Consider the following 457,624-nt stretch of genomic DNA (forward strand, 5'->3'; position numbering starts at 1 on the left):
CAGCGACTACTTTTGTTTCCCAGACACGCAAGCTGCCATAGGCCAACAGGCTGGTGCGCTCGGTACGCCGTGAACACCAGGTCAGGCGCTCCAGATCAGGCTGGCCGACTTCGATCCAGTGCAGGACGCGGTCATCCAGGCTTTTTTCCCACAGCGCGGGCTCGTCTACTTCAGACAGGCCACGACCGAAGGCCAGTTGTTCGTTGTACCACAGGGCATAGGCCAGCAAACGGACGGCCATGCGCTCTTCGGTCTCGGACGGATGACGGGCGATGGTCTGCTTGACGCTCTGGTAAATATTGCGATCGATGTCGGTGAGGTTGAGTTCGAATTTATAGGTGGTCGACGGCTGGGCCATGGACGGGCTTCCGGAGCAGGAGAAAGCCGATAAGTCTACCCGATGCGCAGGCGGTGAACGACCACATCCGGGCGGACTCAAAGTTGTCAGACAAAAACTGCAAAATCCACTGGCTTAATCCGCATGGTTGATGCAATTTGAATTACTTTCCCGGAGGTTGAGTTTCACGCATGTGTCTTGGCGCCGCACCCTTTGCACGCTTGCGTCTGGCTGTCTGCCTGTTGCTGTTGGGTCTTGGCACACTGCCTGGAACCAGCCAGGCCAAAGACACGCTGATCTGGCTGATGCGCGATATGCCTCCGGTGACCATTTTTAGCGGCCCTGATCAGGGTCAGGGCGCTATCGACAAGCTCATGCCGCTGCTGATCGCGCGTATGCCCCAGTACGATCATCTGTTAATGCGCGTCAACCGCGCGCGCGGCCTGCAGATGCTCAACGAACCCAGCTTCACCTGCGACCCCACCTTGCTGTGGACCGCTGAGCGGGCGAAGAAAATCATCTATTCCATCCCCACCTATGCCGTATTTGCCAATGGCCTGACCGTGCGCAAGGACGATCTGGCGCGTTTCACGCCCTTCATTGCCAACCGGCAAATTGATCTGAAGGCCCTGCTGGCCAGCAAGACCGCCAAAATCGGGGTGGTCGCAGGCCGCAGCTACGGTCCGGTGATCGATGAGATCCTGAGTCAAGTGCCCGAAGAAGAGATCTCGTCGCATTACGGTAACGATGCGATTGGCAGCATGCTGCAGATGCAGCGCCTGAGCCGGATCCAGGCGATGATCAGCTATTGGCCGGAAGCTCGCTATCAGGCGCTGCAACAAGGGATTCGCGAAACCGAACTGGTGTTTCTACCGGTCAAGGATGCTCCCAAGTATCAGTTCACTCACATTGGCTGCTCTGATACCGAGCAAGGGCGCGAAGCCATGGCGATCATCAACCGGGAAATGCGCGTATTGCGCGAAGAAAAGCTGATCGAGCTGTATGCAGAGTGGCTGGACCCGAAACGGCGTGCAGAATACCTGCAGGACGCCAAGACGTTCTTCATCGATAAATAGTCAAAAAGAAACCCCGAGCAGCGGGGATGACTGGTCGGGGTAAACCTTGGACCTGTAAAGGGCCAGACGGCAGGTAGCAATCACCGGAGCACAATGATCGTTCCTGCCATACCTGATCAGAACCCGATCCGGGCAGAAGGTTCCTGCCGGCCGATCAGGCAAAAACCGGTGCAGTGACCAGTGGACGATTTGCGCTGGCATTGCGCATGGCAGCAATCACACACGGCTCGATACGCCCCTCGGCCACCAGCAAATCACGATGCAGGCCATCGACCACGTCAGTCAGCAACAGTCTGTCACGCAACTGGTCGGCGCTGAAACTGCGCTCGATTACCACGGTGCCGCAGACATCCTTGAGGGTCACCAGCCGCTCGCCCCGCAGGCCAGCCGTGCCGATGCTGACCTGATAAGGGGCCAGCGCTTCGCTTAGCAGCAAACTGATATTTTCCATCTTGATCACCCCTCGATTATTTGAATGCAAAAGATGCTTATCAATGACCAGCGTTCATTACAGAAAGTTCTAATGCCAAGCAGGACTCCATCCCCGTCAATCGAGCATGCCTGTGAAATGTGACAGGGAAAAAACCGCGGCCGCCGATCAACATTGATCAGCATCGCCCCGCCACCGGGTCACACGCGCACGCCTGGCCCGGTCGCTGCTGGGCGTGACCTGTGTGCTGCTCATACTGCCGGCGCAGTTGTTCAAGCTCACGCTCCAGGTGTTTACGGTCGCTGATGTCCACCCAGCCACCCAACAGCCCCTGCAAGCGACCGTCTGCTGCGTAGAACGGCACGCTCCATTGCCAGGCATCCACGCGGCGGCCATTGAGTTCGAAGGTCCGTTCGACGAACACCGGCTGGCGACTCTCAAGCAACTGCAGGTAGTCGGCGTGCATTCGTTCAGCGAGCTGGCGCGGCAACAGCTCGATATCAATCAGCCGTCGTCCCTGCATATGCTCGACGCCGATCTCGAAAAACTGCTCGTAGCTGCGATTGCACGATACCAGGCGGCCCTGCAGGTCACGCACATAGACCGGCATGGGCATGGCATCGAACAACGCTTGCTTGAACGCCAGTTGGTCATTGAGTTGCGCCTCAACCTGGCGACGCTGAGCGGCCTGAATGCGCAAACGGCTATTACAGGCCAGCAAAACCAGACCCAGCAGCAGGGTCAGGACAACGCTCCAGACCAGCCATTGAGGAATGCGACTCCAGAGTGACGGCTGCGGCAGGCTGGCACTCAGCCATTTGGTGCGGATCGTACGCATCTCGCTCACCGGAAAAGCCTCCAGCGCCTTATTGAGGATGCTCAACAGCTCGGGATGCGACCTGGCCACCGCGAAGCGATCCGGCGACCATTTGCCATCGACGCTGCGGCCAACCTTGAGTTTCTCGGAACTGAACAGATACGCCCCGGCCTCGTTCTGGATCGTGACATGGGCCTGGCCCTTCTCGACCAGCTCACGGGCCTGGGCGTAGGTCTCTACCAGGCGCAGCTGGATATTGGGGTAGTTTTGCCGAATTTCGCTTTCCAGCGCATGCCGGGCGGGCAAGGCCAGAATGCGGTCACCCAGCTGCGCGAGGCTGGCAGGTGAAGCATCGCCGCGCCGGACCACAAATACCCAATTGTTCCCACCGAATGAGTAGGTAAAGTTGAGAAACACTTTACGCTCCGGGTTCTCTGCCAAGGTGGTGTTCAACTCGGCCTCGCCACGGTTCAGGGCGTCCAGGCTGGCCAGGGTAGACGGCATGCTCTGGTGAACGAACTGCAAGCCGGTCATCCGCGAGATCCGCGCCAGGACATCAGCATTGAGCCCCACCCAGCGGCCCTGTTCGTCACGATAGATATAAGGCGGGTGCTCGGTGGTCGCCACGGTGATGCGCGGGTGCCTGGCCAACCAACTGCGCTCAAGGCTGCTCAGGGCAATACGCTGCTCACCCAGGTACGCATTCAGCCCGGCGGTCCAGCGCGCCTGCACCTCACGCTCAAGGTGTACATCCAGGCTCGCCAGCGCCTGGTCCACAAGCCCCTTCAGACGTCGCCCATCTGCGCGCAACGCAAAAGCAAAACCATGGGGTGCCAACGCGCTTTCAAAATGCACCTGCAACGCCAGATAGGGACGCATGCTCAGGTAGGAACGAACCACGACGTCATTGCCGATAAGTACATCCACCTCTTGCTGCCTCAGTGCCTCCATGGCGCTATAGAGACCGGGAGCCAGAATGATCTGGCTGTCCGGGTAGAGCCTCTGGAGTGCTTGCGGATCGGCATAATCGTCCAGCACGACGATCTTTTTGCCGGCTAACCCTTGGGCGGGCGGCAGCGCGCTGCGGTGCCCGACCACCACCGCGCGGTCAGGCATGTAAGCACGTGAAAAGGCCAGCCCGGCCTGCCCACGCTCAAAGCAGCTGGCGCTACTGAGCAGGTCGATGCTGCCATCACGCAGGGCATCGATGGCATCGTCACGCTGGCTGAACCCCTTGAGCTGAACAGGCATATTCAGCTTGCCAGCGAGCAGGCTCAGGTAGTCTGCGCTGACGCCCTGATAGCGGTTGCCATCCGTGGTGATATCGATCGGTTCGTTATCAGCAACGACGATGCCTACCCGCAGCGCTTTACGCAGATCAAGCCACTGTCGGTCACTGGCGTTGAGCGCCAGCGGCTGAACGGGTTCAAACGGCGCGGCCAGGGTGAACGGTAAACTCTGCCCGGCACCCGCTACCGCGCTGAACAGCAGCAGCGCCAGCAGCACCAGTAACATGGCTGGCCACCTGTGGCGCTGCGCTTCGCTGACCGTCACAACGACCGGTCCTTGTCTGCTCACCTGCTTCACTGCCGCTCACTCTTGCCGGATCACTCGAAAGGCAGAGTTTGGCATGCGCAAACAAGAAGGCCCGCCAGATGGCGGGCCCCAAGTGTTACACAACGATACCGTCAGAGTGGCTTGCCACGGTTGCCGTGCTGGCTGACAAACGCCTGTACCGCTTTCAGGTCGTTGGGCAACACTGTGCAGCGCTCTTCACGCTGGAACAGGTCAGACAGGTGGGCAGGCAACTCAAGCGCCTTGCCGACACCGGCCTTCTCTACCGCTTCAGGGAATTTCACCGGGTGTGCTGTACCCAGCACGACCATTGGGATGTCCAGGCTGCGACGGCACTCGCGGGCCGCACGAACACCGATGGCAGTGTGCGGATCAAGGACTTCACCGGTACGGGCGAAGACCTCAGCGATGGTCTCACAGGTCTGCTCGTCGCTGACCGCCAGCGAGTCGAACAGCTTGCGGGTTTCAGTCCAGCGATCCTGTTCGACGCTGAACCCGCCACCTTGCTTGAAGGTGTCCATCAGTTCGGCAATGGCGGCACCATTGCGGCCGTGCATGTCGAACAGCAGACGCTCGAAGTTCGACGAGACCATGATGTCCATCGACGGCGACAGGGTCGGATGCAAGGCATCCTTGACGTACTGATTGCCGCTCATGAAGCGGTGCAGGATATCGTTGCGGTTGGTGGCGACGATCAACTGGTTGACCGGCAGACCCATGTTGCGCGCCAGGTAGCCGGCGAAGATATCGCCGAAGTTACCGGTTGGCACCGAGAACGACACCGAACGCGCCGGGCCGCCCAATTGCAGCGCTGCATGGAAGTAGTAGACGATCTGGGCCATGATCCGCGCCCAGTTGATCGAGTTGACCGCGACCAGCCGCGTACCTTTGAGGAAGTCCTGGTCAGCGAAGCTGGCCTTGACCATTTCCTGGCAGTCGTCGAAGTTGCCGTCGATAGCGATGTTGTGGATGTTATCGCCCAGGATGGTGGTCATCTGCCGGCGCTGCACGTCCGACACCCGGTTATTGGGGTGCAGGATGAAGATGTCGACGTTGTCGCAACGGCGGCAACCTTCAATGGCCGCAGAACCGGTATCACCGCTGGTCGCACCGACAATCACCACGCGCTCGCCACGCTTGACCAGCACGTGATCGAGCAGGCGGCCGAGCAACTGCAGGGCGAAATCCTTGAACGCCAGGGTCGGGCCATGGAACAGCTCCAACACCCATTCGTTGCTGTCGAGCTGACGCAGCGGTGCCACCGCGCTGTGCGCGAACACACCGTAGGTTTCTTCGAGAATTTTTTTGAAGTCGGCATCGGCGATGCTGCCTTCGACGAACGGGCGCATCACCCGGAACGCCAGTTCGTGGTACGGCAGGCCGGCCCAGGAGGCAATTTCTTCCTGAGTGAAGCGTGGCAGGTTTTCCGGGACATACAGACCGCCATCACTGGCCAGACCGGCCAGCAATACGTCTTCGAAATTCAACGCCGGGGCTTTGCCGCGAGTACTGATATAACGCATGGGTGCAAACCTTTGGTTTGAGCTGCAAGCTCCAAGCCTCAAGCTGCAAGCCGAAACGTGACCGGCTTCATCTTGCAGCTTGCAGCTTACGGCTTGAAGCTGCTCTTAGTTAAGGTGTTCGACGCGGATGCGGACCACAGGGCCGACGACATCCTGCAAGGCTTCCAGGGCTTCGATGGCATCGTTGATACGCTGCTCCACGACTTCGTGGGTCAGCAGGATCATCGGCACCAGGCCATCCTGTTCCTCGACCTCTTTTTGCATGATCGATTCGATATTGATACCGCGCTCGGACAGGATGCTCGCCACCTGAGCCAGTACGCCCGGATGGTCCTTGGCCTGGATCCGCAGGTAGTAGGCGCTTTCACAGGCCTCGATCGGCAGGATCGGATGGGTCGACAACGAGTCAGGCTGGAAGGCCAGGTGCGGCACGCGATTGGTCGGATCGGAAGTCATGGCACGCACCACGTCCACCAGGTCGGCTACCACCGACGATGCAGTCGGCTCCATGCCGGCGCCGGCGCCGTAGAACAGGGTAGAGCCCGACGCGTCGCCGTTGACCATTACGGCATTCATCACGCCATTGACGTTGGCCAGCAGACGGTCAGCCGGAATCAGGGTCGGGTGCACGCGCAGTTCAATGCCCTGCTCGGTGCTACGCGCCACGCCCAGGTGCTTGATCCGGTAGCCCAGCGCTTCGGCGTAGTTGACGTCAGCGGTGGTCAGTTTGGTGATGCCTTCGGTGTAGGCCTTGTCGAACTGCAGCGGAATGCCAAAGGCGATGGACGCCAGAATGGTCAGCTTGTGCGCCGCATCGATGCCTTCGACGTCGAAGGTCGGGTCGGCTTCGGCATAACCTAGGGCCTGGGCTTCAGCCAGAACGTCCGGGAAGGTACGGCCTTTTTCACGCATTTCGGTGAGGATGAAGTTACCGGTGCCGTTGATGATACCGGCCACCCAGTTGATGCGGTTGGCCGACAGGCCTTCACGGATCGCCTTGATCACCGGAATACCACCGGCGACAGCAGCTTCAAAGGCCACGATCACACCCTTCTCGCGGGCGCGGGCGAAGATCTCGTTGCCGTGTACAGCAATCAGTGCCTTGTTGGCGGTGACGACGTGCTTGCCATTGTCGATGGCCTTGAGCACCAGTTCACGGGCAACGGTGTAGCCGCCGATCAGTTCGACAACCACGTCGATCTCAGGGTTGCTGACCACCTCGAACACGTCGCTGGTGGTCGGGGTACCGGCAAGCTGGCAATTGGGGTTGGGTGTACGAACCGCAATCTGCGCGACCTCAATACCACGCCCGGCACGGCGGGCGATCTCCTCGGCGTTGCGCTGAAGTACGTTAAAGGTACCGCCACCGACGGTACCCAGCCCACAAATGCCTACTTTGACCGGTTTCACTGATGAACTCCCCGTAAAGCGGTCGCCCCCTCGGGCAACCGCACAGAACAACTGCATGCACTGCAGCTGAAAAAATTTGAATTATTTGGCGCCCAGCGCCAGCTTGGCCACCTGGGCCGCCGGCTGGTAACCCGGAATCACCTGGCCGTCAGCCAGAACGATGGCCGGGGTACCGTTCACACCAATCGACTGACCGATCTGGAACTGTTTGCCGACCGGATTATCGCACTTGGCTGCCTTGATATTCTTGCCTTCGACCATCTGGTCCATGGCCAGCTTGCGGTCCTTGGAGCACCAGACCGCCTGCAACTGCTGGTCACCCGGCGAACCCAGCCCCTGACGCGGGAAGGCCACGTAGCGAACTTCGACACCCAGCTTGTTCAACTGGCCGACTTCTTCATGAAGCTTGTGGCAGTACGGGCACGTGGTGTCGGTAAAGACAGTGATGTGCGACTTGGCTTCACCCACAGCCGGATAGACCACCATGTCGGCTGCCGGAATACCGTTGATGGTCTGGGCAATGGCCTTGCGCTCGGTCTTCTCGGTCAGGTTGACCGGTTTACCGTCCTGGATCTGGAACAGGTAACCCTGCACCACGAACTGGCCGTCGCCACTGGCATACAGCACACGGCCGCCCTTGAGCTTGACTTCATAGAGGCCATTGAAAGGGCTGCTGGCAATGCTTTCGACCGGCAGTTCAAGTTCGAGGGAGTCCAGGGTCTTGCGAATGGCCTTTTCAGCGCCAGCGTCTGCCTGGGCGAAAAAGCTGAAAGTACTGAGCAGTACTGCGGCGGCGACAGCAAAAAAGGAAGGCAAACGCATGAAAACTCCTATAACGGCGGACAGAATCGAGGGCATCCGACACTGCGGATCGTGCCTCGTTCCGCGGAACCGCCAAAGCCTACCACATTACCCCGGCAAGACGGACCCGGACTGTCGGGCAAATTATCCACGCGGATGATGGGTCGCATGCAGCTCCTGCAGGCGTGCCCGGGCGATATGGGTATAGATCTGGGTGGTGGACAAGTCACTATGGCCCAGCAGCATCTGCACCACCCGCAGGTCGGCACCGTGATTGAGCAAATGAGTCGCAAAAGCATGCCGCAAGGTGTGCGGCGACAATGACTTGTTGATGCCTGCCACCAGCGCATGCTGCTTGATCCGGTGCCAGAACGTCTGGCGGGTCATCTGCTCGCCGCGCAGGCTGGGAAACAGCACGTCGCTGGGACGCCCGTTGAGCAACTCGATACGGGCACCGCGCAAATAACGCTCGACCCAGACGATGGCTTCTTCGCCCATCGGCACCAGCCGCTCTTTACTGCCCTTGCCCATGACCCGCAGCACACCCTGACGCAGATTGACCTGCTCCAGAGTCAGGCCGATCAGCTCACTGACTCGCAACCCGCAGGCGTACAGCACTTCGAGCATCGCCCGGTCGCGCTCACCAATCGGCTCGCCCAGGTCCGGCGCGGCCAGCAAGGCTTCGACGTCGGCTTCGGACAGCGACTTGGGCAATGGCTTGCCCAACTGCGGCATCTCGACTTGCAGGGTCGGGTCGACGGCGATCAGCTTTTCGCGCAACAGGTAGCGATAAAAACCACGCAATCCTGAAAGCAGACGCGCCGTGGAACGCGGCTTGTAGCCGTTATCCACGCGCCAGGCCAGATGATCGAGAATCACCTCGCGGCCAGCCTCGGACAACTGCACATTGCGCTCGCTCAACCAGCCATTGAACAGCGTCAAATCACTGCGATAGGACTCGCGGGTGTTATCAGAGAGGCCTTTCTCCAGCCACAGGGCATCGAGAAAGCGGTCAATCAGAGGGTGATCCAGGGCAGGCATTGCGGTTCGAGGCACACAGAAGAGGATGACAGACCCTACTACAAGACTTTCGGCAGATAAACGCAAGTCACCAAAAAGATCCCGCAGCCATGGGACTGCCTGACCATCGGGGCGCGACAAGCCCCGCCGTTCAGGGCGGGGAAGGATAGCGCGGACGGCGTAGCCGTCCCTGGTTGCCGTGGGGTGTCTGCTGCTGTTCGATGGATGCACCGCCACAGGATGATGCGACGTAATACGGCGACACAGATGCCCTTATACGGCGGTATTTCGTTACAAAGACCCCATGGTCATGCACCTTGAAAACACCGTGCCGTCCGCGCCTAATGGCGTCTTCATTGCTCATGGCTCAAGAGCAGCATGCAACGACTTCAAGCCTTCAAGTACGAACTCATGCCAGACGGCCGGCAGGAGCGGCAAATGCGCCGCTTTGCGGGCTCCTGTCGCTTCGTCTTCAACAAGGCGCTGGCGTTGCAGAAGGAACGTCACGAGCAAGGCGAGAACAAGCTCGGCTATGCGGGCCTGTGCAAGTTGCTGACCGAGTGGCGCCATAGCCCGCCAACCGCATGGCTGGCCGATGCGCCTGTTCACCCGTTGCAACAGAGCCTCAAGGATCTGGAGCGGGCCTACACCAACTTCTTCGCCAAGCGAGCCGACTTTCCCCGGTTCAAGAAGAAGGGGCAGAACAACAGCTTGCGCTATCCCGACCCGAAACAGATCAAGCTCGACCAGACCAACAGCCGCCTGTTTCTGCCCAAGCTGGGCTGGCTGCGCTACCGCAACAGCCGCGAGACGCTGGGTACTGTGAAGAACATCACCGTGAGCCAGTCGTGTGGCAAGTGGTTCGTGAGCATCCAGACCGAACGCGAGATTGATGAGCAGCCCACGGCACAGGGTGCGGCAATCGGCATCGACATGGGCATTGCCCGGTTCGCCACGCTTTCGGATGGCTCGTTCTACGCACCCCTGAACAGCTTCAAACGCCATGAAACCGCGCTGTGCAAAGCGCAGCAGGCGATGAGCCGCAAGGTCAGATTCAGCCGCAACTGGAAGAAGGCGAAAGCTTGCGTCCAGCGCATTCATTCCCGAATCGGCAATGCCCGCCGCGACTACCTGCACAAGTGCTCCACCACGATCAGCCAAAACCACGCGATGGTGTGTATCGAGGACTTGCAGGTACGCAATATGTCCAGGTCGGCGGCAGGCACGGCCGAGGCACCGGGAAGAAACGTTCGGGCCAAATCTGGCCTGAACAGGGCCATCCTCGATCAGGGCTGGTTCGAGTTCCGCCGCCAACTGGACTACAAGCTGGCGTGGCGCGGCGGCTGGCTGATTGCCGTGCCGCCGCAAAATACCAGCCGCAGGTGCCCGTGTTGCGAACATGTGTCGGCGGCCAACCGCCAGACGCAAGCGCTGTTCAGGTGTGTGGGATGTGGTTTTGAAGGCAACGCCGATGTGGTCGGGGCGATCAATGTACTAAGGGCGGGACACGCCCGGTTAGCCTGTGAAGTGAGCGCAGAGGTCATGGCGCCAGCAGCAGGAACCCACCGAAGCGACTCAGGGGCAGCTCGATGCCGCGCCTGAGCGCCGCAGGAATCTCCGGCCTTCAGGCCGGGGAGGATGTCAACGAACTCGCAGACTCCAGCTCAGAAAAAAGCTTCGCGACCCAGGTCGCTGCCACCGTACAGCAGACGAAAAAAAAGCAGCCCGAAGGCTGCTTTTTTCATGCATCGAAAAACTGTATCAGGACAGTTTTTCCTTGATGCGTGCTGCTTTACCGGACAGGTCGCGCAGGTAGTACAGCTTGGCCTTGCGAACGTCGCCGCGACGCTTGACAGCCAGGCTGTCGATTTGCGGGCTGTAGGTCTGGAAAGTACGCTCAACGCCAACGCCGCTGGAGATCTTGCGAACAGTGAAAGCACTGTTCACGCCACGGTTACGCTTGGCGATGACAACGCCTTCGAACGCCTGCAGACGGCTACGATCGCCTTCCTTCACTTTCACCTGAACGACAACAGTGTCGCCCGGGGCGAAGGCCGGGATTTCTTTCTGCATCTGCTCGGCTTCGAGGGCCAGAATGATTTTGTTGGTCATGCTTGTGCTCCTAAGGGTGATCCTCCCGGATCAGCCATCGATACGTTTACTATCGTCCCGCTCACGGATGTATTCCGTCAGCAGCTTCTGCTCTTCTCCAGAAAGTGAGCGACTTTCCAGAAGATCAGCGCGTCGCTCGAAAGTCCGCCCAAGGGACTGCTTCAAACGCCAACGCCGGATATGTGCATGATTGCCACTTAGCAATACGTCGGGAACACGCTGATCCGCATACACCTCAGGTCGGGTGTAGTGCGGGCAATCAAGCAGACCGTCCGTGAAGGAGTCTTCCTCCGCGGAGTCTACATGCCCTAAAGCTCCAGGCAGCAGTCGTGTAACCGCATCGATCAGTACCATCGCCGGCAGCTCACCGCCAGACAGGACATAGTCGCCAATCGACCACTCTTCATCCACGTGCGCTTCAATGAAACGCTCATCGATGCCTTCATAACGACCGGCGATGAGAATGAGAGCACTCTCTTGCGCCAGTTCGCGCACCGCTGGCTGACTCAGCCTGCGGCCTTGCGGCGAAAGGTAAATCACCTTTGCCTTGTCTCCGGCTGCCAGCCTGGCCTCGGCCAGCGCATCTTCCAGAGGCTTGATCTTCATCACCATGCCGGGGCCGCCACCGAAGGGGCGATCGTCCACAGTGTGATGGCGATCCGTGGTGTAGTCCCGCGGATTCCAACAGGTCAGCTGCAACAGCTCCTGTTTCACCGCACGGCTGGTTATGCCGTATTCGCTGATGGCGGAAAACATCTCGGGAAACAGCGTGATAACGTCTATGCGCAGGCTAGCCATGGCACTTAGAAATCCGCATCCCAATCCACCTTCATCTCGCCGGCTTCCAGGTCGACAGCCAACACGCAATGCTCCGTATAGGGCAACAGGCGTTCGCGATCATCCAGGCTACCCGCGCAGGGCTTTACCACCATTACATCGTTCGAGCCGGTTTCAAGCAGGTGATCGATCTTGCCGAGCAATTGCCCGAGCGTGTCGATAACCTTGAGTCCTTCCAGTTGATACCAGTAGTACTCGCCATCATCCAGATCAGGGAACAGGCTACGCGGCACACAGACTTCGCAACCGGCCAGAAGCTGGGCTTCATCACGATCATCGAGGCCTTTGAGCTTTGTGACCAGAAACTTGCTCTGCAAGCGTCCACTGACCAGCTCGACCTGTTTTTCCACACGGCCTTCGCGCCGCAGCGTCCAGGTCTTGTAGTCCAGCAGGTTGTCAATCGGATCCGTGAAGGAGTACACCTTCACTTCGCCGCGAACGCCATGAACCGAGAAAATCTTGCCAATGACGATCAGATCGTCGGCAGATGCAGGCGTCGCGTTCATAAGACTCAGGCCGCAGCCTTGGTCTTGTTGCTCTCTTTGATCAACTGGGCAACGCGCTCGGAAGTCTGAGCGCCAACGCTCAGCCAGTAGTTCAGGCGTTCTTCGTTGATGGACAGGCGAACTTCCTGACCACGAGCGATCGGGTTGAAGAAACCGATCTGCTCTTTGTGAGAGCCGTCACGGGCGTTGCGGCTGTCAGTGACAGTCACGTGGTAGAACGGGCGCTTTTTGGAGCCGCCAAGGGCAAGACGAATGGTTAGCATTGAACATCGTTCCTGTTTAGTCGGTGCTGCAAATCTTTGTTGCACAAATGGGCACGGGTGCCCAAAAGGCCGCATATTCTCAAGGAATATACGGACATTTGCAAACGACTTTTTCCGACGACTGAGCGCCTGCCGTAAAGATCTGCATGGGCCGGCCACCGTGGCGACCGGGTAAATCCCCTCCTTACAGAGAGGCGCACAGGGTCAGCCCCTGCACGACGAACGGGCACGGCCTGCGCCGCACCTGGTTGTCTGGTTACATCTTGGGCATGCCGCCACCGCCCGGGAACATACCGCCCAGACCGCGCATCATTTTCGACATGCCACCTTTGGTGGAGAACTTCTTCATCATCTTCTGCATCTGCTTGTGCTGCTTGATCAGCCGCCCGATGTCCTGCACCTGGGTACCGGAACCCAGCGCGATGCGGCGCTTGCGCGAGCCGCTGATCAGGTCAGGGTCGCGGCGCTCGGCCGGCGTCATCGAGTTGATGATCGCTTCCATCTGCTTGAACTGCTTCTCGGCCGCGCCCTGGGCGTTGCCCATCTGCGACAGGTTCATGCCGCCGATGCTCGGCAGCTTGTCCATCAGCCCGCCCAGGCCGCCCATGTTTTTCATTTGTTGCAATTGGTCGCGGAAATCTTCGAGGTCGAAGCCCTTGCCCTTCTTGAGCTTTTTGGTGAGCTTCTCGGCCTTCTCGCGGTCCAGCGTCTGCTCGGCCTGCTCGATGAGGCTGAGCACGTCACCCATGCCCAAGATCCGCGAAGCGATACGATCCGGATGGAATGGCTCAAGGGCGTCGCTCTTCTCGCCCATACCGATGAACTTGATCGGCTTGCCGGTGATCGAGCGCACCGACAGTGCAGCACCACCACGTGCGTCGCCGTCGACCTTGGTCAGGATCACACCGGTCAACGGCAGCGCATCACCAAAGGCCTTGGCGGTGTTGGCCGCGTCCTGACCGGTCATGGCGTCGACCACGAACAGGGTTTCGACCGGCTTGACCGCAGCGTGCAGCGCCTGGATCTCGGCCATCATCTCGGAATCGATATGCAGACGGCCGGCGGTGTCGACGATCACCACATCGATGAATTTGAGCTTTGCTTCGCGGATCGCCGCCTGGGCAATGTCCACCGGCTTCTGGCTGGTATCGGACGGGAAGAAGGTGACCCCAAGATCGTTGGCCAGGGTTTCGAGCTGCTTGATCGCCGCCGGACGGTAGATGTCGGCCGACACCACCATCACGCTCTTCTTCTTGCGCTCTTTGAGGAACTTGGCCAGCTTGCCGGCGGTGGTGGTCTTGCCCGCACCCTGCAGACCGGCCATCAGCACCACGGCAGGTGGCGCAGCATTGAGCGCCAGGTCTTCGTTGGCCGCCCCCATGATGCTTTCGAGTTCGGCCTGGACGATCTTCACGAACGCCTGGCCCGGCGTCAGGCTGCGCGACACCTCGGTGCCGACCGCCCGCTCCTTGATATTGTTGACGAAGTCCTTGACCACTGGCAACGCGACGTCAGCTTCGAGCAACGCCATGCGCACTTCGCGCAAGGTGTCCTTGATGTTCTCTTCGGTCAGCTTGGCCTTGCCGGTGACATGGCGCAGCGTCTGGGAAAGGCGTTCCGTTAGATTTTCAAACATGCGCGTTCCTAGTAAGGCTCCGGTCGCCCCTGATGGGTGCGGCACGGCCCGCAATGGAGATAAATGGCGCGCGGCGAGTCGGCGGCCTGAACAGGGCGCAGATTATAGCCGAGAGTCCGGCACACGGACAGAGAGCGTCCAGCCACACGACATGCATCAAGGCCAATGGCGTTCACAACGCCTCGCACTTTCTTGCAGAGCCGGGGTATGCCAAACTCAGCCCCTTTCAGGGCCCGCCCGTCAGGATCATGTTCCCTTTGCCAGCCAGCCTGTTCCCCAGCCTCATCGCCGCCAGCCTGTATGCCGCCGCGACCGTCTATCAAGGCATCCGCCTGCGCCGCGCCACCAGACCCGACAAGCGTCTGCTGTGGCTGCTCGGCTCCCTGGCGATCATCGCCCATGCCATCGGCCTGTGCTCGCAACTGATTCGCCCGGCAGGCCTGGGCCTGGATTTTTTCAACGCCGCCAGCCTCATCGCCCTCGCGGTCATCTTCCTGATTCTGCTCGGGACCGTGCGCATTCCAGTGGAAAACCTGCTGGCGCTGCTGTTTCCGCTCGGCATGATAACCGTCTTGCTCGCGCAGTTCGTGCCCAGCGGGACGGCGCAACCGATCGTCGAGTCGCCAGGCATCCTCAGCCATGTACTGCTGTCGATATTGTCGTACGGCATGTTCACGATCGCCGTGTTCCAGGCGCTGCTCCTGCTCTTGCAGGACTACCAGCTCAAGCACAAACACCCGTCCGGGCTGATTCGCAATTTTCCGCCACTGCAAACCATGGAAAGCCTGCTGTTCGGCTTCTTGTGGGCTGGCTGGACCCTGTTGTCGCTGTCGCTGATCTCAGGCTGGATCTTCGTCGAGAATCTGTTCGCCCAGCATCTGGTCCACAAGACCCTGCTGTCTTGCCTGGCCTGGGTGGTGTTCGGGGTCCTGCTCTGGGGTCGCACGCGGCTGGGCTGGCGTGGCCACAAGGCAATCCGCTGGACACTGGGCGGCTTCTGCCTGCTGATGCTGGCCTACTTCGGCAGCAAGCTGGTACGCGAATTCATCCTGCATATCTGACTACACCCATCTAAAGAGCCGCACTCATGAATAGTCTGCCCATCGCTCCCCTGCTCGGTGTGCTGGCCCTGCTGACGCTCTGGTCAGGACTGTTTACGGCGGCCGAAGCGGTGTATTACCTGGCAGGCCCGCGGGCCAGAAACGAGGCCGATCTGCACAGCCTGATACTGGGCAATACCCTGCTCAAGACCCTGCTGGTGGTCATCACGCTGCTGGTCTGCTTGCGTTACTGGGTTTATCAGGGGCCATTACTGGCCTGGCTGGGCAGCTCAGCCGCGCTGCTACTACTCACCGAATACCTGCCGCGGCGTCTGGCCAGTCGCTATCCACAGCCCATCCTGAAACTGGTCAACAGCCTGCTGCGCGGGCCTTTACGCCTGCTGCAGCCACTGGCCTGGCTGCTTGAGCGTACCGCGGGCCTGCTGCTACAGCCGCTTGCCCGGCGCCCAGGCCCCGGCGGCGAGCTGCAGCATGACCAGGTGCAGCCATACCACGCGCACCAAGCGCAAGCCGACAGCAGCCCAAGCAGCGTACTGGCCGGCATTCGCGCCCTGGACCGCATGACGGTCAACGACATCCTGATTCCGCGCAGCGAAGTGGACGGGATCAATCTGGATGAACCGATCGGCCAGATCATCGAGAACCTGATCATCTCGCGCCACACCCGCCTGCCGGTCTATCACAACGACATCAATCAGGTGCAGGGGGTTCTCAACACCCGCCAGATCAGCCATCTGCTGCCCAAGGCCGAACTGACCAAGGACCACCTCCTGAGCGCCTGCTACGAGCCTTACTTCGTCCCGGAAAGCACGCCATTGCAGCTGCAGTTGCTGAATTTTCACAAGCAGCAACGCCGCCTGGGCGTGGTGGTTGATGAGTACGGCGAGGTGCTGGGCATCATCAGCCTGGAAGATATTCTCGAAGAGATTGTCGGCGAGTTCGAAAACGAGCACCTGGATAACCCGCACATCACTCAACTGCCTGACGGCCAGATGGCAGTCGACGGCGCGGCGTCGATTCGCGAACTGAACAAGAGCCTGGGCTGGCATCTGCCGTCCGATGGCCCCAAGACCCTTAACGGCCTGGTCACCGAAGCGCTGGAAACCATTCCCGAAGGCCCGGTTTGCCTGAAGGTTGGTCCCTACCGGCTGGAAATCCTCGAAACCGAGGATAACCGCGTGACCCGGGTACTGATGTGGCGGCATGCACCGTTGCGCCCCCGTCTCTGACCGAGCGCGCCCGCGCCTGTTACCACTTGTTTCAAAAGCCGCAGCATTCCTATAATCGGTCAGCTTATCCAGCCCGGCCGATCGACGTGCTACCCGCACGCGGTACGATCCGCCCAACAACAGCCTGAACGACCCGCATACCCTCAGGCCTGGCTCACCATCCCCCGGGCCATTCCCCTGCCTTGCCGCCCAACCGGGCCGACCAGCTCAGCGCTGCCCGCACCTATAACAAATGAATGCCTGCCGCCACTTTGGTCGCCGCAGCTGACATGACAGGGATAATCCGCATGACCACAACGACCCTCGCTGATACCGAGAGCACCCAACCGCCGCCGGCCAACTCTGCCACGCGGGTGGCCACCGCCAGCTTTATCGGCACCGCCATTGAGTTCTACGATTTTTATGTATACGCCACCGCTGCTGCGCTGGTGATCGGCCCGGTGTTCTTCCCGCAAACCTCAGGCACCGCGCAGATGCTCGGCGCTTTTCTGAGCTTCGGCATTGCGTTTCTCGCCCGCCCACTGGGCTCGGCGCTGTTCGGCCACTTTGGTGACCGGATCGGCCGCAAATCGACACTGGTGGCTTCGCTGCTGCTGATGGGCGTCTGCACCACCCTGATTGGCGTGCTGCCCGGTTATGCCAGTATCGGCGTTTGGGCACCGATCCTGCTGTGCCTGCTGCGCTTTGGCCAGGGCCTGGGACTGGGTGGTGAATGGGGCGGCGCTGCGCTGCTGGCCACCGAAAACGCACCCAAAGGCAAACGTGCCTGGTTCGGCATGTTTCCGCAACTGGGCCCCTCCATTGGCTTTCTGGCCGCCAACGGCCTGTTTCTGACCCTGGCCGTGGTCCTTGATGACCAGCAGTTTCGCGAATGGGGCTGGCGCATTCCGTTTCTGCTCAGCGCAGCGCTGGTGATTGTCGGCCTGTATGTGCGCCTGAAACTGGAAGAAACCCCGGCGTTCGCCAAGGTCGTGGCCAAGCACGAACAACTGCGCCTGCCGATCGTCGAAACCTTCAGCAAACACTGGCAGCCCATGCTGCTCGGGGCTGCAGCAATGGTGGTGTGCTACGCACTGTTCTACATCTCGACTGTATTTTCGCTGAGCTACGGCGTCTCGACCCTGGGCTACACCCGTGAGACCTTCCTGGGCCTGCTGTGTTTTGCCGTGCTGTTCATGGCCCTGGCAACGCCGATATCAGCCTGGGCCAGCGACCGGTTTGGCCGTAAACCGGTGCTGTTGACCGGTGGCGTGCTGGCGATTGCTTCGGGCTTTGCCATGGAGCCGCTACTGACTCACGGTTCGACCTGGAGCGTGGCGCTGTTTTTGAGCATCGAGCTGTTTTTGATGGGCGTGACCTTCGCGCCGATGGGCGCGCTGCTGCCCGAGCTGTTTCCGACCAAGGTGCGTTACACCGGAGCCTCGGCGGCCTACAACCTGGGTGGCATCGTCGGCGCCTCGATGGCACCGTTCTTTGCCCAGAAGCTGGTGACCATGGGCGGTTTGAGCTGGGTCGGCGGCTATGTATCGGCCGCCGCCCTGCTCAGTGTCCTGGCCGTACTGGCCCTTAAAGAGACCCGCGATACAGAACTGTAGGACATGTCGCAGGAGCCGCTTTAGCGGCGAAGACCATTCGCCGCTAAAGCGGCTCCTACGGCTTGCATCTGCCGTTACAGCTTGACGTCAACCGCCTGCGAGGCGCGGTTGGCCTTGGCGCGGGCGGCTTCGATCGACTCGTCACGTGCCAGGGCCACGCCCAAGCGGCGCTGGCCGTTGACCTCTGGCTTGCCGAACAGGCGCAGGGCGGTGTCAGGCTCAGCCAGTGCTGCGCCGAGGTTGGCGAACGCAGTCTGGGTCGACTGGCCTTCAACCAGAATCACCGACGATGCCGACGGGCCGAACTGACGAATCAGTGGCACTGGCAGGCCGAGAATGGCCCGGGCGTGCAGGGCGAACTGCGACAGGTCCTGGGAAATCAGGGTCACCAGACCGGTGTCGTGCGGGCGCGGCGACACTTCGCTGAACCACACCTGATCCCCCTTGATGAACAGCTCCACGCCGAACATGCCACGACCGCCCAACGCCTCGGTAACCGCCCTGGCCACACGCTCGGACTCGGCCAGCGCCACCGGACTCATTGCCTGCGGCTGCCAGGATTCCTGGTAATCGCCCTTCTCCTGACGATGGCCAACCGGCGCACAGAACGTGGTACCGCCAGCATGGCGCACGGTCAGCAGGGTGATTTCATAATCGAAGTCGATAAAGCCTTCAATGATCACCCGGCCCTTGCCAGCGCGACCGCCCTCCTGAGCGTAGTCCCAGGCTTTCTGGATGTCGGCAGTGCTCTTGAGCAGGCTCTGGCCTTTGCCCGAAGAACTCATCACCGGCTTGACCACACACGGGAAGCCCAGGCTTTCGACAGCCTTGCTGTAGTCTTCGAACGTGTCGGCAAAAAAGTACGGCGAAGTCGGCAGGCCCAGCTCTTCAGCGGCCAGACGGCGGATGCCTTCGCGGTTCATGGTCAACTGCGCAGCGCGAGCGGTCGGCACCACGGTAAAGCCTTCGGCCTCCAGCTCCACCAGGGTCGCGGTGGCGATGGCTTCGATTTCCGGCACGATGTAGTGCGGCTTCTCGGCCTCGATCACGGCGCGCAGGGCGGCGCCGTCGAGCATGTTGATCACGTGGCTGCGATGGGCAACTTGCATGGCCGGAGCGTTGGCGTAGCGATCGACAGCGATCACTTCGACACCCAGGCGTTGCAGTTCGATGACCACTTCTTTACCCAGTTCGCCGCTGCCGCACAGCAAAACACGGGTCGCGGTGGGCGACAGTGGAGTTCCGATTTGAGTCATCTCAGGTCCTCGAAGAGCAGATGTCGAGGGCAGCCCGCCAGTAAACGGGCAACCACGGTGGAGAAAGGCGCGCAATTTACCATGAAGCCCTGTGCGATGCAGGGTTATCCCGGACAGGCGTGTCGACGCTGCCGCCAGGCCATGATCAGCCACACCGCCGTGACCCCGGCGAATTTCGAGGCCAGGGCGGTAATCAGTACCGGTGCGCTGAGTGCGTCGATCATGCCGAAGAAGATAAAGGTGTCCAGCGGAATACTCAGCGCCGAGCTGATCCACAGGCGATCATGCAACGGGCGTTTGGTAATGGTGAACACCAGCCAGTCGATCAGTTCAGAAACGGCAAAGGCCGTGGCGCTGGCCAGGGCAATGGTCGGGTCGCTGGTGATGTAAGACAACAGCAGCGCGGCCAGCATGGCGATAATCGCGCCATGGCCAAAGCGGGTCTGGACCATGTCGCGCAGTACAAACACCAGGCCGCCCCAGCATGACCAGATGATGTCCAGATGCGGAGCCGCCGAAAAAGCGAAGTTGATCAATACGACGCTGGCGATGTAGGCGATAAGAAAGAGCATGGCAACTGGCGGGTAAACAAGGACAGGCGCGCATGGTAGCAGATTCACTTTTTACCCGAGTGCCTTTGTATGGCATTGCCCGCAGGCAAACCCGGGCTTATCGGCAGACCCGCCACATACCCATATCCAGGTGAAAGTGATTGCGATGCGCGGCGTTGTAGTCAGGCCCCAGCACCGTGTTGAAGTGCTCACAGGCCGCTTGCTGGACGCTGCGCAGAAACTGCCCCTTGGCGCCGCTGTCGTTCCAGTCACGCAGCAGGTCGATGCGCTCGCCGTTGGCCAGGCGAAACCCGGCAATGTCCAGCGCGTTGGCGCTGGCGTGCTGGCTGAGCCGGCCTTCGCTGCGGTTGTAGATGTTGCGGCAGGCAAAGCTGCCCAAGTGGTCGATACGCGCAACCCGCTGGCCCAGTGTGGCTTGAGCAACAGGCTGCAGGCTGTGGTGCTCGAACAGCGCATAAGCCACCGCCAGCGGGCAACTGGCCAAAAAGCTGCTACTGAGCGCCACCTCGCCGCCCTGAATCCGCAGGGTATTGCTCAACGGGCAATTGGCCGAAGGCGGGCTGTCAGCCTGGCGGCTGAAGCGCAGGGTCGATGATGCCAATGCCTGATCGCACAACTGCGCATTATCCTGCAAGCGCCAGAGCTTGAATGAAGTCAGCAGATTGGGTTCGGCACGAATGTCCAGCGGTGCCCAAGGGTTCCAGCGCGGCGGCACCTCAACCCAGCTACGCCACACCGCCAGTGAGGCCAGGGCACACAACAGCAATACCACGATAACCAAGCGCATGGTGGGACTCTTAAACCAATGGGTTCACCCTCATGGACCTCAAAGAAGCCCCAACTGCTCCACCTCGGGCCCACGATCAATCTGCACCAGCGGCGCCAGGCCCGGCAAACGCGCCATCAATTGCTCATGAAAGCGCTGCGCCAAGGCGGGTGCACGATGGTTGTCGGGGGTATGCAGGTACACGTAAGGCGTGCGCCCTTCTTCAATCCAGGCGGCGACTTTCTCGACCCAGGGCGCCATGTACGGATCATTGGCATCCAGTTCCGGGCGACCGATAAACCGCACCTGCGGTGCCTGGGTCAGCGCGGCAGGCCGCACGGGGACCTTGGGCTTTTTCGACTGGGCGTGCAGAACGGCCGGATCGCTGGAGATGCAGCTGAACAGTGCCCGCGAATCCAGGCATATCCGCTCGATGCCGTTATCGAGCAGCAGCCGGTTGAGCGCACGCTCTTCGTCGCCCTTGAGAAAAAATGCCTGGTTACGGACTTCAACGGCCAACGGCACCTTGATCTCGGCGATGAACATTGCCAGTTCAGCGAGGCGTTGTGGGCCGAAGCTGGCCGGCAACTGCAGCCAGAACGGCGTGACCCGCTCACCCAGCGGCGCCAGCATGTCAACAAATGCCTGGGCCGCGTCGAGCTGCAGGCGCAGATCGCCCTCATGGCTGATATCGCGATGAAACTTGGCGGTAAAGCGAAAGTGCGCCGGCATGGTCTGCGCCCAGCGCTGCACCGTAGCGGCGTTAGGCCGGGCGTAAAGCGTGGTGTTACCTTCAACCGTGTTGAAGACCTGACAGTAAAGGCCAAGAAAATCAGTGCTGCGGGCGTCTTGCGGATAGAAGAATTCGCGCCAGGTATTGTCGGCCCAGGACGGGCAACCAAGGAAGTAAGGCAGGCTGGTCACAATCAGACGTGCAGATCGAGCTCCGCCACTTCCATCTCCCAATCGCCGAAACTGGCGGTGGTCAGGTAGCTGGCCAGGGCGGTGGCCACTCGCGAACTCATGGAGCGCGGGAAGATCATGTCTTGCGGGCGTGCCGGAACGTTGGGGGTAGGGACGTGTACGTCAGCAGACTCACGACGCGCACTGCGGGCTGGCTGCGCAGGTTGTTCGATATCGCTGTCGACTTCCTCGAAGGCACCCTCAATCGTCGCAGGGCCTTTGCGGGGCTTGCGCTTGATGGGGTACGAGCGTTGTGAGGGACCGTCTATGCGCATCGATGATTACTCGGCGTCTGTAGTGGCAATTTAACGTCACGGATAGGCGCTTTGGCAAACATCCGAATGATAACTAGACCACACAAATTGCACGTTATTCGGGCCGCAGGGCATTTCCATAGACTGAGGCGATGAGCGGTAGATGGCCGATTGATGCCATTCATGATGAATGGCGGTGTCTGCCAATATCGTTTTCAGTCGTAATGGGTATCGTCTGGGACGGGGTTTTCTTGAGGGGCTCGGGGTCTTGCGCGGGTCGATGACTCTTACTTTCGGCGTAGGAGCGGCTTTAGTCGCGAAGGCTTTGCCATTGTCCAAAGGTCATTGCCGCGGTTGCCTGAACTGCCGGTTCTGCTCCGATGGGCGGGTTCCTTTGAAACACCAAAGGAACCAAAGCGCCTGTTCTTCAAGCGCCTTTTGGCGTCGCCACCTTGTCGCGCAGGTAGACCGGTTGGGCTTGATCGGCTGGCATGGCGGCGCCGCGCTGCCAGGCGAAGGTGGCGAGGCTGAGCAGGTCTTCGGCATGGGGCAGCATGCCGGCGTCGCAGCCACTCAGTTGCACGGGCAGGCGTGGGGCGTAGCCCCAGCCGGTGCCGGCGCCAAACCAGTCGCCGCTGGCTTCGGCCGGCAGGCTGGCCTGTTCGGGCGGCAGCACGGCTTCCTCACCGATCAGGCACATTTCACCGGCGCTGGCGCGGTAGCAGCCCCAGTAGACTTCATCCATGCGCGCATCGATGGCCGCCGCGACCTGGCTGGCGCCATGTTCGCGCAAGGCGCGCTGGGCCAGCACCGCGAGGTTCGAAACGGGTAATACCGGGCGATCCAGGGCAAAAGCCAGGCCCTGAACCACGCCAATGGCAATCCGCACGCCGGTGAAGGCACCCGGGCCACGGCCAAAGGCGATGGCGTCCACCGCCGACTTGGGCAAGCCCGCCTGGGCAAGCAGGTCCTGAATCATCGGCAACAGCTTCTGGGCATGCAGACGTGGCGCCACCTCATAGTGGCTCAGCACCTTGCCATCGTGCAGCAAGGCGACCGAGCAGGCTTCAGTGGCAGTGTCCAGGGCCAGCAGGGTGGTCATCGAGGTATCCGTCGCAAATGAAAAGTGGCGCAGTATAAATGACAAATGGCCCGCAAGCGGGCCATTTGTCATTGTCGGGTGGTGCGGATCAGCTCAGCGCTGCCAACACCTTGGCAGTGATCTGCTCGACACTGCCAACACCCGGGATGTGGCTGCACTTGGGCGTGCCCTTCTCGGCGCCCAGCTTGCTGTAGAACTCAACCAGCGGCTTGGTCTGCGAATGATAGACCGACAGGCGATGACGCACGGTCTCTTCAGTGTCGTCCTTGCGCTGTACCAGCGGCTCGCCGGTCACATCGTCCTGACCCTCGACCTTCGGCGGGTTGTGCTCAACGTGGTAAACGCGGCCAGAGGCCTCGTGTACGCGGCGCCCGGCAATACGCTTGACGATTTCTTCGTCGTCCACGGCGATTTCAACCACATGGTCGATGCCTACGTTAGCCTCGACCAGGGCTTCGGCCTGGGCGATGGTACGTGGGAAACCGTCGAACAGCACGCCATTGGCGCAGTCTGGCTGAGCCAGACGATCTTTGATCAAGCCGATGATCAGGTCATCGGATACCAGGCCGCCGGCGTCCATGACGCTCTTGGCTTTAAGGCCCAGCTCGGTGCCAGCCTTGACTGCAGCGCGCAGCATGTCACCGGTCGAAACCTGGGGAATGCCGAACTTTTCAGTGATGAACTTTGCCTGAGTACCTTTTCCGGCGCCCGGAGCTCCCAGCAGAATCACGCGCATCGTCATGCTCCTCAAAATTTTTATATGCAATCGTCGGATTCGCCTCTTGGGCCAATCGAAAAACTCAAATACGGCCAAAGGCCAAAAGGTTGATCAAGATACACAGCCGACTCTGGCCGCACAAGCCGCCCAAGGTCGCAGCCACAGCCGCATCGCCAGGCCTTACAGTAGTCGGCTAAATAGCCTGGCGGTGCCAGCGGCGCACGCCGCGCCACTGACCTGCCAAGCCCGGGTCAATCCGTTAACCGGTGTTGCGCAGCCCAGCCGCAATACCCGCCACTGAAACCAGCAGGGCCAGCTCCAGCGGGCTGTCCAGACGCGCTTCGCGGTTGCGCGAGCGGGCCAGCAGTTCGGCCTGCAACAGGTGCAACGGGTCCAGATAGGTATTGCGCAGGCTGATGAATTCCAGCGTCTCGGGGCTGTGCGCCAGCAGCCGCTGTTGGCCGGTCAGGCCCAGCACCACCGCGCACGCCTGCGACAATAGGTCGCGTAAATGCGCCCCAAGATGCTGCAGTGGCGCAGCGACCAGACGCTCATCGTAGAGCTGGGCGATATCACTGTCGGCCTTGGCCAGGACCATTTCCAGCATGTCGATCCGGGTACGGAAGAACGGCCAGTGCTCGCGCATCTGCGCCAGCAGCTCGCCTTCACCGCGCTGCAGTGCATTGCCCAGCGCCGCCTCCCAGCCCAGCCAGGCCGGCAGCATCAGGCGGGTCTGGGTCCAGGCGAAGATCCATGGGATCGCCCGCAAGCTCTCCACCCCGCCTTCACGTCGCTTGGCCGGACGGCTGCCCAATGGCAGGCGCCCCAACTCCTGCTCCGGCGTAGCCTGACGGAAATACTCGACAAATTCAGGATGCTCCCGCACCACTGCGCGGTAGGCCTTAACGCCGTCATCGGCCAGGCGATCCATCAGGGCCCGCCAACCAGGCTCGGGCAGTGGTGGCGGCAACAACGTCGCCTCCAGCACCGCTGCCAGATACAGATTGAGGTTCTGCTCGGCGATGCCCGGCAGGCCAAACTTGAAGCGGATCATTTCGCCCTGTTCGGTGGTCCGGAACCGCCCCGCCACCGAGCCCGGCGGTTGCGACAGGATCGCCGCATGAGCCGGACCGCCGCCACGTCCGACCGTACCGCCGCGGCCATGGAACAACAGCAACTCGACCTGTTGTTGGCGGCAGATATTCACCAGGGTTTCCTGGGCCCGGTACTGCGCCCAGGCCGCCGCTGTGGTGCCGGCGTCCTTGGCCGAATCGGAATAGCCGATCATCACTTCCTGCGGGCCGTGCAAGCGTGCGCGGTAACCCGGCAGCCCCAGCAGCCGCTCGAGCACAGGTCCTGCGTTATCCAGGTCGGCCAGGGTCTCGAACAGCGGCACCACGCGCATTGGCCGCAGCACGCCGGCCTCTTTGAGTAGCAGTTGTACCGCCAGCACATCCGAAGCCGCACCGGCCATGGAGATCACATAGGAGCCCAGCGATGCGGCCGGCGCTGCCGCCACTTCCCGGCAGGTGGCCAACACCTCGGAGGTCTCGGCAGCCGGCTTGAAATGGGCGGGCAACAACGGACGCCGGCTGCTCAATTCCTGAGTGAGAAATTCAATGCGGGCGTCTTCGCTCCAGTCTTCATAACGGCCCAGCCCCAGGTAATCAGTGATCTCACTCATCGCCGCGCTATGCCGGCTGGAGTCCTGGCGCACGTCGAGCCTGACCAGGAACAAGCCGAAGGTCACCGCCCGACGCAGGCAATCAAGCAGCGGGCCATCGGCAATCACGCCCATGCCGCAGTTATGCAGCGACTGATAACACCGTTGCAGGGGTTCGAGCAGGTCGCGGTTGTCATGCAGCACCGCCTCTGGCGCGGGCTGGGGAACACTCAAGCAAGCATGCGCCCAATTGCGCGTGGCCCGCAGCCGCTCACGCAAGTGTTTGAGTTCGGCGCGGTAGGGTTCGGCGCTGTCGCCGACTCTGGCGCGCAGTTCGGCGCTGGCCTCTTGCATCGACAGGTCGGCGGCCAGGCTGTCGACGTCGCGCAGGTACAGATCGGCCGCCATCCAGCGCGCCAGCAGCAACACCTCCCGGGTCACACTGGCGGTCACGTTGGGGTTACCGTCACGGTCGCCGCCCATCCACGACGCAAAGCGGATCGGCGCGGCGTCCAGCGGCAGCCGAAACCCGGTGGCAGCGTGCAGGGCCTGATCAGCCTTGCGCAGGTAACTGGGGATGGCTTGCCACAACGAATGCTCGATGACTGCAAAGCCCCATTTGGCTTCATCCACTGGCGTGGGCCGGGTACGGCGGATTTCTTCGGTGTGCCAGGCCTCAGCAATCAGCCGCTGCAGGCGGGTGACGATCTGTTCGTATTCCTGACTATTAAGGTCGCGGTGATCGAGCGCGGCCAGTTGATCGGCAATCGCATCATACTTCTGGATCAGGGTGCGCCGCGCCACCTCTGTAGGGTGGGCGGTGAGGACCAGTTCGATGTCCAGCTTGCCCAACTGGCGGGCCAGCGCCTCGCTACTGTGCCCGGCCTGGGTGAGGCGCTCGAGCAACTCAGGCAATACCGTGCTTTCGAACGGCGCAGCCTGGCTGTCGTCGCGGCGGCGCAACAGCTGGTACTGCTCGGCGATATTGGCCAGGTTGAGAAACTGGTTGAAAGCCCTCGCCATCGGCAGCAGCTCATCTTCGTCCAGACTGGCGACACTGGCAGTGAGCTGTTCGGCACCCTGTGCTGAACCACGACGGCCGGCCTTGGCGGCCTTGCGAATGCGCTCGATGGTGTCGAGAAAGTCCGCGCCGCGCTGCTCGCGGATCGTGTTGCCCAACAGCTCGCCCAGCAAGTGGACGTCTTCGCGCAAACGGGCATCTATATCGGCCATCCTCAGTCCTCCTTACTGTTGTTGTGAGACCGACAGTGCCGCAAAAAACCGCTGCTGCCAAACCCTTTGCGAACCCCCGGCACATCGCAAGGGTCCAAAGGCAGTACCCGACACTCGTGGAGGCATCTTGATGAACAGTTTTCAGACCCTGCTCAGCGAATGGGAAGCCAAGGCCCGGCAACAGCACGAACGCAGTGAAGTGACCCTGAGCCTGTACCGTCACGACCTGGTGAAAATCAAGGCGCTGGCCGAAGCCTACGGCCTGGATGAAGCGACCATCACCGAAGGCCTGCTGCATGCGGCGCTTCAAGAAGCCGAAGCGGCCATTCCCTACGTGCAAGGTTCAGAGGTGATCCGCGTCGAAGAAGGCGAGCCGGTGTACGCCGATGCCGGCAAAACCCCGGCGTTCGTAGCCGCCGAGCAACGAATTCTCAGGTAACCCCCCGCGTCTTTCCCGAGCCCTCTGCCTGGAGGGCTTTTGGCGTTCACGGCACGCCACACCGGTGGTTTCCTGCCCCGAAAAAGCTGACCGGGCAGCCTGGAAAAATCTCTGAACTATTTAAAAAAGCCACAGGTCCGACCCATTAGCCATTACAGGAACAGACCGCAGGTAACAGGCGCCCAAGCGTCGCTTGCCTCACTTCCCGGCCGCCACTGTCATGGATAACCAAGCACTTGGAGTTAAACAATGGAGTTGATGACCATGAACAACCTCACTGCCAAAACCCCGTTCGCACGTCTGCGTGGGCTGAAACTGGCTGCGTTGGCCCTGGGTAGCTCTCTGGTACTGGCCGGCTGTGCCGGCAACCCGCCGTCGGAACAGTACGCAGTCACCCAGTCTGCGGTGAACAGCGCAGTCAGCGCCGGTGGCACCGAGTTCGCTGCAGTGGAAATGAAATCCGCGCAAGACAAGCTGCGCCAGGCCGATGTGGCCATGCAGGATCACAAGTATGACGAAGCACGCCGTCTGGCCGAGCAGGCCGAGTGGGACGCGCGCGTTGCCGAACGCAAAGCCCAGGCCGCCAAGGCCCAGAAAGCCGTGCAGGACGCTCGCCAAGGTGTGAACGAACTGCGTGAAGAAAGCCAGCGTCAGATCCAGTAAGCCGCTCCCTTTCGCATTTTCACGTATTCGCCATTGATTTAAGGACGACCAAACCATGCGCAAACAACTGATGATCCCTGCCCTGCTGGCCGTGAGCGTTGCCCTGGGGGCCTGTGCTACCAAGCCGAACCCAAGCCTGGAACAAGCGCGTACCAACTTCTCTGCGCTGCAAAGCAACCCTGAAGCGACCAAGGTTGCGGCCCTGGAAACCAAGGACGCCAACGACTGGCTGACCAAGGCCGACAAAGCCTTCCGTGACGGCGAAGACGCCAAGAAGGTCGATCAGCTCTCGTACCTGACCATTCAGCGTATCGAAGTGGCCAAGCAGACCATCGCCTTGCGTACCGCTGAAGCCGATCTGCAGAAAGCCGGCGCCGAACGCGCCAAGGCTCGTCTGGATGCGCGCGACGCGCAGATCGCCAAACTCAAGGAAAGCCTCAACGCCAAGCAGACCGAGCGCGGTACGCTGGTGACCTTCGGTGACGTGTTGTTCGACTACAACAAGGCCGAACTCAAGCCGGGCGCACAGGGTAACATTGCCAAGCTGGCCGGCTTCCTGCAGGAAAACCCTGACCGCAAAGTGATCGTCGAAGGCTACACCGACAGCACCGGCTCCGCTGGCTACAACCAGGAACTGTCCGAGCGCCGTGCCAATTCGGTGCGCGCAGCGCTGGTCCGCGCCGGTGTAGACCCGCTGCGCATCGTCGCTCAGGGCTATGGCAAGGAATACCCGGTGGCCGACAACACCAGCAATTCCGGCCGCGCCATGAACCGTCGTGTAGAAGTCACCATCTCCAACGACAACCAGCCAGTCGCGCCACGTTCGACCCTGCGCTGATCGTTTGAGGTGAGTTAACCAAAGCCCCGCCAGCCCTGGCTTGCGGGGCTTTTTTGTGGATGTCATGTCGAGCACAGGTACGCGACGGTCGCAATCGCGCTGGACTTCATGGCCCCTGCTTAAGCACCGTGTTTCAACCCGCGCCACGGCGTGTGCAATTCGCTTGATCGGAGATCGCAATCAGCTATGGCCCAGAAGAACGAGCCAACCCCAAAATCCGCCCTCAACCCACCGGTGTTCTGGATTTCGGCAGTCCTGCTTCTGCTGCTGGTGCTGTTCACCAGCGCCTTTCAGAGCACCGCGCAGACCATGTTCAGCCTGATCCAGAACTGGATCATCACCAATGTCAGCTGGTTCTACATCCTCGCGGTCGCAATCATCCTCTGCACCGTGGTGTTTCTCGGCATCAGCCGCTATGGCGATATCAAGCTCGGTCCGGACCACAGCACCCCCGACTACAGCAGCACCACCTGGTTTGCCATGCTGTTCTCGGCCGGCATGGGCATCGGTCTGATGTTTTTCGGCGTGGCCGAGCCGGTGATGCACTTCATCAACCCTCCCTACGGTGACGGCTACAGCGTGGCGGCGGCGCGCGAGTCGATGGAGATCACGTTCTTCCACTGGGGTCTGCACGCCTGGGCGATCTACGCCATCGTGGCGCTGATTCTGGCCTACTTCAGTTACCGTCATGGCCTGCCGTTGACCCTGCGCTCAGCGCTTTACCCGCTGATCGGCGAACGCATCAACGGCCCGATCGGCCATGCCGTGGATATCTTCGCGATCATCGGTACGGTGCTGGGGGTGGCCACTTCGCTGGGCTTCGGCGTCGCGCAGATCAATACCGGTCTGAACGCCATGTTCGGCTTACCGGTGAGTACCGGTGTGCAGATTGTGCTGATCATCGGTACGACGGCACTGGCCACCCTGTCGGTGGTTTCAGGCCTGGACAAGGGCATCCGCCGCCTCTCGGAACTGAACCTGGGGCTGGCCGTGTTGCTGTTGCTGATGGTGGTGCTGCTAGGCCCCACGGTGTTGATCCTGCAAACCTTCGTACAGAACACCGGCGGTTACCTCAGCGACATCGTCAGCCGCACCCTGAACCTGTATGCCTATGAGCCGTCCGACTGGATCGGCGGCTGGACCCTGTTCTACTGGGGCTGGTGGCTGGCCTGGTCGCCGTTTGTGGGCCTGTTCATCGCGCGCATTTCCCGCGGCCGGACGATCCGCGAGTTCGTCACCGGCGTGCTGCTGGTGCCGACCGCCTTCACCCTGTTGTGGATGACCGTGTTTGGCAACACCGCGATTCACCTGATCCTCGATGAGGGCATGGCCGACCTGGCCGCTGCCATCGACAAAGACACCGCGCTGGCGTTGTTTGCCTTCTTGCAGCACTTCCCGTTCGCCAGCTTCATTTCGGTATTGGCGATCATCATGGTGGTGGTGTTCTTCGTCACCTCGGCTGACTCCGGGGCCATGGTGGTCGATATGCTGGCCTCGGGCGGCAATGACCACACCCCGGTGTGGCAACGGATCTTCTGGGCGGCGAGCATGGGCCTGGTGGCCATCGCCCTGTTGCTGGCCGATGGCTTGAAGGCGTTGCAGACAGCGACTATCGCCAGTGCCTTGCCGTTCACCATTGCCCTGCTGTTCAGCATGCGCGGCCTGCTCAAAGCGCTGAAGCTCGACGCGACCAAACGCGGCCTGCGCCACTACAGTATCTCGGCGTCCACCGCCCGTACCCCCGGCAGTTGGCAGCGGCGCTTGCGCAACATGGCGATGTTCCCGCGTCGCGCCCACGTGGTGCGCTTTATCAGCGAAGTGGCCAAACCGGCCTGTGTATCGGTGGCCGAAGAGTGGCGTCGCCAGGGCTATGCCTGCCAGGTGGACGACGGTGAGGATGGCAGTGTAAGGCTGACCGTCGGCCCGCTGGACAACCCTGAATACCTGTATGCGGTGATTCCCAAGGCCTATGCGATGCCCAGTTTCGTGATGGGTGATACCCAGAGCGAAGAGCGCAAGTACTTCCGCGCCGAAGTGCACCTGCGCGAAGGCGGCCAGGACCATGATGTGATGGGCTGGTCACGCGAAGACGTGATCGGCGACATCCTCGACCAGTACGAGCGGCACATGCACTTCTTGCATCTGGTCGGTGACTGAACCGAATCAGGGCGCGGCCTGGGCCTGGTAAATAACCTCGCTCAGCCCATCGCCATCAACAACCGCGCAAAATCACAATGCTGGCTGGCCAGTTCGACGATGTGCGGGTTGATGCCATGGCGGCGATCTGCACGGTAGATCGCGGCGTATTGAATGGGCGGCAGTTCAGGCAGGGTGCGCACCACTTGCAGCACCCCGCGTCCGGTCAGGTGTGACAAGCAGTTCTGCGGCAGATAACTTACACCGATACCAGAGATGGTCAGGCCGACCTGCACCAGCAGATTGTGGCTGGTCAGCGTACGTGGCAACTGAATGTCGTGCAGGGCCAGCCAGCGCTCATAGATCAGCCCGGTGCCGGAACTCGCCCCCTGGGTCAGCACGGTAACCTGCGCCAGCTCGGTCAGGTCCACCGTGCGGTCAGCCGGCAGCATGCCCGGTGCGCACATCCAGGTGTTGTCGACGCTCTGCAGCGGGACCGAGACAAAGCGTACATCGTCGAGCACATCTGGCATCACGATCACGTCCAGTTGATCGCCCTCCAGCTTGCGCAACAGCTCGCTGCTCAGTTCGACAGTAGGCTCGATCTGCACCTTGGGATAAGCCTGGCGAATCGCGTCGATGAACGCCGGCAGCCAGGTCAATGCAGTCAGCTCAGTCACCCCCAGGCGCAGGCGGCGCACCAGCACGTTCTGCGAGCTGATGCGCTCAAGCAGCACGTCGCGGCGCTCCAGCAACTCGCGGGTACAGTCGAGCAGTTCGGCACCCTTTTCTGTCAGCCGGGCGTTGCGTTTGCTGCGGTCGAACAGTTGAACCTCAAAGGTGTCTTCCAGCTCCTGAATGCGTTTGGAAATGGCTGACTGCGACATGTTCAGATGATTGGCGGCAGCTTCGAAACTGCCGGTTTCGGCAATCCAGAACAGCGCTTCCATCTGCTTGAAAGTGACCACCCGGTGCGCTCCTGGACGTCTTTACATTCATTTTAGTGATGGTTAATCAGCGAAAAATATCGCTAAAAGTATTTATACGCCAGCCCTACCATCCGGACCACAGCCTTGATCGGCGCTCACCCAACCGGAGGTTCTCATGTCATTACCCGGCACCCGCATCCTGCCTTCGCCACCGCTGGCCTCCAGCGCGGTGGTTCAAGCCCTGCACAATGTGGTCACCCCGCACATCAGCGACAATCTGGGCCGGCACATTGGTGCCCGTGGCCTGACCCGCTACAACCGCTCCGGCAAGCTGGTGGGTACCGCACTGACAGTCAAGACCCGCCCCGGCGACAACCTGTACATCTACAAGGCGCTGACCCTGCTGCAGCCCGGCCATGTGCTGGTGGTGGACGGCCAGGCCGATACCACCAACGCCATGATCGGCGAGCTGATCAAGCTGTATGCGCTGCAGCGCGGCTGCGTGGGCTTCGTGATCGACGGTGCGATCCGCGATGTCGCCAGCTTCGAAGACGTGCCCTGCTATGCCCGTGACGTGGTGCACTGCGGCCCGTACAAGACCGGCCCTGGCGAAATCAACGTACCGGTGTCGATTGGCGGCATGATCATCGAACCGGGCGACCTGATCGTCGGCGACGAAGACGGCCTGGTGGCCTTCCCGCAGGCACTGGCCGACGACGTCCTGCGCGCAGCGGCCCGGCATGCCGAGTTCGAAGAAGCAGTTAAAGCCGAGATCGCCACCGGCAACCCCAGTCAATCGTGGATCGAAGCCCCACTGAAGAAATTCGGCCTGCTGGAGAACGACCTGTGAGCCACGCTTTTCTCTCCCAGCGCCTGCTGGACATCCAGCCCTCGCCGAGCATCGCCGCCAACGCGCTGGTCAGCCAGTTGCGCGCCGAAGGTCGCGATATCGTCAATTTAACCGTAGGCGAGCCAGACCTCGACACCCCGGAGCACATCCTCATAGCGGCCGAAGCGGCCCTGCGCGGCGGAGACACTCACTACACCGCCACCACCGGCACCCTGGCGCTGCGCCAGGCCATCGTCACCAAACTGGCACGCGACAACGACCTGCCTTATACGGTTGATGAAGTGGTCGCCGGCTGCGGCGGCAAGCACATCATCTACCACGCCCTGGCCGCGACCCTGAACCCTGGCGATGAAGTGATCGTGCACACGCCGTATTGGGTCTCATACCCGGACATTGCCCGCCTTAACGGCGCCAACCCGGTGATCATCCCCGGCAGCGAGGCGCAGGGCTTCAAGCTCAGCCCGCAGGAGCTGGCACAAGCCATCACTCCACGCACCAAGTGGGTGATCCTCAACAGCCCCAACAACCCCAGCGGTGCGGTGTACAGCGAGGCCGAGCTGTCGGGGCTGGCCAACGTCTTGCGTCGCCACCCACAGGTGCTGGTGATGTCCGACGAAATCTACGAGCATTTCGTGTTCGGCGAGGCGCGGCATGTATCACTGCTCAATGTCGCCCCAGACCTGAAGCAGCGCACCCTGATCATCAACGGTGCGTCCAAGGGCTACGCCATGACTGGCTGGCGCCTGGGGTTCGGTGCCGGCCCCGCGTTTCTGATCGCGGCGGTTGCCAAGCTGCTGTCGCAGACCACCACCTGCCCCAGCTCGATCAGCCAGGCCGCAGCCGTCGCAGCATTTGCCGGTGACCAGCAGCCCATCGCGGCGATGCGCGAGATCTACCAGCAGCGTCGGGCACGGATGCTGGATCTGCTGGCAGAGATTCCCGGCCTGAGCTGCACGCCGCCGGCGGGTGCGTTCTATGCCTTCGTCAATGTCTCGGGCCTGCTCGGCAAACGTACGCCGGAAGGTGCCGTGCTGCACAGCGACACCGACGTGGTGACCTGGTTGCTCAACGAGGCCGGTGTGGCCACGGTAGGCGGCGCGGCTTACGGCATGTCGCCGTATATTCGCCTGTCGTTTGCCAGTGCCATTGAGGTCATCGAACAAGGATGCCGCCGCTTCAAGGACGCCGCAGAGCGCCTGAGCTGATTAATGGATACTGCGGCCAGGGATGGCCAGACGCTGCCTATAACAACAACGCATTTAGGGTGTCTCTATGCAACCTCGTATCCCCCTGGTCTGGCAAATCCTCATCGGTCTGGTGGCCGGCATCGCCCTTGGCGCGCTGCTGCATGAATTCCCGGACTCGAAACAATGGCTGGTGGCCAACGTCCTGCAACCGGCCGGCGACATCTTCATCAAGCTGATGAAAATGATCGTGGTGCCCATCGTCTTCTCGTGCATGGTGGTCGGCATCGCCGGTCATGGTGACGGCAAGGCACTGGGGCGCATCGGCGTGCGGGCGCTGCTGTATTTCTTCGCAGTGACCACTACGGCGATCATCATCGGCCTGCTGATCGGCAACCTGCTGCAACCTGGTGCGGGCACTGAACTGGGCAGTCTCAAAGCCGCTGCCATCACAGTACCGGGCGCCGATGCCCATCGCGGCCTGGGCCAGATCATCGTCGGCATCATCCCGGACAACATCATCAACGCCATGGCCCAGGGCAGCCTGCTGTCGGTGCTGTTTTTCGCGGTGATGTTCGGTCTGGCAGTCGGGCAACTCGATGAAGCCCGCAAGGCACCGCTGATCGACACCCTGCGCGCAGTCTCGGATGCGATGTTTCGGGTGACCTCAATGATCATGGCCTACTCACCAATCGGGGTGTTCGGCATGATCGCCGTCACGGTATCGAACTTCGGCTTCAGCTCCTTGCTGCCGCTGGGCAAGCTGATTCTGGTCAGTTACGTGGCGATCCTGTTCTTTACGCTGGTAGTGCTGGGCAGTATTGCGCGTTACAACGGCATCAGCCTGTTCGGACTGATGCGCCACATCAAGGATGAACTGTTGCTGGCCTTCTCCAGCGCCAGCTCCGCCGCGGTGATGCCACAACTGATGAAGAAGCTGGAGAGCTACGGCGCGCCACGTTCGCTGGTGAGCTTCGTGGTGCCGGTGGGCTATTCGTTCAACCTGGACGGTGCTTCGCTGTTTCTCGGTATCGGCACCCTGTTTGTCGCGCAGCTATACGGTATCGAGCTGTCGCTCACCCAGCAGGCACTGCTGGTGGTGACCATGGTGCTGACCTCCAAGGGCGCAGCAGGCGTGCCGGGGTTCATGTTTGTGATCCTGTCCGCCACCCTGGCCAGTGCCGGTCTGCCGCTCGAAGGCGTGGCTTTCATCGCCGGCGTCTACCGCCTGATGGAGATGCCCACCACCGCCCTCAATGTGCTGGGCAATGCTCTTGCGCCGCTGGTGATAGCACGATGGGAACAACGTGATGGTGTACAACCACAGCAAGCAGAAGATCTGAACGCACGCTAAGACAGGGTTGTCGGCAGAACTGCCTCAGTAAACGTGTAGGCAGTTCTGCTGGCGCCAATCTTTCAAGACAGCGGCTGTTCTGGATTCGGCGGATTTTGCTCCACGCGCCGCAAGACCCCATCGCGGTAAATCACTTCCTGACCCAGCCAGGCCGGGTCAACCTGCGGCAGCACGGCCGATGGCTTGCGCAGTTCACGCAACAGCGTCGAGCCGTGCGACAACCGTCCGCCCATTCGCGCAATCACCGCTTTGGCGGCCTGGTAATGCGCATGACGGCCAGGATCGAGGGTGTCTTCGAGCAAAATGTCCTGGCCCAGAACGCCGCGCACCTGCCCCGGATAAATCATGAACCCGGCCGCCTGCTCGCGGCCTTCACGGCCGTCCTGCCAGAAGCTGCCATCGCGGTTGCGCACGTCAGGATGCGGCGCGAACCAATGCCCGCGCTCGGCCTCGGGCATGGCGTGATGCAGACGAAAGAAAATGCGCATCAGGTTGTCGCGATACCACTCGCGCACTTGCAGGTAGTAGCCACGCAGTCCTGGCAAGCCGACTTTGTGCGCCAGGCCGATTGCCAGCGGCCATTGCGGGAAAGCCTGTAGCGGCAAGGCGGTCAGTGCCGGTCGTGGCGTGCCAGGGTCAGTTTCCCAAGGCAGCCGGTGCGGGCAGTTTTGCAGGTTGTCGTATGCCGTCGGTGGCCGGCCCAGCGCCGCCCCACCACTGCTGGCCAACGCAGTGGCAATGCACAGGTTGCCCTGCACCACGAACACGTAGAAGCGGCTGAACCAGTCGGCCAGTTGCTGGCCGTTGGCGCCCTGCTCGACCTGTTGCGCCAGTTCGGCGTCGAAGCGCTGCAGCTGTTGCTCAAGGGTCAACAGGTGCCTACGCGCAATACGCTGCATGCGCAGCAAAACCGGCAATGAGCGCAACAGCCGCCAGGGTCGCATCGGCAGGTGCGGCGTGGCGCCGCCGACTTCACCGGCATAGTGGCTCGATGGGATGCCCCAATCGGCCAGACGCGCCAGGAACAGGTCATTGTTGATATACGACGCGCCGCCAAACACGGCGGTGAAGGGTTCGTTATCCTGCAACACCCGCGCATCCCAACCCGCCATGATCGCCGGAATACTCGCAGCAGCACGGCGCTGGCCATACTCGACAAACCGGCTCGGCTGCGGCGGCAGGATCTCGGCGATATTCGCTGCCGTCAAATGCCGACGCCAGCCGTAATCGCTGATCGGCCGGTACTGCAACAGCCATAACTGCTGGCCGTCCCAGGCCCATTCCACATCGCCTGGCACGTAGTGAAAAACCCGCAACACGCCTTGCAGAAAGTCCCAGAGCATCGTTTGCGTCAACCCGTGACAAGCCGTGAATGCCCCGCTGCTCCACGCCTCACCCAATCGGGAAATAGTCGCCCGCTGTGGGCTGACCTGGCCGTCGGCCAGCGACTCCAGGTGCCCCTCGACCCACTCCAGCTCGACCGCCAGATGGCGCACGAAACCAATACCGGAAATCACTGGTTTGATGAAGCGCTGCACCACCACTTGCTCGACACCCGCACCAAGCAGCTCATCAACCCGTGCGCTCAGCTCTTGGGGCGTAACACGCAGGAAGGTGGTGCTCAACCCGGCATTGGCAGCATCGGCCTGATCCTCGCTAAAACTGGATGAGCGCACCGCCCAAAGCGTATCGGCCGCCGCGCCCAGTAACTCTGGCAGGCGCGAGTCGCTGCTGCTCTGCACAACCAGCGCCGCCGGCACCGGTTGCCCGGCCATTTGCGCCAGCTGCAGGCGGCCGCCCTTGGTGTGGGCGACAAAGCCCTGCTCGCCCGACTCCAGCCAGCCAACGAAACCGGCCGGATCATCGATCCATGGGTAATGTCCCCAGCCCGCTTTGAGGCTGATGCGCAAATCGGCCCGCGCCAGAATCGCCGACCAGGCCGCCGCCTGTTCGATGCCGAGCACGCCATCCTGATCGCCCCATACCAGCTCGACCGGGTCCTGGACCCATTCCAGCAATGGCAGCGCGGTGCTGGCGCGCAGCAGATCCCAATACGGCACAAACGCCCGGCAGCGCGCATAACCCTCGCCCATGCGCTGGTACTGCGCCGGGGTCCAGCTGCGACGGGAAAACTTGCTGGCGAACAAGGTCGGTCGATTGGCCAGCAGCCAATGGATGGTCTTGCGAATCGGCAGCGGCGACATCAGCGCCGGAAGCCGCCGCTGCCAAAGAAAGGCGCCCACCGGCGCCAGCAATACACTGCGAGAAAAGTGCCCCGGCTGACGCTGCAAGGCATGCAACACCAGCAAGGCATTGACACCCACGGCCATGATCGCATTGCCGGGCCGGGTGGCAGCGATCAGCGCACTGACATAACCATCAAGGTCACTGCAGGGTGGCTCGGGGTTGTCCCCAAAGCCCGGCAACTCCAGCGCCTGAACCCGGTAGTGGTGAAAGTGTGGCAGCGCATCATCCCACCAGCGGGCGGTGCTGCCGTTGCCGGCCAACAGGTACATCAAGGGCTTGCTCACGCTGCACTCCGGTCATGACGGTACAGCCACAGCAACGGCGGTACCAGCGCGAGCAGCGCCAGGCTGTCGATCAGCAGATGCGACCAGACGCCGGCCTGCAAGGAAATCACAATATCCTGCGGCGCCCACAGCAGCAGCCCGGCCATCAGCCAGCCCCAGACCATCGGCTGGCGCACGCGGCTGCCGATATGAATCAACGCCAGCATGTACAGCGAATAACTCTGCAAGGTCGCACCAAACAGCGCCAGCCACCAGGTCTGCTGCTCACGCGCCGCGAGCGGTGCAATGCCTCCCCAGAACGCCTGTTCCAGCGACGCCAGATACTGATCGAACAGCCCGCTGGGCGCCGCCCAACTGAGCAGCAACCCGCCCAGCAGGTGCCCACCGGCAACCAGATAAAGCCAGCGGATAAGGTGTTTGCGCTGCGGCGAGGATGAAGGTGGCATTCCAGGTCCCGGGAAAATCCTTGAAAGCTGGCGAGTGTAGCGAGTTGTGCAGCAGCGGGTAAGCATCCCGCTATACCCTTCGACTTGACGCTCGGGTCGACCTATTCAGTAGCGATCAATCAAAGCCTGCTCAAGCGCAGCACCTCTTCATCACTCAATTGCAAGGTCGCCGCACGGGCCAGGCTTTCGACCTGGGCCACGCTGGTTGCGCTGACAATCGGCGCCGTGACGCCGGGCTGGCGTAGCAGCCAGGCCAGTGCCACTTCCGAGGGGCTGGCACTGTGGGTCATCGCCACGTCGTCCAGCGCATCGAGAATCGCCAGGCCGCGGCGGTTGAGGTATTTGCCGATGCTGCCGCCGCGCTGGCTCTTGTGCAGGTCAGCCTCGGAGCGGTATTTGCCGGACAGAAAGCCCGACGCCAGGCTGTAGTAGGTCACCACACCGATATCGGCATGGATGCACAGTTGCTGCAGGTCGCCGGCAAAGCCTTCACGGTCGTACAGGTTGAACTCCGGTTGCAGCACCTGATAGGACGGCAGGCCCGGTTGCTGGGCGACAGTCAGGGCCTCGACCAGTTGCTCATAATTGAGATTGGACGCGCCGATGCTGCGGATTTTGCCTTCTCCGAGCAGCTTGCCGTAAGCCGCCAGGGTTTCCTGATAAGCGACGTCAGGATCGGGCCAGTGAGAGAAGTACAGGTCGATGTAATCGGTCTGCAGCCGCGCCAGTGACGCTTCCACGGCCTGATCGATCCAGCGCTGCGACAAGCCTTTGCACTCTTCGCTGCCCATCTGCGAACCGACCTTGGTAAACAACCGGATCTTGTCGCGCAGCCCCGGCCGGGCCTGCAGCCAGTTGCCGATGATGGTTTCCGACTCTCCGCCCTGATTACCTTCAGCCCAGGCCGAGTAGACGTCAGCGGTGTCGATGGCATCGAAACCGTGGTCGATAAAGGCGTCCAGCACCGCAAAGCTGGTTTTCTCATCGATGGTCCAGCCCAATACATTGCCGCCGAATACCAGCGGCGAAATGTCGAAACCGGTCGCGCCCAGAGTGCGTCGTTGCATGATGGTCTCCCCCCTCGATTGCATTAAATAGCTGAGTATCGGAACCCCGCAGAGCCCCGTCGGTTCGATGACATCGGGATTAAATCGCTCTGCGGGCAGATTTTTTTGGCAGGCCTGTCCCCTTTTCCTGTCTCGCGTGTCATGAGTCTTATCAGTACTCAAAAAGAGAGCACCTCAATGCCCGCACTGCCACGCCGCCGTTCGCTTCTGGCGTCCTCGATTTCCCGCTCAACGTTGTGCCTGAACCTGGGCATGGGCCTGGCTTTGGGCGTACCCGCGCTGCTGCCGCAAATGGCCGTTGCGCAGACCCAGCAGCAAAGCTATGACATCCCGGCCGGCGATCTCGGCTCGGCGCTGACCCGTTTCGCCGGGCTGGCCGGGGTCAGCCTGTCGGTAGAGCCAGGACTGGTCCAGGGTCGGCAAAGCACCGGCCTGTCTGGCAGCTACAGTGTCGAAGACGGCTTTGCCCGGCTGCTGCAAGGCAGCGGCCTGCAACTGCAAAGCGTGGGCAACAGCAGCTACACCCTGGTTCCGGCCCCTCAGGCGTCCGGCGCAGGCACGCTGGAACTGGGCAGCACCGCGATCGTCAGCACCAGTATTCTGTCGTTCAACGGTGACGGTGAGCGCTACGCCGGTAATCAGGTGGCGCGGCGCGGTTCGCTGGGCCTGCTCGGCTCGCGGGACTTCATGGACACGCCGCTGAGCAGTACCACCTATACCAGCGAAACCGCCAAGAACCTGCAGGCCCGGACCCTCAGTGATCTGGTGGCCAGTGACCCGTCGGTGCGCGCCACCAACCCGGCCGGCGGGCGCTTCGAGCAGTTCACCATTCGTGGCTTCAGCCTGTTCAACACCGATGTGTCGTACAACGGCCTGTACGGCGTGTTGCCGACCTACTCCATCGACATGGAAATGGCCGACCGGGTTGACGTGTTCAAAGGCACCAACCAATTGCTCAACGGCATTTCGCCACGCGGCAGCATCGGCGGCGGCGTCAACGTGGTCGCCAAGCGCGCCACCGATAAACCCATTACCGAGTTCACCGGCAGCGTCGCCTCCGACAGCCAGGTTGGCGGTGCCGTGGATCTGGGCCGGCGTTTTGGTGACAACAATGAATACGGCATCCGCTTCAACAGCGTGAAGCAGTCCGGTGATACTGAGTGGGATCACCAGCACGTTGACCGCGAACTGTCGGTGCTGGGTCTGGATTTCCGTGGCGAGCGACTGCGCGTCTCGGCGGATATCGGCCGCACCGAACGCGATACCGATGCGCCACAGGAGCGTATCCAGGTCGGCGCCAACGCCCGGGTCCCCAGTGCCGGCGCCATCGACAAGAACTACGCCCAGGCCTGGAGCTGGGCCAGTACCAACGACACCTTCGGCGATCTGAACGCCGAATACGACATCAGCGACTCGTTCATGGTCTACGGCGCGGTCGGCGCCCGCGAGAGCAACCACGAGTTCATGCGTCATGCAGTGTCGGTCAGCAACAACGCCGGCGACTTCACTGTCTCGCCACGCTTCTTCACCCGTGACGAGAGCGTACGCACCGCCACCGTGGGGGCGCGCAAATGGCTGCAGACCGGCCCGGTCAGCCACGAGCTGAACATCTCGGCCACGCACTTTTACATGGACTTCACCAACGGCGGCGCGCGTTATGCCACCGCAGCGGGCAATATCTACAACCCGGTGCAACGCGCTCTGCCGAACACCCCGACCCGCCTGGACTCAAAGGACTACACCGAGAACCGCTTCGACAGTATCGGCCTGGCCGACACCCTGGGGTTCTTTGATGACCGTCTGCTGGTCACCCTGGGTGGACGCTTCCAGCGGGTGCAGGTCGAAGACTGGAGCGATGGTGTGCGTGGCGAGACGGCCTACGACGAGAAGAAGTTCTCGCCCTCCGGCGGCGTGGTGTACAAGGTCACCGATCAGTGGTCGCTGTACGCCAACTACATGGAAGGCCTGAGCCTGGGCAAAATCGCCCCGTCGACCTCGATCAACGAAAACCAGATCTTCGCGCCGTTCATCAGCCGTCAGGTCGAAATCGGCAGCAAATACGACCTGGGTTCGCTGGCCTTCACCGCCAGCGTGTTCCGGGTCAAGCAGCCGGCCTACGAGACCAACGCCACCACACGGGTATTCGGCCCCAGCGGCAAGCGTGAAAACACCGGCCTGGAGTTAAACGTGTTCGGTGAACCGCTGCAAGGCGTGCGCCTGCTGGGCGGGGTGATGTACATCCACAGCGAACTGACCGACACGGTCAATGGTGTCTATGACGGCAACCGCGCACCGGCCACGCCCAAGTACAACGTCAATCTCGGCGCCGAATGGGATGTGCCAGGCGTACAGGGCGTGACCCTGACCGCCCGCGGCATCCACTCCAGCTCGCAATATCTGGACCAGGCCAACAGCAAGTCCATCGATAGCTGGCAACGGGTGGACCTCGGCGCGCGCTACGCCTTCAAGGTCAACAGCACCGACGTCACCCTGCGCGCCAATGTCGAGAACGTTCTGGACAAAGCCTACTGGGCCTCGGCCGGTGCCTCCGACGACAGCGAACCAGGCCTGACCCTGTCGACCCCGCGTACCTACCTGCTGTCGGCCACTGTCGGGTTCTGATAACGGCGCTATGACCCGCCGTAGGAGCGGCTTCAGCCGCGAAGGCTCCGCCGCTAGCCTTCGCCGCTGAAGCGGCTCCTACGGGGTCATGTGTTTGCTGCGCGATAGGCCCCACAGGTTCAATCAGGCAATACGCAGAAACCGCTTGAGCTCTTCGCCCTGCACCTTGGCGTCGTGCCGGCCCAGTTCGATCAGTTCGCTGCAATAGCCTGCTTCGAACAACAGGTAGCTCAAAACACTGGCGCCGCTGGTCTTGGTCGCGCCCGGGCCGCGCAGAAAGGTGCGCAAGGCTGGCGGCAGCTCGTGGCGATGGCGTGCGGCGATTTCGTCCAGCGGGCGACTCGGCGAGATCACCAGTACCTCGACTGGCGCCATACCCGGCTGACGGCGCGCCTGTTCGTCGGGCAGCAGTGCACTGAGGGTATTGAGCCGTTCCAGCAGCTCGATGTCGCCTTCCAGACTGTCAATAAACGTACTGTTGAGCAGGTGACCGCTGATCTGCGCCATGCTCGGCTGATTCCCCGTGGTAACCCGGTGCACCTGAGGCTGGGCTTGCACCCCGCGCGGGTTGCCGCTGACCCCGATGACCAGCACCCGGTTGGCCCCCAAATGCAGCGCCGGGCTGATCGGCGCCGACTGACGCACCGCGCCGTCACCGAAATATTCCTGCTCGACCTTGACCGGCGCAAACAACAACGGGATCGCCGAGCTGGCCAGCAGGTGGTCCACGGTCAAGCGCGAAGGCAGGCCCACGCGCCGATGACGCAACCAGGGCTCGATACTGCCTTTGCCCTGGTAAAAGGTCACCGCCTGACCAGACTCATAACCAAACGCCGTCACCGCCACCGCGCGCAAGTGTTGCGCCTCGATGGCCTGCTCGATGCCTGACAGGTCCATGCGCTCGTTGAGCAGATCACGCAACGGCGAGCTGTTGAGCAGCGCCACCGGAGCTTGGGAACCAAGGCCCAGCAGGCTCTTGCCGACAAAGCGGCTGGCCTGGCGAATCACCCCTGGCCAGTCGCTGCGCAGCACTTGATGGCTGCGAAAGTTCTGCCAGAACAGGGTCAGTTGATGGACCGCCACGCGAAAGCGCATGGCGTCGCTGGCCAGTTTCACCGCATTGATCGCGCCGGCCGAGGTGCCGACGATCACCGGAAACGGATTCATTGCGCCATACGGCAGCAGGTCGGCGATACCGGCCAGAACCCCGACCTGATAGGCGGCACGCGCACCGCCACCGGAAAGAATCAGGCCTGTCACGGCCTGATCTGAAGATCCAACTACTGCGGGTTCAGCCATCAAAACGAACCTCAGTCATCCATTTTTTATTTTTTCGCGTACAGCCTCGGCTCACCTTCTGGCCGACTCTTGAAGCGCCGGTGCGCCCACAGGTATTGCGTAGGGCACTCGGTAATGGCCTTTTCTACCCATTGATTGATACGCAGGCAATCGGCTTTGTCGTTTTCACCGGGAAACTGCTCCAGCGGCGGATGAATCACCAGCCGATAACCACGGCCATCGGCCAGACGCTGCTGGGTAAACGGCACCACGCGAGCCTTGCCCAGCTTGGCAAATTTGCTGGTTGCGGTCACGGTCGCGGCCTGGATGCCGAACAGCGGCACAAAGACACTCTGTTTGGCGCCATAGTCCTGATCCGGGGCATACCAGATAGCCCGGCCCTTGCGCAGCAGTTTAAGCATGCCACGCACGTCCTCGCGCTCGACCGCCAGCGAGTCGAGGTTGTGCCGCTCACGGCCCCGGCGCTGGATGAAGTCAAACAGCGGGTTCTTGTGCTCGCGGTACATGCCATCGATGGTGTGTTGCTGGCCGAGCAGCGCCGCGCCGACCTCCAGGGTGGTGAAATGCAGGGCCATGAGGATCACGCCCTCGCCAGCCTGCTGCGCCTCACGCAGGTGTTGCAAACCCTCGATGTGCGCCAGTCTGGCCAGCCGCTGTCGTGGCCACCACCAGCTCATGGCCATCTCGAAGAAGGCAATGCCGGTAGAGGCGAAGTTTTCCTTGAGCAGGCGTTTGCGCTCGGCCGCCGACAACTGAGGGAAACACAGCTCCAGGTTGCGTGCGGCAATGTATTTTCGATCAGCGGCAAACCCGTACATCACCAGCCCCAGCCAGCGGCCAAGCACCAGCAGCAGCCGGTACGGCAACTGCACGATCAGCCACAGCAGCCCCAGGCCCAGCCACAGGGCCCAGAAACGCGGGTGCAAAAAATACGGTCGAAAATGCGGGCGGTCCATTTAGGCTTCCGTCAGGACAATGGCCGCGCATTCTACATCGGTTCGCCATGGCTTGCGGCTGACGGATGTTCTCGTTATAAGTCTCGGCACTTTTAGCGACAAGCTGTTGTCTATGCCGACCATGAGTCAGACCGAATCGCAAAACCTCGACCCCGTGTTTCAGCTCAAGGGCAGCATGCTGGCCATCACCGTTATGGAACTGGCACGCACTGACCTTGAGGCTCTGGACAGACAACTGGCAGCCAAGGTCGCCCTGGCCCCGAATTTCTTCAGCAATACGCCGCTGATTCTGGCTCTGGACAAGATTGCGCCCCAGCAAGGCACGGTCGACCTGCCGGGTCTGGTGCGTATCTGCCGTCAGCATGGCCTGCGGACCCTGGCGATCCGCGCCAGCCGCATCGAAGACATCGCCGCAGCGATTGCCATCGACTTGCCGGTGCTGCCGCCCTCCGGTGCCCGCGAGCGGCCGCTGGAGCCGATAGAAGCCGCGCCGCCAGCGCCGAAAGCCCCGGAAAAGCCACCCGAGCCGACCGTCCGGCCAACCCGCGTCATTACCTCACCGGTGCGCGGTGGGCAACAGATCTATGCTCAGGGCGGCGACCTGGTCGTGGTAGCGCCAGTGAGCCCCGGTGCGGAACTTCTGGCCGATGGCAACATCCATGTGTATGGCCCGTTGCGCGGCAGGGCACTGGCCGGCATCAAAGGAGACACCAAGGCCCGGATCTTTTGCCAGCAGATGGGCGCCGAACTGGTCTCGATCGCCGGTCAGTACAAGGTTTCGGAAGACCTGCGCAGGGACCCGTTATGGGGCACCGGCGTACAGGTCAGCCTGTCCGGGGACGTGTTGAACATCATTCGGCTTTAACGGATACTGCCGCTATTTACCTAAGCATCTCTGACTCGTCGCGAAAACGTAGCAAAGGTTGTAGGAAATTCAGAAACACGTGTGTTTTATCCAGCGCCACCCGACGGGACGCTATAAAAGGCCGATGATTTGATGATTTCCGGCATTGCTCTACTGACGCCGCTTCAAGGGACGCTCTTCAGGGACTTTCAATAGTCCGTATCCTCTAGGGGTGAAACACCTTGGCCAAGATTCTCGTAGTTACATCCGGCAAGGGTGGTGTGGGCAAGACCACCACCAGCGCCGCCATCGGTACCGGCCTCGCACTGCGCGGCCACAAGACCGTGATCGTCGACTTCGACGTCGGTCTGCGTAACCTCGACCTGATCATGGGCTGCGAACGCCGCGTGGTTTACGACTTCGTCAACGTCGTCAACAACGAAGCCAACCTGCAGCAGGCGCTGATCAAGGACAAGAAGATCGAAAACCTGTACGTGCTGGCAGCCAGCCAGACCCGCGACAAGGAAGCCCTGACCAAAGACGGCGTCGAACGCGTGCTCAACGAGTTGCGCCAGTCCTTCGAATACATCGTCTGCGACTCGCCGGCCGGTATCGAAACCGGTGCCCACCTGGCCATGTATTTCGCCGACGAAGCCATTGTGGTCACCAACCCTGAAGTGTCTTCGGTCCGTGACTCCGACCGCATGCTGGGGCTGCTGGCCAGCAAATCGCGCCGCGCCGAAAACGGCGAAGACCCGATCAAGGAACACCTGCTGCTGACCCGCTACAATCCGGAGCGCGTCAGCAAGGGCGAAATGCTCGGCGTGGATGACGTCAAGGAAATTCTAGCAGTGACCCTGCTGGGCGTGATTCCTGAATCCCAGGCCGTGCTCAAAGCGTCCAACCAGGGTGTTCCCGTGATCCTCGATGAACAGAGCGACGCCGGCCAGGCTTACAGTGATGCCGTCGACCGCCTGCTTGGCAAGGACCGGGAACATCGCTTCCTGGATGAGAAAAAGAAAGGATTCTTTGAACGTCTGTTCGGGGGTTAACGCATGAATATTTTCGACTTCTTTCGTGACCGCAAGAAAGCCAGCAGCGCTTCGGTTGCGAAGGAGCGTCTTCAGATCATCGTGGCGCACGAGCGCGGCCAACGCGGTAACAGCACCCCCGACTACCTGCCTGCGTTGCAGAAGGAACTCGTGGAAGTGATCCGCAAATACGTCAACATCGAGTCCGATCAAGTGCAGGTCGCTCTGGAAAACCAGGGTAGCTGCTCGATTCTGGAACTCAACGTCACCCTGCCCGATCGCTGATCCGGCAGTCGCCAGCGGCGCAACCGGCAACCCTCATCCGTCGAGGGTCGCTGCTTGCGCCGCTGGCATTTTTCATAGCGTACCGAGGCCGTCTACCCGCATGCCGTTGTCGAATATCCGCATCCTCCATCAGGACAGTGCCGTCCTGGTAATCGATAAGCCCACGCTTCTGTTGTCGGTTCCTGGCCGCGCCGAAGACAACAAGGACTGCCTGATTACCCGCCTGCAGGAAAACGGTTACCCCGAGGCCCGCATCGTGCATCGCCTGGACTGGGAAACCTCCGGCATCATCCTGCTGGCCCGTGATGCCGACAGCCACCGCGAACTGTCGCGGCAGTTTCACGACCGCGAGACCGAGAAAGCCTACACCGCGCTGTGCTGGGGCCAGCCGACGCTGGATAGCGGCAGCATTGACCTGCCGCTGCGCTACGACCCGCCGACCAAACCGCGCCATGTGGTGGACCACGAGCATGGCAAACACGCCCTGACGTTCTGGAAAGTCCTCGAACGGGCCGCCGACCATTGCCGCGTCGAACTGACCCCGATCACCGGACGCTCGCACCAGTTGCGTGTGCACATGCTGTCGATCGGTCATCCACTGCTCGGTGACGGCCTGTATGCCCACCCGCAAGCACTGGCGGCGTATCCACGCCTGTGCCTGCATGCCAGCATGCTGAGCTTCACCCACCCGGTCAGCGGCGAGCGGTTACGCTTCGAGTGCCCGGCACCGTTCTGAGATTTTGTCACGTACCCGTAGGAGCCGCTTTAGCGGCGAAGGCTACCGCCTTCGCGAGCACACTCGTTCCTACAAGCGCCATATTGCCAGCCAATGCGTTAAACTCGCGCCATTGCTGTCTGGAGTGACTTATGCGTGAAGAGTTGAACAAGGGCCTGATCGACTTCCTCAAGGCCTCGCCTACCCCGTTCCATGCCACCGCGACCCTGGTGCAACATCTGGAGGCCGGTGGCTTCCAGCGCCTGGACGAGCGTGACACCTGGGCCGTCGAGGCTGGCGGCCGCTATTACGTGACCCGCAATGACTCATCCGTCGTCGCCTGGCGCATGGGCCGCCACTCACCGCTGATCAGCGGCATCCGCATGGTCGGCGCGCACACCGACAGCCCGTGCCTGCGGGTCAAGCCACAGCCGGAGCTGCAACGCCAGGGCTTCTGGCAACTGGGTGTGGAAGTCTACGGCGGCGCGTTGCTTGCCCCCTGGTTCGACCGCGACCTGTCGCTGGCAGGGCGTGTGACCTTCCGCCGTGACGGCAAGGTCGAGAGTCAGCTGGTCAATTTCAAACAGCCGATTGCGGTGATCCCCAACCTGGCGATTCACCTCAACCGTACCGCCAACGAAGGCTGGCAGATCAACCCGCAGATCGAGCTGCCACCGATTCTCGCCCAGGTGGCCGGTGATGAACGCCCGGACTTCCGCGCCTTGCTCACCGATCAACTGGCCCGTGAGCACGATCTCAATGCCGACGTGGTGCTCGACTACGAGCTGAGCTTCTACGACACCCAGAGCGCCGCGGTGATTGGCCTCAATGGCGACTTCATCGCCGGTGCGCGGCTGGACAACCTGCTGTCGTGCTACGCCGGCCTGCAGGCGCTGCTGGGCAGCGACAGCGAGGAAACCTGCCTGTTGGTCTGTACCGATCACGAGGAAATCGGTTCGGCTTCAGCCTGTGGCGCCGACGGGCCGATGCTGGAGCAGATCGTTCAGCGGCTGGTCAGTGATCATGAAGATTACGTGCGCACGATCCAGCGCTCGTTGTTGATCTCTGCCGACAATGCCCATGGGGTGCACCCTAACTATGCCGACAAGCATGATGGCAATCATGGTCCCAAGCTCAATGCCGGCCCGGTAATCAAGGTCAACAATAACCAGCGCTACGCGACCAATAGTGAAACAGCCGGTTTTTTCCGTCATCTGTGCATGGCGGTGGAAGTGCCGGTGCAGAGTTTCGTGGTACGCAGTGATATGGGCTGTGGTTCGACCATTGGGCCGATCACTGCCAGTCATCTGGGTATTCGCACGGTAGATATTGGCTTGCCGACCTTTGCGATGCATTCGATTCGCGAGCTGGCGGGCAGTCATGATCTGGCGCACCTGGTCAAAGTCCTGGGCGCGTTCTACACCAGTAACGAGTTGCCTTGACCATTGACGGCCTTCGCCCGCAGGAGCGGCTAGCCGCGAAAAGGCGTGATCTGCGCAGCGATAGAAAATCCTTTTTCGCGGTTTCTGGACTGCAGGTTTCGCCCTGCTGGGCGAGTTACTTTGGGAGTCAGTTCAGCGCTTGCCACGGCTAGTCCCGCTTCAAGCGGGATTCCCTCACTCCGGCGCCGACTTGGCGGTCGGCGTCGTCTATGCCATCCCGGCTCGAAGAGCAAAAGCAGAAGCTTAACGCCAGTGGCAGCAGTTCCTTCAGTCCCCACCCATCACGGCACTGACCCGTATCGCATCATGCCGCCAGTATTCCAGGTCGCAGTCGATCAGTCGTCCGTTGCGGTCATGATTGACTCTGGCGATGCACAACCCAGGCGTGCCGATCGAGACTTTCAGGGCGGCGGCGGCTTCGGCATGCAGGGCGGTGGGTGACAGTTCGAAGTTGACCCGCCCGTATTGCAACCCATAGCGCTCGGTATAAAGCTCGGTCAGTGATTGGCTCAGGTCACAGTCGAGGATGCCGGGGAAGCACTCGGGGCGCAGGTAGTGCTCCACATACAGCACCAGACGTTGATCGATGCGCCGGGCGCGGCAGATCTGAATCACACTGGACAACGCCGGCAGTTGCAGCCGCTGGCAGATGACAGCCGAAGCCGGTTGCAGGCGGGCCGAGAGCAGCTGGGTATGCGCCTGCCGTCCCTGGGCGCTGACCATGGCATGAAAGTGACTGCGGCTGTTGAGGTCATAGGCCAGGCGTGGTGGCGAGATGAACCAGCCGCGGCGTTCTTCCCGGTAGATCAATCCTTGAGCTTCCAGTTGCAACAAGGCCTCGCGCAGGGTAATGCGCGTGGTGGCGAATACTTCGCTGAGTCGTCGCTCTGCCGGCAGCTTGCTGCCCGGCGGCAGCAGGCCGCTCTCAATCTGCTCCTGCAAGGCTTTGCCGATAGTGACAACGGCTCGTGGTTCATCGTCGCGCATTGAGCGTCCTGAATGGTCTAGTCCAGCGCCATAAGTGAGCACCAGAGCCTTCTGGCATCTGGCTCGATAGCCTAGTTCGCACAGATGACTGTCCTGTGACAATTGCTCGTCGAGGTCAGCCAAGACTAGATCACAATCTGTTGCAACACCTTGCCGATCAAGGGTTCAAGCTTGGTCTACGCTGTACACCCAGAGCGACCTGAGCAACGGATTTTTCCATTGCACACCCCATGCCGACACGAAAATGTCATGCAAGGCGCCTAATTTGGCTCAGGTATTGCTGATCTAGACCAAGACCACCCTCTTGCCGCATGTGCATCAAGGAGCTTCGAATGAAACACCTTTTGTTGGCATCACTGCTGGGTTCAGCCATTGCCCTGAGCAACACGGCCTTCGCGAACACTGATCTGAAATCCCTGGAAGACGCCGCCCGTGCCGAAGGCGCGGTCAACAGCGTCGGCATGCCTGATGACTGGGCCAACTGGAAAGGCACCTGGGCTGACCTGACCGCCAAGTACGGCCTCAAGCACAGCGATACCGACATGAGTTCGGCCCAGGAAGTGGCCAAGTTCGATGCCGAGAAAGACAACGCCAGCGCCGACATCGGTGACGTGGGCGCCGCCTTCGGCCCGATCGCCACGGCCAAGGGCGTGACCCAGCCTTACAAGCCGAGCACCTGGGAGCAGGTACCGGACTGGGCCAAGGACAAGGACGGCCACTGGGCGCTGGCCTACACCGGCACCATCGCGTTTATCGTCAACAAGAACCTGCTGCACGGATCGGAAATTCCAAAAAGCTGGGCCGATCTGAAAACCGGCAAGTACAAGGTCTCCATCGGTGACGTCAGCACCGCCGCGCAAGCCGCCAATGGTGTGCTGGCCGCCTCGTTTGCCTTCAAGGGCGACGAAACCAACATCGAGCCGGGCCTGCAACTGTTCACCGAACTGGCGAAGCAGAAGCGCCTGTCGCTGGCCAACCCGACCATCCAGACCATCGAGAAAGGTGAAATCGAAGTCGGAGTGGTCTGGGACTTCAACGGCCTGAGCTACAAAGCCAAGATGGCCAAACCCGATGACTACGTGGTGCTGATTCCGTCCGATGGCTCGGTGATTTCCGGCTACACCACGATCATCAACAAATACGCCAAGCACCCCAATGCAGCCAAGCTGACCCGTGAGTACATCTTCAGTGATGCCGGGCAGATCAACCTGGCCAAGGGCAACGCCCGGCCAATCCGCGCCGAGCACATCACCCTGCCGGACGAGGTCAAGGCCAAGCTGCTGCCCAACGAGCAGTACAAGCACGTGACACCGATCAAGAACCCCGATGCCTGGGAAAAAACCTCCAAGGCCTTGCCGCAAAAGTGGAACGAGCAAGTCATCATCGAGATGAATTGACCGACCCACGGTAGGAGCGGCCGGGCGGCGATCCGCTTTAGCCGCGAATGGGCCGAGACAGACGCTGCATCTTAAGCGCCTGGAATATTGCCTTCGCGAGCAAGCTCGCTCCTACCCTATTTCACCCTCTGGGAGCGTCTGACTTGAAGTCTCTTTCCCGCGGGCAATGGCTGGCGCTGTTATGCCTGCTACCCTTCGCCCTGTTTTTCATCGTGTTCCAGATCGCGCCGCTGGCCTGGGTTGCGATCCATAGCCTGCAGTCGGACAACGGCTGGGGGCTGGATAATTTCGCCAAGGTGTTCAACTCACGGTTTTACCGTCAGGCGATCCAGTTCAGCCTGGAGATCAGCTTCTGGTCGAGCCTGTTCGGCATCGTCATTGCGCTGATTGGCGCCTGGTCGCTGCGTCAGGTCGACTCAAGGCTGCGCGACTTCGTCAGCGCCTTTGCCAACATGACCAGCAACTTCACCGGCGTGCCGCTGGCCTTCGCGTTCATTATCCTGCTGGGTTTCAACGGTGCCGTGACCCTGATGCTCAAACAGGCCGGGATCATCGATGACTTCAGCCTGTACTCCAAGACCGGGCTGATCATTGTCTACACCTATTTCCAGATTCCTCTGGGCGTGCTGCTGCTCTACCCGGCCTTCGATGCGCTGCGCGAAGACTGGGCCGAGTCGGCGGCGCTGCTCGGTGCCAGCCCCTGGCAGTTCTGGCGGCATATCGGCCTGCCGGTGCTGACCCCGGCGCTGCTGGGCACCTTCGTGATTCTGCTGGCCAACGCGCTGGGCGCCTACGCCACGGTGTATGCCCTGACCACGGGCAACTTCAACGTGCTGCCGATCCGCATCGCCGCGCTGGTGGCCGGTGACATCACCCTCGACCCCAATACCGCCAGCGCCCTGGCGATGATCCTGGTCGGGCTCATGACCCTGGTGACCGTGGTGCATCAATGGCTGCTGAGAAGGAGCTACCATGTCGCGCGCTGAGAAAGGCTCTTCACAACAACAGGCCAGCCTGTATCACCGTGCGGTGGTGTGGTTGCTGTTTTTGATCCTGCTGCTGCCGCTGGCCGGCACGTTCCTGTACTCCATCTCAACCAGCTGGTCGGCCACCGTGCTGCCCAGCGGCCTGACCTTCAAGTGGTACTTGGCCTTGTGGAGCGACGCGCGGTTTCTGACCGCCTTCGCCCAGTCGCTGCTGGTCTGCGTCGGCGCCCTGCTGCTGTCGGTGCTGTTGATTCTGCCGCTGCTGTTCGTGGTGCATTACCACTTCCCGCGGCTGGACGGGCTGATGAACATCCTGATCCTGCTGCCCTTTGCCGTGCCACCGGTGGTGTCGTCGGTGGGGCTGCTACAGCTGTATGGCTCCGGGCCAATGGCCATGGTCGGTACGCCGTGGATCCTGATCGGTTGTTACTTCACCATCGCCCTGCCCTTCATGTACCGGGCCATCACCAACAACCTGCAGGCGATCAACCTCATCGACCTGATGGACGCCGCCCGGCTGTTGGGCGCCAATACCTGGCAGGCGGCGTTTCTGGTGGTGTTGCCCAACCTGCGCAAGGGCCTGATGGTCGCCCTGCTGCTGTCGTTCTCTTTTCTGTTCGGCGAATTCGTGTTTGCCAACCTGCTGGTCGGCACCCGCTATGAAACCTTGCAGGTGTACCTGAACAACATGCGCAACAGCAGCGGCCACTTCAACAGTGCCTTGGTGGTTTCCTATTTTGTCTTCGTGCTGGCACTGACCTGGGTCGCCAACCGACTGAACAAGGACAAGAGCTGACATGAGTTTTATCAGTATCGAAAAGCTGCAAAAGAGCTACACCGGCACGCCTGTGTTCAGCGACATCAACCTGCACATCGACCAAGGGGAGTTCATTACCCTGCTCGGCCCGTCCGGGTGTGGCAAGTCGACGCTGCTGCGCTGCATTGCCGGGCTGACACCGGTGGACAGCGGGCGCATCCTGCTCGACGGCCAGGACCTGGTGCCGCAAACCCCGCAAAAGCGTAACATCGGCATGGTGTTCCAGAGCTACGCGCTGTTCCCCAACATGAGCGTGGAGCAGAACGTCGCCTTCGGCCTGCGCATGCAGAAGGTCAGCGCTGACGACAGCCAACGCCGGGTCAGTGAAATTTTGCAGTTGGTCGAACTGCAGGATTTTGCCAAACGCTACCCACACCAGTTGTCCGGCGGCCAATGCCAGCGGGTGGCCCTGGCCCGTTCGCTGGTGACCCGCCCGCGCCTGCTGCTGCTCGATGAGCCGCTGTCGGCACTGGATGCGCGGATTCGCAAACACCTGCGTGAACAGATCCGCGCCATCCAGCGTGAGCTGGGCCTGACCACGATCTTCGTCACCCATGACCAGGAAGAAGCCCTGACCATGTCGGACCGCATCGTGCTGATGAATCAGGGTCAGATCGTCCAGAGCGGCGACGCCGAAACGCTCTACACCGCACCGGTGGATGCCTTCGCTGCGGGCTTTATCGGCAACTACAACCTGCTCGACGCCCAGACCGCCAGCCGCCTGCTGCAACGCCCGGTCGACAGCCGCATCGCCATCCGCCCGGAGGCCATCGAACTGAGCAGCAGCGGCGAGCTGGCCGGCGAAATCGTCAGCCACAGCCTGCTGGGCAACGTGATCCGTTACCGCGTGCAGGTCAACGGCGTGGCGCTGGTAGTCGACGTGCTCAACCGCTCGGCAGCGGACCTGCAGCCCGACGGGCAGGCAGTGGGGCTGAACATCGAACCCGCCGCGATTCGCCATCTGCAGTAGGAGCGAGGTTGCTGGCGAAAAAAATCAGCCCTGACGCAACATCTCGGGCGTCTGGACGACAGCTTTCGCGACCAAGCTCGCTCCCACAAGGTACAGTGTCGCCATCACGCTCATAAAGGACCCTATCAATGCCCGTAGCGATTTTCGATCTGGACGAAACCCTCATCGATGGTGACTGCTCCACCTTATGGTGCGAGCAGATGGGCCGCCTGGGCTGGGTCGACCCGGCCTCGTTCATGCGCCGCAACGACGAGATGATGGAGGCCTACAAAGCCGGTGAACTGGCCATGGAGGACTACATGGCGTTCAGCCTGGAGCCAATGGCTGGCCGTACTCCTGAAGAGATCGAGCATTTGGTCGGCCCCTGGGTCGAGGACTTCATTGAGCCGATCATCTTTTCCGATGCCTGCAAGGCCATCGCCGAACACCGCGCAAAAGGCGACCGAATTCTGGTGATCTCTGCCTCTGGCGTGCATCTGGTGGCGCCGATCGCCGAGCGCTTGGGTATCGATGAAGTGCTGGCCATTGATCTGGACATACAGCATGGTCATTACAGCGGCGCCACAACCGGCGTGCTGACCTACCAGCAAGGCAAGGTCACCCGCCTGCTGGAATGGCTCGACGCCGAAGGCGAGAACCTTGAAGGCGCCAGTTTCTATTCCGATTCACGCAACGACCTGCCCTTGCTGCAGACCGTTGACCACCCGCATGCGGTCAATCCTGACCCGCTGCTGCTGGCCCACGCGCAACAGGCCGGCTGGCCGGTGCATGCCTGGAAATAGACTGGCGCCTGGGCGGGTCAGCTCAGGCTGCCATCAATGATCAGCACCAGCTTGCCCGACACCTGGTTGCTGGCAAGCTCTTCGAAAGCCGCCTGGGCCTGTTCGATCGGGTAAGTCCGCGCCAGCTGCGGGCTGAGCCGGCCTTCGGCGAACAGCGGCCAGACCTGCTGGCCGAGGTCGCTGAGCAAGTCGGCCTTGAACTGATCATCGCGGCTGCGCAGGGTCGAGCCCAGCAACTGAATACGCTTGCCCAGCACGTGGGCCAGGTCGAGCTGGGCATGGCGCCCGCCCATCATGCCGATCAGCACCCAGCGACCGTCCTGGGCCAGCAGTTTGAGGTTGGCATTGGAATAATCTTCGCCACCGACCGGATCGAGGATCGCGTCAAACGGGCCAAGCGCTTTCAGCCCATCCAGACCTTCGCTGCGTAGCACACCGCCCTGGGCACCGAGCTGAACACAATAGTCCAGCCGCTCAGCGGAGCCGACACTGACCCAGACCGGGCTGCCAAAAGCCTTGCAGAGCTGAATCGCGGCTGAACCAACGCCACTTGCACCGGCGTGCAGCAAGACCTTTTCGCCAGGCTTGATGGCTGCCAGCTGGAACAGGTTCAGCCAGGCCGTGGCGTACACCTCCGGCAACGCTGCCGCTTCGGCCAGGCCCAGGTTTTCCGGGACCGGCAGAACATGGCGGGCATCGACCACCACCTCTTCAGCCATGCCGCCCCCGGCCAGCAGGGCGCAGACCCGGTCACCGACCTGCCAACTGCTGCCCGGCCCTACCTCGGCGATCACCCCGGCGCACTCCAGACCAAGTATTTCGCTGGCTCCAGGCGGTGGCGGGTACTTGCCTTCGCACTGCAGCAGGTCGGCGCGGTTGAGACCGGCAGCCGCCACCTTGATTCGTACTTGTCCTACATCGAGGGCTGGACTTGTGCTGTCAGCCCATTCCACATGTCCGTTAACGCCTTGCAATGCCTTCACAGTGCCTCCATAGTGAGTCAGGACTGAGCCCGCGGCCTATGCCGGGGGCTTTTGCATTATGCGACCGGGTCCATGGAACCGGCGATCTCTAAGACGGCCTAATATGCGTTATCAATTGTCTCCGCGTCGAATCAGCATGAAGCATTTTATCCCGAGCACCGCCCTCGCACTGCTCATCGGCCTGGCCACCCTGCCGATGTCAGCCAGCACCTTTGCCGCCAACAGCTGGGACAAGCTTCAGCCTGATCGCGACGAAGTGATTGCCAGCCTGAATGTCGTGGAGCTGCTCAAGCGCCACCACTACAGCAAGCCGCCACTGGACGACAAGCGTTCGGTCATCATCTACAACAGCTACCTCAAGCTGCTCGACCCCTCGCGCAGCTACTTTCTGGCCAGCGACGTCGCCGAGTTCGACAAATGGCAGACCCAGTTCGACGATTTTCTCAAAAGCGGCGACCTGAACGCCGGCTTCACCATCTACAAGCGCTACCTCGACCGCAGCAAGTCGCGCATGGACTTTGCCCTGGCTGAACTGAACAAGGGCGTCGACAAGCTCGACTTCAACGCCAAGGAAACCCTGCTGGTCGACCGCAAGGACGCGCCATGGCCGAAAACCGCCGCCGAGATGGACGACTTGTGGCGCAAGCGCCTCAAGGATGAAGTCCTGCGCCTGAAGATCGCGGGCAAAGAACCGGCCAAGATTCAGGAGACCCTGACCAAGCGCTACAAGAACCAGCTGTCGCGCCTGAACCAGACCCGCGCCGAAGACATCTTCCAGGCGTACCTGAACTCCTTCGCGATGTCTTACGACCCGCACACCAACTACCTGTCACCTGACAGCGCAGAGAATTTCGACATCAACATGAGCCTGTCGCTCGAAGGCATCGGTGCGGTGCTGCAGAGCGACAGCGACAACGTCAAGATCGTGCGCCTGGTGCCGGCCGGTCCTGCGGCCAAGACCAAGCAGGTCTCGACCGCCGACAAGATCATCGGCGTCGCCCAGGGCGACAAGGAAATGGTCGACGTGATCGGCTGGCGTCTCGATGAGGTGGTCAAGCTGATTCGCGGCCCGAAAGGCTCGGTGGTGCGCCTGGAAATCATCCCGGCCAGCAATGCGCCGAACGACCAGACCAGCAAGGTGGTGTCGATCACCCGCGAAGCGGTCAAGCTTGAAGAGCAGGCGGCCAAGAAGTCGATCCTCAACCTCAAGCAGGACGGTCGCGACTACAAGCTCGGCGTCATCGAAATCCCGGCCTTCTACCTGGACTTCAAGGCCTACCGCGCTGGCGATCCGGAGTACAAGAGCACCACCCGTGACGTGAAGAAACTGCTCACCGAGCTGCAGGCCGAGAAGGTCGACGGCCTGGTACTGGACCTGCGCAACAACGGCGGTGGCTCGCTGCAGGAAGCCACTGAGCTGACCAGCCTGTTTATCGAGAAAGGCCCGACCGTGCTGGTGCGTAACGCCGACGGCAAGGTCGATGTGCTCGAAGACGAAGCCAAAGGCGCCTTCTATAAAGGCCCGATGGCGGTACTGGTCAACCGGCTCTCGGCTTCGGCTTCGGAGATCTTCGCCGGCGCCATGCAGGACTATCATCGCGCACTGATCATCGGTGGCCAGACCTTCGGCAAAGGCACCGTGCAGACCATCCAGCCGCTCAACCACGGCGAACTGAAGCTGACCCTGGCCAAGTTCTACCGGGTGTCCGGGCAAAGCACCCAGCACCAGGGTGTGGTGCCGGACATTACCTACCCGTCCTTGATCGACACCAAGGAAATCGGTGAAAGCGCTCTGCCTGAAGCCATGCCATGGGACAGCATCCCGCCGCGCATCCGCCCGGCAAGCGACCCGTTCAAGCCGTTCCTGGCGCAGTTGCAGGCGCGCCATGACCAGCGCAAGGTCAAGGACGCCGAGTTCGTGTTCATCGAAGACCGTCTGGCCCTGGCCCGCAAGCTGATGAGCGAGAAGAGCGTCAGCCTCAACGAGATCGATCGTCGCGCCGAACACACCGCCATCGAGAATCAGCAACTGGCGCTGGAAAACACCCGGCGCAAGGCCAAAGGCGAAGAACCGCTCAAGGAGCTGAAAAAGGAAGACGAAGAGGCGCTGCCAGTGGAAGACGAGAAGACCAAACCCGAGGATGACGCCTACTTGGCCGAAACCGGGCGCATCCTTATCGACTATCTGGGCCTGAGTGCCACGGTGGCGAAAAAGTGATAGAGGTCAGATGGCGATAGCATAGTGCCAATCTGTCATCATACAGTCATGAAACTGTCGTGAAATAAGGGTCTGCTGACAACGTCAAGCAGACCCTTATTTTTTGCAGTCTTGCAGTAGAGATCGCCATGACCGTGACTGAACAACTGAGCGCCCTGGGTTCCATCCTGGCACAGGGTGATTTGCACAGCTTGTTCCAGCCCATCGTCATGCTTTCAGAGCGTCGCGTGCTGGGCTATGAAGCCCTGACCCGCGGCCCGTCCAACAGCCCCTTGCACTCGCCCATCAGCCTGTTCGCCGTGGCTCGCCAGGCCGGCCGTCTGAGCGAACTGGAACTGGCCTGCCGCGAGAGCGCATGCCGGCGCTTCAGCCAGCAACAACTGCCGGGCAAACTGTTTCTCAACGTCTCCCCCGAGTCGCTGCTCGAAGCCTCGCATCCGCCGGGACGCACCCTGAAGATGCTGCAGCGCTACAACATCGAGCCGCAGAACGTGGTCATCGAGCTGACCGAGCAGACCCCCACTGACGACTTCGACCTGCTCTACAAGGCTTTACACCACTACCGCGACATGGGCTTTTCGATTGCCCTGGACGATTTGGGCGCCGGCTATTCCAGCCTGCGGCTGTGGTCGGAGTTGCGCCCGGACTACGTGAAGATCGACAGGCACTTTATCGACGGCATTCATCAGGATGCCGTGAAGCGCGAATTCGTCGGTTCCATGCTGCAGATGGCCAAGGCATCGCGGGCGACGGTGATCGCCGAAGGCATCGAACTGGCGGATGAACTGGCGGTACTCACCGAAATGGGCATCGATCTGGTTCAAGGTTATCTGCTGGCCCGTCCTCAGGAATGCCCGCCGCGTGATGCCGGGCGCATGCTGCCCAAGGCCGAAGCCGCGCTGGTGCCGCTCAACGAAGACAACGCCGACCTCAGCGTGCTGCTGATCGCCCAGGCGGCGGTCAGCAGTGACACGCCCACGGCAAAAGTGCTCGATGCCTTCCGCCAGCAAGCCAATCTCAACTCGGTGGCGGTGCTGGATGCCAATTCCCGGCCTTGCGGCATCGTGCATCGACACTCGCTTTCAGAAGCCCTGCTCAAGCCCTTTGCCACCGAGCTGTTCGCCCGCAAGCCAATCAGCCGGTTGATGAGCGATGATTTTCTTGCCGTCGAGCTGAGCCAATCGCTGCAACAGGTCAGCCGCCTGCTGACCAGCCGCGCCCGCCAGCGCATCGAAGAAGACTTTATCATCACCAGCAACGGTGCCTATCTGGGGCTGGGCCGGCTGATCGACGTGCTCAAACTGATCACCGAGCAGAAGATCCAGCAAGCCCGTTACGCCAACCCGCTGACCTTGCTGCCCGGCAACGTGCCGATCCAGCAATGCCTGACGAGGGTGCTGCAACAACAGCGCGAGGCGGTGATCTGCTACGTCGATATCGATAGCTTCAAGCCGTTCAACGATATCTACGGCTACGCGCGCGGTGACGAAGTGTTGCTCTGCCTGGCGCACTGCCTGAACGAACGTATCGACCCCAGCCGCGACTTCGTCGGGCATATCGGCGGTGACGACTTTCTGATGGTGCTGGGGGTGGAAGACTGGGAGAAACGCCTGCAGGTGCTGCTGGAGGACTTCCAGAATCAGTGCCGGCGCTTTTACCGCGCCGAGCACCTGCAAGCCGGCTGCTTCAACGCCTTGAACCGCCAGGGCGTGCGCCAGGAGTTTGCCCTGCTGTCGCTGTCGATCGGGGTGGTGTACCTGCGCGTGGAGGCCTGCGCGCAGATCGATGCCAGCCAGTTGGCGGACCTGGCGTCACAGGCCAAGCACTACGCCAAGGATGTGATCGGCGCCAGTATCCATTGCATCGATACCGCGCGGGTTGAGGAGTTGAGTGGCATCTGAGCCGGATAATCGCTTAACTGATCGGCATTACCCAACAGGAGTGGCTTTAGCCGCGAAGGCTTCGCCGCTGAAGCGGCTCCTACAGGGCCCTACGCGATGGCAAGACGGCGGCCTGGCCAAACAACCTCAAGCCTACGGCAGGTGCTGGCCGGCCTCATGCACCAGCCAGTCATGCACCGCGCGCCGTGATGGCGTGCTCAATGCGCCTTCGCGGTACACCAGCACGTACTTTTTACGCGCCTTGATCGGCTGGCCAAACGGCACGATCAGCGAGCCTTCCACCAGTTCGTTGGTGATCAGGGTCTTGCGCGCGATGGCCACGCCCATGCCCATGCGCGCCGCCTCGATGGTCAGGTGGTTGCGGTTGAACGTGTGGCCACGGCGCACATCCACCCCCTCGGCGCCAATCGCCGTCAGGTAAAACTCCCACTCGGCGTATTCGTAGCTGCCGCGCCAGGCGGTGATGTCGTGCAGCAGCGGGTAATGCACCAACTGGCTGGGGCCGTCCAGCGGCGGCCGGCCTTCCAGCAGTTTCGGCGAGCACACCGGGTACAACTCTTCTTCCAGCAACGGCGTGGTCTGCAACCCTGGGTAGCTGCCGTCGTTAAGGTCAATGGCCAGATCGAAATCATCGTCGCGCAGCGAGCCGCTGCTGTCCTCGGCGATCACCCGCAACTGGATGTCGGGAAACGCCTGTTGCAGACGCGGCAGGCGCGGCATCAGCCACTTGTGCAAAAAGGACGGGATCGAGCGCAGCTTGAACACCCCGCCGATCTGCCCGGAATACAACAGGCGCAACTCATCGCTGATGCGCCCCTGCACCTCGTTGGCGACCAGCGCCAGACGCTGGCCTTCGGCGGTCAGTTCCAGACCACGGCCGACCCGGTGAAACAGGGCAAAGCCCAGGCGCTCTTCGAGCTGGCGCATTTGCTGGCTGATCGCGCCAGGGGTGACGTGCAGCTCATCGGCGCAGCGGGTAAAGGACAGATGTCGTGCGGCACAGGCAAACACCTGTAGCCAGGCATGCATCTGGGCATTGACGATTCGGCTCATTGAACAGTTCCGCTAAAGCGTTGCATAGGAACAATCGTTTGTCGTTTCAGGACCGCCAGCCAAAGATAAAGCCATCAGATGGGGCCTGTTGCCTCAGGCTATTTATCCGAGGGTTACACGACATGGCTATCAGCGTCTTCGACATGTTCAAAATCGGCATCGGGCCGTCCAGTTCGCATACCGTCGGGCCGATGCGTGCCGGTGCAACCTTCGTGACCGACCTGCGCAAGCACAATCTGCTGCCGAGCGTGGAACGAATTGAAGTGCGATTGTACGGGTCTCTGTCGGCCACGGGTATCGGCCATGCCAGCGACCGCGCCACCGTGATGGGGCTGATGGGCGAATGGCCCGACCGCGTCGACATCGTCGATGTCAATCAGCGCGTCGAAAACCTGCTCAAGGACCAGCGCCTGAACGTCGCAGGCGAGCAGGACATCGAGTTTATCTGGGCACGCGACATGCTGCTGCTCGACGAAAGCCTGCCCTTCCACCCCAACGGCATGACGATTTGCGCCTATGGCGCGACCGGCGAGTTGTACGAGCAAACCTACTACTCGATCGGCGGCGGCTTCATCATCAATGCCGAGCAGGCCGCCAGCGGTCAGCTGGACGGTGACAGTACCGAACTGCCTTATGACTTCTCCAGTGCCAAGGAGCTGCTGCGCCTGTGCAAGACGCACAACCTGAGCATTTCGGCGTTGATGATGGAGAACGAAAAGTGCTGGCGCAGTGAAGCAGAAATCCGCGTCAAGATTCTCGATATCTGGGCTGCCATGCAGGCTTGCGTCAACAAAGGCCTGAGCGAACAAGGCATTCTGCCCGGCGGCCTGAATGTGCGTCGTCGCGCCTGGCGCTTGCACCAGAGCCTGCTGGAGGTGGGCAAGGCCAACGTGATCGGCTCGACCCTCAGCGCCATGGAGTGGGTCAACCTGTTCGCCCTGGCGGTCAACGAAGAAAACGCCGCCGGCGGGCGCATGGTCACCGCGCCCACCAACGGTGCGGCGGGTATTGTCCCGGCGGTACTGCATTACTTCATGAAATTCAACCCGGCGGCCAATGACGACGATGTGGTGCGGTTTTTCCTCAGTGCCTCGGCAGTGGGCATCCTGTGCAAGAAAAACGCTTCGATCTCCGGCGCCGAAGTGGGCTGTCAGGGTGAAGTCGGCTCGGCCTGCGCCATGGCGGCGGCCGGCATCGCAGAGATTCTCGGCGCCACCCCACAGCAGGTGGAAAACGCCGCAGAAATCGGCCTGGAACACAATCTGGGCCTGACCTGCGACCCGGTCGGCGGGCTGGTGCAAGTGCCGTGCATCGAGCGCAACGCGATTGCCGCAGTGAAAGCCATCAACGCAGCACAAATGGCCTTGCGCGGCGACGGTGAGCACTTCATTTCCCTCGACCAGGCGATCCGCACCATGCGCGACACCGGCGCGGACATGCACGATAAATACAAGGAAACCTCGCGCGGTGGCCTGGCGGTCAGCCTGGTAGAGTGCTGAGGCCTGGCGTCTCGTGGTTGTTGTAGGAGCAGCTTTAGCTGCGAAGGCGTTTCGTAGATTGCCTTTCCCGGCTAATCTTCCCTGCTAAAGCAGGTCCTACAAACTAAAGCAGGTCCTACAAACTAACGCCGAGCAAGCGATCGATTACCCCTGACGTTTGACCGGATCGGCTGCGGCGGCATGCCGGCGGCTGGCGCGCTCTTTGACATCACGCACCAGCGCGGCAAGATCCCGGCCGCCGGTCAGGCTGGCGACCGGAATCCCAGGCACGAGCAATTCGCGGGCGTGGCTCTCGGGGTTGAGCAACTCCAGAGTGATGGTGCCTTCTTGGGAAATCGTGCAGCGGCAAGGCGTGGGGGCAAACGCTTTTTCCAGAATATGGCGCAGCTCGTTGTGCGAAAACATCAGAACATCCCTTCATCCGTATCGTTGGTTAGCGAGTGAGTCAAGTTCAAAACCTTAGTCTAGACCGCTCAGTGCAACGTTCAGTGATTTCGCCCGGAATACGACCAAAGTCTCAAAGCTCAGCCCAGCATGTCGCTGATCCAGCGCACCTGCTGACTGATGTCCTGGACCTTGTCCTGCGCCACCGCCTGACGGGCCTTGGCGAAGCCTTTGAGGGTCTGCTGCTTCTGCCGCAGGACCCGTTGCCACTTGTTCAAAAATGCCGGGCTGCGAACCTGCAATTGCACCGGGCCGAAGTACAGTTGCTCGGCGCTGTAGCTCACCGGCCCGCTACGTTCAGCGACAATGATTTCATAATCAAAGCGGTTCTCCCGCAACGCCTCCTCAGCCAGGATGCAATAGCCGTTATCCATCAGCCACTGGCGCAGTTCCCGCTCGCCGCCATTGGGCTGCATGATCAGCCGTTCGGCGCCGCTCAATCGCGCCCTGCCCGCCTGAAGAATGTCACGGATGGTTTCGCCGCCCATACCACACAGGCTGATCGCGGTGATTGCATCATGAGCTTCGATTGCCGCCAGACCGTCAGCCAGACGCACGCTGATCTGCGCCTGCAGGCCATATTCACGTACCGTGCGGGTTGCTGCATGAAAGGGCGTCAACGCCACCTCGCCGGCCACCGCCGAAGCAATCACCCCGCGCTGCACCAAGGCGACCGGCAGGTAGCCGTGGTCCGAGCCGATATCGATAAACCGGGCACCTGCGGGCACGTGAGCGGCAACGCGCTCCAGGCGCATGGACAAAGTCTGTTGGTTCACCGGCAGCCCCTTCAAGCACGCGCATCTGGCCCGGATGGCCAGAACGGGGCGCGACTTTATCGGGCAATGCCGGGGTTTTCAAATCGGCGTTCAGGATAAACAACCTGCCGGTCATCACGCCCGGCGCTGCTCCTGCTCCCGGGTGATTTGCTCCTGGCGGGAAAACGCTTGGCGCACCTGCTGGACCAGACCGGAAATCGCTCGGGCCGAGTTCAGTTCCCTGGCATTGAGATTATTGGCGACAAACGCCGGATGGCCGTATTCAGGACGATAAAGACTGATGGTCATCAAGTGATCGGGGCTGATCGTGCACAGGCATTTGGTTGGCAGAAAGCCGGATTCGATAATCTGACGTAATTCGAGGGACGACATCATGCTTGATCTCCACGGCCAGACAGTGGCCTATGGCTAATGGATGAAGCACGGGAGAAATCGTTCCGGGAATTAGCTGAGCGGTTGCTTGTGCCTGGCATACAACCGCCCAGCGTTGACATCCTCCCCGGCCTGAAGGCCGGAGATTCCTACGGCGCTCAGGCGCGGCATCGAGCCGCCCCCGAGTCGCTTCGGTGGGTTCCTGCTGCTGGCGCCATGACCTCTGCGCTCACTTCACAGGCTAACCGGGCGTGTCCCGCCCTTAGTACATTGATCGCCGCCGACCACATCGGCGTTGCCTTCAAAACCACATCCCACACACCTGAACAGCGCCTGCGTCTGGCGGTTGGCCGCCGACACATGGCCGCAACACGGGCACCTGCGGCTGGTATTTTGCGGCGGCACGGCAATCAGCCAGCCGCCGCGCCATGCCAGCTTGTAGTCCAGCTGGCGACGGAACTCGAACCAGCCCTGATCGAGGATGGCCCTGTTCAGGCCTGACTTGGTCCGAACGTTTCTTCCCGGTGCCTCGGCCGTGCCTGCCGCCGACCTGGACATATTCCGTACCTGCAAGTCCTCGATACACACCATCGCGTGGTTTTGGCTGATCGTGGTGGAGCACTTGTGCAGATAGTCGCGGCGGGCATTGCCGATGCGCGAGTGAATGCGCTGGACGCAGGCTTTCGCCTTGTTCCAGTTGCGGCTGAATCTGACCTTGCGGCTCATCGCCTGCTGCGCTTTGCACAGCGCGGTCTCATGGCGTTTGAAGCTGTTAAGGGGTGCGTAGAACGAGCCATCCGAAAGCGTGGCGAACCGGGCAATGCCCATGTCGATGCCAACTGCCGCACCCTGCGCCGTGGGCTGCTCATCGATCTCTCGTTCGGTCTGGATGCTCACGAACCACTTGCCACACGACTGGCTCACGGTGATGTTCTTCACCGTGCCAGGCACCTCGCGGCTGTTGCGGTAGCGCAGCCAGCCCAGCTTTGGCAGAAACAGGCGGCTGTTGGTCTGGTCGAGCTTGATCTGTTTCGGGTCGGGATAGCGGAAACTGTCGCGCTGCCCCTTCTTCTTGAACCGGGGAAAGTCGGCTCGCTTGGCGAAGAAGTTGGTGTAGGCCCGCTCCAGATCCTTGAGGCTCTGTTGCAAGGGGTGAACAGGCGCATCGGCCAGCCATGCGGTTTGCGGGCTATTGCGCCATTCGGTCAGCAACTTGCACAGGCCCGCATAGCCGAGCTTGTTCTCGCCTTGCTCGTGGCGCTCCTTCTGCAACGCCAGCGCCTTGTTGAAGACGAAGCGACAGGAACCCGCAAAGCGGCGCATTTGCCGCTCCTGCTGACCGTCTGGCATGAGTTCGTACTTGAAGGCTTGAAGTCGTTGCATGCTGCTCTTGAGCCATGAGCAATGAAGACGACATTAGGCGCGGACGGCACGGTGTTTTCAAGATGCATGCCCATGGGGTCTTTGTAACGAAAGATCGCTGTAGAGGGGCATACTGTGTCGCCGTATTACTGCGCATCATCCTGTGGCGGTGCGAACATCGAACAGCAGCAGACACCCCACTGCAACCAGGGACGGCTACGCCGTCCGCGCTATCCTTCCCCGCCCTGAACGGCGGGGCTTGTCGCGCCCCGATGGTCAGCTAGATGCCGATGCGGGCCAATTGCTCGCGGATCTGCTCAAGCGTCTTGCCTCGGGTGTCCACGTTCGCACCGGTGGCACGAATCTGGCCGATTTCCTCATCGCTCAAGCCCAGGCAGCGAAGCTTGTCTGTCCATTGTTGCAAGCGTGCCGGGGCGGTATCACTGGCATTAGGGCCCTGCGCATTGCGCTGGCACACCTGGCACTGGTCATCAGGAAACCGCTTGGTCCCCCAGGTCCCCGGTCGGCGGTACTCGTACAGGCCACAGTCGCAGCGGCACAGCCATAGCGTGCCCTTGCCCGAACGGCTGGCGCGATACCAGGCAATGGCGGTCATCGTGCCGCGGCGTTTGCCGGTATGGTCGGCGGCGTTCAGCGGTCGGGGTGAGAGGTTGGGTAAAGCGTCGGTACAAAAGGTGCGGTGGCGTATGGGGCTATGCATAGGTCTGGCTCCAACTTGAATTATGGAGCTGCCACCAATCGCCGCGACGCAATTGTGGGTGGCAGCCGTGCGCGGGTTCGCGGACCGGGCAAGTTGGCACCCGGCAGACCCGAAGGTCTCCCACGCACGACCACCATGAATCGACATTGCAGCCATAAAAATCTGCAAAGGACATGGGGCGCTTGTGCGCCAACTTGTATTGCGGGCCGCGACGCCCGTTGTCAGCAATGTGACGGGGCGCAAGATACGCGCCGAGGCACGAGGGTGCAAGCCTCGCACAGCACCACAGCCTTGACGCGAACCTGGCCCATCCAGGTACAAACCCAGGGGCGGCAATGGCTGGCAAAGACGGCGGCACATTCGCGCATGCAAGCACTCGCGTGCTTATTCCACAATCGTGGGTGTATCCCCGTCCCCCAAACAGATCGTCAACTGCTGGCCTTGCTTGTTGAAGGCGCAATGGGGCAGTGCTTGCTGCTTCAAGGCGGCCAGTGGCACGGCTACAAAAAATCCACTCAGCGCTGTCGCTACCACTATTTTTCCGAATATTTTTAACCCGGAAAGTGAGGCTCTTTTGGTCGCCGTTTTTGCCCTTCGATAGGCATAAAAACCACTGACGAGAATCGCTGCACCAATCAGCATGGCAACCGTGATGTCTGACCGTCCGGGGCTGTACAGCAGATTACCGTTGGCATCGTCCGGGTAATTCAGTTGCCACCAGCCGCCGATGCACAGTGGCAAAAGCCCGGCAGCGATCCAGGCCAGGATCGCCCCCGGTAGCCGCAGCAGGATGACCACTGTCAAGCCGAGTGTGGCGACGCCCAGGCCACCAAGGTACAGCTGGGTGCCCATGGCGCCGCCGAACAGGGTGCCGCTGACGTCCTTGGGTGTGAGAAGGGCCCAACTGAAGAACGTGATGTGCACAAGCACAGCACATACGGTAATCCAGCTCACTGGGAAGTAAAGCCATAGCCATCGGCTGTTGGAGTGAAGCATGTTCATGCTCGCGCAGTGACAGGAAAGCACGTCAAAGAAATAGGCGTGAAACGGGCGGGTGTCAGCTGAACATGCCGAGCGCCTGATTCGGCTGCCAGTGTGCAATGTGCTTTTTGGGATTGCATGGTTTTTTCGGCGAGGTGCTTGCCACTCAATTTCAGTGAGGCTCGCCTCGAGCGACGGGGCAGGAAGCGCTACCAAGAGTGTGCGATACAGCGGGATGTGTCCCCTGCAGGAATCGAACCTGCATCTAGCCCTTAGGAGGGGCTCGTTCTATCCGTTGAACTAAGAGGACCCGATAGATGATCTGACGGGCGTTGCCTGAGCGCCCTGTATCAGTGCTGGGCATTTTACGCAAAAACAAGGATTTAGCAAAAAATTCAGCCCGCTTCAGCGCGCAGGGTCATTCACCGGCCGATGCAGACCGCCAGGACGCGCTGACTCGTGCATCCGGATTTGGTTCCCGTGGCCGTCGTGCATTTTGCAACCCTGCAAATAGCCATCATTGCAAAACGCAACGCAAAAGCCGTTACATACAAATACAACTATTTGATTTAAAAGGGTTTTTTATTGAATTGCGCTTGGCATGCAGACTGCAATATTACCCGTGGCAGGCAGAACCTCTCTTCCATCTCCGGGCACAGGTACACGACTATGAACATGATCCTCACCGCGTTGAACGCAGTCGCTCTGGTAGCGCTGGTGACCTTTCATCTTCAAGGCACTGCCACCCCTGTCGAGCAGGTGAATATCGAGATTCAGAGTGGCCTGCAAAAACCTGCGCAACTGGCAGTGATGACTGACAAACGTGCCAACCCGGCTATGCTGACCAATGACACACAACAGATGCCCCGCGCCACCGGCAGTGCGACACAGCGCTGGGTGTTCTGAACCATTGCCTAGAACCGTGCCTCACACGCTTAAAGAGAAAGAGAGAGCCGCCATGTCCAAGTCCGCACTGTCGTTTCTGATCCTTACGTTGATGAGTGTTGCTGTAGACCTGTTGCTGCCCGAGCAAGCGCTGGCCTTGAATCTGGCTGCCAGGATCGCTGGCGGTGTGTTTGTCAGCCTGTTCCTCGGCGCGCTGGTCGTCGGCCGCCGCTTCAAGTTTGATCCCGTTCTGCGCTGAGCCCTTCGCACCTCTGCTACTGCTGATGGTTGTACTGGTCACCTGGCCTGCTGGCTGCGACCGGATCATCAGCTCGGGTCACGTACCCGCCCCGCCTGCAACGTCTTTTTACGCCTTATTCACCTCCCGTTCAGCACGTTGGTCGGAGCGCATTCGTATTCGCGGCCAGAAACAACTACGCTCTGAGTACAGATAGCCATGATGGCAAAAAGCAGTCAGGCGATCAGGGAGATCGTTGGAAGGGTGAACGGGGACACGCTATGCAAATTCGTTCGCAATTCTGATAATCGGTGCTGGCCATACGCCTTTATCTGAGTCAATATTTGTCACAGAATTGACGCCAAGGTTCCGACGTAATGGGGCATGATGCTGACCCCTTGATAGCGCGGTTGAACATTTAGCCAAAAGTGCTGTCACACAAGGACAAACTTGCGGCCACTTGCTAGAACCGCTTCCCCTGAACTAACCGGTTAAATATATGAGCCCTATGAAACAGGCTACTTATTCCAGCCGTACGGCTGACAAGTTCGTCGTCCGCTTACCCGATGGCATGCGTAATCGTGTGCAAGAGGTAGCTAAAAACCACCACCGCAGCATGAACTCGGAAATCATCGCACGGCTCGAGCAGAGCCTCATTCAGGAAGGCGCTTTTGGCGACGAGCCAGCTGTGCGCCTTGATAGCCCTGAGCTGACGCTGAGCGAGCGTGAACTGCTGCAACGTTTCCGCCAGCTCTCTCATCGGCAACAGAACGCCCTGGTGTCTCTGATTGCCCATGACACTGAACTGGCGGCTGAAGAGTCGTAAGTATCAAGTAAAACCTCAAGCCAGCTCACCAAGCTGGCTTTTTTTCACTGTAGTACCGCTCCCGTTTAGTTGTAGGAAGCTTCTTCAAAGTACAAAAAAACCGCCACTAAGGGCGGTTTTTTTGTGAGCCTGATTCAGAGCAGGAATATCGTCGCCAGCCCCAGGAAGATGAAGAAACCACCACTGTCGGTCATGGCCGTAATCATCACACTGGCGCCCATGGCCGGATCCTTGCCGACCTTGACCAGGGTCATGGGAATGATCACCCCCATGAACGCCGCCAGCAGCAGGTTGAGGGTCATGGCCGCGGTCATCACCACGCCCAGCGACCAACTGTCGTATAGCACATAGGCCACCACGCCGATCACCCCACCCCAGACCAGGCCATTGATCAGCGACACGGCCAGCTCTTTACGCAGTAAACGGGCAGTGTTGCCGGTGCTGACCTGGTCGAGCGCCATGGCCCGTACGATCATGGTGATGGTCTGGTTGCCCGAGTTACCGCCAATGCCCGCCACGATCGGCATCAGCGCAGCCAGCGCCACGAGCTTCTCGATCGAGCCTTCGAACAGGCCGATCACTCGCGACGCCAGGAACGCGGTGATCAGGTTGATCGCCAGCCAAGACCAGCGGTTGCGCAGCGAGCGCCAGACCGAAGCGAAGATGTCTTCGTCTTCACGCAGACCCGCCATGCTACGGACTTCACTTTCACTCTCTTCACGAATCAGATCGACCATTTCGTCGATAGTCAGACGACCGATCAGCTTGCCGCCCTTGTCCACCACCGGTGACGAAATCAGGTCATAACGCTCAAACGCCTGAGCCGCCTCATAGGCATCGCCGTCCGGGTGGAAGGTCACCGGGTCGTCAGCCATGACCTCGGCGACCTGTTTGTCCGGGTCATTGACCAGCAGGCGCTTGATCGGCAGCACCCCTTTGAGCACCCCGTCGTAATCGACCACGAACAGTTTGTCAGTGTGGCTGGGCAACTCCTTGAGACGACGCAGGTAGCGCAGCACCACCTCCAGGCTGACATCCTCGCGGATGGTCACCATCTGGAAGTCCATCAACGCCCCGACCTGCTCTTCTTCGTAGGACAGCGCCGAACGCACACGCTCACGCTGCTGGACGTCCAGCGCTTCCATCAACTCATGGACAACATCACGCGGCAGTTCCGGCGCCAGGTCGGCCAGTTCGTCGGCGTCCATTTCCTTGGCAGCGGCAAGCAACTCGTGATCGTCCATGTCGGCGATCAGGGTTTCCCGAACGGCGTCGGACACCTCAAGAAGGATGTCACCGTCACGCTCGGCCTTGACCAGCTGCCATACGGTCAGACGGTCTTCCAGCGGCAGGGCTTCAAGGATGTAGGCGACGTCGGCAGAGTGCAGGTCGTCGAGCTTGCGCTGCAATTCGACGAGATTCTGCCGGTGGACGAGGTTCTCGACCCGGTCCTGGTGCTGACCTTCCTGGCGGTGGGTCAGGTCTTCAACAATACGCTGGCGCTGCAACAGATCGATAACCTGAGCCAGGCGATCCTGCAGACTTTCCTGCGTTTTCTTTACTTCTCTTTCAGTCATAGGCGTACTCCACTCCCAGCAGGGAGCACGCCGGGAGATCAATCAGGTAGAGCTTGATTGTCAAAATCTGAGGTCAAATAACTACTGGGTAAGTCCATGGAGGTATTCCACAAGCCCCGGCGGGGCTGACGGGCGCAATCATACACCGCTTTGACCGTTTGGCACGCGTGAAAATTCGGGCAAGAACAAATGCTTGCGTCACAAACTTAACAATCTTGAGAGTCAGTATTACTACGACGTCACATTCAGCCAACAAAACACGCTCGTCAGCACATTCAGCCATCGCTAGGCTGAGCGGCATTGTCTGTCATGGAGGACTCGACGATGCGCAACATCGCGCTTTGCGTCGCCTTAGGCGCCCTGCTCCACCCCGTGCTCAATGTCCAGGCCAAAAGCATTCAGCGCTGCGAAGACGCCCAGGGCCAGGTCACCTTCACCCACCAAGGCTGTACAACCGAGCAACACGGCCAACAGGTTGAAGCCTATAACCGGCCGCCCGGCAGCGTACTGCCGGCGATACTGCCAAGCCTGCGCAATGATCGTCCCAAACCGCCGGCCAAAGAGATCGTGGTGGTCGGGCAACGCGATGATGGTTGCGGCAACAGCCTGAGCCCCGAGCGACGGCGCAGTGCGATCATCAACCAGCGCACACCGCCGGGCATGACCCTCAGGGACGTAGAGAGCCTGCTGGGCCGACCAGACCGGGTTTCACAGCGCAATGGCGAGCTGCGTTACCACTACACGAGCAAAGAGGGCCGCACCCATCAGGTGAGTTTCGATCAGCATGGCTGCGTGAAGGGCAAACGCTGAAGCCGACAAGTTTTTTCAGGTGCAAAACAAAAAGCCCGTATCTTTCGATACGGGCTTTTTGATGTATGGTGCACTCGACAGGATTCGAACCTGTGACCGCTCGGTTCGTAGCCGAGTACTCTATCCAGCTGAGCTACGAGTGCATTTGATGGTGCGCATTATAGGGCCTGCAATAATTCTGTAAAGCCTTTTCTGAAATAAATTCAAAGACTTACACAAAACCTGCGGGCAACGCTTTGCAGCCCCTGGAAAAACACAAAGCCCGTACCTTTCGATACGGGCTTTGCTTGTATGGTGCACTCGACAGGATTCGAACCTGTGACCGCTCGGTTCGTAGCCGAGTACTCTATCCAGCTGAGCTACGAGTGCATGTTATGGCGGAGAACGGGGGATTCGAACCCCCGACACCCTTTTGAGGTGTACTCCCTTAGCAGGGGAGCGCCTTCGGCCACTCGGCCAGCTCTCCGCAACAAGGGGCGTATGATAATCATCTCGTCGCCTCTTGCAAAGGTCTTTTTTGAATAAATTCAACAGCCTGCCATGGCAAGAAGCCGCTTTTTCAAACACAAAGAAAAAAGCCCGTATCTTTCGATACGGGCTTTTCAATATGGTGCACTCGACAGGATTCGAACCTGTGACCGCTCGGTTCGTAGCCGAGTACTCTATCCAGCTGAGCTACGAGTGCATGTGGTGGTTTTATACCAGACCGCCGCTGGTTGAAGCAGATTATCTGTCTAATCGAGCGGCTTAACCACCCCAACTGACAAACAACCTTTAAATGGTGCACTCGACAGGATTCGAACCTGTGACCGCTCGGTTCGTAGCCGAGTACTCTATCCAGCTGAGCTACGAGTGCATATTTGGGTGCTGCGCATTTTAGGTTGCTGAACTCTTTTGTAAAGCGCTTTCTTGCTTCGAAAGCCAGGTTCAACACACTGAAATAATGGCGGAGAACGGGGGATTCGAACCCCCGACACCCTTTTGAGGTGTACTCCCTTAGCAGGGGAGCGCCTTCGGCCACTCGGCCAGCTCTCCGCAACACGGGGCGTATATTAACTACGCATTTCCCCGTTTGCAAACAAAAAATTCAAATAAATTAATGGGTTGGTTCCTGATCCTTCTCTTTCTTGATCCGCAGGTAGATTTCTTCACGATGGACCGCAACTTCCTTGGGGGCATTGACGCCGATGCGCACTTGATTACCCTTGACGCCAAGCACAGTCACGGTGATTTCTCCATCACCAATGATCAGGCTCTCTGCGCACCGACGAGTCAGAATCAGCATACCTTTCTCCTCACGCAATACATTCAGGAACAACAGTCTGAAAAACCACGAGGCAAGTCTGTGACCAAAAAGCCACTAGCCAAGCCTGAGTATTGACTAACGCAACGAAAAGAACAGTCTTTGTGCGCAGATCAAAAAACGAAAGGCGCGGGTCTACCGCGCCTTTCGCTTCAACGATCACTCACCCTGGCGGGGAGCGTCCAGTTCGAAGGCCGTGTGCAGAGCACGTACGGCCAGCTCGAGGTACTTCTCTTCGATCACCACCGAAACCTTGATTTCCGAGGTCGAGATCATCTGGATATTGATGCTCTCTTTGGCCAGCGCTTCGAACATGCGGCTGGCTACACCGGCGTGCGAACGCATGCCAACGCCAACGATGGAAACCTTGGCGATCTTGGTGTCGCCACCGGCTTCACGGGCACCGATTTCACGCGCAGTGCTTTCCAGGATCTGCAGCGCAGCCTGGTAGTCGTTGCGGTGCACGGTGAAGGTGAAATCCGTGGTGTTATCGTGCGAAACATTTTGCACGATCATGTCGACTTCGATGTTCGCGGCACTGATCGGGCCGAGAATCTTGAACGCCACGCCCGGGGTGTCTGGCACACCACGGATGGTCAGCTTGGCTTCGTCGCGGTTGAAGGCGATGCCGGAAATGATCGGCTGTTCCATGGATTCCTCTTCATCAATGGTAATGAGGGTACCCGGACCCTCCTTGAAGCTGTGCAGGACGCGCAGCGGGACGTTGTATTTGCCGGCGAATTCGACCGAACGGATCTGCAACACCTTGGAGCCGAGGCTGGCCATTTCCAGCATCTCTTCGAAGGTGATCTTCTCCAGGCGCTGTGCCTGGGCCACCACCCGCGGGTCGGTGGTGTAAACACCGTCGACGTCGGTATAGATCTGGCACTCGTCAGCCTTCAAGGCTGCGGCCAGGGCCACACCGGTGGTGTCCGAACCGCCACGCCCCAGGGTCGTGATATTGCCGCTTTCGTCGACCCCCTGGAAACCTGCGACCACTACCACGCGGCCGGCCTTGAGGTCGGTGCGGATCTTCTGGTCGTCGATATCCAGGATGCGCGCCTTGGTGTGCGCGCTGTCGGTCAGAATACGAACCTGGTTGCCGGTGTAGGACACTGCTGGCACACCGCGCTTGATCAGCGCCATGGTCAGCAGGCCGATGGTCACCTGCTCGCCGGTGGAAACGATCACGTCCAGCTCACGCGGCGTCGGCTGATCGGTGATCTGTTTGGCCAGATCGATCAGACGGTTGGTTTCACCACTCATGGCCGACAGGACGACCACCAGGTCATCACCGGACTCGCGGAATTTTTTTACCTTTTCGGCCACCTGCTCGATACGCTCGATGGAACCGACGGAGGTGCCGCCAAATTTCTGTACGATCAAAGCCATGTCAAAGCCGCCTCAGAACCCTTTAAAGGGCACCCGTTAAACATTCAGACCGGTTCTGGCCTGCCGGACTTCCGGCAGGCCAGAGCCCGATCAGACACCCTGCTCCACGAACGGAACGGTCAGCGCCAGCGCCGCATCCAGGGCGCTTGCATCGACACCGCCACCCTGGGCCATGTCGGGACGACCACCACCTTTACCACCCACAGCGGCAGCCGCCTGTTTCATCAGATCACCGGCTTTGAGTTGGCCAGTCAGGTCCTTGGTCACACCGGCAACCAGCACGACCTTGTCATCCTGCACCCCGCCGAGCAGGATCACTGCGCGGCCGAGCTTGTTCTTCAACTGATCGACCAGCGCTAGCAGCGCTTTGCCGTCCTGACCATCCAGACGTGCGGTCAGAACCTTCACACCCTTGACGTCCTGCGCCTGGGCCGACAGATCGTCGCCCGCTGCGCTGGCCGCCTTGGCCTGCAATTGTTCCAGTTGTTTTTCCAGTTGACGGTTGCGCTCAAGCACCGCCGTCAGCTTGTCCAGCAGGTTGTCGCGATTACCCTTGATCAGGCTCGCGGCTTCCTTGAGTTGATCTTCGGCCGAGTTGACCCAGTTCAGCGCCGCCGCACCGGTCACCGCTTCGATACGGCGTACGCCAGCAGCCACGCCGCCTTCACTGATGATCTTGAACAGCGCGATGTCGCCGGTGCGCTTGGCGTGGATACCGCCACACAGCTCGACGGAGAAATCGCCGCCCATGCTCAGCACGCGCACGGTGTCGCCGTATTTTTCGCCGAACAGCGCCATGGCGCCTTTGGCCTTGGCGGTCTCGATGTCGGTGATCTCGGTCAGCACCTCGGTGTTCTTGCGCACTTCGGCGTTGACGATGTCTTCAAGCTCACGCAATTGCTCAGGCTTGATCGACTCGAAATGGCTGAAGTCAAAACGCAGGCGCTGACTGTCGACCAGCGAGCCTTTCTGCTGCACGTGCTCACCCAGCACGCGGCGCAGGGCTTCATGCAGCAAGTGCGTGGCCGAGTGGTTGAGCGAGGTGGCCTGGCGCACTTCACCCGCGACCTGGGCCTGTACTTCGGCGCCGACGGTCAAACTGCCGCTGGCAATCACACCGTGGTGCAGGAACGCGCCGCCGGTCTTGGTGGTGTCACGCACGTCAAAACGTACATCGCCGGCCTGCAGGTAACCGCTGTCACCGATCTGGCCACCGGATTCAGCGTAGAACGGCGTGGTGTCGAGGACCACAACGCCCTCTTCGCCTTCGTTAAGCTGACCGATCGACTGACCATCCTTGTAGATGGCCACAACCCTGGCAGCGCCTGCGGTTTCGGCATAGCCGGTGAACTCGGTCGCGGTGTCGACCTTGACCAGACTGTTGTAGTCCAGGCCGAAGGCGCTGGCCGAACGGGCGCGCTCGCGCTGGGCGTCCATCTCACGCTCGAAACCGGCCTCGTCGAGGGTAAGCTCGCGCTCACGGGCGATGTCACCGGTCAGGTCCATCGGGAAGCCGTAGGTGTCGTACAGCTTGAAGATGACTTCGCCAGGCACCACAGAGCCCTTGAGCTCGGCCAGGTCCTGTTCAAGAATCTTCAGACCCTGCTCCAGGGTCTTGGCGAACTGCTCTTCTTCAGCCTTGAGCACGCGCTCGATGTGCGCCTGCTGGGCGACCAGCTCTGGGTAAGCTGCGCCCATCTCGGCCACCAGCGCCGCGACGATCTTGTGGAAGAAGCTGCCCTTGGCGCCGAGCTTGTTGCCATGACGGCAGGCGCGGCGAATGATGCGTCGCAGCACGTAGCCACGGCCTTCGTTGGACGGCAGTACGCCGTCGGCAATCAGGAAGCCGCAAGAACGGATGTGGTCAGCCACGACTTTCAGCGAGGCCTGTGCATCATTGCTGCAACCGATGGCCTGTGCGCAAGCGGCCAGCAGGCTCTGGAACAGGTCGATCTCGTAGTTCGAATGCACGTGCTGCAACACCGCACTGACCCGCTCCAGGCCCATGCCGGTGTCTACCGACGGCGCTGGCAGCGGGTGCAGCACGCCATCAGCGGTGCGGTTGAACTGCATGAACACGTTGTTCCAGATCTCGATGTAGCGGTCACCGTCTTCTTCCGGCGAGCCGGGCGGGCCGCCCCAGATGTCTGCGCCGTGGTCAAAGAAGATCTCGGTGCACGGACCGCACGGGCCGGTATCGCCCATGGTCCAGAAGTTGTCCGAAGCGTAAGGCGCGCCCTTGTTGTCGCCAATGCGCACCATGCGCTCGGCCGGCACGCCGACTTCCTTGGTCCAGATGTCGTAGGCTTCGTCGTCGGTGGCGTAGACGGTGACCCAGAGTTTTTCCTTGGGCAGGTTCAGCCACTTCTCGGAAGTCAGGAAGGTCCAGGCAAAGGTGATCGCGTCGCGCTTGAAATAGTCACCGAAGCTGAAGTTACCCAGCATTTCGAAGAACGTGTGGTGACGGGCGGTATAGCCGACGTTTTCCAGGTCATTGTGCTTGCCGCCGGCACGCACGCATTTCTGGCTGGTCACGGCACGCGTGTAGGCGCGCTTTTCCTGCCCCAGAAAGCAGTCCTTGAACTGGTTCATGCCTGCGTTGGTGAACAGCAGGGTCGGGTCGTTGCCCGGAATCAGGGAGCTGGAGGCTACACGAGTGTGACCCTGTTCTTCGAAGAAGCTCAGGAAGGCTTCACGGATTTCTGCGCTTTTCATTAGGTTCTTCCACGGAGACTGCTGCCAGGCCCGTACACAACGCCACACTGGACGTAACGACGGCAAAGGGCCGCATTATATAGGCGTTGCGGCCACGGTACAGTGTGTTTGTATGATAGAGATGCTCAATTGGATTATCGGTCGCCTTCAGAGGCGACCGTAACACGACTGGTTGCAACGCCACGGGCGGCGACCCATGCCAGCAAACCGAGGTTCTCTCATCCAGTTTATTGTGCGGTCGCGCTGACAGGTCTGGACCTTTCTCTTAATGGACGAACGAGCCGGATCAATATTCTCACCTGAACGTAAACCGGCATCGGCACAGATGCACGCGGGCCAGTGCTTATAAGCAAATGGCAGGGTCACTCGACTAAAGTGTCCAAGCATATTGATGGCAACTGTGTTACAAATCTTTCGCCGTCACCTTAAGGGTGTCGGCACGTTCTCAGGGCGGGGTGCAAGTCCCCACCGGCGGTAATGGCGTACAACGCCTAGCCCGCGAGCGCTTCAGGCCCTTCCTGAAGGTCAGCAGACCCGGTGTGATTCCGGGGCCGACGGTCATAGTCCGGATGAAGAGAGAACGGGATGAGTGTCGATCGTATACGGAAAACCTCGTCGAGACCGTGCCGGTGTCGATGTTTTCATACGCTGCCAGTATCCCCTTCGATCCAAACGCCCTGTTTTTTTCATAAACAGGAGTCAGAACACGTGCAACCTACCGCAATTAACAGCAAAGCCCACGCTAACGAGCGTATTGCGTTCATTCAGGCCTGCTGGCACAAGGATATTGTCGATCAGAGCCGCAAGGGTTTTGTCGAAACGCTGATTGAGCTGGGTTACAGCGAGAGTGATATCGACTTTTACGAGGTGGGTGGGGCTTTCGAGATTCCGCTGCATGCCAAGCTATTGGCTGAAAGTGGCCGTTATGCCGGGATTGTGGCGGCCGGGCTGGTGGTCGATGGCGGCATCTATCGCCATGAGTTCGTGGCGCAGTCGGTGATCAGTGGCTTGATGCAGGTGCAACTGGAGACCCGTGTGCCGGTGTTCTCGGTGGTGCTGACACCGCATCATTTCCATGCCGGTGAAGAGCATCAGAAGTTTTTCTTCGAGCACTTCGTGCATAAAGGTCAGGAAGCGGCGCGCACCTGTGCTGATACGCTGGCCAAGGTTCGGCAGTTGCAGCATCCGGCGGCGCCGCAGAAGGTCGCTAGCTAAACCGATGGCGCTGTAGGAGCGGTTTTAACCGCGATCGGCTCAACACGGTGCAAAAATCATTGCCGTGGTTGTCTGGGCTACGGGTTTCGCCCCGACGGGCGACCCCATTTTGAAAGCCGTGTACGGACCGGAGACATCGCTGACACGTGTGCGGGGACATGGTTGACACATTATCGCTTGCTATCGGGCTGGTTAAAATCGATCGTTCTTAGTTTGTGATGGCAGAAGAACACATCGAAGTGCTCGGGCCCTTTCTTGCTCGGCCGCAGCGCCAAAGTATGACCCGACAGGGCATGGGCGATGCGGAACGAGCGCTTCTTGAAGCGGAACTGGCTGTCATAGGGCTTCACCAAAACATCCTCCGGGCCGTACTCAAACTCGCCGAGCTGCCTGGGGAACGCTCTCTGGCTGATGCGATAACGATGCATGGGCGTCTTGTAATTCAGAGCTTCATGCGGGCGCCGATGGTTGTAGATTTCCCGCCACTGATCAAACGCCTGCTGGGCCTCATTCAGGTTACGGAACGTGCAACCATTTAAGACTTCAGCCTTGAAACTTCGGTGAAAACGCTCGTTCTTACCGTTGGTTTGCGGGTGCCTGGGGCGGCTGAAACTAAGGTGAATGCCCAGTCGCACAAGCCAGATGCCAAGGGGCGTGAGCTCGCCGGGGTTGCGAGGCGCTCCCCAGGGTGCGCCATTGTCGACATTGATCTGCAACGGTATTCCATAGCGCCTAAATACCTCCGTCATGTGCTCTTGAACCAATGGTCCACGCTGATGCGCGCAAGCTTGAATCACCAGGTTGAAGCGCGAGTGATCGTCGATCATTGTCAACGGATGACAAACACCCTGACCTGTTTGGAAATATCCTTTGAAATCCATCTGCCACAGATCGTTGGGCGCTTCATGTTCGAAGCGTTTCCAAGGGGTGGCTGCGGCACTGGCCTCAGGTGTTATCAACCCATGCCGATGCAGAACATTGGTGACGGTGCTGGGCGAAATGCGCTGATCTAGCACGTGACTGATCTTGCGACCACCCCATGCCGGGTGAGCTTGGCGTAGCGCAATGACTTCCGCCTCAAGCCCGGGGGCCGTTTGCGTGGGGCTGGCAGCCGGCCTGCGGGACTTCTCCTTCAGGCCCTCCTCACCGTCTTGCTCAAAACGTCTGAGCCACTTGTAGCCCGTTTGCGGGCTGATGCCGTACTGGCGGCATAGCGCTCTGATGTTGGCGCTGGGCTGGCGCGCCAGGGTAATGAACTCTTCTTTCAGGCTCATGGCGTCTCTCGTGTTCCAAGGCATGGTCGAAACATTCCGGCAAATGTGCTTGCCGAAAGTGTCAACCATGTCCCCGTACACGTGTCCACCATGTCTCCAGTCTATACAAAGCAGCAAAATGGGGGAAAACTGCTTGCTCCTGGTTTGGGTCCGCCCGATGGGCGGACTTCCCTCTTTCCGGCGCCGATTCGGGGCCGGCGCGATGGGCGTCCTGCCCAGCGCACCTGCTCCTAATATGAAGAGCAGCGGCTTCCCTGCCGGTTTCTCCCCCGAATCGACACCTACACTCGGCCGACACCCAAGTCGCGTTCAGCGGCGTCTGTACCATCTCGACTCGAAAAGCAGAAGCAAAGACAAGATCAAGATCCGCGACTGCCTTACCCCTGCAGCGCCTCCTCGCCCACCGGTACGATCAATATCCCTGCCCTGAGTCCATTGGCCACTTTGGGGTTGGGGAAGATGATTCGGGTGCCTGGCTGCTCTATGACCCAGCGAGTATTGCCGTCCTGAGCCAGCAGGTAGCCTTTGTCGAGTTCGGTGAAGTTTTCGACTTCGCAGGCCAGGTGCAGGATGAAGGCGTCGCTGTGTTTGATGATTTCCTGCGCCACGCTGAACAGTTGCAGGCCGTCAAGATGGTCTTCTTCGGTTTGCGGCTCGTTACCTTCGATGATCTGGATCAGTCGCTGGCGCAAGGCCGCCAGGTCGACGTGCTGGTTGTGGCCGAACGGGCGCGCCTTGCCCAGCTCCAGGGTGAAGGCCTGTGCATCGAGTTTGTCGCGGGTGTAGGCACTGAACACGTTGGAGGGTTTGTGCTGCAGCAGCGCCGCGCGAATGCCGGCGGCGCGCAGGCAGGCCAGTTCGTGGCGCGAAACAGGGCGGTCTTGTTTCCATGGGCACAGGGCAAACTGTTCGATTGCCGAGCCACGGATCGCGGTGTGCAGGTCGTAGTGCAGACGGTAGCGATCGGCCAGGCTAAAGAAACTGCTGGCCAGTCGTTCAAGCTCACAGGCGCGCAGCGCTTCGAGGCCGCCGCTATGTTCGTGCTGGCCGTTGAACAGCCGGTTGAGGTCATGCTCGATATAACGCACCCCACGGCGCATGGCCTCAGGGTTGCCGAGCAGAAACAGAATACGTGCCCGTGGCACAAGCTGGCCTCGGGCAATACCGCGAATCAGCTCGTCGAGCAGCTCGATCGGCGCGGTTTCGTTGCCATGGATACCCGCCGACAGCAGCAGGTCCAGACCATTGTCGCGGCTCTGGGCGGGCCGCACTTCAAGCGCGCCCTCGCCCAGCCAGCGCATGCGCACGCCGCCGACGGTCAGTTGAGTCTTCTCCGCCGGTTCACGGCCGGCCAGGGTCAGGTCAAGCAGTTTACCGAGGGCGAGCATAGACGACTCCCTGTCTTAGTGGTTGCAGTCCGGACCGTGGACGTGACCGTCTTGCTCATCCAGATCGGCCGGCTCCATTTCCAGTTGCAGGCTAACCAGGTTGGTCGCCAATGGACGCAGCAACAGGTTGGCGTATTCAGTATCGCCCTCTTCCACATCGACACCGATCAGCAACTGGCCACGGCCGTCATGCTGGATCCATATTTCCTTGCCTTGCCAGACCACCGCCAGGCGGGTGCTGGACACGCTGCTGGTATTGCCATCGGCATCTTCAAGGATCAACTGCAGGGCGTCGCTCATGTTCGGGTGCTCCAGGCTTGAGTTAAAAAGCGCGTCAGATTTGTTGAAACGGATAAACGGCGCCCAGTTTAAGGATTTGCGTCAGCTCATCCAATGCCGTGCGACATTCAATCAGCAATTGCGGGTCGGCCAGATCGCGTTCGTGCATTCGGTCGCGGTAGTGCTTGGCGACCCAGTCGGTCAGCACGCTATACAAGCTGTCACTGAGGATAACCGCTGGATTGATCGCCGCCAGTTCCTGCGCGGTCAACACCACCCGCAGGCGCAGGCAGGCCGGCCCACCACCATTGCGCATGCTCTGCTTGAGGTCGAAGGCGCGCACCTGGCGGATCGGGCCACCCTGGCTCAACAGCGCCTGCAAGTAATTCCACACCCGTGGGTTGGCCTGGCACTCCTGGGGGACGATCAGCAACATGCTGCCGTCGTCACACGTGAGCAACTGGCTGTTGAACAGGTAAGAGCGTACCGCATCCTCGACACCGACTTCAGCACGCGGCACGCAGATCGCCTGCAGGTGACCGCCGACCCGAGCGAGCTTGTCCTGCAACTCGCGCAGCACGGTCTTGCTGTGTAAAAAGGCATCTTCATGGTGGAACAGGACTTCGCCATTGCCCACCGCAATCACGTCGTTATGAAACACGCCCTGATCGATCACCGCCGGGTTCTGTTGGCCAAAAACCACCTGGCTGGCGTTCAGGCCATGCAGGCGCGCCACGGCGCTGGAGGCTTCGAGGGTCTGGCGGGCCGGGTACTTTTGCGGTGCCGGGTAGCGGGTGTCGAAGGCGCTGCGGCCATACACGAAAAACTCGATGCCAGGCTGGCCATGGTCACGGCACAGGCGAGTATGGTTGGCCGCGCCTTCATCGCCGAACTGCGCCACCGCTGGCAATGCCGCATGGTGGGCGAAATACCGGGGGTCAGCGAACATCGCTTGCAGCACCCGGCTGGTGGTCGGGTGTTCAATGCTGCGATGGTATTTGCAGTTGAGGTTGGCAACGGTGAAATGCACCCGGCCATCATGGGTGTCGGCACTGGGGCTGACGGTGGCGGCGTTGGCCACCCACATGCTCGACGCCGAACAGCTGGCCGCCAGCAGCGGCATGTCCTGACGCGCCGCCTTCTCGATCACCTGCGCATCGCTGCCGCTAAACCCCAGCCGTCGCAGGCTGTCGACGTCCGGGCGCTCCTGGGGCGCAATCAGGCCCTGGGTGAAGCCCAGATCCATCAGCGCTTTCATTTTGGCCAGGCCCTGCAAGGCCGCTTCACGAGGGTTGGAGTTGAGTTGGCTGTTGCTCTGGGAGGCCACGTTGCCGTAGGACAGCCCCCCGTAATTGTGGGTCGGGCCCACCAGACCGTCGAAATTGACTTCACGGGTTTTCATCAGGACGGCTCCATGGATCTATTTTTTATGCTGCAGCGCGCAAGGCTCAGTCGAAGCGAATACCCGGCGTGAGGCTGGCCGGCAGACTCAAGGCCTGGGCCTCAAGGGACGCTACCGGGTATGCACAGTAATCTGCCGCGTAATAAGCACTGGCGCGATGATTGCCCGAGGCACCGACCCCACCGAACGGCGCGGTGCTGGCGGCACCGGTCAATGGTTTGTTCCAGTTGACGATACCGGCGCGGCTTTGCAGCCAGAAGTCACGGTAACGCGCTTCGCTGTCGGACAATAGCCCGGCGGCCAGACCATAACGGGTGGCATTGGCCTCATTGATGGCCGCCGCAAAGTCGCTGTAGCGGATCACTTGCAGCAATGGGCCGAACAGTTCCTCGTCAGGGCGCTGCGCCACATCGGTTACATCGACAATACCGGGGCTGAGCAGCGCGCTGCCCGCTTGCAGACGGGTCATTTCAAGCAACGCCTGAGCGCCATTGGCCAGCAACCGGCTCTGTGCCTGCAACAGTGCATCGGCGGCCCGCAGTGAAATCACCGCGCCCATGAACGGCGCCGGCTGGCTGTCGAACGCACCGACCTGCAAGGTGCGGCTCACCGCCACCAGGCGCAGCAAGAAGGCATCGCCCCAGCCGCCTTGCGGCACCAGCAGGCGCCGGGCGCAGGTGCAGCGCTGGCCGGCAGAGATGAATGCCGACTGAATCACGGTGTATACCGCCGCATCGACATCCTGCACCTGATCGACCAGCAACGGGTTATTGCCGCCCATTTCCAGGGCGAGAATCTTGTGCGGCTGCCCGGCGAACTGGCGATGCAGCGCTTGCCCGGTCTGGCTGGAACCGGTGAAGAACAAGCCGTCGATATCGGCATGCGCGGCCAGCGCGACACCGGTGTCTCGGCCACCTTGCAACAGGTTGAGCACCCCGGCTGGCAAGCCCGCTTCGATCCAGCACTGCAGGGTCAGCTCAGCCACCCCCGGAGTCAGTTCGCTGGGCTTGAACACCACGCAATTGCCGGCCAGCAGCGCCGGTACGATATGCCCGTTGGGCAAGTGGCCGGGAAAGTTGTAAGGTCCGAACACCGCCACCACGCCATGCGGTTTGTGACGCAATACGGCATTGGCATCGCCCAGCGGGCCGCCCTTCTCGCCGGTACGCTCACGGTAACTCTGGATCGAGATGGCAACCTTGTTGGCCATGCTGGTGACTTCCGTGGCGGCCTCCCAGAGCGGCTTGCCGGTCTCTTGACCGATGCGTCGGGCCAGCTCATCAGCACGGGCCTTCAAGCGCGCCGCAAAGGCTTCGAGCAGGTCGATGCGCTCCTGCAACGGTCGCAATGCCCAGCCGCTGAACGCCTGGCGCGCGGCCTGCACGGCCTGATCGACCTGGGCGGCGCTGGCCGCCTGGCCAGACCAGACCCGCTGCTGGCTGACCGGGTTATGCGCAGCGAAGGCCTCGCCCTGCCCCGCCTGCCACTGGCCCGCGATGAACAGGCTGCTCATCAGCCACCCGCCGACAGCGGCACGGCGCGGACATTATCACCAGGGCTCATGCGCAGGCGCCGCGCCGTGGCCGGATCGACCACCAGGGTGCCGGCCACCGAACGCGCACGGCCGACGGTGATACGGCAGTCCTCACGCTTGCGGTTGTGGATCAGGAACAGCGGCGCCTCATCACCGGCGGTGCCGATCGACAACACCAGGGTCTGGCTGTCGCGCACTGCACGGATCTTGCCGGTCTCGCACTCGATGGCCGGGCCGGCATCGAAGATATCGACGTAGCCCTGATAGGTGAAGCCTTCACTCTTGAGCATGGTCAGCGCCGGTTCGGTTTCGGCATGCACGCGGCCGATCACGCTGCGAGCGTCATCAGACAGGAAGCAGGTGTACAGCGGAAACTTGGGCATCAGTTCAGCGATAAACGCCTTGTTACCGACCCCGGTCAGGTAGTCAGCCTGGCTGAACTCCATTTTGAAGAAGTGCCGGCCCAGGCTTTCCCAGAACGGCGCCCGGCCCTGACCATCCGAGATACCGCGCATCTCGGCGATGATCTTGGGGCCGAACAGTTCGGGAAACTCGGCAATGAACAGCATGCGCGCCTTGGACAGCAAGCGGCCATTGAGCCCGTTGCGCGAGTTGGCGTGCAGGAACAGCGAGCACAGCTCCGAGTTGCCGGTCAGGTCATTGGCCAGGAACAGGGTCGGAATCTCGCGATAGATGTTCAACTCTTGCGAGGCGTTGACCGTCAGGCCGACCCGGTAGTTGTACCAGGGCTCGCGCAACCCCACCGCACCGGCAATGGCCGAGATGCCGATGACCTGGCCGTTCTCGTCTTCAAGCACGAACAGGTAGTCGGAGTCGGCGCGCTCGGCTTCACCGCGAAAGCTTTTTTCCGCCCAGCCCACGCGGTGGGTCAGGCGCTGCTCGTTGGCAGGCAGGGTGGTCAGACCGGCACCGGTGCTGCGCGCCAGGTCGATCAGCGCGGGCAGATCACTGCTGCGGACGGAACGAACGATCATGTCTTCTCCTCAAGGCCCCGTGCGGGGCCGCGAACCGGTCAGGCTTGCGCCGTCAGACCGAAACAATACGCACACTGGCGCCTTCACCGACGCCCAGTGCCTCGGCGGCCTGGCGATTCAGGGTCACCGGGCGGCCTGGCGCCCAGTCCAGCTCCAGCAACACGGCGCGGTAGTCCTGCAGCAGATCGTTGGCCACCAGATACGGACGCCCCCCACGGACGACATCGGCATCGGCATCGCCCTGAACCCTGACCGGCACCAGGCGGCTCTGGGCAATCGAACGAATACTGGACACCCGCGCATGCAAGGTCGGACCGCCATCGAAAATGTCGATGTAGTGGTCGGTCTCGAAGCCTTCGCGCATCAGGATATCGAAGGTGATCTGCGCCCGTGGATGCACCTGGCCCATGGCCTCCTGGGCATCATCGGACAACAGCGGCACGTAGATCGGGTAATGCGGCATCAGCTCGGCCAGAAAGGTCCGGCTCTTGAGTCCGCAAAGACGCTCGGCATCGGCGTAGTTGAGGTTGAAGAAATGCCGGCCGATCGAGTCCCAGAACGGTGAGTCGCCGTTCTCATCACTGTAACCGACGATCTCGGTCACCACTGATTCGGCAAAGCGCTCAGGATGGCTGGCAATGAACAGCAGCCGGGCACGGGAGTTGAGTTCCGACCAGGCGCTGCCGACCAGCTCCGGGATCACATAAAAGCTGGTCAGCAAGCTGTTGCCTGTAAGGTCGTGACACAGCGACAACACGTGAGTCTTGTTGTGAATCTTCAACTCGCGGGAGGCGTGGACGAAGGTCTCGTTACGAAAGCTGTAGAACGGCTCGGAATAACCCGCCGATGCGACGATCCCGGAGCAGCCGACCAGACGCCCGGTCTGACTGTCTTCGAGCACAAAGAAATAGGTCTCTTCACCGTTGAAACTGACCTCGGCGGCGAACGAAGACTCGGACGCAGCGATCTTGTCACCCAACCGGCCGGCATCGTCGGGCAGGGAGGTGACACCGATCGGGCTATCGGCAGCGAGGCGCTGGACCTCGGCCAGGTCGGCCATTTGCGCGGGGCGCATCACCAGCATGGCGTCACTCCTTAGCGTGTGTGATCAATCACTGAGGCGCGCAGGCGTTACCTGCGCGCCACGAATTCTGGCCGCTGCCGCACCCGGCGACAGCAGCGCGACATCAGGCCGTAAGCTTGGCCACGGCACGTTCGAAGCGGTTCAGGCCCTCTTCGATATCAGCATCGAGGATCACCAGGCTGGGCGCAAAACGAACCACGTCAGGGCCGGCCTGCAGGATCATCAGGTCTTCGGTCTCGGCAGCGGCGAAGAAGTCCTTGGCCTTACCCTTCCAGGCATCGCTGAGCACCGCACCGATCAGCAGGCCCTGACCACGCACCTCGCTGAACACGCCGTATTTCTGGCCGATGTCCAGCAGACGGATCTTGAACAGTTCATGCTTGGCTTGCACACCTTCAAGCACCTGCGGGGTGTTGACGATGTCGATAACCGCTTCGCCCACGGCACAGGCCAACGGGTTGCCGCCGTAAGTGGTGCCGTGAACGCCAACCGAGAAGTGGCTGGCCAGTTTCTCGGTGGTCAGCATCGCCGCCAGCGGGAAGCCGCCACCAATGCTCTTGGCGCTGGACAGGATGTCCGGGGTCACGCCGTAGTGCTGATAAGCGAACAGCTTGCCGGTCCGGCCCATGCCGCTCTGCACTTCGTCGAAGATCAGCAGCGCGTTGTGCTGGTCGCACAGCTCACGGGCGCCTTGCAGATAAGCCAGATCAGCCGGCAGCACGCCGCCCTCGCCCTGGATCGGCTCCAGGACCACGGCGCAAGTCTTGTCGCTGATCGCGGCCTTGAGCGCATCCAGGTCGTTGTACGGCACATGGCTGATGCCAGTGATCTTCGGCCCGAAACCGTCGGAATACTTCGGCTGACCGCCGACGCTGACGGTAAACAGGGTGCGGCCGTGGAAGCTGTTCAGCGCCGCGATGATCTCGTGTTTTTCCGGGCCGTGCAGGTCATGAGCGACACGCCGGGCCAGCTTGAAAGCCGCTTCGTTGGCTTCAGCGCCGGAGTTGCAGAAGAACACCCGCTCGGCAAAGGTGGCGTCCACCAGTTTGTGCGCCAGACGCAGGGTCGGCTCGTTGGTGAATACGTTGGACACGTGCCACAGGCTGTTGGCCTGGGCCGTCAGTGCGCCCACCAGCGCCGGGTGGCAATGACCCAGCACGTTGACCGCGATGCCGCCGGAGAAATCCACCAGCTCACGGCCCGCCTGGTCCCAGACTCGGGAGCCCGCGCCACGCACGGGAATGAACCCGGCCGGTGCGTAGTTGGGGACCATCACCTGGTCGAAATCGGCGCGTTGCACCGCAGCATGCTCAACGGACATCAGAATCTCCTGGAGAGAAACGCCTGCCTGGAACTGGCGAGCGATAGATAAAGGATTGTAAGGACTGCATTTTGTCTGGCCTTGCTAGCAGGCGACAAGTTATTACAGCCCAAGAGCGGACATGGACGTCAAGTTTCAACCAAGCGACACATTAAGTCACCCATGCACCTTGCGAATGATCGCAACCGTCGCAGGAACCGCTTCAGCGGTGAATGGCTTTCGACCGTCGAAACCGCCTTCCCGGCTAAAGCCGGTCCTACAGCGGTGAATGGCTTTCGACCGTCGAAACCGTCTTCCCGGCTAAAGCCGGTCCTACAACGGTGAATGGCCTTCCCGGCTAAAACGGATCGCCGCCCGGCCGGTCCTACCCCCGCTCTGCCGGCACCGAGGACAGTTCGAACGGGCTGTTGCTGCGGCGCTGGTTGCGATCTTCGCGCGGGGTGGCGCCGAAAAAGTTGCGGTAGGCGCTGGAGAAATGCGGCCCTGACGAGAAGCCGCACGACAGACCGATCTGAATGATCGACTTGCTGGTCTGCATCAGCATCTGACGGGCCTTGTTCAGGCGCAGCTCCAGGTAGTACTGGCTGGGTACGCGGTTGAGGTATTGCTTGAAGATCCGCTCCAGTTGCCGGCGTGAAACACAAACATGCTGGGCGATTTCGTCGGTGGTCAGCGGCTCTTCGATATTGGCTTCCATCAGCAAGACCGCCTGGGTCAGCTTGGGGTGGCTGGAGCCAAGACGGTTCTGCAATGGAATGCGCTGGCGCTCGCCGCCTTCACGAATGCGCTCGACCACCAGTTCTTCGGACACCGCACCGGCCAGTTCAGCGCCATGATCGCGGGCCAGCACCGCCAGCAGCAGGTCGAGCACCGACAGGCCGCCACAAGCCGTCATCCGGTCACGGTCCCAGTCGAACAGATGGCTGGTGGCGATGGCTTTGGGAAATCGCTCGCTGAAGTCGTCCTGCCAGCGCCAGTGCACCGCTGCGCGGTAGCCATCGAGCAGACCCAATTGGGCCAGCGGGTAAACCCCGGCCGACAGGCCGCCGATCATGCAGCCGCTACGCACCAGTTGCTTGAGCGCACTGCCCAAGCCTGCCGAGATCGGCCCTGGCGGCTCGTCCGCCAGCAGAAACAGCTTGTGCAGGCCCTCAAGCCCGGCAGCCGACCACGGCTCGCCCGGCAAACGCCAGTCACCCGCGCTGGCCGGCGTATCCGCTGCGGCGTCGGCCGTTTCGGCATGCAACACCACCCGCTCGTAGCTCACCTCGGGGTGAACCTGCCGGGCAACGCTCAAGGCTTCCTCAGCCAGTGCCAGGGTCAAGGCCTTGGTACCGGGCCAGACTAGAAAACCTATTCGATGAGCAGTCATTAGACATCCACTACATGTCGCCGTTAGGCGGAACCACACCGCTGGCCATCAGGCTGTCGGTGCTTGCACAGCCTCTATCGGGCGCATGCGCCGACGCAGGATGCCTTGTTCCACATCAGAAAGCACCAACTTGGTGCAAGTCACTTCAAGCTTCCCGCCAGGAACTGCTGCAAACGCTCCGATTGCGGATTGCTCAACACCTCGCGAGGATCGCCCCGCTCCTGAACCAGCCCCTGATGGAGAAACACCAATTGGTTGGACACTTCTCGGGCAAAGCCCATCTCGTGGGTCACCACTACCATGGTCCGGCCTTCCTGAGCCAGGCTTTGCATGACCTTGAGCACATCGCCGACCAGTTCCGGGTCCAGCGCCGAGGTTGGCTCGTCGAACAGCATCACTTCAGGCTCCATGGCCAGCGCCCGGGCAATCGCCACGCGCTGCTGCTCGCCACCGGACATGTGGCCGGGATAAGCGTCCTTACGGTGCGCCACCCCGACCCGCGCCAGATAGTGCTCAGCCTTTTCCAGCGCCTCCTGGCGTGGCACGCCAAGCACCTGCACCGGCGCTTCGATGACATTTTCCAGCGCGGTCATGTGTGCCCACAGGTTGAAATGCTGGAACACCATCGACAGCCGCGAGCGCAGGCGCTGCAACTGCCTGGGGTCAGCGGCGCGCAGGCTGCCGTCCTTGCCCGGCACCAGGCGCAGCTCTTCGCCATTAAGGATGATCTTGCCGGCATGGGGCTGTTCAAGCAGGTTAATGCAACGCAGGAAGGTACTCTTGCCCGAGCCGCTGGAGCCGATGATGCTGATGACATCGCCGGCCTGGGCGGTCAGTGACACACCCTTGAGCACCTCGTGGGTGCCGTAGCGCTTGTGCAGATCCTGGACTTGCAGTTTGTTCATCGTAGAAGGTTCTCGAAAAATCGGTCAGTCACTGAGTAACCGTCCGTGACGTCGCGCGGTGCGCCCCGCCACTTTGGCCAGCCAGAAACCAGGTTGAGCGTAACGCAGCCGCTCGACGGCAAACAGCACGCCGGCGCTGGATGAACACAAGGTGCTGACCTGATCGGACAGCGGATCGATGACTTCGAACAACGGCTCGCCGGCCTCGACCCAGGCACCAGGCTCACGCAGGAACGTCACCACACCGGGGTGTGGCGCATACAGCAGTTCAGTGCCTTCGAAAGGCATGCCTTCGCAGGCCTCAAATGCGGCCTGCGGCCATTCACCCTCGATAAAGCCCTGCTCGGCGAGAAACGCAAGGATACCGGCCGCATGCGCCTGTGCTGCGGCAGCGCCGGTGTCGGCCTGGCCGCCCAGCTCCAGCGTGGTGGCCAGGCAGGCCAGCGGGATCTGCGCGTCGGGGAAGATCCGCGACAGGCGCAACCAGGGCAACGAGCAGGCTTCGTCGAACGAGCTGCCGCCGGAGTCTTCGGCCAGCAGCGCGACCTTCATGCCCATGTGCGCGGCCAGCGAACGCCATTGCGGCCAGTGCTGCGGCAAGGCGTACATATGCAGCGCTGCTTCGGCATCGCAGTGCAGGTCAAGCACCACATCGGCATCACAGGCATGGCTGAGCAACAAGCGCTGCAAGCCGTCCAGCTCGCTGCTCGCCGGTGGCAGACCGGCCAGCGCATCGCGCATGGCCTGACGCACCAGTTGCACGTTGGCACGCGGATCATCGCCAAGGCGACCCTCAAGGCTGGCCGCCACCGGCTCGCTCAGCTCGAAGAAATCCCGATTGAAATTGCGCCCGCTGCCGAACTCGAAGCGGCCCTGATGCGCGCCCTGGAACAATTGCCCCAGGCCCAGCGGATTGGCCACCGGCACCAGTTCGACAGTGCCTTTGAGCGCGCCTTGGACCTCAAGCTCGGCCAGGCGCTTTTTCAGCTCCCAGGCGGTGCGCATGCCGGGTAGCTCATCGGCATGCAAACTGGCCTGGATATAGGCCTTGCGCTCGCCGACACCGAAGCGAAAGACACTGAGTTGGCGACTGCTGCCGAGGCTGCTCCACGGCAATGGGTGATCGATTCGTTGCATGTCAGACCTTCCTTGGGGCCAGGTAACCCAGCCAGCGACGCTCGGCGATCCGGAACAGCCGCACAAGAACGAAAGTCAGGCACAGATAGAAAACGCCTGCGGTGATATATGCCTCGAAAGGCAGGTAATACTGGGCATTGACGGTACGCGCCGCACCGGTCAGATCAATCAGGGTGACAATCGACGCCAGACTGGTGGTCTGCAGCATCATGATCACTTCGTTGCTGTACTGCGGCAATGCACGGCGCATTGCCGAGGGTAGCAGGATACGCCGGTACAGGGTCACCTCGGACATGCCCATCGCCCGCGCCGCTTCGATTTCTCCCGCCGGGGTGGCCTTGAGGCTGCCAGCGATGATCTCGGCGGTGTAGGCGCTGGTGTTGATGGCAAACGCCAGGCAGGCGCAGAAGGTCGCGCTCGACAGCCACGGCCACAGCAAGCTTTCACGCACCGCCTCGAACTGCGCCAGCCCGTAGTAGATCAGAAACAGCTGCACCAGCATCGGCGTGCCGCGAATCACATAGGTGTACAGCCACGCAGGAAAGTTGACCCAGCGTTTTTTCGAAACCCGCATGATGCCCAGCGGCAACGCCGCCAAAAGGCCGAAAAACAGCGAAATGAGCAGCAACTTGATGGTGGTCAGCATCCCGTCCAGATACAGCGGCAGGCTGTCCCAGACCACGTTGTAGTCGAACATCATAGGTCCACCGCCTTCACGCCTACGGTGTAGCGTTTTTCCAGGTAGCGCAGCGCCAGCAGCGAAACGCTGGTGATCAGCAGATACAACGCCGCCACGGCCAGAAAGAACGTGAACGGCTCGCGGGTGGCATCGGCTGCCTGCTTGGCCTTGAACATCATGTCCTGCAAGCCGACCACAGAGATCAGCGCGGTGGCTTTGACCAGCACCAGCCAGTTATTGGTGAAACCGGGGATCGCCAGGCGGATCATCTGCGGCACCTGAATGCGCCAGAACACCTTGAAAGCACTCATGCCGTAAGCCATGCCGGCCTCGGTCTGGCCCTTGGGGATGCCCAGAAAGGCACCGCGAAAGGTTTCCGACAGGTAGGCGCCGAAGATGACACCCAGCGTGAAGATGCCCGACACGAAAGGATCGAGGTCGATGTACTCATCGAAGCCGAGCAGCGGCGCGACACGGTTGAGCAGGTCCTGACCGCCGTAGAAGATCAGCAGGATCAGCACCAGATCGGGAATGCCGCGCATCACCGTGCTGTACAGGTCGCCCAGCCGCGCCAGCCAGCGCACCGGCGACAGACGAATCGCCACGCCGAGCAACCCCAGGACGATTGCCAGGGCCATCGAGGACAGGGCCAACTGCAAGGTCAGCCAAGTGCCTTCGAGGATAACGGCCCCGTAGCCATTCAACATGTTATGTGGTCCTCAAGCCTGAAAATAAAAATGGCGCAACACGCGTGCGCCATTTTGACAGCGGTTGCCCCGCCTTTACTTGCCGTAGATATCAAAATCGAAATACTTATCCTGAATGGCCTTGTATTTGCCATTGGCGCGGATGGCCGCGATAGCAGCGTTCAGACGCTCCAGGTTCTGCTTGTCGCCCTTGCGCACCGCAATGCCGATGCCTTCACCGAAGTATTTCGGGTCAGTGAAAGACGGACCGGTGAACGCATAGCCTTTGCCTGCGTCGGTTTTCAGGAAGCCGTCCTGCAGCAGGGTTGCGTCAGCCACGGTGCCGTCCAGCCGACCGGCGCCGATGTCCAGATAGATTTCGTTCTGCGAGCTGTACGGGGTCACGGCCACGCCTTTGGGCGCCAGCACTTCACGGGCGAAACGCTCGTGGATCGAGCCGCGCTGCACGCCAATGCGCTTGCCTTTGAGCTCTTCGAGGCTGTCGCTGACAGCAGTGCCGTCTTTCATGACCAGACGCGCAGGCGAGTTGTAGTACTTGCCGGTGAAGTCCACCGACTTCTTGCGGTCGTCAGTGATCGACATCGACGACAGGATGGCGTCGATCTTGCGCACTTTCAGCGCCGGGATCAGGCCGTCGAACTCTTGCTCGACCCAGGTGCACTTGACCTTCATCTCTTCGCACAGGGCGTTGCCGATGTCATAGTCGAAGCCAACGATGTTGCCGTCGGCGGCCTTGGAAGCGAACGGAGGGTAAGCCGCTTCAATACCGATTTTCAGTGGTTTCTCATCGGCCAGAACCGGCTGGGCAAGCATGGACAACGCCAATGCGCCGAAAAGCACAAGCTTTTTCATTCCTGAAACTCCATCGGTAAAACAATTAGGTGGCAGATTGAGCATAGAACCCAATGCACTGAGAAGCAGCAAATCTGCGACGCGCAGGCTTGAGGCCGAACAGCCGGCCTGGGCGAATGGCCGGGCATTTTAACGGCAGGTGAAAAGTCGATATTTCTCTGAGGCGACAACTAATTACAGAATCTTCAAAGGCGCAGAATGAGTGCATTGACAAAGCGCAGGATGATTGATCCAGATGATTTTCTGTGACTCACAGAAGTCTCGACCTAACCGTAGGAGGGGCTTCAGCCCCGAAGCTCTCTATCCCCGAAGATTTAGCACAAGGCTTTCGCGGCTGAAGCCGCTCCTACGGGGTAATGCCGATCAGTGACCCGCAAAAAAACGCCCCGCCCGGTAATTCCGGGCGGGGCGTTATTTATATCGCGCGAATCAGGCGGCGCTCATGGTCTTGTGGGTGTCGACCAGATGCTGCACCACGCCCGGATCGGCCAGGGTGGAGATATCGCCCAGCGAGTCATATTCGCCGGTCGCAATCTTGCGCAGGATACGGCGCATGATCTTGCCCGAGCGGGTTTTCGGCAGGCCCGGCGCCCACTGGATCACATCCGGCGAAGCAATCGGGCCGATTTCCTTGCGCACCCAGTTGCGCAACTCCAGACGCAGCGCCTCATCCGGCACTTCGCCCGAGTTGAGGGTCACGTAGACATAAATGCCCTGGCCCTTGAGGTCATGCGGCACACCAACCACTGCCGCTTCGGCGACTTTCGGGTGGGCCACCATGGCGCTCTCGATCTCGGCGGTGCCCATGCGGTGGCCGGAAACGTTGAGCACGTCATCGACCCGGCCAGTGATCCAGTAGTAGCCATCTTCGTCGCGACGCGCACCGTCGCCGGTGAAGTACATGCCGCGGAAGGTCTTGAAGTAGGTGTCGACGAAGCGGTCGTGGTCGCCGTACAGCGAACGCGACTGGCCCGGCCAGGAATCGAGGATCACCAGGTTGCCCTCGGCCGCACCTTCGATCAGGTTACCGAGGTTATCCACCAGCGCCGGGATCACACCAAAGAACGGACGGGTTGCCGAACCTGGCTTGAGCGCCGTGGCCCCTGGCAACGGGCTGATCAGGATGCCGCCGGTCTCGGTCTGCCACCAGGTATCAACGATCGGGCAGTTCTGCTTGCCCACCGTGTTGTAGTACCAGCCCCAGGCTTCAGGGTTGATCGGTTCGCCCACAGACCCCAGCAGGCGCAGGCTGGAACCGTCGGCACCTTCTACCGACTTGGTGCCTTCGGCCATCATGGCGCGGATCGCGGTCGGGGCGGTATAGAGGATATTGACCTTGTGCTTGTCGACGATTTTCGACACCCGGGTGATGTCCGGATAGTTAGGCACGCCTTCGAACAACAGGGTGGTTGCGCCATTGGCCAACGGGCCGTAGACAATGTAGCTGTGGCCGGTGACCCAGCCCACGTCGGCGGTGCACCAGTAGACCTCGCCCGGACGGTAGTCGAACACCCGCTCGTGGGTCAGCGAGGCGTACAGCAGGTAACCGGCGGTGGTGTGCAGCACGCCTTTAGGCTTGCCGGTGGAGCCGGAGGTGTAGAGGATGAACAGCGACTCTTCGGCGCCCATTTCTTTCGGCGCGCAGGTGCTCGATGCCACTTCCAGCAACGCGTGATACCAGATGTCACGATGGCGGTTCCACTCGATGTCGCCACCGGTGCGCTTGCAGACGATAACCTTCTGCACGCTGCTGGTTTCCGGGTTGGTCAGGGCGCGGTCGACGTTGGCCTTGAGCGGAGTTTTCTTGCCGCCACGCAGGCCTTCGTCGGCGGTGATCACCACCTTGGAACTGCAGTCGATGATGCGCCCGGCCAGGGCTTCGGGAGAGAAGCCGCCGAATACCACCGAGTGGATGGCGCCGATCCGCGCACAAGCCAGCATGGCGACCACCGCCTCCGGGATCATCGGCATGTAGATGGTGACCACATCACCGCGGTGCACGTCCTGGCCGCGCAGGGCGTTGGCGAACTTGCAGACTTCAGCGTGCAGTTCACGATAGGTGATTTCACGGTGCTCGGACGGGTCGTCGCCTTCCCAGATGATCGCGATGCTGTCGCCGCGCTCTTCAAGGTGACGATCCAGGCAGTTGTAAGCCACGTTGAGGGTGCCGTCAGCGAACCACTTGATGTCGACCCGATGGTCGTCGAAGGACGTCTGCTTGACGTGGGTAAAGGGTTTGATCCAGTCGAGGCGCTTGGCCTGTTCACGCCAGAAGCCGTCGGGGTTGACCACCGACTGCTGGTACATGGCCTTGTAGGTCGCCTCATCGGTCAACGTATTGGCCGCAACTTCTGGGCGCACGGGGTACAGGGAAGCTGCACTCATCTTGGTTACCTCGGTGGATAGTTGTTGTTGTATGGAACTGTTTTATCCCGCCACCGATTGTAGGGCCATTCGACGATGGTCTTACCGAAGCGGCCACCCCCGCCAAGACGCCCGGCCCTGAGGGCGACCCGCTGATTGTTGCAGTTTTGCCAAAAATGCTTAGCCGCCTGGCGCGTTTATTCCGGCGCACAGCACTTCTAGAATGGGCCCCGCCAACCGGCAAACAGCAGACAAATCCACACGCAGACGGCTTGCCCATCGACCTGAAAACGGTCGATGCGCCCTCTCTCGCACTGGATTTCATTCTTACAGAAGGTTCACCAATGAAACGCTCAATCTGGATTCTGGCACTTTGCGGTCTCAGCACACTCGCCCTGGCTGATGATTCCGGAGCCCGAACAGCCAGCCAGACCGATTCGGCCACACCGGTGGTTGAAACCTACACCTACGACATGCATCCGGATATCGCCCGGGTGATCTCGATCAGCCCGATGCCCAACGTTTGCGGTGTAGTGCCGGTGCGCATGACTTACCAAGACTCCCATGGCCAGCGGCACATCATGCGCTACCAAGTGCTGGCCTCCGGTTGCGGCAACAGCTGACCCGGTTGCTTCGGACAACAACAACAACAAGCGCCTTGCGCAACTGCCCGGCAAGGCGCGCTCGACCGCGCTGCAGGCAAGACCCGCCGAGGGCTATGCTATGGTTCTGGTTTGCACAACAGGAGCACCTCTATGACCGCCCTGCACGAACGCTCATGCCAGCCCTGTCACGGCAATGCCAGCCCGGTCAGTGATGACGACCTGAAAATCCTGCTGCCACAGCTGCCCGGCTGGCGCCTGGAAACCCGCGACGGGGTCCGCCAACTGGAAAAAACCTACGACTTCAAGAATTTCGCCAGTGCCCTGGCCTTTACCAACGCCATCGGTGCGCTGGCCGAAGCCGAGGATCATCACCCGGCATTGCTGACTGAATGGGGCAAGGTCACCGTCACCTGGTGGACCCATGCAATTGGCGGGCTGCACGCCAATGACTTCATTCTGGCGGCCCGCACCGAAGGCGCGGCGCAGCAGGCGGAAGGGCGCAAATAGCGGCTGTCTGCCAGCTTTTTTACCGACAGTGAAATCGGCTATTTGTTTCCAGGAGTAAACAAAAAAGTCTGTTTGTCATCTTCACTGCGCTATCCTGTCAGCGCTTTGTTAAGCACGGTTCTATCTGCAAACCCCTTGCGAGGAGCAATGACTATGCATGAAATCCCGAACTTCCCCTTCACAAGCACTCAGGAATCGGCTCAGTCGATCCTGGCCCAGCAGGAACTTGGCGTCATCGTCGAGCTGCCAACCACCCAGTCTGAAGACAGCCAACAGCCTGTCGAAGACTGAAAGGTGACCACAGGCGTATCGAAAACAGCGTTTGTTGTTTTCCATACGCCTGTCATGATTTCCCTCCCGCTGCTCAAAAGAAGTTCCCATGACTGAATTCTCGCCAGCCCAGGCCGACGCACTGATCGGCACCGCCGAAAAAATGATCGAAATCTGGACGCGCCTGAGTCCGGAAAAGCAAAGCGCGTTGCTCAGCCGCTTCGGCACCAAAGAAAATGCCCTGGCCGCACTGGTCACCACTCGTTTGCTGTCGCCTGCCAATAGCTGACCTCTCTTTTCATCAGAACGGTGTCATCACTGCGCGCCCGTCGTTATGATGGAGGCCGATTGTAAGCTTGCTAAGGTTTTGCCCGGTTTTCTCAATCGGGCGCCATAACAACACCGGCTGGCGACAATCTTCATATTTCGCCCCCAGCCTTGCGACCTCTGATGACCACGCTCAAGCAAACACCCCCACCAACACAACTGCAGGTCACCCGGCAGGTTGTGTCAATCGTGATGTTCACCTTCATCGGCTACCTGTACATCGGCATTCCGCTGGCCGTGCTGCCCGGCTTTGTACATAACGACCTGGGCTTTGGCACGGTGACTGCCGGGCTGGTGATCAGTGTGCAGTATCTGGCCACCCTGCTCAGCCGCCCCTGGGCCGGGCGGGTCATTGATAACCTGGGCTGCAAAAAGGCCGTGCAGTATGGCCTGCTTGGCTGCGGCGTCAGCGGGGTGTTCATGCTGCTGGCGGTTGGCCTGCAAGACTGGCCATGGCTGAGCCTGGTCTGCCTGTTGGTGGGCCGGCTGATTCTAGGCAGTGCAGAGAGCCTGGTCGGCTCGGGGGCAATCGGCTGGGGAATTGGCCGGGTCGGAGCACAGCATACGGCCAAGGTGATTTCCTGGAACGGCATCGCCAGTTACGGCTCGCTGGCCATCGGCGCCCCGCTGGGGGTATGGATGGTCAACAGCTACGGGCTGGCCAGCATGGGCCTGAACCTGATTGTGCTGGGGTTCGTCAGCCAGCTGTTGGCCTGGAAAAAGCCTCCGGTGCCGATCGTCAGCGGCGAGCGTCTGCCGTTCATCCATGTCCTGGGCCGGGTATTTCCGCACGGTATGGGCCTGGCACTGGGGTCGATCGGTTTTGGCACCATCGCCACCTTCATCACCTTGTATTACGCCAGCAACCAGTGGCCCAACGCAGCGTTGTGCCTGAGCCTGTTCGGCGCCTGCTTTATCATCGCGCGGCTGATCTTCGGCAACCTCATCAACCGCCTGGGCGGCTTTCGTGTGGCCATCGTCTGCCTGAGCGTCGAGACCTGCGGATTGCTACTGCTATGGCTGGCCCAATCGCCGGAACTGGCCCTGACAGGCGCGGCGTTGACCGGTTTTGGCTTCTCGCTGGTATTCCCGGCGCTGGGCGTCGAAGCGGTGAATCTGGTACCGGCCTCCAGCCGCGGCGCAGCGGTGGGTGCCTATTCGCTGTTCATCGACCTATCGCTGGGCATCACCGGGCCGCTGGCCGGCGCCATTGCCGCCGGGTTCGGCTTTGTATCAATCTTTCTGTTCGCCGCCCTGGCTGCACTGGCGGGGTTGTTGCTCAGTATCTGGCTGTATAGACGCAGCCGGGTTCAATAGTCGACCTTGCCCCGCCCCGACTTGATCGAACTGCGCTTGGTCTTGGACTCCAGGCGGCGCTTTTGCGAACCGAGGGTCGGCTTGGTCGGGCGGCGCTTCTTCTCGACCTTGGTGACGCTGACGATCAGCTCAGTCAGGCGCAACAGCGCGTCGCTGCGGTTCTGCTCCTGGGTGCGATACTGCTGGGCCTTGATGATGATCACTCCGTCAGCCGTGATGCGGCTGTCGCGCAGGGCCAGCAGGCGCTCCTTATAGAACTCGGGCAGTGACGAAGCCTTGATATCGAAGCGCAGGTGGATCGCGCTGGAGACCTTGTTGACGTTCTGCCCACCGGCGCCCTGGGCGCGAATCGCCGACCATTCGATTTCGCAATCAGGCAGGTGAACGTTGCTGGAGATAATCAACATAGCGCCTCCGTGGGCCTGCCATGAGCCAGGCCCGAATCGCCGCTCAGGCCTTGATAGCCGCCTTGAGCGACTTGAGCAAGTAGAACAGCCACATCGCCGCCAGCCACAACGGAATGGCGAACACCGAATTACGGATGCCGGGAATCAACAGCATGATGCCCAGGATCAGCACCACGAAACCCAGGCACAGGTAGTTGCCCAGCGGATACCAGAGCGCCTTGAATGCCGGAACCTGGCCGGTGCGTTGCAGATGCTGGCGGAATTTCAGGTGCGAGTAACTGATCATCGCCCAGTTGATCACCAAGGTCGCGACCACCAGTGACATCAACAGCTCCAGCGCCTCGCCGGGCATGAAATAGTTGATCAATACCGCCATGACCGTCACCGCTGCCGAGAGCAGGATGGCCCGTACCGGCACACCGCGGCGGTCGACCTGCGCCAGGCTGCGCGGCGCGTCACCCTGCTCAGCCATGCCCACCAACATTCGGCTGTTGCAGTAGGTGCCACTGTTGTACACCGACAGCGCTGCCGTCAGGACCACGAAGTTGAGCAGGTGCGCGGCGGTGTCGCTGCCGAGCATGGAGAACACCTGAACGAACGGGCTGCCACTGTAGGAATCGCCCGAAGCATTGAGGCTGCCTAGCAGGGTGTCCCACGGGGTCAGCGACAACAGCACTACCAACGCACCGATATAGAAAATCAGGATGCGGTAGATGACTTGGTTGATGGCCTTGGGAATCACGGTTTTCGGCTGGTCCGCCTCGGCGGCGGTGAAACCGAGCATTTCCAGCCCGCCAAAGGAAAACATGATGAACGCCAGGGCCATCACCAGACCGCCCAGCCCGTTGGGGAAGAAGCCGCCATGCTCCCACAGGTTGCTGACCGAGGCCTGCGGGCCGCCCTTGCCGCTGACCAACAGGTAGCTGCCCAGCGCAATCATGGCGATGATCGCCAGCACCTTGATGATCGCGAACCAGAACTCGGTTTCGCCGAACACTTTGACGTTGGTCAGATTGATGGCGTTGATCAGCACAAAGAACACTGCGGCCGTGACCCAGCTCGGGATCTCCGGCCACCAGTAATGCACGTACTTGCCGACCGCGGTCAGCTCCGACATGCCGACCAGGATATACAGCAACCAGCAGTTCCAGCCCGACAGAAAGCCGGCAAAACCGCCCCAGTAGTTATGCGCAAAATGGCTGAACGAGCCGGCCACCGGCTCCTCGACAATCATCTCGCCCAATTGGCGCATGATCAGAAAGGCAATGAACCCACACAGGGCGTAGCCGAGAATCATCGACGGACCGGCGGACTTCAATACCCCGGCCGAACCCAGGAACAAGCCGGTGCCCACCGCACCGCCCAGGGCGATCAACTGGATATGCCGATTCTTGAGCTTGCGTTGCAGCCCGCTCGGCTGTACGTCAGTTGCACTCATTGAAAACTACCCGATCTTTATCTTTGACTGAAATGACAAACGCCGGTCGAAACCGGCGTTTGCTTGAGGCTCAAGAGCCTTACTGGGGCTTGCGGCCCGGACCACGACGCGGCGCATCGTCACCCGACGGGCGCTTGCCGGCCGGCTTGCCCGGACGCTGACGGACGTCCGATGGCCGCTCGGCCACCGGCGTGGCACGACCACGACCGCCGCTGCGCGAATCGCCCGGCTTGCCAGACAGGTTCGGCCGCGCACGCTCTTCGGTCTTCGGCGCACGTGGCGCACGCTCGCTGCTGGCCGGGGCATCGGCCGCAGCCGCCGGACGCAGGTTGCGCACCCGCTCGCCCTTGCCCAATGGACGCGAAGACTGGCGCTGCAGGCGCTCCATTTTCTCGCGGCTCTTGCCACTCATCACCGGCATGGCGACCGGTTTGAGGCCGACTTCTGCCGCCAGGATGTCGACTTCCTGCTGGCTCATTTCGCGCCAGCGGCCCATCGGCAGGTCGGAATTGAGGAACACCGGTCCGTAACGCACCCGCTTCAGACGGCTGACCACCAGACCTTGGGATTCCCACAGACGACGCACTTCACGGTTACGACCTTCCATCACCACGCAGTGATACCAGTGGTTGAAGCCTTCGCCGCCCGGAGCTTTCTGCACGTCGGTGAAACGCGCCGGGCCGTCTTCGAGGATCACCCCGTTCTTCAGGCGCAGCAGCATGTCATCGTCCACTTCGCCACGTACACGTACCGCGTATTCGCGGTCCATCTCGTAGGAGGGGTGCATCAGCCGGTTGGCCAGCTCACCGTCAGTGGTGAACATCAGCAGCCCGGTGGTATTGATGTCGAGACGGCCGATGTTGACCCAGCGGCCTTCTTTGGGACGCGGCAGGCGGTCGAATACGGTCGGCCGGCCTTCAGGGTCGTCGCGGGTGCAGATTTCACCGTCCGGCTTGTTGTACATGATGACCCGGCGCACGTTCTCGCGGGACTCTTCGCGCTTGACCAGTTGCCCGTCGACACTGATCGCATCATGCAGGTCAACACGCTGGCCGAGGCTGGCGACAACGCCATTGACCTTGATCCGGCCCTGGCCGATCCAGGCTTCGACGTCGCGGCGCGAGCCCACGCCAATACGCGCCAGAACCTTCTGCAGTTTTTCGCCTGCGGGTTTTTCGGCCTGTTCGTCTTGCAGTTCTTTTTCACTCATCTGGGCACCTCCCGGTGTGTCGAATCAGGGTTCACCGAGGACCGGCAAAGCCTGTTGCCCGGCGGGCAGTGTGTGCCGCGCCCTGGCGAAATTCAAGAATCGTCTGGCCCTGGGTCGGTTGCCATCGGGCAATCACCGCGTTGCCGGGTCAGAGGGGCGCGAATCATACGCGCTTGTGGCTGGTTACGCACCCATGGTTATTTCTTTTTCCGCCGACCGGCGCCTTTGAGGGTACTCATGCGCTTTTTGGCCAGGCTCAGAATCTCGCTGCGCTGATCCTTGTCGAGCTTCTTCCAGGCCTTGATTTCTTTCTTGCTGCGGCCACAGCCGAGGCAGATATCAGCATCGAACTTGCACAGGCTGATGCACGGATTCTTGCTTGAACTCATTAATACCTCGGCTAGGGGAATGTCTGCAGCAGGGGCCGGGCGGCGATCCGCTTCAGCCCGAAGCCAAGCCCCCTTTCGCAACTAAAGCGGCTCCTACAAGCGATCGCGGTGGGGTATCAAGCCGGTTTTTCCAGCTCGGCCTCGTCGTCTTCCTGGTCCTCGATCGCCGCCTGGGGTTGCTCGCGCAGCAGGTCATCGAAGTCGGTTTTGAGCCCCTGCTCCATATCGTCGAGTTCCAGCAGCAGGGTGCGAAAGCTGGTTTCCTCTTTCGGCGCGGTGTCGCCGTCGCCGACCTCTTCGCCTTCAAAGCTGGCATCGGCCAATGCCTGAAGGTGCGCCGGCACCGGTGCGTCGTCGATGTCCAGCAGCGGCTCGGGCTCCATTTCGCGCAAGTCGGCCAGCGGTGGCAGGTCTTCCAGGCTTTTAAGGTTGAAGTAATCGAGAAACGCTTTGGTGGTGGCCAGCATCGCCGGGCGACCCGGTACGTCGCGGTAGCCGACGATGCGTATCCACTCGCGCTCCAGCAAGGTCTTGATGATCTGGCTGTTGACCGTCACGCCGCGTACATCTTCGATCTCGCCACGGGTGATCGGCTGGCGATAGGCAATCAGCGCCAGGGTTTCCAGCATCGCCCGCGAGTAACGCTGAGGGCGCTCCTCCCACAGCCGACCGACCCACGGCGCATAGCGCTCGCGGATCTGCAAGCGGTAACCGGAGGCCACTTCCTTGAGCTCGAAAGCACGGCCTTCGCACGACTTGCCCAGCAGTTGCAGGGCCTTCTTGAAGACCGGCGGCTCCGGGCGCTCAGCCTCTTCGAACAGCTCGTACAGACGCTCCAGAGGCTGCGGCTTGCCAGAGGCCAGCAGAAAAGCTTCCAGCAAGGGCGCCAGGTCGCGGGGTTCATTGAGGTTCATGGCAGGTTTGCTCTATTCGGCTCGGGCGCGCACGTGGATGGCGGTAAAGGGTTCATTCTGCACCAGTTCGACCAGCGACTCCTTGACCAGCTCCAGCACGGCCATGAAGGTCACCACCACGCCCAACCGCCCTTCTTCGGCGCTGAACAGCTCGATAAAGGGCACAAACCCGCCGCCTTTAAGGCGTTCAAGCACGTCGCTCATGCGCTCGCGGGTCGACAGGGTTTCGCGACTGATCTGGTGGCTTTCGAACATGTCGGCACGGCGCAGCACCTCGGCCATCGACATCAGCACCTCTTCGATACTGACCTCGGCCAGCAGCTTGCGCGCCCGGGCCTCGGGTGCCTCAAGGCGCGGCACAATGATGTCGCGACCGACCCGGCTCAATTGATCGATGCCCTCGGCGGCATTTTTAAAGCGTTCATACTCTTGCAGACGACGGATCAGTTCGGCACGCGGGTCGTCTTCTTCGGCTTCGACGGCCTCGGAACGCGGCAGCAGCATGCGCGACTTGATCTCGGCAAGCATGGCGGCCATGACCAGATACTCGGCGGCAAGCTCCAGGCGCACGCTTTTCATCAACTCGACATAGCCCATGTACTGCTTGGTGATTTCCGCCACCGGGATATCGAGAATGTCGACGTTCTGCTTGCGGATCAGGTACAGCAACAGGTCGAGCGGCCCTTCGAACGCTTCGAGGAAAACCTCCAGCGCATCCGGCGGAATGTACAGGTCCAGCGGCAACTGGGTGAACGGCTGGCCATAGACCCGCGCCAGCTGTTGATCAAGTTGCGCCGGGCCGTCGAGTTCGCTCATCAGGCGGGCTCGGCAAACGGCGTCGGGTCACCACAGCCAATCCGTACGATCTGCGGCTCGCCATCGGACAGGTTGATTACCGTGGAGGCCGAGACGCCGCCGATACCGCCGTCGATAATCAGGTCGACGTGGTGTTCAAGGCGGTCGCGCATATCCTCGGGGTCGCTCAGCGGCAAGCTGTCGCCGGGCAGGATCAGGCTGACGCTCATCATCGCCTCGCCCAGTTGCGCCAGCAACGCCTGGGCAATCGGATGCCCCGGCACCCGCAGGCCGATGGTGCGGCGCTTGGGATGCAGCACCAGACGCGGTACTTCACGGGTGGCGTTGAGGATGAAGGTATAAGGGCCGGGAGTATGGGCCTTGAGGGCGCGGAAAGCCCCGGTGTCGACCTTGGCAAACAGCCCCAGCTGCGACAGGTCGCAGCACATCAGGGTGAAATTGTGCTTGTCGTCCAGTTGGCGCAGGCGGCGGATACGCTCGATGGCGCTCTTGTCGCCGATCTGGCAGCCCAGGGCATAGGACGAGTCGGTCGGGTACACCACCAGCCCGCCGGCCTTGATGATCTCCACCGCCTGTTTGATCAGGCGTGGTTGCGGGTTCTCCGGGTGGACCTGAAAGAATTGGCTCACGGTAACTTCCTGTGTCATACAGCAGCAATCACGGGTTCTTGTTTGAAACGGTTCCATAGCGGCGGCAGATCTTCGGGCAGCGGCCGGTAAATACCGATTTCCGACCAGTGTCCCGGCCCGTGGAAATCGCTGCCGGCACTGACCAGCATGCCAAACTCCCGGGCCAGGATGGCCAGCGTACCGACCTGCTCGGCGGGCTGCATGCCGTTGACCGCTTCGATGGCATGGCCACCGGCCTGGAGAAAGTCGCCGACCAGGCGGCGTCGCTTGCTACGGGTGAAATCATAGTGCATCGGGTGTGCCAGGCTGACCCACGCGCCGGAAGCACGCAGGGTCGCGACCGTTTCTTCAAGGGTCGGCCAGTGTTGCTTGACGTCCCCAAGCTTGCCGGCGCCCAGCCACTTGCGAAACGCCTCGCCACGATCCTTGACGTATCCGGCATTGACCAGATAGTCGGCAAAGTGCGGCCTGGCCGGGGCATTGCCACTGTCGCCCAACGCCTGTTGCACGGCCCTTGCTCCCTGAAGAGCGCCGGGCATGCCCTTTAGTTCAAGTTTTCGGCTGATTTCCTCGGCGCGCAGCCAGCGCCCGTGGTGCAGGCGGTCGATGGCCTCTTTGAGCGCTGGGGCGTCGAGGGCAAAACCGTAACCCAATATATGGATGGTCGCCCCGCCCCAGGTGCACGACAACTCGACGCCGTTGATCAGTTGCATGCCCAGCTCGCGGGCCGCCGTGTGGGCTTCAGGCAGCCCTTCAATGGTGTCGTGGTCGGTCAGCGCCAGCACCCGCACGCCATTTTCATGAGCCCGGGCAACCACCCGCGCAGGGGCAAGGGCGCCATCGGAGGCCGTACTGTGGCAGTGCAGATCAACAATCATGGGAGAGCTTTCGCGGTCTTGGATGTTTGTTATTATGCCGCCACATCCCGCTTCTGGCTGCCATTGTGAAACAATTCATCGATTTCATCCCGCTGCTGCTGTTCTTCATCGTTTATAAAACCGACCCGCGTACTGTCGAGCTGCTCGGCCATCAAGTGTCGGTCGGCGGCATCTTCAGCGCCACCGCGGTGCTGATCATCAGCTCCGTGGTGGTCTACGGCGTGCTGTATTTCAAGCAGCGCATGCTCGAAAAAAGCCAGTGGCTGACCCTGGGGGCGTGCCTGGTGTTCGGTAGCCTGACCCTGGCGTTCCACAGCGAAACCTTCCTCAAATGGAAAGCCCCGGTGGTCAACTGGCTGTTCGCCCTGGCTTTTCTCGGCAGCCATTTCATTGGTGACAAGCCGCTGGTCCAGCGGGTCATGGGCCACGCGCTGACCCTGCCGCAAGCGGTCTGGGTACGCCTGAACATCGCCTGGATCATCTTCTTCGTATTCAGCGGCGCCGCCAACTTGTACGTAGCCTTTACCTATCAAGACTTCTGGGTCGACTTCAAGGTCTTCGGCAGCCTGGCCATGACCCTGGTATTCCTGGTCGGCCAGGGCCTGTACCTGGCCCGCTACCTGAGCGACTCCGCACCTGATTCTGCGACCAAACCCAAGGACTGACATGCTCTACGCCATCATTGCCACTGATACTGCGGACTCCCTGGAAAAACGCCTGAGCGTGCGCCCCGCTCACCTGGAGCGCCTCAACGCTCTGAAAGACGCCGGTCGTCTGGTGCTGGCTGGCCCTCACCCGGCCATCGACAGCAACGACCCAGGCCCGGCCGGCTTCAGCGGCAGCCTGATCGTCGCCGAATTCGAGTCGCTGGCTGCCGCGCAGAGCTGGGCCGAGGCCGACCCGTTCGTCGCCGCCGGTGTCTATGCCCAGGTTGTGGTCAAGCCGTTCCGTCAGGTTCTGCCCTGAGCCGCGCACCTGTCATTGGCCCGATAGAGTAAGTCATGAGCGAACTGTTATTGATTGACGATGACCAGGAGCTGTGTGAGCTGCTGGGCAGCTGGTTGTCCCAGGAAGGCTTTCAGGTGCGGGCCTGTCACGACGGTCAAAGTGCGCGCAAGGCCTTGAACGAGGCCGCCCCGGCGGCCGTGGTGCTGGATGTGATGCTGCCTGATGGCAGCGGCCTGGAGTTGCTCAAGCAATTGCGCAATGAACACCCCGACCTGCCGGTGCTGATGCTCTCGGCCCGTGGCGAGCCGCTGGACCGCATTCTGGGTCTGGAACTGGGCGCTGACGATTACCTGGCCAAGCCTTGCGACCCGCGTGAACTGACCGCACGGCTGCGCGCCGTGTTGCGCCGCAGCCACCCGGTCAGCACTTCAAGCCAGCTTGAGTTGGGTGACCTGAGCTTCAGCCCGCTACGTGGCGTGGTCAGCATCGACGAAAAAGAGATGACCCTGACCGTCTCGGAAAGTCGCCTGCTTGAAGCGCTGCTCAGCCAGCCCGGCGAGCCACTGGACAAACAGGAACTGGCGCAACTGGCGCTGGGCCGCAAGCTGACATTGTATGACCGCAGCCTGGACATGCATGTCAGCAACCTGCGCAAGAAGATCGGCCCGCACCCGGATGGCCGGCCACGCATCGTGGCGTTGCGCAGTCGTGGCTATTACTACAGCGTGTAGAGGCGGCCGGGCGGCAATCCGTCTCGCTCGCGAAGGGGGTGAGACATTCGCAGCAGATACTGTGGTTTCAACGGCCTCTTCGCGAGCAAGCTCGCTCCTACAATCTCTTTACCCAAGCTTTACGCAGGGTTGACCGCGCTTGACCTTGATCTCCCTAAACTGGGCTCCAACGGCAACGAGCCGGACTGGAAATCAGGAGACACACCATGCGCAAGACCCTTACCGCTCTGATGTTTGCCGCTGCCCTGCCAACCGTGGCCATGGCTGCACCCGTAGCCCCGGCAGACGGCCACGACGGCGGCCCGCGCTTTCACCAGGACCACGGCCCAGGCAAACACCGTGGCGGCCCATTCGGTGACCTGGACCTGAGCCGCGAGCAGCGCCAGCAGATCGGCAAACTGATGGGTGAACAGGCCCACGCCCGCAAGGAAATCAACGAGCGCTTCCTGGCCAAGCTGCCCGCGGCAGACCAGAAGGCCATGAAGGATGAGCTCGAAGCCAGCCGCACCAAGACTGACACCGCGATCCGTGGCTTGCTGACCCCTGAGCAGCAGAAGGAATTCGACGCCGACAAGAAAAAGCGCGAGGAACGTCGCGCCGAGTGGGCTGAATTCCAGGCCTGGAAAGCTGAAAAGGCCAAAAAGGCGCAATAATCCCCCTCGTGATGTCATCATCGCGACCCGGCATGCCCCGCATGCCGGGTTTTCCCGTTGCAGAGAGGTTGCTCCGTGCGTTCATTGTTCTGGCGAATCCTGGCCAGTTTCTGGCTGGCCATAGCCCTGGTGGCAGGGCTGTCGATTCTGGTCGGGCACATGCTCAACCAGGATGCCTGGGTGCTTAACCGCCACCCGGTGCTCAACGAGCTGCCGCAGAAGTGGACCAAGCGCTTTGAGGAACAGGGGCCCGATGCCGCCCAGGATTACCTGGAAAAACTCAAGCATCGCCACCGCATTGATGTGCAGGTGCTCAACAGCAACGGTGAAGCGGTAATCCCCGGTACTTTCCCGCCCCGCGCCGCAGCCTTCGAAGCCCGCCAGAAAAACGACCCCAAGCAATTGCCGTGGCGGCGGCTGACCACCGAATACACCAGCGAGACCAGCGGCGAAACCTACCTGCTGATTTATCGCATTCCGCACCCTGAGCTTGAGCAGTGGCATCGCCAGAGCCTGGTCTGGCCGCTCAGCGCGCTGTTCATTGCCCTGGTGGTGCTGACCCTGTTCAGCCTGATGGTGACCCTGTCGATCACCCGCCCGCTGAGCCGCTTGCGCAGCGCGGTCTATGACCTCGGCCAGACCAGCTATCAACAGCACAGCCTGGCGCAACTGGCCAACCGGCGTGACGAATTCGGCGTGCTGGCCAATGACTTCAACCGCATGGGCGCACGTCTGCAAAGCCTGATCGGCAGCCAGCGTCAGTTACTGCGCGATGTGTCCCACGAATTGCGCTCGCCGCTGGCCCGGCTGCGTATCGCCCTGGCCTTGGCCGGCCGGGCCACCCCGCAAGAGCGGGAAAAACTCTGGCCACGCCTGGATCGCGAGTGCGACCGCCTCGAAGCGCTGATCAGCGAGATTCTGGCGTTGGCGCGGCTGGATGCTGACCTGGCCAAGGCCGAACCGGTGGACCTCAATGAACTGCTGCACCGGTTGCGCAACGATGCGTTGCTCGATGGCCTGCCACCGGACATCGAGCTGCAGGTCGCCAACCCGCTGAGCGTTGAAGGCTGGCCGGACATGATCGAACGCGCCGTCGACAACCTGCTGCGCAACGCCCGACGCTTCAGCCCGCCGGAGCGCCCCGTACAACTGAGCGCCCAGCGCAGCGGCGAGCAGATCCGCATCAGCGTCCGCGATCACGGCCCCGGCGCACCGGCAGAGCATCTGGCACAGCTGGGCGAGCCGTTCTTTCGTGCACCGGGTCAAACGGCTGCCGGTCATGGTTTGGGCCTGGCGATTGCCAAACGCGCCGCCGAACGGCACGGCGGCAGCCTGAGCCTGAGCAACCATCCCGACGGAGGCTTTGTGGCAATACTCGAACTGCCGCTGGTGCCAGTGAGCGGGCCTCCCGCTTAGCCGCTCATGCCCGCACAGCAAACACGGCCCCTCTGTGGGAGCGACCTTGGTCGCGAAAGGGCCAGTAAAATCGGCACATCTGCTGTGAATGTAAAGTCGTCTTCACGAGCAAGCTCGTTCCCACAGAGAACCGCGCCGACCTTAACCGATCGGCATTAGTCCTACATTGCGGCTCGCGGCTAAAGCAGATCGCCGGCCGACGGATCGCCGCCCGGCCGCCCCCTATCGGGTCAGCCCTGCCAGGCGCTGACGAACGCTGCTGGATCTTCCTTGGCGGCCACACGGGGCGGGTTCTGCGGGGTGCCAAGGTATAGAAAACCCAGCACTTCTTCGTCATCACTCAGGCCAAAACCCTTGGCTACATGGGCCGAAAACGACAGCTCGCCGGTGCGCCAGACGCCGCCCAGGCCCAGCGCATAAGCCGCCAGCAACACCCCGTGGGCGGCGCAGCCGGTGGTCAGACGCTGTTCGCTGCGGGGCACCTTGGGGTGATCCTGCAAACGGGCGACCACCACCACGACCAACGGCGCACGCAACGGCCCCAGGCGCGCCTTGTCCAGTTGTTGCGCGCTGGCCTCGGGGTCTTGCAGCAGCAGTGCTTCGGCCAGCAGGTCACCCATGCGCTCACGGGCCGGGCCTTCGACGCTCAGGAAACGGTACGGCTTGAGCAGACCATGATCAGGCGCACGCAACGCCGCGCCGAACAGGATTTCACGCTGCGCGGCATCCGGGGCCGGCTCGACCAGACGCGGGACCGAAACACGGTTGAGCAATACATCGAGCGCCTGCATGGGCGAATCTCCTTGAAAGGTGGTCGGGCATTCTAGGCCACAGCGGCTATCAATAACGAGTGCAAACGCGATAAACAGCTACTCTTGGGCTAGCGGTTTACATGGCCTCAAGCGCAGGTAGAATGGCGCCTCCTTCCCCACCCGTCCGAGCAGTTTCATGGCGTTGCCGACCCTTCGCATCATCGGTTTTATCATCGGCATCTTCCTGATCACCCTGGCGATCTCGATGATCGTGCCGATGCTGACCCTGGTGATCTACGACCGTTTCGAAGACCTGCGCTCGTTCCTGTGGGCCAGCGCCATCACCTTTATCGCAGGTCTTGCGCTGGTGATGCCCGGGCGCCCGGAACATGTGCACCTGCGCCCGCGGGACATGTACATGCTGACCGTGTCGAGCTGGATCGTGGTGTGCATCTTCGCCGCCCTGCCGTTCTTGCTGACCACCCATATCAGCTATACCGACTCGTTCTTTGAAAGCATGTCGGGTATCACGGCCACCGGTTCAACCGTGCTTAACCACCTGGACAGCATGTCGCCGGGCATCCTGATCTGGCGCTCGATGCTGCACTGGCTGGGCGGCATCGGCTTTATCGGCATGGCGGTGGCGATCCTGCCGTTGCTGCGCATCGGCGGCATGCGGCTGTTCCAGACCGAGTCCTCGGACCGCTCGGAAAAGGTCATGCCCCGTTCGCACATGGTGGCCAAGTACATCATCCTCGCCTATGTCGGCTTTACCGTGTTCGGCAGCCTGGCGTTCTGGTGGGCGGGCATGGGCATTTTCGATGCGATCAACCATGCGATGTCGGCGATCTCCACCGGCGGCTTCTCCACCTCGGACCTGTCGCTGGCCAAATGGCCGCAACCGGCGGTGCATTGGGTCGCAGTGGTGGTGATGATCCTCGGCAGCCTGCCCTTCACCCTGTATGTGGCGACCCTGCGCGGCAACCGCAAGGCGCTGTTCAGGGATGAACAGGTGCAGGGGCTGCTGGGCCTGCTGCTGGTCACCTGGGCGCTGATGACCCTGTGGTACGGCCTGACCACTGACCTGCCATGGCTTGACGCCCTGCGCCACGTCGCGCTGAACGTCACCTCGGTGATCACCACCACCGGCTTTGCCCTGGGCGACTACAGCCTGTGGGGCAATTTCTCGCTGATGCTGTTTTTCTACCTGGGCTTCATCGGCGGTTGCTCCGGCTCGACGGCCGGCGGCGTGAAGGTGTTCCGCTTCCAGGTCGCCTACATCCTGCTCAAGGCCAACCTTAACCAGTTGATCCACCCGCGGGCGGTGATCAAGCAGAAGTACAACGGCCACCGGCTGGACGACGAGATCGTGCGCTCGATCCTGACCTTTTCGTTCTTTTTCACCATCACCATCTGCGTGATCGCCCTGCTGCTGTCGCTGCTCGGCCTGGACTGGATGACCGCCCTGACCGGCGCGGCCAGCACCGTGTCCGGGGTCGGTCCGGGGCTGGGTGAAGTGATCGGCCCGGCCGGCAACTTCGCCAGCCTGCCGGATGCCGCCAAATGGATTCTGTCGGCCGGCATGCTGCTGGGCCGGCTGGAGATCATCACCATCCTGGTGCTGTGCGTACCCGCATTCTGGCGTCACTGATGACGCGGCTTGTCGATCAGGGCTAGACTCAGACCTGATCGACAAGAGGACGTCATGCATGGAAAACGTCAGATCTTTCGCCAGTTTCGCGCAGTTCTATCCGTTCTATTTGCAGGAACACCGCAACAGCACCTGCCGGCGCCTGCATTTTGTCGGCACCAGCCTGGTGATCTTCCTGCTGGCGTTCGGTATCGGCAGTGGCCGCTGGTGGTTGCTGTGGTGGGTGCCATTGGCCGGTTATGGTTTCGCCTGGCTCGGGCACTACGTGTTCGAGAAAAACCGCCCGGCGACCTTCAAGCATCCGTTCTATAGCCTGCTGGCGGATTTCGTGATGTTCCGCGACATGCTGCTGGGCAAGGTGCCGTTCTGAAATGGCTTGCCGTGGACCGGCCGAGCGGCGATCCGTCGGGCGGCGATGCGCTGTAGGACCGGCCGGGCGGCGATCCGCTTCAGCCGGGAAAACATTCGCCGCTGAGCGGCTACGCGGAAACCCCGTTCGCGGCTGAAGCCGCTCCTACGAGGCCGTCACCGCGTGTTCTTCGCGCTGTTTCGCCGTGCCCTGCGCATCGGCCAGTCGATACAGTTCGATGGTGCCGTCCAGGTGTTCGATCAGCGCCGTGCAGGACTCGACCCAGTCACCGCAGTTGAGGTACTGCACATCCCCCACGTCGCGAATTTCCGCATGGTGGATATGCCCGCAGACCACGCCATCCAGTCCTCGGCGCACGCATTCGTGGGCGATGGCCTGTTCGAAGTCGCTGATGAAGCTCACTGCGGTCTTGACCTTGTGCTTGAGGTACGCCGACAGCGACCAGTAGCCATAGCCGTAGCGGGCGCGCCAGTGGTTGAGCCAGCGGTTGAGGGTCAGGGTGAATTCGTAGGCCGAGTCGCCCAGAAAAGCCAGCCAGCGGTGGTAGCGGGTAATCACGTCGAACTGGTCACCATGGATCACCAGCAGGCGCCGGCCGTCGACGGTGACGTGCTCGGCCTCATCCACCAATTGGATATTGCCAAGGATCAGCTTCGAGTAACGGCGCAGGAACTCGTCGTGGTTGCCGGTGATGTAGATCACCTCGGTGCCACGCTTGCTCATGGTCAGCAGGCGGCGGATAACGTTGGTGTGCGCCTGGGGCCAGTACATGCCGCCGCGCATCTTCCAGCCATCGATGATGTCACCGACCAGGTAGATCGTGTCGGCCTGATAGCCTTTGAGGAAGGTCGACAGATGCTCGGCCTGGCAATCACGAGTGCCCAGGTGCACGTCGGAGATCCACAGGGTCCGTACCCGTTGCTTGCGGCTGGGTTTGGCGAATTCGGCGCTGGTCATACTGAACCTCCGGCAGGTTTTGGCGTAGCGTGCGCCTGACCGGTGAATTGAATATGACGTCAAGATGGCGTTAACGTGACAGCCGCCGGATTGCCGACCTGTCTGTTACTCAGCCACGCGGTCGTTGTGCCCCAGGTCGCGTTGCGGATCGATCTGGTCACGCACCCGTTGCTTGAGCACCTTGGCTTCCGGGAAGCCTCCATCGGCCTTGCGCTCCCAGATTTGTACATCGGCGCAGGTGATGCGAAATATCCCGCCCGTACCCGGTTCCAGACAGACCCGACCAAGATCATCGCCAAAGGTACTGAGCAACTCCTGCGCCAGCCAGGCTGCACGCAACAGCCATTGGCACTGACTGCAATAGGTGATGACGATTTCGGCTTTAACGGTGCTCATCGAGGCAGGTCCCTGACGATGGATTGGAGAGCACCATGATACGCCGTCTGGTTGTTTGTAACCGGCCCAACAACCTTCAACTGCGCAATCAATGACCCGGGATTTGCGCCCCACAGCCCATTGCTGTGCTCCACACCCATTAACTTCGAGGCTTTCAGTGATGCGCAACACCCTGCGCAGCAAGATGCAATGGCTTGCCCGAAGCTTGTTCATTTTCTGTCCAGCCACTCACCACGGAAAACCACAACCCATTGATAAAACACAAAATTCTGTATTCGGCACAGTTCTTGGTTTGTCCGCCTGACGCCGCCGAACCGGCGCACATCTGCGACCCCGGTCAGCGCAAGGAGATCTGCCATGTCCGCCGCCCCCCAACAGCACGTTTTTACCCTCACCCTGCCCGGCCAGCATGATTTTCAGGTGCTGGCCTTTCAGGGCCGCGAAGCGCTGAACGAGCCGTTTCGCTTCGATATCCAGCTGGTCAGTGAACGCCAGGATCTGGAGCTGCAAGCCTTTCTGCATCGCCCGGCGTTCCTGCAACTGAGCGCCGAGGGCGGTGGTATTCATGGTCAGGTCGAGCGCATCGCCCAGGGTGATCGCGGTCAGCGGCTCAGCCACTACCAATTGAGCCTGCGCCCGCGCCTGGCCAATCTCGCTTACCGCAGCAACCAGCGAATATTCCAGAACAAGAGCGTGCAGGAGATCATCATCCTGCTGCTCAAGGAGCACGGCATCCTTGCCGATGCCTGGCGCTTTCATGTGCACAAGCCGTACCCGCCCCGCGAGTACTGCGTGCAGTATCAGGAGTCGGACCTGCAGTTCATCCAGCGCCTGTGCGAAGAAGAAGGCTTGCACTATCACTTTGAACATAGCCGGCAAGGCCACGTGCTGGTGTTTGGCGACGACCAGACGTTCTTCCCGCGGCTGGCGCCCCAGCGCTACAACCCCAACACCTCGATGGTCGCCACGACACCGGTGGTCAAGCGCTTCAAACTGCGCCTGGAAACCCGCAGCAACCGTACCGCCCGGCGTGACTGGAGTTTCACAATCCCACGGGTGCATTTGCACAGCGAGGCCAGCAGTGACGCCCCGCTCGACCTTGAAGACTATGTCTACCCGGCACGCTTCAGCCACCGCGAGCACGGCCAGTTGCTTGCTACCCGCGCTCTGGAACGCCATCGCCATGACCATCAGCTGGCCGAGGGTCACAGTGACCAGCCGCAACTGGTCAGCGGCCATTTTCTGCCCCTGACCGAACACCCGCGCGAGGTCTGGAATGAGTTGTGGTTGCTGACCGAGATCCAGCACGAAGGCCATCAGCCGCAAGTGCTTGAAGAAGCCGGTGAACCGGCGGCGCTGTCCCATGGCGAATTCAGCCAGGGCTACCGCAACCGCTTTCTGGCCACCCCGTCGCAGGCGTTGTACCGTCCGCCGTTGCGCCATCGCAAACCACGGGTAGTGGGCAGCCAGACCGCTATTGTCACCGGGCCCGCCGGGCAGGAGATTCACTGTGACCCGCATGGCCGGGTCAAGGTGCGCTTTCATTGGGACCGCGAGCGTCAAAACGACGAGCACTCCAGTTGCTGGATGCGCGTGGCCAGTGGCTGGGCCGGCAGCCACTACGGTGCGGTCAGTTTGCCCAGGGTCGGCACCGAAGTGCTGGTGACCTTTATTGAAGGCGACCCGGACCAACCCTTGGTCAGCGGCTGTCTGTACCACACCGACCAGCCACATCCCTATCCACTGCCCGAACACAAGACCCGCAGTGTGTTCAAGAGCATGAGCAGCCCAGGCGGTGGCGGCTTCAATGAAGTGCGCATCGACGACCGCCAGGGTCAGGAGCAGATCTTCGTCCATGCCCAACGTGACTGGGACCAGCGCATCGGCCACGACCAGAGAGTTCATGTTGGCAACGAACGCCACGAGCGGGTCGAAGCCACCAGCTACTCACACCTGTTGGCCGATGAGCACACCACTATCGATGCCGACCGACGCACGCAGGTCCAGGCCAATGATCACTTGAGCGTCGGCATGACCCAGCATGTGCGGCTGGGCGTCGCGCAGTTGGTCGAGGCCGGTCGGGAAATTCATCTCAAGGCCGGCAGCAGGCTGGTTCTCGACGGCGGTCAGCAAATCACCCTCAAGGCCGGCGGACACTTCATCAGCATCAATGCCGCTGGCATCACCATGAGCACCCTGCCCCTGCCTGACCCGCTGGGGATGGCCGCCGACGGCAGCCCCGCCCAACCTCTGCTGCCAGGCCCTCTGGACGCTGCCGCGAGCAGTGAACCACCGCCGTTGCGGGTAGCAGCCCAGCAGTTGACGTTCAAGCGCAGCGCCCGTTGCGAGCCATGCGAGCAAGCCGCGCGCAAGGCCAAGCCATGAACCTGACGCACTACCTGCTGGTCGACGGCCTGCTCATGCCTGACGCGCTCAGGCAGCTACACGGCCGCCAGGAAACCCTCGACATCGAACCGCTGTACCTCGGCACCCGCTGGGCCGACTTCCAGGCCCAAGGCCCGATCCTGGTACAGGCCAGTGCATCACTCAGGGACGCATGGCCGAGCGATCCACACTGGCAGTCCTGTGCGAGCCTGCTGGCCAGTGGCGCAGCGCTGCTGGAGATTGCCAACCACCTGCGCCACTTCATCTGCCCGCCGGACGCGTTGGGCAATGCCAGCTTGCTGCGCTTCTCTGATCCGGTGGTGATGCATCACTGGCTGAGCAGTTTCGCTGCCGGGCAACTGGACCTTACGCTGGGTCCGATTGATGAGCTGCGGGTCGCAGAGCCCCGGCAACCCTGGCAGGCCGCCAAAGGTATCGCCGCATTCCGTGTAACCGGCGAGCGCCAGCCCTGGGCAGTCGGTTTCGCCCTGCAAGGTGCGCAGCAGCTCGAAGCCTTCGAACAGGCAACCGTGTTTGTCTTTCAACAACGCCTGTACAACTGGCTGCTTGGCGAGTATCCCGCCGCCTTTGCCGGGCAAAGCCCCAGCCAGATCGATCACTGGCTGGAGCAGTCACTGAGCAGCGGCCATGAATGGGGGCTGATCACCGAGTTTGGTTTTGCGACCTGGGCCAGATACCGCCTGGCGCTGGGTGAGGACTTCGTAACCTCGCCCGATGGCGCCTGGCAGCAGTGGCTCCGACAACAGACCGCACCTCGTGGTACCTCACCTGAACATCAGCTGGACGACTTCGATCTGCATCACGACAGCCTGACAGCCAGCCTCAGCGGGCATTAGCCACCCGCCGCAACGCGGTCAAGGTCTGATCCACCGCGGCACCGTGCTCGCCGGCCTTGACCCCCAGCAAGCCCAGCAACCGGGCCCGAATTGCCTGGAAGCCAGGCTGGCCGCTGTCACGCTGGCGCGGCAGGTCGATATGGATCTGGTCGGCGATTTTGCCGTGAGCCAGGACAATGACCCGGTCGGCCAGCAAGATGGCTTCATCCACGTCATGCGTCACCAACAGCACCGCCGGGGTGTGTTTGCGCCATAGATCAATGATCAATTGGTGCATGCGGATGCGGGTCAGTGCATCAAGGGCGGCGAAGGGTTCATCGAGCAATAGCAGTTGCGGTTCGCGCACCAGGGCACGGGCCAGAGCAACCCGCTGGGCTTCACCACCGGACAGTGTCGCCGGAAAGGCATTGATCCGATGCGCCAGGCCAACCTCGGTCAGCGCTGCCTCGGCGCGGGCCTTGGCATCAATGCTGCGCAGGCCAAGGGTGACGTTTTTCCAGGCACGCTTCCAGGGCATCAGCCGCGGTTCCTGAAACACCGCAGCGCGGGCCTTGGGCACCCGCAACTCGCCACCTTCGATGCTGTCGAGCCCGGCCAGGCTGCGCAGCAAGGTGGTCTTGCCCGAACCACTGGCACCCAGCAGGGCGACGAATTCGCCGGGGGCAATGTCCAGTTGCAGATTGTCGATCACCCGCTGCTCGCCGAACTGGCGCACCACCTTACGCAGTTGGACGGCGACAGGCGGCTGGTGCTCGGCACTGGAGCGGGCGGCGACGGGTTCCTGCAGGTCGAGAGCGTTCATGTTCAGGTCCTCAAGAAGGTCGGACGCCAGGCCAGTGCATAGCGTTCCAGAGTGCGGATGATGCCGTCGATCAACAGGCCCAGAACGCTGTAGATCAACAGGCAGATGACGATTACATCAGTGCGCATGAAATCGCGGGCATCACTGGCCAGGTAACCGATGCCGGCGGTGGTGTTGATCTGCTCGACAAACACCAGGGCCAACCACGAGATGCCCAGCGAGTAACGCAGGCCGACAAAGAACGAAGGCAGCGCGCCCGGCAGAATCACATGCCAGATCAGTTCGCGGCGGCTCAGGCCCAGGGTATTGGCCGCCTCGATCAGTTTGGGGTCGATATTGCGGATACCGGAAAACAGATTCAGATACACCGGAAACGTGGTGCCGGTGACGATCAGCGCCACCTTGGTGAATTCGCCAATCCCGAACCAGAGAATGAACAACGGCACCAGCGCCAGGGATGGAATGGTGCGCAGCATCTGCATGGGTGAGTCGAGAATCACTTCACCCTGTTTCGACAACCCGGTGAACAGCGCCGCCGCCACGCCAATTGCCACACCGATGCCCAAGCCGAGCAAGGCACGTTGCAAAGATACCCATAAGTGCCCGGCCAGTTCGCCGGAACTGATCATCTCCCACAGCGTGCCACCTATCTGCGAAGGTGCAGCGATTACCCGGCCAGGCAACAGGCCCGTCTGGGAGGCCAGTTCCCAGAGCAGCAATAACGCCAGCGGGCTGAGCAGGCGCACCACGAATGCCGGAACCGTCCAACGGCGCGCATCCGGTTTGCCAGCCGTGTGGGCCGGGTCAGGCTTGCTGATGGTTAGATAGCCGGCGGCGGCAGGCTCAAAGGCTTTTTCAGGCATGGGCAGCTTCCTTGGTAGTCACTCGGACGACACACATCCGAGTGGAGCAAGGCCCATGCTAGGCGCATAAGAAACGTCGGTGAAATTCTATTTAGCGATAACCTAATGTTTAAATTTTCTGATCATCGCCATTTATATAATGCAGATTTTTTATACAAAGCCGGTTCAGGCTGCGGCTGACACCTGCTTGAGCGAATGGGCTACCAGATTGCCAAACGCGTCGACCGGCGCTTGCAGATTGCCCAGAAAGCGCGGGTAAACCAGCCACAGGTCCATCACCGGCTTGAAGTCCTTGAGGTTGACCACCGCCAGTTGCTCACGGTGGGCACTGCGCTCCAGCAACGGCCGTGGCACCAGCCCCAGCCCCATGCCATCGGCAACCAGCCCCAGTTGCAACTCAGTGCCGAAGGTTTCCAGGTTGACCTTCAGGCCCAGCCCCTGGTCAGACAAGGTGCGTTGCAAGCCGGCACGAAAACCGCAGCCGTCAGGGTTGAGCACCCAGCCCTGCTGGTAACAGTCAGCCAGTTTGACGGTCTTTTTCGGCGCCGATTCGCGAGCGCAGACCACCACCAGCTCGACCTTGCCGATCGACTGGCCAAGGATGTTGTCCGGAAAAATCTTGCCGGCCGGAAACAGTGCAGCTGCGGCATCCAGCTCGCCGTTCTCGATCTTGCCGATCAGGTGGCTGCCCCAACCGGTCACCACTTGGGCACGCAGCTCGGGAAACTCGCCGCGCAATTGCTTGAGAGCGTCGAGCAACACCACATCGCCGATGGTCTGCGGCACGCCGAGACGCAACTGGCCGCTGGGCGGTGTATCGCTGGCCACCAGCTCGCGCAGGGCGTCCATCTCACGCAGGATCGCCAGGCACTTCTGATAGACCTGATGCCCCATGGGAGTGGGTTTGAGCGGTTTGGTATTGCGGTCGAACAGCTCGACCCCCAGCGCCTGCTCGAAATTCTGCACGCGCCGGGTAATGGCCGGCTGGGTCAGTTGCAAGGACTCAGCCGCGTGGCTGATCGACTGACAGCGGATCACTGCAACGAAAGCATCGATATCATCAATTTTCATTCGAACCGCACATAAAGGCATAAAAGGAACATAGGCAAAAAGCATAGTGCCATTCGCGCTTTCTGGAAAGTCCGATAACGTGCGAACGCGCGGCGTGGCGGGTCCCGGACGAACCGATGCATATGCAAGGTCGCAACGACAAAACAGCTTATAAAGAGCTTTTGGTTATATTCTAATCATAAAAAAATAGCATATTAAGTACAGCTATTATGTTTATATCCAGCCATGCCTCACCACCGCCTGGAATGGATATGTCACACACGCCTCATCCCGAAAGACTCCGTGCCTTTATCGGTGCGCTGGCCGAACTGATCGACGGCAATCCGCACGAGAGCGACCTGCTGCATCGCGGTGGCCAGTTGTTGTCGCAACTGGTCAGCTTCGATGACTGGCTGCCCGACGAATTTGCCATCCCGGACCCCACCCGCTACCAGCAGTTTCTGCTGCACGCCGATTCAAGGCAGCGCTTTTCCATCGTCAGTTTTGTCTGGGGACCGGGCCAGAGCACACCGATCCACGACCACCGGGTCTGGGGTCTGATCGGCATGTTGCGTGGCGCCGAGTACTCGCAAGGCTTCGTGCGCAGCGCCGATGGCCGGCTGGAACGTGAAGGCCCGGCCATCCGCCTGGAGCCTGGTCAGGTCGAAGCCCTTTCGCCACGCAGCAACGATGTGCATCAGGTCAGCAATGCCTTTGCTGACCAAGTGTCGATCAGCATTCACGTCTACGGCGCCAACATCGGTGCGGTGCGGCGTGCGGTGTACCTCGACGACGGCACCGAGAAGCCGTTCATTTCCGGGTATTCAAACGCCTTTCTACCCAACATCTGGGATCTGTCAAAAGAAGCGAGCCAAGCACGATGACTACACAAGCAACCCGTTCCTATACCGATATTCGCCAGGCGCTGCTGGACCGGCAAGAACTGGCCCTGGTCGACGTGCGTGAAGAAGCTCCGTTCGCCGAGTCGCATCCGCTGTTCGCGGTCAACATCCCGCTGTCCAAGCTGGAGCTGGAAGTGCTGGCGCGGATTCCGCGCAAGGACACCCCGGTGACCGTCTACGACAACGGCGAAGGCCTGGCGCAGCGTGCCGTGCAGCGCTTTGTCGAGCTGGGCTACAGTGACGTGAAACTGCTCGAAGGCGGCCTGGCCGGCTGGGGCGCGGCGGGCGGTGAGTTGTTCATCGACGTCAACGTGCCAAGCAAGGCGTTTGGCGAACTGGTCGAGCACCATCGCGGCACACCGTCGCTGGCCGCCGAAGAGGTCAAGGCGCTGCTCGATGCCAAGGCCGACGTGGTGGTGCTCGATGCCCGCCGCTTCGACGAATACCAGACCATGAGCATCCCCACCGGGATCAGTGTGCCCGGCGCCGAACTGGTGCTGCGCGCCCGCGAACTGGCACCTGACCCGAGCACCCGGATCATCGTCAACTGCGCCGGTCGCACCCGCAGCATCATTGGCACCCAGTCGCTGGTCAACGCCGGCCTGCCCAACCCGATCAGCGCCCTGCGCAACGGCACCATCGGCTGGCTGCTGGCCGGCCAGACCCTGGACCATGGTCAGGCCCGGCGCTTTGCCCAGGTCAGTGAACAAACCCGCCAGAGCGCCAGCGCCGACGCCCGCCAGGTCGCCGACAAGGCCCGGGTCCAGCGGGCCAGCCTGGCTGACCTGCAGCGTTTCCAGGCAGAGGCCGCGCGCACCACTTATCTGTTCGACGTGCGCACCCCGGAAGAATTTGCCAAGGGCCACGTGCCCGGCGCACGCTCGACACCGGGCGGGCAACTGGTGCAGGAAACCGATCACTTCGCCAGCGTGCGTGGCGCGCGCATTGTGCTGGCCGATGACGACGGCGTGCGCGCCAATATGTCAGCTTCATGGCTCGCGCAACTGGGCTGGGAAGTCTACGTGCTGGACGACTTGCAGCCGGCTGACTTCAGTGCCAGCGGCGAGTGGGACGCCCCCGCCCCGCCAACCCCGCAGGTCGAGCAGATCAGCCCCGAGACCCTGGCCCAGTGGCAGGCTCAGGGCAACGTCGCGGTCCTGGATTTCACCGCCAGCGCCAACTATGTCAAACAGCATATCCCCGGCGCCTGGTGGACATTGCGCGCCGATCTGGCCAACGCCCTGGCAAAGATCCCGAGCGCCGAACGCTATGTGCTGACCTGTGGCAGCAGCAAGCTGGCGCGCCTGGCCGTGGCCCAGGTCGAGGCGCTGACCGGCAAGCCGGTGTTCCTGCTTGAGGGCGGCACCGCCAGCTGGATCAAGGCCGGCCAGCCGCTGGAACACGGCGAAACCCGGCTGGCTTCAGCGCGCACCGACCGCTATCGCCGCCCGTATGAAGGCACCGACGCCCCCCGTGAGGCGATGCAGGCTTACCTGGACTGGGAATATGGCCTGGTGGCGCAACTGGGTCGTGACGGCACCCATGGATTTTATGTGATCTGAACCGCAGACAGCCGCACCTACGGCGCCCGGCCGGTCCATGCAGGTCCAGCCGGCCCTCTCATTTTCAGGAGAATTTTTCATGAGCAAGCAAGGTCATCTCAAGCAGCGTCATCTGAAACTGGGCGCCATGGTTCATGGTGTCGGTCACGGTTGGGGCGAGTGGCGCCATCCGGACGCGCTGGCTGATGCCAGCGTCAACTTCGGTTTTTACAAGCAGCAGACCCGCCTGGCTGAAGCCGCCAAATTCGACTTCGTGTTCATTGCCGACAGCCTGCACATTCACGAAAAGTCCAGCCCGCATTACCTCAACCGTTTCGAGCCGTTGACCGTCTTGTCGGCACTGGCGGCCACCACCGAACATATCGGTCTGGTGGCGACGGTGACAGTGAGCTACACCGAGCCCTTCCAGGTCGCCCGGCAATTTGCTTCTCTGGACCACATCAGCGGCGGTCGCGCCGGCTGGAACATCGTGACCTCCTGGCTGAGCGGCACCGCCGATAACTTCGGCAAAAGCGAACACCCGCCGCATGCGGTGCGCTACCGCATCGCCAAGGAGCACGTTTCGGTGGTGCGTGGCCTGTGGGATTCCTGGGAAGACGACGCCTTTACCCGCAACAAACAGAGCGGCGAATTCTTTGCCCCCGACAAGCTGCATGCGCTCAATCACCAGGGCGAGTTCTTCAAGGTCAAAGGTCCGCTGAACATTGCCCGTTCGCGTCAAGGCCAGCCGGTACTGTTCCAGGCCGGCACCAGCGAAGACGGGCGTAACTTCGCCGCCGAATATTCCGACGCGATCTTCGTCCATGTCGAGTCGCTGCAGGACGGCATCGCCTATTCGGCAGACCTGAAAAAGCGCGCTTCCGGCTTTGGCCGTGACCCGCAGACACTGTCGATTTTGCCGGGCATCCGCCCGATTGTCGGCCGTGACCAGGCCGAAGTGGAGGCGCGTTTCCAGCAGGCCGTAGAACTGGTCAGCATCGAGGATGCCATCGTGGCTTTGGGCCGCCCGTTTAACGACCACGACTTTACTCAGTACCCCCTCGACGAGCCGTTCCCGGAACTCGGCGACCTGGGCGCCAACAGCCAGAAAGGCGGTTCCGACCGGATCAAGCGACTGGCCAGAGAACAGCAGTTGAGCCTGCGCGAAGTGGCGTTGTGGTTCTCCCGGCCGAACCGGGATTTCGTCGGCACCCCAGAGCAAGTCGCCGACGCCCTGCAGACTTGGTTTGAACAGGGCGCGGCCGACGGTTTCATCATCAATTCGCTGCTGCCCGATGGCCTGCAGTATTTCACTGAACTGGTGGTGCCGATCCTGCAACAGCGTGGCCTGTTGCGCACCGAGTACAGCGGCGCCACCCTGCGCGAGCATTTCGGCCTGGCCAAACCGGCCAACCGTTACAGCGCAGCAACCCGCCCCGAGGACGCCGTCGCATGAGCCAGTCACTCAACCAACAACTGGCCGACCTGCACGCCGAGCGGGTCGCCAGCTGGGCGCCTGAAGCCCTGCAAATCAACATCAACCAGCGCCAGTTGCTGGTCGATACCGCCGACACCGAACGCTTCGTCAAAGCCGGTGATCACATCGGGCCGTTCGAACTGCTCAAGGTCGAAGGCGGTGTCCTGAGCCGCGACCAGTTGCTGGCCGAAGGCCCGGCGGTACTGGTGTTCTTCCGCTTTGCCGGCTGCCCGGCCTGCAATCTGGCCATCCCGCATTACGATCGCCAACTGGCGGCGGCGCTCAAGGCCAGGGGCGTACCGTTGGTGGCGGTCAGCCCACAGGTGCCGGAGCGCCTGATCGAGATCAAGCACCGACATAACCTGACCCTGCAAGTCGCCAGCGACAAGGACAACGTTCTGGCCCGGCGGCTGGGGATTCTCTACAGCTTCGACGAAGCTTCGCGGCAGGCGGCATTAAGCAAGGGCTCCTCGATTGGCGAAGTCACCGGCACCGGTACCTGGGAGCTGCCACAGCCCACCGTGGTGGTGCTCGACCGCGAAGCGCGGGTGGTGTTTGCCCAGGTCAGCCCCGACTGGCTGGTGCGTGCCGAAGCCGAACCCATCCTGCAAGCCGTCGAGCTGGCCCTGACCGCAGCGACGGTCTGAGCGGCCTGATAGACGGCGGCCGCCACTGAAAAGGAATCACACATGAGCCTCACAAGTCTTCGTCAGCCTGTTGACGAACCAGAGTCGGCGGCAGCGTTCAGCGCCAGGCTGGCCGATATCAGCGCCCTGCTGGCCAGCACCGCCGAGCACTATGACCAAAGCGGCGAGTTTCCGCACGAGAACTTCCGCGTGCTGCACGAGCACGACCTGCTGGGTCTGACCGTGCCTGTTGAATTGGGCGGCGGCGGTGCCGACCTGCCCAAGGCGCTGGAGGTGATCAAGGCGGTGGCCAAAGGCGAGCCGTCCACGGCGCTGATTCTGGTCATGCAGTACATCCAGCACGCTCGCCTGCAAGACAGCCTGCAGTGGCCGGAACACCTGCGCAAAAAAGTCGCCCTGGACGCCGTGCACAACGGTGCGTTGATCAACGCCCTGCGCGTCGAGCCCGACCTTGGCACGCCGGCGCGTGGCGGCCTGCCGGCAACCATCGCCCGGCGTACGGCGCAAGGCTGGCGCATCAGCGGGCGCAAGATCTATTCCACCGGCAGCCACGGCCTGACCTGGTTCGGCGTCTGGGGCCGCAGTGACGATCAAGACCCGCTGGTCGGTACTTATCTGGTGCACAAGGACACCCCGGGCATTCGCATCGTCGAAGACTGGGACCACTTGGGCATGCGCGCCACCAGCAGCCATGAGGTGATCTTTGAAGATGTGCTGATTCCGCTGGAACAAGCGGTCAGCGTCAGCCCCTGGAGCAACATCCGCGCCGAACTGGACCCGGCCGGGATGCTGTGGATGTCGGTGCTGCTCTCGGCGGTCTACGACGGTGTCGCGCACGCTGCGCGTGACTGGCTGGTGGCGTGGCTGGAGCAGCGCAAGCCATCCAACCTCGGCGCCTCACTGGCCACCCTGCCGCGCTTTCAGGAGGCGATCGGGCACATCGATACGCTGCTGTTCGCCAACCACAATCTGCTGCATTCGGCCGCCCACGGCCAGGTGCCCAGCCAGCATGCCGCACAGATCAAATACCTGGTCACCAACAATGCCCAGCGTGCCGTGGAAATCGCCTTGGAGGCCAGCGGCAATCCTGGGCTGTCACGCAGTAACCCATTGCAACGCCACTACCGTAACGTGCTGTGCGCCAGGGTCCACACGCCGCAAAACGACACCGTGCTGCAAGGCATCGGCAAGGCCGTGTTCAGTGCCCGCAGCGCCCCTTAAGGGCAGCTCTGAGCGCCTGCAAGCCCTTAATAGAACCTCTGATAGCAACGGGGCATCTGCCATGAAGCAGGTGCTCCGTTTTCGCATATGGCACCTTGAAATCATGCACCGAATCACCTGTCAACCGGGGCAGAAGTACTCCAATGCAACACTTTCTTTCCAAATAGCGCCACCTGACCAGAGTCCCGGACCACGACCCTTAAGCCAATTTCCTAGACACAGCCACTGCAAATGACTAAACGCGGATTCGACCGTCCCTGCCAAGTCGTTGCGGCAGAAGGCATTAGGCTGACTGCTCAGTCAAGTCTTCCGGTGACCGAGGCTAATAAGTCCCCCCATGACCCGCTGGTCGGATTAGGGGTTGCCCCGATATTGACGTCAAATTGCCATCGCTATGATCCCCGGACTTTCAGGTAATCGAATGGATGCGAGGATGTTGATTTATCTTGCTTTCTGGGTAGGCCTCGCACTCGGTGCCACTGGACTCGCATTGAGCCAGAACCTGGTCATCATCGCCGGCCTGCTGATCATTGCCTGCGCCACCGTGGTGGTGCAACTGCGCAAACCCGCCCCGGTTGCAGATCCGGTTGTCCCCACAGAACCCGGCACCCCCTCGCCAGCGCCTGACGTGCCGGCCCTGCTGCACACCGTGGTGCCCAGCTGGAGCGACAGCATCGCCCAGAGCCGCGACCTGCTGCAAAGCAACATCGGCGACCTGTTCGAGCGCTTCAGCAACATTGCCAGCCGCCTTGAAAGCAGCCTGGGTAATTCGGAAAACATCCTGGCCAACGGCGGCGTCGGCACCAGCCTGCGCGATGCCAACCAGCGCCTGATGGAAGTCACCCACGCCTTCGAAGCCAGCAGCAAGCGTCAACAGGCGCTGATCGACACCATCAGCCAGCTCGACAGCTATGCCAGCCAGTTGCAGCAGATGGCCAAGCGGGTGCAGGAAATCGCCAGCCAGACCAACCTGCTGGCCCTCAATGCCGCCATTGAGGCTGCTCGTGCCGGTGAACATGGCCGGGGCTTTTCGGTGGTTGCCGACGAAGTGCGCAAGCTTTCTTCACTGTCGGCCGAGACCGGCCAGGGCATGGACATCAAGGTCGAAGAGATCAACCACGCGATCCAGTCGACCATCAGCGCCGCCGCCGAGCTGGGTGAGAGCGAGCGCAGCAACCTGGCGTTCCTGGATGCGTCGGTCAAGACCGTGATGAGCCACCTTGAAGACAACCTCAATGAGCTGTCCGGCGCCTCTCACACCCTGCAGCGTGATGCCCGCGATACCCAGCAGGACATTCAGGCGATCATGATCAGCCTGCAATTCCAGGACCGCGCCGACCAGATGCTCGACCACGTCCAGAGCGACCAGCAGCAGTTGCTCGACGCCTTGCAGCAACAGGACGCCAGCCTGCACGACCCACGTGCCTGGCTCGACCGCCTGCGCCAGCGCTTCACCACCGAAGAGGAACGCCACGGGCGAACCCAGACCACTGCCAGTGAAGTCACGTTCTTCTAGAACCCTGGCGAGCGAATTCGTTGTAGCTGTTTTTCTGTGTTTATTGCCTTTTCCTTTGCGAGGAACTCCAACATGGCCAAGACCGTAATGATCGTCGATGACTCTTCTTCGATGCGCCAACTGGTGAAGATGAGCCTGACCAGCGCCGGCCATCAAGTGATCGAAGCCAGCGATGGCCGTGACGCCCTGAACAAACTGACCGGGCAGAAAATCAACCTGATCATCAGTGACGTGAACATGCCCAACCTCGACGGCATCGGCCTGGTCAAGGCGGTCAAGGCGCGCCCCGAGTACCGCTTCACACCGATCATGATGCTCACCACCGAAAGCGAACAGTCGAAGAAAGCCGAAGGCCAGGCCGCTGGCGCCAAAGCCTGGATCGTCAAGCCGTTCCAGCCCCAACAGTTGCTGGCGGCAGTCGAAAAGCTGATGGGCTGAGCCCATGTTCACCCTCAGCCACCCGACCCCGGACGCACCGGCGCTGCTACACGCCGCCGGTGACCTGACGATCTACGAAGTCCAGCAGGCCCTTGAGCAACTCAAGGCGCTGCTGCCCGCCGCCAGTGATGCAGCCTGGCAACTGGACCTTTCCGGTATCGCTGAACTCGACAGTGCCGGTGCGCAATTGCTGCTGGCGCTGCACCAGAGCCTGGCGGCTTATGGGCAGCAGCCCGAAATCATTGCGGCCTCGCCCAGCGTGATCGAACTGGCCGGGTTGCTGGCCCTGGATGTACTTCACCCCACCGCCCCGGCCGAGGATTGACCCATGTTCAGTGGCGATCAGTGGAACCAACTGCTGCAAGGCTTTCTGGATGAAGGCCGTGATCTGCTCAAGGACGCTGAAGACAGCCTGCTACGCCTGGAAATCAGTCCCGAGGATGACGAAGCAGTCAATCAACTGTTCCGCGCCGTGCACACCCTCAAAGGCTCGGCGGGTATTTTCTCGCTGACCGCGCTGGTCAACCTCACCCATCATCTGGAAAGCCTGTTGATGATGGTGCGTGACGGTCAGTTGACCCTGACCTCGCAAATGACCTCGCTGATGCTGACCTGCATGGACGAGCTGAGCACCCTGCTTGAAAGCGTCGACGACAACGGCCAGTTGAACGTCGATGAAAGCCGTCACGCGCCGCTGATTGCCGCGCTGTCGGCGGCCCAGGGACATGCCCCGCAAGCGCAGGACAGCCCGGCACAACCGGTGGCGGGCACCCCGGACGAGCTCGACGTACATGACTGGCAGATCAATATCGGTTTCGCCCGCGAGCTGTTCGAAAATGGCTTCGACCCGGCCGCCTTTGTCCGTTACCTGAAAAAGCTCGGGGCCATCACCGAGCTGCAGACCGACACTGCCGGCCTGCCGGCATTGCACGAGCTGGACCCGCATCAGTGCTACCTGAGCCTGGCAATCACCCTGCGCAGTGCTGCCGGACGGGAGCAGATCGTCGACGTGTTCAGCTTTATCGAAGACTTCTGCACGCTTGAAATCGAGCGGCTGGATGGCGGGTTTGCCGATTACCGGCACCCGGACGATCAGGCGCCAGCCCAGGCCGACAACGCCGCGTTGCCGATGCAGGTTATTGGCGATTCGTCGCAAACGATTGCGCCAGCGGCCGCGCAACCGCCCGCCAGACACACCGCTCAAGCAGGCGCCGCAGCCGCCGAGCGCACCGCACCCCGAGAAAAGCGCAGCAGCGAAAACACCCTGGTCAAAGTTTCGGCCCATAAGCTCGATGAGTTGATCAATCTGGTCGGCGAACTGGTGATCAGTACCGCCGGCGCGCAGATGCAGGCCAAACTGTCTGGCGACACCCGCTGCATCGAAAGCACCCAGGCGGTGTTCCAGCATGTCGAGCAGATCCGCGAGAGCGCCCTGAAGCTGCGCATGGTCGAGGTCGGCGAAACCTTCAACCGCTTCCACCGCGTGGTGCGCGACGTGAGCCAGGAGCTGGACAAGAAGATCCAGTTGACCATCCGTGGCGGCGAGACCGAACTGGACAAATCGGTGATCGACAAGATCGCCGACCCGCTCACCCATCTGGTGCGCAACGCCATCGACCACGGCATCGAACCGGGCGCCGAGCGGCTGGCCGCCGGCAAGCCCGAAGAAGGCAACCTGAGCCTTAACGCCTATCACGACTCTGGCATGATCGTGCTGGAAATCAGTGACGACGGCCGCGGCCTGAACACCGCACGGATTCTGCAAAAGGCCATCGACAAGGGCATGGTCGAAGCCGACGCGCAACTCAGCGACCGGGACATTCATGCACTGATCTTCGAACCCGGCTTTTCCACTGCCGAGCAGGTCTCCAACCTGTCTGGCCGTGGCGTGGGCATGGATGTGGTGCGCAGCGCCATCGACCAGTTACGCGGCCTGATCGAGATCGATTCGGTGGCCGGCTTTGGCTGCACCTTCCGTATCCGCCTGCCGCTGACCCTGGCGATCATCGACGGTTTTCTGGTCAGTGTCGGCAACGACAGCTTCGTCATCCCGCTGGACATGGTCACCGAATGCATGGAGGCCAGCGAACCGACGCTGGACAAAGGCTACGGCTACCTCAACCTGCGCGGCAACCCGCTGCCGTGCATCACCCTGGACAGCCATTTCGGCCTCGACAGCGAGCCGGTGCGCCGGCGCAACATCGTGGTGGTCAGCCAGGGCCGCCAGCAGGCCGGGCTGATCGTCGATCAGTTACACGGCGAGCTGCAAACCGTGATCAAACCGCTGGGCAAGATGTTCCAGCACCTGCGCGGGATCAGTGGCTCGACCATTCTCGGTTCCGGGCAGGTCGCGCTGATTCTCGACATCCCCAGTCTGTTCCGTCATTTGCAGGCCCTGGTCGATACCCCCGCCCCGAGCCAGGCCAACGTCGCCAACGCCCACTAGTTCATTGCCGCTTTCAGGAGATTCAGCATGCAGTTCATTCGAAACATGAAGATAGGCTTGAGGTTGACCCTGGGCTTTCTGGTGGTGGTGGCACTGACCATCGTCATCGGCCTGATCGGTATCCGCAATCTGGACCAGGTCAACTCGCTGTCAGACCGTATGTATGAGGTCGATATCGAAGGCATGACCCAACTTCAGGAAGCCAACATTCAATTGGTTACCGTAGGCCGATCACTGCGTGGTGCCTTGTTGGCCACCAATCAGGCTGATCGCGAGAAAATGCTCAGCTCCACATTGACGGCGCTGGACCTGACCCGCCAGCAGATCGTCAAGGGTCGCGAGAATTTCCTGACCAAAGAAAGCCTGGAACGCTACGACCAGATGAATGCGCCGTTCACCGAATATGAAACGCTCGTCAAACAACTGGTCAACATCAGCCGCAGCTCCAGCCAGTTCCAGGAAGCTAATGAAATCACTGAATTGTTGCCCAAAGCCGTGGCCAGCGGTGACGTGATTGATCGTATGCTGGGTGAAATGGTCGCGCATAAAAAGAATCGTGCAGGCGAAGCCAACACTGAAATCACCAACATCTATCTCGACTCGCGCGTGCAGATGATTGGCCTGCTGGTCGCCGCGACCCTGTTGGGCATGCTGATCGGCGTGCTGGTCACCCGCAGCATTACCAAACCGCTCAACGATGCCGTGGTCGCTGCCAACCGCATGGCCGCCGGTGATCTGAGCCAGGACGTGCAGGTCAACAGCAAGGACGAAACCGGCCAGCTGCTGGCCTCAATGCAGAACATGGCGGTGCGCCTGCGCAGCATTCTCGGCGACGTGCGCAGCGCTGCCGATGCGCTGTCTTCAGCCTCCGAGCAAGTCAGCTCTACCTCGCAGTCGCTGAGCCAGGCCGCCAACGAACAGGCCGCCAGTGTCGAGCAGACCAGCGCCTCGGTCGAGCAGATGTCAGCCTCCATCGCCCAGAACACCGAGAGCGCCAAGATCACTGACGGGATTGCCGGCAAAGCGGCCAACGATGCCGTACAGGGTGGCGGCGCCGTGGGCGACACGGTGCTGGCCATGAAGCAGATTGCCGACAAGATCAGCATCATCGACGACATCGCCTACCAGACCAACCTGCTGGCGCTTAACGCGGCCATCGAAGCGGCCCGTGCCGGCGACCACGGCAAAGGCTTTGCGGTCGTGGCTGCCGAAGTGCGCAAGCTGGCCGAACGCAGCCAGGTGGCCGCTCAGGAAATCGGTCAGGTCGCCTCCAGCAGCGTGCAACTGGCCGAACAGGCCGGCCGCCTGCTCAACGAAATCGTGCCCAATATCCAGAAAACCTCCGACCTGGTTCAGGAAATCACTGCAGCCTCGCAGGAACAGAGCGGCGCAGCCGGGCAGATCAATATCGCCATGGGCCAGATGAACCAGATCACCCAGCAGAACGCCTCGGCCTCGGAAGAGCTGGCCGCCACCGCCGAAGAGATGAACGCCCAGGCCGGCCAGTTGCAGGAGTTGATCGGCTTCTTCCGCTTCGACGAGAACGCAGCCAACCGGCCACTGCCACGGGTTAACGACACCTTCAGCGGCGGCACCCCGCCGTCTTGGTCGCGTGGCAAGAGTCAGGTCGACGAAGGCCAGTTCGTCAGCTTCGGCTGACCGGACCTGTTCAGGAAGAGCACAGCCATGAACCTTGCCCAGAGCTCCGATTCATCGTTCGACGCGGCTCACGCGCTGAGCGTGCAGCACCTGTCATTTCGGGTCCGTGACGCCGCCTACGCGCTGCCGATCGACCTGGTGCGGGAAATCATCGAGTACCACGACGTCACCTCGGTACCGATGATGCCCGCCTTCATTCACGGGGTGATCAACCTGCGCGGCAACGTGGTGCCGGTGCTGGACCTGGCAGCGCGGTTCGGCTTCGAGCTGACCCGCCCTGACAAGCGCACCTGCATCGTGATCATTGACCTGGCGATGGAAGAGCATCATCAGCGCATCGGCCTGGTGGTCGACGCGGTGGATGCGGTGCTGGACATCGACCCGCAACTGGTGGTGCCGCCACCGCCATTCGGTGCCGGGATCCGTACCGACTTCATCGCCGGCATGGCCCGTAACGAGCAGAGCTTCACGATCATCCTCAATGTTGCGCAGGTGCTATCGCTCGACGATATCCGCCAGCTCAGTCTTGCCGTGAGCAAGGGCAGCTGACATGGCCGATGCACTGAAGCTGCCGGGGCTCGGCGACAGCGAGTTCCGCCACCTGCAAAAGCTCATGGCCGAGGCCTCGGGGATCCAGATGGCCGACAACAAACGGCCACTGGTGGCGGGGCGGTTGATGAAACGCCTGCGTCATTACCGGCTCGACAGTTTCACCGCGTACCTGCGCATGATCGAGCAGCCGCTGTACCGTCAGGAGCGCCGGCTGGTGGTGGACTTGCTGACCACCAACGAGACCTACTTTTTTCGTGAACACCCGCACTTCGATTGCCTGGGCGAGTGGCTGACCCGTCAGCGCGGGCCGTTGCGGCTATGGAGCGCGGCCTGCTCGTCGGGCGAAGAGCCTTACAGTATGGCCATGGTGCTCAGCGAACACGCCACCACCAAAGACTGGTCGATCACCGCCAGCGACCTGAGCCTGAGCATGCTGCGCAAGGCCCAGGAAGGTATCTACGACATCAGCCAGGCCAAGTACTTTCCTGAAGGCTGGCTGCAGCGCTATTGCCTGAGCGGGGTTGGCGACATGAGCGGGCGCTTTCGGGTCCAGGCGGCGCTGCGTGAGCGCCTGAACCTGCGCGAAGTCAACCTGGTCCAGCCGCTGGTCGAGGACCTGGGCCTGTTCGATGCGATTTTTCTGCGCAATGTGCTGATCTACTTCGATGGCGAGGAAAAGCGCCGCATCGTGCAGCGCATCGTTGGTCAGTTGCGTCCCGGCGGACTTCTGTTCATCGGCCACGCCGAAAGCATCCATGGCCTGCAATTACCGCTCAGGCTGATTCAACCCTCGGTATACGAATGTCTGTAAGTTCTTCGCTGTTCTTGCGCCCCGGCGATTATTTCTTTGGTCGCCACAACGGTCCGGTCACGACGCTGCTGGGCAGTTGCGTGTCGATCATTCTCTGGCACCCGCGCTGGCGTCTGCTCTCGGTGTCCCATTACGTGCTTCCCCGCGAACCGGGTCAGCCGGGCTTGCGCAACGATCCGCTCGACACCCGTTACGGCGACGCGGTGTTCCGCCGCCTGCATGCCGACATGCTGCGTCATGGCACCCGCCCGTGTGAATACCGCAAGAGCATTTTTGGTGGCGGCACCCTGAGCAGCCCGCTCGGGCGCATCGCCTGCCGGGTCGGACATAGCAACAGCGAGTTCGCCCATCGGCAGTTCAGCCTGCGCAACTGGCCGGTGGATCACTGCGATACAAATGGCGACCATTACCGCCGCCTGCTCGTCGACGGCAGCAGTGGCCGCATCGACTGCGAGCGCAAACTGATGCGCCTGCCGGTCAGACCCAGGTGGGTATCATGATCAAGGTCTTTATCGTCGATGACTCGGCGCTGGTGCGTCAGGTGCTGACCAGTTGCCTGGACAATCACCCCGGCATTAAGGTCATCGGCCATGCCGGTGATCCGCTGTATGCCATCGACAAGATGCGCCGTGACTGGCCGGACGTGATCATTCTCGATATCGAGATGCCGCGCATGGACGGCCTGACCTTCCTGCGCCAGATCATGAGCGAACGCCCGACCCCGACGCTGATCTGCTCGACGCTGACCGAAAGCGGTGCGGGTGTCTCCGTGGAAGCCCTTTCTGCAGGCGCTGTGGGGGTCTTCACCAAGGCCCGGCTGGGCCTGCGCCAGAGCCTGGAGCAGATGTCCAGCGAGTTGATCCGCACCATTGAAGAGGCGGCGCGTACCCGCCCCGGCGCCTTCAGGCCTGTGGCAAGCGCCTTGCAACAACAGAAAAACAAAGCAACCCCAACGGCGCCGCCAAGCGCACCGACAGGCTTGTTGCACACCACCGATCGGGTGGTGGCACTGGGTTGCTCGACCGGCGGCACCCAGGCACTGGAATACGTGCTTCGTCAGTTGCCACGTGACTGCCCGGGCATTGTGATCGTTCAACACATGCCGGAAAAATTCACCGCCGATTTCGCCCGTCGGTTAAACAACCTGTGTCAGATTGAAGTGCGCGAGGCCAGGCATCTGGATCGCGTCCACAGCGGTCTGGCACTGGTCGCCCCCGGCGGATTCCATATGCAGCTCAAACGCAGTGGCGCGCATTACCAGGTCGAAGTCCTCGATGGTCCCCCCGTCAATCGTCACAAACCTTCGGTAGATGTGCTGTTTCGCTCGGTCGCCCGGCATGCCGGGGCCAATACCCTGGGCGTGATCATGACCGGCATGGGCGACGACGGGGCACGCGGGCTGCTGGCGATGCGCGAGAGCGGCGCCCAGACCGTGGCTCAGGACGAGACCAGTTGCGTGGTCTTTGGCATGCCCAAGGAAGCGATCCGGATGGGCGCTGCACAAACGATTGAACCGTTATCCAGAGTCCCGCTGCTGATCCAGCAATTCGGTGACCATGCTCGACACGGCTGAGGGAGGTTGCCGGAACAACGATATGGACGTCTCCCCCTGTGGGCGTCTGTAAAACACATTGTGGCCAGCAGGCATATTCAGACCGGTCTGGCCCCGTGCCACGCCCCACACGGGATACAACAACGCCGCCTGAACACAAGGACGGCATTTATTCCCACGCGACACAGGCCTGATCTATGCCTTGCCGAATTTTGCTCGCTGATGACTACCCACTGTTTCGGGCCGGTATCCGGGCGCTGCTGGAAAAACAACACGACTACGAGATCGTCGGTGAGACCGGCGATACGTTGAGCACTGTAGAACTGGCCGTGGTGCTGGCCCCGGAAATCGTCATGCTGGACATGTCCATAGAACGCACGGCCAGTGTGCACACACTCGAAGAACTGGCGCTGCATGCGCCGGCCTGCAAGGTTTTGATGCTGTCGATGCACACGGACTCGGAGTTCGTCATGAAATGCCTGCAACTGGGCGCCCATGGTTATCTGCTCAAGAGTGCCAGTGTGCTGGAACTGGAGCTGGCGCTGCAGTCGTTGCGCAGCGGCGGGCAGTATCTGTCGTCGGCAGTGGTGCCGATGGTGGTCAGCCAGGCGGTGAAAAAGACCCTGGTGCAGCCGACCCGCAGCAGTAATGTGGCGCTGACCGAACGCCAGCTGGAGATCCTGCGCCTGATCGCCCGTGGCGAGTCGACACGCTCGATTGCCGGCGGCCTGGGGTTGTCGGTCAAGACCGTCGAGGCCCATCGCTCGCAGGTCATGCATCGCCTGGGCATTCACGATATCGCCAGCCTGGTGTTGTTCGCGGTACGTGAAGGGATTATCGAAGTCAATGACTGAGCGTTTTCAGGCTCAGCTAAAAACCGGACACGACACATCTGCTCAAGCCATGCCTGGTCAGCCGGGTCAAAGTTAGCGCTTTGATTCAGAGGCATCAGGCATGCGCGGTTTGGTTCTGTTCAACGGGCTACTACTTACCGCCCTGGCTCATGGCGCGCAGGCTCAGGACAACAGCTTTTGGCAGGACGCCCAGGCTGGCGTACTGGCACGTAATTACTTCCTGCACAACGACTACCGTAACGACCGGGTTCGCGAGCAGAACTACAGCCAGGAGTGGGCGCAGGGGTTTATCGGCCACTTCAATTCCGGCTTTACCTCAGGCAACGTGGGCCTGGGAATCGATGCGCATGGTTTTTTCGGTCTGCGCCTGGACAGTGGTCGCGGCACGGCGGGTACCGGCCTGCTGCCGCTGGACAGCGATGGCCGCGCCGAACCGGATTACTCCTCGGCAGGCGCGGCACTGAAGCTGCGCCTGGGCGCCACGCAGTTGCGGGTGGGCGAGATGGAGGTCGAGACGCCAGTGTTCGACACCGCCGACAAGCGCCTGCAACCGGAGTACGCCACTGGCTGGTTGCTCGACAGCCTTGACGTGCCGGGCGTGCGCCTGGTGGCCGGGCGCTTTACCGCGTTCAAGAACCAGAACCAGTCCACCGGCCGTGGTGATCTGGAGGGCTACGGCGCCAGCACCGCCGGACAGAGCATCAGCCTGGCCGGGATTGAAAGCCGCAGTGACCAGGCGCTGGGCGGTGCGTTGTATATCGGAGAGTTGAGCGACACCTGGCGGCAGTATTACGGCAACCTGCATGGCGGTCATCTGCTGGGTCCCCAGACGCGGTTTGACTGGGATGCCAACCTGTATCGCACACTGGACAGTGGTCAGGCGAGTGCCGGTGCGATTGCCAATACGGCGGCCAGCCTGCTGCTGAAACTGACCCATGCCCGGCAGGCTTTCAGTTTCGGTTACCAGAAGATCCATGGTGATACGCCGTTCGACTTTGTCGGCGGTGATTCGATCTATCTGGCCAACTCGATCAAGTACAACGACTTCAATGGCCCTGGCGAGCAGTCCTTTCAGGCGCGTTATGACCTGGATCTGGGTGATGTGTTTTCGGGTTTGAGTTTTATGGGCCGCTATGTGCGCGGCAGTGGTATCGATGGCACCGATGCGCCACGCGGTGGTGCGTACAACCGGTTTGCTGGCGCTGAGGATCGCTATGTGCCGTTGCAAGGCAAAGGTGGCAGGCATTGGGAACGCGACCTGACTCTGGCCTACAAGGTCCCGGCAGGCGCCTTGCAGGGGCTGTCGGTGGAGTTGTCGTATGTGACCCATCGGGGCAATGCGGCGCAGGGTAATAACGATCTGGATCGGCTGTATGTGGTTGTGCAGTATCCGTTGGATATCTTGCGTTGAGCAGGAGCGGCCGTGCAACGATCCGCTTTAGCCGCAATACTGTTGATCGATTGTGGTTGCAGGAGATGGGCTGATCATACATTCACTTAGGCACTGTGTGCCCCCGGTGGGAGCGACCTTGGTCTGGGTGGCACTCCGACGAAGAGGCCAGTAAAAGCACTACATCTGCTGCGAATGTGCCGCCGTCTTCGCTAGCAACCGGAGCGCCGGCCGACAGCTCCCACCGGTCTAATTGAGCAGGAGCAGCCGGGCCGGTAAAACCGGTCCATCTGCTCGTTATGCACGACTGCATTCGCCAGCAGAGCTGGCTCCCACAAAGACCGCATCGACCTTAAATGATCAGCTACGGCCGATCCCCGGTTTCGATACTGCCTTGCAAGCGCTCCTTGAGAAACTCGATAAACGCCTGCACCGGCCGGGAAGTCTGGCGGTGTTGCGGGTAGACCGCCGAGAGGGTCAGCGGTGGCGGGCACAAGTCGTCGAGGACCCGCACCAGGCTGCCGCTGCGCAGTGCCGCGCCAACGATGAAGGTCGGCAGGTAGGTGATGCCCAGCCCGGCAATCGCCGCGTCGCGCAGCAGGTCACCGTTGTTGACCCGCATGCGGCCGGTGACGTTGATCAGCGTCGGTTTGCCCGGCCCGTCGAAGCGCCATTGCACCTGGCGGCTGTGGCCATAGGGCAGGCAGTCATGCTCGTGCAGTTGTTCCGGTGCGGTCGGGTGGCCGCGTTCGGCCAGGTACACGGGGCTGGCGCAATACACCCGTTCGATACTCGCGATACGTCGGGCCACCAGCGACGAATCTTCCAGGGTGCCGATACGCAGCACCAGGTCGTAGCCTTCGCTGATCAGGTCCACCGGCCGGTCGCTGAGGTCCACTTCGATGCTCACGTCCTTGTAGCGTTGCAGGAACAACGGCACCAGGCAGCCAAGGTGGGCGATGGCGAATGACAGCGGTGCACTGACCCGGATAGTGCCGCGCGGTTCGTTGTTCTGGCCGGCGATGCCCTGTTCGACCTGCTCCACTTCACTGAGCAGGCGCAGCGATGATTCGTAGTAACTCTGCCCCAGTGGCGTGACGTCCAGGCGCCGGGTCGAACGGTTCAGCAAGCGGACCCCGAGGCGTTCTTCAAGCTGCATCAGGCGCCTGCTGACGAACTGCTTGGACAGGCCGAGTTTGTCGGACGCCGCCGTGAAACTGCCCGATTCCATGACCTGGCAAAAGATACGCATGTCTTCAAACGGGTTCATTGTCTCTTCCAGATTGACAGTTAAACGCCTTATACCCGCTTTTTCCGGTTTCGACAGCAAATTAATCTGTGTCCACGGTGCAGCTGAGGCCAGACGCCATCAGCCACACCGATTTTTCTACCTGATAACCCAACTCTGAATACCCAAGGACACTTTCATGAAATCGATCAAGATCAGCCTCGTTGCCAGCCTGCTCGCCCTGTCGGTCAACAGCGCTTTCGCCGCTGGCAGCCCAGGCGTTGAACACGATACTCAGGCGTTTCTCGAAGCCCTCGCCGCCGGCGGTGGCAAGCCGCTTGAGCAACTGAGCCCCAAGGATGCCCGTGCGGTGCTGACCGGCGCCCAGGCCTCGGTGAAGGTTGATCTGTCGGGCGTTGAAGTGACGCCGCGGACCATCACGGTTGACGGTCAGGCGATCAACCTGCAGATCGTCCGCCCGGCCAAGGTCAAGGGTGACTTGCCAGTGTTCATGTTCTTCCACGGCGGCGGCTGGGTGCTGGGCGACTTCCCGACCCACCAGCGGCTGATCCGCGACCTGGTGGTCGGCTCCGGCGCGGTGGCGGTGTATGTCGACTACACCCCGTCGCCTGAGGCTCAGTACCCGACCGCGATCAACCAGGCTTACGCCGCGACCCGCTGGGTGGCCGAGCATGGCAAGCAAATCGGCGTCGATGGCAAGCGCCTGGCAGTGGCTGGCAACAGTGTCGGCGGCAACATGGCCGCAGTGGTGGCGCTGATGGCCAAAGAACAGAAAGCCCCCGCACTGCGCTTCCAGTTGCTGCTGTGGCCGGTGACCGATGCCAACTTCGATAACGGCTCGTACAACCAGTTTGCCGAGGGCCACTTCCTGACCAAGGGCATGATGAAGTGGTTCTGGGACAACTACACCACCAACGCTGCCGAGCGCGCCCAGGTGCATGCCTCGCCGTTGCAGGCCAGCCCCGAGCAACTGCGCGGCCTGCCGCCAGCGCTGGTGCAGACCGCCGAGTTCGACGTGCTGCGTGACGAAGGCGAGGCTTACGCTCGCAAGCTTGATGCCGCCGGGGTGCCGGTCACCGCAGTGCGCTACAACGGCATGATCCATGACTACGGCCTGCTCAACCCGTTGACCCACATCCCTGAAGTGCGCTCGGCCATGCGTCAGGCCGCCGGCGAACTGAAAGCTCACCTGAACTGACCACTACCAGACCAGGCGCTGCCCTCACAGCGCCTGGTCTCTTTTTTCGGAGTCGCCACCATGTCCTTCGTACTCAGCCATCCCCTGCTGTGGGGCGCCGTTATCCTGCTGGCCGATGTCTCGCTCTGGTATCTGGTGCCGCTGCATCTACGGGCCGCCCGGGTGGCCATGCGTCTGGCGCTGTTCGTGCTTTACACCAGCCTGTTGATCAACAGCGGCATCAGCCCGCTACTGGCGCCCAGCTGGCCTGACGACAGCGTGATGCAACTGGGCGCGACGGCACTGGCGATTCTGTGGTGGCTGTTTGCGGCGCGGACCATGACCGTGCTGATCGGTCTGGCGCTGATGCGCCGGATCGGCCAGAGCGGCCGCTTGCTGCAGGACGTGTTCGGTGCGCTGATCTTCCTGGCCTGTGTGGTGGCCGCTGCCGGTTATGTGCTGGAGCTGCCGGTCAAGGGGTTGCTGGCGACTTCCGGGGCGATGGCGATCATCGTCGGTCTGGCCTTGCAGAGCACCCTGAGCGACGTATTCAGCGGCATCGTGCTCAACACCACCAAGCCCTATCAGGTGGATGACTGGGTGACCATCGACGGTGTGGAAGGCAAGGTGGTGGACGTCGACTGGCGCGCCACCCACTTGCAGACCAGCGCCGGTGCTACCGCCGTGGTCCCCAACTCGGTGGCGGCCAAGGCCAAAATCGTCAACCTCAGCCGGCCCAGCAACATGCACGGGGTGTCGATCAGCATTCAGGTGCCCAAGCATGTCCGCCCACGCCGGGTGCTCGACGCTCTGCAACGTGCCCTGCAAGGCAGCGACAGCCTGCTGCTGACTCCGGCGCCCAAAGCGGTGCTCAAGGAATCGGGCGAAACCATGGCCGAGTATGTGGCCAGCGGTTTCATCGCCGAACTGTCGCGCAAGGGTGAAGTACGCAACCAGTTGTTTGACCTGGCCCACCGGCACCTGGAAGCGGCCGGCATCATCCGCCAGAGCGAGGGCAATGCGGTGCCGATTTCCCGGGCCAGGGCGCTGCTTGATGAGGTCAAGGTGTTCCGTTCACTGAGCGAGGAAGAACGCGATGCACTGGCCGAGGCCATGACCGCCGAGCAGTACGTCGCAGGCCAGGTGGTGCTGGATGTGAACGAGGTGTCCGAGTCGCTGTTTGTGATTGCCACAGGAGTGGTCAGTGCGGCGGTGCCCGATGGCGACAAACAGGTCGAAGCCGGGCGCATGGGGCCCAGCGAGATCATGGGTGAGCAGAGCGTGCTGGGCGATACCCCGTCCGAGGCCAGCTTCACCGCCATGACCTCAAGCATCATCTACCGCATCGACAAGGCCACCGCACGGGCCTGCCTGGAGAAATGCAAACAGGTCAACCGGGCCTTCAACAAGCTTCAGGCGGTGCGCCAGAACAACGCGCACAGTGTGTTACTGGCCCGCCCCGCACAAACCCGCAAAAACGGCTTCCTGAGTTGGTTGCAACGCCGCAACTGATCCCGCCAATGCTCTAGCCCGCAGCCTTGCGGGCCGATTTAAAAAGCAAAACGCCATCATCAGCGTTTGCAGAATTAACAACGATTAACTCGTCAGCCACGTGTGTGCGACCAAGAATGGCGACCTCTGTGCAGACTTTTGCCCATGCAAAGTGCGGGTCCTGTTCAAGGCTCAAATGCCTCCCCGAGACTTACGGACAATTGCCATGACTCAAGATTCCCGACCAACGCGCGTTCTTCCCTGTCAGATCTGTTTACGCCTGCACAGCCGCAAGCGCCCCGCGTCGGCAGACAGTGGTGGTTTGACACCCTGGCGCGAGAAGCTCGCCATGCAACTGATTCTGGACAACCTCAGTGAGAACATCGAAGTGACCGGGCTGGCCAAAGCCTGTGCGTTGTCACGCAGTTACTTCTCGCGGGCGTTCAAGGCCAGCACCGGCTTGTCACCTCAGGAATGGATCCGCGAACAGCGAATTCTGCGCGCCAAGTGCCTGATCGCCCATACCAGCATGAGCCTGACCCAGATCAGCCAGGAATGCGGGTTTTGCGATCAGTCACACTTTTCGCATATCTTCTCGCGCAGCGAAGGCATTACTCCGCTGACCTGGCGTGGCCATGCCTTGAAGAACCGTCATGATCACAGCTTGCGGATCGCCACCTGAGACCATTCGCCCATGCCAAGGAGTGCGCTGATGCCATCGACCCAGGAGCAGCCCCTGCAGTTAGGGCCCTTGCGCATCTACCCCGAACAACGCCTGGTGCTCGATGCCGACCAGCCGCTGCGCTTGTCTGGCCGGGCGCTGGACATTCTGCTGGTGCTGCTCGAACACCCCGGCGAAGTGGTCAGCCGTCAGACCCTGATGAGCCGGGTCTGGCCCACCAGCGTGGTCGAGGACAGCAACCTGCGCGTGCATATGGCAGCACTGCGCAAGGCACTTGGGGATGGCCAGGCCGGCCAGCGGTATATCGTCACCGTGGCCCAGCGCGGCTACAGCCTGGTCGCGCCGGTGGTGCGCCTGCAACAGCCCGCCCCCGGCCCGGACAGCGACACGCCGATTCATCTGAACCACAACCTGCCGGCGCGCCAGGCACGGATGATCGGCCGCCAGCCACTGGTCCAGGCCCTGGCGGTGAAGTTACAAAGCCAACGCCTGATCACCCTCACCGGCCCCGGCGGCATCGGCAAGACCTCCGTGGCGTTGCACGTTGCACACTCGCTGGTCGGTGATTACCGCGACGGCATCCGCTGGCTGGACCTTGCCGCGCTCAGCGACCCATTGCTGGTCGCCGCACAACTGGCTGCGCTGCTCGATCAGGCCCCGGCCGACGGCGACGCACTGGGCCAGTTGTGCAACTGGTTACGCGACCGCCAACTGCTGCTGGTGATCGATAACTGCGAGCATCTGATCGATGCGATTGCCGTGCTTTGCGAGCGGCTTCTGCGCAGCGCACCGCAGGTTCATATTCTCACCACCAGCCGCGAGAGCCTGCGCGCCGAGGGCGAAGTCATTCAGCGCCTCAATGCCTTGGCCTGCCCGCCTACCGAATTGACCAGCCAGGTCGAAGCCATGGGCTTTGCCGCCTTGCAGTTGTTCGTCGAGCGCGCCATGCACAGCCAGGCGCATTTCGACCTGAGCCCGGCCAGCCTGGCGCTGGCCAGTGACATCTGTCGCCGCCTGGAGGGCATTCCGCTGGCCATCGAACTGGCCGCCGCGCAACTGGCCAGCCTGAGCCTGGAAGACCTGCAGACCCAACTGCAGGACAGTGTGGGATTGAGCATCACCGCTCACCCGGACAGCACTGGCCGTCATCAGACCCTGCTGGCGACCCTGGACTGGAGCTTTAACCTGCTCGAACCGGCCGAGCAGCTCTGCCTGTGCCGGCTGGCCGTGTTCAAGAGCCGCTTCAGCCTGGAGTCGGCGCTGGCAGTGGCCGGCGACCCGGCGCTGTCGGCGGCGCTGCTGTGCAATACCATCAGCCAGTTGGCCAACAAATCGCTGCTGAGCGTCGAGGCCGGTGATGAAACGGTGTTCTACCGCCTGCTCGACACCACCCGCCATTACGCGCTGGCCAAGCTGCGCCAGCGCAACGAACTGCCCGAGACCCTCAAACGCCATGCCGAACACTGCCTGGCGCTGATGCAGCAGGCACGCCACGACTGGCACAACCTGCCTACCCGGCAATGGATGCAACGCTACACCCGCAGCCTGGAAGACATTCGCGAGGTGCTCGACTGGGGTTTGAATGGCGAGGGTCCGCAGGCCCTGGCGATTTCGCTGGTCGCGCACTCGGCGCCGCTGTGGCAGGAACTGTCGCTGCTCAAGGAGCACGGTGTGTACGTGCGCAAGGCCTTGCAAGCGCTGCAACACAGTGACCAGCCATGCCCGCCACTGGAATTGCAACTGCGCCTGGCGCTGGGCAACTACAGCTACCACAGCCGCGGCGCCAGTCTTGAAACCGTCGACGCCTTCAATGAAGCAAGACGCCTGGCCGATCAGGCCGGTGACGCCGACGGCCGGTTACGTGCGGTGTCCGGGCTCACGGCGGTCAATCTGTGCGGCGGTGATTATCAGGCGGCGGTGTTGCAGAGCCAGCAGTTCGAGCAATTGGGTGACGCGCCGATCACCGACCTCAGCGCCCTGCGTCTGCAAGTATTGGCCCTGCACTACAGCGGTCAGCAGACCCAGGCACGCCAGTGCGCCGAGCAAGCCCTGCAGCGCCTGAGTCACAGCGGACACTTGAACCGCTTCAGCCATGGCTTTGGCATTCAGTACGATCAAAGTGTGGCGGCGCTGACGATTCTGGCGCGAATTCTCTGGCTGCAAGGCAGGCCCGCCGAAGCCCGGCGTACCGCAAACCAGGCACTGGAGATTGCTCTGCAGATCGACCACGGCCTGTCGATCTGCTACACCCTGGCCCTGGCCGGCTGCCCGATTGCCCTGGCCGAAGGACAAACTCAACTGGCCCACCAACGGGTCCGGCAACTGCATGCTCATGCCCACAAGCATTCGGTGTTGTTGTTCTACACCTGGGCCCAGCATTACGCCCGCCTGCTCGACTTGCCCGTGCAACCGGCCAGCCCGGCCAGCGGCCTGTTGCGCGACATTCTGCTGAGCCTGCGCGGCGGCACGGTGGACGCCCGGCAACTGGAACGTGCGCGCAGCGGCGAAGCGGGTTGGTGCGCAGCTGAAATACTGCGTTGTCATGCCCAGCAGCAACCGGATGAAATCGCTCAGGATCAACTGCAACAGGCGCTGGACCTCGCCCGCCAGCAAGGCGCTGTGCTTTGGGAGCTGCGCTGCGCGCTGAGCCTGGCACGGTTATGGTTGCGCCAGCAGCGCCCTGCCCAGGCCGCAGAGGTGCTGCAACAGGTGCTCAATAGCGGCGAGGCCGATTGCGATCTGGCCGAACAGCGGCTGGTCACAAGCCTGCTGCACAGTTTGCAGGAGCCGCTTTAGCGGCAATCCTGGTCAATTAGGCACTGCATACCTCGGTGGGAGCGACCTGGGTCTGGGCGGCGATCCTACGCGCTCGCCAGGCTGTATTGCGGGTATCCCATGTAACGCTCGTAGCAAACCTGCAACGCCGGATATTCGCCACAGGCCTGCAAGCGACGCAAGGCATGTACCCGTACGGTATTGAGCAAGCGATAACGCACGGTCTGGTGATCGACCCTCACCGTCAACAACGACTTTGCTTCAAGCAGCACCAGCACATTGCGCAATTGATCCGGCCCGAAATCCTCGCAACATACCACTGCGCTTGCTGCTTGCCAGGTGAAGTCCAGGGCGAAGATCGCCAGGCGGCGCAGCAGGGTTTGCTCTTGCTCGCTCAGGTGCGCATGACTCCAGTCCAGCGCGGCGCCCAGTGACTGATGGCGGGCTACGGCGGTGCGACGACCGAGGCTCAGCAGCCACTGGCCATTGCTCATTTGCGCACGCAGGCCCGACAGCGCGAATACATCAAGCTGCGAGGCAAGCAGTTCGATTGCCAATGGCAGGCCGTCGAGCTGTCGGCAGATCTCGGTCACTGCGCTCAGATCCTGTTCACGCAGCCGATAATCCGGCTGACACGCCTGCACCCGGCTCACCCATAACTGCACGGCCGAGCAGGCCAGCACCTGCTGCCGGTCGTGCATGGCGGCACGTGACGGCACCTCCAGTGCGGGCACCGGCAAACAGTATTCGCCACGCGCATACAACGGCTGCCTGCTGGTGGCCAGGATCGTCAGTTGCGGTGCCTGCGCCAGTAAGCCTTCACCCCACTGCCGGCAGACGTGGGGCAGGCATTCGGCGCTGTCGAAGATCAACAGGCATTGGCGCACGGCCAAGGCTTCGCCCAGCACATCCAGCGCGGGTCGACCCGCCGCCTCGAGTTGCAGCAAGGCCACCAGTTGCTCAAGCAGTTGCTCCGGCGCCGCGCTGGAACAGTCGAGCAGCCACACCCCATCCCGGTAATGCCCGACCAGTAGCTCAGCGACCCGACACGCCAGCCGGCTCTTGCCGACGCCCGCCGGGCCGGTGAGGGTTATCAGGCGCCGGGCAGACAACTGCCGGGCCAGGCTGGCCACCTGTTCATTGCGGCCGATCAGCGGGGTCAGCATGGCCGGCAGGTTATGCTGCGCCACGACCTCACCGGTCGACCAGCCGGCATCTTCGCCTTGCGAAACCTGCGCGACAAAGCTGTAGCCGCGCTGCGCGACGGTTGCGATGTAACGCTGGCCATCGCGCCCGCCGCCCAGGGCGCGGCGCAATGCAGCGATGTGCACCCGCAGGTTGACCTCCTCGACCACCGAGTCAGGCCAGACCTGTTCGATGATCTGCTGTTTGCTGAGCACTTGACCGGCCTGCTCGACCAGCACCTGAAGAATATCCAGGGCGCGCCCGCCCAGGGTCAACGCCACACCACTGCGCATGACTTGCCGCTGACGCACGTGCAACGCATAGGGACCGAACAGCAGCACCGCGTCGCCGGAGGTATTGTTCAGACTGTTCATGCGCACTCCCGCGCGCTGCACGGGGGAACCGCCCGGTCAGCACCTGACTTTGAAGAATTAACCAGTGTTAATCTTCGCAGCCACAGCGCGTGAGACAACCGCGCCGGGGGGCCCGATACGGTCAATCCGGTGCGCTATCCGGACACCGGGCTGGCTGAACGGCTGCTGAACGCATTGAGTTTGTGTGGCGATAGTGTTCAACCGCTAGCTGAACTGCTCGCGATACTGATTAGGCGTCAGCCCCAACCGGGCGCTGAACAATGAACGCATGTGCCGCACGCTGCCAAAGCCGCTTTTATAAGCAATGGTCTTGAGCGGCAGGTCGGTGGTTTCCAGCAGGCTGCGGGCGCAATCGATGCGCGCACTCTGGAGGAACTCCATGGGTGTCATCTGTAGTTCGCGAACAAACAAACGAGAGAAGTGCCGGGCGCTCATGTTGGCCAGGGCCGCCATGCGCTCGACGGTAAACGGCTCGCCCAGTTGCTCCAGCACCTGGTTCTGCACCTTGGTGACCACACTTTCCTGAGGGGCCACGGCAGTCATCAGCGGGCTGAACTGCGCCTGGCCGCCTTGGCGCTTCATTAGCACCAGCAGCACCTTGGCCACGTCCTGGGCAACTTTTTTGCCATGATCCCGGGCGACCACTGCCAGGGCCAGGTCGATGCCTGCCGTCACGCCGCCAGAGGTCAGCAGGTTGCGGTCCTGAATGTAGATCTGATCGGTTTCCACCCGCGCCTTGGGCACCCGCTTGATCAGCCGCTCGGTATAGTGCCAGTGAGTGGTGACCCGATAGCCATCGAGCAGCCCGGCATCCCCCAGAATGAACGCCCCGGTGCAGATTGAGCCAAACCACTGCGCGCGTTGCACTGCCTCCGGCAGCCAGGCAAGCACTTGCGGCATCTGCCGGTCATAAGCCCCCGGCCCGCCCGGAATCAACAGCAGATCGCAGGCATCGTTGGCCTGTTCGATCGCCAGGTCAGCCTGCACCACGACCCCGTTAGAGGCCCGCAACGCACCGGGTTCGGAGCCGATGGTCACGATCCGGTAATGGTTTTCCGGCGCCAGGTAACGGTTGGCGATGGAAAACACCTCCAGCGGCCCGGACATATCGAGCAGCAGGAAATCGGGGAACAGCAGCATGGCCACGGTTTTCATGAGGGCTGGATCATGGCGGTAGCGGAGCTCATCAATGAATGTCTGGATCGCGTCAACTTGACCAAAAACGGACACAATTCTTAACGAGCGTTTTACCAGATAATTCAACGCGGGGAAAGAACTGTCAACTGCAAAGCGACAGTCATTCATGATTGAGCCACTTATTGCGACAGTCTGATCGCAGTAATCTTGTTCTCAACAGATCGGCACCTGAATCACCAGGGCCGACACCGATTGGAGAACCATCATGCTCACTCTTCGCAAAGCTTCTGACCGCGGCGCCGCCAATCACGGCTGGCTCAACTCGCAGCACACCTTCTCGTTCGCCAACTACTACAACCCGGACGAAATGGGCTTTTCCGATCTGCTGGTGATTAACGACGACCGCGTCGAAGCCGGCAAAGGCTTCGGTCAGCACCCACACCGCGACATGGAAATTTTCTCCTACGTGCTCGAAGGTGCGCTGGAACACAAGGACACGCTGGGCACCGGCTCGGTGATCCGCCCAGGCGATGTGCAACTGATGAGCGCCGGCAGCGGTGTGGCGCACAGTGAGTTCAACCACTCGCATGAAGAGCGGGTGCACTTTCTGCAAATCTGGATCGTGCCCAACATCGCCGGTGCCACGCCGAACTACCAGCAGCAGCACTTCAGCGCCGAAGACAAGCGCGGCCGCCTGAAGCTGATCATCTCGCCGGACGGCCGGGAAGGTTCGTTGCAGGTTCGCCAGGATGCCAACGTGTATGCCGGCCTGTTCGACGGTGCCGAGTCTGCCGAGCTGAGCCTGGACGCCGACCGCTACGCCTACGTGCATGTTGCCCGTGGCAGCGTGGTCCTCAACGGCCAGGCCCTGGGCGAAGGTGATGGAGTAAAAGTGCGCAACGAACAGCGTCTGCAACTCAGCCAGGGCGTAGATGCAGAAGTGCTGGTCTTCGACCTGCGCGCCCAGGACCGTCCACAGCGTCCATAAGGTGGCCGATCCCTTGCAAATTGCATGGTGCAACAGGCACAACGCCGCGGCTGACGCGGCGTTGTCGTTTAATTTTTGTTACCCGTCTTGCGCAGATCTGCTGTAAGTCTGCAAGATGGCTCATCGCCTGTCCGACCGGTCAGATCGATGACCAGTGCCATGAACCGGACTTGCCTCTCCTATGCCCGTCGACTTGCAAACGCTCTATCCCAGGCTGATCCATCTGATGCTGGATACGGTCTTCGTAGTCGACAGCAGCGACCGGATCGTATTCGTCAGCGATGCCTGCGAAGCATTGCTGGGCTACCGGGCCGACGAGTTGATCGGCACCCTGATCACCGGCTACCTGCACCCTGACGACGTGCCCGCCACGCGCGGCTCGATTGAACGGGTCATGAACGGCCTGCCGCACGTCGACTTTCGCAACCGCTACATCCGCAAGGATGGCGCCGTGGTGTCAATCCTCTGGGCAGCGTTCTGGTCTGAAGAGTTCGATGCGCGCATCGGCGTGGCCCGCAACGTCACCGCACTGGCCGAGGCCGAGCAACAGCTGCGTTTTCTCGCCCACCATGATCCGTTGACCGGGCTGACCAACCGGGCATTGTTCACCGACCGGCTGCAGACAGCCTTGAACGCAGCACAGCGTAATGAAAATACCGTGGCCTTGCTGTTTCTCGACGTCAACGGCTTCAAGGCCATCAACGATGTGCATGGGCATGCCGTCGGTGACCAGGTGCTCTGCGAGATTGCCAGGCGCCTGCAAGGCTGTGCGCGCAAGAGCGACACGGTGGCGCGCATGGGTGGCGATGAATTCACCGTGCTGCTGACCAACGTCCATTGCGGGGAGGGTATCGAAGCGAAAGTCGCGCAGCTCATCAGCGCCTTGGCCCAACCGCTGGGGCGAGAGTTCGGTGATCTGCAAATGCCGTCGTGCAGTATTGGCGTGGCGCGTTTTCCCGAGCATGGCACCGACGCCGATGCGCTGCTCAGTCATGCCGATGGGGAGATGTATCGGGTCAAGCGCCAGCGCGGCAGATGACGACCTGCAAGCCCTGCACAGCGCGACTTGCTAACAGGCCGTTGAAAAACGTAGGCGAGGCAGCCAGTGCAAGGCAAAAACAGGCGAAAAAGCGGAGTTTACCGGTTGTAAATGAGCATTTTGAGCCTGTTTTTAACGTAGCAATGGCGCGCGTAGCGCCGTAGGCGCCCAGCCAGCAGGTAGTTTTTCAACAGCCTGCTAACGCGTCCTCACCAACCGGGCCAATCCCACCGTGACCAGCACCGCCAACACCACCGCCACGCTCAGCGACGCCCCCACGCCCCATTGCACAATCGAGTGCTGCAGCGCCAGGTAAAAGCCCACCACGCCCACCGCGCCGATGGCGTTGCCACGCACGATGGCGCCCAGTTCATAGCGCCCGCCCTGCACATGGGCAAATACTGCCAATGGCCAGGCAATCACCGGGATCGGTGCCAGCAAGCCACTGATCACAGGACCCAGCCACTCGGCGCTGGCAGTAATTGCCAGCAACAACAGCGTTGCGGTGAGCATGCGCATCGGAATGACCCACCGCGGCAGCGCCACATAGTTGGCCTTGCGGGTCTGCGCCTCTTTACCCGTGAACACGATGTTCGCCGCGACCAACAATAAGGTGGCGATGATCGACACCAGCGGCGCGCCCACGCCACTGATTGCCAAGGCGGTCGCCGCATAAGCCATCAGTGCCGTGATGCAGCCGATAAAGGCCCCGACTTTACGGGTCACCAGAAAGTAAAACAGGTAAGTCGCCTGAATTGCCGCCAACCCGGCCAGCGCCCCCGGCACCGCCTGCAAGGCAAACCCGGCGCCTTGTTCAAGACTGAGAAACAGCATCACCAGCGCAGAAGTAATCGGCAGCCCGGACAGTAAACCGCCGATATGCGTACCCCAGCGTTTGGCCGCCAGAGAGATGACCAGCATCAGCGTGGGAGTGATGAGCAATTTTAGGTAGAAGGCGGTCATCAACAAGACATCGAACCAGACAGGGAAAGACCGCCATCTTAACCGCAACGAAATGGCCAGGTGCCGACAGTTAAAAAAGAGACCCGAGCTTATCGGGCGGAACGGGCACGCATCACTCGCCACGGGTACCCGCTTGCTGAGCCCTTGAACCGACTCGCTGCTGTCTGGAAATCAACATGAATCGGCATCAATTGCGGGGAATGCCTCTGCGATTTGTTTAAATGCTGTGTGGCATCCTACCGAGACGTTTCAGACAGCGCTCTTGACGACAGCTCTGTATGGCCGTTGCAACTCACCATCGCATAGTACTTGTTGTCAGGCACATCAACAGAAACTGACCAGAGCCGATGGGCCGGGTTGTAAGTGGCATCTGAAAGAATCCTGACGCCCTCCCCTCCACCCTTGGGAGGAAATCTGTCGAAGTAGGCGCGAATCGATTTCTCTAGAAAATCCTGCCCGGCCTCAGGACAAGGCGCGCTTTGTTGTTGCCCACACCCCACCACCATAATCAGCAGCGCGGCCATTGATAACGGTTTTAAAAATCGCATGATGATCCTTGTCCGCCAGTCTGGCCTTGAGTACGGATGTTATCGCGCAACGGATAAAAATGCCCATCGCCGGAAGATAGCTGCCCCCCTGCCAGTCAATATTCCCCGCAGCTCCTGCCTCTCATCTACCAGCCCTGCCTGCAGCGTTTTACAAACATTTACATTTGTGAAAATCCTGTCAAAATAAATGCTAATCATTCTCATAGACATGATTTTTCACTTTTACAGGACGCTCCCCATGTCGCGCTCTACCCCACATGCGTTTTTCCGCCCGACCCGTAATTTGCTGACCATGGCCATTTGCATGGCCTCCATGACGCCTGCATGGGCGGTCGAAACCGGTGAGAAGCAAGAAACCGCCGCCCCCGCGGTGGTTGAACTGGGCGCGACCAAAATCGGTGATACCCAACTGGGCAGTACCACCGAGGGCAGCCAGTCGTACACCACCGGCTCCATGTCGACGGCCACCAAGCTGCCGCTGAGCCTGCGTGAAACGCCGCAAGCCGTGACGGTGATTACCCGCCAGCGCATGGACGACCAAGGCATGACCAGCATCAATGATGTAGTCAACGCCACCCCCGGGCTGTTTCTCAGCTACGCCAACGGCCCGGGCCGTCAGGCCTATACCTCACGTGGGTTCGACATCGACAACCTGATGTATGACGGCATCCCCAGTGGCTACAACGGCGTATCGGTCGGTGCCCAGCCAAACCTGGCGATGTTCGACCGCGTCGAGGTGGTGCGGGGCGCCACAGGCCTGGTGACCGGTTCCGGTAACCCGTCGGCGGCCATCAATCTGGTGCGCAAGCGCCCGCTGGCCGAGCAGAAAGTCACCCTGACCGGCGCGGCCGGCAGTTGGGACGACTACCGTGGCGAGATCGATGCCTCCAGCCCGCTAAACAGCAGCGGCACGTTGCGTGGCCGGGTGGTGGCCTCATACCGGGATGCCAACAGCTTCATTGATGACCGCGAAGAAGATCACGGTCTGTTCTATGCGGTCACCGAAGCCGACCTGAGCGAAGACAGCACCCTGACCCTGGGTTTCTCGCACCAGAAGGACAAGACCAACTACTTCTGGGGCTCGTCGATGGTTGGCCTGGACGGTCATCACCTGAACCTGCCGCGCTCGTATAACCCCGGCACCGACTGGGAAGACAAGGACCAGCAGATCAACACGCTATTCGCCGAGTTCCGTCAGCGCCTGGCCAACGACTGGAAGCTGCAAGTCAACGCCAACTACTCCGAGCAGGACGCGCTGTTTTCAGGCTCCTACCAATCGCGCTGGGCCGCCAACCGCGAGCTGCAGCGCACGGTTTACCAGGCTTCATACGATGAAAATCAAATGGGCCTGGATGGCTTTGTCAGCGGCCCGTTCGACGCCTTCGGCCGTACTCATGAGCTGGTGGTCGGCGCCAGCAAGCGTGTCTATGACCGGACCACTCACAACTACAGCCCGTACAACCTCTACTGGCCGCTCGATGGCGCCAAGCCGGATTTCGTGCGCACCAACGACAGCCATAACATCACCACCCAGGATGGCGTGTACCTGACCACTCGCCTGAACCTGGCCGACCCGCTGAAGTTGATTCTGGGCAGCCGCCTGGACTGGTACGACTACGACAACCGCAGCGGCGCCGGCGACTACAAGGTGACCCGCAACGTCACCCGCTACGCCGGCCTGATCTACGACCTGGACGCGCACCACTCGGTATACGCCAGCTTCAGCGATATCTTCACCCCGCAAAGCTCGCTGGATACCTCCGGCACCCCGGTACGGCCCATCGTCGGCAAGAACTACGAGATCGGCATCAAGGGCGAGTACTTCGACGGTGCGTTGAATGCCAGCCTGGCTCTGTTCCGTGTCGACCAGCAAAACCGCGCGGTGCAGGTGTTCGTGCCGAACTGCCCGCAATCGGCCTGCTATGAAGCCTCCGGCGAAGTACGCAGCCAGGGTATCGATCTGGAACTGCAAGGCGCACTGACCGAAAACTGGCAGGTCGGCGGCGGCTATACCTATGCCCGCGTGCACACCATCAAGGATGACGCCGCACCGCAGAACGTGAACCAGCGCTTTGATACCGACACGCCTGAGCACCTGTTCAAGCTGACCACCCGTTATCAGTTCCAGGGCCAACTGGAAAAACTGCGCGTGGGCGGCAACCTGTCCTGGCAGAGCCGCATGTACAACGACTTCGCCGTGCTCAACGGCAACTACCGTCTGGAACAAGGCAGCTACGTGCTGACCGACCTGATGGCCGGCTACAAGGTCAACCAGAACCTGGACCTGCAAGTGAACGCCAACAACATTTTCGACCGTAAATACTATGCGTCGATTTCCAACGCAGTGACCTACGGCGGCGACACCTATGGCGCACCGCGTAACCTGATGCTGACCGCCAAATACAGCTTCTGAGCCTCTTGCCCGGCGCAAGGAAGCGCCACTGGGCAGTGAACAAACCCGCCATGCCCGCAGTCCGAACAGCACCCCGCTGATCCAGGACCCTGCGCCATGCCTTTGCGCCCTGCCGCTCTGACCACTTTTCTTGCACTGTCCGGTATGGCTGTGGCCCAAGAACCCTTGCGCCTGGAGCAACTGGCGCGCTGCGGCGATCTGCTCGACAGCCAGCGCCAGACCTGGTGCCTGACGGTACGCGGTCTGTCGCCAGCAACGCCCACCTTGAAGCTTGGCGGCCAGAGCCTGCCGGCAAACGCGGTGCAACGCGACGGCCAGAACCTGCGCCTGACCCTCGACAGCCATGGCCGGCAGAGCGGCCCGCTGTGGCTGGAAGACGGCACGCGGGCCAGCAATGCGGCCTGGCTGACCCTGCGCAACAGTCATGTAGTGGCGGCCAAAGCGGATGAAGTGGCGAACAACATGGATGGCCTGACCACCTACGTGAATCTGGTCAGCGTGTTGATCGAAGAAAATCAGGATGGCCGCCTGGCCGCGCAGCAGTTGGCCGACAAATATGGCGCTACGGTGGTCGGCAGCATTGCGCCGCTCAACCTGTATCAACTGCGCCTGCCCGCCACCGATCTGGTGCAGCGCGATGCCTTGGTGCTGCGTCTGGGCAGTGAGATCAGTGTCGATGCGGTGGTGATTGAAGAGTCGGCTGCCGAGGAGGCTGAACAGCCGCCGGTACGCCGGCAAGAACCGCGTAAACCCGCGCCGGACTCGGACGAGTGGGCTGCCAATCGCTTTGTCGATGCCGTCAATTACTACCAGCGGCGCATCCCCGGCCGCCAGTCGCCCATCCAGCCGCAACCGGTGCGTATCGGCCTGATCGAGCGCAGTGTGGATTTCGACACCGCCGATTTTAGCGACTATATCGGCGCCTGCGCGCTGCCGCGCACCTGCGTCTATGCCCGTGACGCCAGCAAGCCGGACAGCCACGGCACCACCGTGGCGGGGATTCTCGCTGCCGGTTGGGACAACGGCGGCAATACCGGCCTGTTGCGCGGCCTGGACAAGCATTCCGGCGGTTTCGAGGTGATCGTGGAGCGTAATTCTGATGCCGGGATCACCGCCAATATCGCCGCCTCGGTGAACCTGGTCGAAGACGGCGTGCGGGTGCTCAACTGGAGCTGGGGCATTCACCGGGTCGGGGCCAAGACCGTGGACGGCACCGAGGTGGATTCACTGTTGCGCTCGGGGCTGGCCATGAGTGGTTATGAAGAGCTGCTCGAAGAGTTCTTCTTCTGGCTGCGCCGCGAACACCCGGACGTGCTGGTGGTGAACTCGGCGGGTAACGGCTCGTCGTTTTCCAGCACCGACGAATACCGCCTGCCCTCCTCGTTCGTCACCGAACAACTGCTGGTGGTCGGCGGCCATCAGCGCAGCGAGCAGCCTGGCCTGGCCGTGCAAGACCCTGGCTATGCGGTCAAACGCAGTTCATCGAACATTGATAAGCGCGTCGACATCACCGCTGCCGCCTGCGCCCATGCCTCGACCCGCGACGCCGGGCAGACCGGTAGCGTGCATTGCGGCACCTCCTATGCCACGCCAATGGTCGCCGGCCTTGTGGCGACCATGCTGTCGATCAATGCGCAGTTGCAACCGGCGCAACTGCGCATGCTGCTGCGCCGCAGCTCGATGACCATCGGTGACAACTACGACTTCGAGCCCACCGATGCCGAAGACCTCACCGCACCGATCCTGCCGTCCGAACGCAGCTACCAACTGGACAACCAGGACGTCGGCCGCTCGGCACGCCTGGACATGCAGCAGGCTCTGGATCTTACGGTGCAGAGCCGTGAGCGGGTGCGCTGACCATCGGCGCTCGACAAGCCCCGCCGTTCAGGGCGGGGAAGGATAGCGCGGACGGCGTAGCCGTCCCTGGTTGCAGTGGGGTGCCTGCTGCTGTTCGATGTACGCACCGCCACAGGATGATGCGAAGTAATATGGCGACACAGATACCCTTCTACGGCGGTATTTCGTTACAAAGACCCCATGGGCATGCACCTTGAAAACACCGTGCCGTCGGCGCCTAATGTCGTCTTCCTAGCTCATGGCTCAAGAGCAGCATGTAACGACTTCCAGCGCATTCACTCCCGCATCGGCAATGCCCGCTGAGACTATCTGCACAAGTGCTCGACCACGATCAGCCAAAACCACGCGATGGTGTGTATCGAGGACTTGCAGGTACGCAATATGTCCAGGTCGGCGGCAGGCACGGCAGAGGCACCGGGAAGAAACGTTCGGGCCAAATCTGGCCTGAACAGGGCCATCCTCGATCAGGGCTGGTTCGAGCTCCGCCGGCAACTGGACTACAAGCTGGCGTGGCGCGGCGGCTGGCTGATTGCCGTGCCGCCGCACAATACCAGCCGCACGTGCCCGAGTTGCGGCCACGTGTCGGCGGCCAACCGCCAGACGCAAGCGCTGTTCAGGTGTGTGGGATGTGGTTTCGAAGGCAACGCTGATGTGGTCGGCGCAATCAATGTACTAAGGGCGGGACACGCCCGGTTAGCCTGTGAAGTGAGCGCAGAGGTCATGGCGCCAGCAGCAGGAACCCACCGAAGCGACTCAGGGGCGGCTCGATGCTGCGCCTGAGCGCCGTAGGAATCTCCGGCCTTCAGGCCGGGGAGGATGTCAAAGACCGTTGAAAAACAAGCTGACTGGTACCGATGAGTTAAAGCGACTTGGCATGCTCCCACGCTTGCTGATTTGAAATACTGTGGGAACGAGCCAGCTCGTGAATAGGCCAATCCCGACACACACCCTGTAGCGCTTGGAAAACAGCCTTCACGACCCAGGTCGTTCCCACCTCGACCCTGATCTGAAATACGGCCGCTCCCACCCGGATCCTGCCTTGAAATACTGTGGGAGCAAGCTTGCTCGCGAAAAAGCCGGATCAGGCGCTGGTGCTCTCACTGTTTTCAGGCTGCGTCTGGGTGCTGGTCTTCTTCTCCTGGACCACGATGTAGAACTCTTCGCCGTGCTTGACCGCGCCGTACAGCACGGCTTTTTCGATCAGCTCGTTGCCGCGCAGGTGGCGCAGCATCATCGGGTCTTTGCGCAAGTCGCGGTACAGCGCCACACACAGCAGGACCATGACAATCACGAACGGCAAGGCCACCACGATGGTCAGGTTCTGCAACCCGGTCAGTGCCTCGCCCGGATTACGCGGGTCACCGATGGCCAGCATGATCGCCGCCACCGTACCGGTCAGTGCGCCCCAGAAAATCACGGTTCTGCGCGACGGTTCGGTGGTGCCGTGCTCTGACAGCGTGCCCATCACCAGCGATGCAGCATCGGCGCCGGAGACAAAGAAAATCGCCACCAGAATCATCACCAGCACCGAGGTGGCCGAGGCCCACGGATAACTGTCGAGCAACTGATACAGCGCGGTGTTGCTATTGACCGCGCCCTCAATCAGGGTGAAGGAGCCGTCGCGCAGTGCATCGATACCGGCACCGCCGAAGATGGTGAACCACACCAGGCTGACCAGGCTCGGCACCAGCAACACCCCGCTGACGAACTGGCGAATGGTCCGGCCACGGCTGATGCGGGCAATGAACATGCCCACGAAGGGTGTCCAGGATATCCACCAGGCCCAGTAGAACACGGTCCAGCCGGCCAGCCAGCTGTCCATCTGCTGACCGCCGCTGGCACTGGTGCGGGCCATCATTTCTGGCAGCAGCTTGATGTAGATGCCCAGCGAGGTCGGCAGCAGGTTGAGCATCAGCAGGGTCGGGCCGACGATAAACACAAACAGCGCCATGACCAGCGCCAGCACCATGTTGGTGTTGGACAGCCACTGGATCCCCTTGCCGATACCGGACACCGCCGAGGCGATGAAGGCGATGGTCAACAGGGTGATGATTGATACGTAGAACAGCTTGCCGGGATGCTCGATCCAGCCGTTGTACTCAAGGCCACCGGCGATCTGCAAGGCGCCCAGCCCCAGCGACGCGGCCGAGCCGAACAGCGTGGCGAAGATCGCCATCATGTCGATCAGCCGCCCCAGCGGGCCATTGGCATGGCGACCGATCAATGGCCGGAAGGCAGTGGAAATCAACTGCGAGCGGCCACGGCGAAAGGTGCCGTAGGCAATCACCAGGCCGATGATCGCGTACATTGCCCAGGGGTGCAGGGTCCAGTGGAACAGCGTGGTCGCCATGGCCACCTGCATCGCCTCGCTGGACTGCGCCACCGCCGAACCCGGCGGCGGGTTGACGTAGTGCGACAGCGGCTCGGCAACCCCGAAGAACATCAGGCCGATGCCCATGCCGGCGCTGAACATCATCGCCACCCACGACACGGTGCGAAACTCCGGCGCTTCACCATCGCGGCCCAGCGGCACCTTGCCGTAACGGCTGGCCGCCAGCCACAACACGAAAATCACGAACAGCGTCGAGGTCAGCACGAAGAACCAGCCGAAGTGCACGATGACCCACGATTGCGCCGTGGAGGCACTGGCCGCCAGACTCGCCTGGTTGATAAAGCCCCAGGCGATGAACGCGATGGCCAGCACACTGGTGACACCAAACACGATCCAGTCGATGGTGCCTTCCAGATGCCGGTCACGGAAGGCTTCTTCGGTTTGCGAGGGATCGGTTACGCCGAGGGCCAGCGTATCCGGGTTGTATTCTTGTGCCATAAATGATGACGCCCCTGTGTGGGTTCCTGGACGCTGCAGGTTTTTTTGTTATTGGGTTCAGCAGCCTTGTGCCAAATCCTTGCGGGCGTAAAAGCCACTTGCATTCAGCGCGCATCGCGACGTCCGGGACCGACGTGTACGGGTTGCCGGAGGCGATTATGCGGCGCTGACGGACGCCGCCTGTTCCGATACCGGCGTGGGGCATTCATTGCGCGACTCGCCTGTGGATAAAATGAGATCCGACAGAGACACCGCTGCAAGCAATGGCATGGAAGTCCATGCTCATCAATAAAGTCGCATGCGCTGCATGCTGGTATGAGTTCGCCAAACTACGGCTGTCCGCCTGTCATCACACAGTGGTACCTTAAATTAACCTCCGCGTATCCCGCCCTGTAGACGATCAACAAGGATGAGCCATGAAGAAGCTGGCCTCGGTAGATGCCGATATCTACCATAAGCACTACGCTGACAACGCCTTTGGCAGGACGCATCAACAGGCGCGACTGGAAAATACCCACATCGTTACTTATGCCCACTATGAAAAGTTGCGCAACACCGGCTATTTTCTCAATCAGCATTTTTTCAAGAAATCCTGGCGACCCAAGGTCATCATCGGCATTGGTGGCCTAGGCCACAAACTCCAGCGAGATACGTTTGAAGAACAACTCAGGTTGCTCATTAAATTTCTGCCCGCTCATGTCGAACTTTACGTTCATGCTGCCTGCCATGTGAAGATGCTCAGTCACGACACTGACACGGTACTGGGTTCACAGAATATCTCAGGCACCTCGATGCCCTATCTTGAGTCCGGCTCAAGCTCTGGCACCCGTCACCATGAGGTACAGATCCAGTTTAAAGATGAGTCTTTGTCCTGCGCCAAAGCACTTTTTGAGGAAATACTCTGTGACCCGAGCCTGCACCTGAGGCTTTCCAGAAACAGTGACGCTACTGCCGTCGCGACCCATTTAATAGCCGGCTTCGCACTTGAGGGTCATCGACGCAAGATCGACTTCACCCGAAACTTGGGTGTACTTCTAGGCCAGGATATCGAACCCCCCTCTCATATCGATTACGAACCGACGCTTGAAAAAAACCATTATCTGGTAACGGCAGCAGCAAAGATCTACGGCGCAGCAGCTGTCACAAAAATTCATCTGAATGAGTTATTCGATATCCTCTACGCCGACGGTGACGATTTTCCATTGAATGAAGCGTTCACTAACTATGTGTTCGAAGTATCAAGTTTGCTGGAAGCTGTCAGCGAGGACACCGTACCGGACAAAGCGTCGCTACTGGATGTGTTAAGAGCGGTCTACTCTCGGGAAATGCCAGTGGTCGAAGGCGAACCGCTGGATGAGTTCGTCGATATGCTCAAAACCGTTATCGAGCGCCATCACGCCACGGAGCGAGGTGAGTTCGTCAATCGTCATCAACATCGGCTAACTCATCAGGTCATGGAAAATCCGGACTATGCGGAACGGGCTGTTTCCATGGCTCGGGATGCCGACGGAAACCTGGATGAGTATGAGGTGCGTAGCGCGCTGTTGAACGACGCTATTGATCCGCGACGCTACATGGATGTACTGGATCTGTCAGACTTTGTCGCCGACGTACACAAGGAGATCGAAAAGGCTTATATCGCAGCGGTGGCCAGCACGTTCGCAGCACTTCATGAAAGACATGCAGCGTTGCTGCAAATCTATCAGCGTGAACTGATCAGCCAACCGTGAGGTGAGTCGATGATCAAGGCATGAAGCCCTCGCTTCACGAACTAAAGCCATTGGCCACAGTCAGCGTATCAAGATGTTTCACTGCTCCGCTGACCTGCCGAGATTATCCACTTGAACGACCAGACCAAGAACCGTCGCAATGAGCTGTCGCTGGATGGGCTGAACTTCTTTCTCGCTGACGTGCGCGACGGATTGGGGCCGTATCTGGCGATTTACCTGCTGGCCGTGCACAACTGGGAGCCAGCCAGTATCGGTCTGGTGATGACCGTTGCCGCAGTGGCAGCGCTGCTGACCCAGGCACCGGCGGGCGCGTTGATCGACCGCACCACCGCCAAGCGTGCCGTGGTGGTGCTTGCCGCGCTGCTGGTGACCGGCAGTTGCCTGCTGCTGCCGTGGCTGACATCGTTCGGCCTGGTGGCGCTGACCCAGGCTGTCAGCGCCATCGCCGGCTCGGTGTTCGCCCCGGCCATCGCGGCGATCACCTTGGGCATCACCGGCCCGCGGGCCTTTACCCGCCGTACCGGGCGCAACGAGACCTTCAACCATGCCGGTAATGCCTGTGCCGCGCTGCTGGCCGGCGGCTTTGCCTGGCTGTTCGGCCCGGTGGCGGTGTTTTACCTGATGGCGGTGATGACGCTGGGCAGCATTGTCGCGGTCAGCCTGGTATCGGCCAAGGCCATTGACCATGATCTCGCGCGGGGCTTCACCCCGGAGTCGGCGGGCAGTCACGGCCAGCCGTCCGGGCTGCGGATCTTGCTCAGCAACCGGCCGCTGCTGTGGTTCGCGGTGTGTTGCGCACTGTTTCACCTGGCCAATGCGGCGATGCTGCCACTGGTCAGCCAGAAGCTGGCGCAGGTCAATCTGCAACTGGCCACCCCACTGACCTCAGCGTGCATCGTCGCCGCACAACTGGTCATGGTGCCCATGGCGCTGCTGGCCGGTGCCCGTGCCGACCAGTGGGGGCGCAAGCCACTGCTGATGGCCGGTTTTTTGATTCTGCCGCTGCGCGGTGCGCTGTACGTGGTCTCTGATGAACCATTCTGGCTGCTGGCGGTGCAGTTGCTCGATGGCATCGGTGCCGGGCTGTTTGGCGCGTTGTTTCCGGTGGTGGTCAAAGACCTGACCCAAGGCACCGGGCGTTTCAACGTCAGCCTGGGCGCCTTGTCAGCGGCATTCGGCCTGGGCGCGGCACTCAGCCCTGGCCTGGCCGGCCTGGTGGTCCAGGCGGCAGGCTACAATGCCGCGTTCCTGACCCTGGCGGCGATTGCCGGGGTAGCCTTTGTGCTGCTGTGGCTGACCGTGCCGGAAACCTCCACGCGCACTTCCAACAGCGCCGCGGCCCAGCCTGCCGCCACCCTCTGAGTACCTGCCATGCCTGCATTAGACCCGACGACGGGGATCTGGACCGTTGCCGCCCTCGCAACCGCCGCAGTGATCCTGCGCCCCTGGCGGGTGCCGGAATTTGTCTGGGCGCTCGGCGGCGCGGTGCTGTTGATTCTGCTCGGCTGGCTGCCGCTGCCTGCCGCGCTCAAAGCCGTGGCCGAAGGCGGCGATGTGTATCTGTTTCTGATCGGCATGATGGTCCTGGCGGAACTGGCCCGCCAGCAGGGGCTGTTCGACTGGCTGGCGATGTATGCGGTACAGCACGCCAAAGGCTCTGGCCAGCGGCTGTTCAACCTGGTGTTTCTGGTTGGCACGCTGGTTACGGTGTTTCTGTCCAACGATGCCACCGCCGTGGTCCTGACCCCGGCGGTGTACGCCGCCTGCCGCGCCGCCAAGGCCGAGCCGCTGCCTTATCTGTTCATTTGCGCGTTTATCGCCAACGCGGCCAGCTTCGTACTGCCGATTTCCAACCCGGCCAACCTGGTAGTGTTTGGCAGCCAGATGCCGCCACTGCTCGACTGGCTTCGGCAATTCAGCTTGCCGTCACTGGCCGCCATTGGCCTGACTTACCTGATGCTGCGCCTGGCCCAACGCAAACAGATTCGCCAGCCGCTGGCCACCTGCATCGACCTGCAGCCGCTGCCTGGCGGCGCGCGCCTGTGTGCGTTCGGCCTGGTCCTGACCGGCATCGTGCTGCTCAGTGCCTCGGCGCTGGACCGGCCACTGGGCCTGCCGACCTTTTGCGCGGGTCTGGCCACCGCCGGGCTGATCCACCTGCGTCAGCGGCGCAGCCCGCTGCCGGTGCTCAAGGGCGTGGCCTGGGGCGTGCTGCCGCTGGTGGCCGGGCTGTTCATGCTGGTCGAAGCGGTGGCACACACCGGCCTGACTCAACGTCTGGCCCACGGCCTCGCGGCACTGGCGCAACACTCCGAAGCCCAGGCCGGCTGGGCTGCCGGCATCGCTGCAGCACTGGCCGGCAACCTGATGAACAACCTGCCGGCCGGCTTGATCGCAGGCTCCATGGGCCAGATGGCCGAACTGCCCGGCAGTACCACTGCGGCGCTGTTGATCGGCATCGACCTGGGGCCGAACCTGTCGATCACCGGGTCACTGGCGACCTTGTTGTGGCTGGCAGCGATTCGCCGCGAGGGCGAGCATGTGGGGGCGTGGGGGTTTCTGAAACTGGGCGTGCTGGTAATGCCACCGGCGTTGGTCGCGGCGTTGGCGGCGTTGTTGGTTTAAAAGGGGCGTTGACATCCTCCCCGCCCTAAAGAGCGGGGATTCCTACCGCTAGACGGCGATGCCCCGCCGCGAGAATGTTCCGGGCCGCGTCTACATCGCGGTCGTGGGCTGTACCGCAGCACACGCAGGTCCATTCTCTTATTCGCAAACCGGCTCTACCTTTCGGACTGCTGGTGGAAATGCTTCCACAGCACGAGCAGGTCTGGGTGGTATAGCGCTCGGCTACAACCTCAAAAACAACGCCTGCCCGTTGGCATTTCTGCTCCAGCATTGTCTTGAGTTGGCCCCATCCTGCATCAAGCGTGGATTTGGCCATTTGAGTCTTTACGAGTTTGGCGCTGGCTACATCGCCAACGAAAATGGCGGCGCAGCGCTCAACCAGAGCGGTTGAGAACTTGTGTTGCGCATCCTTGCGCCGGTTCCTGATCCTGGCATGGAGGGCGCGAACACGTGCCCTCTTGCCAGCACGCTGAGCGATGCCCAGCTTCTGCTCCAGGGTGCGATATTCGCGCCCGACCAGCACCTGGCCCTCAGACGTTGTAGCTGCCGCTTTAAGGCCCAGGTCGATGCCAACTGCGGCAGTGCCGATACACGGCTTGCTCTCAACCTGCACGCAGATATTGAGATACCAGCGCCCCCTGGAATCTTCACTGAAGCTTCCGGCCCGCAGGGCGTACTGGCTTAAACCGTAGCTGTCCCACAGACCAAACCTGAACCCGGCGAACTGAATCTGACCGTTCTTGTATTGCAAGGCACGAGCCTTGAATGGAATCCAGCCCAGGCTGTATTTGGGGCTGCTCCTGCTGGACACCCGCCAATTGAGCCTGGAACGCTTGAACTGCTTGCGTGCCTTAGCGTAGTCCTCGCAAACCTGCTGCACGGTTGGCGAGCCGATCTGCACGCCGTCGCATTTGCTTAATCCATTGGTCAGCTTTTGCAGGTCAAAACCGGAGAGCCACTGGTGGCGTTCCCGGATGGCGCGATGACTCGTTTCATTGCAGTAGTTCCACACCATATTGACCTCGCGCGCCATCGCAAGCAGCGTTTTCGCGTGCTTGTCTTTGATTCGGAGTTTAAGGGTCTTGGTGTGGGTCATCGAATGAATTATGGTTTGGTCTTTCAAACCATGGCAAGGGATATCTACGTGGCGAGGCCTCGCAAGAATGATGGTGATTTGCGGCATGGAAGGCATTGCGTATTTGCCTTGCATGCTCATTTGGTCTTTGTAACAAAATATCGACGCAACGTGTTCAAGAAAGAACACCTGGATGCCATGCAAATTATTCTTGCCAACGTCTGCAAGGATTTCGACGCGCAGTTGGTCGAGTTCAACGGCGAACACGATCATGTTCACCTGCTGATCAACTATCCGCCGAAGGTGGCGTTGTCGAATCTGGTGGCTTCACTCAAGGGGGTATCATCCAGACTGCTGCGTAAGCAGTTCGGGGATTTCCACCCCTGGCTCAAGCGAAGAGGTGTCCTCTGGTCACCATCCTATTTCGCCTCTAGCTGCGGCGGTGCGCCGATTGAAATCCTGCGCCAATACATTGAAGAACAGCAGACTCCCCACTAGGACGCCTGCGGCGTCCGCGCTCTCGACCTCGGGCTAAACCCTCGAGGCTTCTCGCGCATATGGTGAATAGTGATTTCAGCTACTGAGGTGTCCAGAGCCACTAGACCAATGCACCTGATCATCAGCCTCAATCACGATTCCAGTGCACATTTCCTGGTCGCCCAGACGAATGAAAAACTCCTTGAACATGTGTATCTCTCCTTGAAATGGCTGAACGAGTACAAGCATGAGAAAAAAGACTGACATCCTGACCAGCGTACTGCTGAACGTTGATTGAGAAACGGGCTACATACTCGTAGGCAGCGTCGGTGGCCATCACCTGCTGCACTCTTTCCAGTCTGGTTAATCTGCGCAGCACTCACTGCAAAATCAGTAAGTCGGGTTTGGCGACCTGAATTTCTAACCCCCACCGACTTCCCCATAACGTTGCAGGTATCATCCTGCCCGTTAGTCCGTTATGGCTGTTGTACGTGGGAGACCTGCGGGTCTGCCGGGGTTGGGGCGTGACCTGGTTCGCCAACCCGCGTACAACTGCCACCCTTATCGTTTGGCGACGGTCCGTGGCAGTTTCACTCCCCGAGGAAACGCTTATGACTGCTATTAACCCAAACAATCCCTGTACCGAACACTTCGAAGCCATTCCCTTCATCCGTCACCACCGCCAGTTGCGCACCACCCTGAGCGACGGTCAGGCGTGGTTCTGCCTGAGCGATCTTGCCCGCCTGATGGGCCGGCGCCTCGACGAACGCTCCACGCTGAAACTCGACCCCGACCAGCGCCGCACGGCCTGGCTGGAAACTTTCGGCGAGTATGAGCGCTGCACGCTGGTCAGTGAGTCCGGCGTCTTCGCCCTGCTGGTCCACCACTACGTGCCGGAAAACCGCACCCTGCGCCGTTGGCTGACCCACGAAGTGCTACCGGAACTGCACCGGCGTCATGACCGGTTCATCGAGTTGCCGAGCGTGAACAGCCTGGACTGGCTGGGCAACTCGTTGCAGTTGCTGCACTGGCGCAATGAAAGCTGGGTGCGCTGGAAGGACATGACGGGGGTGCTGGTGGAGATGCCTGAGCGCAGACCCCTGAGCCTGTGGCGGCGTGTGCTGCGCTGGGTCCAAGGCTAGGGCTCGCCAGCCCTTCAATCAGACCTTGAAACTACGGCTACACCGATCGATAAACGCGCGCAGCTTGGGCTGGTTTCTGGCCGTTTTCGAGAAGTACAGGAACAGCCCGTGGCTGCCGGGTGAGCAAAGCACCGCTGTTTGAAAACCGGGTGGTGGTCGATGGGCGATTGATTACCGGCCAGAATCCGGCTTCGGCGACGGCGCTGGGTGAGGCCGTGGTCAAGGCGCTGCAAGCCAGGGCCAAGTGAGGACAAACCATCGCCGGGGCCGGCGCTTCTAGGCTCTACCCGGCTTACGCCCCCGCGGGCTGGCCTTGGCCGGCACACTATTGCCGTAGGTCTGCCACCAGACGGTCAAGGCCTCCATGGTCGGCCCCAATGCCCGCGCTTTGTCGGTCATCGCGTACTCCACCCGTGGCGGGACTTCGGCATACACCGTGCGGGTGATCAATCCGTCGTTTTCCAGCTCGCGAAGTTGCGCAGTCAGCATGTGCTGGGTGATGCCGCCAATGGCCTTGCGCAGTTCGCCAAAACGATAAATGCGCTCGTTCAACAGCCACATGATTTCCAGTTTCCACTTGCCGGAAAGCAGCGCAAAGGCGCGGCGCATTTCTTCGTGCATGTTGATGGCCGGGGCTTCAATAGTCTGGTTTTCCATACTAGGCATCACTATTTCATCCTACTTGTGGATATTCATCTTAGCCGACATTGTTGGTTAAAGACTCTGTTGAATACCGCGAGGAACACCATGTTTGAACTGTCTCTGTATTGGCTCAGTACGTTGTTGCTGGCACTGCTGTATCTGCTTTCGGCCACTCTGTATGTCGTGCGCCGCGACTGGGCGCGCCAGGGGCTGGTGGACCTGGGCTACCCGGACCATCTGATGAACGTTCTCACCGCCGTGAAGTTGCTGGCGGTGATTGCGATTCTGTCGCGCGTCAGTGTGGCGCTGAGTGATCTGGCGTATGCCGGGGTGCTCTACCACCTGCTGTTATCGGCGCAGGCTTACTTCGGCGTGCGCAATCCTCGGGGTGCGCTGCCGGCGTTGATCGGCCTGGTACTGCTGGCGGTTTCCTTTACCACCCAGAACAGCGCACGCGAAATCCCCTCGCCTTACCTGCCGGCCACAGCGGCCTATTCCCAGCCTTCACACTGAACGGAGAACTTGCCATGTCACGTCTTGACGGAAAAGTAGCGATTGTTACCGGTGCCGGTCGCGGCATTGGTCGCGCCACAGCCCTGTTGTTTGCCGCCGAAGGTGCCAGCGTCGCGGTGCTGTCACGCACAGCGGAAAATGTGCAGCAGGTGGTCGCGCAGATTCAGGCCGCAGGCGGCAAGGCGCACGGCGTGGTGTGTGACCTGGCAGAGCCAGAACAGATCACTGCAGCGATCGCGCAAGTGGTCAGTGTCTACGGGCAGATTGATATTCTGGTCAACAACGCTTTCGACCCGGCGCAGGTCTCTGCTTCGGTGCTTGAGCTGTCAGCGGAGCAACTGCAACGCAATTTCGAGCTGGGACCGGTGGCTTACCTGCGCACCATGCAGGTTTGCTATCCCTGGCTCAAAGCCAGTGGCGCAGGTCGGGTCATCAACTTTGCCTCACTGGCCGGGGTGGTCGGCCTGCCGGGCTATGCGCCGTACAACATGGCCAAGGAAGCGGTGCGCGCCCTGACCCGCTCGGCGGCGCGTGAGTGGGGGGCCGACGCGATTACCGTCAACAACGTGCTGCCAGTGGCTGAAACCTGGGGCGATGCCGTGGTACCACCACCCAGTAATGTACTGGGCCGTTATGGTTCACCGGAACACGACATCGCACCGGTGGTGCTGTTTCTGGCCAGCAAGGATGCCCAGTACCTCACCGGCTACAGCCTGACGCCCGATGGCGGGCAGATCATCGACAGCGCGCGCTAGCCTGCGCGCCCTGCCGCGCCACGGTTGGTAATGCAGCACCGCCAGCACGTTGAGGTCGCCGTTTATCTGCCTGAGCACTACCATGAGCCAACCGGTCCGCAGGACGCAAAAGCGCTATAAGGAAAGCCATGCCCTACCGCACCCAGCTTCACCACAACGGCTACGCCCTGCTGCGCCAGGCCATCCCCGGCCAATGGCTGGCGCAGTTGCGTCACACCTTTGACAGTGGTCTGCGCCCTTCAGACCAGTGGCCTGTGCCACGCGGCGCTGACTGGCGGCATTCGATGCTCGATGACGATGCGCAAGTCCAGGCGCTGTGCCGGTTGCCACAGTTGCTGGCGGTGGTGGGCGAGTTGCTTGGCGAACGGTTCTTTCTGACTCAGGTCGAGGGTCGCGAGCCGGTTGCCGGGGGCGGTCATCAGCGCTTGCACCGCGACCTTTCAGCGCAGCGGCCGGGGGATACAGTGAGCGTGCTGGCCTATCTGGATGACTATGGCCCGGACAACGGCGCCACCCGCATTGTGCCTGCCAGCCATCGACCCATACCGCAGGCGCCGCCGTTCGATTTCACCGATGAGTCAGGCGCCATACAGTTGAGCGGCTCGGCGGGGGACATGCTGGTGTTCGATGTCGACCTGGTCCACGCGGGCAGCCTGAACCACAACGGTGCCCGGCGGCGGACGCTGTTGATTGGCTATGCGGTAGAACAGCTGCGCGACGCGTACGCGCAGACCGCGAGCCTGCGCAATGTGCGCATGGACACCGGCGAGAGTTTTGCACCTGCGGATTTTGCCCTGCCGCGCACCTGATATCATGCCGGCCTGCCCACGCCGAGTAGCAACCATGAATCGCCAGAAAAAGATCAAGCAGCTGTTGAAGGCCCATGCCAAAAAGGCCAGTGCCAAGCTGGCACCGAAAAAGAAATGCACTTACGTCAGCAAGGCTGATCGCTTGAAACTGGCGGCTGAGGCTCAAGCCGATGTTCAGACGCCGGTGTCTGCGCCAGACTGAAGGCCCTGCCCTGATCAAGCATCCAACTGATGCTGCTCCAGCAAAAAGTCGACAAATACCCGAACCCGCGCCGGCATCGCCTGGCCGCCGACGAACACGGCATGAATCGGCTCGACGTCGCCGGGGTTGTAGGCATCGAGCAATGGCACCAGTTCACCGCGCTTGAGGTCTTCAGCCACGCTGAAGGTGCCGATCCGGGCGATGCCGGCACCGACTCTGGCCAGTTGCGCCAGCGCCTCACCACTGCTGCATTCAATATTGCCGGTGATCTTAAGGGCAAACGGCTGCCCGTCACGCACAAATGGCCAATCGGGTTCGGCCCGGCGAAAGTTGAAGCGCAGGCAGTTGTGTTGCAGTAAATCTTCCGGTGCTGTCGGGGTGCCGTGGCGTTGCAGGTAATCGGGGGATGCGACCACCACCTGACCGGTTTCGCCAATTCTTCGAGCGGTCAGCGGGCTGTCGGGCAAGTTGCCGAAACGTATCGCCACATCCGCCTCACCGGCGAGGATATCGACCACTTCATCGCCCAGGGTCAGGTCGACGACGATCTGTGGATAGCGCGCACTGAACGCTGCCACCAGCGGCACGATGGCCAACCGGCCGTGCCCCAGGGCGGCGCTGACCCGCAAGCGGCCCTTCGGTACGCCCTGGGCGGCGATCGCTTCTTCGACCTCGGACATGTCGGCCAGAATCCGCCGGGCACCGCGCAGGTAGGCTTCGCCTTCGCAGGTCAGGGTCATCGCCCGGGTGGTGCGCAACAGCAAGCGGGTGCCGATGCGCTGCTCGGTACGGGCAATAATGCGGCTCACCGCTGAGGGCGTCAGCCCCAGGGTGCGTGCGGCTGCCGACAGGCTGCCTTCTTGTGCCACGGTGGCGAACACCTGCATTTCACCGGACCGGCCATTGACGTCCATTTGTGCCCCTCACGCAAAGGTGTTTGAACTCAAAGCGCTCTAGCGCACTTTAAAGGTGGATCGTAGCATTTAGCGCACAGATCCAGGAGCCTTCTCATGCGTATCAATCCCCCTCTTATCGCCCTCGCCATGGGTGCCTTTGGCATCGGCGTCACCGAGTTCGCCCCGATGGGCATGTTGCCTGGCATCGCGACCGACCTGGGTGTGTCGATTCCGGCCGCCGGCCTGCTGGTCAGTGCCTACGCGCTCGGCGTGCTGATCGGCGCGCCGCTGATGACCCTGACCACCGGCAGGATCCCGCGTCGCTACCTGTTGATCGGCCTGATGGCGATCTTCACCTTGGGCAACCTGATGTCGGCGCTGGCCAGCGACTACCAGAGCCTGCTCATCGCCCGGGTGGTGACCTCCCTGAACCACGGCGCGTTCTTCGGCGTTGGCTCGATTGTCGCGGCCAGTGTGGTGCCGCCAGACAAACGTGCCGGGGCGGTTGCTGCGATGTTCATGGGCCTGACCCTGGCGACCATTGGCGGCGTGCCGCTGGCCAGTTGGTTTGGTGAATTGCTCGGCTGGCGCACCGCGTTCTGGGGCATTGCCGGCCTCGGTGTGCTGGCGATGGCGGCGCTGTGGTTCGCCCTGCCGGATCTGCCGCTGGCCAAAAGTGACGGCGTGCTGGCCGAGATCCGCGTGCTGGGCCGCGCGCCGGTGCTGGCCGCACTGGCCCTGACCGTCATCGGTTCGGGGGCGATGTTCACCGTGTTCACCTACATCGCGCCGATCCTGCACAGCGAAACCCAGGCCTCGACCGCCTTTATCACGGCCATGCTGGTGCTGTTCGGGGTGGGTCTGACGCTGGGCAATATCTGGGGCGGCAAGGCTGCTGACCGCTCAGTAGACCGCACGCTGATCGTGTCACTGAGTGTGCTGATCGCCATCTTGCTGGCCTTCACCGTGTTGATGCGCTGGCCGCTGCCGGCGGCGGTCGCCATTCTGATCTGGGGCGCCGCCAGCTTTGCGCTGGTGCCACCGTTGCAGATGCGCGTGATGGAAGCTGCCAAAGACGCGCCGAACCTTGCCTCGGCCGTAAACATCGGCGCGTTCAACCTCGGCAATGCCATCGGCGCCGCGTTGGGGGGTGCAGTGATCAATGCCGGGCTGGGTTATCCGGCGATTTCCCTGGCCGGTGCGGTGATGGCCGCGCTGGGGCTGCTGATGGTGCTGGTTCTGGCCTGGCGCTCCAGATCCGCTGCGGCGGCGCAGCATGAGGCGAACGCGGCTTGAGCGCCTTAGTCATGCTCCAAAGCATAACGCCGACAATGCGCCAGATAGCCCATTTCATGCGCGCCAACCAGTTGCACCACGCTGCTCCATAACCATGACGGCGCATCCAGGCTGCGGGTACGGTTGCTTTGCAGCACATCCATCCACTCCAGCCGGGTGGCGAGGTCCATCTGCCGGGCATGCGCCTGACCGACCACCCGCGCCAGGTAACCGGCCGCCTCCATGGCCTGGCGCGAATCAAGTTGATCCAGTTCCAGTTTGAGGTCTTGGGGCAGCAGTTCACGGATGAAAAACGAATGCTCCAGCAACCGCACCGCCAACATCCGGTTACCCAGCCCCGGTGATAACTGCCGGGCACCCTCGACCACCCGTTTGCCGTTATCACGCGGCATCCCGACCCGGGCGGCACGCGGCGCAGCGGCCGCTACGGCTTGCTTGATGTCCAGCAGGCAATAATCCACGCCATCACCGTCGTCCACACTCAGCAGCACCGCATAACGGCGCAGCCCCAACGAGCTGCAACCCTTGACCCAATAGGCGCAGTCGAGCAGTTCAACTTCACTGGCATGGCTGCGGCCTTTAAGTGAGGTGACCAAGGCGTGGATTTCAGGGGTCACGCACAGCAGCTCAATGGCTTGACGCTCGGCTTTGCTGAGTTTCCAGAAATGCTTGCCCAATGGCAGGGTCAAGCGCGCGCCCTCGATGCGCTCTTTGGCCAGATGCTTCCAGGTACGCTGCACGGCGCTGCGCATACCGGCCTTGACCTGCGCCGGGCGTGGCGGCTCGCGCTCCAGGCTGGTTTCAAAGGCCAGTTCGTAGCCACGGACCATTTCTTCGAGCATCCGCGCGGTGGTCACCCCCGGCAGGTCGGAGCCACGTGCGGCGGTGGCAAGCGACAGTGCCAGACGCACCAGGTCATGCACAGGGTTGCCGACCACGGCCTGGTCCAGGTCGCGGATATGCACATCGATGCCACCCTTCAGATCACCAGTCGGCCCCAGATTACCGGCATGGCAATCCCCGCAGATCCATACCGCCGGGCCGCTGGGCAGACGCCGCCCCGGCTGGCTATGCAGCCACTCGTAAAAATGCACGGTGCTGCCCCGCACGAAGGCATGGGCAGAGCGGGCCATTTTCAGGTTACGCAGTTGATTGAGGTGCGGCAGACGATCAGCGGGTCTGGGTGTTTTCATGCAGGGCTGGCTAGTAATGGCTATGCGCTATTGACCACAGTAGCGTCACAGTTGTTTCAAAGTATTTCACAAAACAAATCTTTCACTCCCCGCGTCACGTGACGATCACGGCTCGACACAGCGCCTGTTCAAGCCGAACAACAACAGCGCGATCAGGCAAGCAGTGGCCTGGATCGCCCCCAAAGTAACCACCGGGGCAAATTCCAGCACCGACCCCAGCCAGGTCGTAAAGGCCGCCGCCGTCATGGTCAGAAAGCCCAGCAGTGCAGAAGCCAGGCCGGCCTGTTTGCCAAACGGGCTCAGGGTAAGCGCGGTGCCCAATGGATTGGCCAGGCCCATGCCCCACAGGAAGATCACCATCGACAGTGAATACCAGCCCAGCCCCGGATCCCTCGGGCCAAGCCACAGCAGGCATCCGGCCAATAACGCTGTGGCCAGCCCCGAGGCGGTAATGGTGCGGCTGCCAAAGCGCCCGGCCAGCCGTGGCGCAGCCAGGCCGGCGGCGAAGACGACAAATACCGTGGCCGCGAAATACAACCCGGTCTGTAGCGAGGACAAGCCCATGCCGTCCATCAAAATTGCCGGGGAGGCGCCGAAGCTGGCGAACAGGCCGCTCATCAACAGGCTCATCGCGGCCGCCGGCAAGATAAACGCAGGGTTACCAAGCAACCCGCCGTAGGCGCCCAGCACCTGGGCCGCTGGCAACGCCACACGGCGCTGCACCGGCAGTGTTTCGCCAAGACCGCGTGCATAGCTGAGCGCGATGATCAGCGCGGCGATGCCGACCATGATAAAGATCGTCCGCCAGCCCAGCGTGTTGCTCAGCAGGCTGCCGAGCAACGGCGAAAAACCGGGAGCGGTCGCGGTGGCGATCATGGTCAGCGACAACGCCCGGGCCAGGGTCTCGCCCTCGAACAGGTCGCGGGCGATGGCTCGTGCCAGCACTGCGGCGGCGCACGCTCCGAGGGCCTGAATCACCCGCCCGGCAATCAGCACGTCAAACGAGCCGGCCAGGCCGGCAACCAGCGTGCCGACCACAAACAACGCCAGACCACCGAGCACCAGAGGCAGGCGGCCAAACCGATCGGCCAGTGGCCCGACCAGCAACTGCGCCAGCGCAAAGGTGATGAAGAAGCTCGACAAGGTCAGGCCCAGCTCTCGTGCAGAGACGCCCAGCTCCTGGCCAATCTGCGCAAAGGCCGGGAGGATGATATTGGTCGACAGCACGCTGATGGCCGACAAGCCGGCCAGCAAGGCCACGACTTTACCGTTTAGCGCAGGCCCCTGCTGCACCGCCGCAACCTCGCTTTGCGTTTTCATGACTGAGCCTGCCAATGGCGAAACAGCACACTGGCATTGACCCCGCCAAAGCCAAAGCCATTTGACAATGCATGGGTCAACGCCATCGGCCGGGCGTGACAGGCGACCACATCAAGGCCGGTGGCGGCGTCATCAGGGTGGTCGAGGTTAAGGGTCGGCGGGACGATCTGGTCACGCAACGCCAGCACCGTGAAGATCGCCTCGATACCGCCGGCAGCGCCCAGCAAGTGGCCGGTGGCGGACTTGGTGGAACTGATCGCCACCTTGGAATCGGTGCCGAACAGCGCCCGAATCGCCGCCAGTTCGCCCTTGTCGCCGACCGGTGTCGAGGTCGCATGGGCATTAATGTGCTGCACCTCGTCGACGCTCACCCCGGCCTGTTGCAGCGCTTGCTGCATGGCGCGCCACGCCCCGCTGCCATCTTCAGGGCCGGCGGTCAGATGCCAGGCGTCAGCGCTGGTGCCGTAACCCACCAGCTCGGCCAAGGGCGTAGCACCACGGGCCAGGGCATGTTCCAGCGACTCGATGACCAGCAACCCCGCGCCCTCGGCCATGACGAAACCGTCACGCGCCTGGTCGAACGGCCGTGATGCGCGCCGGGCATCTTCGGCAGGCGCGGTAGACAACGCCCGCGCCGCAGCAAAACAGCCGAGGGTGACCCGATCAATCGCCGCCTCGGTGCCGCCACATATCGCGATATCAGCTTCGCCGCTGCGGATCAGCCGTGCCGCGTCACCGATGGCCTGCACCCCCGCCGCACAGGCGGTGACCGGCGCGCCCAGCGGTCCTTTGAAACCATGGCGGATAGACACATGCCCGGCGGCCATATTGGCGAGAAACGACGGCGCGGTGAACGGTGACAACCGTTTTGGCCCGCGGCCATCGGTGGTGCGCACCGCCTCGGCCATGGCCCCGAAGCCGCCTACGCCCGAGGCGATGATGGTGGCGGTGCGTTGCTGCTGCGCTTCGCTGACCGGGTGCCAGTCGGCCTGCTCCAGTGCCTCATGGGCCGCGATCAGGGCGAACTCGATAAAGCGGTCCATCTTCTTGCGTTCTTTGGCCGGGATCACCTGCTCGGGCTGATAGCCGCCCAGGGGGTCTTGCGCAAGGCTCGGCACCTGACCGCCAACCGCGACCCCGGTGCCGGCAGTAATCTCATCCGCCAGCTTGTCGATACCCGACTGGCCTTCGAGCAGCCGTTGCCAGACCCGCTCTACCCCGCAGCCAAGCGGGCCGACGATGCCGGTGCCGGTGACCACGATACGTTTGCCACTCTGAGAATGGGTCATGGGTGTCGCTGCTGAATGTGTCATCTAGGTTGCCCCCGGTTCAGGTAGTGAGTTGAGTCTTGCTGCGAGGAGAGTGAATCTTGAAAGCGATCGCATACATCGCCGGGAGAAACACCAGGGTCATCAGCGTACCGACCAGCGTGCCGCCGATCAGGGTGTAGGCCAGCGTGCCCCAGAACACCGACTGGGTCAGTGGCACAAAAGCCAGGATCGCGGCCAGCGCCGTCAGCAACACCGGTCGGGCGCGCTGCACGGTGGCCTCGACCACCGAATTGAACGGGTCGAGACCTTCCTGTTGGTTGTGATGGATCTGGCCGATCAGGATCAAGGTGTTGCGCATCAGGATGCCTGAGAGGGCGATCAGCCCGACCAGTGCGTTGATCCCGAATGGCTGCTGAAACAGCAGCAGGGTCGGCACCACACCGATCAGGCCCAGCGGCGCGGTAAGAAACACCATGACCATCGCCGCCATCGAGCGCACCTGAACAATGATGATCAGCAAGGTCAGGGCGAGCATGATCGGCAGCAGCGGCGCGATGGCCTTGCTGGCCTTGAGCGACTCTTCGATGGAACCGGCCATTTCGATCCGGTAGCCCGGCGGCAGAGTCGCGATGACCGGCTGCAGGTCGTTCCAGATCAGCGCCGAGACATCCGGCGGTTGCAGACCCTCGGCAATGTCGCCGCGCACGGTAATGGTCGGGGTGCGGTCACGGCGGCGCAGCACGGGCTCTTCCATGCGCACCTCGACCTCGCCGACCTGCGACAGCGCAATGCGCTGGCCGGCCGCACCGACCAAGGTGAAACCGGCGATCTTCGCAGGATCGAGGCGGATATCACCGGCGGCCCGCGCCAACAGTTGCACAGAGCGAATGTCTTCGCGCACCGCGCTGACCGCCACCCCGGACAACAGAAACTGCAGTTGTTGGGCAACGCTACTGGAGGTCAGGCCGAATGCTTGCAGGCGATCCTGATCCAGCGCGAAATGCAGGGTCGGCACCCGCGCGCCCCAGTCGCTGTTGACGGTTCTCATCATCGGGCTGGCCTGCAGCACGCCCTGCACCTGAGTGGCGATCAGGCGCAGTTGCTGCGGGTCAGGCCCCATCACCCGATAAGCGACCGGGAACGGCGAGTACGGACCGAACACCAGTTGCGTGACCCGCACCCGCGCCTGCGGCGCCAGACCGTCGGCCACTGCGGCACGCAGGCGCTGCTTGAGCGCATCACGCGCAGCCTGGCTGTCGGTCAGCACCACAAGCTTGGCAAAGGACGGGTCAGGCAGTTCCGGGGCCATCGCCAAATAGAAACGCGGCGGTCCCTGGCCGACATAGGTGGTGACGATCTGCGCCTCTTGCTGCTCGCGCAGCCACGACTCGACCTTGATCGCGGTGGCATGGGTCTGTTCGATGGAAGTGCCGTACGGCATCTGTACCTCAACCAGCACCTCGGGGCGGTCGGAGGTCGGGAAGAACTGCTTTTTCACCAGCCCCATACCCAGCAGCGCAACGATGAACGCAACGATCACCGCCCCCGCGACCGACCATTTACCTGCGATGACCCTGCTCAGCAGCCGACGAAAACGGTTGTAGTGGCGGGTGTCATAGATGGCCGCATGACCGCCGGCAACCTGTTTGATCTCCGGCAGCAGCTTGACACCCAGATACGGCGTGAAGGCCACCGCGACCAGCCAGGACGCGATCAGGCCGATGCCCACGATCCAGAACATGTTGCTGGTGTATTCACCGGCCGTGGAGTGAGCAAAACCGTTGGGCATGAAGCCGATGGCGGTGACCAGCGTGCCGGACAGCATCGGCGCTGCGGTATGGCTCCAGGCGTAGGCCGAGGCCTTGAGACGGTCATAGCCCTCCTCCATTTTCACGACCATCATCTCGATGGCGATGATCGCGTCGTCGACCAGCAAACCCAGCGCCAGAATCAGCGAGCCCAGGGTAATGCGGTCAAAGTTCTTGCCCGTGGCAGCCATGACCACGAACACCACCGCCAGGGTCAAAGGCACAGCTGCCGCGACCACCACGCCAACGCGCCAGCCCATGCTGATAAAGCAGACCAGCATGACCACCAGCAAGGCGACCACGAACTTGACCATGAACTCGTTGACCGACGAGCTGATGTTCACCGACTGATCAGTGACCTTGGCCAGGGTCATGCCCAGTGGCATAGCGGCGTTGATCTGCGCCGTTTCCGCGTCCAGCGCCTTGCCAAGGTCCAGCCCGTTCCAGCCATCACGCATCACGATACCGAGCAACAACGCCGGCTCGCCGCCGTTACGGACCAGCAATGTCGCGGGGTCTTCGTAACCCCGTTCAACCGTCGCCACATCGGACAACTTCAAGGTCCGCCCGTTGACCACCACTGGCGTGCTGCGAATGGTCTCCAGCTTGTCGAACGCCCCCTCCAGACGCACGATCACCTGCGGCCCGCCGGTTTCGATCGAGCCGGCGGGGGTCAGCGCATTCTGGTTATTGAGCGCCGCAAAGATCGCCTGCGGCGCAATACCCAGCGTGGCCAGCCGCTCATGGGAAAACGACACGAAAATGCGCTCGGCCTGCTCACCGATGATGTTGACCTTCTTCACGCCAGGGACGTGCAACAGCCGCTGGCGCAGTGCCTCGGCATCACGCACAAGCTGGCGCGGCGGCTCACCTTTGGCTTTCAGGGCGAACAACGCGAACGTCACGTCAGCAAACTCGTCGTTGATCATCGGACCGATGACACCTGCCGGCAGATTTCGCGCCTCGTCGCCCAGCTTCTTGCGCGCCTGATAAAACTCTTCCTGGACTTGCCCGGGAGGGGTGCTGTCGAGTAGCGAGACCATGGTGAACGCCAGCCCTGCACGGGTGTAGGTTTCACTGCGGTCGTACCACTTGAGCTCCTGCATGCGCTTTTCCAGCGGCTCGGCCACCAGATCCTGCATCTGCTGCGCCGTCGCGCCGGGCCAGGCACTGATGATGGTCAGTTGCTTTACGGTAAAGGGCGGATCCTCGGCACGCCCCAACTGCAAGAACGCGAGAATTCCGGCCCCGGCAATCAGCACGATGACGAACAGGGTGACCGCGCGCTCGCGCACCGCCAAAGCAGACAGATTGAAACGCCCTGCGCTCATGGCTGGCTCCCGGCAACCCGGTTGGCGTCGAGCGACTCACGCCGGACCGACTCACCGTCATGCAGCAGGTGCGCACCCAACGCCACGACCTGCTCTCCCACCGCGAGCTGGCCGACGACACGCGCCGTGTCGTCGCCAACAGCCAGCACCTGCACGTTACGCCAGGCCACCTTGGTCGGCTCACCGGCAATCAGCCAAACGCCGGGACCACTGCCGGGATCGTAAAGGGCCGCAATCGGCACCTGCACTGCGCCGCTGCCGGGCGAGTCCTGGGCGATATCGAGTGTGACGGTCGCCCCGAGCGGCGCCTGGGCCAGCGCGCCCTGCAGCACATAGCGGGCTTCGAAGGTACGGGTGGTGGCATCGGCCGCCGCAGACAGCAGCCGCAGGGTTGCAGGCAGCGCCGGGTCACGGCTGCCGTACAGCGACGCCTGCGCCGTCGAGCCGGTGGCCGGGCGCAGCGTCTCGGGCAAATAGACAATCGCCTCACGTTGCCCGGCCCGTGCCAGCCGGACCACCGTTTGCCCGGCGCTGACCACCTGCCCCGGTTCGGCCAGAGTCTCGACCACCACGCCGTCAGCGTCAGCCAGCAGCACCGCGTAGCTGGTTGCATTACGCGCCACATCGGCCTGGGCTTGCGCGGCACTGAGCTGTGCCCGAGCCGCGTCGGCAGCCGCCTTGCTCTGGTCGTAAGTGGATGCCGAAACGGCGCCTGCGGCAACCAGCCGGCGATAGCGCACCTCGTCCTGGGCCGTCTGCCTGGCAAGTGCGCTGGCCGAGGCGACCGCTTCGAGCTGCGCTCGCGCCTGGAGCTGGAGATCCACAGGATCAAGGCGCAGCAGCGGCTGACCACGCTTGACCGTTTGCCCGGTATCGACCAGCCGCTCCAGCACCTTGCCTGACACACGAAAACCCAGGTCACTCTGGGTACGTGCGACCACCACACCGCTGAACGAGCGATTTGTCTCAACGGCGCGCGTCACCGTTGCAGCCCGGACCAGCGGCGGCTGGGTACGCGGATCGTCGCTGACCGCTGGATCGCCACACGCCGTCAACAGGACGGGCAGCACGCAACCGACAAGCAGGAGAGATTTGAGGCGCATGGGATCCCTTACTCAAGAGCAATACGAGACCCACATTCTTTTACTAGTGACCAATATTGTCAATGGTCACTTATTATTTACGGCGCCAGGCTACGCAAGATCATGGCCGGCAATTGCACGGTCGCTTCACCGGTAGCGTCGAGGTTGTATTGCAGTTGTGCAGGGTTGATGTAGGGACGCATGACCAGACAGATCGCGCTGACCACATCATCCAGCGGGGTCTTGCGCTCAAATTCGCCGGCTTCGCGGCCATCAACCACGATCTGCTGGATAATTGCGCGAATTCGCGCTTCATGTTCAAGCACCGACGGCCACTGCTCACGTGATGCAACAGCAGCAATGTCGTAAAGCTTGCGGTCATGGAAAAACAGGTCGCTGCCCGCTTCGCAAAGCGTCCGGAACAGGCACCTCAAGCGCTCCGAGGCAGACGAGGCACCGGCAGTCGCAGCCTCAATGGCCTGCATGATCATCGCCAGACGGTTGGCGCAGATCACCTGGCCGATGGCCTGCTTTGAGTCGAAAAACTTATAGATGTAGGCCTTGGAAAAACCGATGGCCTTGGCAAGGTCCGACACCGTGGTCTTCTCATAGCCGTAATGCGCGAAATGGCGGCCTGCCGCCTCGATGACCTGATCGCGGACACTGTGATCAAGGGGGCCGCGGGTAGGCGCTGGGGGGGTATTTTCATTCATGTGCGCAGCTTGACTCCATGATGACTCGAAAGACCGTTAGGTGACCGATCAATAATATGGTCACAATCTATCTGTGTCCAAAAAGGGCGCGAAGTTCTGTTGACCGGCAAATACTGCCCTCAATGTGACGCCCTGCAATGGCCGCTATGGTAATGGCTATTCAGACAGGCCGGGCGCTGCGCCGGGCGATCAGAGGTTTTTCGCGCGAACGCAGGCATAATGCCTACACTTGGCTGCGGGCCAGAATCATCGACTGTTCTGGCCCGCAACTGCCATGAGCCGGTGCATCGGAATGGCTGCACTGACACGTTAATCCGTAGTTACGACTGACAAGGCAGTGATCGTCGCGACTATCTGCACAAGTGCTCCACCACGATCAGCCAAAACCACGCGATGGTGTGTATCGAGGACTTGCAGGTACGCAATATGTCCAGGTCGGCGGCAGGCACGGCCGAGGCGCCGGGAAGAAACGTTCGGGCCAAGTCTGGCCTGAACAGGACCATCCTCGATCAGGGCTGGTTCGAGTTCCGCCGCCAACTGGACTAAAAGCTGGCGTGGCGCGGCGGCTGGCTGATTGCCGTGCCGCCGCAAAATACCAGCCGCACGTGCCCTAGTTGCGGCCATGTGTCGGCGGCCAACCGCCAGACGCAGGCGCTGTTCAGGTGCGTGGGATGTGGTTTTGAAGGCAACGCCGATGTGGTCGGCGCGATCAATGTACTAAGGGCGGGACACGCCCGGTTAGCCTGTGAAGTGAGCGCAGAGGTCATGGCGCCAGCAGCAGGAACCTACCGAAGCGACTCGCGGGCGGCTCGATGCCGCGCCTGAGCGCCGTAGGAATCTCTGGTCTTCAGGCCGGGGAGGATGTCAAATGGCCTACAAGGACACCTTGACCGGGCTGCCCAACCGCCGGGCGTTCATGGACCGCCTCGGCACGACCCTGACAGACGCAACGAGCGCCGCACCGCTGTTTTTCCTGATGCTCGATATCGACGACTTCAAAAAGGTCAATGACGGCTTCGGCCATGACGTGGGCGATCAGGTGCTGATCGCGGTGGCCGCAATCCTGCGCGAGCATAGCCATGGGAATAACTACGCACGCATGGGCGGCGAAGAGTTTGCCGTGGCCGCGCAGGTCGCGGATGCCGCCCCAGGCGCAGGCGCTGGCCCGCACCATTGTCGCGGCGGTCAACTCGGCTCAGGTGTGCGACCTGTCCCTCTCGATCAGCATCGGCCTGGCCGATCACCAACCGCAAGAATCGCTGCTGAGCCTGATGCATCGCGCCGACCAGGCGCTGTACGACGCCAAGAGCGACGGCAAGAACCGCTATGCGATGGCCCGGCAGGTGGTGATGGTGGTCTGAGTCATCTGATGCGGCGTGCATGAACCAACCTCGCCCTGGCAGGTCGAAGGCCGACGACGATGCCACGCAGGGCTCAGGTTCTGCACAGCGCCGCCCCACCCTGGCACGGCAATCGTGCAAATCTTTCCGGGTGATAACAGGTTCTAAAAGATGAAAAAAATCGTTCTGCCAGTTCTGGCGCTGCTGTTTTTGCATGGCTGCGCGCAGATGCCCGACTACTCCAATGTCGAGGGTGACAAACCGGTCGACGAGTCGCGTTACACCGTGCTCGAAACCGAGACCTGGGCCACCCGCGAGCAGCGCAGCCTTCTGGATGATCGGCCGAATCTGAACATCATCAGAATCAACGACAAGAAGGTCGGCAACATCCCCTTCTCCACCTACTACTACAAGAACGACTCTCCGCAACGTGCCGTGCTGCAACCGGGGACTTACACCATCCAGCTGGAATACCGGCTGCCGCTGCATTTCATGTTCACCGACCTGAAATTCAACGCCAAAGCGGGCCAGAAGGTCATTGCCCGCTCCAAATACGTGGGCGTCAGCCGGCTGGAAATCTGGCTGGAAGATGCCGCCACCGGTGAAGTGGTAAGTACCCGGGTGCATTGACCCGCCGCGCACGGCTAGCCGCGCAGGCTCAAGCCGAAACGAAACACCGCGCCCTGCCCCGGCACGTCCAGCAGTTCGATCCCGGCGCCATGCAGTTGCAGAATCTGATAGACGATCCGCAACCCCAGGCCGCCATCACGCCGCGCACCGCCGATGGTAAACGGGCGCAGAAACAGCCCCTCGCGTAGCTCTGGGGCAATTCCCGGTCCGCTGTCGGCAACGATGAAGTTCAGTTGTTCTGCGGTCGGCTCCAGTTGCAGGGTTACGCTGCCGCCCTGCGGGGTATGGCGCAGGGCGTTGTCGAGCAGGTTGGTCAGCACCCGCTCGATCAGGCCGAGATCGGCATACACGTCCGGCACACTGCGGGGCATCTTGGCCTCCAGGGTGATGCCCTTGGTCGCAGCAGTGAGTTCGAATTTCTGCAATACGTCCTGCAGCAAGTCCGCTGCCGAGAAGCGTTCGATCACCGGTTTGACGAAGCCGTGTTCCAGACGCACCAGTTCCAGCAGTGCCTGGGCCAGGCCGCCGACCTTGTGGCTCTGGTCCAGGGCGATGCCCAGGTAGCGGCGGCGTTCTTGCGGGCTCAGGCGTTCACCTTTAACCGACAACACTTCCAGGTAGCCATGCAGTGAAGCCAGCGGGGTGCGCAGGTCGTGGGAGATATTGGCCACCAGTTCGCGGCGTTCCTGTTCCTGGCGATTGAGGGCACGCAGCTGTTCGGCCAGGCGCTGTTGCATCTGCGCAAAGGTACGCTCCAGAGCGCCGATTTCATCGTTGCGCGGGCGCGCTTCGGGCACGGCTGGCGGCTCGGCGCTGGCGTCGATATCGAAGCGTTCCAGCGCAGTGGTCAGGCGGCGCAACGGCCGGGTGATCCAGGCAAATGCCGCAAGGCCGGCCAGCAGGCACAGCGCGGCGATCAGGCCGATGGCCCACACCGCCGTGCTCAAGGCCTCGCTGGTGGCACCTCGGGCGGCAAACCGGTCATGCGCTTCACCGAGCAGCACCACGTAGAGAAAGCCGGCCCGCTGACCGGCGACCATCAGCGGCGCAACGCTGAACACCTTGCGGGCATCGAGGCTGCGCGGGTCATCACCAACGATCGGCAGCGGCTCACCGGCGATGAAGCGCTTGATCGGTGCCAGATCGACCTGGTCGCGCAGCAAACGGTCGCGGGGCGCGGCGTCGCCGATGATGCGCCCGTCGATGTCCAGCAGGTACACCTCAACGCTGGGGTTGACCAGCATCAATTGGCTGAACAGCTCGCGCACCGCGCCGGGCATCAGGCCGTTGGCGTCCATCAGTTGCGTATCGCTGGCAATATGGCGGGCCAGGTCGCGGGACAGCCCTTGCACCACTTCCAGCTCATGCATGCGGCTGGAGCGCACTTGCAGCCAGATCGAGGTGCCGCTGCACACCAGCAGCAGCACGGCGAACACCAGTGCCAGGCGGCGGGTCAGGCTAAGCGAAAACATCAGGCTTCACCGGCGGCTGCGAATTTATAACCGCGCCCCCAAACGGTGAGGATCCGCGCAGGGCTGGCGGGGTCGGCTTCGATCTTGGCGCGCAGGCGGTTGATGTGGGTATTGACCGTGTGCTCATAGCCGTCATGGCTGTAGCCCCACACAGCATCGAGCAGCTCCATGCGCGAGAACACCTTGCCCGGCTGACGGGCGAAAAAGTACAGCAAATCGAACTCCCGTGGCGTGAGGTCCAGGCTTCGAGCATCAAGTGTCGCTTCACGGGTAATGGGGTCGATGCGTAAACCGGCGATCTCCAGGCCGCCGCTGTCCAGGCGCAGATTGTTCGCCAGCGCCTCGACCCGGCGCAGCAACGCCTTGACCCGCGCGACCAGTTCCATCATCGAGAACGGCTTGGCCAGATAGTCGTCAGCGCCCAGTTCCAGGCCGAGAATGCGGTGCATTTCACTGGAGCGCGCGCTGGTGATGATGATCGGCGTGTAGCGGGTCATGGCCCGGGCGCGGCGGCAGATTTCCAGGCCATCGACCCCAGGCAGCATCAGGTCGAGGATCAAGGCGTCCCAGCCGCCTTGCTCCAGCAGGCGCAGGCCCTGTTCGCCATCGGCGCTGTGTACCACCTCGAACCGCTCATCGCGCAGGTGCAGGCAGATCAGCTCGGCGATGTGTTCGTCGTCTTCCACCACCAGCACGCGTTTGACCTGCTCCATTGCGCTAGCCCCTCCGGTATCGATTCGCTGGTCATTCTCACACAGCGCTGCCCGTGCAGTTATCACGAATTGTTTAACTCTGCGTGAGGATTCGGCGAAGCGCCGGGGCGTAGCCTGAGTCCATCAAAAAATTGGCCGTAGCGCACAGGAGACCACCATGCTCTCAAGACGAAAACTACTGCTCAGCGCCGGCTCATTCGGGGTCGCCGCCACCGCCTTTGCCGTGCTGCCACGGCTGGCCGACAGTCAGGTTCTGAATGTCGCAGATGACGACATCGGCAGCTTCGAGGTCAGCCATAGCGACGCTGAGTGGCGCCAACGGCTGACCGCCGAGCAATACCGCATCCTGCGCCAGGAAGGCACCGAACGCTCTTACAGTAGCCCGCTCAATAACGAGCACCGCGCAGGCACTTTTGCCTGTGCCGGTTGCCAGTTACCGCTGTTTTCGTCCGCCACCAAGTTTGACAGTCACACCGGCTGGCCGAGTTTCTGGCAACCGCTGGACAACGCCGTGGGGCAACACACCGACCGCAGCTACGGCATGTTGCGCATTTCAGTGCATTGCCGGCGCTGCGGCGGCCACCTGGGTCATGTGTTCGATGACGGCCCGCGCCCTACCGGTCTGCGCTATTGCATCAATGGCGCCGCCATGACTTTCACGCCGGCTTGAGGACAACCCCATGCTATTGCTGACACTCGCCTACCTGGGCGGCCTGCTGACCATCCTCAGCCCGTGCATCCTGCCAGTGCTGCCCTTTGTGTTTGCCCGTGGCGGGCGGCCGTTGCTGCGCAATGGCCTGCCATTGCTGGCCGGCATGGCCCTGACCTTCGCTCTGGTCGCTACCCTGGCGGCGGTCGGCGGGGCCTGGGTGGTGCGTCTGAACCAATATGGTCGCTGGCTGGCGCTGGCGTTCATCACCCTGTTCGCCCTGACCCTGCTGCTGCCGCAACTGGCCGAACGCCTGACCCGGCCACTGGTGGCAGCAGGCAATCGTCTTAACGCAGCTGCAGGTCACGACCAGCAGCCACGCGCTGGCACCTCATTGCTGATCGGCATCGCCACCGGCCTGCTGTGGGCGCCCTGCGCTGGTCCCATTCTGGGCCTGGTACTCACCGGCGCCGCGCTGCAAGGCGCCAACATCGGCAGCAGCTTGCTGTTGCTGGCCTACGCCGCCGGTGCCGCCACCTCGCTGGGCCTGGCCCTGCTGGTGGGCGGCAAGCTGTTCGAGGCCATGAAGCGCGGCCTGGGTGCCGGTGAATGGCTGCGCCGTGGGCTTGGCGCAGTCATGCTGGTCGGGGTGGCGGCCATTGCTTCGGGGCTCGACACCGGCCTGCTGACCCGTTTGTCGACCGCGACCACGGCTGGGCTGGAACAACATCTGGTAGATCGCTTGACCGGCCAGCAAGACGACGGCGCAATGATGATGCGCGCCACCGACAGCCACAGCGGCGAACTGCCGGTGGAAGGTAACCTGCCCGCCCTCGACGGCGCGGTGCAGTGGCTCAACTCACCGCCGCTGAGCGCCGAAGCACTGAAAGGCAAAGTGGTGCTGAGCGCCGAAGCACTGAAAGGCAAAGTGGTGCTGGTCGATTTCTGGACCTACTCGTGCATCAACTGCCTGCGCAGCCTGCCCTACGTCAAAGCCTGGGCCGAGAAATACCGCGACCAGGGTCTGGTGGTGATTGGCGTGCATGCCCCGGAGTTCGCCTTCGAGCGTGACATCGACAACGTCAAAAAAGCCAGCCGTGACCTTGGCATCACCTACCCGGTGGCCATCGACAACGACTTCGCCATCTGGAAAGGCTTCAACAATCAATACTGGCCGGCGCATTACTTCATCGATGGCCAGGGCAAGATCCGTTACCACCACTTTGGCGAGGGCCGTTACGACGAGTCCGAGCGGGTCATCCAGCAGTTGCTGCGCGAAGCCGGGCAGCACGACGTTGCCAGCGGCATGGTCAAGGTCGCTGCCAGCGGTGCTCAACAAGCCGCCACCCAGGGCATTCGCTCGCCGGAAACCTACCTGGGCTACGACCGCGCCCAACACTTTGTCTCGCCCGGTGGCGCCCGCCAAGACCGTGTGGCCAGCTACAACCTGCCAGGCAGCCTCAAGCTCAACGACTGGGGCCTGAGCGGCGCATGGCAAATCAACGAACAAGAAGCCGTGTTGGCCCAGGCCGGCGGGCATATCGCCTACCGCTTCAAGGCCCGCGACCTGCATCTGGTGCTCGGCCCGTCTGCCGACGGCAAGCCGGTACGCTTCAAGGTCAGCATCGACGGCAAAACTCCGGGCGAGGCCCACGGAGTGGACATCGATGCCGATGGTAACGGCACGGTGAACGAACAGCGCCTCTACCAGTTATTGCGCGTGCCCGGCGACGCCGCCGAACACAGCTTCGATATCGAGTTCCTCGACCCCGGCGTGCATGCCTACGCCTTCACCTTCGGCTGAGACCACCACCATGCGAATGATCAAACGCTTTACCTTACAAGCCCTCGCCGGCCTGGCCTTTATCCAGATCAGCGCCTGCTCAATGGCCGCGGAAGATGCCGTAGTGATTCCCGCACCGGCCCATGACCTGAGCAGTACGGCTTCGACAGCCACTGCGGTGTTTGCCGGCGGCTGTTTCTGGGGTGTGCAGGGGGTGTTCCAGCACCTGCACGGCGTGACCCAGGCGGTGTCCGGCTATGCCGGCGGCAGCGCCAATACCGCGCACTATGAGCAAGTCGGCAGCGGCGACACCGGGCATGCCGAAGCGGTGCAGATCAGCTACGACCCGCAGCAAATCAGCTACGGCAAGCTGCTGCAGGTGTTCTTCTCGGTGGCCCACGACCCGACCCAGCTCGACCGCCAGGGCCCGGACCGGGGCACCCAATACCGCTCGGCGATCTTCGTGCACAACGACGAACAAAAGGCCGTGGCCCAGGACTACATCAAGCAGCTCGACGCTGCCCATGTCTATGCCAAGCCCATCGTCACCCGCCTGGAACCGCTGACTGCTTTTTACCCCGCCGAGGACTACCACCAGAACTACCTGACCAACCACCCGAACAACGGCTACATCGTGGTCAACGACCTGCCCAAGGTGATGAACCTCAAGCAGTTGTTTGGTGAGTTGTATGTGCAGCAGCCGGTGTTGGTGAAGGTGCCCTGAGGTATCCGGCGTGAGCAGTTCCCTCCCACAGGGGCACACTTCATACCTCTGCGGGAGGCTCATCTGGCGACAAAGGGCTTCGCGGATAAATCCGCTCCTGCGCGCCGGGTGAGACAAGCTTCACCTTGCAATATCGCTACAACATCGCCACCATTGCGAATAGTTGTCATTCGCCATGGTCATCTCCGCCGTGATTGCTCCTCCCGCCGATACGCGTCAGCAAGTCCTCCATCGCCTGTTCGGCGACCATCACAGCTGGTTGCTCGACCGGTTGCGCTTGCGCCTGCGCTGCCGCGAAGACGCTGCCGATCTGGCCGCCGAGACCTTCGCTCAGGTGGTGGAGATGCCCGACCCGCAGAGCATCCGCGAGCCACGGGCGCTGTTGAGCACCATCGGCAAGCGGCTGATCTTCGCCCGCTGGCGGCGCAACGATATCGAGCAGGCGTATCTGCAGGCCTTGGCCGAACAGCCAGAACCGCTCGCGCCATCGCCGCAGGAACACTGGCTGGTGATGGAGGCGCTGCTGGAGGTCGACCGGTTGCTCGACGGGTTGTCGTCCAAAGCGCGGGCAGCCTTTCTCTATAGCCAGCTCGACGGCCTGACCTATGCGCAGATCGCCGCTGAATTGGGTGTGTCGGTCACCCGCGTGCATCAGTACATGGTTCAGGGGCTGACCGCCTGTTATCGGGCGGCGCCGTGAGCGGGTTGCCGCCGGCGGTCAGCCAGGCAATTGAATGGTACGCAAGGCGGGCATCGGGCAGTTTCGATGAGGCCGCGCAACGTCAGTGGCAAAGCTGGCTGGACGCCGATGCCAGTCATCAGCAGGCCTGGCAGAGCTTGCAGCAGCAACTCAATCGCACCCTGACACCGCTGGCGCAACAGCCTGGCACGGCGCGGGCCTTGCGTGCTAGCGGTCACTCGCGGCGACGCTTGCTGCGCGGCGCGCTGGGGCTTGGCGGTCTGGCAGTGGCTGCGCATCTGCTGAGCTGGCGCGGCGGGCCGCTGCACGAGCGCTGGGGCAGTGACCTGCGCACCGGCACTGCCGAACGTCGCACGTTCCATCTCGACGACGGCTCGACCCTGCTGCTCAATGCCGAAAGCGCGGTGGACCTGAACTTCAATGCCAGCCAGCGGCGTGTGCAGTTGCTGCGCGGCGCGGTGCTGGCTGAGGTCAGCAAGGAGGCGGCGCCAGCCCGACCGTTCGTACTCGCCTGCCCTTGGGGTGAAGCGTGGCTGGACGGCGGCAGTTGCCTGTTGTCGCGGCAGGGTAATCAAGCCCAGGTGTGGGCCATGAGCGGCGAGCTGGAATGGCGCACGCCGCAGCAACGTCAACACCTGAGTGCAGGCCAGGGCCTGGCCTTCGACGGTCAGCGCTGGCAGCCAATTACGCCGCAGCACACCCATCAGCGCAGCTGGATCAGCGGTTTGCTGGAGGTGCATAACCAGTCGCTGGGCGAGGTGATCGAACACCTCAAGCCTTATCACCATGGGCTGTTGCAGGTGTCTGATGGCGCTGCCGGACTAAGGATTTCCGGGGTATTTACCCTGGATGACAGCCACAGTGCGCTGGCGGCGCTCAAGGATGTGCTGCCACTGCGCATCGACAGTTATCTGGGGTTGTGGACGCGGATCGACCGGGCGTAGGGGTTGAGGCTGTCGCCAGCAGAGCTTGCCTCCCACAGGGTGCAGCCCTGAGAGCGAAAAGTTTTTTCACATCACCCCTGAAAATTTTCCAGGCTCGCGTCACATACCAGGCAGTCACGCGTTTTGCGCGTCCCGCACCGTCCTTTGCCGAGTCTCTTTCATGCATTTGAATACCCTCTTCCCGCTGGTACTCAGCGGTTGCCTGGCCAGTGCCAGCAGCTTCGCCAGTGACGCGCTGTACGACTTCAATATCGAGGCCGGGCCGTTGGCCAGAACGCTGATCAGCATCGGCCAGGTCAGTGGTCGTCAGGTGCTGTTCGTGCCTGCCGATGTCGAAGGTCGTCAGGCGCGGGCACTGCGTGGCCAGTTCAGCAGCCAGGAGGCGGTCCGCCAGAGCTTGCAGGGCAGCGGGCTGGCCTTGCTGGTAACTGCCAGCGGAGCACTGAGTGTGCAGCCGCTCAACCGTGACGGCCTGACCCTGGATGCGACGGTGATCGATGCCAACCGCCAGGGCGCCACAGCCGATGAAGTGATCGCCCGCCGCACCCCGGCGGCCAGCACCACGCGGCTGGGCCTGAGCAACCGCGAAACACCGCAGGCGATCAGTACCGTGACCCGCCAGCAGATCGATGACTTCAAGCTGACCAGCGTCAAGGATGCGCTGCGCAGTGCGCCGACCGTCACCGTGGAGCAATTTGAGACCGATCGTACGGCATTCACCTCGCGCGGCTTTATCATCGACAACTTCGAGTACGACGGCATGGGCATGCCCTTCTCGTCCGGTGTATTACTCGGTGACCAGGACCTGGCCGAGTTCGAGCAGATCGACGTGTTGCACGGCGCCAACGGCCTGATGAGCGGCGCGGGTAACCCGTCTGCCACGGTCAATGCGGTGCGCAAACGGCCGACCGAAACCTTCCAGGCGCAGATCAACAGCAGTGTCGGTTCGTGGGACAACCGCCGCCTGGACTTCGATGTCAGCGGCCCGCTCAGTGAAAACGGCAAAGTGCGCGGGCGCTTTATCTATGCCCACGACAAGGGCAACTCTTATCTGGACCGCTACAGCCATGAGATCAACCTGGCCGCCGGACTGCTGGCCTTCGACCTGTCGGCGGCCGATACCCTGACCGTGGGTTACTCGGACCAGAAGAGCAATTCCAATGGCAGCACCTGGGGCGCACTGCCGATTGCCGACTACGCCGGCAATCGCATTCACTACAGCAGCCGTAGCTCAAGCATCGGCCAGCCCTGGAGCTACTGGAACATCCACACCCAGCGCGCCTTCGCCGAGTGGATCCATGAGTTCGACGGGGGCTGGAAAAGTACCCTCACTGTCACCGGGGTGAACCAGCATCAGGACACCCAGATGCTCTATGCCATCCCCGCCACCGCCACTGACGTGTTCGCCTACGTCAACCGCACCACCAGTACCGAGCATCAGCTGACCGGCGAACTGCAACTGGCCGGGCCGTTCAATCTGTTCGGCCGCGAGCACGAGCTGACCCTGGGCGCCAACTACGGCCGCAGCCGTCACGACGAAACCGGACACTACCAGGACGCCTCGGGCTACATCATGGCCAGTTTGACCGACGCTCTGGCCGGCCGCGTGGTGAAGCCGCCGTTCACCTATACCGATAGCCTCAACACCCAGCTGTTCACCGACCGACAAAAGAGTGTGTATGCCGGGGCACGCTTCAGCCTGAGCGATGACCTGCACTGGATTGCCGGTGCACGAATGCTCAGCGCCGACGGTGACGGCATGGGCTACGGCTCGCCGCACGACACCCGGGTGCATGGCAAGGTCACGCCTTACACCGGGGTGGTCTACGACCTGACTGCGCAGTGGAGCCTGTACGCCAGCTGGACCGAAATCTTCAAGCCGCAGTACCTGCGCAGCACCGCCGGCGGCGTGATCGAACCGCTTGAAGGCAAAAGCACTGAGCTGGGCATCAAAGGCAGCCTGTTCGACGACCGCCTGAGCCTGACTGGCGCAGTGTTCAAGACCGACCAGCAGAACGTCGCCGAGACCACCGGCGAAATCATCGGCGGCCAGTACGCCTATCGGGGCGTGGACTTCAAGAGCCATGGCGTGGAACTCGAAGCCCACGGCGAAGCACTGCCCGGCCTGGAGCTGGCTGGCGGCTATACCTGGGTGCGCATCGAAGACAACAATGGCGACAAGGCGCGCCGCTACGTGCCCAACCACACCCTGCGCGCCAGCCTGACCTGGCGTCTGCCGAACCTGCCACAAGCCAAAGTCGGCAGCCGCGTGCAATGGCAGAGCGCAACCGAGGCCGATTCCAACAGCCGCGTAAGCCAGGACGCCTACACCTTGGTCGACCTGATGGCCAGCTACGACTTCGGCGAACACTGGAGCACGTCGCTGAACCTCAACAACCTGTTCGATCAGAAGTACTTGTTGTCGCTGTACCAGACCGCCGGGTCCACCAACTATGGCGCGCCGCGCAATGTCATGGCTTCGGTGAGCTGGAAGTACTGAGCGTCACGGTTGGCGGCGCTGACGGTGAAACCCCCTTCACGTTCAGCGCCAGTTCATGGAACGGCCTGCCAGAGCGGCGTATAAAGCGCAGGCCTTACCGAAACATCCTGTAACTACTTTGACGAGAGCCATGGACAGTTATCCCGGTAGTCGCGCCCCGGCCCTTTTGCGAAAGGCCGGGCGCGCGATCAACACAGACACACGACAGTGCCCGCAACGGGCCGGTCGGTTGAGCCGCATGCCGGGCTGAGCCTCGTACGCGACTTGCCTGCCGGCGCGGCCGGGCCGAGGTAAGTCGAATGCCATTTTCCATTCGCCAACAGGCCTTGCGCCTGGGTCACGTTGCACCCAATCGTTGGGACTGGCTTATGCTGCCATTGGTCCTGGCGCTGATTGTTCTGCTCGCCTGGGGCGCCATGCAGATGAGTCGACCGTTTGTAGTCGGTGAAGCCACACCGGTATCACTGGACCCGACCGAGCTGCCCTATTACCTGCTGCGCACGATGCTGCGTATGTTCATCGCGCTGGGGATTTCGCTGCTGTTCGCCTTTGCCTTCGCCGCGCTTGCCGCCCGCTATCGTGCAGCAGAAAAGATCATGATCCCGTTGCTGGATGTACTGCAGTCAGTGCCGATCCTGGGGTTTCAGGCCATCGCTATCGCACCTTTCATAGCCCTGTTTCCCGGCAACCTGCTGGGTGTGGAGTGCGCGGCGATCTTTGCCATCTTCACCTCCCAGGCCTGGAACATGGCGCTGAGTCTTTATCAGTCGCTGCGCAACATCCCCGGTGAGCTGGAAGAAGCCGCACGCGTTTTCCGGCTCTCACCCTGGCAGCGCTTCTGGCGGCTTGAACTGCCATTCGCCATGCCTGGGCTGCTGTGGAACATGATGATGTCGATGTCCGGTGGCTGGTTCTTTCTGGTGGCGGCCGAAGCCATCTCCGTCGCCGGGCAGGACATCAAGCTGCCGGGCATTGGCTCATACATTGCCGTAGCCATCGAACAAAGCAATCAGCAGGCGATCGGTTGGGCCATCGCCGCGATGCTGCTGGGCATCGTCATTTACGATCAGTTGTTCTTCCGTCCGCTACTGGCTTGGGCTGATCGATTTCGTTTCGAAGAAACCGCTGGCGAAACCGCCCAGCGCTCCTGGCTGCTGGAGTGGGGCCGGCGCAGCCACTGGCTGCGAGCCGCCAGCCTGCGCCTGGCCGCGACCCTGCACGCGGTGACCGGCGGGTTTGCATTGCGCCACGACGGTTCGGTGCCACCGCGTCGGCGCCTGTCAGTGCCACGCCTGTGGTCACAGGTGGGCAAGGCTGTGCTGGCCCTGATCAGCCTGGGCGCACTGGGGGGCCTCACCCTGTTTATCCATCAGGCCGTTGGCTGGGCCGAGGTATTGCACGTGCTCTGGCTGGGGCTGCTGACCCTCACCCGGGTCATCGTGCTGATCATTCTCGCCTCGCTGGTCTGGGTACCGCTGTCGATCTGGATCGGCTTGCGCCCGCGCTACTCGCAAAAGGTCCAGGCACTGGCGCAGTTCCTGGCCGCATTCCCGGTCAACCTTCTATTTGCGCTGGTGGTCGTTCTGCTGGTCAGGCTGGACCTGAACCCGAATATCTGGCTCAGCCCGCTGATGGTGTTTGGCACCCAGTGGTACATCCTGTTCAACGTGGTGGCCGGAGCGAACGGCATCCCCAATGAACTGCGCCTGGCCGCCGAGAACATGGGCCTGACAGGCTGGCTGAAATGCAAACGCCTGTATCTGCCGGCGGTGTTCCCCAGCTTTCTGACCGGTGCGATGACCGCCAGCGGCGGCTCGTGGAACGCCAGTATCGTGGCCGAATACGTGACTTGGGGCGACATCACCCTGCAAGCCCAGGGGCTGGGCAGCTACATCAAACAAATGACCGATGCCGGAGATTTTCATCGCATCGCCCTGGGCATCGGGGTGATGTGCCTCTACGTCATGGTGTTCAACCGTCTCGTCTGGCGCCAGCTGTTGCTGCGCGCCGCAACCCGTCGTTGAAGGAGGCTGTGATGAAAGCCAAGGCATTGATCGAACTCAAAGCAGTCAACAAAGGCTTCAAGGCCGCCGACGGCACGTCGCGCACAGTGCTCCAGGGCGTGGACCTGGCATTGCATGACGGTGAGATCGTCGCCCTGCTGGGCCGCTCCGGCTCAGGCAAATCCACCCTGCTACGGGTGATTGCCGGGCTGGTAAAGGCCGACCAGGGCCAGGTTCACTATCAGGGCCACCCCATCTACGGCCCGGTCAACGGCATCGCGATGGTGTTTCAGTCGTTCGCGCTGTTTCCCTGGCTGAGCGTGCAACAGAACGTCGAACTGGGCCTGGAAGCTCAGGGCGTCAAGCCGGCCGAGCGCGAACGGCTGGCCAGCGCCGCGCTGGAAATGATTGGCCTGGCCGGTTTCAGCGGTGCCCTGCCGCGCGAACTGTCTGGCGGCATGCGCCAGCGGGTAGGCATTGCTCGTGCACTGGTGACCAATCCGCAGGTGCTGCTGATGGACGAGGCATTCTCGGCGCTGGACGTGCTGACCGGGCAGAGCTTGCGCGACGACATACTCGAACTCTGGCAAGAACGGCGCATGGCTACACGCTGCATGCTGGTGGTGTCGCACAACATCGAAGAGACCGTAATGATGGCCGACCGTATTGTGGTCTTCGACAGCGACCCCGGTCGGGTGCGCTCTGAGTTGCACATCGACCTGCCCCGCCCGCGCAACGCCGACTCGCCACAGGTGCGCGCCCTGGTGGCGCAGGTTTATGCGCTGATGACTCAACCGTCAGCGGCGATTCACACAGCGGACAGCAGCGCACCGTTGGCGGCGCCATTGAGCTACAGGCTGCCTGAGGCTGATGTCGCACGGCTCGAAAGCGTGCTGGAGCGCCTGGCTGCCGAGCCGTTCAACGGCACTGCCAGCCTGCCGGCCCTGGCCGCCGAAACCGGGCTGCCCGACGAGGAATTGCTGCCGGTCTGCGAAGCCTTGGCGTTGCTGGGCCTGGCGCATATCGACCATGGTCATCTACGCCTGGACCGCCATGGGCGGCAATACTTGACCACACGCCAGGCACGCCGTCAGGATCTGTTCGCCCGTCAATGCCGGGGACGCATTGCACTGGTGAATTTCATTCTGGACCGTCTGCATCTTGAACCGGGTGCCAGCCTGGCCAGAACCGTGGTGCTTGGCAGGCTGGCAGAGTGGATGGATGAAGAACAGGCCGAGCGGGTCTTGAACGTTGCCATCGAATGGGGCCGCTACAGCGAGCTGTTCGAGTACAGCTTCCATAACCACTGCTTCACCCTGACCTCCTGATACGGCGGTCACGGCAGGCGGCTGGCTTGCGGACCCGGCAAGTCGTGCAGGTAGCTATCGATGATGCGCTCAATACTGCCGTCGTCGCGCAAGCGTTCGACGGCCTTTTTCAGCCGCTGGACCATCGGCTCGGCACAGCTTTTCGAGCAGGCCAGGTACAGGTTGGTCGGCATCATCGGCGGGCTCATCAGCAATGGCCTACTGGACACGTCGCGCCAGATGTAGCGGGTTTCCGGCACCCCGTTGAACCAGGCATCGACCCGGCCCAGCAAGAGCATCTGCGCCGGGTTCTCGCCGATTTTCAACGGGTAGATCTGCTCATCGGCGAAGCCTTGTTCGCGCAGCATCTGCTCTTGGGCACTGCCCAGCCCTACGGCAATGCGCCGGTAGCTGCGGCGGGCCTCGTCGAAATTCTCCACCCGTTTATCGAGGCTGAAGAACGCCCGTTGCATGGTCATGATCGGCACGATCCAGGTGTAGCTGTTTTCCCGCGACGGGATGCGCGACAGGGGGATGATCAGCAGGTTCTCGCCCATCTGGACCGTACGCTGCGCGCGGTTCCAGGGCATGGATCGAACGTTCAGCTCATAGCCTGCCAGAGCGGCGGCCTTCTGCGAGACGTCGCCCAGAATGCCGCTGCGGCCAACCGGGCCAGACATGGTCAGCGGCGGCGCCTCAAGCAGGTAGATATCCGCCGGGGCCGCGAGCAGGGTCTGCCATGGGCAGAGCACGCCGACCGTCAAGGCTGCGCAAAACCGCTTCAAGGCTCGCAAGCCTGTGTAGCGCAGGGAATTGGTCGAGAAGTGCATCAGGGTAACCTGAGAGTGGACGACAAGCTGACATGGCAAGCATAGTTGCAAATACCTGATAGCGCATTGCCCTGCCCAATAAAGGAGCACTACCGCCCATGATCAGACAGCAGCGTTACGAAGCCGGCTTGCAGGCGCTGAGCGATGCAGGCGCGCATGTGCGCACCACCGTGGGGGTGTACCAGCTGAAGGTCGATCTGCTGGCGATTGCGCAGTAGGTCCTCGCCATGGCGCACTTGATCAGGATCAGCGATGTACCGCGCGCCCGATGGATCGCCTTGCGCGATCAACTGGCCGCCGATGGCTGGACGTTGATCAGGGGTGGCGGGCTGGATCACTCATGGGCAACGTTGCACCGCGGTGAGCCGGTGATTGAAATGCAATGGGACAACTGGACCGAAGGTGAGATCACCTACGCGCAGGAGCAGGCCGGGTTGATCGAGGCCCAATTGCCAGAGGACATCAGGGCGTTGCCAAAGGCGCCCTGAATGCAGCCAGCAGGTTGCCTTACTCGATTTTCACCTTCGCCGCACGAATCACCTCGCCCCAGCGCTGATGGTCATCGGCAATCACCTTGGCAAAGCCGGCCGGGGTGCTTTTTTCAAGGCTGATGCCGTTCTGCGTGAAACGCTCGGCGGTTGCCGGGGCATTGGCGATCACTTCGATGGCCTTGCTCAGGCGCTCGACGATCGGCGCCGGGGCGTCCTTGGGCAGCACCACGCCGAACCAGCCGGAAGCCACGAAACCTGGCAAGCCGGCCTCGACGGCACCGGGCACGCCCGGCAGCAGCGGCGAACGCTCGGCACTGCTGAGCACCAGACCCTTGAGTTTGCCGGCCTTGATCTGCGGCGCCAGCACGGTCAGGGTGTCGACCGCGATGTCCACTTCCCCGCCCAGCAACCCGGTGACCGCCGGAGCACTGCCTTTGTAGGGCACATGCAGCAGGTCGATCTGCGCCTGGTTTTTCAGCAGTTCTCCGGACAGGTGGCACAGCGTGCCGTTGCCGCAGGAGGAATAACTCAATGCGCCGGGGCGGGCCTTGGCGTTGCTGATCAGCTCTTGCAGGTTGTTGATCTTGCTGCTGGCATTCACCGCCACCACGTTGGGCACCGAGGCGACTACGGCCACCGGGGTGAAATCCTTCTGATAGTCGTAACGCAGGTCATTCTGCAGGTTGGGCAGAATGGTCAACTGGCCGGCGGTGGCCAGCGACAAGGTGTAGCCATCAGGTTTGGCCTTGGCCACATACTCGGCAGCAATGGCAGTGCCGGCACCGGGTTTGTTTTCGACCACCACTGGCTGGCCCAGTGAGGTGGACAATTGTTCGGCGTAGTAACGGCCGACGGTGTCTGCCGCGCCGCCCGGCGGAAACGGCACGATCAAGGTCAACGGACGGCTGGGCCAGTTCTGTTCAACAGCAGTATCGGCATGCACCAGGCTGCTCAGCACACCCAGGGTCAGGCCGGCCAGGGCGGCAGTGAAGGTACGGGTCTTGTTCATGGACATCTCGTTTTTCAGTGTTGGGCAAAAAGCGCAGGGTCAGTCTTCGTTGAACGCCACTTGGCGGGTGGCGCGAAAACGCGGCAACAGCAGCAAGGTCACGATCAACAGGGTCACAATCAGCAGGCTCAGGCTCAGCGGGCGCTGCACGAATACCAACGGGTCGCCGCGCGACAGCAACATGGCGCGGCGCAGGTTCTCTTCCATCATCGGCCCGAGGATGTAGCCCAGCAGCAGCGGTGCCGGTTCGCAGCGCAGCTTGATGAACAGGTAGCCAAGCAGGCCGAAGCCGACGGTGAGCAGCACATCGAACAGGCTGTTGTTGACGCTGTACACGCCAATGCAACAGAACAACAGAATCGCCGGGTACAGCAGGCGGTAAGGCACCGACAGCAGCTTCACCCAGATACCTACCAGCGGCAGGTTGAGCACCAGCAACAGCAAATTGCCGATCCACATGCTGACGATCAGCCCCCAGAACAACTCCGGGCGCTCGTCGAGCACCTGCGGCCCGGGCACGATGCCGTGGATCATCATTGCGCCGGCCATCAGCGCCATCACCGCGTTGGACGGCAAGCCCATGACCAGCATCGGGATGAATGAGGTCTGCGCCCCGGCGTTGTTGGCCGACTCCGGACCCGCGACACCTTCGATGGCGCCCTGGCCGAAGCGCGCAGGGTCCTTGGCCAGACGTTTTTCGAGCATGTACGAGGCAAACGAGCCGAGCATCGCCCCGCCACCCGGCAGTACGCCCAACAGCGAACCCAGGCCGGTGCCGCGCAGAATCGGCTTCCAGGCGCGGCGGTAGTCATCGCGGCTGGGCAACAGGCGTCCGACCGGGGCGATCTGGCTTTTGCCGCTGTGGTCACGCTCCAGGTTGGCGATGATTTCGGCGATGCCGAAGATGCCCATGGAGATCACCACAAAGCTGATGCCGTCACTCAGTTGCGGCAGGCCGAAGGTGAAGCGCTCGGCCCCGGAGTTGACGTCAGTGCCCACCATGCCCAGCAACAGACCGAGGACGGTCATCGCCAGTGCCCGCAGCACGTCGCCCTGGGCCAGCACGATGGCCGCCACCAGGCCCAGCAGCATCAGCGAGAAGTAATCGGCCGGGCCGAATTTGAGCGCGAACTCCGCCAGCGGTGCCGCCGCGGCGGCCAGCAGCAGGATCGCCAGGCTGCCGGCAATGAACGAGCCGATCGCCGCGATGGCCAGCGCCGCCCCTGCCCGGCCCTTGCGCGCCATGGCATGACCGTCGATGCAGGTCACCACCGAGGACGACTCGCCCGGCAAGTTGACCAGAATCGCGGTGGTCGAACCGCCGTACTGCGCGCCGTAGTAGATGCCCGAGAGCATGATCAACGCCGCCGAAGGTGTCAGGCCATAAGTGATCGGCAACAGCATGGCGATGGTCGCCACCGGCCCCAGCCCTGGCAACACGCCAATCAGGGTGCCGAGGGTTACGCCCAGCAGGCAGTAGAGCAAATTGTTGACGGTAAAGGCTGCGTCCAGGCCGAGACTCAGGTGGGCGAGCAGTTCCATGGGGCTTCCTCAGACCGGCAGTACAGGCAGATTCAGGCCCAGTGCCCACGTGAACACCAGGGCACTGAAGCCGCCCAGCACACTGCCCAGCACGGTCAGTTCCTTGAAACTGGGTTTGCGCCGCGCCAGCCCGCTGAGCAGGGTCATGACCAACGTCGCCAGGGCCAGCCCCAGACTGGGCAGCAACAGCGCGAAAGCCACCACACTGCCGATGATCGATAACCCCGCACGCACGCTGAACAGCCCGCCCAGGCCGACCTGCTCACTGGAAAACGCCAGCCCGCGCAACAGGATCAACACCCCCAGCGCACTGAGCACAGTACCAATCAGCAACGGAAAGTAGCCGGCGCCCATGCGCATTGTCGTACCCACGCTGTAGCCCCCGGCCAGGCTCAGGGCGACGCCGCCGAAGCCGAGAAACAATAGCCCGGCGCACACGTCACGGGCATCGCTGACCCGCGCCGGCCAGCGTTTCATGGCGTGGTCCTGGCACTGGCGGTCGCAGCCGCGACGCCCGGTTGCAGTGCCGCCGAGAACGACAGGTCGAACAGGCTGGCGGCCGGATAGGACTTGATCAGGCCCAGCCCGCTGAAAAACTCGATGGTCTGCTGCGCACCGGCAATCACCTGCTCGTTGAGCGGCCCAAGATCGGTTTTGGCCCGGACAAACCAGACCCGTGCAATGTCAGCGTCGGCGCGGGTACGCTTCGCCCAACTGTCGGCATACTGCTCACTGTGGGCCTGATCGCGCTGAGCCCAGTCACGGGCCTTTTTCAGGCGCTGCAGAAAATCTTCGATGGCCGCGCGCTTCTCGGCGATGGCCTTGTCGTTGGCCACCACGAAGCTTTGTGCCGGGATCAGGTCCTTGGCCGTGGCCAGTACCCGCGCACCCTGGCGCTCTTGCTGGGTGACATAGGGCTCCCAGGTGGCAATCACGTCCACCGAGCCGCCGTCCAGGGCATGTGAGGCATCCAGTGCGCTGAGGTAGCGCAGCTCCAGCGCATCACGCGGGACACCGGCCTTGTCCAGCGCGGTGAGCAGCAACTGCTGGCTCCAGGAACCTTTCCAGATCGCGGCCCGCTTGCCGCGCAGGTCGTCCAGAGTCTTGATGGGCGAGTCCTTGCGGACCAGGATCGCCACCCCGTCAAGGTTCTGCCGGCTGACGGCAATCACCTTGATCGGCGCGCCCAGCGCCCCGAGAAACAAAGGCGGTGCGTCACCCAGCAAGCCGATGTCCAGGCTGCCGACGTTGAGCGCTTCGGCCACTGGCGAACCGGCAGTGAACTGCTTCCATTCCAAGGTGTAAGGCAAATCGTCGAGAACGTTGGCGGCTTCCATCACCGCCTGGGCGTTGTAACTCTGGTCACCGACGTTCAAGGTCAACGCCGAGGCGCTCAAACTCAGGGCCGCAGCCAGCAGGCCGACGGCCAGTTTCAGGGGTTTACGCACGGTAGTCTCCAGGACCGGTTGCACAGGCAACGGCCAGCAAGGTGAGGAGCCCGATCCGCACGTGCGGTCTCGTGACAGCCTGAGTCGATTCAGAATGAGGAGGGTTCAGCCCTGACGGGCAGCGATTTTGGCGCGGGTCAACGGGATCAACTCACGGCCATAGTCTTTGGCGTCTTCGATGGGGTCGAAGCCGCGAATCAGAAAGGTGGTCACGCCCAGCTCGTAATAAGCCAGCAACGCATCGGCCACTTGTTCGGGAGTGCCGACCAGGGCGGTGGAGTTATGCCCGCCACCCACCAGCCTGGCGATACCGGTCCACAGCCGCTCATCCACGCGCTCACCTTTGGCCACGGTATCAAGCAGGCGCTGGGCACCCACACTCTGCGGTTTGTTGGCGATCACTTGGCCTGCCTGTTCGATGCGCTGGCGGGCGGCAGTGAGAATCTGGTCGGCCTTGGCCCAGGCGGCGTCTTCGGTAGCCGCGATGATCGGCCGGAACGACACACTGAACTGCACCTCACGACCGTTGCGGGCGGCCTCGGCACGCACCTGCTCGATGGTCTCACGGGTCTGCTCCAGCGACTCGCCCCACAACGCGAAGACATCGGCGTGCTTGCCGGCCACTTGCAGGGCGGCCTGTGACGAACCACCGAAGTACACCGGCAAGTGCGGTTTCTGCAGCGGCTTGATGGCCGAGAAGGCGGCCTCGGCCTGATAGAACGTGCCCTGATGATCGAAGGGCTGCTCTTCGGTCCAGACCCGGCGTACCACCTCCAGAAACTCGTCGCTGCGCGCATAGCGCTGGTCGTGATCCTGATAGTCGCCATCCTTGCGCTGCTCGGCATCGCTGCCACCGCTGATGATATGCACGGCCAGACGACCATCAAGCAGATGATCCAGCGTGGCGAGCTTGCGGGCGGCCACTGTCGGCGCAACGAAACCGGGACGGTGAGCCAGCAGGAATTTGATCTTCGAAGTGACCTGGCCGGCCAGCGCAGTGACCAGAAAACCGTCAGGCTGATCGGACCAGTAGCCGACCAGAATCCGGTCGAAACCGGCCTCTTCGTGGGCACGGGCGAAGTCGGTGATCACGTGTTTATCGAAGATCGGCCCCGTCGGTGCCAGGGTCTCGGAAGTCAGGCGATGGCCGAGCATGCCGATGAATTGAACGCTCATAGGGGTCTCCTTGATAGCGAACCTTGATTTAGCGGTTATAAATTTAATCCCGCTAAAAACCTTTTCGCATAAGCTATCGAGAACCTTGCCCCTTGTGAAATGCATTTTTGTCATATCCTAATATGAAAAAGATGCAAAATAATTTTGATATAAGACAGCCCTTCACAGGTGTGTGTGTTGCATGAAGGCAGCCTCTTCACGACCAAGGTCGTGCCCACCGTATTTCAAGACAGAATCGGGGTGGGAACGACCTTGGTCGTGAAGAGGCCGGTAAAGTCACAGCATCTGCTGCGCCTGTGCAGCAATCTTCGTCGGCAACCAAAGCACCGGCCGGCCTCTCCCATCGGGTATACGGCGTGAATCCGATCATTGCTCAGGCGTATGGCTTGATCAGGAGCAGCCTGGGGTTATAGATGCAGCCGCAGCCGGCTAGTTGACTGGCGGGTTGAGCCGCGTATCCAGGGCAAAGCGTTCCTGACTGAGCTCTTCGAACAGGCCGTCGGCGGTCAGCGGGTTGATCAGCACGTTCCAGCTGTAACGTGATACCGCCGAGGGGATGAGGATCAAGGGGTGCTGCGCCAGCAGAAGGTCGCCGTACTGCTGCTGACCGCGACCGGGCGAACCGGGAACCAGCCAGTTGGGGTTGGGCACCTCATGGGGCAAGACCCGATGCACCCGCTCAGGCTTCAGCACCCGGGCGCAGGTCAGCACATGCGCCATTGTGTCGAGCGTCTGAAAGCCCTTGTGCACCGCGACTTCAAGAATTGCAGTGGCCGGGTCGGCACTGCAATACACCGTTTTGATCCCCCTGGAGTTCCAGCGCCCACCGGCCATTTCGGCACCGATCCCTGAGGCCCAACTGCTGGCATGCCTGGCCTGATCAAGACGCCACAGGTACAGCTCACGGCTACCTGGCGCCACCAGCATCAGGAGTACACCCCGTAATCCATGCGGGTGAGGAAGTCTTCAACCAGCTCAAAGCCCATCTGGGTGGTCAGCAGCTCCAGCGGCACCCTGCCCTCCAGCCCCATGGCCGGCGTGGTCATCCAGTTCAACGCGCGCTTGCGCTCACCCAGCACCTCTTCGGCGCGGCTCAGCACACTGGCTAACCGCCAGGCGCCGTTGGTCTGTTCAGCCGTCAAAGGTTCAGGATTCTTGATTCGCCGCTGCAGAGTGCGGTCAGACAGACCAATGATGCGTGAGAACACCTGATGATCACGAAACTCGCTGCACGATTGTACGAAGGCGATGACCCGCTCTGACGGAAAGCCCTTTTCCATCAGCGAATGCAGCTCGAAAGCGTCGTTGATCGGCGGCTTGAGGTTGTCGCCGAACAACAACAACAGCGGCCTTGCCGGATCGTGGGGCACACAATAGGTGGCGCGATTTTCTGAAATCATGACGGTCACTCCTCTTGCCATATGGCAAAAATATAACGCCATATGACACAGAAAATCCAATCCACCTGATGACAGGTCGTCCAGTACGAAACCAGAGCATCCGCCTCGGCCGGGCACCTGCCAGAACTGGCAGGGCCTGGCCGCAAGGCTCAGAAGATATTGAGCGGGTATTCGATGAACGCACGCACCTCGTTGCCGTCATCCATGTAGCCGGCCGGGCGCATGTTATTGGAGGTGCGCAGCCAGGAGGTGCGCAGGCGCACTTTCAGATCCTTGGCCGCGCCGTTCTGCACCACGTACTGGAACTGATTGAAGATCTCATGCTCACGCCCTTCGCCCTGGCCGGTGCGTATGTTGTCGCCACGCACATAAGCCACGCGCCAGGTCAGGCCGGGCACGCCCAGAGCGGCGAAATCCAGTCCGTAGCCCAGTTGCCAGGAGCGCTCGTCTTCAGCATTGAAGTCCGACCAGTAGGAGTTGGCCAGAAACACCGTCGAGCCACCGTCGCCTACCCCACCGCCGCTGCCGTACCAGCCATATTGATAACCGGTGTCGCCGGAGCTGCGCTGGTGGGCGATGGTTACCGAATGCGGACCAAAGGCATAGGTTGCCGCCAGGCTCCAGATCTTGTTATCGCGGCCGGTGGCCAGGCTGTTGGCAAACTCGCGATCGAGCGTGGAACGATAGCCATTGAAGTCGAAGGTCAGCGACTGATCGCTGTGCAACGGCAAGCTGTAGGTCGCGCCCAGGTATTGCTTGGCGATGCGGTCCTCGACATCGGAAGCATAAAATGACGCACTCAGTTGTGGCGTGAACTGATAACGCGCGCCCCACAAGCGGATCGACGTCATGTCACCACTGTCACGGCCTTGCGCGCCTTTGCGAGCCTCGGCATGAAACTGCGCCGCAGTGAGCTCCAGGCCTTCGATTTCATTGGAGACCAGCATCGAACCGGTAAAACTCTCCGGCAGCAGACGTGAGTCGTCGTGATTGAGCACTGGCAGGGTCGGCATCATGTCGCCGTATTTGAGCACGGTGTTGGACACCCGCAGTTTGATCGCACCGCCGGCGCGGGCCAGGTCGTCGGCAGCCGCGCCCGAGTCACCCCGCTTGAAGAACTCGATCCCCGGCGCACCGCTGCGGCCCTTGCCACCATCCAGACGCACGGCATACATGGCAAAGGCATCCACACCCACACCCACCGTGCCCTGGGTAAATCCGGAACTGAACTTGCCGATGAAGCCCTGGCCCCATTCGGCTTTATCCTGCGCGCCGTGTTTGTAATCGCGGCTGATATAAGCATTGCGCATCAATACATTCAGATGAGCATCTTCGACAAAACCGGCTGACGCTGATTGTGCTGCGGCCCATACCGGAGCCGCGCCTAAAACACCCGCAGCCGCCATAAACAGACGAACGTACATATCACTCACTCCATGAAAAACAGGATTACAACCTGACTTGGTTACTTGCCAGTCATGGCTTCTGAGAGGTAAAAGCCGGGCTTTGAAGTTCGCTCATTGGCGGCTTTGCGAATTTGAAGGCGACCCACAACAGCACGACCCACACCGGGATCATGAACACCGAAATACGGATGCCAGGAATCATCAGCAAGACCACCAGGATCATCGCCATGAAGGCCAGGCAGAGGATGTTGCCGAACGGAAACCACAGCGCCCGGAAATGCAGGGCTTCACCTTTAATCCGCATGGCCCGGCGAAAGCGCATGTGGGTCAGGGTAATCATTACCCAGTTGATCAACAGCGCCGCCACCGCCAGCGTCATCATCAACTCGAAGGCATTGCCCGGCACCAGGTAGTTAATCAACAGGCACACGCCGGTGACCGCCGCAGAGGCCAGTACCGCCGCCACAGGAATGCCGCGACGGTTGACGCGCAGGAAGACTTTCGGCGCGTTGCCTTGTTCGGCCAGGCCGAACAGCATGCGGCTCATGCAGTAGGCGCCGCCGTTGTAAACCGACAACGCGGCGGTGAGGATCACGAAGTTGAGCACATGGGCCGCGACATCGCTGCCAATCAGCGAAAAGATCTTCACGAACGGGCTGGCGCCGTAAGCGTCCTGGCTGGACGACAGGCTGACCAGCAGCTGATCCCACGGATACAACGCCAACAGCAGGGTCAGGGCACCGACATAGAAAATGATGATGCGCCACACCACCTGGTTGATCGCCTTGGGGATCACCCGGCGCGGGTTGTCCGACTCGGCCGCGGTGATGCCGATCATTTCCATGCCGCCAAAAGCAAACAGGATAAAGCCCATGGCCATCAGCATGCCGGTGAACCCGTTGGGGAAGAACCCGCCGTGCTCCCACAGATTGCTCACCGACGCCTGCGGCCCGCCATTGCCGCTGACCAGCAGGTAACTGGCGAGCAGGATCATGCCGATGATGGCGGCGACTTTAACGATCGCGAACCAGAATTCGGTCTCGCCAAAGGCTTTGACGCTACTCAGGTTAATCACATTGACCAGCACGAAGAACAGCGCAGCGCTGACCCAGATCGGCACTTCCGGCCACCAGAACTGCACGTACTTACCGACAGCAGTCAATTCGGCCATGCACACCAGGGCGTACATGATCCAGTAGTTCCAGCCGGAGAGAAAACCGGCGAAGCGCCCCCAATAACGGGTGGCGAAATGGCCGAACGAGCCGGCTACCGGCTCTTGAACCACCATTTCACCCAATTGGCGCATGATCAGAAAGGCAATGAACCCGGCAATCGCGTAGCCAAGAATCATTGAGGGACCGGCGGTTTTCAATACCCCGGCGGTGCCCAGAAACAGGCCCGTGCCAATCGCCCCGCCCAGAGCAATAAGCTGGATATGCCGACTGCTTAGACCACGCTGTAGGGTGGTCGTATTTTGTTCGATACTCATGTATGCAACCTCGATAAGGCCGGCATGCCACGCGCCCGTGCACGCAATAACGTCGCGCAGGGCAATACGGATGCAGGTCATGGAAGAGCAGCAATAAACTGTGCGTTTTTTGGTTTTATTACGGGCAGTCGGTACGTCGAGTACGATCAGAGAGGTTCATGGCTTACCTTATTATTATTGGATGTTTTTTTGTTCTAATGACACGCAGTACAACATGGCGCATCGCAGTCGATGCGCCAGACTCGTTACAAGGTGGAACGCAAACTCCAGAGCTCCGGGAACAGTTCGGTGTCGAGCATCTTGCGTAGGTAACCCACGCCCTCGGTGCCGCCCGAGCCTTTCTTGAAACCGATGATCCGCTCGACGGTGGTCACATGGCGGAAACGCCACTGACGGAAAGAGTCTTCCAGGTCGATGAACTTCTCGGCCAACTGGTACAAATCCCAGTACTGGTGCGGGTGCTGATAGACCACCTTCCACGCCGCTTCGACCGATTCGTTATGGATCGTGCGGGTTGGCGCCACCTCTTGCAGGCGTTGTGCATCGACGTCCAGGCCGGCCTTGGCCAGCAGGCGAATGGCTTCGTCGTACAGCGACGGCTCGGCGAGGGTTTTCTGCAATTCGGCCAGCAACTCCGGGCGATGAGCGTGAGGCTCCAGCAGCGGCACGCTTTTGTTGCCCAGAATGAATTCGATCTCGCGGTACTGGAACGACTGAAAGCCCGATGACTGGCCCAGCGACGGGCGAAACGCCACGTACTCGCTGGGGGTCATGGTCGCCAGTACGGCCCAGGCATGCACCAACTGATCGAAGATCCGCGAAACCCTGGCGAACATCTTGAACGCCGGCGGCAGATCCCCTTGCTTGAGCTGTTCACGGGCCGCACGCAGCTCATGGAGCATCAGCTTCATCCACAGCTCCGAAGTCTGGTGCTGAATGATGAACAGCAGCTCGTTGTGGTCAGTGGACAACGGATGCTGGGCGCTGAGAATACGCTTGAGGTCCAGGTAGTCGCCGTAGGTCATGTCATTGCTGAAATCCAGCTTGGCATCATGCCATTGCTGGGCAGCATTACCTTGGGAGAACGGGCATTGGCTCATGGAAATCTCCTCAGGTCACCGCGTGACGGGTCTGAAATTGTGGCGCACGCCACTCTTGGTTATCGAGCACTTCGACCAGCGCCTGCACGGCCAGCCCGACGTCCTGGAACGAGGTATACAGCGGGGTGAAACCAAAGCGCATGATGCGCGGCTCGCGGTAATCACCGATCACGCCCTTGGCAATCAGCGCCTGGACCACGGCGTAGCCTTCAGGGTGTTCGAAGCTCACATGGCTGCCGCGCTGTGCATGCTCACGCGGGGTCACCAGGGTCAGCGGATGATCCTTGCAGCGCTCCTCCACCAGCCGGATGAACAGGTCGGTCAGGGCCAGCGACTTGCGGCGCAGCGCCTGCATGTCGGTACGGGCGAAGAGGTCCAGGCCGCACTCGACCATACCCAGCGACACCAGCGGCTGAGTACCGCACAGGTAACGGGTGATGCCGGAGGCCGGTTGGTAGTGCGGCTCCATGGCGAACTGGCGGGCATGCCCCCACCAGCCAGACAGCGGCTGCCAGGTCAGGTCGCACAAATCTGGCGAGACCCAGACGAAGGCCGGTGAACCCGGTCCGCCGTTGAGGTATTTGTAGGTGCAACCGATCGCGTAATCGGCCTTGGCAGCGGTCAGATCAACCGGCACCGCACCTGCCGAGTGCGCCAGATCCCAGAGCGCCAGCGCACCGTGCCGATGAATCAGCTCGGTGGTCGCGCTCATGTCGAACATGTGCCCGCTCTTGTAGTTGACGTGGGTCAGCAGCACCAGCGCGACCTTGTCATTGAGCAATGTGGGCAAGTCTTCGGGCTTGTCGATCAGTTGCAGCTCGTAGCCTTGCTGCAGCAGGTCAGCGAGGCCTTCGATGACATACAGGTCGGCCGGGAAGTTGTGCAGTTCCGAGAGAATGATCTTGCGCTGCGGCGCGCGCTCGGCCTGGATGCGCAAGCCGGCGGCGAGGATCTTGAACAGGTTGACGGTGGTGGTATCAGTGATCGCTACTTCACCAGGCCCGGCACCGATCAGGCCGGCCAGCTTGTCGCCCAGACGGGTCGACAGGGTGCTCCACTGCGCGGTGTTCCAGCTGCGGATCAGGCCTTCGCCCCACTCCTGCTCGATCATCTGCGTGGCGCGGGCCAGTGCGGCTTTGGGCCGTGCACCGAGCGAGTTGCCGTCCAGGTAGATCACCCCGTCCGGCAGGGCAAATTCATTGCGCAGCGCAGCCAGCGGATCGGCCTGGTCCAGTTCTCTGAGTTCTTGTTCAAGTGACATGGTTTTATCCTTTCAAAGGTCGCAGTACCGCACGCACAGGACTGGCGTCGAGATGGGAAAAGCGCAGGGGCAAGGCGATCAACTCGTAATCGCCTTCAGGCACCTCATCCAGGACGATGCCTTCCAGAATCGCCATGCGTGAGCGTTCCACGCAGCGATGAGCGTCCAGGGTCTTGGAGTCCTGCGGGTCCAGAGACGGCGTGTCGATGCCGATCAGGCGCACCCCGTGGCGCGCCAGCAATTCAATAGTGGCCGGGGCGACGGCCGTGAAGGCACTGTCCCAGTGGCTCAGCGGTGCCTGCTCGTAAGTGCGCAGCAGCACCCGCTCAGGCACCGCAGCCAGAGCCTGTTCGATATCACCGGGTTCGACCAGGGCGCCGCTGCCCAGGCAGTGAATGACCCGGCACGGCCCCATGTACAGGTCCAGCGAGACCTCACCAATCGGCAGGCCATCGGGGCTGTAATGCAGCGGCGCATCGACGTGCGCGCCGGTGTGTGGCGAGAGCGTAATGCGCCCGACATTGACCGGGCACTGTGGCCCATAGGCCCAGACGCGCTCTTCCTGAAACGGCGTGTCACCCGGCCAGGTGGGGGTCTGGGTGTTCAACGGCGGGCTGATGTCCCACCAGGCATTGTGCTGTTGCATTGTTATTTTGCTCCCGTGCAGCCTTTGAAGAATCTTATCCGCAGGGAAGCAGAATTATCTTGCCAAATGCTCGATCCAATGACATTTATTCGCAGATTATTCGAACCTTTAAACAAATATCGAAGGATTCTTCAATCGTGAAACTGGACAGCATTGATCTGCGCATCCTGGCCTTTCTCAATCAGGATGGACGGATGAGCAATCAGGACCTGGCAGAGAAAGTCTCGCTGTCACCCTCGGCCTGTTTGCGCCGGCTGCGCAACTTGGAAAGCGAAGGCATCATTGCCGGCTACGGCGTGCGGCTGGACGCGGCGAAACTGGGAATCGAGGTGCAGGCGATGGTCAACATCAACGTGCGCCAAGACGTGGACGGCTGGCACGAGCGGTTTATCGAAGCCATTCAGCAATGGCCTGAGGTAGCCGATGCGTTCATCGTCACCGGGGCGAGCAATTACCTGCTGCGGGTACGCACCCGCAACCTGGCGCATTACACCGACTTCATCGTCAACCGCCTGCATGCCACACCCGGCGTGACGGACATCCGTTCAGACATCATTCTGCAGAGCCTCAAATCCAGGGATAACCTGCTGGATCTGGTCAGGCCGACCCATCCTTGAAAGGACGGGATTGAGGATTACTGCCGCAGAGGTATGAGTTGCAAAAGCCAGGTTATCGGTAGGAGCGAGCTTGCTCGCGAAGGGGCCGGTAAAAGCACAACATTTGCTGTGAATGTCATGCAGCCTTCGCGACCAGGATCGCTCCTACAGGTCAGGCGTGCTTGTCGGGGCTTACTTCGGCACCGGCTCTACATTGCGGAACGTCAGGCCCTGGCTGTTGCTGACCTGCCATGGCTGAGCGTCGCCGGTTTCGCTGAAGGTCACGGTGTCGAAGCGTGAGTCTTTCAGGCCGTTGATTTTCGCCACTGCCGGGCCGCTGAAGCGTACCCGCTCGAACACCAGCTTCTCGTGGAAGGCGTCGTGTTCGCTGTCACCCTTGACCTCGATCGCGGCGCTGCGGGCGTTTTCGACGGTTACGTCACTGACCCGGATATCACGGAACTGCCCAGGGATGGTCGAGCGCTGGTAGTCGAGCTTGGCGTTCGGGTCGTGGTAGTCGAGGGTAAAGATAAACGCCTGCTTGACCGTGTTGCGGATTGCCGAGTCGCGGAAGATGACGTTGCGCGCGCCACCGCCCATGAAGTTGGTGCTCTTCATGCGCAGGCCGGCGTCGGTGCCGTCAGACACGTTGTCTTCGGCCAGAATATTCTGGATCCAGGCCCCGGTATGACTGCCGGCGACCACCATGCCGTGACCTTTGCGGAAGTAGTTGTTGAAGATCCAGGCATCTTCCTGGGGCTTCTGCTTGACCGCCTCGGCGCCGGTGCCGGAGGCGAAGTTGACGCAGTCATCGCCGGTGTCGAAGAAGTTGTTGAAGACCATGGCACCACGGCTGTTGGCGAACTCGATACCGTCACCGTTGTTGGCGTCGTAGGTCTTGTGCGTGGTGTTGGCCATCACCACGTTTTCGGTTTCCAGGTTCATGATGCCGTGAAAGGCCGGGTTGAGCACCGTGAAGCCGCCGTAGAACACGTTCTTGACATCGCGCACGGTAATCAGCGACGAACGCATCTGGCCGTAGGAGTCCTTGACGTTCAGGCCTTCGGCTACCGCGCGCTCGACCTGGGACTTGGCCAGGATGCCGTCCTGCATGTAGCGGGTATTGTCGCTGGGCAGGTAGAACGGCAATGGCTGGCCGCGCTCGTCCGTCTCATCGGCCTTGCGTTTCCAGCCGTTGCCATCGATGGTGCCCTTGCCGACGATGCGGATATTCTCGAATGCCTGATGCTTGCGCGGGTCACGCGGCAGCGCGTTGATCAGCGATGCCGGACGCACGGTGGTGGAATACGGATACTGGATATAGCCGTCACGCGGATAGTCTTCGGTACGCTCGGAACCGAGCAGGGTTGCGCCCTGGGCAATCTCCAGGGTCATGTTGCTCTTGAGGTACAGGGCGCCACTTTTATAGGTACCGGCTGGCAGCAATACCTTGCAGCCAACGGTGCAGGCATCAATGGCTTTCTGGATCGCCGCGGTGTCGAGCGTCGTCCCGTCGCCTTTGGCCCCGTACTGACGGACGTCGAACAGTGCCGGTACAGCCGTGGTGCGTTGTACCACCACCGGGCTGTCAGCCGACTCCTTGCCGTCACGATCCACCGAACGCACGGTAAAGCGGTACTCGGTGTCCGGCGTCAGGCCTTCGGCGGTAAAACTGTGAATCGAGATGCGGTGATGGAAGTTGCGCGTGTCTTGTTCATAGAACTTGTCGATGTAGGGTTTGGCCGGCGACACCTTGTCATTGTTGGCATTGGCGCCACCGAGCAGCTTGCCATTGGCATAGACCCGGTAGTCCTGGATTTCGCTGTGATTGGCCGGTTTTTCCCAGACCAGAATGATCTGCCGGTCGTCATAGGCCAGGGTCGGAACCTGCACCTTCAGCGGAGCATCCAGTGCCCAGGCCGGCAGGCTGCCGCCTAAAACCAGGGTAGCCAGCAGCGAGCGCGCCAGCGGGTTACGGGGCAAGTTCAAAACAGCGTGTTGAGCGGGCATCTTGTTTTCCTTTTTATTGTGTCCATCACATCCCGGCGGCATTGCTGCGCCGTATTTACGCCGGCGAGCCGGCTTCCTCAAGGTACTGTTGGCGGTTGACGAAGGTCTCTCTGGGCATTTCCCTCACATCCATGGATAACGCCTCGACCTCTGGCAGCAGGGCCACCAATGCCGCCAGGGTCGCCAGCGACAGGCTGCGACGTTGCTCGGCACTGCGCCCGGCGAACAACGCCAGGGTCACGTGGACAAAATCATCCTGGGTGGTGCCACAGCGGTAATGCTCGTACAGCGCCAGGCGCGCCTTGATGTCGCCGGGCTTGAACAACCCGCTGGCATCGATGGCATCGTGTACCGCCGCCAGTAGTGTCTGTTCACCCACGCGCCGGGCCAGGCTGGCGGGACAATCAATGGTGCAGTGCGGCATAGGTTCTTTCCTTCAGTAGTAAGGCGTGTCTAAAGACGAAAACGCGCAACCGACTCGCGCAGCTCATCGGCCAGACGTTCCAGTGAATGCAGGTTACCGTGGGCGGCCCGTACCGACGTGGCAGACTCTTCGACGCGGGTGGCGATGTTCTCGATGTTCTGTGCAACGCTGGCGCTGGCCAGACTTTGTTCTGCTGTGGCAGCGGTCACTTCGCGCACCTGAACCAGAGTCAGCGAAGCGCCGCTGTTGATCTGCCGCAATGCGCCGGCGGCCTGTTCGGCCAGCGCCAGACCGGCAGCGACCTGTGGGGTCACGGCGGTCATGCCATCGACCACCGAGCCGGTGTCGACCTGAATCGAACTGATCATGCGAGTAATGTCTTGAGTGGCCAGGGCGGTGCGCTGAGCCAGATTGCGGACCTCATCGGCGACCACGGCAAAGCCGCGGCCCTGCTCGCCAGCCCGCGCCGCTTCGATGGCGGCGTTGAGCGCCAGCAGGTTGGTCTGGCTGGCGATGTTGCTGATCACGCTGGTGATGCCGTCGATTTCCTGGGTGCGCTTGACCAGCCCGGCAATGCGCTGCGAAGCGTCTTCGACCTGGCTGGACACCTGGGCAATCGCGCCGGCCGCTTCACTGACCCGTTGCTCGCCTTCGGCAGCCAGTTGCGCCGAACGCGCCGAACTGGTTTCAGTCTCTTGGGCACTGGAGGATATCTGGCCGATGGTGATGGACATCTGCTCAATGGCCGACGTCGTGGCCGTGGTCGCCTCCGAGGTCTGCCGGGAAGCATGGTCGATCTGCTGCATCTGCCCGTTCAGGCCAATGGCGGCCTGGCCAAGCAATTGCGAACCGCTGTGGATGCCATGGATCATCTCGCGCAGGCTCGCCTGCATGGTCGCCACCGCCGCCAACAGGCTGTCGGCAGCGTAGTGGCCGTGCACCGGGCGGCTGAGATCGCCGCCGGCGATGGCCCGCGCCACCTCGCTGGCATAGGCCGGTTCACCGCCCAGGCTGCGGTAGATGCTGCGCGACATGCCGACCGCCAGTGCCGAGGTCACCAGCACCACCAGCAGCCCCACGCCGAAGAAGTAGCTGGCTAGGCGCCAGAACGCGGCATCGATGTCATCGACAAAAATGCCGAAGCCCACCAGCCAGTCCCAGCCTTCGATACGTATGATGCCGTTGATTTTCGGCACCGGCTGCTCGGCACCCGGATACTTGGCCAGGTCATCGAAAAACGCATAGGGGCGATCTTTCAAGCCGTCCAGATAGGACTGCCACTTGGTTCGGCCATCGGCCAGGGTCACGCCGACATCGACCTTGCCGATCACCGCCGGATTGGGATGGACCAGACCCAGCGCGCCGACGGTGCGCGCCCATACATAGGATTTCTTGCCGTCGCGCAGGCTCGACAGCGCTTCTACAGCCTTGGCCTGAGCGTCTGCGCGGCTCAGTACGCCGCGCTGCTCCAGCGACTGGAAATAAGCCACTTGATGAGCGGCCAGGTCCAGCACGGTAAAGATTTCGCTGCGTTTGTTTTCCAGCATGTTCGAGCGCAAGGCGCTCAATCCGAAGCCGGCAATCAGTAGCAGCCCGAGAACGCAACAAAAAATGATCAGAGTGAATCGATGACGCAGCTTCATACGCCTTCCTTTGCGTGATGCACGACTGATTACATCCAGCGCACAGCCGTCCTGCGCAGCATAAATGCGCAGGACGGGTATTGCGGGAGCTTGCAGGTAAAGCGCGGTGCGGGCAGCTAATCAGCCTGCCACGGCGCGTGGCGACTCGGCGCTGAAATCGCGGCTGGCCTGGACCAGCATGCGGGTGTAGTCGTGGGTGGCCAGGTCCTGGCTCAGCGCTTGGCTGTCGAGGCGCTCGACGATGCGGCCTTGCTGCATCACCGCCACCTTGTCACACAGGTGGCTGACCACCCCGAGGTCGTGGGTGACCATCAGGTAGGTGAGTTTTTCACGCTGGCGCAGGTCCGAGAGCAGGTTGAGAATCTCGGCCTGCACCGACACGTCAAGGGCCGAGGTCGGCTCATCGAGCAACAGCACGCGCGGTTCGAGAATCAGCGCCCGGGCAATCGCCACCCGCTGACGCTGACCGCCGGACAACTGGTGCGGGTAGCGATAGCGGAAGCTGTCGTTCAGACCCACCTTGATCAGGATGTCGTTGATCCGGTCGTCACGCTCGTTCATGCCGTGAATGGTCAGCGGCTCGCGCAGCGCGGTGTCGATGGTGTGGCGCGGGTGCAGCGAACCATAGGGGTCCTGGAAGACCATCTGCACCTTGCGAAAGTGCTCCTTGGGAATCTTGTGCTGCAGCGGCACGCCGGCAATGCTAAGCGCGCCGGTCCAGTGCCGGTACTGGCCGGCCAGGCAGCGCAGCACGGTGGTTTTGCCAGAGCCCGACTCACCCACCAGGCCGAACGACTCACCGTCTTCGACACTCAGGTTGACGTCGTGCAGGACCTGGTTGAGCGCCGGGCCGACACCGAAGCTCAGGTTCAGCGATTGTGCTTGGATCATGGACATGCTCAGTTACCTCAGGCGGTGAGCCATTGTGGGTCGCGTTGCAGCACCGGCAGGCGCGGACGACGGTTGTCCATGCTCGGCAGGGCAGCCAGCAGGCCACGGGTGTAAGGGTGTTCGGCGTATTGCAGGTCGCAGGCGGCCAGTGACTCGACCACACGCCCGGCATACATCACCAGCACCCGGTCGCAATAGTTACGCACCAGGTTGAGGTCGTGGCTGACGAAAATCAGCCCCATCTGCTGCTCGACCACCAGTTCTTCAAGCACGTTAAGCACCTGCTGGCGCACCGACACGTCAAGCGCCGAGGTGGGTTCGTCGGCAATGATCACTTCCGGGTTGGTGATCACCATCATGGCGATCATGATGCGCTGGCCCATCCCGCCGCTGACCTCATGCGGGTACAGATCGTAGACCCGCTTGGGGTCGCGGATGTGGACCTTCTCGAGCATCAACAGCACCCGGTCGCGGGCCTCGGCCCGGCTGGCCTTGTGGTGCGCCAGGTAGGCCTCGGCGATCTGGTCGCCAACCTTGACCACCGGGTTGAGCGAGTACTTGGGGTCTTGCATGATCATCGAGATGCGCTGGCCGCGAATCTTCTGCATGGCCTTTTCGCTGGCGCTGAGCAGATCGACATCGCCGAACTGCAGGGCCTTGGCGGTGATCTGGGTGCTGGCCGGGTGCAGCTTGAGCAAGCTGCGGCCCACGGTGGATTTGCCCGAGCCGGACTCACCGACAATGGCCAGCTTCTCGCGGCCCAGGGTGAACGACACATCACGAACCGCGTGCATTTCTTTCTTGCCGTTGACGAAACGCACATTGAGCGAATCGACATTGAGTTTGATCGTCGACATAAAGCCTCCAGTTACTCGCTACGCGGATCGAGAATGTCCCGCAGGCCATCGCCCAACAGGTTGAACGCCAGGCTGACCAGCATGATTGCCGCGCCCGGTACAGCAACCAGCCACCAGCATTCGAGCATGTAACGCCGGCCGGTGGAGATCATTGCGCCCCACTCCGGCAGCGGCGCCTGAGCGCCCAGGCCGAGAAAGCCCAGTGCAGCGGCGGTCAGGATGATGCCGGCCATGTTCATGGTCAGGCGGATGATCACCGACGACATGCACATTGGCACGATGTGGCGCAGGATGATGCGCGTCGAAGAAGCGCCCTGCAGTTCGACCGCGACCACGAAATCTGCCTTGCGCAGCGACAGGGTCTCGGCGCGTGCCAGGCGGGCAATCGGTGGCCAGGAGGTCAGCGCGATGGCGACCACCGCATGCTCAAGACCAGGGCCCAGGGCGGCGATGAAGGCCAGCGCCAGTACCAGGCTGGGGAAGGAGATGAAGATGTCGGTGATGCGCATGAACACCGTATCGACGATACCGCCGAAGTAGCCCGAGACGGTGCCGATGAACAGCCCGATCGGCCCGACGATGATGGTCACCAGGGCAATGATGTAAAGGGTAATGCGCGCGCCGTACACCAGCCGGCTGAAGATATCGCGGCCGTATTCATCGGTGCCGAACCAGTTGGCCGCACTGGGCGGCTGCAGGGCGGCAGCGAGGTTCTGCACCACTGGGTCATGGGTGGCGATCCAGGGGGCGAAGGCAGCGACCACCACCAGCAGCAGGGCCACCAGCAACCCGGCCAGGGTCATGGGGTTGCGCAGCAGGTGGTTAAACACCCGCAAGCTGCTTTTATACAGCGCTTCCATGCTGGAAGCGGGCGTGTTGTCGGCTTTGCGCTTGGCGGCTTCGGTAGAAGACATGTTGGCAATCATCGGCATGCTCTCGATGTGAAGTCATGGCCACTGCAAGCGCCCGCAGGCGCTGCAGCAGTGTTCAGCGTTGTTTGTAGACACCCAGGTAACGGGTCGCCTCGGCGTCATCGCCGGTAAAGCCCTTGACGTCCACCGCACTCACGGCGGTGTCGGTCATCTGCGAGATGACCATGATCGGGCCGACCTCCTGCTCGTAGCGGTTCTGCGCCTGGTGATACATGGCCAGGCGTTTGTCGGCATCACGCTCTTCACCCAGGCGGTCGACCAGTTCATTGATCTGCTGATCGAAGAACGAGGCGCGCCAGCCCTGGAAGTTGGGCAAGCCGGCGTTGTCGCTGTTGTCGGGGTTATAGGCAAATACGCGCAGGCTGAAGTACGGGTGCGGATAGCGTTCGGCGCCGCGCGCCACGATCATGTCAAAGTTGCGCGCGCGCATCGCGCCGTACACCTGGTTGCCGGTGCCGGTGATGATGCTGGCCTTGATTCCGCCTTCGGCGAGGGTCGACTGCATGCGCGCCGCGATGTCGATGAACGGCGGTTCGGACAGGGTGCGAATGGTTGTGCTGAAGCCTTGCGGGTAGCCGGCCTCGGTGAGCAGCGCCTTGGCCTTGGCCACGTCCATCTTGTAGCCCGGATCAGGCAGGCGGGCTTCCAGGCCCAGTTGCATCGGCCGCTGGTTGAGCGTGCCGTAGTGCGGCATGACCTGCTCGTCCAGGCCTTTGTAGTCGATCAGGTTACGCACCGCTTCGCGAACTTTCTTGTTGGCGAATTCAGGCTGTTTCATGCTCATCGCCACGTAGTACATGGTGCCGCGGGTCAGCGCCTGGACTTGCAGCTTTTTATTGCTTTCGATGGCCTTGATATCCGGTGCCGCGATGCCGTAGGCCAGGTCGAGGTCGCCGCGCTCCAGCATCAGACGCAGCGATTGCGATTCGGTCATGTGCCGGACCAGCACCCGCTTCATCTTGGCAGGCCCGCCCCAGTAACCGTCGAAGCGGGTCATCACCAGCGAGTCGTTGGCGCTCCATTTGGTCAGGGTGAACGGGCCGCTGCCGGCGGCGTTGGTCACCAGCCAGGCAGCGCCCAGATCGCCATTCTTCTCGTGCTTCAAGGCTTCGACGCGATCGACGATCACCGCACTGGGCGACACCGCCAGCGAGTCGATCACCAGCAACGGGTTGGTCGGTTGCGGCAGGTCGACCACCAGCGTGTGCTTGTCCGTGGCGCGGATCAGGCTCTGGATGTTTTCAGTGCTGTAGCCATAGGCCTTCCAGGTGGTGGCCAGGCCGAAGTTGAGTTTCATCACCCGGTACAGCGACCAGGCCACATCTTCTGCGGTCAGCGGGTTGCCAGAGTGAAACTTGACGTCAGTGCGCAGGTTGAAGGTGATCTGCTTGCCGTCGTCACTCACCGTCCAGCGCTCGGCCAGTTGCGGCAAGTGCTTTTCCGGGCTGCCGTTGTCACGCTTGATCAGCGTGTCGTAGAGGTTGGCGTTGATTCCGGAAGCATCCAGGCCCGGTGCGTTGGCCGGATCGATGGAGAACAGGTTGACCATGCTCATGCCGACGATCAACTGGTCGGCAGGGGTCTTGGCCTGTACCGCAGCCATTGGCCCCAGCGCCAGCATGACGCCAAGCAGGCTCATACGCAGTGTCGGAAATACAGTCTTCATGTGGGCATCCTTCTTTTTATAGTTATTCAATGTGTTCGCGCCAGCCTCGCGGCTTAGCGGGTCCTTGGGTCGAACACTTTGTACAGGGCATCACTGATCAGGTTGAGGGCGACGAAGATCAGACCGATCACCAACACACAGCCCATCACCGCGTTCATGTCACCGAGCATCAGGCTGCTGGTCAGGTACTGACCGAAACCAGGCCAGGCGAAGACGGTTTCGATCAGTACCGCGCCTTCGAGCAATGAGCCATAGGCCAGGGCAACCACGGTGAGCAGTTGCACGAGAATGTTGCGAAACGCATGACCCCAGACCACCTGACGGCGCGACAGGCCCTTGACCCGGGCGGTGATGATGTATTCCTGCGACAGTTGCTCAAGCATGAAGCTGCGGGTCATGCGGCTGATGTAGGCCACCGAGTTCAGGCCGAGGATCAGGCCCGGCAGGACGATGTGGCGCAGGGCACTGGAGAACGCATCCCAGTCACCGGCAATGACGGTGTCGATCAGCAGCAGGCCGGTGACTTCCGGCACCATGCCGTCGTAGGCCAGGTCGATCCGCCCTGCACCGCCGGCCCAACCGAGCCAGGCGTAGAAAATCAGCAGGCCCATCATGCCGACCCAGAAAATCGGGGTGGAATAACCGAACAGGGTAATCACTCGCGCCACGTGGTCACCGATCCGGCCCTGGTTGGCCGCCGCGACGACGCCCAGCGGCAAGCCGATGACGATACCGAACAGGATCGCCAGGGTGGCCAGCTCGATGGTCGCCGGGAACACCCGCTTGATGTCTTCCAGCACCGGGTGACCGGTGAGCAGCGCATTGCCGAAATCACCGCGCAACAGATCGCCAAGGTACAGGCCGAACTGGGCATAGATGGGTTTGTCCAGGCCCATCGAGCGATACACCTGGTCGTAGGTGGAGCTGTCGGCGTCTGGACCGACCACGGCCAGCACCGGGTCCAGCGGCATGACCCGACCAATGAAGAAAGTCAGCGCCAGCAGGCCCAGCAAGGTCACCAGAACGGTGCCTGCGCGGCGGGCAGTACCGGATACGCGAGTACCCAGAACAGAGGCAGTCGAAAGAAACATAACAGGCTCCTGAGAAAGCTTTACCAATCACCGAGGTGTGAGGGGCGCGCACGCCCCGCTACCCATCAACGCGACTTGTAGACGTCTTTATATCGGGTGGTGGCCGCAGTATGGCCCTGGTAGTTCTGCACATCGTGGTACAGCACCACGGTGTCAGTCATCTGCGAGATTGGCATGATGGCTCCCACCTGCTCGTCCAGAATATTCTGGATCTGCTGGTACTGCGCCAGTTGCTGCGCCTTGTCCGGCTCGACCTCGGCCTTCTCGATCAGGCTGTTCAACTCGGGGCTGTAGAACGAGGTGCGCCAGCCCTGGAAGTTGCTCAGCTTGGCCTCGTCGCGGTTATCCGGGTTGTACACCAGGGTGCGCAAGCTCGAATGCGGATGGCGCTCGGCACCACCGCCGCCACGGCCGACCATGATGTCGAAACTGCGCTCACGCATGGCGCCGTAGATCTGGTTGCCGGTGCCGGTGATGATGGTCGCCTGAATGCCTGCCTGGGCCAGGGTGGCTTGCAGGCTGGAAGCGATGTTGATGAACGGTGGCTCGGTGAGCACCCGGATGGTGGTTTTGAAACCCTCCGGGTAACCGGCTTCGGCCAGCAGTTTCTTCGCTTGCGCAACGTTCAGGGTATAGCCCGGATCGTCCAGCCGCGCCGGCAGACCCAGCGGCAGCGGACGCTGGTTGATCAGCCCGTAGTGCGGCATGACGGTCTGGTTGATGCCTTGATAGTCGATCAGCGAACGGACCGCCTTGCGCACCCGGGCGTCATCGTAGGGCTTGTTCTTGACGCTCAGCGCCACGTAATACAGGGTGCCGCGCTGAACGGTCTCGGCGCGGACCTTGTCGGACTTCTCCAGCGCAGCGATATCCGGGGCAGACATGCCCTTGGCCAGGTCCAGGTCACCACGCTCGACCATCAGGCGCAGCGACTGCGACTCGGTCATGTTGCGCATGACAATCCGTTTGAGCTTGGCCGGACCGCCCCAGTAGCCGTCGAAGCGGGTCATCAGAATCACATCGTTGGCGCGCCAGTCATTGAGAATGAACGGGCCACTGCCAGCGGCATGGGTGGTCAGCCAGGCACCGCCCATGTCATCGCCTTTCTGGTGCTTGAGCACCACTTTGCGGTCAAGGATGAATGCGCTGGGCGAGGTCGCCAGGGTATTGAGCACCAGCATCGGGTCGGTCGGGCGTGGCAGCTCGACCACAAAGGTGTGCTCGCCGGTGGCACGCATGTACTGCTCGACATTGCTGGCGGTGAACCCGTAAGCCTTCCAGGTCGAGGCCAGTGCCATGTTCAGTTTGAGGATGCGCTGCAGCGACCAGGCGACGTCTTCGGAGGTCAGTGCGTTACCGGACTGAAACTTGACGCCCTTGCGCAGATTGAAGGTCAGGGTCTTGCGGTCGTCGCTGATCTGCCAGCTCTCGGCCAGCGCCGGTTGCAGCACGTCTGGCTGCTTGACGTCCTGCACCAGCAGCATGTCGTACAGGTTGGCGTTGACTTCCGAGACATCCAGACCGGTGGCCGCAGCCGGGTCCAGCGACAGCAGGTTAATCATGCTCATGCCGACGATCAATTGATCGGCAGGCGTCTTGGCGAAAGCAGCGGGGACCGAGGTCATTGCCAGCGAGGCGGCAAACACCCCCGCCCAAAACTTGGGGAGAACGTTCATGTGAGTAGCCTTTCTTGTAGTTATTGGACTCTCGGGCGGCACGCAATGGTGCGTACCGCCAATCTCAGCGTGTTGCGCGAATCAGAAACTCTGGAGCGTATTGGTCTCGACGTAGTTGAAGTCGATGTCCTCGCCCAGACCTGGCAGGTCGGACAGGTGCACGAAACCATCCTGGTCCATCGGGTCGACCAGACGAGTGAGGTAGGCCGGCACTTCGTCGTAGTCCAGGAACGGGTGCAGCAGGCCGCGCTCGTACCAGGTGCAGTTCTTGATTGCACCGACCACGTTCAGGTTGGCAGCCCCATTACCGTGGATTTCGCAATCCATGCCGAACGACTCGGCCATGTGGGCGACCTTCAGGCACGGGGTGATACCACCGACACCGGCAACCCCGGCACGCAGGATGTCGCACACATCATTCTTCACCCAGCTGGCGCGGCTCAGGTGCTTGCCGCCCAGACTTTCCGGGCCCAGGATCGGGATGTCCAGCTGACGCGCCAGCCAGGCGTAAGACTCGGCCGAGTCTTCCATCATCGGTTCTTCGAACCAGGCGAAATCGAGTTTTTCCAGCGCGCGGCCGATGGTCAGGGCATCGGTACGGCTGTACCAGTGATAACCGTCGATCATCAGCGCGATGTCCGGACCTACCGCTTCACGGACTGCGGCGCAGGCCTTGATGTCCATGCTCACGCTTGGCGCGAAAGACACCGGCGGCATCCAGGTGTGCAGTTTGATTGCCTTGTAGCCACGCTTGACCAGGGTCTCGGCGAAACGGCCGTACTCTTCCGGGGTCGACAGACCGCCTTCGAGCTCGTCACCGCACATGGTCGAGCCGTAGGCCGGGACCTTGTCGCGGAAGCCGCCAATCAGCTTGTGCACTGGCACGTTCAGCTTGCGGCCGGCCCAGTCCCACAGCGCCTGTTCGACCAGCGCCAGAGCACGGTCGGTCAGCTGGCTGGCGCTGCCGCGCTGCCAGTGCGCCAGGTCGTGCCAGATTTTTTCGCGATCGAATGCATTGGCGCCAACCAGCACCTTGCGCACGAAGTTATCCAGCACGTAAGGACGAATCAGCTCGGGTGCACCGAGTGCATAACCTTCGTTGCCGCATTCTGTCTTGATCCGCAGCAAGGCCATTTTGGCCTGGCTCACGTCGCCCGGATGGGCATGGCCGGCGCTGTCTACAGCGCGGCGCGTGGGGTAGGAAAAGATCTGGACGTTGACAGCGGTGATGATCATTGAGGTCGGGCCTTCTTCTTGGATTTGTGGCGGGTGTGTCACGCTCTGGGATCGATCCTACGTCATCATACAACGTTTGAAAAGCACCCCCTGAAAACTTTCTAAACCCGCCTATCCGGCGATATTTCTCCCAAAAAACCCCTGTCAAAAGATGGTAATCAAGCTTGAAACCATTGATTTAGAGCCTTTAACACCCGTGATATGACAACATTCAAAGAATTTCTAGACAACCTAAAAGTTGTACGATAACTTATTTGGAAATTCACCACGGAGGCTCCACCCACACCCCACTCACACCCGCCGCACACCACTCATAACGACCTCTACAACAACAAAAAAGAAGATCGCATGAACACAACACTCCGCAACCTCATTGCTGTAGGTACGCTCGGCCTGTCTTTCTACGCTTGCGCCGATTCTGCGAGCATCAACTACCGTCACAGTTTTACTGAAGACGACAGCATCCACTCCGACCGGATCAAACTCAGCTACCGCATGGACAGCGGTCTGGGCTTCGCTGCCGAGGTCAAATACAAGACTGCCGGTGATCGCGAAGACGTTGCCTACGACAACGTCGTAAACAACGGCCATGAGTTCACGGTGGACTACAACTACAAGCTCAGTGCCAAATCGACACTGCAGCCCTTGTTCATCATGGACAGCGTCAAAGACGCCACCACGTACAAGTTCGGCTTGAAGTACACCTACAAGATCGACGATGCCTGGTATGTCGCAACCCGCATTCGCCATGACGCCAGACGCCTGGACCGCGACGTGATCGATCGCAGCAAGGATGACCGCGCCAAAGACAACCAGAACACCACGCGTTTTGAAGGCTGGCTTGGCTGGACCCCGACAGGCCCTTGGGCCTTCGAGTACCAGTACATCTACTTCGATACCGATTACATCCGCTACGACAACAAGAAGAGCGACTACGAGCAAAACATGGTCGTGAAGTACAAGATCAACAAACAGTGGCAGCCGTTCATGGAAGTGGGTGACATCAAAGTCAACTCCACCACCGATGACCGTCAGGCCCGCTGGCGTGTAGGCATCCAGTACAACTTCTTGTAATACCCCCGCCGCCGGGCAGCCACCAGGGTTGCCCGGCATTGCTGCAAGACGCGAAATCCCCCACTTGCTCAACCCTCGTTTTCTCAACAGAAGGCGCTCGTCATGACCACCTCATCCGTGCCTGCCGACTCAGGCAAACCCTTCAATCGTCTGCTGCTGACCGGCGCTGCCGGCGGTCTGGGGCAGATCATGCGTGAAGCACTGCAGGCCCATGCCAACATCGTGCGCGCATCGGACATCAGCCCGATGGCGCCTGCCGCCGGCGATCATGAAGAAGTGATAAGTTGCAACCTGGCCGACAAGCCAGGCGTACTGGCACTCGCTCAGGATGTCGATGCCATTGTGCATCTGGGCGGGATCTCTACCGAACGAGCGTTCGAAGAGATTCTTGATGCCAATATCCGTGGCACCTTTCATATTTATGAGGCTGCGCGCATCCACGGCATCAAACGGGTGATCTTCGCCAGCTCCAATCATGTGACCGGCTTTTACCCACAGGATGAACAGCTCGACGCTCATTCTCTGCGCCGGCCAGACTGTTACTACGCACTGTCGAAGTCTTACGGCGAAGACTTGGCAACGTTCTATTTTCATCGCTACGGCATCGAAACCGTAAGCCTGCGAATCGGTTCGGCATTCCCGGAACCGCGCAACCTGCGCATGCTCTCGACCTGGCTGAGCTACAGCGACCTGGCCCATCTGGTCGAGCGCTCATTGCTTACCGAGAACGTCGGGCACACCGTGGTATATGGCGTATCGGCCAACCGCGATCTGTGGTGGAACAACCGCTACGCGGCGCACCTGGGTTTCAACCCGCAAGACAGCTCCGAGCGCTTTCGCGCCAGGATGGAGCAGTTGCCAAAACCGGCAGCCGACGACCGCAGCGCCACCTTACAGGGCGGCGCCTTTACCACTGCCGGGCCGTTCTGAACCCTGTTCTTATAAAGCTTCATCACGCAGGTCCTGACTCATCTGGTCGCAACTGCTCGACCAGGCCGCCAGCCACTGGGGAATGGCCGCAGACTGCTCCGCCAGCCCCAGCGCGCTGACCAGCTCAGCCGGTGCGACCAGCCCTCTGGCCGAGCGAAACAGCCCACGGATGATGACCACGCCCACCACTCGCCCACGACTGACGAAGCGGTGTTCAAGAAACACCCACTTTTCGTCCCAGCCCAACAGGCGGGTTTGAAGCTCGAAGGCTTCGAACAGCTTCAACTCCCGACGAAACTTGCCCCAGGCGTCACCGACGATGGGCACGGCTTTATGTCGCAGTGCAACTTTATAGGCACCGGTACGCAGTACAAAATCCATGCGCCCGACATCCGCCAGGGTAAAGTAACGACCATTAGTGACATGCCGATTCAAATCAAGATCAAGCGGCCACACCCGCAGATGCAGCGAAGTAACAGCGGTCCCCTCAACCGGGTGCCGCCACGGCCGGCGTAATAACATGCACAACAATCGAAACCAGAGATTCATGACCCACCCGCGCCTGAGATATCAAGAACAGACTTTAGGCCAGCCCCGCTATTGAAGGGTAGGTCTGTAACTTACAGTTTTGCCAAAGACTGTGCATGTTGATCATTGACCGTCATCAAACGCTGCACTCAATGGCGCATGCCACTGAGTGCCTTTTCCAGCGCTGCGGTGGTTTTATCGTTCAACTGGATGCGCAGCGCGACCGCACGCTCGACGCCGATCTGCAGCGCCGGGCCAAAACGGCTGATATCCAGCCCCAGCCGGATCAGCATTTTTTCAACACCGACCGTCGTCACGGTAACGAACTGCTCGACGCCGCAATCAATGGCGAAGTTGACGATCGCGTGAATGGCCTGGGTGGTGCCCATCGAGAAACCGAAACGGTTGCCGTCCGGCAACTCGATGGCAAAGCGGCTCAGCTCCCAGATCGATTCGGAACAGGGCGCCGGCTGGCCGTGCAACAGTTCCGGGAAGGTATGCGCCAACATGTTCGGGCCTGTCGTCGGCAGAATCCGCCAACAACCGCAAACATACGCCTGATCAGAACTTTCGTTAATAATCATGTAGTAAGGATCAAGCGCATCATAGCCATCGATTTCCATGTCATTGATCAGCGGAATATCCCACATCTTCTTATGTTTGAAGATCCGCGCACGCAGCTTGTGCATGGCGTTCAACGCTTGTGGATGGGTATTAGTGCGGCGCTCAATAGAAATAAACATGGTGACTACCGTTGGCTGGATATTGCCGAGAACGGTATATTCAAAATGAATAAATTAGAGCCTCCCAGATTAAGGAGGTGGTTCACGCCTGGCGGGTTTGTTAGTTTGGGGCTTTGCGAGGATCTATCCAGATGAAGCTTCTCAACACCTCGGCAGTCCGCGAGGTCGCCCATCAAGCCATTAGTCGGCGCCTGAACCTCAAGCAGAGCCAGACCGAATTCTGGTCAAGGTTCGGCATCAGCCAGGCCTGCGCCAGCCGCATCGAGTGCACCAGCCAGGTCCCCGCGCCGGTTTACATTCTGCTTCGCCTTTACCTCAGCGGGCGCCTGCAAGAAAGCGACCTGGCGCAAACCCCACGCCAGTCAGGGCGTGATCAATTTCTGCTGAATGGCTCGCAGCACCGCCATCTGCCGAGAACTGACCTGGAACTTGCGGCGGATGTTCTTGAAATGAAAGTCGATCGCTGAGGTGGTACAGGACAGGATCATAGAGATTTCCCAGGTCGTCTTGCCGGCAGCGCTCCATTGCAGCACCTCTTTTTCCCGCGCCGTCAGATGCACCGGCGCATTGTGTTCGGCCTGAGCCCTGAGCACCCATTCAATGGCGTAATCACGCAACATGGTTGCCATCGGCAACGACTGCAGCATGGTCACGCCAGCCTGGGCACCCTTCTCATCAGGCTTGAGGCAAAGCATGCCAGCCTCGCCTCTGGGGCCGTGCAGGGGCAACGCCAGCCCCTGTTCGAGCCCGTACATCGTCGCCTCCTCAAAGAACGCTGACTCCGACGGCAGCCGATAATTTTCACGCTTCCAGATCAGCGGCCGGTTCGAACCCAGACAGTGATGAACAATCGGGTCGACAGCCATATAGGACTGAGCATCGTACTGGGTCCGCCAAGCGACCGGGTAGTCAGTGTGAATCAGCACTTGCTGGCCAGCGGCGGCGACGCCTGGCTTGAGGCCTACCAGAAAATTCGAGTAACCCAGCTTGAGCGTCAACGTCTTGAGACTCGCCAGCCAGTTCTCATAACGCTCTGTCTCACAGATCTGTATCAGTTCATCAATTGCCAGCATGGCCACTCTCCCACCCTGGTGCCACCTTTTACCCGGTGCACCATCCCGAGATGGTACGCGAGCGGATCAATCCATTCACTGAAACCATAGACAAAATAGTGATATGGCTTTTTGAAATCAATCCACGGCATGTACAAGTTGCCAAGACATTCAGAAACCAAAACACACTACAACCCCCCTCATCCGGGAGCTAGCCGTTTGCGCAACGCCCCTGTTAACTAAGCCGGTTTGAACAAGCTGGCCTGGTTACGACCGCGAGCCGGCGCTGCCTTGCCAAGACTCGCCATTGATCTGCCGAACCTGCAATGCCACCACACCTCGACGCTGCACACCGACCCAACTTGTGGCCGACGAACCAACTGATCCGGCGCCAATACCCGACGCTGTCTTTCAGCTGATCCTCAAGGAGACCCACGAGTGCTTCAGCAGCAGTTCTTGAACGTGGCGACCCGCCACCCAGACCACCCGGCAGTTGTCGATCGCCACGGCAACATCCGTACCTATGCTGATCTGCTTCAGGACATAGAAGCCTTGCGCGCGCGCCTGCACGCGGTCGGCTTGCGTAACGGCGATGTGGTGGTAACGCAGCTGGGCAACAGCACCGGCTATGTCGCGCTACTGTTCGCCATGGCCAGCCTGGAGCTGGTGCACTGCCCGATAAGCCTGGCCTGCAGCACGGCGTACCGGGCCAAACGCCTGAAACAGGTGCATGCCGCCGTGCTGGTCACAGAATACGGCACCATGCCCGCAGGCACCCAGGTTCCCAGTTTCGCCCTGCGCAGCCAGCCACCTGCCACCCTGCAAGCGCCTGCCCACCAGCAACAGACCGGCTTGATGCGCATGCAGGAGACCACTGGCGCCCCTGGCGCACTCCGGCTCGCGTTATGGCGCCAGGAGCATCTGCATCGGGAGATCCTGCACTGGGTCGAATCCGCAGAGCTCGACGCCAGCGCACGCTATCTGAACATCCATAGCCTTGATAGCCGCCATGCCACGGACCTGCATGTGTTCCCGGCGCTTTTGACCGGCGCGACATTATATTTAGGCGAGGCCGCGAACGTCGAAGAGACCCTGCGCACTCTCGACCAACAGCGCATCACCGTGATGAGTGCATTGCCGTCACACTACCTGGCCCTGGCACAGGCCGCCGAACAGACCGGTATCCGCTTGCCAGCACTGGCCATGCCATTGTGTGAAGACCCTTATCTGGATGAGCAGATCCTGCTGCAAGCCGAGCGCTGCCTGGGTATTCATATCAAGCGGATTTACGGCTGCGCTGAATTCGGCATGATCCTCGCCGACTTCAGCCCCGGTCTGCAGCTCGAAAGTGGCATGCGCCCGCTGGGCAACGTTGAAGTGACACTGACCGCCATCGACCCAGCGTACCCCGATATCGGCGAGATCAGCGCACGCTGCGCCCATCATGGATCGGGCTACTACCCGCTTGCGAGCGATGCGAGAGAGGATGATGTTCACGCCTGTGGCGACATCGCCCGTCGACTTGATGACGGCAGCCTGATCTTGATGGGCCGGGCCACTGATGCCCTGCTCAGCACACAAGGCATCCAGTTCACGCCCGCCATCGAGCGACATATTGCGCAGACACTGATGCCGGAGTGCGTCGTGGTCATGGTAGACGAGCACGACCGTCGCCGCGCCTGTGTCGCTGTCCAGGCCAGTGCCACTGCGGCTGACCAGCAGCAGAAGGCACTGCGCGGCCTGCTCGACAGACTGGGCATCAGCGCAACCATCACGGTGCTCGACAAAATGCCGCTGACAACCTCCGGCAAGCCAGATCGTACACGCCTGCGCCGGCAACTCGGCACCCAAAGTACGGGTAATGACAGAATTCCGCTTTTGAAATCAATGACTTGAAACCGTGCCTGTCATTGACTTCAGATAGACCTCCCCCCGTCACAGGCCAGCCAAGACGCCTTTCCCATCCGTTAATTGTCGCGATCGATGGCATAGGCTGCCCACGCCTGGCGTGCCGGGACTACTTCGAGACGATTGATGTTGATATGCGACGGCAGGCTGCACACATAAAAAATCTGCTCGGCAATGTCCTCAGCAGTCAATGGCGTAGTACTGCCATACAGCGCATCGCTGGCAGCCTGATTGCCGTTGGTTCGCACCAGGGTAAACTCGGTTTCGGCAATCCCTGGCGCAATGTCGGTGACCCGCACACCAGTGGCGATCAGGTCGCAGCGCAGGTTATAGCTGAACTGTTTGACGAACGCCTTACTGGCACCATACACATGCCCGCCCGGGTAAGGCCATTCGCCCGCCACCGAGCCGATATTGATGATGCTCGCGCCCTGGCCGGTTTCCAGCAGTTTGGGCAGCACGGCATGGGTGACATTGACCAGCCCGGTGATGTTGGTGTCGATCATGGTGTGCCAATCTTGCAGCGCCACCGTCTGCGCAGGCTGCGGCGCCAGTGCCAGACCTGCGTTGTTGACCAGTGCGTCGATGCGCGCAAAAGCGGGCGGTAACTGCGCGACGGCATGCGCTACAGCCTCGGCGTCGCTCACATCGAGTTGCGCGATATGCACCGGCACGCTTGCGCCCAGTTCGTCCTGCAGCGCCAGCAGCCGCTCAACGCGTCGCCCGGTCAGGATCAGCGACCACCCGGCAGCGGCGAAACGCCGCGCAGTCGCGCGACCGAAGCCGGACGTAGCGCCGGTAATAAAAACGACTTTGCTCATGACATTCTCAGTCTGGTTAAGGGTCAGCAACTGGCTTGCAGTTCGTGATACTGCCGATTGAAATAGATCAGGCTGTGCGCCTGCGCGGTGCTGTGGATCGCCAGCACTTCACAGATGAGCACATCGTGGGTGCCGACCGCGGTGATCTGCTGCAGCCGGCAATCGAAAGAGACACTGGCCTGTTGCATCACCGGCGAGCCAGAAACGCCGCTCTGCCATGTCGCTGCCGCGAAACGCTCCTCCATCGAGGTCTTGCCACCGAACAGGTTGGAAATATCCTGCTGCCCGGCGCCCAACACGTTCACGCACAGCACCGCGTTGCGTTTGAAGGTTTCGTACACTGAGGCGCTGCGGTTGAGGCACACCAGCAGGCTCGGCGGCTCATCGCTGACGCTGCACACCGCAGATGCGGTAAAGCCGGCCCGGCCGCCAGGACCATCGGTGGTGATGATGTTAACGGCAGCACCGAGGCGCGCCATGGCGCTGCGGAACTCGGCTTTACCGGGCGCCGAGTGCTCAATGGCGTGCGACGCACTGAAGGTTGCAAGGCTGCTAGACATGATGGGTTACCAGATTGAAGTTGATTTCAGAGCAACTGACAGGCGTCGTCGAAGGCCAGCCGTGGCAGGCGGTCGTACAGTTTTTCCGGGTTGCCGTGGCCGAGGTTGACGATGAAGTTGGCCGTCCAGGTGCTACCGGCAAAGAACTCGGCATCGACCTTTTGGGCATCGAAGCCTGACAAAGCGCCAACATCCAGCCCCAACGAGCGAGCCGCCATGATCAAGTAGGCCCCCTGCAGCGAGCCGTTACGAAATGCGGTCTCATGCGCGGCTTCAGGGCTGTGGGTAAACCAGCTCTTGGCGTCGGCGTGCGCAAACAGTGTCGGCAGGTGCTCGTAGAAGGCACGGTCCCAGGCAACGATCACGCTGACCGGAGCGGTCATGGTTTTCTCCAGATTGCCCTTGGACAAAGCAGGTGCCAGACGCTCCTTGGCGGCCGCGCTACGCAGAAACACGAAGCGACCGGGCGAACAGTTGGCCGAAGTGGGCGCCATTTTCAGCAGGTCATAGAGTTGACGCAGGACATCGTCATCAATGCGCTGATCGCTCCAGCCATTGTGGGTACGGGCTGCGCTGAACAGGGTAGCCAGCGCGGCATCATTCAAAGCTTGGCTCATGTACGCTCCCCGGATTGGGCCTCAAGAAACGCCAACAACTGTTCGTTGAACACGCTGGCGGCAGTGATGTTGTGGGCGTGCGCGCCCTGCTCGACGATATGCAGGCGTGCATTGGGCAAGCCTTGGGCAAGCTGTTGCGAACAGGTCCAGGGCACCAGTACATCGTCTCTGGCCGCCGACACCAGCGTGGCAACGTTGATCCCGGCCAACCGCTCACTGATATCGAACCGGCGAAGCGCCGCAATGCGCGCCTTCATGGTGGCGACCTCAGGAAAGCCGGCAAAGGCATGCTCCACTTCGGCTTGCACTGTCTCGGCGTTGGCCGCACACCAACTGGCCGGGTACAGGAAGATCGGCTGCGCCTCGACGTAAGCGCGCGGGCCAACCGCATCCAGCAACGCCAGACGCGCCTCGAAGCAGCGCGCCGAATGCGGGTTGGGCGCCGCCCAGGCATTGATCAGGGTCAGGCTGCGCAGCCGCTCAGGGAAATCCAGCGCCAGTTGCAGCCCGGCCAGCCCGCCCAGTGCATGGCCGATCAAGTGGCATTCGCCGGTCTGCGTGATGTCAAGCAGGTCGCGAATGTCCAGGGCCATATCGGCAATACGGTAATCCTGCGCCAACGTCTGACGACTGCGCCCGGTGCCGCGCTGGTCGTAGGCGATGACCTTATAGCCGGCGGCTACCAGCCGTGGAACCAGCGCCGACCAGTAGCCCGCCGCGCCGCCCAGCCCGGATGACAGCAGCACCGCAGGCCCATCGGCAGGTCCGTGCACATCAAAGTGCAGGGCCGTACTCACTGGGCGTTACCTGCAGGCGCTTTGCCAATATGAGCGATGCTGGCGATCTCGATCAGGGCATCGGCTTTGACCAGGCCGGTCTGCACGCAATAGCGCGCCGGTTTTTCACCGGGAAAGAATTCGGCATACACGCTGTTGATAGCCGCATAGTCTTCCCAGTTTTTCAGGAAAACGTGGTTGAACGTGATGTCATCCATGGTGCCGCCCGCTGTTTCGACAACACCCTTGATGATGTTCAGGACATGCCGGGTCTGCGCCGCAGCATCACCGACGTGCACCACGTTGTTCTCGCTGTCGAATGGCAGGGTGCCCGATACATAAAGAATGCCGTCGGCCAGTGTGCCGGGGACGAAAGGGGCGAGCGGTTTGCCGGTGCCTGGCGGAGTGATGACTTGTTTGGGCATGGGAGTAACCTCATAAGTTAAAAACGAGAAGAGCGACCTGACGATCAGTGCGCCGCGATGCTGGTGATGAAGTCATCTACGGTGGAAACCCAGCCGAAGAAGCTTTCGATGTTGTAAACCGTGCTGGCCTGTATGGGCGCGCCGCCCAGCTCATGGGTGGCGTCGTGGAGCATTACGCCGAAGTACTCAAGGTGAAAGGCATCGCGCAGGGTGCTTTCAACGCAGACATTGGTAGCGATCCCGGTGAAGACCAGATTGCGGATGCCCCGGGCACGCAAGGTGCTGTCCAGGCTGCTGTTGAAGAAACCGCTGTAGCGCGGCTTTGGCACCACGATGTCGCCCGGTTGCGGCGCGAGCGCGTCGACGATCTGATAGTCCCAACCGCCCTTGGCGAGAAAGCGCCCCTGAAGGTGCGGATTTTTACGCATGGTTTTCAGGGCGTTGGACTTGTACCAGTTCGGCGAACCGGGGCCGCCGGCCTCCACGTAGTCGCTGTCCCAACCGTTCTGCAGATAGATCACGCAGATCCCGGCCGCCCGCGCCGCAGCGATGGCCTCGCCGGTCTTGGCAATGACGCTTTGGGCGCCGGAAATATCGAAGCCGGCCGAGTCAACATAACCACCGACACTGGCGTAGGCGTTTTGCATGTCAACCACGATCAACGCCGTATTGGTTTGATGCAGGTACAGAGGCTCCGGGCGCGCCGGCAGCACGATCGGCGCGCCGGCGCCCGGCACCTCGGCGATACCCGCCGGGATGGTCGACGTGATGGTCAGGTTCTTGGCAGTGCTCATGATGCAACCCCGACAGCTGCGGGTTGGGAGTCGGCCTGGCTGGGCACCGGCGTGGCCACCTCGATACGGCTTTTCATCAGCGGCTGGATGCGCTGCCCAAAGGCTTCAACGCCTGCGATAAAGTCGTCGAAGGTCAGCAACACGCCTTCGGTGCCCTCCACTTCGGCCACTTCGTCGAGCATGCGCGCAACGTTGGCGTAAGAGCCCACCAGGGTGCCCATATTGATATTGACGGCATTGGTCCGATCGGCCATTTGACGCACATTGGTGTCAGCTCCGGAGGTTTTGTCGACCGCACCTTGCGCGCCCAACCAGGCGACCGCCTCTTCATCGACGCCAGCCTTGTAGTGCTCCCACTTGGCGCGGGCGGCCTCGTCGGTCTCATCGGCGATGACCATCATCAGCACGAAGGTAGTGACGTCACGACCGGTTTCACGGCTCGCCTCAATCAGCTTCTGCGCGGCGGGGGCAAAGGCCTTGGGCGTGTTGATGCCCTTGCCGAAACAGAAGTTGTGGTCGGCATGCTGCGCCGAAAAGGCCATGCCAGCGTCGCTTTGCCCGGCACAGATCACTTTCATGTTGGCCTGCGGCTGGGGGCTGACGCGGCAGTCGTCCATCTGGAAGTGCGCGCCCTTGAAATCGGATTTACCGGTGCCCCACAGGTCACGCAGTACCTGGATATATTCAGAGAGGTATTCGTAGCGATTGGAAAAGAACTCATCCCCAGGCCACATGCCCATCTGCGAGTACTCGGGGCGCTGCCAGCCGGTGACCAGGTTAACGCCGAAGCGGCCGTTGGAAATCGAGTCGATGGTCGCCGCCATGCGCGCGATGATCGCCGGCGGCATGACCAGCGAAGGGGCGGTGGCGAAAAGTTGGATACGGCTGGTGACCGCCGCCAGGCCCGCCATCAGGGTGAACGACTCCAGGTTGTGATCCCAGAACTCGGTTTTGCCACCGAAACCGCGCAGCTTGATCATCGACAAGGCGAAGTCGAAACCATAGTGCTCGGCCGCCAACGTGATCTGTTTGTTCAGTTCAAACGTTGGTTTGTACTGAGGAGCGTTTTCGGAAATCAGCCAGCCGTTGTTGCCGATCGGGATAAAGATACCCACCTTCATAAGCTTCTCCACTCGCCGTGCACATCCCCATTGGATGCGGGTCGAAAGAAGCTTTGCATGCGTCATGCCACTTATTTTTTGTTGTTTTTTATCAATTAGTTAGATTAAAAAAAGATTCACTAGCAGACCAAATGGTCTGTTTTGAACCGTTTGAATTTTAAAAGCTGCCCGATATTGATGCGCAGCGAGCCAGCATGGGGCACCGAAGGCTTGGCACCTGACATCCGTCAATAACCCAGGCATTAGCGCCACAGGCTGGCGATGCCAGATCTGCCCTCACGAGCAAGCCTGATACAATCGCCGCTCGATTCGCTGGGTGGTTGAGATCGTGAAAAGCAAATCCGTCGAAAACGTGGCTGCCGCTGGCAAGACACTGAAAAAGGCTGCCGCCAAAAAGGTCACCGGCAAAACCAAAAAGCCTGCTGCCGGGGTAAAGACCACCGTGGCGCGCAGCATGAGTGCGAAATCGGAACAGCGCCGCCAGGCGCAGATAAAGAACAAGCGCGAGTCGATCATTCACGCAGCGCTGGAGCTGTTTTCCCGGTTCGGCATGCACGGCACCAGCCTTGACCAGGTCGCCGCAGCAGCGGACGTGTCCAAGACCAATTTGCTCTACTACTTTTCCAGCAAGGAAGAGCTGTACACCAATGTGCTGCAGCATCTGCTGGAGATCTGGCTGTTGCCGCTCAAGGGCTTCGATGTCCAACAGCAGCCGATGGACGCCATCGGGGACTACATCCGCGCCAAGCTTGAGCTGTCTCGCGACCACCCCGCCGAGTCGAAACTGTTCTGCATGGAGATCATGCAAGGCGCCCCGCTGATAAAGGCGCAGCTCGAACAACAGCTACGGCAGATGGTCGAGAACAAGGCCGCAGTGATTCAGAGCTGGATCGAAGCAGGCAAACTGGCGCCGCTGGACCCTTATCACCTGATCTTCTCGATCTGGAGCACGACTCAGCACTACGCCGACTTCAGCACTCAGATACAAGCCATTACGGGCAAAACACTGGCGGACCCGGTGTTCTTTGAAGAGGTTTTGCATAACCTGCAGAACTTGCTCTGCCACGGCATTCGCCCCCGCCCTGACACTGAGCGCTGATCGCCTGACAAACAACTGGAGCAGCCCGAAAGACTGCTCCTTAAGCCTCAGCACTTCGCCGCTTCACCGCCCGCCCCCGCCTCAACGCCTTATTACGCCCCTGCGGCTCACGCCCGGCAGTCCTGCCTGGCGATTGTGTCGCCCGCTTCTCGTGCGCCACGCACAAACTAAGTGCTCTAAATCAGACCATATGATCCGTTTTCATCGCATTCGATTTGTAACCTACTGTTAATAAAAGACTTATTCTTAATGGCACGGAAGCTGCTGTTGGCCATACCGCGCTGAGCCAGAGGGCCCGCCGGCTCAGCCTTGTGCTGTTAATCATTCGCCTATCAGCAGGAAAACGACTTATGTTCAGGAATGTTTTGCAGAGTACTGTGTGTGCGGCCGTTCTGTTTGCCAGCGCCATCGGGCTGGCACAGGCCGAGGGGCTAACGCTCAAGGCACCGGCGAAGATCGCCATGGTGTATATCAGCCCGCGTAACGACGGCGGCTGGACGCAAGCCTTCGATGAGGCCCGGCAAAAACTGGAAAAAGAACTCGACCAGAAGATTCAGTTCGTCGAGAGCGTGCCTGAAAATGCTGCGGCCATCACTCCGGTCGTTGACCGGCTGATCGCCCGGGGCGCCAACATCATTGTCGGCACAGCCTTCGGCTACTCCGATACCTTTCTGGAACTGGCCCGCAAATACCCTGACGTCGCCTTCCTCAATGGCTCAGGCACGACCAACGCAGCCAACCTTGAATCGTTCTATGGGCGCACCTATGAAAGCCAATACCTGTGCGGTATGGCTGCCGCAGCAGCGTCCAAGTCCGGCAAGCTGGGCTTTGTCGCCGCCAACCCCTTCGGCCAGGTGAACTGGACGGTCAACGCCTTCGAGTTGGGTGCCCAGCAGATCAACCCGCAAGCTACCGTCAATGTGGTCTATACCGGCGCCTGGAACGATCCGGTCAAGGAGCGCGCCGCGACCATGGCGCTGATCGACAACGGTGCAGACGTCATCGGGCAACACGTCGACAGCCCGACGCCGCAGTTGGTCGCCCAGGAGCGTGGTGTGCACGGCACCGGCTATCATCGTGACCTCAGTGAGTTTGCGCCAAAAGCAACTGTCTGCTCGTCGATGTGGGTCTGGGAGCGCTTCCTGGCGCCGGAACTGAAAAAAGTCATGGCCGGTAACTGGCAGCCCTCGGCCAACGGTGCACTGCTGTCGATGCAGCAAGGTGGCACTGATATCAGTCTGACCGACGCCCCGATCATTTCTGCTACTGATCGGGCGAAGATCGAGGCCGCCCGCGCCGAGTTGCTCGCCGGGACCAAAGTCCTCTACAGCGGCCCGCTGAGTGATCGTGACGGCAAAGAGCGCATCGCCGCCGGCAAAGTCATGCCTGACGCCGAGCTGTGGAAAATGGACTGGTTCGTCAACGGCGTGAAGACTCAGCAATGAGACAGGTCAACGCGCTACAACTGACCGGCATCAACAAGTCTTTCGACGGTTTCCAGGCCTTGAGTGACGCGCACTTCAGCGCCGCATGGGGCGAGGTCCACGCATTGCTGGGGGAGAATGGCGCTGGCAAATCATCATTGATGAACATTGCCGCCGGCCTGTATGCGCCGGAAACCGGCAGCCTGCTGGTGGATGACAACCTGGTGCGGCTCAGCGGTCCAAAGGATGCCAGCCGCTACCGGATCGGCATGGTCCATCAGCACTTCAAGCTGGTGAAGCCATTCACGGTGGCGCAGAACATCCTGCTCGGCCTGCCCGCCGAGCCGCAACAGGGCCACTATGGCAAGCGCCTGAAACGGCTGGAAGAGCAGATCAGCGCCAAGGCGGCCGATCTGGGCTTTGTGCTCGACCCACGCCAGCCGGTGGAACAACTGTCGGTGGCCGAACAGCAGCGCGTGGAAATTCTCAAGGTGCTGCTCGCCGGCGCGCGCATTCTGATTCTCGATGAACCCACCGCCGTGCTCACTGATGTGGAAGCCGAACGACTGCTCACGACCGTGCAAGCGTTCGCCCGACAAGGCGCCGCCGTGGTGCTGGTGACCCACAAGATGACCGATGTGAAGCGCTTTGCTGATCGGGTGACGGTGATGCGCGGCGGCAAAACCATTCAGACCCTCGATCCCCGGAGCGTCAGCATCGAAGAGCTGGTGCGCCTGACCGTGGGTGAGGCCAGCCAGGCCGGTTATCAGGCAGGTCCACCAGCCGGGCCGGTGCGGGTGCATGTGCGTGACCTGCGCAGCCCGCCCGGTAGCGGGCCGCTGGCGGGGGTGAACATGAGCCTGCGCGCCGGGCAGATCTACGGCATTGCCGGGGTGGGCGGCAACGGTCAGAGCGAGCTGGCAAATGCCCTGATGGGCCTGCCCCAGCCGACCGAAGGCGAGATTCACCTGGAGGGTTTCGGTGATCTGCGCGGTGCCAGCGCCGAGCAGCGCCGCACCCTGCGCATCGCCTGTATTCCGGCTGACCGCTACGGCGCCGCCTTGGCGGGTTCATTGAGCGTGGTCGAGAACTTTGCCATCGGTCAGGTTCATGCTGGGCGCTACGGCTCGTTCCTGCGTCTGCTCGGCAAGCGTATGCGCAGCGATGCGCAAGCAGCGGTGAGCGGGTTCGATGTGCAAGGCGTGCGCAGCCTGGACCAGGGTGCTGCCCTGCTCTCCGGCGGCAACGCGCAGAAGCTGGTGATTGCCCGCGAGTTCAGCCGCGACCCGCAACTGGTGGTGGTGCACAGCCCCAGCCGTGGCCTGGATGTGCGTGCCACCCAAGCCGTGCATGGCCGCTTGCGTGCCGCCCGTGATGCTGGCGCCGCCGTACTGGTAATAAGTGAAGACCTCGATGAAGTCCTGACGCTGGCCGACCGAATTGGCGTGATGAACGGCGGGCGCATTGTCGCCGAGTTCGCACACCCCGCCGACCGCCAGGCCATCGGTAAAGCAATGGTGAGCCATGACTGATACCACGCTGCCTCAATCCACCGCACGCCCACGTCAGCCGCTGTTCGACCGACGCTATGCTCTGGAAACCCGCCAGCAGATGACCTGGCACCAGCAAGCGCTGGTGATCGGCCTGGCGCTGCTACTGGGTCTGACCATCTGCGCGTTGATCCTGATCAGTGCCGGTGTTCCAGCGGGGGAACTGCTCAACGAGTTTGTTGTGCAGACCCTGCTCGATGCCCAGAACCTGCGTGCCGTGTTGTTCCAGGCGGCGCCGATGATCATGGTCGGCCTGGCCGGCTGCATGGCCTTTCGCGCACGGTTCTGGAACCTTGGCCTGGAAGGCCAGATGATCTGGGGCGCGATTGGCGCCACGGCGATTTCACTGTTCGACATCGGCCCGCAGGTCCTGCGTCTGCCGCTGATGATGCTCGCAGCCATGCTGTGCGCGATGCTCTGGACCCTGGGCCCGGTGCTGCTGAAGCTGCACCTGAAGGTCAATGAGATCATCTCGACACTGATGCTCAACTACATCGCGGCCAACTTCCTGCTGCATCTGGTGTACGGCAGTTGGAAAGACCCGCGTGACAACTTTCCCTACTCACCGCCCCTGCAGAGTTTCGAGCGCCTCCCCGACTTTATCGCCGGCTATAACGTGGCCATTCTCATGGCACTGGTCATCACCGCCTTCACCCTGTGGTTCATCGGCATCTCCCGCGCCGGTCTGTACCTGCGCTTCGTCGATGCCAATCCGCGGGTGGCCGCAGCGGTTGGTGTACCGGTGCGCAAGATGATCATCGCCACCGTACTGCTGTCTGGCGCCCTGGCCGGCATCGCCGGATGGGTGGTCACGGCAGGCCAGGAAGGTCGGCTGACCCAGTCGTTCTATCAGGGCTACGGCTTCTCGGGTGTGCTAATCGCCTTTCTGGCACGTAACAACCCCGTGGCGGCCACCGTGGTGGCGCTGTTGATTGCCCTGCTGTTCGTCGCCGGGCGCAACTTGCAGGTGTTCTACCAGATCCCCTTTTCGATGGTGCAGTTGATTCAGGCGATTCTGGTGATCTGCGTGGCGTGCTCGGACTTTTTCATTCGCCATCGCTTGCGGCGTATTCAGGCTGGAGACTGCTGATGGAACTGTTGACTCACTGGCTCGGCAACGCGCCGGATTTCGCGGTGCCTTTCGCCCTGGCGGCGCTGGGTTTGATCCTCACAGAACGCGCCGGCGTGCTGGCACTGGGCGCCGAAGGGTTAATGCTGGTCGGCGCCCTGGCCGGTATCGGCATGCAACTGGGCCTGGGCCTGGCCGGCCTGTCACTGCTGGTCGCGATGCTGGCCGCCAGTGTCGTCTCGTTACTGTTCGCCGTAATGGTGCTGGTGCTGCGGATCAATCAGGTCATCGCAGGTCTTGCGCTGGTGTTCTTCTGCCAAGGCCTGACCGGACTGACAGGCACCGTACTGGGCTGGACCAACCGACCGGTCAGCGGCCTGCACAGCGTTGAACTGTGGCCACTTTCCGAGTTGCCGATGGTGGGCAAGGTCTTCGTGCAAAACCCGCTGGTGTATCTGACTGTGCTGATTTTCATCGCCGTGGTGTGGTTTCTGCAGCGTACTCAGACCGGCCTGCGTCTGCGCGCTGTTGGCGAAAACCCACAGGCTGCCGATGCAGCCGGCATTCCAGTGCTGACCTATCGGCTGGCGGCGATTGTCGCGGGGGCGGCACTGATCGGCCTGGCCGGTGCTTATATCGCGGTACTGAGCACCAAGATGTGGATTGCCGACATGACCGGCGGACGTGGCTGGATTGCCGTGTCACTGGTGATCTTTGCGCGCTGGTCGCCTTGGCGTGCCCTGGCCGGCGCGTTGCTGTTCGGTGCCATCGAAGCCCTGATTCCACAACTGGCCGCTGCCGGCGTGCAGTTGCCGCAGTACTTTCTGCTGATGACCCCTTATGCAGTCACCCTGCTGGTGATGATCTGGGTCGCTATCAGCAGCGCTGAACAGGCCAGCCAGCCTGGCGCCCTGGGCGAGCCCTATATACGCGAACAACGACGCTGAGGCGTCATGCCTTGGTACTTATTAACGTTTAAAAATTTCACTGCAGCCCATAACAAAAAACTTGCATACACGGTCACGACCGTCGGCGCACTGCGCGCCGCGGTGCGTGCCGCGATGATTGCATTGGAACTGCCGCGCGACACACAACAACTTAGAACCCTGATCCCGAAGTTCCGGAGCACACTTAATGAACTACAGCGCTACTTCCCTGATGTTGGCAGGCGGTCTCCTTGTGGCCGGTCAAAGCATGGCCGGTGATCTTTTACAGTGGCAGGACAATAGCCTGACTTATCTGAACGGTATTGATTTCAAAGTCGACCCGACCAAGCAGCAGACCCTGACCTTTGAGCATGCCAGCGGCTGGAATTTCGGCGACCTGTTCCTGTTTGTCGACGTCACCAAGTACAACGGCAAAGCCACTAACGCGGCCAGTGACGGTCACACCTTTTACGGTGAAATCAGCCCGCGCCTGTCGCTGGGCAAGATCACCGGAACCCACCTGTCGTTCGGGCCGATCAAGGATGTGCTGCTGGCGGCCACCTATGAGTTTGGCGAAGATGGCGCTAAAAACTATTTGCTCGGCCCTGCGGTGGACCTGAACATTCCCGGCTTCGATTACTTCCAGTTAAACACCTACTACCGCGAACGCGACGGCAAGCGTGACGGCAGCGGCGTCTGGCAGATCACGCCGGTGTGGAGCTATACCGTCCCGGTGGGTAACTCCGAGCTGGTCCTCGACGGTTTCATGGACTGGGTGGTCGACAACGACAAGAGCTACCACGCCAACCTGCACTTCAACCCGCAGATCAAATACGACCTGGCCAAGGGACTCGGGTTCGGCAAGAAGTTCTATGTGGGTGTCGAATACGACTCCTGGAGCGACAAGTACGGAATCAAAGACAGCCAGGTGTTCGCGACTGACCAGAGCGCGATCAGCTTGCTGCTAAAGGCGCACTTCTAACGAGTCGTTGACATCCTCCCCGTCTTAAAGGGCGGGGATTCCCACAACTGGACGCTCATGCCCGAGCGCGAGAATGTTCTTTGCGGCGTTGACGTCGCGGTCGTGGGTGGCACCACACCCACAACAAGTCCATTCCCTTATTCCAAGCCCTGCGATACCTCTCGGCCTCGAGTCCGGCAATTGCTTGCAGCTCGAACAGGTTTGGGTGGTGTCTCTTTCGCTAACAACCTTGAAAACCGTGCCTGCGTGATCGCATTTGTATTCCAGCATGGTTTTCAATTGACCCCAGCCGGCGTCCAGCACCGACTTGGCCATCCTGGTTTTCGCGAGTTTCAGTGAGCTCACATCGCCCACCACAATGACGCCACAACGCGCTACCAGCGCGTTGCTGAACTTATGCAGGGCGTCCTTGCGGCGGTTCGCAACCTTGGCGTGAATCGCCCGCACACGGGCCTTCTTGCCGGCGCGCTGGGCCGTGCCCAGGGCGCTCTCCAGATCCCGGTAGAACCTGCCGCTTTCAAGGCGATCACCGTCGCTGCAGGTGGCCGTGGTTTTCAGTCCGAGGTCGATACCCACCGCGTTCTGGCCTGGCGATAACTGCCGGTCGACCTCGACCACGACGTTGAAATACCAGCGTCCACGGCTGTCCTCGTTGAAGCTACCGGATCTGAATTTAAAGCCCGCCAGGCCGTAGCTGTCCCAGACCTTGAAGTGCTGTCTGTTGAAGACGACCTGGCCGTTTTTCCAGACAGCAGCACCGGCCTTGAGGGGCACCCAGCCCAAGCTGCGCCGAGCGCCGCCCGAGCAGCGCCAGCGTAGCTGGCGCTTTTTGAACTGCTTGCGCCGTGTGACATATTCGTCGGCAACAGCCTGCACCGATTGGCTGTGCAGCCCCAGGTCCTTGCCGGCCCCGTTGGTGTACTTGTGAATGTCGAACGCCGACAGAAAACGACCACGCTCACGAATCGAGCGACTGCTCAACTCGTTTACGTAGTTCCACACAAAATTCACAGCACGAGAAGCTTCACGCAACTGCGCTGCATGCTTATCTCGCACTCGAATCTTGAGGGTTCTGGTCGCTTTCATTTCAGTCATGAAACACAGAATAGGGGCGGTTTTATGGATATTAACCCCTATGACCGCTTCGCGGTGGCGCTTTCATCCCCCACCTGAAGGAAGGGGCTTTTCGCGCCAGCTTGGTAATTTGAATAAAAAGAGGGTTCGTCAGAAGTCGCGATTATTTTTTGCAAAAAAAAAGCCTCGATTCAATCGAGGCTTTTATGCATTGAAGCTCAAGGCTTCGGATGCCAAAACTGGAGCGGGAAACGAGACTCGAACTCGCGACCCCGACCTTGGCAAGGTCGTGCTCTACCAACTGAGCTATTCCCGCATATTGGAAATCGTCAGCAACAACGATTTACCGAACACTCATGAGCCAAAACCGACTCATAAAAAAGCCTCGACTGCCGCGAGGCTTCTCGCATTGAAGTCACAAGACTTCGAACGCCAAAACTGGAGCGGGAAACGAGACTCGAACTCGCGACCCCGACCTTGGCAAGGTCGTGCTCTACCAACTGAGCTATTCCCGCAAATTTGGCGTCCCCTAGGGGACTCGAACCCCTGTTACCGCCGTGAAAGGGCGGTGTCCTAGGCCACTAGACGAAGGGGACACTACCTGAAACATATTGCTACATTTCAGTACCCAGACTGACAAATGGTCATTCTGGTTTTCACCAACTTTGCCAAAGCAAAGCTGCTTGAAACTGGAGCGGGAAACGAGACTCGAACTCGCGACCCCGACCTTGGCAAGGTCGTGCTCTACCAACTGAGCTATTCCCGCAAATTGGCGTCCCCTAGGGGACTCGAACCCCTGTTACCGCCGTGAAAGGGCGGTGTCCTAGGCCACTAGACGAAGGGGACACGCTACTACTTCACTGCTTACCGCGCTACGCTGTATGCTTTACGCTGTAAGTGGCGCGCATTCTATTGATGGATTGCGAGGTCGTCAACCCCCGTATGAAAATTTATTGAAATCAATTACTTCGGTATAAACCTGGGCTTTTGCCGGAGGTCGGATTGTCATGGCTGGCGATCAAGATTTGCTTGCCGCGGCAGATAAGAACATCTATGCGCAGTAGTGCTTAGCCACTACACTCGCATCATCACACCTGGACTAATAGAGGTTTGCACAGTGACACCACTCATGATCACGGTGCTCATACTGGTCGGTATCGCACTGCTTATAGCAATCGGCTACCTGAACCACGTGGCTGAGAACAAAAAGCTTGATAGTGCCCGCACCAAGGTCGAACTCAGCGACCGACTGCGGCGTTGCACTGAAATCAGCGAAACCTTTCCCGGGCAACTCATGTCGCCTGCCCTCAAGTTGCTGCTGACGCGCCTTGAACTCAATGTAGTGCAGCGCATGCTGAGCATGGAAAAGAACAATGCCCAGCTCAAGTACCGCGTAGAAGAGCTAAAAGAGCTGGTCGGCAAGGGTGAGTCGATCCCGGTCACCAACCCGGCGACGCCGATCCAGACCGAGGCCAAGGCCAAGGACGTGCGTTTTCTGCTGGAAGCCCTGCACGGCCAGGTCACCCGTGCCGCTCATGACGGGTTTCTGCACACCAGCGAAGCCAAGCACTGGATTCGCGAGATCCGTACCATCCTGGTCCTGTTGCACATCGAGTTTTTCAACACCCTGGGGCAGGAAGCGATGAACCAGGAACAACCAGGCCAGGCGCGTCTGGCGTTCGAGCGCGGCGTACAATACCTGCGCAACCAGCCAGACCCGGTGACGTATCAGGCGCAACTGGCGGCCATGGAAAAGAACCTGGCGCGCGTCAACTCCATCGTACTGACCAATACCGCACCGACCGAGAACGACGAAAACGCCCTGACCGAAGGCTTGAAGGCCGACGCAGAACAGACCGAATGGAAGAAGAAGGTTATCTACGATTGATCACTGGCCGGTGCGCAGTTGCGCTGCGCACCGGCCCGACGGTTCAACAGTCACTGGCCTGCAAAAATATCTCCGCCAGCCGCTCGATCCCCGCCTGATCCACCTCGCCAAACCGCTTGAGCTTCGGACTGTCCAGGTCCAGCACGCCAATCAATCGCCCGTCCTTGATCAACGGCACGACCAGTTCGCTATTCGAGGCGCTGTCGCAAGCGATATGACCGGGAAACGCATGCACGTCTTCGACCCGTTGGGTCTGTCGGCTTTGTGCCGCAGCACCACAGACCCCACGGCCAAAGGCGATACGCACACAGGCCACCTGGCCCTGGAATGGCCCCAGCACCAGCTCGTCATCTTTATTAAGGTAAAAACCCGCCCAGTTCAGGTCTTCGAGCTGGCTATACAAGAAGGCAGAAAACTGCGCCGCATTGGCAATGAAGTCTCGCTCCCCGGACAACAGCGCCTGCAGTTGCGCTGCCAGTAGCTCATAGCCTTGCAGGCCGCTGCCAGCATCACTCAGATCGATCATGGTTGTTGCTCCAGCAATTGCAGACCCACCCAGTAGCGGGCGAACTGATAGGCGCACCGGCCGTTACGGTTGCCACGACCGGTGGCCCAGCGGACCGCGAGAATATCCAGCGCCTCGTCGCGCTGCCACTGCAAACCGGCCTGCCCGGCCAACTGGCCGATCCAGTGCTCGACCACATTCAGATAATGCGGCTGGGTGAAAGGATAGAACGACAGCCATAGACCAAAGCGGTCTGACAACGCGATTTTGTCCTCCACCGCCTCACTGGGGTGCAGTTCGCCATCGACATGCTTCCAGTTGACGTTGTCGCTTTCCTTTTCCGGCACCAGATGGCGGCGGTTGGAGGTTGCATACAGCAGAACATTATCCGGCGCCTGCTCCAGCGAACCATCCAGCACGCTCTTGAGCACCCGGTAGTCGCCCTCCCCCGACTCGAAGGACAGGTCGTCGCAAAACAGCACGAAGCGCTGGGGCAACTTCTGCAATTGTTCAACCACCCGCGGCAGGTCAGCCAGATGATCGCGCTCCAGTTCGATCAGCCGCAATCCGGCGTCAGCGTATTCGGCCAGCAACGCCCGCACCAGCGACGACTTGCCGGTGCCACGCGAACCCCAGAGCAATGCGTGGTTGGCCGGCAGACCATCAATGAACTGGCGGGTGTTGCGGCCCAACTGGTCACGTTGTTGATCGACCCCGATCAGGTCAGAGAGGCGCATGTCGAGACTGACCTGCAGCGGCATCAAATACCCGCTGCGGCCTTCACGCACCCAGCGCGCGGCCAGTGAGCAAGACCAGTCGAGCGGCTCGCGGACAGCCGGTAACAGGGGCTCGAGCCGCGTGAGCACGGCTTCGGCGCGTTCAAGAAAAGCATTCAGCCGGGAATCCACTCTATCTCCTTGGGTTTATCCGATTAATCCACCGCACCAATCAGCTATGCTAGCTGCGCACGTCAGAACGGAAGTGGCAGTAGGTAATGGATATAGCGTTTACCAACAGGTTGTCGTTCAAGCAGGCCCGCCTGGCCGTGGTGGTCGGGTTCGTGCTGGGGACGCTGCTGAGCCTGTTACAAATCGGTCTCGATTATGCCAGCGAAGATGCGGCTATCGATCATGAAATTCATGCCCTGCTGGAAATCAGCCACAATCCGGCGTCACGCATTGCCTACAACATCGATTCCGAGCTGGCCCAGGAACTTACACTCGGGCTGTTGCAATCATCGGCAGTGGTCAGCGCACGCCTGACCGATAACAACAATATGGTATTGGCCAGTGTCGAGCGCAATCTCAGCAATGGCCGCTACCGGTTGATCAGCGACTTCCTGTTTGGCGAAACCCGCCAGTTCGAGCGCAACCTGAGCCTCGATAACATGCCGAATGAACCTATCGGCACCCTGAGCCTGACCGTGGACACCTTTGCGTTCGGCAGCCCGTTCCTGCACCGTACTGAAATCACCCTGCTCAACAGCTTCGCCCGCAGCCTGCTCCTGGCCGCCATTCTCTGCGCCTTTTCTTACCTGGCCCTGACCAAGCCGCTGGTCGCCCTGATTCGCGATCTGACCCACCATGACCCTCGCCGCCGTGAGCAGCAGAAGCTGGTCTGCCCGCCCGGCCATGAACGCGATGAAATCGGCATCCTGGTCGAAACCGTCAACCGCCAGATCGAGACCGTCGCCAGTGAGTTCGCCCAGCGCCGCGAAGCAGAAAATCGCCTTACCACGCATTTGGACGAACTGGAAAACATCGTTGCGGCGCGCACCACAGAATTGAAGTCGAGCAACCTGCGCCTGAGCCAGTCCAACGAAGAACTGCAACAGGCACGCAGTACCGCGCTGGACATGGCCCAGGCCCGCTCGGCGTTCCTGGCGCATATGAGCCATGAAATCCGTACCCCGCTAAATGGCCTGCTGGGCATGCTGGCGCTATCGCTCGACGGCCCGCTGAGCGCCGAACAGCGCCAACAACTGATGGTTGCCCACGACTCGGGCAAAGTATTGGTCGAACTGCTCAACGATATTCTGGACATGTCCAAATTCAATTCGGGTCATCTGGAGTTCGAGCGCATTCCGTTCGACCTGTGCAACCTGATCGAGGACACCGCCACCCTGCTCTCGCAGAACAGCGCGCCCAGCGTTGAACTGACCTGCCTGATCGCGCCGGACTTTCCCTCACTGATCATCGGCGACCCGACCCGGGTCCGGCAAATTGTCAGTAACCTGCTGTCCAACGCCCTGAAGTTCACCCGCTTTGGCCGGGTTGACGTGCGCCTGACTCATTACCAGCAGCCGCAGAGCCTTGATTACCGGGTGCGTATCGAGGTACGCGACACCGGTATCGGTATCGCCCGGGAAGCCCAGGCGCGAATCATTCAGCCCTTTACCCAGGCCGAAGCCGCCATTACCCGCCAGTTTGGCGGCACCGGGCTGGGCCTGGCGCTGACTCACAATCTGTGTGAAGCCATGGGCGGCGAACTGAGCATCGAATCGCAACCCGGGTTTGGCAGTCGTTTCTGCGCAGACCTGCCGCTGCCGGTGCACCTGTCTGCGATCATGCAGAACCGGCTCAGCGGTCATGTCACCGTCATCAGCATGGCCGGCAGCGGCCTGGTGGAATTACTCGGCAGCCTGCTGCCCGCCTGGGGCGTCACCCTGGAGCGCCGCAGCATCGACGAGGCCAGCACCTTGCTGGAGGCACCTCAGCAACCGGACCTGCTGGTCACCGACTGCCCGGAATGCCTGTTCGATATCCGCCGCATTACATCGATCCCGATTCTGCTGGTGACGGCCTACGGCAACTTCATGCCTGGCGAGCAGGTCACCGCGTTGGCGCCGCTGCAGCAACAGGCCCGCCCGCTGGCTCGCAACGCCTTGTACCAGACCTTGCGCCGCACCCTGCGCCAAGAGTCCAGTGACAGCGCCGAGCACACCGAAAAAAAACCCAGCCTGCCGCACAAGGCACGCATCCTGTTGGTCGAGGACAACCCGGTCAACCAGATGGTGGCCAAGGGCATGCTCAATAAGCTGGGCTGCGAAGTGATCATCAGCAGCCACGGTGGCGAGGCGCTGGAACAGCTGGAGTCCGGCAGCTTTGATCTGGTGTTGATGGACTGCAATATGCCAGTCATGGACGGCTACGAAGCCAGCCAGCAGATTCGCCGCAGCGGACGCTGGCCGGACCTGCCCATCGTCGCGCTGACCGCCAACGCGATGCCCGAAGAGCGTGAACGCTGCCGGGCAGCCGGAATGAACGATTACCTGGCCAAACCGTTTCGCCGCGCCGACCTGCTCAGTGTGCTGGATCAATGGCTGCCCGCCACTCAGGGCCTGCCGCCCATCGCCCTGTGAGGCTCAGCGCAGCAGCGCTTCGATCTCGTCGTGCAGTGCCTCGGGCTTGGTCAGCGGCGAGAAACGCTTGACCTGCTGGCCATTGCCACTGATCAGGAACTTGGTGAAATTCCATTTGATCTGCTTGCTGCCCAGCAAGCCAGGTGCGCGCTGCTTGAGCTGGACGAACAATGGATGGGCATTGTGGCCATTGACGTCGATTTTGCTGAACAGCGGGAAACTGACCCCATAGTTCAACTCGCAGAAGCCGGCGATCTCCTGATCGCTGCCCGGCTCCTGCTTGCCGAACTGATTACACGGAAAACCAAGCACCACCAGGCCGCGCTCGCGGTAGCTCTGCCAGAGTTGCTCCAGTCCCTTGTACTGCGGCGTGAAGCCACACTGACTGGCGGTATTGACCACCAGCAAGGCTTTGCCGGCATAGTCGCCCAAGGTCTTGCGCTCGCCACTGAGTGTGGTGCAGGCAATGTTCAGCAGGTCCTGGCTCATGCTTATGTCCCTTTGTATTCAATGGCAGATTGGTTGACGCCGTCAGGCGCTCGGCACCAGGTCAAGGCACACCGAGTTGATGCAATAGCGCAGCCCGGTGGGCGGCGGGCCATCCGGAAACACGTGGCCCAGATGCGCATCACATTGAGCGCAGACCACCTCGGTACGAATCATGCCGTGGCTGACATCGCGCACTTCAAGTACCGCACTGTCGTCCAGGGTCTGATAAAAGCTGGGCCAGCCGCAGCCGGAGTCGAACTTGGTCGCCGAATCGAACAGCGCCAGCCCGCAGCACACACAATGATAGATGCCCGCCGTTTTAGTGCTGTTGTATTTGCCGGTAAACGGCCGCTCGGTAGCCTTGAGCCGGCACACCTGATACTGCAGCGGATCGAGCATCTCTTCCCACTCTTTGAGGGTCTTTTGCAACTTGTCCACTGATACACCTCCGGTTCGGAAAAACCCCGATCTGTGTCTTTTCCACGGGTCGGGTGGCACGTATGATTGCGCCTCATCAGTCATCAGTCTGTCACCCGCTTCAAGACCAGACAAACCCATTTTCACGGCCATTGCGCCGCACATCGTTGCCGCACGTCCATCTTCGGGATCATCAACATGCAGTTCAGCAAATCGAACAAGCTCGCCAACGTCTGCTACGACATTCGCGGGCCGGTGCTCAAGCACGCCAAGCGTCTGGAAGAGGAAGGCCATCGCATCCTCAAGCTGAACATCGGCAACCCGGCGCCATTCGGTTTCGAAGCCCCGGACGAAATTCTTCAGGACGTGATCCGCAACCTGCCGACTGCCCAGGGCTACAGTGACTCCAAGGGCCTGTTCAGCGCCCGTAAAGCGGTCATGCAGTACTACCAGCAGAAGCAGGTCGAAGGTGTCGGTATCGAAGACATCTACCTGGGCAACGGCGTGTCCGAGCTGATCGTGATGTCGATGCAGGCGCTGCTCAACAATGGCGACGAAGTGCTGATCCCGGCGCCGGACTACCCGCTATGGACCGCCGCCGTGAGCCTGGCCGGTGGCAACCCGGTGCACTATCTGTGCGACGAGCAGGCCAACTGGTGGCCGGATCTGGCCGACATCAAGGCCAAGATCACCCCGAACACCAAAGCCATGGTGATCATCAACCCTAACAACCCGACCGGTGCGGTCTACCCCAAAGAAGTGCTGTCAGGCATGCTTGAGCTGGCCCGCCAGCACAACCTGGTGGTGTTTTCCGACGAGATCTACGACAAGATCCTCTATGACGAAGCCGTGCACATCAGCACCGCCTCGCTGGCCCCGGACGTGCTGTGCCTGACCTTCAACGGCCTGTCCAAGTCGTATCGCGTGGCAGGTTTCCGCTCCGGCTGGCTGGCCATCTCCGGTCCGAAGCATGCCGCCCAGAGTTACATCGAAGGCATCGACATCCTGGCCAACATGCGCCTGTGTGCCAACGTACCGAGCCAGCATGCGATCCAGACCGCGCTGGGCGGCTACCAGAGCATCAACGACCTGGTGCTGCCACCTGGCCGGCTGCTGGAGCAGCGTAACCGTACCTGGGAGCTGCTCAACGACATCCCGGGCGTCAGCTGCGTCAAACCGATGGGTGCGCTCTACGCGTTCCCGCGCATCGACCCGAAGGTCTGCCCGATTCTCAACGATGAAAAGTTCGCGCTTGACCTGCTGCTCTCGGAAAAGCTGCTGATCGTTCAGGGCACCGCGTTCAACTGGCCATGGCCGGATCACTTCCGCGTAGTGACCCTGCCGCGGGTCGATGACCTGGAACAGGCGATCGGGCGGATCGGCAACTTCCTCAAGAATTATCGCCAGTAAATGGCTGCCGCCGATCCTGCCACCCTGGCAGGGTCGGGAATTTCCCCCGCTGACCCGATGTCCACTATCGGGTCACGCTCAGCCACTGTTCAGCCCGAAGGTTTTATTCTCAGGCAGGACGAGGCGACACAGTTTGAAATAGTCCCCCTGTTGAATAGCGACTGGCATCGCCTTATATACCCGGCATTACGCTGCAATTTATCCGAGGAGAACCTTTCGACCATGATGCGCATTCTGCTGTTCCTGGCCACCAACCTGGCGGTGGTGCTGATTGCCAGCATCACCTTGAGCCTGTTTGGCTTCAACGGGATCATGGCGGCCAACGGGGTTGATCTGAACCTCAATCAGCTCTTGCTGTTCTGCGCCGTGTTCGGTTTTGCCGGCTCGTTGTTCTCTTTGCTGATTTCCAAATGGTCAGCAAAGATGAGTACCGGCACCCAGATCATTACCCAGCCGCGCACTCGCCATGAACAATGGCTGCTGCAAACCGTCGAGCAACTGGCCCGCGAGGCCGGGATCAAGACTCCGGAAGTCGGGATTTTCCCGGCCTACGAGGCCAACGCTTTCGCCACCGGCTGGAACCGTAACGACGCGCTGGTCGCCGTCAGCCAGGGGTTGCTTGAGCGCTTTTCGCCCGACGAAGTGAAGGCCGTGCTGGCCCATGAAATCGGCCACGTGGCCAACGGTGACATGGTCACCCTGGCGCTGGTGCAGGGTGTGGTGAACACCTTCGTGATGTTCTTCGCACGGATCATCGGCAACTTCGTCGACAAAGTGATCTTCAAGAACGAGAGCGGCCAGGGCATTGCGTTCTACGTGACGACCATCTTTGCCGAGCTGGTACTGGGCTTTCTGGCCAGCGCCATCGTCATGTGGTTCTCGCGCAAACGTGAATACCGCGCCGACGAAGCCGGCGCGCAACTGGCCGGCACCCAGGCCATGATCGGCGCCCTGCAACGCCTCCAGGCCGAGCAAGGTGTGCCGGTCCAAATGCCGGCCACTCTCAGCGCGTTTGGCATCAATGGCGGCCTCAAGCACGGCCTGGCAGGCCTGTTCATGAGCCACCCGCCGCTGGAAGTACGGATCGAGGCACTGCGCCGTCGCGGCTGATGACAGGCCGCTACGCAAAGGGCGACCCTGGGGTCGCCCTTTTTTATGGGGTCAGCGCTCCAGCTGATAGACCTGCTCCTGAAGCCGCGTTGCACCGGCCTTGCGCGCCTTGATGCTGTTGGGCAGCTCATCGACTTGCTCAAGCAGGGTGGCTTGCCAGCGCCATTGCGACAACGACCCGACCTCCTCGGGCGACACCGCAAAAGGCGGGCCCGGCAGTTGCTCCTGCTCGTAGTCGAGCGTGACCAGCAGCCCAGCGCAGGACGCTGGCAGCAAGCGATCCAGCAGCTCGACATAGCGCTTGCGCATCGGTACCGGCAAGGCAATCATCGCGGCGCGGTCATACAGCCCCTGCACCGGCCCGAGTAGCTCAGGGTCGAGATTGAAGATATCCCCGCACCACAACTCACAACCTGCCCCGCTGTACACCTCAAACGCACCGCGCCGGGTAATCTGCTGTTTCACCTGACGCTCGCTGAAGTAGTCCTGCACCGCTTTGGCCGACAGTTCGACGCCCACCACGTAATGGCCCTGCTCGACCAGCCAGGCCATGTCCAGGCTCTTGCCACACAGCGGCACCAGCACCCGTGCGCCGGGCGCCAGCGGCAAGCCGGGCCAATAGCGCGCCAGGTAGGGGCTGGGGGCAGCCTGATGGAAGCCAATCTGGCTGTTGGCCCAGCGCTCGTGCCAGAAGTCCGGCTCCATTGATCCTCCCGAAAATTCGATTAAAAGCCCGAAAAACTTATATTGGAACTGGATAGGTATTGTGCCTGAAGATGAAGGCTCACTCCCATCCGGTAGCCGTCCATGTTTCCCAGCCTGTTCATTTCTCACGGTTCTCCCATGCTTGCCCTGGAACCGGGTGCCAGCGGCCCGGCCCTGGCGCGCATCGCTGCGAACCTGCCGCGCCCACGGGCGATCGTGATTGTCTCGGCGCATTGGGAAAGCCCGCAACTGGAGGTCAACGTCAATCCACAGCCTGACACCTGGCACGACTTCGGTGGCTTTCCCGCCGAACTGTTCGCGGTGCAATATCCAGCCTCTGGCGCTCCTGAGGTTTCGGCCCAGGTTGCGGCGCTACTGAGCGCCGACGGCCTGCCGGTCAAGCTGAACCAAAGCCGCCCGTTTGACCATGGGGTGTGGGTGCCGCTGAGCCTGATGTATCCGCAGGCAGACATTGCGGTGGTCCCGGTGTCGCTGCCCAGCCAGCACGGCCCGCAGTTGCAGACCCGAATTGGCAAGGCGCTGGCACCGCTGCGTGACCAGGGCATTCTGCTCATCGGCTCCGGCAGCATTACCCACAACCTGCGCGAACTGGACTGGCAGGCCGGTCCCGAGCGGGCCACTGATTGGGCATTGGCGTTTCGTGACTGGATGATCGACAGGCTGGGCAGCGACGACGAAGCGGCGTTGCATGATTACCGTCGCCTGGCACCCCATGCGGTGCGTAATCATCCGAGTGATGAGCATCTGTTGCCGCTGTATTTCGCCCGTGGCGCGGGAGGTGCGTTCAGCATCGCCCATCAGGGGTTTACCCTGGGGGCGCTGGGGATGGATATCTATAGGTTTGGATGAGGCGTTACACCTGAGTTTTCGCCGCCACAGACCTCTGTGGGAGCGACCTTGGTCGCGAAGGTTTTTCGGTCGGTGCAAGATTGTTTACCGCGGTTGCCTGTACCGCCAAGCCAAGCCAAAAAATGCCTGGCTGTCGTGCAGGCAAAAAAAATCCCCGAACCAGTCGGGGAGTTTTTTATTCGCTCAGATCAATCTTCGCGATAGCGGCGCAGTTTGAGCTGCTTACCGGCTACGCGGGTGTCCTTGAGCTTGGCCAGCAGACGCTCCAGACCTTCTTCGGGCAGTTCAACCAGGCTGAAGCTGTCACGGATCTGGATACGGCCGATGGCGTCACGCGCCAGACCACCTTCGTTAAGGATCGCACCCAGCAGGTTCTTGGCAGCGATGCCGTCACGGGCACCCAGAGCAGTACGGCAACGCGCACGGCCTTCACCCAGTGGCAGCGGTGCACGACGTTCTCGCTCTGGACGGTCACCACGCTCGGCGCGCTCACCGCGATCAGCACGTGGGGCATTGTTTGGAACCAGCGGACGCTCACGCTCGATATCGGCCAGGGTCAGTGCCTGACCCAAGGTGGCCTTGCGCAGCAGCGCGGCAGCCAGGGCACGCGGGGTGCAACCGATATCGGCAGTCAGGCGGTCCAGCAGCTCGCCATGGCTGGCTTCAGCATCAGCCACCAGCGGCGTCAGGCTGTTGGTCAGTTTCTTGATGCGGGCGCTGAGGATAGTCTGGGCGTCCGGCAGGCGGACTTCAGCAACCTTCTGGCCTGTTACACGCTCGATGACCTGCAGCATACGGCGCTCACGCGGGGTGACCAGCAGCAATGCACGGCCTTCGCGACCGGCACGGCCGGTACGGCCAATACGGTGCACGTAAGACTCAGGGTCGTACGGCATGTCGACGTTGAATACGTGAGTGATGCGCGGTACGTCCAGACCACGGGCGGCGACGTCGGTCGCGACCACGATGTCCAGACGGCCATCCTTGAGCGAGTCGATGACGCGCTCACGCTGGTTCTGGGCGATGTCACCGTTCAGTGCAGCAGCCTTGTAGCCTTTGGCTTCCAGGGCGCCAGCCAGGTCCAGAGTGGCCTGCTTGGTGCGCACGAACATGATCAGGGCGTCGAAGTCTTCGACTTCCAGCAGGCTCAGGACCGCGTTGGTCTTCTGGTCAGCGTGAACCAGCAGGTGAGCCTGCTCGATCTTGGTGACGGTCTGGGTCTTGGTCTGGATCTTGACGTGCTGCGGGTTACGCAGGTGACGCTCGGCGATCGCACGGATCGACGGCGGCAGGGTCGCCGAGAACAGTACGGTCTGACGGGTTTCCGGCATGGCATCGAAGATCACTTCGAGGTCATCCATGAAGCCCAGCTTGAGCATTTCGTCAGCTTCGTCCAGAACCAGGTGGTTCACGGTGGTCAGGACTTTCTCGTCACGACGCAGGTGGTCACACAGACGGCCCGGGGTGGCGACGATGATTTGCGCGCCGTTGCGGATAGCCTTGAGCTGCGGGCCCATCGGTGCACCGCCGTAGACAGCGACGACGTTCACGGCCGGCATCTGTTTGGCGTAGGTTTCGAACGCAGTGGCCACTTGCAGGGCCAGCTCGCGGGTGGGCGCCAGGATCAGGGCCTGGGGCTCACGCTTGCTCGGATCGATACGATTGAGGATCGGCAGGGCGAACGCGGCGGTCTTGCCGGTACCGGTCTGCGCCTGGCCAATCATGTCGTGACCGGCAAGAATGATAGGGATCGATTGTTGCTGAATGGCCGAAGGCTCTTCGTAGCCTGTAGCGATAACAGCAGCAACAATATTCGGATGAAGATCGAGAGCGGCGAAGCCGCCGTTTTCCTGGGTCATGGGTCTGCCTCTGGTGCATCCGCAAAGACCCATGCTGCAAAGCTGCGCGTGCCGTGTACGACTCAAGAGTCACCCTGGCTGCTTTGTGGCGGGGATTTGCGAAAACAATTGATGAATGGATCGTTCAGGATAGTCCGGCTTGCGAACCAGCCACCGAAGCAGGCTCCGGCTAATGCATCCCTCTGAACGACGGCCCGGTGAAAGGCCGGCGCGCACTATACCGGAATTGCCAGGTTAAGTGAGGGTTTTTTTATGAAAAATTGGCCATTTGACACACGTTTCATGCAGCGCGGCGCCGCCGTTTTCGCGGGTGATGCAGGCGCCGAGCAGCGTATATCGGTACATCCCGGCTAAATCGATTCATGTTCGCTGACAATGGCCCTGCCCGCGCCGTCTGTCTACTGCGACAATCTGCCCGCCGCCGCGTGTCATGAAGCCGGGCGAATGTCCTTGATCAGCGTCTGTAACGAGTAGCCCAAGCGTGGCGCCAGAGCCTCTGCACGGGCCATCAGGGCATCGACTTCAAGCACCTGTTCAAGGTCCGCCGGCACAATCAGAATGACATTGCCTTCCTTGACCGGCAGTTCCCAGTAATGCCGATGATAAAGCCCGCGCAACAGCGCCGCGCCCAGCGGCCTGCCGTCATCGTTCGCCCACTGGTTGATGACCAGCCAGCCGCCGGGGGTCAGACGTTTCTGGCAGTTCTCCAGAAAACTCCAGGCCAGATGCCCGGCACCCGGGCCGACATCGGTGTACAGGTCGACGAAGATCAGGTCGGCAGGCTCAGCGGTTTCCAGCAACTGCAAGGCATCGCCGACCCGGATATAGAGCCGCGGATCATCTTCAAGCCCCATGTACTCCATGGCCAGACGCGGCACTTCAGGGCGCAACTCGATGGCCTCGACGTCTTCCAGCGGCAGGAATTTCAGGCACGCCTGGGTCAGGGTGCCGGCACCGAGGCCCAGGAACAACGCGCTTTCCGGCGCCTCATGGCACAGCGCACCGATCAGCATGGCACGGGTGTAATCGTACTCCAGCCAGGCCGGGTCGGCGGTGAAGGTGCAACTCTGTTCGATCGCATCGCCAAATTCGAGAAACCGATAATCTTCGACTTCCAGTACACGGATCATGCCGAAGTCATCGTGGACCTCGGCCAGGATTCGTTCTTCACGCTCGTCGGTCATGACCTCTCCTGGCGGCTGGCTCATGCAGTGCTGAGCGCAAAATGCGAATTGTCGACCAAATGCCGGGCCTTGTCACAACATTGATCTGCTGGCTGTCGTCGCCCGGCATTCGGTAGACCCCATCAAGCTGCCAGGGTCTGTTGCCGTTTCAGCACAGACCGCGTTTCAGCGCCAAACCGTGTCAGGCGAGGCGAAGGACGCAGGAAATGGTCGCTGCCTTTTCAAGCCTTTCGAAGAGCGGAGCGCCGCCCGAGCTGGCGCGATTTGGGGCGCAAACCGTACGGCCGTGGCTGTGTTGTCACACGCATTCCAACAGAGTGAAGCCTATGCCGGCCGACAAACAGACCTCGACGCGGTTGTGATGAAACGGCAACAGCCCCTAACATGCGGCTCCCGACTTGCCCTGACATGAGCCGACAATGAACCAACCGTGGAGCCCGGACAGCTGGCGGGCCTTGCCGATCCAGCAACAACCCCTGTACCCCGATGCCGCTCATGTGCAGCGCGTCGAGCAGACCCTGGCCGGTTTTCCGCCACTGGTGTTCGCCGGTGAGGCACGCGAGTTGCGCCGCCAGTTTGCCGAAGTGACCGAGGGGCGCGCCTTCCTGCTGCAGGGCGGTGATTGCGCCGAGAGCTTCGCAGAATTCTCCGCTGCGAAGATTCGCGATACCTTCAAGGTCTTGCTGCAGATGGCAATTGTCATGACCTTTGCCTCGGGCTGCCCGGTGGTCAAGGTCGGGCGCATGGCTGGCCAGTTCGCCAAGCCGCGCTCGGCCAATGATGAAACCATCGATGGCGTGACCCTGCCGGCCTACCGCGGCGACATCGTCAACGGCATCGGCTTCGACAGCCGGAGCCGTGTGCCGGACCCGGACCGCCTGTTGCAGGCCTACCATCAGTCCACCGCCACCCTGAACCTGCTGCGCGCCTTCGCCCAGGGCGGCTTTGCCGACCTGCATCAGGTCCATCAATGGAACCTGGATTTCATCGCCAACTCGGCACTGGCTGAAAAATACAGCCAACTGGCCAACCGTATCGACGAGACCCTGGCCTTTATGCGCGCCTGCGGCCTGGACAGCGCCCCGCAACTGCGCGAAACCAGTTTTTTCACCGCACATGAAGCGCTGCTGCTCAACTATGAAGCGGCCTTCGTGCGCCGTGACAGCCTGACCCAGGACTTTTACGACTGCTCGGCACACATGCTCTGGATCGGCGACCGTACCCGACAGCTCGACGGCGCCCATGTCGAGTTCTTGCGCGGCGTGCATAACCCGATCGGGGTCAAGGTCGGCCCGAGTATGAACACCGAGGATCTGATTCGTTTGATCGATATCCTCAACCCGGACAATGACCCAGGGCGCCTGAACCTGATTGCGCGGATGGGCGCTGACAAGGTCGGTGATCACCTGCCGGGGCTGATCCGCGCCGTCGAGCGCGAAGGCCGCAAAGTGCTGTGGAGTTCCGACCCGATGCATGGCAATACCATCAAGGCCAGCAGCGGCTACAAGACCCGCGACTTTGCGCAGATCCTCAGTGAGGTGAAGCAGTTCTTCCAGGTTCATCAGGCCGAAGGCACACATGCCGGCGGCATTCATATCGAGATGACCGGGCAGAACGTCACCGAATGCATTGGCGGTGCACGGCCGATCACCGAGGATGGCTTGTCAGACCGCTATCACACCCATTGCGACCCGCGGATGAACGCCGACCAGTCGCTGGAGCTGGCGTTCCTGATTGCCGATACGCTGAAACAGGTCAAGCGTTGAACCACCGCGCGCTCAGACCTTGAGCGCGAGGATCACCGCGCAAACCATCAGGAACACGCAGAACAGCTTGCGCAACTGCCGCTCCGGCAGCGAATGCGCAAGCTTGACGCCCCAACTGATGCTGGCCAGGCCGCCCACCGCCAGTGGCACGCCCATGTGCCAATCAACATGCTGGTGCCAGGCGTAGGTCAGCAACGTGATGCCGGTACTTGGCGCGGCCAGCGCCAGTGCCAAGCCTTGGGCCACCACCTGACTGGCACCGAACAGGCTGGTCAGAATCGGCGTCGCCACCACGCCGCCACCGACACCGAACAGCCCGCCGGTAATCCCTGAACCAACCCCCAGCAACCAGAGCCAGCGCTCGCGCTGAAGGCCAGCCCCGAGCCGGGTCGTGCTGCGGATCATCTGCATCAGATTGAAAACGATCAGTATCAGCAGAAAGCCGACAAACCCCAGGCGCATGCTCTGCGGGTCCAGGCTGACTGCCCACAGCGACATCAGCCAGGCAAAAATAAAACTGGGCACAATCAGCATCAGCGCGTGGCGCAGTTGAATCCTGTTGCGCTGGTTATAGCGCCATAGCGCCAGCAACACGTTGGGCAACACCATCAACAGCGCCGTGCCCTGAGCCAGTTGCTGATCCAGGCCGAACAACACGCCCAGCGCCGGGATCGCCACCAACCCGCCACCAATCCCGAACAAGCCACCCAGCGTGCCCATCGCCGCACCGAGCAACACAAACATCACCACATCAATCACGCCACTTCCCCGGTTCAGACTGTGCGCCGGCCTGAATTATCTGGCGCATTAAAGATCACAACACTAAATTACGCCCCTGCTTCGAATGCACCAGGAGTTTTCATGACTGACACACCTTCGACCTGCGACGCGCTGAAACTGGATAACCAGTTGTGCTTTGCGCTGTATTCCACCTCATTGATGATGACCAAGGTCTACAAACCGCTGCTCCAGGCGTTGGGCCTGACCTATCCGCAGTACTTGGCCATGCTGGTGCTCTGGGAACGTGACGGTCTGACGGTGGGAGAAATCAGCACCCGTCTACTCACCGACCCCGGCTCCCTGACCCCCTTGCTCAAGCGCCTGGAAGGCGAAGGCCTGCTCAGCCGTACCCGCAGCAAGGACGATGAGCGCGTGGTCCTGCTGCACCTGACCGAGCAGGGCCGTGCCCTGCAACTCAAGGCACAAGCCGTCCCCAATTGCATTCTCTCGGCCAGCGGCCTGGACCTGGAACGACTGGTCAAGCTGCAAGAGCAATTGCTGGACCTGCGCGACAACCTGAGCACGCATCGCTGATGCCGATTCAGCGATGTCAGGCTGGCAAGTGTCTAGGATAACCCTTTGATGTCAATTTGAAATATAAAGATACAATCGCAGCAGACGGCGACGCTGGAATGCCTTCTTGATAGCAAATGCAAAGCATTAACATTCGCATCCTAAATAATAACGCTTACACACACTCAGGATGCATCACCCATGTCTGCCCCATCACGCCTTTCGCCCTTGGCTATCGGCATCTCAGCCCTGCTTGGCGCAGGTTTTGTCAGCGCCGCCTCGACCACCCTGCCAGAACTGTCGATCAACGCCAACGCTGAACAGGAAGAAACCAGCCCACGGGTCAAAGAGGTCAGCACCGCGACACGCACCTCAACCCCGGTCCGCTATGTGCCGCAGGCCATCGACACGGTCAAGACCGCCAACGTGCTGGACTATGGTGTCAAGGACCTGGGCACGGCGCTGAGCGGCCTGCCGAACATCAGCGACAGTTCCGATACCCGCTTTGACGGCCTGCGTATTCGCGGCTTCGATGCCAGCAACGACTTCTATCTGGACGGCATCCGCGACGACAGCCAGTACGTCCGCGACCTGCACAACACCGAGCGGCTGGAAGTTCTCAAAGGCCCGGCGGCGGTGCTTTACGGACGTGGCAGCCAGGGCGGTATCGTCAACCGGGTCAGCAAGGCACCGCAGGCCGGACGCCGCTCGACCCTCGAAGCCCAAGGCGGCACCAATGACCTGCGCAGCCTGTACGCCGACCTGAGCACCGACCCCAGCGAGAACATCAGCCTGCGCCTGAACCTGGGCAACATGGACAGCAACAGCTTCCGTGATGACATCTCCAGCCATCGCCAGTTATTCGCCCCGTCGATGAGCTGGCAACTGACCCCGGAGCTGAACTGGCTGGTGCAGTACGAGTACAGCCGCTTCGACCGCACCCCGGATCGTGGCATTCCGGGTATCGGTGGCCGCCCGGCGGACGTCAGCCGCGACACCACTTACGGCGACAGCCGCGACTACATCGACGACAAGGCCCAGTCGCTGCGCTCAAAGCTCAGTTATGAGCTCAACGAACGCTGGCAACTGCGCCAGACCCTGGGGATCTTCAAACTCGACAGCGATTTTGATAACACCTACCTGACCGGCTATACCGCCGCGACCAACCGGGTCACCCGCGCGCGCTTCCAGCAAGACCTGCATACCCGCAATGTCTTCAACAACATCGAGCTTGAAGGCAGCTTCGACACCTTTGGCCTGGAACACCGGGTGCTGACCGGCATCGAAGTGGGCAACCAGCGCCGCGATCCCAGGCTCTACAGCGCCGCCAACGGTTCGGTGCCCTCGCTCGATCCCTATAACCCGGACCGCAACCAGCGGCACACCGGGCTGATGAGCCCGTCGAGCCACAACTACACCGAGGTCGACAGCCGCGCACTGTATGTACAGGATCAACTGCGCCTGAACGACCAATGGCAACTGCTCGGCGGTTTGCGCTACGACCGCTTCGAGGTCGACACCACCAACCGCCTGCGCGGTATCAGCGAAGCCCGTGACAGCCATAGCACCAGTCCGCGTGTCGGCCTGGTCTGGACGCCACTGCCAGAACACTCGTTCTATGCCTCCTGGACCAAGACCTTCTCACCGGTCGGCGGTGGCCTGATCGGTATCACCCCCGGAGCCACCGGCAATACCAATGATGTCAGCCCAGAGTTGACCAAGCAGAAGGAAATCGGCGTCAAGAGCGACTGGCTCAATGATCGTCTGAGCACCACCCTGGCCATTTATGAGCTGGAGCTTTACAACCGCCGCACAACCGATCCGAACGACCCGAGCCTGACCATTCTCACCGGCATGCAGCGCTCACGCGGCGTGGAACTGACGGCCACCGGGCAATTGGCTGGCAACTGGTACGTGCGCGGCGGCATCGGCATTCAGAACGCAACCATCGTCGAGGACAACAATGGCCTGGCGGGCAACCGGGTCAGTAACGTCGCCAAGCGCAACGGCAGTGTATTCCTGACCTGGAAGCCGGAAAGCGGCTGGTACGCCGAAACCGGCCTGACCCTGGTCGGCCAGCGCTATGCAGATAACCAGAACACCACGGTACTGCCTGGCTACGGCCGCTGGGATGCCCTGGCCGGCTACCGGCAGAAGGACTGGGACCTGCGTGCGGCACTGAATAACCTGACCGACCAGGACTACTACAGTTCGGCCACCAGCGCCGGGCAGATCCGTCTCGGTGATCCGCGCAGCCTGGTGGTGACCGGGACCTATAGCTTCTGATCCGGATCGTTCAACGACTGTCTGCACGCCGCAGGACCGGTTTGGCCCTGCGGCGTGCAGGTTCTGACACCTTCTTCTACCCTTGCTAAGCGCCAGCCCGAGAAATTCCCAACAATTAACTTGCGCGCAAGATAATTGCAGGATATATTTCACCTCACATTAGTTAGCGCGCTAAATTTTAGCGCAAAACACAACCGACGAGGAAATCTCATGAAAGCGCTCTACACCGCAGTAGCAACCTCCACCGGTGGCCGTGACGGCCGTGCGATCTCCAGTGACAACATTCTCGATGTGAAGCTGGCCACCCCAAAAGAACTCGGCGGCGCGGGCGGTCAAGCCACCAACCCTGAGCAACTGTTCGCCGCCGGCTACTCGGCCTGCTTCATCGGCGCCCTGAAGTTCGTGGCGGGCCAGAGCAAGCGTAGTATCCCGGCAGACGCTTCGATCACCGCTCACGTGGGCATTGGTCAGATTGAGGGTGGCTTCGGTCTGGACATCGACCTGCATATCAGCCTGCCGGGCCTGGAACAGGCTGACGCCCAGCAACTGGTCGATGCAGCGCATAAGGTCTGCCCGTACTCCAACGCCACCCGTGGCAACGTTGATGTACGCCTGCACGTGACCGTCTGATTGCTGCAAACGGTTTGGCTTGCACTAACGGGAGATCCCTTGCGGATCTCCCGTTTTTTCATCCGCAACGAAAAAGCCCGCAACACTGTGCGGGCTTTTTCGTGAAGCGTGGCTACAAAGCAGTGCTTATTTGGCACGGCCTTTGTAGGAACCGCCTTCACGGGTATCGATCTCGATCATGTCGCCGATTTCGATGAAGTCAGCAACGCTCAGCTCGGTGCCGTTTTTCAGTTTGGCAGGCTTCATCACTTTGCCAGAGGTGTCGCCACGAGCGGAACCTTCGGTGTAGTCAACCTGACGCACGATGGTGGTCGGCAGCTCTACCGAAACCAGACGCTCTTCGAAGAACACGGCTTCGCAAACGTCGGTCATGCCTTCTTCGACGAATGGCAGAACGGCGTCGATGTCTTCGGCGTTCAGCTCGTACATGGTGTAGTCGGTGGTGTCCATGAACGTGTAGGTGTCACCGCTGATGAACGACAGGGTGGCTTCCTTGCGGTCCAGGATCACATCGTCCAGCTTGTCGTCTGCACCGTAGACAGTTTCAGTCTTGTAGCCGGTCAGCAGGTTTTTCAGCTTGGTCTTCATGATCGCGCTGTTACGGCCGGACTTGGTGAACTCAGCCTTTTGAACCAGCCAAGGATCGTTGTCGATACGAATCACGGTGCCGGGTTTCAGCTCTTTACCAGTTTTCATTGCAGATATCCGAATTTGGATGGAGTTAGCGAAGGCTCTGTACGAGAAGCAGCCTGTGCAGGCGGTTTTTCGTACAGAGCCTGATATCAAGGCCGCGTATCATAGCGAATTTCGGTAAAACTGTACCAGCGCTGAGGCGAGGTCGCTGCGCGCTGCCTGCTGTTGGCACCAATGTTCTGCATGCTCACGCATTTGCGGCCAATATCGATTCAGTTGCTGCCAGCCCTCTTGCACCTCCTCCCCGGCGCTCCAGGCGCGCCACAGCTCGGCAGTCGTCTGCGCAGCTTCTGCGGGCAATGTCGCAAGGTAGAGCGCCAGAAACGCCTCCAGCTTGGGCCGGTGGGCATCGTCCTGCTGCTGATAAATGTGCCAAAGCATCGGCCGCGCAGCCCATTGCGCCCGGACGAACGAGTCTTCGCCGCGCACCACATTGAAATCGCAGCACCACAACAAGCGGTCGTATTGTTCCTGAGCTACGAACGGCAGCACTTGAATGGTCAAAGCCCCGCGCCGACGAATGGCACCGGCTTGCAGGCCGCCCTCCCCCAGCCAGCGCTGCAAGTCGCCGACAATGCGCCCTTGCGGCACCAGCAAGTGGGTGACAACGCCTTCGCCCAGCAACTGGTCCAGCCAACTGCCTAATGCCGGATTTTCATAAGCGAACAGCGAAATCAACCGCGCACCGGACTCAGGCTGTACCCCAAGCCCGCGCAGGAAATCCTGCTGGGCAGCGGGGTCGGCCTGAAACGCCTGGCGTTGGGCAATCAGCGACTGCTCACGGAGCAAGCCGCCAGTCTGCTCGGTAAAGCCTGGAAAGAAGAAGAACTTCTTCAAACCATTGGCTTGCGGCGATGGCAGACCATGACAGCCACTGACCCAGTCCTCGGCACTCAGATAATCGAGGTTCAGCCATACCGGTCGCGGGCTGCGTTGCAACATGGCCTGGGTGTAGGCCTCGGGCACGCGACAGGCAAAGGCTTCGAGCACAACATCGGGAATTGAGGCAGGCTGCCAATCCTCAGGCCAGTGGCAGACCTCAACGCCGGCCTGGCACTGCCGGGCCGCCACTGGATCGGCGTGCGGGCACAGGCGCACGAAGGCCGACAGATCGTTGATCCACAAGCGTACGGCAAAGCCATGCTCGGCCACCAATTGGCGGGCCAGACGCCAGGTGACGCCTACATCGCCGTAGTTATCCACGACATCGCAAAAGATGTCCCATGAAACTTGCATTACGCTTCCCGAAGCCGACCTCAAAGCGGCGATTGTCGCCCGTAACAAGCGCTTTGCACCAGCGCCGGGCGTGGCACAATGAATCATCTGCGCCCTCCACCGCCTACGCCGTCAAAGGAAGTGATCGCCATGTCCAGCCAAAGCCGTCGTCACGAACTCTACGTGTCACTCAAGTTGATTGTGTGCATTGCCCTGGGCATCTGGCTCGGCGCCGTTGCCGTGATCCTGACCGGCCCGCTGCTGCTCAAGGCCTTGCCTGAAACCCAGACCCGCGCCCTGGCCGAAGCGGTCACTCGGGTCGCCCCAGCGCCAGCGCCAGAACCGGCCCTTCAACAACCTGATGCGATGTTCAAGAAGTTCGAGCAAAGCCTGCGCGAAAGTGAAGCACGCCAGGCGCGTGAATACGCTGAGGCGCAGCAGAACAAACACTTCAATCGCGCCAAGTGCGACTTCTGGATGCAACAGGATCGCACCGCGCCCAGCGAAAAAAGCCGGGCCAGCATCAATGAATTCTGCGGATAACCCATGGACAAAAATCACCTGCTGCACCTGATCGTCGAACGCTTGCAGCATGACCTCGACATTGCCGTGCGTGCCGCACAAACAGCCTATGAGGCCGCGACCCACGAAGAGAACATTGCCGAAAACAAGTACGACACGCTGGGCCTGGAGGCCTCCTATCTGGCCGCCGGCCAGGCACGCCGGGTCGAAGAGATTCGTCAGGCGCTGAGCGTTTATCAGCAGACAGCGTGCAAACCCTTCGACGAACAACGCGGGATTCAGGTCGGCGATCTGGTGATGCTCGAAACCGAGCACGGTGACTCGCGCCAGCTATTTCTGGGACCCGATGCCGCAGGCCTGAAGATTCAGGCCGATGACCAGTTGATCACGGTGATCACCTCACGCGCACCGCTGGGCCACAGCCTGCTGGGCAAGGCTGAAGGCGATAGCGTGGAAATCGTCGTCAGCGGTCAGCGTCAGGTCTTCGAGGTCACGCAAGCACTGTGATGTCCTACCCATTAGTGGGCTTGCGGGTGCGGAGAGTTTGTGGGTAAGGTTCGTTGTCGCTGTAGGAAAGTGACGGGGCAGTTTGAAGGACTAATTACCCAAGGAGATTTTTCATGACGAACGTCATCGCATTTCCTGACGCCCATGAACGTAATCGCCTGAAGTCCAATGAGCATCCGGCGCTGAAGTACCTGAGCAAGAAGGAACTGCAACTGATCGAGCAGTTGCGCCTGACCAGCCATGCCGGCCGGCAGTACATCTACGACTATGCCCATCTCATGAGCCTGACCCGGCCACTGCATCCTGCGCCGCAGGATTGACCAGCGCCGCCGTCCCATCCAGCAAGGCGACGAGCACGCCCGCCGCCTGTCGCTGCAGGTCGTTTAGTGGGTCAACGACCAGACCAGCGCAGAAATCGCTACCACACCGGACATCACCACAAACACGTTGGACAGCTTGCCCGAGTATTTGCGCATGGCCGGCACCTTACGGATCGCGTACATCGGCATCAGAAACAGCAACACCGAGATCACCGGCCCGCCCAGGGTTTCGATCATGCCCAGGATACTTGGGTTGATGGTCGCAACGATCCAGCACACCACCAGCATGCACAGCGCTGTCAGACGATCCAGAGCCTTGCTGCCCGGACGCGCGCCGGACTTCAGCACCAGCCCCTTGAAGCCCTCACTGGCGCCGATGTAATGCCCCAGGAACGACTTGGAGATCGCCACCAGCGCGATCAGCGGCGCGGCAAACGCGATGGTCGGGTTCTGGAAGTGGTTAGCCAGGTAGGACAACACTGAAAGGTTCTGGGCTTTGGCTTCAGCCAGTTGAGCCGGCGACAGGGTCAGCACGCAACTGAACACAAAGAACAGCACCATCAATACCATTAGCAAATGGGCGCGGGACAGAATTTTGGAACTGCGTGCATCGGCCTGCTCACCGTACAGGCGCTTCTGATCCACCGCGAACGCCGAGATGATTGGCGTGTGGTTGAAGGAGAACACCATCACCGGGATCGCCAGCCACAGGGCTGGCAGGAAGGTCGCAGGCTCAGGCAGCGTGGAGGCCGTGCTGAGGATACCGCCATTCCAGTGCGGAATCAGGAACACCGCCAGAAACAGCAGCGAGACGATGAACGGATAGACCATCATGCTCATCACTTTAACGATGACCCGCTCGCCGCAACGCACCACCGCCAGCAGGCCGAGGATCAGCGCGAACGCCAGCAATGCACGTGGCGGCGGCGCGATGTGCAACTGGTTGACCAGAAAGCTGCTGACGGTGTTGGTCAGGCCAACGCTGTAGATCAGCAGAATCGGGAAGATTGCGAAAAAATACAGCAGGGTAATCATTGCCCCGGCGCCTTTACCGAAGTGTTCTTCGACCACCTCGGTGATATCGCCGCCGCTGCGACCCGAAAGTACGAAACGGGTCAGGCCGCGGTGGGCAAAGAAGGTCATCGGGAAAGCCAGGATCGCCAACGCCATCAAAGGCCAGAAGCCGCCGATACCGGCACTGATGGGCAGGAACAAGGTACCTGCGCCGATGGCGGTGCCGAACAGGCCCAGCATCCAGGTGGTATCGTTGCGATTCCAAGCAGCATTCTCTGCGGGGACTGTATCCAGGCGTTCTACGACGCTATTGGCCTGATCGTTCATCCGGTCGTGTCTCCGTTTCCGGTAATTGCACAAGCAAGGACGCCACGGATGGAATTGGCAGCGCGGCGCCCGCCCTGAAAAGCAGGGGCGCGATTTTCCGTGATCAGAACCGGAAAGCAAGGAATATCAGATCAACCGTGCGAAAAACACCGCAACAAATGGCAAAACGAGCACATTCATCTGGTTGACAGCACAAAGCGTGCATTGCGAGGTACACCCAGGCAGGCAGCAAACGTCTGTGGGGCTGAAAAACAAAGGCCGATCAGGATCGGCCTCGTTCATGCTGCGCTGACGTTACTCGATGGCCAGCTTGTCACGATTCCTGTCGAGCAGGGTCTTGCCGATGCCACTGACCTCGATGAGCTCGTCGACCGAGGTGAAGTTACCATTGCTTTCACGGTACGCCACGATGGCATTGGCCTTGTTCAGGCCAACGCCGGACAGCGCTTTCTGCAGGGTCAAGGCATCTGCGGTATTAATGTTGATTTTGTCAGCGACCTGCTGGGCCTGGCCGGCCATGGCTTCAGCCCCCAGGGGCATGGTTTCAGCCGCCATGGGATTGGCAGCAGCCCCCATCGGGTTGGCAACAGACGTCAGGGAGGCAGTTGCCAGCAGGACGGACAAAACAGAAGAAAGCAATACATTACGCATGACAGGCACTCCTTGGGTTTATAGGTTCAAGCAGCATTCCAATGCTGCCCCTGAAAGCTAATCCAGTAAGCGAACCTGTAAAAGTGCCTGAGCGTGTCAGGGAGTTACCTCACAAACAGTCACGAAACAGCCAGTTCTTACCCCGTTTCGCCCTGCTTTTTCAGGTTTCCCGGCGACGCTCCTGATGAATCCAGTCAACGATATCTTCATCCGGTGCATAGCCGCTGACGGTCTCGCGCAGCAGCTGCCGAACCGTGTGGTAATCGTCCTTGTCGACCGCTGTCAGCAAGCGGGTCAGTAACACTTTGAGCATATCCCAGGACAAGTAGTCCTCATTGGCACTCATGATCATCGGGTGCTCGGTGGCCACCACGTTGTCGCCGATCAACAACTCTTCATAGAGCTTCTCTCCCGGCCGTAAACCGGTGAACTCGATGGAAATATCGCCGTGCGGGTTTTTCTCCGAGCGAATGCTCAGGCCCGAGAGATGGATCATCTTTTCCGCCAGCTCGATGATTCTTACCGGCTCCCCCATGTCCAGCACAAACACGTCGCCGCCCTGCCCCATGGAACCGGCCTGGATCACCAGTTGGGCGGCCTCGGGGATGGTCATGAAATAACGCGTGATCTTCGGGTGGGTAACCGTTAAGGGCCCGCCAGTCTGGATCTGCTTGTGAAACAACGGAATCACCGAGCCTGAAGAGCCCAGCACATTACCAAAGCGCACCATGATGAAGCGGGTCTTGTTGACCTGATACACATTGGACTGATCACCAAACATCACCGGTGCCGCTTCGCGGCTGAGCGCTTGCAGGATCATCTCCGACAGGCGCTTGGTGCTGCCCATGACATTGGTGGGGCGCACCGCCTTGTCGGTGGAGATCAGGACAAAGTTGGAAACTCCGGCCTGCAACGCCGCCTGTGCGGTATTGAGGGTGCCAACCACGTTATTGACCACGCCCTCGGCAATATTGTGCTCGACCATCGGCACGTGCTTGTAGGCCGCCGCATGGTAGACGGTGTCGACCTTCCAGGTTTTCATCACATCGAGCAGTCGGGGATGGTTGCGCACCGAGCCCAGGATGGGCAACAACTTGACCGAAAGCGCTTCACGGGCCAGACGTTGCTCCAGCTCACTGACAATGGTGTAAAGGTTGAATTCGCTGTGATCCAGCAACAGCAGCGTGGCCGGCTTGAGCAGCAGGATCTGGCGGCACAGCTCCGAACCGATCGAGCCGCCGGCACCGGTGACCAGTACGGTCTGGGCCTTGATACAGTGTTCCAGCAGGTTATCCTGGGCCGGCACTGAATCACGCCCCAGCAAGTCCGCGATATCAACTTCCTGCAAGTCATCGACCTTGACCCGCCCTGCTGCCAGGTCCATGAAACCAGGCACACTGCGCACATGCAGCGGGAAGCCCTCCAGGTAGCCGAGAATCTCACGGCGCCGGCCACGGGTGCATGAAGGCACCGCCAGCAGGATCTCCTGGGCGCCGGTCACCTCCATCATGCGCTGGATATGCTTGGGCTTGTAGACCTGCAACCCGGAAATGACCCGGTTGGAAATCGACTCATCGTCGTCGATGAACGCCACGGGGCGCATCAACCGCCCCATGCGCAGTGCAGCTACCAATTGATTACCGGCGGCTCCGGCACCGTAGATAGCCACCTTGCGCAGGCCATCGTCGCGGCTGGCGAAGGGCACATGCTGCACGGCAGCAAACCAGTCGCCGAGAAAATACTGGCGCATGGCAAGGCGCAGCCCACCGATCATGACCATGCTCAACCACCAGTAGTTGAACATGATCGACCGCGGCACGATCTGCTGATGATTGCTGTAGACGTACACCACGCAACCGAGAATCAGCGCCGAAAGAGTCACCGCCTTGATGATTGCGATCAGCGCATCGTTGCCGAAATAGCGCATCACCGCCCGGTACATGCCGAAGCGAATGAACAGCGGGATCGAAACCAGCGGGGCACTGACAAACAGCCAGGTGTACTTGTCCAGCGGGTTGATCAGATCATCGACCCCAAGACGGACCACAAACGCCATCCACAAGGCGAACCAGACCAGCAGGACGTCAGTGGCGACCTGAATGATCCGTTTCTGGCGACGCGGCAGCGCCAGCAGAAAGGTTCGTATCTTGTCCATGGTGTCCTCAATCAATCCTTGCCACCTCGTTTGAAACCTCACTACAACCATCCAGGCCCCGAGCTCGTCGAAGCAATTGTTACAATCTATATGAAAAACCGCTGGTCCGCGCTGTCAAATCAGCCCCGCTCAACCTGCCCGGCCTTGAATTTCAAGGCCAGCCACACCAATGGCAACCAGCAAAGGACCAGACCTGTCACGCCATCGACCCAGCCTTTGGCCACCAACAGTGCCCAAGGCAATAACCAGACCAGATTGATCACCAGCACCGCCAGGGTTACCGGCAGATGCCGAGCGTAATGACGCGAAGCAAACTGATAGGCATGGCTACGATGCGCTTCATACACTTTCTCGCCGCGCAGCAAACGCCGGATCAGGGTCAAGGTAGCGTCCACCACAAACACGCCGAGCAGGATCAGCCATGCCCAGAACAGTGAAGGCGACACCCAGCCAGCCTGCAAGGACAGTACGCCGAGCACAATGCCCAGAAAACCACTGCCGGCATCGCCCATGAAAATTCGTGCCGGCGGAAAATTCCAGTACAGGAAACCTGCCACTGCAGCCGCCAGCAATGCGGGGACCAGCACCTGATCGCCAGGCCCGGTCAGCGCATAGATCAGACACGCACTGCCACACACAGTTACCGCTTCAATGCTGGCGATACCGTCAATGCCATCCATGAAGTTGTACAGGTTGAGCATCCAGACCAGATAAAACACCGCCAGAACGTTGCCCAGCCAACCCAGCTCCAGTGACCAGCCCAGCAGATGCAGCGGCGCCATACCGCCCAGCCACGCCAGTGCCCAGATCGCTGCGGCAAAATGCCCAAGCAGACGCCAGCGGGCGGCAATGTGCCCGTGGTCGTCCATAAAACCGATAACCGCCACCAGGCCACCGGCCCCGGCCAGGGCCATCAGCAGATCGGCAGGCATGCGTCCTGTCGCGCCTAACCACGAAACCGCCAGCAAGAATGCGATGACAATTGATACTCCGCCGCCACGGGGCGTCGGTATCGAATGCGAACTACGAGCATTGGGAATGTCCATCAGGCTACGAGCCAAGGCATACCTGCGCAGGACTGCAGTCAACAGCAAGGACAACAGCGCAAATCCGAGAACCCACAACCACTCAACCATGCTTTTTATTTTCCAGATAATGATTCGCGGTTTCGCGCAGCGCCTGATCGACACTTACCGGCGGCCGCCAATCCAACAGCGTACAGGTCTGCTCGATGTCGACCTGCAAAGAGCCGCACAGGCGCTGCGAAAACGCCCGCTTGCCCAATAGCGCGGCCAGTGTGCTCAACAACCACATTGGCACTGGCAATAACCTGGCGGGCTTGCCCAATGCCTTGCCAACACGCTTGAGTAATTCAGTGGTCGACAGATCCTGCGCATCACTGACCAGCAAGGTCTGGTTGGCCGCGCCTGGATGTGCCAGGCAAGTCACCAGCAGGTCCACCAGATTCTCCAGCGCCACCAGACTACGCCGGTTGTTTATCGCCCCCAACGGCAGAGGAACACCTTTGTCCAGCCAGCGCATCATGTTCAGAAAGTTGGCCTTGACCCCAGGCCCATAAACCAGCACAGGACGGACGATGACCACCTCCATGCCAGTACGCGCAGCCAGCTCACGCAGTTGCTGCTCGGCGGCCTGCTTTGACACGCCATAGGGATCTTCAGGGCGACCGGGGTCACTGGCCTTGAAAGGCGAGCCAGCCAGCGAGTACTCGCCGTTGACCTTGATCGAGCTGATAAATACGAATCTTCTGACACCTGCGGCAACCGCCTGTTCCGCAAGGTTAAGCGTCGCTGCCACGTTAGCCTGGAAATATTCCGCCTGCGGGTCGACGGCAGACTCGTCGAGTACATGAACTCTGGCGGCGCAGTGCACAACCACATCGATACCTGCGACAAACTCATGCCAGCGGTTATCGGCAGACAGGTCATCGACCATGACCACTTCAACCGCCGGGTCCAGCCCGTGCCCAACCTGACGCACAGCCGCCCGCACGCAGGGCACCTCAAGGGCAACCAGACGCCGTACCAGAGCCCGGCCAACAAATCCTGTCGCGCCCGTTACCGCAACCGCTACAGGCTGGCGCATTCCCTGACTCTCAATATCTGACCTCTGAACACGGAAAAAACACGGATGGGTAATTCCAATAAGCAGCAAGTTTAACATCATGGCAGCCTGGCTGACCGACTGGACGCAGGATCAGCTATCACCGGGAATCAACAACTGCAGCGGCCTGTCGCCGGTCGCATAAAGCTGTTCAAGCGCCTTGCCCAGCGCACGTTTGGCAGGTATTTCGCCGTGCACCAGACGTATTTCTGAGGGCCAACGCTGCATGTCACGCACAAACGCCAACAACCCCGATTGATCGGCGTGCGCGGAGTAACCCGCCACCGTGCTGACCCCTGCCCGGATAGCAAAGCGTTGCCCGTCAAGCGACACCTCACCCTGCCCCGCCGCCTGCTGTATCAGTGAACCCGGCGTGCCCCTGGCCTGATAACCGACAAACAGCACATGGTGACGGGGCTCTTGCAGCATCGCCTTGAGGTAATTGACGATCCGGCCACCCACACACATGCCATGCCCGGCAATCACAATGGCGGGTCGCAACGTACTGCTCAGGTAGTTGACCACTTGCTGGTGCTGCGCGTGGCTGTCGATGGTAATCAACTGCGCGAATGCCAACGGTGCCCGACCCTCTGCCAGTCGTTGCTGCGCATCGTCATCCCAGTGCGCCTTGCATGCCTGATAGACCTGGGTAAAGCGGCTGGCCAGTGGCGAGTCAAGAATCACTGGCAGTTGCTGCCAGTCGATGTGCGCCAGCGCCTGCGGACAATCACCTGCCGGTAACTGCCCAGGCAGCGCCTTGCGCTGCAGAATATCCTCAAGCTCGTACAACAGCTCTTGCGTGCGGCCAATGCTGAATGCCGGCAACAGCACGGTGCCGCCATCAACCAGCGCCTGATCGATGAGCTTTTCGAGGCGCTGCTGACGATTGCCGCGATCCTTATGCAAACGGTCGCCATAGGTGCTCTCAAGCACCAGGATGTCAGCGTACTCAGGTGCACGCAGGTCGCGCAGGATCGGCGTCTGGCAAGCGCCAAGATCGCCGGAAAACACCACCCGTGTTGCGCGCCCGTCCTCCCCATGGCGAACATCACATTCAACATACGCCGAACCGAGGATATGCCCCGCCCTTTGCAGACGCAATCGGCAACATGACAGGGCTGTGCCGGGCAACTCGAACCACTGATCAAAGGCCAAGACCACCAGCTGCCGTTCGAGCTGGCGCAGCAGAGCCTTGTCCGCTACAGCGCAGTGCCTCAACACATCATCGATAACCAGCGGCAACAGCCTGGCGGACGGCTCGGTGCACAGCACAGGCCCACGGTAGCCGGCAGCCAGAAGCGCTGGCAGGCGGCCGACATGGTCGTTGTGAACATGGGTGATCACCAGCGCTTTGATTACGCCCAGATCCATATCAGGCGCTGTCATGCTCAATTCGCCACTGTCCGCACCACAGTCAATCAGCAGGCTTTCATGAGGCGCCATAAACAGCTGGTGACACGACCCCGTAACCCGCTCGATCGCGCCATGGTGAACAATATGCGGGTAATCCATGCAACTTCCTCCAGCAACCTGTTCAGTTCGGGAGGCATTGTGCCTTGGGGAGAGGCACTTTCAAGCCGGGACGGGGATGCCCAGAAAGCCGGATTTTTGCAGCAAGATAGCCGAAGAAGGTCGGATTTAATCCGAAAAAGCTGAAACTCAAGAATTAACCTGAGCATTTAATCGAACATTCGCTCACAAGGTGATGAATATTCCTACAAGCGTAGAGAACATAGGCTACACAATAGCGAGAAAAATATCAGCCAAGCCTGTAGGCAAGCATGGCAGCAGCAGGCACAGCGCCCATAGCCCTGAGCTAAAGGACGTCTGCCGCTATCCCCATCAGGCGGTACGACTGGAGGCCGAACGCTTGGTCCGCAAGCTACCAAACCAGGCCAGCACAGGACCGATCAACATGCCCAGTAACAACGCCAGGATAACAGGCACAGCCAGCGCCAGCTCAGGTGCCGACCAACCGAAGAACACCAGGCCTACAGGCTGACGGTTCTCCAGGACGAACACTGTGGTCACCAGCACCAACAGCAAGACGATGGTTACCGCCAGCACTCGTTTGAAAATACGCATTCACTGATCCTTTTCTACGCTGTAGCCCATCGCCTCTTCTTCCTCATTCACCCGATCACGCAGCTCTTTACCGGGCTTGAAGTGAGGAACGAACTTGCCGTCCAGGCTTACCGACTGGCCGGTCTTCGGATTGCGCCCAACACGGGGAGCACGATAATGCAATGAGAAGCTGCCAAACCCGCGGATCTCGATTCGATCGCCGGTAGCCAGACATTGAGACATTTGTTCAAGCATGGTCTTGATAGCCAACTCGACATCCTTGGATGAGAGAAGACCCTGATGGGTGACAATTCGTTCGATCAACTCCGACTTCGTCATATTTTTCCCTTCTTTTTCAAGCAGCTAGATCAGTGCTTCGAAGGTTTTAGCATGACCGGATGATTTTGAACAGCCTGCATCTTGACTTATGTGCGGCCTGGTTGATACGGCATATTCAGGTGACGAGAGGATGACGCGCGGCAGCTTGCAGCCCGCCTCGCTTTGCGCCAGACCGGATGGATTTGCATCGCGCAACAAGGGCGCCCGGGATGAGTGACGAAATATTTCTTGCGCGCACAAAAAAGGGCGACCGAAGTCGCCCTTTTTCAATGGATCACAGAACTCAGTTCTGCTTTTCCATTTGAGCACGCAGCAGGTCACCGATAGTGGTAGGACCAGTGCTTTCAGTAGCTTCTGGCTTGTTGCGCAGGCTCTGAATGGCTTCTTTCTCGTCTTCGACGTCTTTCGACTTGATCGACAGGTTGATTACGCGGCTCTTGCGGTCAACGCTGATGATCTTGGCTTCGATCTCTTCGCCTTCTTTCAGAACGTTACGCGCGTCTTCAACGCGGTCACGGCTGATTTCGGAAGCTTTCAGAGTCGCTTCGATGTCGTCGGCCAGAACGATGATGGCGCCTTTGGCGTCAACTTCTTTCACGGTACCGCGAACGATCGCGCCCTTGTCATTGACAGTGACGTACTCGGAGAACGGATCGCTTTCCAGTTGCTTGATACCCAGGGAGATGCGCTCACGCTCCGGGTCAACCGACAGGATAACGGTGTCCAGCTCGTCGCCCTTCTTGAAACGACGAACGGCTTCTTCACCGGCTTCGTTCCAGGAGATGTCGGACAGGTGAACCAGACCGTCGATGCCGCCGTCCAGACCAATGAAGATACCGAAATCGGTGATCGACTTGATGGTGCCGGAGATACGGTCGCCCTTGTTGAACTGGCCAGAGAAGTCTTCCCATGGGTTGGACTTGCACTGTTTGATGCCCAGGGAGATACGACGACGCTCTTCGTCGATGTCCAGAACCATGACTTCCACTTCGTCGCCAACCTGAACGACTTTCGACGGGTGGATGTTTTTGTTGGTCCAGTCCATTTCGGAAACGTGCACCAGACCTTCCACGCCTTCTTCCAGCTCTGCGAAGCAGCCGTAGTCGGTCAGGTTGGTAACGCGTGCAGTAACGCGGGTGCTCTCTGGGTAACGAGCCTTGATAGCAACCCATGGGTCTTCGCCCAGTTGCTTCAGACCCAGCGAAACGCGGTTGCGCTCGCGATCGTACTTCAGAACCTTGACATCGATCTCATCGCCAACATTGACGATTTCCGATGGGTGCTTGATACGCTTCCAGGCCATGTCGGTGATGTGCAGCAGGCCATCGACGCCGCCCAGATCCACGAATGCGCCGTAGTCGGTGAGGTTCTTGACGATACCCTTGACTTGCTGGCCTTCCTGCAGGGATTCCAGCAGCGCTTCGCGCTCTGCACTGTTCTCGGCTTCCAGGACACTGCGACGGGAAACGACAACGTTGTTGCGCTTCTGGTCCAGCTTGATGACCTTGAACTCGAGCTCTTTGCCTTCGAGGTGGGTAGTGTCGCGAACCGGACGAACGTCGACCAGCGAGCCCGGCAGGAACGCACGGATGCCGTTGACGTCGACGGTGAAACCGCCCTTGACCTTGCCGTTGATGACGCCCTTGACCACTTCTTCAGCGGCGAAAGCTGCTTCCAGAACAATCCAGCACTCAGCGCGCTTGGCTTTTTCGCGGGACAGCTTGGTTTCGCCAAAGCCGTCTTCGACCGCGTCCAGCGCAACGTGCACTTCGTCACCGACCTTGATGGTCAGCTCGCCAGCGTCGTTGTAGAACTGCTCGAGCGGGATGACGCCCTCGGACTTCAGGCCAGCGTGTACGGTTACCCAGTCGCCGTCGATGTCGACAACGATACCGGTAATGATTGCGCCTGGCTGAAGATTCAGGGTTTTCAGGCTTTCTTCAAAAAGTTCTGCAAAGCTTTCGCTCATTTTAATTCCTGTGTGATCAAGGGCGAAGAATACGCCCATCTGCCACGTTCCAGACCACGTGGGTTTCGTTCATGTAAAAGGAAGCCTGCAGGATGTAGTCTGGTCTCCCGCATGGCTCCTTGATCATCCCGTGATATCGCGCAGGGCGACTTCACTGAGGATGCGTTGCAACACCTGGTCGATTGATAACTCGGTGGAGTCCAGCTGAATGGCGTCGTGCGCCGGCTTGAGCGGGGCTACCGCTCGCTGGGTGTCACGCTCGTCGCGAACACGTATCTCATCTAGCAGACTCGACAGACTAACATCATCACCCTTGGCCTTCAACTGCAGGTAACGACGACGCGCGCGTTCTTCGGCACTGGCGGTCAGGAAAATCTTCAATGGCGCATCGGGAAACACCACGGTCCCCATGTCCCGACCGTCAGCGACCAGACCCGGTTGCTCCTGAAAAGCCCGCTGACGCTGCAACAAAGCGTCCCGCACTGCCGGCAGCGAAGCCACTTGAGACGCGCCACTGCCGACCTGCTCGTTGCGGATCGCATGGGTCACGTCTTCCCCTTCAAGAATGATGCGCTGCTGCTGACCGTTGTCACCGACCTCGAATTGCACATCGAGGTGCGCTGCCAGCAATTTGAGCGCCTCTTCATTGGTCAGGTCGACCCCGTGGTTACTGGCCGCGAAGGCCAGCAAACGGTACAGCGCACCAGAATCGAGCAGACACCAGCCCAACTGGGTCGCCAGCAAACCGGCAATAGTGCCTTTGCCCGAACCACTGGGTCCGTCAATGGTGATGACAGGTGCTTTGATTTTCACGATTGTTCCTCTTGCGCGACGGACATGCCAACCTGGGCGCACAGTGCCAGGAAATTGGGAAAGGATGTCACGACATTGGCACAGTCGCGGATCCGTATGGGCGCCGAGGCCCGCAAAGCGGCAACGCTGAACGCCATCGCAACGCGATGATCGCCACGGGCATCCAGCTCACCGCCCGTAAAAGTACCACCGTCGATAATGATGCCATCGGCGGTTGGCTCGACCTTGATACCCAATACCTGCAAACCGTCTGCCATGATCTGGATCCGGTCACTGTCACGGGCGCGCAACTCCTGGGCACCACGCAACACCGTGCGACCACGCGCGCAGGCTGCCGCGATGAACACCACCGCAAATTCGTCGACGGCCAGCGGTATCAACGCCTCGGGAATCTCGATACCGGTCAGCGGCGCCGAGCGCACCCGCAGATCGGCGACCGGCTCACCGCCAGCCTGACGCGGGTTCTCCAGCTCGATATCGGCCCCCATCAGACGCAGGATATCGATCACACCCGTGCGGGCCGGGTTGAGGCCGACGTGCTCAAGCAGCAACTCGGAACCCTCGGCAATCGAGGCGGCGACCAAAAAGAACGCTGCGCAAGACATATCCGCTGGCACCTCGATGCGCGTGCCGTTCAGCCGATGCCCCGGCTCGATACTCAAGCGCCCCGCGCTGCGCTGGATCGGGTAACCAAACCCTTCCAGCAGCCGCTCGGTATGATCGCGAGTCGGTGTCGGCTCAATAATCGTAGTACGCCCTTGGGCATACAGCCCTGCCAGTAACAAGCAGGACTTGACCTGCGCACTGGCAGTCGGCGCCTCAAAGACCTGCCCGACCAGTTGTCGGCCACCGCGAATGGTCAGCGGCGGACGACCCTCAGCGCCACTCTCGACGACCGCCCCCATGGCCCGCAATGGCTCGGCGACGCGGTTCATGGAACGCCGCGATAACGTGGCATTGCCGGTCAGGGTGCTGTCGAAGCTCTGCGCAGCCAGCAAACCGGCCAGCAGGCGCATCGAGGTCCCGGAGTTACCCAGGTAGATCGCCCCCGGCGCCGACTTCAGACCGTGCAGGCCAACGCCGTGGATCGCCACCCGGCCCTGATGCGGGCCTTCGATAACCACGCCCATGTCACGGAACGCCTGCAGGGTCGCCAGGGCATCTTCACCCTCAAGCAAACCCTCGACCTCGGTAACGCCTTCAGCCAGCGAGCCGAGAATGATCGCCCGGGTGGAAATCGACTTGTCGCCCGGCACTCGCACCCGACCAGCCAGCCGCCCGCCGGGGCTCGCCACAAACGCCAGATCAGCAGCCACCTCAGGTTCGACATAGGCACGCCGGGCAAGAATCTTGCCGAAATGCTCACGCGCCATGCGCGCCCGGGTGAACACACCGAGCAACTGGTGACCATCGCCTGCCTCGACCGCCTCGCGCAGCGCATCCAGATCGCTGCGATAGGTGTCCAGGGTCCGCAGCACCGCTTCGCGGTTGGCCAGGAAGATGTCATGCCACATCACCGGATCACTGCCGGCGATACGGGTAAAGTCGCGAAACCCTCCCGCCGCGTAGCGGAAGATTTCCAGGTTTTCGTTACGCTTGGCCAGCGAGTCAACCAGGTTGAATGCCAGCAGATGCGGCAAGTGACTGGTCGCGGCCAGCACTTCATCATGACGCTCGACGCGCATGTGCTCGACATCCGCGCCCAGTGCAGCCCACAACTGATGCACCACGCTGACCGCGTCCGGATCGGTCTGCGGCAGCGGCGTGAGGATTACCTTGTGGCGACGGAACAGGTCGGCATTCGAGGCTTCGACGCCGCTCTGCTCAGAACCGGCAATCGGATGCCCAGGCACGAATCGCGCCGGCATTGCACCGAATGCTTCTTGCGCGGCACGCACCACATTGCCCTTGGCGCTGCCGACATCGGTGAGGATGGCGTTGCCAAGGTCCAGCGGCGCCAAACGCGCCAGGACCTTCTCCATGCCCAGTATCGGCACCGCCAACTGGATCACGTCGGCGCCCTCACAGGCCTTGGCCAGATCCTCTTCGCAACGGTCCACCACGCCCAACTCGACCGCCAGGCGGCGCGACTGGGCATTGAGGTCAACCCCCACCACCTCGTGGCACAAACCGCTCTGGCGAATACCCTTGGCAAAGGAGCCACCGATCAGACCGAGCCCGACCACCACCAGGCGGCCGATCAGCGGCCCGTTGGATTGCACACTCATGATTTCAGAGCACCGCTTTGGGGTAGGAACCCAGCACTTTGAGCGCTACGGCTTCCTGGCGGATCTGCTCCAGCACGGCCTTGACCAGCGGGTCCTGATGATGCCCGACGAAATCGATGAAGAACACATAGGTCCACTTGCCGCTGCGCGAAGGACGGGTCTCGATGCGGGTCAGGTCCAGGCCGTTTTCATGGAACGGCACCAACAGCTCATGCAGGGCGCCCGGCTTGTTGCTCATCGACACGATGATCGAGGTTTTATCATCACCGGTCGGCGGCACTTCCTGATTGCCGATGATCAGAAAACGCGTGGAGTTGTCTGGACGATCTTCGATCTTTTCTGCCAAACGGGTCAGGCCATACAGGCTAGCCGCCATATCGCCAGCAATCGCTGCCGAATTCCACTCGCTTTTCACCCGCTTGGCGGCATCGGCATTGCTTGCCACCGCCACGCGCTCGACATTCGGGTAGTGCGCATCCAGCCATTTGCGGCACTGGGCCAGGGACTGGGCATGGGAGTAGATGCGGGTGATGCTCTGGGTCTTGGTGCTTTCGCCCACCAGCAGGTGATGGTGGATGCGCAGCTCGACCTCGCCACAGATCACCATGTCATGCTCAAGAAAACTATCGAGCGTGTGGTTGACCGCACCCTCGGTGGAGTTTTCGACCGGCACCACACCAAAGTTCACCGCACCGGCAACCACTTCGCGGAACACTTCGTCGATCGCGGCCATCGGCCGGCTGACCACTGCATGGCCGAAGTGCTTCATGGCCGCTGCCTGGGTGAAGGTGCCCTCAGGACCGAGATAGGCAACATTGAGCGGCTGCTCCAGCGCCAGGCACGAAGACATGACCTCACGGAACAGACGCGCCATTTCTTCGTTGCTCAACGGGCCACGGTTACGCTCCATGACCCGCTTGAGCACCTGAGCTTCACGCTCGGGCCGATAGAACACCGGCGCCTCGCCTTCGGCCAGGGTCGCCATCTTCACCCGCGCCACGTCCTGGGCGCAGCGTGCCCGCTCGCTGATCAGTTCCTGGATCTTCTCGTCGAGTGCGTCGATGCGCACGCGAAGCGCCTTGAGTTCCTGATCGGACATCAACCGTGCTCCTTCTCGAAGTCTTTCATGTAGGCGACCAGCGCATTGACGGCATCCAGGCCCACGGCGTTGTAGATCGAGGCACGCATGCCACCTACCGAGCGATGCCCCTTGAGGTTGAGCAGACCATTGGCCTGGGCACCGACCAGGAACGGTTTGTCCAGGCGGTCGTCAGCCAGGCGGAACGGCACGTTCATCCACGAGCGGTCAGCCTTGTTGATCGGGTTGTTGTACAGCGCGCTGGCATCGATGTAGTCATACAGGGTGCGCTGCTTGAGGTCATTGACCTTGGCCACGGCCTCGACGCCACCCTGCTCCTTGAGCCATTCGAACACCAGCCCGGACAGATACCAGGCCAGGGTCGGCGGCGTGTTGTACATCGAGCCATTGTCAGCCGCGACCTTGTAGTCGAGCATGGTCGGGCACAGGGCGCGGGCACGACCGAGCAGGTCTTCGCGAATGATCACAACAACAATGCCGCTTGGGCCGATGTTTTTCTGCGCGCCGGCGTAGATCATGCCGAACCGCGAGATATCTACCGGACGCGAGAGAATATCCGACGACATGTCGGCAACCAGCGGCACGTCGCCGGTTTCTGGAATCCAGTTGAATTCCAGGCCGCCAATGGTTTCGTTCGGCGCGTAGTGGACGTACGCCGCGTTTTTCGACAGCGTCCACTCTTGCTGAGCAGGAATGGCGAAGTAATCGTAAGGCTTGGCGGTGGCAGCCAGGTTGATCTTGCCGTAGCGGGCCGCTTCTTCCATGGCCTTGTGCGACCAGATACCGGTGTCGACGTAGTCGGCTTCACCGTTTTCCGGCAGCAGGTTCAGGGCAATCTGGGCGAACTGCTGGCTGGCGCCACCTTGCAGGAACAGCACTTTGTAATTGGCGGGAATATGAAGCAGATAGCGAAGATCCTGCTCGGCCTTTTCGGCGATGGACACGAACTCGTCGCTGCGATGGCTCATTTCCATGACCGACAGGCCCTTGCCTTGCCAGTCCAGCAGCTCGGCCTGGGCGCGCAGCAGAACAGCTTCAGGGAGCGCAGCAGGACCTGCGCAGAAGTTAAAGGCTCGCTTGCTCATATCCACTCTCGTCAAATACTTCGGGTCTGTTCACGCTACAGGCAGCCTGCCAGCACAGCGCTGGATGGCCGGCAGGCACCTCAATCCGGGACCGGTGCACAGGCATCACACCTTACTGCACCGCAAAGGCGCAGGGGCAGGCACGCGTTTTCACGAACGAACCTGCCCCCGAGCTATTTACTGCATTGCTTCAGTCTGCGGACTCTTCGTCACCCGCAGCGTCCGCTGGTTGCTCATCATCCGTCTCGCTGGCAGCCGCGTCTTCATCAAGCTCTTCATCTTCGATCTCGGAAGGCTCCTGAACCCGCTCCAGGCCAACCAGAGTTTCATCGCTGGCCAGCTTGATCAGGGTCACACCCTGGGTATTACGGCCCAGGCTGGACACTTCGTCGACCCGGGTACGAACCAGAGTGCCCTGGTCGGAGATCAGCATGATCTCTTCACCGTCGAGCACCTGGATCGCCCCGACCAGACGGCCGTTACGCTCGTTGCTGACCATGGCAATCACGCCCTGGCCGCCACGCTTGTACTCGGGGAACTCGCTGATAGCCGTACGCTTGCCATAACCACGCTCGGAAGCGGTGAGAATCTGGCTGCCCTCTTCCGGGATCAGCATGGAAATCAGCTTCTGCCCTTCAGCCAGACGCATACCGCGCACACCACGAGCGGTACGCCCCATGGCACGCACTTCGTTCTCGTTGAAGCGGGTGACCTTGCCACCGTCAGAGAACAGCATCACTTCGCGACTGCCATCGGTGATCGAGGCGCTGATCAGCACATCGCCTTCATCGAGTTCCAGGGCGATCAGGCCAACACTGCGTTGACGGGCGAACTGCTCCAGCGGCGTCTTCTTCACGGTCCCGTTGGCGGTGGCCATGAAAATGAAGTGGCCGACGGTGTACTCCTCGACCGGCAGCATGGTGGTGATGTACTCACCCTCATCCAGCGGCAGCAGGTTAACCAGCGGACGACCGCGGGCGGCACGCGACGCTTCAGGAATCTCGTAGGTCTTGAGCCAGTACACCTTGCCTTTGCTGGAGAACATCATCAGCGTGGTGTGGCTGTTGGCGACCAGCAGGTGCGCGATGTAGTCCTCATCCTTGATCCCGGTAGCCGACTTGCCCTTACCGCCACGGCGCTGGGCCTGGTAAGCGGTCAACGGCTGGGTCTTGGCGTAGCCACCGTGGGAAATGGTCACCACACGGTCTTCTTCGGTAATCAGGTCGCCCAGGGTCAGGTCGCCAGTCGACTCGATGATCTCGGTGCGGCGCGCATCGCCGTATTCGGCACGGATCAGTTCCAGCTCTTCGCGAATCACTTCCATCAGGCGCGTGGCGCTGTTGAGGATGCGGATCAGCTCGCCGATCTGGTTGAGGATCTCCTGATACTCGCCCAGCAGCTTCTCGTGCTCCAGACCGGTCAGACGGTGCAGACGCAGATCGAGGATCGCCTGGGCCTGTTCCGGCGACAGGAAATACTTGCCATCACGCAGGCCATATTGCGGATCGAGGTTTTCCGGACGGCAGGCATCGGCGCCGGCGCGCTCGACCATTTCCACCACCGCACTGGATTCCCAAGGCGTGCTGATCAGCCCTTCCTTGGCCTCGGCCGGCGACGGCGAAGCCTTGATCAGGGCAATGACCGGGTCGATGTTCGACAGCGCAACCGCCTGGCCTTCAAGGATGTGGCCACGCTCACGCGCCTTGCGCAGTTCGAACACGGTGCGGCGGGTAACCACTTCGCGACGGTGACGAACGAAAGCTTCCAGCAGGTCCTTGAGGTTGAGGATCCGTGGACGACCGTCGATCAGCGCGACAATGTTGATGCCGAAGACGCTTTGCAGTTGGGTCTGGGCGTAGAGGTTGTTGAGCACCACCTCAGGCACTTCGCCACGACGCAGCTCGATGACCACCCGCATGCCGTCCTTGTCGGACTCGTCACGCAGCTCGGTGATGCCTTCGAGGCGTTTTTCCTTGACCAGCTCGGCGATCTTTTCGATCAACCGGGCCTTGTTGAGCTGGTACGGCAGCTCGGTGATGACGATCTGCTGGCGGCCACCGACTTTATCGATGTCTTCGACGATCGAGCGGGCCCGCATGTAGATGCGCCCGCGACCAGTGCGATAAGCCTCAAGAATGCCGGCACGCCCGTTGATTACACCGGCGGTCGGGAAATCCGGGCCGGGGATGTACTGCATCAGTTCGTCGACCGACAGCTCGGGGTTGTCGATCAGCGCCAGGCAACCGTCGATGACTTCACCGAGGTTGTGCGGCGGAATGTTGGTCGCCATGCCCACGGCAATACCGCTGGAACCGTTGACCAGCAGGTTGGGGATCTTGGTCGGCATGACCGCCGGGATCAGCTCGGTGCCGTCGTAGTTGGGCACCCAGTCGACAGTCTCTTTGTGCAGATCGGCCATCAGCTCGTGGGCGAGCTTGGTCATCCGCACTTCGGTGTATCGCATCGCCGCCGCGTTGTCGCCGTCGACCGAACCGAAGTTGCCCTGGCCATCGACCAGCAGGTAGCGCAGCGAGAAAGGCTGGGCCATCCGCACGATGGTGTCGTAGACCGCAGTGTCACCGTGGGGGTGGTACTTACCGATCACGTCACCGACCACACGGGCGGATTTCTTGTACGGTTTGTTCCAGTCGTTGCCCAGTTCACTCATGGCGTACAGCACACGCCGGTGCACGGGCTTCAGGCCATCGCGAGCATCCGGCAGTGCCCGCCCGACAATCACGCTCATGGCGTAATCCAGGTAGGACTGTTTCAGCTCGTCTTCGATATTGACCGGAAGAATTTCTTTGGCCAGTTCACCCATGAGAAGCCTGATTCCTTTTTCTGGTGAAACCCCAACGCCCCCTGCGGAACGATCAAGGCTCGCCGCCCCCGGTTGACACCAGGCGACGACTTACGACAAATCAACGGGTTACGCCATGGATCTGCGCAGTTGGAGGGACTGCGAATAGCGCCCCCGAAAACCGCCGGATGTTAGCACAATCGCCGTCACGCTCACATCCCTTGCAAGCAATGGATGTGAGCCACTTGAGCGCGGCGACGCCGAGAGACGCTCTCAGGCCGCCAGAGAACCACCGACAATCCTGCCTGGCAGGCGACGAACGGCAATCAATGCAGGTGCTTGCGACTCATCAACTGCGCCAGCCGGGCGGTATCGGGCCGTTCGACCACGCCCTTTTCAGTGACAATGGCGTCAATCAGATCCGCCGGGGTGACATCGAACACCGGATTGAACGCGCCGACTCTGGCAGCCAGCGGCTGGCCGCCCACATCCAGCAACTCAAGGCCATCGCGCTCTTCGAGGACGATGCCGTCACCACTGGTGGTGTCCATGTCGATCGACGAACTCGGTGCCACGACCATGAACCGCACGCCGTGATGCATCGCGGCCACCGCCAGTTGATAGGTGCCGATCTTGGCTGCCACATCACCGTTGGCGGTGATCCGGTCAGCACCGACCACCACCCAGGTAATCCCCTTGGTGCGCATCAGATGCGCCGCCGCCGAGTCGGCAATCACACTGACCGGGATGCCTTCGCTGGCCAGCTCCCAGGCGGTCAGCCGCGAGCCTTGTAACCAGGGCCGGGTTTCATCGACATAGACCTGCTCGATCATGCCTTCCAGGTGCGCGGCGCGAATCACCCCCAGCGCCGTACCGAACCCGCCGGTGGCCAGCGCGCCGGCATTGCCGTGGGTCAGCACCGCCTGCAGGTTGCCCTGCTGCTTGCGGATCAGTTCGGCCCCCAGTTGTGCCATGGTCAGGTTGGCATCGCGATCAGAGAGATGAATAGCCGCCGCTTCGGCCGCCAGCACTCGCAACGGGTCGTCATCGGACTTCAGACGTTGCAGGCGCTCTCGCATGCGGTTCAGCGCCCAGGACAGGTTGACCGCCGTGGGCCGCGCGGCGTCCAGCAAGGCGAAGTCGGCGTCCAGCGCCAACTGCCAGTCGCCACCGGCCGCCATCCGCGCCCGCGCCGCGAGCAGCACCCCATAGGCAGCACTGACCCCGATCGCCTGCGCGCCGCGCACCACCATGGCGCTGATCGCGGCCGCCACCGCCTGGACATCATGACAGGCCAGCCAGGCCTCTTCGCGCGGCAATACCCGCTGATCAAGCAAGTACAGGGCGTCTTCCCGCCAATCGATGGCCTTTACTTTTTCCGCAGCCAACAACTGATCGCGCATCGCCCACTCCATCGTCAACAATCCAGAACCTGAATAAAAAAGCGACCGATTATAGCGAGCCGGCCAACCAGACGCTCGGGTATACTTCGCCATTACCAGGCTCAAAGCCCGTGCTGCAAGTGACCCACCACCTTGCCTGACCACCGACTCACGCTGTCGTTGTACACAATCTGAACCAACCCCGGAAGTCTGTCATGCCCACAGCCAGTACACCCGTTGACCTTCTGCTCCTGCCGGACTGGCTGGTGCCGGTCGAACCTGCCGGGGTGGTGCTGAGGGAACATGGCATCGGCATCCGCGACGGCTGCATCGTCTGGATCGGCCCAAGGACCGATGCCCTGCGCCTGTCACCAACAGAAACCCGCGAGCTGCCGGGCATGCTGCTGGCTCCCGGCCTGATCAACGCCCACGGCCACGCGGCGATGACCCTGTTTCGCGGCATGGCTGATGATCTGCCGCTGATGACATGGCTGCAGGAACACATCTGGCCGGCCGAAAGCCGCTGGGTCGATGAAGCATTCGTGCGCGACGGCACCGACCTGGCCATTGCAGAGCAGCTCAAGGGCGGCGTTACTTGTTTTTCGGACATGTACTTCTACCCCAAAGTGGCTGCCGAGCGGGTGCACGACAGCGGCATGCGCGCCCAGATCTGCGTGCCGGTGCTGGATTTTCCGGTGCCCGGCGCACGCAACATCGACGAAGCGCTGCATGTCGGCATCGAACTGTTCAATGACCTGCTCCACCATCCGCGCATCAACGTCGCCTTCGGCCCCCACGCGCCCTACACGGTCAATGACGAGAACCTGGAACGGGTGCGGGTCATCGCCGATGAACTCGACGCCATGATCCATATGCATGTGCACGAGACCGCCTTCGAAGTGCAACAATCGGTCGAGCAGCGCCAGGAGCGTCCACTGGCCCGCCTGCAGCGCCTTGGCCTGCTGGGGCCGCGCTTCCAGGCCGTGCACATGACCCAGATCAGCAACGAAGACCTGGCCTTGCTGGTAGAAAGCAATACCAGTGTCATTCACTGCCCGGAATCGAACCTTAAACTGGCCAGCGGCTTCTGCCCGGTAGAGCGACTCTGGCAAGCCGGGGTCAATGTCGCAGTGGGCACCGATGGCGCGGCGAGCAACAACGATCTGGACCTGCTGGGTGAAACCCGCACCGCCGCCTTGCTGGCCAAGGCCGTCGCCGGCTCGGCCAGCGCTCTGGACGCGCACCGCGCATTGCGCATGGCCACGCTCAACGGCGCCCGTGCCCTGGGTATCGAGCAGCAAACCGGCTCGCTGGAGCTTGGCAAGGCTGCCGACCTGGTGGCGTTCGACCTGTCAGGGCTGGCCGTACAACCGGTCTATGATCCGGTATCACAATTGATCTACGCCAGCGGCCGCGATTGCGTCCGCCACGTATGGGTCGCCGGCAAGCCATTACTGGAAGATCGCCGCCTGACCCGCATGGATGAACAAGCCCTGTGCGCAAGCGCCACGGCATGGGGTCGGCGCATTGCCGACCGCACTCAATGACTGTCCAGCGCCCCCTGACCATCCGTCTGTTGGCGGCTGCCGGACTCCACCGAATTCACATTTTCAAGAGGGACATCCGATGAGCAACGTCGATCGCGCTGAAATCGCCAAATTCGAGGCCCTGGCCCATCGCTGGTGGGACCGCGAAAGTGAGTTCAAACCTCTGCACGACATCAACCCGCTACGGGTCAACTGGATCGACGAGCGGGTCAGCCTGGCCGGCAAGAACGTCCTCGACGTCGGCTGCGGCGGCGGCATCCTCAGCGAGGCCATGGCCTTGCGCGGTGCCACCGTGACCGGTATCGACATGGGCGAAGCGCCGCTGGCGGTGGCCCAGTTGCACCAGCTCGAATCCGGGGTGCAAGTCCAATACCGGCAGATCACTGCCGAAGACCTGGCGCTGGAAATGCCTGAACAGTTCGATGTGGTCACCTGCCTGGAGATGCTCGAACACGTGCCTGACCCGTCCTCGGTGATCACGGCCTGCTGCCGTATGGTCAAACCGGGTGGCCAGGTGTTCTTCTCCACCATCAACCGCAACCCCAAGGCCTACCTGTTCGCCATTGTCGGGGCCGAGTACATCCTCAACATGCTTCCGCGTGGCACCCACGATTTCAAGAAATTCATCCGCCCTTCGGAACTGGGCGCCTGGAGCCGCGCTGCCGGACTGCAGGTCAAGGACATCATCGGCCTGACCTACAACCCGCTGACCAAGCATTACAAGCTGGCCGCCGACGTTGACGTCAACTACATGATCCAGACCGTGAAGGAGGCCTGAGCATGCGCTTGAGAGCGGTCCTGTTCGATATGGATGGCACGTTACTGGACACCGCCCCGGACTTCATCGCCATTTGCCAGGCGATGCTGGCCGAGCGCGGTTTTGCGCCAGTGGACGACAAGCTGATCCGCGACGAAATCTCCGGCGGCGCCAAGGCCATGGTCTCGGCAACCTTCGGCCTGTCGCCCAGCGCTCCGGAATTCGAAGCCCTGCGCCTGGAGTTTCTCGAACGTTACCAACACAACTGCGCAGTGCACAGCCGCCTGTTCGACGGCATGGCCGAGTTGCTTGCCGACATCGAAAAAGCCGGGCTGATCTGGGGCGTGGTGACCAACAAGCCGGTGCGCTTCGCCGCACCGATCATGGAGCAACTGGGCCTGGCGCAGCGCTCGGCACTGTTGATCTGCCCGGATCATGTGACCCACAGCAAACCGCATCCCGAGCCACTGATCCTGGCCTGCAGCCGCCTGGACCTGGATCCTGCCAGCGTGCTGTTCGTCGGCGACGACCTGCGCGACATCGAGTCGGGCCGCGATGCCGGCACCCGCACGGCCGCCGTGCGCTATGGCTACATTCACCCCAACGACAACCCGAACCATTGGGGCGCCGATGTGGTAGTGGATCATCCGCTGCAGTTGCGCCAGGTCCTCGATAACGCTCTGTGCAGCTGCTGAGCACTGCCCGACTCCAAGGAAGACTGACAATGTTCGACTATTGCGCCCGCCCCGAGCTACTCAAAGGCCGGGTCATTCTGGTCACCGGTGCCGGCCGCGGTATCGGTGCTGCCGCAGCACGCAGCTACGCCGCCCACGGTGCGACGGTGCTGTTGCTGGGCAAGACCGAAGCCAACCTCAGCCAGGTCTACGACCAGATCGAAGCAGCCGGCCATCCGCGCCCGGCGGTGATCCCGTTCAATCTGGAGACCGCCCTGCCACATCAGTACGACGAACTGGCAGCGATGCTCGAAGCCGAATTCGGCCAGCTTGACGGCCTGTTGCACAATGCCTCGATCATTGGCCCGCGCACGCCGCTGGAACAGCTGTCGGGTGAAAACTTCATGCGCGTGATGCACATCAACGTCAACGCCATGTTCATGCTTACCCAGGCGCTGCTGCCGTTGCTCAAGCAATCGAGTGACGCCTCGGTGGTCTTCACCTCCAGCAGCGTCGGACGCAAGGGCCGTGCTTACTGGGGCGCCTACGGCGTGTCGAAGTTTGCCACCGAAGGGCTGATGCAGACCCTGGCCGATGAACTGGACGGTGTGGCGGCGGTCCGTGCCAACAGCGTCAACCCCGGCGCGACCCGCACTGACATGCGCGCCCAGGCCTATCCTGCCGAGAATCCCCTCGACAACCCCACTCCCGAACAGATCATGCCGGTGTACCTGTACCTGATGGGGCCGGACAGCGCTGGCATCAACGGCCAGGCGTTCAACGCCCAAAAATGATGTGCAAGGCGTCACATGCGGCGGCAAAACGACGCATAGTGACGCCGAAATCTGTTAAAACATGCCCCTGCGTCAAGCCGCTGCCGCTATCTTGGGCGCCATCTCATCTGTAAGACGTTGTTTTTTCTAGCATTCAGGATGAATGAACCGATTGGCATGCATTTCGCTCTAACCAAACCAGCCTCAAGGAATGTGCTGAGGAGTGAATAGATGAGTTCTCCACCCCGGATCGACCCAGTAGTCATTGATACCAGCAGCGTGCCGCGCCCATCCGCGCGCCCTCGCCTGTCAGTTCAGGAACACCCTGTGGACATGCGTCAACTGGGTTATCAACTGGCTCAGCAACTGCAGACCAGCCTGGAGGCCGACCGCATCCTGGAGATGTTCTGCAAGGGGCTGACCCAGGCCGGGCTGCTCGATGGCCTCACTTACAGCCATGCCGCCAGTGACCTGCAACTGTCGTTCGGCGACTGCACCCCACCTGCCACCCGTTACGATCTCAGCCATGCTGGCGAGCCGCTCGGGCAACTGGAACTGCATCACCGCCATCCGTTGGGTGCTGCGCTGGGCGATGACCTGCAAGCGCTGGTCAGCTGCCTTCTCTACCCTTTGCGCAATGCCTTGCTGTACCGGATGGCGATCAAAAGCGCGTTGCGTGATCCGCTGACCGATACAGGCAATCGTGTTGCGATGGATCAGGTTCTGACCCGGGAGGTGGATGACTCGCGGCGTTATCGCCAGCCGCTGTCGTTGCTGATGCTGGATATCGACCATTTCAAGCAGATCAATGACACCCATGGGCACGTCAATGGTGACCAGGTACTCAAAAGTGTGGCGCAGACGCTCAAGCAGCAAGTGCGCAATGTCGACCGGGTGTTTCGCTACGGCGGCGAGGAGTTCGTGATCATTCTGGCAAACACTGATCGCGAGGCCGCGGCGATGATTGGCGAACGTTTGCGCCAGACGGTGGAGGCGCTGGAGGTCGTTGGTCTGGATGGCCTGCGGCCAAGTATCAGCCTGGGCTGCGCGACATTATTGCCGGCCGAATCGGTCGACAGCTTGCTGCGCCGGGCTGACAGTGCGCTGTATGCGGCCAAGCGTGAAGGCCGCAACCGGATGATGATGGCGGGCTGAGCCCGCCACAGGAGCGGCGTTAGCCACGATACATTGCGTGTTTCGAATGTTCTTCGCGGATAAATCCGCTCCCGCACATCCCCACCCGACCCGTATCTTTACGCAGGTTCGGCGAGCAGTTCACGTACCGGCTTACTGCTGCGTTCAAGTTGCATACAGCGTTCCAGAAACAGGTACATGTAGTCGTAGCTGCGGGTAATGGCCTGACGCAATTCATATTGCTGCGCTTCGCTGGCATGGTTGCCGATCAGGGTGCAGATGATTTCCAGCGCTTCCCATGGATGGGCGTCGTCGTACTGGGCGTGCATCTTCAGCCATTTCATGGCCCGTTTGCGGGATTCATCCGGGAAGGCTTCGGCGTAGGTGCCGGTGGAGCACACCAGGGCAGCCCATTCGCCGGTAGCGCCCTCGATAGCATAGTTGGTCGCCGCCATGGCCACTGCCAGGCTGTCGCTGGTGCAGCTCTGCGAGCACCAGTGGCTCAACGCATGCAGCTCAGGCGCAACGCGCTGCGCCTTGAGGTCGCTGAGGCTGACGTCGTGGGCCTCGCACCAGTTGACCCAATAATCAGCGTGATTAAGTTCGACGCGAATATTGCGCATTAGCCAGCGGCGCGCCATGTCTTCACCGGGATGACGGCCAAAACGGGTCTTGATCAGGTTCTGCGCCATGTACACCGAAAACTGCTCCACCACCGGCCAACCGCCAATCAGGTAATGGCGCATGACCGTAGGGCTCAGGCGTGCGTCACGCATCCGCTGGTACAGCTCATGCCCGACCACGCGAGCCTTGGCGCCACTGCAATCGTTGATCAATTGCTGTGCCCAACCCGGGTAACTGCCCGGTTCCATGAGTGGGCCAGTTCGGACAAAAGTGTCGATCATTGTATAACTCCATTTATTCGCACCTCACGGGTGCTACGTTTCGATCCTGCCCCGGCAGAGCGAAACCTCCTCCCCCCATGCCGGAGCCATCCTTTCCCGTGCTGGCTGCACGCCACGCCGCACGGGCTCCTTATAAAGACTTTCACGAGTCAATAATTCGGGGCGACCGATCAGGTAACCCTGCGCAAAATCCACGCCCATTTCCTGCAGAACCGCTTCGATCAAAGGCGTCTCGACATATTCGGCAATGGTCCGCTTACCCATCACATGGCCAATGTGGTTGATGACCTCCACCATCGAGCGATTAACCGCGTTGTCGAGCATGTCCTTGACGAAACTGCCATCAATCTTGAGAAAGTCCACCGGCAAATGCTTGAGGTAGGCAAACGACGACATGCCCGCACAAAAATCGTCAAGCGAGAACTGGCATCCCAATGCCTTGAGTTCGTTGATGAACACGATCGCACTGCCCAGATCGGCGATTGCCGTGGTTTCGGTGATTTCAAAGCAGATGGTCTGCGGCGCCACGGCGTACTGGCTGAACTGCTCCTTGAGGTAGCCCAGAAAGGCCGTGTCGCCAATACTGGCACCGGACAGATTGATAGCACATAACACCCTGGGCTCGGCATGCTGTTCGTCGCTCCGGCACTCGGCAATCAGTTTGAACACGCTACGCACCACCCAGCGATCCAGCGAGGTCATCAGGCCAAAGCGCTCTGCAGCAGGGATAAAGCGATCCGGAACCACGATGTTGCCGGACTCGTCACGCAGACGCAGGAGAATCTCGATGTGCCGTACCGGGTCGCCATCATCACCGAGCGGGGCAATTTCCTGAGCGTACAGACAGAAACGGTTTTCTTCCAGCGCACGATGCAGGCGCTGAATCCAGGCCATCTCGCCAGAGCGCAGCGACAACTCCAAATCATTGGGGTGATACAGCTGGATACGGTTGCGGCCCTTTTCCTTGGCCATATAACACGCCAGGTCGGCGGCGCGCAGGGCATCCTCCAGGCTGATCTGAGCCGCGCCGATCAGTACCACACCGATGCTCACAGTGGTCACCAGCGCGCGGCCTTTCCAGACAAAATGCAGGTTCTCCACTACGCTGCGCAGCCCTTCAGCGACGCCCTGCACTGAATCGGCCGGGCAATCGTGCAGCAAAATGCCAAACTCGTCGCCGCCCAGCCGCGCCAGGGTGTCACCCTCACGCAAGCCTTGCGGCAGCACCGTGCACAGGTGTCGTAACAGGGCATCACCGGCCGCATGTCCGTAGTTGTCATTGATCAGCTTGAACTGGTCCAGATCGAGCAACATCAGCACTCGCTCGAGCTCTTGCGCCACCGGCTGTTCAAGCAGTTGCTCAAGCCGATATTCGAACTCGCTGCGGTTGACCAGCCCGGTCAAAGGGTCATGAGCGGCGTGCCAGGAAAGATTGGCGATGTATTGGCGCTCCTGGGTCAGATCGTGCAGCACCAATACCGCGCCGCTGATCTGGCCGTCGGTGAGAATCGGCGCACCGACCAGAGAAACCGCAACAGTGCTGCCGTCCAGGCGCTGGATCAGTTTGCAATGCAACGCGCCGCTCTTGAATTGACCGCCGAGGACATGCTCGATCAGCGTGGCACTCTCGCGCCGGGCATGCTCGTCCAGCAGGTTGAACAGCGCTGCCAGCGGCGTGCCGGCCGCCTGGTCACTCTGCCAGTGGGTCAGTTGCTCGGCGGCCGGGTTCAGGTACAGGATATTGCCTTGCACATCCGTGGTAATGACCCCGTCAACAATTGACTCCAGCGTAACCTGGGCGCGTTTTCTTTCGCGTTGCAAGTCATCGGCAATCGCCCGGCGCAGCACCAACAGGTTGTGGGTGCGCAGCAAGGCCAGCGCAATCAGGATCAGGGCCGTCAGCAGATTGATGACGATCAGCACCCGCAATAACGATCGAGACCCCTGCCCCAGCGCCTCACTGAAGGCCATGGCCGCCGGGGTGATACGGGCATTGAGCTGCTCGATTCGCTCGCGCCATTGCGCCACGGTCTGCGCATCAGGCTGCCCTTGAGCGATGTGCTGGCGCATGCTGCTCGCCAGCTCATCAAGCTCGGCCAGATAAGCATCGCCCTGCAACCACCAATGCAACGCTTGCTGCATGGCCCCGATGTCACGGAAATGGCGATACAGCCAGATGATGCGTGCGACATCTTCAGGATGATTGCCGCCTTGTAGAACACCCGCACGCGCCGCGGCGAGATCAGGTTCAGGGAGATCGAGCGCCTCGCGCAGCTTGCGCCCGCCCTCAGGGATGGCAATCGCCTGGCGATACCTGAGGTAGTCGTGCGGGTCATGGCTCAAGGCATACAGGTCCAGATAACGGACCGCGTCCTTCTGGCCTTTGGACCAGAGGCTTTCACCACCGACATAGCTGCGCATGGCCGACATCATGTACAGGCTGAAGCAGCCGAGCAGCGCCTGAAACAGCACCACGACAATAAAAGGCCATACGATGCCCAGCAAACGCGGTCGGGCAAGAGTCCGTGCGGGCTTCATGAAGTTCGTTTCACCGATTGCCTGACTGATGATCCTCAGCCAAGCCTAGGCCAAATCCATGATCGCGGCAGGGCGATTGGCGACAATTGCCAGAAATGCTGCAACGCGTCTCAAACCTGCTGCAGATGCCCGTACAACCGAGCATACAAACCGCCGTCAGCGATCAGTTGCTGATGGTCGCCGTCTTCGGCAATGCGCCCGCCATCGAACACCAGCACCCGGTCAGCCTGCTTCACGGCGGACAGGCGGTGGGCAATGATCAGCGTGGTCCGGCTTTGTAGAAAGCGGCCCAGAGCCTGGTGCAGGCTGTACTCGGTCGCAGCATCCAGCGCCGAGGTGGCCTCATCAAGAATCACCACCTGCGGCTCAGAGAGGATCATCCGCGCAATCGCCAGGCGTTGCCGCTGGCCGCCGGAAAGCCGTACCCCGGAACGTCCAACCACGGTATCGAGCCCCTGCGGCATGCTGCGCACGGTGGCGTCCAGTTGCGCGATCTGCAACGCCTGCCAGCAAGCCTCATCACTGCGATCGCGTCCCATGGTCAGGTTGGCGCGGACACTGTCGTTGAACAGTGCCGGATGCTGCAACACCACTGCGACGCGCTCACGCAACCGCTCAAGGCCGATCTCCTGCTGGGTTGCACCGCCAAACCGGATGCTGCCGGCATCAGCTGTGTACAAGCCCAGTAACAACTGCACCAGGGTGCTCTTGCCGCCTCCGCTGGCGCCCACGATGGCGACCTTTTCACCGGGCGCAATCGACAGATTCACCTGATCCAGGACCCGCTCGGCGCCGTAACCGAAACTCAGGCCACACACTTCAATGCCCACTGTCTGCCGGCCGGCAAACGGGTCGGCGTGGCCGGGATAACGCGGTTCATCGGCCCGCGCCAGCAGTTCGTTGATACGGCTCAGCGCGCCGCCAGCGGCGTACCAGGCGTATTGCAGGTTAAGCAACTGCTCCACCGGGCCGATCATGAACCACAGGTAGCTGAACACCGCCAGCATCTGACCGATGGACAGATCAGAGAACAGCACAGTGAGCATCGCCGCCGCACGAAACAGATCGATACCGAACTGGAACAACAGCGCACTGGCGCGCCCTGAGGCATCGCTTTTCCATTGTGAATTGACCGCGTAGTCACGCACCTCGCGGGCACGCAGGCCAAGCCGGCCCAGGAAAAAGCCCTGGTGATTGCCGGCACGAACCTCCTGTATCGCCTCAAGGGTCTCGCTCAAGGCTTCGCTGAAGCGTGCGGTGCTGTCGTTTTCCAGTTTTTTAAGGTGTTTGACCCGCTTGCCCAGCCGTACGGTGGCGAAGATCACCAACGGGTTGAACAGCAAAATCAACAGCGCCAGCTTCCAGTGCATCCACATCAGGACGGCAGCCGTGCCGGTCAGGGTCAGCATCGCTACCAGAAAGCGGCTGAGGGTATCGCCGACGAACTTGTCCAGCGTGTCCAGATCAGTGACCAGATGGGTGGTCACCGTCCCGCCGCCGAGACTCTCGTATTCACGCAGGGCGATACGCTTGAGGCGCTCGATCAAACGCAAGCGAATGCGATAGACAATGTCTTTGGACAAGCGGGCAAACAACCGCGCCTGCAACACGTTGAACAGCAGCGCCCCCAGACGCAGCAGCAGGGTCGCCAGCAGCATCAGGCCGATATAGCCCACCGCCTGGTGCAGGCTTTCAGGCAGCAGCCGGTCCATGAAGCGCAACGCCGTATCGCCATGGCCCAATAGCACTTCATCGACCAGCAGCGGCAACAGCAAGGGAATCGGCACACTGCACAGGGTGGCCATGATCGCCACGCCATTGGCCGTCCATAACGCCTTTTTGTGGCGCAACACCAGCGCGCGAATATCCGCCCAGCTCAGCCGATCGGTCGTGGTGGAAGTTGCCGCCGTGTCGCCGGGTGTATCAGGCACTGGCAGCGCGCTCCAGCCAGCGGGCCAGCAATGGCGCCAGGGCGTCCACGGGCTGGTAGCCGTTGGTCAGCAACGCCAGTTGGCCGTTACGTTCGGCCAGCAAAGTCGGAAAGCCGGCAATCCCCAGCCCCTGAACCCAGGCAAAATCCGCCGCCGTGGCGCTTTTGAGTTCGGCGCTGTCGAACAGCTCGGCAAACTGCAGGCGATCCAGCCCCGCCTGCTCGGCCAGCTCGGCCAACAGTGAACCTTGAGTCACGTCGCGGCCTGCGGCATAAAACGCTGCCTGAATCAGGCCCACCAATCGCCAGGCCGCCTGCGGGTCGAGCTGTCGTGCGGTGACCACCGCCCGGCACACCGGGGTGGTGTCATAGACAAAACCTTCAGGCAAAGCCGCGTCGAACAGAAACGGCTGGCCGGTGGTCTGCTGCACCGACTGCCAGTGATCAAGGATGTAGCGCCGGGTGGAAGGGTCCAGCGGCGCATCGTTGGCGCGCAGTCCGCCCATCACCAGGTGCAGTTGCACACCGCTGTCCTGTGCCTGGCGCACCAGAGCCTCGGCGACCGGAGCGAAGCCCCAGCACCATGAACAAAGCGGGTCCATCACATACACCAGACGAGCGGACATGGCTCAGGCCTCCGTTTCCGATGCTTGGCGATAGTTGTAGCCGATCGGGTGTGGCTGATTACGCGCCTTGGCCAGCTCGATCTGCTTCTGCCGGTCGATGGCGCTGCGGCGGGTCTTTTCGCTCAGGGTATTCCAGCAATGCGGGCAACTGATACCCGGCACGTAATGCTCGCTGGCACGGTCCTCGACACTGACCGGATTACGACAGGCATGACATTGATCGTAGTCGCCTTCAGACAAGTCGTGACGTACCGTTACGCGGTTGTCGAACACAAAGCAGTCGCCGCGCCACAGGGTCTGCTCCTGCGGCACCTCTTCGAGGTACTTGAGAATCCCGCCCTTGAGGTGATAGACCTCTTCGAAGCCTTCACCGAGCATGTAGCTGGAGGCCTTTTCGCAGCGGATGCCGCCGGTGCAGAACATGGCGACCTTCTTGTGCACCTTCGGGTCGAAGTTGGCCTTGATGTAGTCGGGAAACTCGCGGAAGGTGGTGGTTTTCGGATCGATCGCGCCTTCAAAGGTGCCGATCGACACTTCATAGTCGTTGCGCGTATCGATCAACAGCACTTCAGGGTCGCTGATCAGCGCGTTCCAGTCCTGCGGCTCGACATAAGTCCCGACCGCCTTGTTGGGGTCGACGCCTGGCACGCCCAGGGTCACGATCTCTTTCTTGAGCTTGACCTTGGTGCGATAGAACGGCTGTTCGTCGCAGTAGGATTCCTTGTGGTCGATGTCCACCAGCCGCGGGTCACTGCGCAGCCAGGCCAGCAAACCGTCGATCCCCTCGCGGGTTGCAGACACGGTGCCGTTGATACCTTCCTCGGCAATCAGCAGGGTGCCTTTGACGCCGTTGGCGAGCATGGCATTGAGCAGCGGCTCACGCAGCTCAAGGTAATTGTCGAGGGTGACGAACTTGTATAGCGCAGCCACGACGATCGGCGCGGTCATCGACGTTTGAGTCATCAATATCTCCAGGTGGTGACCCTCGCAAAGGGCCTACCGGACAGAACAGAAATGAAAACGCGCCGGCCAAGTGCGGCGCGGCGCGGATTCTAGCAAAAAACCTGAGCTGGCAGACAGCGCTGGATATTGACCTGGATCAATAAGCCGCAGGCCTCAGGCGTGACCGCCTGCGCAGGTCGGCGACGCCGGTACATCGCTGTTTGCCGCCCACTCTTGCGGGGTGTAAGTGTGCAGCGCCAGCGCGTGAAACTCTTGCATCAGGCCGCCGAGAGTGGCATAGACCTTTTGATGACGCTTGACAGCATTGAGCCCCTGAAATGACTCGCAGACCAGGATCGCCTTGTAGTGCGTCTCCTGGCCCCGGCTGTGCATATGGCTTTCATTCAGCACTTGCAGGTGCAGAGGTTGCAGGTCGGCCAGGGCCGTTTCGATACGTTGCTGCATGCTCATGATCGGTACGATGTCTCAGAGTGGAGGCTCAAGGTTTTTTCGCAGGTGCGGCCTTGGCCGGCTCAAGCTCGGCACTCATGTCGGCGAGCAGCTTGTTGACCACAGGACCTGCGCTTTCCAGACGAGTCTGGGTCAGTTGCACTGACTGCTGCGACAGCTCAGGCATTTTGCTCAGCACCTTTTTGCCGACCGGTGACTGATAGAAATTCACCAGTTCTTTGAGCTCGGCCTCAGTGAAGTTGCTGGTGTAGATCTTCACCAGCTCAGGTTTGAGCTTGTTCCAGCCAACCGCCTGGTCCAGCGCTGCGTTGGCCTTGGCCTGATAGGTCTCCAGCAGGGCTTTCTTCGAAGCCGGCGCCTTGGCCTCGGCGAAGCGCTGGGCAAACAACTGCTGAACCTGCCCGTAGATCGGCGTGGTGAGTTTGTCAGCGTTGGTCAGCTTCAGAAGCGTCTCGGCGCTGGCATTCTGGCTGGCCGTGTCGGCAAGAACCTGACCGCTGGCACACGCCAGAGCCAGCACGGTGAACATGACGCGAAGACGGATCATCGGGTTTCCTATTTGGGCAAACGAGGCATGGCCTCAATGTTTTTCATTCTGCGCAGATGTTCGCATCGGCCTCAACCCCTGCGTTGCCAGCGGTCATGAGCCTGCGGGGAACCCGAGGGTGATATCGGCGACTAAACTCTACCGGTCAGCAGCACAGACCGAACGTATTTTCGAGGAGTCGTACAGTGAGCCGTACCGAAACCGATAGCCTTGGTCCGATTGAAGTCCCGCAAGATGCCTACTGGGGAGCGCAAACCCAGCGCTCGCTGATCAACTTCGCCATCGGCCAGCAGCGCATGCCGCTGCAAGTGGTGCATGCCTTGACGCTGATCAAGAAAGCCGCCGCGCGGGTCAACAATCGCAATGGCGACCTGCCCGCCGATATCGCCCGGCTGATCGAGCAGGCGGCTGACGAAATCCTCGACGCCCAGCTCAATGACCAGTTTCCGCTGGTGGTCTGGCAAACCGGCAGTGGCACGCAGAGCAACATGAACGTCAACGAAGTGATCGCCGGACGCGCCAACGAGCTGGCCGGCCAGGGTCGCGGCGGCAAGTCGCCGGTGCACCCCAACGATCACGTCAATCGCTCGCAAAGCTCCAACGACTGCTTCCCCACGGCCATGCACATCGCGGTCGCCCAAGCGGTTCAAAATCAACTGCTGCCGGCTGTCGCAGAACTGGCTGAAGGCCTGACCGAGCAGTCCAGACGGCATAGCCAACTGGTCAAGACCGGCCGTACCCACATGATGGACGCCACGCCGATCACCTTCGGTCAGGAACTGTCCGGTTTCGTGGCCCAGCTTGATTACTCGGTCAAAGCCATTCGCGCCACCCTGCCAGCAGTGTACGAGCTGGCCCAGGGCGGCACGGCGGTAGGGACCGGCCTCAATGCCCCGAAAGGCTTTGCCGAAGCGGTGGCGGCCGAACTGGCAGCGCTGTCGGGTTTACCATTCGTCACCGCGCCAAACAAATTCGCCGCCCTGGCCGGTCACGAACCATTGGCCGCCTTGTCCGGCGCCCTGAAGACCCTGGCCACCAGCCTGATGAAAATCGCCAACGACTTGCGCCTGCTCGGCTCCGGCCCGCGCGGCGGGCTGGCCGAAGTGCGCCTGCCGGCCAACGAACCGGGCAGCTCGATCATGCCCGGCAAGGTCAACCCGACCCAGTGCGAGGCCTTGTCAATGCTTGCCTGCCAGGTCATGGGTAACGATGTGACCATCGGTTTTGCCGCCAGTCAGGGGCATTTACAGCTCAATGTGTACAAGCCGGTGATCATCCATAACCTGCTCGAATCCATCGAACTGCTGGCAGACGGCTGCCGAAACTTTAATGAGCACTGTGTGGCTGGCATGGAGCCAGACACCGCGAAGATGGCTGAGCATCTGGAGCGCGGACTGATGCTGGTCACCGCACTCAATCCGCATATCGGTTATGACAAAGCCGCACAGATCGCCAAGAAGGCCTACACCGAAGGGCTTACCCTGCGCCAGGCAGCTCTGGACCTGGGCTACCTGAGCGACGAGCAGTTCGACGCCTGGGTACGCCCGCAAAACATGCTTGAGGCGGGTAGCCATGGCTGAGGCCCGTAGCGGCGCCACTCCGCTTGAAGGCAATGGCAAGCGAATCCTGATGATCTATGGCACCCCCAAGGCTGGCGGATTGTGCCATGCCCTGGGCGATGCCTATGCCCTGGGCGCGCGCGGTGAGGGCCATGTCGTGCGCAGCCTGAAGCTGGGCGAAATGGCATTCGATCCGATCCTGCGTGGCGGCTATGAGCAGGGTCAGCCACTGGAGGCCGATTTGCTCGATGCCCAGCGGCTGATTCATTGGGCCGAACATCTGGTGCTGGTCTATCCGGTCTGGTGGAGCGGTCTGCCAGCACTGCTGAGTGGTTTCTTTGATCGGGTACTGATCCCGGGCTTCGCCTTCAGGCTCCACGGACGCAAAGACCCGGACAATCAACTGCTCAAGGGCCGCAGCGCAGAACTGCTGGTGAGCCTGGACACGCCACCGCGCTACTTTCGCTGGATCTTCGGCCGCTGGATTTTCGGCGCCCCGCCCCACCGGCAGATCACGCGCACGATTCTGGGTTCTTGCGGGATCAGGACCACTCGCCTGACCGAGTTTGCCCCGGTGCGCAGCGCCAGCGAGGCACAGCGCCAGCAATGGGTGCGCCAGGCAGAGCAGTTGGGCCGAGGTTAAGGTTTATCTGCGGCTACCTGAATGCCAGGCAAAAGCCGAACCCTGTAGGACCCGTGGGAGCAGCCGGGGACATTAAGCACTTAACCGAACAATATTGGCTTTAGCCATGAAGCTTGCCGTTCGACAAACGAGCATTGCGGGCCCGCCAACCGGCCATCAGCGACGGCACCAGGGCGGTAAACGCCGAACCGGTCACCACCAGCACCGCGCCCCCATACCCCAACAGATTAAGCTGCTCGCCCTGCACATGGTCGGGCCACAGCCAGGCCGCTACCGCGACGCACGCCAGCGTAATCAGCGGCGTCAGCGCCAGAGTCGCGCTGATCCTTGAAGCTTCCCAATGCACCAGCGCTTCGGCAAACGCGCCGTAGGCCACCAGGGTGTTGAGACAGCAGGCGAACAGCAGCAAACCCTGCACGGTATCGAGCTGCAGCACTTGCAGTGGGTGCGCCCACGGCGTGATCAGCAAGGCGCAGAACAGGTAGATGACCATCATCACCTGGCGTGAGTCCCAGACCGTGAGCAATTGCTTCTGGCTAAGGCCATAGAAGGTCCAGACCAATGACGCCAGCAATATCACCAGCACACCGACGGTGTAGCTGCCCAGTGAGCTGAACAGTTCGGCCAACCGCTCGTTGAAGAACAGCACAAAGCCGGCCAGCATGATTAGCAGCCCCATGCCCTGCCCCAGTGTGAAACGCTCCTTGAACACGAAGATACTGGCGATCAGCAACATGATCGGCCCGGTCTGGATCAACAGTTGCGTAGTACCCGGGCTGAGCAGCTTCAACCCCACCAGATACAGCACATAGTTGCCCACCAGCCCCAATACCGCCATGACCACCAGCCCCTTGCCGGTCTTGCCCAGCGGTTTGAAGCTCGGCAGGCCCCTGCTCGCCTTGAGCCAGATGAACAGCAACAGCCCGGAAACGAGCAAGCGGTACCAGGTCACCGTGACCGGGTCCATGACCTGCAGAACCTGTTTGAGTTTGACAGGCAGGATGCCCCAGAGCAGCGCGGTCAACAGCGCCAGACCGAGGCCCAATAGCCAACGGCCGGAAGATACGTGCATGAATGGTTCCAGAATGGCGGGAAAATGGTGCGGTCACGATCATTCTAGATAGCGGGCTATCGAGCTGACAGTTACAGCTACCTGCAAATACAACCTAACAGCGGCCTGTCTGCGATGACAGAGGCCGTCCTTGATGGTCGGGCACCTCACCCATGGTTACGCCGATAAACCTCATCACCCATGGCCGCAATCTGCCCGTCGATCAACGCATCAAAAGGCTTTAGCAAGGCATCAAAGCCTGTGGGCGCCTCCAGCACTTGCAGTGCCTGGACGATCGACTCCAGGGTCGACAGCGCCTCGGGACCAGGCGCTTTGCGCAGCCGATAGCGAGAAGCCGTTACCTGCGCCAGACTTAGCCGGGGCAACGCTGCCAGCGCCGGGTTCAGATGCAGCAGCTTACGCGCTTTGCGCCAGGTGCCGTCAGGGACCACCAACAAGGTCGGCAAGCCATCAGCAGGCACCGGTGCAACCACCTCAGCCTGCGCCCCCGGAAACAGCAAGCGCGCCTGATAACCGGGCTGATGGAGCAATTGCGGCAGGTCATCGAACACTTCACCCACCAGCAACTGCGCATTGCGCAGCCCCAGAGTCGCCAGACGCGCAGTATTGAGGGCGTGCCCCACCTCGCTGGGATGCTGCAGCACCAACACCCGGGTACGACTATCAAGACTCGGAATCAGCGCACACAGGCAGTGGCTGAGCGGGCGCAGGCAACGCTCACAACGCTGGCGGGACATCGGAAACCTCGAAATCGGCCAATCTACAACAGCCCTTTACCGAACAGAAGCGGCGCGTCTGTCGGCACTGCCTCTGAGCCGGGAATGGATTGCGTTAACCTGCCAAGGCTGGCACTGCGGTAATGGTGCCAGGTGAGCAGCCAACACCCGGAGGTCCCTATGGATCGCGAGGGGGTCACCCAGCGCGTGCTCGATGCACTGGGCATCATTCTGGTGGACAAGTCACACATACGCGACAACGCCACGTTCGCAGAAATGCTGCTGGACGACGACGATGTACAGATGCTGCTTGAGCGGCTCGAAGAGACGTTTGGCTGTCAGTTCCCCCAGCGGGTCCGCGAAAGCGCCAGAAAGCGCCCGGACCGGGTCTCGGTGCCGGTGATCGTTGACCTGATCATGCTGATGGGCCGGGACCTGCCTGGCCGACGCCTGAGGCGCTAGCCCCGAGAGCATCAGGGCTTGCACGGCAGCTGGGCTGTTATCGACGGCGCTGGCGGCGCTCGTCGTCGCTACGCACGGGGATCGGCTGCAATTTGGGCCGTTCTATCAGGCCCAGGGCAACGCCGAGATCATGAAGCCATTCCTGCAATTTGTTGTTCATAACGCCCCCTTGGGGAAAAACCGGCGACTACAGATTATCGGCCGCCTGTACTGATTCTAGAGCCTGACCGGCATGCCGCCAGTCACCGCTCTGCAAACATGGGCAATGTGACATCTATCAGCCCAATCGTCATCCATTGGCGATGAACGGCCCGGCTACTCAGGCAAGTGCAGCGTGCCGTCTTCGTCGGTCATTGCCCGCTCCAGCAGGTCGGCCGGAAGACTCTTGCTGGCCCGTGCCCCCAGTAGACGCAGCTGTTCACTACGGCTGACCAGATTGCCACGCCCTTCAGTGAGTTTATTGCGTGCGGCCGCATAAGCCTTATCCAATTGTTGCAAGCGATTGCCGACTTCATCGAGGTCCTGAATGAACAAGACAAACTTGTCGTAAAGCCAGCCGGCCCGCTCGGCGATTTCCCGGGCATTCTGGCTCTGCCGCTCCTGCTTCCACAGGCTGTCGATCACCCTCAGGGTGGCCAGCAAGGTAGTCGGGCTGACAATCACGATGTGGCGGTCAAACGCTTCCTGAAACAGATTTGGCTCGGCCTGAAGGGCCGCGGCAAAAGCCGCTTCGATCGGCACGAACAGCAGCACGAAATCCAGACTGTGCAGGCCTTCCAGACGTTTATAGTCCTTGCCGGACAAACCCTTGACGTGATTGCGCAGCGACAGCACATGCTGTTTCAGTGCTGCCTGGCCCAGCACCTCGTCAGGAGCACTGACATACTGTTGATAAGCGGTGAGGCTGACCTTGGCATCGACCACCACCTGCTTGTCACCCGGCAGCATGATCAGCACGTCAGGCTGAAAGCGTTCACCCTCAGGCCCCTTGAGGCTGACCTGGGTCTGGTACTCACGGCCCTTTTCCAGCCCAGCGTGCTCCAGCACCCGCTCCAGGATCAATTCTCCCCAGTTGCCTTGGGTCTTCTGACCCTTGAGGGCCTGGGTCAGGTTGGTGGCTTCATCGCTCAGGCGCAGATTGAGCTGTTGCAGGCGCTCCAGCTCCTTACCTAGCGAGAAGCGCTCGCGCGCTTCGTTCTGGTAGCTTTCCTCCACGCGCTTTTCGAACGATTGAATGCGCTCCTTGAGCGGGTTGAGCAACTGGCCGAGCTGCTCCTGGCTGGTCTGGGCAAAGCGCTGCTCGCGCTCGTCGAAAATCTTGCCGGCCAGTTCGGCGAATTGCGCCCGCAGTTCATTGCGTGAATCCTGCAAATCATTGAGGCGTTGCTGGTGGCCTTCCTGCTGCTCGGTCAACTCGGCCTGCAACGCCGCGCAGCGGGCTTCCAGGCGCCGTAACTCGCTTTCTTTGCCAGTGCGCTCGACATTCCAGCCCTCAGCGGCGTCGCGGCGGTCATCGCACTCCTGACGCAGCAACTGGACCTCACGGCGCAATGCCGCCAGATCGGCCTGGCGGGCGGCGTTGGCCTCGCTCAGGTCGCTGACTTCGTCACGGCTGGCTTCAAGCTGCACGGTCAGCCCGTCCTGCGCCAGCTGCGCGGTGCTCAGGCGCTCTTCGAGCAATGCCTGTTCGCCAGCAGCGGTCGCGGCCCGCCGCTGCAACTGCCAGGCCAATGCCAGTAGCGGCGCAGCAGCCAAGGCCAGGCCCAACAACAGGCTGTTCAGTTCAAGCGCCATTTGAGAACTCCACGGCCAGCAGCAATGTGCGTGTTCAGACCAGTAGCGAAGACTGCGTCCTGATGACCGAAGGATCAAGGACTTAAATCGAGGGGGAGCATACTCTACGCCATTTTCTGCCAAGGTAAAGCCCCTGATACACACAGAAATGCACCGGGACAATCCACAGAAGCTGTGGATAACTCAGTGGACAACCCCCCCTATCCCCTCGCAAAGCCACACAGAATGAGGCCTGCGCTCAAACTGTCGATTTTTTCACCAGTAAAAAAAAGCGATGTTTTTCATTGACTTATTAATTCACCGCAGTAAATCAAGCTCTTAGGCGCCCATATGACAGTGATGTGGCAGCTTGTGCCGCTAATGTGCACAACGATGCTTGACAGCTGGCCAGGCTGTAAGCCTCGCCTTACAGAAAGTGAAAAACCAGCGAGCCAGACACTACGGCCGGTCATCGACGCCTGGACGCACCCGGCGTGCAAACCGGTTCACCAGAAATTTTGTCAAAGGGCTTGCATTACCCGCCAATCTCAGGCAGCATCGCCGCCGTTAAGTACCAAGCTGAATGTCAATTCACTCAGGTCGACCAGGTTCCCAAGGCCAGCCACGGCTATAACCCACGGGAACAGACCCCATCGCTGGTTTTTCGAGCACCTCCTTGCTCTCTCTGCTGCGCCAACGCGCTGCACATCAAGGCCCATGCTCCACCGACCCTTCTGCAATTGATCAGGATCTTCATCAGAGCGCGAACCTTTGCTCTTGTATGTTGCCTGACTTCCCACGTACCTACCGGTCAGCCCGAGCGCCACATATTTATGCGCTTCAACTGGCTGCTTTTGTTCCAGTCAGGTTCTACGCCCAATTACGGCCCCAAGACTCCGTACCCCGCGTTTACTGGAATCCTTAATGGATGCACGGCATGCAGACATGCCGTACTCAGGAATATTTTCATAATGACAACTCAACACTTTCATACCCAAGAAGCCATCAACGCCCTGACTCACGCTTTTGCCCCCATGAACTGCCTTATCGTCGCAGCACGCAAGGGCAGCTTCAGCTTTACCCTGGTCAACGAGCACGGCATTGCCCGTCACAGTGAGCGCCTGTACCCCGAGCAGTACGCCAGCGCAGCCCCGCTGCAGGCCGTCATCGACCGCACCCGCCAGGCCCTGGCGGCCTGATTGAGCGGCAGCCGGCTAATCGCCAAGCGTTCTATCGAAGTGATGCTGATAAGACAAACGATGTAAAAACAGACCTTTACACCGTAAATATGACACTACACTTGAACTCAAGCGGCCCTGCCGCTTCCGACGGACCCAACCTTTCATAGTGCTGCCACGCGCGCGGGTCCGCCGGCCACTTCACAGTGAGCGGACTGTCTTATGGGTATCGCAGCCGTACATTTGCACCGTCACGTCATTCGCCCGACTCTGGCCTACCTTGATCGTCACCACCCCGCTGCCGAGGCATTGCTGCTGGGTATCGCTGCCAGTCAGTCAGCGCTCGGTGCCGCACTGGACAGCCCTCGCGGTCATGGCCTCTATCATATTTCCGAATCACGCCATCAGCGGCTCTGGGACGACTACCTGGCGCAGGACCCGAACCTTGCCAGCCTGGTCCGTGGGCTGGCCAGCCAGCATGCGTTCCTCAGCGGCCCGCACCTGGAACTGACCGTCAACCTGCGGTACGCCACAGCGATTGCCTGGCTGATGGTCGAGGCGCAGATCAACACCCTGCCCACGGAAGACGATCCTCTGGCAATGGCCAGAATCTGGCGACAGATATTTCAGCCGCAAGGCAGACTGAAAGATTTTGTCACTGCATGGCAACTCAGCGTCGCCCCTTTATTTGCCACCGCCTAAGCGATGGCCGTAGTCCGCACGTTCTGGGACGATCGTGCAAAAAGGTCCGATTGTCAGACAAAAAAAGGCTCTATCTCGGGCTCTTCAGGCTATGGCGCACGGTAGGAAATATTGATACTTTCGATGCCGTGATTCTCATGGAGTACTAATAATGAAAAAAGCAATGCTCAAGACCACACTCGGATTGACTGCCTGTCTCGCCTCCTCCCATCTGCTGGCTTCCGGTTTCGCCCTCAACGAACAAAGCATCAGTGGCATGGGCACCTCCTTCGCCGGTCGTGCATCGGCAGCTGAAGACGCCAGCACAGTGGCTGGCAACCCTGCCGGTATGTCACGCCTCAAGCGTGAACAGGTCAACCTCGGTGCCGCTGCAATTTTTGCCAAGACTGACATCGACAATGGCCAGGGCACCTTCGGCGGCAGCAATGATGGCGACATGGTCCCTGTGGTCGCGGTACCCATGGGTTACTACGTCAAGCCACTCAGCGAACAATGGACCTTCGGCCTGGGCATGTATGCACCATTTGGCCTGAAGACCGACTACGAAAGCGGCTTCGCCGGCCGTTACTGGGGCTCCAAGAGCGAAGTTCAGGTCGTGACGCTGCAGCCGACCATCAGCTACGCCTTCAACGACCGGGTCTCGATCGGTTTCGGGCCGACAATCAACCGTATTGAAGGCGAGCTGGCTTCGGCAGCCGTCAACGCCGCCACACCTGGCCGCAACGACGGCAAGGTCACCATCAAGGGTGATGACGTCGCGGTAGGCTTCAACATCGGTGTGCTGGTCCAGGCCACCGACGACACAAGCATCGGCCTGGCTTACCGTTCCAAGGTCGACTACAAGCTCAAGGGCAAGACCAAGATCGAAGGCCCGGGCTTCAGTGTGTTCAACGGCCAGAAATACGACGCCTCGCTGAAACTGGAAACCCCGGAGTCTGCCGAACTGTCCATCACCCACCAACTGGATGACCAGTGGACACTCTACGCAGGCAGCACCTGGACCCGCTGGAGCCGTCTGCAATCGATCGACGTGAACAACAGCGGCGTGCCGGCCCAGCTCGGCGGCGCAACAGGCCCGATCGGGCGCATTTCGGAAGTCCAGGAGTGGAAAAACACCTGGTACCACGCCATTGGTGCAGCCTACAAACTGAACAACCAGTGGACCCTGCGCACCGGCCTTGCCATGGACCAGTCGCCAGTCAGCAACTCGCATCGTTCGCCACGCATCCCGACTGGCGATCGCAAGATCTTCAGCCTTGGCGCCGGTTACAGCCCGACCGAAGACATCACCATCGACTTCGCTTACCTGTACCTGCGTGAAGAAGAAGCCAAGCTGCGCGATGCCAGCGCAACCAAAGGCGCCTACAACGCTGACTTCCGCAACAGCGCACACACCATCGGTACTTCGCTGACCTACAAGTTCTGATCACGGATCGGCCATGAAAAAGCCCGCAGCCGGTCACGGTTGCGGGCTTTTTAATACCCCTGTGTATGCCTCAAGGCTTTGAAGCAATCGCCTTCTCGATGGCCGCAATCAACTGCGGATCATCCGGCTTGGTGGTGCTGCCGAAGTGGGCGACGACCTTGCCCTGACGATCCACCACATACTTGTTGAAGTTCCAGCGCGGTGCGGCGCCATCGCTTTGTTCGGCAAGATTACGAAACAACGCAATGGCATCGCTGCCGCGTACCGGTTGCGGCTCGGTCATGGTGAAGGTCACGCCGTAATTGACGTAGCAGACCTTGGCCGTTTCTTCACCGTCCCCGGACTCCTGCTTGAAATCATTGGACGGCACGCCCAGCACCTCAAGGCCTTGAGCCTTGTACTGCTGATTCAACGCCTCCAGGCCCTTGAACTGCGAGGTAAAGCCACAGAAGCTGGCCGTATTGACCACCACCAGCGGTTTACCGGCAAAACGCTGGCACAGGTCAATGGTTTGTTTGCCGCGCAACGCGGGCAACTCGCCCTGTTCCTTGAGCACGGCGGGGCAATCGGCGGCCTGGGCGGTACTGCCCAAGGCCAGCAATAGAAGTGGCAGTGAAATCCAGCGCGCAGTCATCGGAGCATCCCTGTGGGTGGTGTTTTAGTCGGTGTATTGTCCGACACGTTACTCCCACAACCGGCCACAGCTCAACAATTGCCCATGCCCAGTTGCAACGCCGCCAGCCCCATGCGCTGCCACCCCCACCAGCTCAGCGCCAGCAGCGCAGTGCCGGCCGCTACAGCGAGCAGCCAGGGGCCAAGGCGGATCACACTGCCACCTGCAAACGAGCCACCGGACGCTCACGCACCGGCCAGTTCAGGGCCGCCGCCAGCACGCTGAGCAACACTGCGATTTGCCAGACCAGATCGTAACTGCCGGTACGGTCATAGACCACCCCGCCCAGCCAGCCGCCCATGAACGAGCCCAACTGATGGAACAGGAACACGATACCGGCGAGCATCGACAGGTTACGCACACCGAACATCACCGCCACCGTGCCATTGGTCAACGGCACAGTCGACAGCCACAACAGCCCCATCACCACGCCAAACAGGTAGGCCGAGGTCTCACTGAGCGGCACCCAGAGAAATATCACGATCGCCACGCCGCGCAGCAGATACAGCGCGCTGAGCAGCCGCGGTTTGGACCTCCGCCCGCCCAGCCAGCCGGCGGTGTAAGTACCGAAGATATTGAACAGCCCCACCAGCGCCAGCACCGTGGTGCCGACCTGCACCGGCAAGTGCTGATCCACCAGATAAGCCGGCAGGTGCAAGCCGATGAAGACCACTTGAAAGCCACAGACGAAAAAGCCCAGCGCCAGCAGCCAGAAGCCGGAATGGCTGCAGGCTTCGCGCAGCGCCTCAGCCAGCGTCTGCTGCGGCCCCTGCGCCTCCACCGGGCGCTGCTCCTTGAGCATCGCGGCCAGCGGCAGGATCAGCGCCACCAGCACGCTGAGCACCAACAAAGCACCGGACCAGCCCAGGCCGCCAATCAGCCCCAGGGTGCCTGGCAGCATCGCGAACTGACCAAACGAGCCCGCCGCACTGGCAATCCCCATGCCCATGCTGCGTTTTTCCGCAGGCAACGAGCGCCCCACCAGGCTAAGCAAAATCGAGAACGAGGTCCCGGACAAACCGATGCCGATCAGAATCCCGGCACTCAACGACAAGCTCCAGGGCGAATCGGCCATGCTCATCATCGCCAGGCCGATGGCATACAGCACGCCCCCTACGAACACCACCTTGCCGGAACCATAACGGTCAGCCAGCGCACCGGCGAACGGTTGCGCCAGCCCCCAGCACAGGTTCTGCAGGGCAATGGCGAAGGCAAACACTTCGCGGCCCCAGCCGAAGTCACTGCTCATGGGCGCAAGAAACAGCCCGAAGCCATGCCGCGTTCCCAGTGATAACGCCAGGATCAGCGCACTGCCCACCATGATCCAGCCGCTGGTTCGCCAGGCTGATGTCATTTGTCATTCCCTCGTTCGTTATTCGGGTGGTTTACCCGTTGTTATTCAGGCCAGGCTTTGCAGCACGCGCAGCAGTTCATTACGCCGGTCTTCACCCAATCGATCGATCAATTGTTGCTGGGCCTGCTCCCAGGCCGGGCCGGCTGCGTGCAGACGCTTATTACCTTCAGCCGTCAGGCGCACCAGCCGATTACGCTGATCACGCCCCTCATCCAGCGCCACCAGCCCTTCGGCTTCCAGCACCCGCAGATTGCGACCCAACGTACTGCGCTCCAGCCCCATAGCTTCAGCCAGACTGGAGATACTCGGTTGGTCGAGACGCTGCAGATGGCGCAGCAGGGAAAACTGGGCGACATTAATCCCGAAGCCGTCCAGCGCTTCGTCATAATGCCGGCTCACCCCACGGGCAGCACGACGCAGATGGGTACAGATACATTCGGTGGTCAACATGAATACGTGTATATACCCGCATCAGTGGATATTGCAAGATATTTCACAGTATGCCAGCCACGACAAGAACAACATCGTCTGTAGGAGGGGCTTGTGCCCCGAAGGCTCTATTGACAGCGAATGCTGCTTTACAAGGCCAACGCCACCAGCACGGCGACCTCAAGCAACTCCAGCAACGCCCCGGCGGTGTCCCCGGTGGTGCCGCCGAGTCGGCGCAGCATCAGGCTGCGCAGCCAAAGGAAGCCCGCGCTGGCGACGAGCAAGGCAACTACGCCGCTGGCGCCCCCCAACAACAGGCAGGCCACCACCACTACGCCCGACACTTGCCAGCCAGCGCGACGCGGCAGGTGATCGGCTAGCGCCTGGCCCAGGCCGCCAGCACGCACGTAGGGCGTGCTGAGAAACAGCCCCAGCAACGCCGTGCGCCCGATCAGCGGTGCCAGCAGCAAGCCGATCCATGCCTGCTGCTCAAGCAGGACCAGAATCGCGCAGAACTTCAGCAGCAACACCAGCACCAGGGTGACCACCGCAATCGGTCCGCTGCGCGGGTCCTTCATGATGCTCAGGGTGCGCTCACGATCACCGAAGCCGCCCAGCCATGCGTCCGCGCTGTCGGCCAGGCCGTCCAGGTGCAGCCCACCGCTGAGCAGCACCCAGGCGCAGAGCAGCAGCGCCGCCTGCAAGATCGGCGGGGTTGCGGACAATAGCGCCGCGAGCAACATCAACAACGCGCCGAACAGCGCCCCGACCAGCGGATAAAACAGCAGCGAACGGCCCATCTGCTGCGGTTCCGGCATGCCCGGCAAACGCACCGGCAGGCTGCTGAGAAATTGCACGGCGATCCACAAAGGCAGCATCTCAAAGCTCCGTCAGGGTGCCATCCACCGCCACTTGCACGCTGTGCAGCGCGCCATGGGCCACCGACACTTGCAGCAACTGCTCACGGGGCAGGCCGCGGGCACGGGCCAACAACAGGCGGATCACCCCGCCATGACAGACCAGCAATACCCGCTCGCCACTATGGCGCTGTTGCAAGCGTTGCAACGCCGCGCCCACACGCTCGGCAAACACCGCCACCGGCTCGCCATTGGGCGGGGTGAAGGTGTAGGGGTTGTTCCAGAACGCGCCCAGGCCATCGGCATCGGTTTGCATGATCTGCGCCGCGCTGCGCCCTTCCCAGTCACCGAAATGCAGCTCCTGAACATCAGCGTCCAGGCTCAGCGGCAGTTGCAGACGCTCGGCCAATACTTGCGCGAACCGTGCACAGCGCTGCAACGGCGAACTGACGATCCGGGTCCATGACGCGGCACCTGTTGCAGCGTCGGCCACGGCGGCATGCATCTGTGCCCAGCCCGCTTCGGTCAGGGCATCGTCGATACTGCCGCGCAGACCGCCGCCCAGCTCGGTTTCGCCATGGCGCAGCAGGTCGACGATCATGCCGGGCGATCCGCCACGGCGGCTTCGGCAAAGGTCGCCATGCCGTTATGCAGCTCGCAGGCCAGGCGCACCAGCGGTACTGCCAGCGCCGCACCACTGCCTTCGCCCAGCCGCAGCCCCAGATCAAGCAGCGGCTCGGCCTGCAGCACTTCCAGGACATGCCGATGACCGGGCTCGGCACCGCGATGACCAAACAACAGCCATGGCCGTATCGATGGATTCAGGCGCACCGCCACCAAGGCGGCGACGCTGCAAATAAAGCCATCGACCAGCGCGACGATACCTTCCTGAGCGCAGGCCAGGTAGGCACCGGCCAGAGCGGCGATCTCGAAGCCGCCAAGGCTCAGCAAACTGCCCAGCGGATCGCCCGCATGTTCGGCATGCAACGCCAGGCCGCGCTCGATCACGGCGGTCTTGTGCTGCACGCCCTCGGCGTTCAGACCGGTGCCCGGACCAACCATCAATGCTGCTGCACACTCAAGCAATGAACAGGCTACGGCACTGGCTGCGGTGGTATTGCCAATGCCCATTTCACCGCCGACAAACAGCTCGATACCGGCGGCCTTGGCGCGTAGTACGCTGTCACGCCCGGCCTGCAACGCCGCATGGCCCTGCCCGGCGTTCATCGCCGGGCCGCTGACGAAGCTGGCGGTGCCGGCGCCCAGTTGCAGATGACGCACACCTGGCAAGTTCAGGGCACTGACAGTGCCGAGGTCGACCACATCCAGCTGCGCGGCCAATTGCCGGGCCAGTACGCTGATAGCCGCACCGCCATTGACGAAGTTGCCGAGCATCTGCCCGGTGACTTCCTGCGGATAGGCCGACACGCCTTCGCTGACCACCCCGTGGTCGCCGGCAAAAATCGCAATCCACAGCCGGTCGACAGCTGGTTTTTCGCGGCCTTGCAGGCCCGCGATCTGCACCGCCAGACGCTCCAGTTGCGCCAGCGAGCCGGCCGGTTTGGTCAGTTGCTGCTGACGCGCCAGCGCCGCTTCACGGGCCGCCACGTCGATACCGCGAGCAGGGGCAAGCCACCAGGATTGAGTCATGGAGCAGTTCCTTTCAAAGTCAGAGGCAGGCCGGCAACCGTCAACACCACGCGCTGGCAGCGTTCGGCAAGGGCCTGATGCAACAAGCCGGCTTCGTCAACATAGCGACGGGTCAGCTCACCCAGGGGCACTACACCCAACCCGGTTTCATTGCTGACAAAAATGATTTCGCCCGGCAGGGCCGCCACGCTATCGAGCAGCGCCTGGCGCTCATGGGCCAGCCGTTGCGGGTCGTCGAGCATCAGCAGGTTGGTCAGCCACAGGGTCAGGCAATCGATTAGCAGGCACTGGCCCGGCGCCGCCCACTCACGCAGGACCCGCGCCAGTTCCAGCGGTTCTTCGACCAACCCCCAATGCTCGGGGCGTCGCGCCCGGTGCAGGGCCACACGCTGGTTGAGTTCGCCGTCTACCGGCTGGCTGGTGGCAATGTAGGTCACCGCCAGCCCCGAGCGGCTTGCCAGCTCTTCAGCCAGGCGGCTCTTGCCAGAGCGGGCGCCGCCGAGAATCAGTTGCAGCATGTCAGTTGTTCTCCAGACCGCACAGCCCACGCAACAGCGCGCCATCGAGGTGCTTGTCGACCAGATCGGCGAGGCGTTCGATATCGCGCTCGCGCAGCGCGTGATAGTCAACACTCTGCACGTCTTCAAGCCCGGCCCAGCGCAGCAGCGCGCCGCAAGCGGCCGGCGATTCAAACAGGCCATGCAGATAGGTGCCAAGCACCTGGCCATCGGCGCTTTGCGCGCCATCGCAGCGACCGTCTGCCAATTGCACCGCCGGTTGCTCCAGGGCCGGGCCACTGGTGACCCCGGCATGAATCTCGTAGCCGCTGACCTCGGCGCCTTCCAGGCTCAGCACACCGCGCACGTTACGCAGTTGCTTTTGCGCCTCCAGCATCGTGCTGATCTGTAGCAGAGCAAAACCGGCACTGGAACCCGGCGCGCCTTCCAGGCCCAACGGGTCATGCACCTGCTCACCGAGCATCTGCAGCCCGCCGCAAATGCCCAACAGCTTGCCGCCATAGCGCAGATGCCGGGCGATCGCCGGCTCCCAGCCATTGGCGCGCAGATACGCCAGGTCACTGCGCACGCTCTTGGAGCCAGGCAGGATGATCAGGTCGGCGGGCGGAATCGGCTGGCCGGCGCTGATGAACTGCAAGTTAACCTGCGGGTGCAGGCGCAGCGGGTCAAAGTCCGTGTGATTGCTGATGCGCGGCAGCACCGGCACCACCACGTTGAGTACCTTGTCAAGCTTTTCGGTCTGGCGTCGGTCCAGACCGTCTTCGGCTTCCAGATGCAAATCCATCAGGTAGGGCAGCACACCCACTACCGGCTTGCCGGTGCGTTGCTCCAGCCAGTCCAGGCCTGGCTGCAGCAACGCCACATCACCACGAAAGCGGTTGATGATAAAGCCCTTGACCCGCGCCTGCTCGCTGGGCGAGAGCAGTTCCAGCGTACCGACCAGGTGGGCAAACACCCCGCCGCGGTTAATGTCGGCAATCAACAGCACCGGGCAGTCCACCGCCTCGGCAAAGCCCATATTGGCGATGTCGTTCTCGCGCAAGTTGATCTCGGCCGGTGAGCCGGCGCCTTCGACCATCACCACTTGATACGCCGCGCCCAGGCGCTGGTGCGAGTCGAGCACAGCTTGCATGGCGATGGCTTTGTAACCGTGATAAGCCACCGCATTCATGGTGGTCACCGCCCGCCCATGAATGATCACCTGCGAGCCGGTGTCGGTATTGGGTTTGAGCAGCACCGGGTTCATGTCGGTGTGCGGTTCAAGACCGCTGGCCTGGGCCTGTACAGCCTGGGCACGGCCAATCTCGCCGCCGTCGGCAGTGACCGCGCTGTTGAGCGCCATGTTCTGCGGTTTGAACGGCACCACACTGATGCCCTGGCGTTTGAGCCAGCGGCACAGGCCGGTTACCAGCGTGCTTTTGCCCGCATCGGAGGTGGTGCCTTGCACCATCAGGGTGGTCATTTAAGGTCCTTGCGGTAGTCATGCAGCAGGGTTTCCAGGCGCTGCCAGTCAGCTTCACTGTGCGGCAGGCCAAAACGCAGGCTGCTGTGTTCGGCACGCTCGGCCTTGAACAAGCGCAGCAACACTCCACGCCGGGCAGCAAACTCGTGCAACGGCTCAGCATGGGCAGTGACCAGCCATTGAAACAGTGCGCAACCGCCGTCAGGTTCCAGACCATGAGCGCTGAGCAGCGCTGACAAGCGCAGCGCCGCATATTCACAACGCTCCCGCTGCAATTGCTGGCCGGGCAGATCGCTCAGGCACGCCAGCCCGACCTTGCGGGTGGGGCCGCTGACGGCCCAGGGGCCGATCTCGCTCGCCAGTGCCTGCAACAAACCGGCCTCAGCCAGCACAAAGCCCAGGCGCGCACCGGCCAGGCCAAAAAACTTGCCAAACGAGCGCAACACGATAAGCCCGCTGCGCCAGGTTTCGGCCGCCAGGCTGTGCGCCGGCGCGGTGTCCATAAACGCCTCGTCCACCACCAGCCAGCCACCGCGCTCGACCAGCCGGGCATGCCATTTGAGCAACTGCTCAGGCGCAATCAAACGGCCGGTGGGGTTGTTCGGGTTGACCACCACCAGCACGTTGAAGACGTCGATGAAGTGCTCGACTTCACGCTCCAGCACTTCACGCACCAGAAAACCGCTCTTGCGCCAGGCATGAGCATGCTCGGCGTAACACGGCGACAGCACGCCAACCTTGCCGACGGGGCCACGCAAGCGAGGCAACGCCTGAATGGCGGCCTGGGACCCCGGCACCGGCAACACCTGCGCGGCGTTGTAATAAGCGCAAGCCGCCGCCTCCAGACCGTCATCGGTTTCTGGCAAACGTGCCCAGTCGCGCGCATCGACCGGCGCAATCGGCCAGGACCACGGCGCGATACCGGTGGACAGGTCCAGCCAGTCGGCCTCGGCAATCGCGTACTGCTGCGCCGCTGCGCGTAGCCGGCCGCCATGTTCAAGCATAGAGTTGCGCTCCCACGCAGAGAATCAGCAGCCACAGCCATACGCCGCGCTGCACCAGTTGCCAGCCGGCTTCGATGGACTCGGCATCGGCAGGCCGGCCTTCGCCCAGCGCTGGACGCTCGTGCAACTCACCGTGATAAATCGCTGCACCGCCCAGCTCGACCCCCAGCGCGCCAGCGCCCGCCGCCATCACAGGGCCAGCATTGGGGCTGTCCCAGGTCGGCCCCTGGGTGCGCCAGCAACGCAGCGCCAGGCGGGTTTTGCCCAGCAGCGCGTAGGTCAAGGCCACCAGCCGCGCAGGAATATAATTGAGTACGTCGTCGATCTTCGCCGCCGCCCAGCCGAAGCGCTCGAAGCGCTCGTTGCGGTAACCCCACATAGCGTCGAGGGTATTGCTCAGGCGATACAGCACCACCCCGGGCGCACCGGCCACGACAAACCAGAACAACGCGGCGAATACCGCATCGCTGCCATTTTCCAGCACCGACTCGGTGGCCGCGCGGGCCACGCCATTGGCGTCAAGCTCCGAAGTCTGGCGGCTGACCAGATAACCGACCCGCTGCCGCGCTTGGTCGAGGTCACCGCCACGCAACGCCGCCGCGACCGGCTGCACATGCTCGCCGAGGCTGCGCAGGCCCAGCGCGCAGTACAACGCCAGAATGTCCACCAGCAGCCCGATATAGGGCAGCCAGCTCAGCAAGGTGATCAGCAGGGTCAGCGGAATCACCGCCAGCACCCAGGCGGTGACCCCATGACTGCGCCAGCCGCGCCCGGCGGCATTGAAACGCTGTTCGATGCGCTCGGCGTATCGCCCGAACGCCACCAGCGGATGCGAGCGTTTCGGTTCTCCAAGCAACGCATCCAGCGCCACCCCCGCTACGCTCAACAGCGCCACACTCATCGATGCACTCCCCATTGATTCTCATACAGCAGTTGTTCCAGCGGGCGCTCTTGCGCCCAGCCTTCGAGCACCAGCATGGGTGCCGGATAGAAACCGGTGACCGGCCCCAGGCATAGAATCGCCAACGGTCGGGCGCCCTCGGGCATGTTCAGCAGGGCGGCCAGGTTGTCAGGATCGAACAGCGACACCCAGCCCATGCCCAGCCCTTCGGCGCGGGCCGCCAGCCACATATTCTGAATGGCGCAGGACATTGAGGCGATGTCCATTTCCGGCATCGTGCGTCGGCCAAAGACAAACTGCTCACGGCCGTCCATCAGCGCCGCGACGATCACCTCGGCACAGTCGCTGATACCCTCGACCTTGAGCTTCATGAATTCATCGGCGCGCTCGCCCAATGCTTCAGCGGTGCGGACCCGCTCCTGCTCGACCTGCTCTTGCATGCGGTTGCGCAGCGCCGTATCAGTGATCCGGATAAAGCGCCAAGGCTGCATCAGGCCGACGCTCGGCGCGTGGTGCGCAGCTTCGAGCAAGCGCGCCAGAACCTCGGGCGCCACCGTGCCGCCGCTGAAATGACGCATGTCGCGGCGCTCGGCAATTGCCCGGTACACCGCGGCCCGCTCATCCGGGCTAAAGGCTGCTTCACTCATGGTTTCAGCAACGCCGCCACCGCCTGGGGGTTGGAAGGGAAATAAAAGTGCACATAAGAGGCGGTCAGCCGGCCCAGCCGGTACACAGCTTCCGCGCCGCGTCCGCCATTTGGGCTGATGCCTCGGGCAATCGGCTCCAGCTCAGTGCTGGTCAGCGAATGGTGATAGGTGTGCCCGCGCAACACGCCCTCAGGCAGCGTCACCGCTTGCAGTGCCAACGCCGCCAGGCGCTTCTGCATGGTCGCCTCACCGGGCAGCAGGCCGGCCAACTCAGCGCGCACCCCGTCGACATCGGTCAGTGCGTCGAGCAGATACAGCATGCCGCCACATTCGGCCAGCAGCGGCTTGCCCTGTGCATGGTGGGCGGCAATCGCCTCGCGCATCGAGCGGTTGGCCTGCAACGCAACGTGGTGCAATTCAGGGTAACCGCCGGGCAGGTACAGGCTGTCCGCTTCGGGCAACTGGCTGTCGTGAATCGGCGAAAAGAACTTCAGCTCCGCGCCCATGGTGCGCAGCAACTCCAGGCTGGCGCCGTAGGTGAAAGCAAAAGCTTCGTCACGGGCAATCGCAACCCGCACCCCGGCCAGCCAGGGCTCGACCGGTTGCGGCTCGGGCGCAGCAAAACTGACCGGCGGCGGCAGCGCAACTTCGCAAGTGCCGGCCAGCGCCTCGGCCGCAGCATCTAGGCGCGTATCCAGGTCATTCAGTTCGCTGGCCTGCACCAGGCCCAAATGCCGACTGGGCAGTTCAATACCGGTTTCACGTGACAACGCGCCGTACCAGCGCAGGCCTTCGGTCAGGCTGTTTTCCAGCAACTGCGCATGGCGCACCGTGCCAACCCGGTTGGCCAGCACACCGGCGAATGGCAGGTCTGGCTGATAACGGGCCAGGCCCAGCGCCAGTGCACCAAAGGTCTGGGCCATGGCAGTACCGTCAATAACGCCCAGCACCGGCACCCCGAAGTGGCGGGCCAGATCCGCGCTGGAGGGCGTGCCATCGAACAGGCCCATAACCCCTTCAATCAGGATCAGGTCAGCCTCAGCGGCCGCCTCCCAGAGCAGCCGCCGGCTTTCATCGGCGCCGACCATCCACAGGTCCAGTTGATAGACCGGCGCACCACTGGCGCGTTCGAGAATCATCGGGTCGAGAAAGTCCGGCCCGCACTTGAACACCCGGACCTTGCGGCCCTGATTGCGATGCAAACGTGCCAGGGCAGCAGTGACGGTAGTCTTGCCCTGGCCGGACGCCGGCGCGGCGATCAGCACCGCAGGACATTGTCGCGCTTGCGCATCACTCACAGTTCGATGCCCTTCTGCGCCCGGATGCCGGCCTGGAAGGCATGCTTGACCATGCCGATCTCCGAGACGGTATCGGCCAGCTCGATCAGTTCCGGTTTTGCCCCGCGACCGGTCACCACGACGTGCTGCATCGGCGGGCGCGCCTGCAGGTCGTTGAGCACCTGCTCCAGGTCGAGGTAGCCGTGTTTGAGCGCGATATTCAACTCGTCGAGGATCACCAGATTGATGTTCGGGTCGCTGAGCAACTGCTTCGACACTTGCCAGGCCGCTTCGGCAGCGGCGATGTCGCGCTGGCGGTCCTGGGTTTCCCAGGTAAAGCCCTCGCCCATGACGTGATAACGCACCTGGTCGGGGAAACGGCGGAAGAACAGCTCTTCGCCAGTGGCGTTACGGCCCTTGATAAATTGCACCACGCCACACTGCATATCGTGGCCCATCGCCCGGGCGAGCATGCCAAAGGCCGAGCTGCTCTTGCCCTTGCCATTGCCGCCCAGCACCAGCAGCAGGCCGCACTCGTTGGGCGAGTTGGCGATGCGTTCATCGATAATGGCTTTTTTACGCTGCATGCGCGCCAGATGGCGCTCGTCGCGTTCGAGGGACTCGTTCATCTCAGCTCTCCGCTGGAAAGGCAGGCGAAAGCAGACAACAGGACGACAGAACGCCAAGGCAGTCAGTTGCCTTGCGCAGAGCATCGCCCGCCGTGATGCCTTGAATACGTGACAGGCCGGTCTCCGGGCTCATGAGCGAGGCATTGCCTGCCGACCGTGCGCCTTCCCGGAGAATGTCCAGTGGCACGATGCGCGGTCTTGACTCATTTACCGTTGCGGGGGCAGCGCCGGAATCGAAGTGCGTGTCTTCCCACCGGCTTCCCTGTTTCACCCTGCCAGCCGTTGGCTGCCGGGCACCTGAAACAAACCGCGAAGGGTAGAGGGTTGGGCATGGAGCGTCAAACGGTATCGGGTCGGGTATCGGCGCGTCTGCGCGTAGGAGCGGCTTTAGCCGCGAAGATCTTTAGCGTTGTGCACAGGGTCTTTGCCGCAGTTGTCTGTTCGCCAGGTTCCGTTCTTTACGAGCGGGTTACTTTGGTTTCGCCCAAACTAACCAAAGGCGTTGCTCCGGTCTTGGCCCCGCCCTTCGGGGCGGGGTTCCCTCGCTCCGGCGCCAATCGTCGCGTTCGGCGGCGTCTGTGATAACTCGGTTCAAAAAGCAAAAGCAACAACAGAAGCGAAAGCAATGGCGACGCTTCGCGGCTGAAGCCGCTCCTACAATCTGGGTGTCCGGGCGGACACCCAAGCGGCTCAACGGTTGTTCTGCGCCAGGCTGGAAGGCTCCAGAACGCGCTTGGCGTTCAGGTAGGCTTTCTGCCAATAAGGCGAGCCGAGGCTGTCGAGCTTGACGGTGCCGCCAGTGGCCGGGGCATGCACGAAGCGGCCTTCGCCGACGTAGATGCCGGCATGGGAGACCTGCGAGCCGCCGGAGGTGGCGAAGAACACCAGGTCGCCGGTCTGCAGGTTCTCGCGGCCGACGTTGGGCGCTTTCATCACGATCATGTCGCGGGTCGAACGCGGCAGGCTGATGCCCGCCATGTCGCGGTAGACATAGCCGATCAGGCCACTGCAGTCGAAGCCGGAGTCCGGGGTATTACCGCCCCAGCGGTAAGGCGTGCCGACCAGGCCGAGCGCGCGAAACAGCACGTCTTCGGCAGCGGGTGAATTCAGCACCGCAGGCGCGACGATCACCGGCCGCTGGACGACCTTGGGTTTGGGCGGCGGCGCGCTGGCGCAGGCGCCGAGCAGCGCAGCGAGAGAGATCACGGCACAGCGTAAGAAAATCGACATGACCACAAAAACTCCATCAGGAATGCGGCTTTACTGCCGAAAGCTAGAAAGCCCGTTAAGAGAGACTAGCTGAAGACCAGAGCGCTGTGCAGAGGTTTCAGACAATCCGACCAAACGGGCTTTCCAGTTAACAGGCCGTTTCAAACAGCTTGTGTTAGTTATGACGCTTGTTGCTGACCGGCTTGACGCTGGTGGAAGTCATTGCAGTGGTCTGGGCCTCACCGGAGGCTGGTGCCAACACCAGAGCGCGCTTGGCTTCGACGAAGGTTTTGCTCCAGTAGGTGTCGTCCAGGCTGTCGATCCGCACCCCACCGCTACGGCGGCTGCTGGAGTGGATGAACTGGTCGTCGCCCAGATAGATCGCAGCGTGGCTGATACGGCCGCGGCCGGCAGTGCTGAAGAACAGCAGGTCGCCTGGCTTGAGGTCATGACGCGAGACCTGCGGGGCGTCGATTTTCATCATGTCGCGGCTCGAACGCGGCAGGGTCATGCCGGCTTCTTCGCGGAACAGGTAGCTGATGAAACCGCTGCAATCGAAACCGGCAGTGGAGTTGCCGCCAAAGCGGTAACGGGTGCCGATCAGCGCCTTGCCGCGCTCCAGAATGCTGTCTGCCAGCAACGGCAGCTGGTAGGCGTTCTCGTCGGTGAACTCGGCCAGCTCTTCTTCCGCTTCCAGAGCTTGCTGGGCACGGATGTTGTGCGCCTGACGGGCACTGGATTGAGCGGTAACGGAATTCTGGTATTGAGCGAATTGCTCTGGCTGGGTCACCGATGACTGGGTGGAGCAGCCGAATAGAAAAGTAACTAAAGCGAGTGGCACGAGGGGTGCGAAGCGTAAAACTTGCATGGGCACGACCGTGGCGTCAAAAAATGAGGAGCCGCGACTATGCCCGCTATCCAACCGATTTGCAAATTCTATCGAATTAAATGTGACTTATGAGTTCCGGCATGACATGTGCCGCCCGGCCCTGCAGGAAAATATCCATCCCCGCACTGTGATCAGTGGCCTGAGGATTGATTTCCAGGGTAAAGCCGCCGGTAATCCGCGTGCGCAACACCGGCTCGTGAATATAGGGAAAGCTGGCGGTGGTGCCGATACTCAGCACCGCGTCGAAACCCAGCGCCATTTGCGCTTGCAGAGCGTCTATAGCGGGCTCAGGGAGCATTTCCTGGAACAGAACAACCGGCGGTCGCAAAATGCCATGACAATGGCTACACAGCGGCGGTAGCTCGGCTGACAGGTGCCCGGCCAGTTGCGGGTCTTCGGCGCCGCACGCCTGGCAAAACAGCGGAGTCATTTGCCCATGAATCTCGATCAGGCGCTCCGGCGGACTGCCCGCAGCCCGGTGATAGCCATCGACATTCTGGGTCAGCACCCAGCAATCAGGCTTGAGGCGCTGTAATTGCGCGATGGCGTAATGGGCGATGTTGGGCTCGCCAGCAAGGCAGGCCTTGCCCAGTTCAGCGATGTATTTCCAACACAGCGCCGGATCGCGGCGCAGCATCGGCCCGGACAGCGCCATTTCAATAGGCAAGCCATCATCGGTACGGCCGTTATACAGGCCGCCCAGACCACGATAGGTCGGCAACCCTGAATCGGCCGACAGACCGGCACCGGTGATGATCAGAATACGTTGGGCATGCCGCAAGGCGGCGGCGGCCTGGCGGATCAGTTGCTGATCGAGCGGCGCCGCTACCACCCAAGGGTTTCCTTGAGAAAAGGAATGGTCAGTTTGCGCTTTTCTTGCAGCGAGGCCTGATCGAGGCGTTCAAGCAGTTCGAACAACGCACTCATGCTGCGCGTGCCACGGGTCAGAATGAAATGCCCGACTTCGTCGGTGAGGTGCAGACCACGGCGCGAGGCACGCAGTTGCAAGGCGCGCAGCTTGTCTTCATCAGACAGGCCGCGCATCTGGAACACCAGCGCCATGGTCAGGCGTGACTTGAGGTCAGGCAGCTTGATCGACAGCTCGCGAGGTGACTTGGACGCGGCAATCAATAAACGCCGGCCACTGTCACGCAAACGATTGAACAGGTGAAACAGCGCCTCTTCCCAGTCAGCCTTGCCGGCGATGGCCTGCAAGTCATCCAGGCAAACCAGTTCGTACTGCTCAAGATGATCGAACAGCTCGACGCCCTGCTCGAGCAACTCGGTCAGCGGCAGGTAGACCGCCGGCTCGCCCAGTTGCTTGAAGCGCAGGCAGGCCGCCTGCAACAGATGAGAGCGCCCCACCCCGTCTTTGCCCCACAGATAGATGAGGCTTTCGGTCCATCCCGCATCGGCCTCGCACAACCGCTCGACATAGCCGAGGGCCGCCGCGTTGGCGCCGGGATAGTAATTGATGAAAGTGGCGTCATCGCGCAGACGCACACTCAGGGGCAGCTGAACCGGTTTCATGCTGACTGGGCGCTTCCTGGGAGCAAGCGATGACCTCTGAATAAAGTTAGCAAAGTCTATACCCGTGAGGCGGACCGCACAATGCGACAGACTTCAAGCAAAATCAAAGGCTTGCGTTTTTTCGCAGCGCCTGCTCCAGCGGTGTTTGCCAGCATCGGCCATCAAAGTTCCGGGTCACGACTGCCTGCATACATGTCCGACTCTTTGTACAGGGTATGCACATGGCGCAGCAACACCATGATCACCGCCGCCACCGGCAACGCCAACAGGATGCCAGTAAAGCCGAACAACTCACCGCCCGCCAGAATCGCGAAGATCACCGCCACCGGGTGCAGGCCGATACGGTCGCCCACCAGTAAAGGGGTGAGAACCATGCCTTCCAGCGCCTGACCGATCATGAACACCGCAACGATCCCGAGCATCGGATACAGGTCACCACCGAACTGGAACAAGCCGGCGATCAGTGCGGCGCCAATACCGATAACGAAGCCCATATAAGGCACGATCGCTGCCAGACCGGCAATCATGCCGATCAGCAACCCCAGTTCCAGGCCCACCAGCATCAGCCCGGCCGAATAGATCACGCCAAGGCCGACCATCACCAACAACTGGCCGCGAATGAAGGCGCCCAGCACTTCGTGACATTCACTGGCAAGGCCCATGATCTGGGTTTCACGCTGGCGCGGCAGCAGGCTGCGCAGTTTGGCCATCATCAGATCCCAGTCGCGCAGCAGATAGAAGCTCACCACCGGGATCAGCACCAGATTGGCCAGCCAGGCCATCAGCGCCAGGCTCGAAGCGGTGGCCTGGGAGAGCACCAGGCCAACGATATCGCCAGCCTGCCCCATATGCCCGGCCAGCGCAGTCTTGAGCTTGTCGAACCGCCAGAAGCCATCGGACAGGCCGAACTTGGCCTGCGCCCACGGCAAGGCGGTGTGTTGCAGCCAGTCGAGGATCTGCGGGGCCAGCTCATAAAGGCGGATCAACTGCTTGACCAGCATCGGCACCAGCACCAGCAGCAACGCCAGCATGATCAAGGTAAACAAACCGAACACCGCTGCTACGCCGAGGGTACGGGACAAGCCAAGACGCTCCAGGCGGTCGACCAGCGGGTCGCCCATATAGGCCAGCAGCAACGCGACCAGAAACGGCATCAGGATCGAATGCAGCGAGAATAGAAAGGCGATCAGCAGCGCCGCAGCGCCCAGCCAGTACCAGCGTTTTATGTCAGTCATTGATGTTCCTCATCAAACAACCGGTGCGCAGGAGCCACCGTTGGGTAGCGCCGCTCGCTCAGCGCAAATCAAAGGTGATCGTGGGAGCGAGCCTGCTCGCGAAGAGGCCAGTAAAGCCGGCACATTTGCCATGAACTTCAGGCAGTCTTCGCGATCAAGAATCTCCCGCAAAACCGTTACCAACGGAAATACAGTTTGCCGGCACTGACGGGCGCGCCAGCCTCAGCACCTGGCGTCGGGGCTGTAGCCGGGGCGCTGGCATCCACGGGCACAGCCTCACTGGCCGGGATTTCCTGCAGACGGGCCAGACCAAGCTGGTTACGCAGTTGCTCGGCACTGGTCCCGACCGCAAAGGTGCTGCGCTCGCCTTCGACCAGTACCAGCTTGCCGCCCATGGCTTCGAGCACCCGCATCAATTGCGCATAACGCTCAAGGTTCATGCCCTGAACCTCGAACTGCAGCGTACTGGCGGTCGCGCCGGGCTTGACCGCGAAGCGTGGCGCCAGGCGCTCGGTAACCGCCAGCAGCACGGCATCGGCCAGCGCCTCGACACTGTCGCCGCCGACATTGCCCTGCTCACGCTGCTCACCCAGCCACAGGCGCCACTGCGCCTGCCACTTGCCGCCCTCTTCACGGGCATGCACCGCCAGAATGGCGTCAGCGCCGTAACGCTCGGACGCTTGCTTGAGCTCGCCCGGATCACTGGCGGACAGATGCTGTGCGGTGCCGACACCCTGCTCGCTCAGATCGGCCAGCGGCAGCTGCATGGGCAGACCGCGATGCTGAGCGGCGCGGCGCAGCGGCGCGGCAGCCTCCTGCGCGTCGCCGACCAGATTCGAGCCTTCAGTGGAGTCGATCAGCCACCAGCCAAGAATGCTCGGGCGGTTGCTGCCCCAGATCGGCAGACCGGCCTGACGCAAGGCACGATCCGTGCTGGCCGGGTCAAAATCGACCAGCAGGGTCTGCGGCGGGCCAGGCTCATAGCCGTACTGGCTGATGATTTGTTGCGGGTCCTTGCGCACCTCGGCCAGCGCCGCCCCCTCGGCGGCCCTGGTGTTGCCGGTCAGGCGCACCACCATGGTCTGCACCGCCGCCTGGGTAGCCCGGTCACGCTCCTGGGGCGACTGACTGGTGACTGGTTCGCGGACTTGATAAAGGTCATTCACGGTCTGCGCCAAACCCGGCAGGCTCGCCAGACTCAGGCAGCCAAGAAGAAGGTAACTGGAAAAACGCATGGAAGGTTCCTGGTCTAGGAAGAACGCAGTCGCGGCACTTCGTGGTTGAGACAGCAGCGGGCGCTCAATCATTCACATTAACGTCGCGATTGTACAGCGCTGCCCTGCCCGTCGGCCCAAGGATGGCTCCAGAGCAGCAAGCCTGTTAAAATCGCGCGCCTTCACAGACCGACAATGGTATCGGCTCCGAAACAGCACTGTGCGATTGCGCAAGACTGGTCCGGACCCGGCCGCAACGGTCGATTGTCCTTCCGAATCCCCCCTAAAGGCCTGGATTTTCTATGAGCAAGCAACCTTCCCTGAGCTACAAAGACGCCGGTGTAGACATCGACGCCGGTGAAGCATTGGTCGAACGCATCAAAAGCGTCGCCAAGCGCACCGCACGTCCTGAAGTCATGGGCGGCCTGGGAGGTTTCGGCGCGCTTTGCGAAATCCCGGCCGGCTACAAGCAGCCAGTGCTGGTTTCAGGCACCGACGGCGTCGGCACCAAACTGCGCCTGGCGCTGAACCTGAACAAGCACGACAGCATTGGCCAGGATCTGGTCGCCATGTGCGTCAACGACCTGGTGGTGTGCGGTGCCGAGCCGCTGTTTTTCCTCGACTACTACGCCACCGGCAAACTGAACGTTGACGTCGCGGCGACCGTGGTCACCGGCATCGGCGCCGGTTGCGAACTGGCAGGCTGCTCGCTGGTCGGTGGCGAAACCGCTGAAATGCCTGGCATGTACGAAGGCGAAGACTACGACCTGGCCGGCTTCTGCGTCGGTGTGGTCGAAAAAGCCGAGATCATCGACGGCTCCAAAGTGGTGACCGGTGACGCACTGATCGCCCTGCCGTCTTCCGGCCCGCACTCCAACGGCTACTCGCTGATCCGCAAGATCATCGAAGTCAGCGGTGCCGACATCGAAACCACCCAGTTGGGCGGCAAGCCGCTGACCGAACTGCTGATGGCGCCAACGCGCATCTACGTCAAACCGCTGCTCAAGCTGATCAAGGACACCGGTGCGGTCAAGGCCATGGCCCACATCACCGGCGGTGGTCTGCTCGACAACATCCCGCGGGTCCTGCCAAAAGGCGCCCAGGCGATCATCGACGTCGCCAGCTGGCAACGCCCGGCCGTCTTCGACTGGCTGCAAGAGCAGGGCAACGTTGACGAGCACGAAATGCACCGCGTCCTGAACTGCGGCGTGGGCATGGTCATCTGTGTTGCGCAAGATCAGGTCGAGAAGACCTTGAGCGTGCTGCGTGATGCCGGTGAACAGCCATGGGTGATCGGTCAGATCGCGGCGGCTGCCGAAGGTGCTGCCCAGGTCGAGCTGAACAACCTCAAGGCGCATTGATGCCAGCATCGACACAAGCTCCCTGCAATGTCGTGGTGTTGCTGTCGGGTACCGGCAGCAACCTGCAGGCGATGATCGACAGTTTCAGCGCCCCGGACAGCCCGGCGCGCATCCGCGCCGTGATTTCCAACCGCGCCGATGCATTCGGCCTGCAACGTGCCAAGGACGCGGGCATTGACGCCTGTGTCCTGGACCACAAGCAGTTCGACGGACGCGAGGCGTTCGACGCGGCGCTGGTCGAGCTGATTGACGGCTTCAATCCTGACCTGGTGGTGCTGGCCGGCTTCATGCGCATTCTCAGCGCAGGTTTCGTCAATCACTACCACGGCCGCCTGCTGAACATTCATCCATCGCTGCTGCCGCGCTACAAGGGTTTGCATACCCATCAGCGGGCGCTGGATGCCGGTGATCGCGAGCATGGTTGCAGCGTGCACTTCGTCACCGAGGAACTCGATGGCGGACCACTGGTCGTACAGTCAGTGATTTCGGTAGAGTCGCACGATTCATCCACGACTCTGGCGCAACGCGTTCACATCCAGGAACACCGGATTTACCCGCTGGCCATTCGCTGGTTCGCTGAGCGGCGTCTGCATCTTGACCAACAAGGCGCCAGCCTCGATGGTCAACTGCTCCCGGCCAGCGGCCACCTGATTCGAAACTAGGAGACATCATGCGTCGCGCACTGCTCTTCGCTTTCGCCCTGCTCGCCCTGCCTGCCACCCAGGCGGCCGATCTGCAGCCATTCTCCGCCAGCTACACGGCCGACTGGAAACAGTTGCCCATGAGCGGCACAGCCGAACGCAGTCTGGAAGCCGGCCAGAACGGCACCTGGAACCTCAACTTCAAGGCGTCGATGGTCATTGCCAGCCTGACCGAGTCCAGCACGCTGAAGGTCGACAAGGATGTGTTGATGCCACAGACCTACACGTTCGAGCGTAGCGGTCTGGGCAAGTCCAAGAAGGTTGACCTGGCTTTCGACTGGTCGAGCAAGTTCGTCACAGGCAGCGACCGCGGCGACGCGATCAAGCTGCCGATCAATCGTGGTGTGCTGGACAAGTCCACGTACCAGCTGGCCCTGCAACATGACGTGGCGGCCGGCAAGAAGAGCATGAGCTATCAGGTGGTCGATGGTGACGAGCTCGACACCTACGACTTCCGTGTGCTGGGTTCGGAGACCGTGTCGACCAAGGCTGGCCAGATCGATGCGATCAAGGTCGAGCGGGTACGCGACCCGACGCAGAGCAAGCGCATCACGGTGCTGTGGTTCGCCAAGGACTGGGATTATCTGCTGGTACGCTTGCAGCAGGTCGAGACCGATGGCAAGGAGTACAACATCATGCTCCAGGACGGCACGGTGAACGGCAAGTCGGTTAAAGGCCGCTAAGACGTACGTTACAAAGAGCCTCTGGTACGCAGGTATCAGGGGCTTTTTTGTGGGCGGCCACTTTACCCCTTGAAACATGAAGAAACATTCATACTGGCGCGAGGGCTTGTATTTCAAGGGCTTCAGCTATTTCGCGGGTTTCATGGTCGATAAAGGGTATTTACTTAGCAGGCTAACAAAAACTATAAAAAAGACCTGCGACATATCGCCGCAGTTATCAGATCCGGGAGATCACACCATGACCGTAACAGTGACTGAACGCGACGAAGCCCACCTCTCTCATGAGGCGATTGGCCACGGAATTCATATCTGGGATGTGCGCCAGCAGGATCAGCTGGTGGGGATGTTCCACGATGAGGCTGATGCGCAGCGTTACAAGCAGGAACTTGAGGCGCTGGAAGAGCAGACACAGCACAATTGCGCCGTCGTGCAGCAGACACAGCCCTTTGTAGGAGCAGCTTTAGCTGCGAAGCTTTGAGCTTTCGCGGTTAAAGCCGCTCTCTCATCAAACAAGACCACAACCCGTTGATTTGCAAGGAATACACCGTAGGAGCGGCCGGGCGGCGATCCGCTTCAGCCGCGAAGGCTTCCCGGCTGAAGCCAGTCCTACGGGGTTCCGTGTTTGCTGCGCGACAGCGCGGTGCCGTGGCGACGGCCGCTCCTACCGGGGCGTGGCGGTACTTACCACATCAAATCATCAGGGATCTGGTACGCAGCGTACGGATCATCGGCATCCGGCTCTTCGGTCGGGGCGTTGAGCAGTACGATGCGGCGTGGGTCGCGCTCCTGGATTTTCAGGGCTGCTTCACGGGGGATGATTTCGTAGCCGCCGCCGTGGTGGACGATACCCAGCGAGCCGCTGCTGAGTTTGTTGCGCACCAGGGTGTTGACCGAGATGCGCTTGACCTTTTTGTCGTCGACGAAGTTGTAGTAGTCCTCGCTGGTGAGCTTGGGCAAGCGGGACACTTCGATCAGTTGCTTGATCTGCGCCGTACGGGCCTTGGCCTCGGCTTTTTCCTGTTGCTGACGATTCAACTCCTGGTCGCGCTTGGCTTTTTCGGCCTGGGCCTCCTGGGCGGCGCGCTTTTGTGAGTCGTCAGCTTCGATCTGGCCCTTATGAACCAGACGCTGTTCTTTCTGTTTGGCTTTGCTGACCTGCTTGGCCTGTTTTTCGTTGACCAGGCCGGCCTTGAGCAATTGGTCGCGTAGGGAGAGGCTCATTCTTTACTCGCTTTATCCGGTTCAACCGCAATGGGTTGTGTTCTTTTCCTGACGTTTGGCTTCGCCCCACAAGGCATCGAGTTCTTCCAGGCTGCAGCCCTCAAGGGCGCGCCCCTGATCGTGCAAGACCGCTTCGATGAAGCGAAAACGCCTGTCAAACTTGCCATTGGCCGAGCGTAGCGCAGTTTCCGGGTCGACTTTAAGATGCCGGGCCAGATTGACCACCGAAAACAGCAGGTCCCCGATTTCATCGGCCACTTCTGCGGCATCACCATCGGCCATGGCTTCCAGCACTTCGTCGAGCTCTTCACGCACCTTATCGACCACCGGCAAGGCGGCCGGCCAATCGAAGCCCACCTGGGCCGCACGCTTTTGCAACTTGCTGGCTCTGGACAGCGCCGGCAAGGCTTGCGGCACGTCGTCGAGCAACGACAACTGCTCGGGCGCGGCAGCCTGCTCGGCACGCTCCTGAGCCTTGATTTCGTCCCAGCGCCGATTGACTTCGCTTTCACTCAGACGCGGCGTCTCCAGCGGCGCATACAGCTCGCCGGTGGGAAATACATGCGGGTGACGGCGCAGCAGTTTACGGGTGATGCCATCGACCACCGCAGCAAACTCGAAGCGCTGCTCTTCTTTGGCCAGTTGAGCGTAGAACACCACCTGGAACAGCAAGTCACCCAATTCGCCTTGCATCTGCCTGTAGTCACCCCGCTCGATGGCGTCGGCGACCTCATAGGCCTCCTCCAGCGTGTGCGGCACGATACTGGCGTAAGTCTGCTTCAGATCCCAGGGGCAACCGTACTGCGGATCACGCAGCCGGGCCATGAGATTGAGCAGATCGTCGAGCGTGTACATAGAAGGCTCCCAAGGTCGCCCGTAGGAGCGGCTTCAGCCGCGAAGATGCGCTTTCGCGGCTGAAGCCGCTCCTACGGGCTGTCCATCACGACGTCTTGTTACGCCGGGTCTCGATGATGTTCGGCAACTGGGAAATACGCCCCAGCAACCGGCCCAGTGCATCGAGCCCCGGAATTTCGATGGTCAGCGACATCGTTGCAGTGTTGTCTTCCTTGTTCGAGCGGGTGTTGACCGCCAGCACGTTGATGCGCTCGTTGAGCAGCACCTGGGTGACGTCACGCAACAGCCCGGAACGGTCGTAGGCACGAATCAGGATGTCCACCGGGTAGGTGAGCACCGGCGCCGGCCCCCAACTGACCTGGATGATCCGCTCCGGCTCCTTGCCGCCCAGTTGCAACACCGAGGCGCAATCCTGCCGGTGAATGGTCACGCCACGCCCCTGAGTGATATAGCCGACAATCGCATCGCCCGGCACTGGCTGGCAGCAGCCGGCAATCTGGGTCAACAGGTTACCGACGCCCTGGATCTGGATATCGCCACGCTTGCCCGGCTTGTAACCGGTCGCCTTGCGCGGAATCAGCTCGACCTCGTCGACCCGCTCCGGCTCGACTTGCTGCTGCGCCAGGTTGACCAGCTGGGTCAGACGCAGGTCACCGGCACCCAGTGCCGCGAACATGTCTTCGCCGGTCTTGTAATTGGCCTTGTCGGCCAGCTTCTCGAAGTCGACCTGCTGCAACGCCATGCGCGCCAGTTCGCGCTCCAGCAAGGTGCGGCCAGCGGCGACGTTCTGGTCGCGAGCCTGCAGCTTGAACCAGTGGACGATCTTGGCCCGTGCCCGTGAGGTGGTGATGTAACCGAGGTTGGCATTGAGCCAGTCTCGGCTGGGGATGCCATTCTTGCTGGTGATGATCTCGACCTGCTCACCGGTCTGCAGGCTGTAGTTGAGCGGTACGATCCGCCCGTTGATCTTCGCACCGCGGCAGTTGTGGCCAATCTCGGTGTGCACCCGATAAGCGAAATCCAGCGGTGTCGCGCCCTTGGGCAGGTCGATGGCATGACCGTCCGGGGTGAACACATAGACCCGGTCCGGCTCGATATCGACCCGCAGCTGTTCGGCCAGCCCACCGATGTCACCCAGTTCTTCGTGCCACTCCAGCACCTGACGCAGCCAGGAGATCTTCTCTTCGTAGTGGTTGGAGCTGGATTTGACGTCGGTGCCCTTGTAGCGCCAGTGGGCACACACGCCCAGCTCGGCCTCTTCGTGCATGGCGTGGGTGCGGATCTGCACTTCCAGGACCTTGCCTTCCGGGCCGATCACGGCAGTGTGCAGCGAGCGGTAGCCGTTCTCCTTGGGGTTGGCGATATAGTCGTCAAACTCCTTGGGAATATGCCGCCACAGAGTGTGGACGATACCCAGCGCGGTGTAGCAGTCGCGCATTTCCGGAACCAGCACCCGCACGGCACGCACGTCGTAGATCTGGCTGAACGCCAGGCCTTTGCGCTGCATCTTGCGCCAGATCGAGTAGATGTGTTTCGCCCGGCCGCTGATATCGGCCTTGACCCCGGTGGCCTGCAGCTCGTTGTCGAGCTGGGTCATCACATCGCTGATGAAGCGCTCACGGTCCAGCCGCCGCTCATGCAGCAGCTTGGCGATCTGTTTGTACTGGTCAGGCTCCAGATAGCGGAACGAGAGGTCTTCGAGCTCCCACTTGATATGCCCGATACCCAGCCGATGGGCCAACGGGGCATAGATGTCGAAGACTTCCCGGGCAACGCGGTTGCGCTTTTCTTCGTCGGCATTTTTTACCGCACGAATCGCGCAGGTACGCTCGGCCAGCTTGATCAGCGCCACGCGCACGTCATCGACCATTGCCACCAGCATGCGGCGCAGGTTCTCGACCTGCGTCTGGCTGCCCAGCACCAGCGACTGGCGCGGGCTGAAGCTGGCACTGATCGCAGCCATGCGCTGAACGCCTTCGATCAGTTTGGCCACGGTGGCGCCGAAGCGTTCTTCGACCTGCGCGAGGGGAATCAGCCCCTCGCGTACGCCACGATAAATGACCGCCGCAATCAGCGAGTCCTGATCGAGCTTGAGGTCGGCGAGGATCTCGGCAATTTCAAGACCGGTCTGAAAACTGGAGGTGCCGTCGGCCCAGTCGTCTTTATGGGTGGGGTTGTTCTGCTCTTCTGCCAGCCTTGCGAATTCGCAGGCTTCTTTCATGGCCTGGCGATCCAGAATCAGATCGACACTGACAATATGGTCGAGCCATGCGTCGAGATTGATACTGCCGTCGGTGTTGACCGGCTGGTGTGCTCTCACCTGTACCATGCTGCTTACCTTCCCTACGGCGCGATGAATGGCGCCGAAAGTCGCCGGCCTTTTAAAGCGAATGCCACTTGCCGGGCCAGCAAGCAACAGCATTCACGGGCCAGTCTGAATTAAACGAGATTCCCTGTGGCACCGGTTCGATCCAATGAACCGGCGTCCACTCACTCATTCTTTCATTTCAAATAACGCCATCGCTTCGACATGCGCCGTTTGAGGAAACATGTCGAGAATTCCGGCTCGTTTCAAGCGGTAACCCTGTTTGATCAATTCTTGCGCGTCACGGGCCAGGGTGGCGGGGTTGCAGGACACATACAGCAACCGCCGGGCCCCCGACTTGCCGATCTGGCGCACCACTTCAAAGGCACCGTCGCGTGGTGGGTCCAAGAGTACCGCAGAAAATCCTTTTACAGACCAGCTTGCCTGCGTCAAAGGCTGAGAAAGATCAGCCTGGAAAAATTTCACGTTCTGCAGCCCGTTGTCGCGGGCATTGAGTGCGGCGCGATCGACCATCACCTGGACACCTTCGACCGCCACCACCTCGCGGGCTTGTGCAGCCAGCGGCAAGGCGAAATTGCCCAGGCCACAGAACAGGTCCATGACCCGCTCGCCCGGCTCGGGCGCCAGCCATTGCAGGGCCTGGTCGATCATCGCGGTGTTGACCGCCGCGTTGACCTGAATGAAATCTCCAGGCCGCCAGGCCAGTTGCATATCCCAGGGTTCGAGGCGATAGCCCAGGGTCTGCTGCGGGTCGAGCGGATACGGCTCGCCATCGCCGTGCAGCCAGAGCTGCACGCCCTGTTGATCACAGAATTCACCCAGTATGGCCAGATCGGTAGCAGCCAGCGGCGCGACATGCCGGACCAGCAGTGCCAGGGCCGTACCACTGAACAGCTCGACATGCCCCAATGCCTGGGGCTTGGCTAGCCGCCCCAGCAACTCAGGCAGGCTGGCCATCAGCGGCTGGAGTTCTTCGACCAGCACCGGGCAATGGCGCACATTGACGATGTCCTGGCTCGCCGCAGCGCGGAAGCCGACCTCCAGCTGGCGCGCCTTGTTGTCCCAGCGCACCGCGACCCGGGCCCGGCGCCGGTAGGCCAGCTCGCTGCCGACCAACGGCGGCGCCCACTGCTCCGGCGCAACCTGGGCCACCCGCTGCAGTTGCTCTGCGAGCATTTCCTGCTTGAATGCCAATTGCTGATCGTGGGGCATGTGCTGCACGCTGCAGCCGCCACAGCGACCGAAATACTCGCAAGCGGCAGCACGTCGTGTCTCGCTGGCCCGCACCACCCGCTCGGTACGGGCCTCGACCACCTTACCGCGGGCGTTGAGGACCCGCGTGTCGACTTCCTCACCGGCCAGACTGCCGGCCACAAACCAGGTCTTGCCGTCAGCGAAAGCAATGCCACGACCGTCGCTGGACAGTCGCTCAATGACCAGGCGCTGCTTCTTGCCGACCGGAATCTGCGCGCTTTTAACGCCACCGGCGGGCTGGAAACGCAGCCCTCGTTGCTGTTTGGCCATCAGTTGGGTGCGTCGTAAACGCCGGTCGACAGGTAACGGTCGCCACGGTCACAGATAATGGCGACGATCACGGCGTTTTCCAGCTCGCGGGACAGGCGCAACATCCCGGCCACTGCACCACCGGACGACACGCCGCAGAAGATGCCTTCTTCACGGGCCAGGCGACGCATGACGTCTTCGGCCTCAGCCTGCCCCATGTCGATGATCTGATCGACCCGGGAAGCCTGATAGATGCTAGGCAGGTACTCTTCGGGCCAGCGACGGATCCCCGGAATGGCTGCGCCTTCCATCGGCTGCAGGCCGACGATCTGCACGTTGGGGTTCTGCTCCTTGAGGTAGCGCGAGTTACCCATGATGGTGCCGGTGGTGCCCATCGAGCTGACAAAGTGGGTGATGGTGCCGCCGGTCTGCCGCCAGATTTCCGGGCCGGTGCCGGTGTAGTGCGCCTCGGGGTTGTCACCGTTGGCGAACTGGTCCAGCACCTTGCCACGACCTTCGGCCTGCATGCGCTCGGCCAGGTCGCGGGCACCTTCCATGCCCTCTTCCTTGCTGACCAGAATCAGCTCGGCGCCATAGGCCGTCATCGCGACCTTGCGCTCGGCACTGGAGTTGTCGGGCATGATCAGGATCATGCGGTACCCCTTGATGGCCGCCGCCATGGCCAGAGCAATGCCGGTGTTGCCGGAGGTGGCTTCGATCAGGGTATCGCCGGGCTGGATCTGCCCGCGCAACTCGGCGCGGGTGATCATCGACAGCGCCGGACGGTCTTTGACCGAACCTGCGGGGTTGTTACCTTCAAGTTTCAACAGGAGGGTATTGCTGGTGTCACCGCCGAGGCGCTGCAGGCGCACCAGCGGTGTGTTGCCGACGCAATCGGCAATGGTTTGATACTGCAGGGTCATGGCGTATTCGCAATCCAGTCTGCGGGGGCGCCTATCATACCGGCAAACGCCCAAAGCCCATATCACGCAAAGTGAGGCATTTATCACCAAAAAGAATAAGAGACTTGCCGGCACCCCTTGCCTGGCGGGCTGCGCTGCTGGCGTGCGGCTGCCCAGCCCGTTGCGCTCGCGCCGAGCCTGTCAATAATGCCAAGGCCGCTCCACAATGACCAACGGGCGGCTGATTGCCCCTGCCACCGGGGATGGTGACGCCGTGCGCCGCCGCAGGCAGTTAAGGATGTAATATGTCTGGCAGCCAATGGCTACACTGGTGTGTCACTGTTCAGGGGTGACAAATAAAGGACCTTCCGGGACACCTTCCGGGTTGCAGGAGAGCGTGTGTGCTGACCAAGCTGGGTATCAAGAGCCGGGTTCTGCTGTTGACCATTTTGCCCACCAGCCTGATGGCTGTGGTGCTGGGCGGCTATTTCACATGGATGCAGTTGTACGAGCTGCAAAGCCAGCTACTGGTGCGCGGCGAAATGATCACCCGCCAACTGGTACCGCTGGCCGCTACCGCGCTGGGGCATAAAGACAAAGCCATTCTCAGCCGCATCGCCACCCAGTCGCTGGAAGAAGACGACGTGCGCTCGGTGACGTTCCTGGATGCCGATCGTAATGCACTGGCGCATGCCGGCCCGAGCATGATCAATCCCGCGCCCACCGGTCAGGGCACCCAATTGCTCAATCGCACCGGCAGCGATGCCACCCGCTATCTATTGCCGGTGTTCGGCAACCAGCGGCATCTGACCAGCGCTGTCATCCCTGAAGAGGCCGACCGTCTGCTGGGCTGGGTCGAACTGGAGATTTCCCATAACGGCACGCTGTTGCGCGGCTATCGCAGCCTGTTCGCCAGCCTGCTGCTGATCCTCCTCGGGCTGGGCGTCACCGCCGCACTGGCGCTGCGCATGAGCCGCAGCATCAACCAGCCGCTGGGGCGCATCAAGCATGCGGTCAGCCTGCTCAAGGAAGGTCATCTGGAAACCCGCCTGCCGCCACTGGGCAGCCATGAGCTCGACGAACTGGCGTCGGGCATCAACCGCATGGCCTCGACGCTGCAAAATGCCCGCGAAGAACTGCAGCAGAGCATCGATCAGGCGACCGAAGACGTGCGCCTGAACCTCGAAACCATCGAGATTCAAAACATCGAACTGGACCTGGCGCGCAAAGAGGCGCTGGAGGCAAGCCGTATCAAGTCGGAGTTTCTGGCCAACATGAGCCATGAAATCCGTACGCCGCTCAATGGCATCGTCGGTTTTACACATCTATTGCAGAAAAGCGAACTGACGCCACGTCAGATCGACTACCTCAACACCATCGAAAAGTCCGCCGACAGCCTGTTGAGCATCATCAACGAGATTCTCGACTTCTCCAAGATCGAGGCCGGCAAGCTGGTCCTCGACACCATCGCCTTCAACCTGCGCGACCTGTTGCAAGACACCTTGACCATTCTCGCTCCGGCGGCGCATGCCAAGCAGCTGGAACTGGTCAGCCTGGTGTACCGCGACACGCCGGCGGCCCTGATCGGCGACCCGCTGCGCCTCAAACAGATTCTCACCAACCTGGTGAGCAACGCGATCAAGTTCACCCGCGAAGGCACCATTGTTGCCCGCGCCATGGTCGAAGAAGAGACCGAAGACAGCGCGCAACTGCGCATCAGCGTCCAGGACACCGGAGTCGGGCTGTCCAGCCAGGACCTGCGCGCGCTGTTCCAGGCCTTCAGCCAGGCCGACAATTCGCTGTCGCGCCAGCCAGGCGGCACCGGTCTGGGGCTGGTGATTTCAAAACGCCTGATCGAGCAGATGGGCGGCGAGATCGGGGTAGACAGCACCCCTGGCGTCGGCTCGGAGTTCTGGATCAGCCTGAAACTGCCCAAGGCCCGCGACGACTCCGAAGACCCGATGCCGCAACCGCTGCAAGGCGTGCGGGTGGCGGTTCTGGAACACCATGAGCTGGCGCGTCAGGCACTGGAGCATCAGCTAGAGGATTGCGGCCTGGAGCCACTGCTGTTCAAGAACCTGGAAAGCCTGATCAACGGTGTGACGGTCGCCCATGAAACGCCAGCGCGCATTGAGCTGGCAGTGATCGGCGTGACCAGCTACGAGATGCCTCCGGAACGTCTGCGCCAGTCAATCTGGGAGCTGGAAAACCTCGACTGCAAGGTGCTGGTGCTGTGCCCGACCACCGAGCAGTTGCTGTTCCAGCAGTCAGTCCCGGATGTATATACCCAGTTGCAGGCCAAGCCTGCCTGTGACCGCAAGCTGCGTCGCGGGCTGTCAGAGTTGATTGCCCCGCGCGCAATCCGTACTGAAAACAGTATTCAGTTGCCCAGCCGGGCACCCCGCATCCTCTGTGTGGACGATAACCCTGCCAACCTGTTACTGGTACAGACCCTGCTGGAAGACATGGGCGCCAAGGTGGTGGCGGTGGACAGTGGCTACGCCGCCGTCCAGGCCGTGCAGGAACAGAGCTTCGACCTGGTGCTGATGGACGTGCAGATGCCCGGCATGGATGGTCGCCAGGCCACCGAGACAATTCGTGACTGGGAAGAAGAGCGGCAGAACAGCCCGATGCCGATTGTGGCCCTCACCGCCCACGCCATGGCCAACGAGAAACGCTCGTTGCTGCAAAGCGGTATGGACGACTACCTGACCAAGCCGATCAGCGAGCGGCAACTGGCTCAGGTGGTGCTCAAGTGGACCGGTCTGGCGCTGCGTACGCCGGTGCCAGAGTCGCCACTGGACGCCGAGCAGAGTCATGTCGGGCCGCTGGTTCTGGACCCGGAAGAAGGCCTGCGCCTGGCGGCCGGCAAAGCTGACCTGGCCGCCGACATGCTGGCCATGTTGCTGGCCTCGCTGGACGCCGATCGCGAAGCGATTCGCACGGCCCGCAGCGCTGCGGATATCCAGGCGATGATCGAGCGCATCCACAGGCTGCATGGTGCGACCCGCTACTGCGGCGTGCCGCAGCTACGCGCCGCCTGCCAGCGGGCAGAGACCCTGCTCAAGCAAAATGCCCCGCAGGCCAGTGACGCCCTGGACGACCTCGACAAAGCCATTGCCCGCCTGGCGACCGAAGCGCGAGTCACCGCGTGAGCGCACGCGCTTAGCCTGATACCATAGCGGGCATTTTGGAGGACTCATGGCCGAACACGATTTTCGCTACAGCATGCTCAACCCGCAACACACCCTCACCGAGTGCCGCACTCTGGCACCCGGCCGCTACCAGGTCACCGGTAACGGCGGCTCGATTCAAGGCGACGACCAACTGCTGGTCACCCTTAAAGGCAGCAAGAGCCTGTACATGCGCCTGACAGTGGAAAAGGTCCGCCACCTGATCAACCCGCCCGGCCAGTGGGTCGCGGTGGCCAACGGCCCAGTGTTCGACGAACTGGCGATCCATGAGTGGGCGGTGCATTGCGACAGCTGCAACAGCGAGCTGAAGTTCGAGTTTTCGGTGGAAAGCAAACTGGGCACCAAGGCTCAGAAACCGGCGGCCGTTGCGCGCATCGCCGAACTGGGCTGGAAGACTGACGGCGACAAACACACCTGCCGTAAATGCCAGGCCCAGCCGGCATGAAACGCCGAGGGTTAGCAAGCCTGATCGGTGCCTTGCTGCTGACCGGCTGTGCCAGTGAGCCAGTGCTGATTCAGCAGGAGCAGAGTTACGTGCTGGAGTGGATCGGCGAGCGCCCGCTGGTTGATCGCAGCCGCATGACCATGACCCTGGGCGCTGACGGTCGGGCGTATGGCAACGCCGGTTGCAACCACTGGTTCGCCGCCTACACGCTGCAAGGCCAACTGATCAGCTTCGAGCGGATCGGCAAGACCCGCAAACTGTGCGTCGAAGCGCTGATGGAGCAGGAACAGCGCTTTCTCGAAACCTTGCCCAAAGTGCAGCGCTGGGATATCTCGCCGATCAACCAGTTGCGGTTGTGGCCGGCAGAGGGCAAACCGCTGCGGTTCTGGCAAGAATAACCGCGCAGCAGCGTCAGCCCTCGCCGCGCAGCGCCTTGAGTTTGGCGGTCAGGCCGGCGGCGGTCTGTTCGCCCAGCAACTGCTCACGCAGTTTGCCTTTGTCATCGATGATGTAGGTCACCGGCAGGGCTTCGGCAGGCGGGAATTCATAGCGCTCGGCCGGGTCCTGAGCCAGTACGGTGAACTTGATGCCCAATGCATCGGAAGCCTTTTTCAGCTCATCGCCTTGCAGGTTATCGAAGTTGACCCCCAATACGGTGACCTTCTGGTCCTTGAGCTGTTCGGCCAGGTGGTTCAGTTCCGGGATTTCGACCCGACACGGCCCGCACCATTCAGCCCAGTAATTGATCACCAGCCAGTGCTTGTCGATGCGCTCACTGGTCACTTTCTGACCATTCTGGTCAGTGCCCAGGTCCACACCACAACCACTGAGCAAGATACTGCCGAGCAGTGCCAACGTTGCCACTAATCGCCTTGCCATCGAAACTTTCCTTCTTTCGTCAAACCAAACTCATATGACACTTGATGCGTGCAATCGGCACTGTATATGTCGATCCAGCACACCGCGCAGTTAGAATACGCGCCACACTCTACAAGATGCGACCCGCAAATGACTGATCTGAAGCTTTATCACAACCCGCGCTGCTCAAAATCCCGCGCGGCGCTGGAGCTGCTGCAAGCCCGCGGCCTGACTCCTGAAGTAGTCCTTTATTTGCAAACCCCGCCCGATGCAGCGCAGTTGCGCGACCTGCTCGGCAAGCTGGGAATCGCCCCGCGCCAGCTGCTGCGCAGCGGTGAAGACGAATACAAGGAGCTGAACCTGGCCGACCCGGCGTTGAGCGATGAGCAGTTGATTGGCGCCATGGCCAGCCACCCGAAATTGATCGAACGACCGATTCTGGTCGCCGGTGATCGTGCGGCAATTGGTCGCCCCACCGAAAAGCTGCTGGAGTTGCTGCCGTGAGTGCACCTTACATTCTGGTGTTGTTCTACAGCCGTAATGGTTCGACCAGCGAGATGGCCCGGCAAATTGCCCGCGGTATCGAGATGGGCGGCCTGGAAGCCCGGCTGCGCACCGTACCGGCGGTGTCGGCCGACTGCGAAGCCAGCGCCCCGGATATCCCGGAAAGCGGCGCGCCTTATGCCACTCTGGACGATCTCAAACAGTGCGCAGGCCTGGCCCTCGGCAGCCCGACGCGCTTCGGCAACATGGCTGCGCCGCTCAAGTACTTTCTCGACGGCACCAGCAATCTGTGGCTGACCGGTGCGCTGGTCGGCAAACCCGCCAGTGTGTTTACCTCCACCGCCAGCCTGCACGGCGGCCAGGAAACCACTTTGATGTCGATGCTGCTGCCGCTGCTGCACCACGGCATGCTGATCACCGGCCTGCCCTACAGCGAGTCGGCGCTGCTGGAAACCGCCGGTGGCGGCACACCGTACGGCGCCAGCCATCACGCCGGCCCCGACGGCAAACGTCCGCTGGACAAACACGAGATCGAACTGTGCCGCGCCCTGGGCCAACGTCTGGCGCGGACCGCGTCGTTGCTGGGCGCGGCGTAGAAGGCCAAACCCGCAAATCTATAAGCCTGGAGTTCGAATGCAAGACTACAAATGGCTCCATGAGTATTGCCTGAACCGCTTTGGCTCGGCCAAGGCGCTTGAGGCGCAATTGCCGCAGCCCAGAACGCCAGAGCAATTAAAGGCCATCGGCGATGACCGCTACCTGTCGACCCTGGCCCTGCGGGTGTTTCGCGCCGGGCTCAAGCACAGCCTGGTCGATGCCAAGTGGCCGGCCTTTGAGCAGGTGTTTTTCGGTTTTGACCCGGAAAAGGTGGTGCTGATGGGCGCCGACCATCTGGAGCGGCTGATGCAGGACACACGCATCATTCGCCACCTCGGCAAGCTCAAAAGCGTGCCACGCAATGCCCAATTGGTACTGGATATCGCTCAAGAGCACGGCAGCTTCGGCAACTTTATCGCCCAGTGGCCGGTGGAGGACATTACCGGGCTGTGGCAGTACCTGAGCAAGCATGGCAGCCAGATGGGAGGTTTGTCGGCGCCGCGCTTTCTGCGCATGATCGGCAAGGACACCTTCGTGCCGAGCAACGACGTGGTCGCCGCCCTCAATGCGCAAAACATTGTCGACAAGGTGCCGTCCAGCAAACGCGACATGGCCATTGTCCAGGCCGCATTCAACCAGTGGCAGGCCGAGAGTGGTCGGCCACTGTGTCAGCTGTCAGCGATGCTGGCCTATACCGTCAACCACTGAGTCGGCTCAGAGGTTGACCACATTGACGAAGCGCGACGCCGCGCTTTCGTCCATGCGCAGGCTGCTGAAGTCGAACAGGTTGCGGTCGGCCAGTTGCGAAGGCTGAACGTTCTGCAGGGCACGGAAGATGTTCTCGACCCGGCCCGGGGTCTTGCGCTCCCAATCCTGAAGCATGTCCTTGACCACCTGGCGTTGCAGGTTTTCCTGAGAACCACACAGGTTGCACGGGATGATCGGGAAGCCCTTGAAGTTCGAATAGGCCTGGATGTCCTTCTCATGGCAGTAAGCCAGAGGGCGGATCACCACATTACGGCCGTCGTCGGAGCGCAGCTTGGGCGGCATGGCCTTGAGCGAGGCATTGAAGAACATGTTGAGGAAGAAGGTCTCGACGATGTCGTCGCGGTGATGCCCCAAAGCCATCTTGGTCGCGCCGATTTCATCGGCAAAGGTGTACAGCGTGCCGCGACGCAGGCGCGAGCACAGCGAGCAGGTGGTTTTGCCCTCCGGCACCAGTTCCTTGACCACCGAGTAGGTGTCTTTCTCGACAATGTGATACTCGATGCCCAGGGTTTCCAGGTAAGCCGGCAACACATGCTCGGGAAAGCCGGGCTGCTTCTGGTCCATGTTCACCGCGACGATATCGAACTTGATCGGCGCCACCTTCTGCAGGTGCATCAGCACGTCGAGCATGGTGTAGCTGTCCTTGCCGCCGGACAGACAGACCATGACCTTGTCGCCGTCCTCGATCATGTTGTAATCGCTGACAGCCTCGCCGGCCAGCCGACGCAGGCGTTTCTGCAGTTTGTTCTGATTGACTGAAAGAGTGCCCATGATGCTGGTGGTTTCCGCTGGCAAGGTTTCTACAAAGGGGCCTGAACAAGGAAAATGTCGCGCAAGACCGCCGAAAGGGCCGACATTTTACGCACATCGTCAGCATCATTGAACCTCCATGCATGGCATTAACGACGTGTTGCAGATCACCAATCGCTCTAAGCAGCAGCGCACCGGCTGTGCGGCACTTCTATACTTTTAATGTGAGGCCTGAATCAGGTGGTTGGCGGCGCCATGCCACTACAGGCGATAACTGCGAGGAGGACACCGTGATCAATCATGTCTGGGGTCTGTTCACCCATCCGGAGCGTGAGTGGCAACAAATCCGCACAGAAGACGAAAGCATTCGTCATATCTATCTCACTCACACCCTGCTATTGGCGGTGATCCCACCGTTATGCGCCTATATCGGCACCACGCAGGTCGGCTGGACGATCGGCGAGCGTGCGCCGGTCATGCTCACTCAGGCCAGCGCCTTGGGCATGGCAATGATGTCTTACCTGACCCTGTTGGCCGGCGTGGCGATCATGGGCGGTTTCATCCACTGGATGGCTCGTACCTATGATGCCGACCCGAGCCTGGCGCGCTGTATCGCGTTTGCCACCTACACCGCGACACCGCTGTTCATTGGCGGCGTGGCAGCGCTTTATCCGCACCTGTGGCTGGGACTGATAGTGGGCACTGCAGCGATCAGCTACACGGTGTATCTGCTGTACAGCGGCCTGCCAACGTTCATGAACGTCTCGGCCGAAGAGGGCTTCATGTTTTCCAGTTCCATCCTGTCGGTAGGCCTGGTGGTGCTGGTGGCGATCATGGCCTTTACCGTGGTGCTCTGGGGGCTGGGCGCCGGGCCGCAATATACGACCTGACAGTCAGCGTAACCCTCCCGACGAGTAGCCAGTGTCGGGATTTTCAGTCGGCGCCCGCCTTGCGGCATACTGGGCGCCACTGGAGAGTCGTCACGCATGCCCGAGCTACTGAAGTCCCACGTAGAAGCCTGTTATCAAAAAGCCGAAGCCTTTTTCAAACGTCCGTTCAAGCGCCCCTTGGTGAGTTTCAAGCTGCGCGGGCAGAAGGCCGGGGTTGCCCATCTGCAGGAAAACCTGCTGCGCTTCAACCCTCAGCTGTACCAGGAAAACCGCGAAGACTTCCTGCGCCAGACCGTCCCTCATGAAGTGGCTCACCTGATCGCTCATCAGTTGTTTGGCAGCAAGATCCAGCCCCATGGGGAGGAATGGCAACTGATCATGCGCGGCGTGTATGAGCTACCGCCCAACCGCTGCCATACCTATGCGGTGGAGCGGCGGCAGGTGACCCGTTACATCTACCGCTGCCCATGCCCGCAGAGCGATTTTGCATTCACAGCACAGCGCCATCGCATGGTGGTCCAGGGCCGCCGCTACCTGTGTCGCCGTTGTCGTCAGACCCTGGTGTTCAGCGGCGAGACCCGCATTGAATAGAACCGGCAGCAACGAAAAAGCCCATCCGAAGATGGGCTTTTTCAGATCCGATCGATGATCAGACGGTTGGCTTGGTGGTGCTCACCGGAGCCGGGCCTTCAGCGACACCCAGGTCATCTTCATGACGGGTTTCGATGATTGCCGAACCGCCCGAGGCCAGCTCGGATTGCAGTTTGTCGTTGTCCAGCTCGCCGACCCACTTGGCAACAACCAGAGTGGCAACCGCGTTACCCACCAGGTTGGTCAGGGCGCGGGCTTCGGACATGAAGCGGTCGATACCCAGGATCAGCGCCAGACCGGCAACCGGCAGGTGGCCTACGGCCGACAGGGTTGCAGCCAACACGATGAAGCCACTACCGGTCACACCAGCAGCACCTTTGGAGGACAGCAGCAGCACCAGCAGCAGGGTGATCTGGTGGGTGATGTCCATTTCGGTGTTGGTCGCCTGAGCGATGAACACAGCAGCCATGGTCAGGTAGATCGAGGTGCCGTCCAGGTTGAACGAGTAGCCAGTCGGGATAACCAGACCCACGACCGACTTCTGTGCACCCAGGCGCTCCATCTTGATCAGCATACGTGGCAGGGCCGATTCCGACGAGGAAGTACCCAGTACGATCAGCAGCTCTTCACGGATGTAGCGAATCACCCTGGAGATGGTGAAACCGTGGGCACGGCAGATACCGCCCAGGACCAGCATCACGAACAGGAAGCAGGTGATGTAGAAGCACAGCATCAACTGACCGAGCTGAACCAGGGTGCCGACACCGTATTTACCGATGGTGAAGGCCATGGCACCGAACGCACCGATAGGCGCCAGCTTCATGATCATGTTGATGATGTTGAACATCACGTGTGCGAAGCGATCGATGAAGTCCAGTACCGGACGACCGTAAGCACCCAGGCGATGCAGGGCGAAACCGAAGATCACCGAGAACATCAGCACTTGCAGGATGTCGCCGTTGGCGAAGGCGCCGACGATGGTGTTCGGAATCACGTTGAGGATGAAACCAACGATGCTCTGGTCCTTACTCGCCGTTACATAGGCGGCGATCTTGGAAGCGTCCAGAGTGGTCGGGTCGATGTTCATGCCAACGCCCGGTTTGACCACGTTGACGACGACCAGGCCGATGATCAGGGCCAGGGTCGAAACGATTTCGAAATACAGCAGCGCGTAACCGCCAGTCTTGCCGATCGACTTCATGTTCTGCATGCCGGCGATGCCGCTCACTACAGTACAGAAGATGATGGGCGCGATGACCATCTTGATCAGTTTGATGAAGCCATCACCCAGCGGCTTCAAGGCTTCGCCGGTCTGCGGGTAGAAGTGACCGATCAGGATACCGATCACGATGGCCACGATGACCTGGAAGTACAGGGTTTTGTAGATAGGCTGACGAGTCGTCATTGTAGTTATCCTCAAGGGCTTCACGGCACTATCCGGTGCGCGTGTTGCCTATAAAGCGCTAACCCTCCTGCACTGGAGGGATTTGTTGTGTCGAGCTGCGCGTAGCAGGCCTCTGCCGGTTGTATAGCAATGGCCGTGCCACGTTCGGTTATTTACCGCAGAACCCGCGCCAGACAAGGCGCTCAGCATTGACACTAGATGCTCTTGAGAAAAATGGGTGGCGGATTTCCGCCTGTTTTAGAGGTTGACGGCTTAACAGTGGCGGGTATCCGCCTGCGCCCTGAGCAGCACGCTTTAGCGCTGCACGCCCGTCAGCGCCCTGCTGGCCGACAAGCGCAATCTGCCTGTGGCGCGGCCTGCCTGAGCGGCCAGTGCCGGTGGGCCTGCCATGCCAGCGTTGGCGGAAATACGCCAGTCACTCGGCGGTGAAGTGAATGCGAAACAGCGCACCGCCCAACGGCGACTCATCCAGGGTCAATTGTGCGCTGTAGCTTTCGATGATGTCCTTGACCACCGCAAGACCAATGCCCTGCCCGGGGTTCTGCCGGTCCAGGCGCTCGCCGCGTTGCAGAATGCGCGCGCGCTGGCTGGCTGGCACACCGGGGCCGTCATCTTCAACACACAGTTCGTCGCCAGACTCCAGTGCCATGAAACTGATACGCACCTCGCCCAGGCACAGCCGGTAGGCGTTCTCCAGCAGGTTGCCGAGCAGCTCCATCAGGGCAGCCTCTTCCATGGGCACCTGGCAGCGCTCCGGCAAGTGCAAGGTGACATTGACCGTTTTGTCGCGGTAAACCTTCTGCAAGGTGTTGCACAGGCTCTCGACCACCGGCCGCAGTGCGACGTAATGCCGGACCAGACCGCTCTTGCGCAGGCTGGCACGCTGCAACTGGTAGCCGATCTGCTGGCTCATGCGTTCGATCTGGGTTTGCAGCACCCGCGCCTGCTCAAGGTCTTGCGGGCGCTTGGCAATGGTTTCGCTGACGCCCTGCAAGACGGTCAACGGTGTTTTGAGGCTATGGGCCAGATCACCCAGCGAGTCGCGATAACGAATCCGCTGTTCACGCTCGCTGCGTAACAGGCGGTTGAGCGAGCCGGTCAGGCGCAGCAGTTCACTGGGGTGGTTCTCGCTGAGGCTTTCCCGCTCGCCGGCTTCCACCTGGTCAAGCTCGCGGCTGACGCCTTTGAGCGCCTTCAGGCCCCAGGTCAGGCCCAGCCATAGCAGGCCAAGCAGTACGATCAGGGCGCCACCGAAGCCCAGATAAAGCTTTTTGCGCAATTGGCCAACGGTTTCCTGGTAGCCGTGCAACGGCTGCACGGCGACGATGCTGAACGCCGCATTACGCCCGCCCAACAGACGGATTTCCACGTCGTAGACGAAAAACTCGTTGCCGTTGTCGGTCTTGATCCGGTTGAACTTGCTGCCCAGGCCGTCATATTCAGGGCGGTAATCGAGATCTTCGCCCTCACTGGCCAGCGAACGCCAGACCAGTTGGCCCTGACGGTTGAAGATATAGCCGTGCAGACGGCTGCCCGGCAGGTTGAACTGCTCGCCCGGCAATAAAGAAGGCATCATCAAACCGCCGCTCTCGACCCGCGCGGCGGAAATCATGGTGGTCACATCGGCAGCCAGGCGCTGCTCGATGGCGCCACGCAGCGCCAGGCTAAAGGCGCTTTGCAATGCCGGCAGCATCAACAACATGAAAATGACCGCGAGGGTCGCTGCCCCCAGCATCAAGCGCAGGCGCAGCGAACGGATCATGTGCAGCGCTCAGTGAACAGATAGCCCATGCCGCGCACGGTTTCGATGGGTTTGAACGCGGCGGCGGTGTCGAGCTTGCGGCGCAGGCGGCCGACCAGCACTTCGATCACGTTCGGATCGCGCTCATCATCGTCAGGGTACAGCTGCTCCATCAAACGCTCTTTGGGCACCACCTGCTGGTGATGGAGCATCAGGTATTCCAGGATGCGGTATTCGTAGGCCGTCAGCGCCAGCGGCTGCTCTTGCAGGGTGGCCTGCTTGCGATTGAGGTCAAGCAGCAAGGGGCCGGCGGTGATGGTCGACTGGATAAAACCGCTGGAGCGCCGCAACAGCGCATTGAGCCGCGCCTCCAGCTCTTCGAACTGGAAGGGTTTGACCACATAATCATCGGCGCCGGCAGCCAGCCCTTCGACCTTGTCCTGCCAGTTGCCACGCGCGGTGAGGATCAGGATCGGAAAGGCCTTGCCCAGGGTGCGCAACTGACGAATCAGATCCAGCCCGCCCAGGCCCGGCAGGCCCAGATCGATAATCGCCAGGTCATGATTGAATTGCCCGACCTGATACAGCGCCTCCTCGGCATTGGCCACCGCTTCCACCACGTGTCCGGCCTCGCTCAGGCGCGTATACAAGTGATGGCGCAACAGCGCCTCATCCTCGACCACCAACAACTTCATGCAGCTCTCCCGGATGCGGCTGCACCCTCAGGACAAAAAACGGCGATCGTCATGATCACCCGGTAACCGCCGGTTCCATGGCAGGCATCATAACGACCTTGCTGCGACTACGGTAATAGGCCAGCGCTGAACCCCGACTGAACACCTGCGGCACACCCATGACACACCTGAACGGGCAAATCGGCTAGGCTGTGTGCTCCCCCACTCTTGCAGAAAAGGAATTGCCCATGCGTGTCTGGATTGCGTTGACCTTGATGGGCCTGGCCGGGCTGGCGCAGGCGGCGGTAAAGACCGAGCAGATCAATTACCAGAGTGCTGACGGTACGCAACTGGTCGGCTACTACGCTTACGATGACGCGATCACTGGCCAGCGCCCAGGCGTTCTGGTGGTCCACGAATGGTGGGGGCTGAACGACTATGCCAAGCGCCGCGCCCGCGACTTGGCGCAACTGGGCTACAGCGCGCTGGCCATCGACATGTATGGCGATGGCAAGAACACCGAACACCCCAAGGACGCCCTGGCATTCATGCAGGCCGCGCTCAAAGACAGCGACGCCTCCAGCAAGCGCTTCGACGCCGGCCTTGAGCAACTCAAGAAACAGCCGCAGACCAACCCGGCCAAAATTGCCGCCATTGGCTACTGCTTCGGCGGCAAGGTGGTGCTGGACGCCGCCCGCCGTGGTGAACCGCTGGCGGGCGTGGTGAGCTTCCACGGCGCCCTGGCCACCCAGAGCCCGGCCAAGCCAGGCATCAAAGTTCCCATGCTGGTGGAACATGGCGCCAGCGACAGCATGGTCACCGCCGAACAGGTCGCGGCCTTCAAACAGGAAATGGACGCGGCCAAGGCCGACTACAAGTTCGTCAGCATCGAAGGCGCCAAACACGGTTTCACCAATCCTGACGCGGACCGCCTGAGCCACGGTGAGCATGGCGGGCCGGACATTGGCTATAACAAAGCCGCCGACCAAAGCTCGTGGGCCGACATGCAGACGTTCTTCAAGAAGATTTTTGGCTGATAGCCCCAACACCGTAGGAGCGGCTTTAGCCGCGAATGGCCATATTCCATTCGCGGCTAAAGCCGCTCCTACGCCCGTAACCGACGACACAAGACCATGACTGCACATCTGCCCCTCCCCGCCTGCTGCCCTGATCTCACGCTGCACTGGCCTCTGCCGGAAGCGCTCTCAGGGGTGGTATTAATTAGCGGATCATTCGACCCGCAGCAACTCGCCCCCAGCGACTGGTCACTGTGCAATATCGAGCCACCGGCCAGCATCCAGCGTTCGGTGGCCAAGCGTCAGGCTGAATTTCTCGCCGGGCGCCTGTGTGCCCGTCAGGCCTTGCAGCAGCTTGACCGGCGTCTCTATGTGCCCGCCATCGGCGAGGACCGCGCACCGGTCTGGCCTGCCGATGTCTGTGGTTCGATCACCCACAGCACCGGCTGGGCAGCGGCCATCGTTGCACCGCGCACGCACTGGCGCGGCCTGGGCCTGGATGCAGAAAGCCTGCTCAGCCATGAGCGCGCCAGCCGCCTGGCCGGAGAAATCCTTACCGCAGACGAACTGGCCCGTCTGCAACAGTTGCCAGAGGAGCAACTGGCGCTGTGCGTGACCCTGACCTTTTCGATCAAGGAGGCGTTGTTCAAGGCGCTGTATCCGCTGGTTGGCAAACGCTTCTACTTCGAAGATGCGCAGGTACTGGACTGGTCGATTGACGGCCGGGTGCGTCTCGGTCTGCTGTGCGACCTGTCGGAACAATGGCAGCACGGTGCAGTGCTGCAGGGGCAATTTTGCCTGCATGACGACCATCTGCTGAGTCTGGTGGCCGTGGCGGCGTGAAGGACGAAGGTTTACGGCGGCTTTGAGCCCGTCGGCAACGGGCAATACTCACAGCGCCCGACCCACTCGACCCGATGACTCAGGCAACAGCTGCGGCGCTGGCGGCGGGGGGTATAAACAATGGTCTGGTACAACGGGTTGCGACGCCCGTCAGCCTTCAGCCGCTGGCTCAGTAGCGGCCAGCCTTTTTCCGCGAGCGGCGCGTCAAGACGAATCAGGCAGTGTTCCAGAGCTTCCCCGGCGCTGCTCCACAACACCGTCCGCGGCACACCGCCATAAGCGCTCAGGGCATTGACCAACGGGGTCAGCAAGTCATCCAGCAGGTCGGCAAAGCACTGTAAAGGATCACCACCCGGCGCTGCTAACACAGCACCTGCGGCAAGAAACTTCACCCCGGTCGGGATACCCCGCTCATCAAGTGCCACCGCCACGCGCTCAAGCCCCAACGGCCAATGCCAGTCCTGGGTTATCGAGGCCACCAGCAGCGGCGGGATCACCAGCATGAAGCCGTACTTGGCCCACTGCGAGACCAGCACATCTCGCTGCTGCGGCATCAAGTGCGCGCCATAGAGATTCAACAGCAGAGCCTCCAGACGCTGCGGCTGCAGCAGTTCAGCCAGCGTCAACAGCGGACGCTGGTCATCCTCGGCCACGATATGTTGCATGAACGGCTGTAGCTGAGCGGCAACGTGCAGCATCACGGCTCGACCTTTTCTGCGGTCTGCACGCGCGGCCAGGCCAGGCTGAAACAGGCACCGCCCAACCGCTCGCTACGGCCGATCAAGGCCCGCCCCTGATGCCAATTGATAATGCGCCGCACGATGGACAACCCCAGGCCATGACCGCCTGAGGTGCGGGTGCGGCTGTCGTCCAGACGCATGAAGGGGGTAAAGATCCGCTCCCAGGCACTTTCCGGCACACCCGGGCCATCATCCTCGACGTCAAGCCGGCAGCGGCCATCCTCGACCCGGAAACTGATGCTGACCCGCGACTCGGCATGGCGCATGGCATTGCTCACCAGGTTCTGCACGGCACGGCGCAGATAACGCGGTTCGGCCTCGACCCAGGCATTGCTGTCCTCGGGGTCGATCCGACAGACACCACGGGCGACCCGCACCTGGGCGCGCAGCGGCGCCAGCTCGGCAATCACCTGATCGATCAGGCTTTCAAGATCGACCCGCTGGAAATCCAGGGTCGGCGCGCCCTGCTCCAGACGCGCGTAGGTCAGCATCTCGTCGACCAGCTTGTCGAGGTCCTGAATGTCGTTGTCCATGCCGATCATGTATTTGTGTCGCGCTTCGGGGCTTTCGGCATCCTGGACCATCTCCAGGCCAAAGCGCAGGCGCGCCACCGGTGTGCGCAATTCGTGCGACACGGCACGCACCAGTTCCCGCTGGATGGTCAGGGAGCGCTGCAAATGCTCGGCCATGCTGTTGAACGCCGTGGCCAGCCTGCCGACCGAGTCGTTGCCGCTGCTGGGCACGCGGGTCTGCAAACTGCCTTGGGCTATCAGCGTGGCGGCAGCCTCCAGCGCCTGCACCCGGCGCTCCAGGCGGCGCACCAGCCAATAAACCACCAGGCCGATAAAGCACAAACCCAACAGTGCAATGCCCACCAGCACGTCGGTCGGGTATGGCCGCATCTGGTACAGCGGCCCCAGCTCCAGCACCCATTGGGTGTCAACGATGCCAGACAGCACCCGGATCGAATCACCGCCCTTGCCCAGCGCCATCACCGTATCGCCTTCATAGATGCGCCGGCGCTGATCGTCGTCCAGGTCAGCCAGGTCCAGAGGCAACAGTTGCAAATCGAAACCGAAGCCCTTGTCGGCTTTCAAGGCCTGCAAACGCGCTGGCTGCTCTGCGGCCGGCGCGCGCACCAGTTCATCGCTCAGCAAATACAGGGTGGCTCGCGCCAACTGCTCGGTGATCTGCTGCACCTCGCCAGTCAGCAATAAAGGCTCATTGACACTGAGTTGGCGATAGACCTTGGCCGCGTGCGGCCCGGTCTGTTCGACCACCACCTGGCCTCGCAGCAAACGGCTGCGCGCGCTGCTGTCCAGTTGTGCCTGGTCAGGCGTCTGCAGGCTCAGCGGAATACCTAACAGACGCTCCCAGATCGCCAGGGCCCGCTGGCGCTGAAGATCGTTCATGGTCGCCAGATTGTCGCCCATCAGAGCGAAGGTGCCATGGGCCATGCGTTCACGGTATTGCTCGCCGCGCTGCTGGTTAAGCACATGCAGCGACAACGTGCCAAGCAGCGCCACCAGAATCAGCACCCCCAGCATGCCGCCATAGATACGCAGGAAAATGGCGTTCATGCGGGGTTCAGCAGGGTCAGTTGACGGGCCGCTTCGGCCACGAACAGATACCCCTTGTTGCGCACCGTCTTGATCAGCCGCGGGTGTTCAGGATCGTCGCCGATCCGCGGGCGGATACGGGAAATGCGTACATCGATAGAGCGGTCCTGGCCGTCGTAGCCGACCCCGCGCAGGGCGGTGAAAATCTCTTCCCGAGACAAAATGCGCCCGGCATTGCTGACCAACAGCCACAACAGGTCGAACTCGGCGGCAGTCAACTCGATGAGCTGGCCGTGCAGCGATGCCTCGCGCAACCCACTGTCGACCTGCAACGGGCCGAAACTCACCCGCTGCTGGGCACTTGGCGGCGTCGGCTCGCTGCGACGTAACAGCGCATGGACCCGCGCCAGCAGCACCCGCGGGTGCACCGGTTTGCAGACAAAGTCATCGGCCCCGGTGTCCAGCCCTTGTACCTGGTCACTGTCATCGGTCCGTGCGGTGAGCATCAGAATCGGCCCGGCATAGTACGGGCGGACCCTGGCGCAAATGCTCAGGCCGTCTTCGCCGGGCAGCATCAGATCGAGAATCAGCAGGTCCGGCTGCATCTCGATGATCCGCGCTACAGCCCGCGCGCCATCGCCCTCAAGGCTGACCTCAAGGCCATTGGCTTGCAGGTAATCACGGGTCAGTTCGGCCAGCCGCTGGTCGTCTTCGACGATCAGCACCCGCCAGGATTCATCAGCCATGCGCAAACTCCCTCAGCACTGCCGCGAGTGTAGCAATGCCGCAGGCTTTGCCCCAGCGTCAGTTGCCCGGTGGCGGCGGTAGCAGACGAGGTGCCAGAGGACTTGCCGAGTTGTTTTTTTGTGATAGGGTTCGCGCCCGCAAAATTGCACCCACCGCCAGTGCAGCCAGAAAAAAAACAGCGACCAACGGTTCAACGTACAGAGGCTGCGGGCTGGACCGCGTTATACACCCTGCAATGCACAAACTGTGCACAAGTTTATCCACAGGCAGTGCGTTGAACTGAGGCTAGAAACGCATTATCTTGTATGTCCTTTCCTGGACAGACCCTAGATGTAGGGTTTGGACCAAAAAAACCGTGAACACAATTCGAGGCAGGTTTTCAAGCCCTTTAACTTGAATTTGTGGAGTTGAACTAAACGCAGGATCCGTAGCCAAACCGCTCGCGCGAATGGCCCGATGTAATCGGCACGCTGCACTGCACGTCCTGCAACATCGAATATGCACTATCCAGAGATTTCCAGGCAGCGTGCCAACCCGCTGCCTTTTTGATTTAAAGCCGGGGAACGCGCACAGCCTTCCTCAAACCGGCCAAAAGCCGGCCACGGTGGGCAGCAATGCCCGAACATACTTAAAAATGTGGAGCCCCCCCATGCAGACAGACACAACTCGCGAGAACCAGCCGACCGCTGCGCCGCAACCCGCCCAGGCCCAACAGGACCTGAGCGCTACTGCCCCCGGTCAATTGCGTGTCATCAAGCGTAACGGTACTGTCGTTCCTTACACCGACGACAAGATCACCGTGGCCATCACCAAGGCGTTTCTTGCAGTTGAAGGCGGCACCGCCGCCGCGTCGTCGCGCATCCACGACACCGTGGCGCGCCTGACCGAACAGGTCACCACCACCTTCAAGCGTCGCATGCCATCGGGCGGCACTATCCACATCGAAGAAATCCAGGATCAGGTCGAACTGGCGCTGATGCGTGCCGGCGAGCAGAAAGTTGCCCGTGACTACGTGATCTACCGTGATTCGCGCGCCAAGGAACGTGCCGGCCGCGCCGCTGCCGACACCGCCGTCAAGCCGCACCCAAGCATCCGCATCACCCGTGCCGATGGCAGTCTTGAGCCGCTGGACATGGCGCGCCTGCACACCATCGTCAGCGAAGCCTGTGAAGGGCTGGCCGAAGTCGACGCCAACCTGATCCAGAACGACACCCTGAAAAACCTGTACGACGGCGTGGCCATCAAGGACGTCAACACCGCCCTGGTAATGACCGCCCGGACCCTGGTCGAGCGCGAGCCGAACTACTCGTACGTGACCGCCCGCCTGCTGCTCGACACCCTGCGCGCCGAAGCCCTGAGCTTCCTGGACGTGGCCGAGAGCGCCACCCACCACGAAATGGCCGACCTGTACGCCAAGGCCCTGCCGGCCTATGTTGCCGCCGGTATCAAGTTCGAGCTGCTCGACCCGGCACTGGCCGGCTTCGACCTGGAAAAACTCGGCAAGGCGATCAACCACGAGCGTGACCAGCAGTTCACCTACCTGGGCCTGCAGACCCTGTACGACCGCTACTTCATCCACAAGGACGGTATCCGTTTCGAACTGCCGCAGGTGTTCTTCATGCGTGTGGCCATGGGCCTGGCCATCGAAGAGAAGCAGCGTGAAGACCGCGCCATCGAGTTCTACAACCTGCTGTCGTCGTTCGACTACATGTCGTCGACCCCGACCCTGTTCAACGCCGGCACCCTGCGTCCGCAGCTGTCGAGCTGCTACCTGACCACCGTGCCGGATGACCTGTCGGGCATCTACCACGCGATCCACGACAACGCCATGCTGTCCAAGTTTGCCGGTGGTCTGGGCAACGACTGGACACCGGTACGCGCACTGGGCTCCTACATCAAAGGCACCAACGGCAAGTCACAAGGCGTCGTGCCGTTCCTGAAAGTGGTCAACGACACCGCCGTGGCGGTCAACCAGGGCGGCAAGCGCAAAGGCGCTGTCTGTGCCTACCTGGAAACCTGGCACATGGACATCGAAGAGTTCATCGAGCTGCGCAAGAACACCGGTGATGACCGTCGTCGTACCCACGACATGAACACCGCCAACTGGATCCCTGACCTGTTCATGAAGCGCGTCTTCGACGACGGCAAGTGGACCCTGTTCTCGCCATCGGAAGTGCCGGACCTGCACGACCTGACCGGCAAAGCCTTCGAAGAGCGCTACGAGTACTACGAAGCCCTGACCGAATACCCTGGCAAGATCAAGCTGTTCAAGACCATCCAGGCCAAAGACCTGTGGCGCAAAATGCTCTCGATGCTGTTCGAGACCGGCCACCCGTGGCTGACCTTCAAAGACCCGTGCAACCTGCGCAGCCCGCAGCAGCACGTGGGCGTGGTCCACAGCTCGAACCTGTGCACCGAGATCACCCTGAACACCAACAAGGACGAGATCGCGGTCTGCAACCTGGGCTCGATCAACCTGCCGAACCACATCGTTAACGGCCAGCTCGACACCGCCAAGCTCAAGCGCACCGTAGACGTTGCCGTGCGCATGCTCGACAACGTGATCGACATCAACTACTACTCCGTGCCGCAGGCGCGTAACTCCAACCTGCGCCACCGCCCGGTCGGCCTGGGCATCATGGGCTTCCAGGACGCGCTGTACCTGCAGCACATTGCTTACGGTTCCGATGCTGCCGTGCAGTTCGCCGACACCTCGATGGAAGCGGTCAGCTACTTCGCCATCCAGGCTTCCTGTGACCTGGCCGACGAGCGCGGCGCCTACGAGACCTTCAACGGCTCGCTGTGGAGCAAGGGCATCCTGCCACTGGACTCGCAGCAGATCCTGATCGAAGCCCGTGGCCAGAAGTACATCGATGTCGACCTGAAAGAAACCCTCGACTGGGCGCCGGTTCGCGAGCGCGTCAAGAAAGGTATCCGTAACTCGAACATCATGGCCATCGCGCCGACTGCAACCATCGCCAACATCACCGGCGTGTCGCAGTCCATCGAGCCGACCTATCAGAACCTGTACGTGAAATCGAACCTGTCGGGCGAATTCACCGTGATCAACCCGTACCTGGTCCGCGACCTCAAGGCCCGCGACCTGTGGGACTCGGTGATGATCAACGACCTGAAGTACTACGACGGTTCCGTGCAGCAGATCGAGCGTATCCCGCAAGAGCTCAAAGACCTGTACGCCACCGCGTTCGAAGTCGAAACCAAGTGGATCGTCGACGCCGCCAGCCGTCGCCAGAAGTGGATCGACCAGGCGCAGTCGCTGAACCTGTACATCGCCGGCGCTTCGGGCAAGAAGCTGGACGTGACCTACCGCATGGCCTGGTACCGTGGTCTGAAAACCACTTACTACCTCCGTGCCCTGGCCGCGACCAGCACCGAGAAGTCGACCATCACCACCGGCAAGCTCAACGCCGTATCGAGCGGTGGCCACGGCCCGGACGACTCGGCCATTGCTGCGCCGCGCCCAAGCGAAGCAGCACCGGCAGGTCCGGCCCCAGTGCCGAAGGCCTGCGCCATTGACGAGCCTGATTGCGAGGCTTGTCAGTAATATTTCACTAAAGACCGAAGCCCTAACATGGGCTTCGGCTAAACGAGAAACGCCACGAAGAACAATCAGCCGAACGAATCTCAGCTTACGATTAAAAAGCAGATTATAGGCTAGACAAGATAAAGCGCGATGCACGCGCTACAGAACGGCGATCATTTTCAATGATCACCTACTGGTGTCCAAGGAAGGACACGGAATTGGAAAGCTAGCGGGCGATTACGAAGAAGTTTGCCGACCTAACGCAATCACCCGCTCCACCAAAGCCAAACAGTTACGAGGAGCTTTCGAGGGCCGCTGATTGAGCCAAAATCAGGAGGATACGTCAATGCCTGTCGGCTCAGCGGTGCCCCGAAACATTAAATTTAATCAATGTTTTGAGGTTTTATCATGAATCACAACGACAAACAGACATCCGATCTAATCGCTAGCCTCGCGTCTGAGACGCTTCGCGATCCAAATGCATCGGTCATTGCAAAAAGCTTGGCAGCGTCCGCGCTGGCTCAGACCCATACCAGCAAACAAACTGGTAAAGAGATGGAGACCACCGCATCAAAAGTGCTCCAAAGCGAGAAGTACAGCGAAGCTAGCAAGTCTCTTGCGGCTTCAATCCTGTCCCAATCGAACAAAAGCCGTTAAGTGAGGAGGTCCTATGAAAATCAACATGGCACACCTCCGAGAACCAGCACTCAACGGAGGTTGGATTGATTTTGCTGTCTTTGATGCGAAAGCCACAGATGGTGACAACAACACTCTTCTTCACCAGTTGACGCTGGCTGTCAGGGAGATGGGCTTCAAGGTCGACCAGTCAGCTCTTGCTTACAGGTATGGCAACAGAGTCCGGTTTTTTGGCACTCCTTCTCTCGTTAATCATCTATCTAAAACTGGCCGTCTCCGCTGGACTCACACTGTAGACGTCTGACCCTCATAGCTCCCCCCCCTAACACAGGCTGGGGAGCTTTCACTGATTGTAGCTACGCGGCTACATTTTTCGCCCCCACAACAACATATAGTGTTTTTATCCAAAAAAAACCACCATATGTACTTAATCCTGAGCTAGACTCCTCACTCCGTGATTGGACTGCGGTCAATCGAACGACTGATGATCGCCTTTGTCGAAATGTGCTGTGAATCAATCTCACACATACCCCGATGAGGCATGATTCCGGTATAATTCGCGCCCCTAAAAAGGCGAAAAAATCTCAAGCGTATAAGCGTGTTGTAGAGACTTGCTGCACGTAAACGCCTTGACAACCGGACGTTACTCAGTTTCGTGTCTTTTTCCATAAGGATGGACAGAACGTGATTGACCTCAACAGATTTTGGTGCGAAGGGAGGAAAGATCCATCCCACTCAGCAAGCTTAAAGACGCATGCAGTTTCGCATCATCTCTAAAATCCAATTGGTTGCAATAGCAGCCCTCAAGCCGGAGATGTACCCATGCTGAGCTGGGACGAATTCGATAACGAAGACGGCGAAGTCGCCGCTGCCAAACCCGCTGCCCAGGCTGCCAAAGGCAATGAAGGCGCGCTGGATCGCCTCGACACCGACGGCGGTGCCGCCGCCGTTGAAGCGCGCGCCGTCACCTCCAGCGACTCGGCTGCCGTGGCTCGCGCCAAACAGGCGCTGAACGACCTGGACATCGCCGAAGGTCTGGCTGAACTCGAAGGCTCCTCGGCTCGCGTGGCGGTCGACGAAAAGCGCATGATCAACTGCCGCGCCGACCTCAACCAACTGGTGCCATTCAAGTACGACTGGGCCTGGCAGAAGTACCTCGACGGCTGCGCCAACCACTGGATGCCGCAAGAGGTCAACATGACCGCCGACATCGCCCTGTGGAAAAACCCTGAAGGCCTGACCGACGACGAGCGCCGCATCGTGCTGCGCAACCTGGGCTTCTTCTCCACCGCCGACTCGCTGGTTGCCAACAACCTGGTGCTGGCCGTGTACCGCCTGATCACCAACCCGGAGTGCCGCCAGTACATTCTGCGCCAGGCCTTCGAAGAGGCGATCCACACCCACGCCTACCAGTACTGCATCGAGTCGCTGGGCATGGATGAAGGCGAGATCTTCAACATGTACCACGAGATCCCGTCGGTCGCGAAAAAAGCCGCCTGGGGCCTGAAGTACACCCGTTCGATCTCCGACCCGGAATTCAAGACCGGCACTCCGGAAACCGACAAAGAACTGCTGCGCAACCTGATCGCCTACTACTGCGTTCTGGAAGGCATCTTCTTCTACTGCGGTTTTACCCAGATCCTGTCCATGGGCCGCCGCAACAAGATGACCGGCGTCGCCGAGCAGTTCCAGTACATCCTGCGCGACGAATCCATGCACCTGAACTTCGGCATCGACGTGATCAACCAGATCAAGATCGAAAACCCGCACCTGTGGGATGCCGAGATGAAAGAAGAAGCCACGCAGATGATCCTGCAAGGCACCCAGCTGGAAATCGAATACGCCCGTGACACCATGCCACGCGGCGTACTGGGCATGAACGCAGCGATGATGGAGGACTACCTGAAGTTCATCGCCAACCGTCGCCTGACCCAGATCGGCCTGAAAGAAGAATACCCAGGCACCACCAACCCGTTCCCGTGGATGAGCGAGATCATGGACCTCAAGAAGGAGAAGAACTTCTTCGAGACCCGCGTGATCGAGTACCAGACCGGCGGCGCGTTGAGCTGGGATTGATCGCCGCATGACGGTTCAGCACGCACTGGGTTTCTCAGTGCGTGCCGAGATACAGCGTTAGCCCCAACACTGTTCAGATAAGCACTGCGGACCCGGTGGGAGCGAGCTTGCTCGCGAAGAGGCCAGTAAAAGCACTACATCTGCTGCGAATGTGCCGCCGTCTTCGTCGGCAAGCCAACTCCCACCGAGATTTGTGTACTTAACTGAACAGTATTGGAGTTAGCCCCCATCCCCCTCAGCAAGCAGCCGTCGCAACGATTGCAATCCAGGCTTGCACTCCTACCGCATCAACCCACCACCCCCACCTTCACCCAACGCTGCTCTTGGGCTGATCGGCGCGCCGCTTCTGCCAGTCGTTCGACCTCCCACGCTTCCTGAAAGTCCACCCCTGCGCTGCCCGGCTGACCGGCCATGGCTTGCAGCAAGCCATGTACTTCCAAGGTCTTGAGTTCGTTATAGCCAAGCTGATGCCCTGGGGCCGGGCAGAACGCTGCGTAGCCAGGCAATTGCGGTCCGGCCAGCAAGGTACGAAAGCCGCTGGTTTCGACCCGTGAGCCGGGCTGGTAGAGACGCAGTTCGTTGAGCCGCTCCTGGTCATAGACCAGCGTGCCCCGCGTACCGGTGACTTCGAAGCACAGCCGGTTCTTGCGCCCATGGCGCAGCCAACTGGTCGTCAGCGTGCCACGTGCGCCGTTGGCAAAACGCATCAGGATATGTGCCTGATCATCGACCTCAACCTGGCGCGGCCCATTGGCCGAAGGCCGCTGGGCATGCACGGTGTGCAGGTCGGCGCAAAGGCTGTCGACCTCACCGAGCAGAAAGCGCGACAGTGACAGGATATGGCTGCCAAGGTCGGCCAGCGCTCCACCGGCCTGGCGAGTTTCGCAGCGCCAGCCGAATGGAGCCTGTGGGTCGGCCATGAAGTCTTCGCTGAATTCGCCGCTGTAGCCGACGATTTCGCCCAGCTCACCACTGGCAATCAGTTCACGGGCCAGGCCGAGCATGGGGTTTTGCAGGTAGTTGTAACCGACACGGGTGACCACACCGGCAGCGCGGGCGGCATCGCGCATCTGGGTGGCCTCTGCCAGGGTCGCGGCCAGCGGTTTTTCGCAGTACACCGCCTTGCCTGCGGCCAGCGCCGCCATGGCCATCGGATGATGCAGCAGGTTAGGCGTGGTGATCGCCACCAGATCGACATTCGGATCATTGATCAACGCCTCCCAGCCCATCGCCTGCTGGAAGCCCCAGGCCCGCGCGCAGTCGGCGGCCCGTGCCGGGTCAGCGTCGGCCAGCGCCACACAATCGACCTGCAGGGGCAGGTCGAACACCGAACCTGCATGTTGAAACGCCAGGGCGTGGGCGCGCCCCATGAATCCGGTGCCGATCAGGCCAAGACCGAGTCTTTGCATGAGAGACCTCTAAGACAGAAGAAAAGACCCGGCAGGCCAGCCGCCGGGCAAGGAAGATGCTTGTTCAGCGCTTGGCTTTGCGTTTGTTGCGGTACTGGTCGACGATCACGGCAACGACGATGATTACGCCCTTGATGATGTCCTGAATGTAAGCGTCCACGCCGAGGAAGGTGAAGCCGCTGGCCATCACGCCAAGGATCAACGCGCCGATTACCGTACCGGTGATACGGCCCACGCCGCCCGCCAAACTGGTCCCGCCGATCACCGCAGCGGCGATCGCGTCCAGCTCGTAGGACATGCCCATGCCGGCCTGGCCGGTGGCGGCACGTGCCGAAGCCACCACCCCGGCCAGCCCCGCCAGCAGACCGGCGATGCTGTAAACGATGACCAGATGGCGTTTGACGTTGATCCCGGAAATGCGCGCGGCCTGCATGTTGCCGCCAATCGCGTAGGTGTACTTGCCGTATTTGGTATAGCGCAGGGCGACATGGAAAATCACTGCCACCACCAGGAAGATAATCACCGGCATAGCGCCGTTGCCGATCGCGGTATAGCTGTCTGAAAGCATGCTGACCGGCTGACCTTCGGTGTAGTAACGGGCCAGGCCACGGGCCGAGACCATCATGCCGAGGGTGACGATAAAAGGCGGGATGCCGGTAATGGCAATCAGGCTGCCGTTCACCGCACCGGCGAGCAGCCCGACGAACAGGCCCGCCATGACCGGCACCCAGACCGGCATGTCGGTCAGCGAAGGAAACACCGCCCGGCCAAAATCAGAGGTTTGCGCCAGACTGGCAGCGACCATCGCTGACAACGCCAGCACCGAGCCGGAGGACAGGTCGATACCGGTGGTGATAATCACTTGGGTAACCCCAATGGCCAGCAGGCCGATCACCGAGACTTGCAGGATCATCAGCACCAGGCGCTGAGAGTTCATCAAAAAGCTCTGGTCGCGAATCACCCAGCCGAACGCTTCAAAGGCCAGGCCAATACCGAACAGTACAAGCAAAATACCCAATTCGGTGGGCATGCGCCGCCGGCGGCGTGGAGCGGATGTTTCCAGGGTCTTCTTGTCGGAGACGGCAGTCATGGGAAGGTCCTCTTGTTCTTGGAATTTTCGACGAATGAACGGGCGCCGCTGCTGCGCCCGTCAGGCGCAAGTCAATGGATCACGGTGTTGCCCGACGCCAGGTGCATGACCCGCTCCTGGGTCGCCTCCTCACGATCCAGGACACCGGTGACCTGCCCCTCGTGCATGACCATGACGCGGTCGCTCATGCCGAGCACTTCGGGCAATTCGGAAGAAATCATGATCACCGCCAGGCCTTCACCGGCCAGGGCGGCGATCAACCGGTAGATCTCGGCCTTGGCCCCCACATCGATACCACGGGTGGGTTCATCAAGAATCAGAATCCGCGGGTGGGTCATCAGCCAGCGCGCCAGCAGTGCCTTTTGTTGGTTGCCGCCAGACAGGTTGGCGATGCATTGGTCCAGTGAGGGGGTCTTGACGCGCAACTGCGTCCGCATCTCTTCACACAGTTCGTGCAGCCGCTGCTGCTGCACGAAACCGCTGCTGGTATGGCTGGAGAGCACCGCCACCTCCATGTTTTCCTGCACGCTCAGGCAGGCAAAGATGCCGGTGTCCTTGCGATCTTCGGTGAGCAACGCCAGGCCCTTGCGAATCGCCAGGCAGGGGTCACTCATATTCACCACCTCACCGTCGATGATGATCTCGCCGGAAGTGGCCGGGGTCACGCCGAACAGGGTCTCGGCAACATTGGTGCGCCCGGAGCCCATCAGCCCGGCGATACCCAGAATCTCGCCGGCATGCAGGTCGAACGAGACGTTCTCGAATACCCCTTGCAGGCTCAGGTCGCGCACCGACAGCAGTAACTTGTCGGTGGGTGCACTGCGCTCGGGAAACAGCTGAGTCAGCGGCCGGCCGACCATCATCGAAATCAGGCTGTCGCCATCCATGCTCTCGGCACTTTGCAGACCGATGTAAGCGCCATCACGAAACACTGCCACTTCATCGGCAATGGCAAAGACTTCATCCATTTTGTGGGTGATGTAGATAATGCCCTTACCCTGGCTCTTGAGGTCGCTGATGATCGAAAACAGATGGGCTACCTCTTTCTCGGTAATGGCCGAGGTCGGCTCATCCATGATCAGTACGTCGCTGTCGTAAGACACCGCCTTGGCGATCTCGACCATCTGCCGACCGGCGATGCTCAGGCTGCCGACCAGCTCTTCAGGGTCCAGGTCCATGCGCAGGCGGTCGAGTAACTCTTGTGTGTTTCGATGCATGACCCCGTGATCAACCATGTGTAGCGCATTGAGGGGCTCGCGACCCAGCCAGATGTTCTCGGCGATGGTCATGTAGGGCATCAGGTTAAGCTCCTGATGGATCATCGCGATGCCTGCCTGCAAGGCCTGCAAAGGCGTCTCGAAGCTGATCGGCTCTCCACGCAGGCGCAGCTCGCCGGCATCAGGCTGATAGATACCGGCGATGATCTTCATCAGCGTCGACTTGCCCGCACCGTTTTCGCCCATCAACGCCAGCACACTGCCGGGCCGTACCCGCAGTTGCACATCGGACAGGGCAACCACGCCGGGGAAACCTTTGGTCAGGTGAGTGATTTCGAGCAGGAACTCGCCGTTCACAGAGGCCATGCGGCTGGCGGCAAGTGTGGCGGTCGAAGGGGCAGCACTGAGCATGTTCACGATCTCCTCAAAGGGCCCAGGGCGACGGGCGCCCACGGGCGTCGGATCATTTTTGTTTGAATTGCGCGTAGTTGTCCGGGGTGACCAGGTGCACGGGAATCCAGATGTCGCCCTGCAGCGCCTCGCCGTGAGCCAGCTTGACGGCGGCATCGACAGCGCCCTCGCCCATCGCCACCGGGTCACGCAGCACGGTCACCGCCAGTTGCTTGCGTTTGATCGCTTCGAGGCCATCAGGTGTGCCATCAATGCCACCGACCAGCACCGTGGAAGCACCGGCACGTTGCAGCGCCATTGCCGCGCCAATGCCCATTTCGTCGTTGTTCGCGGCGACTGCATCAATTGCACGGCCACCCAGAATCCAGTTGTTCATCAGGTCCAGGCCCTTGTCGCGCTGCCAGTCGCCGGACTGCTCCTCAACCACCTTGATAGCGGGGTAATCGGCCAGTACATCCTTGACCCCTTGGGTGCGCTTGCGTGTGTCGTCGTGGGCCAGACGGCCAAGGATGATCGCCAGATTGCCCTTGCCGTCCATTTTCCTGGCCAGATACTCCATCTGCAGACGGCCGATGGCACGCTCGTCGGTACCGACGAACACCACCTTGGCGGGAAACGCTGCGACTTCAGGGCGACTGTTGAGATACACCAGAGGTATACCAGCCTTGGTCGCACGCTCGGTGATCTTCGCGGTGGCGGCGGTGTCGGCCGGGTTGACGATGATTACGTCGACTTTCTGCGAAATGAAGTTCTCGACGTGGCCGAGCTGGCGCACCACATCGCTGGCCGAATCCTCGACCTGCAGGCTGGCACCGCCCTCTACGGTCTTGGCGCGGTCCTGCATGGCACGCACCAGGTAGGCGATGTAGTTATCGAGGTTGCCGACCGTGACACCGACTTTCAGCTCGGCGAGAACGGGCGTACTGCCCAGCGTTAATACAGCCGCCAACAGCAGGCCACGGGGACGGAAAAGCGTTCGCAGGGAACGAGAGATTTGCATGACGACACCTTATTTATTTTTGTTGGTCGCTACGGCACCAAGGTGGTCCGTGCAGTTATTCGTCTACCTTGAAGACGACTTTATTGGAAAATATTTTCCAGTCAATATGTTTTTGGAATTTTTGTTTGTTCGGGAATTTTAGACGCAAAAAGGCACCTCCCACCAGGCGAGGTGCCTTTTTTTAAACGTCGCGCTTACCAGCTGTGATCGATGTGCACGCCGATGTTAGAGCCATGCAGGTCCGAGCCGAAGCTGCCGGTGCTGGACAACGCCGAGTCAGGGTCATAGAGGTCCGCAGCTTGCTGAGCGGCGCGGTTCCAGGCGGCGTAGGTGTAGAACAGACGCACCTCGGTGGGCGATTTGAATTGTGGCCCTTTGGGTGACCAGGTCGGCGCCAGGGTGATCTTGCTCAGTTGCCGGGTGCCAGCCGGAGCCTGTACGCGGTCATGGCCGATTTCAGTGGAGAACTTGAACTGCTCGCTGATGCCGTAGACCAGACGCGCACCGAGCGAGGTCCAGCGCAGGTCATCACCGTTGGGTCGCCGGTCTTTCTGGTACACGGCAGCGACCTGGCCACCCCAGCGTGGTGTGATCTGCCAGTCGAAGAAATCGAGCACCCGGTAAGACACATCCGCACTGCTCAGGTTGTTGTCGCCGGTACTGCCCAGCCCGGTGCCCGGACCCTGCCCGCGTTGCAGCGCGACGGTGTTCACGCCGTTCCAGCCCATGAAGTTCTGCTGTTTATGCTGCAAGGTCACTGCCCAGCCGCTGTTGGCATTGGGCCGGTTGGAGGGTTTGTCCAGATAGCTCACCCCGACTTCCAGGCTGCCATTGGGGTTGGTGTCAAAGCCTGCGACGTTGAAGTCGTAACGATTGACGTAGTCCTTCTGGTTGAAGTTGTCCTTGCGCGAGAACGCCAGACTGTACTTCAGCCCGCCGATCTCGACGTTCTCGATGCCGCCCCCGGTGGCACTCTGGTTCCAGTAGAAGAAGTCAGAAATGGCGATGTCATTACGTTTGTAGTAACGCCGCCCCGCCCACAAAGAGCCGCCGTTAAGAGCCGCCACATTCTTCCAGTAGCCGTAGGCCTGAGGCAGGCGGATTTCACCGCGCTCACCATTGAACGTCGGCGTGCGGTCGTACTGGTTGTACAGGCTGCCCATGCCAAACACGCCCACGGTGGAGCCGTCATCGAGCTTGGTGATCTCCTGCTCCAGCGACAGTTCGGCGTACTGCTCACACTCGTTACCAAGGCGATATTTCGACTGTGCGCCCTGCAGCTTGAAACAGCGCTGGGAATCGGACCCCGAAGACGTCCCGAGGCCGCCGCGCAAATAGCCGGTGAACTCCAGTGCCTGCGCCGGCGGTTGTGCAGCCACCAGTGCGCAGAAAGCTAGTCCGGTCTTGATTGTTGTCCTGCTCATTGCATCACTCCGTGTCTTGTTGTTGTTCGAAGCGTGTGGGTCAATCACTCTTGCCAGGCCGTTTTGCGTACGCACACGAACGCCCCGCCAGCGATGCCGGCAAGTGTCGGGAGCATTCAGGGAGTACGGCGCGAGCGAACAGCTGTCGCCCGCGCCAGGCATGGCAGGCTCAGCAATCCGGAGCCAGGGCTGCGGACACGATGACTATTGCTTGGTCAGCGCCTGGAATTGGGCCAGGTTGTCGACGGTGATCAGACGAAACGGAATCAGAATGTTCTTCTCGACCGGCTGCTTGTTGATCAACTTGACGGCAGCCTCCAGCGAGCCCTCGGCCTGGCCCCGGGCGTCCTGGAATACCGATACCGTCAGCAAACCACGCTTGATCGACGCGAGACCATCAGGCGTACCGTCGACACCGCCAACCAATACATCTTTTTTCCCGGCCTGACGCAGGGCCATGGCCGCGCCGATGCCCATCTCGTCATTATTCGACAGCACTGCGTCAATCTGCTTGCCCGCCAGCAACCAGTTGCTGGTCAGGTCCATGCCCTTGTCGCGCTGCCACAGGCCGGTCTGTTCTTCAACAATCTTGATGTTGGGGTGTTTGGCCAGTACTTCCTTGAATCCAGCGGTGCGGTTTTGCGTCGAGTTGTTGGTCAGATCACCGAGCAGAATGGCGACCTGGCCTTTGCCGCCGAGCTTGTCGGCAATGTACTCGGCCTGCAGACGTCCGGCTTCCTTGTCGTCCGACGTCACCGTGACCGCACGCTCAGGCAGCTTTGGATCGTCCGGTTTGCGATTGATATAGACCAACGGAATGCCGGCCTTGATGGCCGCCTCGTTGATGCCCTTGGTCGCAGCCGTGTCCACCGGGTTGACGATGATCGCGTCGACTCCCTGACTGGTGAAGCTTTGCACCTGGTTGAGCTGTTTGACCACATCGTTGCGGGCATCTTCGAACTGCAGCGTTACCCCCTCGGTCTTGGCCTTGGTGCTCAGGTATTCACGCAGGTAGGTGAGCCAGTTGTCATCGAAGGTCGACATGCTGACCCCGATTCTGATGTCCGCAAGCGCGGCAGTACTTGTCATCAACAGCGAAAGAGCGATAGCGGCAAAACGTGGCTTGAGGCGCATGGAATGACTCCGATCGTTATTGTTGTTGCGGAACGGGGGCTGGGCGTGGGTCCGTAGACGCCTTGGACTATGGACGTGACGACTCGCCGACACTGGGCGGCAAGCAAGGAACGTAGGGATGGTGAATCAGCAGAAGCAGATGCTCACAGCGCTCGGCAAGGACAGCTGTGATCTGCGGAGCAATAGCGCGGAGCCTGTTACGCAGGCGTGCAGCAGCGAAGCGAAAAGACAGTTTCATGGGCCGGCACCTATCTTGTTTTTTTTCGAAGGTCCGCTTGCCAGCGCTCACTGGCAAACAGGTATTGCGGCAACGTGAAGGCCAATCTATTGGAATATTAATTCCAGATCAATATTAATTAGAAAGTATTTTTTCTTTGGATTTTACCGTCCCCCTAGATGCTCTCTGCCACGCTCAGTTGCAATGCCAGCCAGTGTTTCTCGGCGTGCGCATCGCCTGGCTGAGTCAGCGCTGCCAGCGCCTGCTCGGCCAGTGCCGGCAACGGGTGGGACAACACCGCCTGCACCAGCCCCTCAGCCAGAGCGCTGCGGGTAATGGCAGTGAGGTCATGACAGATCACCGGCGGCAATGCGCCGCGTGCCGCACGCAACTCGCGTAATGCCGGTAATACCCCCTCTATTCCGCCGCCGCCGACGTAGAGACCGGCCAGGTCGGGCCGGGCACTGAACAGATCAAGCGTGTTCTCATAGGCATACGCCTCGTCCTCCAGGGTCAGGCGCGGCGATAGCAATTCCCAGTCATCGCCCTGCTCGGCCCAGAACGAACGAAAGCTCATTTCGCCCAACTCTTGGCATTGAAAACGCTGAGTGCCCAGCAACACAGCGACCGGTCCGGGCTGTGCCGCCAGTTGTCGGATGAACCAGGCAGCAGTGCGCCCGACCTTGCGGTTATCCAGGCCGACATAGCCCACACCGCCCAGCTCGGACACCAGCGACAGCACTGCCATGCCCGATTCACGCAAGCTGCTTACCGCCGTGCGGATCGCCGGATGATCGGGCACCACCACCCCCAGCGCATCGATCTCGCCTTGCAATGCCAGCAAGCGCTGGGCAGTGGCGAGCGGATCCAGGTTGTCCAGATAGCTGATCACGACCCGCACCTGAGCGTGTTCACAGACCGTGGCCGCGGTATTGAGCGCTTGAGCAAGACCTTGATAGAACGCCGTGCCGCGCTTTTGCAGAACAAAGCCTACGCGCATAACCGGCCGCGCATTGGCCACCCGCCGCTCAAGTACCCCGCTGGCGTGAAAACCGAGCTGGGCCGCCGCCTCGGCGATCCGCTGTGCGGTGTCACCGCGCACCTTGGCGCGCAAGCTCAGCACCCTATCCACCGTCGAGACGCTCACACCGGCCCTGTCGGCTACATCCTGCATGGTGGGTCGGCGGCGAACCAAGGGGGGATTCTCTGACATGTTTTGACAGCCTATGAAGGGTTTATGACAGGTTTTGAAAGATAGTGAAGGCGCACTATAGCGGTCATTTCGACGCGGCCCTAGCATCCAGAAGCGAGGCAATATCCTCCGACAACAACAAACATAGGGAGCCCTCCAATGGCCATGCACATCTGCACCGCCCCTTGCTGCTGGGGCATCGACGACATCAACAATCCCTACCTGCCGCCCTGGACACGGGTGCTGGACGAAGCCTCCCAGGCCGGCTACCACGGCCTGGAACTCGGCCCCATCGGCTACATGCCGCTCGACGCCGGGCCATTGGCTGAGGCGCTGGGCGAGCGGCAGTTGCGTATCGTCGCGGGCACCATTTTCGATAACCTGGTGGCGCCGACCAACCTCGCCAACCTGCTCGACCAGACTCACCAGATCTGCGCCCTGCTGCGCCAGTTGCCAGCCATTGCCATGGAGCCGGGGCAGCGTTATGGCGCGCCTTATCTGGTGGTCATGGACTGGGGCCACGAAGAGCGCGACTACGCCGCCGGACACAGCGACCGCGCCCCGCGTCTGGCTCCTGCGCAGTGGCAGGCGATGATGGATCACATCCGCCAGATCGCCGAACTGGCCTGGCAGGAATATCGCGTGCGTGCGGTCATTCACCCGCACGCGGGCGGCTACATCGAATTCGCCGATGAGCTTGCCCGGTTGACACAGGACATCCCCTACCAGACGGCCGGGCTGTGCCTGGACACCGGTCACCTTTACTACGCCGGCATGGACCCGGTCGCCACCCTGCGCCAGTACGCCGCCCACACCGACTACCTGCACTTCAAAGACATTGATCAGGCGGTGTTCGAGCAGGTATTGGGCGAACGCATCCGCTTCTTTGATGCCTGCGCCAAGGGCGTGATGTGTCCGATCGGTCGGGGCGTGATCGACTACCCGGCGATTCGTCGGTTGCTTGCCGAGCTCGATTACCACGGCCATATCACCGTCGAACAGGAGCGCGATCCGCGTAACGCCGCTGGCAGCCTGCAAGACGTCGCCGCCAGCCGCCAGTTTCTCATCACCGCCGGATTCACAGGAGTCGCCGCATGATCAATGGAAGCAAACGTATCGCCCAACCCATCCGCTGGGCCATGGTCGGCGGCGGATCAGCCAGCCAGATCGGCTATATCCACCGCAGCGCCGCCCTGCGCGACCAGAACTTTGAACTGGTCGCCGGTGCGTTCGACATCGACGCCGAACGGGGTCGCAGCTTCGGCGTACAACTGGGCGTCAGCGCCGAACGCTGCTACCCCGACTACCTGAGCCTGTTCGAACAGGAAGCGCAGCGCCCCGATGGCATTCAGGCAGTCTCGGTGGCCACGCCCAATGGCACTCACTTCGCGATTACCCAGGCCGCGCTGGAAGCCGGGTTGCATGTGGTTTGCGAGAAGCCGCTGTGTTTTACCCTGGAGCAAGCCGAGATTCTGCGGCACCTCGCCAAAGCCCGTAACCGGATCGTCGGGGTCACCTACGGCTATGCCGGGCACCAGTTGATCGAGCAGGCCCGCGCCATGATTGCCGCCGACGAGTTGGGCGAGATCCGCCTGGTGCACATGCAGTTCGCCCATGGTTTTCACAGCGCCCCGGTGGAAGCCCGGAACGCGGCCACCCAATGGCGCGTCGACCCGCGTCTGGCCGGCCCCAGCTATGTGCTCGGCGATGTCGGCACCCACCCGCTGTACCTCTCTGAGGTGATGCTGCCGCAGTTGAGGATCAAGCGCTTGATGTGCTCGCGGCAGAGCTTCGTGAAAAGCCGCGCACCGCTGGAAGACAACGCCTACACCTTGATGGAATACGAAGGCGGTGCCATGGGCATGGTCTGGTCCAGCGCGGTCAATGCCGGCTCCATGCACGGCCAGAAGATTCGCGTCATCGGCTCGCGGGCCAGCCTTGAATGGTGGGACGAGCGGCCCAACCAGTTGTCGTTTGAAATCCAGGGGCAGCCGGCGCAGATCCTGGAGCGGGGTATGGGCTATCTGCATCCCGACGCGTTGCTCGATGACCGCATCGGCGGTGGTCACCCGGAAGGCCTGTTTGAGGCCTGGTCGAACCTCTACTACCGCTTCGCCCTGGCCATGGACGCCAGCGACCGTGATGACCAGCAAACGCTAAGCACCCTGCGCTATCCGGATATCGAGGCTGGTGTTAAAGGAGTGCGTTGGGTTGAACGCTGTGTGGCGTCAGCAGACCAGGGTGCGATCTGGGTCGACTATTAAGGAGCGAGCGAACGGCGATCCGTCTCGCTCGTGAAAGGGCGCATAAAACCGGCACATCTGCTGTGAAGGTAATGCCGTCTTCACGAGCTAGTTCCCACCGTATTTCAGGTCAGAATCGAGGTGGGCCAGCTTGCTAGCGAAGACTGCCGCACATTCACAGCAGAAACGACGCGAAGCCGTTGCAGTACCTGCCAACGGCTTCACGGCTCACGAGCAGAGGCTCAGCGCATCAACTCGCTGCGCACCCGCTCAAGCATGAAGCGGCTCGACTCGTCGGCCCGTTCTTCCTGGCCGAACACCGCCACCGTGGCAATGCCGTCGAACTTCATCTCACGCAAGGTACCGAAGAAGGCATCCCAGTTGACCTCGCCCTGGCCGATGTCGAAGTGCTGGTGCACGGTGGCGACCACACCGGGCGGGTTGACGATATAGCGCAGCCCCGACGAAGCCCGGTGGTTCCAGGTGTCGGCGATGATCACGTGGGTCAGCTTGTCACCCGCGTACTTGAGCATAGAGGCGATATCGCCCTTGCCGTCGTCATAGAAGAAGGTGTGCGGCGCAGCGTAGAGATAATTGACGATGTCCGTGTCGAGACCACGAATCAGATCAACCGATTCGTTATTACGCTCGCAAAAATCGTACGGATGCGCCTGGATGTCGACCTTGATGCCCTCACGCTCGAATATCGGCAACAGTTCTTCCATGGACTTCATGAACTGGTTTTCGCACACCAGTGCTTCGTCGGCCTTGCCCGCGAACTCGGTGTTGATCAACGGGCAGTCCAGCTCCACGGCAATCTGTACCACACGCTTCCAGTTGCGCACGGCCGCCTTGCGCAGTTCTTCATCAGGCCCGGCCCAGTGGTACACCGGCAACAGCGAAGACAGACCGACCCCGGCATCGCGCAGTGCGGTCTTGATCTCCTTGATTTTGGCCTTGTCTACGCGCGGGTATTTGTAGAACGGCAGGATGTCGTCGCGCGGCGACAGTTCGATCCATTCGTAACCAAGCTCCGCGGCCTTGTCGATGGTTTCTCGAATGGACAGGAAGCGATACATATTGGGGTCAAGAGCGATACGCATGGCTTATCTCCTTCACGCGTAGAACGTCGGGCGCTGCGGTAGCTTGACCGGCTCAATTGCACCGCTGCGCTGGGCGGCGACGCAGGCATCGGCGGTGACCGCCGCGGTGTAGCCATCCCAGGCACTTGGGCCTTGAAGCTGACCACGGGCAACACTGTTGATGAAGTCCTGCAACTCGACGTCATAGGCGGCAATGAAGCGCTGCTTCCAGTCGACGAGGATGTCGGTCGACAGCTTGGCGCCGCTGCGCATCTGTACCGAGGACGGCTCGGGCAACTTGGCGATGCCTTTCTCGCCGACCACTTCGCACTGGATGTCGTAGCCGTACTGACAGTTGACGAACACCTCGACGTCGATGCGCACCCCCTTGGCGGTTTCGAGCAGGACGATCTGCGGATCCTTGAGGTGGGCAAAGGCCTGGGAGGTCTTGCGCGGATAGATGACCTGGGCCGAGACATACTGGTCGTCGAGCAACCAAGCCAGGGCGTTGATTTCATGAATCAGCGTGTCGACGACGGCCATGTCTGTGGTGTAGGACTCACCCACGGTCGGGTTGCGGTGCGCGCAGTGCAGCATCAGCGGCTCGCCGATGCGGCCCTCGTCGATGGCCGCCTTGAGCGCCCGATAGCCTTGGTCGTACGGGCGCATGAAGCCCACCTGAACCAGGCGTTTGCCATGCGCCATCTCGGCCTCGACGATGTTCTTGCAGCCCTCAGCGGTGACCGCCAGCGGCTTCTCGCAGAACACCGGCTTGCCGGCACGAATCGCTGAGAGCACGAACTCTTCATGGCTCGGCCCCCAGGAGGTGACGAGAATGGCATCGACGTTGGGCGCGGCGATCAACTCGTGACCACTGGCGTAGACCTCAGCCTCGATACCCAGATCCTGTACCACCTTGCGTGCCTGCTCCGGGTTGATGTCGTTGACCGCGACGATCTGCGCGCCGGACAGCGCGAAGTGGCAACGACGGATGTGGTCCTGACCGATCATGCCTGTTCCGATTACACCGATATTTAGCGCCACGTTTGTGTTCTCCAGTTGGAATTGTTGTATTCGAACGCACACTTCATTTGCAGCCGATGATCAATATTGCCGGGCCTTGGCGGTGTTCTCTTTGAGCATCCGCGAGACCGCCTGCACCCGCTCACTGGTCGAGACTTCGGCACCGCCGACCCGCCACCACGACAGGTACTTGTGGATCATGGTCTTGGGCAGGACCTTGATGTCGATCAGGGTCGAGACTGTCTGCTGGCGGGCGTCCTGCAACGCTGCATGCAGCTCATCGAGGGTCTTGACCCGGTAGGTCTTGCAACCATAGGCCGCCGCACTCATGGCGAAATCCACCGGTACGAAACCGCCATCAAGCTTGCCGGTTTCGGGGTTGCGGTAGCGGAACTCGGTGCCGAAGCTGTCCATGCCGTGTTCCATCTGCAGGTTGTTGATGCAGCCGAAGGTCATGTTGTCGAGCAGCACCACGTTGATCTTGCGCCGCTCCTGAATCGAGGTGGCCAGCTCCGAATGCAGCATCAGGTAAGAGCCGTCACCGACCAGTGCGTAGACCTCCTTGTCCGGCTCGGCGAGCTTGACCCCCAACGCGGCATTGACCTCGTAGCCCATGCAGGAATAGCCATACTCCATGTGGTAGGTGTTCTCGCCCAGGGTGCGCCAGGCACGTTGCAAGTCGCCCGGAAGGCTGCCAGCGGCGCCGACAATAATGTCCCTGGCGCCAAGGCTGGCATTCAGAACGCCGAGCACACGGCTCTGGGTCAGGCAGGAGCCGGTCAGTTCTATGAACTCTTCGAGCACCGCACGCGGCATGGCATCGGCGATTTCCGGGACGAAATCCTGCGCGGCATATTCGACACCGTAGACCCGGTCGATCTCCACCCGATAGGCCTCGCGCGCCTCGGAGACGGCATTGCCCCAACTGGCGCTGTAGCCACTGCTGGCCAATCGCGTGGTCAGTTCGCTCAGCGCCTCACGGGCATCAGCGAGCACCGCGAGTGCGTCCAGCTTGCCCGCGTCGAAGCGGCCGATATTGAGGTTGAGAAACTGCACCTCGGGGTTCTGGTACAGCCACTTCGATGAGGTGGTGAAATCGGTGTAACGAGTGCCGACGCCAATGATCAGGTCGGCCTCTTTGGCCAGCGTGTTCGCCGCCAGGCAGCCGGTCTCGCCGATGCCACCGACGTTCAGCTCATGGGCAGAAACGATCGCGCTTTTGCCCGCCTGGGTTTCCGCGAAGGGAATCCCGAACTTCTCGGCGAAGCGCTGCAGTGCCTGCCCGGCGCCGGAATACTTGACCCCGCCACCGCAGATCAGCAGCGGCTTGCGCTTGCCTTTGAGCAGGGCCACGGCCTCTTCCAGCACCGCTTCGCTCGGCCGGGGCCGCTCGATACGGTGAACCCTTTTGGCGAAGAAGTACGTCGGGTAATCGTAAGCCTCACCCTGTACGTCCTGCGGCAACGACAAGGTCACCGCACCGGTTTCGGCCGGATCCGTGAGCACCCGCATGGCACTGATTGCGGCGCTCATCAACTGCTCGGGACGGTTGATCCGGTCCCAGTATTTGCTCACCGCCCGGAACGCATCGTTGGTGCTGATCGACAGGTCATGGAACTGCTCGATCTGCTGCAGCACCGGGTCTGGCTGGCGGCTGGCGTAGACATCGCCGGGCAGCAACAGCAATGGAATGCGATTGGCCGTGGCGGTGGCCGCCGCCGTCAGCATGTTCGCCGCCCCCGGCCCTACCGACGAGGTGCAGGCGTAGATCTTGCGCCGCAGGTTCTGCTTGGCAAAGCCGATCGCGGCATGGGCCATGCCCTGTTCATTACGGCCTTGGTGAACTACCAGCGAACCAGCGTCCTGCTCCAGGGCCTGACCCAGACCCAGCACGTTGCCGTGGCCAAAGATCGTAAAAATACCCTCGACGAATTTGCTTTCGACACCGTCGACGCTGACGTACTGGTTGTCGAGAAACTTGACCAGCGCCTGGGCCATGGTCAGTCGGATCGTGCTCATGTACTCACCTTATGTTCGTCTTGAGAGCAGAAACTCACGCCGCCTTGCCAGCGGCCACACGCTCGCACAGATGCTTGATGCTCGCCTGCAAAGCCGGCTGCACATCGTCCAGACCGTGCACACTCGCGGCAAAGGGCTCGAACGACAGATGCCCGTTGTAACCGCTGCTCAGCAGGCGCTCGATCTGCGCGGCATTGCCGAGAATGTCTGCATCGCTGACCAGTACCCGGTGGGCGTCACGGATGGTGCTGAGCGGCAGCGCGCCGTCTTCCACGCCGGAGATATGCACCAGCCCGGTCAGTTCGGGGAAGAACTCCTCCTCACCGGCCAGATGGTGGTGAAAGGTGTCGTGCACCAGACGGAACACATCCAGCCCGCCGACCGCCTTGATCGCGTCCACGGCCTGACGCTTGGTGCGCAGCGAACACTCGACAAACCCCAGCGGCTCAACGAAACCGAGCAGACCGTGATCGCGCAGGATCGGCGCCAGCGCAGTGAGCGCGGTGCGCAGGTCACGGGCACGTTCGGCCGTGGAGCGGGTATCGCCGGTGTCGTTCAGCGGGCACATTACCAGCGCCTCGGCGCCGCACGCCTGGGCATAGGCCGCAAGCTTGAGGGTCTGCTCGCGGCGTTCGTCGTTCCACACATCGAACGGGTACAGGGCATTGATCGACAGCACCCGCAGGCCGGCGGCCTGGCATTGCTCGCGCACCTGGCTGGTCGGGGTGCCGTCTTCAATCTCGATGCCCTTGAGGTCGTTGCGCAGCTCGATGGCATCACTGCCAAGGGTCTTGGCCAAGGCGATGAAATTGGCCAGGGTCAGGTTAGGGGCAACCATCCGATTAAGGGCAAAACGCAGCGGCTGATTCATTGTTATTGGGCTCCGGTACGCAGGGTGTGGGTGAAAGATGCAAAGTTTTTATAGATCAAGCAGCCACTCGTGCTGCGGATCGTTATGAAACTTCCAGACCCGCTTGGGCCCGGCCATGACATTCAGGTAGTACGAGGTGTAGCCATACGGCACACACACCGGGTGGTAGCCCTTGGGCACCAGCACCACGTCGCTGTCTTCCACGACCAGCGCCTGATCAATCGAGCGGTCGTCGGTGTAGATCCGCTGAAAGACAAACCCCTGAGCCGGATCAAGGCGGTGGTAATAGCTTTCCTCAAGGAAACTCTGGGCCGGCAGATCATCGGTGTCGTGTTTGTGCGGCGGGTAGCTGGAGGAATGCCCGGACGGGGTAATCACTTCCACCACCAGCAGCGAATGGGCTTGGGCGGTGTCCGGCAGGATGTCGCACACATAGCGGGTGTTGGCGCCCTTGCCACGCACCGAACGCTTCATGTCCGCCGGCTCGATCAGCCGTGGCGCGCGGGTTTCTTCGGGGTTGCCCGGCGCGCGGCATAGGGCAACCTCGGCGCGACCATGGGCCTGGATGCTGATCGAAGTGTGCGGCGGCAGATAGAGGGCATAAGGCGATTTGTCCTCGAACACGCTCTGCCGCTCGCCGATGTGCTCCCAGGTCTGATGGCCATGACGGGCATGCTCGCAGGCGGCGGTGACCTTGCCCAGCAACAACACCACGCACAGCTCGCGATCATCGCCGGTGATGTTCAGTGACTCGCCATCAGCCAGTTGATGGGCACTGAAATCGACATACTCCAGTGCATCGACGGGGACCTCGACGAGGGTTGGTGTCTGTTTGTTGGCTTTGACCAGCAGGTTCATCACAGTCCTCCTCAGGCGTAGAGACGCGCCACCAGATCGCGCAGGGTTTGATAGCCCTTCTGGGCGTATTCGTAGGCCGGCGCCACGGCCGGGTCCTGCTCGGCCTCGACCACCAGCCAGCCGTGGTAATCAGCCTTGACCAGCTCGCCCAGCAGCGCGGCGAAGTCGATGTCGCCATCACCCGGTACGGTGAAGGTGCCATTGATGATGCAATCGGGAAAACTCCACTGGTTATTGCGCGCCAACTGCACCACGTCCTTGCGCACATCCTTGAAATGCACGTGACAGACACGGCCAATGTGTTTCTTGAGCACGCTCAGTGGATCACCGCCGCCCATGTAGCAATGCCCCGAGTCGAACAACAGCCCCACTTGCGGGTCGGTCAGCGACATCAGTCGGTCGATGTCCTCAGGCGCTTCGACATAGGCGCCCATGTGGTGGTGGTACGCCAGACGCACGCCGCGTGACAGGGTGAATTCGGCGAGCCGGGAAATCTTGTCAGCGTAGGTTTGCCAGGCGGCATCGCTATGAAATTTCGGCCGCTCGATCAACGGCACGCGCTGGCCCTGGATGGAACCGGCGACTTCGCCATAGACCATCACCTTGGCGCCGTTCTCGGCCAGCAGTCGCAGGTGCGGCTCGATGGCCGCGATTTCGCTTTCGACGTCACGATGGGCCAGGCCGCTGGAGTACCAGCCGGACACCAGTTCCAGGTCGTATTGGCCCAGCACATCGCGCAGGGCATCGGGCTCGCTGGGAAACTTGCCACCGAGTTCGAAGCCCTGAAAACCGATCTCTTTGCCTTCACGCAAGATGGTGTCCAGCGGGGTATCGCCGCCCAGCGAAGGCAGGTCGTCGTTGGCCCAAGAGATCGGGTTGATGCCGATCTTCACTTTGGTTTGAGTCATGTCCACACCTGTTTATTGTTGAGTTATCGACGGTGCAATGCAGGCACATCTCAGGCGCGTGCGTCGCGCCAGGAGCGGATCAGAAATTCGAAGGTCTCACGCACCCTGGACACCACCTCGGCGTCATCGATCTCACCGGCCAGCCAGGCCCGGGCAGGCTGCTGGAAGATCGTCCGGCCCACCGCAAATCCGCGGCAGACCTGGCTGTTCGCCGCCTGACGAAAGCCTTCGGCGAGCGCTTCAACCGGTGCATTGAGCCCGAGCAATACGACGCCACGGCAATACGGATCACGCGCGGTGATCAGCTCGTCGAGCTGACGCCATACCGATCCGGGCTGCGTTTCGATCTTCCACCAGTCCGGGTAGATGCCGATGTTGTACAGCCGCTTGATCGCCCGATACAACACGTCGGGGCGGGTCGAAGCATGGTTCTTCGCCGGGATCACTTCCAGCAGCAGTTCGTGGCCGCTGATCTGCGCGGCGTCATAAAGCCCCTTGAGCTGGGCTTCCTGCTCCAGCCGCAGCAGCGGCTCATCGTCCGGGTGAAATTGCACCAGGCACTTGATGATCTGCTCACCTGGCCACTTGACCAGGTTGCTGCCAATCGAGCGGCCATGCTCAAACGCCAGCGGCCGCGAGTTCTGCAGCTCGACCGGACGGGCCAGCCACCAGCCGCGACCGGTGGCGGCATTGAGCGCATCCTGGCCGAAACGTTCATCGGCCAACAGACCGACATCTGCCACCACACCCTGGGCGGCCAGGCTGCGTTCGACCTGCTCTATGGCCTGCACGAACAACTGCTTGAGCTGTGGTATCCGGGCCGGATCGGCGCCGGCCTGCTGGGCACTTTCGACCAACTGGAAACGGTGGTCGAAGGCAAAGATAAACAGCGGATTCCAGCTGCGACGCGGCACGCTGACCCGGTGCAGGCGGTTGAGCACAGGGTCCAGATCAGGGCGGACAATCGGCACCGGGCTATTGAACAGATAGTCCAGTTCGGCAAGGCTCGGCATCGCCGGCGCACAGGCATGGCGCGACACCACCAGGGCACCGCAGGCATTGGCCAACTGGCAGCAACGCGCATCGTCGCCACCGCTGAGCCAGCCACGCAGAAAACCGGACATAAAGGCATCGCCGGCACCCAGTACATTGAGCACTTCAACGCGGATGCCGCGGTGGATTTCGCTATCTTCCAGGCGTGCCGGAATCGCCCCGTGGATCACCGTACAGCCTTGCGCACCGAGCTTGACCACCAGGGTCGCGGCGGTGATTTCACGTACCCGACGCAGTGCGTCGAGCAGGTCTTCGCTGCCTCCGGCGATCTGGAATTCTTCTTCAGTACCCACGATCAAATCGAAGCGCGGCAGGATCTTCTGCACATGGGTGCTGACCTCGGCGCTGGCGATAAAGCGTGTTTCGCCGTCGGCCTTACCGGTCAGGCCCCAGAGCACCGGCCGGTAGTCGATATCGAGGACGCGCTTGACGTTGTGTTTCTCGGCGTAGTCCAGCGCTTTGCTGCTGGCCTTGAACACGCCTGGGGTCGAGAAATGGGTACCGGTGATCAGCAACGATTTACTGCTGGCTATAAAGGCTTCGTCGACATCTTCCTCGACCAGTGCCATATCGGCGCAGTTCTCGCGGTAGAACACCAACGGAAAGGTCTCACGATCTTTGATGCCCAGCAGCACCATGGCGGTCAGCCGCTGGGAATCGACCTTGATACCACGGGTATCACAGCCCTCGCTGCGCAGTGACTCGGTCAGGAAGCGGCCCATATGGTCATCACCCACGCGGGTCAGCATCGCTGACTTCAATCCCAGACGCGCCGTACCGAACGCAATGTTGGCAGAGGATCCGCCCAGGTACTTGGCAAAGCTACTGACATCTTCAAGGCGCGCACCGACTTGCTGCGCGTAGAGATCCACACCCAATCGACCCAGACAGATCACATCCAGCTGGCGGCCTGATGAAAAGGAAATGTCACCCATCGATGGCTCCTGTTTATTGTTATTCAGCCATGGAACGCGCACCCGTCAGGGGGTCTGGCTCCAGTTGCGTTCAGGCTAGAACGCCGCCAACAAATAATCAATAAATTTTCCACAAAACTCAATATGGAATTTAATTTCCATAAAAGCTCAACATCCGTTACCCTGCCAGCCAACGTGCAAGCTTTCGACGTCAGCCCATGAATGCTGTAACGTGCGATGTCAAAACAAGATGATTGAGGTCCCGTATGCCAATCGCTTCGTCCGAATCGCCCACCAGCGGCCAGACGCCGGAAGCCCCTTCCACCGTCGAGCAGTTGCTGCAGCTGATTACCGAGGACTACGAAGCGTTGCCGCGCCAACTCAAGCGCGTGGCCGGTTATATCAGCCAGCAGAGCGACCGGGTGATGGTCGATCGCATCAGCGATATCGCCCAGCAATGCGAAGTCCACCCTTCGGCCATCGTGCGGTTTTCTCAGCGCTTCGGTTTCAAGGGCTTCAGCGAGATGCAGGCGCTGTTTCGCGAAGCCTATACGCACAAGACCACACCGGTGCAGAACTACCAGCAGCGCATCCGCAGCATGATCGCCAACAAGAGCCAGCGCGCAGCCAGCGCCGATCTGGCGCGCGAGTGCATCAACGCGACCCGCTCAGGCCTGGACCGGCTGTGTGAGGATCTGGACGACAAGGCCTTTGAGAAAGCCGTAGACCTGCTGGTCAATGCTGACAATATCTATGTGGTGGGTGTGCGCCGCTCTTTCGCCGTGGCCGACTATCTGGTGTACAACCTGCAGCACACCAACAAACGCATCCATCTGGTCAGCGGTATCGGCGGCGGCTACCGCGAGCAAATGCGCAGCATCCGCGCCGGCGACCTGCTGGTCGCCATCAGCTTCAGCCCCTACGGCAAGGAAAGCCAGCAGTGCGTGCGCATCGCCCAGCACAACCAGGCCGACACGCTGATCATCACCGACAGCACCCTGTCACCGCTGGCCAAACGGGCCAGCTCGTTGCTGCTGGTCAGTGAAGGCAGCGCCTTCGCCTTTCGCTCACTCAGCGCCACCCTGTGCCTGTGCCAGGCGCTGTTCCTGGCCGTGGGTTATCGCCTGGAGTTGAAGCTGGACGAGATCCAGCTGAATCTGGATGAGGATGACTGAGGGGGTGTTCGTCAGCCCAAACGCTGAAGCACCACCTCAATGGCCTGATCCACATCCTCATCGGTGGTAAAGCGTCCCAGGCTGATGCGCATCGACTGACCGGCCTGCATGGGGTTGAGGCCCAGCGCCAGCAGCACATGCGAAGGCGCATTGCTGGCCGAGTTGCACGCCGAGGTCGAAGACAGGGCGATCTGGCCGGTAAAGGCCGCAGGGCTGAAGGCAAAGCGCTCGATGCTGACGTTCAGGGTATGCGGGATACGCTGCACCGGGTCACCGTTCAGACGCACCCCTGGCAGGGTCAGCAGCACTTCGCTCAGCCGCGCTGACAGCCGCTCAATACGCTCGAACTCCGAATGCATTTCTTCAGCCGCCAAGGCATAGGCACGGCCCATACCGACGATCTGGTGGGTGGCCAGGGTGCCGGAGCGCAGCCCCTGCTCATGCCCGCCGCCATGAATCTGCGCCTCCAACACACCACGGGCACGCTCGCCGACATATAGAGCACCAATGCCCTTGGGGCCATAGGTCTTGTGCGCCGAAATGGACATCAGGTCCACCGCCAGGCTGGCCAGGTCGATGGCCACCTTGCCGGTCGCCTGCGCCGCATCGACATGCAACAGCGCGCCATGCGCACGCACGATCTGGCCGATGCGCTGAACATCAGTCAGGGTGCCCAGCTCGTTGTTGACCAGCATCAGTGACACCAACAGCGTGTCTTCACGCAACGCATCAGCGACCATCTGCGGGTGAATCAGGCCATCGCTGCCGGGCTTGAGCCAGGTCACTTCATGGCCCTGCTGCTCCAGTTGCCTGACGCTGTCGATCACCGCCTTGTGCTCGATGCAACTGCTGATCAGATGACGCCGCCCTTCGGGCGCCATCGCGCAGACACCTTTGAGCGCCAGATTGTTGGATTCGGTCGCGCCGGAAGTCCAGACCATCTGCTCAGGCTTGGCGCCGATCAACGCCGCCACCTGTTGGCGCGCCTGCTCCACGGCCAGGCGCGCCTGCAGACCATGTTGATGAGAACTGGAAGCGGGGTTACCAAAAACCGCGCGCTGGCCCATGTAGGCCAGCATGTCAGTGACGACACGATCATCGATGGGGGTGGTAGCGGCGTAATCGAAATAGAGTTCAGACATGGGCGTTCACGGATAACCGGGTCGGTGAAGGATGGAAAAATGATAGAGCCGAACCCAGGAAAACCGATTGATAAATAAAGAACGGAATCGACCTTTTATAGAAACTTATTCCGGTTAAACACAATAAAAAGAAATAGAATTCCACAACCGGGCTTAATGGGTAAATCCAGGCCAAGTGACGCCTGAAGGTGACTGAGTGGATAAATTCGATAAAGCGATTCTGGAGCTGCTGCAACAGGACTGCACCATCGCCCTGGCCAACATCGCCGAGCGGGTCGGGCTGAGCAACACCGCCTGCTGGCGACGCATCCAGAAGCTGGAAGAAACCGGCGTGATCCTCAAGCGCGTGGCGCTGCTGAGCCCCAAGCAAGTCGGCGTACCGGTCACGGTATTCGCCTTCGTGCGCACCAGCCGCCACGATCTGGAATGGCTGGAGACCTTCCACCGGCGGGTCAGCGAAATCAGGGAAGTGGTCGAGCTGTACCGCATGGCCGGCGTGACGGATTACCTGCTGCGGCTGGTGGTGCCGGATATCGCGGGGTACGACGTGGTGTACAAACAACTGATCCAGATACCGGGCATTACCGACATCAGCTCCAGCTTCGCGATGGAGCAGATCAAATCGACGACGTCGTTGCCGTTGTAGCGCTCCGGTGGTCAGACTGGCTGGCAGCGCGATGCGCTGCATTCGTCGGCGGAGCCAACTCCCACCGAGCTCGCGGCGAACTCAAGTAGCAGGCATCACGCCGGACCGCTGGGAGTGGCCGGCCGGCGCTCCGGTTGCCGCCGAAGAGGGCGGGCCTACTGATGTGATTCATCGGCTTACAACCACACTGCATCCCACAACGGATAATCACTGACAGTGCGCACCAGCCCGGCTCGCAGCGGATTGGCAATGATGTAGCGGGCGGTATCAAGCAGTTCCTCTTCTCTGCGTAATGCCTTGTCATGAAAACCCTCCTGCCACAAACACCCCTGTCCACCTATGGCCCTGTTAAGGGCAATCGCGCTTCTGGATTTGACCCGGCGCATCACTTGCGTGAGCGTCCCGCTACGTAATTCAAACATCCAGTGCAAATGATCCGGCATCACCACCCAGGCCAACGAACGGACCAACCCCAGATCCTGCGCATGACGCAGTTCTGCAACCACCAATCGGCCCAGTCGCCAGTCATTGAACAACCGGGACCGGCCCAATGTCACGGTTGTCACCAGGTAAACCTGGCCGCTGATGGATACACGCCCCCTGCGTAGCGAGCCCGAACAAAACCTGCCAGACATTCCCTGCTCCTTGCTTTTGGGTAAACAGCAGAAGGTAAGTGGCGCGCAGGATCTTCGGCGGCCTGGATTTTTCCAGAATGTTGCCTTACCGAGGCCAGTGACGCTGCCGTCGGCTGCCCGGAGCGCCGGCCGGCCACTCCCACCGGATTTGTGTCTTACTCAAGTAGCAGGTACGACACAAACCCGGTGGGAGGTGGCTTGCCGCCGAAAGGGCCAGGTCAACCGGCAAATCTGCTGTGGATATAACGCAGTATTCGTCGGCAAGCCAACTCCCACCGAGACCGAGCCAGGCCGCAAGATAGCCTCACTCCACCTCAAACAACCCATCCCTCACCGGCGCATGCGCCAGTATCTGGCGGATCTCTGGATCTATGCGTGGGTCATCAGGCGCATACAGCATCACTTGCCGGTAGGCGCTGATGCGGTTGATCTCGGTGCCGAGAAACTCCCAGACCACGCGGGTGCAGGCCGGGGTGCGGCGGTCGCCGCTGGAGACGCCGGTTTTCAGGCCGTTGAGGCGGGTGATGCGGCTTTTGAAGCTGGGAATCAGGATGGTCTGGCTGACTTCGTTGAAGGTCAGTGACTCGTAGTCGATCAAAAACAGCCGGTCTTGCAACTGGAAGGCCGCGCCCAGATAGCGGCAGCGCGCCGACTCTTCGACTTGCCCGCCACTGGACAGCACCTGGCGCTCCTGGCGTTCGAACATGAACACCCCGCCCTCTTCGCGCATGTGCACCAGTGACAGCAGGATGGTGCCTGGCACTGACATGCAGTTGGCGTATTCGAAGTAGTAACCGCAGTAGCGGGTCAGGTCGCCGGAGTGGTCGCGCAGGGGCTGGAGCAAGGTCTGTAGCGCATCTTGCTGCGCCGGCGCCCCCACGTGGTTGCCGCGTGCGCCGATCAGGCGGGCGAACTGCTCGCCCGGCAGGCCGAGTTCATAGGTTTCGACGCCGAAAAAATCACCGATCTTTTTCAGGTTGTAGGCCGTCGGCTGGCTTTCGCCGGACAGGTAGCGGTTGAACTGCGCACGGTTGAGGCCGAGCTTGCGGCAGACCTGCGCAATAGAGCGGTAGTGGCTGCACAACAGGCGCAGGTTTTCACCAAGATGACTGGACATGGATAGACGGCTCAGATGACGCGACTGGTGCCAATATAGCATCAAGTAGCGCCATATCGGATCGACCCGCGAAATTGTTTCGGCAAATGTCTTGCTCAAAAATCAGCCACCGCATAACGCGTCGCCTTGGCGTGCCAACAATCACAAGAAGAATCGAGGATTCTCATCATGCTCGAAGTACTGAACGACTTCCTGTCCGGGAAGGTGTTGATCGTGCTTATCGTCGGCCTGGGTAGCTACTTCACCCTGCGCTCGCGCTTCGTCCAGTTCCGCCACTTCATCCACATGTTCAGCGTGTTCAAGGAATCGCTGCGCAGCAGCGGCGGGCAACTCAGCTCGTTTCAAGCATTGATGCTCAGCCTCGCCGGCCGCGTTGGCGCCGGTAACATCGCCGGTGTCGGCATCGCGGTCACCCTCGGTGGCCCAGGCGCCGTGTTCTGGATGTGGGTCACCGCACTGGTGGGCATGTCGAGCAGTTACTTCGAATGTACCCTGGCCCAGGTCTACAAGCGCAGCGACGGTGACGGCCTGTACCGTGGCGGCCCGGCCTACTACATTCAGCACGGCCTGAAGCTGCGCTGGATGGCCATGACCTTTGCGGTCCTGCTGCTGGTCACCTACGGCCTGGCGTTCAACGGCCTGCAGTCGTACACCGTGACCCACTCGCTGCAAAACGCCTTCGACATCCCGGTCCAGTACAGCGGTATCGCCCTGGCCGTGCTGCTGGCGCTGGTATTCCTCGGCGGCATCAAGCGTATTGCTGCGGTCTCTGACCTGTTGGTGCCAGTCAAAACCCTGATCTACATCGCGGTGACCATCTACGTCATCGCCATCCAGATCGAACACGTACCGGCCATGCTGATGACCATCGTCAAGAGCGCCTTCGGTCTGGACCCGGTGTTCGGCGGCCTGATCGGCAGCGCCATCGTAATGGGTGTCAAGCGCGGCGTGTTCGCCAACGAAGCCGGTCTGGGCAGCGCCCCGAACGTGGCGGCCGTAGCCTCGGTCAAGCACCCGGCGGCACAGGGTGTGGTTCAGGCGTTCAGCGTGTTCCTCGACACCTTCGTGATCTGCACCTGCACCGCGCTGCTGATTCTGCTGTCGGGCATCTACGACGTGGGCTATAGCGGCGACGGCATCGTCCTGGCGCAAAACTCGCTGGCCGCGGTGGTAGGTGACTGGGGTCGCACGTTCATCAGCGTCGCGCTGAGCCTGTTCGTGTTCACCTGCATCCTCTACAACTACTACCTCGGTGAAAACGCCCTGCAGTTCATGTTCGGCCGCAGTAAGGTCGCCCTGCTGACCTACCGTGGCATGGTACTGGCGCTGATCTGCTGGGGTTCGATGCAGAACCTGGGCACCGTGTTCGCCTTCGCCGACATCACCATGACCTGCCTGGCATTCGTCAACCTGACCGCCCTGGCCATGCTGATCAAAATCGGCCTGCGGGTGATGAAAGACTACGACGAGCAGCGCAAGGCCGGTATCGAGCAACCCGTGTTCGACGGTTCGAAGTTCACCGACCTGGACCTGGACCGCGCTTCGTGGCCTGCGGTCAAGGCCGCCGACAGCGTGCAAGCTACTGCCACCGCTGAAGGCTTGCAGACTCAACGCTGAGTCTCGCTGAGCGAACGACACATTCGCTGCCGTTCGCTGGCCCCCTTCTTGCTGCCGCTTCTGCTCCGCCTGAGCAAAGCGGCACGCTAATTTTCAGGAAACCGGATTTGCCGCCTGCCTCACAAGGCAATCGGCGCTATCCTGCCCGTTTCCAAATCCCTAACTCTAATAAGGAAATCGTTATGCCCGCCGTGCAAAACCTTCTCGTGCTCTATACCGGTGGCACGATTGGCATGCAGATGAGCGCCGACGGCCTGGCCCCGGCTTCCGGTTTTGAAGCACGCCTGCGTGCCCAGCAGGCTGAGCAACCGCAACAAGTGCCCGCGTGGACCTTCCGCGAGCTGCTACCGCTGATCGACAGCGCCAACATGAGTCAGAGCAACTGGCTGGCGATGGTCGCGGCGATCCAGCAGGGCGTAGAACAAGGGTGCGACGGCGTGCTGGTGCTGCATGGCACCGATACCCTGGCCTACAGCGCAGCGGCGCTGAGTTTCCTGCTGCTGGGCCTGCCAGTGCCAGTGGTACTGACCGGCTCGATGCTGCCGGCCGGCGCTGACAACAGCGATGCCTGGCCCAACCTGTTCGGTGCCCTGCAAGCCCTGCACGACGGTGTGCCAGCGGGCGTGCACTTGTATTTCAATGGTGCGCTGATGCACGGCGCCCGGGTCAGCAAGCTGCGCAGCGATGCCTTCGATGCCTTCCAGGTGATGCCGCGTCTGCGTCAGGGCGAGCACCTGGCCGAGTTGCCAGCGAGCATCGACTACCGCCAGCCGCGCGAAGCGGTCAATCTGCTCAGCCTGCCACTGGTTCCCGGCCTGCGCGCCGAACACCTGCGCGCCCTGCTGGGCAGCGGCGTACAGGGCCTGCTGCTGGAATGCTACGGCAGCGGCACCGGGCCTTCGGACAACGCCGAACTGCTCGAGGTACTGCGTCAGGCGCATGCCCAAGGCGTGGTGCTGGCCGCTATCAGCCAGTGTCCGCAAGGGCATGTGGAGTTTGGTGTGTACGCGGCGGGCAGCCAACTGGCCTCGGCCGGCTTGGTGTCTGGCGGTGGCATGACCCGCGAAGCAGCGCTGGGCAAACTGTTTGCGCTGATTGGCGCGGGGTTGACGCAGAAAGAGGTTGAGCAGTTGTTTGTGCTGGACTTGTGTGGCGAGCGTAGCGAGTGAGGGGTCATTGATTTACATCGATGCCCCGGTGGGAGCAGCCGGCCGGCGCTCCGGTTGCTCGTGAAGAGGCCAGTAAAGTCACAGCATCTACTGCGAATGTGCGGCAGTCTTCGCGACCAAGGTCGCTCCCACAAAGGCATGCTGCGCGACAGCGCGGCCGAGGCGGCGGGCGATCTCCTACAGGCAACGGGTCACGTGCTTGACCGACTGATACGCTGCCAGCCCCCACGGCCCCAGCTCGCGGCCGATGCCGCTGGCCTTGGTGCCGCCCCAGGAGGTTTCGACAAACACCGCCTGGACCGAGTTGATCCACACATGCCCCACTTCCAGCGCATCGGCGACCCGCTCGGCACGTTCGAGGTCTGCGCTGGCCACCGTGGCAACCAGGCCGAAGCGGCTGTCATTGGCCAGGGCAATGGCCTGTTGTTCGGTGCTGAAACGCCGGGTGCACAACACCGGGCCGAAGATTTCTTCCTGCCACAGGCGGCTGCTGTCTGGCACGTCGACATACAGCGTCGGGCTGACGAACCAGCCGGCGCGCTGCGGCACTGAACCACCGGCCAGGCACTGCAACCCCTCGTTACGGGCAATCGCCAGATACTCAGTAACCTTTTGCCATTGCGCCTCGCTGGTCAGCGGGCCCATGTCGATGTCTTCGGTCAGCGGGTTACCCACACGCAACGCAGCAAAGGCCGCCTGCAAGCGCGGAATCAACGCTTCGGCAATGCCGTCCTGAATCAACAAGCGCGAGGTGGCCGAACACATTTGCCCGGCGTTCCAGCAGATCCCTGCAACGATCCAGTCGACGGCCTGGTCCGGGTCGCAATCATCGAACACGATAAATGCCGACTTGCCACCCAGTTCCAGGGTCACCGGTCGGCAATAAGCAGCAGCGCTGCGCATCACCTGGCTGCCGACGCCGTTGCTGCCGGTGAACGACAGCTTGTCGAGGCCGCGGTGCTCGCTGAGCGCCGCGCCGGTGGCGGCCTTGCCGGTAACGATGTTCAAAACGCCGACGGGCAAGCCAAGTTGCTCGGCGATCTGGCCGTAGGTCTGCTCGATCAACGGGGTGATTTCCGACGGTTTGAGCACCACGGTGCAGCCCGCCGCCAAGGCCGGGGCGAGCTTCCAGGCGCTGGTGACCAGCGGGAAATTCCACGGCACGATCAGGCCCACCACACCCACCGGCTCCAGGCGGGTGCGCGCAGTGAAGCCCGGTGCCGCCAACTCGACCTGGCGGTCGGCGGGCTGGGTTTCGATCAGGTTGGCGTAGTAGTTGAAGGTCGCCACGGCATCGTCGAGATCCACCTCGGCCTCATGCCGGGGTTTGCCGTTGTTGCGCATTTGCAGGGTGATCAAGGCTTCACGGCGCTGAGTCAGTTGCCCGGCAAACTGGCGCAGGATGGCGGCGCGCTCGGCAACCGGCGTGGCCTTCCAGCCCGGCAAGGCCAAACGGGCGGCGGCGACCGCCTGATCGACCTGGGCGGCGCTGGCCGAGATCAGCTCGGCGATGGGCTGACCGAGCGCCGGGTCGTGTACCACAAGGACGTCATCGCCCTCGCCGGTCAGCCACTGGCCGTTGATGTAATGAGGGGTGTGCATGGTCAGTCTTTCCAGAGTGTGAAATGGAATGCGCGTTGTAGGAGCGGCTTCAGCCGCGAAGGCTTCGCCGCTAACGCAGATCACCGCCCGGTCGCTCCTGCAGGGTCAAGCCGATATCAAGGCGCAAACGGCGGTGCCTGGTTGATTTCGATAATCAACGGTCGATCACTCGGCGCTTCGCGCAGCAGCGCTTGTAAATGCGCATGGTCGCGGGCGCGTTCGGCGGCGCAGCCGAAGCCGCGGGCGATGGTCAGAAAATCAGGGGTATAGATATCCACGCCCAACGGGGTGATGTCGCGGCGCTGCATGTAGCTTTTGATCTCGCCATAGCCCTGGTTATTCCACAGCAGCACGATGATCGCGACCTGCGCCTCCACGGCGCTGGCCAGTTCCGGCAGGCTGAACTGCATGCCGCCGTCGCCCATCAGGCTGATCACCGGTCGCCCCGGCTCGGCCAGTTTGGCGCCTATGGCGGCCGGCAGGCCGTAACCCAAAGTGCCGTAGCCGGTGGACGAGTTGAACCAGCGGCGCGGGCCGGGCAGTTCCATCAGGTGGTTGCCGCTGTACACGGTCTGGGTCGAGTCGCCGACAAAACGCGCTTCGGGTAACACCTCCAGCACAGCGTCGAACAACCGCCGGTAATGCGCCCAGCCACTAAAATCCTCGGCCAATTGCCCGCGCACCTCGGCGGCACGTTGGGCGCCGGGGCTGTCGGCGCTCAACGTCCGGGCCGGCAATAGCGCCAACAGCGCCTGCATGGCCTGGCGTGCATCACTGATAATCGCCAGAGCCGGCGCATGGTTGCGGGTCAGTTGTTCGGCGTCGATGTCGATGCGGATCAGCTCGCCGCCAACCCGGAAATTGCCATCGAACACCACGTCGTAATCGGTCTCGCCCAGTTCGGTGCCAATCGCCAGAACCACATCGGCGTGCAGCGCCAGTTGCCGCACCGGCACCAACGACTGGTTGCTGCCCAGCAGCAGCGGATGATCACCCGGCAGCAAGCCCTTGGCATTGATGGTCAGTGCAGTCGGTGCGTCGAGCCGGGTGGCCAGTTCCGCCGCCTCCTGCACCGCTTCGACACACCCGCCGCCCAGCAACAGCAAGGGACGTTGGGCCTGGCTCAGCCGCCGTGCAGCTTCAGCGATGGCCCCCGCCTCCGCTACCGGGCGCGGCACCCGGCAGCGCGGCGCAAGCACCAAGTGATCGGCCGGCGCAGTAATGATGTCCAGCGGCAACTCGATATGCACCGGCCGTGGCCGCTGGCTGTCGAACACCGCAAAGGCGCGGGCCAGCACGGCGGGCAGTTCCTCAACGCTCATCAGGGTATGGCTGAAGGCGCTGACCCCGGCGACCATCGCCCGCTGGTTGGGCAGTTCGTGCAGGTAACCCTTGCCCAGCCCGAGCCGCGCGCGTTCATTCACGCTGCTGATTACCAGCATTGGGATCGAGTCGGCGTAGGCTTGGCCCATGGCGGTAAGGATGTTGGTCATGCCCGGCCCGGTGATGATGAAGCACACACCCGGCTGGCCGCTGACCCGCGCATAACCGTCGGCCATAAAACCCGCGCCCTGTTCATGGCGCGGGGTGATGTGGCGGATGCCGCTGCTCGGCAGGCCGCGATACAGCTCAACGGTGTGCACACCGGGGATGCCGAATACCGTATCGACGCCCCAGGCTTGCAGTTGTTTGACGAGGAATTCTCCACAGGTGGTCATGGCCGGTTCCTGATTGAAATTAGACATGGATAACGCGCTCAGCCCGCTTGCACAGTGTGTTCAGCCGCAGGGCGGGGGCGGGTCAGCAAACTGACCAGCACAAAACTCACCAGCCCCAGGCTCAGGCTGTAATAGATCGGCGTGTTGGCTTCCAGACCGTCCTTGAACATGAACACCAGCGCCGCCAGGCAGCCGAGGCTCATGCTGGCGATGGCACCGGCGGTGGTCGCACGTTTCCAGTAAATGGCGCCCAGCATCGGGATCAGGATGCCACCGACCAGCAGGTTATAGGCCAGGGTCAGGGCGCCGATCACGTCGTTGACGATCAAGGCGATGGCCAGCATCAGCAAGCCGGTCAGCAGGGTGAACAAGCGCGCCATGCCCAGGCTCGACTCACGCCCACCGCGCAGGCGCGGCAGCAGGTCTTCGGTGATGGTGGTCGAGGCGGCAAGCAGGCCGGCACTGGCAGTGGACATCATCGCCGCCAGCGCCGCCGCGATCACCAGACCACGAATGCCATCAGGCAAGGCGCTTTTCACGATCGCGGCAAAGGCGTTGTTCGGCGAGTCCAGCTCCGGCAGCAGCACCTTGGCGCACATGCCGATCAGCGCACCGACCAGGCCGTAGATCACGCAGTAAACCCCGGCCATGCTGCCCGCCACCCGCGCCACGCCCTCACTGCGGGCAGTGAACACCCGTTGCCAGATGTCCTGGCCAATCAGGATGCCGAAGAAGTAGATCAAAAAGTAGGTGATGATGGTGTCGTAGCCGATGGTGGTCAGGCTGAACGCGCTGGACGGCAGCCGCGCCACCAGCTCATCCCAGCCGCCGACGCGGTACAGGCAGATCGGCAGCAGGACGAACATCAGGCCGACGGTCTTGATCACGAACTGGACGATATCGGTCAGGGTCAGCGACCACATGCCGCCGATGCTCGAATACACCACCACCACGCCGCCACCGAGCAGCAGCGCCGACCAGAACGGCAGCGCAAACAGCACCTGCAGCACAGTACCGATGGCCAGGGTCGAGACCACGCCGATCATCAGCGCATAGGCAAACATGATCACCGCACTGGCCTGACGGGCCATGGGCGTGTAGCGCCGCTCCAGAATCTGGGTCACGGTAAAGATCCGCAGCTTCAGCAACGGCCGGGCGAGGAACAGGTTGAGCACGATGATGCCCACCCCCAACGCCGCACACAGCCAGAAACCCGACAGGCCATGCACATAACCCAGCCGCACCGTGCCGACCGTGGCCGCACCGCCGAGCACCGTGGCCGCCATGGTGCCCATATAGAAGGCCGGCCCGAGGTTACGCCCGGCGACCAGAAACTCTTCCGGGTTACGCGCCCGGCGCATGCCGTACCAGCCCAGCAACAGCATGCCGAGGGCGTACAAAAGGACAACGGAGATATCCAGGATCATGCTCTTTTTCTCGTTTTATCTGGAAAGGGTCCGGGCCCGCACGCGCCCGGAATTGGCAAGGCGATCAGACCGGTGAGGCGTTGTTTAGCGGGGCAGCACCGGGCTGCTTGCAGCGCACCCAGCGCGGGCCGGCCGGGCCGTAGACAGCGGCCGGTTCCGCAAAGGTATTGAGCAGGGTCAGGTACAGCAGCGCCGCCATACCCAGAGTGATCGGCAGGCTGATATCGATGCCGCCGGCCAGTTCGCCCAGTGGCCCGACAAACTGCCCCGGCAGGTTGACGAAGCACAGGCCCAGCGCCGCGCTGGGCAACCACGCCCCCAGGCCGCGCCAGTTCCAGCCGTGGTGAAACCAGTAATGGCCGCCGCGCTCGCCACGGGTGAACACCTGCAAATCATCGGCGTGGTAAAAGCCGCGCCGGGTGATCAGGCCGAGGATCATCACCACCATCCACGGGCTGGTGCAGGTGATGATCAGCACCGCAAAGGTCGACACGCTCTGCACCAGGTTGAAGGCAAACCGGCCGATGAAGATAAAGGCGATGGCCGCCACACCGATCAGCAGCGTGGCGCCGGCGCGGCTGAGCAGCTGCGGGAACATGCTCGACATGTCCAGGCCGGTGCCGTACAGCGCCGTGGTGCCGGTCGACAGCCCGCCGATCACCGCAATCAGGCACACCGGCAGGAAGAACCAGCCCGGCGCAATCGCCAGCAGACCACCGACATAGTTATTGGCCTCGATGTACTGCGGCGCCTGACTGGCCACCAGCGTGGCGGTACACAGGCCGAACAGGAACGGAATCAAGGTGCCGGCCTGGGCCGCCAGTACGGCGAGCATGATGCGAACTTTGGAGGTTTCACGCGGGATATAGCGCGACCAGTCGCCGAGAAACGCGCCGAACGACACCGGGTTGCTCATCGCCAATAACGCCGCGCCAACGAATGCCGCCCAGAACCCGGCATGGCCGAGATTCACGCTACCGGCATAGCCCGCATCGAACGGCCCGGCAAAGGCTGCGATGCCCAGCAAGAACAACAGGCTCGACGCCCACACCGCAATCTTGTTAACCCACAACATGAAGCGAAAGCCAAAGATGCACACCACCAGCACCAGCACCGCAAACAACCCGTAGGCCAGGCCCAGACTCAGGTCGTTTTCCGGCAGGCCGACCAAGCGCTGCGCGCCGCCGACCAAGGCATCGCCAGAACTCCACACCGACAGCGAGAAGAACGCCACCGCCGTGAGCAACGACAGGAATGAGCCGACGATCCGCCCGTGCACGCCAAAATGTGCCCCGGACGACACCGCATTGTTGGTGCCGTTGAGCGCACCAAACAGCCCCATCGGCGCCAGGATCAGCGCACCGACTGCCACCCCCAGCACAATCGCCCAGACCCCGGCCTGGAACGACAGCCCGAACAACACCGGGAAACTGCCCAGCACCGCCGTGGAAAAGGTATTGGCCCCGCCGAAGATCAGCCGGAACAGATCAATGGGGGATGCATCGCGTTGGTTGTCGGGGATCTGCTCGACACCAAAGGTTTCGATACCAGTCGAATGACTCATGGGTAACTCCAGCGCCTGTCACGGTTGTTGTAAGGCCAGCGCAGGCACGCTGACCCTTTATGGCCGCCCGTTAACCCCGGGCGGAAGGTTGGATCTGATTCTTGTAATGTTGCCGACCTGCCGGTCCTGTGCGGTCCCGTAGGACCGGCTTCAGCCGGGAATGCTGGCTACCATTCGCGGCTGAAGCCGCTCCTACAGCGACCCAAACAGCGCCACCGTCATCCGGCCGTCACAGCCGACAAATGCTCATGCCACGCCACCCAGCGCTGGCCCTCACGGCGAAACACAATGGTCTCGCGCTCTTGCACCGCCACGTCCTCACCCGCCAGCCGCAGCCGGGTCGCGACGTCATGCACAAAGATCGCCACCTCCCCATGCACACTGACCGTGGCATTGCTCGACTCACAGCCCAGCACGGCAAAGCCGTCAGCCTGCCACTCGCGCCACAGCGCCTCGTACTCGGCCCGGCTGTTCAACCGCTTGTCCACGGTATGAAAAACAAAGCTGGCGTCTGCACTGAAACAGCCGAAATACGCCGCCGTGTCGTTACTGGCAAAGGCCCGCACCAGCGCCGCCGCCGCTTCATGCACCTCAAGCTCGCGGCTCATCGGCGCACCACCCCCGGCAGCACACAGAGCATTTCGTAAAGCAGGTTGGCGCCCAGCAGCGAGGTATTGCCGGTGGTGTCATACGGCGGCGACACCTCAACCAGATCGCAGCCGATCAAGTCCAGCCCCTGGCAACCGCGAATAATCTCCAGCGCCTGAATGGTGGTCAGGCCACCGACTTCCGGCGTCCCGGTGCCCGGCGCCCAGGCCGGGTCGATGCCGTCGATATCGAAGGACAGATATACCGGCCCGCCGCCGACCTTCTCGCGCACTTCAGCCATCAGCGGGGTCAGCGACTGGTGCCAGCACTGTTCGGCCTGCACCACCCGAAAGCCCTGCTTGCGGCTCCAGTTGAAATCCTCGGCGGTATAACCCTGGGCACGCAGGCCGATCTGCACCACCCGGTCGCTGTCCAGCAGGCCCTCTTCCTGCGCGCGGCGGAAGGTCGTGCCGTGGGCGATCTTCTCGCCGAACATGTGGTCGTTGACGTCGGCATGCGCATCGATATGCACCAGCCCGACCTTGCCGTGCTTCTTCTTGATGGCGCGCAGGATCGGCAGGGTCAGGGTGTGGTCACCGCCCAGCGTCAGCGGGATGATGCCGTGATCGAGAATGCGGTCGTATTCCTGCTCGATGATGCGCACGGCATCCAGCAGGTTGAAGGTATTAATGGCAACGTCGCCAATGTCCGCCACGTTCAGCGAATCGAACGGCGCGGCGCCGGTGGCCATGTTGTAAGGGCGGATCATCACCGACTCGGCACGAATCTCCCGCGGCCCGAAACGGGTGCCGGAACGCAGCGACGTACCGATATCCAGCGGGATGCCGACAAACGCGGCGTCGAGCTTGTTCAGCTCTTCAGGGCTTTGCACATGCGGCAGGCGCAACATGGTGGCGATACCACCGAAACGGGGCATCTCGTTGCCGCCCAAAGGCTGGTGGAAGGTCTTGTCCACGGGGTGGCCTCACATTGTTCTAATTGGTGTGCGGCCATTCTGGTGACGCCCCGCAGGCAGAAGAATCGCTGCGGGCAAATACTTAGTTCAGAGATTTCTAAACTATCAGCCGCCTGGCTGACGCCCGTAGGAGCGGCTTCAGCCGCGAAGCTTCAGTCACCGCAGTCGCCAGCAGAACTTGCTTCCTCCCACCGGATTTGCGTCATACCTACTTTCTGAGCAAGGCGCAGATCCCGGTGGAAGTTGGCTTGCCAACGAATGCGGCGGCACATCCACTGCAGACGGGCCGGCTTACTGGCTATTTCATGGGCGACCGCCTGGTTCCTCCCGCAGATCAGAGTCAAATCTGAACTTGAGCACGACACAAAACTGATGGGCCCCAGCTCGCTAGCGAAACGGCCCATCAGCCCCCCCCCCACCTACCCCACAAACCCCAACCCCCATTAAACTGCCACCAGTCCAAAGCCCGGTGCCCCCATGTCCTCTGCCCTGCCCGACCTCAAACTGCTGCGCATCTTCGCCTGCGTGGTGCGCCATCAGGGCTTTGCAGCGGCGCAGCAGGAACTCAACCTCTCGACCTCGGCCATCAGCACCTACATGAGCCAGCTCGAAACCCAGCTCGGCATCGTGCTCTGCCACCGGGGCCGTGGCGGCTTCAGCCTGACCAGCAAGGGCGAACTGTTCCACCAGGAAACCCTGCGCTTGCTGGCCGAACTCGAAGGCTTCGAACGCTACAGCGCCGCCCTCAAAGGCGAACTGCGCGGCACCCTCAACCTCGGCGTGCTCGACTCCACCGTCAGCGACCCGGCCTTGCCGCTGGCCGATGTCATCGGCGCCTACAGCAAAGAACACCCCGCCGTGCACCTGCACCTGTCCGTGCTCAGCCCCGCGCAACTGCAACTGGGCGTCCAGGAAAACCGCCTGGACCTCGCCATCGGCGCCTTCTCGGTGCGCATGAACGGCCTCATGTACCAGGCCCTGTACCGCGAACAACACTGGCTGTACTGCAGCGACCGCCATCCACTGTTCGACCAGCACCGCATCCCGGCGCAAACCATCACCCAACAACGCATGGTCGGCCGCGGCTACTGGAGCCAGGCCGAACTGGCCCGCCACGGCTTCAAACACAGCGCAGCGACCGTGGAGTCGATGGAAGCGCAGCTGATATTGGTGCTGTCAGGGGCGTATATCGGGTATTTGCCGGAGCACTATGCCCAGACGTGGGTGGAGCAGAAACGGCTCAAGGTGTTGCTGCCAGCGGTGTTTGGGTATCAGGCACCGTTTGAACTGGCGATACGTAGAGGGCGGGCGCGGGAGCCGTTGATTATGAGTTTTCGGGATCGGTTGAAGGGGTGGTTTGAGGGGTAGCCGCTGAGAGATCGCGATGACGGCCATCCAGCTCGTCATTCAATGCGGGTCGACACGTGACTGGACTGTGCCATAACCACGCTCCTGGCGCTGCAATACACTCACCCGTGCCGGTACGTCTGGAGAGCGAAAGGTGAAGACATCTTGCGCAAGATCCAGAGCGCCCGAAACACGATCGCAGGTACTATGAAAGAGAACACTTTCTCTGAGACGGCGCACTAGTAACCGTTATCTGACTCCAGATAGTTTGGACTGAGCCGCTGCAGGCTGGACACGGCAGTACTGGGTTTGCACATTTTTTGGAGAGATGTAGAAGCTTCGTGCCCATTAAGCTCACCGAGCAGCGCGGCCTGACACTGGCCAGTAGCCACTTCAATCGGCACAATCCGCCCAACTGCAGCCGAAACCTGAGCAGTGCATTGGGCAGATAGTTCATTAAGAGTGACTCGCTCATGCCAGCCGCCGCTGCCTGATGGCTTAGAACCTGCAGTGGACCAGTACTGGATGGACACCTTAAGGAAGAAGTATGAATAAGCAGGGTGATTTCTACCCGTCTTTTGTAAAAGACGATGTGCGTTACTCCATAGAAGACCGCAAATGCATTGAGTCTGTTGTCGAGCGTCTGATGCTGAGCCAGACCAGTGAAGACCATCCGGGGATGCTACTGGGGAAGATCCAGTCGGGTAAGACGAAAACCTTCCTGGCAGTAATGGCGTTGGCCTTCGACAACGATTTCGATGTGGCGGTGGTGCTGACGAAGGGCACAAAGGCTCTAGCCAAACAGACCTACGAGCGTATCAAGAGCGAGTTCCGTACGCATGACGAGAACGACCTGCTCAAGGTCTTCGACATCATGACCATGCCTGGCCACCTCACTGGTTTCGAGCTTAACCAGAAGCTGGTGCTTGTAGTGAAGAAGCAGACTGACAACCTCAATCGCCTCATCGATCTGTTCGAAAACAAATATCCACAGCTCAAAGCTAAGCGAGTGCTGATCGTCGACGACGAGGCAGATTACGCTAGCGTCGGCTTCAAGCGCGATAAGGGCGAATTGGATATTAACGTCACCGCTCGCCAACTCGAGCATCTGCGCATTATCGTCGAACGTGCAGCCTTTCTGCAGGTTACTGCGACCCCCTACTCGCTTTACCTGCAACCTGCCGATGTGCAGATCAAAGGCGACAGCTTCAGGCCGATCCGCCCGGCCTTCACTGAGCTGGTTCCCGTCAATGCCGCCTACGTGGGTAGCGACTACTACTTTGAAGATAGCCAGGAAGAAGGTCACTTGGCCAAATTTCTCTACCAGCCCGTAGATCTGGACGAGCTGCAGGTTCTGCGCAAAAAGGACGGTCGCCGCCTGAAATTGGAGGAGGTGCTCACCAGCAAGGCAATCCCAACCCTGCGTGATGCCATTTGTAACTTCATCATCGGTGGCTGTATCCGTCGCTTGCAGGACAAGCAGGCAGGAAAAACAGGGAAAAAGTTCAGCTTCCTTGTGCATACTGAGGCCAATACTACCGCGCATGCTTGGCAGGAGGAGTTGGTCGAGAAGATCAAGGAAAAGCTCAGCGCAGCAGTTAGCCAAGAGCCGCAGATGTTGAGCAGCCTCATTCAGCGTGCATACCTAGAGCTGCAACCATCAGTCGAGCTACAGGGAGATTATCTGCCCTTACTTGAAGAGGTCGCCCAGGAGGTGAAGACTGCGCTCAAGCAGGACTGGCTGATGATCACCAAGGTCAACTCCGAGAAACAGGTCGAGGAGTTGCTCGATGATGATGGACAACTGAAGCTGCGCACTCCGCTGAACATCTTCATCGGCGGGCAGATTCTCGACCGTGGGGTTACCATCGCTAATTTGATTGGCTTCTACTACGGTCGCAAACCCAACGTGTACCAGCAGGATACTGTGCTACAGCACTCGCGTATGTTTGGCTTCCGTCCGCGACAGGACCTGGCTATCACCCGTTTCTATACTGAGCCGACCATCTACGCCGCCATGCAGCGCATGCACGAGAGCGATGTGGCCCTGCGCGAGTCTCTGGCCAAGAACCCCGAACAGCCAGTCGTCTTTATCCAAAAGGCACCTGGCAATGCGGTGCAGCCCTGCAGTCCAAACAAGATCGCTTTGTCGCGCACCACTACGCTCAAGCCGTTTAAGCGCATCCTTCCGGTCGGCTTTCAGATGTTGCCCAAATCCCGCCTGCGCCCGATCACTGAGAAGATCGACCAGCAGCTCGATAAGCTCGCCGGCAAAGGCAGCTTTGATGAACCGTTCCTAATTCCGGTGGCGATGGCGATTCAGCTCTTGAACGGCTTGGAGCCCGCTTTCAAGATGGAGGAGGACGAGGGCTATAGCTTCGACTGGGAGGCGGCACGCTCTGCGCTCCAGTACCTCGCCAGCCTGCCGAAGAACTCCAGCGCGCAAGGCAAGGTTTGGTGCTTGGTGCGTACTGATCGGGAAATCCAGCGCATCGTCAGCGCGGGCTCGCACGCCCTTTATGCCGACGCACCGGATAGCACCAAGACCGAAGGCCAGATTCGCAAGAAGTACGCCATCGACAATCCCATGCTGATTCTGATCCGGCAGAACGGCAAGGAAGAAAAAGGGTGGACGGGGGCTCCATTCTATTGGCCGGTAATTTCTGCCCAGCAGAATACTCCAACGGCCATATTTGCCCATGAAACTCTGAACAACGATTGAAGGTAACCGTCCGTAAACGGCCAGCAGACACGCCTTCACAATCCCAGCATTAAGGACGATGGCGTCCACCTAAAAATACGTGGACACCATCGCCCTTATTCGCAAGGCAGAAAAGATTACTTTGAAGAATCTTTTGGAGCGTTTGGAAATCAAGTGATGAAAGCCGATATGCTCAGATTACTGTGAGCGGATCGCTGGGAACGAGCAGGGTGGGGAAATTGGGCCACGAGACGTATTTTTGGGTACAGTCCGGGATCGTTTCCAGAAGCCAGTTCATCCCTGCTTCCGGTCCGCGTATTCCGCACTCCCAAAGCTCTATCACTCGCCAGCCTGACCTGAGCAATTCCTCTCGGTTTCTGATATCACGCTTCACGTTCTGATCGAATTTCGTCTGCCAAAAATCCTCGCGGGTCTTTGGGATCGTGGCGTATCTGCAGCCCGGATGCCTATGCCAGAAGCAACCATGAACGAAGATGCAGACACGGTGACGAGGAAGTACGATATCGGGTTTACCGGGAAGATTTCGCTGATGCAATCGATACCTGAAGCCTTGCCGGTGAAGCAGCTTCCTGACCTTAATCTCTGGCAATGTATCGCTGCCGCGGATGCCCGCCATCATTCGAGACCTGACTTCTCTGCTGACTATATCCATTAATAATCCCCCAGATTAGCTTGCCCCTGACGCAGGATACTTACTTGGAAAACTTGGAAAAAATATTCCGCTTGGCGAGCCAATTCAAATCATGGTTTCTTCGCAGGTTCCGGAGGGCTGGATGAAAGCTTTGCCTCATCAGCCAATGTTAAGCGACTAGATATTGTCGGTTAGGTCGAGATGGACTCCGTTGCCCGTGAAACTTGAGGCCAAGGGCATTTTTCTCCGGTTGAGGCTGGATAATCATGAAGGTTGACAGAACCTGCGCACGCGACACCTCGCTGCATTTTCATTACACTCTGACACTATGTAGCATTTGGCACCAAGTGCCGATTCGTCAAGCCGGGATGTGCCGCTTGGTATGAGCAGACCTGAGCTGCCGTCCTTCTGCGCTCCGTGCAGGTGGTCTTGGCGCATGTTTCCTATGAGAGATACCGGATGTCCATCCAAACCGAGCTGCTCAAATCGCAGCCCAGCAATACCGACGAAAAGCCCGTTACCCTGGCTGCAGACCTGTCCCCCTCGACTGGCAAGAACTCCCGTGCTTCTATCCCGGACGATGATCTGATCCGCAGCAAGCTGCAGCGTATTCAGGAAGGCGGCGAAATCCGCTACATGGACATGTTCGCAGGCTGTGGCGGTATATCCCTTGGCTTCCTGACCGCCGGATTTACACCGGTCGCGTCAATCGAAATGGACCCGTGGGCTGCGAAGTCGCACGGAGCCAACTTCGGCTCGCGCTCGGTCGGGGGTGACAAGGAAGCGCACCATGTCCCGCGCGACGCGGTAACCGAAACCGCTGACACTGTCTTCGACGATCTCGGGCTGCAGGGTGCCACGGACCGTCAAATTGATGTCCTCGTCGGCGGGCCACCCTGTCAGGCGTTCGCCCGTGTAGGCAGGGCTAAGCTCCGCGAGCAGGCTCGCTTGCGCGAAGAAGTGACCGCAGACCAAGCCTTTCTGGTGGATGGCCGGGTCAGCCTGTGGGAGCGCTACGTCGCATTTATCCGGGCGACAAAGCCTGTTGCGCTTCTAATGGAGAACGTGCCAGACATCCTCAACCATGGCGGCACCAATGTTGCCGAGCTCGTTTCCAAAAGCCTTGCCGAAGAAGGCTACGACGTGGCCTACACACTGCTTAATTCCGTCTGGTACGGCGTTCCGCAGATGCGGGAGCGCATGATTCTGGTAGGCTTCCATCGTTCGACCGGCATCAAGCCAAGATTTCCGGTGCCAACGCACCATTTGATTCTGCCATCCGGCTATACCAGTTCCAAAAGTGCTGCGAGGCGGGTTATCAAAGCCGAAGGCTCGGCGCACCACCGCTGGATTCCCGATCCAGCTCCCAACTCTCCCGCAGCCACATCTGCCTCTGATGCGCTGGTAGATCTGCCGCACCTGTACGCTGAAGAAATGCTCCGCTCGGGTGCCATTCGTCGCGGGGCGAAAGACCCGTCAGAACCTGTCGAGTACACAGCAGAAAAGCCGTCGAATGCCTATTCGCGGCTGATGAGAGAGTGGCACGGATTTGCGACTAGCTCTACGACTGGCCATGTTTTCCGGTATCTGCCGCGCGACTACAAGATCTTCGCAGAGATTCAACCTGGCTGGGAGTACCCGCAGGTACATGCCTATGTAGAGCAGAAAATTGCGAACTGGCTTGCCGACCGTAGGAGACTCGGTTTGCCCACCGACCCGAGAAACGCAGACGTAAGCACATACATCACGTCCTGGCGCATCCCGTATGACCCTGGAAAGTTTCCGAACAAGTGGTGGAAGCTCCGCGCCGATGCGCCGGTACGTACGCTGATGGCGCACCTTGGCAAAGACTCTTATTCTCACATCCACTTTGACTCGAAACAGGCACGCACTATCACCGTCCGTGAGGCTGCGCGGCTCCAGTCATTCCCTGATGGCTTCGTTTTCAAAGGGTCGATGAACCCGGCATTCAAGCAGATTGGCAACGCCGTGCCACCACTCTTTGCCTATGCCATCGCTCGTGGCATGCGAGAGTGCCTGGGGGCACCGGAGACACAGGATATGCGTGTGGCATTGTTCGATTTGGAGCAATCGCAAATCAAGACGACAGAGGGCAGGAAGTGAAGTTCATCATTCTCCGACTGCTGACTCATTCCGAACTCGGCATGTTTCATGAGTACCGCCGCCAGGGGAAGGAGCGCGCCAAACAGCGTTCCATCAACTTCGACTGGGACGTCGTCGGCAAGGTTTTTCCTTCAGCAGAGAACCCGGACACCATCGCAATCACCTGCCGGCGTCTCGAAGACGAAGATACGGTGGTTGAGATTGCTTCATGGCTCAAGCGGCAGCACAAAAATTGGAGATTCGAAGGCGATTGCCCGACAAGTTCCTTCTACAGTTTCGTCGATCCGGGCGTCCTATTCGCGATGGTAGTTGACGCCTCGAGCACCCCAGCCAATGCATCCTGGGTTGCAATACCGGCAGACCACCCAGCCCGCTCTTCGATCCTGGGCCATGGAGAGAGTGCCCAGCTCGGCAAATCCGCAATGATTGCGTTATACGGTGAGGAGGGCCAGCACTGCCAAGCAGTGCTCTCGGAGCACTTCCCACTGCTATTCAAGGAGGCAGAAACAGTGTCCGTGACGCCACAAATAGAAAACGACAACAATCGCAACGATGATGACGCCGCACCGGACCCGCTCGGTCTCTTCAAGATCTTGGCACGTGCAGGGCACAGCCTACCCAGCGCTGTGGCCGATCTGGTGGACAACAGCCTTTCGCATGGTGCTCGGGAGATTGACATCACGTTCCCGAATCCAAATGCAGGCGGCCGGTGGATGTGCATTCGTGACGACGGCATTGGCATGACTCCAGCGGGGCTGCGGGACGCCATGAAGATCGGGCACCAGCGTGAATACGACGATGGAGATCTGGGCAAGTTCGGCTATGGGTTAAAGGGTGCGGCCTGGTCCCAGGCCGATCGACTGACGGTCGTATCGAAAGCTGCCGGAAACGAGAGCACGACGCTCACCTGGGATAAGGAGCATCTTGCGAAGACGCGCCGCTGGGCGCTTCTGAGCGACCCAGTAGCTCCCGAGCATGCCTCGGCAGTGGGCATCGGCAACTCGGGCACAGCTGTGCTGCTCACGCAGATGCGCCCCTCGATGGAGCCCGCAAAAGGCAGGGCGGATTCTCCCTACGCGCAGGAACTCGCTGCCATCAAGTCGCACCTCGAACTGGTCTTCCACCGGTATCTTGAAGGCAAGGCGCGTGGGCACGAGAAGGTAGTCATTCGCCTGAACGGTGAAGCTCTGCGTGCCAACAACCCTATGGGGCACCCACTGACGAAAGAATACGACCAACATCGCATCGAGCTTCCCGGCGCTTCTCCGGACAAGACGCCCGCCCTCTATATTCGTGCTTACGTCACGCCAAACGAGGGAGAGTTCGACGAGTACATCAAGGATCTGGCGCCATTGGAGCAACGCGTCGAACGCGACCGCCACTCCCTGAATGGCCGTGCAAATGATGCTCAGGGCCTGTACTTCTATCGACTTGACCGCCTCATCAAGTGGGGCGGCTGGGAAGATCTTTTCGCCAAGGATGAGCACACCAAGCTGATTCGTGTCGCAGTCGATTTCGACAGGTTGGCAGATGAGCAGTTGCAGGTAGATATCAGCAAGCAGCTCATTCGCCTACCGTTTGCGATTACCGAGCACCTCAAAGAGCTGATCAAGGCACCTCGTGCAGCAGCTAGGCTCCGGTACAACAAGAAGGAAAAACCTGCGCCGACAGCAAAAGGAGCCGGCAAGACTGTGTCGCCGGCCGGTACGCGAGCGTCGGGCGGCTTGTTGCCTCCAGCGACAGCGGCGGGAGGCACTTCCGTGGTGCTACCTGCTCCGGCTCCGACTGTAAAGAAGGACAGTACTCCAATCCGCCTTGTCAGCAGCGGCGACAAGCCATGGCAACGCAAGACCGGTTTCAAGGGGGAGGAAGTTGAGGTCACCCCACTAATGCCGACGCTGGTGACGCTCGTGCAGCTCATCGAGAAGGACGCCGAGGTGAAGACGGCTCTGTCTGAATTCCTTCGCGCATTGGAGACGGCCGGAGTTCCGGACCAGTTGACGGACAAGGTCTGATGAAGGTCCAGCTTTCACTTCCCCTTACGCTGAAACCCAGACTAGCACTGTGGACCGATGCAACCGCCTGGACCAACTGGTCCCGGCATGAAGCTTATCTGCGGTCCCAGCCCAAGTGGAAGCCACACCAGATTGCGTCAGTCGCGGAAGAGTCGCTGCGGATCATCTCGAAGACCGTACCGGTAGGTCGCCCGGAATTCCAGTGCCGCGGTCTGGTCGTCGGCTACGTTCAGTCCGGAAAGACCGCTAACTTCACGGCTGTGGCCGCGCGCGCAGCAGATGTCGGCTACCGCCTGATTATTGTTCTTTCAGGCATTCACGATTCATTGCGGAACCAGACACAAAAGCGCCTGGATCTGGAGCTGGCCGGGACCGGCGTCGACTGGATCAGGCTGACCGATGAGGCGTCAGATTTTCGTGAGCCGGAGGTGGCCGACGGATTCGCATCGACCGGCACCGTCCTGATCGTCGCGAAGAAGATCACGCCGATCCTGAAACGGCTCAACCAGTGGTTCGGCAAACTCGAAGGCCGGCTCGCTGATGTACCGGTTCTTCTCATTGATGACGAAGCCGATCAGGCCTCCATCAATACACGCGGAAATCGGCGCGACCCCAGTATCGACACCGACATCGACACTGAACCGGATGACGGTACGGGCCCTTCACTGACCAACGCCCTGATTCGTGACATTCTCAGAAAGATTCCGCGGGCCACCTACATCGCTTACACCGCTACGCCATTCGCCAACATATTCATAGATCCAGACGCTACTGACAACGAGGTCGGCGAAGACCTGTTCCCTAAGGACTTCGTCGTGCAGCTTCCGCGGCCGGACGGCTACACGGGAACAGAAGAGCTTTTCGGCGTCAGCTCACAGGGCCGCGATGTACTGCGTCCTGTAGACGCGGCGGATGTAAAAGCTCTGAAGCCGAAGCAGCGCAAAAGGAGCGAGGCGATTGTCGTCCGAGGGCCGCTGGATCTCCCCCAGTCGCTCGCCGATGCCCTCCTGACCTTCGCACTTGCCGGCGCCATCAGGCTGCAGCGCGGCCAGATCGGTAAGCCGAACACGATGCTGGTGCACGTATCCCGGCTCCAGCAGGACCAGTTGCGCATTGGAGAGGCGATTCAGGAACAGATCCGCCACTGGTTCCATCATGAAAGCGCCGAACCCGGCGTGCTCAAACAGATGTTCCGGTCAACGCTCGCAGGTCTGGGGCCGATTGATTTGCCCTGCAGTGAAGAGGTTCTATTGGATGAGGCAGTGACGAACCTAGCTCGTCTGGTTGTCGTTGTGCTCAATAGCACGACGGGTGATGAACTGGAATACGACGCCAAACCTGGACGGCAGCTCGTCGCAATAGGCGGCAATAGGCTATCGCGCGGACTAACGCTTGAGGGGCTAACGATCGCCTACTTCCTGCGCACTACAACACTGGCGGATGCTCTGCTGCAGATGGCACGCTGGTATGGTTTCAGGGCAGGCTATGAAGACCTGATCCGCATCTGGACAACCGAAGGGATCGCTCAGTGGTTTGTGGAACTTGCGCTGGTCGAGGAGTCTCTGCGTGACTCTATCACGGCACTGAACAAGGCCGGTCGCAGGCCCGACCAGATGGCCATCCGGATGCGGGCCCACTCAAAGCTCCTGCTCACCAGCAAAAATAAGAGCAGGATGCAAGCGGATGATGCACGGTCATGGTCTGGCGAGAACCCGCAGACGATTCTGTTCCCTATGCAGGACCGAGAACTGTTGGAACGGAACGTGGATCTAGCGTCCGCCCTGCTACGACAGCACCCCCCGACTCAGGATGCATATGGCGGCGCCATAGCACACGATGTGCCGGCCGAGGACATCGCACTGTTCCTGAGGCGTTATGAAGGGCACCCTAACAGCATTGCATTTCAGGGTGCGGAGATTGCCGACTGGATCCTGGAGCGGGCCGCAGCGGGAGAGCTGAGGAACTGGACCGTGTTCGTAGCCAACCCGCAGCGGGAACGTCAGGTTCTCCTGGGTGGAAGGCCTTACGGCCTTGTTCGACGGTCGTTGCAGGCCAATGAGTCGATCGGCATCCTGATAGATCCACGCCATGAAGGTGCAGACCTTCATGGCGGGCCAGAGAACTATCGCGCTGGTTCAGGCTTCAACGCACGGGCAATGCGCGAGGACCGACCTGCGCAGCAGGGCCTTCTCTTGCTCTACCCCCTGGATCCCGAACCGCTCCGCGCGCCAACACAAACGGTGCTAGGCCTAGCTCTGTCGCTTCCCCGCACTAAAGACGGCGAACAACAGTTTGTCGTGAATCGTGGGGTACGCAATGTTTGAGATCACACAAGATCGCTGGGCAAGTCTGCGCGAGCAGCATTCTCAGCATGAGGACATCCGCGAGCAGGCGATCAGGGACCTGGAAACAGCGCTGATCGGGGTGTCAGGAGACGGCCGCCTGCACCTGCTGCTGGCCATCGATGTCGCCCCGCAAAACCTGCCGCCGGACCTGCAGAGTCTTCAGGTCCGCATCCTGGAGGGCGAACAGATTTGGCTGGATATTTCCGCACGCAGCCACCACGAAGAACTGCTCACGCTGATAGCCAACAAGGTCCTCCATGCCATCCGCATTGAAGGCCGCGATCCTGCTGTCTCGGTTGGACGCATCATCGAAGACATGCGTGCAGCACTGCGCCCGCTCACACCTGACTTAAGCCCAGCAGTACAGATTGGTCTTTTTGGCGAACTCTGGGTGCTGTCCAACGTGCTGTTCCCGACCATCGGCACGCGCGTCAGCCACCTTTGGAGCGGCCCTGATAGCGAACGCCATGATTTTGTTGGGCAGGGCGTACACGTCGAAGTGAAGACCACCACGCGATCGGAACCGAAGCACGAAATATCCCGTCTAGATCAGCTGAAAGCGCCTAGTAATAAGCGCCTCCTGTTTGTCAGCGTCATGCTGGAGCGCAGTCTTGGCGGCGACGAAACACTGGCAGACCGCGTCGATGAAATTCGGGAGAAGCTGGTATCCGATGGGCGTGCGCTAGATGTTTTCGATTCACGCCTAGCACAACTTGGTTGGCACGAGGGCCTACGACAGACAGGCGCGCTCCTACGGTTCAATTTTCGCGCTGTACATGTCTTCGAAGTTATCGATAACTTCCCCAGGCTCCCCGATGACTACGTGCCACCACTAGGTGTGGCAGGTATCAGGTACAGTATTAATGTTGGCAGCCTGCCTTCGCTCGAGGTATCGCAAGTTCAGGATGTTCTTCTAACTGCCTAACGCGTCAAGGACATCCGAAAATTCCAGATAGAATTAAAGAATAAAACCTCACCAATTTTAGGAATTATCCTACAACTTATAGCCTTGCTTAGACTGTTCTGCCTCGATACCTTAAAACAGCGCCTAAGAAACGCTCATCCACACAGCGGCCCGACCGCTTCCGAAAAACGCGGCTTTTTTGTGTCCGCGGCCCATGGCTGCGCGTCACAAAATCTGTGATGTCGGGAGTGGGCTAATACAAGACCCGTAAGGGGAATATGTCCGGCCCTCTGTGTGGGGTTTCTTAGCTCCCGGCGCCTTAGCCCTAAGAAAGCTGAATCACACTGAGGTTACTAGAAATGCCACACACTGAATCTTGCTCCCAAGCCAGGCGCGAGCCTGCCCTCGAACCGACTACCCCCACCATCTTCCACCGCTACGGCCGCCAGCTCCGCGTCACCCTCCTGGAAAACCAGGTCTGGTTCTGCGCCCGCGATCTTGGTCGCTTGATTGCCTGGCCGCTTAACACCCGCTCCACCTGCAAGCTAGACCCGGACCAGCGCCGTACCCTCTGGCTTGAAAGCCATGGCCGTTGTGAGGAAGAACTGATGATCAGCGAGTCCGGGGTTTATGTGCTGCTGGTGCATCACCATCACCCCGAGCAGCGCAGCCTGCGGCAGTGGATCACCAATGAGGTGGTTGCGGCGGTGCGGGATGCGCAGCCGTCGGCGGGTGATCAGGCGCCAATGCTGAGTCTGTTGCAGTGGCCGGGGTTGTCGATGAGCATGTTGCATTGGCAGAACGAGCCGTGGATTCGGCTGCGGGATGTGCCGCAGGTGTTGCCGCTGCCGGAGACCGAGGCGTTGAAGGCGGGCGAGTCGTGGTGGCGGGCTTGTATCGGGCGGTAACCGCTTGGATGCCGGGACGGTGCAGACCGCCCCGGCTGTGGCTGCAATTCAGATCAACAGAGATCGCACCGCAGTGCTGAACGCACCCGCTATGACCGCTGGTTGACTGAGTCCAGTCGCTCACGAGCAGGGCATGTCACTGGCATGGTTTGCTGTCTCGCCCGACAGAGGTTTCGGACGTTTCTTACATATCCTGGGCAAGTCAAAAAATACACTGCGCCTCCACTTCATGGAGGATCCCAGGATGGCTGCTTACGCTTACATCACGCTCAGAGACGAGCGCCAATGCCTGATGTCCGCAGGCTGCCCGACTCTGCCGTCACTCGGCACCCCGTACCGGGCCGGCCATGAAAACCAGACCCAGGACCTCACCTGCTCCAAGGTGACGGCCAGACTGTGCGACTGTGCGTCTTGGGGGGCCGAACGATGAGGACGCTTGAGGCTGGTTCACAAACGAGCGGGCAGAATCTTGAGGATGTGAGGCAAGCGGCGGCGCTTCTCAAGGGGCAGGCTTGTACGGTAGCGGCGCGAACTATCAGCGATGGAATCCTCAGGCTGCAGTTCAATCGGGACATTGCTTATTTTGCACAAGGTATCGTCAGTGACGTCGAGCGTGGCTTAAAAACGGCTGAGCAGGGACTGGCAGCTATTAAAGAAGAGAGCAACTGGTTCTCTCACCCCGCAATGATAAAAATCGAGAACAGCCTTGGACTCGTAGGTGGCGTAGGTCAAGTTGCCGCTGGCGTCGGGCTTTGTTATGCCAGCGGCGGCTTTTTATGCGTGACCGGCGGCGCGGCCCTTATCAGCCATGGGGCTAACAACATCTATGAAAGTAGCCGAAATCTTATAAAAGGCCGTTCGGACTCAGAAGGCTGGGTTCGCCAAGGTTATCAAGAAGCCGCACAGGCAGCGGGCGGAACAAAAACTGATGGGAATGTTGCTTACCTCGTAACTGATCTGACTCTGTCTGGGTGGGGTCTGACTCGAAAAGTCGTTTCTCCAGAAGCTCGAAAACTTTTCAGGTATATCGACGAAGACTTTGTAAGAGGCTTTAAGGCTATGACCAAGCAAGCGTTACGTACCGAAATTTCAGTCAATGTAATTACCTTTAAAAACCTTACCCTTGAGATACTGAAGGATGATGAGTAGTTTTTTTACACATTTTTTATTCATAATATTTTCCGTTCTGCTCTACCTGCCCGCGCGCAGAATGAAATACGCCTTCTCAGGACGGAACTACTCAGGAAAAAAATTCTGGCTGGCGACACTCTATAGCCTTCTTCTCGCATGCCTTTATTTTGACTACTTTAAAAGCGGTACAATTCCATTCTATGGACCTCTAGACCGAACCATTTTAGGCTGGGTGTCCATATTGATGTTCCTCCTGCATACTTCCACCTTCCCGAGAGAGTGGAAAGTGAGACGCTGGTATCTAATAAGGCGTTTTAACTTGAAGATATGCAAGCACAAAAAAACTCTTGATGAGTATCGAATGGCTCATCGCCGAAAGTAATACTGTTTTCTTTGAAAATAAAAGGCAGCACTTCAAGCGTCAACGCTATCCACTCGGGCGGGACACTGAATATGACAACAGAAGACCATTGGAAACTCCTATTAGCATATGCAAAAGCCTCGCTATTCCCTTACATCCTTGCGCTGAATCTGGAGTCCGACTTAAGGGAGAAAAAACACACCCGCCTCCGTTTCTGGTCGGTACTGGGTTACAACACATTTTTCTTCACTCACCATCTGACGTTCTTTATTACAGGGCATCTGTTTTTTTATTTAAAAACAGATAGCTCAGTCGTCGGCTGGCTCGCCTTTCATATGTCGATCCTTCATGGCCGGCTAATCCTCAGGCAGATACGCAGCAGGTCGTGGTCGATCCTTAACCATTTTGATCCACGGCTTTGAAGTGGAGATGGAGTGAACGCCATGAAAATCCGCGCGATCGGGACTGACGCAGAGTATCAAGCGGCTCTCAACGAGATATCGCCTCTATTCGATAACGAGCCAGAACCTGGCCCCCCGGAAGGCGGCGCGTTCGAGGTCATGATCACGCTGATCGAAGCCTATGAAGCCAAGCACTTTCCGGTTGATTTACCGGACCCGATTGAGGCGATCAAATTGCGCATGGAGCAGTCAGGGCTGACCGTAGCCGACCTCATCCCTGCCATCGGCAGAACCAATCGCGTCTACGAGGTGCTCAACCGAACACGCTCACTGGCATTGCCCATGATCTGGAAACTGCACAGATCTCATGTGGGAGTGGCCGGCCAGCGCGCCGGTTGCCGACGAAGACGCCAGCACATTCGCTACAACTGCTGTGGCTTTACTGGCCTCTTCGCGAGCAAGCTCGCTCCTACCGGGCGGTGGACTGAAGCACCTACAGGGCTCAGCGCAACAACCGCGACGTCAGCACATAAGCCACTGTCCCCGCCAATGTGGTCACCACCACGCCCCAGGCCAGGTCTACCAAGGCCATTTGCGCTGGCCAGCCGCGCAGGGTGGCCCAGTTGGTCAGGTCGTAGGTGCCGTAGGCCACCAGGCCCAGCAAGGCGCTGTGGCCGACCGCTTGCCCGAGGCGTTGCACGTTGAGGGCCGGCAGCACGGCCAGCACCACGATGCCCACGCCGTACATCAGGTAGAACGCGACCGCCGGGCCGATGACCGGTGTGTCGAGCATCAGTGGGCCGAGCCAGGCGCGGTAGGTCGGGCCCATCAGCCCGCCCAGCCATAAGCCGTCGAAGATCAGAAACGCGACCAGGGTTGCAGCGTAGGCAGTGAGAAATCGTTTCATGGCGATGTGTCCTGAGAGGGTTATGGCTGGGACAGCGACCGTTTGGGAATTGATCCGCGAAATAGCCGGACTTTTCCCATAAGTGGGCAGTCACTGCTAATAGAGCTAAGGAGCCAGGCGAATGCATACAGACACACAACCCGCCCTGAGGGTCGATATATGGAGCGACTATGTCTGCCCATTCTGCTACCTGCAATTGCCGGTTCTCGAACAGCTTCAGGCCCGTTACGGCGCGATGATCGAGTGGTGCTGGCATGCATTTGAGTTGCGGCCCGAGCCATTGACCACCCCGGACCCGCAGGCTGATTACCTGCGCATGACCTGGTTGCAGGCGGTGTTGCCGATGGCCGACCGGCGCCAGTTGACGATGAAGATTCCGCCTGTGCAGCCGCACAGCCGCAAGGCGCTGGAAGCGGCGAACTTTGCGCGCAGCCAGGGCCGGTTTGGGGATTTCAATCGGGCGTTGTTCCGGGCGTTTTTCGAGTACGGTCAGAATATTGGTGAGGATCAGGTGCTGCTGCAGTTGGCCAGCGCAACCGGGCTCAAGCCCGAGGCGCTGCACCTGGCATTGCAGGAGCAGCAGCACCGGGTTGCGGTCAGCGATGACGAGGCGCTGGCTGATACGCTGGGGCTGCGGGCCGTGCCGGTGCTGCTGTTGCGTAAGGCCAGTCAGCCGCTGAGCGAGGCGCAGGTGCTCAATGGCACCCTGCCCTTGCAGCGGCTGACGAGGGAGATTGATGCTTTGCTTGCCTGAGGGGCATTTTTAAAATTGGCTGTTGGCTGGGCGGTGTTTAGATGCAAAGGTCGGCACATTTATAGAATCTGCTGACGCCTTCGTCGGCTGAGCCGACTCCCACCGGCCCAGCGTAGTGCCAGCAATTTGAACGCAACTCAAACCGGTGGGTGATCTGCCACCGGCCTGGCCGGCCAATGCCGTCCTCAGGTCAGTTCGATGCGGTCGGCATGGATGGCGATCTGGCCTTGTTTGTACAGCCCGCCGATGGCCTTTTTGAAGTTGCCTTTACTGACCCCGAACAGGTCGCTGATCAGTTTGGGGTCGCTCTTGTCGCTGACTTCCAGTACACCGCCGTTTTCACGCAGCTTGGCGATGATTTGCCCGGACAGGTCGTCGGCGGCCGCCGCGCCGATGGGTTGCAAGCTGAGGCTGACTTTGCCGTCGGCGCGCACTTCTTTGATAAAGCCTTTCTCTTGCATGCCGGGGCGCAGAAATTTGAACACTTCGTTTTTGTGGATCAGGCCCCAGTGCTTGTTCTCGATGATCGCCTTGAAGCCCAGGTCGGTGCGCTCGACCACCAGCAGGTTGACCGCCTGGCCGGGGCTGTAGGTGGCCGGGGTCTTGTCGAGGTAGCGGTCCAGCCGCGAGGTGGCGGTGATACGCCGGGTGTGTTTGTCGAGGTAGGCATGCACCACGCAGTATTCGCCGGCTTCCATCTGGCGCTTTTCTTCCGAGAACGGCAGCAGCAGGTCTTTGGGCAGGCCCCAGTCGAGGAACACCCCGATGTTGTTGACCTGCACCGCCTTGAGGCTGGCAAAGCCGCCGACCTGAATTTTCGGTTTGAGGGTGGTGGCGATCAGCTTGTCGTCGCTGTCGAGGTAGATGAATACGTTGAGCCAGTCATCGACCTCCGTGGGCGCGTCCTTGGGGATGTAGCGGTTGGGCAGGAGGATTTCGCCGTCCGCGCCGCCGTCCAGATACAACCCGAAATTGGTGTGCTTGACGATTTGCAAGCTGTTGAAGCGCCCGATTAAAGCCATGTGCCGATCACTCTGAATTGCGTGGCGGGCATTCTAACCGGTTTTGTTGACGGGCATTCATGTGGTCCTTGATCGTGGCCGAATTGGCGTTGAATCGACGAACGGTCATGCCCCGGCGGATTTCATCGGTATTCTTGCGATGGCTCTGGCTCGCGGGTTGCGCGCACCAGCCCAATCCAAACCCTATTTTTTCCACACTCCTCGCCCATCACCTGGAGTGCTTTATGCGTGTTATTCGATGCCTGACGCCGTTGCTCGGCGCCTTGTTGGTTTGTCAGCCGGCTTCTGCCCAGGTATTGGAACGAAGCCTGGGCGACTTCAGCCTGAAACTGGGAACCACGCCGACGCGCAGCATGGCCCAGGGCCTGGTGGCACCCTCAAGCGGCGGTGATTCGTTTCATGGCGGGCTGGACCTGACCCATGAGAGCGGCCTGTATTTCGGCCAGTGGTCACCGAACATGGGCCTGACGCCAGACAGCAACATGGAGCTGGACTCTTACATGGGCTTCAAGAAGCCCTTTGATCAGAGCACCGGTTACGAGCTGGGGATGATCCGCTACAGCTACCCGGAGACCAATCAGGTGGCCAGCCATGAGCTGTACGCCGGCCTGCGGATTCTCGACAGCCGCCTGGGCGCGGCCTTCAGCAATGACACCGGCACGCGCAACAACACCCTGTTCGTTGATCTGGGCAGCATGCCGCAACTGGGGGTGAACGTGCGCATGCAGTACACCACCCACGAGTTCGGCAGCGCACAGATTGCCAGTGACGGCCGGCTGGTCGGCGGCTTCAACGACTGGTCGCTGAAGTTGTCCCGGCCCTGGCTGGGCATCGACATGAACCTGATCTACAGCGACTCCAGCCTGAGCGGTGATGATTGCGGCCTGTACAGCGGGCATAACCCGCGCTGCGAGCAGACAGTCACGCTCAAGGCGGTGCGTGCGCTGTTCTGATTGCAGGGAACTGCCATGATCCGCCACTCTCTACAACAAGGCCGATGTTGTGAGGAAAGGTCATGGATTACCTGTCGAAAGTTGTCATTACCCTGTTGCTGGCCGTGTCGCTGCTGAGCGGCTGTGGCCAGGTGAGCCTGGCCTATCGCAACCTGGATGTGATCATCCCCTGGTCGCTCAGCGATTACCTCAAGGTGCGTGGCGAGCAGAAAGACTGGCTCGATGAACGCCTCAAGCAGCATTTGCAGTGGCATTGCAGTACCCAGTTGCCGGGTTACCTGACCTGGCTCGACCGGCTTGAGCAGATGGTGCGCGACGATCAGGTCAGCCCTGCCGCGCTGCAAACCCGTACCCGTGAGGCCGAACAGGCGATTGCCCGCATTGCCCGGCAGGTCACCCCTTCGGTGGTCGAGTTGCTCAGCCGCCTGGATGACAAGCAGGTGCAGGAGATGCAGCAAGCCTTCGAACGCGATCAGAGCAAGCGCCAGAAGGAATACCTCAACCAGCCGCTGGACAAGCAGATCGCCGACCGCGCCGGGCGCATGGAAAAACGCCTGTCGCCGTGGATGGGCTCGCTGACCGCCGAGCAAAAGGCGCGGGTCCAGCAGTGGTCGGTGTCGCTGGGTGAGCAGAACCAGGCCTGGCTGGCCAACCGCGCCAGTTGGCAGCAACGCTTCCTGGCGGCCCTGCAACAGCGCCAGCAGCCTGACTTCGCCCCGCGCATCAGCGCCCTGCTGCAAGACCGCCAGACCTTCTGGACCGCCGACTACCGCGAAGCCTACGCGCGCACCGAACAGGCTGCGATCAACCTGGTGGCGGATATCTATGCCATGAGCACCGCGCAGCAGAAGCAGAAGCTGCTGAGCCGGATTGATGACATGCGCAAGGATTTTCAGGACCTGGATTGTTTAAAGGCGGCGCAACAGGTGTCGATGGTGATGGCCCTGGAGCCAACACAATCGTTGTAGGAGCGGCCGGGCGGCGATCCGCTTCAGCCGCAATACTGTTCAGATAAACACTGCGGACCCGGTGGGAGCGAGCTTGCTCGCGAAGAGGCCAGTAAAAACACTACATCTGCTGCGAATGTGCCGCCGTCTTAGTCGGCAAGCCAACTCCCACCGAGATTTGTGTACTTAAGTGGACAGTATTGGCTTTAGCCGCGAAGCCCTTCGCGGCTAAAGCCGCTCCTACGGGTTTGCAGACACCGAGCCGTCAAGCCACCTGCGGTTTGGCCGCCACATGGTCGAAGGTCGCCGGGTCCAGTGCGTCGGCCTGTTCATCGAGTACCAAACGCGGGTGGTCATTGCCCGGAATGCTGCTGTCGATCATCGCCAGCAGGCTGGCGCCGCGTGGGGTGAGGATGAAGTTGGTGCCGGTGCCGCCTTCCTGCTCGGGGCGGGGCTGGATGAAGCCGCGTTGCAGCAGCAGCGCTTCAAGATCCGCCGCCTGTTGCTTCAGGTGGTCCAGGTTGCCGGCGGGATCGCCTTGCGCGGCCTGGGCCTGGGCGTGATCTTCAGCGTATTGGCGCGGCGCAAAGGGCTGGCCTGCGCCGTTCTGTACTTCGTGCAGCAGACGTTCGATAAGGTCCCAATCGTAAGCCATGGTGTAAAACCTCCGTCCAGCATGGATGAGTGGCCCGCACCTTAACGGTGGCGGGCAGCTTCATCGGTTGTGACAGAGGGGGGTCAGCGGCGTTCAGAGCAATCGCCGGATGGTCGCCGGTTACTCGGCGGCCGGGGCTGGGGTGCTGCGCTTTTTCAGCGGCGCCAGGCCGTCCTGGCTGACCAGCTCAGACTTCGGCTTGTTGGCCGTGCGACGCTTGGTCGGGGTTTTGCTGGCGGTTTTTTTCTTGTCGCCCTTGGCGTCGGTCTTTTTCTTTTTGCCGACCGCTTTACCGGAAGCCTTGACCTTCTTCGGCCCGCTGTAGGTGCCTTTGAGTTCCTTGATCACCCGGCGCTCGAAGGTCTGCTTCAGATAACGCTCGACGCTCGACATCAGGTTCCAGTCGGAGTGGTCGATCAGCGAAATGGCCAGGCCTTCGCTGCCGGCACGGCCGGTACGGCCCACCCGGTGCACGTAGTCGTCGCCGCTGCGTGGCATGTCGAAGTTGATCACCAGGTCCAGACCGTCGATGTCCAGACCGCGGGCCGCGACGTCGGTGGCCACCAGCACTTTCGAGCCGCCTTGCTTGAAGCGGTCGATGGCCGCCTTGCGGTCTTTCTGGTCTTTGTCGCCGTGCAGCACGAAGGCTTTGATGTCTTGTGCGACCAAGCGCCCGTACAGGCGGTCGGCCCAGGCTTTGGTGTTGGTGAAGATGATTGCCTTCTGGTAGGTCTCGTTGGCCACCAGCCAGTTGATGATCGCCTCTTTGTGCTGGTCGTGGTCGGCGGTGATGATCTGCTGGCGGGTGCCTTCGGCCAGCTCGCTGACCTGGTTGAGCAGCAGGTGCTTGGGCTCGCGCAGGACTTTCTGGGTCATTTCGCGCAGCGCATTGCCGCCGGTGGTCGCCGAGAACAGCAGGGTCTGCTGACGGTTCGGGCATTCGCCGGTCAGCCGCTCGACGTCTTCCGAAAAGCCCATGTCGAGCATGCGGTCGGCTTCATCGAGCACCAGCACTTCGACCTTTTTCAGGTCCAGGTTGCCGGCATTGAGGTGTTCGAGCAGGCGACCCGGGGTGCCGATCAGGATGTCCGGAACCTTGCGCAGCATCGCGGCCTGGACCTTGAAGTCCTCGCCGCCGGTGATCATCCCGGCCTTGATAAAGGTGAACTGCGAGAAACGCTCGACCTCTTTGAGGGTTTGCTGGGCCAGCTCGCGGGTCGGCAGCAGGATCAGCGCGCGGATATCGACGCGCACCTGGGCCGGGCCGATCAGGCGATTGAGGATCGGTAGTACGAATGCAGCGGTCTTGCCGCTGCCGGTCTGCGCCGTAACCCGCAGGTCGTGCCCTTGCAATGCCAGGGGAATGGCCGCGGCCTGCACAGGTGTAGGCTCGGCAAACTTGAGCTCTTCCACGGCTTTGAGCAGGCGTTCGTGCAGGGCTAATTCGGAAAACACGGGTGCTACCTCGAAGAAATACAAAAATACAGGCGCATAGCGTAACGGTTTCCCGCGCCAACGCCGAATTTCTTTAGCGTGATTTACGGATTTTTGTCCGCCAGATCCATCGAACTTGTACGCCGCCGGCCGGTTCATAACAGGCAAGCCCCTTGTGATGGTTGTGTTATGGATCTTGTCGTTGCCCGCCCTGAAGGTCTGTACTGCCCGCCTGGCGACTTCTATATCGACCCGTGGCGCCCGGTAGAGCGGGCGGTGATCACCCATGGCCATGGCGACCACGCGCGCACCGGCAGCCGTCACTACTTGGCCACGGCCAGCGGTGAGGGCATCCTGCGCTGGCGGCTGGGCCAGGACATCAACCTGCAGACCCTCGAATACGGCGAGTGCATTAATCATCATGGCGTGACGGTGAGCCTGCACCCGGCCGGGCATGTGCTGGGCTCTGCGCAGGTGCGTCTGGAATACCAGGGCGAAGTCTGGGTGGCGTCGGGCGATTACAAGGTTGAGCCTGATGGGACCTGCGCCACCTTCGAGCCGGTGCGCTGTCATACCTTTATTACCGAGTCGACCTTTGGCCTGCCGATCTACCGCTGGACGCCACAGGCGCAGATTTTCGCCGGCATCAATGACTGGTGGCGCCAGAACGCCGCGCAGGGTAAAGCCAGCGTGTTGTTCGCCTATGCCTTTGGCAAGGCGCAGCGCATTTTGCATGGCATTGACCCCGAGATCGGGCCGATCCTGGCCCACGGCTCGGTCGAGCCATTGAACCGAGTCTATCGCGAGGGCGGTATTCGCATTCCTCCAACCCAATACGCCGGTGACTTCAAGAAGACTGACCCGGCGCTGCGCCAGGCGCTGATCATTGCGCCGCCATCGGCCGGTGGCAGCACCTGGATGAAACGCTTTGGTGACTACAGCGACGCTTTTGCCAGCGGCTGGATGATGCTGCGCGGCACCCGGCGGCGGCGCGGGGTGGACCGGGGCTTTGTGCTGTCGGACCACGCCGACTGGCCGGGGCTGTTGTGGGCCATCGAGCAGACCGGCGCCGAGCGGGTGATGGTCACCCACGGTTCGGTGGCGATTCTGGTGCGTTATCTGCGCGAGCTGGGCCTGGATGCCCAGGGGTTCAGCACTGAATACGGCGAGGAGGATGACGACCGTACGCCCGCCAGCGAGGAGCCTGCGGCATGAAAGCCTTTGCCGAACTTTATGCCCGGCTCGACGCCACCACCTCCAGCAACGCCAAGCTGGCGGCGTTGCATGACTATTTTGCCCAGGCGCCGGCCGAGGATGCAGCTTGGGCGGTGTACTTCCTGGCCGGTGGCCGACCACGGCAACTGGTGCCCAGCCGGGTGCTGCGTGAGCAGGCCACGGCGCTGAGCGACCTGCCGCCCTGGCTGTTCGAAGAAAGCTATCAGGCGGTGGGCGACCTGGCCGAAACCCTGTCGTTGCTGCTGCCCCATGCCGAACACAGCAACGATGAGGGCCTGGCAGTGTGGCTGGAGCAACACCTGCTGCCGCTACGTGGCCTGCCACCCGAGGAATTGGCCGAGCGGTTGCCGGCGTTGTGGGCGCAGCTGGACCGCAACAGCCTGATGGTGTGCATCAAGCTGATCACCGGCAGTTTTCGGGTCGGCGTGTCGAAGCTGTTGGTGACCCGCGCCCTCGCCGCACTGACCGGGCTGGACAGCAAGCGCATTGCCCAAAGACTGGTCGGCTATACCGACCTTTCGCACCGTCCTGGTGCGCAGGCTTATCTGAAACTCATCGCCCCGGAGTCTGACGACGAACACGCACAGCGCGGCGGCCAGCCCTACCCGTTTTTTCTGGCCCATGCGTTACAGCAGCCGGTCGAGCAGTTCGAGACCCTGCTCGGCCCCGCGCAAGACTGGCTGGTGGAGTGGAAATGGGATGGTATTCGGGCGCAACTGGTCAAGCGTGATGGGCAGTTGTGGGTTTGGTCGCGGGGTGAAGAACTGATGACCGAACGCTTTCCGGAGCTGCACAGCCTAGCCCAGATACTGCCCGACGGCACAGTGATCGATGGCGAAATAGTGGTCTGGAAAGCCGCCGAGACGCCTGCCGATGAAACAAAGGACTTTGCGCTCAGCGGTGAGCCCGACAACGCGCCTTGGGTACAGCCGTTTGCCCTGCTGCAACAACGCATTGGCCGCAAGACCTTGGGCAAGAAGCTGCTTGGCGATGCGCCGGTGGTGCTGCTCGGCTACGACTTGCTGGAGTGGCAAGGCGAAGACTGGCGCAGCCACCCGCAACACCAGCGCCGCGCGCAACTGGACCAGTTGATCGAGGCCAGCCAGAGCCCGGTGCTGCTGCCCTCGCCGGTACTGAGCGGGCAGAACTGGAAGGCGCTGGCCGAGCTGCGCGAAGACGCCCGCCGCCTGGGCGTCGAAGGGATGATGCTCAAGGCCCGCGAGTCCTTGTATGGGGTCGGGCGCACCAAGGACATGGGCGTGTGGTGGAAGTGGAAGCTCGACCCGTTCAGCGTCGATGCGGTGCTGATCTACGCCCAGCGCGGCCACGGCCGACGCGCCAGCCTGTACAGCGACTACACCTTTGCCGTGTGGGACAGCCCGCCCGGCAGCAGTGAACGCACCCTGGTGCCGTTCGCCAAGGCCTATTCCGGGCTGACCGATGAAGAAATGCGCAAGGTCGATGCAATCATCCGCAAGACCACCGTCGAAAAATTCGGCCCGGTGCGCAGCGTGACACCGACTCTGGTGTTCGAGCTGGGTTTTGAGGGCATTGCGTTGTCCAAGCGCCACAAGAGCGGCATCGCCGTGCGCTTTCCGAGGATGCTGCGCTGGCGCCAGGACAAACCGGTGGACGAAGCCGACAGCCTGGCGACGTTGCAGGATTTGCTGGGGTGATGAGCCGGTTTGGTGCAATCAAAAAACCATAGATTCATTTTGGTGCACATTTATAAATGCTCTGTGCTACCGCGACACCCGTAGGAGCTGCTTTAGCAGCGAAGGCCGCGAAGGCCAGGAAGACATCGCGGCTAAAGCCGCTCCTACAGGGCTCACCCCATACCGTTGATAAATGTAGAAATGCGACAAGCGCGTACATTTCAAACGCACGTTCGTCCTACTGGTTCAGAAATTGCTACCTCATGGCAGTCTGGCATCCGCCGGTAGCAGTTTTTAACTGCTGCGCCCCACTCTGGTTAGGATTGAATAATGAAAAAAGCCTGGTTGACCCTTTCTGCATTGGCCTTGTGTGTAGCCGCTGGTAGTGCGATGGCCAAGGAGTACAAGGAACTGCGCTTTGGCGTCGATCCGTCTTATGCGCCGTTCGAGTCCAAGGCCGCCGATGGCAGCCTGCAAGGCTTCGATATCGACCTGGGCAACGCGATCTGCAAAGAGCTGAAGGTCACCTGCAAATGGGTCGAAAGCGATTTCGACGGCATGATTCCGGGTCTGAAGGCCCGCAAGTTCGACGGCGTGATCTCGTCGATGACCGTCACCAAGGCCCGCGAGAAGGTCATCGACTTCTCCAACGAGCTGTTCTCTGGCCCGACTTCTTTTGTGTTCAAGAAAGGCTCAGGCCTGTCCGCCGACATCACCACCCTCAAGGGCAAAACCGTCGGCTACGAGCAAGGCACCATCCAGGAAGCCTATGCCAAGGCCGTGCTGGACAAGGCCGGTGTGAGCACCAAAGCCTACGCCAACCAGGACCAGGTCTACGCCGACCTGACCTCCGGCCGCCTGGACGCTTCGATCCAGGACATGCTGCAGGCTGAATTGGGTTTCCTGAAGTCGCCCAAGGGTGCCGACTATGAAGTCAGCGCGCCGGTCGACAGCGACCTGCTGCCGTCCAAGACCGCCATCGGTATCGCCAAAGGTAACACTGAGCTCAAGGAACTCCTGAACAAAGGTATCAAAGCGTTACACGACGACGGTACTTACGCTGAAATTCAGAAAAAGCACTTCGGTGATCTGAACCTGTACAGCGGCAAATAAAAAAGCCCCGACGCCCGGTGATTTAGGTGAGAATCCGCCGCCTTTTTACCGGGCGTTTTCGTTGCTGAAGGCTTTATCCATGCTCGACACTCTGCTGAACCATTTAGGACTCTCGGCGTTCAGCCTCAGGGGCTTCGGCCCGCTGTTGCTTGAAGGCACATGGATGACAATCAAACTCTCGCTGCTGTCGCTGGCCCTGAGCATCCTGCTCGGGTTGCTGGGCGCCAGCGCCAAGCTGTCTGGCTCGCCACTGCTGCGGGTCCCGGCGCAGCTTTACACCACCTTGATTCGCGGCGTGCCCGACCTGGTGCTGATGCTGTTGATCTATTACAGCCTGCAGACCGGGCTGACCATGCTCACCGATGCGCTGGAATGGGAATACATCGAGATTGACCCGTTCAGTGCCGGGGTCATCACCCTGGGCTTTATCTATGGTGCGTACTTCACCGAGACCTTTCGCGGCGCGATTTTGTCGGTGCCGCGCGGTCAGGTCGAAGCGGCAATTGCCTACGGCCTGGGGCGCAGCCAGCGGTTTCGCTACGTGGTGTTTCCGCAGATGATGCGTTTTGCCCTGCCCGGCATCGGCAATAACTGGCAAGTGCTGCTCAAGGCCACCGCACTGGTGTCGATCATCGGCCTGGCCGATCTGGTCAAGGCGTCCCAGGACGCCGGCAAGAGCAGCTATCAATTGTTCTACTTTCTGGTGGTGGCAGCGTTTATCTACCTGATGATCACCAGCGCTTCGAACCTGGCCCTGCGCTGGGCTGAACGGCATTACGCCACCGGCAGCCGGGAGGCCAGACGATGATTGAGCTTATCCAGGAATACTGGCGCCCGTTTCTGTACAGCGACGGCGTGCACCTGACCGGCCTGGCGATGACGATGTGGCTGCTAAGTGCCTCGATCGCCATGGGCTTTTGCCTGTCGATTCCGCTGTCGATTGCACGGGTTTCGGAAAACCGCTGGCTGCGCTGGCCGGTGCAGTTCTACACCTACGTGTTCCGTGGCACGCCGCTGTATATCCAGTTGCTGATTTGCTACACCGGCATCTACAGCATCGCCGCCGTGCGTGAGCAGCCGCTGCTCGATGCGTTTTTTCGCGATGCGATGAATTGCACGCTGCTGGCCTTCACCCTCAACACTTGCGCCTACACCACCGAGATTTTCGCCGGGGCGATCCGCAGCATGGCCCACGGTGAAATCGAAGCCGCCAAGGCCTACGGCTTGTCGGGCTGGAAGCTCTACGCCCATGTGATCATGCCCTCGGTGCTGCGCCGCTCGCTGCCGTACTACAGCAACGAGGTAATCCTGATGCTGCACTCCACCACGGTGGCCTTCACCGCCACCGTGCCGGACATTCTCAAGGTGGCGCGGGACGCCAACTCGGCGACTTTCATGACCTTTCAGTCGTTCGGCATCGCGGCGCTGCTGTACCTGACCATCACCTTTATTCTGGTCGGGCTGTTCCGCCTGGCCGAACGCCGCTGGCTGGCCTTTCTCGGCCCCGCTCACTAGGACTGCTCCCCATGCGTCAACTCACTCACGCGCTGGTGGCGCCAGTGCCGGGCACCGCGCGGCAGATTCACAGCTTCCACTACGGTCCGGAGCACGGCACCTGCAAGATCTACATTCAGGCCTCGCTGCACGCAGACGAACTGCCCGGCATGCTGGTGGCCTGGCACCTCAAGCAGCGTCTTGAAGAACTGGAGCGCGCCGGCAAGCTCAAGGGCGAAATCGTCGTGGTGCCGGTGGCCAACCCACAGGGCCTGGAGCAGGTGCTGATGGACACCCCGCTGGGCCGCTACGAGCTGGAAAGCGGGCAGAACTTCAACCGGCATTTTGTCGACCTGGCTGACCAGGTCGGCGACGCGGTGCAGGCGCAGTTGAACGCCGACCCACAGCACAACCTGCAAATGATCCGCGCCGCACTGCGTCAGGCGCTCGCGGCTCACAGCGCCGGCACCCAGTTGCAATCGCAACGGCTGACCTTGCAGCGCCTGGCTTGCGACGCCGATATGGTGCTGGACCTGCACTGTGACTTCGAGTCGGTGGAACACCTGTACACCACCCCCGAGGCCTGGCCGCAGGTCGAGCCGCTGGCACGTTACATCGGCGCCCAGGCCAGCATGCTGGCCACCGATTCGGGCGGTCAGTCGTTCGATGAATGCTTCAGCCTGGTCTGGTGGCAACTGCGCCAGCGCTTCGGTGAGCGGGTGCCGTTGGGCAGCTTCTCGGTCACCCTGGAGCTGCGCGGTCAAGGCGATGTCAGCCATGCCCTGGCCAGCCGCGACTGCCAGGCGATCATCCAGTACCTGATCGGCTTTGGCGCCATCGACGGCGACCAGCAACCCGCGCCGGCGCTGCTGTACCCGGCCACGCCGCTGGCCGCGGTCGAGCCGGTCGCCACCCCGGTCGGTGGCCTGCTGGTGTTCTGCGCCCTGCCTGGCGAGCACGTCGAAGCCGGGCAACTGATCGCCGATATCATCGACCCCATCAGCGATGCCGTGACCCAGGTTCGTGCACCGCAAGCCGGCCTGCTCTATGCCCGCTCGCTGCGGCGCATGGCCACCGCCGGCATGGTCATTGCCCACATCGCCGGCACCAAGGCCTGGCGCAGCGGCTACCTTCTTTCGCCATGAGAACCGATATGTACAAACTGACCATCGACGGCCTGCACAAGCGCTACGGCGATAACGAAGTGCTCAAGGGCGTGTCGCTCAAGGCCAAGAGTGGCGACGTGATCTGCCTGATCGGCGCCAGCGGCTCGGGCAAGAGCACCTTTTTGCGCTGCATCAACTTTCTTGAACAGCCCAACGACGGCGCCATGAGCCTGGACGGCAAGCCGGTGCGCATGGTTCAGGACAAGGACGGCATGCGCGTTGCCGACCCCGATGAGCTGCAACGCCTGCGCACCCGCCTGGCCATGGTGTTCCAGCACTTCAACCTGTGGGCGCACATGACCGTGCTGGAAAACGTCAGCATGGCGCCGCGCCGGGTGTTGGGCGTCCCCAAGGCCGAAGCCGAAGCGCGGGCGCGCAAGTACCTGGAGAAAGTCGGCCTGCCCGAGCGGGTTGCCGAGCAGTACCCGGCGTTTTTGTCAGGCGGCCAGCAACAGCGGGTAGCGATTGCCCGTGCCTTGGCGATGGAGCCGGACATCATGCTGTTTGATGAGCCGACTTCAGCGCTGGACCCGGAACTGGTCGGTGAAGTGCTCAAAGTGATCCAGGGCCTGGCCGAAGAAGGCCGGACCATGATTCTGGTCACCCACGAGATGGGCTTTGCGCGCAAGGTCGCGACCCAGGTGGTATTTCTGCATCAGGGCCAGATCATCGAGTCCGGGCATCCGGATGAGGTGCTCAATAACCCGCAGAGCGAGCGCTTGCAGCAATTTTTGAGCGGCAACCTCAAGTAATTGCCGTACTCAGGCCCTGTGGGAGATCGCCCGCCGCCTCGGCGCCGCGCTGTCGCGTAGCCAACACGCACCCCCGTAGGAGCAGCTTTAGCTGCGAAAGGCTTCGCAGCTAAAGCTGCTCCTACGGGAGGGCCTTGTAAATCAGCGATTTGTAATTTGTTTGATGAGAGGGGGCTCTGCCCGCGACAGGGCCAGTAAGACCGGCACATTTGCTGTGGATGTACCGCACCCTTCGTCGGCGAGGCCAACTCCCAGCGGACCGTGTTGGCCTTAACTGATCAGCATTGATCCCACGGCACCAACACATCACGGCTGCGGTCCCTATCCTGAGCCTTTCAGGAATGCGCCGTAGTTCATGAGCAGATCTGCCGATATCGCCCGGTCCTGGTTTCAGCGGCTGGGCTGGACGCCCTTCCCTTTTCAGAAGCAGGTCTGGGCCGCCGTGAAACGCGGCGAGTCCGGGCTGCTGCATGCCAGCACCGGCTCCGGCAAGACCTACGCGGTGTGGCTGGCGGCGCTCAATCGTTTTGTCGGCAAGACCAAAACACCGCCCAAGGGCAAGGACAAAAGCGCACCACTCACCGTGGTGTGGATCACCCCGATGCGCGCGCTGGCCGCCGATACCCAGCGCGCGCTCAGCGCGCCGCTGGCCGCGATGGAGATTGGCTGGTCGGTGGGCCTGCGCACCGGCGACACCACGAGCGGTGAACGAGCCAGGCAAAGCCGACGCCTGCCCTCGGCACTGGTCACCACCCCGGAAAGCCTGACCCTGCTGCTGGCCCGCGCCGACGCCGAGGTCGCCATGGGCCATCTACAGATGGTGGTGGTCGATGAATGGCACGAGCTGATCGGCAATAAACGCGGCGTCCAACTGCAACTGGCCCTGGCCCGCCTGCGGCGCTGGAATCCGCACCTGGTGGTGTGGGGCATTTCCGCAACCCTGGGCAATCAGGAGCATGCGCGGCAGGTGCTGCTTGGCGATGCCGGTGTCAGCGTGCAGGGCAAGGTCGTCAAGGATCTGCAGGTCGACACCCTGTTGCCGCCCACTATCGAGCGTTTTCCGTGGTCCGGGCACATGGGTTTGTCGATGCTCAAGCAAGTGGTGGCCGAGGTGGATGCCAGCAGCAGTTGCCTGCTGTTCACCAATACCCGCTCGCAATCGGAGCTGTGGTATCAGGCACTGTTGCAGGCGCGCCCGGACTGGGCCGGTTTGATCGCCCTGCACCACGGCTCGCTGGCGCGGGAGGTGCGTGACTGGGTCGAGCGCGCCCTCAAGGACGGTCAGCTCAAGGCCGTGGTCTGTACCTCCAGCCTCGACCTGGGGGTGGATTTTCTGCCGGTCGAGCGGGTGCTGCAAATCGGCTCGGCCAAGGGCATTGCCCGCCTGATGCAGCGTGCCGGACGCTCCGGCCACGCGCCGGGCCGCCGCTCGCGAGTGACGTTAGTACCGACCCATAGCCTGGAACTGGTCGAAGCCGCGGCTGCTCAGGTCGCTGTGGCCGCACGCATGATCGAACCCCGGCACAGCCCGCACCAGCCGCTGGATGTGCTGGTGCAGCATCTGGTCAGCATGGCGCTGGGCGGCGGCTTCCTGCCTGACGAGCTGTATCAGGAAGTGCGCGGCGCCTGGGCTTACCGGAATCTGGACCAAACCCACTGGCAGTGGGCGCTGGCCTTTGTGCGCAGCGGCGGCCATTCGCTCACCGCTTACCCGGATTACCGCCGGGTCGAACCGGACGAGCACGGCGTATGGCGGGTGCCGGATGCGCGCCTGGCACGTCGGCACCGGATGAGTATTGGTACCATCGTCAGCGATGCCAGCATCAACGTGAAGTACTGGAAGAAAGGCAGCGGCTCGCTGGGCACAGTGGAGGAAGGCTTTATCGCCCGTCTGCGCCCTGGCGATAATTTTCTGTTCGGTGGCCGCTTGCTGGAGCTGGTACGGGTCGAGGACATGACCGCCTACGTCAAGCGTGCGACCGGCAAGAAGGCCGCCGTACCGCGCTGGAATGGCGGGCGCATGCCGCTGTCCAGTGAACTGGCCGCCGCAGTGGTCGCGCAGTTTGATGCAGCAGCGCATGGCGTATACGACAGCCCGCCGATGCAGGCGGTCAGGCCGCTGCTGGAAGTCCAGCGCCAGTGGTCGGCATTGCCGCAGAGTAACCGGCTATTGGTTGAAACCCTGAAGTCCCGCGAAGGCTGGCACCTGTTCATCTACCCGTTCGCCGGCCGCCATGTGCATCTGGGGCTGGCCAGTTTGCTGGCCTGGCGATTAAGCCAACAAAGGCCGCTGAGTTTCTCGATGGCGGTCAATGATTACGGCCTGGAACTGCTCAGCGCCAGCGAGCTGGACTGGAACGCATTGCTGCATCAGGGCGATTTGTTCAGCGATGCCGACCTGGACCAGCACATCCTCGCCAGCCTCAATGCCAGTGAACTGGCGCAGCGACGCTTCCGGGAAATCGCCCGGATTGGCGGGCTGGTGTTTTCCGGCTACCCCGGCGCACCGAAAAGCACCCGCCAATTGCAGGCCTCCAGCGGCCTGTTTTTCGAGGTATTCAAGCAGTACGACGCCGATAATCGTCTGCTGCTCCAGGCCCATGACGAAGTGCTGAGCCTGGAGCTGGATTATCAGCGCCTGCAGGACACGTTGCAGAAAATGGCGCGCCTGCCCATGGACCTGCATGCCCTCAAGCGCGCCTCGCCGCTGGCCTTTCCGCTGCTGGTCGAACGCCTGCGCGAGAGCCTGAGCAGCGAGAAACTCGCCGATCGCATTGCGCGCATGGTGCGTGACCTGGAAAAAGCCGCCGGCCCGGAGCCTGACGCATGAGCGCATACCTGCCTGTACAACTGGCCGGGGAAACCCTGTGGCTGCTGGCCGACAAGGCGCTGTATTACCCAAGCCAGCAGACCCTGCTGATCGCCGACGCGCATTTCGGCAAGGCTGCTGCCTACCGGCGTCTGGGCCAGCCGGTGCCGCATGGCACGACTGACGCCAACCTGCGGCGGATCGACCGCCTGCTGGCCGACTATCCGACTGAACAGTTGATTTTTCTCGGTGATTTGCTGCACGCGCCACAATCACACGCGCCGGCCACCCTGGCGGCCTTGGCTGAGTGGCGCCAGCGGCATGTTGCGCTGAATATCTGTCTGATTCGCGGCAACCACGATAACCGGGCCGGCGACCCGCCCGGCTATCTGCGTATCAAGGTGGTGGACGCCCCGCTGCTGCTCGGCCCGTTTGCCTTGCAGCACGAGCCCGATCCGCACCCGACTCATCACGTGCTGGCCGGGCATGTGCATCCGGTGTTTACCTTGAAGGGCCGGGGGCGCCAGCGCTTGCGCCTGCCGTGCTTTGTGCTCGACGAGCAGGTCAGCCTGCTGCCAGCCTTCGGCGAATTCACGGGCGGGTATGGGGTCCAGGCACAACCGCGCCGACGCCTGTTTGTGGCAGGCGACGGCGGGGTCTGGGCGCTGGAAAGCTAGAATGTCAGGCCACAGGCGCAGGTGGCGGCTCATCCGGCACGGTTGGCACACCGGGTTCCTGGGGCTGATCGGGCTGCGGCGTGTCGGGGGTCGGCTGGCCTGGAATCCCGCCGCCCACCATATTCAGATGCTCGTCGGCCAACAACGACCAGGCCAGCAGGCCGATTTCGTTAAGCGGAGCAGCGTCTTGTCCAATGGGTTTTGAGTCAATCTTCATAGGCACTCCTGAGCGTCTGGTCACCCGCCTCAAAGGCGGGCAGAAACAGCTTGCTCAGTAGAGTGCCAAACAGGCTTTAAATTCCATGAAACAATCATGAAACCTTGCCCTGGACAAGCAGTCAGCGGCCACTCAGGTACGTGGCAGGGTCACGCCGCGCTGGCCTTGATACTTGCCGCCACGGTCCTTGTACGACACTTCGCACTCTTCATCGGACTCCAGAAACAGCATCTGCGCCACGCCTTCGTTAGCGTAGATCTTGGCCGGCAGCGTGGTGGTGTTGGAGAACTCCAGGGTCACGTGGCCTTCCCACTCGGGCTCGAGCGGGGTGACGTTGACGATGATGCCGCAGCGTGCGTAGGTGCTCTTGCCCAGGCAAATGGTCAGCACATTGCGCGGAATGCGGAAGTACTCGACGGTGCGGGCCAGGGCGAAGGAGTTTGGAGGAATGATGCAGACGTCGCTCTTGACGTCGACGAAGCTCTTCTCATCGAAGTTTTTCGGATCAACGGTCGCCGAGTTGATGTTGGTGAACACCTTGAATTCATCGGCGCAACGCACATCGTAACCATAGCTTGACACACCGAAGGAGATCAGCCGGTCGGCGCCCTCACCGCGCATCTGGCGCTCGACGAAAGGCTCGATCATGCCGTGCTCTTGCGCCATGCGGCGAATCCACTTGTCCGATTTGATGCTCATGGCGGTGTCCTGAAATAGCAAGGTGAAAAATATGCGGGCATCTTACCGGTCCACGCCGTCTCGTACAAAGGCCAAAAGGCTGCCGGACCCTGTGCAGGGCCACGGCGGGCAGCCATTGTTTGGCAATACAAATAATCCTCAGATGCCCATTGGCGTTTGCAGGAAAAAGGGTTAAGGTGGCGCCACTGTGTTGCTTGTGTCACTGAGAATCTCTACACGATGTTGAATATCACCATCACCATGAATTTCCAGCTCTTTGCACTCAGTCTCGGCCAGGGTGTTTCCTGAGTCGCAGTTAACTTTGTCCAAGGAGATGTATCATGTCCAATCGCCAAACCGGTACCGTTAAGTGGTTCAACGATGAGAAAGGCTTCGGCTTCATCACTCCACAATCCGGTGACGACCTGTTCGTACACTTCAAAGCTATCCAGATCGATGGCTTCAAAACCCTGAAAGAAGGCCAGCAAGTTACTTTCGTCGCTACCCGCGGCCAGAAAGGCATGCAGGCTGAAGAAGTGCAAATCGCTTAATTTGCGCTGACTCGCTTCAAAAAACCCCGCCCACAAAGCGGGGTTTTTTTATGCCCGGAATTTACCGTGGTGCTTGCCGCCACGCGGAACCCCGTAGGAGCGGCCGGGCGGCGATCCGCTTCAGCCGCGAATTCCCTTCGCTGCTAAAGCAGCTCCTACGGCCGCCATCGGTTGCAAGGATGTGATCAGTCGTCGCTGACCGAGATCGTTGGCATCGCCGGGCTGGCCGCTTCCTGCAGCACAATCCGCGCGCCCACCTGGCGGGCCAGCTCCTGATAAATCATCGCAATCTGGCTCTCAGGCTCAGCGATGGCAGTGGGTTTGCCGCCATCGGCCTGTTCGCGGATCAGCATCGACAGTGGCAATGAGGCCAGCAGATCGACGTTGTAATGACTGGCCAGTTTCTCGCCGCCACCCTCACCGAACAGATGCTCGGCATGCCCGCAGTTCGAGCAGATATGCACAGCCATGTTCTCGACCACGCCCAACACCGGGATGTTGACCTTGCGAAACATCTCCACGCCCTTCTTCGCATCCAGAAGCGCCAGATCCTGCGGGGTGGTGACGATCACCGAGCCGGCCACCGGCACCTTCTGCGCCAGGGTCAACTGGATATCACCGGTACCCGGCGGCATGTCGATGACCAGATAATCCAGGTCGTTCCAGGCGGTCTGGGTCACCAGTTGCAGCAAAGCGCCGGAGACCATCGGCCCGCGCCAGACCATCGGCGTGTTGTCGTCGGTGAGAAACGCCATCGACATCACTTCAACGCCATGCGCCTCGATGGGCACGAACCACTTCTGGTCCTTGACCTTCGGCCGGGTGCCTTCAGGGATGCCAAACATGATGCCCTGGCTGGGGCCGTAGATATCCGCATCGAGAATGCCGACCCGCGCGCCTTCACGGGCCAGTGCCAGGGCCAGATTGGCAGCGGTGGTCGATTTGCCGACCCCGCCTTTGCCAGAGGCCACAGCGATGATGTTTTTCACGTTGGCCAGGCCAGGCACTTGGCTCTGGGCCTTGTGTGGCTGAATGTTTGTGGTGACGCTGACGCTGGCCGAACTCACTCCGTCCAGGCCTTCGATAGCGGTTTGCAGAATCTGCGCCCAGCCCTTGCTGAACAGCCCGGCGGCATAGCCCAGCTCCAACTGCACGCTGACCCGGCCGCCGTCGATGTCGATGGCCCGCACGCAACCGGCGCTGACCGGGTCCTGGTTGAGATAAGGGTCGGTGTACTGGCGAAGAATAGTCTCCACCGCTGCGCGGCTCACTGCGCTCATGGACTGGCTCCGAATAGAAACTTGAGTAAAACAGGCGGCTATCCTACCCGTTATGACGGGCGGTGCCATGTTTTCGCCGCAACATCGCAGGATGAAAAAAAAACCGCGGGCCTTTATAGTGGCCGATCCGTGTATGACTTAAGTAGCCGAGCCCCATGTCCGAGCCCCGCAAGATTCTCGTAACCAGCGCCCTGCCCTATGCCAATGGTTCCATCCACCTTGGCCACATGCTTGAGTACATCCAGACCGACATGTGGGTGCGTTTCCAGAAGCACCGCGGCAACCACTGCACCTACGTCTGCGCGGACGACGCTCACGGCTCGGCCATCATGCTGCGCGCGGAAAAGGAAGGCATCACCCCGGAACAGCTGATCGACAACGTCAAGGCTGAACACAGCACCGATTTCGCCGATTTTCTGGTCGACTTCGACAATTTCCACTCCACGCACTGCGAAGAGAACCGTGAGCTGTCGAGCCTGATCTACACCCGCCTGCGCGATGCTGGTCATATTGCCACCCGTTCGGTGACCCAATATTTCGACCCCGACAAGAAGATGTTCCTCGCCGACCGCTTCATCAAGGGCACCTGTCCGAAATGCAGCGCTGAAGACCAATACGGCGACAACTGCGAAAAATGCGGCGCGACCTACGAGCCGACCGAGCTGAAAGACCCGAAATCGGCGATTTCCGGTGCCACGCCGGTGCTCAAGGACTCCAAGCACTTCTTCTTTGACCTGCCGGCCTTCCAGGACATGCTCCAGGCCTGGACCCGCAGCGGCACCCTGCAAGACGCAGTAGCCAACAAACTGGCCGAATGGCTCGACAGCGGCCTGCAGCAATGGGACATCTCCCGTGACGCACCGTACTTCGGCTTCGAAATCCCTGACGAGCCGGGCAAGTACTTCTATGTCTGGCTGGATGCGCCCATCGGTTACATGGCCAGCTTCAAGAACCTCTGCGCACGCCGCCCGGAGCTGGACTTCGACGCGTACTGGAACAAGGACCCGACCACCGAGCTGTATCACTTCATCGGCAAGGACATCGTCAACTTCCACGCGCTGTTCTGGCCGGCCATGCTCGAAGGCGCCGGCCTGCGCAAGCCAACCGGCATCAACGTGCACGGCTACCTGACCGTCAACGGCCAGAAGATGTCCAAGTCGCGTGGCACCTTCATCAAGGCCCGCACCTATCTGGACCACCTGTCGCCGGAATACCTGCGCTACTACTACGCAGCCAAACTGGGCCGCGGGGTCGACGACCTGGACCTGAACCTCGAAGACTTCGTGCAAAAGGTCAACTCTGACCTGATCGGCAAGGTGGTCAACATCGCCAGCCGCTGCGCCGGGTTCATTCACAAGGGCAACGCTGGCGTACTGGTCGACAGCAACATCGCGCCAGAACTGACCGCTGCATTCCAGGCTGCCGCGCCGAGCATCGCCGAGGCCTATGAGGCCCGCGACTTCTCCCGCGCCATGCGCGAGACCATGGCCCTGGCCGACCGCGCCAACGCCTTTATTGCTGACAAGGCACCTTGGTCGCTGGCCAAGCAGGAAGGCAAGCAGGACGAGGTGCAGGCCATTTGCGCACTGGGCATCAACCTGTTCCGTCAGTTGATCATCTTCCTCAAGCCGGTGCTGCCGAAACTGGCCGCCGATGCCGAGCAGTTCCTCAATGTGGCACCGCTGACCTGGAACGACCACCAGACCCTGCTGGCCAACCATCAACTCAATCCGTTCAACGCGCTGATGACCCGTATCGACCCGGCCAGGGTCGAGGCAATGGTCAGCGCATCGAAAGAAGACCTGGCGGCCAGCACCGAGCCTGCGGCCCCGCAAGGCAACGGCGAATTGACCAAGGACCCGCTGTCGCCCGAGATCGAGTTCGACGCCTTTGCTGCCGTGGACCTGCGGGTGGCGCTGATCGTCAAGGCCGAGCACGTCGAGGGTGCCGACAAGCTGCTGCGCCTGACTCTGGATATCGGTGATCAGCAGCGTAACGTGTTCTCCGGAATCAAGAGCGCCTACCCGGACCCGAGCAAGCTTGAAGGTCGCCTGACCATGATGATCGCCAACCTCAAGCCGCGCAAAATGCGCTTTGGCGTTTCCGAAGGCATGGTGATGGCAGCCGGTCCTGGCGGTGAAGAGATCTACCTGCTCAGCCCGGACAGCGGCGCCAAGCCAGGTCAGCGCATCAAGTGACACTCGGCAAAGCCCGATAACTGCGCATGCAGCTATCGGGCGTCAGGGTGCCTTTAAAAACGTAGGCAAAGCAGTCAGAGCAAGGCAAAAACAGGCAAGCAAGCGCAATTTACGGGTTGTAAATGAGCATTGCGTGCCTGTCTTTTTAACGCAGCGATGACAACGCAGGTAGTTTTTAGAGGTGCCCTTTTGCCTGCCTGGTGCCCTGTTCAACGAGTAACCGCAACATGAGCCTGATTCAACGCATTGATGCCTTGCTGCCCCAGACCCAGTGCGGCAAGTGTGGCCATCCCGGCTGCCTGCCTTATGCACAAGGTATTGCCAGCGGCGAAGCCATCAACAAGTGCCCACCCGGCGGCACTGAAACCATTGCCAGCCTGGCACAACTGCTGCGCATCCCGGCCTTGCCTCTGGACACTGAACGTGGTGCGGCACCGGCCCAGGTGGCCTTTATCCGTGAAGCCGAATGCATCGGTTGCACCAAGTGCATCCAGGCCTGCCCGGTGGACGCTATCGTGGGTGCAGCGAAAATGATGCACACCGTGCTGGTTGACGAATGCACCGGCTGCGATCTGTGCGTAGCGCCTTGCCCGGTCGATTGCATTGACCTGCTGCCGCTGCCATCGGCCAATGTAGTGCCCATCGTCGGAGATCTGGCGTATGACGCTGCACAATTGCAGGCCCGCGACCGCAAGCGTAATCACGCCCGTCAGCGCTATGAACAACGCACGGCACGCTTGCGCCGCGAGCAAGAACAACGTCAGGCACGCAGCCACAAGCCTCAGCCAGCGCCTGGCAGGGCAGTCGAAAGGCAAATACCGACGCCGCGCAACAATCAGCCCCAGAACGACCAGGCCCTGAAGCAGGCCAGGATCACCCTGAACTTGAGCCGAGCCCAATTGAACAGGTCTCTCAAAGCCTTTGGTCATCCGCCGATCCGTGAGCAGGCCATGCGCTTGCTGCAGATGCAGCATGAAGTCCAGGCAGCCGAGCAGGCCGTAGCAGCGCTTGAGCAAGCCCCCGCGCCCTCTCCCGCCGCCGTGCAGCCGGCCAGCAAGCCCGCCGGCGACCTCAAGCGTGCCAAGATCCAGCTGGCCATGGCCCGTGCAGCCTTGAGCAAGGCTCAGGCAAACAATGAGCCTGCATCACAGCTGGCCATGCTAAGTGTTCAATTACACAATGCCGAACAGGCCGTCCAGGCCGCAGAACAGCCATAAGGGCTCATAGAAGCCCGATCAGGAAACCGACCATGAACGCCGCCAAACGCCAGGAGATCTTCCGCAGGCTCCACGAAGACAATCCTGACCCGAAAACCGAACTGGCCTACACCACCCCTTTCGAGCTGCTGATTGCCGTGATTCTCTCCGCGCAGGCGACCGATGTCAGCGTCAACAAAGCCACCGCGCGTCTGTACCCGGTAGCCAACACACCGCAGGCGATCTACGCGCTGGGCGTGGAAGGGCTGTCGGAGTACATCAAGACCATCGGCTTGTATAACAGCAAGGCGAAAAATGTCATCGAGACCTGCCGCCTGCTGGTCGAGCAGCACAACGGTGAAGTGCCACAGACCCGCGAAGCCCTCGAAGCGCTTCCGGGAGTGGGGCGCAAGACCGCGAATGTGGTGCTCAATACCGCGTTTCGGCAGATCGCCATGGCGGTGGACACGCACATTTTCCGGGTCAGTAACCGTACCGGGCTGGCACCCGGCAAGAACGTGGTCGATGTTGAGAAACAGCTACTTAAGTTCGTCCCGAAAAATTACCTGATGGATGCGCACCACTGGCTGATCCTGCATGGCCGGTATGTCTGTGTCGCCCGCAAGCCACGCTGCGGCAGTTGCCGGATCGAAGACCTGTGCGATTTCAAGGAAAAAACCTCCGACGATTGAGTAATAGCTTCAACTACCGCCAGGCGATTGAAAAAATCTTTTTTACCAAGGCACGGAATGGCGATATAAGAGGCGCCAACAGGGTGGCTCTAAAAACGTAAACGCCCAGCCCGCAGGCAGTTTTTAGAGGTGCCTGATCGCCAAGCCTGGAGTCAACTTGCATGAGCACCGGCAAAGAGCAACTGGATGTAGACGTAGTAGAAGACGAATTCGCCAACGAATCAGATGATGCCGAAACCCGGACTGCCGAACCCGCAAAGACCAATCTGAGCAAACGCCGCACAATCGACAACTTGCTCGAAGAGCGGCGCCTGAAACGGGAACTGGCCGACTACGACTTCGATCTCTGATCGGAACTGCCGTATCCCAAGCCTCTCTGATGAGAGGCTGAGTATTGTTGCCAACCTGATCACGCCAACCCGTTACGCTGCGCCAGCTCGATGAGATCGACCAGCGAATGCGCATTGAGCTTGAGCAGCAGGCGCGTTTTGTAGGTGCTGACTGTCTTGTTGCTGAGAAACATGCTGTCGGCGATTTCCTTGTTGGTCTTGCCCCGGGCCAACTGCTGCAGCACCATCATTTCCCGCCCGGACAAGCGATCCACCATATCCGCCTCACTGGCATTGCCCATGCTGGAGCGCACCGTGTGCAGAGCCTGGTTGGGGAAGTAGCTATAGCCAGACAATACGGCCTTGATCGCGCTAAGCAATTCAGTGAGGTCCTGCTGTTTGCAGACATAGCCCGCCGCACCGGCCTGCATGCAACGCATTGAAAAATGCCCCGGCGATTGTGAGGTCAGGATCAGCACCTTGAACGGCAGCGCCATGGCCGACAACCGGGCAATCACCTCAAGACCGTCGAGCTTGGGAATGCCGATGTCGAGGATCACGATATCCGGCAGGTGCTCACGCGCCAGTTGCAAGGCATCTACTCCGTTGTCGGTTTCGGCGACAACCTCGTAACCATGGCGCTCCATCAGCATCCGTACAGCCAGGCGAATGACAGGATGATCATCCACGATCAGCACTTTATTCATGGTGCAGTCCAATTTTTGCTATTCGAATTTTCGGAGCCAGCACAATAGCCTAGTCGTTTAGTAGTTTGCATGGCGCACGCCCCATAAGACCAACACCCAAAGACCATTCCCACCCTTAGAAGAGAACTTTCCTACAAATCTTGCCATAAGCAGCTGGATTTTAACTTCTATCACAAGTCTTCTCCTTCGCAATCCGATGCACTGACCAACCTCTCCATGCCCCATAAAAAACCATGTTGAAGGGCCGCCCATCATCGGCTTGCGAGCCTTAACTTTTCCTGTCGAGACACGTGAATCAAACAAGACACGCTTGCAAACCGCCATGTGTTTACACACCTTCACGCGATTACTTTGCTGGTTTCAGGTTTTGTACGAAAACTGCGGCATTCGGCCATGCTGCGTAAAATCCGGACCGTTGCCAACAGCCACCAATTAGCCACTAACTGCACCGTGCCATCCATGGCCAGGCAACACCAGCGCCGGGCCATTTGCCAGCGCCTTGTTTAAAACTACACGTAACCGAATGCCCTTTTCATACACATATCTATTTCAGGAGCACGACTACACAATATTCAGAAATACCTTACAAAATTTCGCTCGACTCTTTATGAATTTCTTGTCACTCCATACAGACCAAACGCCTCAAAGCCCGCCCCGGCGGCACCGCCAACGACGATGAGCTAACAGCATGTGCTTATCGGAATCCACCCTTAAACAGCTAAAGGGGAAATAACCTACAGCACGAACAGACGCTGCCTGGGCGCTCGTAAGACCAATACCACAGCCTCAAGCGCACGGTTCTGGAGTACAACTTTTTTACTTGCAATTCCTATTGTCAATCGTTACTTTTTTGACAAAGCACCCCTGCTTACAGCACATAAACCGTTCATTAAGACAAACAACTAACACAACCGTCTTCAATGAAAGTTATGAAACCGTGCCCACCCGACAACGTGCCTGTCAGTAGGGAATAAATGACGCACGCCGCATGGCCGCGCAGCAACAGTAAGTTTGACCTGCTGACTCTTTTTGAATGGCCATGTGTATAACCATGTTCAAAAGGAATAGATCATGAACAGCAAACCCGTACCCGCTTTGTGCCTCCCCCTGTCACCCCTGGACCTGGCCGCTGCCGTTGAGGACTTCGTGGCCCAAGGGGGGGTTATCGCCATCATCCCCCAAGGAGAAACAGCCGAACCGGTTGAAACGGTTACGCCTGAAAATCTGACCGTCACAGCGCCGGAAAAACTGCAACTGCTCAGGCTGCTGGCGGCCAAAGGTGCCGGTGTTTCATCCTTGCAGTATTCGCTTAAGATGAACAGGAAGGATATTCGTCAGTTGGCACAACAACATGACATCAAGATCAACTTCAGCCGCCCCATACAGGCGCAGCGTAATGGGCCAGACACGCCACTTCGCGACATTGATGATGTAACGGCCGGACATGCCATGCACTATTCAAGCCTGGGCTACAGCACAGCCGAAATCGCCAGAATCCTCGGGCTAAGCGTGCGCGAGGTTCTCGACATCGGTAAAGCCTATCGCTTTGAATTCAGCAACCATCAGGTTTGACCCGCGATCGCCAACAATCGGCCCTGCCGTTCAGGAGTCAAATAATGTTCCTTTTTAATCGCATCATGAACCCTATTAGTGTCATCGCACTGTTCGCCGCGCTGTCAGAAGCCTCGGCGGCCACGGTATTGCCCTATCTGGACACTGACAGCCGCCAGGTTTATATCTGGTTTCTGATTGTTTTCCCCACCACCCTGGTGGTGATGTTTTTCCTGACCTTGAATTTCAATGCCAGGGTATTGTATGCCCCCTGCAAATGCTTTTATCAGGAAGACACCCAAACCTGAAAAATAGCCAGACTTTAACACGCAGTAAAAACGGGACAGCGGAGGTAGGAAAGTTCAACAAACAGAGTCAGATTCCCTATACACGAGGGTAAGCCATTGAAAAAAACCAGTGGCCATAACGGATAAGCGCAACACAGCTCATTCATGCTGAAACGCCATCTGATGTTGATTATTAAAAACCCGCTATTATTAAAATCTTTTGCGGGCGCCCTTATTTGAGAGGCTTCATGCGCACACAACCCATAGACACCGAACCTGTTTTCGCCCCCCTCATAGAGATGGAACGATCATGTCTAAACTCAAAGAATTTCGTGAACTGGAACATGCCCTGAAGTTGCAACAGGAAAAACTCGACATGCTGGCGCATGACGAGCGGCTCGGACGAGAACTTGAGTTCGAGAAAAAACTGATGTCATTGCTCAAGCGTTACCAGCTCGACCTCCGGGGCCTGCAGGATTTTATCCGCCCGGTCGAGCCGTCATCCGCACGGCTACTGCGCCAGAAGAGGACCTCCAAAAACGCAGCAAGGGCACCCAAGGGCACCCCTGTTGCCGTGCAGACAGCTTAAAACCAGGGTCTGCAGCCCCGGACAGGGCTGCAGACGACCGATCAGAAGAACTTGCGGTTCTTGTTGGCTGCGATGCGCATACGCAGTGCATTGAGCTTGATAAAGCCCGCCGCGTCAGCCTGGTTGTAAGCACCGCCATCCTCTTCGAAGGTGGCGATGTTGGCGTCGAACAGCGAGTCGTCCGACTTGCGACCCGTCACGATCACGTTGCCCTTGTACAGCTTCAGGCGCACGACGCCATTCACGTGAACCTGGGAAGCATCGATCATCTGTTGCAGCATCAGACGCTCAGGGCTCCACCAGTAGCCGGTGTAGATCAGGCTGGCGTACTTCGGCATCAGCTCGTCTTTGAGGTGCGCCACTTCACGGTCCAGGGTGATGGACTCGATGGCACGGTGGGCACGCAGCATGATGGTGCCGCCCGGAGTTTCATAGCAGCCGCGGGACTTCATGCCCACGTAGCGGTTTTCCACGATGTCCAGACGACCGATGCCGTTCTCGCCGCCGATGCGGTTCAGTTCGGCCAGAACCTGGGCTGGTGTCAGCTCCTTGCCGTCGATGGCAACGATGTCACCGCCACGGTAGGTCAGCTCGATGTAGGTCGGGGTGTCCGGGGCCGACTCTGGCGACTTGGTCCAGCGCCACATGTCTTCTTCATGCTCGGTCCAGGTGTCTTCCAGCACGCCGCCTTCATAGGAAATGTGCAGCAGGTTGGCGTCCATCGAGTACGGCGACTTCTTCTTGCCGTGACGCTCGATCGGGATCGCGTGCTTTTCGGCGTAGTCCATCAGTTTCTCGCGCGACAGCAGGTCCCACTCGCGCCATGGAGCAATCACCTTGACGCCTGGCTTGAGTGCGTAGGCACCCAGCTCGAAACGTACCTGGTCGTTGCCTTTGCCAGTCGCGCCGTGGGAGATGGCGTCAGCGCCAGTCTCGTTGGCGATCTCGATCAGGCGCTTGGCGATCAGTGGACGAGCGATGGAAGTACCCAGCAGGTACTCGCCTTCGTAGACAGTGTTGGCACGGAACATCGGGTAGACGAAATCGCGCACGAACTCTTCGCGCAGGTCGTCGATGTAGATCTCTTTAACGCCCATGGCCTGCGCTTTGGCGCGAGCCGGCTCGACCTCTTCGCCCTGGCCCAGGTCAGCGGTGAAGGTCACCACTTCGCAGTTGTAAGTATCTTGCAGCCACTTCAGGATCACCGAAGTGTCCAGGCCACCGGAATACGCCAGTACGACCTTGTTTACGTCCGCCATGCCATCACTCCACCGGGTTGTACGGAAAACCGTTGATTCTACCGTTCAAACCCGCAGATTTACAGTGGCGCGACAGCTTGTGATTGCCAGGCGACAGACGTAGCACCCAGAACTGTCCGACCTGACGCCCGCCTGAAAGCCCCTTTGGCTCAACACTGTTCGATCATACCGGTGGGAGTCAGGTTGCTGGCGAAGACGGCAGCATATTCGCAGCAGATGCTGTGACGTTACCGGCCTCTTCGCGAGCAGGCTCGCTCCCAACGGCTGCATACCCGCTCGTGCGGGGCAAGGGCTGCGATCAGGACGTTTTGGCAGCAGCCGGGGTCTTGGCGGTTGGCGCGGCAGACGCCGCTGGTGCAGCCGGCGCTGCTTCCGCAGGCGTGGCAGGTGCCGGGCGTTCGGTCGGGGCAACCCGCTCCAGCTGCACATTGACCCGCCGGTTACGGGCGCGATTGGCGTTGTTGGTGTTGGCCGCCAGCGGATAACGCTCGCCATGAAAACGCAGGGTGATCTGTTCTTCCGGCACACCATTGGCCTTCAGGTAGTCCATCACCGCCAGCGCCCGGCGCCGCGACAGGTCGCGGTTGGTCAGGCGATTGCCACTGTTGTCGGAGTGCCCGTCCAGTTCAACGTGGTTCACGGTCGGGTCGGCCTTCATGTAGGCCAGCATGTTGTCCAGGCGCGCCTTGGCCTTGGCGTCGAGCTCGATCCCGCCACCCGGAAAGCCGACCTCGGTCTGTTTGATCTGCTCGAAGTTCATCGGCAACAGCTTGGCCGTGCACGCCTGATACTCGCCAAAGGCTTCACGAAACCTTGCGGGCAACAGGCGCACTTCCATATTGCCGCCGCCATCTCGGGCATAGTGACGAATCACCGGGCTGCGGCCTTCGAGCAAGCCGTTGATCAGCCTGCCAGCCTGAGCCTGCGAAGAATTGAACGGGAATTCGCCGTTACCGACCCGCACTGCGCCCAGGTTGATATCACCACGACCGGGTTGCCATGGCGCAGCGGCGGCCAGCAGTGTGGCTGACCCGGTGCCCATCATGTTGTAGGAAGCTTTCAGACGAAAGGTCGCCTGCTCACCGGCCTTGCGCACGAACTCACCCGCACCGAAGTCGGTGATCGGCTGGCTCAGTCGACACTCGAACTGATCGCCCTCAACCTTCCATTCAATGCTTTCCAGGCGCGTCTGGAAATTGACCGCCATCGCGGGAAGACTGGCGAACAGGCTGAGCAAGGCTAGATATTGGCGCACGGGAGGCTCCACCTAAAAATGACGCTAAAACAGAAAATGCCTACTTGAGGGCTATCGGTAACTTCCTACAAAACTTGATAGCGAGTGCCTGAGACTGTCTTTTCCGGTAGCATTCCCGCGAGTTCGAACCGCCTGGAATCCCCCATGTCCGACCGCCTGACCCTATTGCGTCCCGACGACTGGCACATTCACCTCCGTGACGGAGCTGTTTTGCCTCATACCGTCGCTGACGCCGCGCGCACGTTTGCCCGCGCGATCATCATGCCTAACCTGGTGCCGCCCGTACGCAATGCGCAGCAGGCCGATGCCTACCGCCAGCGGATTCTCGCAGCGCGCCCCGAGGGCAGCCGTTTCGAACCGCTGATGGTGCTGTACCTCACCGACCACACCACCGCTGACGATATCCGCGCCGCCAAAGCCAGTGGCTTCGTCCACGCGGCCAAGCTGTACCCAGCCGGCGCAACCACCAACTCCGACTCCGGTGTCACCAGCCTGGACAAGATCTCTGGTGCCCTGGAAGCCATGGCTGAGGTAGGTCTGCTGCTGCTGGTGCACGGCGAAGTGACGCGCAGCGAGATCGACGTGTTCGATCGCGAGAAGACCTTCATTGATGAACACCTGCGTAAGGTCGTCGAGCGCTATCCGACCCTTAAAGTGGTGTTCGAGCACATCACCACCGGCGACGCGGTGCAGTTCGTCAATGACGCCCCGGCCAACGTCGCGGCGACCATTACCGCCCATCACCTGCTGTATAACCGAAACCACATGCTGGTCGGCGGAATTCGTCCACATTTCTATTGCTTGCCGATCCTTAAACGCAACACCCATCAGGTGGCGTTGCTGGATGCCGCGACCAGTGGCAGTGGCAAGTTCTTCCTTGGCACTGACTCGGCGCCGCATGCCCAGCACGCCAAGGAAAATGCCTGTGGCTGCGCCGGCTGCTACACCGCCTATGCGGCCATCGAGATGTATGCCGAGGCGTTCGAGCAGCGCAATGCGCTGGACAAGCTCGAAGGCTTTGCCAGCCTGCATGGCCCGGCGTTTTACGGTCTGCCGGCCAACCAGGACACGATTACCCTGGTCCGTGAAGAATGGACCGCCCCGACCAGCCTGCCGTTCGGTGAGCTGGCTGTCATCCCGCTGCGCGCCGGTGAAAAACTGCGCTGGCGCCTGCTGGAGAACGATGCGTGAGTGACGATCATTTCGACGACGATCTGGATGCTCCGACGGGGGGTGGTTCGCGCCACCCCATGGCCGCTCGTTTCCGCGGCTATCTGCCTGTAGTGGTCGATGTCGAAACCGGCGGTTTCAACGCCGCCACCGATGCCCTGCTGGAAATCGCCGCGACCACCATCGGTATGGACGAAAAAGGCTTCGTGTTCCCTGAGCACACCTATTTCTTCCGTGTCGAGCCTTTCGAGGGCGCCAACATCGAAGCCGCGGCCTTGGAGTTCACCGGGATCAAGCTGGACCACCCGCTGCGCATGGCCGTCAGTGAAGAAACCGCCCTGACCGACATCTTTCGTGGGGTGCGCAAAGCGCTCAAGGCCAATGGCTGCAAGCGCGCGGTGTTGGTCGGCCACAACGCCAGTTTTGACCTGGGCTTTTTGAACGCCGCCGTGGCGCGCCTGGACATGAAGCGCAATCCGTTTCATCCGTTTTCCAGCTTCGACACCGCGACGCTGGCTGGTCTGGCTTACGGTCAAACGGTACTGGCCAAGGCTTGCCAGGCGGCCGGCATCGACTTCGATGGCCGTGAAGCCCACTCGGCACGCTACGACACGGAAAAGACCGCCGACCTGTTCTGCGGCATTGTGAACCGCTGGAAAGATATGGGCGGCTGGCACGACTACGACGACTGAAAAGTCGCAGCCAATGCGCCGTCACTGACGGCGCATTACCCCCATTGTATGACCCGCCTGTGACAACCCCGAACCACTTATCGGGGCATCTTGTTAAAAGCCAAAACAATTTTGACAAGCATTCTCATTACGATTAATCTGCCTCGCAACCAGCATCACACAGCGATGGTTCGAGCTTATGTACGTTTGTCTTTGCCTTGGCGTCACCGACGGCAAAATCCGCGATGCGATCTTCGAAGGCTGCTGCAGCTACCGCGATGTCCGTGAGACTCTCGGCGTTGGAACTCAATGTGGCAAGTGTGCATGCCTTGCCAAGCAAGTGGTCCGCGAGACGCTGACCGAAATCCAGAGCAGCCAGGCTGCACTGGCCTACCCCGCAGAATTTTCTGCCGCGTAATTAACGCCTTTTTATCAAACCGGACCCAGCGTCCGGTTTTTTTATGCCTGTAATTCAATTACTTAACGGCAAAATGCAGAACTCAAACATTCTTATTCAGATTTAAATTCACTTATTATTCAATAACTTAGGTTTGACAGTACACTGAGTGCGGATCAAACTCGCCGCCTATAGACATTAGCCTGCGGCAGGAAACCAACATGAAAGGCGACATTACAGTCATTCAGCACCTCAACAAGATCCTCGGTAACGAGCTGGTCGCCATCAACCAATACTTCCTGCACGCCCGTATGTACGAAGATTGGGGCCTGAATAAACTCGGCAAACACGAGTACCGCGAATCGATCGACGAGATGAAACACGCTGACAAGATCATCAAGCGTATTTTGTTTCTCGAAGGCATTCCGAACCTGCAAGACCTGGGCAAAATCCTGATTGGCGAGCACACCAAGGAAATGCTTGAGTGCGACCTGAAGATCGAGAAAAAAGGCCTGGCCGATCTGAAAGCCGCCATCGCTCATTTCGAAACCGTCGGTGACTACGGCAGCCGTGAACTGCTCGAAGACATTCTGGAGTCGGAAGAGGAGCACATCGACTGGCTGGAAACCCAGCTGGGCCTGATCGACAAGATCGGTATCGAGAACTACCTGCAATCGCAGATGGGCGAAGAATAAGCCCTCAGGCTGTTCTACCTGCCAGCAAAAAGCCCCGCCTGTATGACAGAGCGGGGCTTTTTTTGGCGCATTCAGCGAGGACGATCAGCCCTTGGCTTTATCTGCGGCCTGCTTGATCAGGGTCTGCAGCTCGCCCTTTTCGAACATCTCGATGACGATGTCGCTGCCGCCGACCAGTTCACCGTCGACCCACAGTTGCGGGAAGGTCGGCCAGTTGGCGTACTTGGGCAGGTTGGCGCGGATTTCAGGATTCTGCAGGATGTCGACGTAGGCGAACTTCTCACCACACTGCATGACTGCCTGGGACGCTTTGGCCGAAAAGCCACATTGTGGCGCGTTCGGAGCGCCTTTCATGTAAAGCAGGATTGTGTTGTTGGCAATCTGCTCTTTGATCGTTTCAATGATATCCATGAAGCACCTCGGCTGAACTTTCCGACTCAGTTGTCGGCACGGTGGCACATTGTAACGGAAAGCCGAAGACAGCGCTCGGTCTTGAGGCGCTGCTGTGCGTTCAGCAGAATATTTTGAACAAGCGGGTGCAGTGCGGTGTAACGCAATCCTTGCCTGCCCGGCTGCCGTGCCTCACTGGCGAGTCGACTCAATTGCCGATCGGCGTGACCTTGCGTTGCATCTGGATTTCTGCAACGGTCTCGATCTGCTCCTGGGCGACAGGTACACCGGTCAGGTCGCCGATCAGGCGCCAGTGCTCGTCCAGGCCGGAACTGATGGTCGCCATGCGGTCGATCATGCGCCGCCCCGCCGCCCGGGTGACCTCGTCTTCACTGCGCAGCAGTTCAAAAGACATGGACGTCATGGAGGCTGTCAGATGCGTCAGGGTCCGGGCAGTCAGGCCCAGAAGCTCCGTTAGTTGACGTTCCTTTGAGTTCATCCGAAAAACCCTCGTGTAATCTGTCTGCTTTTATAACTCAGGGCCGACACTAAAGATACGAGCCATCTTAGCACCGCGTGAAGCACATCGCATTCACGGTGATGACATATAGCCACCTACGTTTTTGGCGACTCCGGTTGCGACAGGCAAGCGCCTGCTTTTGTTGCGGATATTGCAAAACACCAAGAGCCCGGTGTACAACTGATCTCTTTGCCCCCCAACAAAATGGACGGAACTGATTTCTCCCTCGGTCAACGCCTTCCCATGACCCCGACGGGCCACAGATCAAGCCAAAATACACTCAAACCCTTATAAATCAACGGCGCCGTTGCGATGCTGCGACATTTTTTTATACCATCGCGCCTTCCCTATTTCGTCGCTCAATGCGGCTTTCGCTGTAGATCTCGTCCGTTTTCCCGATAAAAACCGGTTTGGACAGCTACGGTCTGTTGCAAAAAAGGTAGTCAATAATGAACGCCAGGCACTTTCTCTCGATGATGGATTACACCCCAGACGAACTGCTGGGCTTGATCCGTCGTGGCGTAGAGCTCAAAGACCTGCGAAATCGCGGCGTGCTTTTCGAACCCTTGAAGAACCGGGTGCTGGGGATGATTTTCGAAAAATCCTCGACACGTACCCGTCTTTCCTTCGAGGCCGGCATGATCCAGCTGGGTGGCCAGGCCATCTTTCTGTCTCATCGCGACACCCAACTGGGCCGCGGCGAGCCTATTTCTGACAGCGCCAAGGTCATGTCGCGCATGCTCGACGCGGTCATGATCCGCACGTACGCCCACAGCAACCTGACCGAGTTTGCCGCCAACTCCCGCGTGCCGGTGATCAATGGTCTGTCCGATGATCTGCACCCGTGCCAGTTGCTCGCCGACATGCAGACCTATCTGGAACACCGCGGCTCGATCAAGGGCAAGACCGTGGCCTGGATCGGCGACGGCAACAACATGTGCAACAGCTATATAGAAGCGGCCATCCAGTTCGACTTCCAGCTGCGCGTCGCCTGCCCGTCGGGCTACGAGCCAAACCCGGACTTCCTGGCACTGGCCGGTGACCGCGTCCAGGTGCTGCGCGATCCGAAAGAAGCCGTGGCCGGTGCGCATCTGGTAAGCACCGATGTCTGGACCTCGATGGGTCAAGAAGAGGAAACCGCACGCCGCCTGGCACTGTTTGCACCTTATCAGGTCACCCGTGAGCTGCTCGACCTGGCGGCCCCGGACGTGCTGTTCATGCATTGCCTGCCGGCGCACCGTGGCGAGGAAATCAGCGCCGACGTGCTCGACGACCCCCGCGCCGTGGCCTGGGACCAGGCAGAGAACCGCCTGCACGCGCAGAAGGCCTTGCTGGAGTTTCTGGTCGCACCGTCGTTCAAGCCATGAGCCAGCCACTGCTGCTGAACCTGCGCAATCTGGCCTGCGGCTATCAGAATCAACGGGTGGTGCAGGACCTGGACCTGCACCTGAACGTTGGCGATATCGGTTGCCTGCTGGGCTCTTCGGGTTGCGGCAAGACCACCACATTGCGTGCGATAGCCGGCTTCGAGCCGGTCCATGCCGGCGAAATCAGCTTGGGCGGTGATGTGATTTCCCGACCCGGCTTTACCCTCGCACCAGAGAAACGCCGGATCGGCATGGTGTTTCAGGACTACGCCCTGTTTCCGCACCTGACCGTTGCGCAAAACATCGGCTTCGGCATCAACAAGCACCCGCGGCTGAATCAGGTTATCGACGAACTGCTCGAGCTGGTCAACCTCGGCTCACTCGGCAAGCGCTACCCCCACGAACTGTCCGGCGGCCAGCAACAACGCGTGGCGCTGGCCCGCGCCCTGGCCCCCGAACCGCAGCTGCTGCTGCTCGATGAGCCGTTTTCCAACCTGGATGTAGAGTTGCGTCGGCGCCTGAGCCACGAAGTGCGCGATATCCTCAAGACCCGCGGCACCAGTGCGATTCTGGTCACCCACGACCAGGAAGAAGCCTTCGCGGTAAGCGATCATATCGGCGTCTTCAAGGAAGGCCGTCTGGAGCAATGGGACACGCCGTACAACCTGTACCACGAACCCCGCACGCCTTATGTGGCAAGCTTCATTGGCCAGGGCTACTTCATCCGCGGCCAGTTGCTCGATCATGAGTCGATCAGTACCGAATTGGGCATTCTGCGCGGCAACCGTGCCTACCCCGGCGTCTCGGGCAGCGCGGTAGAGGTTCTGCTACGCCCGGACGATATCGTCCATGCGCCTGATGGTGCGCTGAAGGCAAAGGTCACTGGCCGCACCTTCCAGGGAGCCTCGACCCTCTATAGCCTGCAACTGGCCACCGGCACCCAGCTCGAAGCGCTGTTTCCCAGCCACATCGACTACAGCACGGGCGCTGAGGTGGGCATTCGTGTGGCCGCCGAGCACCTGGTGGCGTTCCCGGCTGCTGGCTCCGTCGCCACCCACGCCATCACCCCGTAGGAGCGGCTTCAGCCGCGAAGGATCCCGGCTAACCGACCGCTAATGTGCTGGTTTTACCGGCCCTTTCGCGAGCAAGCTCGCTCCCACACAAGCAGCAGCGCTTACCAAGCTGGCGCGAAAAGCCCCTTCCTTCAGGTGGGGGAAAGCGCCACCGCGAAGCGGTCATAGGGGTTAAGATCCATAAAACCGCCCTATCCTGTGTTTCATGACTGAAATGAAAGCGACCAGAACCCTCAAGATTCGAGTGCGAGATAAGCATGCAGCGCAGCTGCGTGAAGCTTCTCGTGCTGTGAATTTTGTGTGGAACTACGTAAACGAGTTGAGCAGTCGCTCGATTCGTGAGCGTGGTCGTTTTCTGTCGGCGTTCGACATTCACAAGTACACCAACGGGGCCGGCAAAGACCTGAGCCTGCACAGCCAATCGGTGCAGGCTGTTGCCGACGAATATGTCACACGGCGCAAGCAATTCAAAAAGCGCCAGCTACGCTGGCGTTGCTCGGGCGGCGCTCGGCGCAGTCTGGGTTGGCTGCCCTTCAAGGTCGGCGCTGCTGTCTGGAAAAACGGCCAGGTCGTCTTCAACAGACAGCACTTCAAGGTCTGGGACAGCTACGGCCTGGCGGGCTTTAAATTCAGATCCGGCAGCTTCAACGAGGACAGCCGTGGACGCTGGTATTTCAACGTCGTGGTCGAGGTCGACCGGCAGTTATCGCCAGGCCAGGACGCGGTGGGTATCGACCTCGGACTGAAAACCACGGCCACCTGCAGCGACGGTGATCGCCTTGAAAGCGGCAGGTTCTACCGGGATCTGGAGAGCACCCTGGGCACGGCCCAGCGGGCCGGCAAGAAGGCCCGTGTACGGGCGATTCACGCCAGGATTGCGAACCGCCGCAAGGATTGCCTGCATAAGTTCAGCAACGCGCTGGTAGCGCGTTGTGGCGTCATTGTGGTGGGCGATGTGAACTCACTGAAACTCGCGAAAACCAGGATGGCCAAGTCGGTGCTGGACGCCGGCTGGGGCCAATTGAAAACCATGCTGGAATACAAATGCGATCACGCAGGCACGGTTTTCAAGGTTGTCAGCGAGAGAAACACCACCCAAACCTGTTCGAGCTGCAAGCAATTGCCGGACTCGAGGCCCAGAGGTATCGCAGGGCTTGGAATAAGGGAATGGACTTGTTGTGGGTGCGGTGCCACCCACGACCGCGACGTCAACGCCGCAAAGAACATTCTCGCGCTCGGGCATGAGCGTCCAGTTGTGGGAATCCCCGCCCTTTAGGGCGGGGAGGATGTCAAATTAGCCGCGACCGATGGCCGCGAACTGTGCCTGGGTCTGCTCCGCCAGCGCCGCAGCACTCAGTTCGACCTCCAGCCCCCGCCGCCCGGCACTGACAAACACCGTCTCGAACGGCCGGGCGCTGTCATCGATAAAGGTCCGCAGGCGCTTCTTCTGGCCCAGCGGGCTGATGCCCCCCAACAGATACCCCGTTGAACGCTGCGCGGCTGCCGGGTCGGCCATTTCCGCTTTCTTGATCCCGGCAGCCGACGCCAGGGCTTTTAAATCCAGCGTGCCGGCCACCGGCACCACCGCCACCAACAGCTCACCTTTTTCACTGCTGGCCAATAGCGTCTTGAACACCCGGGCGGCCTCCAGCCCCAGTTTCTCAACCGCTTCCAGACCGTAAGACGCCGCCTTCGGATCATGCTCATAGCTATGAATCCGGTGTTCGATGCGGTTCTTTTTCAGCAAATCCAGTGCAGGGGTCATGGTCACTCCAGAGCGGTTCAGGGCGAGCGCCACTTTAAGCCAAAAACACAAAAACAGCCGCTGTTACAAATCAATCTCGCAAGGCTGAAGCCCTGATTTTTCCTACAACATCAGTCGATATTGCACAGGGCATAAACGACAAATGTCAGTCATCGTTCAATTTCGACCTTTGACAGCGCAAAACTGTGGCTATATTTTCATTTGCGAATATTGTCGAACATTCAGTTTACGGCATGCGCATCATTTACAAGACTTTACGGGGTCCTGACTTACTCACTCTTTCGACAAACCACTGCTCTTCATGAGCCAGAACAAGAACGAGGTTTGCATGACAGTCCAGATACAACAACCCAGCCTGGCCGGCCAATGCACCGCCGAATTTCTCGGCACTGCCCTTATGCTGTTCTTCGGTACCGGTTGTGTGGCAGCGCTCAAGGTGGCGGGTGCCAGCTTTGGTCTTTGGGAAATCAGCATCATCTGGGGCATGGCGGTCAGCATGGGGATCTACCTGAGTGCCGGCATCTCCGGGGCTCACCTCAATCCCGCCGTCAGCATTGCCCTGAGCCTGTTTGCCGGTTTTGAAAAAAAGAAACTGCCGTTCTACATCGGTGCACAGCTCGCCGGTGCCTTCTGCGGTGCCGGGCTGGTCTACCTGCTGTACATCAGCCTGTTTTTCGACTTCGAAAACGCCCAGCAAATGGTTCGCGGCAGCGCCGAGAGCCTGCAACTGGCGGCGGTGTTCTCGACCTACCCGAACCCGGCAATTTCCACCGGCCAGGCCTTTCTGGTCGAGGTGGTGATCACCTGTGTGCTGATGGCGGTCATCATGGCGCTGGTCGACGATAACAATGGCCTGCGACGCGGCCCGATGGCGCCCTTGCTGATCGGCCTGCTGGTGGCGGTGATCGGCAGCGCCATGGGTCCGCTGACCGGCTTCGCGATGAACCCGGCCCGGGATCTGGGGCCCAAGCTGATGACATTCTTTGCCGGCTGGGGCGACATCGCCTTTACCGGCGGGCGTGATATTCCGTACTTTCTGGTCCCGTTGTTCGCTCCCATTCTGGGCGCCTGCCTCGGCGCCGCCGGTTACCGGTTGCTGGTTGCCCGCCATCTGCCAGGCAACGAGCAGCAACAACCAGCCAGCAAGAAGATCAGCGCCAAGGCCCATACGTCTTCCTGACCCCATTCACCTGCTCAAGGCAATCGACATGACTGACGTACAGAACAAGAACTACATCATTGCCCTCGATCAAGGCACCACCAGTTCCAGGGCAATCATTCTGGATCGCAACGCCAATGTGGTGAGTTCCGCGCAGATCGAATTCACCCAGCACTATCCGCAGGCCGGCTGGGTCGAGCATGACCCGATGGAGATTTACGCTACCCAGAGCGCCTGCATGACCAAAGCGCTGGCCCAGGCTAACCTGCAGGCCTCGCAAGTCGCCGCCATCGGCATCACCAACCAGCGTGAAACCACTGTCGTGTGGGAAAAGGACACCGGCCGGCCGATCTACAATGCGGTGGTCTGGCAATGCCGACGCAGCACTGAGATCTGCCAGCAGCTCAAACGTGACGGCCTGGAAGACTACATCCGCGAGACCACCGGGTTGGTGATCGATCCGTATTTCTCCGGCACCAAACTCAAGTGGATCCTCGACCATGTCGAAGGCAGCCGGGAGCGGGCGCGCAAGGGTGAGTTGCTGTTCGGCACCGTTGACAGCTGGCTGATCTGGAAGCTCACTGGCGGCGAGGTGCATGTCACCGATTACACCAACGCCTCACGGACCATGCTGTTCGATATCCATAATCTGCGCTGGGACCCGCGCATGCTCGAAGTGCTGGATATCCCCGAGCAGATGCTTGCGCAGGTCAAAGGCTCATCGCACGTCTACGGTCAGACCCGCAGCGGCATCCCCATTGCGGGCATTGCCGGTGATCAGCAGGCCGCACTGTTCGGCCAGATGTGCGTTGAACCGGGTCAAGCCAAGAACACCTACGGCACCGGTTGCTTCCTGCTGATGAACACCGGCAGCACCGCGGTGCGCTCGACCCATGGCCTGCTGACCACCATCGGCTGCGGACCGCGCGGCGAGGTGGCCTATGCTCTGGAAGGCGCGGTGTTCAACGGCGGCTCTACCGTACAGTGGCTGCGCGACGAACTGAAAGTGGTCAACGATGCACTGGACACCGAGTACTTTGCCAGCAAGGTCAAGGACAGCAACGGGGTCTATCTGGTCCCGGCCTTTACCGGGCTGGGAGCACCGTACTGGGACCCTTATGCACGCGGCGCGCTGTTCGGCCTGACCCGCGGGGTGAAGATCGACCACATCATCCGCGCCACGCTCGAGTCGATTGCCTTCCAGACCCGCGACGTACTCGATGCGATGCAGCAGGATGCCGGCGAACGGCTCAAATCCCTTCGGGTCGACGGCGGCGCGGTCACCAACAATTTCCTGATGCAGTTCCAGGCGGACATTCTCGGCACCCACGTTGAACGACCGCACATGCGTGAAAGCACTGCGTTGGGCGCCGCCTTCCTTGCCGGGCTGGCCACCGGTTTCTGGAGCAACCTGGACGAACTGCGCGACCGCACCGGTATCGAGCGGGTATTTACCCCCGACATGCCTGACGCCCAGCGCGCCCAGCACTATGCAGGCTGGAAGAAGGCCGTGGAGCGCACCCGCGACTGGGCGCCACACGACCCAGCTGATTGAAGCCACGACAAAGGCGGCTGACAGGCGGGGTACGGCTGGTTCATCATGACGCCATTTGCACCAGGCGCCTGAAGGAAAACAATGAACCTGCCTCCCCGCCAGAAACAGACCCTCGAACTGGTCCGCGAACGTGGCTACGTCAGTATCGAGGAACTGGCCACTCTGTTCGTCGTCACGCCGCAGACCATTCGCCGTGACATCAACCAATTGGCGGAACTGAACCTGCTGCGCCGCTACCATGGCGGCGCGGCTTATGATTCGAGTATCGAAAACACCGCCTACGCCATGCGCGCCGACCAGATGCGTGACGAGAAACAGCGCATCGCCGAAGCAGTGGCCGCGCTGATCCCGGATAACGCCTCGTTGTTTATCAATATCGGCACCACCACCGAAAGCATCGCCCGTGCCCTGCTCAATCACAACAACCTGAAAATCATCACCAACAACCTCCATGTGGCGGCGACGCTGAGCGCCAAGGATGATTTCGAAGTGCTGGTCGCAGGCGGCAATGTGCGCCGTGACGGCGGTGTGGTCGGCCAGGCCAGTGTCGATTTCATCAGCCAGTTCAAGGTCGACTTTGCCTTGATCGGCATCAGTGGCATCGATGAAGACGGTAGCCTGCTGGATTTCGACTACCAGGAGGTGCGCGGCTCCCAAGCCATGATCGGCAACGCTCGCCAGGTCATCCTCGCCGCAGACTCCAGCAAGTTCGGCCGCAACGCCATGGTCCGCCTCGGGCCGATCAGCCTGATTGATTGCCTGGTCACCGACCAGGCGCCGGTGCCGGCACTGCATCAGTTGCTCAACCAGCATAAGGTTCGCCTGGAAGTGGTCTGAGCCTTGTCGTTCGAGCCGGCCGACGATTGCCCCATCGGCCGAGCTGATTGTTCGTTTTTGTTCCTTTTTATTTTCAAACCTGGTTATTTCATCAGACCCAACTGGATCATGGCATTTTGTTGCGCTATTATTTTCGAAAATGAACATAAATGTTCGATTTCAGACTTAGCGCCATCGTCCTGTATCCCGGAGGCCACCCATGACCGACCTGAACGCACCCACTGCATCGCCCGCCCCGATCTACGATATCGCCGTCATCGGTGGCGGCATCAACGGTGTCGGTATCGCCGCCGATGCCGCGGGCCGCGGCCTGTCGGTGTTGCTTTGCGAACAGGACGACCTGGCCAGCCACACCTCCTCGGCCAGCAGCAAGCTGATCCACGGCGGGCTGCGGTATCTGGAACACTATGAGTTTCGCCTCGTGCGTGAGGCGTTGGCCGAACGCGAAGTACTGCTGGGCAAGGCGCCGCATATCGTCAAGCCGATGCGCTTTGTGTTGCCGCACCGTCCGCATCTGCGTCCGACGTGGATGATCCGTGCCGGCATGTTCCTCTATGACCACTTGGGCAAACGCGAGAAGCTGCCGGCTTCGCGCAGCCTGCGCTTCGGTGCCGACAGCCCGCTCAAGCCGGCCATCAAACAGGGTTTCGAATACTCTGACTGCTGGGTCGACGATGCCCGGCTGGTGGTGCTCAATGCCATGGCAGCCCGGGAAAACGGTGCGCAGATCCATACCCGCACCCGCTGCGTGGACGCCAAACGCATTGACGGGCTATGGCAGGTCAACCTGCAGGACCGGCATGGCAGGAGCTTTTCGATTCACGCCAGGGCACTGGTCAACGCCGCCGGCCCCTGGGTGGCAAAACTGCTGCGCGAAGACCTCAAGGTGCAATCGCCCTACGGCATTCGGCTGATTCAGGGCAGCCACTTGATCGTACCGAAGCTCTATGAAGGCGATAACGCGTTCATTCTGCAAAACGAAGACAAACGCATCGTCTTCACCATTCCTTATCTGGATCAGTTCACCCTGGTCGGCACCACCGACCGCGAGTACCTGGGTGACCCGGCCAAAGTGAAAATCACCGATGAGGAAACGGACTACATCCTCAAAGTGGCCAATGATCATTTCAATCGCCAGTTGAGCCGCGCGGATGTCCTGCATACCTATTCCGGCGTGCGTCCGCTGTGCAACGACGAGTCGGACAATCCGTCGGCCATCACCCGCGACTATACCCTGGCGCTCAGTGGCGCCAGTGGCGAGGCGCCGGTGCTGTCGGTGTTCGGTGGCAAGCTGACCACTTACCGCAAGTTGGCCGAGTCGGCCATGGCGCAACTGGCCCCCTGGTTTACTCAAATGAAACCGGCATGGACCGCCAACGCCCCGCTGCCAGGAGGCGAACAGCCGATCAGCAGCGAGCAGCTGATTGCCCGCTTTGACTGGCTGCCCGAACAGATTGCCCGCCGCTGGGCACGCACTTACGGCAGCCGTAGCTGGCAGGTGCTGGACGGCGCGCAGAGCCTGGCAGATTTGGGTGAACACTTCGGTGCCGGGCTGTATGAACGGGAAGTCGAATACCTGTGCAATCAGGAATGGGTGACCTGCGCTGATGACATTCTGCGCCGGCGCACCAAGCTGGGCCTGTTCACCACGGCCAGCGAACAAGCCGCGTTAAAAGCGTGGCTGGACGCGCGCTACGCATCGAGCCCTGCCGCAGCCTGACCCCTCCCCCCCAGGGCTTGCCAGCGCAAGCCCTCAGCCGCTCTCTCCCCGACTCGACGGGTCACGCGCCGTGAAAAACATTCGGATTTCCGAACGCGCGCGTTGTCTGAATTCGGCTTCCCGGACGTTCAACCACCGTCAAGAAGCCGAAACAATAAATTAATCCCTTTAAAATCAATTGGATAGCCATTCGCCACGGTCTGGCACGACTCATGCTCTACACTCCATGTCGACCGCTTCAACATCCAGGCGCGTGTCTAGCAAGAGGCGCCGTTGAAGCTTTCGTTGAACATATGACTGACGCCAGATCAGCCGTCCAAATAAAAAATGAAGTCGAGGAATCACTGATGCGTATCGTTCCCCAGTTGTTGGGCGCAGCCATTGCTGCCGCTCTGATCAGTACTCCAGTCAGCGCCGCTGAACTCACCGGCACACTGAAGAAAATCAAAGACTCCGGCACCATCACTCTCGGTCACCGTGACGCGTCCATTCCGTTCTCTTACATCGCGGACGCTTCTGGCAAACCGGTTGGCTACTCCCACGATCTGCAACTGGCCGTCGTTGAAGCGGTCAAGAAGCAGCTCGACGTACCGAACCTGAACGTCAAGTACAACCTGGTCACCTCGCAGACCCGTATCCCGCTGGTCCAGAACGGCACCGTCGACCTGGAATGCGGTTCGACCACCAACAACGCCGAACGCGCCCAGCAGGTCGATTTCTCGGTCGGCATCTTCGAGATCGGTACTCGTCTGCTGTCCAAGAAAGATTCCAGCTACAAAGACTTCGATGACCTCAAGGGCAAGAACGTGGTGACCACCGCCGGTACCACCTCCGAGCGCATCATCAAAGCCATGAACGCCGACAAGCAGATGGGCATGAACGTCATCTCGGCCAAGGACCACGGCGAGTCCTTCCAGATGCTCGAATCGGGTCGTGCCGTAGCCTTCATGATGGATGACGCCCTGCTGGCCGGCGAAATGGCCAAGGCCAAGAAGCCAACTGACTGGGAAGTCACCGGTACCGCGCAATCCTACGAAATCTACGGCTGCATGGTCCGCAAAGGCGACGAAGCCTTCAAGAAAGCGGTCGATGACGCCATTGTCGCGCTGTACAAATCCGGCGAGATCAACAAGATCTACGCCAAGTGGTTTGAGTCGCCAATCCCGCCAAAAGGCCTGAACCTGAACTTCCCGATGAGCGATGAGCTGAAAAAACTGATCGCCGAGCCTAACGACAAGCCAGCCCCGGAAAAAAAGGCCTGACCGGTCGCTGACCTTCCGGGCGGCCTGCATGGCCGCCCGGGACAGCTCATTCACACGCAGCAGCAATGATCCAACGTCAATGGTTGACGTGCATTCGCCTGAAAGGATTCGAGCACCACGCATGCGTGCATCTCGATCGACATCGAACAAGAGGGGGAGACCCTGATGAATTACAACTGGGACTGGAGTGTGTTCTTCAAGTCCACGGGCATTGGTGACGAGATCTATCTGGACTGGTTCATTTCCGGTCTGGGCTGGACCATCGGCATCGCGCTCGTCGCCTGGATCATCGCACTGACCCTGGGATCGGTGCTGGGGATCATGCGTACGCTGCCCAATCGTTTCCTGTCGGGCATCGCCACAGCTTATGTGGAAATTTTCCGTAATGTACCGCTGCTCGTGCAGCTGTTCATGTGGTACTTCCTGGTGCCAGACCTGCTGCCTGAAGGCCTGCAGGAGTGGTACAAGCAAGACCTCAACCCCACCACCTCGGCCTTCATCAGCGTGGTGATCTGCCTGGGTCTGTTCACCGCCGCGCGGGTCTGTGAACAGGTGCGTACCGGTATCGAAGCGCTGCCGCGTGGCCAGGAATCGGCCGCACGGGCCATGGGTTTCAGGCTGTCGCAGATCTACTGGAACGTCCTGCTGCCGCAAGCCTACCGGATCATCATTCCGCCGCTCACCTCGGAATTCTTGAACGTGTTCAAGAACTCTTCGGTGGCCTCGCTGATCGGCCTGATGGAACTGCTGGCGCAAACCAAACAGACCGCCGAGTTCTCGGCCAACCTGTTCGAAGCCTTCACCCTGGCGACCCTGATCTACTTCACTCTGAACATGAGCCTGATGCTGCTGATGCGCCTGATCGAGAAGAAAGTAGCGGTGCCCGGCCTGATTTCCGTAGGGGGTAAATGATGGATTTCAGTGGAATCATCCCTGCCCTGCCGGGCCTGTGGAACGGCATGCTCATGACCCTGCAACTGATGGCGCTGGGTATCGTCGGCGGTATCGCCCTGGGTACCGTGCTGGCCCTGATGCGACTGGGCTCGAACAAGATTCTGGCCAATATCGCCGGCGCCTACGTCAACTACTTCCGCTCGATCCCGCTGCTGCTGGTGATCACCTGGTTCTACCTGGCGGTGCCGTTCGTGCTGCGCTGGATCACCGGCGAAGACACGCCAATCGGTGCGTTCACCTCCTGCGTCATCGCATTCATGATGTTTGAGGCGGCTTACTTCTGTGAAATCGTCCGCGCCGGTGTGCAGTCGATCTCCAAGGGGCAGATGGGCGCTGCCAAGGCGCTGGGCATGACCTACGGGCAGATGATGCGCCTGATCATTCTGCCGCAGGCGTTCCGCAAGATGACCCCGCTGCTGCTGCAGCAGAGCATCATCCTGTTCCAGGACACCTCGCTGGTCTACGCCGTCGGTCTGGTGGACTTCCTCAATGCTGCCCGCGCCAATGGCGACATTATTGGCCGCGCCAATGAGTTCCTGGTTTTCGCCGGTCTTGTGTACTTCACGATCAGCTTCGCCGCCTCGTTCCTGGTGAAGCGTCTGCAAAAAAGGTTCGCCGTATGATTACCATCAAAAATGTTAACAAGTGGTATGGGGATTTCCAGGTTCTGACCGATTGCAGCACCGACGTCAAAAAGGGCGAAGTGGTGGTGGTCTGCGGCCCGTCCGGTTCCGGCAAATCGACGCTGATCAAGTGCGTGAACGCCCTGGAGCCATTCCAGAAAGGCGACATCGTGGTCGATGGCACCTCCATCGCCGATCCGAAGACCAACCTGCCGAAACTGCGTTCGCGGGTCGGCATGGTGTTCCAGCATTTCGAACTGTTCCCGCACCTGTCGATTGTCGACAACCTGACCATCGCACAGATCAAGGTATTGGGTCGCAGCAAGGAAGAGGCCACCAAAAAAGGCCTGCAACTGCTTGAGCGCGTGGGCCTGTCGGCACATGCCAACAAGCACCCTGGGCAACTGTCCGGCGGCCAGCAACAGCGTGTGGCGATTGCCCGGGCGTTGGCCATGGACCCGATCGTGATGCTGTTCGACGAGCCGACCTCGGCGCTGGACCCGGAAATGGTCAACGAAGTGCTCGACGTGATGGTGCAACTGGCCCACGAAGGCATGACCATGATGTGCGTAACCCACGAGATGGGCTTTGCCCGCAAGGTTGCCGACCGGGTGATCTTCATGGACAAAGGCCAGATCATTGAAGACTGCGCCAAGGAAGAGTTCTTTGGTGACGTGAGCGCACGCTCCGAGCGCACTCAGCAGTTCCTCGCCAAGATCCTGCAACACTAAGCAAAGCCAGCGACCGGCTACCTGTACGCTACGGGTAGCTGGCCGCGTTGGGACGACTGTGATGAAATGCGACCCCTCTCTTTATCGCGCTGCTCCGCCATCACTCGCCGTGAAACCCCGTCTGATCCGTCAACTGTTTCTGCCGCCGCTGATCCTTATCCTGGTCATCGCTATGGGCTATGGCGCTTATCGGGTCAGTGAGCATTACGGCATCCAGAACCTCAGCGAAAGTGGCGCCCGCCAGCTGGAACTGCATGCCCGCACAGTTGAGAGCGAGATCAGCAAGTACACCTATCTGCCCAGCATTCTGGAACTCGAAGACAGCGTCGGCCAGTTGCTTACCGAACCCACCCCGCAATTGCAGAACCAGGTCAACAGTTACCTGGAAGGCCTGAACCGCCGCAGCCGCAGTCGCGCCATCTATGTGCTGGACACCACCGGACGGGTCATGGCCACCAGCAACTGGCGCGACAGCGACAGCTATCAGGGTGAAGACCTGTCGTTTCGCGCCTACTTTCAGGATGCCGTGCGCGGCCAGCCCGGACGCTTCTATGGGATCGGCACGACGATTGGCGAGTCAGGTTATTACCTGGCCCACGGCCTGGAAGACAAAGGCCGGATCATTGGCGTGGCCGTCGTCAAGGTACGCCTGGAAACCCTTGAAGAACGCTGGCAACGCGCCCGCCTGGAAGCCTTCGTCAGCGATGAGAACGGCATCATCATTCTCTCCAGCGACCCGGCCCGGCGGCTCAAATCGGTCCGCCCGCTGACCCCGACCATCAAGGAGCGCCTGGCACGCAGCCTGCAATATTACTGGTGGCCGCTCAATGAGCTGGTGCCGCTGGAACGCCAGAGCCTGACCGAAGGGGTCGAAGAGCTAACCTTCCCGGCCAACGCCAGTGTCGACCGCGAACACACCCAGGTCAGCTACCTGGCCCAGACCCGGCCATTGAGTGATACCCCTTGGCACCTGACCTTGCTCACGCCGCTGGAAGACCTGCGCCGCGAAGCCGCCAACCAGGGCATGCTGGTGGCGGTGGCCTGCGCGCTGGTGACCTTCCTGCTGATTGCCTGGAACGAGCGACGCAAGGTGATCGCCACCCGGCTGGCCGCCCGTGAGGCGCTGGAGGCTGCCAACGACGAGCTGGAACGCAAGATCACCGAACGCACCGAACACCTGCGCGCCAGCAACGAACGCCTCAAGGCGCAGATCCGGGAGCGGCGCCAGGCTGAAGAAACCCTGCGCAAAGCCCAGGACGAACTGGTCCAGGCCGGCAAACTGGCAGCCATCGGTCAGATGTCCACCAGCATTGCCCATGAACTGAATCAGCCACTGGCCGCCTTGCGCACCCTGTCGGGCAACACCGTTCGGTTCCTCGAACGTGGCGCCCTGGACACCGCTACCACCAACCTGCGCACCATCAATGACCTGGTCGACCGCATGGGCCGTATCACCGCCAGCCTGCGTGCTTTCGCCCGACGCGGCGAAGACAAAGGCCAGGCGCAACTGGACAAGGCCGTGGACGCGGCCCTGCAATTGCTGGCCGGACGCCTGGAAACCAGCCCGGTCAAACTGCACCGCGACCTGGCCGAGGCCACCCTGGGTATCGACCAGACCCGCCTGGAGCAGATTCTGGTCAACCTGATCGGTAACGCGGTGGATGCCATGCAGGCGCAGCCACAAGCCGAACTGTGGCTGGTCGGCCAGGTGGTCGATCAGCGCTATCGCCTGAGCGTGCGTGACAACGGCCCCGGCGTCGATCCCGAGGCACGTCGGCACCTGTTCGAGCCGTTTTTCACCACCAAACCGGGCGACCAGGGTCTGGGCTTGGGCCTGACCCTGTCGGCCAGCCTGGCCGCCGCTGCCGGCGGCAGCCTGAGCGCCGAACACCCCGACGATGGCGGCGCGCTGTTTATCCTCAGCCTGCCGTTGCTTGACCACCCGGCCGGCCAACCCGACCCGTACGCGTCTACCTGAGAGCACTGCCATGAACATCAATCACAACCTGACAGTGCTGATCGTCGAAGACGACCCCCATGTGCTACTGGGCTGCCAACAGGCACTGGCCCTGGAAGACATCGCCAGCGAAGGCGTGGGCAGCGCAGAAGAAGCCCTGGCGCGGGTCGGCAGCGACTTTGCCGGTATCGTCATCAGCGATATCCGCCTGCCAGGCATCAATGGCCTGGAACTGCTGGAACGACTCAAGGCCATCGACGCCAGCCTGCCGGTGGTGCTGATTACCGGCCATGGCGATATCACCATGGCGGTCAATGCCATGCGCGATGGCGCCTACGATTTCATGGAAAAGCCCTTCTCTCCCGAACGGCTGGTGGACGTCACGCGCCGGGCACTGGAGCAACGCGGCCTGGCCCGCGAGGTCTGGGCGTTGCGTCGGCAACTGGCCGAGCGCGACAGCCTGGAAGGCAAAATCATCGGCCGCTCACCGGCCATGCATAACCTGCGCGAGCTGATCGCCAACGTGGCCGATACCTGTGCCAACGTGCTGATTGAAGGCGAGACCGGCACCGGTAAAGAACTGGTCGCCCGTTGCCTGCACGACTTCAGCCGGCGCCGTGACCATCAATTCGTGGCGCTGAACTGCGGTGGCCTGGCCGAGAGCCTGTTCGAGTCAGAGATTTTCGGTCACGAAGCCAACGCCTTCACCGGCGCCGGCAAACGACGGATCGGCAAGATCGAGCATGCGCACAAGGGCACACTGTTTCTCGATGAAGTCGAAAGCATGCCGATCCCGTTGCAGATCAAGCTGCTGCGGGTCTTGCAGGAACGTACCCTGGAGCGGCTGGGTTCGAACCAGGCAGTCGAGGTGGACTGCCGGGTGATCGCCGCCACCAAGTTCGATCTTGATGTGTCGAGCAGGGCCGGGCAGTTTCGCAGCGACCTGTATTACCGGCTCAACGTAGTGACTCTGGAGTTGCCGCCACTGCGCGAGCGCCGCGAGGATATTCTGCAACTGTTCGAGCACTTCCTGCAGTTGTCGGCGCTGCGCTTTGATCGCGAGCCACGCGCCATTGACCGCCAGACGTTGTCGAGTTTGATGAGCCATGACTGGCCAGGCAATGTGCGGGAACTGCGCAACGTCGCCGAACGTTATGCATTGGGCCTGCCGGCGTTCAAAAACAGCAGCAGCCGCGATGCGGAAAGCCCGCGCCTGAGCTTTGCCGAAGCCGTGGAAGCCTTTGAGCGGAACATGCTCAGCGAAGCCTTGCAGCACAGCGGCGGCAATCTCAGCCAGGCCAGCCAGGAGCTGGGCATGGCCAAAACGACGCTGTTCGACAAGGTTAAGAAGTACGGGCTGTAAAGGCAGTGGCAAGCTTCAAGTGGCAAGCTGCAAGTGAACAGTGTCGTCTTCGCTTGCAGGTCGGCTGCCCGATAAAGATCAGGCGGCGATGATCTGGCGGATCGCGCCGACGAACACATCCACCGGCTGGCCACCTGAGACGGCGTACTGCTCGTTGAAGATGATGGTCGGTACTGAACTGACGCCGCGGGTGATCCACAGTTGTTCGAGTTCACGTACTTCGGCGGCGTATTGACCCGAGGCCAGGACCTCTTCGGCGCGCAGCCGGTCGAGTCCGACCCGTTGCGCCAGATCGGCCAGGGTAGCGCGGTCTGAAGGGTTTTTCAGGTCGGTGAAGTAGGCCTTGAACAAGGCGTGTTTCAGCGCCAGCTGTTTGCCTTCTTGCTCGGCCCAGTGCAGCAGTCGATGGGCGTCGAAGGTGTTGTAGATGCGGCGCTCGCCGCTGGCAAAATCAAAACCCAGTTCAGCACCGCGCTCGCGGATGGTGGTGTGGATCGATTCGATCTGTTCCGGGCTTGAGCCATATTTCTCGGCGATGTGTTCCTTGATGTCCTGACCTTCGGCAGGCATGGTCGGGTTCAGCTCATAAGGCTGCAAGTGAATCTGTGCGCTGACTTCGCTGCCCAGTTGCGCCAAGGCCTGCTCCAGTGCTTGCAGGCCGATGATGCACCAGGGGCAGGAGATGTCAGACACGAAGTCGATTTTCAGGGGTGTGCTCATGGGGTGGGCCTTGGTCTGAAGACAAAGGCTCACCATACACCCTCGGGGCTGATCCGGGCACTTGGAGGCGCGAGCTTGCTCGCGAAGGCTTCTTGTAATGTGCAGAAATCATGAGTGCAGTTGTCTGGACTGCGGGTTGCGCCCCGCCGGGAGCCGATTCGACGGCCGGCGGCAGAGCGTTGTTAAAGCTTCGCCATATGCCAGCCCTGATCATGTTGCGCCCGCAGATAAGGCAGCACGGCGGCGAGCAGCGGGGCTTTGAAGGCTTCCTGGAAGCGGTGGGCGAAGCCAGGGATCAGTTTCAACTGGCTGCCACGAATGTGCGCGGCCAGGTGGACGCCGTGCATCACCGGTAGCAGCGGGTCGGCGGTGCCGTGTACCACCAGAGTCGGGACACGCAGGCGGTTGAGCAGCTCGACCCGGCTGGGTTCAGCCAGGATGGCGGCGATCTGGCGTTTGACGCCTTCGGGGTTGAATGCACGGTCGTAGGCGATCGCGGCCTGTTGCAGCAGTTGCCCACGATCATCCTTGACCCGCGGGCTGCCCAGCGCAGCAAGCAAGTCGGCCTGTTGTTGCAGCGCCGCTTCGCGATTGGGTGCACTGCGGCGGGCCAGTTGTTGAAGCAAGGCGGCATCCGGCATGGGCAGACCTTCGGCGCCTGAGCTGCTCATCACCAGAGTCAGGCTTTCGACACGCTGGGGGGCTTGATCGGCCAGATGCTGGGCAATCATCCCGCCCATGCTCGCGCCCAGCACATGGAAACGACTGACGTTCAACTGGTCCATCAGGCCCAGCGCGTCGTCGGCCATATCGCTCAGCGAATAAGGCGCCGACACCGGCAAACCGAGTTTGAAACGCAGCACTTCGAACGCCAGGTTGACCTCCGATACCGGCTTGACCCAGTTCGACAACCCGACGTCACGGTTGTCATAGCGAATCACCCGAAAACCCTGCTGACACAGGGCAACCACCACTTCGTCGGGCCAGTGAATCAACTGCCCGCCCAGGCCCATGACCAACAGCAGGGTCGGATCGGTCGGTTCGCCGACGCTCTGCCAGGCGATCCGTACATCCTTGAGTTGAGCCAGTTGCACCGGCGTGTCGACATCACATTTTGCGACAGCAAAAGACGGCCAGCCGCAGAGCAAGGCGGCCAGAAGGAAAAAAATGCGCATTGGAAGAAACACCGAAAAACAGAACCCCAGTAAGCCGCCAGTCTGATGATGTTTTCAGGATCGCGCTGCCACACTTGCGTGACAGTTTGATGAACCGGGACGAGTGGCAAAGCTATCTGCAAGCCTCAAGCGACTGGCTTCAAGCAAAAGCTGACCTCGACAACAGGCAGATCATGAGACAAACTCACGCCGTTGAATTTTTAATCAAATTATTTTCATGGAGCTTGCCCCCGTGCTGGAGATTCGTCACCTCAAGACGCTGCATGCCCTGCGCGAAGCCGACAGCCTGGTCGAGGCGGCTGAGCGCCTCCATCTGACCCAGTCGGCGTTGTCGCATCAGTTCAAGGAGCTTGAGGAACGGCTGGGCATGACCCTGTTCGTGCGCAAGACCAAACCGGTGCGTTTTACCAGTGCCGGGCTGCGGCTGTTACAACTGGCCGATTCGGTGTTGCCGCAGCTGCGCGGCGCCGAGCGGGATCTGTCGCGTCTGGCCGGCGGCACGGCGGGCCGCCTGCATATGGCGATCGAATGCCATAGCTGCTTCCAGTGGCTGATGCCGACCATCGACCAGTTCCGCGATGCCTGGCCGGAGGTCGAGCTGGACCTGTCGTCAGGGTTCTCCTTCGCCCCCCTGCCCGCGCTGGCGCGTGGTGACCTGGACCTGGTGGTGACCTCCGACCCGCTG

General features: G+C 60.9%; 423 protein-coding genes, 12 tRNA genes, 6 pseudogenes and 2 riboswitches (2 of these 443 cut by a window edge). Of the genes and pseudogenes, 202 read left to right on the top strand and 239 right to left on the bottom strand.

Features of this window, described 5'->3' with window-relative positions; genetic code table 11:
- Positions 1-358, bottom strand: the 5' portion of a protein-coding gene (locus PSCI_RS00445) for a YaeQ family protein (RefSeq protein WP_045481325.1). It extends 185 nt beyond the left edge of the window; 358 of the gene's 543 nt are visible here — the first part of the coding sequence; its start codon is at positions 356-358; its stop codon lies off the left edge, out of view.
- A gap of 218 nt (positions 359-576) precedes the next feature.
- Here PSCI_RS00445 and PSCI_RS00450 point away from each other — a divergent pair, with 218 nt between their 5' ends.
- A complete protein-coding gene (locus PSCI_RS00450) occupies positions 577-1,413 on the top strand; it encodes a TIGR02285 family protein (protein ID WP_045493643.1) in 837 nt (278 codons plus the stop codon).
- A gap of 154 nt (positions 1,414-1,567) precedes the next feature.
- Here PSCI_RS00450 and PSCI_RS00455 read toward each other — a convergent pair whose 3' ends face one another.
- From PSCI_RS00455 to xerD, 6 genes and pseudogenes are all read right to left on the bottom strand, one after another.
- A complete protein-coding gene (locus tag PSCI_RS00455; protein WP_045493646.1) occupies positions 1,568-1,864 on the bottom strand; it encodes a DUF3509 domain-containing protein in 297 nt (98 codons plus the stop codon).
- Between the two features lie 238 nt (positions 1,865-2,102).
- Positions 2,103-4,175: pseudogene (locus tag PSCI_RS00460) on the bottom strand (transporter substrate-binding domain-containing protein); the annotation flags it as partial.
- Positions 4,176-4,348: 173 nt separating this feature from the next.
- Positions 4,349-5,758, bottom strand: coding sequence for a threonine synthase (gene thrC, locus PSCI_RS00465; RefSeq protein WP_045481328.1), 1,410 nt, complete (start codon positions 5,756-5,758; stop codon positions 4,349-4,351).
- A 105-nt stretch (positions 5,759-5,863) separates the two neighbouring features.
- Entirely contained in the window at positions 5,864-7,168 is a 1,305-nt protein-coding gene (locus PSCI_RS00470; protein ID WP_045481331.1) for a homoserine dehydrogenase, read from the bottom strand.
- Between the two features lie 81 nt (positions 7,169-7,249).
- Positions 7,250-7,990 carry a bifunctional protein-disulfide isomerase/oxidoreductase DsbC gene (dsbC, locus tag PSCI_RS00475; protein ID WP_045481334.1) on the bottom strand — a complete coding sequence of 247 codons (741 nt, stop codon included), beginning with the start codon at positions 7,988-7,990 and terminating at the stop codon, positions 7,250-7,252.
- Positions 7,991-8,113: 123 nt separating this feature from the next.
- Positions 8,114-9,010 carry a site-specific tyrosine recombinase XerD gene (gene xerD / locus PSCI_RS00480; RefSeq protein WP_045481337.1) on the bottom strand — a complete coding sequence of 299 codons (897 nt, stop codon included), beginning with the start codon at positions 9,008-9,010 and terminating at the stop codon, positions 8,114-8,116.
- Between the two features lie 357 nt (positions 9,011-9,367).
- On the opposite strand from xerD, the gene PSCI_RS00485 reads away from it, so the two are divergent.
- The gene (locus PSCI_RS00485) at positions 9,368-10,591 is read left to right on the top strand and encodes an RNA-guided endonuclease InsQ/TnpB family protein (RefSeq protein WP_045481340.1); all 1,224 of its coding nucleotides are present in this window, start codon (positions 9,368-9,370) and stop codon (positions 10,589-10,591) included.
- Positions 10,579-10,770: a hypothetical protein gene (locus tag PSCI_RS28885; RefSeq protein ID WP_144403173.1), complete on the top strand. Its 192-nt coding sequence runs from the start codon at positions 10,579-10,581 to the stop codon at positions 10,768-10,770. The genes PSCI_RS00485 and PSCI_RS28885 overlap by 13 nt, the downstream gene beginning before the upstream one ends.
- Here the strand turns inward: PSCI_RS28885 and rplS are convergent.
- The 5 genes from rplS to ffh form a co-directional block, all read right to left on the bottom strand.
- Entirely contained in the window at positions 10,751-11,101 is a 351-nt protein-coding gene (rplS, locus tag PSCI_RS00490; protein WP_045481342.1) for a 50S ribosomal protein L19, read from the bottom strand. The genes PSCI_RS28885 and rplS overlap by 20 nt on opposite strands.
- A 30-nt stretch (positions 11,102-11,131) precedes the next feature.
- Positions 11,132-11,899, bottom strand: coding sequence for a tRNA (guanosine(37)-N1)-methyltransferase TrmD (gene trmD / locus PSCI_RS00495; RefSeq protein WP_045481346.1), 768 nt, complete (start codon positions 11,897-11,899; stop codon positions 11,132-11,134).
- Positions 11,900-11,904: 5 nt separating this feature from the next.
- Positions 11,905-12,444 (bottom strand): ribosome maturation factor RimM, encoded by a 540-nt coding sequence (gene rimM, locus PSCI_RS00500; protein WP_045481349.1) that lies wholly within the window; start codon positions 12,442-12,444, stop codon positions 11,905-11,907.
- Between the two features lie 5 nt (positions 12,445-12,449).
- Complete coding sequence (rpsP, locus tag PSCI_RS00505) at positions 12,450-12,707, bottom strand: 30S ribosomal protein S16 (protein ID WP_045481354.1); 258 nt, start codon at positions 12,705-12,707, stop codon at positions 12,450-12,452.
- 256 nt (positions 12,708-12,963) lie between these two features.
- Complete coding sequence (gene ffh / locus PSCI_RS00510) at positions 12,964-14,343, bottom strand: signal recognition particle protein (protein WP_045481357.1); 1,380 nt, start codon at positions 14,341-14,343, stop codon at positions 12,964-12,966.
- Positions 14,344-14,591: 248 nt separating this feature from the next.
- On the opposite strand from ffh, the gene PSCI_RS00515 reads away from it, so the two are divergent.
- The 3 genes from PSCI_RS00515 (at position 14,592) to PSCI_RS00525 (ending at position 18,228) form a co-directional block, all read left to right on the top strand.
- The gene (locus PSCI_RS00515; RefSeq protein ID WP_045481361.1) at positions 14,592-15,404 is read left to right on the top strand and encodes a cytochrome C assembly family protein; all 813 of its coding nucleotides are present in this window, start codon (positions 14,592-14,594) and stop codon (positions 15,402-15,404) included.
- Positions 15,405-15,430: 26 nt separating this feature from the next.
- Entirely contained in the window at positions 15,431-16,633 is a 1,203-nt protein-coding gene (locus PSCI_RS00520; RefSeq protein ID WP_045481365.1) for a transporter associated domain-containing protein, read from the top strand.
- A 287-nt stretch (positions 16,634-16,920) separates the two neighbouring features.
- Positions 16,921-18,228 (top strand): MFS transporter, encoded by a 1,308-nt coding sequence (locus PSCI_RS00525; protein WP_045481368.1) that lies wholly within the window; start codon positions 16,921-16,923, stop codon positions 18,226-18,228.
- Between the two features lie 74 nt (positions 18,229-18,302).
- On the opposite strand, the gene purT is transcribed toward PSCI_RS00525, so the two are convergent.
- The 8 genes from purT to ppc form a co-directional block, all read right to left on the bottom strand.
- Positions 18,303-19,484 carry a formate-dependent phosphoribosylglycinamide formyltransferase gene (purT, locus tag PSCI_RS00530; RefSeq protein WP_045481372.1) on the bottom strand — a complete coding sequence of 394 codons (1,182 nt, stop codon included), beginning with the start codon at positions 19,482-19,484 and terminating at the stop codon, positions 18,303-18,305.
- 104 nt (positions 19,485-19,588) lie between these two features.
- The gene (locus PSCI_RS00535; RefSeq protein ID WP_045481376.1) at positions 19,589-20,056 is read right to left on the bottom strand and encodes a VUT family protein; all 468 of its coding nucleotides are present in this window, start codon (positions 20,054-20,056) and stop codon (positions 19,589-19,591) included.
- 97 nt (positions 20,057-20,153) lie between these two features.
- Positions 20,154-20,843: an extensin-like domain-containing protein gene (locus PSCI_RS00540; protein WP_045481379.1), complete on the bottom strand. Its 690-nt coding sequence runs from the start codon at positions 20,841-20,843 to the stop codon at positions 20,154-20,156.
- A gap of 39 nt (positions 20,844-20,882) precedes the next feature.
- A complete protein-coding gene (locus PSCI_RS00545; RefSeq protein ID WP_045481382.1) occupies positions 20,883-21,746 on the bottom strand; it encodes a DUF72 domain-containing protein in 864 nt (287 codons plus the stop codon).
- A gap of 2 nt (positions 21,747-21,748) precedes the next feature.
- Complete coding sequence (locus tag PSCI_RS00550) at positions 21,749-22,060, bottom strand: hypothetical protein (RefSeq protein WP_045481385.1); 312 nt, start codon at positions 22,058-22,060, stop codon at positions 21,749-21,751.
- 406 nt (positions 22,061-22,466) lie between these two features.
- Entirely contained in the window at positions 22,467-23,141 is a 675-nt protein-coding gene (gene tsaB, locus PSCI_RS00555) for a tRNA (adenosine(37)-N6)-threonylcarbamoyltransferase complex dimerization subunit type 1 TsaB (RefSeq protein WP_045481389.1), read from the bottom strand.
- Positions 23,142-23,229: 88 nt separating this feature from the next.
- On the bottom strand, positions 23,230-23,877 hold the full coding sequence (gene adk, locus PSCI_RS00560; RefSeq protein ID WP_045481392.1) for an adenylate kinase: 648 nt from the start codon (positions 23,875-23,877) through the stop codon (positions 23,230-23,232).
- Positions 23,878-24,118: 241 nt separating this feature from the next.
- Positions 24,119-26,755, bottom strand: coding sequence for a phosphoenolpyruvate carboxylase (gene ppc, locus PSCI_RS00565; RefSeq protein ID WP_045481395.1), 2,637 nt, complete (start codon positions 26,753-26,755; stop codon positions 24,119-24,121).
- Between the two features lie 130 nt (positions 26,756-26,885).
- Here ppc and PSCI_RS00570 point away from each other — a divergent pair, with 130 nt between their 5' ends.
- The 4 genes from PSCI_RS00570 (at position 26,886) to PSCI_RS00585 (ending at position 30,852) form a co-directional block, all read left to right on the top strand.
- Positions 26,886-27,194, top strand: a complete 309-nt coding sequence (locus PSCI_RS00570; protein WP_045481399.1) for a hypothetical protein — start codon at positions 26,886-26,888, stop codon at positions 27,192-27,194.
- A gap of 249 nt (positions 27,195-27,443) precedes the next feature.
- On the top strand, positions 27,444-27,857 hold the full coding sequence (locus tag PSCI_RS00575) for a DUF4398 domain-containing protein (RefSeq protein ID WP_045481402.1): 414 nt from the start codon (positions 27,444-27,446) through the stop codon (positions 27,855-27,857).
- Positions 27,858-27,912: 55 nt separating this feature from the next.
- Positions 27,913-28,695, top strand: a complete 783-nt coding sequence (locus PSCI_RS00580; protein ID WP_045481406.1) for an OmpA family protein — start codon at positions 27,913-27,915, stop codon at positions 28,693-28,695.
- Positions 28,696-28,881: 186 nt separating this feature from the next.
- The gene (locus PSCI_RS00585) at positions 28,882-30,852 is read left to right on the top strand and encodes a BCCT family transporter (protein ID WP_045481409.1); all 1,971 of its coding nucleotides are present in this window, start codon (positions 28,882-28,884) and stop codon (positions 30,850-30,852) included.
- A 41-nt stretch (positions 30,853-30,893) separates the two neighbouring features.
- Here the strand turns inward: PSCI_RS00585 and PSCI_RS00590 are convergent, their stop codons facing one another.
- Positions 30,894-31,799, bottom strand: a complete 906-nt coding sequence (locus PSCI_RS00590) for a LysR family transcriptional regulator (RefSeq protein WP_045481413.1) — start codon at positions 31,797-31,799, stop codon at positions 30,894-30,896.
- 136 nt (positions 31,800-31,935) lie between these two features.
- Between PSCI_RS00590 and PSCI_RS00595 the strand changes: the two genes are divergently transcribed.
- From PSCI_RS00595 to PSCI_RS00605, 3 genes are all read left to right on the top strand, one after another.
- Complete coding sequence (locus PSCI_RS00595; RefSeq protein WP_045481417.1) at positions 31,936-32,610, top strand: RraA family protein; 675 nt, start codon at positions 31,936-31,938, stop codon at positions 32,608-32,610.
- Positions 32,607-33,815, top strand: a complete 1,209-nt coding sequence (locus tag PSCI_RS00600) for an aminotransferase class I/II-fold pyridoxal phosphate-dependent enzyme (protein WP_045481421.1) — start codon at positions 32,607-32,609, stop codon at positions 33,813-33,815. The genes PSCI_RS00595 and PSCI_RS00600 overlap by 4 nt, the downstream gene beginning before the upstream one ends.
- 67 nt (positions 33,816-33,882) lie before the next feature.
- The gene (locus PSCI_RS00605; RefSeq protein WP_045481425.1) at positions 33,883-35,148 is read left to right on the top strand and encodes a cation:dicarboxylate symporter family transporter; all 1,266 of its coding nucleotides are present in this window, start codon (positions 33,883-33,885) and stop codon (positions 35,146-35,148) included.
- Between the two features lie 62 nt (positions 35,149-35,210).
- Here the strand turns inward: PSCI_RS00605 and PSCI_RS00610 are convergent, their stop codons facing one another.
- The 3 genes from PSCI_RS00610 to PSCI_RS00620 all read right to left on the bottom strand — a co-directional run bounded on the left by PSCI_RS00610 (position 35,211) and on the right by PSCI_RS00620 (position 39,192).
- Positions 35,211-37,664, bottom strand: coding sequence for an alpha/beta hydrolase (locus PSCI_RS00610; protein ID WP_045493653.1), 2,454 nt, complete (start codon positions 37,662-37,664; stop codon positions 35,211-35,213).
- An 11-nt stretch (positions 37,665-37,675) separates the two neighbouring features.
- Positions 37,676-38,125: a hypothetical protein gene (locus PSCI_RS00615; RefSeq protein WP_045481428.1), complete on the bottom strand. Its 450-nt coding sequence runs from the start codon at positions 38,123-38,125 to the stop codon at positions 37,676-37,678.
- Between the two features lie 119 nt (positions 38,126-38,244).
- A complete protein-coding gene (locus PSCI_RS00620) occupies positions 38,245-39,192 on the bottom strand; it encodes an aldo/keto reductase (RefSeq protein WP_045481431.1) in 948 nt (315 codons plus the stop codon).
- 177 nt (positions 39,193-39,369) lie between these two features.
- Between PSCI_RS00620 and PSCI_RS00625 the strand changes: the two genes are divergently transcribed.
- Positions 39,370-41,814: a TonB-dependent receptor gene (locus PSCI_RS00625; RefSeq protein WP_045481435.1), complete on the top strand. Its 2,445-nt coding sequence runs from the start codon at positions 39,370-39,372 to the stop codon at positions 41,812-41,814.
- Between the two features lie 123 nt (positions 41,815-41,937).
- On the opposite strand, the gene PSCI_RS00630 is transcribed toward PSCI_RS00625, so the two are convergent.
- Positions 41,938-43,113: a patatin-like phospholipase family protein gene (locus tag PSCI_RS00630; RefSeq protein ID WP_045481438.1), complete on the bottom strand. Its 1,176-nt coding sequence runs from the start codon at positions 43,111-43,113 to the stop codon at positions 41,938-41,940.
- Positions 43,114-43,139: 26 nt separating this feature from the next.
- Positions 43,140-44,069, bottom strand: coding sequence for a lipid A biosynthesis lauroyl acyltransferase (locus PSCI_RS00635; RefSeq protein ID WP_045481441.1), 930 nt, complete (start codon positions 44,067-44,069; stop codon positions 43,140-43,142).
- 121 nt (positions 44,070-44,190) lie between these two features.
- On the opposite strand from PSCI_RS00635, the gene minC reads away from it, so the two are divergent.
- From minC to PSCI_RS00660, 5 genes are all read left to right on the top strand, one after another.
- A complete protein-coding gene (gene minC / locus PSCI_RS00640; protein WP_045493656.1) occupies positions 44,191-44,934 on the top strand; it encodes a septum site-determining protein MinC in 744 nt (247 codons plus the stop codon).
- Between the two features lie 221 nt (positions 44,935-45,155).
- On the top strand, positions 45,156-45,965 hold the full coding sequence (gene minD, locus PSCI_RS00645) for a septum site-determining protein MinD (protein ID WP_045481444.1): 810 nt from the start codon (positions 45,156-45,158) through the stop codon (positions 45,963-45,965).
- Between the two features lie 3 nt (positions 45,966-45,968).
- The gene (minE, locus tag PSCI_RS00650; RefSeq protein WP_045481448.1) at positions 45,969-46,229 is read left to right on the top strand and encodes a cell division topological specificity factor MinE; all 261 of its coding nucleotides are present in this window, start codon (positions 45,969-45,971) and stop codon (positions 46,227-46,229) included.
- 100 nt (positions 46,230-46,329) lie between these two features.
- On the top strand, positions 46,330-46,965 hold the full coding sequence (locus PSCI_RS00655) for an RluA family pseudouridine synthase (RefSeq protein ID WP_045481451.1): 636 nt from the start codon (positions 46,330-46,332) through the stop codon (positions 46,963-46,965).
- Between the two features lie 131 nt (positions 46,966-47,096).
- Positions 47,097-48,386, top strand: a complete 1,290-nt coding sequence (locus PSCI_RS00660; RefSeq protein WP_045481454.1) for a M18 family aminopeptidase — start codon at positions 47,097-47,099, stop codon at positions 48,384-48,386.
- A 267-nt stretch (positions 48,387-48,653) separates the two neighbouring features.
- On the opposite strand, the gene PSCI_RS00665 is transcribed toward PSCI_RS00660, so the two are convergent.
- The gene (locus PSCI_RS00665) at positions 48,654-49,373 is read right to left on the bottom strand and encodes a UTRA domain-containing protein (protein WP_045481456.1); all 720 of its coding nucleotides are present in this window, start codon (positions 49,371-49,373) and stop codon (positions 48,654-48,656) included.
- Between the two features lie 332 nt (positions 49,374-49,705).
- Between PSCI_RS00665 and PSCI_RS00670 the strand changes: the two genes are divergently transcribed.
- The 5 genes from PSCI_RS00670 (at position 49,706) to PSCI_RS00690 (ending at position 54,325) form a co-directional block, all read left to right on the top strand.
- Positions 49,706-50,770, top strand: coding sequence for an ABC transporter substrate-binding protein (locus tag PSCI_RS00670; protein ID WP_045481458.1), 1,065 nt, complete (start codon positions 49,706-49,708; stop codon positions 50,768-50,770).
- Between the two features lie 143 nt (positions 50,771-50,913).
- Positions 50,914-51,756, top strand: a complete 843-nt coding sequence (locus PSCI_RS00675) for an ABC transporter permease (RefSeq protein ID WP_045481460.1) — start codon at positions 50,914-50,916, stop codon at positions 51,754-51,756.
- Positions 51,743-52,552, top strand: a complete 810-nt coding sequence (locus tag PSCI_RS00680) for an ABC transporter permease (protein WP_045481463.1) — start codon at positions 51,743-51,745, stop codon at positions 52,550-52,552. Before PSCI_RS00675 ends, PSCI_RS00680 begins: the two co-directional genes overlap by 14 nt.
- A 1-nt stretch (position 52,553) precedes the next feature.
- Positions 52,554-53,543, top strand: a complete 990-nt coding sequence (locus tag PSCI_RS00685) for an ABC transporter ATP-binding protein (RefSeq protein WP_045481467.1) — start codon at positions 52,554-52,556, stop codon at positions 53,541-53,543.
- Positions 53,544-53,671: 128 nt separating this feature from the next.
- A complete protein-coding gene (locus PSCI_RS00690; protein WP_045481470.1) occupies positions 53,672-54,325 on the top strand; it encodes an HAD family hydrolase in 654 nt (217 codons plus the stop codon).
- 17 nt (positions 54,326-54,342) lie between these two features.
- Here PSCI_RS00690 and PSCI_RS00695 read toward each other — a convergent pair whose 3' ends face one another.
- Complete coding sequence (locus PSCI_RS00695; RefSeq protein WP_045481473.1) at positions 54,343-55,308, bottom strand: NAD(P)H-quinone oxidoreductase; 966 nt, start codon at positions 55,306-55,308, stop codon at positions 54,343-54,345.
- Positions 55,309-55,444: 136 nt separating this feature from the next.
- On the opposite strand from PSCI_RS00695, the gene PSCI_RS00700 reads away from it, so the two are divergent.
- Both PSCI_RS00700 and PSCI_RS00705 read left to right on the top strand, forming a co-directional pair.
- Entirely contained in the window at positions 55,445-57,526 is a 2,082-nt protein-coding gene (locus PSCI_RS00700; RefSeq protein ID WP_173426677.1) for a carboxy terminal-processing peptidase, read from the top strand.
- A gap of 128 nt (positions 57,527-57,654) precedes the next feature.
- On the top strand, positions 57,655-59,427 hold the full coding sequence (locus PSCI_RS00705; protein ID WP_045481479.1) for a bifunctional diguanylate cyclase/phosphodiesterase: 1,773 nt from the start codon (positions 57,655-57,657) through the stop codon (positions 59,425-59,427).
- A gap of 132 nt (positions 59,428-59,559) precedes the next feature.
- On the opposite strand, the gene PSCI_RS00710 is transcribed toward PSCI_RS00705, so the two are convergent.
- The gene (locus PSCI_RS00710) at positions 59,560-60,480 is read right to left on the bottom strand and encodes a LysR substrate-binding domain-containing protein (protein WP_045481482.1); all 921 of its coding nucleotides are present in this window, start codon (positions 60,478-60,480) and stop codon (positions 59,560-59,562) included.
- A gap of 122 nt (positions 60,481-60,602) precedes the next feature.
- On the opposite strand from PSCI_RS00710, the gene PSCI_RS00715 reads away from it, so the two are divergent.
- Entirely contained in the window at positions 60,603-61,979 is a 1,377-nt protein-coding gene (locus PSCI_RS00715; protein WP_045481485.1) for an L-serine ammonia-lyase, read from the top strand.
- A gap of 144 nt (positions 61,980-62,123) precedes the next feature.
- Here PSCI_RS00715 and PSCI_RS00720 read toward each other — a convergent pair whose 3' ends face one another.
- From PSCI_RS00720 to PSCI_RS00750, 7 genes and pseudogenes are all read right to left on the bottom strand, one after another.
- A complete protein-coding gene (locus tag PSCI_RS00720) occupies positions 62,124-62,384 on the bottom strand; it encodes a DUF1652 domain-containing protein (RefSeq protein WP_045481488.1) in 261 nt (86 codons plus the stop codon).
- 119 nt (positions 62,385-62,503) lie between these two features.
- Positions 62,504-63,199, bottom strand: coding sequence for a tRNA (adenine(22)-N(1))-methyltransferase (locus PSCI_RS00725; protein ID WP_045481491.1), 696 nt, complete (start codon positions 63,197-63,199; stop codon positions 62,504-62,506).
- A gap of 114 nt (positions 63,200-63,313) precedes the next feature.
- Complete coding sequence (locus PSCI_RS00730) at positions 63,314-63,574, bottom strand: DUF1652 domain-containing protein (protein WP_045481494.1); 261 nt, start codon at positions 63,572-63,574, stop codon at positions 63,314-63,316.
- A gap of 155 nt (positions 63,575-63,729) precedes the next feature.
- Positions 63,730-64,954 (bottom strand): annotated as a pseudogene (locus PSCI_RS00735) (RNA-guided endonuclease InsQ/TnpB family protein).
- A gap of 259 nt (positions 64,955-65,213) precedes the next feature.
- The gene (locus PSCI_RS00740; RefSeq protein ID WP_045481497.1) at positions 65,214-65,654 is read right to left on the bottom strand and encodes a hypothetical protein; all 441 of its coding nucleotides are present in this window, start codon (positions 65,652-65,654) and stop codon (positions 65,214-65,216) included.
- A 384-nt stretch (positions 65,655-66,038) separates the two neighbouring features.
- Positions 66,039-66,650: a hypothetical protein gene (locus PSCI_RS00745; RefSeq protein WP_045481500.1), complete on the bottom strand. Its 612-nt coding sequence runs from the start codon at positions 66,648-66,650 to the stop codon at positions 66,039-66,041.
- 223 nt (positions 66,651-66,873) lie between these two features.
- A tRNA-Arg gene (locus PSCI_RS00750) sits at positions 66,874-66,945 on the bottom strand.
- A gap of 359 nt (positions 66,946-67,304) precedes the next feature.
- On the opposite strand from PSCI_RS00750, the gene PSCI_RS00755 reads away from it, so the two are divergent.
- The 3 genes from PSCI_RS00755 to PSCI_RS00765 all read left to right on the top strand — a co-directional run bounded on the left by PSCI_RS00755 (position 67,305) and on the right by PSCI_RS00765 (position 68,584).
- Positions 67,305-67,541: a hypothetical protein gene (locus PSCI_RS00755; RefSeq protein WP_045481503.1), complete on the top strand. Its 237-nt coding sequence runs from the start codon at positions 67,305-67,307 to the stop codon at positions 67,539-67,541.
- A 52-nt stretch (positions 67,542-67,593) separates the two neighbouring features.
- Complete coding sequence (locus tag PSCI_RS00760) at positions 67,594-67,779, top strand: PA3371 family protein (protein ID WP_045481506.1); 186 nt, start codon at positions 67,594-67,596, stop codon at positions 67,777-67,779.
- Positions 67,780-68,257: 478 nt separating this feature from the next.
- Positions 68,258-68,584, top strand: coding sequence for an Arc family DNA-binding protein (locus PSCI_RS00765; RefSeq protein WP_045481509.1), 327 nt, complete (start codon positions 68,258-68,260; stop codon positions 68,582-68,584).
- 134 nt (positions 68,585-68,718) lie between these two features.
- Here the strand turns inward: PSCI_RS00765 and mgtE are convergent, their stop codons facing one another.
- Positions 68,719-70,161, bottom strand: a complete 1,443-nt coding sequence (mgtE, locus tag PSCI_RS00770; protein WP_045481513.1) for a magnesium transporter — start codon at positions 70,159-70,161, stop codon at positions 68,719-68,721.
- A 324-nt stretch (positions 70,162-70,485) separates the two neighbouring features.
- On the opposite strand from mgtE, the gene PSCI_RS00775 reads away from it, so the two are divergent.
- The gene (locus tag PSCI_RS00775; RefSeq protein WP_045481516.1) at positions 70,486-70,971 is read left to right on the top strand and encodes a DUF4124 domain-containing protein; all 486 of its coding nucleotides are present in this window, start codon (positions 70,486-70,488) and stop codon (positions 70,969-70,971) included.
- Between the two features lie 66 nt (positions 70,972-71,037).
- Here PSCI_RS00775 and PSCI_RS00780 read toward each other — a convergent pair.
- The 9 genes from PSCI_RS00780 to alaS form a co-directional block, all read right to left on the bottom strand.
- A tRNA-Arg gene (locus PSCI_RS00780) sits at positions 71,038-71,114 on the bottom strand.
- A 149-nt stretch (positions 71,115-71,263) separates the two neighbouring features.
- A tRNA-Arg gene (locus tag PSCI_RS00785) sits at positions 71,264-71,340 on the bottom strand.
- Between the two features lie 6 nt (positions 71,341-71,346).
- Positions 71,347-71,437, bottom strand: a tRNA-Ser gene (locus PSCI_RS00790).
- A 142-nt stretch (positions 71,438-71,579) separates the two neighbouring features.
- Positions 71,580-71,656: transfer RNA gene (locus tag PSCI_RS00795), tRNA-Arg, on the bottom strand.
- 94 nt (positions 71,657-71,750) lie between these two features.
- Positions 71,751-71,827, bottom strand: a tRNA-Arg gene (locus PSCI_RS00800).
- 88 nt (positions 71,828-71,915) lie between these two features.
- Positions 71,916-72,006: transfer RNA gene (locus tag PSCI_RS00805), tRNA-Ser, on the bottom strand.
- A 61-nt stretch (positions 72,007-72,067) separates the two neighbouring features.
- Entirely contained in the window at positions 72,068-72,256 is a 189-nt protein-coding gene (gene csrA / locus PSCI_RS00810; RefSeq protein WP_045481518.1) for a carbon storage regulator CsrA, read from the bottom strand.
- 177 nt (positions 72,257-72,433) lie between these two features.
- Complete coding sequence (locus PSCI_RS00815; RefSeq protein ID WP_045481521.1) at positions 72,434-73,666, bottom strand: aspartate kinase; 1,233 nt, start codon at positions 73,664-73,666, stop codon at positions 72,434-72,436.
- Between the two features lie 90 nt (positions 73,667-73,756).
- The gene (alaS, locus tag PSCI_RS00820) at positions 73,757-76,381 is read right to left on the bottom strand and encodes an alanine--tRNA ligase (protein ID WP_045481523.1); all 2,625 of its coding nucleotides are present in this window, start codon (positions 76,379-76,381) and stop codon (positions 73,757-73,759) included.
- A 437-nt stretch (positions 76,382-76,818) separates the two neighbouring features.
- Positions 76,819-76,967: riboswitch (FMN riboswitch) on the top strand.
- A 122-nt stretch (positions 76,968-77,089) separates the two neighbouring features.
- Here alaS and PSCI_RS00825 point away from each other — a divergent pair.
- Positions 77,090-77,596, top strand: a complete 507-nt coding sequence (locus PSCI_RS00825; RefSeq protein ID WP_045481526.1) for a 6,7-dimethyl-8-ribityllumazine synthase — start codon at positions 77,090-77,092, stop codon at positions 77,594-77,596.
- A gap of 170 nt (positions 77,597-77,766) precedes the next feature.
- Here PSCI_RS00825 and PSCI_RS00830 read toward each other — a convergent pair whose 3' ends face one another.
- From PSCI_RS00830 to acs, 15 genes are all read right to left on the bottom strand, one after another.
- The gene (locus PSCI_RS00830; RefSeq protein WP_045493659.1) at positions 77,767-78,894 is read right to left on the bottom strand and encodes an IS481 family transposase; all 1,128 of its coding nucleotides are present in this window, start codon (positions 78,892-78,894) and stop codon (positions 77,767-77,769) included.
- A 353-nt stretch (positions 78,895-79,247) separates the two neighbouring features.
- Entirely contained in the window at positions 79,248-80,258 is a 1,011-nt protein-coding gene (astE, locus tag PSCI_RS00835; protein ID WP_045481529.1) for a succinylglutamate desuccinylase, read from the bottom strand.
- Between the two features lie 15 nt (positions 80,259-80,273).
- Positions 80,274-80,558, bottom strand: a complete 285-nt coding sequence (locus PSCI_RS00840; protein WP_045481533.1) for a topoisomerase II — start codon at positions 80,556-80,558, stop codon at positions 80,274-80,276.
- A 34-nt stretch (positions 80,559-80,592) separates the two neighbouring features.
- Positions 80,593-81,939, bottom strand: a complete 1,347-nt coding sequence (astB, locus tag PSCI_RS00845) for an N-succinylarginine dihydrolase (protein ID WP_045481535.1) — start codon at positions 81,937-81,939, stop codon at positions 80,593-80,595.
- A 46-nt stretch (positions 81,940-81,985) separates the two neighbouring features.
- Positions 81,986-83,455 carry a succinylglutamate-semialdehyde dehydrogenase gene (gene astD, locus PSCI_RS00850; protein WP_162484339.1) on the bottom strand — a complete coding sequence of 490 codons (1,470 nt, stop codon included), beginning with the start codon at positions 83,453-83,455 and terminating at the stop codon, positions 81,986-81,988.
- Entirely contained in the window at positions 83,452-84,468 is a 1,017-nt protein-coding gene (gene astA, locus PSCI_RS00855; RefSeq protein ID WP_045481541.1) for an arginine N-succinyltransferase, read from the bottom strand. The genes astD and astA overlap by 4 nt, the downstream gene beginning before the upstream one ends.
- Positions 84,469-84,520: 52 nt before the next feature.
- Entirely contained in the window at positions 84,521-85,552 is a 1,032-nt protein-coding gene (gene aruF, locus PSCI_RS00860) for an arginine/ornithine succinyltransferase subunit alpha (RefSeq protein WP_045481544.1), read from the bottom strand.
- A gap of 103 nt (positions 85,553-85,655) precedes the next feature.
- Positions 85,656-86,873, bottom strand: coding sequence for an aspartate aminotransferase family protein (locus tag PSCI_RS00865; protein WP_045481547.1), 1,218 nt, complete (start codon positions 86,871-86,873; stop codon positions 85,656-85,658).
- A gap of 364 nt (positions 86,874-87,237) precedes the next feature.
- Positions 87,238-88,245 carry a GlxA family transcriptional regulator gene (locus PSCI_RS00870; RefSeq protein WP_045481550.1) on the bottom strand — a complete coding sequence of 336 codons (1,008 nt, stop codon included), beginning with the start codon at positions 88,243-88,245 and terminating at the stop codon, positions 87,238-87,240.
- Positions 88,246-88,385: 140 nt separating this feature from the next.
- Complete coding sequence (locus PSCI_RS00875; RefSeq protein WP_045481554.1) at positions 88,386-89,150, bottom strand: ABC transporter ATP-binding protein; 765 nt, start codon at positions 89,148-89,150, stop codon at positions 88,386-88,388.
- Positions 89,151-89,174: 24 nt separating this feature from the next.
- A complete protein-coding gene (locus tag PSCI_RS00880) occupies positions 89,175-90,287 on the bottom strand; it encodes a M14 family metallopeptidase (protein ID WP_045481557.1) in 1,113 nt (370 codons plus the stop codon).
- 1 nt (position 90,288) lies between these two features.
- On the bottom strand, positions 90,289-90,987 hold the full coding sequence (locus PSCI_RS00885; RefSeq protein ID WP_045481562.1) for an ABC transporter permease: 699 nt from the start codon (positions 90,985-90,987) through the stop codon (positions 90,289-90,291).
- Positions 90,984-91,673, bottom strand: a complete 690-nt coding sequence (locus PSCI_RS00890; protein ID WP_045481566.1) for an ABC transporter permease — start codon at positions 91,671-91,673, stop codon at positions 90,984-90,986. Before PSCI_RS00890 ends, PSCI_RS00885 begins: the two co-directional genes overlap by 4 nt.
- Before the next feature lie 75 nt (positions 91,674-91,748).
- Positions 91,749-92,525, bottom strand: coding sequence for an ABC transporter substrate-binding protein (locus PSCI_RS00895; RefSeq protein ID WP_045481569.1), 777 nt, complete (start codon positions 92,523-92,525; stop codon positions 91,749-91,751).
- A 429-nt stretch (positions 92,526-92,954) separates the two neighbouring features.
- Positions 92,955-94,910 carry an acetate--CoA ligase gene (gene acs / locus PSCI_RS00900; protein WP_045481573.1) on the bottom strand — a complete coding sequence of 652 codons (1,956 nt, stop codon included), beginning with the start codon at positions 94,908-94,910 and terminating at the stop codon, positions 92,955-92,957.
- Between the two features lie 323 nt (positions 94,911-95,233).
- Here acs and PSCI_RS00905 point away from each other — a divergent pair, with 323 nt between their 5' ends.
- The 5 genes from PSCI_RS00905 (at position 95,234) to PSCI_RS00920 (ending at position 97,915) form a co-directional block, all read left to right on the top strand.
- Complete coding sequence (locus PSCI_RS00905) at positions 95,234-95,512, top strand: DUF2790 domain-containing protein (RefSeq protein WP_045481576.1); 279 nt, start codon at positions 95,234-95,236, stop codon at positions 95,510-95,512.
- Positions 95,513-95,644: 132 nt separating this feature from the next.
- A complete protein-coding gene (locus PSCI_RS00910; RefSeq protein ID WP_045481579.1) occupies positions 95,645-96,001 on the top strand; it encodes a 4a-hydroxytetrahydrobiopterin dehydratase in 357 nt (118 codons plus the stop codon).
- Positions 96,002-96,154: 153 nt separating this feature from the next.
- On the top strand, positions 96,155-96,292 hold the full coding sequence (locus PSCI_RS29405) for a hypothetical protein (RefSeq protein WP_158497578.1): 138 nt from the start codon (positions 96,155-96,157) through the stop codon (positions 96,290-96,292).
- Positions 96,293-96,380: 88 nt separating this feature from the next.
- Positions 96,381-96,560, top strand: coding sequence for a hypothetical protein (locus PSCI_RS00915; RefSeq protein ID WP_045481581.1), 180 nt, complete (start codon positions 96,381-96,383; stop codon positions 96,558-96,560).
- Positions 96,561-96,721: 161 nt separating this feature from the next.
- On the top strand, positions 96,722-97,915 hold the full coding sequence (locus PSCI_RS00920; protein WP_045481583.1) for an MFS transporter: 1,194 nt from the start codon (positions 96,722-96,724) through the stop codon (positions 97,913-97,915).
- Here PSCI_RS00920 and arfB read toward each other — a convergent pair.
- From arfB to PSCI_RS00960, 8 genes are all read right to left on the bottom strand, one after another.
- Positions 97,909-98,322 (bottom strand): alternative ribosome rescue aminoacyl-tRNA hydrolase ArfB, encoded by a 414-nt coding sequence (gene arfB / locus PSCI_RS00925; protein WP_045481586.1) that lies wholly within the window; start codon positions 98,320-98,322, stop codon positions 97,909-97,911. The two genes, PSCI_RS00920 and arfB, sit on opposite strands and share 7 nt — an antisense overlap.
- 43 nt (positions 98,323-98,365) lie before the next feature.
- Complete coding sequence (locus tag PSCI_RS00930) at positions 98,366-99,760, bottom strand: amino acid permease (protein ID WP_045481589.1); 1,395 nt, start codon at positions 99,758-99,760, stop codon at positions 98,366-98,368.
- Positions 99,761-99,839: 79 nt separating this feature from the next.
- Positions 99,840-100,970 (bottom strand): 23S rRNA pseudouridine(2605) synthase RluB, encoded by a 1,131-nt coding sequence (gene rluB, locus PSCI_RS00935; protein ID WP_045481592.1) that lies wholly within the window; start codon positions 100,968-100,970, stop codon positions 99,840-99,842.
- Between the two features lie 197 nt (positions 100,971-101,167).
- Complete coding sequence (locus tag PSCI_RS00940) at positions 101,168-101,359, bottom strand: DUF1289 domain-containing protein (RefSeq protein WP_045481595.1); 192 nt, start codon at positions 101,357-101,359, stop codon at positions 101,168-101,170.
- A gap of 116 nt (positions 101,360-101,475) precedes the next feature.
- Entirely contained in the window at positions 101,476-102,273 is a 798-nt protein-coding gene (scpB, locus tag PSCI_RS00945; protein ID WP_045481598.1) for an SMC-Scp complex subunit ScpB, read from the bottom strand.
- A gap of 12 nt (positions 102,274-102,285) precedes the next feature.
- Complete coding sequence (locus tag PSCI_RS00950) at positions 102,286-102,984, bottom strand: segregation and condensation protein A (protein ID WP_162484340.1); 699 nt, start codon at positions 102,982-102,984, stop codon at positions 102,286-102,288.
- A gap of 104 nt (positions 102,985-103,088) precedes the next feature.
- Positions 103,089-103,718: an L-threonylcarbamoyladenylate synthase gene (locus tag PSCI_RS00955; RefSeq protein WP_045481603.1), complete on the bottom strand. Its 630-nt coding sequence runs from the start codon at positions 103,716-103,718 to the stop codon at positions 103,089-103,091.
- A gap of 14 nt (positions 103,719-103,732) precedes the next feature.
- Complete coding sequence (locus tag PSCI_RS00960; RefSeq protein ID WP_045481605.1) at positions 103,733-104,596, bottom strand: PHP domain-containing protein; 864 nt, start codon at positions 104,594-104,596, stop codon at positions 103,733-103,735.
- 65 nt (positions 104,597-104,661) lie between these two features.
- Between PSCI_RS00960 and PSCI_RS00965 the strand changes: the two genes are divergently transcribed.
- The 5 genes from PSCI_RS00965 to PSCI_RS00985 all read left to right on the top strand — a co-directional run bounded on the left by PSCI_RS00965 (position 104,662) and on the right by PSCI_RS00985 (position 108,344).
- Positions 104,662-105,261 carry a septation protein A gene (locus tag PSCI_RS00965; protein WP_045481607.1) on the top strand — a complete coding sequence of 200 codons (600 nt, stop codon included), beginning with the start codon at positions 104,662-104,664 and terminating at the stop codon, positions 105,259-105,261.
- A gap of 1 nt (position 105,262) precedes the next feature.
- Positions 105,263-105,562 (top strand): YciI family protein, encoded by a 300-nt coding sequence (locus tag PSCI_RS00970; protein ID WP_045481609.1) that lies wholly within the window; start codon positions 105,263-105,265, stop codon positions 105,560-105,562.
- A 35-nt stretch (positions 105,563-105,597) separates the two neighbouring features.
- Positions 105,598-106,275, top strand: coding sequence for a response regulator transcription factor (locus PSCI_RS00975; RefSeq protein WP_045481611.1), 678 nt, complete (start codon positions 105,598-105,600; stop codon positions 106,273-106,275).
- A gap of 206 nt (positions 106,276-106,481) precedes the next feature.
- On the top strand, positions 106,482-106,928 hold the full coding sequence (locus PSCI_RS00980; protein WP_045481613.1) for a Spy/CpxP family protein refolding chaperone: 447 nt from the start codon (positions 106,482-106,484) through the stop codon (positions 106,926-106,928).
- Positions 106,929-107,003: 75 nt separating this feature from the next.
- Positions 107,004-108,344, top strand: a complete 1,341-nt coding sequence (locus PSCI_RS00985; protein ID WP_045481616.1) for a sensor histidine kinase — start codon at positions 107,004-107,006, stop codon at positions 108,342-108,344.
- 230 nt (positions 108,345-108,574) lie between these two features.
- Here PSCI_RS00985 and PSCI_RS00990 read toward each other — a convergent pair whose 3' ends face one another.
- Complete coding sequence (locus PSCI_RS00990) at positions 108,575-109,135, bottom strand: nitroreductase family protein (RefSeq protein ID WP_045481619.1); 561 nt, start codon at positions 109,133-109,135, stop codon at positions 108,575-108,577.
- A 157-nt stretch (positions 109,136-109,292) separates the two neighbouring features.
- Here PSCI_RS00990 and PSCI_RS00995 point away from each other — a divergent pair, with 157 nt between their 5' ends.
- Entirely contained in the window at positions 109,293-110,747 is a 1,455-nt protein-coding gene (locus PSCI_RS00995) for a TrkH family potassium uptake protein (RefSeq protein ID WP_045481621.1), read from the top strand.
- Between the two features lie 58 nt (positions 110,748-110,805).
- On the top strand, positions 110,806-111,117 hold the full coding sequence (locus PSCI_RS01000; protein ID WP_045481624.1) for a DUF962 domain-containing protein: 312 nt from the start codon (positions 110,806-110,808) through the stop codon (positions 111,115-111,117).
- Positions 111,118-111,261: 144 nt separating this feature from the next.
- Here PSCI_RS01000 and PSCI_RS01005 read toward each other — a convergent pair whose 3' ends face one another.
- Positions 111,262-112,074: a UDP-2,3-diacylglucosamine diphosphatase gene (locus tag PSCI_RS01005; RefSeq protein ID WP_045481627.1), complete on the bottom strand. Its 813-nt coding sequence runs from the start codon at positions 112,072-112,074 to the stop codon at positions 111,262-111,264.
- A gap of 105 nt (positions 112,075-112,179) precedes the next feature.
- Positions 112,180-112,470, bottom strand: coding sequence for a SelT/SelW/SelH family protein (locus tag PSCI_RS01010; protein ID WP_045481630.1), 291 nt, complete (start codon positions 112,468-112,470; stop codon positions 112,180-112,182).
- Between the two features lie 357 nt (positions 112,471-112,827).
- Between PSCI_RS01010 and tssI the strand changes: the two genes are divergently transcribed.
- The gene (gene tssI, locus PSCI_RS01015) at positions 112,828-114,855 is read left to right on the top strand and encodes a type VI secretion system Vgr family protein (RefSeq protein WP_045481634.1); all 2,028 of its coding nucleotides are present in this window, start codon (positions 112,828-112,830) and stop codon (positions 114,853-114,855) included.
- Positions 114,852-115,712: a DUF4123 domain-containing protein gene (locus PSCI_RS01020; RefSeq protein ID WP_045481638.1), complete on the top strand. Its 861-nt coding sequence runs from the start codon at positions 114,852-114,854 to the stop codon at positions 115,710-115,712. The genes tssI and PSCI_RS01020 overlap by 4 nt, the downstream gene beginning before the upstream one ends.
- Here the strand turns inward: PSCI_RS01020 and PSCI_RS01025 are convergent.
- From PSCI_RS01025 to PSCI_RS01035, 3 genes are all read right to left on the bottom strand, one after another.
- Positions 115,699-116,514, bottom strand: coding sequence for an ABC transporter ATP-binding protein (locus tag PSCI_RS01025; protein ID WP_084709805.1), 816 nt, complete (start codon positions 116,512-116,514; stop codon positions 115,699-115,701). The two genes, PSCI_RS01020 and PSCI_RS01025, sit on opposite strands and share 14 nt — an antisense overlap.
- Positions 116,515-116,516: 2 nt before the next feature.
- Complete coding sequence (locus PSCI_RS01030) at positions 116,517-117,377, bottom strand: ABC transporter permease (RefSeq protein WP_045481641.1); 861 nt, start codon at positions 117,375-117,377, stop codon at positions 116,517-116,519.
- A gap of 165 nt (positions 117,378-117,542) precedes the next feature.
- Complete coding sequence (locus PSCI_RS01035) at positions 117,543-118,448, bottom strand: LysR family transcriptional regulator (RefSeq protein WP_045481645.1); 906 nt, start codon at positions 118,446-118,448, stop codon at positions 117,543-117,545.
- Positions 118,449-118,699: 251 nt separating this feature from the next.
- Here PSCI_RS01035 and PSCI_RS01040 point away from each other — a divergent pair, with 251 nt between their 5' ends.
- The 16 genes from PSCI_RS01040 (at position 118,700) to PSCI_RS01115 (ending at position 135,454) form a co-directional block, all read left to right on the top strand.
- Entirely contained in the window at positions 118,700-119,311 is a 612-nt protein-coding gene (locus tag PSCI_RS01040) for a cysteine dioxygenase (protein WP_045481648.1), read from the top strand.
- The gene (locus PSCI_RS01045) at positions 119,308-120,891 is read left to right on the top strand and encodes a rhodanese homology domain-containing protein (protein WP_045481651.1); all 1,584 of its coding nucleotides are present in this window, start codon (positions 119,308-119,310) and stop codon (positions 120,889-120,891) included. Before PSCI_RS01040 ends, PSCI_RS01045 begins: the two co-directional genes overlap by 4 nt.
- Positions 120,892-120,970: 79 nt before the next feature.
- Positions 120,971-122,326 carry an LLM class flavin-dependent oxidoreductase gene (locus PSCI_RS01050; protein WP_045481654.1) on the top strand — a complete coding sequence of 452 codons (1,356 nt, stop codon included), beginning with the start codon at positions 120,971-120,973 and terminating at the stop codon, positions 122,324-122,326.
- Positions 122,323-122,994, top strand: a complete 672-nt coding sequence (locus PSCI_RS01055) for a peroxiredoxin-like family protein (RefSeq protein ID WP_045481658.1) — start codon at positions 122,323-122,325, stop codon at positions 122,992-122,994. Before PSCI_RS01050 ends, PSCI_RS01055 begins: the two co-directional genes overlap by 4 nt.
- A 42-nt stretch (positions 122,995-123,036) precedes the next feature.
- Entirely contained in the window at positions 123,037-124,215 is a 1,179-nt protein-coding gene (locus PSCI_RS01060) for an acyl-CoA dehydrogenase family protein (protein ID WP_045481661.1), read from the top strand.
- A gap of 832 nt (positions 124,216-125,047) precedes the next feature.
- Complete coding sequence (locus PSCI_RS30080) at positions 125,048-125,731, top strand: methyl-accepting chemotaxis protein (RefSeq protein ID WP_373568456.1); 684 nt, start codon at positions 125,048-125,050, stop codon at positions 125,729-125,731.
- Between the two features lie 72 nt (positions 125,732-125,803).
- Entirely contained in the window at positions 125,804-126,169 is a 366-nt protein-coding gene (locus PSCI_RS01070; protein ID WP_045481668.1) for a response regulator, read from the top strand.
- A 4-nt stretch (positions 126,170-126,173) separates the two neighbouring features.
- On the top strand, positions 126,174-126,494 hold the full coding sequence (locus tag PSCI_RS01075) for an STAS domain-containing protein (RefSeq protein ID WP_045481672.1): 321 nt from the start codon (positions 126,174-126,176) through the stop codon (positions 126,492-126,494).
- Positions 126,495-126,497: 3 nt separating this feature from the next.
- On the top strand, positions 126,498-128,615 hold the full coding sequence (locus PSCI_RS01080; RefSeq protein ID WP_045481674.1) for a chemotaxis protein CheA: 2,118 nt from the start codon (positions 126,498-126,500) through the stop codon (positions 128,613-128,615).
- A 27-nt stretch (positions 128,616-128,642) separates the two neighbouring features.
- Positions 128,643-130,274, top strand: a complete 1,632-nt coding sequence (locus PSCI_RS01085; RefSeq protein WP_045481677.1) for a methyl-accepting chemotaxis protein — start codon at positions 128,643-128,645, stop codon at positions 130,272-130,274.
- Between the two features lie 27 nt (positions 130,275-130,301).
- Complete coding sequence (locus PSCI_RS01090; RefSeq protein ID WP_045481679.1) at positions 130,302-130,823, top strand: chemotaxis protein CheW; 522 nt, start codon at positions 130,302-130,304, stop codon at positions 130,821-130,823.
- 1 nt (position 130,824) lies between these two features.
- Positions 130,825-131,637: a CheR family methyltransferase gene (locus PSCI_RS01095; protein ID WP_045481682.1), complete on the top strand. Its 813-nt coding sequence runs from the start codon at positions 130,825-130,827 to the stop codon at positions 131,635-131,637.
- Positions 131,628-132,137 carry a chemotaxis protein CheD gene (locus PSCI_RS01100; protein ID WP_045481685.1) on the top strand — a complete coding sequence of 170 codons (510 nt, stop codon included), beginning with the start codon at positions 131,628-131,630 and terminating at the stop codon, positions 132,135-132,137. Before PSCI_RS01095 ends, PSCI_RS01100 begins: the two co-directional genes overlap by 10 nt.
- Positions 132,134-133,210, top strand: a complete 1,077-nt coding sequence (locus PSCI_RS01105; protein ID WP_045481688.1) for a protein-glutamate methylesterase/protein-glutamine glutaminase — start codon at positions 132,134-132,136, stop codon at positions 133,208-133,210. Before PSCI_RS01100 ends, PSCI_RS01105 begins: the two co-directional genes overlap by 4 nt.
- 176 nt (positions 133,211-133,386) lie before the next feature.
- Positions 133,387-134,043 (top strand): response regulator, encoded by a 657-nt coding sequence (locus PSCI_RS01110; protein WP_045481691.1) that lies wholly within the window; start codon positions 133,387-133,389, stop codon positions 134,041-134,043.
- Positions 134,044-134,143: 100 nt separating this feature from the next.
- On the top strand, positions 134,144-135,454 hold the full coding sequence (locus PSCI_RS01115) for an OprD family outer membrane porin (protein ID WP_052483332.1): 1,311 nt from the start codon (positions 134,144-134,146) through the stop codon (positions 135,452-135,454).
- A gap of 343 nt (positions 135,455-135,797) precedes the next feature.
- Here the strand turns inward: PSCI_RS01115 and PSCI_RS01120 are convergent, their stop codons facing one another.
- On the bottom strand, positions 135,798-136,703 hold the full coding sequence (locus PSCI_RS01120; RefSeq protein WP_045481694.1) for a LysR family transcriptional regulator: 906 nt from the start codon (positions 136,701-136,703) through the stop codon (positions 135,798-135,800).
- Between the two features lie 157 nt (positions 136,704-136,860).
- Here PSCI_RS01120 and PSCI_RS01125 point away from each other — a divergent pair, with 157 nt between their 5' ends.
- From PSCI_RS01125 to PSCI_RS01140, 4 genes are all read left to right on the top strand, one after another.
- Positions 136,861-137,880: an alpha/beta hydrolase gene (locus PSCI_RS01125; RefSeq protein ID WP_045481698.1), complete on the top strand. Its 1,020-nt coding sequence runs from the start codon at positions 136,861-136,863 to the stop codon at positions 137,878-137,880.
- Between the two features lie 60 nt (positions 137,881-137,940).
- Positions 137,941-139,371 carry a mechanosensitive ion channel family protein gene (locus PSCI_RS01130; protein ID WP_045481701.1) on the top strand — a complete coding sequence of 477 codons (1,431 nt, stop codon included), beginning with the start codon at positions 137,941-137,943 and terminating at the stop codon, positions 139,369-139,371.
- A 205-nt stretch (positions 139,372-139,576) separates the two neighbouring features.
- A complete protein-coding gene (locus PSCI_RS01135) occupies positions 139,577-140,032 on the top strand; it encodes a helix-turn-helix domain-containing protein (RefSeq protein ID WP_045481704.1) in 456 nt (151 codons plus the stop codon).
- A 30-nt stretch (positions 140,033-140,062) separates the two neighbouring features.
- Positions 140,063-142,828: an ATP-binding protein gene (locus PSCI_RS01140; protein ID WP_045481707.1), complete on the top strand. Its 2,766-nt coding sequence runs from the start codon at positions 140,063-140,065 to the stop codon at positions 142,826-142,828.
- 65 nt (positions 142,829-142,893) lie between these two features.
- On the opposite strand, the gene PSCI_RS01145 is transcribed toward PSCI_RS01140, so the two are convergent.
- Both PSCI_RS01145 and PSCI_RS01150 read right to left on the bottom strand, forming a co-directional pair.
- Positions 142,894-144,366 carry an ATP-binding protein gene (locus tag PSCI_RS01145; protein WP_045481710.1) on the bottom strand — a complete coding sequence of 491 codons (1,473 nt, stop codon included), beginning with the start codon at positions 144,364-144,366 and terminating at the stop codon, positions 142,894-142,896.
- Positions 144,367-144,570: 204 nt separating this feature from the next.
- The gene (locus tag PSCI_RS01150; RefSeq protein WP_045481713.1) at positions 144,571-145,521 is read right to left on the bottom strand and encodes a GlxA family transcriptional regulator; all 951 of its coding nucleotides are present in this window, start codon (positions 145,519-145,521) and stop codon (positions 144,571-144,573) included.
- Positions 145,522-145,768: 247 nt separating this feature from the next.
- Between PSCI_RS01150 and PSCI_RS01155 the strand changes: the two genes are divergently transcribed.
- Positions 145,769-146,491: a pirin family protein gene (locus PSCI_RS01155; protein WP_045481716.1), complete on the top strand. Its 723-nt coding sequence runs from the start codon at positions 145,769-145,771 to the stop codon at positions 146,489-146,491.
- A 181-nt stretch (positions 146,492-146,672) separates the two neighbouring features.
- The gene (locus PSCI_RS01160) at positions 146,673-147,530 is read left to right on the top strand and encodes a sensor domain-containing diguanylate cyclase (protein ID WP_045481719.1); all 858 of its coding nucleotides are present in this window, start codon (positions 146,673-146,675) and stop codon (positions 147,528-147,530) included.
- 198 nt (positions 147,531-147,728) lie between these two features.
- Here PSCI_RS01160 and PSCI_RS01165 read toward each other — a convergent pair whose 3' ends face one another.
- Both PSCI_RS01165 and PSCI_RS28895 read right to left on the bottom strand, forming a co-directional pair.
- Positions 147,729-148,493: a hypothetical protein gene (locus PSCI_RS01165; protein WP_045481722.1), complete on the bottom strand. Its 765-nt coding sequence runs from the start codon at positions 148,491-148,493 to the stop codon at positions 147,729-147,731.
- Positions 148,494-148,729: 236 nt separating this feature from the next.
- Entirely contained in the window at positions 148,730-149,041 is a 312-nt protein-coding gene (locus PSCI_RS28895; protein WP_144403175.1) for a hypothetical protein, read from the bottom strand.
- A 304-nt stretch (positions 149,042-149,345) separates the two neighbouring features.
- Here PSCI_RS28895 and PSCI_RS01170 point away from each other — a divergent pair, with 304 nt between their 5' ends.
- The 3 genes and pseudogenes from PSCI_RS01170 to PSCI_RS28360 form a co-directional block, all read left to right on the top strand.
- Entirely contained in the window at positions 149,346-151,454 is a 2,109-nt protein-coding gene (locus PSCI_RS01170; RefSeq protein WP_442965464.1) for a TonB-dependent siderophore receptor, read from the top strand.
- 96 nt (positions 151,455-151,550) lie between these two features.
- Complete coding sequence (locus PSCI_RS01175) at positions 151,551-153,311, top strand: S8/S53 family peptidase (protein WP_045481728.1); 1,761 nt, start codon at positions 151,551-151,553, stop codon at positions 153,309-153,311.
- 267 nt (positions 153,312-153,578) lie between these two features.
- Positions 153,579-154,091 (top strand): annotated as a pseudogene (locus tag PSCI_RS28360) (RNA-guided endonuclease InsQ/TnpB family protein); the annotation flags it as partial.
- A gap of 301 nt (positions 154,092-154,392) precedes the next feature.
- Here the strand turns inward: PSCI_RS28360 and PSCI_RS01185 are convergent.
- The gene (locus PSCI_RS01185) at positions 154,393-156,141 is read right to left on the bottom strand and encodes a BCCT family transporter (protein ID WP_045481731.1); all 1,749 of its coding nucleotides are present in this window, start codon (positions 156,139-156,141) and stop codon (positions 154,393-154,395) included.
- Positions 156,142-156,557: 416 nt separating this feature from the next.
- On the opposite strand from PSCI_RS01185, the gene PSCI_RS01190 reads away from it, so the two are divergent.
- The 3 genes from PSCI_RS01190 to PSCI_RS01200 all read left to right on the top strand — a co-directional run bounded on the left by PSCI_RS01190 (position 156,558) and on the right by PSCI_RS01200 (position 160,496).
- Complete coding sequence (locus tag PSCI_RS01190) at positions 156,558-157,871, top strand: hypothetical protein (RefSeq protein ID WP_045481734.1); 1,314 nt, start codon at positions 156,558-156,560, stop codon at positions 157,869-157,871.
- 111 nt (positions 157,872-157,982) lie between these two features.
- Positions 157,983-159,233 carry an MFS transporter gene (locus PSCI_RS01195; protein WP_045481736.1) on the top strand — a complete coding sequence of 417 codons (1,251 nt, stop codon included), beginning with the start codon at positions 157,983-157,985 and terminating at the stop codon, positions 159,231-159,233.
- A 9-nt stretch (positions 159,234-159,242) separates the two neighbouring features.
- Complete coding sequence (locus PSCI_RS01200; RefSeq protein ID WP_045481738.1) at positions 159,243-160,496, top strand: arsenic transporter; 1,254 nt, start codon at positions 159,243-159,245, stop codon at positions 160,494-160,496.
- A gap of 25 nt (positions 160,497-160,521) precedes the next feature.
- Here the strand turns inward: PSCI_RS01200 and PSCI_RS01205 are convergent, their stop codons facing one another.
- Complete coding sequence (locus tag PSCI_RS01205; protein ID WP_084709810.1) at positions 160,522-161,592, bottom strand: RNA-guided endonuclease InsQ/TnpB family protein; 1,071 nt, start codon at positions 161,590-161,592, stop codon at positions 160,522-160,524.
- A 30-nt stretch (positions 161,593-161,622) separates the two neighbouring features.
- On the opposite strand from PSCI_RS01205, the gene tnpA reads away from it, so the two are divergent.
- The 3 genes from tnpA to PSCI_RS29945 all read left to right on the top strand — a co-directional run bounded on the left by tnpA (position 161,623) and on the right by PSCI_RS29945 (position 163,438).
- Complete coding sequence (gene tnpA / locus PSCI_RS01210) at positions 161,623-162,069, top strand: IS200/IS605 family transposase (RefSeq protein WP_084710187.1); 447 nt, start codon at positions 161,623-161,625, stop codon at positions 162,067-162,069.
- A 590-nt stretch (positions 162,070-162,659) separates the two neighbouring features.
- On the top strand, positions 162,660-163,190 hold the full coding sequence (locus PSCI_RS01215) for a BRO-N domain-containing protein (RefSeq protein WP_045481743.1): 531 nt from the start codon (positions 162,660-162,662) through the stop codon (positions 163,188-163,190).
- Positions 163,191-163,309: 119 nt separating this feature from the next.
- A complete protein-coding gene (locus tag PSCI_RS29945; protein ID WP_257106168.1) occupies positions 163,310-163,438 on the top strand; it encodes a hypothetical protein in 129 nt (42 codons plus the stop codon).
- A gap of 28 nt (positions 163,439-163,466) precedes the next feature.
- Here the strand turns inward: PSCI_RS29945 and PSCI_RS01220 are convergent, their stop codons facing one another.
- Entirely contained in the window at positions 163,467-163,856 is a 390-nt protein-coding gene (locus PSCI_RS01220) for a winged helix-turn-helix transcriptional regulator (RefSeq protein ID WP_084709812.1), read from the bottom strand.
- 81 nt (positions 163,857-163,937) lie between these two features.
- Between PSCI_RS01220 and PSCI_RS01225 the strand changes: the two genes are divergently transcribed.
- The 4 genes from PSCI_RS01225 to PSCI_RS28365 all read left to right on the top strand — a co-directional run bounded on the left by PSCI_RS01225 (position 163,938) and on the right by PSCI_RS28365 (position 166,111).
- On the top strand, positions 163,938-164,345 hold the full coding sequence (locus PSCI_RS01225; RefSeq protein WP_045481749.1) for a DoxX family protein: 408 nt from the start codon (positions 163,938-163,940) through the stop codon (positions 164,343-164,345).
- A 14-nt stretch (positions 164,346-164,359) separates the two neighbouring features.
- The gene (locus PSCI_RS01230; RefSeq protein ID WP_045481752.1) at positions 164,360-165,100 is read left to right on the top strand and encodes an SDR family NAD(P)-dependent oxidoreductase; all 741 of its coding nucleotides are present in this window, start codon (positions 164,360-164,362) and stop codon (positions 165,098-165,100) included.
- A 128-nt stretch (positions 165,101-165,228) separates the two neighbouring features.
- Complete coding sequence (locus PSCI_RS01235) at positions 165,229-165,909, top strand: phytanoyl-CoA dioxygenase family protein (RefSeq protein ID WP_045481756.1); 681 nt, start codon at positions 165,229-165,231, stop codon at positions 165,907-165,909.
- 34 nt (positions 165,910-165,943) lie between these two features.
- Positions 165,944-166,111: a DUF2986 domain-containing protein gene (locus PSCI_RS28365; RefSeq protein ID WP_084709814.1), complete on the top strand. Its 168-nt coding sequence runs from the start codon at positions 165,944-165,946 to the stop codon at positions 166,109-166,111.
- 14 nt (positions 166,112-166,125) lie between these two features.
- Here PSCI_RS28365 and PSCI_RS01240 read toward each other — a convergent pair whose 3' ends face one another.
- On the bottom strand, positions 166,126-167,025 hold the full coding sequence (locus PSCI_RS01240) for a LysR family transcriptional regulator (RefSeq protein WP_045481759.1): 900 nt from the start codon (positions 167,023-167,025) through the stop codon (positions 166,126-166,128).
- Between the two features lie 96 nt (positions 167,026-167,121).
- Here PSCI_RS01240 and PSCI_RS01245 point away from each other — a divergent pair, with 96 nt between their 5' ends.
- Positions 167,122-168,303, top strand: a complete 1,182-nt coding sequence (locus tag PSCI_RS01245) for an MFS transporter (RefSeq protein WP_045481761.1) — start codon at positions 167,122-167,124, stop codon at positions 168,301-168,303.
- 5 nt (positions 168,304-168,308) lie between these two features.
- Here PSCI_RS01245 and PSCI_RS01250 read toward each other — a convergent pair whose 3' ends face one another.
- The 6 genes from PSCI_RS01250 to PSCI_RS01275 all read right to left on the bottom strand — a co-directional run bounded on the left by PSCI_RS01250 (position 168,309) and on the right by PSCI_RS01275 (position 177,021).
- Positions 168,309-169,496: a DUF2252 family protein gene (locus tag PSCI_RS01250; RefSeq protein ID WP_045481764.1), complete on the bottom strand. Its 1,188-nt coding sequence runs from the start codon at positions 169,494-169,496 to the stop codon at positions 168,309-168,311.
- 105 nt (positions 169,497-169,601) lie between these two features.
- A complete protein-coding gene (locus tag PSCI_RS01255) occupies positions 169,602-170,816 on the bottom strand; it encodes a multidrug effflux MFS transporter (RefSeq protein ID WP_045481767.1) in 1,215 nt (404 codons plus the stop codon).
- A complete protein-coding gene (gene fabF / locus PSCI_RS01260) occupies positions 170,813-172,105 on the bottom strand; it encodes a beta-ketoacyl-ACP synthase II (protein WP_045481770.1) in 1,293 nt (430 codons plus the stop codon). Before fabF ends, PSCI_RS01255 begins: the two co-directional genes overlap by 4 nt.
- Before the next feature lie 40 nt (positions 172,106-172,145).
- A complete protein-coding gene (locus tag PSCI_RS01265) occupies positions 172,146-175,226 on the bottom strand; it encodes an efflux RND transporter permease subunit (RefSeq protein WP_045481773.1) in 3,081 nt (1,026 codons plus the stop codon).
- On the bottom strand, positions 175,223-176,329 hold the full coding sequence (locus PSCI_RS01270; protein ID WP_045481776.1) for an efflux RND transporter periplasmic adaptor subunit: 1,107 nt from the start codon (positions 176,327-176,329) through the stop codon (positions 175,223-175,225). Before PSCI_RS01270 ends, PSCI_RS01265 begins: the two co-directional genes overlap by 4 nt.
- Positions 176,330-176,406: 77 nt before the next feature.
- Positions 176,407-177,021: a TetR/AcrR family transcriptional regulator gene (locus tag PSCI_RS01275; RefSeq protein WP_045481779.1), complete on the bottom strand. Its 615-nt coding sequence runs from the start codon at positions 177,019-177,021 to the stop codon at positions 176,407-176,409.
- Positions 177,022-177,354: 333 nt separating this feature from the next.
- Between PSCI_RS01275 and PSCI_RS01280 the strand changes: the two are divergent.
- The 4 genes and pseudogenes from PSCI_RS01280 to PSCI_RS01290 form a co-directional block, all read left to right on the top strand.
- Positions 177,355-177,846: pseudogene (locus PSCI_RS01280) on the top strand (RNA-guided endonuclease InsQ/TnpB family protein); the annotation flags it as partial.
- Positions 177,847-177,937: 91 nt separating this feature from the next.
- A pseudogene (locus PSCI_RS30085) lies at positions 177,938-178,093 on the top strand (diguanylate cyclase domain-containing protein); the annotation flags it as partial.
- Positions 178,094-178,160: 67 nt separating this feature from the next.
- Positions 178,161-178,382 (top strand): diguanylate cyclase domain-containing protein, encoded by a 222-nt coding sequence (locus PSCI_RS29955; RefSeq protein ID WP_052483334.1) that lies wholly within the window; start codon positions 178,161-178,163, stop codon positions 178,380-178,382.
- 150 nt (positions 178,383-178,532) lie between these two features.
- Positions 178,533-178,991, top strand: coding sequence for a hypothetical protein (locus PSCI_RS01290; RefSeq protein WP_045481782.1), 459 nt, complete (start codon positions 178,533-178,535; stop codon positions 178,989-178,991).
- Between the two features lie 14 nt (positions 178,992-179,005).
- Here the strand turns inward: PSCI_RS01290 and PSCI_RS01295 are convergent, their stop codons facing one another.
- The gene (locus tag PSCI_RS01295; RefSeq protein WP_045481785.1) at positions 179,006-180,463 is read right to left on the bottom strand and encodes a HAMP domain-containing sensor histidine kinase; all 1,458 of its coding nucleotides are present in this window, start codon (positions 180,461-180,463) and stop codon (positions 179,006-179,008) included.
- Positions 180,463-181,176, bottom strand: coding sequence for a response regulator transcription factor (locus tag PSCI_RS01300; RefSeq protein WP_045481788.1), 714 nt, complete (start codon positions 181,174-181,176; stop codon positions 180,463-180,465). The genes PSCI_RS01295 and PSCI_RS01300 overlap by 1 nt, the downstream gene beginning before the upstream one ends.
- A 157-nt stretch (positions 181,177-181,333) precedes the next feature.
- On the opposite strand from PSCI_RS01300, the gene msrB (PSCI_RS01305) reads away from it, so the two are divergent.
- The 8 genes from msrB (PSCI_RS01305) (at position 181,334) to PSCI_RS01340 (ending at position 191,807) form a co-directional block, all read left to right on the top strand.
- Positions 181,334-181,846 (top strand): peptide-methionine (R)-S-oxide reductase MsrB, encoded by a 513-nt coding sequence (msrB, locus tag PSCI_RS01305; RefSeq protein WP_045481791.1) that lies wholly within the window; start codon positions 181,334-181,336, stop codon positions 181,844-181,846.
- Between the two features lie 10 nt (positions 181,847-181,856).
- Positions 181,857-183,629, top strand: coding sequence for a cytochrome c biogenesis protein DipZ (locus PSCI_RS01310; protein ID WP_045481794.1), 1,773 nt, complete (start codon positions 181,857-181,859; stop codon positions 183,627-183,629).
- Between the two features lie 10 nt (positions 183,630-183,639).
- The gene (gene msrA / locus PSCI_RS01315) at positions 183,640-184,332 is read left to right on the top strand and encodes a peptide-methionine (S)-S-oxide reductase MsrA (protein ID WP_045481797.1); all 693 of its coding nucleotides are present in this window, start codon (positions 183,640-183,642) and stop codon (positions 184,330-184,332) included.
- A 175-nt stretch (positions 184,333-184,507) separates the two neighbouring features.
- Positions 184,508-185,032 (top strand): sigma-70 family RNA polymerase sigma factor, encoded by a 525-nt coding sequence (locus PSCI_RS01320; protein WP_045481800.1) that lies wholly within the window; start codon positions 184,508-184,510, stop codon positions 185,030-185,032.
- The gene (locus PSCI_RS01325; protein ID WP_045481803.1) at positions 185,029-185,976 is read left to right on the top strand and encodes a FecR domain-containing protein; all 948 of its coding nucleotides are present in this window, start codon (positions 185,029-185,031) and stop codon (positions 185,974-185,976) included. The genes PSCI_RS01320 and PSCI_RS01325 overlap by 4 nt, the downstream gene beginning before the upstream one ends.
- A gap of 160 nt (positions 185,977-186,136) precedes the next feature.
- Positions 186,137-188,476 (top strand): TonB-dependent siderophore receptor, encoded by a 2,340-nt coding sequence (locus PSCI_RS01330; RefSeq protein ID WP_084709818.1) that lies wholly within the window; start codon positions 186,137-186,139, stop codon positions 188,474-188,476.
- Between the two features lie 299 nt (positions 188,477-188,775).
- Positions 188,776-190,500 (top strand): ABC transporter permease, encoded by a 1,725-nt coding sequence (locus tag PSCI_RS01335; RefSeq protein WP_045481806.1) that lies wholly within the window; start codon positions 188,776-188,778, stop codon positions 190,498-190,500.
- 11 nt (positions 190,501-190,511) lie between these two features.
- Positions 190,512-191,807 (top strand): ABC transporter ATP-binding protein, encoded by a 1,296-nt coding sequence (locus PSCI_RS01340; RefSeq protein WP_045481808.1) that lies wholly within the window; start codon positions 190,512-190,514, stop codon positions 191,805-191,807.
- Positions 191,808-191,815: 8 nt separating this feature from the next.
- On the opposite strand, the gene PSCI_RS01345 is transcribed toward PSCI_RS01340, so the two are convergent.
- On the bottom strand, positions 191,816-192,616 hold the full coding sequence (locus tag PSCI_RS01345) for a substrate-binding periplasmic protein (RefSeq protein WP_052483336.1): 801 nt from the start codon (positions 192,614-192,616) through the stop codon (positions 191,816-191,818).
- 227 nt (positions 192,617-192,843) lie between these two features.
- Between PSCI_RS01345 and PSCI_RS01350 the strand changes: the two genes are divergently transcribed.
- A complete protein-coding gene (locus PSCI_RS01350) occupies positions 192,844-193,104 on the top strand; it encodes a hypothetical protein (RefSeq protein ID WP_045481810.1) in 261 nt (86 codons plus the stop codon).
- Positions 193,105-193,123: 19 nt separating this feature from the next.
- Here the strand turns inward: PSCI_RS01350 and PSCI_RS01355 are convergent, their stop codons facing one another.
- The 12 genes from PSCI_RS01355 to kynB form a co-directional block, all read right to left on the bottom strand.
- Entirely contained in the window at positions 193,124-194,116 is a 993-nt protein-coding gene (locus PSCI_RS01355) for a Bug family tripartite tricarboxylate transporter substrate binding protein (protein WP_045481812.1), read from the bottom strand.
- 39 nt (positions 194,117-194,155) lie between these two features.
- The gene (locus PSCI_RS01360; protein WP_045481814.1) at positions 194,156-195,658 is read right to left on the bottom strand and encodes a tripartite tricarboxylate transporter permease; all 1,503 of its coding nucleotides are present in this window, start codon (positions 195,656-195,658) and stop codon (positions 194,156-194,158) included.
- A 9-nt stretch (positions 195,659-195,667) separates the two neighbouring features.
- On the bottom strand, positions 195,668-196,135 hold the full coding sequence (locus PSCI_RS01365; protein WP_045481817.1) for a tripartite tricarboxylate transporter TctB family protein: 468 nt from the start codon (positions 196,133-196,135) through the stop codon (positions 195,668-195,670).
- Positions 196,132-197,106, bottom strand: coding sequence for an ABC transporter substrate-binding protein (locus tag PSCI_RS01370; RefSeq protein ID WP_045481818.1), 975 nt, complete (start codon positions 197,104-197,106; stop codon positions 196,132-196,134). Before PSCI_RS01370 ends, PSCI_RS01365 begins: the two co-directional genes overlap by 4 nt.
- 105 nt (positions 197,107-197,211) lie before the next feature.
- Entirely contained in the window at positions 197,212-198,282 is a 1,071-nt protein-coding gene (locus PSCI_RS01375) for an LLM class flavin-dependent oxidoreductase (RefSeq protein WP_045481823.1), read from the bottom strand.
- A gap of 429 nt (positions 198,283-198,711) precedes the next feature.
- Entirely contained in the window at positions 198,712-199,209 is a 498-nt protein-coding gene (locus PSCI_RS01380) for an RES family NAD+ phosphorylase (protein WP_045481826.1), read from the bottom strand.
- Positions 199,209-199,682: a type II RES/Xre toxin-antitoxin system antitoxin gene (parS, locus tag PSCI_RS01385; RefSeq protein WP_045481829.1), complete on the bottom strand. Its 474-nt coding sequence runs from the start codon at positions 199,680-199,682 to the stop codon at positions 199,209-199,211. Before parS ends, PSCI_RS01380 begins: the two co-directional genes overlap by 1 nt.
- 149 nt (positions 199,683-199,831) lie before the next feature.
- A complete protein-coding gene (locus tag PSCI_RS01390; protein WP_045481832.1) occupies positions 199,832-201,106 on the bottom strand; it encodes an OprD family porin in 1,275 nt (424 codons plus the stop codon).
- 52 nt (positions 201,107-201,158) lie between these two features.
- A complete protein-coding gene (locus PSCI_RS01395) occupies positions 201,159-202,577 on the bottom strand; it encodes an amino acid permease (protein WP_045493674.1) in 1,419 nt (472 codons plus the stop codon).
- Positions 202,578-202,822: 245 nt separating this feature from the next.
- Positions 202,823-203,677: a tryptophan 2,3-dioxygenase gene (gene kynA, locus PSCI_RS01400; RefSeq protein WP_045481835.1), complete on the bottom strand. Its 855-nt coding sequence runs from the start codon at positions 203,675-203,677 to the stop codon at positions 202,823-202,825.
- Between the two features lie 10 nt (positions 203,678-203,687).
- Positions 203,688-204,938, bottom strand: a complete 1,251-nt coding sequence (gene kynU, locus PSCI_RS01405) for a kynureninase (protein ID WP_045481838.1) — start codon at positions 204,936-204,938, stop codon at positions 203,688-203,690.
- A gap of 4 nt (positions 204,939-204,942) precedes the next feature.
- Positions 204,943-205,584 carry an arylformamidase gene (kynB, locus tag PSCI_RS01410; protein WP_045481841.1) on the bottom strand — a complete coding sequence of 214 codons (642 nt, stop codon included), beginning with the start codon at positions 205,582-205,584 and terminating at the stop codon, positions 204,943-204,945.
- A 137-nt stretch (positions 205,585-205,721) separates the two neighbouring features.
- Between kynB and PSCI_RS01415 the strand changes: the two genes are divergently transcribed.
- Positions 205,722-206,201: an Lrp/AsnC family transcriptional regulator gene (locus PSCI_RS01415; protein ID WP_045481844.1), complete on the top strand. Its 480-nt coding sequence runs from the start codon at positions 205,722-205,724 to the stop codon at positions 206,199-206,201.
- A gap of 171 nt (positions 206,202-206,372) precedes the next feature.
- On the opposite strand, the gene PSCI_RS01420 is transcribed toward PSCI_RS01415, so the two are convergent.
- The 10 genes from PSCI_RS01420 to PSCI_RS01465 all read right to left on the bottom strand — a co-directional run bounded on the left by PSCI_RS01420 (position 206,373) and on the right by PSCI_RS01465 (position 218,606).
- Complete coding sequence (locus PSCI_RS01420) at positions 206,373-208,190, bottom strand: glycosyl hydrolase family 28 protein (RefSeq protein WP_045481847.1); 1,818 nt, start codon at positions 208,188-208,190, stop codon at positions 206,373-206,375.
- Positions 208,191-208,245: 55 nt separating this feature from the next.
- Positions 208,246-208,614: a 5-carboxymethyl-2-hydroxymuconate Delta-isomerase gene (locus tag PSCI_RS01425; RefSeq protein WP_045481850.1), complete on the bottom strand. Its 369-nt coding sequence runs from the start codon at positions 208,612-208,614 to the stop codon at positions 208,246-208,248.
- A 29-nt stretch (positions 208,615-208,643) separates the two neighbouring features.
- Positions 208,644-210,257, bottom strand: coding sequence for a methyl-accepting chemotaxis protein (locus tag PSCI_RS01430; protein ID WP_045481852.1), 1,614 nt, complete (start codon positions 210,255-210,257; stop codon positions 208,644-208,646).
- Between the two features lie 120 nt (positions 210,258-210,377).
- Positions 210,378-211,154: an ABC transporter ATP-binding protein gene (locus tag PSCI_RS01435; RefSeq protein WP_045481854.1), complete on the bottom strand. Its 777-nt coding sequence runs from the start codon at positions 211,152-211,154 to the stop codon at positions 210,378-210,380.
- Positions 211,155-211,165: 11 nt separating this feature from the next.
- Positions 211,166-212,005, bottom strand: coding sequence for an ABC transporter ATP-binding protein (locus tag PSCI_RS01440; protein ID WP_045481856.1), 840 nt, complete (start codon positions 212,003-212,005; stop codon positions 211,166-211,168).
- Between the two features lie 11 nt (positions 212,006-212,016).
- Entirely contained in the window at positions 212,017-212,931 is a 915-nt protein-coding gene (locus PSCI_RS01445; RefSeq protein ID WP_045493676.1) for an ABC transporter permease, read from the bottom strand.
- 61 nt (positions 212,932-212,992) lie between these two features.
- Positions 212,993-214,603, bottom strand: a complete 1,611-nt coding sequence (locus tag PSCI_RS01450) for an ABC transporter substrate-binding protein (protein ID WP_045481858.1) — start codon at positions 214,601-214,603, stop codon at positions 212,993-212,995.
- Positions 214,604-214,656: 53 nt separating this feature from the next.
- Positions 214,657-215,694: an ABC transporter permease gene (locus PSCI_RS01455; protein WP_045481861.1), complete on the bottom strand. Its 1,038-nt coding sequence runs from the start codon at positions 215,692-215,694 to the stop codon at positions 214,657-214,659.
- Positions 215,695-215,759: 65 nt separating this feature from the next.
- Complete coding sequence (locus PSCI_RS01460) at positions 215,760-217,370, bottom strand: ABC transporter substrate-binding protein (protein WP_045481864.1); 1,611 nt, start codon at positions 217,368-217,370, stop codon at positions 215,760-215,762.
- An 81-nt stretch (positions 217,371-217,451) separates the two neighbouring features.
- Complete coding sequence (locus PSCI_RS01465; RefSeq protein ID WP_045481867.1) at positions 217,452-218,606, bottom strand: mandelate racemase family protein; 1,155 nt, start codon at positions 218,604-218,606, stop codon at positions 217,452-217,454.
- 348 nt (positions 218,607-218,954) lie between these two features.
- Here PSCI_RS01465 and PSCI_RS01470 point away from each other — a divergent pair, with 348 nt between their 5' ends.
- Together PSCI_RS01470 and PSCI_RS01475 are read left to right on the top strand one after the other, a co-directional pair.
- Positions 218,955-219,680 carry an oligogalacturonate-specific porin KdgM family protein gene (locus PSCI_RS01470; protein ID WP_045481869.1) on the top strand — a complete coding sequence of 242 codons (726 nt, stop codon included), beginning with the start codon at positions 218,955-218,957 and terminating at the stop codon, positions 219,678-219,680.
- A 102-nt stretch (positions 219,681-219,782) separates the two neighbouring features.
- Positions 219,783-220,610 (top strand): NAD-dependent epimerase/dehydratase family protein, encoded by an 828-nt coding sequence (locus PSCI_RS01475; RefSeq protein ID WP_045481872.1) that lies wholly within the window; start codon positions 219,783-219,785, stop codon positions 220,608-220,610.
- A gap of 9 nt (positions 220,611-220,619) precedes the next feature.
- On the opposite strand, the gene PSCI_RS01480 is transcribed toward PSCI_RS01475, so the two are convergent.
- A complete protein-coding gene (locus PSCI_RS01480; protein WP_045481875.1) occupies positions 220,620-221,159 on the bottom strand; it encodes a thioesterase family protein in 540 nt (179 codons plus the stop codon).
- A gap of 128 nt (positions 221,160-221,287) precedes the next feature.
- Positions 221,288-221,881 (bottom strand): acyl-homoserine-lactone synthase, encoded by a 594-nt coding sequence (locus PSCI_RS01485; protein WP_045481880.1) that lies wholly within the window; start codon positions 221,879-221,881, stop codon positions 221,288-221,290.
- A gap of 131 nt (positions 221,882-222,012) precedes the next feature.
- Here PSCI_RS01485 and PSCI_RS30090 point away from each other — a divergent pair, with 131 nt between their 5' ends.
- The gene (locus PSCI_RS30090; protein ID WP_373568455.1) at positions 222,013-222,348 is read left to right on the top strand and encodes a hypothetical protein; all 336 of its coding nucleotides are present in this window, start codon (positions 222,013-222,015) and stop codon (positions 222,346-222,348) included.
- Here the strand turns inward: PSCI_RS30090 and PSCI_RS01490 are convergent.
- Complete coding sequence (locus PSCI_RS01490) at positions 222,244-222,954, bottom strand: LuxR family transcriptional regulator (RefSeq protein ID WP_045481883.1); 711 nt, start codon at positions 222,952-222,954, stop codon at positions 222,244-222,246. The two genes, PSCI_RS30090 and PSCI_RS01490, sit on opposite strands and share 105 nt — an antisense overlap.
- 417 nt (positions 222,955-223,371) lie before the next feature.
- On the opposite strand from PSCI_RS01490, the gene PSCI_RS01495 reads away from it, so the two are divergent.
- The gene (locus PSCI_RS01495) at positions 223,372-224,829 is read left to right on the top strand and encodes a class I adenylate-forming enzyme family protein (protein WP_045481886.1); all 1,458 of its coding nucleotides are present in this window, start codon (positions 223,372-223,374) and stop codon (positions 224,827-224,829) included.
- Positions 224,830-224,900: 71 nt separating this feature from the next.
- Here the strand turns inward: PSCI_RS01495 and PSCI_RS01500 are convergent, their stop codons facing one another.
- From PSCI_RS01500 to rutA, 7 genes are read right to left on the bottom strand one after another with little or no spacing between them, the layout of a single operon-like run.
- Positions 224,901-225,662, bottom strand: coding sequence for an SDR family NAD(P)-dependent oxidoreductase (locus PSCI_RS01500; protein ID WP_045481890.1), 762 nt, complete (start codon positions 225,660-225,662; stop codon positions 224,901-224,903).
- 23 nt (positions 225,663-225,685) lie between these two features.
- Entirely contained in the window at positions 225,686-226,222 is a 537-nt protein-coding gene (gene rutF, locus PSCI_RS01505; protein ID WP_173426678.1) for an NADH-dependent FMN reductase RutF, read from the bottom strand.
- A gap of 26 nt (positions 226,223-226,248) precedes the next feature.
- Complete coding sequence (locus tag PSCI_RS01510; protein ID WP_045481897.1) at positions 226,249-226,839, bottom strand: malonic semialdehyde reductase; 591 nt, start codon at positions 226,837-226,839, stop codon at positions 226,249-226,251.
- Positions 226,836-227,636 (bottom strand): pyrimidine utilization protein D, encoded by an 801-nt coding sequence (rutD, locus tag PSCI_RS01515; protein ID WP_045481900.1) that lies wholly within the window; start codon positions 227,634-227,636, stop codon positions 226,836-226,838. The genes PSCI_RS01510 and rutD overlap by 4 nt, the downstream gene beginning before the upstream one ends.
- Positions 227,633-228,040, bottom strand: a complete 408-nt coding sequence (gene rutC / locus PSCI_RS01520; RefSeq protein ID WP_045481903.1) for a pyrimidine utilization protein C — start codon at positions 228,038-228,040, stop codon at positions 227,633-227,635. The genes rutD and rutC overlap by 4 nt, the downstream gene beginning before the upstream one ends.
- A gap of 44 nt (positions 228,041-228,084) precedes the next feature.
- A complete protein-coding gene (gene rutB, locus PSCI_RS01525; protein ID WP_084709820.1) occupies positions 228,085-228,834 on the bottom strand; it encodes a pyrimidine utilization protein B in 750 nt (249 codons plus the stop codon).
- A complete protein-coding gene (gene rutA / locus PSCI_RS01530; protein WP_045481906.1) occupies positions 228,831-229,955 on the bottom strand; it encodes a pyrimidine utilization protein A in 1,125 nt (374 codons plus the stop codon). Before rutA ends, rutB begins: the two co-directional genes overlap by 4 nt.
- A 454-nt stretch (positions 229,956-230,409) precedes the next feature.
- On the opposite strand from rutA, the gene rutR reads away from it, so the two are divergent.
- The 6 genes from rutR to PSCI_RS01560 all read left to right on the top strand — a co-directional run bounded on the left by rutR (position 230,410) and on the right by PSCI_RS01560 (position 237,005).
- The gene (rutR, locus tag PSCI_RS01535) at positions 230,410-231,054 is read left to right on the top strand and encodes an HTH-type transcriptional regulator RutR (protein ID WP_084710191.1); all 645 of its coding nucleotides are present in this window, start codon (positions 230,410-230,412) and stop codon (positions 231,052-231,054) included.
- A gap of 350 nt (positions 231,055-231,404) precedes the next feature.
- Positions 231,405-232,499, top strand: a complete 1,095-nt coding sequence (locus tag PSCI_RS01540; RefSeq protein ID WP_045481909.1) for a BMP family ABC transporter substrate-binding protein — start codon at positions 231,405-231,407, stop codon at positions 232,497-232,499.
- Positions 232,496-234,010 (top strand): ABC transporter ATP-binding protein, encoded by a 1,515-nt coding sequence (locus PSCI_RS01545; RefSeq protein ID WP_045481912.1) that lies wholly within the window; start codon positions 232,496-232,498, stop codon positions 234,008-234,010. Before PSCI_RS01540 ends, PSCI_RS01545 begins: the two co-directional genes overlap by 4 nt.
- Positions 234,003-235,118 carry an ABC transporter permease gene (locus tag PSCI_RS01550; RefSeq protein WP_045481915.1) on the top strand — a complete coding sequence of 372 codons (1,116 nt, stop codon included), beginning with the start codon at positions 234,003-234,005 and terminating at the stop codon, positions 235,116-235,118. The genes PSCI_RS01545 and PSCI_RS01550 overlap by 8 nt, the downstream gene beginning before the upstream one ends.
- A complete protein-coding gene (locus PSCI_RS01555; protein ID WP_045481918.1) occupies positions 235,118-236,044 on the top strand; it encodes an ABC transporter permease in 927 nt (308 codons plus the stop codon). Before PSCI_RS01550 ends, PSCI_RS01555 begins: the two co-directional genes overlap by 1 nt.
- Positions 236,045-236,231: 187 nt before the next feature.
- Positions 236,232-237,005 (top strand): outer membrane protein OmpK, encoded by a 774-nt coding sequence (locus PSCI_RS01560; protein ID WP_045481921.1) that lies wholly within the window; start codon positions 236,232-236,234, stop codon positions 237,003-237,005.
- A 24-nt stretch (positions 237,006-237,029) separates the two neighbouring features.
- Here PSCI_RS01560 and PSCI_RS01565 read toward each other — a convergent pair whose 3' ends face one another.
- The 6 genes from PSCI_RS01565 to PSCI_RS01590 all read right to left on the bottom strand — a co-directional run bounded on the left by PSCI_RS01565 (position 237,030) and on the right by PSCI_RS01590 (position 238,925).
- On the bottom strand, positions 237,030-238,091 hold the full coding sequence (locus PSCI_RS01565; RefSeq protein WP_045481923.1) for an RNA-guided endonuclease InsQ/TnpB family protein: 1,062 nt from the start codon (positions 238,089-238,091) through the stop codon (positions 237,030-237,032).
- A gap of 228 nt (positions 238,092-238,319) precedes the next feature.
- Positions 238,320-238,395 (bottom strand) — tRNA-Gly (locus PSCI_RS01570).
- A 123-nt stretch (positions 238,396-238,518) separates the two neighbouring features.
- Positions 238,519-238,594: transfer RNA gene (locus tag PSCI_RS01575), tRNA-Gly, on the bottom strand.
- 5 nt (positions 238,595-238,599) lie between these two features.
- Positions 238,600-238,675: transfer RNA gene (locus PSCI_RS01580), tRNA-Glu, on the bottom strand.
- Between the two features lie 94 nt (positions 238,676-238,769).
- Positions 238,770-238,845: transfer RNA gene (locus tag PSCI_RS01585), tRNA-Gly, on the bottom strand.
- 4 nt (positions 238,846-238,849) lie between these two features.
- Positions 238,850-238,925, bottom strand: a tRNA-Glu gene (locus tag PSCI_RS01590).
- A 271-nt stretch (positions 238,926-239,196) separates the two neighbouring features.
- On the opposite strand from PSCI_RS01590, the gene PSCI_RS01595 reads away from it, so the two are divergent.
- The gene (locus tag PSCI_RS01595; protein WP_045481926.1) at positions 239,197-239,967 is read left to right on the top strand and encodes a hypothetical protein; all 771 of its coding nucleotides are present in this window, start codon (positions 239,197-239,199) and stop codon (positions 239,965-239,967) included.
- A gap of 43 nt (positions 239,968-240,010) precedes the next feature.
- Here the strand turns inward: PSCI_RS01595 and PSCI_RS01600 are convergent, their stop codons facing one another.
- Complete coding sequence (locus tag PSCI_RS01600; RefSeq protein ID WP_045481929.1) at positions 240,011-240,493, bottom strand: GAF domain-containing protein; 483 nt, start codon at positions 240,491-240,493, stop codon at positions 240,011-240,013.
- On the bottom strand, positions 240,490-241,380 hold the full coding sequence (locus PSCI_RS01605) for an ATP-binding protein (protein ID WP_045481932.1): 891 nt from the start codon (positions 241,378-241,380) through the stop codon (positions 240,490-240,492). Before PSCI_RS01605 ends, PSCI_RS01600 begins: the two co-directional genes overlap by 4 nt.
- Positions 241,381-241,466: 86 nt before the next feature.
- Between PSCI_RS01605 and PSCI_RS01610 the strand changes: the two genes are divergently transcribed.
- Positions 241,467-243,833, top strand: a complete 2,367-nt coding sequence (locus tag PSCI_RS01610; protein WP_045481936.1) for a hybrid sensor histidine kinase/response regulator — start codon at positions 241,467-241,469, stop codon at positions 243,831-243,833.
- A gap of 3 nt (positions 243,834-243,836) precedes the next feature.
- Here the strand turns inward: PSCI_RS01610 and PSCI_RS01615 are convergent, their stop codons facing one another.
- Together PSCI_RS01615 and msrB (PSCI_RS01620) are read right to left on the bottom strand one after the other, a co-directional pair.
- On the bottom strand, positions 243,837-244,322 hold the full coding sequence (locus PSCI_RS01615; RefSeq protein WP_045481939.1) for a glutathione peroxidase: 486 nt from the start codon (positions 244,320-244,322) through the stop codon (positions 243,837-243,839).
- Positions 244,323-244,364: 42 nt separating this feature from the next.
- Positions 244,365-244,760: a peptide-methionine (R)-S-oxide reductase MsrB gene (gene msrB / locus PSCI_RS01620; RefSeq protein ID WP_045481942.1), complete on the bottom strand. Its 396-nt coding sequence runs from the start codon at positions 244,758-244,760 to the stop codon at positions 244,365-244,367.
- Between the two features lie 177 nt (positions 244,761-244,937).
- Here msrB (PSCI_RS01620) and PSCI_RS01625 point away from each other — a divergent pair, with 177 nt between their 5' ends.
- Positions 244,938-246,149 (top strand): pyridoxal phosphate-dependent aminotransferase, encoded by a 1,212-nt coding sequence (locus PSCI_RS01625; RefSeq protein WP_045481946.1) that lies wholly within the window; start codon positions 244,938-244,940, stop codon positions 246,147-246,149.
- A gap of 222 nt (positions 246,150-246,371) precedes the next feature.
- Complete coding sequence (htpX, locus tag PSCI_RS01630; RefSeq protein WP_045481949.1) at positions 246,372-247,259, top strand: protease HtpX; 888 nt, start codon at positions 246,372-246,374, stop codon at positions 247,257-247,259.
- A 51-nt stretch (positions 247,260-247,310) separates the two neighbouring features.
- On the opposite strand, the gene PSCI_RS01635 is transcribed toward htpX, so the two are convergent.
- Positions 247,311-247,964, bottom strand: coding sequence for a thiopurine S-methyltransferase (locus PSCI_RS01635; protein WP_045481952.1), 654 nt, complete (start codon positions 247,962-247,964; stop codon positions 247,311-247,313).
- Positions 247,965-248,066: 102 nt separating this feature from the next.
- Between PSCI_RS01635 and PSCI_RS01640 the strand changes: the two genes are divergently transcribed.
- Positions 248,067-248,834 (top strand): DODA-type extradiol aromatic ring-opening family dioxygenase, encoded by a 768-nt coding sequence (locus tag PSCI_RS01640; protein WP_045481955.1) that lies wholly within the window; start codon positions 248,067-248,069, stop codon positions 248,832-248,834.
- Between the two features lie 188 nt (positions 248,835-249,022).
- Here the strand turns inward: PSCI_RS01640 and PSCI_RS01645 are convergent, their stop codons facing one another.
- Positions 249,023-250,726 (bottom strand): DEAD/DEAH box helicase, encoded by a 1,704-nt coding sequence (locus PSCI_RS01645; protein WP_173426679.1) that lies wholly within the window; start codon positions 250,724-250,726, stop codon positions 249,023-249,025.
- A gap of 395 nt (positions 250,727-251,121) precedes the next feature.
- Positions 251,122-251,877: a spermidine synthase gene (locus PSCI_RS01650; protein WP_045481961.1), complete on the bottom strand. Its 756-nt coding sequence runs from the start codon at positions 251,875-251,877 to the stop codon at positions 251,122-251,124.
- 419 nt (positions 251,878-252,296) lie between these two features.
- Between PSCI_RS01650 and PSCI_RS01655 the strand changes: the two genes are divergently transcribed.
- On the top strand, positions 252,297-253,643 hold the full coding sequence (locus tag PSCI_RS01655; RefSeq protein WP_045481964.1) for a class II 3-deoxy-7-phosphoheptulonate synthase: 1,347 nt from the start codon (positions 252,297-252,299) through the stop codon (positions 253,641-253,643).
- Between the two features lie 12 nt (positions 253,644-253,655).
- Here PSCI_RS01655 and PSCI_RS01660 read toward each other — a convergent pair whose 3' ends face one another.
- Positions 253,656-254,402: a sulfite exporter TauE/SafE family protein gene (locus tag PSCI_RS01660; RefSeq protein ID WP_045481967.1), complete on the bottom strand. Its 747-nt coding sequence runs from the start codon at positions 254,400-254,402 to the stop codon at positions 253,656-253,658.
- Between the two features lie 102 nt (positions 254,403-254,504).
- Here PSCI_RS01660 and PSCI_RS01665 point away from each other — a divergent pair, with 102 nt between their 5' ends.
- The 3 genes from PSCI_RS01665 (at position 254,505) to PSCI_RS01675 (ending at position 257,852) form a co-directional block, all read left to right on the top strand.
- Positions 254,505-254,957, top strand: a complete 453-nt coding sequence (locus tag PSCI_RS01665; protein ID WP_045481970.1) for a MarR family winged helix-turn-helix transcriptional regulator — start codon at positions 254,505-254,507, stop codon at positions 254,955-254,957.
- A gap of 180 nt (positions 254,958-255,137) precedes the next feature.
- The gene (locus PSCI_RS01670; protein ID WP_045481972.1) at positions 255,138-257,222 is read left to right on the top strand and encodes a TonB-dependent receptor; all 2,085 of its coding nucleotides are present in this window, start codon (positions 255,138-255,140) and stop codon (positions 257,220-257,222) included.
- A gap of 210 nt (positions 257,223-257,432) precedes the next feature.
- Positions 257,433-257,852, top strand: coding sequence for an organic hydroperoxide resistance protein (locus PSCI_RS01675; RefSeq protein WP_045481974.1), 420 nt, complete (start codon positions 257,433-257,435; stop codon positions 257,850-257,852).
- Between the two features lie 126 nt (positions 257,853-257,978).
- Here PSCI_RS01675 and PSCI_RS01680 read toward each other — a convergent pair whose 3' ends face one another.
- Both PSCI_RS01680 and earP read right to left on the bottom strand, forming a co-directional pair.
- A complete protein-coding gene (locus PSCI_RS01680) occupies positions 257,979-258,548 on the bottom strand; it encodes an elongation factor P (RefSeq protein WP_045481975.1) in 570 nt (189 codons plus the stop codon).
- 99 nt (positions 258,549-258,647) lie between these two features.
- Positions 258,648-259,781, bottom strand: a complete 1,134-nt coding sequence (gene earP, locus PSCI_RS01685; protein WP_045481977.1) for an elongation factor P maturation arginine rhamnosyltransferase EarP — start codon at positions 259,779-259,781, stop codon at positions 258,648-258,650.
- 129 nt (positions 259,782-259,910) lie between these two features.
- Here earP and PSCI_RS01690 point away from each other — a divergent pair, with 129 nt between their 5' ends.
- The 3 genes from PSCI_RS01690 (at position 259,911) to PSCI_RS01700 (ending at position 261,109) form a co-directional block, all read left to right on the top strand.
- The gene (locus tag PSCI_RS01690; RefSeq protein WP_045481978.1) at positions 259,911-260,303 is read left to right on the top strand and encodes a hypothetical protein; all 393 of its coding nucleotides are present in this window, start codon (positions 259,911-259,913) and stop codon (positions 260,301-260,303) included.
- A gap of 3 nt (positions 260,304-260,306) precedes the next feature.
- The gene (locus tag PSCI_RS01695; protein WP_045481981.1) at positions 260,307-260,789 is read left to right on the top strand and encodes a GreA/GreB family elongation factor; all 483 of its coding nucleotides are present in this window, start codon (positions 260,307-260,309) and stop codon (positions 260,787-260,789) included.
- A 113-nt stretch (positions 260,790-260,902) separates the two neighbouring features.
- Positions 260,903-261,109, top strand: a complete 207-nt coding sequence (locus PSCI_RS01700) for a hypothetical protein (RefSeq protein WP_045481983.1) — start codon at positions 260,903-260,905, stop codon at positions 261,107-261,109.
- A 63-nt stretch (positions 261,110-261,172) separates the two neighbouring features.
- Here the strand turns inward: PSCI_RS01700 and PSCI_RS01705 are convergent, their stop codons facing one another.
- The 15 genes from PSCI_RS01705 to mtnA form a co-directional block, all read right to left on the bottom strand.
- A complete protein-coding gene (locus PSCI_RS01705; protein WP_045481985.1) occupies positions 261,173-262,450 on the bottom strand; it encodes an aromatic amino acid transport family protein in 1,278 nt (425 codons plus the stop codon).
- Between the two features lie 294 nt (positions 262,451-262,744).
- The gene (locus PSCI_RS01710) at positions 262,745-263,101 is read right to left on the bottom strand and encodes a ComEA family DNA-binding protein (RefSeq protein WP_045481987.1); all 357 of its coding nucleotides are present in this window, start codon (positions 263,099-263,101) and stop codon (positions 262,745-262,747) included.
- A gap of 160 nt (positions 263,102-263,261) precedes the next feature.
- A complete protein-coding gene (locus PSCI_RS01715; protein ID WP_045481990.1) occupies positions 263,262-265,256 on the bottom strand; it encodes a polysaccharide biosynthesis protein in 1,995 nt (664 codons plus the stop codon).
- Between the two features lie 119 nt (positions 265,257-265,375).
- Complete coding sequence (locus PSCI_RS01720) at positions 265,376-266,392, bottom strand: MraY family glycosyltransferase (RefSeq protein ID WP_045481992.1); 1,017 nt, start codon at positions 266,390-266,392, stop codon at positions 265,376-265,378.
- A complete protein-coding gene (locus PSCI_RS01725) occupies positions 266,385-267,362 on the bottom strand; it encodes a UDP-glucose 4-epimerase family protein (protein WP_045481994.1) in 978 nt (325 codons plus the stop codon). The genes PSCI_RS01720 and PSCI_RS01725 overlap by 8 nt, the downstream gene beginning before the upstream one ends.
- A 111-nt stretch (positions 267,363-267,473) precedes the next feature.
- Positions 267,474-268,892 (bottom strand): MBL fold metallo-hydrolase, encoded by a 1,419-nt coding sequence (locus PSCI_RS01730; protein WP_045481995.1) that lies wholly within the window; start codon positions 268,890-268,892, stop codon positions 267,474-267,476.
- 330 nt (positions 268,893-269,222) lie between these two features.
- A complete protein-coding gene (locus PSCI_RS01735) occupies positions 269,223-269,465 on the bottom strand; it encodes a LapA family protein (RefSeq protein ID WP_045481998.1) in 243 nt (80 codons plus the stop codon).
- Positions 269,466-269,783, bottom strand: a complete 318-nt coding sequence (gene ihfB / locus PSCI_RS01740; protein WP_045482001.1) for an integration host factor subunit beta — start codon at positions 269,781-269,783, stop codon at positions 269,466-269,468.
- 283 nt (positions 269,784-270,066) lie between these two features.
- Positions 270,067-271,752 carry a 30S ribosomal protein S1 gene (gene rpsA, locus PSCI_RS01745; protein WP_045482004.1) on the bottom strand — a complete coding sequence of 562 codons (1,686 nt, stop codon included), beginning with the start codon at positions 271,750-271,752 and terminating at the stop codon, positions 270,067-270,069.
- Positions 271,753-271,875: 123 nt separating this feature from the next.
- Entirely contained in the window at positions 271,876-272,565 is a 690-nt protein-coding gene (cmk, locus tag PSCI_RS01750; RefSeq protein WP_045482007.1) for a (d)CMP kinase, read from the bottom strand.
- Entirely contained in the window at positions 272,562-274,769 is a 2,208-nt protein-coding gene (locus tag PSCI_RS01755; protein WP_045493687.1) for a bifunctional prephenate dehydrogenase/3-phosphoshikimate 1-carboxyvinyltransferase, read from the bottom strand. Before PSCI_RS01755 ends, cmk begins: the two co-directional genes overlap by 4 nt.
- 28 nt (positions 274,770-274,797) lie before the next feature.
- Positions 274,798-275,892 (bottom strand): prephenate dehydratase, encoded by a 1,095-nt coding sequence (pheA, locus tag PSCI_RS01760; RefSeq protein ID WP_045482010.1) that lies wholly within the window; start codon positions 275,890-275,892, stop codon positions 274,798-274,800.
- Positions 275,892-276,977 carry a 3-phosphoserine/phosphohydroxythreonine transaminase gene (serC, locus tag PSCI_RS01765; protein ID WP_045482013.1) on the bottom strand — a complete coding sequence of 362 codons (1,086 nt, stop codon included), beginning with the start codon at positions 276,975-276,977 and terminating at the stop codon, positions 275,892-275,894. Before serC ends, pheA begins: the two co-directional genes overlap by 1 nt.
- A gap of 190 nt (positions 276,978-277,167) precedes the next feature.
- Complete coding sequence (gene gyrA / locus PSCI_RS01770) at positions 277,168-279,798, bottom strand: DNA gyrase subunit A (protein WP_045482016.1); 2,631 nt, start codon at positions 279,796-279,798, stop codon at positions 277,168-277,170.
- Between the two features lie 305 nt (positions 279,799-280,103).
- Entirely contained in the window at positions 280,104-281,180 is a 1,077-nt protein-coding gene (gene mtnA / locus PSCI_RS01775) for an S-methyl-5-thioribose-1-phosphate isomerase (RefSeq protein WP_045482019.1), read from the bottom strand.
- A 194-nt stretch (positions 281,181-281,374) separates the two neighbouring features.
- On the opposite strand from mtnA, the gene PSCI_RS01780 reads away from it, so the two are divergent.
- From PSCI_RS01780 to PSCI_RS01800, 5 genes are all read left to right on the top strand, one after another.
- On the top strand, positions 281,375-282,706 hold the full coding sequence (locus PSCI_RS01780) for a TRZ/ATZ family hydrolase (protein ID WP_045482022.1): 1,332 nt from the start codon (positions 281,375-281,377) through the stop codon (positions 282,704-282,706).
- A gap of 79 nt (positions 282,707-282,785) precedes the next feature.
- Positions 282,786-283,484 (top strand): bifunctional 2-polyprenyl-6-hydroxyphenol methylase/3-demethylubiquinol 3-O-methyltransferase UbiG, encoded by a 699-nt coding sequence (gene ubiG / locus PSCI_RS01785; RefSeq protein ID WP_045482024.1) that lies wholly within the window; start codon positions 282,786-282,788, stop codon positions 283,482-283,484.
- Positions 283,485-283,486: 2 nt separating this feature from the next.
- Positions 283,487-284,158, top strand: coding sequence for an N-acetylmuramic acid 6-phosphate phosphatase MupP (gene mupP, locus PSCI_RS01790; RefSeq protein WP_045482027.1), 672 nt, complete (start codon positions 283,487-283,489; stop codon positions 284,156-284,158).
- Between the two features lie 29 nt (positions 284,159-284,187).
- Positions 284,188-284,931, top strand: a complete 744-nt coding sequence (locus PSCI_RS01795; RefSeq protein WP_045482029.1) for a YciK family oxidoreductase — start codon at positions 284,188-284,190, stop codon at positions 284,929-284,931.
- A gap of 210 nt (positions 284,932-285,141) precedes the next feature.
- Complete coding sequence (locus PSCI_RS01800; RefSeq protein WP_045482031.1) at positions 285,142-286,065, top strand: GGDEF domain-containing protein; 924 nt, start codon at positions 285,142-285,144, stop codon at positions 286,063-286,065.
- A gap of 98 nt (positions 286,066-286,163) precedes the next feature.
- Here the strand turns inward: PSCI_RS01800 and PSCI_RS01805 are convergent, their stop codons facing one another.
- The 7 genes from PSCI_RS01805 to PSCI_RS01835 all read right to left on the bottom strand — a co-directional run bounded on the left by PSCI_RS01805 (position 286,164) and on the right by PSCI_RS01835 (position 294,003).
- Positions 286,164-286,949, bottom strand: coding sequence for a TenA family transcriptional regulator (locus PSCI_RS01805; protein WP_045482034.1), 786 nt, complete (start codon positions 286,947-286,949; stop codon positions 286,164-286,166).
- A gap of 33 nt (positions 286,950-286,982) precedes the next feature.
- The gene (locus PSCI_RS01810; protein ID WP_045482036.1) at positions 286,983-289,487 is read right to left on the bottom strand and encodes an EAL domain-containing protein; all 2,505 of its coding nucleotides are present in this window, start codon (positions 289,485-289,487) and stop codon (positions 286,983-286,985) included.
- A 110-nt stretch (positions 289,488-289,597) separates the two neighbouring features.
- Positions 289,598-291,418 carry an ABC transporter ATP-binding protein gene (locus PSCI_RS01815; protein WP_045482038.1) on the bottom strand — a complete coding sequence of 607 codons (1,821 nt, stop codon included), beginning with the start codon at positions 291,416-291,418 and terminating at the stop codon, positions 289,598-289,600.
- Positions 291,411-292,043: a DsbA family protein gene (locus PSCI_RS01820; protein ID WP_045482040.1), complete on the bottom strand. Its 633-nt coding sequence runs from the start codon at positions 292,041-292,043 to the stop codon at positions 291,411-291,413. Before PSCI_RS01820 ends, PSCI_RS01815 begins: the two co-directional genes overlap by 8 nt.
- A 3-nt stretch (positions 292,044-292,046) precedes the next feature.
- Complete coding sequence (gene trhO / locus PSCI_RS01825; RefSeq protein ID WP_045493690.1) at positions 292,047-292,991, bottom strand: oxygen-dependent tRNA uridine(34) hydroxylase TrhO; 945 nt, start codon at positions 292,989-292,991, stop codon at positions 292,047-292,049.
- A 168-nt stretch (positions 292,992-293,159) separates the two neighbouring features.
- On the bottom strand, positions 293,160-293,456 hold the full coding sequence (locus PSCI_RS01830) for a BolA family protein (RefSeq protein ID WP_045482042.1): 297 nt from the start codon (positions 293,454-293,456) through the stop codon (positions 293,160-293,162).
- Positions 293,457-293,484: 28 nt separating this feature from the next.
- Positions 293,485-294,003 carry a DUF2059 domain-containing protein gene (locus tag PSCI_RS01835; protein WP_045482044.1) on the bottom strand — a complete coding sequence of 173 codons (519 nt, stop codon included), beginning with the start codon at positions 294,001-294,003 and terminating at the stop codon, positions 293,485-293,487.
- Positions 294,004-294,188: 185 nt separating this feature from the next.
- Between PSCI_RS01835 and PSCI_RS01840 the strand changes: the two genes are divergently transcribed.
- Both PSCI_RS01840 and PSCI_RS01845 read left to right on the top strand, forming a co-directional pair.
- Positions 294,189-295,583 carry a class II fumarate hydratase gene (locus PSCI_RS01840; RefSeq protein WP_045482046.1) on the top strand — a complete coding sequence of 465 codons (1,395 nt, stop codon included), beginning with the start codon at positions 294,189-294,191 and terminating at the stop codon, positions 295,581-295,583.
- Positions 295,576-296,205: an NAD(P)H-dependent oxidoreductase gene (locus tag PSCI_RS01845; protein ID WP_045482048.1), complete on the top strand. Its 630-nt coding sequence runs from the start codon at positions 295,576-295,578 to the stop codon at positions 296,203-296,205. The genes PSCI_RS01840 and PSCI_RS01845 overlap by 8 nt, the downstream gene beginning before the upstream one ends.
- 100 nt (positions 296,206-296,305) lie before the next feature.
- Here the strand turns inward: PSCI_RS01845 and PSCI_RS01850 are convergent, their stop codons facing one another.
- Both PSCI_RS01850 and PSCI_RS01855 read right to left on the bottom strand, forming a co-directional pair.
- Positions 296,306-297,277 (bottom strand): DMT family transporter, encoded by a 972-nt coding sequence (locus PSCI_RS01850; RefSeq protein WP_045482051.1) that lies wholly within the window; start codon positions 297,275-297,277, stop codon positions 296,306-296,308.
- Between the two features lie 146 nt (positions 297,278-297,423).
- The gene (locus tag PSCI_RS01855) at positions 297,424-298,014 is read right to left on the bottom strand and encodes a tRNA-uridine aminocarboxypropyltransferase (protein ID WP_045482054.1); all 591 of its coding nucleotides are present in this window, start codon (positions 298,012-298,014) and stop codon (positions 297,424-297,426) included.
- Between the two features lie 159 nt (positions 298,015-298,173).
- Here PSCI_RS01855 and PSCI_RS01860 point away from each other — a divergent pair, with 159 nt between their 5' ends.
- On the top strand, positions 298,174-298,455 hold the full coding sequence (locus PSCI_RS01860; protein WP_045482057.1) for a hypothetical protein: 282 nt from the start codon (positions 298,174-298,176) through the stop codon (positions 298,453-298,455).
- A gap of 37 nt (positions 298,456-298,492) precedes the next feature.
- On the opposite strand, the gene PSCI_RS29960 is transcribed toward PSCI_RS01860, so the two are convergent.
- Together PSCI_RS29960 and rmuC are read right to left on the bottom strand one after the other, a co-directional pair.
- Complete coding sequence (locus PSCI_RS29960) at positions 298,493-298,615, bottom strand: PA1414 family protein (protein WP_144403179.1); 123 nt, start codon at positions 298,613-298,615, stop codon at positions 298,493-298,495.
- A gap of 155 nt (positions 298,616-298,770) precedes the next feature.
- A complete protein-coding gene (gene rmuC / locus PSCI_RS01865; protein ID WP_162484341.1) occupies positions 298,771-300,135 on the bottom strand; it encodes a DNA recombination protein RmuC in 1,365 nt (454 codons plus the stop codon).
- 1,064 nt (positions 300,136-301,199) lie between these two features.
- Here rmuC and PSCI_RS01870 point away from each other — a divergent pair.
- The 3 genes from PSCI_RS01870 (at position 301,200) to PSCI_RS01880 (ending at position 303,534) form a co-directional block, all read left to right on the top strand.
- Positions 301,200-301,427 carry a hypothetical protein gene (locus PSCI_RS01870; RefSeq protein WP_045482064.1) on the top strand — a complete coding sequence of 76 codons (228 nt, stop codon included), beginning with the start codon at positions 301,200-301,202 and terminating at the stop codon, positions 301,425-301,427.
- Positions 301,428-301,628: 201 nt separating this feature from the next.
- Positions 301,629-302,108 carry a hypothetical protein gene (locus tag PSCI_RS01875; RefSeq protein ID WP_045482067.1) on the top strand — a complete coding sequence of 160 codons (480 nt, stop codon included), beginning with the start codon at positions 301,629-301,631 and terminating at the stop codon, positions 302,106-302,108.
- A gap of 151 nt (positions 302,109-302,259) precedes the next feature.
- Positions 302,260-303,534, top strand: a complete 1,275-nt coding sequence (locus tag PSCI_RS01880) for an OmpP1/FadL family transporter (RefSeq protein ID WP_045482070.1) — start codon at positions 302,260-302,262, stop codon at positions 303,532-303,534.
- 70 nt (positions 303,535-303,604) lie between these two features.
- Here PSCI_RS01880 and PSCI_RS01885 read toward each other — a convergent pair whose 3' ends face one another.
- From PSCI_RS01885 to PSCI_RS01975, 20 genes are all read right to left on the bottom strand, one after another.
- Positions 303,605-304,168 (bottom strand): glutathione peroxidase, encoded by a 564-nt coding sequence (locus PSCI_RS01885; protein WP_045482074.1) that lies wholly within the window; start codon positions 304,166-304,168, stop codon positions 303,605-303,607.
- A 71-nt stretch (positions 304,169-304,239) separates the two neighbouring features.
- Complete coding sequence (locus tag PSCI_RS29965; RefSeq protein WP_269451202.1) at positions 304,240-304,362, bottom strand: hypothetical protein; 123 nt, start codon at positions 304,360-304,362, stop codon at positions 304,240-304,242.
- On the bottom strand, positions 304,359-305,561 hold the full coding sequence (locus tag PSCI_RS01890; RefSeq protein WP_045482076.1) for an MFS transporter: 1,203 nt from the start codon (positions 305,559-305,561) through the stop codon (positions 304,359-304,361). Before PSCI_RS01890 ends, PSCI_RS29965 begins: the two co-directional genes overlap by 4 nt.
- A gap of 45 nt (positions 305,562-305,606) precedes the next feature.
- Positions 305,607-306,011: a MarR family winged helix-turn-helix transcriptional regulator gene (locus PSCI_RS01895; RefSeq protein WP_045482079.1), complete on the bottom strand. Its 405-nt coding sequence runs from the start codon at positions 306,009-306,011 to the stop codon at positions 305,607-305,609.
- Between the two features lie 128 nt (positions 306,012-306,139).
- On the bottom strand, positions 306,140-306,868 hold the full coding sequence (locus tag PSCI_RS01900) for an adenosylcobinamide-GDP ribazoletransferase (protein WP_045482083.1): 729 nt from the start codon (positions 306,866-306,868) through the stop codon (positions 306,140-306,142).
- A gap of 1 nt (position 306,869) precedes the next feature.
- Complete coding sequence (gene cobC, locus PSCI_RS01905) at positions 306,870-307,448, bottom strand: alpha-ribazole phosphatase family protein (protein WP_045482086.1); 579 nt, start codon at positions 307,446-307,448, stop codon at positions 306,870-306,872.
- A complete protein-coding gene (gene cobT / locus PSCI_RS01910; protein ID WP_045482089.1) occupies positions 307,445-308,497 on the bottom strand; it encodes a nicotinate-nucleotide--dimethylbenzimidazole phosphoribosyltransferase in 1,053 nt (350 codons plus the stop codon). Before cobT ends, cobC begins: the two co-directional genes overlap by 4 nt.
- Complete coding sequence (cobU, locus tag PSCI_RS01915) at positions 308,494-309,015, bottom strand: bifunctional adenosylcobinamide kinase/adenosylcobinamide-phosphate guanylyltransferase (protein ID WP_045482092.1); 522 nt, start codon at positions 309,013-309,015, stop codon at positions 308,494-308,496. Before cobU ends, cobT begins: the two co-directional genes overlap by 4 nt.
- A 1-nt stretch (position 309,016) precedes the next feature.
- Complete coding sequence (locus PSCI_RS01920; RefSeq protein ID WP_045482095.1) at positions 309,017-310,477, bottom strand: cobyric acid synthase; 1,461 nt, start codon at positions 310,475-310,477, stop codon at positions 309,017-309,019.
- Positions 310,474-311,481, bottom strand: coding sequence for a threonine-phosphate decarboxylase CobD (gene cobD / locus PSCI_RS01925; protein ID WP_045482098.1), 1,008 nt, complete (start codon positions 311,479-311,481; stop codon positions 310,474-310,476). Before cobD ends, PSCI_RS01920 begins: the two co-directional genes overlap by 4 nt.
- Positions 311,474-312,382 carry an adenosylcobinamide-phosphate synthase CbiB gene (cbiB, locus tag PSCI_RS01930; protein ID WP_045482101.1) on the bottom strand — a complete coding sequence of 303 codons (909 nt, stop codon included), beginning with the start codon at positions 312,380-312,382 and terminating at the stop codon, positions 311,474-311,476. Before cbiB ends, cobD begins: the two co-directional genes overlap by 8 nt.
- Positions 312,379-313,029 (bottom strand): 5,6-dimethylbenzimidazole synthase, encoded by a 651-nt coding sequence (gene bluB, locus PSCI_RS01935; RefSeq protein ID WP_045482104.1) that lies wholly within the window; start codon positions 313,027-313,029, stop codon positions 312,379-312,381. The genes cbiB and bluB overlap by 4 nt, the downstream gene beginning before the upstream one ends.
- Positions 313,026-314,327: a cobyrinate a,c-diamide synthase gene (locus PSCI_RS01940; protein ID WP_045482107.1), complete on the bottom strand. Its 1,302-nt coding sequence runs from the start codon at positions 314,325-314,327 to the stop codon at positions 313,026-313,028. The genes bluB and PSCI_RS01940 overlap by 4 nt, the downstream gene beginning before the upstream one ends.
- Positions 314,324-314,935 carry a cob(I)yrinic acid a,c-diamide adenosyltransferase gene (cobO, locus tag PSCI_RS01945; protein ID WP_045482110.1) on the bottom strand — a complete coding sequence of 204 codons (612 nt, stop codon included), beginning with the start codon at positions 314,933-314,935 and terminating at the stop codon, positions 314,324-314,326. Before cobO ends, PSCI_RS01940 begins: the two co-directional genes overlap by 4 nt.
- Positions 314,936-315,032: 97 nt before the next feature.
- Positions 315,033-315,251, bottom strand: a riboswitch (cobalamin riboswitch).
- Positions 315,252-315,625: 374 nt separating this feature from the next.
- The gene (locus tag PSCI_RS01950) at positions 315,626-316,165 is read right to left on the bottom strand and encodes a C40 family peptidase (RefSeq protein WP_045482113.1); all 540 of its coding nucleotides are present in this window, start codon (positions 316,163-316,165) and stop codon (positions 315,626-315,628) included.
- Between the two features lie 154 nt (positions 316,166-316,319).
- Positions 316,320-317,012: a C40 family peptidase gene (locus tag PSCI_RS01955; RefSeq protein WP_045482116.1), complete on the bottom strand. Its 693-nt coding sequence runs from the start codon at positions 317,010-317,012 to the stop codon at positions 316,320-316,322.
- A 76-nt stretch (positions 317,013-317,088) separates the two neighbouring features.
- Positions 317,089-317,865, bottom strand: coding sequence for an NAD-dependent deacylase (locus PSCI_RS01960; protein ID WP_045482119.1), 777 nt, complete (start codon positions 317,863-317,865; stop codon positions 317,089-317,091).
- Positions 317,859-318,563, bottom strand: coding sequence for a DnaA regulatory inactivator Hda (gene hda / locus PSCI_RS01965; protein ID WP_045482122.1), 705 nt, complete (start codon positions 318,561-318,563; stop codon positions 317,859-317,861). Before hda ends, PSCI_RS01960 begins: the two co-directional genes overlap by 7 nt.
- A 161-nt stretch (positions 318,564-318,724) precedes the next feature.
- Positions 318,725-319,798 carry an AI-2E family transporter gene (locus PSCI_RS01970; RefSeq protein ID WP_045482125.1) on the bottom strand — a complete coding sequence of 358 codons (1,074 nt, stop codon included), beginning with the start codon at positions 319,796-319,798 and terminating at the stop codon, positions 318,725-318,727.
- A 176-nt stretch (positions 319,799-319,974) separates the two neighbouring features.
- Positions 319,975-321,033 (bottom strand): DUF2066 domain-containing protein, encoded by a 1,059-nt coding sequence (locus tag PSCI_RS01975; protein WP_045482128.1) that lies wholly within the window; start codon positions 321,031-321,033, stop codon positions 319,975-319,977.
- A 281-nt stretch (positions 321,034-321,314) separates the two neighbouring features.
- On the opposite strand from PSCI_RS01975, the gene purM reads away from it, so the two are divergent.
- The 4 genes from purM to PSCI_RS29670 all read left to right on the top strand — a co-directional run bounded on the left by purM (position 321,315) and on the right by PSCI_RS29670 (position 324,235).
- The gene (gene purM, locus PSCI_RS01980; protein ID WP_045482131.1) at positions 321,315-322,373 is read left to right on the top strand and encodes a phosphoribosylformylglycinamidine cyclo-ligase; all 1,059 of its coding nucleotides are present in this window, start codon (positions 321,315-321,317) and stop codon (positions 322,371-322,373) included.
- A complete protein-coding gene (gene purN / locus PSCI_RS01985) occupies positions 322,373-323,035 on the top strand; it encodes a phosphoribosylglycinamide formyltransferase (RefSeq protein WP_045482134.1) in 663 nt (220 codons plus the stop codon). The genes purM and purN overlap by 1 nt, the downstream gene beginning before the upstream one ends.
- Before the next feature lie 8 nt (positions 323,036-323,043).
- On the top strand, positions 323,044-323,757 hold the full coding sequence (locus PSCI_RS01990) for a DUF3108 domain-containing protein (RefSeq protein ID WP_045482137.1): 714 nt from the start codon (positions 323,044-323,046) through the stop codon (positions 323,755-323,757).
- Between the two features lie 76 nt (positions 323,758-323,833).
- Positions 323,834-324,235, top strand: a complete 402-nt coding sequence (locus PSCI_RS29670) for a hypothetical protein (RefSeq protein ID WP_231906638.1) — start codon at positions 323,834-323,836, stop codon at positions 324,233-324,235.
- Between the two features lie 203 nt (positions 324,236-324,438).
- On the opposite strand, the gene PSCI_RS02000 is transcribed toward PSCI_RS29670, so the two are convergent.
- The 5 genes from PSCI_RS02000 to cysM form a co-directional block, all read right to left on the bottom strand.
- Positions 324,439-324,978 carry a DUF2058 domain-containing protein gene (locus PSCI_RS02000; RefSeq protein ID WP_045482139.1) on the bottom strand — a complete coding sequence of 180 codons (540 nt, stop codon included), beginning with the start codon at positions 324,976-324,978 and terminating at the stop codon, positions 324,439-324,441.
- Positions 324,979-324,999: 21 nt separating this feature from the next.
- On the bottom strand, positions 325,000-325,833 hold the full coding sequence (gene mazG / locus PSCI_RS02005) for a nucleoside triphosphate pyrophosphohydrolase (RefSeq protein ID WP_045482141.1): 834 nt from the start codon (positions 325,831-325,833) through the stop codon (positions 325,000-325,002).
- 85 nt (positions 325,834-325,918) lie between these two features.
- A complete protein-coding gene (gene relA, locus PSCI_RS02010; protein ID WP_045482143.1) occupies positions 325,919-328,162 on the bottom strand; it encodes a GTP diphosphokinase in 2,244 nt (747 codons plus the stop codon).
- A gap of 165 nt (positions 328,163-328,327) precedes the next feature.
- Complete coding sequence (rlmD, locus tag PSCI_RS02015; protein ID WP_045482146.1) at positions 328,328-329,683, bottom strand: 23S rRNA (uracil(1939)-C(5))-methyltransferase RlmD; 1,356 nt, start codon at positions 329,681-329,683, stop codon at positions 328,328-328,330.
- Positions 329,683-330,585: a cysteine synthase CysM gene (cysM, locus tag PSCI_RS02020; RefSeq protein WP_045482149.1), complete on the bottom strand. Its 903-nt coding sequence runs from the start codon at positions 330,583-330,585 to the stop codon at positions 329,683-329,685. Before cysM ends, rlmD begins: the two co-directional genes overlap by 1 nt.
- A gap of 380 nt (positions 330,586-330,965) precedes the next feature.
- On the opposite strand from cysM, the gene PSCI_RS02025 reads away from it, so the two are divergent.
- Genes PSCI_RS02025 through PSCI_RS02035 form a run of 3 tightly spaced genes read left to right on the top strand, consistent with a single transcriptional unit; the run spans position 330,966 to position 334,601 of the window.
- Positions 330,966-333,719: a response regulator gene (locus PSCI_RS02025; RefSeq protein ID WP_045482152.1), complete on the top strand. Its 2,754-nt coding sequence runs from the start codon at positions 330,966-330,968 to the stop codon at positions 333,717-333,719.
- Positions 333,720-333,765: 46 nt separating this feature from the next.
- The gene (locus PSCI_RS02030; RefSeq protein ID WP_045482155.1) at positions 333,766-334,203 is read left to right on the top strand and encodes a hypothetical protein; all 438 of its coding nucleotides are present in this window, start codon (positions 333,766-333,768) and stop codon (positions 334,201-334,203) included.
- Complete coding sequence (locus PSCI_RS02035) at positions 334,200-334,601, top strand: META domain-containing protein (RefSeq protein ID WP_045493696.1); 402 nt, start codon at positions 334,200-334,202, stop codon at positions 334,599-334,601. The genes PSCI_RS02030 and PSCI_RS02035 overlap by 4 nt, the downstream gene beginning before the upstream one ends.
- Before the next feature lie 13 nt (positions 334,602-334,614).
- On the opposite strand, the gene PSCI_RS02040 is transcribed toward PSCI_RS02035, so the two are convergent.
- On the bottom strand, positions 334,615-335,082 hold the full coding sequence (locus PSCI_RS02040) for a TlpA family protein disulfide reductase (RefSeq protein ID WP_045482158.1): 468 nt from the start codon (positions 335,080-335,082) through the stop codon (positions 334,615-334,617).
- 129 nt (positions 335,083-335,211) lie between these two features.
- Here PSCI_RS02040 and arsC point away from each other — a divergent pair, with 129 nt between their 5' ends.
- From arsC to PSCI_RS02055, 3 genes are read left to right on the top strand one after another with little or no spacing between them, the layout of a single operon-like run.
- Positions 335,212-335,565, top strand: a complete 354-nt coding sequence (arsC, locus tag PSCI_RS02045; protein ID WP_045482160.1) for an arsenate reductase (glutaredoxin) — start codon at positions 335,212-335,214, stop codon at positions 335,563-335,565.
- Positions 335,562-336,161, top strand: coding sequence for an NAD(P)H:quinone oxidoreductase (wrbA, locus tag PSCI_RS02050; RefSeq protein WP_045482162.1), 600 nt, complete (start codon positions 335,562-335,564; stop codon positions 336,159-336,161). Before arsC ends, wrbA begins: the two co-directional genes overlap by 4 nt.
- A 37-nt stretch (positions 336,162-336,198) precedes the next feature.
- The gene (locus tag PSCI_RS02055) at positions 336,199-336,870 is read left to right on the top strand and encodes a DNA-3-methyladenine glycosylase I (protein ID WP_045482165.1); all 672 of its coding nucleotides are present in this window, start codon (positions 336,199-336,201) and stop codon (positions 336,868-336,870) included.
- A gap of 6 nt (positions 336,871-336,876) precedes the next feature.
- Here the strand turns inward: PSCI_RS02055 and ttcA are convergent, their stop codons facing one another.
- Positions 336,877-337,701, bottom strand: coding sequence for a tRNA 2-thiocytidine(32) synthetase TtcA (gene ttcA / locus PSCI_RS02060; protein WP_045482168.1), 825 nt, complete (start codon positions 337,699-337,701; stop codon positions 336,877-336,879).
- Positions 337,702-337,970: 269 nt separating this feature from the next.
- On the opposite strand from ttcA, the gene PSCI_RS02065 reads away from it, so the two are divergent.
- A complete protein-coding gene (locus tag PSCI_RS02065; protein ID WP_045482171.1) occupies positions 337,971-338,570 on the top strand; it encodes a Yip1 family protein in 600 nt (199 codons plus the stop codon).
- 96 nt (positions 338,571-338,666) lie between these two features.
- Positions 338,667-339,161, top strand: a complete 495-nt coding sequence (locus tag PSCI_RS02070; protein WP_045482174.1) for a SprT family zinc-dependent metalloprotease — start codon at positions 338,667-338,669, stop codon at positions 339,159-339,161.
- 58 nt (positions 339,162-339,219) lie between these two features.
- Here PSCI_RS02070 and PSCI_RS02075 read toward each other — a convergent pair whose 3' ends face one another.
- The 3 genes from PSCI_RS02075 to PSCI_RS02085 form a co-directional block, all read right to left on the bottom strand.
- Positions 339,220-340,566 carry a dicarboxylate/amino acid:cation symporter gene (locus tag PSCI_RS02075; protein ID WP_045482177.1) on the bottom strand — a complete coding sequence of 449 codons (1,347 nt, stop codon included), beginning with the start codon at positions 340,564-340,566 and terminating at the stop codon, positions 339,220-339,222.
- A 415-nt stretch (positions 340,567-340,981) separates the two neighbouring features.
- On the bottom strand, positions 340,982-342,328 hold the full coding sequence (locus PSCI_RS02080; RefSeq protein ID WP_045482180.1) for an ATP-binding protein: 1,347 nt from the start codon (positions 342,326-342,328) through the stop codon (positions 340,982-340,984).
- Complete coding sequence (locus PSCI_RS02085) at positions 342,325-343,002, bottom strand: response regulator (protein ID WP_045482183.1); 678 nt, start codon at positions 343,000-343,002, stop codon at positions 342,325-342,327. The genes PSCI_RS02080 and PSCI_RS02085 overlap by 4 nt, the downstream gene beginning before the upstream one ends.
- Before the next feature lie 227 nt (positions 343,003-343,229).
- Here PSCI_RS02085 and PSCI_RS02090 point away from each other — a divergent pair, with 227 nt between their 5' ends.
- Together PSCI_RS02090 and PSCI_RS02095 are read left to right on the top strand one after the other, a co-directional pair.
- Positions 343,230-344,018 (top strand): dienelactone hydrolase family protein, encoded by a 789-nt coding sequence (locus PSCI_RS02090; RefSeq protein WP_045482186.1) that lies wholly within the window; start codon positions 343,230-343,232, stop codon positions 344,016-344,018.
- Between the two features lie 96 nt (positions 344,019-344,114).
- Positions 344,115-344,840, top strand: a complete 726-nt coding sequence (locus tag PSCI_RS02095; RefSeq protein ID WP_045482189.1) for a 4'-phosphopantetheinyl transferase family protein — start codon at positions 344,115-344,117, stop codon at positions 344,838-344,840.
- Positions 344,841-344,851: 11 nt separating this feature from the next.
- Here PSCI_RS02095 and fhuF read toward each other — a convergent pair whose 3' ends face one another.
- From fhuF to PSCI_RS02110, 3 genes are read right to left on the bottom strand one after another with little or no spacing between them, the layout of a single operon-like run.
- A complete protein-coding gene (gene fhuF, locus PSCI_RS02100) occupies positions 344,852-345,592 on the bottom strand; it encodes a siderophore-iron reductase FhuF (RefSeq protein WP_052483337.1) in 741 nt (246 codons plus the stop codon).
- Positions 345,538-347,160 carry an ATP-binding protein gene (locus PSCI_RS02105; RefSeq protein WP_045482196.1) on the bottom strand — a complete coding sequence of 541 codons (1,623 nt, stop codon included), beginning with the start codon at positions 347,158-347,160 and terminating at the stop codon, positions 345,538-345,540. Before PSCI_RS02105 ends, fhuF begins: the two co-directional genes overlap by 55 nt.
- The gene (locus PSCI_RS02110) at positions 347,157-347,885 is read right to left on the bottom strand and encodes a response regulator transcription factor (protein ID WP_045482199.1); all 729 of its coding nucleotides are present in this window, start codon (positions 347,883-347,885) and stop codon (positions 347,157-347,159) included. Before PSCI_RS02110 ends, PSCI_RS02105 begins: the two co-directional genes overlap by 4 nt.
- Positions 347,886-348,535: 650 nt before the next feature.
- Here PSCI_RS02110 and PSCI_RS02115 point away from each other — a divergent pair.
- The 4 genes from PSCI_RS02115 to PSCI_RS02130 all read left to right on the top strand — a co-directional run bounded on the left by PSCI_RS02115 (position 348,536) and on the right by PSCI_RS02130 (position 354,142).
- Positions 348,536-351,451: a ribonucleoside-diphosphate reductase subunit alpha gene (locus PSCI_RS02115; RefSeq protein ID WP_045482201.1), complete on the top strand. Its 2,916-nt coding sequence runs from the start codon at positions 348,536-348,538 to the stop codon at positions 351,449-351,451.
- Positions 351,452-351,838: 387 nt separating this feature from the next.
- Entirely contained in the window at positions 351,839-352,087 is a 249-nt protein-coding gene (locus tag PSCI_RS02120) for a hypothetical protein (RefSeq protein ID WP_045482204.1), read from the top strand.
- Between the two features lie 13 nt (positions 352,088-352,100).
- On the top strand, positions 352,101-352,370 hold the full coding sequence (locus PSCI_RS02125; protein ID WP_045482207.1) for a hypothetical protein: 270 nt from the start codon (positions 352,101-352,103) through the stop codon (positions 352,368-352,370).
- A gap of 518 nt (positions 352,371-352,888) precedes the next feature.
- Positions 352,889-354,142, top strand: a complete 1,254-nt coding sequence (locus tag PSCI_RS02130) for a ribonucleotide-diphosphate reductase subunit beta (RefSeq protein WP_045482210.1) — start codon at positions 352,889-352,891, stop codon at positions 354,140-354,142.
- A 287-nt stretch (positions 354,143-354,429) separates the two neighbouring features.
- Here PSCI_RS02130 and PSCI_RS02135 read toward each other — a convergent pair whose 3' ends face one another.
- The 7 genes from PSCI_RS02135 to PSCI_RS02170 form a co-directional block, all read right to left on the bottom strand.
- Entirely contained in the window at positions 354,430-355,551 is a 1,122-nt protein-coding gene (locus PSCI_RS02135; protein WP_045482213.1) for a Gfo/Idh/MocA family protein, read from the bottom strand.
- Between the two features lie 64 nt (positions 355,552-355,615).
- Entirely contained in the window at positions 355,616-356,641 is a 1,026-nt protein-coding gene (locus PSCI_RS02140) for an ABC transporter permease (RefSeq protein WP_045482216.1), read from the bottom strand.
- A 71-nt stretch (positions 356,642-356,712) separates the two neighbouring features.
- On the bottom strand, positions 356,713-358,224 hold the full coding sequence (locus PSCI_RS02145) for a sugar ABC transporter ATP-binding protein (protein WP_231906551.1): 1,512 nt from the start codon (positions 358,222-358,224) through the stop codon (positions 356,713-356,715).
- A 97-nt stretch (positions 358,225-358,321) separates the two neighbouring features.
- Positions 358,322-359,269: a sugar ABC transporter substrate-binding protein gene (locus PSCI_RS02150; RefSeq protein WP_045482222.1), complete on the bottom strand. Its 948-nt coding sequence runs from the start codon at positions 359,267-359,269 to the stop codon at positions 358,322-358,324.
- A gap of 194 nt (positions 359,270-359,463) precedes the next feature.
- Positions 359,464-360,693 (bottom strand): maltoporin, encoded by a 1,230-nt coding sequence (locus PSCI_RS02155; protein WP_045482224.1) that lies wholly within the window; start codon positions 360,691-360,693, stop codon positions 359,464-359,466.
- 204 nt (positions 360,694-360,897) lie between these two features.
- Entirely contained in the window at positions 360,898-361,827 is a 930-nt protein-coding gene (locus tag PSCI_RS02160; RefSeq protein WP_045482227.1) for a sugar ABC transporter substrate-binding protein, read from the bottom strand.
- A gap of 392 nt (positions 361,828-362,219) precedes the next feature.
- Positions 362,220-363,257, bottom strand: coding sequence for a LacI family DNA-binding transcriptional regulator (locus PSCI_RS02170; protein WP_045482233.1), 1,038 nt, complete (start codon positions 363,255-363,257; stop codon positions 362,220-362,222).
- A 138-nt stretch (positions 363,258-363,395) separates the two neighbouring features.
- Here PSCI_RS02170 and PSCI_RS02175 point away from each other — a divergent pair, with 138 nt between their 5' ends.
- Together PSCI_RS02175 and PSCI_RS02180 are read left to right on the top strand one after the other, a co-directional pair.
- Positions 363,396-364,334 carry a TIM barrel protein gene (locus tag PSCI_RS02175; RefSeq protein ID WP_045482236.1) on the top strand — a complete coding sequence of 313 codons (939 nt, stop codon included), beginning with the start codon at positions 363,396-363,398 and terminating at the stop codon, positions 364,332-364,334.
- Positions 364,331-365,500: a Gfo/Idh/MocA family protein gene (locus PSCI_RS02180; protein WP_045482240.1), complete on the top strand. Its 1,170-nt coding sequence runs from the start codon at positions 364,331-364,333 to the stop codon at positions 365,498-365,500. The genes PSCI_RS02175 and PSCI_RS02180 overlap by 4 nt, the downstream gene beginning before the upstream one ends.
- A gap of 221 nt (positions 365,501-365,721) precedes the next feature.
- Here the strand turns inward: PSCI_RS02180 and PSCI_RS02185 are convergent, their stop codons facing one another.
- Genes PSCI_RS02185 through PSCI_RS02215 form a run of 7 tightly spaced genes read right to left on the bottom strand, consistent with a single transcriptional unit; the run spans position 365,722 to position 374,228 of the window.
- On the bottom strand, positions 365,722-366,582 hold the full coding sequence (locus PSCI_RS02185; RefSeq protein WP_045482243.1) for a sugar phosphate isomerase/epimerase family protein: 861 nt from the start codon (positions 366,580-366,582) through the stop codon (positions 365,722-365,724).
- A 12-nt stretch (positions 366,583-366,594) separates the two neighbouring features.
- A complete protein-coding gene (locus PSCI_RS02190) occupies positions 366,595-367,605 on the bottom strand; it encodes a Gfo/Idh/MocA family protein (protein WP_045482246.1) in 1,011 nt (336 codons plus the stop codon).
- Between the two features lie 60 nt (positions 367,606-367,665).
- Positions 367,666-369,603, bottom strand: coding sequence for a 3D-(3,5/4)-trihydroxycyclohexane-1,2-dione acylhydrolase (decyclizing) (gene iolD, locus PSCI_RS02195; protein ID WP_045482249.1), 1,938 nt, complete (start codon positions 369,601-369,603; stop codon positions 367,666-367,668).
- A gap of 34 nt (positions 369,604-369,637) precedes the next feature.
- Positions 369,638-370,474 (bottom strand): TIM barrel protein, encoded by an 837-nt coding sequence (locus PSCI_RS02200; protein WP_045482252.1) that lies wholly within the window; start codon positions 370,472-370,474, stop codon positions 369,638-369,640.
- A 48-nt stretch (positions 370,475-370,522) separates the two neighbouring features.
- Positions 370,523-371,332 carry a 5-deoxy-glucuronate isomerase gene (gene iolB, locus PSCI_RS02205; RefSeq protein WP_045482255.1) on the bottom strand — a complete coding sequence of 270 codons (810 nt, stop codon included), beginning with the start codon at positions 371,330-371,332 and terminating at the stop codon, positions 370,523-370,525.
- An 11-nt stretch (positions 371,333-371,343) separates the two neighbouring features.
- Complete coding sequence (gene iolE / locus PSCI_RS02210; protein ID WP_045482258.1) at positions 371,344-372,240, bottom strand: myo-inosose-2 dehydratase; 897 nt, start codon at positions 372,238-372,240, stop codon at positions 371,344-371,346.
- Positions 372,241-372,290: 50 nt separating this feature from the next.
- Entirely contained in the window at positions 372,291-374,228 is a 1,938-nt protein-coding gene (locus PSCI_RS02215) for a bifunctional 5-dehydro-2-deoxygluconokinase/5-dehydro-2-deoxyphosphogluconate aldolase (protein WP_045482261.1), read from the bottom strand.
- Between the two features lie 245 nt (positions 374,229-374,473).
- On the opposite strand from PSCI_RS02215, the gene PSCI_RS02220 reads away from it, so the two are divergent.
- A complete protein-coding gene (locus PSCI_RS02220) occupies positions 374,474-375,382 on the top strand; it encodes a MurR/RpiR family transcriptional regulator (RefSeq protein ID WP_045482263.1) in 909 nt (302 codons plus the stop codon).
- 11 nt (positions 375,383-375,393) lie between these two features.
- Here PSCI_RS02220 and PSCI_RS02225 read toward each other — a convergent pair whose 3' ends face one another.
- The gene (locus tag PSCI_RS02225; RefSeq protein ID WP_045482266.1) at positions 375,394-376,524 is read right to left on the bottom strand and encodes a cysteine desulfurase family protein; all 1,131 of its coding nucleotides are present in this window, start codon (positions 376,522-376,524) and stop codon (positions 375,394-375,396) included.
- A 196-nt stretch (positions 376,525-376,720) separates the two neighbouring features.
- On the opposite strand from PSCI_RS02225, the gene PSCI_RS02230 reads away from it, so the two are divergent.
- The gene (locus PSCI_RS02230) at positions 376,721-377,170 is read left to right on the top strand and encodes an Lrp/AsnC family transcriptional regulator (protein ID WP_045482269.1); all 450 of its coding nucleotides are present in this window, start codon (positions 376,721-376,723) and stop codon (positions 377,168-377,170) included.
- 176 nt (positions 377,171-377,346) lie between these two features.
- Here PSCI_RS02230 and PSCI_RS02235 read toward each other — a convergent pair whose 3' ends face one another.
- Complete coding sequence (locus PSCI_RS02235; protein WP_045482277.1) at positions 377,347-377,805, bottom strand: REP-associated tyrosine transposase; 459 nt, start codon at positions 377,803-377,805, stop codon at positions 377,347-377,349.
- 304 nt (positions 377,806-378,109) lie between these two features.
- Positions 378,110-378,922 carry a helix-turn-helix domain-containing protein gene (locus PSCI_RS02240; RefSeq protein WP_045482280.1) on the bottom strand — a complete coding sequence of 271 codons (813 nt, stop codon included), beginning with the start codon at positions 378,920-378,922 and terminating at the stop codon, positions 378,110-378,112.
- Between the two features lie 168 nt (positions 378,923-379,090).
- On the opposite strand from PSCI_RS02240, the gene PSCI_RS02245 reads away from it, so the two are divergent.
- Both PSCI_RS02245 and PSCI_RS02250 read left to right on the top strand, forming a co-directional pair.
- Positions 379,091-380,539 (top strand): alanine/glycine:cation symporter family protein, encoded by a 1,449-nt coding sequence (locus PSCI_RS02245; RefSeq protein ID WP_045482283.1) that lies wholly within the window; start codon positions 379,091-379,093, stop codon positions 380,537-380,539.
- Between the two features lie 182 nt (positions 380,540-380,721).
- Entirely contained in the window at positions 380,722-381,708 is a 987-nt protein-coding gene (locus tag PSCI_RS02250) for an asparaginase (RefSeq protein ID WP_045482286.1), read from the top strand.
- A gap of 177 nt (positions 381,709-381,885) precedes the next feature.
- Here PSCI_RS02250 and PSCI_RS02255 read toward each other — a convergent pair whose 3' ends face one another.
- The 6 genes from PSCI_RS02255 to speB form a co-directional block, all read right to left on the bottom strand.
- A complete protein-coding gene (locus PSCI_RS02255) occupies positions 381,886-383,310 on the bottom strand; it encodes an aldehyde dehydrogenase family protein (protein ID WP_045482289.1) in 1,425 nt (474 codons plus the stop codon).
- A 116-nt stretch (positions 383,311-383,426) separates the two neighbouring features.
- Positions 383,427-385,028, bottom strand: coding sequence for a 5-guanidino-2-oxopentanoate decarboxylase (locus tag PSCI_RS02260; RefSeq protein ID WP_045482292.1), 1,602 nt, complete (start codon positions 385,026-385,028; stop codon positions 383,427-383,429).
- 38 nt (positions 385,029-385,066) lie between these two features.
- The gene (locus PSCI_RS02265; RefSeq protein ID WP_045482295.1) at positions 385,067-386,455 is read right to left on the bottom strand and encodes a sodium:solute symporter; all 1,389 of its coding nucleotides are present in this window, start codon (positions 386,453-386,455) and stop codon (positions 385,067-385,069) included.
- Between the two features lie 64 nt (positions 386,456-386,519).
- Positions 386,520-388,019, bottom strand: coding sequence for a purine-cytosine permease family protein (locus PSCI_RS02270; protein ID WP_045482298.1), 1,500 nt, complete (start codon positions 388,017-388,019; stop codon positions 386,520-386,522).
- A 218-nt stretch (positions 388,020-388,237) separates the two neighbouring features.
- On the bottom strand, positions 388,238-388,627 hold the full coding sequence (locus tag PSCI_RS02275; protein ID WP_045482300.1) for a nuclear transport factor 2 family protein: 390 nt from the start codon (positions 388,625-388,627) through the stop codon (positions 388,238-388,240).
- Entirely contained in the window at positions 388,624-389,583 is a 960-nt protein-coding gene (gene speB / locus PSCI_RS02280) for an agmatinase (RefSeq protein ID WP_045482302.1), read from the bottom strand. The genes PSCI_RS02275 and speB overlap by 4 nt, the downstream gene beginning before the upstream one ends.
- 477 nt (positions 389,584-390,060) lie before the next feature.
- On the opposite strand from speB, the gene PSCI_RS02285 reads away from it, so the two are divergent.
- Together PSCI_RS02285 and PSCI_RS02290 are read left to right on the top strand one after the other, a co-directional pair.
- Entirely contained in the window at positions 390,061-390,951 is an 891-nt protein-coding gene (locus tag PSCI_RS02285) for a LysR family transcriptional regulator (protein ID WP_045482305.1), read from the top strand.
- Between the two features lie 526 nt (positions 390,952-391,477).
- Complete coding sequence (locus PSCI_RS02290) at positions 391,478-393,652, top strand: Z1 domain-containing protein (RefSeq protein ID WP_045482308.1); 2,175 nt, start codon at positions 391,478-391,480, stop codon at positions 393,650-393,652.
- 172 nt (positions 393,653-393,824) lie between these two features.
- Here PSCI_RS02290 and PSCI_RS28385 read toward each other — a convergent pair whose 3' ends face one another.
- On the bottom strand, positions 393,825-394,304 hold the full coding sequence (locus tag PSCI_RS28385) for a very short patch repair endonuclease (RefSeq protein ID WP_084709824.1): 480 nt from the start codon (positions 394,302-394,304) through the stop codon (positions 393,825-393,827).
- Positions 394,305-394,742: 438 nt separating this feature from the next.
- On the opposite strand from PSCI_RS28385, the gene PSCI_RS02300 reads away from it, so the two are divergent.
- The 9 genes and pseudogenes from PSCI_RS02300 to PSCI_RS29680 all read left to right on the top strand — a co-directional run.
- Positions 394,743-396,407, top strand: a complete 1,665-nt coding sequence (locus tag PSCI_RS02300; protein WP_052483338.1) for a DNA cytosine methyltransferase — start codon at positions 394,743-394,745, stop codon at positions 396,405-396,407.
- Positions 396,404-398,422, top strand: coding sequence for an ATP-binding protein (locus PSCI_RS02305; protein ID WP_045482313.1), 2,019 nt, complete (start codon positions 396,404-396,406; stop codon positions 398,420-398,422). Before PSCI_RS02300 ends, PSCI_RS02305 begins: the two co-directional genes overlap by 4 nt.
- Positions 398,422-400,746, top strand: coding sequence for a Z1 domain-containing protein (locus PSCI_RS02310; RefSeq protein WP_045482315.1), 2,325 nt, complete (start codon positions 398,422-398,424; stop codon positions 400,744-400,746). Before PSCI_RS02305 ends, PSCI_RS02310 begins: the two co-directional genes overlap by 1 nt.
- Positions 400,739-401,692: a PD-(D/E)XK motif protein gene (locus tag PSCI_RS02315; RefSeq protein ID WP_045482317.1), complete on the top strand. Its 954-nt coding sequence runs from the start codon at positions 400,739-400,741 to the stop codon at positions 401,690-401,692. The genes PSCI_RS02310 and PSCI_RS02315 overlap by 8 nt, the downstream gene beginning before the upstream one ends.
- Positions 401,693-402,030: 338 nt before the next feature.
- Positions 402,031-402,579 carry a BRO-N domain-containing protein gene (locus PSCI_RS02320; RefSeq protein WP_045482320.1) on the top strand — a complete coding sequence of 183 codons (549 nt, stop codon included), beginning with the start codon at positions 402,031-402,033 and terminating at the stop codon, positions 402,577-402,579.
- A gap of 244 nt (positions 402,580-402,823) precedes the next feature.
- Positions 402,824-403,009 carry a hypothetical protein gene (locus PSCI_RS28920; protein WP_144403180.1) on the top strand — a complete coding sequence of 62 codons (186 nt, stop codon included), beginning with the start codon at positions 402,824-402,826 and terminating at the stop codon, positions 403,007-403,009.
- Positions 403,006-403,728 carry a DUF4225 domain-containing protein gene (locus tag PSCI_RS02330; RefSeq protein WP_045482323.1) on the top strand — a complete coding sequence of 241 codons (723 nt, stop codon included), beginning with the start codon at positions 403,006-403,008 and terminating at the stop codon, positions 403,726-403,728. The genes PSCI_RS28920 and PSCI_RS02330 overlap by 4 nt, the downstream gene beginning before the upstream one ends.
- A gap of 435 nt (positions 403,729-404,163) precedes the next feature.
- Complete coding sequence (locus PSCI_RS02335; RefSeq protein WP_045482324.1) at positions 404,164-404,493, top strand: hypothetical protein; 330 nt, start codon at positions 404,164-404,166, stop codon at positions 404,491-404,493.
- Positions 404,494-404,514: 21 nt separating this feature from the next.
- Positions 404,515-404,832, top strand: a pseudogene (locus tag PSCI_RS29680) (helix-turn-helix domain-containing protein); the annotation flags it as partial.
- Positions 404,833-404,974: 142 nt separating this feature from the next.
- Here the strand turns inward: PSCI_RS29680 and PSCI_RS02340 are convergent.
- On the bottom strand, positions 404,975-405,379 hold the full coding sequence (locus PSCI_RS02340; protein WP_045482325.1) for a DUF2177 family protein: 405 nt from the start codon (positions 405,377-405,379) through the stop codon (positions 404,975-404,977).
- Positions 405,380-405,500: 121 nt separating this feature from the next.
- On the opposite strand from PSCI_RS02340, the gene PSCI_RS02345 reads away from it, so the two are divergent.
- Positions 405,501-406,133 (top strand): DsbA family oxidoreductase, encoded by a 633-nt coding sequence (locus PSCI_RS02345; protein WP_045482327.1) that lies wholly within the window; start codon positions 405,501-405,503, stop codon positions 406,131-406,133.
- A gap of 185 nt (positions 406,134-406,318) precedes the next feature.
- Here the strand turns inward: PSCI_RS02345 and PSCI_RS02350 are convergent, their stop codons facing one another.
- Positions 406,319-407,155, bottom strand: a complete 837-nt coding sequence (locus tag PSCI_RS02350) for a CvfB family protein (protein WP_045482330.1) — start codon at positions 407,153-407,155, stop codon at positions 406,319-406,321.
- 224 nt (positions 407,156-407,379) lie between these two features.
- On the opposite strand from PSCI_RS02350, the gene PSCI_RS02355 reads away from it, so the two are divergent.
- Together PSCI_RS02355 and PSCI_RS02360 are read left to right on the top strand one after the other, a co-directional pair.
- On the top strand, positions 407,380-408,108 hold the full coding sequence (locus tag PSCI_RS02355) for a TorF family putative porin (RefSeq protein WP_045482334.1): 729 nt from the start codon (positions 407,380-407,382) through the stop codon (positions 408,106-408,108).
- Between the two features lie 62 nt (positions 408,109-408,170).
- Positions 408,171-409,076, top strand: coding sequence for a DUF6279 family lipoprotein (locus PSCI_RS02360; RefSeq protein WP_045482337.1), 906 nt, complete (start codon positions 408,171-408,173; stop codon positions 409,074-409,076).
- A 244-nt stretch (positions 409,077-409,320) separates the two neighbouring features.
- Here PSCI_RS02360 and PSCI_RS02365 read toward each other — a convergent pair whose 3' ends face one another.
- Positions 409,321-409,710: a hypothetical protein gene (locus tag PSCI_RS02365; protein WP_045482340.1), complete on the bottom strand. Its 390-nt coding sequence runs from the start codon at positions 409,708-409,710 to the stop codon at positions 409,321-409,323.
- Between the two features lie 120 nt (positions 409,711-409,830).
- Positions 409,831-411,165, bottom strand: coding sequence for a DEAD/DEAH box helicase (locus tag PSCI_RS02370; RefSeq protein ID WP_045493702.1), 1,335 nt, complete (start codon positions 411,163-411,165; stop codon positions 409,831-409,833).
- 168 nt (positions 411,166-411,333) lie between these two features.
- Between PSCI_RS02370 and PSCI_RS02375 the strand changes: the two genes are divergently transcribed.
- From PSCI_RS02375 to pdeM, 9 genes are all read left to right on the top strand, one after another.
- Positions 411,334-412,359: a ligase-associated DNA damage response exonuclease gene (locus PSCI_RS02375; protein WP_045482343.1), complete on the top strand. Its 1,026-nt coding sequence runs from the start codon at positions 411,334-411,336 to the stop codon at positions 412,357-412,359.
- The gene (locus PSCI_RS02380; RefSeq protein ID WP_045482346.1) at positions 412,356-414,056 is read left to right on the top strand and encodes an ATP-dependent DNA ligase; all 1,701 of its coding nucleotides are present in this window, start codon (positions 412,356-412,358) and stop codon (positions 414,054-414,056) included. The genes PSCI_RS02375 and PSCI_RS02380 overlap by 4 nt, the downstream gene beginning before the upstream one ends.
- A 309-nt stretch (positions 414,057-414,365) precedes the next feature.
- The gene (locus PSCI_RS02385; RefSeq protein ID WP_045482349.1) at positions 414,366-415,148 is read left to right on the top strand and encodes a transporter substrate-binding domain-containing protein; all 783 of its coding nucleotides are present in this window, start codon (positions 414,366-414,368) and stop codon (positions 415,146-415,148) included.
- 79 nt (positions 415,149-415,227) lie between these two features.
- The gene (locus PSCI_RS02390) at positions 415,228-415,956 is read left to right on the top strand and encodes an ABC transporter permease (RefSeq protein ID WP_045482352.1); all 729 of its coding nucleotides are present in this window, start codon (positions 415,228-415,230) and stop codon (positions 415,954-415,956) included.
- Positions 415,953-416,663: an ABC transporter permease gene (locus PSCI_RS02395; protein WP_045482354.1), complete on the top strand. Its 711-nt coding sequence runs from the start codon at positions 415,953-415,955 to the stop codon at positions 416,661-416,663. The genes PSCI_RS02390 and PSCI_RS02395 overlap by 4 nt, the downstream gene beginning before the upstream one ends.
- Before the next feature lie 11 nt (positions 416,664-416,674).
- Entirely contained in the window at positions 416,675-417,787 is a 1,113-nt protein-coding gene (locus PSCI_RS02400; RefSeq protein ID WP_045482356.1) for a succinylglutamate desuccinylase/aspartoacylase family protein, read from the top strand.
- An 8-nt stretch (positions 417,788-417,795) separates the two neighbouring features.
- The gene (locus tag PSCI_RS02405) at positions 417,796-418,560 is read left to right on the top strand and encodes an ABC transporter ATP-binding protein (protein ID WP_045482359.1); all 765 of its coding nucleotides are present in this window, start codon (positions 417,796-417,798) and stop codon (positions 418,558-418,560) included.
- A gap of 355 nt (positions 418,561-418,915) precedes the next feature.
- Positions 418,916-421,390: a ligase-associated DNA damage response DEXH box helicase gene (locus PSCI_RS02410; RefSeq protein ID WP_045482361.1), complete on the top strand. Its 2,475-nt coding sequence runs from the start codon at positions 418,916-418,918 to the stop codon at positions 421,388-421,390.
- Positions 421,387-422,046, top strand: a complete 660-nt coding sequence (gene pdeM, locus PSCI_RS02415) for a ligase-associated DNA damage response endonuclease PdeM (RefSeq protein ID WP_045482363.1) — start codon at positions 421,387-421,389, stop codon at positions 422,044-422,046. The genes PSCI_RS02410 and pdeM overlap by 4 nt, the downstream gene beginning before the upstream one ends.
- A gap of 4 nt (positions 422,047-422,050) precedes the next feature.
- On the opposite strand, the gene PSCI_RS02420 is transcribed toward pdeM, so the two are convergent.
- Entirely contained in the window at positions 422,051-422,263 is a 213-nt protein-coding gene (locus PSCI_RS02420; RefSeq protein WP_045482365.1) for a hypothetical protein, read from the bottom strand.
- Between the two features lie 132 nt (positions 422,264-422,395).
- A complete protein-coding gene (dcd, locus tag PSCI_RS02425; protein WP_003184751.1) occupies positions 422,396-422,962 on the bottom strand; it encodes a dCTP deaminase in 567 nt (188 codons plus the stop codon).
- Positions 422,963-423,282: 320 nt separating this feature from the next.
- Between dcd and PSCI_RS02430 the strand changes: the two genes are divergently transcribed.
- Positions 423,283-423,492: a cold-shock protein gene (locus PSCI_RS02430; RefSeq protein ID WP_045482367.1), complete on the top strand. Its 210-nt coding sequence runs from the start codon at positions 423,283-423,285 to the stop codon at positions 423,490-423,492.
- A gap of 185 nt (positions 423,493-423,677) precedes the next feature.
- Here PSCI_RS02430 and apbC read toward each other — a convergent pair whose 3' ends face one another.
- Positions 423,678-424,772, bottom strand: a complete 1,095-nt coding sequence (apbC, locus tag PSCI_RS02435) for an iron-sulfur cluster carrier protein ApbC (protein WP_045482369.1) — start codon at positions 424,770-424,772, stop codon at positions 423,678-423,680.
- Between the two features lie 155 nt (positions 424,773-424,927).
- Between apbC and metG the strand changes: the two genes are divergently transcribed.
- The 4 genes from metG (at position 424,928) to PSCI_RS02455 (ending at position 429,208) form a co-directional block, all read left to right on the top strand.
- Positions 424,928-426,970, top strand: coding sequence for a methionine--tRNA ligase (gene metG / locus PSCI_RS02440; protein WP_045482371.1), 2,043 nt, complete (start codon positions 424,928-424,930; stop codon positions 426,968-426,970).
- A 227-nt stretch (positions 426,971-427,197) separates the two neighbouring features.
- Positions 427,198-428,187, top strand: coding sequence for an electron transport complex subunit RsxB (gene rsxB / locus PSCI_RS02445; protein WP_045482374.1), 990 nt, complete (start codon positions 427,198-427,200; stop codon positions 428,185-428,187).
- 32 nt (positions 428,188-428,219) lie between these two features.
- Positions 428,220-428,858, top strand: coding sequence for an endonuclease III (gene nth / locus PSCI_RS02450; RefSeq protein WP_045482377.1), 639 nt, complete (start codon positions 428,220-428,222; stop codon positions 428,856-428,858).
- A 161-nt stretch (positions 428,859-429,019) separates the two neighbouring features.
- Positions 429,020-429,208 (top strand): PA3496 family putative envelope integrity protein, encoded by a 189-nt coding sequence (locus PSCI_RS02455; RefSeq protein ID WP_045482380.1) that lies wholly within the window; start codon positions 429,020-429,022, stop codon positions 429,206-429,208.
- Between the two features lie 59 nt (positions 429,209-429,267).
- Here the strand turns inward: PSCI_RS02455 and PSCI_RS02460 are convergent, their stop codons facing one another.
- Positions 429,268-429,894, bottom strand: coding sequence for a response regulator transcription factor (locus tag PSCI_RS02460; RefSeq protein ID WP_045482383.1), 627 nt, complete (start codon positions 429,892-429,894; stop codon positions 429,268-429,270).
- Between the two features lie 1,071 nt (positions 429,895-430,965).
- Here PSCI_RS02460 and PSCI_RS02465 point away from each other — a divergent pair.
- The 3 genes from PSCI_RS02465 (at position 430,966) to PSCI_RS02475 (ending at position 432,321) form a co-directional block, all read left to right on the top strand.
- Entirely contained in the window at positions 430,966-431,466 is a 501-nt protein-coding gene (locus PSCI_RS02465) for a hypothetical protein (RefSeq protein ID WP_045482386.1), read from the top strand.
- 44 nt (positions 431,467-431,510) lie between these two features.
- Complete coding sequence (locus PSCI_RS02470; protein ID WP_045482390.1) at positions 431,511-431,753, top strand: hypothetical protein; 243 nt, start codon at positions 431,511-431,513, stop codon at positions 431,751-431,753.
- Between the two features lie 289 nt (positions 431,754-432,042).
- Complete coding sequence (locus PSCI_RS02475; RefSeq protein WP_052483339.1) at positions 432,043-432,321, top strand: hypothetical protein; 279 nt, start codon at positions 432,043-432,045, stop codon at positions 432,319-432,321.
- Positions 432,322-432,362: 41 nt separating this feature from the next.
- Here PSCI_RS02475 and PSCI_RS02480 read toward each other — a convergent pair whose 3' ends face one another.
- Complete coding sequence (locus PSCI_RS02480; RefSeq protein WP_045482393.1) at positions 432,363-433,580, bottom strand: argininosuccinate synthase; 1,218 nt, start codon at positions 433,578-433,580, stop codon at positions 432,363-432,365.
- A 298-nt stretch (positions 433,581-433,878) separates the two neighbouring features.
- Positions 433,879-434,835, bottom strand: coding sequence for a flagellar protein MotY (locus tag PSCI_RS02485; RefSeq protein ID WP_045482396.1), 957 nt, complete (start codon positions 434,833-434,835; stop codon positions 433,879-433,881).
- A gap of 144 nt (positions 434,836-434,979) precedes the next feature.
- Here PSCI_RS02485 and pyrC point away from each other — a divergent pair, with 144 nt between their 5' ends.
- From pyrC to bfr, 4 genes are all read left to right on the top strand, one after another.
- Positions 434,980-436,026 carry a dihydroorotase gene (gene pyrC, locus PSCI_RS02490; protein ID WP_045482399.1) on the top strand — a complete coding sequence of 349 codons (1,047 nt, stop codon included), beginning with the start codon at positions 434,980-434,982 and terminating at the stop codon, positions 436,024-436,026.
- Complete coding sequence (rnt, locus tag PSCI_RS02495; protein WP_045482402.1) at positions 436,023-436,697, top strand: ribonuclease T; 675 nt, start codon at positions 436,023-436,025, stop codon at positions 436,695-436,697. Before pyrC ends, rnt begins: the two co-directional genes overlap by 4 nt.
- A 178-nt stretch (positions 436,698-436,875) precedes the next feature.
- Positions 436,876-437,094: a bacterioferritin-associated ferredoxin gene (locus tag PSCI_RS02500; RefSeq protein ID WP_045482405.1), complete on the top strand. Its 219-nt coding sequence runs from the start codon at positions 436,876-436,878 to the stop codon at positions 437,092-437,094.
- A gap of 200 nt (positions 437,095-437,294) precedes the next feature.
- Entirely contained in the window at positions 437,295-437,768 is a 474-nt protein-coding gene (gene bfr, locus PSCI_RS02505) for a bacterioferritin (protein ID WP_045482408.1), read from the top strand.
- Between the two features lie 84 nt (positions 437,769-437,852).
- Here bfr and grxD read toward each other — a convergent pair whose 3' ends face one another.
- Positions 437,853-438,179 (bottom strand): Grx4 family monothiol glutaredoxin, encoded by a 327-nt coding sequence (grxD, locus tag PSCI_RS02510; RefSeq protein ID WP_045482411.1) that lies wholly within the window; start codon positions 438,177-438,179, stop codon positions 437,853-437,855.
- Between the two features lie 187 nt (positions 438,180-438,366).
- Positions 438,367-438,657 (bottom strand): hypothetical protein, encoded by a 291-nt coding sequence (locus PSCI_RS02515; protein ID WP_045482415.1) that lies wholly within the window; start codon positions 438,655-438,657, stop codon positions 438,367-438,369.
- A 470-nt stretch (positions 438,658-439,127) separates the two neighbouring features.
- Here PSCI_RS02515 and argF point away from each other — a divergent pair, with 470 nt between their 5' ends.
- The 3 genes from argF to PSCI_RS02530 all read left to right on the top strand — a co-directional run bounded on the left by argF (position 439,128) and on the right by PSCI_RS02530 (position 442,394).
- Positions 439,128-440,045: an ornithine carbamoyltransferase gene (gene argF, locus PSCI_RS02520; RefSeq protein WP_045482417.1), complete on the top strand. Its 918-nt coding sequence runs from the start codon at positions 439,128-439,130 to the stop codon at positions 440,043-440,045.
- Positions 440,042-441,118, top strand: coding sequence for an ABC transporter ATP-binding protein (locus PSCI_RS02525; RefSeq protein ID WP_045482420.1), 1,077 nt, complete (start codon positions 440,042-440,044; stop codon positions 441,116-441,118). The genes argF and PSCI_RS02525 overlap by 4 nt, the downstream gene beginning before the upstream one ends.
- Before the next feature lie 214 nt (positions 441,119-441,332).
- Positions 441,333-442,394 carry an RNA-guided endonuclease InsQ/TnpB family protein gene (locus tag PSCI_RS02530; RefSeq protein ID WP_045482421.1) on the top strand — a complete coding sequence of 354 codons (1,062 nt, stop codon included), beginning with the start codon at positions 441,333-441,335 and terminating at the stop codon, positions 442,392-442,394.
- A gap of 18 nt (positions 442,395-442,412) precedes the next feature.
- Here PSCI_RS02530 and ybaK read toward each other — a convergent pair whose 3' ends face one another.
- Positions 442,413-442,883, bottom strand: coding sequence for a Cys-tRNA(Pro) deacylase (ybaK, locus tag PSCI_RS02535; RefSeq protein ID WP_045482423.1), 471 nt, complete (start codon positions 442,881-442,883; stop codon positions 442,413-442,415).
- A 328-nt stretch (positions 442,884-443,211) separates the two neighbouring features.
- Between ybaK and PSCI_RS02540 the strand changes: the two genes are divergently transcribed.
- The 10 genes from PSCI_RS02540 (at position 443,212) to PSCI_RS02585 (ending at position 455,044) form a co-directional block, all read left to right on the top strand.
- Positions 443,212-444,063, top strand: coding sequence for an MIP/aquaporin family protein (locus PSCI_RS02540; RefSeq protein ID WP_045482425.1), 852 nt, complete (start codon positions 443,212-443,214; stop codon positions 444,061-444,063).
- Between the two features lie 28 nt (positions 444,064-444,091).
- Positions 444,092-445,597 carry a glycerol kinase GlpK gene (gene glpK, locus PSCI_RS02545; RefSeq protein ID WP_045482427.1) on the top strand — a complete coding sequence of 502 codons (1,506 nt, stop codon included), beginning with the start codon at positions 444,092-444,094 and terminating at the stop codon, positions 445,595-445,597.
- An 81-nt stretch (positions 445,598-445,678) separates the two neighbouring features.
- Complete coding sequence (locus PSCI_RS02550; RefSeq protein WP_045482429.1) at positions 445,679-446,434, top strand: DeoR/GlpR family transcriptional regulator; 756 nt, start codon at positions 445,679-445,681, stop codon at positions 446,432-446,434.
- Positions 446,435-446,633: 199 nt separating this feature from the next.
- Positions 446,634-448,154, top strand: a complete 1,521-nt coding sequence (glpD, locus tag PSCI_RS02555; RefSeq protein ID WP_045482432.1) for a glycerol-3-phosphate dehydrogenase — start codon at positions 446,634-446,636, stop codon at positions 448,152-448,154.
- 347 nt (positions 448,155-448,501) lie between these two features.
- Positions 448,502-449,416: a glutamate/aspartate ABC transporter substrate-binding protein gene (locus PSCI_RS02560; protein WP_045482434.1), complete on the top strand. Its 915-nt coding sequence runs from the start codon at positions 448,502-448,504 to the stop codon at positions 449,414-449,416.
- A gap of 165 nt (positions 449,417-449,581) precedes the next feature.
- Positions 449,582-450,328 (top strand): amino acid ABC transporter permease, encoded by a 747-nt coding sequence (locus PSCI_RS02565; protein WP_045482436.1) that lies wholly within the window; start codon positions 449,582-449,584, stop codon positions 450,326-450,328.
- Positions 450,325-450,993 carry an amino acid ABC transporter permease gene (locus PSCI_RS02570; protein WP_045482439.1) on the top strand — a complete coding sequence of 223 codons (669 nt, stop codon included), beginning with the start codon at positions 450,325-450,327 and terminating at the stop codon, positions 450,991-450,993. Before PSCI_RS02565 ends, PSCI_RS02570 begins: the two co-directional genes overlap by 4 nt.
- Positions 450,990-451,724: an amino acid ABC transporter ATP-binding protein gene (locus tag PSCI_RS02575; protein WP_045482442.1), complete on the top strand. Its 735-nt coding sequence runs from the start codon at positions 450,990-450,992 to the stop codon at positions 451,722-451,724. Before PSCI_RS02570 ends, PSCI_RS02575 begins: the two co-directional genes overlap by 4 nt.
- A 61-nt stretch (positions 451,725-451,785) precedes the next feature.
- Positions 451,786-453,702, top strand: coding sequence for a sensor histidine kinase (locus PSCI_RS02580; protein ID WP_045482445.1), 1,917 nt, complete (start codon positions 451,786-451,788; stop codon positions 453,700-453,702).
- Between the two features lie 10 nt (positions 453,703-453,712).
- On the top strand, positions 453,713-455,044 hold the full coding sequence (locus PSCI_RS02585) for a sigma-54-dependent transcriptional regulator (RefSeq protein ID WP_045482448.1): 1,332 nt from the start codon (positions 453,713-453,715) through the stop codon (positions 455,042-455,044).
- 78 nt (positions 455,045-455,122) lie between these two features.
- Here the strand turns inward: PSCI_RS02585 and PSCI_RS02590 are convergent, their stop codons facing one another.
- On the bottom strand, positions 455,123-455,764 hold the full coding sequence (locus PSCI_RS02590) for a DsbA family oxidoreductase (protein ID WP_045482451.1): 642 nt from the start codon (positions 455,762-455,764) through the stop codon (positions 455,123-455,125).
- Between the two features lie 182 nt (positions 455,765-455,946).
- Positions 455,947-456,939, bottom strand: a complete 993-nt coding sequence (locus tag PSCI_RS02595) for an alpha/beta fold hydrolase (RefSeq protein WP_045482454.1) — start codon at positions 456,937-456,939, stop codon at positions 455,947-455,949.
- Positions 456,940-457,171: 232 nt separating this feature from the next.
- Between PSCI_RS02595 and metR the strand changes: the two genes are divergently transcribed.
- Positions 457,172-457,624, top strand: the start of a protein-coding gene (gene metR, locus PSCI_RS02600) for a transcriptional regulator MetR (protein WP_045482457.1). Its footprint extends 465 nt past the window's final position; 453 of the gene's 918 nt are visible here — the first part of the coding sequence; its start codon is at positions 457,172-457,174; its stop codon lies off the right edge, out of view.

The organism is Pseudomonas sp. StFLB209, assembly GCF_000829415.1.
Taxonomy (GTDB): domain Bacteria; phylum Pseudomonadota; class Gammaproteobacteria; order Pseudomonadales; family Pseudomonadaceae; genus Aquipseudomonas.

Excerpts from the sequence above, each read along its gene's own strand:
- PSCI_RS02345 (WP_045482327.1), top strand. The coding sequence starts at position 405,501 with ATGCATACAGACACACAACCCGCCCTGAGGGTCGATATATGGAGCGAC.
- PSCI_RS01320 (WP_045481800.1), top strand. The coding sequence starts at position 184,508 with ATGGTCATCTCCGCCGTGATTGCTCCTCCCGCCGATACGCGTCAGCAA.
- PSCI_RS02360 (WP_045482337.1), top strand. The coding sequence starts at position 408,171 with ATGGATTACCTGTCGAAAGTTGTCATTACCCTGTTGCTGGCCGTGTCG.
- PSCI_RS01880 (WP_045482070.1), top strand. The coding sequence starts at position 302,260 with ATGAAAAAAGCAATGCTCAAGACCACACTCGGATTGACTGCCTGTCTC.
- pyrC (WP_045482399.1), top strand. The coding sequence starts at position 434,980 with ATGTCCGACCGCCTGACCCTATTGCGTCCCGACGACTGGCACATTCAC.
- PSCI_RS01695 (WP_045481981.1), top strand. The coding sequence starts at position 260,307 with ATGGACAAAAATCACCTGCTGCACCTGATCGTCGAACGCTTGCAGCAT.
- PSCI_RS01725 (WP_045481994.1), bottom strand. The coding sequence starts at position 267,362 with ATGCGCCAGCCTGTAGCGGTTGCGGTAACGGGCGCGACAGGATTTGTT.
- PSCI_RS00840 (WP_045481533.1), bottom strand. The coding sequence starts at position 80,558 with ATGAGCGACGCCCTGCAGTTGATCCTTGAAGATGCCGATGGCAATACC.
- PSCI_RS01565 (WP_045481923.1), bottom strand. The coding sequence starts at position 238,091 with ATGAAAGCGACCAGAACCCTCAAGATTCGAGTGCGAGATAAGCATGCA.
- pdeM (WP_045482363.1), top strand. The coding sequence starts at position 421,387 with ATGAGCGCATACCTGCCTGTACAACTGGCCGGGGAAACCCTGTGGCTG.
- tnpA (WP_084710187.1), top strand. The coding sequence starts at position 161,623 with ATGGCAAGGGATATCTACGTGGCGAGGCCTCGCAAGAATGATGGTGAT.
- astA (WP_045481541.1), bottom strand. The coding sequence starts at position 84,468 with ATGATCGTTCGTTCCGTCCGCAGCAGTGATCTGCCCGCGCTGATCGAC.
- PSCI_RS01475 (WP_045481872.1), top strand. The coding sequence starts at position 219,783 with ATGACCACCTCATCCGTGCCTGCCGACTCAGGCAAACCCTTCAATCGT.
- PSCI_RS01340 (WP_045481808.1), top strand. The coding sequence starts at position 190,512 with ATGAAAGCCAAGGCATTGATCGAACTCAAAGCAGTCAACAAAGGCTTC.
- PSCI_RS28365 (WP_084709814.1), top strand. The coding sequence starts at position 165,944 with ATGAATCGCCAGAAAAAGATCAAGCAGCTGTTGAAGGCCCATGCCAAA.
- dcd (WP_003184751.1), bottom strand. The coding sequence starts at position 422,962 with ATGAGCATCAAATCGGACAAGTGGATTCGCCGCATGGCGCAAGAGCAC.
- PSCI_RS00670 (WP_045481458.1), top strand. The coding sequence starts at position 49,706 with ATGAAACACCTTTTGTTGGCATCACTGCTGGGTTCAGCCATTGCCCTG.
- mtnA (WP_045482019.1), bottom strand. The coding sequence starts at position 281,180 with ATGCGCGATCAGTTGTTGGCTGCGGAAAAAGTAAAGGCCATCGATTGG.
- PSCI_RS00920 (WP_045481583.1), top strand. The coding sequence starts at position 96,722 with ATGACCACGCTCAAGCAAACACCCCCACCAACACAACTGCAGGTCACC.
- PSCI_RS01295 (WP_045481785.1), bottom strand. The coding sequence starts at position 180,463 with ATGTTTTCGCTTAGCCTGACCCGCCGCCTGGCACTGGTGTTCGCCGTG.
- arsC (WP_045482160.1), top strand. The coding sequence starts at position 335,212 with ATGACTGATCTGAAGCTTTATCACAACCCGCGCTGCTCAAAATCCCGC.
- PSCI_RS29670 (WP_231906638.1), top strand. The coding sequence starts at position 323,834 with ATGAAGAAACATTCATACTGGCGCGAGGGCTTGTATTTCAAGGGCTTC.
- PSCI_RS01040 (WP_045481648.1), top strand. The coding sequence starts at position 118,700 with ATGTCACACACGCCTCATCCCGAAAGACTCCGTGCCTTTATCGGTGCG.
- PSCI_RS01045 (WP_045481651.1), top strand. The coding sequence starts at position 119,308 with ATGACTACACAAGCAACCCGTTCCTATACCGATATTCGCCAGGCGCTG.
- PSCI_RS01855 (WP_045482054.1), bottom strand. The coding sequence starts at position 298,014 with ATGTCCCGCCAGCGTTGTGAGCGTTGCCTGCGCCCGCTCAGCCACTGC.
- PSCI_RS00700 (WP_173426677.1), top strand. The coding sequence starts at position 55,445 with ATGAAGCATTTTATCCCGAGCACCGCCCTCGCACTGCTCATCGGCCTG.
- alaS (WP_045481523.1), bottom strand. The coding sequence starts at position 76,381 with ATGAAAAGCGCAGAAATCCGTGAAGCCTTCCTGAGCTTCTTCGAAGAA.
- trmD (WP_045481346.1), bottom strand. The coding sequence starts at position 11,899 with ATGGCTAGCCTGCGCATAGACGTTATCACGCTGTTTCCCGAGATGTTT.
- PSCI_RS01350 (WP_045481810.1), top strand. The coding sequence starts at position 192,844 with ATGGCGCACTTGATCAGGATCAGCGATGTACCGCGCGCCCGATGGATC.
- PSCI_RS01390 (WP_045481832.1), bottom strand. The coding sequence starts at position 201,106 with ATGTACGTTCGTCTGTTTATGGCGGCTGCGGGTGTTTTAGGCGCGGCT.
- rimM (WP_045481349.1), bottom strand. The coding sequence starts at position 12,444 with ATGAACGCGACGCCTGCATCTGCCGACGATCTGATCGTCATTGGCAAG.
- PSCI_RS01490 (WP_045481883.1), bottom strand. The coding sequence starts at position 222,954 with ATGCTGGCAATTGATGAACTGATACAGATCTGTGAGACAGAGCGTTAT.
- PSCI_RS00525 (WP_045481368.1), top strand. The coding sequence starts at position 16,921 with ATGACCACAACGACCCTCGCTGATACCGAGAGCACCCAACCGCCGCCG.
- PSCI_RS02430 (WP_045482367.1), top strand. The coding sequence starts at position 423,283 with ATGTCCAATCGCCAAACCGGTACCGTTAAGTGGTTCAACGATGAGAAA.
- PSCI_RS01435 (WP_045481854.1), bottom strand. The coding sequence starts at position 211,154 with ATGTCCATGATCCAAGCACAATCGCTGAACCTGAGCTTCGGTGTCGGC.
- PSCI_RS01795 (WP_045482029.1), top strand. The coding sequence starts at position 284,188 with ATGTTCGACTATTGCGCCCGCCCCGAGCTACTCAAAGGCCGGGTCATT.
- PSCI_RS00455 (WP_045493646.1), bottom strand. The coding sequence starts at position 1,864 with ATGGAAAATATCAGTTTGCTGCTAAGCGAAGCGCTGGCCCCTTATCAG.
- PSCI_RS00960 (WP_045481605.1), bottom strand. The coding sequence starts at position 104,596 with ATGATTGTTGATCTGCACTGCCACAGTACGGCCTCCGATGGCGCCCTT.
- PSCI_RS00625 (WP_045481435.1), top strand. The coding sequence starts at position 39,370 with ATGCCCGCACTGCCACGCCGCCGTTCGCTTCTGGCGTCCTCGATTTCC.
- PSCI_RS01470 (WP_045481869.1), top strand. The coding sequence starts at position 218,955 with ATGAACACAACACTCCGCAACCTCATTGCTGTAGGTACGCTCGGCCTG.
- ffh (WP_045481357.1), bottom strand. The coding sequence starts at position 14,343 with ATGTTTGAAAATCTAACGGAACGCCTTTCCCAGACGCTGCGCCATGTC.
- PSCI_RS01380 (WP_045481826.1), bottom strand. The coding sequence starts at position 199,209 with ATGCTGGTGGCGCCAGGTAGCCGTGAGCTGTACCTGTGGCGTCTTGAT.
- PSCI_RS02090 (WP_045482186.1), top strand. The coding sequence starts at position 343,230 with ATGCGTGTCTGGATTGCGTTGACCTTGATGGGCCTGGCCGGGCTGGCG.
- cobT (WP_045482089.1), bottom strand. The coding sequence starts at position 308,497 with ATGACTCAATCCTGGTGGCTTGCCCCTGCTCGCGGTATCGACGTGGCG.
- PSCI_RS00550 (WP_045481385.1), bottom strand. The coding sequence starts at position 22,060 with ATGCGCATAGACGGTCCCTCACAACGCTCGTACCCCATCAAGCGCAAG.
- PSCI_RS01010 (WP_045481630.1), bottom strand. The coding sequence starts at position 112,470 with ATGAGCACCGTTAAAGCCGAAATCGTCATCACCTATTGCAGTCAGTGC.
- cobD (WP_045482098.1), bottom strand. The coding sequence starts at position 311,481 with ATGCTTGAACATGGCGGCCGGCTACGCGCAGCGGCGCAGCAGTACGCG.
- iolE (WP_045482258.1), bottom strand. The coding sequence starts at position 372,240 with ATGACTCAAACCAAAGTGAAGATCGGCATCAACCCGATCTCTTGGGCC.
- PSCI_RS00775 (WP_045481516.1), top strand. The coding sequence starts at position 70,486 with ATGCGCAACATCGCGCTTTGCGTCGCCTTAGGCGCCCTGCTCCACCCC.
- PSCI_RS00765 (WP_045481509.1), top strand. The coding sequence starts at position 68,258 with ATGAGCCCTATGAAACAGGCTACTTATTCCAGCCGTACGGCTGACAAG.
- PSCI_RS00730 (WP_045481494.1), bottom strand. The coding sequence starts at position 63,574 with ATGATGTCGTCCCTCGAATTACGTCAGATTATCGAATCCGGCTTTCTG.
- PSCI_RS01480 (WP_045481875.1), bottom strand. The coding sequence starts at position 221,159 with ATGAATCTCTGGTTTCGATTGTTGTGCATGTTATTACGCCGGCCGTGG.
- PSCI_RS01125 (WP_045481698.1), top strand. The coding sequence starts at position 136,861 with ATGAAATCGATCAAGATCAGCCTCGTTGCCAGCCTGCTCGCCCTGTCG.
- relA (WP_045482143.1), bottom strand. The coding sequence starts at position 328,162 with ATGGTACAGGTGAGAGCACACCAGCCGGTCAACACCGACGGCAGTATC.
- PSCI_RS02055 (WP_045482165.1), top strand. The coding sequence starts at position 336,199 with ATGCAAGACTACAAATGGCTCCATGAGTATTGCCTGAACCGCTTTGGC.
- PSCI_RS01160 (WP_045481719.1), top strand. The coding sequence starts at position 146,673 with ATGCCCGTCGACTTGCAAACGCTCTATCCCAGGCTGATCCATCTGATG.
- PSCI_RS02160 (WP_045482227.1), bottom strand. The coding sequence starts at position 361,827 with ATGCGCCTCAAGCCACGTTTTGCCGCTATCGCTCTTTCGCTGTTGATG.
- PSCI_RS01100 (WP_045481685.1), top strand. The coding sequence starts at position 131,628 with ATGTCTGTAAGTTCTTCGCTGTTCTTGCGCCCCGGCGATTATTTCTTT.
- rsxB (WP_045482374.1), top strand. The coding sequence starts at position 427,198 with ATGAGCCTGATTCAACGCATTGATGCCTTGCTGCCCCAGACCCAGTGC.
- PSCI_RS02300 (WP_052483338.1), top strand. The coding sequence starts at position 394,743 with ATGTCCATCCAAACCGAGCTGCTCAAATCGCAGCCCAGCAATACCGAC.
- PSCI_RS01540 (WP_045481909.1), top strand. The coding sequence starts at position 231,405 with ATGTTCAGGAATGTTTTGCAGAGTACTGTGTGTGCGGCCGTTCTGTTT.
- PSCI_RS02260 (WP_045482292.1), bottom strand. The coding sequence starts at position 385,028 with ATGACCACCTGTGGAGAATTCCTCGTCAAACAACTGCAAGCCTGGGGC.
- PSCI_RS02270 (WP_045482298.1), bottom strand. The coding sequence starts at position 388,019 with ATGAGTCATTCGACTGGTATCGAAACCTTTGGTGTCGAGCAGATCCCC.
- scpB (WP_045481598.1), bottom strand. The coding sequence starts at position 102,273 with ATGAACCTCAATGAACCCCGCGACCTGGCGCCCTTGCTGGAAGCTTTT.
- pheA (WP_045482010.1), bottom strand. The coding sequence starts at position 275,892 with ATGTCCGATCAGGAACTCAAGGCGCTTCGCGTGCGCATCGACGCACTC.
- rluB (WP_045481592.1), bottom strand. The coding sequence starts at position 100,970 with ATGAGTGAAAAAGAACTGCAAGACGAACAGGCCGAAAAACCCGCAGGC.
- PSCI_RS02565 (WP_045482436.1), top strand. The coding sequence starts at position 449,582 with ATGAATTACAACTGGGACTGGAGTGTGTTCTTCAAGTCCACGGGCATT.
- PSCI_RS01060 (WP_045481661.1), top strand. The coding sequence starts at position 123,037 with ATGAGCCTCACAAGTCTTCGTCAGCCTGTTGACGAACCAGAGTCGGCG.
- PSCI_RS01190 (WP_045481734.1), top strand. The coding sequence starts at position 156,558 with ATGAAGAAGCTGGCCTCGGTAGATGCCGATATCTACCATAAGCACTAC.
- PSCI_RS02405 (WP_045482359.1), top strand. The coding sequence starts at position 417,796 with ATGTACAAACTGACCATCGACGGCCTGCACAAGCGCTACGGCGATAAC.
- astE (WP_045481529.1), bottom strand. The coding sequence starts at position 80,258 with ATGCTCGCCCTCGGTAAACTGCTTGACCTGACCCTGGCCGGCCGTGAA.
- PSCI_RS00665 (WP_045481456.1), bottom strand. The coding sequence starts at position 49,373 with ATGCGCGACGATGAACCACGAGCCGTTGTCACTATCGGCAAAGCCTTG.
- serC (WP_045482013.1), bottom strand. The coding sequence starts at position 276,977 with ATGAGCAAGCGAGCCTTTAACTTCTGCGCAGGTCCTGCTGCGCTCCCT.
- PSCI_RS01845 (WP_045482048.1), top strand. The coding sequence starts at position 295,576 with ATGGCTGAGGCCCGTAGCGGCGCCACTCCGCTTGAAGGCAATGGCAAG.
- PSCI_RS01460 (WP_045481864.1), bottom strand. The coding sequence starts at position 217,370 with ATGAACGTTCTCCCCAAGTTTTGGGCGGGGGTGTTTGCCGCCTCGCTG.
- PSCI_RS01255 (WP_045481767.1), bottom strand. The coding sequence starts at position 170,816 with ATGAAAACGCAAAGCGAGGTTGCGGCGGTGCAGCAGGGGCCTGCGCTA.
- PSCI_RS02200 (WP_045482252.1), bottom strand. The coding sequence starts at position 370,474 with ATGAATCAGCCGCTGCGTTTTGCCCTTAATCGGATGGTTGCCCCTAAC.
- PSCI_RS01600 (WP_045481929.1), bottom strand. The coding sequence starts at position 240,493 with ATGATCGATCTGAGTGATGCTGGCAGCGGCCTGCAAGGCTATGAGCTA.
- bluB (WP_045482104.1), bottom strand. The coding sequence starts at position 313,029 with ATGAGTGAAGCAGCCTTTAGCCCGGATGAGCGGGCCGCGGTGTACCGG.
- rutF (WP_173426678.1), bottom strand. The coding sequence starts at position 226,222 with ATGTCTAGCAGCCTTGCAACCTTCAGTGCGTCGCACGCCATTGAGCAC.
- PSCI_RS28885 (WP_144403173.1), top strand. The coding sequence starts at position 10,579 with ATGCCGCGCCTGAGCGCCGCAGGAATCTCCGGCCTTCAGGCCGGGGAG.
- PSCI_RS01900 (WP_045482083.1), bottom strand. The coding sequence starts at position 306,868 with ATGCTGCCTTTGTGGATCGCCGTGCAATTTCTCAGCAGCCTGCCGGTG.
- PSCI_RS01375 (WP_045481823.1), bottom strand. The coding sequence starts at position 198,282 with ATGAGCGTTCAATTCATCGGCATGCTCGGCCATCGCCTGACTTCCGAG.
- PSCI_RS01130 (WP_045481701.1), top strand. The coding sequence starts at position 137,941 with ATGTCCTTCGTACTCAGCCATCCCCTGCTGTGGGGCGCCGTTATCCTG.
- PSCI_RS02560 (WP_045482434.1), top strand. The coding sequence starts at position 448,502 with ATGCGTATCGTTCCCCAGTTGTTGGGCGCAGCCATTGCTGCCGCTCTG.
- earP (WP_045481977.1), bottom strand. The coding sequence starts at position 259,781 with ATGCAAGTTTCATGGGACATCTTTTGCGATGTCGTGGATAACTACGGC.
- PSCI_RS01485 (WP_045481880.1), bottom strand. The coding sequence starts at position 221,881 with ATGTTTATTTCTATTGAGCGCCGCACTAATACCCATCCACAAGCGTTG.
- PSCI_RS02250 (WP_045482286.1), top strand. The coding sequence starts at position 380,722 with ATGCCCGCCGTGCAAAACCTTCTCGTGCTCTATACCGGTGGCACGATT.
- PSCI_RS01975 (WP_045482128.1), bottom strand. The coding sequence starts at position 321,033 with ATGCGTTTTTCCAGTTACCTTCTTCTTGGCTGCCTGAGTCTGGCGAGC.
- PSCI_RS01870 (WP_045482064.1), top strand. The coding sequence starts at position 301,200 with ATGACAACTCAACACTTTCATACCCAAGAAGCCATCAACGCCCTGACT.
- PSCI_RS02120 (WP_045482204.1), top strand. The coding sequence starts at position 351,839 with ATGAATCACAACGACAAACAGACATCCGATCTAATCGCTAGCCTCGCG.
- PSCI_RS01445 (WP_045493676.1), bottom strand. The coding sequence starts at position 212,931 with ATGATTGCCAACATGTCTTCTACCGAAGCCGCCAAGCGCAAAGCCGAC.
- gyrA (WP_045482016.1), bottom strand. The coding sequence starts at position 279,798 with ATGGGTGAACTGGCCAAAGAAATTCTTCCGGTCAATATCGAAGACGAG.
- PSCI_RS29955 (WP_052483334.1), top strand. The coding sequence starts at position 178,161 with ATGCCGCCCCAGGCGCAGGCGCTGGCCCGCACCATTGTCGCGGCGGTC.
- PSCI_RS02365 (WP_045482340.1), bottom strand. The coding sequence starts at position 409,710 with ATGGCTTACGATTGGGACCTTATCGAACGTCTGCTGCACGAAGTACAG.
- PSCI_RS00940 (WP_045481595.1), bottom strand. The coding sequence starts at position 101,359 with ATGAGTTCAAGCAAGAATCCGTGCATCAGCCTGTGCAAGTTCGATGCT.
- PSCI_RS01670 (WP_045481972.1), top strand. The coding sequence starts at position 255,138 with ATGTCTGCCCCATCACGCCTTTCGCCCTTGGCTATCGGCATCTCAGCC.
- PSCI_RS00715 (WP_045481485.1), top strand. The coding sequence starts at position 60,603 with ATGGCTATCAGCGTCTTCGACATGTTCAAAATCGGCATCGGGCCGTCC.
- PSCI_RS00885 (WP_045481562.1), bottom strand. The coding sequence starts at position 90,987 with ATGATGTTCGACTACAACGTGGTCTGGGACAGCCTGCCGCTGTATCTG.
- PSCI_RS01250 (WP_045481764.1), bottom strand. The coding sequence starts at position 169,496 with ATGAAAACACCCAGACCCGCTGATCGTCTGCCGCACCTCAATCAACTG.
- rplS (WP_045481342.1), bottom strand. The coding sequence starts at position 11,101 with ATGACCAACAAAATCATTCTGGCCCTCGAAGCCGAGCAGATGCAGAAA.
- PSCI_RS01360 (WP_045481814.1), bottom strand. The coding sequence starts at position 195,658 with ATGGAACTGCTCGCCCACCTGAGTCTCGGCCTGGACGCAGCCTTTACC.
- PSCI_RS01425 (WP_045481850.1), bottom strand. The coding sequence starts at position 208,614 with ATGCCGCACTGCACCATTGATTGTCCCGCCAGCCTGGCCCGGCGCGTG.
- PSCI_RS01205 (WP_084709810.1), bottom strand. The coding sequence starts at position 161,592 with ATGACCCACACCAAGACCCTTAAACTCCGAATCAAAGACAAGCACGCG.
- PSCI_RS30090 (WP_373568455.1), top strand. The coding sequence starts at position 222,013 with ATGAAGCTTCTCAACACCTCGGCAGTCCGCGAGGTCGCCCATCAAGCC.
- PSCI_RS02575 (WP_045482442.1), top strand. The coding sequence starts at position 450,990 with ATGATTACCATCAAAAATGTTAACAAGTGGTATGGGGATTTCCAGGTT.
- PSCI_RS01655 (WP_045481964.1), top strand. The coding sequence starts at position 252,297 with ATGAACCAACCGTGGAGCCCGGACAGCTGGCGGGCCTTGCCGATCCAG.
- PSCI_RS01610 (WP_045481936.1), top strand. The coding sequence starts at position 241,467 with ATGGATATAGCGTTTACCAACAGGTTGTCGTTCAAGCAGGCCCGCCTG.
- PSCI_RS01200 (WP_045481738.1), top strand. The coding sequence starts at position 159,243 with ATGCCTGCATTAGACCCGACGACGGGGATCTGGACCGTTGCCGCCCTC.
- PSCI_RS00880 (WP_045481557.1), bottom strand. The coding sequence starts at position 90,287 with ATGCAACGAATCGATCACCCATTGCCGTGGAGCAGCCTCGGCAGCAGT.
- PSCI_RS02470 (WP_045482390.1), top strand. The coding sequence starts at position 431,511 with ATGTTCCTTTTTAATCGCATCATGAACCCTATTAGTGTCATCGCACTG.
- PSCI_RS02585 (WP_045482448.1), top strand. The coding sequence starts at position 453,713 with ATGAACATCAATCACAACCTGACAGTGCTGATCGTCGAAGACGACCCC.
- trhO (WP_045493690.1), bottom strand. The coding sequence starts at position 292,991 with ATGACCGCGCCGATCGTCGTGGCTGCGCTATACAAGTTCGTCACCCTC.
- PSCI_RS01105 (WP_045481688.1), top strand. The coding sequence starts at position 132,134 with ATGATCAAGGTCTTTATCGTCGATGACTCGGCGCTGGTGCGTCAGGTG.
- PSCI_RS02240 (WP_045482280.1), bottom strand. The coding sequence starts at position 378,922 with ATGTCCAGTCATCTTGGTGAAAACCTGCGCCTGTTGTGCAGCCACTAC.
- PSCI_RS01675 (WP_045481974.1), top strand. The coding sequence starts at position 257,433 with ATGAAAGCGCTCTACACCGCAGTAGCAACCTCCACCGGTGGCCGTGAC.
- PSCI_RS01090 (WP_045481679.1), top strand. The coding sequence starts at position 130,302 with ATGAACCTTGCCCAGAGCTCCGATTCATCGTTCGACGCGGCTCACGCG.
- PSCI_RS01990 (WP_045482137.1), top strand. The coding sequence starts at position 323,044 with ATGCGTCGCGCACTGCTCTTCGCTTTCGCCCTGCTCGCCCTGCCTGCC.
- PSCI_RS00760 (WP_045481506.1), top strand. The coding sequence starts at position 67,594 with ATGTCCAAGTCCGCACTGTCGTTTCTGATCCTTACGTTGATGAGTGTT.
- PSCI_RS00610 (WP_045493653.1), bottom strand. The coding sequence starts at position 37,664 with ATGTACCTGTTGGCCGGCAACGGCAGCACCGCCCGCTGGTGGGATGAT.
- PSCI_RS01680 (WP_045481975.1), bottom strand. The coding sequence starts at position 258,548 with ATGAAAACTGGTAAAGAGCTGAAACCCGGCACCGTGATTCGTATCGAC.
- PSCI_RS00655 (WP_045481451.1), top strand. The coding sequence starts at position 46,330 with ATGCCGTTGTCGAATATCCGCATCCTCCATCAGGACAGTGCCGTCCTG.
- PSCI_RS01120 (WP_045481694.1), bottom strand. The coding sequence starts at position 136,703 with ATGAACCCGTTTGAAGACATGCGTATCTTTTGCCAGGTCATGGAATCG.
- PSCI_RS01155 (WP_045481716.1), top strand. The coding sequence starts at position 145,769 with ATGCTCACTCTTCGCAAAGCTTCTGACCGCGGCGCCGCCAATCACGGC.
- PSCI_RS02550 (WP_045482429.1), top strand. The coding sequence starts at position 445,679 with ATGAACCTGCCTCCCCGCCAGAAACAGACCCTCGAACTGGTCCGCGAA.
- PSCI_RS01110 (WP_045481691.1), top strand. The coding sequence starts at position 133,387 with ATGCCTTGCCGAATTTTGCTCGCTGATGACTACCCACTGTTTCGGGCC.
- PSCI_RS01550 (WP_045481915.1), top strand. The coding sequence starts at position 234,003 with ATGACTGATACCACGCTGCCTCAATCCACCGCACGCCCACGTCAGCCG.
- PSCI_RS00615 (WP_045481428.1), bottom strand. The coding sequence starts at position 38,125 with ATGCCACCTTCATCCTCGCCGCAGCGCAAACACCTTATCCGCTGGCTT.
- PSCI_RS01335 (WP_045481806.1), top strand. The coding sequence starts at position 188,776 with ATGCCATTTTCCATTCGCCAACAGGCCTTGCGCCTGGGTCACGTTGCA.
- PSCI_RS02035 (WP_045493696.1), top strand. The coding sequence starts at position 334,200 with ATGAAACGCCGAGGGTTAGCAAGCCTGATCGGTGCCTTGCTGCTGACC.
- PSCI_RS01500 (WP_045481890.1), bottom strand. The coding sequence starts at position 225,662 with ATGAGCAAAGTCGTTTTTATTACCGGCGCTACGTCCGGCTTCGGTCGC.
- PSCI_RS00680 (WP_045481463.1), top strand. The coding sequence starts at position 51,743 with ATGTCGCGCGCTGAGAAAGGCTCTTCACAACAACAGGCCAGCCTGTAT.
- PSCI_RS02515 (WP_045482415.1), bottom strand. The coding sequence starts at position 438,657 with ATGAACTCAAAGGAACGTCAACTAACGGAGCTTCTGGGCCTGACTGCC.
- PSCI_RS00990 (WP_045481619.1), bottom strand. The coding sequence starts at position 109,135 with ATGCAGGCGCTCGATGTATTGCTCAACCGTGTTTCGGTCCCGCGTCTG.
- aruF (WP_045481544.1), bottom strand. The coding sequence starts at position 85,552 with ATGCTGGTGATGCGCCCCGCGCAAATGGCCGACCTGGCCGAGGTCCAG.
- PSCI_RS01625 (WP_045481946.1), top strand. The coding sequence starts at position 244,938 with ATGCAGTTCAGCAAATCGAACAAGCTCGCCAACGTCTGCTACGACATT.
- PSCI_RS02255 (WP_045482289.1), bottom strand. The coding sequence starts at position 383,310 with ATGCACACCCCTCATTACATCAACGGCCAGTGGCTGACCGGCGAGGGC.
- PSCI_RS00930 (WP_045481589.1), bottom strand. The coding sequence starts at position 99,760 with ATGAGTGCAACTGACGTACAGCCGAGCGGGCTGCAACGCAAGCTCAAG.
- PSCI_RS01720 (WP_045481992.1), bottom strand. The coding sequence starts at position 266,392 with ATGGTTGAGTGGTTGTGGGTTCTCGGATTTGCGCTGTTGTCCTTGCTG.
- glpK (WP_045482427.1), top strand. The coding sequence starts at position 444,092 with ATGACTGACGTACAGAACAAGAACTACATCATTGCCCTCGATCAAGGC.
- PSCI_RS01430 (WP_045481852.1), bottom strand. The coding sequence starts at position 210,257 with ATGAAGCTGCGTCATCGATTCACTCTGATCATTTTTTGTTGCGTTCTC.
- csrA (WP_045481518.1), bottom strand. The coding sequence starts at position 72,256 with ATGCTGATTCTGACTCGTCGGTGCGCAGAGAGCCTGATCATTGGTGAT.
- astB (WP_045481535.1), bottom strand. The coding sequence starts at position 81,939 with ATGAAAACCCGTGAAGTCAATTTCGACGGTCTGGTGGGCCCGACCCAC.
- PSCI_RS02070 (WP_045482174.1), top strand. The coding sequence starts at position 338,667 with ATGCCCGAGCTACTGAAGTCCCACGTAGAAGCCTGTTATCAAAAAGCC.
- purT (WP_045481372.1), bottom strand. The coding sequence starts at position 19,484 with ATGACTCAAATCGGAACTCCACTGTCGCCCACCGCGACCCGTGTTTTG.
- PSCI_RS01615 (WP_045481939.1), bottom strand. The coding sequence starts at position 244,322 with ATGAGCCAGGACCTGCTGAACATTGCCTGCACCACACTCAGTGGCGAG.
- cobO (WP_045482110.1), bottom strand. The coding sequence starts at position 314,935 with ATGAACGAGTCCCTCGAACGCGACGAGCGCCATCTGGCGCGCATGCAG.
- PSCI_RS01690 (WP_045481978.1), top strand. The coding sequence starts at position 259,911 with ATGTCCAGCCAAAGCCGTCGTCACGAACTCTACGTGTCACTCAAGTTG.
- bfr (WP_045482408.1), top strand. The coding sequence starts at position 437,295 with ATGAAAGGCGACATTACAGTCATTCAGCACCTCAACAAGATCCTCGGT.
- PSCI_RS02175 (WP_045482236.1), top strand. The coding sequence starts at position 363,396 with ATGGCCATGCACATCTGCACCGCCCCTTGCTGCTGGGGCATCGACGAC.
- msrA (WP_045481797.1), top strand. The coding sequence starts at position 183,640 with ATGCGAATGATCAAACGCTTTACCTTACAAGCCCTCGCCGGCCTGGCC.
- arfB (WP_045481586.1), bottom strand. The coding sequence starts at position 98,322 with ATGTTGATTATCTCCAGCAACGTTCACCTGCCTGATTGCGAAATCGAA.
- PSCI_RS01150 (WP_045481713.1), bottom strand. The coding sequence starts at position 145,521 with ATGAAAACCGTGGCCATGCTGCTGTTCCCCGATTTCCTGCTGCTCGAT.
- PSCI_RS02375 (WP_045482343.1), top strand. The coding sequence starts at position 411,334 with ATGGATCTTGTCGTTGCCCGCCCTGAAGGTCTGTACTGCCCGCCTGGC.
- PSCI_RS00910 (WP_045481579.1), top strand. The coding sequence starts at position 95,645 with ATGACCGCCCTGCACGAACGCTCATGCCAGCCCTGTCACGGCAATGCC.
- glpD (WP_045482432.1), top strand. The coding sequence starts at position 446,634 with ATGACCGACCTGAACGCACCCACTGCATCGCCCGCCCCGATCTACGAT.
- PSCI_RS01270 (WP_045481776.1), bottom strand. The coding sequence starts at position 176,329 with ATGCGCCTCAAATCTCTCCTGCTTGTCGGTTGCGTGCTGCCCGTCCTG.
- PSCI_RS02420 (WP_045482365.1), bottom strand. The coding sequence starts at position 422,263 with ATGAAGATTGACTCAAAACCCATTGGACAAGACGCTGCTCCGCTTAAC.
- PSCI_RS01300 (WP_045481788.1), bottom strand. The coding sequence starts at position 181,176 with ATGGAGCAGGTCAAACGCGTGCTGGTGGTGGAAGACGACGAACACATC.
- rutR (WP_084710191.1), top strand. The coding sequence starts at position 230,410 with ATGAGTGCGAAATCGGAACAGCGCCGCCAGGCGCAGATAAAGAACAAG.
- rlmD (WP_045482146.1), bottom strand. The coding sequence starts at position 329,683 with ATGGCCAAACAGCAACGAGGGCTGCGTTTCCAGCCCGCCGGTGGCGTT.
- PSCI_RS02150 (WP_045482222.1), bottom strand. The coding sequence starts at position 359,269 with ATGCAAATCTCTCGTTCCCTGCGAACGCTTTTCCGTCCCCGTGGCCTG.
- PSCI_RS02395 (WP_045482354.1), top strand. The coding sequence starts at position 415,953 with ATGATTGAGCTTATCCAGGAATACTGGCGCCCGTTTCTGTACAGCGAC.
- tssI (WP_045481634.1), top strand. The coding sequence starts at position 112,828 with ATGTCCGCCGCCCCCCAACAGCACGTTTTTACCCTCACCCTGCCCGGC.
- PSCI_RS01440 (WP_045481856.1), bottom strand. The coding sequence starts at position 212,005 with ATGTCGACGATCAAACTCAATGTCGATTCGCTCAATGTGCGTTTCGTC.
- PSCI_RS01955 (WP_045482116.1), bottom strand. The coding sequence starts at position 317,012 with ATGCAAGTTTTACGCTTCGCACCCCTCGTGCCACTCGCTTTAGTTACT.
- purN (WP_045482134.1), top strand. The coding sequence starts at position 322,373 with ATGCCAGCATCGACACAAGCTCCCTGCAATGTCGTGGTGTTGCTGTCG.
- ttcA (WP_045482168.1), bottom strand. The coding sequence starts at position 337,701 with ATGGGCACTCTTTCAGTCAATCAGAACAAACTGCAGAAACGCCTGCGT.
- PSCI_RS02465 (WP_045482386.1), top strand. The coding sequence starts at position 430,966 with ATGAACAGCAAACCCGTACCCGCTTTGTGCCTCCCCCTGTCACCCCTG.
- cobU (WP_045482092.1), bottom strand. The coding sequence starts at position 309,015 with ATGCTGCAACTGATTCTCGGCGGCGCCCGCTCTGGCAAGAGCCGCCTG.
- PSCI_RS00485 (WP_045481340.1), top strand. The coding sequence starts at position 9,368 with ATGCAACGACTTCAAGCCTTCAAGTACGAACTCATGCCAGACGGCCGG.
- rpsA (WP_045482004.1), bottom strand. The coding sequence starts at position 271,752 with ATGAGCGAAAGCTTTGCAGAACTTTTTGAAGAAAGCCTGAAAACCCTG.
- rutB (WP_084709820.1), bottom strand. The coding sequence starts at position 228,834 with ATGAGCACTGCCAAGAACCTGACCATCACGTCGACCATCCCGGCGGGT.
- PSCI_RS00975 (WP_045481611.1), top strand. The coding sequence starts at position 105,598 with ATGAGCGAACTGTTATTGATTGACGATGACCAGGAGCTGTGTGAGCTG.
- grxD (WP_045482411.1), bottom strand. The coding sequence starts at position 438,179 with ATGGATATCATTGAAACGATCAAAGAGCAGATTGCCAACAACACAATC.
- PSCI_RS01165 (WP_045481722.1), bottom strand. The coding sequence starts at position 148,493 with ATGACCGCCTTCTACCTAAAATTGCTCATCACTCCCACGCTGATGCTG.
- PSCI_RS01185 (WP_045481731.1), bottom strand. The coding sequence starts at position 156,141 with ATGGCACAAGAATACAACCCGGATACGCTGGCCCTCGGCGTAACCGAT.
- PSCI_RS02245 (WP_045482283.1), top strand. The coding sequence starts at position 379,091 with ATGCTCGAAGTACTGAACGACTTCCTGTCCGGGAAGGTGTTGATCGTG.
- PSCI_RS02590 (WP_045482451.1), bottom strand. The coding sequence starts at position 455,764 with ATGAGCACACCCCTGAAAATCGACTTCGTGTCTGACATCTCCTGCCCC.
- PSCI_RS00890 (WP_045481566.1), bottom strand. The coding sequence starts at position 91,673 with ATGTTGAATGGCTACGGGGCCGTTATCCTCGAAGGCACTTGGCTGACC.
- mupP (WP_045482027.1), top strand. The coding sequence starts at position 283,487 with ATGCGCTTGAGAGCGGTCCTGTTCGATATGGATGGCACGTTACTGGAC.
- PSCI_RS01215 (WP_045481743.1), top strand. The coding sequence starts at position 162,660 with ATGACTGCTATTAACCCAAACAATCCCTGTACCGAACACTTCGAAGCC.
- PSCI_RS02315 (WP_045482317.1), top strand. The coding sequence starts at position 400,739 with ATGTTTGAGATCACACAAGATCGCTGGGCAAGTCTGCGCGAGCAGCAT.
- PSCI_RS00915 (WP_045481581.1), top strand. The coding sequence starts at position 96,381 with ATGACTGAATTCTCGCCAGCCCAGGCCGACGCACTGATCGGCACCGCC.
- PSCI_RS00520 (WP_045481365.1), top strand. The coding sequence starts at position 15,431 with ATGAATAGTCTGCCCATCGCTCCCCTGCTCGGTGTGCTGGCCCTGCTG.
- PSCI_RS02335 (WP_045482324.1), top strand. The coding sequence starts at position 404,164 with ATGACAACAGAAGACCATTGGAAACTCCTATTAGCATATGCAAAAGCC.
- PSCI_RS00515 (WP_045481361.1), top strand. The coding sequence starts at position 14,592 with ATGTTCCCTTTGCCAGCCAGCCTGTTCCCCAGCCTCATCGCCGCCAGC.
- PSCI_RS02320 (WP_045482320.1), top strand. The coding sequence starts at position 402,031 with ATGCCACACACTGAATCTTGCTCCCAAGCCAGGCGCGAGCCTGCCCTC.
- kynU (WP_045481838.1), bottom strand. The coding sequence starts at position 204,938 with ATGTCACTTGAACAAGAACTCAGAGAACTGGACCAGGCCGATCCGCTG.
- PSCI_RS01710 (WP_045481987.1), bottom strand. The coding sequence starts at position 263,101 with ATGCGTAATGTATTGCTTTCTTCTGTTTTGTCCGTCCTGCTGGCAACT.
- PSCI_RS01510 (WP_045481897.1), bottom strand. The coding sequence starts at position 226,839 with ATGAGCCAAGCTTTGAATGATGCCGCGCTGGCTACCCTGTTCAGCGCA.
- mazG (WP_045482141.1), bottom strand. The coding sequence starts at position 325,833 with ATGTACACGCTCGACGATCTGCTCAATCTCATGGCCCGGCTGCGTGAT.
- kynB (WP_045481841.1), bottom strand. The coding sequence starts at position 205,584 with ATGCAACAGCACAATGCCTGGTGGGACATCAGCCCGCCGTTGAACACC.
- PSCI_RS01810 (WP_045482036.1), bottom strand. The coding sequence starts at position 289,487 with ATGAAGCCCGCACGGACTCTTGCCCGACCGCGTTTGCTGGGCATCGTA.
- PSCI_RS00830 (WP_045493659.1), bottom strand. The coding sequence starts at position 78,894 with ATGCCTTGGAACACGAGAGACGCCATGAGCCTGAAAGAAGAGTTCATT.
- PSCI_RS01420 (WP_045481847.1), bottom strand. The coding sequence starts at position 208,190 with ATGCCCGCTCAACACGCTGTTTTGAACTTGCCCCGTAACCCGCTGGCG.
- PSCI_RS01850 (WP_045482051.1), bottom strand. The coding sequence starts at position 297,277 with ATGCACGTATCTTCCGGCCGTTGGCTATTGGGCCTCGGTCTGGCGCTG.
- PSCI_RS02085 (WP_045482183.1), bottom strand. The coding sequence starts at position 343,002 with ATGAAGTTGTTGGTGGTCGAGGATGAGGCGCTGTTGCGCCATCACTTG.
- PSCI_RS02115 (WP_045482201.1), top strand. The coding sequence starts at position 348,536 with ATGCAGACAGACACAACTCGCGAGAACCAGCCGACCGCTGCGCCGCAA.
- PSCI_RS01230 (WP_045481752.1), top strand. The coding sequence starts at position 164,360 with ATGTCACGTCTTGACGGAAAAGTAGCGATTGTTACCGGTGCCGGTCGC.
- PSCI_RS02475 (WP_052483339.1), top strand. The coding sequence starts at position 432,043 with ATGTCTAAACTCAAAGAATTTCGTGAACTGGAACATGCCCTGAAGTTG.
- PSCI_RS00580 (WP_045481406.1), top strand. The coding sequence starts at position 27,913 with ATGCGCAAACAACTGATGATCCCTGCCCTGCTGGCCGTGAGCGTTGCC.
- PSCI_RS02225 (WP_045482266.1), bottom strand. The coding sequence starts at position 376,524 with ATGTCTGAACTCTATTTCGATTACGCCGCTACCACCCCCATCGATGAT.
- rutA (WP_045481906.1), bottom strand. The coding sequence starts at position 229,955 with ATGAAGGTGGGTATCTTTATCCCGATCGGCAACAACGGCTGGCTGATT.
- PSCI_RS01455 (WP_045481861.1), bottom strand. The coding sequence starts at position 215,694 with ATGTTTCTTTCGACTGCCTCTGTTCTGGGTACTCGCGTATCCGGTACT.
- PSCI_RS02215 (WP_045482261.1), bottom strand. The coding sequence starts at position 374,228 with ATGGGTGACATTTCCTTTTCATCAGGCCGCCAGCTGGATGTGATCTGT.
- PSCI_RS02330 (WP_045482323.1), top strand. The coding sequence starts at position 403,006 with ATGAGGACGCTTGAGGCTGGTTCACAAACGAGCGGGCAGAATCTTGAG.
- PSCI_RS01885 (WP_045482074.1), bottom strand. The coding sequence starts at position 304,168 with ATGACTGCGCGCTGGATTTCACTGCCACTTCTATTGCTGGCCTTGGGC.
- PSCI_RS02400 (WP_045482356.1), top strand. The coding sequence starts at position 416,675 with ATGCGTCAACTCACTCACGCGCTGGTGGCGCCAGTGCCGGGCACCGCG.
- tsaB (WP_045481389.1), bottom strand. The coding sequence starts at position 23,141 with ATGACCACCCTGCTGGCCCTGGACACTGCCACTGAAGCCTGCTCGGTC.
- PSCI_RS01085 (WP_045481677.1), top strand. The coding sequence starts at position 128,643 with ATGCAGTTCATTCGAAACATGAAGATAGGCTTGAGGTTGACCCTGGGC.
- PSCI_RS00630 (WP_045481438.1), bottom strand. The coding sequence starts at position 43,113 with ATGGCTGAACCCGCAGTAGTTGGATCTTCAGATCAGGCCGTGACAGGC.
- PSCI_RS00865 (WP_045481547.1), bottom strand. The coding sequence starts at position 86,873 with ATGTCCGTTGAGCATGCTGCGGTGCAACGCGCCGATTTCGACCAGGTG.
- PSCI_RS01645 (WP_173426679.1), bottom strand. The coding sequence starts at position 250,726 with ATGGGTCTTTGCGGATGCACCAGAGGCAGACCCATGACCCAGGAAAAC.
- PSCI_RS01635 (WP_045481952.1), bottom strand. The coding sequence starts at position 247,964 with ATGGAGCCGGACTTCTGGCACGAGCGCTGGGCCAACAGCCAGATTGGC.
- PSCI_RS01055 (WP_045481658.1), top strand. The coding sequence starts at position 122,323 with ATGAGCCAGTCACTCAACCAACAACTGGCCGACCTGCACGCCGAGCGG.
- iolD (WP_045482249.1), bottom strand. The coding sequence starts at position 369,603 with ATGAGCACGATCCGACTGACCATGGCCCAGGCGCTGGTCAAGTTTCTC.
- thrC (WP_045481328.1), bottom strand. The coding sequence starts at position 5,758 with ATGCGTTATATCAGTACTCGCGGCAAAGCCCCGGCGTTGAATTTCGAA.
- fabF (WP_045481770.1), bottom strand. The coding sequence starts at position 172,105 with ATGACCCATTCTCAGAGTGGCAAACGTATCGTGGTCACCGGCACCGGC.
- PSCI_RS01920 (WP_045482095.1), bottom strand. The coding sequence starts at position 310,477 with ATGACCACCCTGATGGTGCAAGGCACCACCTCCGATGCGGGCAAAAGC.
- PSCI_RS02125 (WP_045482207.1), top strand. The coding sequence starts at position 352,101 with ATGAAAATCAACATGGCACACCTCCGAGAACCAGCACTCAACGGAGGT.
- purM (WP_045482131.1), top strand. The coding sequence starts at position 321,315 with ATGAGCAAGCAACCTTCCCTGAGCTACAAAGACGCCGGTGTAGACATC.
- PSCI_RS01330 (WP_084709818.1), top strand. The coding sequence starts at position 186,137 with ATGCATTTGAATACCCTCTTCCCGCTGGTACTCAGCGGTTGCCTGGCC.
- PSCI_RS02170 (WP_045482233.1), bottom strand. The coding sequence starts at position 363,257 with ATGTCAGAGAATCCCCCCTTGGTTCGCCGCCGACCCACCATGCAGGAT.
- PSCI_RS01080 (WP_045481674.1), top strand. The coding sequence starts at position 126,498 with ATGTTCAGTGGCGATCAGTGGAACCAACTGCTGCAAGGCTTTCTGGAT.
- PSCI_RS01730 (WP_045481995.1), bottom strand. The coding sequence starts at position 268,892 with ATGGATTACCCGCATATTGTTCACCATGGCGCGATCGAGCGGGTTACG.
- PSCI_RS01860 (WP_045482057.1), top strand. The coding sequence starts at position 298,174 with ATGGATCGCGAGGGGGTCACCCAGCGCGTGCTCGATGCACTGGGCATC.
- PSCI_RS00740 (WP_045481497.1), bottom strand. The coding sequence starts at position 65,654 with ATGCATAGCCCCATACGCCACCGCACCTTTTGTACCGACGCTTTACCC.
- PSCI_RS02530 (WP_045482421.1), top strand. The coding sequence starts at position 441,333 with ATGAAAGCGACCAGAACCCTCAAGATTCGAGTGCGAGATAAGCATGCA.
- PSCI_RS01835 (WP_045482044.1), bottom strand. The coding sequence starts at position 294,003 with ATGATCCGTCTTCGCGTCATGTTCACCGTGCTGGCTCTGGCGTGTGCC.
- PSCI_RS01700 (WP_045481983.1), top strand. The coding sequence starts at position 260,903 with ATGACGAACGTCATCGCATTTCCTGACGCCCATGAACGTAATCGCCTG.
- dsbC (WP_045481334.1), bottom strand. The coding sequence starts at position 7,990 with ATGCGTTTGCCTTCCTTTTTTGCTGTCGCCGCCGCAGTACTGCTCAGT.
- PSCI_RS02000 (WP_045482139.1), bottom strand. The coding sequence starts at position 324,978 with ATGAGCCTCTCCCTACGCGACCAATTGCTCAAGGCCGGCCTGGTCAAC.
- PSCI_RS28385 (WP_084709824.1), bottom strand. The coding sequence starts at position 394,304 with ATGGATATAGTCAGCAGAGAAGTCAGGTCTCGAATGATGGCGGGCATC.
- PSCI_RS01705 (WP_045481985.1), bottom strand. The coding sequence starts at position 262,450 with ATGAACGATCAGGCCAATAGCGTCGTAGAACGCCTGGATACAGTCCCC.
- PSCI_RS02075 (WP_045482177.1), bottom strand. The coding sequence starts at position 340,566 with ATGACGACTCGTCAGCCTATCTACAAAACCCTGTACTTCCAGGTCATC.
- PSCI_RS00875 (WP_045481554.1), bottom strand. The coding sequence starts at position 89,150 with ATGAACAAACTGCAAGTCCAGGATCTGCACAAGCGCTACGGCACCCAC.
- PSCI_RS02185 (WP_045482243.1), bottom strand. The coding sequence starts at position 366,582 with ATGCGTATCGCTCTTGACCCCAATATGTATCGCTTCCTGTCCATTCGA.
- PSCI_RS02540 (WP_045482425.1), top strand. The coding sequence starts at position 443,212 with ATGACAGTCCAGATACAACAACCCAGCCTGGCCGGCCAATGCACCGCC.
- PSCI_RS02140 (WP_045482216.1), bottom strand. The coding sequence starts at position 356,641 with ATGACTGCCGTCTCCGACAAGAAGACCCTGGAAACATCCGCTCCACGC.
- PSCI_RS00905 (WP_045481576.1), top strand. The coding sequence starts at position 95,234 with ATGAAACGCTCAATCTGGATTCTGGCACTTTGCGGTCTCAGCACACTC.
- PSCI_RS01355 (WP_045481812.1), bottom strand. The coding sequence starts at position 194,116 with ATGAACAAGACCCGTACCTTCACTGCCGCCCTGGCCGGCCTGACCCTG.
- PSCI_RS02385 (WP_045482349.1), top strand. The coding sequence starts at position 414,366 with ATGAAAAAAGCCTGGTTGACCCTTTCTGCATTGGCCTTGTGTGTAGCC.
- xerD (WP_045481337.1), bottom strand. The coding sequence starts at position 9,010 with ATGCCTGCCCTGGATCACCCTCTGATTGACCGCTTTCTCGATGCCCTG.
- PSCI_RS02290 (WP_045482308.1), top strand. The coding sequence starts at position 391,478 with ATGAATAAGCAGGGTGATTTCTACCCGTCTTTTGTAAAAGACGATGTG.
- PSCI_RS01050 (WP_045481654.1), top strand. The coding sequence starts at position 120,971 with ATGAGCAAGCAAGGTCATCTCAAGCAGCGTCATCTGAAACTGGGCGCC.
- PSCI_RS01820 (WP_045482040.1), bottom strand. The coding sequence starts at position 292,043 with ATGTCCGCTCGTCTGGTGTATGTGATGGACCCGCTTTGTTCATGGTGC.
- PSCI_RS01895 (WP_045482079.1), bottom strand. The coding sequence starts at position 306,011 with ATGTTGACCACCGAATGTATCTGTACCCATCTGCGTCGTGCTGCCCGT.
- PSCI_RS01290 (WP_045481782.1), top strand. The coding sequence starts at position 178,533 with ATGAAAAAAATCGTTCTGCCAGTTCTGGCGCTGCTGTTTTTGCATGGC.
- PSCI_RS02410 (WP_045482361.1), top strand. The coding sequence starts at position 418,916 with ATGAGCAGATCTGCCGATATCGCCCGGTCCTGGTTTCAGCGGCTGGGC.
- PSCI_RS00575 (WP_045481402.1), top strand. The coding sequence starts at position 27,444 with ATGGAGTTGATGACCATGAACAACCTCACTGCCAAAACCCCGTTCGCA.
- ihfB (WP_045482001.1), bottom strand. The coding sequence starts at position 269,783 with ATGACGAAGTCGGAGTTGATCGAACGAATTGTCACCCATCAGGGTCTT.
- PSCI_RS00980 (WP_045481613.1), top strand. The coding sequence starts at position 106,482 with ATGCGCAAGACCCTTACCGCTCTGATGTTTGCCGCTGCCCTGCCAACC.
- PSCI_RS30080 (WP_373568456.1), top strand. The coding sequence starts at position 125,048 with ATGGAAGTCACCCACGCCTTCGAAGCCAGCAGCAAGCGTCAACAGGCG.
- PSCI_RS02130 (WP_045482210.1), top strand. The coding sequence starts at position 352,889 with ATGCTGAGCTGGGACGAATTCGATAACGAAGACGGCGAAGTCGCCGCT.
- PSCI_RS01555 (WP_045481918.1), top strand. The coding sequence starts at position 235,118 with ATGGAACTGTTGACTCACTGGCTCGGCAACGCGCCGGATTTCGCGGTG.
- PSCI_RS02030 (WP_045482155.1), top strand. The coding sequence starts at position 333,766 with ATGGCCGAACACGATTTTCGCTACAGCATGCTCAACCCGCAACACACC.
- PSCI_RS01170 (WP_442965464.1), top strand. The coding sequence starts at position 149,346 with ATGGCCTCCATGACGCCTGCATGGGCGGTCGAAACCGGTGAGAAGCAA.
- PSCI_RS01560 (WP_045481921.1), top strand. The coding sequence starts at position 236,232 with ATGAACTACAGCGCTACTTCCCTGATGTTGGCAGGCGGTCTCCTTGTG.
- PSCI_RS00570 (WP_045481399.1), top strand. The coding sequence starts at position 26,886 with ATGAACAGTTTTCAGACCCTGCTCAGCGAATGGGAAGCCAAGGCCCGG.
- PSCI_RS00970 (WP_045481609.1), top strand. The coding sequence starts at position 105,263 with ATGCTCTACGCCATCATTGCCACTGATACTGCGGACTCCCTGGAAAAA.
- PSCI_RS01035 (WP_045481645.1), bottom strand. The coding sequence starts at position 118,448 with ATGAAAATTGATGATATCGATGCTTTCGTTGCAGTGATCCGCTGTCAG.
- PSCI_RS02135 (WP_045482213.1), bottom strand. The coding sequence starts at position 355,551 with ATGCAAAGACTCGGTCTTGGCCTGATCGGCACCGGATTCATGGGGCGC.
- PSCI_RS01140 (WP_045481707.1), top strand. The coding sequence starts at position 140,063 with ATGCCATCGACCCAGGAGCAGCCCCTGCAGTTAGGGCCCTTGCGCATC.
- kynA (WP_045481835.1), bottom strand. The coding sequence starts at position 203,677 with ATGAGCCAATGCCCGTTCTCCCAAGGTAATGCTGCCCAGCAATGGCAT.
- PSCI_RS02105 (WP_045482196.1), bottom strand. The coding sequence starts at position 347,160 with ATGAACGCCATTTTCCTGCGTATCTATGGCGGCATGCTGGGGGTGCTG.
- PSCI_RS02285 (WP_045482305.1), top strand. The coding sequence starts at position 390,061 with ATGTCCTCTGCCCTGCCCGACCTCAAACTGCTGCGCATCTTCGCCTGC.
- PSCI_RS01830 (WP_045482042.1), bottom strand. The coding sequence starts at position 293,456 with ATGAGCATGCAGCAACGTATCGAAACGGCCCTGGCCGACCTGCAACCT.
- PSCI_RS02460 (WP_045482383.1), bottom strand. The coding sequence starts at position 429,894 with ATGAATAAAGTGCTGATCGTGGATGATCATCCTGTCATTCGCCTGGCT.
- PSCI_RS01650 (WP_045481961.1), bottom strand. The coding sequence starts at position 251,877 with ATGACCGACGAGCGTGAAGAACGAATCCTGGCCGAGGTCCACGATGAC.
- PSCI_RS01020 (WP_045481638.1), top strand. The coding sequence starts at position 114,852 with ATGAACCTGACGCACTACCTGCTGGTCGACGGCCTGCTCATGCCTGAC.
- PSCI_RS02480 (WP_045482393.1), bottom strand. The coding sequence starts at position 433,580 with ATGGCGGACGTAAACAAGGTCGTACTGGCGTATTCCGGTGGCCTGGAC.
- htpX (WP_045481949.1), top strand. The coding sequence starts at position 246,372 with ATGATGCGCATTCTGCTGTTCCTGGCCACCAACCTGGCGGTGGTGCTG.
- PSCI_RS01235 (WP_045481756.1), top strand. The coding sequence starts at position 165,229 with ATGCCCTACCGCACCCAGCTTCACCACAACGGCTACGCCCTGCTGCGC.
- PSCI_RS01950 (WP_045482113.1), bottom strand. The coding sequence starts at position 316,165 with ATGTCGATTTTCTTACGCTGTGCCGTGATCTCTCTCGCTGCGCTGCTC.
- acs (WP_045481573.1), bottom strand. The coding sequence starts at position 94,910 with ATGAGTGCAGCTTCCCTGTACCCCGTGCGCCCAGAAGTTGCGGCCAAT.
- ppc (WP_045481395.1), bottom strand. The coding sequence starts at position 26,755 with ATGGCCGATATAGATGCCCGTTTGCGCGAAGACGTCCACTTGCTGGGC.
- PSCI_RS02180 (WP_045482240.1), top strand. The coding sequence starts at position 364,331 with ATGATCAATGGAAGCAAACGTATCGCCCAACCCATCCGCTGGGCCATG.
- PSCI_RS01875 (WP_045482067.1), top strand. The coding sequence starts at position 301,629 with ATGGGTATCGCAGCCGTACATTTGCACCGTCACGTCATTCGCCCGACT.
- PSCI_RS01450 (WP_045481858.1), bottom strand. The coding sequence starts at position 214,603 with ATGAAGACTGTATTTCCGACACTGCGTATGAGCCTGCTTGGCGTCATG.
- PSCI_RS01465 (WP_045481867.1), bottom strand. The coding sequence starts at position 218,606 with ATGATCATCACCGCTGTCAACGTCCAGATCTTTTCCTACCCCACGCGC.
- PSCI_RS01345 (WP_052483336.1), bottom strand. The coding sequence starts at position 192,616 with ATGCACTTCTCGACCAATTCCCTGCGCTACACAGGCTTGCGAGCCTTG.
- PSCI_RS02355 (WP_045482334.1), top strand. The coding sequence starts at position 407,380 with ATGCGTGTTATTCGATGCCTGACGCCGTTGCTCGGCGCCTTGTTGGTT.
- PSCI_RS01240 (WP_045481759.1), bottom strand. The coding sequence starts at position 167,025 with ATGGACGTCAATGGCCGGTCCGGTGAAATGCAGGTGTTCGCCACCGTG.
- PSCI_RS01025 (WP_084709805.1), bottom strand. The coding sequence starts at position 116,514 with ATGAACGCTCTCGACCTGCAGGAACCCGTCGCCGCCCGCTCCAGTGCC.
- PSCI_RS01800 (WP_045482031.1), top strand. The coding sequence starts at position 285,142 with ATGAGTTCTCCACCCCGGATCGACCCAGTAGTCATTGATACCAGCAGC.
- PSCI_RS01640 (WP_045481955.1), top strand. The coding sequence starts at position 248,067 with ATGTTTCCCAGCCTGTTCATTTCTCACGGTTCTCCCATGCTTGCCCTG.
- PSCI_RS01075 (WP_045481672.1), top strand. The coding sequence starts at position 126,174 with ATGTTCACCCTCAGCCACCCGACCCCGGACGCACCGGCGCTGCTACAC.
- PSCI_RS02500 (WP_045482405.1), top strand. The coding sequence starts at position 436,876 with ATGTACGTTTGTCTTTGCCTTGGCGTCACCGACGGCAAAATCCGCGAT.
- PSCI_RS02310 (WP_045482315.1), top strand. The coding sequence starts at position 398,422 with ATGAAGGTCCAGCTTTCACTTCCCCTTACGCTGAAACCCAGACTAGCA.
- PSCI_RS02095 (WP_045482189.1), top strand. The coding sequence starts at position 344,115 with ATGACTGCACATCTGCCCCTCCCCGCCTGCTGCCCTGATCTCACGCTG.
- PSCI_RS01310 (WP_045481794.1), top strand. The coding sequence starts at position 181,857 with ATGCTATTGCTGACACTCGCCTACCTGGGCGGCCTGCTGACCATCCTC.
- PSCI_RS00755 (WP_045481503.1), top strand. The coding sequence starts at position 67,305 with ATGAACATGATCCTCACCGCGTTGAACGCAGTCGCTCTGGTAGCGCTG.
- PSCI_RS02145 (WP_231906551.1), bottom strand. The coding sequence starts at position 358,224 with ATGGCCTCTGTGAACGGCGAGTTCCTGCTCGAAATCACTCACCTGACC.
- PSCI_RS01665 (WP_045481970.1), top strand. The coding sequence starts at position 254,505 with ATGACTGACACACCTTCGACCTGCGACGCGCTGAAACTGGATAACCAG.
- PSCI_RS02580 (WP_045482445.1), top strand. The coding sequence starts at position 451,786 with ATGAAATGCGACCCCTCTCTTTATCGCGCTGCTCCGCCATCACTCGCC.
- PSCI_RS29405 (WP_158497578.1), top strand. The coding sequence starts at position 96,155 with ATGCATGAAATCCCGAACTTCCCCTTCACAAGCACTCAGGAATCGGCT.
- PSCI_RS02595 (WP_045482454.1), bottom strand. The coding sequence starts at position 456,939 with ATGCGCATTTTTTTCCTTCTGGCCGCCTTGCTCTGCGGCTGGCCGTCT.
- PSCI_RS00710 (WP_045481482.1), bottom strand. The coding sequence starts at position 60,480 with ATGAGCCGAATCGTCAATGCCCAGATGCATGCCTGGCTACAGGTGTTT.
- PSCI_RS28895 (WP_144403175.1), bottom strand. The coding sequence starts at position 149,041 with ATGCGATTTTTAAAACCGTTATCAATGGCCGCGCTGCTGATTATGGTG.
- PSCI_RS01175 (WP_045481728.1), top strand. The coding sequence starts at position 151,551 with ATGCCTTTGCGCCCTGCCGCTCTGACCACTTTTCTTGCACTGTCCGGT.
- PSCI_RS00585 (WP_045481409.1), top strand. The coding sequence starts at position 28,882 with ATGGCCCAGAAGAACGAGCCAACCCCAAAATCCGCCCTCAACCCACCG.
- PSCI_RS01070 (WP_045481668.1), top strand. The coding sequence starts at position 125,804 with ATGGCCAAGACCGTAATGATCGTCGATGACTCTTCTTCGATGCGCCAA.
- minE (WP_045481448.1), top strand. The coding sequence starts at position 45,969 with ATGAATATTTTCGACTTCTTTCGTGACCGCAAGAAAGCCAGCAGCGCT.
- PSCI_RS02080 (WP_045482180.1), bottom strand. The coding sequence starts at position 342,328 with ATGATCCGTTCGCTGCGCCTGCGCTTGATGCTGGGGGCAGCGACCCTC.
- PSCI_RS01265 (WP_045481773.1), bottom strand. The coding sequence starts at position 175,226 with ATGAGCGCAGGGCGTTTCAATCTGTCTGCTTTGGCGGTGCGCGAGCGC.
- PSCI_RS01780 (WP_045482022.1), top strand. The coding sequence starts at position 281,375 with ATGCCCACAGCCAGTACACCCGTTGACCTTCTGCTCCTGCCGGACTGG.
- PSCI_RS01735 (WP_045481998.1), bottom strand. The coding sequence starts at position 269,465 with ATGCGTATTTTCAAACGAGTGCTGGCGGTAACCATCGTCTTGCTGTTG.
- PSCI_RS01225 (WP_045481749.1), top strand. The coding sequence starts at position 163,938 with ATGTTTGAACTGTCTCTGTATTGGCTCAGTACGTTGTTGCTGGCACTG.
- apbC (WP_045482369.1), bottom strand. The coding sequence starts at position 424,772 with ATGAGCGCAGTGAGCCGCGCAGCGGTGGAGACTATTCTTCGCCAGTAC.
- PSCI_RS29960 (WP_144403179.1), bottom strand. The coding sequence starts at position 298,615 with ATGAACAACAAATTGCAGGAATGGCTTCATGATCTCGGCGTTGCCCTG.
- PSCI_RS00895 (WP_045481569.1), bottom strand. The coding sequence starts at position 92,525 with ATGAAAAAGCTTGTGCTTTTCGGCGCATTGGCGTTGTCCATGCTTGCC.
- PSCI_RS01805 (WP_045482034.1), bottom strand. The coding sequence starts at position 286,949 with ATGATCGACACTTTTGTCCGAACTGGCCCACTCATGGAACCGGGCAGT.
- PSCI_RS00595 (WP_045481417.1), top strand. The coding sequence starts at position 31,936 with ATGTCATTACCCGGCACCCGCATCCTGCCTTCGCCACCGCTGGCCTCC.
- PSCI_RS00870 (WP_045481550.1), bottom strand. The coding sequence starts at position 88,245 with ATGACTGCTCATCGAATAGGTTTTCTAGTCTGGCCCGGTACCAAGGCC.
- PSCI_RS00605 (WP_045481425.1), top strand. The coding sequence starts at position 33,883 with ATGCAACCTCGTATCCCCCTGGTCTGGCAAATCCTCATCGGTCTGGTG.
- PSCI_RS00745 (WP_045481500.1), bottom strand. The coding sequence starts at position 66,650 with ATGCTTCACTCCAACAGCCGATGGCTATGGCTTTACTTCCCAGTGAGC.
- PSCI_RS00995 (WP_045481621.1), top strand. The coding sequence starts at position 109,293 with ATGGCGTTGCCGACCCTTCGCATCATCGGTTTTATCATCGGCATCTTC.
- PSCI_RS01115 (WP_052483332.1), top strand. The coding sequence starts at position 134,144 with ATGCGCGGTTTGGTTCTGTTCAACGGGCTACTACTTACCGCCCTGGCT.
- PSCI_RS00690 (WP_045481470.1), top strand. The coding sequence starts at position 53,672 with ATGCCCGTAGCGATTTTCGATCTGGACGAAACCCTCATCGATGGTGAC.
- PSCI_RS01095 (WP_045481682.1), top strand. The coding sequence starts at position 130,825 with ATGGCCGATGCACTGAAGCTGCCGGGGCTCGGCGACAGCGAGTTCCGC.
- PSCI_RS01145 (WP_045481710.1), bottom strand. The coding sequence starts at position 144,366 with ATGAACAGTCTGAACAATACCTCCGGCGACGCGGTGCTGCTGTTCGGT.
- ybaK (WP_045482423.1), bottom strand. The coding sequence starts at position 442,883 with ATGACCCCTGCACTGGATTTGCTGAAAAAGAACCGCATCGAACACCGG.
- PSCI_RS02570 (WP_045482439.1), top strand. The coding sequence starts at position 450,325 with ATGATGGATTTCAGTGGAATCATCCCTGCCCTGCCGGGCCTGTGGAAC.
- PSCI_RS01275 (WP_045481779.1), bottom strand. The coding sequence starts at position 177,021 with ATGAATGAAAATACCCCCCCAGCGCCTACCCGCGGCCCCCTTGATCAC.
- PSCI_RS01545 (WP_045481912.1), top strand. The coding sequence starts at position 232,496 with ATGAGACAGGTCAACGCGCTACAACTGACCGGCATCAACAAGTCTTTC.
- argF (WP_045482417.1), top strand. The coding sequence starts at position 439,128 with ATGAACGCCAGGCACTTTCTCTCGATGATGGATTACACCCCAGACGAA.
- PSCI_RS02525 (WP_045482420.1), top strand. The coding sequence starts at position 440,042 with ATGAGCCAGCCACTGCTGCTGAACCTGCGCAATCTGGCCTGCGGCTAT.
- PSCI_RS01000 (WP_045481624.1), top strand. The coding sequence starts at position 110,806 with ATGGAAAACGTCAGATCTTTCGCCAGTTTCGCGCAGTTCTATCCGTTC.
- PSCI_RS00720 (WP_045481488.1), bottom strand. The coding sequence starts at position 62,384 with ATGTTTTCGCACAACGAGCTGCGCCATATTCTGGAAAAAGCGTTTGCC.
- cysM (WP_045482149.1), bottom strand. The coding sequence starts at position 330,585 with ATGACCCTGCAGTATCAAACCATTGCCGATTGCGTCGGCAACACACCG.
- PSCI_RS02275 (WP_045482300.1), bottom strand. The coding sequence starts at position 388,627 with ATGAGCCGCGAGCTTGAGGTGCATGAAGCGGCGGCGGCGCTGGTGCGG.
- PSCI_RS01135 (WP_045481704.1), top strand. The coding sequence starts at position 139,577 with ATGACTCAAGATTCCCGACCAACGCGCGTTCTTCCCTGTCAGATCTGT.
- PSCI_RS02340 (WP_045482325.1), bottom strand. The coding sequence starts at position 405,379 with ATGAAACGATTTCTCACTGCCTACGCTGCAACCCTGGTCGCGTTTCTG.
- PSCI_RS02040 (WP_045482158.1), bottom strand. The coding sequence starts at position 335,082 with ATGGCAAGGCGATTAGTGGCAACGTTGGCACTGCTCGGCAGTATCTTG.
- PSCI_RS00705 (WP_045481479.1), top strand. The coding sequence starts at position 57,655 with ATGACCGTGACTGAACAACTGAGCGCCCTGGGTTCCATCCTGGCACAG.
- PSCI_RS00535 (WP_045481376.1), bottom strand. The coding sequence starts at position 20,056 with ATGCTCTTTCTTATCGCCTACATCGCCAGCGTCGTATTGATCAACTTC.
- PSCI_RS00540 (WP_045481379.1), bottom strand. The coding sequence starts at position 20,843 with ATGCGCTTGGTTATCGTGGTATTGCTGTTGTGTGCCCTGGCCTCACTG.
- PSCI_RS01220 (WP_084709812.1), bottom strand. The coding sequence starts at position 163,856 with ATGCCTAGTATGGAAAACCAGACTATTGAAGCCCCGGCCATCAACATG.
- adk (WP_045481392.1), bottom strand. The coding sequence starts at position 23,877 with ATGCGCGTGATTCTGCTGGGAGCTCCGGGCGCCGGAAAAGGTACTCAG.
- ubiG (WP_045482024.1), top strand. The coding sequence starts at position 282,786 with ATGAGCAACGTCGATCGCGCTGAAATCGCCAAATTCGAGGCCCTGGCC.
- PSCI_RS01365 (WP_045481817.1), bottom strand. The coding sequence starts at position 196,135 with ATGAAACGCTGGCCGGCGCGGGTCAGCGATGCCCGTGACGTGTGCGCC.
- PSCI_RS00685 (WP_045481467.1), top strand. The coding sequence starts at position 52,554 with ATGAGTTTTATCAGTATCGAAAAGCTGCAAAAGAGCTACACCGGCACG.
- PSCI_RS01245 (WP_045481761.1), top strand. The coding sequence starts at position 167,122 with ATGCGTATCAATCCCCCTCTTATCGCCCTCGCCATGGGTGCCTTTGGC.
- PSCI_RS02380 (WP_045482346.1), top strand. The coding sequence starts at position 412,356 with ATGAAAGCCTTTGCCGAACTTTATGCCCGGCTCGACGCCACCACCTCC.
- PSCI_RS01715 (WP_045481990.1), bottom strand. The coding sequence starts at position 265,256 with ATGGACAAGATACGAACCTTTCTGCTGGCGCTGCCGCGTCGCCAGAAA.
- PSCI_RS00660 (WP_045481454.1), top strand. The coding sequence starts at position 47,097 with ATGCGTGAAGAGTTGAACAAGGGCCTGATCGACTTCCTCAAGGCCTCG.
- PSCI_RS02235 (WP_045482277.1), bottom strand. The coding sequence starts at position 377,805 with ATGTCTGGCAGGTTTTGTTCGGGCTCGCTACGCAGGGGGCGTGTATCC.
- PSCI_RS02155 (WP_045482224.1), bottom strand. The coding sequence starts at position 360,693 with ATGAGCAGGACAACAATCAAGACCGGACTAGCTTTCTGCGCACTGGTG.
- PSCI_RS00635 (WP_045481441.1), bottom strand. The coding sequence starts at position 44,069 with ATGGACCGCCCGCATTTTCGACCGTATTTTTTGCACCCGCGTTTCTGG.
- iolB (WP_045482255.1), bottom strand. The coding sequence starts at position 371,332 with ATGAACCTGCTGGTCAAAGCCAACAAACAGACACCAACCCTCGTCGAG.
- PSCI_RS02110 (WP_045482199.1), bottom strand. The coding sequence starts at position 347,885 with ATGGCTGATGAATCCTGGCGGGTGCTGATCGTCGAAGACGACCAGCGG.
- PSCI_RS01395 (WP_045493674.1), bottom strand. The coding sequence starts at position 202,577 with ATGAGTATCGAACAAAATACGACCACCCTACAGCGTGGTCTAAGCAGT.
- parS (WP_045481829.1), bottom strand. The coding sequence starts at position 199,682 with ATGATTTCAGAAAATCGCGCCACCTATTGTGTGCCCCACGATCCGGCA.
- mgtE (WP_045481513.1), bottom strand. The coding sequence starts at position 70,161 with ATGACTGAAAGAGAAGTAAAGAAAACGCAGGAAAGTCTGCAGGATCGC.
- minC (WP_045493656.1), top strand. The coding sequence starts at position 44,191 with ATGAGTCAGACCGAATCGCAAAACCTCGACCCCGTGTTTCAGCTCAAG.
- PSCI_RS02265 (WP_045482295.1), bottom strand. The coding sequence starts at position 386,455 with ATGATCCTGGATATCTCCGTTGTCCTTTTGTACGCCCTCGGCATGCTG.
- PSCI_RS02220 (WP_045482263.1), top strand. The coding sequence starts at position 374,474 with ATGCCAATCGCTTCGTCCGAATCGCCCACCAGCGGCCAGACGCCGGAA.
- PSCI_RS00815 (WP_045481521.1), bottom strand. The coding sequence starts at position 73,666 with ATGGCTTTGATCGTACAGAAATTTGGCGGCACCTCCGTCGGTTCCATC.
- rpsP (WP_045481354.1), bottom strand. The coding sequence starts at position 12,707 with ATGCTAACCATTCGTCTTGCCCTTGGCGGCTCCAAAAAGCGCCCGTTC.
- PSCI_RS01030 (WP_045481641.1), bottom strand. The coding sequence starts at position 117,377 with ATGCCTGAAAAAGCCTTTGAGCCTGCCGCCGCCGGCTATCTAACCATC.
- PSCI_RS01970 (WP_045482125.1), bottom strand. The coding sequence starts at position 319,798 with ATGACTGACATAAAACGCTGGTACTGGCTGGGCGCTGCGGCGCTGCTG.
- cobC (WP_045482086.1), bottom strand. The coding sequence starts at position 307,448 with ATGATCGTCGACCTGCTGCGCCATGGCGAAACCGAGCTGGGCGGCGGT.
- PSCI_RS28920 (WP_144403180.1), top strand. The coding sequence starts at position 402,824 with ATGGCTGCTTACGCTTACATCACGCTCAGAGACGAGCGCCAATGCCTG.
- metG (WP_045482371.1), top strand. The coding sequence starts at position 424,928 with ATGTCCGAGCCCCGCAAGATTCTCGTAACCAGCGCCCTGCCCTATGCC.
- PSCI_RS01005 (WP_045481627.1), bottom strand. The coding sequence starts at position 112,074 with ATGACCAGCGCCGAATTCGCCAAACCCAGCCGCAAGCAACGGGTACGG.
- hda (WP_045482122.1), bottom strand. The coding sequence starts at position 318,563 with ATGAAACCGGTTCAGCTGCCCCTGAGTGTGCGTCTGCGCGATGACGCC.
- rutC (WP_045481903.1), bottom strand. The coding sequence starts at position 228,040 with ATGCCCAAACAAGTCATCACTCCGCCAGGCACCGGCAAACCGCTCGCC.
- cbiB (WP_045482101.1), bottom strand. The coding sequence starts at position 312,382 with ATGAGTGTGGCGCTGTTGAGCGTAGCGGGGGTGGCGCTGGATGCGTTG.
- PSCI_RS02390 (WP_045482352.1), top strand. The coding sequence starts at position 415,228 with ATGCTCGACACTCTGCTGAACCATTTAGGACTCTCGGCGTTCAGCCTC.
- PSCI_RS02455 (WP_045482380.1), top strand. The coding sequence starts at position 429,020 with ATGAGCACCGGCAAAGAGCAACTGGATGTAGACGTAGTAGAAGACGAA.
- nth (WP_045482377.1), top strand. The coding sequence starts at position 428,220 with ATGAACGCCGCCAAACGCCAGGAGATCTTCCGCAGGCTCCACGAAGAC.
- PSCI_RS02350 (WP_045482330.1), bottom strand. The coding sequence starts at position 407,155 with ATGGCTTTAATCGGGCGCTTCAACAGCTTGCAAATCGTCAAGCACACC.
- PSCI_RS01890 (WP_045482076.1), bottom strand. The coding sequence starts at position 305,561 with ATGACATCAGCCTGGCGAACCAGCGGCTGGATCATGGTGGGCAGTGCG.
- PSCI_RS00620 (WP_045481431.1), bottom strand. The coding sequence starts at position 39,192 with ATGCAACGACGCACTCTGGGCGCGACCGGTTTCGACATTTCGCCGCTG.
- msrB (WP_045481791.1), top strand. The coding sequence starts at position 181,334 with ATGCTCTCAAGACGAAAACTACTGCTCAGCGCCGGCTCATTCGGGGTC.